General features: G+C 73.3%; 389 protein-coding genes, 6 tRNA genes, 3 pseudogenes and 2 riboswitches (2 of these 400 cut by a window edge). Of the genes and pseudogenes, 144 read left to right on the top strand and 254 right to left on the bottom strand.

The genetic code is table 11. The annotated features are described in order from the left end of the window. Positions 1-1106, bottom strand: partial view of an extracellular solute-binding protein gene (locus OG715_RS26390; RefSeq protein ID WP_266271408.1) — the 5' portion only. Its footprint begins 190 nt before the window's first position; 1106 of the gene's 1296 nt are visible here — the first part of the coding sequence; the start codon lies at positions 1104-1106; the stop codon falls past the left edge of the window. A 335-nt stretch (positions 1107-1441) separates the two neighbouring features. On the opposite strand from OG715_RS26390, the gene OG715_RS26385 reads away from it, so the two are divergent. The 4 genes from OG715_RS26385 (at position 1442) to OG715_RS26370 (ending at position 5401) form a co-directional block, all read left to right on the top strand. After that, the gene (locus OG715_RS26385) at positions 1442-2239 is read left to right on the top strand and encodes a GntR family transcriptional regulator (RefSeq protein ID WP_266271407.1); all 798 of its coding nucleotides are present in this window, start codon (positions 1442-1444) and stop codon (positions 2237-2239) included. Positions 2240-2531: 292 nt separating this feature from the next. Beyond that, positions 2532-2813, top strand: coding sequence for a DUF3311 domain-containing protein (locus OG715_RS26380; RefSeq protein WP_266271406.1), 282 nt, complete (start codon positions 2532-2534; stop codon positions 2811-2813). Then, positions 2810-4423 carry a monocarboxylate uptake permease MctP gene (gene mctP, locus OG715_RS26375; protein WP_266271405.1) on the top strand — a complete coding sequence of 538 codons (1614 nt, stop codon included), beginning with the start codon at positions 2810-2812 and terminating at the stop codon, positions 4421-4423. Before OG715_RS26380 ends, mctP begins: the two co-directional genes overlap by 4 nt. Positions 4424-4591: 168 nt before the next feature. Further along, a complete protein-coding gene (locus OG715_RS26370) occupies positions 4592-5401 on the top strand; it encodes a histidine phosphatase family protein (RefSeq protein WP_266271404.1) in 810 nt (269 codons plus the stop codon). Positions 5402-5453: 52 nt separating this feature from the next. Here OG715_RS26370 and OG715_RS26365 read toward each other — a convergent pair whose 3' ends face one another. Then, positions 5454-6425: a helix-turn-helix domain-containing protein gene (locus OG715_RS26365; RefSeq protein ID WP_030392877.1), complete on the bottom strand. Its 972-nt coding sequence runs from the start codon at positions 6423-6425 to the stop codon at positions 5454-5456. A 93-nt stretch (positions 6426-6518) separates the two neighbouring features. Here OG715_RS26365 and OG715_RS26360 point away from each other — a divergent pair, with 93 nt between their 5' ends. From OG715_RS26360 to OG715_RS26325, 8 genes are all read left to right on the top strand, one after another. Continuing rightward, positions 6519-6902 (top strand): hypothetical protein, encoded by a 384-nt coding sequence (locus OG715_RS26360; protein ID WP_266271403.1) that lies wholly within the window; start codon positions 6519-6521, stop codon positions 6900-6902. Further along, positions 6845-7339, top strand: coding sequence for a GNAT family N-acetyltransferase (locus OG715_RS26355; RefSeq protein WP_266271402.1), 495 nt, complete (start codon positions 6845-6847; stop codon positions 7337-7339). Before OG715_RS26360 ends, OG715_RS26355 begins: the two co-directional genes overlap by 58 nt. A gap of 97 nt (positions 7340-7436) precedes the next feature. Further along, the gene (locus OG715_RS26350; protein ID WP_266271400.1) at positions 7437-8441 is read left to right on the top strand and encodes a DUF2510 domain-containing protein; all 1005 of its coding nucleotides are present in this window, start codon (positions 7437-7439) and stop codon (positions 8439-8441) included. Positions 8442-8697: 256 nt separating this feature from the next. Further along, a complete protein-coding gene (locus OG715_RS26345) occupies positions 8698-10746 on the top strand; it encodes a glycosyltransferase family 2 protein (protein ID WP_266271399.1) in 2049 nt (682 codons plus the stop codon). Further along, the gene (locus OG715_RS26340; RefSeq protein WP_266271398.1) at positions 10746-12179 is read left to right on the top strand and encodes a glycoside hydrolase family 26 protein; all 1434 of its coding nucleotides are present in this window, start codon (positions 10746-10748) and stop codon (positions 12177-12179) included. The genes OG715_RS26345 and OG715_RS26340 overlap by 1 nt, the downstream gene beginning before the upstream one ends. Before the next feature lie 97 nt (positions 12180-12276). Beyond that, positions 12277-13524 carry a GH12 family glycosyl hydrolase domain-containing protein gene (locus OG715_RS26335; protein WP_266271397.1) on the top strand — a complete coding sequence of 416 codons (1248 nt, stop codon included), beginning with the start codon at positions 12277-12279 and terminating at the stop codon, positions 13522-13524. A gap of 61 nt (positions 13525-13585) precedes the next feature. Further along, positions 13586-13747, top strand: a riboswitch (cobalamin riboswitch). A 184-nt stretch (positions 13748-13931) separates the two neighbouring features. Next, positions 13932-16352, top strand: coding sequence for a ribonucleoside-diphosphate reductase subunit alpha (locus tag OG715_RS26330; protein WP_266271840.1), 2421 nt, complete (start codon positions 13932-13934; stop codon positions 16350-16352). 20 nt (positions 16353-16372) lie between these two features. After that, positions 16373-17368 carry a ribonucleotide-diphosphate reductase subunit beta gene (locus OG715_RS26325; protein ID WP_266271839.1) on the top strand — a complete coding sequence of 332 codons (996 nt, stop codon included), beginning with the start codon at positions 16373-16375 and terminating at the stop codon, positions 17366-17368. Between the two features lie 66 nt (positions 17369-17434). On the opposite strand, the gene OG715_RS26320 is transcribed toward OG715_RS26325, so the two are convergent. Together OG715_RS26320 and OG715_RS26315 are read right to left on the bottom strand one after the other, a co-directional pair. Beyond that, on the bottom strand, positions 17435-17644 hold the full coding sequence (locus OG715_RS26320; protein ID WP_266271396.1) for a DUF397 domain-containing protein: 210 nt from the start codon (positions 17642-17644) through the stop codon (positions 17435-17437). A 20-nt stretch (positions 17645-17664) separates the two neighbouring features. Then, positions 17665-18519 (bottom strand): helix-turn-helix domain-containing protein, encoded by an 855-nt coding sequence (locus OG715_RS26315; RefSeq protein WP_266271395.1) that lies wholly within the window; start codon positions 18517-18519, stop codon positions 17665-17667. Between the two features lie 232 nt (positions 18520-18751). Between OG715_RS26315 and OG715_RS26310 the strand changes: the two genes are divergently transcribed. Further along, positions 18752-19186, top strand: coding sequence for an ATP-binding protein (locus OG715_RS26310; protein WP_266271394.1), 435 nt, complete (start codon positions 18752-18754; stop codon positions 19184-19186). 77 nt (positions 19187-19263) lie between these two features. Here the strand turns inward: OG715_RS26310 and def are convergent, their stop codons facing one another. From def to OG715_RS26270, 8 genes are all read right to left on the bottom strand, one after another. Further along, positions 19264-19902, bottom strand: a complete 639-nt coding sequence (gene def, locus OG715_RS26305; protein WP_266271393.1) for a peptide deformylase — start codon at positions 19900-19902, stop codon at positions 19264-19266. Positions 19903-19944: 42 nt separating this feature from the next. After that, a complete protein-coding gene (locus OG715_RS26300) occupies positions 19945-20934 on the bottom strand; it encodes a tetratricopeptide repeat protein (protein ID WP_266271391.1) in 990 nt (329 codons plus the stop codon). A gap of 333 nt (positions 20935-21267) precedes the next feature. After that, positions 21268-22545 carry an HD domain-containing protein gene (locus OG715_RS26295; protein WP_266271838.1) on the bottom strand — a complete coding sequence of 426 codons (1278 nt, stop codon included), beginning with the start codon at positions 22543-22545 and terminating at the stop codon, positions 21268-21270. An 80-nt stretch (positions 22546-22625) separates the two neighbouring features. Further along, a complete protein-coding gene (locus OG715_RS26290; protein ID WP_266271390.1) occupies positions 22626-24143 on the bottom strand; it encodes an HD-GYP domain-containing protein in 1518 nt (505 codons plus the stop codon). 300 nt (positions 24144-24443) lie between these two features. Continuing rightward, complete coding sequence (gene rsrA, locus OG715_RS26285; RefSeq protein WP_266271389.1) at positions 24444-24818, bottom strand: mycothiol system anti-sigma-R factor; 375 nt, start codon at positions 24816-24818, stop codon at positions 24444-24446. Further along, positions 24815-25558 (bottom strand): sigma-70 family RNA polymerase sigma factor, encoded by a 744-nt coding sequence (locus OG715_RS26280; RefSeq protein WP_380305009.1) that lies wholly within the window; start codon positions 25556-25558, stop codon positions 24815-24817. The genes rsrA and OG715_RS26280 overlap by 4 nt, the downstream gene beginning before the upstream one ends. A gap of 337 nt (positions 25559-25895) precedes the next feature. Continuing rightward, entirely contained in the window at positions 25896-26552 is a 657-nt protein-coding gene (locus OG715_RS26275) for an alpha/beta hydrolase family protein (protein ID WP_266271388.1), read from the bottom strand. 91 nt (positions 26553-26643) lie between these two features. Further along, positions 26644-27402 (bottom strand): SOS response-associated peptidase, encoded by a 759-nt coding sequence (locus OG715_RS26270; protein WP_266271387.1) that lies wholly within the window; start codon positions 27400-27402, stop codon positions 26644-26646. 117 nt (positions 27403-27519) lie between these two features. Here OG715_RS26270 and OG715_RS26265 point away from each other — a divergent pair, with 117 nt between their 5' ends. From OG715_RS26265 to hisN, 5 genes are all read left to right on the top strand, one after another. Continuing rightward, complete coding sequence (locus OG715_RS26265; RefSeq protein ID WP_266271386.1) at positions 27520-28236, top strand: M50 family metallopeptidase; 717 nt, start codon at positions 27520-27522, stop codon at positions 28234-28236. A 132-nt stretch (positions 28237-28368) separates the two neighbouring features. Next, entirely contained in the window at positions 28369-29700 is a 1332-nt protein-coding gene (aroA, locus tag OG715_RS26260) for a 3-phosphoshikimate 1-carboxyvinyltransferase (RefSeq protein WP_266271385.1), read from the top strand. A 15-nt stretch (positions 29701-29715) separates the two neighbouring features. Continuing rightward, a complete protein-coding gene (rsgA, locus tag OG715_RS26255; protein ID WP_266271384.1) occupies positions 29716-30771 on the top strand; it encodes a ribosome small subunit-dependent GTPase A in 1056 nt (351 codons plus the stop codon). Between the two features lie 163 nt (positions 30772-30934). After that, the gene (locus OG715_RS26250; protein WP_053652000.1) at positions 30935-31258 is read left to right on the top strand and encodes a DMT family transporter; all 324 of its coding nucleotides are present in this window, start codon (positions 30935-30937) and stop codon (positions 31256-31258) included. 70 nt (positions 31259-31328) lie between these two features. Then, positions 31329-32126 (top strand): histidinol-phosphatase, encoded by a 798-nt coding sequence (hisN, locus tag OG715_RS26245; protein WP_045939099.1) that lies wholly within the window; start codon positions 31329-31331, stop codon positions 32124-32126. Between the two features lie 133 nt (positions 32127-32259). On the opposite strand, the gene OG715_RS26240 is transcribed toward hisN, so the two are convergent. Next, on the bottom strand, positions 32260-33738 hold the full coding sequence (locus OG715_RS26240; RefSeq protein WP_266271383.1) for a catalase: 1479 nt from the start codon (positions 33736-33738) through the stop codon (positions 32260-32262). Positions 33739-33842: 104 nt separating this feature from the next. Here OG715_RS26240 and OG715_RS26235 point away from each other — a divergent pair, with 104 nt between their 5' ends. Next, complete coding sequence (locus OG715_RS26235; protein WP_045939097.1) at positions 33843-34262, top strand: Fur family transcriptional regulator; 420 nt, start codon at positions 33843-33845, stop codon at positions 34260-34262. A gap of 51 nt (positions 34263-34313) precedes the next feature. Here the strand turns inward: OG715_RS26235 and OG715_RS26230 are convergent, their stop codons facing one another. The 3 genes from OG715_RS26230 to OG715_RS26220 all read right to left on the bottom strand — a co-directional run bounded on the left by OG715_RS26230 (position 34314) and on the right by OG715_RS26220 (position 39752). Further along, positions 34314-36281, bottom strand: a complete 1968-nt coding sequence (locus tag OG715_RS26230) for a tetratricopeptide repeat protein (protein WP_266271382.1) — start codon at positions 36279-36281, stop codon at positions 34314-34316. A 357-nt stretch (positions 36282-36638) separates the two neighbouring features. Further along, positions 36639-36712 (bottom strand) — tRNA-Met (locus tag OG715_RS26225). 67 nt (positions 36713-36779) lie between these two features. Beyond that, positions 36780-39752: a UPF0182 family membrane protein gene (locus OG715_RS26220; protein WP_266271381.1), complete on the bottom strand. Its 2973-nt coding sequence runs from the start codon at positions 39750-39752 to the stop codon at positions 36780-36782. 214 nt (positions 39753-39966) lie between these two features. Here OG715_RS26220 and OG715_RS26215 point away from each other — a divergent pair, with 214 nt between their 5' ends. Further along, positions 39967-40530, top strand: a complete 564-nt coding sequence (locus OG715_RS26215) for a PPA1309 family protein (RefSeq protein ID WP_030392906.1) — start codon at positions 39967-39969, stop codon at positions 40528-40530. A gap of 86 nt (positions 40531-40616) precedes the next feature. On the opposite strand, the gene OG715_RS26210 is transcribed toward OG715_RS26215, so the two are convergent. From OG715_RS26210 to OG715_RS26195, 4 genes are all read right to left on the bottom strand, one after another. After that, positions 40617-41693, bottom strand: a complete 1077-nt coding sequence (locus OG715_RS26210; RefSeq protein WP_266271380.1) for a YlbL family protein — start codon at positions 41691-41693, stop codon at positions 40617-40619. Positions 41694-41757: 64 nt separating this feature from the next. After that, on the bottom strand, positions 41758-41946 hold the full coding sequence (locus OG715_RS26205; protein WP_266271379.1) for a hypothetical protein: 189 nt from the start codon (positions 41944-41946) through the stop codon (positions 41758-41760). A gap of 232 nt (positions 41947-42178) precedes the next feature. Next, positions 42179-42619, bottom strand: a complete 441-nt coding sequence (locus OG715_RS26200; protein WP_266271378.1) for a molybdenum cofactor biosynthesis protein MoaE — start codon at positions 42617-42619, stop codon at positions 42179-42181. A gap of 155 nt (positions 42620-42774) precedes the next feature. Next, entirely contained in the window at positions 42775-43923 is a 1149-nt protein-coding gene (locus OG715_RS26195) for an NAD-dependent epimerase/dehydratase family protein (protein WP_380303167.1), read from the bottom strand. Positions 43924-44132: 209 nt separating this feature from the next. On the opposite strand from OG715_RS26195, the gene OG715_RS26190 reads away from it, so the two are divergent. Next, positions 44133-45692, top strand: a complete 1560-nt coding sequence (locus tag OG715_RS26190; protein ID WP_266271377.1) for a zinc-dependent metalloprotease — start codon at positions 44133-44135, stop codon at positions 45690-45692. Further along, positions 45689-46309 carry an NUDIX hydrolase gene (locus OG715_RS26185; protein WP_266271376.1) on the top strand — a complete coding sequence of 207 codons (621 nt, stop codon included), beginning with the start codon at positions 45689-45691 and terminating at the stop codon, positions 46307-46309. Before OG715_RS26190 ends, OG715_RS26185 begins: the two co-directional genes overlap by 4 nt. A 146-nt stretch (positions 46310-46455) precedes the next feature. On the opposite strand, the gene OG715_RS26180 is transcribed toward OG715_RS26185, so the two are convergent. After that, positions 46456-47163, bottom strand: a complete 708-nt coding sequence (locus OG715_RS26180; protein ID WP_407661025.1) for a M48 metallopeptidase family protein — start codon at positions 47161-47163, stop codon at positions 46456-46458. 255 nt (positions 47164-47418) lie between these two features. Between OG715_RS26180 and OG715_RS26175 the strand changes: the two genes are divergently transcribed. From OG715_RS26175 to OG715_RS26165, 3 genes are all read left to right on the top strand, one after another. Next, positions 47419-48507 (top strand): ThiF family adenylyltransferase, encoded by a 1089-nt coding sequence (locus tag OG715_RS26175; RefSeq protein WP_266271374.1) that lies wholly within the window; start codon positions 47419-47421, stop codon positions 48505-48507. 178 nt (positions 48508-48685) lie between these two features. Further along, positions 48686-50209, top strand: a complete 1524-nt coding sequence (locus OG715_RS26170) for an FAD-binding oxidoreductase (RefSeq protein WP_266271373.1) — start codon at positions 48686-48688, stop codon at positions 50207-50209. Positions 50210-50385: 176 nt separating this feature from the next. Beyond that, on the top strand, positions 50386-51909 hold the full coding sequence (locus OG715_RS26165) for an ABC1 kinase family protein (protein ID WP_266271371.1): 1524 nt from the start codon (positions 50386-50388) through the stop codon (positions 51907-51909). A 212-nt stretch (positions 51910-52121) separates the two neighbouring features. Here OG715_RS26165 and OG715_RS26160 read toward each other — a convergent pair whose 3' ends face one another. From OG715_RS26160 to OG715_RS26145, 4 genes are all read right to left on the bottom strand, one after another. Continuing rightward, a complete protein-coding gene (locus OG715_RS26160) occupies positions 52122-52520 on the bottom strand; it encodes a hypothetical protein (protein WP_323182165.1) in 399 nt (132 codons plus the stop codon). Next, on the bottom strand, positions 52517-52882 hold the full coding sequence (locus OG715_RS26155; protein ID WP_380513090.1) for a WhiB family transcriptional regulator: 366 nt from the start codon (positions 52880-52882) through the stop codon (positions 52517-52519). The genes OG715_RS26160 and OG715_RS26155 overlap by 4 nt, the downstream gene beginning before the upstream one ends. A gap of 168 nt (positions 52883-53050) precedes the next feature. Beyond that, positions 53051-53521, bottom strand: coding sequence for a hypothetical protein (locus OG715_RS26150; RefSeq protein WP_266271370.1), 471 nt, complete (start codon positions 53519-53521; stop codon positions 53051-53053). Positions 53522-53780: 259 nt separating this feature from the next. After that, positions 53781-56048: an ATP-dependent DNA helicase UvrD2 gene (locus OG715_RS26145; protein WP_407661024.1), complete on the bottom strand. Its 2268-nt coding sequence runs from the start codon at positions 56046-56048 to the stop codon at positions 53781-53783. Between the two features lie 303 nt (positions 56049-56351). On the opposite strand from OG715_RS26145, the gene OG715_RS26140 reads away from it, so the two are divergent. Next, complete coding sequence (locus tag OG715_RS26140; RefSeq protein ID WP_030392921.1) at positions 56352-56609, top strand: mycoredoxin; 258 nt, start codon at positions 56352-56354, stop codon at positions 56607-56609. A 69-nt stretch (positions 56610-56678) separates the two neighbouring features. Here the strand turns inward: OG715_RS26140 and OG715_RS26135 are convergent, their stop codons facing one another. The 6 genes from OG715_RS26135 to OG715_RS26110 form a co-directional block, all read right to left on the bottom strand. Beyond that, complete coding sequence (locus OG715_RS26135; RefSeq protein WP_266271368.1) at positions 56679-57533, bottom strand: GntR family transcriptional regulator; 855 nt, start codon at positions 57531-57533, stop codon at positions 56679-56681. Positions 57534-57824: 291 nt separating this feature from the next. Continuing rightward, entirely contained in the window at positions 57825-58775 is a 951-nt protein-coding gene (gene nudC, locus OG715_RS26130; protein ID WP_266271367.1) for an NAD(+) diphosphatase, read from the bottom strand. Between the two features lie 90 nt (positions 58776-58865). Further along, a complete protein-coding gene (locus OG715_RS26125) occupies positions 58866-60278 on the bottom strand; it encodes a dipeptidase (protein ID WP_266271366.1) in 1413 nt (470 codons plus the stop codon). A 176-nt stretch (positions 60279-60454) separates the two neighbouring features. Next, the gene (locus tag OG715_RS26120) at positions 60455-63331 is read right to left on the bottom strand and encodes an FtsX-like permease family protein (protein WP_266271365.1); all 2877 of its coding nucleotides are present in this window, start codon (positions 63329-63331) and stop codon (positions 60455-60457) included. Continuing rightward, positions 63328-64098: an ABC transporter ATP-binding protein gene (locus tag OG715_RS26115; protein WP_266271364.1), complete on the bottom strand. Its 771-nt coding sequence runs from the start codon at positions 64096-64098 to the stop codon at positions 63328-63330. Before OG715_RS26115 ends, OG715_RS26120 begins: the two co-directional genes overlap by 4 nt. A gap of 159 nt (positions 64099-64257) precedes the next feature. After that, entirely contained in the window at positions 64258-64914 is a 657-nt protein-coding gene (locus OG715_RS26110) for a PadR family transcriptional regulator (RefSeq protein WP_266271363.1), read from the bottom strand. A gap of 99 nt (positions 64915-65013) precedes the next feature. Here OG715_RS26110 and OG715_RS26105 point away from each other — a divergent pair, with 99 nt between their 5' ends. Beyond that, entirely contained in the window at positions 65014-65985 is a 972-nt protein-coding gene (locus tag OG715_RS26105) for an endonuclease/exonuclease/phosphatase family protein (protein WP_266271362.1), read from the top strand. 4 nt (positions 65986-65989) lie between these two features. Here OG715_RS26105 and OG715_RS26100 read toward each other — a convergent pair whose 3' ends face one another. The 4 genes from OG715_RS26100 to OG715_RS26085 form a co-directional block, all read right to left on the bottom strand. Beyond that, positions 65990-67261, bottom strand: coding sequence for a PP2C family protein-serine/threonine phosphatase (locus tag OG715_RS26100; protein WP_266271361.1), 1272 nt, complete (start codon positions 67259-67261; stop codon positions 65990-65992). A 190-nt stretch (positions 67262-67451) separates the two neighbouring features. Continuing rightward, the gene (locus tag OG715_RS26095) at positions 67452-70700 is read right to left on the bottom strand and encodes an ATP-dependent DNA helicase (protein ID WP_266271360.1); all 3249 of its coding nucleotides are present in this window, start codon (positions 70698-70700) and stop codon (positions 67452-67454) included. A gap of 115 nt (positions 70701-70815) precedes the next feature. Beyond that, entirely contained in the window at positions 70816-74280 is a 3465-nt protein-coding gene (locus OG715_RS26090) for an ATP-dependent helicase (protein WP_266271359.1), read from the bottom strand. Positions 74281-74427: 147 nt separating this feature from the next. After that, positions 74428-74775 carry an MGMT family protein gene (locus OG715_RS26085; RefSeq protein ID WP_266271358.1) on the bottom strand — a complete coding sequence of 116 codons (348 nt, stop codon included), beginning with the start codon at positions 74773-74775 and terminating at the stop codon, positions 74428-74430. Between the two features lie 134 nt (positions 74776-74909). On the opposite strand from OG715_RS26085, the gene OG715_RS26080 reads away from it, so the two are divergent. Beyond that, positions 74910-77660 (top strand): lysylphosphatidylglycerol synthase transmembrane domain-containing protein, encoded by a 2751-nt coding sequence (locus OG715_RS26080; RefSeq protein WP_266271357.1) that lies wholly within the window; start codon positions 74910-74912, stop codon positions 77658-77660. Between the two features lie 106 nt (positions 77661-77766). Here the strand turns inward: OG715_RS26080 and moeZ are convergent, their stop codons facing one another. The 5 genes from moeZ to OG715_RS26055 form a co-directional block, all read right to left on the bottom strand. Further along, positions 77767-78945, bottom strand: coding sequence for an adenylyltransferase/sulfurtransferase MoeZ (gene moeZ, locus OG715_RS26075; RefSeq protein ID WP_266271356.1), 1179 nt, complete (start codon positions 78943-78945; stop codon positions 77767-77769). A 272-nt stretch (positions 78946-79217) separates the two neighbouring features. Further along, on the bottom strand, positions 79218-80219 hold the full coding sequence (locus OG715_RS26070) for an NAD-dependent epimerase/dehydratase family protein (protein WP_266271355.1): 1002 nt from the start codon (positions 80217-80219) through the stop codon (positions 79218-79220). Between the two features lie 121 nt (positions 80220-80340). Continuing rightward, a complete protein-coding gene (locus OG715_RS26065) occupies positions 80341-81468 on the bottom strand; it encodes a hypothetical protein (protein WP_266271354.1) in 1128 nt (375 codons plus the stop codon). Beyond that, positions 81468-83294, bottom strand: coding sequence for a DUF3492 domain-containing protein (locus OG715_RS26060; protein WP_266271353.1), 1827 nt, complete (start codon positions 83292-83294; stop codon positions 81468-81470). The genes OG715_RS26065 and OG715_RS26060 overlap by 1 nt, the downstream gene beginning before the upstream one ends. Before the next feature lie 423 nt (positions 83295-83717). Then, entirely contained in the window at positions 83718-84668 is a 951-nt protein-coding gene (locus OG715_RS26055) for an alpha/beta fold hydrolase (RefSeq protein ID WP_266271352.1), read from the bottom strand. A 234-nt stretch (positions 84669-84902) separates the two neighbouring features. Between OG715_RS26055 and OG715_RS26050 the strand changes: the two genes are divergently transcribed. From OG715_RS26050 to OG715_RS26040, 3 genes are all read left to right on the top strand, one after another. After that, positions 84903-85565: a TetR/AcrR family transcriptional regulator gene (locus OG715_RS26050; RefSeq protein WP_266271351.1), complete on the top strand. Its 663-nt coding sequence runs from the start codon at positions 84903-84905 to the stop codon at positions 85563-85565. A gap of 131 nt (positions 85566-85696) precedes the next feature. Continuing rightward, complete coding sequence (locus OG715_RS26045) at positions 85697-85924, top strand: DUF3107 domain-containing protein (RefSeq protein WP_030392940.1); 228 nt, start codon at positions 85697-85699, stop codon at positions 85922-85924. A 202-nt stretch (positions 85925-86126) separates the two neighbouring features. Continuing rightward, positions 86127-86474 carry a hypothetical protein gene (locus tag OG715_RS26040; RefSeq protein ID WP_266271350.1) on the top strand — a complete coding sequence of 116 codons (348 nt, stop codon included), beginning with the start codon at positions 86127-86129 and terminating at the stop codon, positions 86472-86474. A 48-nt stretch (positions 86475-86522) separates the two neighbouring features. Here the strand turns inward: OG715_RS26040 and OG715_RS26035 are convergent, their stop codons facing one another. Beyond that, positions 86523-87254, bottom strand: coding sequence for a ferritin-like fold-containing protein (locus OG715_RS26035; protein WP_266271349.1), 732 nt, complete (start codon positions 87252-87254; stop codon positions 86523-86525). Between the two features lie 449 nt (positions 87255-87703). On the opposite strand from OG715_RS26035, the pseudogene OG715_RS26030 reads away from it, so the two are divergent. The 5 genes and pseudogenes from OG715_RS26030 to OG715_RS26010 all read left to right on the top strand — a co-directional run. Beyond that, a pseudogene (locus OG715_RS26030) lies at positions 87704-89650 on the top strand (DEAD/DEAH box helicase); the annotation flags it as partial. A gap of 185 nt (positions 89651-89835) precedes the next feature. Then, positions 89836-90756, top strand: coding sequence for an alpha/beta fold hydrolase (locus OG715_RS26025; RefSeq protein ID WP_266271347.1), 921 nt, complete (start codon positions 89836-89838; stop codon positions 90754-90756). Positions 90757-91196: 440 nt separating this feature from the next. After that, on the top strand, positions 91197-91343 hold the full coding sequence (locus OG715_RS26020) for a hypothetical protein (protein WP_266271346.1): 147 nt from the start codon (positions 91197-91199) through the stop codon (positions 91341-91343). Positions 91344-91717: 374 nt separating this feature from the next. Then, positions 91718-92356, top strand: coding sequence for a DUF6758 family protein (locus OG715_RS26015; RefSeq protein ID WP_266271345.1), 639 nt, complete (start codon positions 91718-91720; stop codon positions 92354-92356). Positions 92357-92479: 123 nt separating this feature from the next. Beyond that, positions 92480-93340, top strand: coding sequence for a PHP domain-containing protein (locus OG715_RS26010; RefSeq protein ID WP_266271344.1), 861 nt, complete (start codon positions 92480-92482; stop codon positions 93338-93340). 59 nt (positions 93341-93399) lie between these two features. Here the strand turns inward: OG715_RS26010 and OG715_RS26005 are convergent, their stop codons facing one another. Then, positions 93400-94041: a suppressor of fused domain protein gene (locus OG715_RS26005; RefSeq protein WP_266271343.1), complete on the bottom strand. Its 642-nt coding sequence runs from the start codon at positions 94039-94041 to the stop codon at positions 93400-93402. A 498-nt stretch (positions 94042-94539) separates the two neighbouring features. On the opposite strand from OG715_RS26005, the gene corA reads away from it, so the two are divergent. Continuing rightward, on the top strand, positions 94540-95664 hold the full coding sequence (corA, locus tag OG715_RS26000; RefSeq protein WP_053652037.1) for a magnesium/cobalt transporter CorA: 1125 nt from the start codon (positions 94540-94542) through the stop codon (positions 95662-95664). A gap of 28 nt (positions 95665-95692) precedes the next feature. Here corA and OG715_RS25995 read toward each other — a convergent pair whose 3' ends face one another. After that, positions 95693-96661 carry a DMT family transporter gene (locus tag OG715_RS25995; RefSeq protein ID WP_407661023.1) on the bottom strand — a complete coding sequence of 323 codons (969 nt, stop codon included), beginning with the start codon at positions 96659-96661 and terminating at the stop codon, positions 95693-95695. A 124-nt stretch (positions 96662-96785) separates the two neighbouring features. On the opposite strand from OG715_RS25995, the gene OG715_RS25990 reads away from it, so the two are divergent. From OG715_RS25990 to OG715_RS25975, 4 genes are all read left to right on the top strand, one after another. Next, on the top strand, positions 96786-97346 hold the full coding sequence (locus OG715_RS25990) for a hypothetical protein (RefSeq protein WP_266271342.1): 561 nt from the start codon (positions 96786-96788) through the stop codon (positions 97344-97346). Between the two features lie 205 nt (positions 97347-97551). Beyond that, entirely contained in the window at positions 97552-98859 is a 1308-nt protein-coding gene (locus tag OG715_RS25985; protein WP_266271341.1) for a magnesium transporter MgtE N-terminal domain-containing protein, read from the top strand. Further along, complete coding sequence (locus tag OG715_RS25980) at positions 98849-99505, top strand: DUF1003 domain-containing protein (RefSeq protein ID WP_407661022.1); 657 nt, start codon at positions 98849-98851, stop codon at positions 99503-99505. The genes OG715_RS25985 and OG715_RS25980 overlap by 11 nt, the downstream gene beginning before the upstream one ends. A gap of 56 nt (positions 99506-99561) precedes the next feature. Beyond that, the gene (locus OG715_RS25975) at positions 99562-100722 is read left to right on the top strand and encodes an Mrp/NBP35 family ATP-binding protein (protein WP_266271340.1); all 1161 of its coding nucleotides are present in this window, start codon (positions 99562-99564) and stop codon (positions 100720-100722) included. Between the two features lie 117 nt (positions 100723-100839). Here OG715_RS25975 and OG715_RS25970 read toward each other — a convergent pair whose 3' ends face one another. The 4 genes from OG715_RS25970 to sigE all read right to left on the bottom strand — a co-directional run bounded on the left by OG715_RS25970 (position 100840) and on the right by sigE (position 104196). After that, positions 100840-101514 carry a hypothetical protein gene (locus OG715_RS25970; protein ID WP_266271339.1) on the bottom strand — a complete coding sequence of 225 codons (675 nt, stop codon included), beginning with the start codon at positions 101512-101514 and terminating at the stop codon, positions 100840-100842. A gap of 234 nt (positions 101515-101748) precedes the next feature. Continuing rightward, a complete protein-coding gene (locus tag OG715_RS25965) occupies positions 101749-102195 on the bottom strand; it encodes a sec-independent translocase (RefSeq protein WP_266271337.1) in 447 nt (148 codons plus the stop codon). 139 nt (positions 102196-102334) lie between these two features. Next, the gene (locus tag OG715_RS25960; RefSeq protein ID WP_266271336.1) at positions 102335-103345 is read right to left on the bottom strand and encodes a zf-HC2 domain-containing protein; all 1011 of its coding nucleotides are present in this window, start codon (positions 103343-103345) and stop codon (positions 102335-102337) included. After that, entirely contained in the window at positions 103342-104196 is an 855-nt protein-coding gene (gene sigE / locus OG715_RS25955; RefSeq protein ID WP_266271833.1) for an RNA polymerase sigma factor SigE, read from the bottom strand. The genes OG715_RS25960 and sigE overlap by 4 nt, the downstream gene beginning before the upstream one ends. A 242-nt stretch (positions 104197-104438) precedes the next feature. Between sigE and OG715_RS25950 the strand changes: the two genes are divergently transcribed. Further along, positions 104439-105071 carry an O-methyltransferase gene (locus OG715_RS25950; RefSeq protein ID WP_266271832.1) on the top strand — a complete coding sequence of 211 codons (633 nt, stop codon included), beginning with the start codon at positions 104439-104441 and terminating at the stop codon, positions 105069-105071. 142 nt (positions 105072-105213) lie between these two features. Here OG715_RS25950 and OG715_RS25945 read toward each other — a convergent pair whose 3' ends face one another. Further along, complete coding sequence (locus tag OG715_RS25945; protein WP_078880497.1) at positions 105214-105381, bottom strand: DUF3117 domain-containing protein; 168 nt, start codon at positions 105379-105381, stop codon at positions 105214-105216. A 289-nt stretch (positions 105382-105670) separates the two neighbouring features. Here OG715_RS25945 and OG715_RS25940 point away from each other — a divergent pair, with 289 nt between their 5' ends. Continuing rightward, a complete protein-coding gene (locus OG715_RS25940; RefSeq protein WP_266271335.1) occupies positions 105671-106471 on the top strand; it encodes an enoyl-CoA hydratase-related protein in 801 nt (266 codons plus the stop codon). Positions 106472-106512: 41 nt separating this feature from the next. Here the strand turns inward: OG715_RS25940 and OG715_RS25935 are convergent, their stop codons facing one another. Both OG715_RS25935 and OG715_RS25930 read right to left on the bottom strand, forming a co-directional pair. After that, the gene (locus tag OG715_RS25935; RefSeq protein WP_323182164.1) at positions 106513-107115 is read right to left on the bottom strand and encodes a DNA-3-methyladenine glycosylase I; all 603 of its coding nucleotides are present in this window, start codon (positions 107113-107115) and stop codon (positions 106513-106515) included. After that, positions 107112-107558: a DivIVA domain-containing protein gene (locus tag OG715_RS25930; RefSeq protein ID WP_266271334.1), complete on the bottom strand. Its 447-nt coding sequence runs from the start codon at positions 107556-107558 to the stop codon at positions 107112-107114. The genes OG715_RS25935 and OG715_RS25930 overlap by 4 nt, the downstream gene beginning before the upstream one ends. Before the next feature lie 158 nt (positions 107559-107716). On the opposite strand from OG715_RS25930, the gene folP reads away from it, so the two are divergent. After that, positions 107717-108529, top strand: coding sequence for a dihydropteroate synthase (gene folP, locus OG715_RS25925; protein WP_266271830.1), 813 nt, complete (start codon positions 107717-107719; stop codon positions 108527-108529). 29 nt (positions 108530-108558) lie between these two features. On the opposite strand, the gene OG715_RS25920 is transcribed toward folP, so the two are convergent. After that, on the bottom strand, positions 108559-109368 hold the full coding sequence (locus OG715_RS25920) for an LOG family protein (protein ID WP_045939037.1): 810 nt from the start codon (positions 109366-109368) through the stop codon (positions 108559-108561). A 116-nt stretch (positions 109369-109484) separates the two neighbouring features. After that, positions 109485-110558 (bottom strand): succinyl-diaminopimelate desuccinylase, encoded by a 1074-nt coding sequence (gene dapE, locus OG715_RS25915; protein WP_266271333.1) that lies wholly within the window; start codon positions 110556-110558, stop codon positions 109485-109487. Positions 110559-110769: 211 nt separating this feature from the next. On the opposite strand from dapE, the gene OG715_RS25910 reads away from it, so the two are divergent. Then, a complete protein-coding gene (locus OG715_RS25910) occupies positions 110770-111798 on the top strand; it encodes a hypothetical protein (RefSeq protein ID WP_266271332.1) in 1029 nt (342 codons plus the stop codon). Between the two features lie 304 nt (positions 111799-112102). Continuing rightward, positions 112103-112888 carry a hypothetical protein gene (locus OG715_RS42475; protein WP_407661021.1) on the top strand — a complete coding sequence of 262 codons (786 nt, stop codon included), beginning with the start codon at positions 112103-112105 and terminating at the stop codon, positions 112886-112888. A 136-nt stretch (positions 112889-113024) separates the two neighbouring features. Here OG715_RS42475 and dapC read toward each other — a convergent pair whose 3' ends face one another. Next, positions 113025-114176: a succinyldiaminopimelate transaminase gene (gene dapC / locus OG715_RS25900; RefSeq protein ID WP_323182163.1), complete on the bottom strand. Its 1152-nt coding sequence runs from the start codon at positions 114174-114176 to the stop codon at positions 113025-113027. Positions 114177-114198: 22 nt separating this feature from the next. Then, positions 114199-114525 carry a ferredoxin gene (gene fdxA / locus OG715_RS25895; protein WP_030061559.1) on the bottom strand — a complete coding sequence of 109 codons (327 nt, stop codon included), beginning with the start codon at positions 114523-114525 and terminating at the stop codon, positions 114199-114201. A gap of 130 nt (positions 114526-114655) precedes the next feature. On the opposite strand from fdxA, the gene OG715_RS25890 reads away from it, so the two are divergent. Both OG715_RS25890 and OG715_RS25885 read left to right on the top strand, forming a co-directional pair. Next, the gene (locus OG715_RS25890) at positions 114656-115681 is read left to right on the top strand and encodes a GNAT family N-acetyltransferase (RefSeq protein WP_266271331.1); all 1026 of its coding nucleotides are present in this window, start codon (positions 114656-114658) and stop codon (positions 115679-115681) included. A 68-nt stretch (positions 115682-115749) separates the two neighbouring features. Beyond that, positions 115750-116643: a transglutaminase-like domain-containing protein gene (locus OG715_RS25885; RefSeq protein ID WP_266271330.1), complete on the top strand. Its 894-nt coding sequence runs from the start codon at positions 115750-115752 to the stop codon at positions 116641-116643. 30 nt (positions 116644-116673) lie between these two features. Here the strand turns inward: OG715_RS25885 and OG715_RS25880 are convergent, their stop codons facing one another. The 6 genes from OG715_RS25880 to OG715_RS25855 all read right to left on the bottom strand — a co-directional run bounded on the left by OG715_RS25880 (position 116674) and on the right by OG715_RS25855 (position 122848). Next, a complete protein-coding gene (locus OG715_RS25880) occupies positions 116674-117306 on the bottom strand; it encodes a response regulator transcription factor (RefSeq protein WP_266271329.1) in 633 nt (210 codons plus the stop codon). A gap of 43 nt (positions 117307-117349) precedes the next feature. Beyond that, the gene (locus tag OG715_RS25875; RefSeq protein WP_266271328.1) at positions 117350-117478 is read right to left on the bottom strand and encodes a hypothetical protein; all 129 of its coding nucleotides are present in this window, start codon (positions 117476-117478) and stop codon (positions 117350-117352) included. A gap of 85 nt (positions 117479-117563) precedes the next feature. Then, entirely contained in the window at positions 117564-118805 is a 1242-nt protein-coding gene (locus OG715_RS25870; RefSeq protein WP_266271327.1) for a sensor histidine kinase, read from the bottom strand. Between the two features lie 8 nt (positions 118806-118813). Next, positions 118814-119536 carry an ABC transporter permease gene (locus OG715_RS25865; protein WP_266271326.1) on the bottom strand — a complete coding sequence of 241 codons (723 nt, stop codon included), beginning with the start codon at positions 119534-119536 and terminating at the stop codon, positions 118814-118816. Then, positions 119533-120519, bottom strand: coding sequence for an ABC transporter ATP-binding protein (locus tag OG715_RS25860; RefSeq protein WP_266271325.1), 987 nt, complete (start codon positions 120517-120519; stop codon positions 119533-119535). The genes OG715_RS25865 and OG715_RS25860 overlap by 4 nt, the downstream gene beginning before the upstream one ends. A gap of 175 nt (positions 120520-120694) precedes the next feature. Then, complete coding sequence (locus tag OG715_RS25855; RefSeq protein WP_266271324.1) at positions 120695-122848, bottom strand: S9 family peptidase; 2154 nt, start codon at positions 122846-122848, stop codon at positions 120695-120697. A 303-nt stretch (positions 122849-123151) separates the two neighbouring features. Between OG715_RS25855 and OG715_RS25850 the strand changes: the two genes are divergently transcribed. From OG715_RS25850 to OG715_RS25830, 5 genes are all read left to right on the top strand, one after another. Continuing rightward, positions 123152-123346 (top strand): DUF2304 family protein, encoded by a 195-nt coding sequence (locus tag OG715_RS25850; protein ID WP_030307746.1) that lies wholly within the window; start codon positions 123152-123154, stop codon positions 123344-123346. Between the two features lie 31 nt (positions 123347-123377). Next, positions 123378-124307, top strand: a complete 930-nt coding sequence (gene mshB, locus OG715_RS25845; protein WP_266271323.1) for an N-acetyl-1-D-myo-inositol-2-amino-2-deoxy-alpha-D-glucopyranoside deacetylase — start codon at positions 123378-123380, stop codon at positions 124305-124307. Beyond that, entirely contained in the window at positions 124304-124768 is a 465-nt protein-coding gene (locus OG715_RS25840; RefSeq protein ID WP_266271322.1) for a DUF6113 family protein, read from the top strand. Before mshB ends, OG715_RS25840 begins: the two co-directional genes overlap by 4 nt. A 230-nt stretch (positions 124769-124998) precedes the next feature. Further along, positions 124999-127305, top strand: coding sequence for a hypothetical protein (locus tag OG715_RS25835; protein WP_266271320.1), 2307 nt, complete (start codon positions 124999-125001; stop codon positions 127303-127305). 115 nt (positions 127306-127420) lie between these two features. Next, the gene (locus OG715_RS25830; RefSeq protein ID WP_266271318.1) at positions 127421-129139 is read left to right on the top strand and encodes an ABC transporter family substrate-binding protein; all 1719 of its coding nucleotides are present in this window, start codon (positions 127421-127423) and stop codon (positions 129137-129139) included. Positions 129140-129213: 74 nt separating this feature from the next. Here the strand turns inward: OG715_RS25830 and OG715_RS25825 are convergent, their stop codons facing one another. From OG715_RS25825 to OG715_RS25715, 23 genes are all read right to left on the bottom strand, one after another. Further along, positions 129214-130233, bottom strand: coding sequence for an ABC transporter ATP-binding protein (locus OG715_RS25825; RefSeq protein WP_266271317.1), 1020 nt, complete (start codon positions 130231-130233; stop codon positions 129214-129216). Next, on the bottom strand, positions 130226-131320 hold the full coding sequence (locus OG715_RS25820) for an ABC transporter ATP-binding protein (protein WP_266271316.1): 1095 nt from the start codon (positions 131318-131320) through the stop codon (positions 130226-130228). The genes OG715_RS25825 and OG715_RS25820 overlap by 8 nt, the downstream gene beginning before the upstream one ends. A gap of 15 nt (positions 131321-131335) precedes the next feature. Further along, complete coding sequence (locus OG715_RS25815; RefSeq protein ID WP_266271315.1) at positions 131336-132319, bottom strand: ABC transporter permease; 984 nt, start codon at positions 132317-132319, stop codon at positions 131336-131338. Continuing rightward, a complete protein-coding gene (locus tag OG715_RS25810; RefSeq protein WP_266271314.1) occupies positions 132312-133256 on the bottom strand; it encodes an ABC transporter permease in 945 nt (314 codons plus the stop codon). The genes OG715_RS25815 and OG715_RS25810 overlap by 8 nt, the downstream gene beginning before the upstream one ends. 93 nt (positions 133257-133349) lie before the next feature. Beyond that, complete coding sequence (locus OG715_RS25805; RefSeq protein ID WP_266271313.1) at positions 133350-134996, bottom strand: peptide ABC transporter substrate-binding protein; 1647 nt, start codon at positions 134994-134996, stop codon at positions 133350-133352. Between the two features lie 430 nt (positions 134997-135426). Then, a complete protein-coding gene (locus tag OG715_RS25800) occupies positions 135427-136530 on the bottom strand; it encodes an ABC transporter ATP-binding protein (protein WP_266271312.1) in 1104 nt (367 codons plus the stop codon). After that, complete coding sequence (locus tag OG715_RS25795) at positions 136520-137572, bottom strand: ABC transporter ATP-binding protein (protein ID WP_266271311.1); 1053 nt, start codon at positions 137570-137572, stop codon at positions 136520-136522. The genes OG715_RS25800 and OG715_RS25795 overlap by 11 nt, the downstream gene beginning before the upstream one ends. A gap of 15 nt (positions 137573-137587) precedes the next feature. Next, on the bottom strand, positions 137588-138586 hold the full coding sequence (locus OG715_RS25790) for an ABC transporter permease (RefSeq protein ID WP_407661020.1): 999 nt from the start codon (positions 138584-138586) through the stop codon (positions 137588-137590). Then, entirely contained in the window at positions 138579-139505 is a 927-nt protein-coding gene (locus OG715_RS25785; protein WP_266271310.1) for an ABC transporter permease, read from the bottom strand. The genes OG715_RS25790 and OG715_RS25785 overlap by 8 nt, the downstream gene beginning before the upstream one ends. An 85-nt stretch (positions 139506-139590) precedes the next feature. Further along, on the bottom strand, positions 139591-141216 hold the full coding sequence (locus tag OG715_RS25780; protein WP_266271309.1) for a peptide ABC transporter substrate-binding protein: 1626 nt from the start codon (positions 141214-141216) through the stop codon (positions 139591-139593). A 197-nt stretch (positions 141217-141413) separates the two neighbouring features. Further along, positions 141414-142430, bottom strand: a complete 1017-nt coding sequence (locus tag OG715_RS25775; RefSeq protein WP_266271308.1) for an ABC transporter ATP-binding protein — start codon at positions 142428-142430, stop codon at positions 141414-141416. Beyond that, a complete protein-coding gene (locus tag OG715_RS25770) occupies positions 142423-143472 on the bottom strand; it encodes an ABC transporter ATP-binding protein (RefSeq protein WP_266271307.1) in 1050 nt (349 codons plus the stop codon). The genes OG715_RS25775 and OG715_RS25770 overlap by 8 nt, the downstream gene beginning before the upstream one ends. 19 nt (positions 143473-143491) lie before the next feature. Next, positions 143492-144433, bottom strand: a complete 942-nt coding sequence (locus OG715_RS25765; protein ID WP_266271306.1) for an ABC transporter permease — start codon at positions 144431-144433, stop codon at positions 143492-143494. Next, complete coding sequence (locus tag OG715_RS25760) at positions 144426-145370, bottom strand: ABC transporter permease (RefSeq protein ID WP_093860689.1); 945 nt, start codon at positions 145368-145370, stop codon at positions 144426-144428. The genes OG715_RS25765 and OG715_RS25760 overlap by 8 nt, the downstream gene beginning before the upstream one ends. A gap of 90 nt (positions 145371-145460) precedes the next feature. After that, positions 145461-147095 carry a peptide ABC transporter substrate-binding protein gene (locus OG715_RS25755; RefSeq protein WP_266271305.1) on the bottom strand — a complete coding sequence of 545 codons (1635 nt, stop codon included), beginning with the start codon at positions 147093-147095 and terminating at the stop codon, positions 145461-145463. A 442-nt stretch (positions 147096-147537) separates the two neighbouring features. Beyond that, on the bottom strand, positions 147538-149406 hold the full coding sequence (gene typA / locus OG715_RS25750) for a translational GTPase TypA (protein WP_266271304.1): 1869 nt from the start codon (positions 149404-149406) through the stop codon (positions 147538-147540). A gap of 240 nt (positions 149407-149646) precedes the next feature. Beyond that, complete coding sequence (locus OG715_RS25745; protein WP_266271302.1) at positions 149647-151392, bottom strand: ABC transporter family substrate-binding protein; 1746 nt, start codon at positions 151390-151392, stop codon at positions 149647-149649. A gap of 106 nt (positions 151393-151498) precedes the next feature. Continuing rightward, positions 151499-154102, bottom strand: a complete 2604-nt coding sequence (locus tag OG715_RS25740) for a SpoIIE family protein phosphatase (RefSeq protein WP_407661019.1) — start codon at positions 154100-154102, stop codon at positions 151499-151501. 210 nt (positions 154103-154312) lie between these two features. After that, positions 154313-157060, bottom strand: coding sequence for a SpoIIE family protein phosphatase (locus OG715_RS25735; RefSeq protein ID WP_266271301.1), 2748 nt, complete (start codon positions 157058-157060; stop codon positions 154313-154315). A gap of 219 nt (positions 157061-157279) precedes the next feature. Beyond that, positions 157280-157699 (bottom strand): (deoxy)nucleoside triphosphate pyrophosphohydrolase, encoded by a 420-nt coding sequence (locus OG715_RS25730; protein WP_266271300.1) that lies wholly within the window; start codon positions 157697-157699, stop codon positions 157280-157282. A 38-nt stretch (positions 157700-157737) separates the two neighbouring features. Further along, positions 157738-157920, bottom strand: coding sequence for an SPOR domain-containing protein (locus OG715_RS25725; RefSeq protein ID WP_266271299.1), 183 nt, complete (start codon positions 157918-157920; stop codon positions 157738-157740). A gap of 194 nt (positions 157921-158114) precedes the next feature. Next, positions 158115-159566 carry a DUF4190 domain-containing protein gene (locus OG715_RS25720; RefSeq protein WP_266271298.1) on the bottom strand — a complete coding sequence of 484 codons (1452 nt, stop codon included), beginning with the start codon at positions 159564-159566 and terminating at the stop codon, positions 158115-158117. Positions 159567-159766: 200 nt separating this feature from the next. Further along, positions 159767-160582 (bottom strand): methyltransferase domain-containing protein, encoded by an 816-nt coding sequence (locus OG715_RS25715; protein ID WP_266271297.1) that lies wholly within the window; start codon positions 160580-160582, stop codon positions 159767-159769. Positions 160583-160753: 171 nt separating this feature from the next. Between OG715_RS25715 and OG715_RS25710 the strand changes: the two are divergent. Beyond that, positions 160754-161922, top strand: a pseudogene (locus OG715_RS25710) (dihydrofolate reductase family protein). Between the two features lie 95 nt (positions 161923-162017). After that, positions 162018-162671, top strand: coding sequence for an HAD-IA family hydrolase (locus tag OG715_RS25705; protein WP_266271296.1), 654 nt, complete (start codon positions 162018-162020; stop codon positions 162669-162671). An 86-nt stretch (positions 162672-162757) separates the two neighbouring features. On the opposite strand, the gene OG715_RS25700 is transcribed toward OG715_RS25705, so the two are convergent. The 5 genes from OG715_RS25700 to OG715_RS25680 form a co-directional block, all read right to left on the bottom strand. Beyond that, a complete protein-coding gene (locus OG715_RS25700) occupies positions 162758-164095 on the bottom strand; it encodes a M20 metallopeptidase family protein (RefSeq protein ID WP_266271295.1) in 1338 nt (445 codons plus the stop codon). A 172-nt stretch (positions 164096-164267) separates the two neighbouring features. Next, entirely contained in the window at positions 164268-164522 is a 255-nt protein-coding gene (locus tag OG715_RS25695; RefSeq protein ID WP_266271294.1) for a Txe/YoeB family addiction module toxin, read from the bottom strand. Continuing rightward, complete coding sequence (locus tag OG715_RS25690) at positions 164519-164800, bottom strand: type II toxin-antitoxin system Phd/YefM family antitoxin (protein ID WP_266271293.1); 282 nt, start codon at positions 164798-164800, stop codon at positions 164519-164521. The genes OG715_RS25695 and OG715_RS25690 overlap by 4 nt, the downstream gene beginning before the upstream one ends. 130 nt (positions 164801-164930) lie before the next feature. After that, a complete protein-coding gene (ychF, locus tag OG715_RS25685) occupies positions 164931-166004 on the bottom strand; it encodes a redox-regulated ATPase YchF (protein WP_266271292.1) in 1074 nt (357 codons plus the stop codon). A 77-nt stretch (positions 166005-166081) separates the two neighbouring features. After that, entirely contained in the window at positions 166082-166474 is a 393-nt protein-coding gene (locus tag OG715_RS25680; protein WP_266271291.1) for a VOC family protein, read from the bottom strand. 116 nt (positions 166475-166590) lie between these two features. On the opposite strand from OG715_RS25680, the gene OG715_RS25675 reads away from it, so the two are divergent. Beyond that, positions 166591-167271, top strand: a complete 681-nt coding sequence (locus OG715_RS25675; RefSeq protein WP_327064162.1) for a DUF6542 domain-containing protein — start codon at positions 166591-166593, stop codon at positions 167269-167271. 65 nt (positions 167272-167336) lie between these two features. On the opposite strand, the gene ppgK is transcribed toward OG715_RS25675, so the two are convergent. Beyond that, complete coding sequence (ppgK, locus tag OG715_RS25670) at positions 167337-168083, bottom strand: polyphosphate--glucose phosphotransferase (protein WP_266271289.1); 747 nt, start codon at positions 168081-168083, stop codon at positions 167337-167339. A gap of 149 nt (positions 168084-168232) precedes the next feature. Continuing rightward, the gene (locus OG715_RS25665; RefSeq protein WP_266271288.1) at positions 168233-169210 is read right to left on the bottom strand and encodes a 4-hydroxy-3-methylbut-2-enyl diphosphate reductase; all 978 of its coding nucleotides are present in this window, start codon (positions 169208-169210) and stop codon (positions 168233-168235) included. Between the two features lie 87 nt (positions 169211-169297). On the opposite strand from OG715_RS25665, the gene OG715_RS25660 reads away from it, so the two are divergent. The 5 genes from OG715_RS25660 to OG715_RS25640 all read left to right on the top strand — a co-directional run bounded on the left by OG715_RS25660 (position 169298) and on the right by OG715_RS25640 (position 174324). Beyond that, on the top strand, positions 169298-170668 hold the full coding sequence (locus tag OG715_RS25660; protein ID WP_266271287.1) for an APC family permease: 1371 nt from the start codon (positions 169298-169300) through the stop codon (positions 170666-170668). A gap of 10 nt (positions 170669-170678) precedes the next feature. Beyond that, a complete protein-coding gene (xseA, locus tag OG715_RS25655; protein WP_266271286.1) occupies positions 170679-171905 on the top strand; it encodes an exodeoxyribonuclease VII large subunit in 1227 nt (408 codons plus the stop codon). An 81-nt stretch (positions 171906-171986) separates the two neighbouring features. After that, a complete protein-coding gene (locus tag OG715_RS25650) occupies positions 171987-172250 on the top strand; it encodes an exodeoxyribonuclease VII small subunit (RefSeq protein WP_051741232.1) in 264 nt (87 codons plus the stop codon). Positions 172251-172376: 126 nt separating this feature from the next. Beyond that, entirely contained in the window at positions 172377-172976 is a 600-nt protein-coding gene (locus tag OG715_RS25645) for a malonic semialdehyde reductase (protein WP_266271285.1), read from the top strand. Positions 172977-173106: 130 nt separating this feature from the next. Continuing rightward, positions 173107-174324, top strand: coding sequence for an IS30 family transposase (locus tag OG715_RS25640; protein WP_266271214.1), 1218 nt, complete (start codon positions 173107-173109; stop codon positions 174322-174324). Between the two features lie 117 nt (positions 174325-174441). Here the strand turns inward: OG715_RS25640 and OG715_RS25635 are convergent, their stop codons facing one another. Continuing rightward, positions 174442-174978: a DUF4245 domain-containing protein gene (locus tag OG715_RS25635; RefSeq protein ID WP_266271284.1), complete on the bottom strand. Its 537-nt coding sequence runs from the start codon at positions 174976-174978 to the stop codon at positions 174442-174444. A 224-nt stretch (positions 174979-175202) separates the two neighbouring features. Here OG715_RS25635 and glpX point away from each other — a divergent pair, with 224 nt between their 5' ends. Further along, positions 175203-176243: a class II fructose-bisphosphatase gene (gene glpX / locus OG715_RS25630; RefSeq protein WP_266271283.1), complete on the top strand. Its 1041-nt coding sequence runs from the start codon at positions 175203-175205 to the stop codon at positions 176241-176243. Positions 176244-176391: 148 nt separating this feature from the next. Here the strand turns inward: glpX and OG715_RS25625 are convergent, their stop codons facing one another. Together OG715_RS25625 and OG715_RS25620 are read right to left on the bottom strand one after the other, a co-directional pair. Then, positions 176392-176745 carry a WhiB family transcriptional regulator gene (locus tag OG715_RS25625; RefSeq protein WP_266271827.1) on the bottom strand — a complete coding sequence of 118 codons (354 nt, stop codon included), beginning with the start codon at positions 176743-176745 and terminating at the stop codon, positions 176392-176394. Between the two features lie 426 nt (positions 176746-177171). Beyond that, on the bottom strand, positions 177172-177897 hold the full coding sequence (locus tag OG715_RS25620) for a DUF1707 SHOCT-like domain-containing protein (protein WP_407661131.1): 726 nt from the start codon (positions 177895-177897) through the stop codon (positions 177172-177174). A gap of 222 nt (positions 177898-178119) precedes the next feature. On the opposite strand from OG715_RS25620, the gene OG715_RS25615 reads away from it, so the two are divergent. Continuing rightward, positions 178120-179787 carry a fumarate hydratase gene (locus OG715_RS25615; protein ID WP_266271282.1) on the top strand — a complete coding sequence of 556 codons (1668 nt, stop codon included), beginning with the start codon at positions 178120-178122 and terminating at the stop codon, positions 179785-179787. Between the two features lie 127 nt (positions 179788-179914). On the opposite strand, the gene OG715_RS25610 is transcribed toward OG715_RS25615, so the two are convergent. Beyond that, positions 179915-180676: a GntR family transcriptional regulator gene (locus OG715_RS25610; protein WP_266271281.1), complete on the bottom strand. Its 762-nt coding sequence runs from the start codon at positions 180674-180676 to the stop codon at positions 179915-179917. Positions 180677-180895: 219 nt separating this feature from the next. Here OG715_RS25610 and OG715_RS25605 point away from each other — a divergent pair, with 219 nt between their 5' ends. Then, entirely contained in the window at positions 180896-181183 is a 288-nt protein-coding gene (locus OG715_RS25605) for a hypothetical protein (protein ID WP_266271280.1), read from the top strand. A 491-nt stretch (positions 181184-181674) separates the two neighbouring features. Here OG715_RS25605 and OG715_RS25600 read toward each other — a convergent pair whose 3' ends face one another. After that, positions 181675-181932, bottom strand: a complete 258-nt coding sequence (locus OG715_RS25600; protein ID WP_266271279.1) for a hypothetical protein — start codon at positions 181930-181932, stop codon at positions 181675-181677. Between the two features lie 217 nt (positions 181933-182149). Between OG715_RS25600 and OG715_RS25595 the strand changes: the two genes are divergently transcribed. From OG715_RS25595 to OG715_RS25585, 3 genes are all read left to right on the top strand, one after another. Next, positions 182150-185116 carry an AfsR/SARP family transcriptional regulator gene (locus OG715_RS25595; RefSeq protein WP_266271277.1) on the top strand — a complete coding sequence of 989 codons (2967 nt, stop codon included), beginning with the start codon at positions 182150-182152 and terminating at the stop codon, positions 185114-185116. A 649-nt stretch (positions 185117-185765) separates the two neighbouring features. Next, a complete protein-coding gene (locus OG715_RS25590; RefSeq protein WP_266271825.1) occupies positions 185766-186494 on the top strand; it encodes a class I SAM-dependent methyltransferase in 729 nt (242 codons plus the stop codon). Positions 186495-186604: 110 nt separating this feature from the next. Further along, on the top strand, positions 186605-188500 hold the full coding sequence (locus tag OG715_RS25585) for a SpoIIE family protein phosphatase (protein ID WP_266271276.1): 1896 nt from the start codon (positions 186605-186607) through the stop codon (positions 188498-188500). An 87-nt stretch (positions 188501-188587) separates the two neighbouring features. Here OG715_RS25585 and OG715_RS25580 read toward each other — a convergent pair whose 3' ends face one another. Next, positions 188588-190786 (bottom strand): MMPL family transporter, encoded by a 2199-nt coding sequence (locus tag OG715_RS25580; RefSeq protein ID WP_266271275.1) that lies wholly within the window; start codon positions 190784-190786, stop codon positions 188588-188590. A gap of 160 nt (positions 190787-190946) precedes the next feature. On the opposite strand from OG715_RS25580, the gene OG715_RS25575 reads away from it, so the two are divergent. Beyond that, the gene (locus OG715_RS25575) at positions 190947-191570 is read left to right on the top strand and encodes a TetR/AcrR family transcriptional regulator (protein WP_266271274.1); all 624 of its coding nucleotides are present in this window, start codon (positions 190947-190949) and stop codon (positions 191568-191570) included. 45 nt (positions 191571-191615) lie between these two features. On the opposite strand, the gene OG715_RS25570 is transcribed toward OG715_RS25575, so the two are convergent. Then, on the bottom strand, positions 191616-192569 hold the full coding sequence (locus tag OG715_RS25570; RefSeq protein WP_266271273.1) for a LysR substrate-binding domain-containing protein: 954 nt from the start codon (positions 192567-192569) through the stop codon (positions 191616-191618). 192 nt (positions 192570-192761) lie between these two features. Between OG715_RS25570 and OG715_RS25565 the strand changes: the two genes are divergently transcribed. From OG715_RS25565 to OG715_RS25550, 4 genes are all read left to right on the top strand, one after another. Beyond that, positions 192762-193313: a peroxiredoxin gene (locus OG715_RS25565; protein WP_266271272.1), complete on the top strand. Its 552-nt coding sequence runs from the start codon at positions 192762-192764 to the stop codon at positions 193311-193313. Positions 193314-193316: 3 nt separating this feature from the next. Further along, positions 193317-193859 (top strand): alkyl hydroperoxide reductase, encoded by a 543-nt coding sequence (locus OG715_RS25560; protein WP_266271271.1) that lies wholly within the window; start codon positions 193317-193319, stop codon positions 193857-193859. Between the two features lie 538 nt (positions 193860-194397). Beyond that, complete coding sequence (locus OG715_RS25555) at positions 194398-196065, top strand: alpha/beta hydrolase (RefSeq protein WP_266271270.1); 1668 nt, start codon at positions 194398-194400, stop codon at positions 196063-196065. Further along, positions 196062-196451, top strand: coding sequence for a hypothetical protein (locus OG715_RS25550; protein WP_266271269.1), 390 nt, complete (start codon positions 196062-196064; stop codon positions 196449-196451). The genes OG715_RS25555 and OG715_RS25550 overlap by 4 nt, the downstream gene beginning before the upstream one ends. A gap of 67 nt (positions 196452-196518) precedes the next feature. Here the strand turns inward: OG715_RS25550 and OG715_RS25545 are convergent, their stop codons facing one another. The 4 genes from OG715_RS25545 to OG715_RS25530 all read right to left on the bottom strand — a co-directional run bounded on the left by OG715_RS25545 (position 196519) and on the right by OG715_RS25530 (position 202183). Further along, positions 196519-198015 (bottom strand): AI-2E family transporter, encoded by a 1497-nt coding sequence (locus OG715_RS25545; protein WP_266271268.1) that lies wholly within the window; start codon positions 198013-198015, stop codon positions 196519-196521. A gap of 483 nt (positions 198016-198498) precedes the next feature. Further along, the gene (locus OG715_RS25540; RefSeq protein WP_266271267.1) at positions 198499-199269 is read right to left on the bottom strand and encodes an aggregation-promoting factor C-terminal-like domain-containing protein; all 771 of its coding nucleotides are present in this window, start codon (positions 199267-199269) and stop codon (positions 198499-198501) included. 492 nt (positions 199270-199761) lie between these two features. Further along, entirely contained in the window at positions 199762-201096 is a 1335-nt protein-coding gene (locus OG715_RS25535) for a PhoH family protein (protein WP_266271266.1), read from the bottom strand. Between the two features lie 292 nt (positions 201097-201388). Beyond that, positions 201389-202183, bottom strand: coding sequence for an isoprenyl transferase (locus OG715_RS25530; protein ID WP_266271265.1), 795 nt, complete (start codon positions 202181-202183; stop codon positions 201389-201391). 418 nt (positions 202184-202601) lie between these two features. On the opposite strand from OG715_RS25530, the gene OG715_RS25525 reads away from it, so the two are divergent. Then, positions 202602-204239, top strand: a complete 1638-nt coding sequence (locus OG715_RS25525) for a chitinase (protein ID WP_266271264.1) — start codon at positions 202602-202604, stop codon at positions 204237-204239. Positions 204240-204399: 160 nt separating this feature from the next. On the opposite strand, the gene OG715_RS25520 is transcribed toward OG715_RS25525, so the two are convergent. Further along, the gene (locus OG715_RS25520) at positions 204400-205119 is read right to left on the bottom strand and encodes a prepilin peptidase (RefSeq protein ID WP_266271263.1); all 720 of its coding nucleotides are present in this window, start codon (positions 205117-205119) and stop codon (positions 204400-204402) included. Positions 205120-205280: 161 nt separating this feature from the next. On the opposite strand from OG715_RS25520, the gene OG715_RS25515 reads away from it, so the two are divergent. Together OG715_RS25515 and OG715_RS25510 are read left to right on the top strand one after the other, a co-directional pair. Further along, positions 205281-206066: a hypothetical protein gene (locus OG715_RS25515; RefSeq protein ID WP_266271262.1), complete on the top strand. Its 786-nt coding sequence runs from the start codon at positions 205281-205283 to the stop codon at positions 206064-206066. A gap of 111 nt (positions 206067-206177) precedes the next feature. Further along, on the top strand, positions 206178-207392 hold the full coding sequence (locus tag OG715_RS25510; RefSeq protein ID WP_266271261.1) for a pyridoxal phosphate-dependent aminotransferase: 1215 nt from the start codon (positions 206178-206180) through the stop codon (positions 207390-207392). Positions 207393-207589: 197 nt separating this feature from the next. Here the strand turns inward: OG715_RS25510 and OG715_RS25505 are convergent, their stop codons facing one another. Continuing rightward, complete coding sequence (locus OG715_RS25505) at positions 207590-209416, bottom strand: phosphoenolpyruvate carboxykinase (GTP) (RefSeq protein WP_266271260.1); 1827 nt, start codon at positions 209414-209416, stop codon at positions 207590-207592. Positions 209417-209691: 275 nt separating this feature from the next. Here OG715_RS25505 and trhA point away from each other — a divergent pair, with 275 nt between their 5' ends. Continuing rightward, positions 209692-210375, top strand: a complete 684-nt coding sequence (gene trhA, locus OG715_RS25500; protein WP_266271259.1) for a PAQR family membrane homeostasis protein TrhA — start codon at positions 209692-209694, stop codon at positions 210373-210375. Here trhA and OG715_RS25495 read toward each other — a convergent pair. Continuing rightward, positions 210346-210939: a hypothetical protein gene (locus tag OG715_RS25495; RefSeq protein WP_266271258.1), complete on the bottom strand. Its 594-nt coding sequence runs from the start codon at positions 210937-210939 to the stop codon at positions 210346-210348. The two genes, trhA and OG715_RS25495, sit on opposite strands and share 30 nt — an antisense overlap. A gap of 308 nt (positions 210940-211247) precedes the next feature. Between OG715_RS25495 and OG715_RS25490 the strand changes: the two genes are divergently transcribed. Further along, positions 211248-212864 carry an MFS transporter gene (locus OG715_RS25490; protein WP_266271257.1) on the top strand — a complete coding sequence of 539 codons (1617 nt, stop codon included), beginning with the start codon at positions 211248-211250 and terminating at the stop codon, positions 212862-212864. Positions 212865-212872: 8 nt separating this feature from the next. After that, complete coding sequence (locus tag OG715_RS25485) at positions 212873-213529, top strand: TetR/AcrR family transcriptional regulator (protein ID WP_266271256.1); 657 nt, start codon at positions 212873-212875, stop codon at positions 213527-213529. A gap of 64 nt (positions 213530-213593) precedes the next feature. Here OG715_RS25485 and OG715_RS25480 read toward each other — a convergent pair whose 3' ends face one another. Together OG715_RS25480 and OG715_RS25475 are read right to left on the bottom strand one after the other, a co-directional pair. After that, positions 213594-214466 (bottom strand): hypothetical protein, encoded by an 873-nt coding sequence (locus OG715_RS25480; RefSeq protein WP_266271255.1) that lies wholly within the window; start codon positions 214464-214466, stop codon positions 213594-213596. Positions 214467-214474: 8 nt separating this feature from the next. After that, the gene (locus OG715_RS25475) at positions 214475-215137 is read right to left on the bottom strand and encodes a papain-like cysteine protease family protein (RefSeq protein ID WP_266271254.1); all 663 of its coding nucleotides are present in this window, start codon (positions 215135-215137) and stop codon (positions 214475-214477) included. Between the two features lie 264 nt (positions 215138-215401). On the opposite strand from OG715_RS25475, the gene OG715_RS25470 reads away from it, so the two are divergent. Continuing rightward, entirely contained in the window at positions 215402-216334 is a 933-nt protein-coding gene (locus OG715_RS25470) for a hypothetical protein (RefSeq protein WP_266271253.1), read from the top strand. Positions 216335-216377: 43 nt separating this feature from the next. Here the strand turns inward: OG715_RS25470 and OG715_RS25465 are convergent, their stop codons facing one another. The 5 genes from OG715_RS25465 to mca all read right to left on the bottom strand — a co-directional run bounded on the left by OG715_RS25465 (position 216378) and on the right by mca (position 221451). Next, positions 216378-217142, bottom strand: a complete 765-nt coding sequence (locus OG715_RS25465; RefSeq protein WP_266271252.1) for a sterol desaturase family protein — start codon at positions 217140-217142, stop codon at positions 216378-216380. 136 nt (positions 217143-217278) lie between these two features. After that, on the bottom strand, positions 217279-218151 hold the full coding sequence (locus tag OG715_RS25460; RefSeq protein ID WP_266271251.1) for a GNAT family N-acetyltransferase: 873 nt from the start codon (positions 218149-218151) through the stop codon (positions 217279-217281). A gap of 43 nt (positions 218152-218194) precedes the next feature. Next, on the bottom strand, positions 218195-220261 hold the full coding sequence (locus OG715_RS25455; RefSeq protein WP_266271250.1) for a thioredoxin domain-containing protein: 2067 nt from the start codon (positions 220259-220261) through the stop codon (positions 218195-218197). A gap of 43 nt (positions 220262-220304) precedes the next feature. Further along, on the bottom strand, positions 220305-220496 hold the full coding sequence (locus OG715_RS25450) for a hypothetical protein (RefSeq protein ID WP_266271249.1): 192 nt from the start codon (positions 220494-220496) through the stop codon (positions 220305-220307). Between the two features lie 49 nt (positions 220497-220545). Beyond that, positions 220546-221451 carry a mycothiol conjugate amidase Mca gene (gene mca / locus OG715_RS25445; RefSeq protein WP_266271248.1) on the bottom strand — a complete coding sequence of 302 codons (906 nt, stop codon included), beginning with the start codon at positions 221449-221451 and terminating at the stop codon, positions 220546-220548. A 240-nt stretch (positions 221452-221691) separates the two neighbouring features. Between mca and OG715_RS25440 the strand changes: the two genes are divergently transcribed. Beyond that, positions 221692-222102 (top strand): DUF4307 domain-containing protein, encoded by a 411-nt coding sequence (locus OG715_RS25440; protein ID WP_266271247.1) that lies wholly within the window; start codon positions 221692-221694, stop codon positions 222100-222102. A 337-nt stretch (positions 222103-222439) separates the two neighbouring features. Beyond that, entirely contained in the window at positions 222440-222940 is a 501-nt protein-coding gene (gene greA / locus OG715_RS25435; protein WP_266271246.1) for a transcription elongation factor GreA, read from the top strand. A 117-nt stretch (positions 222941-223057) separates the two neighbouring features. Here the strand turns inward: greA and OG715_RS25430 are convergent, their stop codons facing one another. The 3 genes from OG715_RS25430 to ilvA all read right to left on the bottom strand — a co-directional run bounded on the left by OG715_RS25430 (position 223058) and on the right by ilvA (position 226290). Continuing rightward, positions 223058-223915 (bottom strand): ABC transporter permease, encoded by an 858-nt coding sequence (locus tag OG715_RS25430; RefSeq protein WP_266271245.1) that lies wholly within the window; start codon positions 223913-223915, stop codon positions 223058-223060. 1 nt (position 223916) lies between these two features. After that, positions 223917-224942, bottom strand: coding sequence for an ATP-binding cassette domain-containing protein (locus OG715_RS25425; RefSeq protein ID WP_266271244.1), 1026 nt, complete (start codon positions 224940-224942; stop codon positions 223917-223919). Between the two features lie 136 nt (positions 224943-225078). Beyond that, positions 225079-226290, bottom strand: a complete 1212-nt coding sequence (ilvA, locus tag OG715_RS25420) for a threonine ammonia-lyase (protein WP_266271243.1) — start codon at positions 226288-226290, stop codon at positions 225079-225081. A gap of 122 nt (positions 226291-226412) precedes the next feature. Here ilvA and OG715_RS25415 point away from each other — a divergent pair, with 122 nt between their 5' ends. Then, the gene (locus OG715_RS25415; protein ID WP_266271242.1) at positions 226413-226892 is read left to right on the top strand and encodes a MarR family winged helix-turn-helix transcriptional regulator; all 480 of its coding nucleotides are present in this window, start codon (positions 226413-226415) and stop codon (positions 226890-226892) included. A gap of 18 nt (positions 226893-226910) precedes the next feature. On the opposite strand, the gene OG715_RS25410 is transcribed toward OG715_RS25415, so the two are convergent. Continuing rightward, on the bottom strand, positions 226911-228068 hold the full coding sequence (locus tag OG715_RS25410; protein WP_266271241.1) for a cystathionine gamma-synthase: 1158 nt from the start codon (positions 228066-228068) through the stop codon (positions 226911-226913). 131 nt (positions 228069-228199) lie between these two features. Here OG715_RS25410 and msrA point away from each other — a divergent pair, with 131 nt between their 5' ends. Both msrA and OG715_RS25400 read left to right on the top strand, forming a co-directional pair. Further along, complete coding sequence (gene msrA / locus OG715_RS25405; RefSeq protein ID WP_266271239.1) at positions 228200-228871, top strand: peptide-methionine (S)-S-oxide reductase MsrA; 672 nt, start codon at positions 228200-228202, stop codon at positions 228869-228871. Positions 228872-228990: 119 nt separating this feature from the next. After that, positions 228991-229359 (top strand): cupin domain-containing protein, encoded by a 369-nt coding sequence (locus tag OG715_RS25400; protein WP_266271238.1) that lies wholly within the window; start codon positions 228991-228993, stop codon positions 229357-229359. 36 nt (positions 229360-229395) lie between these two features. Here OG715_RS25400 and OG715_RS25395 read toward each other — a convergent pair whose 3' ends face one another. From OG715_RS25395 to OG715_RS25370, 6 genes are all read right to left on the bottom strand, one after another. Continuing rightward, positions 229396-229911 carry a DUF1203 domain-containing protein gene (locus OG715_RS25395; RefSeq protein ID WP_266271236.1) on the bottom strand — a complete coding sequence of 172 codons (516 nt, stop codon included), beginning with the start codon at positions 229909-229911 and terminating at the stop codon, positions 229396-229398. Between the two features lie 85 nt (positions 229912-229996). Next, on the bottom strand, positions 229997-230878 hold the full coding sequence (locus OG715_RS25390) for a hypothetical protein (RefSeq protein ID WP_266271234.1): 882 nt from the start codon (positions 230876-230878) through the stop codon (positions 229997-229999). After that, positions 230875-231435 (bottom strand): SigE family RNA polymerase sigma factor, encoded by a 561-nt coding sequence (locus OG715_RS25385; protein ID WP_266271232.1) that lies wholly within the window; start codon positions 231433-231435, stop codon positions 230875-230877. Before OG715_RS25385 ends, OG715_RS25390 begins: the two co-directional genes overlap by 4 nt. Positions 231436-231545: 110 nt before the next feature. After that, complete coding sequence (locus OG715_RS25380; protein WP_407661018.1) at positions 231546-232892, bottom strand: L,D-transpeptidase; 1347 nt, start codon at positions 232890-232892, stop codon at positions 231546-231548. 172 nt (positions 232893-233064) lie between these two features. Continuing rightward, positions 233065-233403, bottom strand: coding sequence for a hypothetical protein (locus OG715_RS25375; RefSeq protein ID WP_030397047.1), 339 nt, complete (start codon positions 233401-233403; stop codon positions 233065-233067). Between the two features lie 515 nt (positions 233404-233918). Next, positions 233919-235322 (bottom strand): cystathionine beta-synthase, encoded by a 1404-nt coding sequence (locus OG715_RS25370; protein WP_266271228.1) that lies wholly within the window; start codon positions 235320-235322, stop codon positions 233919-233921. Positions 235323-235680: 358 nt separating this feature from the next. Between OG715_RS25370 and OG715_RS25365 the strand changes: the two genes are divergently transcribed. The 3 genes from OG715_RS25365 (at position 235681) to OG715_RS25355 (ending at position 239360) form a co-directional block, all read left to right on the top strand. After that, positions 235681-236817 (top strand): SGNH/GDSL hydrolase family protein, encoded by a 1137-nt coding sequence (locus OG715_RS25365; RefSeq protein ID WP_266271226.1) that lies wholly within the window; start codon positions 235681-235683, stop codon positions 236815-236817. A gap of 62 nt (positions 236818-236879) precedes the next feature. After that, positions 236880-238100, top strand: coding sequence for an acetyl-CoA C-acetyltransferase (locus tag OG715_RS25360; protein ID WP_266271224.1), 1221 nt, complete (start codon positions 236880-236882; stop codon positions 238098-238100). A 291-nt stretch (positions 238101-238391) separates the two neighbouring features. Continuing rightward, entirely contained in the window at positions 238392-239360 is a 969-nt protein-coding gene (locus tag OG715_RS25355) for a hypothetical protein (RefSeq protein ID WP_266271223.1), read from the top strand. Positions 239361-239477: 117 nt separating this feature from the next. Here OG715_RS25355 and OG715_RS25350 read toward each other — a convergent pair whose 3' ends face one another. From OG715_RS25350 to OG715_RS25340, 3 genes are all read right to left on the bottom strand, one after another. After that, positions 239478-239882: a hypothetical protein gene (locus OG715_RS25350; RefSeq protein WP_266271222.1), complete on the bottom strand. Its 405-nt coding sequence runs from the start codon at positions 239880-239882 to the stop codon at positions 239478-239480. 103 nt (positions 239883-239985) lie between these two features. Continuing rightward, the gene (locus OG715_RS25345) at positions 239986-240894 is read right to left on the bottom strand and encodes a Bax inhibitor-1/YccA family protein (RefSeq protein ID WP_266271219.1); all 909 of its coding nucleotides are present in this window, start codon (positions 240892-240894) and stop codon (positions 239986-239988) included. Between the two features lie 138 nt (positions 240895-241032). Further along, a tRNA-Leu gene (locus OG715_RS25340) sits at positions 241033-241114 on the bottom strand. 304 nt (positions 241115-241418) lie between these two features. On the opposite strand from OG715_RS25340, the gene OG715_RS25335 reads away from it, so the two are divergent. Both OG715_RS25335 and OG715_RS25330 read left to right on the top strand, forming a co-directional pair. After that, positions 241419-242288, top strand: a complete 870-nt coding sequence (locus OG715_RS25335; RefSeq protein ID WP_407661130.1) for an ABC transporter ATP-binding protein — start codon at positions 241419-241421, stop codon at positions 242286-242288. A 54-nt stretch (positions 242289-242342) separates the two neighbouring features. Then, positions 242343-244901: an ABC transporter permease gene (locus tag OG715_RS25330; protein ID WP_266271215.1), complete on the top strand. Its 2559-nt coding sequence runs from the start codon at positions 242343-242345 to the stop codon at positions 244899-244901. Between the two features lie 73 nt (positions 244902-244974). Here the strand turns inward: OG715_RS25330 and OG715_RS25325 are convergent, their stop codons facing one another. The 8 genes from OG715_RS25325 to OG715_RS25290 all read right to left on the bottom strand — a co-directional run bounded on the left by OG715_RS25325 (position 244975) and on the right by OG715_RS25290 (position 254492). Continuing rightward, complete coding sequence (locus tag OG715_RS25325) at positions 244975-246192, bottom strand: IS30 family transposase (RefSeq protein WP_266271214.1); 1218 nt, start codon at positions 246190-246192, stop codon at positions 244975-244977. 191 nt (positions 246193-246383) lie between these two features. Further along, complete coding sequence (locus OG715_RS25320; protein WP_266271213.1) at positions 246384-247760, bottom strand: NAD(P)/FAD-dependent oxidoreductase; 1377 nt, start codon at positions 247758-247760, stop codon at positions 246384-246386. A gap of 428 nt (positions 247761-248188) precedes the next feature. Next, on the bottom strand, positions 248189-249130 hold the full coding sequence (locus tag OG715_RS25315; protein WP_266271212.1) for a Ppx/GppA phosphatase family protein: 942 nt from the start codon (positions 249128-249130) through the stop codon (positions 248189-248191). Beyond that, positions 249127-249789: a DUF501 domain-containing protein gene (locus OG715_RS25310; protein WP_407661017.1), complete on the bottom strand. Its 663-nt coding sequence runs from the start codon at positions 249787-249789 to the stop codon at positions 249127-249129. The genes OG715_RS25315 and OG715_RS25310 overlap by 4 nt, the downstream gene beginning before the upstream one ends. Then, the gene (locus tag OG715_RS25305; protein WP_266271211.1) at positions 249779-250276 is read right to left on the bottom strand and encodes an FtsB family cell division protein; all 498 of its coding nucleotides are present in this window, start codon (positions 250274-250276) and stop codon (positions 249779-249781) included. The genes OG715_RS25310 and OG715_RS25305 overlap by 11 nt, the downstream gene beginning before the upstream one ends. A 126-nt stretch (positions 250277-250402) precedes the next feature. Beyond that, entirely contained in the window at positions 250403-251689 is a 1287-nt protein-coding gene (gene eno / locus OG715_RS25300) for a phosphopyruvate hydratase (protein WP_030398007.1), read from the bottom strand. Positions 251690-252043: 354 nt separating this feature from the next. Further along, the gene (locus OG715_RS25295; protein WP_323182161.1) at positions 252044-252820 is read right to left on the bottom strand and encodes a LysM peptidoglycan-binding domain-containing protein; all 777 of its coding nucleotides are present in this window, start codon (positions 252818-252820) and stop codon (positions 252044-252046) included. Positions 252821-252825: 5 nt separating this feature from the next. Then, positions 252826-252974: riboswitch (cyclic di-AMP (ydaO/yuaA leader) on the bottom strand. A 231-nt stretch (positions 252975-253205) separates the two neighbouring features. Next, a complete protein-coding gene (locus tag OG715_RS25290) occupies positions 253206-254492 on the bottom strand; it encodes a cytochrome P450 family protein (RefSeq protein ID WP_266271210.1) in 1287 nt (428 codons plus the stop codon). A 263-nt stretch (positions 254493-254755) separates the two neighbouring features. On the opposite strand from OG715_RS25290, the gene OG715_RS25285 reads away from it, so the two are divergent. Then, positions 254756-255178, top strand: a complete 423-nt coding sequence (locus tag OG715_RS25285; RefSeq protein ID WP_266271209.1) for an SDR family NAD(P)-dependent oxidoreductase — start codon at positions 254756-254758, stop codon at positions 255176-255178. A 54-nt stretch (positions 255179-255232) separates the two neighbouring features. Here the strand turns inward: OG715_RS25285 and OG715_RS25280 are convergent, their stop codons facing one another. The 3 genes from OG715_RS25280 to OG715_RS25270 all read right to left on the bottom strand — a co-directional run bounded on the left by OG715_RS25280 (position 255233) and on the right by OG715_RS25270 (position 257739). After that, a complete protein-coding gene (locus tag OG715_RS25280; protein ID WP_266271208.1) occupies positions 255233-256294 on the bottom strand; it encodes a MazG family protein in 1062 nt (353 codons plus the stop codon). A gap of 113 nt (positions 256295-256407) precedes the next feature. Next, on the bottom strand, positions 256408-257076 hold the full coding sequence (locus OG715_RS25275) for a hypothetical protein (RefSeq protein ID WP_266271207.1): 669 nt from the start codon (positions 257074-257076) through the stop codon (positions 256408-256410). Between the two features lie 348 nt (positions 257077-257424). Next, positions 257425-257739, bottom strand: coding sequence for a hypothetical protein (locus tag OG715_RS25270; protein ID WP_266271864.1), 315 nt, complete (start codon positions 257737-257739; stop codon positions 257425-257427). Between OG715_RS25270 and OG715_RS25265 the strand changes: the two are divergent. Further along, positions 257642-257863 (top strand): annotated as a pseudogene (locus OG715_RS25265) (phosphatase PAP2 family protein); the annotation flags it as partial. The gene OG715_RS25270 and the pseudogene OG715_RS25265 overlap by 98 nt on opposite strands. Before the next feature lie 216 nt (positions 257864-258079). Here OG715_RS25265 and OG715_RS25260 read toward each other — a convergent pair. The 5 genes from OG715_RS25260 to OG715_RS25240 form a co-directional block, all read right to left on the bottom strand. After that, on the bottom strand, positions 258080-258808 hold the full coding sequence (locus OG715_RS25260; RefSeq protein ID WP_266271206.1) for a response regulator: 729 nt from the start codon (positions 258806-258808) through the stop codon (positions 258080-258082). A 7-nt stretch (positions 258809-258815) separates the two neighbouring features. Beyond that, positions 258816-260246: a sensor histidine kinase gene (locus OG715_RS25255; protein ID WP_266271205.1), complete on the bottom strand. Its 1431-nt coding sequence runs from the start codon at positions 260244-260246 to the stop codon at positions 258816-258818. A gap of 102 nt (positions 260247-260348) precedes the next feature. Continuing rightward, positions 260349-262025 carry a protein kinase domain-containing protein gene (locus OG715_RS25250; protein ID WP_323182160.1) on the bottom strand — a complete coding sequence of 559 codons (1677 nt, stop codon included), beginning with the start codon at positions 262023-262025 and terminating at the stop codon, positions 260349-260351. Beyond that, positions 262022-262819 (bottom strand): hypothetical protein, encoded by a 798-nt coding sequence (locus OG715_RS25245; RefSeq protein WP_266271204.1) that lies wholly within the window; start codon positions 262817-262819, stop codon positions 262022-262024. Before OG715_RS25245 ends, OG715_RS25250 begins: the two co-directional genes overlap by 4 nt. Before the next feature lie 221 nt (positions 262820-263040). Continuing rightward, a complete protein-coding gene (locus OG715_RS25240; protein ID WP_266271203.1) occupies positions 263041-265248 on the bottom strand; it encodes an N-6 DNA methylase in 2208 nt (735 codons plus the stop codon). 214 nt (positions 265249-265462) lie between these two features. Here OG715_RS25240 and OG715_RS25235 point away from each other — a divergent pair, with 214 nt between their 5' ends. Beyond that, entirely contained in the window at positions 265463-266113 is a 651-nt protein-coding gene (locus OG715_RS25235) for a DUF4352 domain-containing protein (protein WP_266271202.1), read from the top strand. Between the two features lie 154 nt (positions 266114-266267). Here the strand turns inward: OG715_RS25235 and mfd are convergent, their stop codons facing one another. Continuing rightward, the gene (mfd, locus tag OG715_RS25230; RefSeq protein WP_266271201.1) at positions 266268-269897 is read right to left on the bottom strand and encodes a transcription-repair coupling factor; all 3630 of its coding nucleotides are present in this window, start codon (positions 269895-269897) and stop codon (positions 266268-266270) included. A gap of 718 nt (positions 269898-270615) precedes the next feature. Here mfd and OG715_RS25225 point away from each other — a divergent pair. After that, positions 270616-271932, top strand: a complete 1317-nt coding sequence (locus OG715_RS25225; RefSeq protein WP_266271200.1) for a nucleotide sugar dehydrogenase — start codon at positions 270616-270618, stop codon at positions 271930-271932. 152 nt (positions 271933-272084) lie between these two features. On the opposite strand, the gene OG715_RS25220 is transcribed toward OG715_RS25225, so the two are convergent. From OG715_RS25220 to OG715_RS25190, 7 genes are all read right to left on the bottom strand, one after another. Continuing rightward, on the bottom strand, positions 272085-273482 hold the full coding sequence (locus OG715_RS25220; RefSeq protein ID WP_266271199.1) for a coiled-coil domain-containing protein: 1398 nt from the start codon (positions 273480-273482) through the stop codon (positions 272085-272087). 266 nt (positions 273483-273748) lie between these two features. After that, positions 273749-276556, bottom strand: coding sequence for an SUKH-4 family immunity protein (locus OG715_RS25215; protein ID WP_327064161.1), 2808 nt, complete (start codon positions 276554-276556; stop codon positions 273749-273751). A 105-nt stretch (positions 276557-276661) separates the two neighbouring features. After that, complete coding sequence (locus tag OG715_RS25210) at positions 276662-277663, bottom strand: SMI1/KNR4 family protein (RefSeq protein ID WP_266271197.1); 1002 nt, start codon at positions 277661-277663, stop codon at positions 276662-276664. Between the two features lie 233 nt (positions 277664-277896). Next, positions 277897-279012 (bottom strand): DegT/DnrJ/EryC1/StrS family aminotransferase, encoded by a 1116-nt coding sequence (locus tag OG715_RS25205; protein WP_266271196.1) that lies wholly within the window; start codon positions 279010-279012, stop codon positions 277897-277899. Between the two features lie 123 nt (positions 279013-279135). Beyond that, entirely contained in the window at positions 279136-280248 is a 1113-nt protein-coding gene (locus OG715_RS25200; RefSeq protein WP_266271195.1) for a DegT/DnrJ/EryC1/StrS family aminotransferase, read from the bottom strand. A 153-nt stretch (positions 280249-280401) separates the two neighbouring features. After that, a complete protein-coding gene (locus tag OG715_RS25195; RefSeq protein ID WP_266271194.1) occupies positions 280402-281382 on the bottom strand; it encodes an NAD-dependent epimerase/dehydratase family protein in 981 nt (326 codons plus the stop codon). Next, positions 281379-282614 (bottom strand): Gfo/Idh/MocA family protein, encoded by a 1236-nt coding sequence (locus tag OG715_RS25190; protein WP_266271193.1) that lies wholly within the window; start codon positions 282612-282614, stop codon positions 281379-281381. Before OG715_RS25190 ends, OG715_RS25195 begins: the two co-directional genes overlap by 4 nt. Positions 282615-283042: 428 nt before the next feature. On the opposite strand from OG715_RS25190, the gene OG715_RS25185 reads away from it, so the two are divergent. Both OG715_RS25185 and OG715_RS25180 read left to right on the top strand, forming a co-directional pair. Beyond that, positions 283043-283507: a YwqJ-related putative deaminase gene (locus OG715_RS25185; protein WP_266271191.1), complete on the top strand. Its 465-nt coding sequence runs from the start codon at positions 283043-283045 to the stop codon at positions 283505-283507. Positions 283508-283587: 80 nt separating this feature from the next. Further along, positions 283588-284136, top strand: a complete 549-nt coding sequence (locus OG715_RS25180; RefSeq protein ID WP_327075416.1) for an SUKH-3 domain-containing protein — start codon at positions 283588-283590, stop codon at positions 284134-284136. A gap of 13 nt (positions 284137-284149) precedes the next feature. Here the strand turns inward: OG715_RS25180 and OG715_RS25175 are convergent, their stop codons facing one another. Next, the gene (locus tag OG715_RS25175; RefSeq protein ID WP_266271190.1) at positions 284150-285421 is read right to left on the bottom strand and encodes a histidine kinase; all 1272 of its coding nucleotides are present in this window, start codon (positions 285419-285421) and stop codon (positions 284150-284152) included. A gap of 358 nt (positions 285422-285779) precedes the next feature. Here OG715_RS25175 and ppc point away from each other — a divergent pair, with 358 nt between their 5' ends. Further along, positions 285780-288578: a phosphoenolpyruvate carboxylase gene (gene ppc, locus OG715_RS25170; protein ID WP_266271189.1), complete on the top strand. Its 2799-nt coding sequence runs from the start codon at positions 285780-285782 to the stop codon at positions 288576-288578. A gap of 70 nt (positions 288579-288648) precedes the next feature. On the opposite strand, the gene OG715_RS25165 is transcribed toward ppc, so the two are convergent. The 8 genes from OG715_RS25165 to OG715_RS25130 all read right to left on the bottom strand — a co-directional run bounded on the left by OG715_RS25165 (position 288649) and on the right by OG715_RS25130 (position 295344). Further along, on the bottom strand, positions 288649-289611 hold the full coding sequence (locus OG715_RS25165) for a hypothetical protein (RefSeq protein WP_266271188.1): 963 nt from the start codon (positions 289609-289611) through the stop codon (positions 288649-288651). Further along, on the bottom strand, positions 289598-290134 hold the full coding sequence (locus tag OG715_RS25160) for a SigE family RNA polymerase sigma factor (RefSeq protein ID WP_266271187.1): 537 nt from the start codon (positions 290132-290134) through the stop codon (positions 289598-289600). The genes OG715_RS25165 and OG715_RS25160 overlap by 14 nt, the downstream gene beginning before the upstream one ends. 148 nt (positions 290135-290282) lie before the next feature. Beyond that, the gene (locus tag OG715_RS25155) at positions 290283-290573 is read right to left on the bottom strand and encodes a hypothetical protein (RefSeq protein ID WP_266271186.1); all 291 of its coding nucleotides are present in this window, start codon (positions 290571-290573) and stop codon (positions 290283-290285) included. A gap of 228 nt (positions 290574-290801) precedes the next feature. Beyond that, complete coding sequence (pth, locus tag OG715_RS25150; protein ID WP_266271185.1) at positions 290802-291383, bottom strand: aminoacyl-tRNA hydrolase; 582 nt, start codon at positions 291381-291383, stop codon at positions 290802-290804. A gap of 187 nt (positions 291384-291570) precedes the next feature. Beyond that, entirely contained in the window at positions 291571-292164 is a 594-nt protein-coding gene (locus OG715_RS25145) for a 50S ribosomal protein L25/general stress protein Ctc (protein ID WP_266271183.1), read from the bottom strand. 283 nt (positions 292165-292447) lie between these two features. Beyond that, complete coding sequence (locus tag OG715_RS25140) at positions 292448-293425, bottom strand: ribose-phosphate diphosphokinase (protein WP_266271182.1); 978 nt, start codon at positions 293423-293425, stop codon at positions 292448-292450. 203 nt (positions 293426-293628) lie between these two features. Next, positions 293629-295098 carry a bifunctional UDP-N-acetylglucosamine diphosphorylase/glucosamine-1-phosphate N-acetyltransferase GlmU gene (gene glmU / locus OG715_RS25135; RefSeq protein ID WP_266271181.1) on the bottom strand — a complete coding sequence of 490 codons (1470 nt, stop codon included), beginning with the start codon at positions 295096-295098 and terminating at the stop codon, positions 293629-293631. A 172-nt stretch (positions 295099-295270) separates the two neighbouring features. Further along, positions 295271-295344 (bottom strand) — tRNA-Gln (locus tag OG715_RS25130). A 245-nt stretch (positions 295345-295589) separates the two neighbouring features. Here OG715_RS25130 and OG715_RS25125 point away from each other — a divergent pair. Together OG715_RS25125 and OG715_RS25120 are read left to right on the top strand one after the other, a co-directional pair. Further along, a complete protein-coding gene (locus tag OG715_RS25125; RefSeq protein ID WP_266271180.1) occupies positions 295590-296639 on the top strand; it encodes an acyl-CoA desaturase in 1050 nt (349 codons plus the stop codon). A 173-nt stretch (positions 296640-296812) separates the two neighbouring features. Beyond that, positions 296813-297415 carry a TetR/AcrR family transcriptional regulator gene (locus tag OG715_RS25120; RefSeq protein ID WP_045941403.1) on the top strand — a complete coding sequence of 201 codons (603 nt, stop codon included), beginning with the start codon at positions 296813-296815 and terminating at the stop codon, positions 297413-297415. An 81-nt stretch (positions 297416-297496) separates the two neighbouring features. Here the strand turns inward: OG715_RS25120 and OG715_RS25115 are convergent, their stop codons facing one another. Next, positions 297497-298291: a methyltransferase domain-containing protein gene (locus tag OG715_RS25115; protein ID WP_266271179.1), complete on the bottom strand. Its 795-nt coding sequence runs from the start codon at positions 298289-298291 to the stop codon at positions 297497-297499. 109 nt (positions 298292-298400) lie between these two features. On the opposite strand from OG715_RS25115, the gene OG715_RS25110 reads away from it, so the two are divergent. After that, positions 298401-298895, top strand: a complete 495-nt coding sequence (locus OG715_RS25110; RefSeq protein WP_030398043.1) for a MarR family winged helix-turn-helix transcriptional regulator — start codon at positions 298401-298403, stop codon at positions 298893-298895. Positions 298896-298940: 45 nt separating this feature from the next. On the opposite strand, the gene OG715_RS25105 is transcribed toward OG715_RS25110, so the two are convergent. The 9 genes from OG715_RS25105 to OG715_RS25065 all read right to left on the bottom strand — a co-directional run bounded on the left by OG715_RS25105 (position 298941) and on the right by OG715_RS25065 (position 309034). Then, a complete protein-coding gene (locus OG715_RS25105; RefSeq protein ID WP_266271178.1) occupies positions 298941-300581 on the bottom strand; it encodes a polysaccharide biosynthesis protein in 1641 nt (546 codons plus the stop codon). 65 nt (positions 300582-300646) lie between these two features. After that, a complete protein-coding gene (locus OG715_RS25100) occupies positions 300647-301684 on the bottom strand; it encodes a LuxR C-terminal-related transcriptional regulator (RefSeq protein ID WP_266271177.1) in 1038 nt (345 codons plus the stop codon). Positions 301685-302020: 336 nt separating this feature from the next. After that, the gene (galE, locus tag OG715_RS25095) at positions 302021-302983 is read right to left on the bottom strand and encodes a UDP-glucose 4-epimerase GalE (protein WP_266271175.1); all 963 of its coding nucleotides are present in this window, start codon (positions 302981-302983) and stop codon (positions 302021-302023) included. 116 nt (positions 302984-303099) lie between these two features. Further along, positions 303100-303768 carry a response regulator transcription factor gene (locus tag OG715_RS25090; RefSeq protein WP_266271174.1) on the bottom strand — a complete coding sequence of 223 codons (669 nt, stop codon included), beginning with the start codon at positions 303766-303768 and terminating at the stop codon, positions 303100-303102. 170 nt (positions 303769-303938) lie between these two features. Beyond that, positions 303939-304011 (bottom strand) — tRNA-Thr (locus OG715_RS25085). Between the two features lie 65 nt (positions 304012-304076). Further along, entirely contained in the window at positions 304077-305411 is a 1335-nt protein-coding gene (locus tag OG715_RS25080) for an MFS transporter (protein ID WP_266271173.1), read from the bottom strand. A gap of 97 nt (positions 305412-305508) precedes the next feature. Continuing rightward, the gene (gene mycP, locus OG715_RS25075) at positions 305509-306777 is read right to left on the bottom strand and encodes a type VII secretion-associated serine protease mycosin (protein ID WP_266271171.1); all 1269 of its coding nucleotides are present in this window, start codon (positions 306775-306777) and stop codon (positions 305509-305511) included. Positions 306778-306873: 96 nt separating this feature from the next. Next, positions 306874-308529: a WXG100 family type VII secretion target gene (locus OG715_RS25070; RefSeq protein ID WP_266271169.1), complete on the bottom strand. Its 1656-nt coding sequence runs from the start codon at positions 308527-308529 to the stop codon at positions 306874-306876. Positions 308530-308572: 43 nt separating this feature from the next. Beyond that, positions 308573-309034: a hypothetical protein gene (locus tag OG715_RS25065; RefSeq protein ID WP_266271167.1), complete on the bottom strand. Its 462-nt coding sequence runs from the start codon at positions 309032-309034 to the stop codon at positions 308573-308575. 467 nt (positions 309035-309501) lie between these two features. Between OG715_RS25065 and OG715_RS25060 the strand changes: the two genes are divergently transcribed. Beyond that, the gene (locus OG715_RS25060; protein ID WP_266271166.1) at positions 309502-311553 is read left to right on the top strand and encodes an FUSC family protein; all 2052 of its coding nucleotides are present in this window, start codon (positions 309502-309504) and stop codon (positions 311551-311553) included. A 65-nt stretch (positions 311554-311618) separates the two neighbouring features. Here OG715_RS25060 and OG715_RS25055 read toward each other — a convergent pair whose 3' ends face one another. The 8 genes from OG715_RS25055 to rsmI form a co-directional block, all read right to left on the bottom strand. Continuing rightward, positions 311619-313460: an ABC-F family ATP-binding cassette domain-containing protein gene (locus OG715_RS25055; RefSeq protein ID WP_266271165.1), complete on the bottom strand. Its 1842-nt coding sequence runs from the start codon at positions 313458-313460 to the stop codon at positions 311619-311621. A gap of 149 nt (positions 313461-313609) precedes the next feature. Then, positions 313610-314554, bottom strand: a complete 945-nt coding sequence (locus OG715_RS25050) for a 4-(cytidine 5'-diphospho)-2-C-methyl-D-erythritol kinase (protein ID WP_266271163.1) — start codon at positions 314552-314554, stop codon at positions 313610-313612. Positions 314555-314565: 11 nt separating this feature from the next. Beyond that, a complete protein-coding gene (gene rsmA, locus OG715_RS25045; protein ID WP_266271162.1) occupies positions 314566-315435 on the bottom strand; it encodes a 16S rRNA (adenine(1518)-N(6)/adenine(1519)-N(6))-dimethyltransferase RsmA in 870 nt (289 codons plus the stop codon). A gap of 28 nt (positions 315436-315463) precedes the next feature. Further along, positions 315464-316063 (bottom strand): Uma2 family endonuclease, encoded by a 600-nt coding sequence (locus OG715_RS25040; RefSeq protein ID WP_327064160.1) that lies wholly within the window; start codon positions 316061-316063, stop codon positions 315464-315466. Between the two features lie 94 nt (positions 316064-316157). Further along, complete coding sequence (locus tag OG715_RS25035) at positions 316158-317036, bottom strand: TatD family hydrolase (protein WP_266271159.1); 879 nt, start codon at positions 317034-317036, stop codon at positions 316158-316160. 32 nt (positions 317037-317068) lie between these two features. Continuing rightward, positions 317069-318688, bottom strand: coding sequence for a methionine--tRNA ligase (metG, locus tag OG715_RS25030; protein ID WP_266271158.1), 1620 nt, complete (start codon positions 318686-318688; stop codon positions 317069-317071). A gap of 52 nt (positions 318689-318740) precedes the next feature. Further along, positions 318741-319190, bottom strand: coding sequence for a hypothetical protein (locus OG715_RS25025; protein ID WP_266271157.1), 450 nt, complete (start codon positions 319188-319190; stop codon positions 318741-318743). Between the two features lie 358 nt (positions 319191-319548). Then, the gene (gene rsmI / locus OG715_RS25020) at positions 319549-320409 is read right to left on the bottom strand and encodes a 16S rRNA (cytidine(1402)-2'-O)-methyltransferase (protein WP_266271156.1); all 861 of its coding nucleotides are present in this window, start codon (positions 320407-320409) and stop codon (positions 319549-319551) included. Between the two features lie 106 nt (positions 320410-320515). Here rsmI and OG715_RS25015 point away from each other — a divergent pair, with 106 nt between their 5' ends. Continuing rightward, positions 320516-322447, top strand: coding sequence for a dolichyl-phosphate-mannose--protein mannosyltransferase (locus tag OG715_RS25015; RefSeq protein WP_266271155.1), 1932 nt, complete (start codon positions 320516-320518; stop codon positions 322445-322447). Between the two features lie 192 nt (positions 322448-322639). Then, entirely contained in the window at positions 322640-324412 is a 1773-nt protein-coding gene (locus OG715_RS25010; RefSeq protein WP_266271153.1) for a penicillin-binding transpeptidase domain-containing protein, read from the top strand. Between the two features lie 60 nt (positions 324413-324472). Here the strand turns inward: OG715_RS25010 and OG715_RS25005 are convergent, their stop codons facing one another. The 4 genes from OG715_RS25005 to OG715_RS24990 form a co-directional block, all read right to left on the bottom strand. Further along, the gene (locus OG715_RS25005) at positions 324473-325885 is read right to left on the bottom strand and encodes a glycosyltransferase 87 family protein (protein WP_266271152.1); all 1413 of its coding nucleotides are present in this window, start codon (positions 325883-325885) and stop codon (positions 324473-324475) included. Between the two features lie 229 nt (positions 325886-326114). Beyond that, entirely contained in the window at positions 326115-327599 is a 1485-nt protein-coding gene (locus OG715_RS25000) for an amino acid permease (RefSeq protein ID WP_266271151.1), read from the bottom strand. A gap of 252 nt (positions 327600-327851) precedes the next feature. Continuing rightward, complete coding sequence (locus OG715_RS24995) at positions 327852-329306, bottom strand: penicillin-binding transpeptidase domain-containing protein (RefSeq protein ID WP_407661016.1); 1455 nt, start codon at positions 329304-329306, stop codon at positions 327852-327854. A gap of 107 nt (positions 329307-329413) precedes the next feature. Then, the gene (locus tag OG715_RS24990) at positions 329414-330745 is read right to left on the bottom strand and encodes an FtsW/RodA/SpoVE family cell cycle protein (RefSeq protein ID WP_266271150.1); all 1332 of its coding nucleotides are present in this window, start codon (positions 330743-330745) and stop codon (positions 329414-329416) included. Between the two features lie 201 nt (positions 330746-330946). Between OG715_RS24990 and OG715_RS24985 the strand changes: the two genes are divergently transcribed. Both OG715_RS24985 and OG715_RS24980 read left to right on the top strand, forming a co-directional pair. Beyond that, positions 330947-332263: a VWA domain-containing protein gene (locus tag OG715_RS24985; protein ID WP_266271149.1), complete on the top strand. Its 1317-nt coding sequence runs from the start codon at positions 330947-330949 to the stop codon at positions 332261-332263. 2 nt (positions 332264-332265) lie between these two features. Next, on the top strand, positions 332266-333138 hold the full coding sequence (locus tag OG715_RS24980; RefSeq protein WP_266271148.1) for a peptidase: 873 nt from the start codon (positions 332266-332268) through the stop codon (positions 333136-333138). 213 nt (positions 333139-333351) lie between these two features. Here the strand turns inward: OG715_RS24980 and OG715_RS24975 are convergent. From OG715_RS24975 to OG715_RS24940, 8 genes are all read right to left on the bottom strand, one after another. Then, a tRNA-Ala gene (locus OG715_RS24975) sits at positions 333352-333425 on the bottom strand. Between the two features lie 156 nt (positions 333426-333581). Continuing rightward, positions 333582-334679: a divisome protein SepX/GlpR gene (gene sepX / locus OG715_RS24970; RefSeq protein WP_266271147.1), complete on the bottom strand. Its 1098-nt coding sequence runs from the start codon at positions 334677-334679 to the stop codon at positions 333582-333584. Between the two features lie 150 nt (positions 334680-334829). Then, complete coding sequence (locus tag OG715_RS24965; protein WP_407661015.1) at positions 334830-335438, bottom strand: GNAT family N-acetyltransferase; 609 nt, start codon at positions 335436-335438, stop codon at positions 334830-334832. Between the two features lie 14 nt (positions 335439-335452). Beyond that, a complete protein-coding gene (locus OG715_RS24960) occupies positions 335453-335956 on the bottom strand; it encodes a MogA/MoaB family molybdenum cofactor biosynthesis protein (protein WP_266271146.1) in 504 nt (167 codons plus the stop codon). Further along, positions 335953-336462 carry a cyclic pyranopterin monophosphate synthase MoaC gene (gene moaC / locus OG715_RS24955; protein WP_407661014.1) on the bottom strand — a complete coding sequence of 170 codons (510 nt, stop codon included), beginning with the start codon at positions 336460-336462 and terminating at the stop codon, positions 335953-335955. The genes OG715_RS24960 and moaC overlap by 4 nt, the downstream gene beginning before the upstream one ends. Before the next feature lie 121 nt (positions 336463-336583). Further along, positions 336584-337939, bottom strand: coding sequence for a molybdotransferase-like divisome protein Glp (gene glp / locus OG715_RS24950; protein ID WP_266271144.1), 1356 nt, complete (start codon positions 337937-337939; stop codon positions 336584-336586). Between the two features lie 26 nt (positions 337940-337965). Continuing rightward, positions 337966-338886: a UTP--glucose-1-phosphate uridylyltransferase GalU gene (galU, locus tag OG715_RS24945; RefSeq protein WP_266271142.1), complete on the bottom strand. Its 921-nt coding sequence runs from the start codon at positions 338884-338886 to the stop codon at positions 337966-337968. Positions 338887-339047: 161 nt separating this feature from the next. Then, entirely contained in the window at positions 339048-339857 is an 810-nt protein-coding gene (locus OG715_RS24940) for a GGDEF domain-containing protein (protein ID WP_266271140.1), read from the bottom strand. A 105-nt stretch (positions 339858-339962) separates the two neighbouring features. On the opposite strand from OG715_RS24940, the gene OG715_RS24935 reads away from it, so the two are divergent. Continuing rightward, entirely contained in the window at positions 339963-340574 is a 612-nt protein-coding gene (locus OG715_RS24935) for a 5-formyltetrahydrofolate cyclo-ligase (protein WP_266271818.1), read from the top strand. Between the two features lie 78 nt (positions 340575-340652). Here OG715_RS24935 and OG715_RS24930 read toward each other — a convergent pair whose 3' ends face one another. After that, the gene (locus OG715_RS24930) at positions 340653-343373 is read right to left on the bottom strand and encodes a penicillin acylase family protein (RefSeq protein ID WP_266271139.1); all 2721 of its coding nucleotides are present in this window, start codon (positions 343371-343373) and stop codon (positions 340653-340655) included. 320 nt (positions 343374-343693) lie between these two features. Here OG715_RS24930 and OG715_RS24925 point away from each other — a divergent pair, with 320 nt between their 5' ends. From OG715_RS24925 to mscL, 4 genes are all read left to right on the top strand, one after another. Beyond that, complete coding sequence (locus OG715_RS24925) at positions 343694-345184, top strand: potassium/proton antiporter (RefSeq protein WP_266271138.1); 1491 nt, start codon at positions 343694-343696, stop codon at positions 345182-345184. A gap of 339 nt (positions 345185-345523) precedes the next feature. After that, entirely contained in the window at positions 345524-346864 is a 1341-nt protein-coding gene (locus OG715_RS24920) for an MFS transporter (protein ID WP_407661129.1), read from the top strand. Positions 346865-346979: 115 nt separating this feature from the next. Next, a complete protein-coding gene (locus OG715_RS24915; RefSeq protein ID WP_266271136.1) occupies positions 346980-347306 on the top strand; it encodes an FmdB family zinc ribbon protein in 327 nt (108 codons plus the stop codon). Between the two features lie 643 nt (positions 347307-347949). Next, complete coding sequence (gene mscL / locus OG715_RS24910) at positions 347950-348369, top strand: large conductance mechanosensitive channel protein MscL (RefSeq protein WP_266271134.1); 420 nt, start codon at positions 347950-347952, stop codon at positions 348367-348369. A gap of 74 nt (positions 348370-348443) precedes the next feature. On the opposite strand, the gene OG715_RS24905 is transcribed toward mscL, so the two are convergent. After that, positions 348444-348710: a hypothetical protein gene (locus tag OG715_RS24905; RefSeq protein WP_266271133.1), complete on the bottom strand. Its 267-nt coding sequence runs from the start codon at positions 348708-348710 to the stop codon at positions 348444-348446. A 206-nt stretch (positions 348711-348916) separates the two neighbouring features. Next, entirely contained in the window at positions 348917-349888 is a 972-nt protein-coding gene (locus OG715_RS24900; RefSeq protein WP_030393495.1) for a sigma-70 family RNA polymerase sigma factor, read from the bottom strand. A 397-nt stretch (positions 349889-350285) separates the two neighbouring features. Between OG715_RS24900 and OG715_RS24895 the strand changes: the two genes are divergently transcribed. Next, positions 350286-351170 (top strand): phosphatase PAP2 family protein, encoded by an 885-nt coding sequence (locus OG715_RS24895; protein ID WP_266271132.1) that lies wholly within the window; start codon positions 350286-350288, stop codon positions 351168-351170. A 133-nt stretch (positions 351171-351303) separates the two neighbouring features. Here the strand turns inward: OG715_RS24895 and OG715_RS24890 are convergent. Beyond that, a tRNA-Arg gene (locus OG715_RS24890) sits at positions 351304-351376 on the bottom strand. A gap of 250 nt (positions 351377-351626) precedes the next feature. On the opposite strand from OG715_RS24890, the gene OG715_RS24885 reads away from it, so the two are divergent. Both OG715_RS24885 and OG715_RS24880 read left to right on the top strand, forming a co-directional pair. Continuing rightward, positions 351627-353141 (top strand): glycosyltransferase family 39 protein, encoded by a 1515-nt coding sequence (locus OG715_RS24885; RefSeq protein ID WP_266271131.1) that lies wholly within the window; start codon positions 351627-351629, stop codon positions 353139-353141. A 135-nt stretch (positions 353142-353276) separates the two neighbouring features. Further along, positions 353277-354215, top strand: coding sequence for a YhjD/YihY/BrkB family envelope integrity protein (locus OG715_RS24880; protein ID WP_266271130.1), 939 nt, complete (start codon positions 353277-353279; stop codon positions 354213-354215). Positions 354216-354287: 72 nt separating this feature from the next. Here OG715_RS24880 and OG715_RS24875 read toward each other — a convergent pair whose 3' ends face one another. Further along, complete coding sequence (locus OG715_RS24875; protein WP_266271129.1) at positions 354288-356624, bottom strand: hypothetical protein; 2337 nt, start codon at positions 356622-356624, stop codon at positions 354288-354290. A 298-nt stretch (positions 356625-356922) separates the two neighbouring features. On the opposite strand from OG715_RS24875, the gene OG715_RS24870 reads away from it, so the two are divergent. The 3 genes from OG715_RS24870 to OG715_RS24860 all read left to right on the top strand — a co-directional run bounded on the left by OG715_RS24870 (position 356923) and on the right by OG715_RS24860 (position 359389). After that, on the top strand, positions 356923-357678 hold the full coding sequence (locus OG715_RS24870; RefSeq protein ID WP_266271128.1) for a GOLPH3/VPS74 family protein: 756 nt from the start codon (positions 356923-356925) through the stop codon (positions 357676-357678). 641 nt (positions 357679-358319) lie between these two features. Further along, entirely contained in the window at positions 358320-359183 is an 864-nt protein-coding gene (locus OG715_RS24865) for a helix-turn-helix domain-containing protein (protein ID WP_266271126.1), read from the top strand. Beyond that, on the top strand, positions 359180-359389 hold the full coding sequence (locus OG715_RS24860; protein ID WP_030393502.1) for a DUF397 domain-containing protein: 210 nt from the start codon (positions 359180-359182) through the stop codon (positions 359387-359389). The genes OG715_RS24865 and OG715_RS24860 overlap by 4 nt, the downstream gene beginning before the upstream one ends. 139 nt (positions 359390-359528) lie before the next feature. On the opposite strand, the gene OG715_RS24855 is transcribed toward OG715_RS24860, so the two are convergent. Both OG715_RS24855 and OG715_RS24850 read right to left on the bottom strand, forming a co-directional pair. After that, complete coding sequence (locus tag OG715_RS24855) at positions 359529-360644, bottom strand: ADP-ribosylglycohydrolase family protein (protein ID WP_266271124.1); 1116 nt, start codon at positions 360642-360644, stop codon at positions 359529-359531. 181 nt (positions 360645-360825) lie between these two features. After that, positions 360826-363417 (bottom strand): bifunctional FO biosynthesis protein CofGH, encoded by a 2592-nt coding sequence (locus OG715_RS24850; RefSeq protein WP_266271123.1) that lies wholly within the window; start codon positions 363415-363417, stop codon positions 360826-360828. Between the two features lie 188 nt (positions 363418-363605). On the opposite strand from OG715_RS24850, the gene OG715_RS24845 reads away from it, so the two are divergent. The 3 genes from OG715_RS24845 to OG715_RS24835 are packed head-to-tail and all read left to right on the top strand — an operon-like array spanning position 363606 to position 366803. Next, complete coding sequence (locus tag OG715_RS24845) at positions 363606-364877, top strand: LolA family protein (protein ID WP_266271122.1); 1272 nt, start codon at positions 363606-363608, stop codon at positions 364875-364877. A 56-nt stretch (positions 364878-364933) separates the two neighbouring features. Next, on the top strand, positions 364934-365917 hold the full coding sequence (locus tag OG715_RS24840) for an ABC transporter ATP-binding protein (protein WP_407661013.1): 984 nt from the start codon (positions 364934-364936) through the stop codon (positions 365915-365917). After that, entirely contained in the window at positions 365904-366803 is a 900-nt protein-coding gene (locus tag OG715_RS24835; RefSeq protein ID WP_266271120.1) for an ABC transporter permease, read from the top strand. The genes OG715_RS24840 and OG715_RS24835 overlap by 14 nt, the downstream gene beginning before the upstream one ends. Here OG715_RS24835 and rarD read toward each other — a convergent pair. Both rarD and OG715_RS24825 read right to left on the bottom strand, forming a co-directional pair. After that, a complete protein-coding gene (gene rarD, locus OG715_RS24830; protein ID WP_266271119.1) occupies positions 366793-367830 on the bottom strand; it encodes an EamA family transporter RarD in 1038 nt (345 codons plus the stop codon). The two genes, OG715_RS24835 and rarD, sit on opposite strands and share 11 nt — an antisense overlap. Positions 367831-368000: 170 nt before the next feature. After that, positions 368001-368849, bottom strand: coding sequence for an SDR family oxidoreductase (locus OG715_RS24825; protein ID WP_266271118.1), 849 nt, complete (start codon positions 368847-368849; stop codon positions 368001-368003). A 139-nt stretch (positions 368850-368988) separates the two neighbouring features. Between OG715_RS24825 and OG715_RS24820 the strand changes: the two genes are divergently transcribed. Further along, positions 368989-369390, top strand: coding sequence for a winged helix-turn-helix transcriptional regulator (locus OG715_RS24820; RefSeq protein ID WP_266271116.1), 402 nt, complete (start codon positions 368989-368991; stop codon positions 369388-369390). Here OG715_RS24820 and OG715_RS24815 read toward each other — a convergent pair. After that, positions 369344-370144 (bottom strand): TetR/AcrR family transcriptional regulator, encoded by an 801-nt coding sequence (locus OG715_RS24815; protein ID WP_266271115.1) that lies wholly within the window; start codon positions 370142-370144, stop codon positions 369344-369346. The two genes, OG715_RS24820 and OG715_RS24815, sit on opposite strands and share 47 nt — an antisense overlap. A 52-nt stretch (positions 370145-370196) precedes the next feature. Between OG715_RS24815 and OG715_RS24810 the strand changes: the two genes are divergently transcribed. Continuing rightward, positions 370197-370397: a DUF6011 domain-containing protein gene (locus OG715_RS24810; protein ID WP_266271114.1), complete on the top strand. Its 201-nt coding sequence runs from the start codon at positions 370197-370199 to the stop codon at positions 370395-370397. Positions 370398-370510: 113 nt separating this feature from the next. Continuing rightward, complete coding sequence (locus OG715_RS24805; RefSeq protein WP_266271113.1) at positions 370511-370897, top strand: VOC family protein; 387 nt, start codon at positions 370511-370513, stop codon at positions 370895-370897. 114 nt (positions 370898-371011) lie between these two features. Here OG715_RS24805 and OG715_RS24800 read toward each other — a convergent pair whose 3' ends face one another. The 20 genes from OG715_RS24800 to OG715_RS24705 all read right to left on the bottom strand — a co-directional run bounded on the left by OG715_RS24800 (position 371012) and on the right by OG715_RS24705 (position 395055). After that, complete coding sequence (locus OG715_RS24800; protein WP_266271111.1) at positions 371012-372064, bottom strand: 2-oxoacid:ferredoxin oxidoreductase subunit beta; 1053 nt, start codon at positions 372062-372064, stop codon at positions 371012-371014. Beyond that, positions 372061-373893, bottom strand: a complete 1833-nt coding sequence (locus OG715_RS24795) for a 2-oxoacid:acceptor oxidoreductase subunit alpha (protein ID WP_407661012.1) — start codon at positions 373891-373893, stop codon at positions 372061-372063. The genes OG715_RS24800 and OG715_RS24795 overlap by 4 nt, the downstream gene beginning before the upstream one ends. Positions 373894-374274: 381 nt before the next feature. Then, the gene (locus OG715_RS24790; RefSeq protein ID WP_266271107.1) at positions 374275-374937 is read right to left on the bottom strand and encodes a response regulator transcription factor; all 663 of its coding nucleotides are present in this window, start codon (positions 374935-374937) and stop codon (positions 374275-374277) included. Positions 374938-375051: 114 nt separating this feature from the next. Continuing rightward, on the bottom strand, positions 375052-376062 hold the full coding sequence (locus tag OG715_RS24785; RefSeq protein WP_266271105.1) for a polyprenyl synthetase family protein: 1011 nt from the start codon (positions 376060-376062) through the stop codon (positions 375052-375054). Between the two features lie 257 nt (positions 376063-376319). Next, positions 376320-377957 carry an NADH-quinone oxidoreductase subunit NuoN gene (gene nuoN, locus OG715_RS24780; RefSeq protein WP_266271104.1) on the bottom strand — a complete coding sequence of 546 codons (1638 nt, stop codon included), beginning with the start codon at positions 377955-377957 and terminating at the stop codon, positions 376320-376322. Then, positions 377954-379603, bottom strand: a complete 1650-nt coding sequence (locus OG715_RS24775; protein WP_266271103.1) for an NADH-quinone oxidoreductase subunit M — start codon at positions 379601-379603, stop codon at positions 377954-377956. The genes nuoN and OG715_RS24775 overlap by 4 nt, the downstream gene beginning before the upstream one ends. Positions 379604-379640: 37 nt before the next feature. After that, positions 379641-381536: an NADH-quinone oxidoreductase subunit L gene (gene nuoL / locus OG715_RS24770; protein ID WP_266271102.1), complete on the bottom strand. Its 1896-nt coding sequence runs from the start codon at positions 381534-381536 to the stop codon at positions 379641-379643. A gap of 13 nt (positions 381537-381549) precedes the next feature. Further along, entirely contained in the window at positions 381550-381849 is a 300-nt protein-coding gene (gene nuoK / locus OG715_RS24765) for an NADH-quinone oxidoreductase subunit NuoK (RefSeq protein WP_030300898.1), read from the bottom strand. After that, a complete protein-coding gene (locus OG715_RS24760; RefSeq protein WP_380384730.1) occupies positions 381846-382775 on the bottom strand; it encodes an NADH-quinone oxidoreductase subunit J in 930 nt (309 codons plus the stop codon). Before OG715_RS24760 ends, nuoK begins: the two co-directional genes overlap by 4 nt. Then, on the bottom strand, positions 382772-383383 hold the full coding sequence (gene nuoI, locus OG715_RS24755) for an NADH-quinone oxidoreductase subunit NuoI (protein ID WP_051740409.1): 612 nt from the start codon (positions 383381-383383) through the stop codon (positions 382772-382774). Before nuoI ends, OG715_RS24760 begins: the two co-directional genes overlap by 4 nt. Before the next feature lie 6 nt (positions 383384-383389). After that, a complete protein-coding gene (gene nuoH / locus OG715_RS24750; protein WP_380302847.1) occupies positions 383390-384766 on the bottom strand; it encodes an NADH-quinone oxidoreductase subunit NuoH in 1377 nt (458 codons plus the stop codon). Beyond that, entirely contained in the window at positions 384763-387264 is a 2502-nt protein-coding gene (locus tag OG715_RS24745) for an NADH-quinone oxidoreductase subunit G (protein WP_266271101.1), read from the bottom strand. The genes nuoH and OG715_RS24745 overlap by 4 nt, the downstream gene beginning before the upstream one ends. Next, positions 387261-388622 carry an NADH-quinone oxidoreductase subunit NuoF gene (gene nuoF / locus OG715_RS24740; RefSeq protein ID WP_266271100.1) on the bottom strand — a complete coding sequence of 454 codons (1362 nt, stop codon included), beginning with the start codon at positions 388620-388622 and terminating at the stop codon, positions 387261-387263. Before nuoF ends, OG715_RS24745 begins: the two co-directional genes overlap by 4 nt. Further along, entirely contained in the window at positions 388622-389452 is an 831-nt protein-coding gene (gene nuoE / locus OG715_RS24735) for an NADH-quinone oxidoreductase subunit NuoE (RefSeq protein WP_407661011.1), read from the bottom strand. The genes nuoF and nuoE overlap by 1 nt, the downstream gene beginning before the upstream one ends. Next, the gene (locus OG715_RS24730; protein ID WP_266271099.1) at positions 389449-390804 is read right to left on the bottom strand and encodes an NADH-quinone oxidoreductase subunit D; all 1356 of its coding nucleotides are present in this window, start codon (positions 390802-390804) and stop codon (positions 389449-389451) included. Before OG715_RS24730 ends, nuoE begins: the two co-directional genes overlap by 4 nt. Further along, a complete protein-coding gene (locus tag OG715_RS24725) occupies positions 390804-391517 on the bottom strand; it encodes an NADH-quinone oxidoreductase subunit C (RefSeq protein WP_407661010.1) in 714 nt (237 codons plus the stop codon). The genes OG715_RS24730 and OG715_RS24725 overlap by 1 nt, the downstream gene beginning before the upstream one ends. After that, positions 391514-392068, bottom strand: a complete 555-nt coding sequence (locus tag OG715_RS24720; RefSeq protein ID WP_266271098.1) for a NuoB/complex I 20 kDa subunit family protein — start codon at positions 392066-392068, stop codon at positions 391514-391516. Before OG715_RS24720 ends, OG715_RS24725 begins: the two co-directional genes overlap by 4 nt. A gap of 125 nt (positions 392069-392193) precedes the next feature. Next, on the bottom strand, positions 392194-392553 hold the full coding sequence (locus tag OG715_RS24715) for an NADH-quinone oxidoreductase subunit A (protein ID WP_014137597.1): 360 nt from the start codon (positions 392551-392553) through the stop codon (positions 392194-392196). Between the two features lie 572 nt (positions 392554-393125). Next, positions 393126-393848, bottom strand: coding sequence for a response regulator (locus tag OG715_RS24710; protein WP_266271096.1), 723 nt, complete (start codon positions 393846-393848; stop codon positions 393126-393128). Positions 393849-393984: 136 nt separating this feature from the next. Next, positions 393985-395055, bottom strand: a complete 1071-nt coding sequence (locus OG715_RS24705) for a sensor histidine kinase (protein ID WP_266271095.1) — start codon at positions 395053-395055, stop codon at positions 393985-393987. A 188-nt stretch (positions 395056-395243) separates the two neighbouring features. Here OG715_RS24705 and OG715_RS24700 point away from each other — a divergent pair, with 188 nt between their 5' ends. Next, positions 395244-395912, top strand: coding sequence for a hypothetical protein (locus tag OG715_RS24700; RefSeq protein WP_266271094.1), 669 nt, complete (start codon positions 395244-395246; stop codon positions 395910-395912). 56 nt (positions 395913-395968) lie between these two features. On the opposite strand, the gene OG715_RS24695 is transcribed toward OG715_RS24700, so the two are convergent. Continuing rightward, complete coding sequence (locus tag OG715_RS24695) at positions 395969-396907, bottom strand: DMT family transporter (RefSeq protein ID WP_266271092.1); 939 nt, start codon at positions 396905-396907, stop codon at positions 395969-395971. Between the two features lie 279 nt (positions 396908-397186). On the opposite strand from OG715_RS24695, the gene OG715_RS24690 reads away from it, so the two are divergent. Both OG715_RS24690 and OG715_RS24685 read left to right on the top strand, forming a co-directional pair. Then, positions 397187-397864 (top strand): peptidylprolyl isomerase, encoded by a 678-nt coding sequence (locus tag OG715_RS24690; RefSeq protein WP_266271091.1) that lies wholly within the window; start codon positions 397187-397189, stop codon positions 397862-397864. Positions 397865-397935: 71 nt separating this feature from the next. Continuing rightward, a complete protein-coding gene (locus OG715_RS24685; protein ID WP_266271090.1) occupies positions 397936-398265 on the top strand; it encodes a MazG-like family protein in 330 nt (109 codons plus the stop codon). Positions 398266-398456: 191 nt separating this feature from the next. Here the strand turns inward: OG715_RS24685 and OG715_RS24680 are convergent, their stop codons facing one another. The 7 genes from OG715_RS24680 to OG715_RS24650 form a co-directional block, all read right to left on the bottom strand. Then, complete coding sequence (locus tag OG715_RS24680) at positions 398457-399740, bottom strand: geranylgeranyl reductase family protein (RefSeq protein WP_266271815.1); 1284 nt, start codon at positions 399738-399740, stop codon at positions 398457-398459. A 203-nt stretch (positions 399741-399943) separates the two neighbouring features. After that, the gene (locus OG715_RS24675; protein ID WP_266271089.1) at positions 399944-400636 is read right to left on the bottom strand and encodes a demethylmenaquinone methyltransferase; all 693 of its coding nucleotides are present in this window, start codon (positions 400634-400636) and stop codon (positions 399944-399946) included. 232 nt (positions 400637-400868) lie between these two features. Further along, complete coding sequence (locus tag OG715_RS24670) at positions 400869-401456, bottom strand: hypothetical protein (RefSeq protein WP_266271088.1); 588 nt, start codon at positions 401454-401456, stop codon at positions 400869-400871. 323 nt (positions 401457-401779) lie between these two features. Next, positions 401780-402514 carry a hypothetical protein gene (locus OG715_RS24665; protein ID WP_266271087.1) on the bottom strand — a complete coding sequence of 245 codons (735 nt, stop codon included), beginning with the start codon at positions 402512-402514 and terminating at the stop codon, positions 401780-401782. Between the two features lie 81 nt (positions 402515-402595). After that, the gene (gene mqnC, locus OG715_RS24660) at positions 402596-403819 is read right to left on the bottom strand and encodes a cyclic dehypoxanthinyl futalosine synthase (RefSeq protein WP_266271085.1); all 1224 of its coding nucleotides are present in this window, start codon (positions 403817-403819) and stop codon (positions 402596-402598) included. A gap of 175 nt (positions 403820-403994) precedes the next feature. Further along, complete coding sequence (locus OG715_RS24655; protein ID WP_266271084.1) at positions 403995-405803, bottom strand: serine/threonine-protein kinase; 1809 nt, start codon at positions 405801-405803, stop codon at positions 403995-403997. Positions 405804-405943: 140 nt separating this feature from the next. Further along, positions 405944-406891 (bottom strand): menaquinone biosynthetic enzyme MqnA/MqnD family protein, encoded by a 948-nt coding sequence (locus OG715_RS24650; RefSeq protein WP_266271083.1) that lies wholly within the window; start codon positions 406889-406891, stop codon positions 405944-405946. Between the two features lie 356 nt (positions 406892-407247). On the opposite strand from OG715_RS24650, the gene OG715_RS24645 reads away from it, so the two are divergent. Beyond that, positions 407248-407451, top strand: coding sequence for a cold-shock protein (locus OG715_RS24645; RefSeq protein WP_030393541.1), 204 nt, complete (start codon positions 407248-407250; stop codon positions 407449-407451). Positions 407452-407731: 280 nt separating this feature from the next. Here OG715_RS24645 and OG715_RS24640 read toward each other — a convergent pair whose 3' ends face one another. Then, a complete protein-coding gene (locus tag OG715_RS24640) occupies positions 407732-409087 on the bottom strand; it encodes a dicarboxylate/amino acid:cation symporter (protein ID WP_266271082.1) in 1356 nt (451 codons plus the stop codon). Positions 409088-409526: 439 nt separating this feature from the next. Here OG715_RS24640 and OG715_RS24635 point away from each other — a divergent pair, with 439 nt between their 5' ends. Beyond that, positions 409527-410765 carry an MFS transporter gene (locus tag OG715_RS24635; protein ID WP_266271080.1) on the top strand — a complete coding sequence of 413 codons (1239 nt, stop codon included), beginning with the start codon at positions 409527-409529 and terminating at the stop codon, positions 410763-410765. Positions 410766-410988: 223 nt separating this feature from the next. On the opposite strand, the gene OG715_RS24630 is transcribed toward OG715_RS24635, so the two are convergent. The 5 genes from OG715_RS24630 to OG715_RS24610 form a co-directional block, all read right to left on the bottom strand. Next, positions 410989-412158 carry a LacI family DNA-binding transcriptional regulator gene (locus OG715_RS24630; protein WP_266271079.1) on the bottom strand — a complete coding sequence of 390 codons (1170 nt, stop codon included), beginning with the start codon at positions 412156-412158 and terminating at the stop codon, positions 410989-410991. Between the two features lie 11 nt (positions 412159-412169). Beyond that, complete coding sequence (locus OG715_RS24625) at positions 412170-412544, bottom strand: DUF4229 domain-containing protein (RefSeq protein WP_266271077.1); 375 nt, start codon at positions 412542-412544, stop codon at positions 412170-412172. Between the two features lie 110 nt (positions 412545-412654). Beyond that, positions 412655-413182, bottom strand: a complete 528-nt coding sequence (locus tag OG715_RS24620; RefSeq protein ID WP_266271076.1) for a GNAT family N-acetyltransferase — start codon at positions 413180-413182, stop codon at positions 412655-412657. Between the two features lie 54 nt (positions 413183-413236). Further along, positions 413237-414634, bottom strand: coding sequence for an MFS transporter (locus tag OG715_RS24615; RefSeq protein WP_407661009.1), 1398 nt, complete (start codon positions 414632-414634; stop codon positions 413237-413239). 532 nt (positions 414635-415166) lie between these two features. Next, entirely contained in the window at positions 415167-415748 is a 582-nt protein-coding gene (locus tag OG715_RS24610) for an ATP-binding protein (RefSeq protein WP_266271074.1), read from the bottom strand. 562 nt (positions 415749-416310) lie between these two features. Here OG715_RS24610 and OG715_RS24605 point away from each other — a divergent pair. Next, the gene (locus tag OG715_RS24605; RefSeq protein WP_266271073.1) at positions 416311-416982 is read left to right on the top strand and encodes a sigma-70 family RNA polymerase sigma factor; all 672 of its coding nucleotides are present in this window, start codon (positions 416311-416313) and stop codon (positions 416980-416982) included. Further along, positions 416979-418238, top strand: a complete 1260-nt coding sequence (locus tag OG715_RS24600; protein WP_266271072.1) for a zf-HC2 domain-containing protein — start codon at positions 416979-416981, stop codon at positions 418236-418238. Before OG715_RS24605 ends, OG715_RS24600 begins: the two co-directional genes overlap by 4 nt. 67 nt (positions 418239-418305) lie before the next feature. Here the strand turns inward: OG715_RS24600 and purU are convergent, their stop codons facing one another. Both purU and OG715_RS24590 read right to left on the bottom strand, forming a co-directional pair. Then, positions 418306-419172, bottom strand: coding sequence for a formyltetrahydrofolate deformylase (gene purU, locus OG715_RS24595; protein ID WP_266271070.1), 867 nt, complete (start codon positions 419170-419172; stop codon positions 418306-418308). Between the two features lie 169 nt (positions 419173-419341). Further along, entirely contained in the window at positions 419342-419857 is a 516-nt protein-coding gene (locus tag OG715_RS24590) for an SCO4402 family protein (RefSeq protein WP_266271069.1), read from the bottom strand. A 174-nt stretch (positions 419858-420031) separates the two neighbouring features. On the opposite strand from OG715_RS24590, the gene OG715_RS24585 reads away from it, so the two are divergent. Further along, positions 420032-421327: an ABC transporter substrate-binding protein gene (locus OG715_RS24585; protein ID WP_266271068.1), complete on the top strand. Its 1296-nt coding sequence runs from the start codon at positions 420032-420034 to the stop codon at positions 421325-421327. 113 nt (positions 421328-421440) lie between these two features. Here the strand turns inward: OG715_RS24585 and OG715_RS24580 are convergent, their stop codons facing one another. Both OG715_RS24580 and OG715_RS24575 read right to left on the bottom strand, forming a co-directional pair. Then, on the bottom strand, positions 421441-422571 hold the full coding sequence (locus OG715_RS24580) for a hypothetical protein (protein WP_266271066.1): 1131 nt from the start codon (positions 422569-422571) through the stop codon (positions 421441-421443). Between the two features lie 180 nt (positions 422572-422751). After that, complete coding sequence (locus OG715_RS24575; protein ID WP_030393555.1) at positions 422752-424128, bottom strand: tetratricopeptide repeat protein; 1377 nt, start codon at positions 424126-424128, stop codon at positions 422752-422754. Positions 424129-424454: 326 nt separating this feature from the next. On the opposite strand from OG715_RS24575, the gene OG715_RS24570 reads away from it, so the two are divergent. Beyond that, complete coding sequence (locus OG715_RS24570; RefSeq protein WP_266271065.1) at positions 424455-425162, top strand: bifunctional DNA primase/polymerase; 708 nt, start codon at positions 424455-424457, stop codon at positions 425160-425162. A 569-nt stretch (positions 425163-425731) separates the two neighbouring features. On the opposite strand, the gene OG715_RS24565 is transcribed toward OG715_RS24570, so the two are convergent. After that, positions 425732-426424: a metal-dependent transcriptional regulator gene (locus tag OG715_RS24565; RefSeq protein ID WP_266271064.1), complete on the bottom strand. Its 693-nt coding sequence runs from the start codon at positions 426422-426424 to the stop codon at positions 425732-425734. A 221-nt stretch (positions 426425-426645) separates the two neighbouring features. On the opposite strand from OG715_RS24565, the gene OG715_RS24560 reads away from it, so the two are divergent. From OG715_RS24560 to OG715_RS24550, 3 genes are all read left to right on the top strand, one after another. Beyond that, complete coding sequence (locus OG715_RS24560) at positions 426646-427410, top strand: SIS domain-containing protein (RefSeq protein WP_266271062.1); 765 nt, start codon at positions 426646-426648, stop codon at positions 427408-427410. A gap of 302 nt (positions 427411-427712) precedes the next feature. Further along, entirely contained in the window at positions 427713-428660 is a 948-nt protein-coding gene (locus OG715_RS24555) for a DUF4231 domain-containing protein (protein ID WP_266271060.1), read from the top strand. 171 nt (positions 428661-428831) lie between these two features. Next, positions 428832-429071 carry a hypothetical protein gene (locus tag OG715_RS24550; RefSeq protein WP_266271059.1) on the top strand — a complete coding sequence of 80 codons (240 nt, stop codon included), beginning with the start codon at positions 428832-428834 and terminating at the stop codon, positions 429069-429071. A 70-nt stretch (positions 429072-429141) separates the two neighbouring features. Here OG715_RS24550 and OG715_RS24545 read toward each other — a convergent pair whose 3' ends face one another. Next, the gene (locus tag OG715_RS24545; RefSeq protein WP_266271057.1) at positions 429142-430362 is read right to left on the bottom strand and encodes an FAD-dependent monooxygenase; all 1221 of its coding nucleotides are present in this window, start codon (positions 430360-430362) and stop codon (positions 429142-429144) included. A 108-nt stretch (positions 430363-430470) separates the two neighbouring features. Between OG715_RS24545 and OG715_RS24540 the strand changes: the two genes are divergently transcribed. Next, entirely contained in the window at positions 430471-431163 is a 693-nt protein-coding gene (locus tag OG715_RS24540) for a TetR/AcrR family transcriptional regulator (protein ID WP_266271055.1), read from the top strand. Positions 431164-431184: 21 nt separating this feature from the next. Here OG715_RS24540 and OG715_RS24535 read toward each other — a convergent pair whose 3' ends face one another. Beyond that, positions 431185-432147, bottom strand: coding sequence for a 2-hydroxyacid dehydrogenase (locus OG715_RS24535; protein ID WP_266271054.1), 963 nt, complete (start codon positions 432145-432147; stop codon positions 431185-431187). A gap of 183 nt (positions 432148-432330) precedes the next feature. Continuing rightward, positions 432331-432708 carry an ATP-binding protein gene (locus OG715_RS24530; protein ID WP_266271053.1) on the bottom strand — a complete coding sequence of 126 codons (378 nt, stop codon included), beginning with the start codon at positions 432706-432708 and terminating at the stop codon, positions 432331-432333. 282 nt (positions 432709-432990) lie between these two features. Here OG715_RS24530 and OG715_RS24525 point away from each other — a divergent pair, with 282 nt between their 5' ends. The 4 genes from OG715_RS24525 (at position 432991) to OG715_RS24510 (ending at position 434703) form a co-directional block, all read left to right on the top strand. Next, the gene (locus OG715_RS24525; protein ID WP_266271052.1) at positions 432991-433860 is read left to right on the top strand and encodes a helix-turn-helix domain-containing protein; all 870 of its coding nucleotides are present in this window, start codon (positions 432991-432993) and stop codon (positions 433858-433860) included. A gap of 2 nt (positions 433861-433862) precedes the next feature. After that, positions 433863-434057 carry a DUF397 domain-containing protein gene (locus tag OG715_RS24520; RefSeq protein WP_266271051.1) on the top strand — a complete coding sequence of 65 codons (195 nt, stop codon included), beginning with the start codon at positions 433863-433865 and terminating at the stop codon, positions 434055-434057. Positions 434058-434229: 172 nt separating this feature from the next. Beyond that, positions 434230-434424 (top strand): DUF397 domain-containing protein, encoded by a 195-nt coding sequence (locus OG715_RS24515; RefSeq protein ID WP_266271050.1) that lies wholly within the window; start codon positions 434230-434232, stop codon positions 434422-434424. An 81-nt stretch (positions 434425-434505) separates the two neighbouring features. Beyond that, positions 434506-434703 carry a DUF397 domain-containing protein gene (locus tag OG715_RS24510; protein WP_266271049.1) on the top strand — a complete coding sequence of 66 codons (198 nt, stop codon included), beginning with the start codon at positions 434506-434508 and terminating at the stop codon, positions 434701-434703. Positions 434704-434724: 21 nt separating this feature from the next. On the opposite strand, the gene OG715_RS24505 is transcribed toward OG715_RS24510, so the two are convergent. The 5 genes from OG715_RS24505 to pdxH form a co-directional block, all read right to left on the bottom strand. Continuing rightward, a complete protein-coding gene (locus OG715_RS24505; protein WP_266271048.1) occupies positions 434725-437022 on the bottom strand; it encodes an FxsB family cyclophane-forming radical SAM/SPASM peptide maturase in 2298 nt (765 codons plus the stop codon). A gap of 42 nt (positions 437023-437064) precedes the next feature. Then, complete coding sequence (locus OG715_RS24500; RefSeq protein WP_266271047.1) at positions 437065-437244, bottom strand: hypothetical protein; 180 nt, start codon at positions 437242-437244, stop codon at positions 437065-437067. Positions 437245-437278: 34 nt separating this feature from the next. Next, entirely contained in the window at positions 437279-441394 is a 4116-nt protein-coding gene (gene fxsT, locus OG715_RS24495; RefSeq protein WP_266271046.1) for an FxSxx-COOH system tetratricopeptide repeat protein, read from the bottom strand. Continuing rightward, positions 441391-442992, bottom strand: a complete 1602-nt coding sequence (locus tag OG715_RS24490; RefSeq protein ID WP_327064159.1) for a TIR-like protein FxsC — start codon at positions 442990-442992, stop codon at positions 441391-441393. The genes fxsT and OG715_RS24490 overlap by 4 nt, the downstream gene beginning before the upstream one ends. 329 nt (positions 442993-443321) lie before the next feature. Next, positions 443322-443954 carry a pyridoxamine 5'-phosphate oxidase gene (gene pdxH / locus OG715_RS24485; protein WP_266271813.1) on the bottom strand — a complete coding sequence of 211 codons (633 nt, stop codon included), beginning with the start codon at positions 443952-443954 and terminating at the stop codon, positions 443322-443324. A 416-nt stretch (positions 443955-444370) separates the two neighbouring features. Between pdxH and OG715_RS24480 the strand changes: the two genes are divergently transcribed. Then, positions 444371-445471, top strand: a complete 1101-nt coding sequence (locus OG715_RS24480; protein ID WP_266271042.1) for a citrate synthase 2 — start codon at positions 444371-444373, stop codon at positions 445469-445471. A 141-nt stretch (positions 445472-445612) separates the two neighbouring features. Continuing rightward, a complete protein-coding gene (serC, locus tag OG715_RS24475; protein ID WP_266271040.1) occupies positions 445613-446731 on the top strand; it encodes a phosphoserine transaminase in 1119 nt (372 codons plus the stop codon). Between the two features lie 237 nt (positions 446732-446968). Here serC and OG715_RS24470 read toward each other — a convergent pair whose 3' ends face one another. After that, entirely contained in the window at positions 446969-447733 is a 765-nt protein-coding gene (locus OG715_RS24470; RefSeq protein WP_266271038.1) for an SDR family NAD(P)-dependent oxidoreductase, read from the bottom strand. 111 nt (positions 447734-447844) lie between these two features. On the opposite strand from OG715_RS24470, the gene OG715_RS24465 reads away from it, so the two are divergent. Beyond that, positions 447845-448441: a TetR/AcrR family transcriptional regulator gene (locus OG715_RS24465; protein ID WP_266271036.1), complete on the top strand. Its 597-nt coding sequence runs from the start codon at positions 447845-447847 to the stop codon at positions 448439-448441. A gap of 37 nt (positions 448442-448478) precedes the next feature. Here OG715_RS24465 and thpR read toward each other — a convergent pair whose 3' ends face one another. Next, positions 448479-449069, bottom strand: coding sequence for an RNA 2',3'-cyclic phosphodiesterase (gene thpR, locus OG715_RS24460; RefSeq protein ID WP_266271035.1), 591 nt, complete (start codon positions 449067-449069; stop codon positions 448479-448481). Between the two features lie 44 nt (positions 449070-449113). Between thpR and OG715_RS24455 the strand changes: the two genes are divergently transcribed. Further along, positions 449114-449632: a GNAT family N-acetyltransferase gene (locus OG715_RS24455; protein WP_266271034.1), complete on the top strand. Its 519-nt coding sequence runs from the start codon at positions 449114-449116 to the stop codon at positions 449630-449632. 135 nt (positions 449633-449767) lie between these two features. Here OG715_RS24455 and OG715_RS24450 read toward each other — a convergent pair whose 3' ends face one another. The 7 genes from OG715_RS24450 to OG715_RS24420 form a co-directional block, all read right to left on the bottom strand. Beyond that, on the bottom strand, positions 449768-451390 hold the full coding sequence (locus OG715_RS24450; RefSeq protein ID WP_407661128.1) for an MFS transporter: 1623 nt from the start codon (positions 451388-451390) through the stop codon (positions 449768-449770). A gap of 44 nt (positions 451391-451434) precedes the next feature. Then, positions 451435-451869 carry a MarR family winged helix-turn-helix transcriptional regulator gene (locus OG715_RS24445; RefSeq protein WP_045937638.1) on the bottom strand — a complete coding sequence of 145 codons (435 nt, stop codon included), beginning with the start codon at positions 451867-451869 and terminating at the stop codon, positions 451435-451437. A 112-nt stretch (positions 451870-451981) separates the two neighbouring features. Continuing rightward, positions 451982-453745 carry a hypothetical protein gene (locus OG715_RS24440; protein WP_266271032.1) on the bottom strand — a complete coding sequence of 588 codons (1764 nt, stop codon included), beginning with the start codon at positions 453743-453745 and terminating at the stop codon, positions 451982-451984. A 73-nt stretch (positions 453746-453818) separates the two neighbouring features. Beyond that, positions 453819-454667, bottom strand: coding sequence for a nucleic acid/nucleotide deaminase domain-containing protein (locus OG715_RS24435; protein WP_266271031.1), 849 nt, complete (start codon positions 454665-454667; stop codon positions 453819-453821). 13 nt (positions 454668-454680) lie between these two features. After that, positions 454681-455232, bottom strand: coding sequence for an SUKH-4 family immunity protein (locus tag OG715_RS24430; RefSeq protein ID WP_266271030.1), 552 nt, complete (start codon positions 455230-455232; stop codon positions 454681-454683). 25 nt (positions 455233-455257) lie between these two features. Next, positions 455258-456229, bottom strand: a complete 972-nt coding sequence (locus OG715_RS24425) for a nucleic acid/nucleotide deaminase domain-containing protein (RefSeq protein ID WP_266271028.1) — start codon at positions 456227-456229, stop codon at positions 455258-455260. Continuing rightward, a complete protein-coding gene (locus OG715_RS24420) occupies positions 456226-456942 on the bottom strand; it encodes a WXG100-like domain-containing protein (RefSeq protein WP_266271026.1) in 717 nt (238 codons plus the stop codon). The genes OG715_RS24425 and OG715_RS24420 overlap by 4 nt, the downstream gene beginning before the upstream one ends. A gap of 237 nt (positions 456943-457179) precedes the next feature. Between OG715_RS24420 and OG715_RS24415 the strand changes: the two genes are divergently transcribed. Beyond that, entirely contained in the window at positions 457180-457587 is a 408-nt protein-coding gene (locus OG715_RS24415) for a VOC family protein (protein WP_045937644.1), read from the top strand. 68 nt (positions 457588-457655) lie between these two features. Here OG715_RS24415 and OG715_RS24410 read toward each other — a convergent pair whose 3' ends face one another. Next, positions 457656-458579, bottom strand: a complete 924-nt coding sequence (locus OG715_RS24410; protein WP_266271024.1) for a DUF4231 domain-containing protein — start codon at positions 458577-458579, stop codon at positions 457656-457658. Between the two features lie 124 nt (positions 458580-458703). Between OG715_RS24410 and OG715_RS24405 the strand changes: the two genes are divergently transcribed. Then, positions 458704-458758, top strand: partial view of a VOC family protein gene (locus OG715_RS24405; protein ID WP_266271812.1) — the start only. Its footprint extends 389 nt past the window's final position; 55 of the gene's 444 nt are visible here — the first part of the coding sequence; the start codon lies at positions 458704-458706; its stop codon lies beyond the right edge, outside the window.

The raw sequence follows: 458758 nt of genomic DNA, 5'->3' as shown, positions 1-458758 counted from the left end.
TCACCGACGACCTTGTCGTTCAGCGAGGCCTTGTTCGGGATGAGACCCGAGGCGGCGACCGCGCCCTCGTTCTTGTCGTTGAGGGCGATCTTCAGGAAGTCCTTGGCCATGTCGGTGTTCTTGCTGGCCGAGGCGACGGCCAGGTTCGAGCCGCCGAGGAACACGCCGGAGGGCTTGTCGGCGGTCTTGCCCGGGAGCGGGAAGAAGCCGATCTTGTCCTTGGCCATGGCCTTCTCGTCCGGGAGCTCCCAGCCGAGACCGATGATCGAGCCGATGTTGCCCTGGCCGAAGATGTCCTTCTGCTGCGGCTTGGCCTCGTCCTTGTCCTTGCCACCCATGACCGAGTAGCCCTGGAGCTTCTTGTAGACGTCGAAGGCCTTCTGCGCCTCGGGGGACGACAGGCCGCCGGCCCACTTGTCGCCGTCCTTCTTCGCGAGCTTGCCGCCCTCGCTGGTGAGGAGACCGAAGTAGACGTACCACTCCTGGCCCGGCATGTAGATCGGGTCGGCGACGCCCTCGGTGGTCTTGAGCTTCTCCAGCGCGGCGTAGAACTCGTCCAGCGTCTTCGGGATGCTCAGGCCGGCCTTGGCCCAGAGGTCCTTGTTGTAGGAGACGACGCGGTTGGTGACGTACCACGGGGCGGCGTACTGCTTGCCGTCCAGGATCGCGGACTCGCTCTGGTTGGCGGCCCAGTCGGCACCGCCGATGGCGGCCTTGTCCTTGGTGATGTCCAGCAGACCACCGGTGGCGGCGTAGCCCGCCGTCTGGGTGTTGCCGACCTCGAGGACGTCGACGGAGCCCTCGGAGAGCGCGGCGGTGACCTTGGGGCCGATGCCGGTCCACTCCTGGACCTGGAAGTCGACCTTCGAGCCCGGGTAGGTGGTCTCGAACTCGGTCTTCACCGCCGTGTCCCAGCCCTTGGGGGCCGAACCGGACATCAGCCACACCTTGAGCGTCTTGCCGTTGTAGTCCTTCTTGCCGTCCGTGGCGGACGACTTGCCGGACGCCGAGTTGTTGCCGTCGTCCTTCTTGGCGTCCGAGCCACAGGCCGCGAGACCAACAACCATGGCCGCGACGCCGACTGCCGCGATGAGCTGACGCTTCACGCCATCCTCCTGAGGGATGCCTGGTTACCCCCGTCGGGTGGCAGCGGCATACCCACACGAGGTGGGAGGAATGGTGCCGCGGACTCCATCGAACGGTGGGGGGGATTCATAGTGACCGGCCTAGTGGTGTAGACCAGATGCCTGGAGCTTGGCCTAGACCAATGGGCCTGTCAACGGCTGTTCGACCGATCCGGACCACCCGTTATCAAGCCGACACCGCACATCGTTCATCGCGTGATGAGGTATTCGTTCCGTAGCCATACATGCAACGATGTGAGCCGTTAATGAAGTGGCGAGGCCCCCGGGGGCCCCGCGAGAAGCGGGAGACACGTCCGATGAGCAGCGACGGGGGCAGCACGGCCCAGGTCAACGACCCCCAGGTGAAGAGCCTCGCCGCCCAGGGCGGCACGGACCCGACCGCCAGGGTGCCGAAGTACTACGGCCTCAAGCGCCACCTGCTGCAGCTCACCGAGACCCAGCCCGCCGGTACCCCGGTACCGCCCGAGCGGGCACTGGCGGCGCAGTTCGACACCTCGCGCACCACCGTCCGGCAGGCCCTGCAGGAGCTCGTCGTCGAGGGGCGGCTGGAGCGCATCCAGGGCAAGGGCACCTTCGTCGCCAAGCCCAAGGTGGCCCAGGCCCTCCAGCTGACCTCCTACACCGAGGACATGCGCGCCCAGGGGCTGGAGCCCACCTCCCGGCTGATCGAGATCGGCTACATCACCGCCGACGACCGGCTGGCCCCGCTGCTGGACATCAAGCCCGGCGGCCGGGTGCTGCGGATCGAGCGCCTGCGGCTGGCCAACGGCGACCCGATGGCCATCGAGGTGGCCCATCTGTCCGCCAAGCGCTTCCCGGCCCTGCGCCGCAACCTGGCCAAGCACAACTCCCTCTACACGGCCCTGCGCGAGGTCTACGGGGTGACCGTGGCCGAGGCCGAGGAGACCATCGAGACCACCCTGGCCGACCCGCGCGAGGCCGGACTGCTCGGCTCCGACCTCGGCCTGCCGATGCTCCAGCTGTCCCGGCACTCCTTCGACGCCGAGGGCGACCCGGTCGAGTGGGTCCGCTCGATCTACCGGGGCGACCGCTACAAGTTCATCACCCGCCTCCAGCGGCCCGAGCCGGCGTAGCGAACGCGCTCCCGCACCACCCCCACTGCTTCCGGGCCCCGGCGTACGCGCCGGGGCCCGCGGTGTTCCCGGGGCGCGCGGCAGGTCCGGATGGCGGGAATCTGCACCGATCCGGTGACATGGATCACGCGATGCTCTAGATTCCGCATCCATACTGACTGCCGATCACCAGTGGTGCTGCTCGGCGGGCCACGGGGCTGTGCGGTCCCCCGCGGCTGCGGCGCCGGCGAGGTGAGACCCTCCGGAGCGGAGCCGAACCATGTCGTCCGACCTTGACACCGACCGACCTGTCATGCCCGAGCCAGAAGAGCCACCGGGCCACGCGCTGCCGGTCGTGACCCCCGAGCGGGTGCTCGCCGTGCTCGCCCTGCTGGTGCCCATCGTCGCGATGCTCTGGGTGGGCTCGTACGACAAGCTCGACCCCGAGGTCGGCGGCGTCCCCTTCTTCTACTGGTACCAGCTGCTCTGGGTGCCGGCCTCGGCCGTCTTCACGGTCGCGGCCTACCTGCTGATCAACCGCGACGAGAAGGCCCGCCGGGCCGCCCGCGCCGGGACGGCGGGTGAGGTCCGGTGAACGGGGTCAACGTGCCCGCGCTGACGGTCTTCGTCCTCTTCTTCCTGCTGGTCACCGTGATGGGCTTCCTGGCCTCCCGGTGGCGGCGCGCCGACAACGCCCACCACCTGGACGAATGGGGCCTGGGCGGGCGCAGTTTCGGGACCTGGGTCACCTGGTTCCTGCTCGGCGGCGACCTCTACACCGCCTACACCTTCGTGGCCGTGCCGGCCGCGGTCTACGCGACCGGCGCGGCGGGCTTCTTCGCCGTCCCCTACACGATCGTCGCCTACCCGCTGGTCTTCCTCTTCCTCCCCCGGCTCTGGTCGGTCTCCCGGGTGCACGGCTACGTCACCCCCGCCGACTTCGTGCGCGGACGGTACGGCTCCCGGCCGCTGTCGCTGATGGTCGCGCTGACCGGCATCCTCGCCACCATGCCGTACATCGCGCTCCAGCTGGTCGGCATCCAGGCGGTGCTGGACGTGCTGGGCGTCGGCGGCGGCGAGAACGCGAGCTGGTTCGTCAAGGACCTGCCGCTGTTCATCGCCTTCGGGGTGCTCGCCGCGTACACCTACTCCTCCGGGCTGCGCGCGCCGGCGCTGATCGCCTTCGTCAAGGACGCCCTCGTCTACGTGGTGATCATCGTCGCGGTGATCTACATCCCGATCCGGCTCGGCGGCTACGGCCACATCTTCGACGCGGTCGGCGAGAAGTTCGCCGCGCCCAAGTCCGGTGGCTCGCTCACCGTGCCCGAGAACAAGCAGTGGACGTACGCGACGCTGGCGCTCGGCTCGGCGATGGCCCTGTTCATGTACCCGCACTCGGTCACCGGGGTGCTGGCCAGCAAGTCCCGCAACACCGTGCGCCGGAACATGGCGATCATGCCCGCCTACTCGCTGATGCTCGGCCTGCTGGCGCTGCTCGGCTTCATGGCGATCGCGGCGGGCGTCGGCAAGGGCGACAAGGGCTTCAACACCCAGCTCTCGGTGCCGCAGCTGTTCGAGAACATGTTCCCCGACTGGTTCACCGGCGTCGCCTTCGCCGCGATCGGGATCGGCGCGCTGGTGCCCGCCGCGATCATGTCCATCGCGGCGGCGAACCTCTTCACCCGCAACGTCTACAAGGAGTTCCTGCGGCCCGCCGCCACCCCGGCCGACGAGACCCGGGTCGCCAAGCTGGTCTCGCTGCTGGTGAAGGTCGGCGCGCTGGTCTTCGTGCTCGGCATGGACAAGCAGGCGGCGATCAACCTCCAGCTGCTCGGCGGCCTGTGGATCCTGCAGACCTTCGTCTCCATCGTCGGCGGCCTGTTCACCCGCTGGTTCCACCACTGGGCGCTGCTGGCCGGCTGGGCGGCCGGCATGGTCTACGGCACCTGGAAGGCCTACGGCATCGCCAGCCCCAAGACCAAGCACTTCGGCGGGAACGCGGCCGAGATCCCCGGCATCGGCGAGTTCGGCTACATCGGGCTCACCGCCTTCGTCCTCAACCTGCTGGTCGCGGTGGTGCTCACGCTGGTCCTGCGCGCCGTCAAGGCGCCCGACGGGCCGGACGAGACCCGGCCGGGCGACTACAGCGCCGAGAGCGGCGACGTGGAGCCGAAGCACGCGCCGGAGCCCGTGGCAGCGCACTGATACGTGCTGTGCGCGCCCTGTGTTCGCGCCGTCCCCTCCGTCAACACTGGAGGGGACGGCGCGATCATATGTATGAACGGCCGCGTGATTTGGGCACCACACCAGGGCACCAACCAGACCGGACCGACAGTCGGCCGGCAACTGATCGACCCACGGGGAGCGGCGGCAATGGCAGAACTCGGCACCACCCTCAACGGCCAGCACCACCACACCGACGGACGGCACCGGACGGCCGCCCCGCACCGGCCCGCCGGTGCCACCGCGGCCCCCGGCCTGTCCTCCGTCCCCTCCGTCCTGATCGCCACCCGCCACGGCGAGTCCACCGCCAACGTCGAGTTCCAGCTCGCCGAGGCGGCCGGCGCGCTCAGCGTCCCGATCAGCTGCCGGGACGCGGACATCCCGCTCTCGATGCACGGCCAGCAGCAGGCGCAGGCCCTCGGCCGCTGGTGGGCCGGGCTGCCCAGCCACGACCGGCCGCGCAGCGTCTGGTGCTCGCCGTACGTGCGCACCGCCGAGACCGCCCGGATCGCGCTCGCCCAGGCCGCCGGCCTCGGCGCCGTCCCGGTCTCGCTCTCCGTCCGCTACGACGAGCGGCTGCGCGACCGCGAACTCGGCGTCCTGGAGATGCTGACCCGGGCCGCCATCGAGGCCGAGCACCCCGGGGAGGCGGCCCGGCGGCGGAAGATGGGCGAGCTGTACTACCGCCCGCCCGGCGGCGAGTCCTGGGCCGACGTGGCGCTGCGGGTGCGCAGCGTGCTGCGCGACGTCTGTGCCGAGGACGCCGGGCGGCCGGTGCTGCTGATCGCGCACGACTGCACGGTGCTCATGCTCCGCTACGCGCTGGACCGGCTCTCCGAGGAGCAGCTGGTCGCGCTGGAGCCGGTGCGCAACTGCTCCACCAGCCTCTGGCGCGCCGAGGCCGGCCGGCTGCGGCCGGAGCTCTGGAACGGCACCGGGCACCTGGAGCGCGCGGACTGAACGGGGCGGCGGCCGCGGGCCCGGGGTCCGGGCCCGCGGTCGGCCGCGGCCCTCAGGCCCGGACGGCGACCCTGGCGGCGGGCTCGGCGAAGCAGCGCCGGTAGGCCAGCGGCGTGGTGCCCAGCCGGCGGCCGAAGTGGTGCCGCAGGGTGGCCGCGTTGCCGAAGCCGCAGCGGGCGGCGATGGTGTCCACCGGCTCGCTGGTCGACTCCAGCAGCCGCTGGGCGAGCAGCAGCCGCTGCCCGATCAGCCAGCGGTGCGGGGTGGTGCCGGTCTCCTGGTGGAATCGCCGGGCGAAGGTGCGCGGCGACATGTGGACCCGGGCGGCCAGCTGCTCGACGGTCGACTCCTCGTCCAGGTGGTGGCGCATCCAGTCGAGCAGCGGGGCCAGCGAGTCGCCGTCCCCCTCCGGCAACGGCCGGTAGACGAACTGCGCCTGCCCGCCCTCCCGGTGCGGGGCCACCACCATCCGGCGGGCGATGCCCCGGGCCACCTCGGCGCCCTGCACCCGGCGGACCAGGTGCAGACAGGCGTCGATGCCGGCCGCCGTACCGGCGGAGGTGATCACCGGATCGTCGTCCACGTAGAGGACGTCCGGCTCGACCGTGGTCCGCGGGTACCGGGCGGCCAGTTCGGCGCTGTACCGCCAGTGGGTGGTGGAGCGGCGGCCGTCCAGCAGTCCGGCGGCGCCGAGCACGAACGCGCCGCTGCAGATGGACAGCACCCGGGCACCCCGGGCGTGGGCCGCCCGCAGCGCGTCCAGCAGCGGTTCCGGGTACTCCCGGCTGATGGTGGTGGCGGTGACCACCACCAGGTCGGCGGCGGCGATCCGCTCGGGGCCGTGCGGGACGTCGATGGTGAAGCCGGCGTGGGTGCGGTGCGGGCCGGGGCGGGGGCCGGCGATCGCGAAGTCGTAGCCGGGCAGTCCGTCCTCGGTCCGGTCGAGGCCGAACACCTCGCAGGCCACTCCGAGTTCGAAGGGGTGGACCTCTTCCATCACGACCGCGACCACGTTCTTGAGCATGCCGACAGGGTAGCCCCGGCGTTGGCAGTTTTTCGATGCATTCGGGCATTCCTGCCACTCGTCCCGCTCCGGTGCCGACGGGAGAGTGGAGACATGGATTCCGACACGCTCGCCAGCGCACTGGCCCTGCTCGGGACGATCGGGGGATTCGGCCTGCTCGGTGCCCTGATCGGACGCGAGGTGGCCGCGCAGAAGGCCACCGGACGCGACAACTGGCACCGCCAGGGGGGCTACCCCGTCGACCCCGCCCTGCCCGACCGGCTCTACGGCACCATGCCCGCCGCCTCGCTCCGCCCGTCCGCCGACCCCGCCACCGACCCCGCCACCGACCCCGTCCGCACCGCCGCCACCTCCCCCACCGGCGACGATGCCGCACCCCCGCTCACCGTCCTCCCCGGCGGCTCGGGCAGACTGGCCGAATGGACATCGTCATCCGCCCGGCCCGGTCCGAGGAGTTCGAGGAAGCCGGCCGCATAACCGTCGAGGCCTTCGTCGGCGACGGCCACACCGCAGCCGACGGCGACTACGTCCACCGGCTGCGCGACGCGGCCCGCCGGGCCGAGGAGGCCGAACTCCTGGTCGCGGTCGACCCGGCCGCCGGGACCGTGCTCGGCTGCGTCACCTTCGCGGTCGGCGGCACCACCTGGGCGGACATCGCCACCCCCGAGGAGGGCGAGATCCGGATGCTGGCCACCGCGGCGGCCGCCCGCGGGCGCGGCGTCGGCGAGGCCCTGGTCCGCACCGCGCTCGCCCGCAGCCGCGAACTCGGTCTGGCCGGGATGGCCTTCTCCACCCAGCCGGCGATGACCACCGCCCACCGGATCTACGAGCGGGTCGGCTTCGGCCGCGCCCCCGAGCGGGACTGGTCGCCGGTGCCGGGCGTCGATCTGATGGTCTACAGCATGCGGTTCTGAGCGGCCGTCCGGCGCCGGCCGGACGACTGCCGAGGCCAGGGTTGCGATCCACCAGAGGGTATGACGATCGGATTTGGGCGCTGCTAGGATCCGCCGCATGACGACGGGGAACACGCCGGCTGGCTGGTACGACGATCCTTCCGGCCAGGCCAATACGGAGCGCTGGTGGGACGGTTCCGCATGGAGCGGCCGCACCCGGCCCAAGTCCGCGGCCGACGCCGCGACGGTGAGCTCCGGGACCGGCGGCGCCGCCGGCCAGGGCGCGCCGGGCGCGTTCGGCCCCGCCCCCGCGGTCTCCGCGACGCCCACGGTGGTCACGCCCGCCGCGCCGCAGCCGTTCACGCCGACCCCCGTCGTGTTCGAGACCGTCGAGCCCAACACCGGCCGCCGGAAGCTGCTGCTCGGCATCGGCGCCGTCCTGCTCTCCGTGGTCATGGCCGGGGCCGGCTACGTCGTCGGCCACCGGAACACCGACAAGCCCGGTACCCCGCAGGCGGGCGGCAGCGCGGGCCCGACCTCCACCGCCGACCCCAAGAGCCCCAACGGCTTCATGGGAGCGACCTTGACCGGCGGTCAGCAGTTCCCCGGCGGGAAGCAGGTGACCGGCCAGGAGTCGAAGATGAACTTCCTGCTGCCGGCCGACTGGCAGGTCCAGAGCGACGCCAAGAACCCCACCGACGTGCGCTACGCGGTCTCCCCGTACGCCTGCGTCGGCCACGGCAGCGGCGCCTGCACCCGCGGCCTGGTGGTCCAGAACCTCCGGGTCCTCAACGGCGGCTGGGCCGACCCGAAGTCCATGGTCCTCGGCATGGGCCAGCTGCTCTACAACACCCGCTTCGGCTCCGACGCGCCCACGCCGCCCGAGCCGCTGAAGCAGTCCGCCGTCAAGATCCAGGGCATGGACGGCTACCTGGCGCTCTGGCACGTGCCGATGTCCAGCGGCTCCTCGACCCCCGACGCCTACTGCGGCGTCCTGGAGGTGACCCCGGCGGCCGGTGCCACCACCGTGCCGGTCCTGCAGATCTGCCTCGACCAGGCCACCGAGGCCCCGGCCCTGACGCTGATGGACCAGATAGCCAACTCGGTGAAGATCACCCCCTGATCCGGAAACGTCCGGACGAACAGCGTCCGGACGTTCCCCCCAACCCCCCGATGACCCGTCACCGGGGGGTGCCCTTATGCTCACTAGCGGCCATCGGACCCGCCGCCCACACGGCGGGACCACCGGACCCGTCACCCACACGGCGGGGCCGTCGGACCCGCCGCCCACACGGCGGGCACCACGAACGCACCGGCCAGGACGAGGACAACCGCAGCCGCCCCGGTCACGGGACGGCCCACAACGGGGGATTGGGCTGGTGGACTCCACCGACGAACGGACTGCGCCCACCGGCGGCCGACGCGGACGAGGACGCCACAGCAGACTCCTCCCAGAGGCCCCGCACGAGCGGCGCGCGACCCGCAGCCAGTCCCGCAACGCCTCGGCCCGGCGCAACTACCTGGCCTGCGCCGAGGCCACCGGCCCGCTGCGGGACGGCGAGGGCGTCGACACCGTCCGCTACCGAGCCGTCTCCTCGCCCGGCGTCAAGGTCGTGCTGACCCTGCTGGTCGCCCTGAACGCGGTGGCCGGCCTGGTGTTCGTCGGCTGGCTGCTGCTGCCCTCGCACATACCCGGGCCGGGCGTCGGCTGGTCCCCGGACTGGCGGATCAACGTCGCCCGGATCTGCTTCTGCGCCGTGGTCACCGTCGAACTGGTGCGGCTGGTCCAGAACCTCGCGGTCTGGGTGTTCGCCTTCCGCGCCAAGGACCCGATACCCGTCACCGCCCGGCCCGGCCTCAAGGTCGCGGTGCTCACCACCATCGTGCCGTCCAAGGAGCCGATCGAGATCGTCGAGCAGACCCTCGCGGCCATGCTGGAGATCGAGTACGACGGCGAGGTCGACGTCTGGATCCTCGACGAGGGCGACGACGACCGGGTGAAGGCGATGGCCGCCCGGCTCGGCGTGCACCACTTCAGCCGCAAGGGCCGCCCCGAGTACAACCGGACCGAGGGCGAGTTCCGGGCGAAGACCAAGTCCGGCAACCACAACTCCTGGCGGGCCGAGCACGAGCACAAGTACGACGTGGTGGCCCAGATGGACCCGGACCACGTCCCTCTGCCGTGCTTCCTGGAACGCACCCTCGGCTACTTCCGCGACCCCGACACCGCCTTCGTGGTCGCCCCCCAGGTGTACGGCAATATGTACGACAACTGGGTCGCGCACGGCGCCTCCGTGCAGCAGTACCTCTTCTCCGGCCTGGTCGAGCGCGGCGGCAACGGCATGGACGCGCCGCTGCTGATCGGCACCAACCACCTCTACCGGCCCGCCGCCTGGCAGCAGATCGGCGGCTACCAGGACTCGATCATCGAGGACCACCTGACCAGCATGCGGGTGCAGGCCACCGAGAACCCGGCCACCGGGCGCCGCTGGAAGGGCGTCTACACCCCCGACGTGCTGGCCGTGGGCGAGGGCCCGACCTCCTGGACCGACTACTTCAACCAGCAGAAGCGCTGGGCGTTCGGCATCTGGGAGATCCTGCTCAGGACCAGGCTGCGCAAGGGCATCCGGCTGCGCACGCGCCAGCGGGTGCTGTACGGGCTGGTCCAGTTCTACTACCCCAGCGTGGCCGTGACCACCGTCCTCGGCAGCCTCGCCACCGCCGTCTACCTGGCCTGCGGGATCACCTCGATCCAGCTCGACACCGTGCTCTGGACCTCGCTCTGGGGTGCCAGCATGGGCAGCTGGTTCCTGCTCTGGCTCTGGCTGCGGCGCTTCAACCTGGCCGCCCACGAGCGGCGCGAGATCGGCATGGCCGGCATGGGCCTGGCCCTGTTCGCCGGGCCGGTGTACCTCGCGGCCGCGATCGCCGCGCTGCTGCGCCGCCCGCTGGCCTACGCGGTGACCGCCAAGGGCGACCTGCGCAGCGCCGAGCGGCTGTCGACCTTCCGGCTGCACCTGCTGTGGGCCGCCGTCGCGGCCGGGCTGCTCGCCGCGAGCTTCACCCTGCACCACGACATCTGGCTGCTGCGGTTCTGGGCGGGCGTCAGCATGTTCACCGGCATCGCGCCGCCGGTCATCTCCTTCGTCAGCGCGCGCCGGATCGCCCGGGCCGAGCGCCGGGCCGCCGCCGGGCTGCCCGCGCCGCGCCGTGCCGCCGACGCCGACGCCGACCGTGCCGACGCCGACCGTGCCGACGCCGACCGTGCCGATGACGATGTGGACGACGTGGACGACGAGGCCGCCGGACCCGTCGGAGCGGACAAGGACGGAACAGCCGCGGGAGGCCCCGGGACGGGCCCCGAGCGGGAACTCGCGGAGCTGCTGGAGCCGGCCCCGGCCGGCGGCGGCCGGAAGGGCGGCCGCTGATGCTGCGGATCACCGTGCCCCGGATCGTCGGCCTGCTCGCGCTCGCGCTGCTGGCCAGCTACGCCTTCGTGCTGGCGCCGAAGTACAACGCCCGCCACGCGCCCGAGCCGTACGCCTTCTCCGGCAAGGCGCCGACCGCGATGCCGGACTGGCTGGTCGCCGCGCTGGCGGCGCCGGCCCCGACCACCGCCGCGGGCGCCGCGACGCCCGCCGCCACCACCGGCTCCGCGACGCCCGCCGACACCCCCGCCCCCGCTCCCGATCCGACGGCGGGCGGCGAGGAGACGGCCGGCCCCGCCCCGGCCCCCGCCGAACCGGCCCCGGCCCCCTTCCCGGCCCCCGGCGGCGCCTTCATGGGCCTGATGACCAAGGCCGGCCCCTACGACCTCGCCCCGGTCGAGGAGTTCGCCACCGCCGTGAAGCACGACCCGAACGTGCTGGAGTTCTCGGTCGGCTGGTGGGACAAGCGGTTCGACCGCCGGGTCTTCGACACCGTGGCCGAGCGCGGCATCATGCCGATGGTCGCCTGGGAGCCCTGGGACTTCCACAAGGAGTCCAAGGTCGACAAGCTCCGCGGCGAACAGCCCGACTACGCGCTGAGCCGCATCGTCGGCGGCGAGTTCGACCCCTACATCAAGCAGTGGGCGGAGGGCGTCAAGAACCTCGGCTACCCGATCGCCCTGCGCTTCGCCCACGAGATGAACGGCTACTGGTACCCGTGGGCCGAGCAGGCCAACGGCAACCGCCGCGGCCAGTACGTGCAGGCCTGGAAGCACGTCCACGACCTCTTCCGGCAGGCCGGCGCCGACAAGGTGGTCTGGGTGTGGAGCCCGAACATCGACTACGAGAACGCCACCCCGCTGGACTCGCTCTACCCCGGTGACGACTACGTCGACTGGATCGGCCTGTCCGGCTACTACGGCACCGTCGGCCTGGAGAAGTACGCCTCCTTCGAGCAGATCTTCGAGCCGACGCTGAAGAAGCTGCGGGCCTTCAGCCAGAAGCCCGTGGTGATCACCGAGACCGCCGCCACCGACAGCTCCGGCCAGAAGGCCCGCTGGATCACCGAGATGTTCGAGCAGCTGCCCCGGCACCCGGACATCATCGGCCTGATCTGGTACGAGGCCGTCAAGGAGGTCGACTGGCGGGTCACCGCGTCCGGCCCGGCCAGCGCGGCGTACGCCGCCGGAGTCTCCGCGCCCCGGTACGCCGGGCAGTGGACCGTCCGCTCGCAGCCGCTGCTCACCGTGCCGCCGCCCGCACCACCCACCACGCCGCCCGCCGCCACGTCCTCGCCCTCGGCCCCGGCTTCGCCCTCGCCGAGCGCGAAGCCGACCGGCGGCACCGGCACCAAGCCGTCCGGGGGCACCGCCCCGACCCGGAAGCCGACCGCCACCAAGCCCCGGAGCTCCCCGCCGGCCGAGGCCGGCTAGCCCCCGACCGACCGAGGGCCCGTCCGCCCGTGGAAGGCCGCCGGGCACCGGCCGGCCCGCACACCGAACACCAGTACCCCGTTGGGAGGCGAAGAGCATGCTCCGCCCGTTCCTGCCCGGCCCCGGGCGTCCCCGGCCGCGCGCCTGGTGGTGGCTCGCGCCCACCGCCCTGCTGGTGCTCTGCCTGTGCGCCGTGCTGATCCCGCGCGAGAGCGCCCCCTCGACCGCCGCCGTCGCCCCGCCGCCACCCCCGCTGAGCTCCGCCGAGCCGGGCGAGCTGTGCTCCACCGCGCAGAACCGCTACCCCTCGCAGCCGGTGGACTCCGGGCGCTACGTCATCAACCCCAACGAGTGGAACGCCACCGGCGGCCTGTGCGTGCACGGCGGCAACGACAGCGCCGCCTTCACCGTCACCCGCAGCGCCGTCGCCCGCGGCAACCTCACCGACCCGGCCCGCGGCCCCGGCGCCTACCCCCACATCAGCACCCCGCTCGGCAGCGACGGCGTCAGCCCGCTGCCCATCGCCGTCGACAACCTGCGGTACGCCACCAGCACCTGGCGCACCACCCAGGTGGACGGCGGCGTCTGGAACGCCTCCTACGACCTCTGGTACAGCACCACCCGGGGCAGCTGCTCGTTCACCGAGAGTGCCGAGGTGATGATCTGGCTGCGCGGCAACGGCACCTCGCCGTTCGGCAAGCAGTCCGGCGAGCTGCGCAGCGGCGGCCAGGCCTACCGGGTGTACGAGGCGCCGAAGAAGAGCAGCCACACCCTGATCACCTACGAGGCGGCCTCCGCCACCAACGTCGTCACCGACCTCGACCTGCGCGCCTTCACCCGCGACGCGGTCCAGCGCGGCTACGTCCCGGCCGGCTCGTACCTGTGCGCGGTCCAGGCCGGCTTCGAGATCTGGGAGGGCGGCGCGGGCCTCGGCACCGACGCGTTCTCGTTCGAGGTCGCCGCAGGCCGCCCGAGCGGCGCGATCACCTCCGCGGTGCCCGGCTACTGCCTGGACAGCCGGGTGGCCGGCGACCCGGCCGCGGTCGGCGCCGCCACCTGCGACGGCTCCCCGGCGCAGAGCTGGACCATGGGCGAGGACGGCTCGGTCGGCCAGGCCGGACGCTGTCTGGAGGACCCCGACATCGGGTTCCCGGTCCTCACCGGCTGCACTCGCAGACCCGACCAGCGGTGGCGCTCCACCGACGGCGGGCAGCTGCTGAACGAGGACTCCGGGAAGTGTCTGGAGAACCCCGCGACCGGCCCCACGGGCACCGGGAACGGCTCCCAGGTACGGATGCGGCTGTGCGCCGCCAAGCCCGCCCAGGAGTGGCACAGGCCGGTCTGAGGGGCGCCGAAAGCCCCCGCAGCCTATCGCACCCGACCCGCGACACGCAGCGCCGCGACACTACATGTGGGGCTTCGTCGGACGAGCGCCACTAGATGTATGCTCACTCCTGCTGTCGAAGCAGGGGAACCCGGTGTGAATCCGGGACTGCCCCGCAGCGGTGTGCGGCCTCCTCCCGAGGGGGCCCGCGAGTCCGAGTACCTGCCGACAGCGTGCCGGCGCCTCCCCGCAGAGGCCATGCGCACCAGCACCATTTCCGGGCCTCGCGGGCGGGCCGGGGACGAATCGCGAGCGGCGCCCACGGGTCCGCGCGGCGTACTCCCCTGCCCCGAACGGCCCGGCCCCGATACACCGCCGTCGACCGCCGCCAGGAGAGAAGCGCCTTGACCACCGCTGCCTCAGTCGTCCTGCCCGCCCAGGGTTCCAGCTCCGTCACCGTCGACCCGACGGTCGCCGACCCGGGCGGTGCGCTCCTGCGCATTCTCACCGACCGCAGCGCCGACCTCCCCCAGGTGGACCCCGGTCATGTCGCCGCCGCCGCGCTCCGCGGCCGCCACGCCGGCTCGGACTTCGCCGAGCTGCGCGGACTCGCCGTCGACGCCGCCGCGTCGATGATCGCCGAGGACCCGCAGTACTCGAAGCTCGCGGCCCGGCTGCTCGCGCTGGAGATCGTCGACGAGGCGGCGAGCCAGGGCGTGCTCTCGTTCTCCACCTCGATCGCCGTCGGCCACGCCGAGGGCCTGATCGGTGACACCACCGCCGCTTTCGTCGCCAAGCACACCGCCACCCTGGACGCGCTGATCGACGCCAAGGGCGACGACCGCTTCGAGTACTTCGGCCTGCGCACCGTCCAGAGCCGCTACCTGCTGCGCCACCCGATCACCCGCAAGGTCGTCGAGACCCCGCAGCACTTCCTGCTCCGTGTCGCCTGTGGCCTGGCGGTCGGCGACACCGAGCAGTCGGTGCGCGAGGTGGCCGAGCTGTACCGCCTGATGAGCCGGCTGGAGTACCTGACCTCCTCGCCGACCCTCTTCAACTCCGGCACCCGGCACCCGCAGATGTCCAGCTGCTACCTGCTGGACTCGCCGCTGGACAACCTGGACTCGATCTACTCCCGCTACGCGCAGATCGCCCGGCTGTCCAAGCACGCCGGCGGCATCGGCCTGTCCTACTCCCGGATCCGCTCGCGCGGCTCGCTGATCCGCGGCACCAACGGCAAGTCCAACGGCATCGTGCCGTTCCTGCGCACCCTCGACTCCTCGGTCGCCGCCGTCAACCAGGGCGGCCGCCGCAAGGGCGCGGCCTGCGTCTACCTGGAGACCTGGCACGCGGACATCGAGGAGTTCCTGGAGCTCCGCGACAACACCGGTGAGGAGGCGCGCCGCACCCACAACCTGAACCTGGCGCACTGGATCCCGGACGAGTTCATGCGCCGGGTCAACGCCAACGCCGACTGGTCGCTGTTCTCCCCCGCCGACGTCCCCGAGCTGGTCGACCTGTGGGGCGCCGAGTTCGACGAGGCGTACCTGAAGGCCGAGCTGGCCGGCAAGGCCGTCCGCATCATCCCCGCGCAGACCCTCTACGCCCGGATGATGCGCACCCTGGCGCAGACCGGCAACGGCTGGATGACCTTCAAGGACGCCTCCAACCGCGCCGCCAACCAGACCGCGCTGCCGGGCCGCACGGTGCACAGCTCCAACCTCTGCACCGAGATCCTGGAGGTCACCGACGACTCCGAGACCGCGGTCTGCAACCTCGGCTCGGTCAACCTCGGTGCCCACGTCGCCGCCGGCGCCACCGCCGCCGACCTGCTGAACGCGATGGACTGGGACCGGCTGGACGCCACCGTGCGCACCGCCGTCACCTTCCTCGACCGCGTGGTGGACATCAACTTCTACCCGACCCCCGAGGCCGGCGCCTCCAACAACCGCTGGCGCCCGGTCGGCCTCGGTGTGATGGGCCTGCAGGACGTCTTCTTCCAGCTGCGGATCGACTTCGACTCCGCCGAGGCCAAGACGCTCTCCACGCTGATCTCCGAGCGCATCATGCTCACCGCCTACGAGCGCTCCGCCGACCTGGCCGAGCAGCTGGGCCAGCACGAGGCGTACGAGGAGACCCGCGCCGCCCGCGGCGAGCTGCACATCGACCACTTCCCGAGCGCCGCGCCCGAGTGGGCCGACCGCTGGGAGGCGCTGCGCACCCGCATCGCCGCGACCGGCCTGCGCAACTCGCTGCTGCTGGCGATCGCGCCGACCGCCACGATCGCCTCGATCGCCGGTGTCTACGAGTGCATCGAGCCGCAGGTGTCCAACCTGTTCAAGCGCGAGACCCTCTCCGGCGAGTTCCTCCAGGTCAACCCGTACCTGGTGCGCGAGCTCAAGGAGCTCGGCGTCTGGGACCAGCAGACCCGGGACGCGCTGCGCGACGCCAACGGCTCCGTGCAGGAGCTCGGCTGGCTGCCCGAGGAGGTCCGCTCGCTGTACCGCACCGCCTGGGAGCTTCCGCAGCGCGCGCTGATCGACCTGGCCGCCGCCCGGATGCCGTACATCGACCAGAGCCAGTCGCTGAACCTGTTCATGGCCGCGCCGACCATCGGCAAGCTCAGCTCGATGTACGCCTACGCGTGGAAGGTCGGTCTGAAGACCACCTACTACCTGCGTTCGCGCCCGGCGACCCGGATCGCCCAGGCCGCGTCGGGTGCCGCCCGCGCCGCCGCGCCGGTGCCGGCCCAGACCGTCACCGCGGGCGCCCCGACCCTCACCCCGGAGGAGGAGGCCGCGCTGGCCTGCTCCCTGGAGAACCCCGAGTCCTGCGAGGCCTGCCAGTGAGCACCCCCGACCGCGAGAAGATGCTGCTCGACCCCGGTTTCGAGCTGACGCTGCGCCCGATGCGCTACCCGTCGTTCTACGACCGGTACCGCGACGCCATCAAGAACACCTGGACGGTGGAGGAGGTGGACCTGCACTCGGACGTCGCCGACCTGGCGAAGCTGAGTGAGGGCGAGCGGCACATGATCGGCCGCCTGGTCGCGTTCTTCGCGACCGGTGACTCGATCGTCTCCAACAACGTGGTGCTGAGCCTGTACAAGCACATCAACTCCCCGGAGGCGCGGCTGTACCTGAGCCGTCAGCTCTTCGAGGAGGCGGTGCACGTCCAGTTCTACCTGACGCTGCTGGACACGTACCTTCCGGACCCGGAGGACCGCAACGCGGCCTTCGCGGCGGTGGAGAACATTCCGTCGATCCACCAGAAGGCGCAGTTCTGCTTCAAGTACATGAACGCGGTCGACCACATCGACTCGTTGCAGAGCAAGGACGACCGGCGGGCGTTCCTGCTGAACCTGATCTGCTTCGCGGCGTGTGTCGAGGGGCTGTTCTTCTACGGCGCGTTCGCGTACGTGTACTGGTTCCGCTCGCGCGGCCTGCTGCACGGCCTCGCGACGGGCACCAACTGGGTCTTCCGCGACGAGTCCATGCACATGGACTTCGCGATGTCGGTGGTCGACACCGTGCGCGAGGAGGAGCCCGACCTCTTCGACGAGAAGATGGCCCAGCAGGTGACGGAGATGCTGGAGGAGGCCGTCGAGGCCGAGCTCCAGTTCGCCCAGGACCTGTGCGGTGAGGGCCTGCCGGGCATGAACACCGCGTCGATGCGGGAGTACCTGGAGGCCGTGGCCGACCAGCGCCTCGCGCGCCTGGGCATGCCGATCCGGTACGGCTCGACGAACCCGTTCGGGTTCATGGAGCTCCAGAACGTGCAGGAGCTGACCAACTTCTTCGAGCGCCGGGTGTCGGCGTACCAGGTCGCGGTCGAGGGCTCGGTCGCCTTCGACGACGAGTTCTAGGAGAAGAAGGAAGAGCGGAAGAGGTGCCCCGCACGGCCACAGCCCGTGCGGGGCACCTCTGTTGTTTCAGCCGGTCGGAAACTCCCCGCCCTTGATCCCGGAGACGAAGGACAACCACGCCTCGGCCGGAAAGACCAGGGCCGGGCCGCCGGGGTCCTTGGAGTCCCGGACCGCCATCGCGCTCGGCGCGAGGCGGCCGGTCTCCACGCAGTCGTTCGCCTGAGCGCTGTAGCTGCTCTTGTACCAGTCCCGAACAGCGATCTCCGGCACGGTCATTGCGCTCACACCTCTCGTACTCATATCTCCGCCGCGATTGCGGAGATCATATCCAGCGAGTTCGCAGGGTTCAGGGCCGATGAGCGAAGGTACTCGAAGACCAGTCCATAGCCGTCCAGCTCCGCTTGTTGCTCCATGTAGTGGCTGCTCGTCAGCGTCTCCAGGAAGACCGCCCCAGGAGTCGGGGAGTCGGTGAAGCCGAACATCACGAATGCTCCGCACGCACCGGCCGTGGCACCGACGTCCAACGGAACAACCTGCAAGGTGACATTCGGAAGCTGAGCAACTGCGGCAAGGTGCTCAAGCTGTGTTCGTTGAACGCTCCTGCCTCCGACCGGGCACCTGAGCGCAGGCTCCCAGATGATCGCCGAGAATCTGGCCGGGTCGGGCTTGGAGAGAACGTCCTTTCGCTCCATCCGAATCTCGACAAGTTGGTCGATGCGTTCCGGACGGACCGCAGCCGGATTGGCCTCCAACACCGCACGGGCATAGTGCTCGGTCTGCAACAAGCCCGGCACGACCATGGATTGCCAGGTGCGAATGTAACGGGCATCCCCTTCGAGTCCCAGGAAGTCGGCGTAGGCCGGTGGGATCGTATCGCCGTAGTCGTGCCACCATCCGCGCTTCTTGCTGTCCCTGGACAACTCCTCAAGAGCACTGCGCTCTCGCCCCGCCACCCCGTAGAGATCCAGCAGGATCCCGAGGTCCAGCCGGCGAACACCCGACGCCCCGGTCTCTATGCGGCTGATCTTGGCGCGGGAGCAGGCAAGGGCCTGCGCCGCGTCCTCGGTCCCCTTGCCCACGGCTTCGCGGAGACGGCGGAGCTCCGAGCCGAGTCGGCGGGCACGGACGGTTGGCCTCGGTTCATCAGCCATGCGTAGGTCCTCTCCCTGGCAGCCCCAGTCTGCCTCGTGACGATTCGTCAATCCAGTGAACCAGAATCTGCATCGTTGCATTCGTTTCGGTTGCAGATGGCAGCAGTGCGGGTGCATGCTACCTGAAGTAGTGAGCACTGCCACACAGAGTGATCATGGCGGACTCACTGCCCGGCATTTCCATGCCTTCTTCAGCCGTCTTCACCCCACGCCCCTCGGAGGTGGCCCCGCCATGCCTGAAACCGTCTCCGCCACTCCCCCCTCCCCCGCCGAGCACGCCTGCTGGCTCCCCCGGCACCGGAAGTCCCCGGGCGCCGCCCGCCGCGAACTCCGTTCCTTCCTCGCCGACCACCCCGACAGCGAAAACCTGCTCCCCACCGGCGAGTTGCTGCTCTCCGAGCTGGTCACCAACTCCGTCCAGCACGCCCGGACCGCCCGCGGCCGCCTGATCCAGGTCCGCTTCGGGCTCGCCGACAGCCTCCTCCGCATCGAGGTCCACGACGCCGACAGCGAGAAGCCCGCCCTCCGCGACGCCTCCGACTCCGAGGAGGCCGGCCGAGGACTGCTCCTCGTCCACGAGTTGGCCGCCCAGTGGGGCTGCTGCCCCCGCGTCGGCGGCATCGGCAAGTTCGTCTGGTGCCACATCTCCGCCGAGGCCGCCGCCTGACGCACCCGATCGCCCGCGGACGCCCGAAGGCCGGCGCGGATCCTCCGCGCCGGCCTTCGACTTGCTTCGGCTCGCAGCTACACGTTCGGGACGGTCGCGTAGCGCGGCGTGCCCTCGCCCATCTGCTTCAGCGCGTCCTTGCGGTCGCGCTTCGACAGCTTGTCGATGTAGAGGAAGCCGTACAGGTGGTCGGTCTCGTGCTGGAGGCAGCGGGCGAAGAAGCCGGTGCCCTCGACGCGGATCGGGTTGCCGTCCTTGTCCTGGCCGGTCACCGCGGCGTACTCGGGGCGCGGCAGCTCGGCGTAGGCGGTCGGCACCGACAGGCAGCCCTCGTTGCCGTCGTCCAGGACCCGCTGGCGGTCCTTCGGGAACTCCTCCAGCACCGGGTTGATCATGTGGCCGATGTGGCGCACGCCCTCGTCGTCCGGGCAGTCGTAGACAAAGACCTTGAGGTCGACGCCGATCTGGTTGGCGGCCAGGCCCACGCCCTCCGCCGCGTACATCGACTGGAACATGTCGTCGATCAGCGAGGACAGCTCGCCGTCGAACGCGGTCACGTCCTTGACCTCGCGGTGCAGCACGGGGTTGCCGAACACGGTGATCGGGCGCGCGGTGCCCTTGGTCAGGTCCGGCTCCGCTCCGACCACCTTCACCGGCGCCTCGGGCGCCGCCCCCTCCACGTCGTGCTCGTGCTCGTGGTCGTGCTGCTCGGCCATGTCTTCCGCTTCCATAGGACTACGCGTACCTCACCAGGGTACTCAGCAGACCTCTTCGAGATCCCGGTACGCCCGGGTCCCGGGGGCGGCCGCCGCCCAGCGGTCCAGCAGGGTCCGCACCAGGTGCGCGGGCGCCGCGATCCCGCACTCGCGTTCGGCCAGCCAGGACATCCCGCCCGCGCCCGTACTCAGGTGGCTGAGGTGGCCCGGGTGCGCGGCGTCGCCGTCGTCGTGCGGGTCGTGGTGGGCGGTGTTCCCGTCGTCCGTGGCCATCCGGCTCTCCGAACAGGCCCGGCACAGCAGCCGCACCGAGGACGTCCAGTCCTCGGCCGCGTAGCCGGCGTCCGCCACCAGCCGCTCCAGCGCGTCCCGGTCCGCCTCGGTCGCCGCCTGGAGCAGCACCACGTAGGTCGGCACCGGCGACGGCGCCCACAGCTCGATCTCGTCGAACACCGGGTACGCCACCCCGTCGGTGACCCGCTCCCCGTGCGGGGCGCCGTCGTGCAGCACCACCTCGCCCCAGCGTCTGCCGGAGGACGGCAGCGGGATCGACAGCACCTCGATCCGGGCCGGGTCCAGCCGCCGGCCCCACACCACCTCGGACTCGCCCTCCGGGGACAGCCGCACCGGGGTGGTGCCCAGGTCCAGGCTGACCGGGCCGTCGCCGTGCGTGCCCTGGCCGCCCGGCAGCTTCAGCCCGTACGCCTGCCAGGCGCGGCGGGCCAGCGGCCAGTCCTGGAGCGCGGTCGCGGTGATGCCGAGGTTCCACCAGTCGGGGGCGCCCTGCTCGCGGTCCAGCAGCGCCACCGCCCGCAGCCCGGCGGCCCGGGCCTGCTCCCAGTCGCGGCGGAACTTGTGCAGCAGCGCCAGGTTGAACCACGAGTCCGACAGCCACGGTTCCAGGTCGGCCGCCATGACCAGCAGCGCGCCGGCGTCCTCGTAGCGTCCGTCGCCGATCAGCGTGAAGGCCCGATCGGTCGTCTGCCGCCAGGTGGCGGACGGCCGGTGCCGTGCCCGGTGGAAGATCCTCACGTTCGTCCCTGCCGTCGTCGTCCGCTCAAGTCGGTGTCCGCTTCCGTGTCCGCTCCCGCGTCACGGGCCCGGCGCCCCGGGTCGGTGTTCCACGCTACGACCGCATCCAACCACGACGGCCGCCGCCCGCGCTCCCCACCGCCGAGGTTGCCCGTAACCCGCCCCCACCCCAGCCTGCCTGCCCCGCCCCGGCTCCTCAACCCCGGGCCGGACCGGTCCGGCCCGGGCTCCCGCCCGCTCCGGGTCCGCCCCGCGCGCGCCGCGCCGCCGCCCGACGAGCGCCCGCAGACGCCCGCGAGCGCCCCCTGCGGCGCCCCCGCGCCCGCCCCGGCCTCAGCCGCGGACCCGGACCAGCGCGTCCACCACCCGGGCGTCGTACAACCGCCCCCGCCCCAGCCGCAGCGCCTCCAGCACCTCCAGGCGACCGACCGCCTCCCCCAGCCCGCGCCCCCGGGCCGCCGTCAGCAGGTCGTCGTGCGCGTTCGCCACCCGGATGATCCGCGCCGCCAGCGGCACCGCCCGGCCGCCGCCCTCCGGCCCGGGGTGCGGATCGGCCAGCCGGGCGACCTGTTCGGCCACCTGCCGGGGCACCCCGGTGCGCCGGATCACCTCACTGCCCAGCCGGGCGATCCGCTGCTGCTCCTCGTCCGGCAGCAGCGCCGTCGCCCCGCCCGGCACCGGCTCCACCAGCGACAGCTGACCCACGTCGTGCATCAGCGCCGCGTACTCCAGCAGGGCCAGCTCCCGGGTGCCCAGGCCCAGCTCCCGGCCGACCGCGCAGGCCGTGTCGGCCACCCGGCGGGCGTGCCCGGGCGGCGTGTAGCCCGCCACCTCGGTGGCCTTGGCCAGACTGGCGATGGTCTGCCCGGTGGTGGCCCGCACCGCCGCCGCCCGCCGGAACGACACCTGCGCCATCAGCAGCGGCGCGCAGAACAGCGGCAGCGCCCACAGGCCCACCTCCCCGGCGGCCAGGCTGACCAGCATCCCGGTGGCCGCGATCGCCGAGCCGATCCCGAACAGCGAGCGCAGCTCGTCCTCCAGCGCGGCCGGGAACCGCAGCCCGCTGCGGGCCCGCCGCAGCACCGCCGCCAGCACCGCGTCGCAGAGCGCGGCCAGCGCGGCCACGGCGGTCAGGAACGCCCCGTACGCCGGGCCGTCGGCCGAGAACCGGTCCACCACCCCGCTGTTGTAGAGCGGCTGGAACACGGCGGCCGCGAACGCCGCCCCGAGCAGCCGCCGCGCCGCGCCGTCCCGGCGGGCCCGCTCCCGCCAGGGCGCCCGCACCCGCCGACGGACCCCGCGCCTCGGCCCCAGCGCCGGCGCCAGCGCCCCGGGCAGCAGCGCCAGCAGCAGGCCCGCGCCGGTCACCGCCACCACCTGGAGCACCCCGTGCCCGGTCGGCAGCCCGCGCAGCGGACCGAGCAGCGCGTACGCCAGCGCCCCCGCCGCCCCGATCGGCGCCTGCTCGCGATCGCCCGGAAGGGTGATCCGGACGCACTCGCCGAGCGCGATCAGCGCCATGAACGCCAGCGCCACCCCGGGCGTGGACAGCCCCCGCACCGCGACCGCCCCGAGGGACGCGGCCAGCAGCGCGAGCGCCGCGCCGTGCACCGCGCACACCACCCCGGCGCACCCCTCGGGGTCCCCGCCGCGCCCGGCGCCCGTCGTCGGCCGCGCGCCCCTCCGCGCGCTCACGACGGTCCGGCCGTCGGCACGGAGCCGCCGCCCTGGGCGGGCACCCCGCGCGGCGCGGCCCGGACCGGCTCGGGCACGCCCAGCGGGATGTCCGGCACCGCCCCGATCGTGTCGGGCGGCGGCAGCACCGGCTGCCAGTCGTGCACGGCCAGCGCGTCGACCAGCGCCCGCACCATCACCGGGTCGAACTGGCTGCCCGAGCAGCGCTCCAGCTCGGTGACCGCCTCGGTGACCGGCCGGCCGCGCCGGTAGGAGCGGGTGGAGGTCATCGAGTCGAAGGCGTCGGCGACCGAGATGATCCGGGCGAACTCGGGGATCTGCTCCCCCGCCAGCCCGCTCGGGTAGCCGCGCCCGTCCATCCGCTCGTGGTGGTGCAGGATCCCCGCGTGCGCCTCGCCGAGGAAGGCGATCCCGCGCACCAGCTCGTAGCCGTGCACCGGGTGCACCTCGACCGCCCGCCGCTCGGCCTCGGTGAGGGGACCGTTTCTGCGCAGCAGTTCGGTGGCGACGCCGAGCTTGCCGACGTCGTGCAGGACACCCGCGTACCGCAGGGTGCGCAGCCGCTCGGGCTCCATGCCGAGCTGACCGGCGATCAGCACCGAGGCCCGGCCGACCCGTTCGCTGTGACCCCGGGTGTAGGAGTCCTTGATCTCCACCGCCTGGACCAGCGCCTGGACGGTGGCCTGGTGGGCGTCGCGCTCCCGGTGCCCCTGGGCGAACACCCAGGCCGAGATGGACAGCGGCAGCAGGGCCAGCAGCGCCGCGAACGCGCCGTACGGCCCCTGCCACAGCACCGCCACCATCAGCCCGCCGGCCGCGTGCACCAGCACCGGCAGACCGGGAACGGCGGCCGTCCGACGGTGCGCCGGCGATCGGTGTGCCTGCGGGCGGTGCGCCTGCGGGCGGTGCGCCGAGGGGCGCCGGGGGCCCTCCGCCAGCAGCCGCATGACGCCCACCAGCACCCCGTTGACCAGGCAGAACGCGGCGAGCGCGGCGCACCCGGGCAGCAGTGCGGCGGGGAACCGGGAACCGAGCAGCAGCTGCGGACCGGCCAGCCGGTGGAACACCACCGAGGCCGCGAAGGCCGACAGCGCGAGCTGCGAGCCGTTCCACACCTGGCGGCGGCGGCAGGTCGGCTCGGCGGCGCCGAGCAGCGCGGCCGGGGCCGCGACCAGGGCGGTGGCGGCCGGCGGCAGCATCAGCACCCCGGCGAACAGCACCGGGAAGAAGGCGTTGACATCGGGCCGGGCCGGCGGGCGGCCGTGCGGCCGGGGGCGGCGCAGCAGCAGCCGGACCAGTCGCAGGCAGGGGCTGGGCAGCCCCTGGGCGAGCGACTCCCAGCAGCCGTGCAGGAAGGCCAGCAGTCCGACCTTGGGCCAGTCCACCGGGGCGCCCAGCCAGTGCGGCCCGGCCAGTGGGGCGGGGAGCGGCAGCAGCGGCAGCAGGCAGCAGAGCGCCGCCACCGGCACCGCCACGAGGTAGCCCGCTGCGCCCCGCGGCAGGTCCGTGTCCACGCTGTCGGTAGCGATCTCGACCTCCCCGCGTCCTGGCCCGCGCCGTCCTGGCCCGTCGGCCGGTCGCACGCCGGAGGGGCGGCGGACGAGCGACGGTGAGCGTCCGTCAGGAGGATAGGGCGCGGTTCCGGCGTGGGGACGCATGATCGCGCAATGCCGCTGCTGGCACACCACCAACTCACTCGAACGAGTGACGGCGCATCCGGGTGGAAGGGGCGCGGACACGGAGCGGCCCCGGGAGCGGGTGCTCCCGGGGCCGTCCCGATGTACGCCGTTCGCCGCGCCGGAGGCGCAAGCGCGCTAGGTGCCGGCCGCCGCCTGTGCGGCCCGGTCCGGATCGGCGACCGGATCGGCGACCGCCTCGGCGTGCACCTCGATCGTCGTCTCGACCGAGACCACCAGCGCCTCTCCCGTCCGCTGCCCGGCCCGGATCGAATCGATCCTGGCCAGTACCTTGCCGCGCAGATCGGCCGGGGTGTCGTCGCAGCCGCAGGAACGCTTGATCAGCGCCTTGATCGCCTGCTCCAGCCCGTACTGCTTCAGGCAGGGCGAGCACTCCTCGAAGTGCACGCGCAGCTTGTCGCAGTCGCCCTCGGCCATCTCGTTGTCGAGGAATTCGTAGAGGTGGTCGAGGACCTCGCCACACTCGGTGTCGTGCGGATCGCCGCAGCTCATGAACCCGAGCCCTTCGCTTCCTGCCCTGCCCCGCTACCGGCCGGGACCAGCCCGCGCTCACGGGCGTAATCCTCCAGCATGCCGCGCAACTGACGGCGGCCGCGGTGCAGTCGGGACATCACCGTACCGATGGGAGTACCCATGATGTCCGCGATCTCCTTGTACGCAAAGCCCTCGACGTCCGCGAGATAGACGGCGATGCGGAACTCCTCCGGAATGGCCTGGAGGGCGTCCTTCACATCGCTGTCCGGAAGGTGGTCCAGGGCCTGGGTCTCCGCCGAGCGCAGACCGGTCGACATGTGCGACTCGGCCCGGGCCAGCTGCCAGTCCTCGATCTCCTCGGCGGCGGTGCGCTGGGGCTCCCGCTGCTTCTTGCGGTACGAGTTGATGAACGTGTTGGTGAGGATGCGGTACAGCCAGGCCTTGAGGTTGGTGCCCTCGCGGAACTGGTGGAAGGACGCGTACGCCTTCGCGAACGCCTCCTGGAGGAGGTCCTCCGCATCGGCCGGGTTGCGGGTCATCCGCAGCGCCGCCGAGTACATCGGGTCCAGGTAGCCCAGGGCGTCGCGCTCGAAGCGCTCCCGCCGGGCCTCCTCGGTCTCCTCGGCCGACACCCGGAAGGTGTCCTCACCGATCGCCTCGGCCAGCTCCTCACCGGTGAGCGCCTCGCCCGTGGGCAGGCTCTCGTCCGGGCCCCGGCCCGGCTCGGCCTCGTGCTCGGTCCCGACGACCGGACCCACCTCCTCGGCATGACGGACACGGCCCACGGCGGGCCGCCCCGAAAGCGAGGATATCGGGCCGACGGGCTTCTCGCCCGCGGCGATCCAGTCCGACCAGGAGGGCACGAACGCCGACTCGGCCTCGTGCTGCTCAAGCCGCTCGGGGCACGCGATCGAACCCATCTGCCCTGCCTTCCACCGGGACTCATGCTGACAAGGGCGTCAACCACGCCGGCCCCGCGCGCATTCCCGGCCCCCACGGGCGGATCCGCGCCACCCGTGCGCCGGCTCCGCGCGGCCCTCCGCACACCGCGCGCCCCGCCCGTCCGGGCGGTCCGCCGGGTCCGCCGGGTCCGCCTCACACCAGCCGCAGCACCCAGTCCCCCACCGCGGCGACGATCAGCTCCAGCAGCTCCTGCTGCCCCACCGGCGCCCGCTTCGGCACCTCGAAGCCGTGGTTGCCGTACTCCAGCGCCACCAGCCCGTGCGAGGCCGGCAGCTCCGGGAACTCGGCCGGGCCGCCGAACGGGTCCGCCGCCCCCTGCACCACCAGCGTCGGCAGCCCCGTGCCCAGCAGCTCCTCCGCCCGGCTGCGCTCCGGCTTGCCCGGCGGGTGCAGCGGGAACGCCAGCGCCACCACCCCCACCGCCCCGGTCGCCGCCCCGGTCCGGCAGGCCACCCGCGCGCCCGCGCTGCGGCCGCCCACCACCAGCGGCGGACCGGCCGCCGCCAGCCGCTCGGCCACCGGCGTCCACCCGGTGTCCAGGGTGCGCGGCGCGGGTGCCACCTTCTTCCCCGCCACCCGCCACGGCTGCTCCACCAGCGCCACCGACACCCCGCGGGGAGGCAGCCCGGCGGCCAGCGCCGCGAGGTCCCGCGCCTCGATCCCGCCGCCGGCGCCGTGGCCCAGTGCCAGCACCGCCCTCGGCGCGGCCGCCGGGTGCAGGGTGATCCGGGCGTCCCCGGCGGGCGTGGGCACGAGCTCCCGGGTGACGGGGGCGGTGTCGGCGGTCACGGCGACTGCGGTCCTCTCGGATCGGCGGCGGCGCGCACAGGAACGCGGTGCGCGCGGGGTCGAAACAGGGCGGGGTCGAAACAGGGCGGGGTCAGAACAGGGTGGTCTCGTACTCGACCTCGACATAGGGCTCGGTCAGCCCGGCGTGGTTGTTGCGGATGCTGCCGACGTCCGGCGACACCGGCGTCACCCGCAGCGCGCCCGGCGGCGGGGGTATCAGCAGCCGCCGCAGCTCCGGCGCCTCCCCCTCGTCGAGCCCCGGGTCCAGCCAGGCGTCGAACGACCCCGGGTCCAGGAACAGCGGCATCCGCTCGTGGATCGGCGCCAGCAGCTCCTCCGCCTCCGTCGTCACCACGGTGAACGTCACCAGCCAGCCCTCCGGGTGGTCCGAGGGCACCGTCCGGTTGCGCCAGAACTCGTACAGCCCCGCCAGCGCCAGCGGCGCGCCGTCCGCCCGGGACACGAAGAACGGCTTCTTCCTCGGCCGCCCCCGCTCCGCGGGCACCGTCTGCCACTCGTAATAACCGTCCACCGGCAGGATGCACCGGCGGGCCGCGAACGCCTGCCGGTAGGAGGGCTTCTCGTGCACCGTGTCCGAACGCGCGTTGATCATCTTCACCGCCGACTCCGGCGACTTCGCCCACTGCGGCACCAGCCCCCAGCGCAGCGCCCGCAGCTGCCGCACCGGCCGCGCCGCCCCCTTCGGGAGCCGTTCCAGCACCACCAGGGCGCTCTGGGTGGGGGCGACGTTCCAGCTGGGGTCCAAGGTCTCGGCCGGATCCCACTGCTGCACGCCGAACAGCTCGACGATGTCCTCGGGCCTGTTACTCGCGGCGAAGCGACCACACATGCCGTCAGCTTGCCACGGTCCCGGCCTCCGCCCAGAACCACCCGCCCCGGGACCGCCGTCCCCTCCATGACAGGCTGCCGTACCGAAGGAGCGGCCGAACCGAGGCGGAGGAGACCCATGGACGCCAGGACCCTCGACGAGCTGTGGACCGCCGTCACCGGCACCCAGCCCGACCCGCCCGGCTGGCTCGTCCTCGCCGCCGGCGCCGTCGCGCTGCTCACCGTGCTCGCCCGCCCGCTGTGGCGGATCGCCCGCAACGCCGTCACCATCGCCCACGAGGGCGGCCACGGCCTCGCCGCGCTCGCCACCAGACGCAAGCTGGCCGGCATCCGGCTGCACTCCGACACCTCCGGCCTCACCCTGTCCTGGGGCCGCCCCACCGGCCCCGGCATGGTCCTCACCGCCGCGGCCGGCTACCTCACCCCCGCCCTGCTCGGCCTCGGCTGCGCCGCCCTGCTCGCCGCCGACCGGATCACCCTGCTGCTGTGGCTGGCCATCGCCCTGCTGCTGGCCCTGCTGGTGCGGATCCGCAACGCCTTCGGCTTCCTCAGCGTGCTGCTCACCGGCGGCGCGTTCTTCCTGGTCAGCTGGTTCGGCTCGACCGAGGTCCAGGCCGGCTTCGCCTACCTCGGCACCTGGTTCCTGCTGTTCGGCGCCGTCCGCCCGGTGCTCGAACTCCAGCGGCAGCGCCGGCACGGCCAGGCCCACGACTCCGACGCCGACCAGCTCGCCCGGCTCACCGGCGTCCCCGGCCTCGCCTGGGTCACGCTGTTCCTCGTCACCGCCCTGGCCGCCCTCGCCCTCGGCGCCGACTGGCTGCTGCGCCCGCTCTGAGCCCCGGGCCCCGCCCCCGCGCACCGACCCGCGCCGACCCACGCCGACCCGCGCGCCGACCCGCGCCACCCGCCCCGGTCCGCGCATCGGAGGCGAACGGGCGAGCCCCACCACGGCCCCTAGACTGGCGGCATGACCGAGACCCTGTGGCCCGCCCCCGTCGCGACCACCCCCGTGGACGCCACCGTCACCATCCCCGGCTCCAAGTCGGTCACCAACCGGGCCCTGGTGCTGGCCGCGCTCGCCGACGGACCGGGCTGGGTGCGCCGCCCGCTGCGCAGCCGCGACTCCCAGCTGATGGCCGACGGCCTGCGCGCCCTCGGCGTCACCATCGAGGAGCAGGTCAACAACGACACCGGCGGCACCGGCGGCGGCGAGGCCTGGCGGGTCATCCCCGCGCCCGCGCTGCGCGGCCCCGCCTCGGTCGACGTCGGCAACGCCGGCACGGTCATGCGCTTCCTGCCCCCGCTCGCCGTCCTCGCCGACGGCCCGGTCCACTTCGACGGCGACCCGCGCAGCCACGAGCGCCCCCAGCACGGCGTGATCGACGCCCTGCGCGCGCTCGGCGCCCGGATCGAGGACGGCGGCCGCGGCAGCTTCCCGCTCACCGTGCACGGCACCGGCGCGCTCGACGGCGGCACCGTCCAGCTCGACGCCTCCGCCTCCTCCCAGTTCGTCTCCGCCCTGCTGCTCTCCGGCGCCCGCTACAACAACGGCGTCGAGATCCGGCACGTCGGCGGCCCCGTCCCCTCGCTGCCGCACATCCGGATGACCGTCGACATGCTGCGCCTGGCCGGCGTCCAGGTCGACGCCCCCGAGGACGGCGGCGAGAAGGACGTCTGGCGGGTCACCCCCGGCGCCCTGCTCGGCCGCGACCTGGTGGTCGAGCCCGACCTCTCCAACGCCGCGCCGTTCTTCGCCGCCGCCCTGGTCACCGGCGGCCGGGTCACCGTCCGCGACTGGCCCCGGCACACCACCCAGCCCGGCGACCAGCTGCGCGAGCTGTACACCCGGATGGGCGGCAGCTGCGAGTTCACCGACGAGGGCCTGCGCTTCACCGGCGGCGACCGGATCCACGGCATCGAGGCCGACCTGCACGACGTCGGCGAGCTCACCCCGGTGATCGCCGCGGTCGCCGCCCTCGCCGACTCCGAGTCCCACCTCTACGGCATCGCCCACCTGCGGCTGCACGAGACCGACCGGCTCGCGGCGCTCGCCAAGGAGATCAACGGCCTCGGCGGCGACGTCAGCGAGACCGAGGACGGCCTGCGGATCCGCCCGCGCAAGCTGACCGGCGGCGTCTTCCACACCTACGAGGACCACCGGCTGGCGACCGCCGCCGCCGTGGTCGGCCTCTCCGTGCCCGGCGTCCAGATCGAGAACGTGGCCACCACCGCCAAGACCCTGCCGGACTTCACCGCCATGTGGGACGAGCTGCTCACCGGACCGGTGGCGGGCGGCTGAGCGGGGACTGGGCACATGCGCCGCTACGGCAAGGACGCCGACGAGGACGACATCCGCAACCGCCCCGCCCGCCGGGGCTCCCGGCCGCGGACCCGGATCCGGCCCAAGCACGAGGACGCCGACGAGGCGATGGTCCTCACCGTCGACCGGGGCCGGATCACCTGCCTGGTCGACCCGGGCACCAAGCAGGAGCGCCAGGTACTCGCCATGAAGGCCCGTGAGCTGGGCCGCAAGGGCGTGGTCGTCGGCGACATCGTCTCCCTGGTCGGCGACCTCTCCGGGGACGCCGACACCCTGGCCCGGATCGTCCGGGTCGAGGAGCGCACCTCGGTGCTGCGGCGCACGGCCGACGACGACGACCCGTACGAGCGGATCGTCGTCGCCAACGCCGACAAGCTCGCCATCGTCACCGCGCTGGCCGACCCGGAGCCCCGGCCCCGGCTGATCGACCGCTGCCTGGTCGCCGCCTACGACGCCGGCATGGAGCCGCTGCTCGTCCTGACCAAGGCCGACCTGGCCCCGGCCGAACCGCTGCTGGAGTCCTACGCCCCGCTCGGCATCGACTACGTGGTCACCCGCAGGGACGAACTGGAGGGCGCCGGGGCCGAGGCCGTCCGGGAGCACCTGCGCGGGCTGAGCACGGTGTTCATCGGTCACTCCGGCGTCGGCAAGACCACCCTGGTCAACGCGCTCGTCCCGGAGCGGCAGCGGGTCACCGGCCACGTCAACGCCGTCACCGGCCGGGGCCGGCACACCACGGTGTCGGCGCTCGCGCTGCGGCTGCCGCCGCCGCCCGGGGCCAAGCCCGGTTCGAAGAAGGCGCTGGACACCGGCTGGGTGATCGACACCCCCGGCTTCCGCTCCTTCGGCCTCTCCCACATCGACCCGTCCCGGGTCATCCTGGCCTTCCCCGACCTGGAGCCCGGCACCGTCGAGTGCCCGCGCGCGTGCAGCCACGACGAGCCGGACTGCGCGCTGGACGCCTGGGTCGCCGACGGCCACGCCGACCAGGCCCGGCTGTACTCGCTGCGCCGGCTGCTCGCCAGCAAGGAGGCCCGGGAGGGCGACTGACGGCCGGTGCGGCGGACCGGTTCCGGTGTTCGAGGTGTCGGAGCGCCCGCTCGTGGTGATCATAGGAAAGTCGGGCCGGATCGCGGTCCGCCCGGCACCCGGTCCCGCCGACCGGTCCCGACCGGTCCCCGACCGATCCCCCGAGCGACAGGGAGAGCACGCGATGGCATGGGCCCTGGTGATCCTGGCCGGACTGCTGGAGACCGGCTTCGCGATCAACCTCAAGCTCAGCGACGGCTTCACCAAGCTCTGGCCCACCGTCAGCTTCTGCGTCTTCGCCCTCGGCAGCTTCGGCCTGCTGACCATCTCGTTGAAGACGCTCCCGGTGGGCCCCGCCTACGCGGTGTGGACGGGGATCGGGGCGGCCGGCACCGCGATCTACGGCATGCTCTTCCTGGAGGAGACCAGCTCGGTGCTCAAACTGGTCTCGATCTCCCTGGTCATCGCCGGGGTGATCGGACTCCAGCTCAGCGGCTCCGCCCACTGACGGACACCGACGGACACCCGACGGGGCCTGAGCCCGGGTCCGGGAGCGGGTCCGCGCTAGGGTTTCCGGCATGGCCGACTACCACGACGATCTCCGACTCGCCCATGTCCTCGCCGACTCGGCCGACTCGGTCACCCTGGAGCGCTTCAAGGCACTCGACCTGCGGGTCGAGACCAAGCCCGATCTGACGCCCGTCAGCGACGCCGACAAGGCCGCCGAGGAGCTCGTGCGCAGCATCCTGCAGCGGGCCCGCCCGCGCGACGCGGTGCTCGGCGAGGAGTTCGGCCTGCAGGGCACGGGCCCGCGCCGGTGGGTGATCGACCCGATCGACGGCACCAAGAACTACATCCGCGGCGTCCCGGTCTGGGCCACCCTGATCGCGCTGCTGGAGGACGGCCCGGACGGCGTGGAGCGCCCCGTCGTCGGCATCGTCTCCGCCCCCGCGCTGAACCGCCGCTGGTGGGCCGCCAAGGGCCTCGGCGCGTACGCGGGCCGCAGCCTCGCCAAGGCGTCCCGGATCCACGTCTCCGGCGTCTCCCGGATCGAGGACGCCTCGTTCTCCTACTCCTCGCTGTCCGGCTGGGAGGAGCGCGGCCGGCTGGAGCCGTTCCTGGACCTCACCCGGGCCTGCTGGCGCACCCGCGCCTACGGGGACTTCTGGTCCTACATGATGGTCGCCGAGGGCGCGGTGGACATCGCCGCCGAGCCGGAGCTGTCGCTCTGGGACATGGCCGCGAACAGCGTCATCGTCGAGGAGGCCGGCGGCCGCTTCACCGGCCTGGACGGCGTCCCGGGCCCGGGCGGCGCCGACGCGGTCGCCTCCAACGGCCTGCTCCACCAGGAGGCCCTGGACCGCCTGAGCGTCTGACCGTCCGAGCAACCCCGCCCCGCCCCGGAGGCGAGCGGGCGAGTAACGGCGCGGGCCCCGGGTGCCGGTTCTCCTCGGCACCCGGGGCCCGCCGCTCGGCGGAGCCCCTCACCGGGCCCCGCCGCGCGGTGCGTCAGCCCTGCTTGCGCAGTTCCCGCACCGCGGTCTCGAGACGCCGGCCGTAGTCGGCGTCGGCCTTGCGGAAGTTCTCGACGGCCCGCTCGACGATGTCGTCGCGGTCGGCCGAGACCTTGGCGATGAAGCCGGCCAGGTTGGCGACCAGCCGCTGCTTCTCCTCCTCGGAGAACAGCCGGTAGAGGTTGCCCGCCTGCACGAAGTCGTCGTCCTCGGCGTGCGAGGGCGCCTCGTGGTTGCCGGTGGCCCCGGTGACCGGGGTCGGCGCCCACAGCGGGCGGCCGGTCTCCACCGGGCCGCCGAAGCTGTTCGGCTCGTAGTTCTTGCGGCGGCCGTGGCGGCCGTCGTAGAGGTGGCCGTCCCGGCTGTTGGTGAGCGCCTCGGTGGCGTGCGGGCGGTTCACCGGCAGGTGGTCGGCGTTGATGCCGACGCGGTAGCGGTGGGCGTCCGCGTAGGCGAACAGGCGGCCCTGCAGCATCTTGTCCGGGGACGGACCGATGCCGGGCACGAAGTGCCCCGGGGAGAAGATCGACTGCTCGACCTCGGCGAAGACGTTGTCGGGGTTGCGGTTGAGCTCCAGCTTGCCGATCTCGATCGGCGGGTAGTCCTCGTGCGGCCAGACCTTGGTCAGGTCGAACGGGTTGAAGCGGTAGTTCGCCGCGTCCTCGGCCGGCATGACCTGGACCTGCACCGTCCAGGTCGGGAACTCGCCGCGCTCGATGGCCTCGCGCAGGTCGCGCTGGTGGCTGTCCGGATCCTCGCCGGCGAGCCGGTTGGCCTCGTCCGCGGTGAGGTTCTTGATGCCCTGGTCGGTCTTGAAGTGGTACTTCACCCAGAAGTACTCGCCGGCCTCGTTCTGCCACTGGTAGGTGTGCGAGCCGTAGCCGTTCAGGTGGCGGTAGGAGGCGGGGATGCCCCGGTCGCCGAACAGCCAGGTCACCTGGTGGGTGGACTCGGGCGACAGGCCCCAGAAGTCCCAGACGTTGTCCGCCTCCTGCGAGCCGGTGTACGGGTCCCGCTTCTGGGTGTGGATGAAGTCCGGGAACTTGATGGCGTCCTTGATGAAGAACACCGGGGTGTTGTTGCCGACGAGGTCGTAGTTCCCCTCCTCGGTGTAGAACTTCAGCGCGAATCCGCGCGGGTCGCGCACCGCGTCCGCCGAGCCGAGGTTGCCCGCGACGGTGGAGAACCGCAGGAAGGTCTCGGTCTGCTTGCCGACCTCGGAGAGGAAGGCCGCCCTGGTCCAGCGCGAGACGTCGGCCGTCAGCGTGAAGGTGCCGTAGGCGGCGGCGCCGCGGGCGTGCACCACGCGCTCCGGGATGCGCTCGCGGTTGAAGTGCGCGAGCTTCTCGAACAGCAGCTGGTCCTGGATCAGCGCCGGACCGCCGACACCGGCGGTCTCGGTGTTCTGGTTGTCGGCGACGGGGGCACCCGCCTCCGTCGTGAGGGTGGGGCGCAGCTCGTCCTGGGTAGTCATGTGAGGGGCCTCCGCGTGATCCGGTCGTGACGAACCGATCCTAACTTGGACTTTGTCCAAGTCAACACTGGAACCAAACTCGGAGTCTCACTTACCCTTGGTCCATGAGTGACCTGCTGGAACGACTTCGTGGACGTGGATGGCGGCTGACCGCGCAGCGCCGGGTCGTGGCCGAGGTGCTCGACGGCGAGCATGTGCACCTGACCGCCGACGAGGTGCACGCGCGCGCGGTGGAACGGCTGCCCGAGATCAGCCGCGCCACCGTCTACAACACGCTCGGCGAACTCGTCTGCATCGGCGAGGTGCTGGAGGTCGCCACCGACGGCCGCGCCAAGCGCTACGACCCCAACGCCCACCACGCGCACCAGCACCTGATCTGCTCCGGCTGCGGCGCCATCCGCGACGTCCACCCGCTGGGGGACCCGCTGGCCGCGCTGCCCGAGGCCGAACGGTTCGGCTTCACCGTCTCCGGCGCCGAGATCACGTATCGCGGCCTGTGTCCGCAGTGTACGAACAGACCCTGAGCGCAGCCGTCGCGCCAGGACGGCGACGATCGGACCGCCGGGCCGGGACCGCTACGCGCTGAGTTCCGCGTGCAGCGCGCCCAGCAGTCGGCCGGCCCGCTCGGCAACCTCCGCCGGACCGTAGTCCGCGGCCCGCCGGCACCAGCCCTCCGCCTGCACCGGCTCCCCCCGGCGCAGCGCCAGCAGGGCCAGCCGCAGTGCCGCCCGCCCGTGCCCGGCGTCCGCCGCCCGGGTGTACCAGAGCATCGCCTCGGCCTCGCTGTCCTGCCGCGCCAGCAGCAGGCCCAGGTTGAACGCCGCGCTGCGGCTGCCCGCCTCCGCCGCCCGCCGGTACCAGCTCTCGGCGATCTCCAGCGCCCCCCGCTCGGCCGCCCGCACCCCCATCCGGACCTGCGCCCGCCGGTGGCCCGCGTCCGCCGCCGACGCGTACCAGTGCTCGGCCTCCGCGTCCGCGTCCCCGCGCCGGTCCAGCACCGAGGCCAGCCGGAACGCGCCCTCCGCCGAACCGCCCGCCGCCGCCTGCCGGTAGCGCTCCAGCGCGCCCGCCGCGTTGCCCCGCTGCTCCTGCACGACCGCCAGTTGCAGCGCCGCCTCGCCGTGCCCCTCCGCGGCGGCCCGCGCGTACCACTCCTGCGCCTGCCGCTGCTCGCCGCGCCCGGCGTGCAGCACGCCCAGGTTGAACGCGCCGTCCACGCTGCCGGCCTCGGCGGCCCTGGAGAACCAGGGCTCCGCGCCCGACTCGTCGCCGCGCTGCAGCAGCACCACGGCCAGCGCGTTGCAGGCCTCCCGGTGCCCGGCGTACGCGGCCCGGCGGTACCACTGCTCGGCCTGCTGGTCGCGGCCCGCCCCGGCGCACAGCAGCCCCAGGTTGAAGGCGCCGTTGTGGTCGCCGGCCTCCAGCGCGCTGCGGTACCAGCGCTCCGCCTCGGCGGCCGCGCCGCGCGAGGCGTGCAGCGCGCCCAGCGCGTTCGCGGCGTTGCCGTCGCCCGCCTCGGCGGCCTCCTGCCACCACTCGGCGGCCGCGCCGAGGTCCCCGGAGTCGCGCAGCAGGTAGCCCAGCGCGCACGCGGCCCGCGGCTCGCCGTTCTGCGCCGACTGCCGGTACCAGCGGGCGGCCTCGTCCAGCAGCGGCGCCTCCCCGCCGGACCGGTCCTCCAGCAGCACGCCCAGCCGCAGCGCGGCCCGGGCGTGGCTGCGGGCGGCGGCGATCCGGTACCAGGCCTCGGCGGTCTCCTTGTCCCCCGCCGCCTCGCGCATCCGGGCCAGCCGGTAGGCGCCCTCCCGGTGCCCGGCGTCCGCGGACACCTTGAACCAGCGCTCGGCGCGGACGTCCCGGCGGTGCTCCATGAGGTCGCCCAGCGCGTAGGCGCCCAGCGGGTGGCCGTGGTCGGCGGCGAAGTGCAGCCAGTACTCGGCCGCCTCCTCCTCGCCCTGGTCGCGCAGTTGCAGGCCGAGCGCGTGCGCGGCCGGCGCGCTGCCGGCCACCGCCGCCTGGCGCCACCACTGGGCGGCCTCGGCCCGGTGGCCCCGCTGGTGCAGCAGCACGCCCAGGTTGTTGGCGGCCGCGCGCAGGCCCGCCGCGGCGGCGGCGCGCAGATAGGGTTCGGCGTCCGCCAGGTCGCCGCGGCGCAGCAGCAGGGTGCCGAGCCGGGAGGCCGCGTCCGGGTCGCCGTCGTCGGCGGCGCGCCGGTGCCGGGCCTCCAGGGCGGCCTGCTCGCGGGCGGCGAGCGCGGTCTCGAAGCTCGCCGAGTCGAAGCCGGGGTCGCCCTCGACGTCCGGGCCGGCCTGGCCGTCGGACGCGCCGCGGGCGCCGAGCGCGGCGGCGAGGCCGCCGGCCGGGACGTGCACCAGGGAGTCCGGGCCGTAGCCGCCCGCAGGCCGACGCTCGGCCAGGCCGCTGGTGCGCTGCGCGGGCAGGGCGCCGGGCCGCCGTTCGGGGCTCTCCGCCCAGGTCTCGGTGTCCGCCTCGGTGGTCGCCGCCGGCCCTGCTCCCGTCCCGTTCCTGCCGATCAGCCTCATGCCGACTCCCGCTCCCCCAGAGTGTCGCGGCGTCGTCCTCCGGCCCTGGGCCGGGGGCACTTGACGGGGGCCGCATCGACCCGACGGCCGCTCAGCGGCCGTGCAACGTCCCCCATGTGTCCCATCGTCGCATCACCCGCAACCCGCGTACACCTGCCCCGGCCGAATTCGGCGAGGCGGACCTGAGCCGACGAGATTGCTTCGGCGCTTTGTCGATTTCCCGACACTCGCCCCTCACAAACCCCGTTGCCGTCGTCCTTGGCGACGCTCGATGGTACCGGAGCGTTTCCGGCCACCCGTGCTGACGAACGACGAAGGCCCGGAGGACGAGTCCTCCGGGCCTTCGTTGCTACTGAGTAGCGGGGACAGGATTTGAACCTGCGACCTCTGGGTTATGAGCCCAGCGAGCTACCGAGCTGCTCCACCCCGCGTCGGTAGTTGAACTGTAGCACGGGCGCGGGGTGGGGCCGAAATCGGTCGGCGCGGGATCGGCGCAGCTCAGGGGCTGCCGCTCGGCGCCGGCGTCGGCGCGGTGCTCGCCCCGGCCGACGCGCCGGCGGACACCGTCGGCGTGGGCGTCGCCGGGACGCCCGCCTTCTGCTGGGCCGCCGCCAGCTCCTTGGCGGCCTCGCTCTGCGCCTTCTGCGCCTGGCCCAGCGCCACCCAGTCACCGGCCTTGGCCGCGGCGTCCGCGTCGGTCTGCGCCTTCAGCACGTTCCCGATCGCCTTCTGCAGCTCCGGAGTGAGGGTGACCCCCGGCGTCGGCGTGGACGGGTTGTTGGGCGTCGTCGGAGTCACCGGTGAGGTCGGTGCGGTCGGCGTGGTCGCCGGCGCCGCGCCCGCGAACACCTTCCGCAGCGCCTCCTCCAGCGTGTTCTCGAACGCCACGTTGTCGTTGCCGTAGACCGCCAGCACCTTCTGCAGCGTCGGGTACTTGGCGCCCCGGCCGCGGACGTACACGGGCTCCACGTTCAGGAGTCCGCCGCCGACGGGCAGGGTCAGCAGGTTGCCGTACTCCAGTTCCGAGTCGCCGCCGCTCTTCAGCAGGGTGATCTGCTGCGCGACCTCCTGCCGCGAGTTGAACTGCGACTGCACCAGGTTGGGGCCGAGCGTCTTGGAGTCCCCCGGCACCTTGAGGATCCGGAGCTTGCCGTAGTCCGGCCCCGGGTCGGCGCTGACGGCCATGAACGCCGCCAGGTTGTCCCGGCCGCGCGGCACGAAGGTGGTGGTCAGCGAGAAGCTCGCCGACGTGACCGCCGGGTCCGGCATCCGCACCGTCAGGTAGTACGGCGGCTGGAACTGCTTGGTGTCACTGGTCGGGTCCACCGGGACCTGCCAGATGTCGCTGCCGTTGAAGAACGAGTCGGCGTCCGTCACGTGGTACTGGCCCAGCAGGTCGCGCTGCACCTTGAACATGTCCTGCGGGTACCGCAGGTGCGACAGCAGCGTGCCCGGGATCTCCGCCTTGGCCTTCACGGTGTCCGGGAACGCCTTCATCCAGGTCTTCAGCACCGGGTCGTTCTCGTCCCACTGGTACAGCGTCACCTCGCCGGTGTACGCGTCCACGGTGGCCTTGACCGAGTTGCGGATGTAGTTGACCTGGTTGGCGACGGTCAGCAGCTCACCGCGCTGGTTGGTCAGCGAGTCCTTGGTGGCCGTGCCCAGCGTCGTCTTCGACGAGAAGGGGTAGCCGTCCGAGGTGGTGTAGCCGTCCAGCACCCAGACCACCCGGCCGTTCTCCACCACCGGGTACGGGTCGGCGTCGATCGACAGCCACGGCGCGACCTTCTCCACCCGCTCCTTGGGCGTCCGGTCGTAGATCACCTTGGCGCCGTCGGTGATCGCCCCCGCGTACAGGATCTGCGGCTCGGCGAACTTGACCGCGTACGCGGCCCGGGTCAGCGGGTTGTCCAGCGAGACGCCGCTGCCGCCGGTGTACTTGTACTGCTTGTTCTCACCGGAGTCGGTGGTGTAGTCGATCTCCTGGTTGGAGCCGCCCACGATCGAGTACGTGGAGGTCTTCTCGCCGTAGTAGATCCGCTGCTGGTAGTCGCCCAGCGAACCCGTCGCCGGCAGGCCGGACTCGGTGAAGACCGGCTGGCCCTTGTCGTTGACCTGGTTGCCCTTGGCCACGACCGCGCCGTAGCCGTGGGTGTACTTGAAGTGGTCGTTGATCCAGTTCCGCTGCACACCGTTGAGGTCCAGCTCGCGCAGGCCGATCACGGTGTCCTGGGCGCCCGCGCCCTTGCCGTACCGGTCCACGTCCAGGGTCTGCGGGAACGCGTAGTACGACCGCTGCTGCTCGATCGACTGGAAGGTCGGCGAGACGACGTTCGGGTCGATCAGCCGGATGTCCGCGATGGTCTGCGCGTCCGGCTTCAGCGCCTCGGCGTCGGTCGAACCCTTCGGGGTGTACGGGGTCGTCTGGCTGTCCGCGATCCCGTACGCCCGGCGCGTCGCGTCGATGTTCTTCTGGATGTAGGGCGTCTCCTTGGCCTGCTCGTTCGGCTTGACCTGGAACTGCTGCACGATCGCCGGGTACACCCCGCCGATCAGCACCGCCGACAGCACCATCAGGCCGAGCCCGATCAGGGCCGGCGCCCAGGTGCGCCGCACCGGGGTCAGGAAGAACAGCACCGCGCAGATGATCGCGACGAAGAACAGGATCGTCTTCGCCGGGAGGAACGCGTTGGCGTCCACGTACCGCAGGCCGGTCCAGCCGGAGACCTCCCGGTAGGCGCCGGTCTTCACCGCCAGCGCGTACCGGTCCAGCCAGTACGCCATCGCCTTCAGCAGCACGAACACGCCCAGCAGCACCGCCAGGTGCCCCTGCGCGCCCGTGCTCGCCCGCCGGCCGGGGCCCTGCAGCCGCAGCCCCCCGTACAGGTAGTGCACCAGCGCCGAGGTCAGCAGCGAGACGATCACCGCGCTGAACGCGAAGCCCAGCAGGAACTCGTAGAACGGAAGGTCGAAGGCGTAGAACGAGACGTCCTTGCCGAACTGCGCGTCCTTCTCGCCGAAGGAGGTCCCGTTCGTCCACAGCAGCCAGGTCCGCCACTGGCCCGAGGCCGCGGCACCCGCCACCAGCCCGATCACCAGCGACACCCCGAGCAGCGCCCAGCGCTTGAACGGCGCCAGCCCCGAGCGGTAGCGGTCCAGGCTCTGCTGCTCGACCGACATCGCCGACAGCGGCGGCCGCAGCCGGTGCGCCAGCCACACATTGAAGCCGACGATCACCGCCATCAGCAGGCCGAACACCGCGAACAGGCCGATCTTCGTCCACAGCTGGGTGGTGAACACCGAGGAGTAGTGGACCGACCTGAACCAGAGCCAGTCCGTCCAGAACCCCGCGAACATGACGAACAGCAGGAAGAGCACCGCGAGTACGCCCAGGGTCAACAGGAGCACCCGCGCCCGCCGGGAGGGCGGGCCTACCCTGCGCCGGAACCCCGGCCCTGAACGTTCCGGCATCTGGAACACCACGGTGGCACCTCAGTTGTGTCGTCTGGAGTCGGTCGGTCTTCAGTGCAACTTAACCAGTCTTTGGTCGAGTTCCCACCGTTAGCAGACGGTTACGACAAGCCCGCCCGGCACCGGCCCTCCCCCGGGCCCCTCCCCGGCCCCGGTGCCCCGGCCCGGCGCCGCGCCGCGCCGCGCGCACCGTCCGCCGTGTGAGGATTGAGGCATGTCCGATGGATCCAACCTCCCCGACGACGTCTCCACCCTCCCGGCCGGCAGCCCGCTGACCCGGGCCGCGCTGGAGATCGACGAGTACGCCGCCACCCTCGGCTGGGACCTCCCGGCCCGCCTCTTCGCCCTGGTCGACAGCGCCGCGCTGCGCAAGGCCGACCCCCGTATCGCCGAGCAGCTCGGCCTCGCCGACAGCGACCAGCCCGGCCTCACCCCGGTCGAGCAGGACGAGCTGCCCGCCGGCATGGAGCTGGACAAGTTCCTCGGCACCATCGCCTGGCCCGCCGCGGTGGTCGGCTGCGCGCTGGTCGTCGAGCGCCTGATGCTGCCGCCGGGCGCCGAGCAGTCCCGTCCGCGCAACGCGAACGACGCCCAGCTCGCCGAGTGGGTGGCCAACCACCCCAAGCGCGAGGAGGTGCGGATCACCGCCGCGGTGCTGCGCGGCGGCAAGCGGGAGGTCGCGCTGCGGCTCCGCTCCAAGGACGTCGCGCGCGAGGTGCTCACCGGCCCCGACCTGGTGCCGGGCCTCACCGAGGCGCTGCTGGCGACCTTCTCCTGACGCACTCCCCGGCCGGGGCTCCTCCGGGAGCCCCGGGGCCCGGGCGGCGCCGGGTCCGGCAGGAATGGGTTCCGGGGGCGCGGGTACTAGGAGGCGCAGGACGGCAGGGCTGAGGTCTCCCCGGACCGGACCTGCTCCAGCGCCTTCAGCGCGCCGTCCAGCTTCTCCACCTTGACCAGGCGCAGCCCGGACGGGGTGTTCTTGGCGGCCTCGGCGCAGTTCGCCGCAGGGGTGAGGAAGAACTCGGCGCCGGCCTCCCGGGCGGCGATCAGCTTCATCGAGATGCCGCCGATCGGCCCGACCTGGCCCGCGTCGTCGATGGTGCCCGTACCGGCCACGAACCGTCCGGCGGTCAGGTCGTCCGGGGTCAGCTTGTCGATGATGCCGAGCGAGAACATCAGGCCCGCGCTGGGCCCGCCGACGTCCTGGAGCCCGATGTCGATCCGGAACGGGTAGGTGTGCCTGAGGCCCGGGCGGATGCCGACCATCGCGGCGCCGGTGTCCGGGGACTTCACGGTCGGCACGCCGATGTCGGTACGGGTCCCGGGCTCGGTCGAGCCCTCCTTGACCCGGGGCACCACGGTGAACACCGCCGGCTCGCCGGGCTGGTGCCTGGTGACCGCCTTGGCGACCGCGTCCGCGTCGGCCACCGGGGTGCCGTCGACCGCGACGATCTGGTCCCCGGCGTGCAGCCGGCCCTCCGCCGGGGCGCCGGCGGTGACGGCCTGGACGATCAGCTCGCTGCCCATCGGGATGCCGAGCTGGCTCAGCGCGGCGGTGCGAGCGTGGTCCTCGGAGAGCGCGAACTCCTCGGCGTTCTGCCGCTTGGCGTCGGCGTCGGACTGGCCCTTCGGGTACACGTTGTCGTGCGGCACCACCAGCACGTCGTCGCGCAGCCAGCCGACCACCGCGTTGACCAGGCTCGGCTCGTACTTGGCGCCGGTGACCTGGACGGTGGTCATGTTGAGGTGGCCGCTCGCCGGGTACGACTCGTGGCCGGTGATGGTGATCACCGGCGTGCCCGTCTTGTCCTGCACCCCGAGCGTGTTGTACGTCGGGCCCGGGCTCATCTCGGTGTACGGCACCTTCATCAGCACCGAGGCACAGAGCAGCGCTATGAGCAGCAGGGTGGCGGCGAGCATCGTCGCAGAGCGGCGTGGCATGCCTCGACATTACGGGACGCGGATGACCGTGCGCCCGGCGGGTCGTCGGGACCGCCGGGCGGCGTCAGCGGCCGGAGCGCTCCTCGGGGCCGCCGCCGGCGGTGGTGCGCTGCATCGCGGCCATGAACCGCTGGTGCTCGGCCAGCGAGGCCGGGTCACCCGTCGCTCTCGGGGCCCGCTGGGCCCAACCCGCCCACACGGCGGCCAGCACCGCGGCGACGCAGGGAATGATCAACCAGGCGAGCACAGCCATCTCAGTACTCCCAGCTCGTCGTGTCTATGAGCAGATTAACCATCCCGACGGACAACGCTGCGGGCGCCGTCCGGGTTACGGCACGGCCGATCGGCTCACTGCCAGGGAGTATCCGGCGCAGCGGCCCACACCCGTTCGAGTGAGCGACCGGCGCGCCTGCGTGTCGCGGGGGCACGACGGGTGTCCGGGCAGGTGTCCGGACGACTGTGCGGGTGGCTGCGGGAACAGCTGCTCAGCAGCTCCCGGCGCCCACCCACTCCTCCTCGCCGTCGGCGAAGACCTGGTGCTTCCAGATCGGCACCTCGTGCTTGAGGTCGTCGATCAGCCGCCGGGCGGCGGCGAACGCCTCGCCCCGGTGCGCGCAGGAGACGGCGACGATCACGGCCTTGTCGGTGATCCCCAGCCGGCCCACCCGGTGCACCGCGGCCAGCGCGCGGACCGGGAAGTCGGCGGCGACCTTCTCGGCCACCCGGCGCAGCTCGCGCTCCGCCGTCGGGTGGCAGCTGTACTCCAGCGCGGAGACGTGCTTGCCGCCGTCGTGGTCGCGGACCGTCCCGACGAAGACGGTCGTCCCGCCGGCCGCGTCGTCCCCCACCGCTTCGTACACCTCGTCGAGGGAGAGCGGGGTGTCGCGGATGGCGAGCAGGCGGATCGGGTCGTGGTTCTCGGACATGCCCCCATGATTGCCCATGCCCGGCGGGCGGGGGCAAGTACCTTCCGCATCACGATTGCGAAATTTCGCATCGTGAGAACGACATGCTCAAGGACGCGGGTTCGGCTGCGGCCGGCGTCCCGGCCCCGGGCCGCCGGGGCCCGGGGCCGATCCGCTCAGAACCGGCGCCGCTTGCGCGCCCGCCGCACCAGGGCCGCCGTACCCACCAGCGCCACCGTCGCGCCCGCCGCGCCCAGACTCGTCGCGGCCTCCTTGCCGCCCAGCCGCCGGCCCGCCACCGCGTGCTTGCCCGACACCTGCGCCAGCAGCTCCGCGAGCACCTCCTCGTTGGTGTGCGTCGGACGCCAGCCCGCCTCGTGCAGCCGGCTCCCCGACACCACCCACGGGTACATCGTGTACGCCAGGTCCCCGGCCGGTGCCGGGGTCAGCCCCAGCCGGTGCAGCCGTGCCGCCGTCCCCAGCGCGAGCGAGGCCGGCAGCTCCATCCGCCGGATCCCCGACAGCCGCTCGACGTCCTCCTGCTCCAGCCAGCCGTCGCAGCCGACCGTCACCTCGCCCTCGACCAGGCCGAGCGCCGCGTACTCCAGCGCCGCCGCGAGGTCGTCCACGTGGCAGAACTGCCAGCACGGCCGGGACCCGGCCACCACCAGCAGCCTCGGCGCCTCGAAGTGCCGGGTCAGCACCGTGTCCACGCCGGGGCCCACCACCACGGCCGGTCGCAGCACCGTCACCTGCAGCCCCGGGTGCGCCCGCGGCGCGCGCCGCGCCAGCCGCTCGATCTCCAGCAGGTCCCCGACCAGCGAGGCCTCCTCGGTCGCCCGCAGCTCCGAGTCCTCCGCCAGCGGCACCTCGTTGTCCGCCAGCGCGCCGTAGACCATCGCCGACGTGCACAGCACCACCCGGTGCACCCCGGCGGCCGCGGCCGCCGTCAGCACCGTCTGCGCGCCCCGCACGTTGTAGGCGCTGCGCGCCCTCGGGTCGGACTCCATGCCGAGGTCCATCGCGAGGTGGACCACCACGTCCACCCCGGCCAGCCGCTCGGCCACGGCCGGGTCCCTGACGTCCAGGACCCGCCACTGCACCCCGGGCACCTCACCGCGCCGGTCGTCGACGGCCAGCACCTTCCGGACCCCCGGCGAGGCCACCAGGCGGGCCGCGACCCGTTCGCCGAGTACCCCGGCGGCACCGGTGACCGCCACGGTCAGGGGTCTTCCGGCATAGGCTGGAGGCGGCGACGCCGTGGTGTCCGGGGCGTCCTCTCCTCCGGTCAGCCCAGAGCGAACGTCCGAAGGCGGGGAACTCACCGGCCATCCTCCACGGTTAGCTTATGTGCGTACGTACGTGTGTCACGTACGTCCATCCTGCCCGAGGCTGAGGCCCGGCGGTGCACCCGGCACGGGCCAGCCGTCCGGGAACCGCCCGCCGGCGGGGAGTCCCCCAGCTCCGCCGACCGCCCCGGGCAGCAGGAATCACCGCCACCACCCGTATGACGGCCGACCGGATCGAGGACCCCGTGAGCGACCTTCCCTTCGGATTCGGCGTTCCGCCCGAGGAGCCCGAGGACGGCAAGGCCAAGCCCGACGACGACCGGAAGAAGAAGGACCAGGGCGACGAGCCCGCCGGTCCGCCGTCCTTCGGCTTCAGCGGGAACAACCCGCTGGGCGCCCTGTTCGGCATGGGCATGCCCGGCATGCCCGGCGGCCCCGGAGCGGGCGGTCCCGGCGCCCCCGGCGCGGGCGACAACCCCTTCGCCGCGATGTTCGGCGGCCTCAACCCCAACGACCTCGGCGCCGCCTTCCAGCAGCTCGGCCAGATGCTCTCCTTCGAGGGCGGCCCGGTGAACTGGGACCTCGCCAAGGACATCGCCCGGCAGACCGTGGTCGCCGAACCCGCCGAGGGCAAGAGCAAGGACCGCTCCGTCGGCGACGCCGAACGCTCCGCCGTCGTGGAGGCCGTCCGCCTCGCCGACCTGTGGCTCGACGGCGTCACCACCTTCCCCTCGGGCGCCGCCTCCGCCGTGGCCTGGAGCCGCGCCGAGTGGATCGAGGCCACCCTCCCGGTCTGGAAGGACCTCGTCGACCCCCTCGCCGAACGCGTCGGCAACGCCATGGGCGGCGTCCTCCCCGAGGAGATGCAGGCCATGGCCGGCCCGCTGATGGGCATGATGCGGTCCATGGGCGGCGCCATGTTCGGCACCCAGATCGGCCAGGCCCTCGGCGCCCTCGCCGCCGAGGTGGTCGGCTCCACCGACATCGGCCTGCCGCTCGCCCCCACCGGCAAAGCCGCGCTGCTGCCGCAGAACGTCGCCGAGTTCGGCGAGGGCCTCAATGTGCCGGCCGAGGAGGTCCGCCTCTACCTCGCCCTGCGCGAGGCGGCCCACCAGCGGCTGTTCGCCCACGTGCCGTGGCTGCGCGCCCACCTCCTCGGCGCCGTCGAGGCGTACGCCCGGGGCATCAAGGTCGACACCTCCCGGATGGAGGAGCTCGTCGGCCAGCTCGACCCGGGCAACCCCGAGGCCCTCCAGGAGGCCCTCGCCGGCGGTCTGCTCCAGCCCGAGGACACCCCCGCGCAGAAGGCCGCCCTGGCCCGCCTGGAGACCGCCCTCGCACTCGTCGAGGGCTGGGTCGACGCCGTCGTGCACGCCGCCGCCGAGCCCCACCTGCCGCAGGCCGGCGCCCTGCGCGAGACCGTCCGCCGCCGCCGCGCCGCCGGCGGGCCCGCCGAGCAGACCTTCGCCACCCTCGTCGGCCTCGAACTGCGCCCCCGCCGGCTGCGCGACGCCGCCCGCCTCTGGGCGCTGCTCGCCGACGCCCGCGGCACCGAGGGCCGGGACGACCTCTGGCAGCACCCCGACATGCTCCCCACCGCCGCCGACCTCGACGACCCGGACGCCTTCGTGCACCGCGGCAGCGCCGGCGACCTGGAGGGCGGCATCGACTTCGACGCCTTCGACAAGCTGCTCGGCGAGGCCGCCGCGGGCGGGGCCGCCGGCGGCGCCAAGCCCGACCTGACGAAGAACGACGAGGCCGACGGCAGCGACGGCGACCAGGGGAAGGGCGAGCCCACCGCATGACGGCCACCGGGACGGACCTCGCCGAGGTCCAGCGGGACGACGCACCCAGGGACGGCACCCTGCACGCCGACGCGGTCCGCGCTCTGACCGACTGGCGGCCCGCCGATCCCGAGCAGGACCGGCTCCGCCTCGACTACCTGCGCCACCTCGGCGAGCAGCCCGGGGGCATGTACCGCTCCTGCCTGCCCGCCCACATCACCGCCAGCGCCGCCGTCGTCGACCCCGCCGCCGGACGCGTGCTGCTCACCCTGCACCCCAAGGTCGGCCGCTGGCTGCAGATGGGCGGCCACTGCGAGCCCGGCGACCGCGACCTCGCCGCGGCCGCCCTGCGCGAGGCCACCGAGGAGTCCGGCATCCCGGACCTCGCGCTGCTCACCCGCGACGGCGCGCCCGTCCCGGTCAAGCTCGACCGCCACCAGGTCCGCTGCACCGGCAAGGACCGGCCGGAGAACACCCACCTCGACGTCCAGTACATCGCGGTGGCGCCGCCCGGCGCCCGGGCGCTGATCAGCGAGGAGTCGCTCGACCTGCGCTGGTTCGACTACGACCGCCTGCCGGAGCTCACCGACCAGTCGGTGCGCGACCTCGTCGCCCGCGCGCGCGAGCTCACCGGCTGAGTCGTTCGGGGGCGCAAGTACGACGGGAGGGGCGCGGGCCGTGGTGGCCCGCGCCCCTCCTGTTGTGTCCTGTTGTGTCCTGTCGTGCTCTGTCGTCCCCGACGGGACCGGCGGCGGTACCCGGCCGCAGGACTCAGCCGCAGAACTCAGCCGCAGGACTCGGCGGGATCGGGATCGGCCGGATCCGCGTGCCGGGCCCCCGGGATGTGCGGCAGCCGGGCCGCCGACACCACCCCCTCCAGAAAGCCCCGCGCCCGCTCGGTGCGCGGATAGGCCTCCAGCAGCGCCCAGAAGTCCGGGCCGTGGTCCGGCACCAGCAGATGCGCCAGCTCGTGCAGCAGCACGTAGTCGACCACGTACTCGGGCATCCCCTGCAGGCGGTGCGAGAGCCGGATCGTCCGCTCACTGGGGGTGCACGAACCCCAGCGCGAGTTCTGATTGGTCACCCAGCGGACCTGGGCGGGCTGGGCCCGACCGGCCAGATAGGCCACCGAGAGCTCCCGCGCCCGGGCCACCAGCGCATCGTCGCCGAGCACCCGGCGACTCTCCTGCGCCGCCAGCTTCTCCAGCATCTGCGCGACCCAGCGCTGCTCCTCCGCGTGCGACATCCGGGCCGGGATCAGCACGATCGTGCGATCGCCCTCGCGGTACGCGGACACCGTGCGGCTGCGGCGGGCACTGCGCCGCACCTCCACCCGGGAGCGGTCGAAGGGCTCCCGCGCGGGCGCCGGCTGCTGCTCCGGACACTGCTGCTCCGGACGCCCACGCGTACTCGGCGCCGCCACTTGCGACCCGGACGCTGCACGGGCACGCCGAGGCGACGCCGGGGGATGGGAGTCCCGTTCGGCTGCCATGGCACACGACGTTACCCGTTACCCCTGACAGAAGTCCGCTGCCGTGGCCGAAATCTTTCGTGGAGCGATCGGGAACGAAAGGCCGACGGAAGGTGTCCGGAATCCGACTTCGGACCGCACGACAAGTTATCCACAGGGCATGCGAACGGATCATCCGGTCATCGCTCCGTACCTGTGGACAACCCGACGCACCGCGGCGCCCCGACCGGGCATGCTGCCGTCGGCCGTCCGGAATCGATCGGAAGGAACACCACCGTGCGCCTCGCCCTCAAGCCCGCCCTCTCCCGCAGCTGGCGGGACTCGGACACCCTGCAGTTCGGCACCGTCCCCCAGCACGCGGGAGTGCTCGCCCACGCCTCCGGCAAGGTGCTGCGCGAGTTCCTCGACCTCGTCGACGGGACGCGCGACCGGCCCGCCCTGCTGGCCGAGGGCGAGCGGATCGGCTTCGGACGCGACCCGGCCGACTCCCTCCTCGACCTCCTGGAGGAGGCCGGGGTGCTCGACGACGCCGAGGCCGCGACCGGCGCCCTCGCCCTCTTCCCCCAGCCGCACCGCGAGCTGCTCGGCCCGGACCTCGCCTCGCTGTCACTGATCCACCCGGGCCCCGGTGCCGCGCCCGCCGTCCTGTCCCGGCGGCCCGAACACGCCGTCGAGGTGCGCGGCGCCGGCCGGATCGGGGCGGCCGTGGCCGCCGTCCTCGCGGCGGGCGGCATCGGCACGGTCACCGTGGTCGACTCCGGCCGGGTCGCGCCGGGCGACTGCTCCCCCGCCGGGCTCCCGCCGACCGACGTCGGCCGGATCCGTGCCACCGCCGCCCGCGAGGCCGTCGACCGGGCCGCGGCCCGGAGCCCGGCCCGGCGCGACCGACGCCCGAGACCGGGGCCGCCCGACCTGGTGGTGCTCGCGCCCCGCGACGGCAGCGCGGCCTTCGCCGGCGGCACCCCCCTGGCCCGGGAGCTGCTGCGGGCCGGCGTACCGCACCTGTACGTCGGCGTGGTCGAGGAGTTCGGGGTGGTCGGGCCCCTGGTCGCGCCGGGGGTGTCGGCCTGCGGCCACTGCCTGGTCCTGGCCCGGGAGGACCAGGACGCCGCCTGGCCGAGGATCCTCGCCCAACTCGCCGACGGCGGACCGGGGCGGGCCCCGACACCGGCCTGCGACATCGCGCTCGCCACCTCGGTCGCAGGGCTGGCCGCACTGCACGTCCAGGTGTTCCTGGACGGCGGCCGCCCGCCCAGCCTGGACGGCTGGTGCGAACTCTCCGCCGCCGACGGGGCGTCCCGGCGCCTGCGCCTCAAGGGCCACCCGGAGTGCGGGTGCCTCTGGCAGCCGGCCGCACCGCACTGAGGCAGGATCACCAAACACCCTGGGGAGAAGCAGTCTTGATCGTTCGTCAGTCGCATGGGAAAAGGGGGCACACAGGGCCCTGGAGCTACTACTGTGGCGTCGGCCGCCCGGCCGATGCCGAGGGTGGCCCGCGCAACGATCGCAACGCTCGTGCACGACCTCACCGAGAGGTATCGACATGATCACCCGCAGATCGCTCATCGGCGCCGGGGCCCTGGCCGTCCCGCTGGCCGCCGTCCCGGCCCTGCCCGCCGTCGCCACCGAGACCGAGGCCCGACGACGACGCTGGTCCCGGCTCTCCGACCGTCTGCACGGCACCCTGGTCCTGCCCGGCGACCCGGCCTACGGCGTCGCCAAGCAGATCGGCCAGGCCCGCTTCGACTCGGTCGAACCGGCCGCCGTCGCCTACTGCGTGGACGAGGCCGACGTCTCGCTCTGCCTCCGCTACGCCCAGGACCACGACCTGCCGATCGCAGTCCGGGCCGGCGGCCACAGCGGCGGCGGCTGGTCCACCGGCACCGGTCTGGTGGTCGACGTCTCCCGGTTGAACACCGCCGCGGTGACACCCGGGTCCGCCACCTTCGGCGGCGGCACCCAGCTCGTCGACGTGACCAACGCCGTCGCCCCGCACGGCCTCGCCGTCTCCGGCGGCTTCTGCCCCACCGTGTCCCTCGGCGGCTTCCTCCAGGGCGGCGGCATCGGCCTGCTGACCCGCCATGTCGGCATCTCCAGCGACAAGGTGACCTCCGCCCGGGTGGTGCTGGCGAACGGCCGGACCGTCACCGCCTCGCCCGAGGAGCACGACGACCTGTACTGGGCGCTGCGCGGCGGCGGTGGCGGCAACTTCGGCGTCGTCACCTCCTACACAGTGACCCCGGTGCCGGTGACGACCCTGACCATGGCCAGTCTCACCTGGTCCTTCGACCGCGCGGTGGACGTGCTGGACGCCTGGGCGCACTGGCTCCCCGACGCCCCGCGGACCCTCGGCGGCGGGGCGGTGGTCGGCCTGCGGGACGCCGCGCCCGGCGCCACCCCGTTCGTCTCGGTACTGATCGGCTCGGTCGGCACCGAGGCCGAACTCAACACCCAGATCGGCCGGTTGGTCGACCTGGTGGGCGCGGTGCCGGCCTCCCGGAGCGGGTACACCGCCCCGTACCTGTCCGTCATGATGGGCTTCTACGGCTGCGGCGCCTACACCCAGGACCAGTGCCACCGGACGGGTACCGGCCCGGCCGCCCTACTGCCCAGGCCGACCGCCGCCGTGGACCGGGGCCGACTGTTCGACGCCCCGCCGCCGCGCGCGGTCTGGGACGCCGCGGTCGGCCTGCTGGACCGGGACCGGCTGGCCGGGCAGCAGCGGATGGTGCAGTTGAGCGCGCTCGGCGGCGCCGCCAACGATCCGGCGCGCACGGCCACCGCCTACGTCCACCGGAACGCGCTGTTCAACGCGAGCCTCGGCGCGGTGATCGCCTCCGGGCCGGTGGACGCGACGGCGATCGCGGCGGCCCGGAGCTGGGCGGACGCCGGGTTCGCGGTGCTCGACCCGCACTCCTCCGGCGAGACGTACCAGAACTTCGTCGATCCCGGACTGCCGGACTGGCGGCGCGCCTACTACGGGGAGAACTATCCCCGGCTGGTCGCGGTGAAGCGCCGGTACGACCCGCACCGGCTGTTCTCCTTCGCCCAGGCCGTCGGCGCCTGACCGGCCCGGCCGTCGGGCCCGGAGGTCCGAACCCGGATGTCCGGGCCCGACGGCGATCGGCACCACCCCGGCGGGGCGGCCGATTCCGGCCGGGGCCGCACCGTCGAGCGGGCACAATGGCGTATGACGGTCGGCCCCCGCCGCGGGGGCCTGGGGCATGTCGACTTGGAGGCCCGGTGAGCGATCTTCCGCGCAAGGCAATGACCCGCACGGCAAGACTCGCCGCCCTGCCGCTGGGGATAGCCGGCCGGGCCACCCTGGGGCTGGGGAAGCGGATCGGCGGCCGGTCGGCCGAGGTCGTGACCGCCGAGCTGCAACAGGCGACCGCCGACCAGTTGTTCAAGGTCCTGGGCGAGCTCAAGGGCGGGGCGATGAAGTTCGGGCAGGTGCTGTCCGTCTTCGAGGCCGCGCTGCCCGAGGAGGTGGCCGGACCGTACCGGGCGGCGTTGACCAAGCTCCAGGACGCCGCACCGCCGATGCCGGCCGCGAAGGTGCACGCGGCCCTGGCGGAGCGGCTGGGCGCGGACTGGCGGAGCCTGTTCCTGGAGTTCGAGGACCGGCCTTCGGCGGCCGCGTCGATCGGCCAGGTGCACCGGGCGGTGTGGCACGACGGCCGCACCGTCGCGGTCAAGGTCCAGTACCCCGGTGCGGGTGACGCGCTGCTGGCGGACCTGTCGCAGCTGAGTCGGGTGGCCTGGCTGCTGGGGCCGTTGATTCCGGGCCTGGACATCAAGCCCTTGATCACGGAGCTGCGGGAGCGGGTCGCCGAGGAGCTCGACTACGAGCTGGAGGCCCAGGCCCAGCGTCGTCATGCCGAGGAGTTCGCGGACGATCCGGAGATCGCGGTGCCCGGGGTGGTCGCCCAGGCGGACCAGGTCCTGGTGTCGGAGTGGATGGACGGCACGCCCCTGTCCGAGGTGATCGCCTCGGGGTCCCAGGAGGAGCGGGACCGGGCGGGGAAGTTGCTGGCGCGCTTCCTGTTCGCCGGTCCGTCGCGGACCGGGCTGCTGCACGCGGATCCGCATCCGGGCAACTTCCGGCTGCTGAAGGACGACGGTCCGGTCGAGGGCTGGCGGCTGGGGGTGCTGGACTTCGGGACGGTGGACCGGCTGCCGGACGGGTTGCCTGCGCCGATCGGGGCCTCCCTGCGGATGGCGCTGGCCGGGGACGCGGCGGGCGTGCTGGCGATGCTGCGCGAGGAGGGCTTCGTGAAGCCCTCGATCGAGCTGGACCCGGACGCGGTACTGGACTACCTGGTGCCGATCATCGAGCCGGCGGCGGTGGAGTCGTTCCACTTCACGCGGGCGTGGATGCGGGCCCAGGCGGCGCGGATCGCGGACCCGCGCTCCCCCGCGTACAACCTGGGCAAGCAGTTGAACCTGCCGCCGTCGTACCTGCTGATCCACCGGGTGACGCTGAGCACCATCGGGGTGCTGTGCCAGTTGGGTGCGAAGGCGCCGTTCCGGATCGAGATGCTGGAGTGGCTGCCGGAGTTCGCGGGGCCCGGCTCGGCGGCCAGCCGTCCGACGGCGAGGACGGCGGCTCCGAAGGACGCGACGCAGAAGGGCGCGACGGCGAAGGGCACCACCCGGAAGAGCGGTACGCAGAAGGCCCCGGCTCCGAAGGCCACGGCCCAGAAGGCCGCGACGGCGAAGCGTTCGGCGCCCACGCGGCGCCGGGGCTCGTCGGCCGAGGGCTGACCGCCCCGCCGCACCCCGCCGCCACGCCACGGCGGCAACCGCAGCAACGGCCGCAGGCCGCCCCCCGGTGTCGGGGGGCGGCCTGCGGCGCGACGGGGGTCCGGCGGGGCCGGGCGGGTGCCGGCGTCCCGGTCACCCGGCGGCACTGCCCGGGCATGGCGATATCGCCTCGGGTCGTCGCCACCTCTCGGTGGCCCGACCTCGGGGCGATGTCACATCAGGGCGACGGCGATGGCCTTGCGGGCCCGCAGCGAGGCCCGCTCGGCCTTCTGCTTGAGCCGGTGCGCCCGGGCGACCCGGCCGACGAGCCGTTGGTGCTCGGCCTCCTGGAGGCGCTCTTGCATATGGGCCCGGGCCAGGGATTCGTGGAGGAGTTGCATTTCGAGGGTCCTGTTCTGGATCTGAAGTTCGGTGGTCTGCTCAGCGCGGACGGTCGGATCGATGGCGGCGGCGGTCATGTGGTGGTCCTGCTCGGGGTGCGTCGTCGGAAAGGGGCGGATGCGGGCGGCGTCGGCCTTGGCGGCCGCGAGGCGTACGGAGCGGCGGAGGGAGTTGTCCGGCTGGGGCTGCTCTCCCCGACGGACGGCCTCGGCCCCGGACGCGGGGTTCACGCCGCGACCTCGGTCTTGCGCGGGCGGCCGCGCGGCCGCTTGCGGGCCACGACGACACCCTGGACGAAGAGCTCGCCACCCCAGACGCCCCACGGCTCGCGGCGCTCGACCGCACCGGTGAGACAGAGGTCCTTGACCGGGCAGGTGCCGCAGAGGGACTTCGCGTACTCGACGTCGGCGGGCGTCTCGGCGAAGAAGACCTCGGGGTCGAAGGCGCGGCACGGGATGGGGAGGCCGAGCTGCTCGGCCTGGTCGATCGAGGTGAACTGCATGGGGAGAACCTCCGGGGGGTCGGCCTGGTCGGCCTTGATCTGGGTTGTCGGCGGTACGGACGGGGTGGGCGGTGTGATGACCGTGGACACTGTTTGCGTCTTCCTCGTCTTTTCAGTGGGTCCGGCTCAGCCGACTGGTGGGGCTGGGCCGGAGGCCCCGGAGGGCCTGGGTGGTCTTGCGTACCGGACAAAACAGAAGGGCCGCGGATCCCGGTGTGACGGGGTTCCGCGGCCCTGGAGGCGCCGACCTGAGGTTGCTCAGGTTCGTTCTCTCCAGGGTTCAGGCCCGCGGAAGGCCCGCATCCGGACGGCCGTGGCGTCCGCGAGGACGACCATGGCCGGGTCGATCTGCTGCTGGTTCTGCTTCTGGGCGTTTCCGGCACCGATGACCTGCGCATAGCCGCCATGCATGGCAGCGGCTACGGCCGTCTTCGGTGCCTGGGTCGGTCGCTCGTCACGCGGGGAGCGGGACTCGTCGACCGACGCCCAGTCGCCGGACAGACCAATCTCGACACGGGTGGCCCCGAAGTTGCCGCCCTCGTCGCCATTGCTGCCGAAGCCAGTGTGTCCAGCACCACTGACAACGGAGGTGGCAAAGAAGGGAGCAACCGAGACACCGGTGGTGTCGAGACCCAGACCGGTTCCGCACAGCTCGGCGGTGATCCGCAGGCTGGCGGCGGCACGCACGGAGGCAGCGTCGACGGTCTGGCCAGTCATTTTGGTGATCATGGTTCCCATTGTCTTCGCCTCCTCTCGGCGTCTCGCGGAGCCTGGTTTCCCGGGCTCCGAACTGTTCGGATGTCTGTCTCGGTGAAGCTGGTGGGGCAGGGGGGCGCAGCGACAGGTTTCAACCCGTGCGATCGCGTCCCCTTGACCGCTCCGGCAGGCTATTGCGCTCCCGGTACGGCGCGCAAACTATTTTTCCGGCGAGTTTCCCGACGGTCTCCTCGGCGCTCCCCGGCGCCGGCTGTGATCGCCCCGGACCGGCTCAGGCCGGTTCGTCCGACGAACCGTCCATGACGTCCGCCGGATCCCCCTCGGGCTCCTCCCCCGCACACAACGAGAGCACGGCCGCCCCGTATTTGTCCAGCTTCATGGCGCCGACCCCGGAGATCGTGGCCAGCTCCTGGCGGTTGGCGGGGACGTCCTCGGCGATGGCCATCAGGGTCGCGTCGGTGAAGACGACGTAGGCGGGCGCGCCCTGCTCCCGGGCCTGGGCCGCGCGCCATTCGCGCAGCCGCTCGTAGAGCGCCTCGTCCATGGTGGAGGGGCAGGTCTCGCAGCGGCGGAGCTTGCGCTCGACGGCCTCGGTGAGGACCTTCTCGCAGACCCGGCAGGTGACCGGGCCGCGGACCCGGCGCCCGGCGGAGCGCTCGCCGCCCTCGACCCCGCCGCGTCCGCCGCGCCCGGCGGGGCGGCTGCCGGGGGCGCTGGAGCCGGGGCGCAGCCCGTCCAGGAAGCGGGTGGGCTTGCGGGAGGCCCGGCCGCCCGGGGAGCGGGAGAGCGCCCAGGAGAGGGTGAGGTGCTTGCGGGCACGGGTGACGCCGACATAGAGGAGGCGGCGCTCCTCCTCGACCTGCTCGTCCGTCTTGGCGTAGATGATCGGCATGGTGCCCTCGGTGAGGCCGACGAGGAAGACGGCGTCCCACTCCAGGCCCTTGGCGGCGTGCAGGGAGGCCAGCGTGACGCCCTCGACGGCGGGGGCGTGCTGGGCGGCGGCGCGGGCGTCGAGTTCGGCGACGTAGGCGGCGAGGTCGGTGGTCAGCCCCTCGGCGGCGCGGCCGCGCTCGAACTCCTCGGCGAGCCGGACCAGCGCGGCGAGGGATTCCCAGCGGTCCCGGACGGCGCCGGAGCCGGCGGGGGGCTCGGGGGTGAAGCCGCGGGCGGCGAGGACGGCGCGGACCTGTCCCGCGAGGTCGGGGGCACCGTCGGTGACGGGGTCCGAGCCGGCCCGGGCCGCGCCGCGGAGCAGGACGCCGGCGTCCCGGACCTCGGGGCGTTCGAAGAACCGCTCGGCGCCCTTGAGCTGGTAGGGGACGGCGAGGTCGGAGAGGGCCTGCTCGTAGACCTCGGACTGGCCGTTGGTGCGGAAGAGGACGGCGATCTCGCTGGCGCGCACGCCGGCGGCGATGAGGTCCTTGATCCGCCGGGCGGTGGTCTCGGCCTCGGTGGGCTCGTCCTCGTACTCGGTGTAGAGGGGCTCGGGGCCGGCCTCGCGCTGGGAGACGAGTTCGAGGCGGTGGCGGGCGGCCTCGCCCCGGGCCTGGGCGAGCAGCCCGTTCGCGAGGTGGACCACCTGGGGGGTGGAGCGGTAGTCGCGGACCAGCTTGACGACGGTGGCCTCGGGGTGGCGGGTGCGGAAGCCGAGCAGGTAGTCCGGGGTGGCACCGGTGAAGGAGTAGATGGTCTGGCTGGCGTCGCCGACGACGCAGAGGCTGGCGCCGCCGCCGGGGCCGGTCCACTGGTCGAGGAGGCGCTGCTGGAGCGGGGAGACGTCCTGGTACTCGTCCACGGTGAAGTGCCGGTACTGGGAGCGGACCTGGTCCGCGATGTCCGGGCGGTCCTCCAGGATGGCCGCGGTGAGCAGCAGCACGTCCTCGAAGTCGATGTTCCCGCGGCGGCTCTTGGTCTCCTCGTAGACCCGGTAGACCTGGGCGGTCTCGGCGGGGTCGCGGGGGGCCTCGCGGCCGGACTTGGCGACGGCCGCGGGGTAGTCGTCGGGGCCGGTCTGGGTGACCTTGGCCCATTCGATCTCGGCGGTGAGGTCGCGCAGCTCGGTGCGCTGGACCCGCAGGCCGCAGCGGCCGGCGGCCTCGGCGACCAGCTGGACCTTGCGTTCGAGCAGCTGCGGGACGGGGCCGCCGATGGCGCGGGGCCAGAAGTAGTGGAGCTGGCGCAGCGCGGCGGCGTGGAAGGTGCGGGCCTGGACGCCGTCGGCGCCGAGCTGGCGCAGGCGGCCGCGCATCTCGCCGGCGGCGCGGGCGGTGAAGGTGACGGCGAGGACCTGCTGGGGCTGGTAGACACCGCTGCGCACGCCGTAGGCGATGCGGTGGGTGATGGCCCGGGTCTTGCCGGTGCCGGCGCCGGCGAGGACGCAGACGGGGCCGTGCAGGGCGGTGGCGACGGCCCGCTGCTCGGGATCGAGTCCGGCGAGGACGGCGTCGGGGCCGCCGGCGGCGGGGTGGCCGCTCCGGTGGGCGTCCTGGTGTCCGTCGAACGGGCTGCCGCTCAAGAGGTCTTCCTGCATGCGTTCCATCCTCTCAGCCCGGGCGGACATCCCGGGCAGGGTTGTCCACAAGCCCGGTGCGATCGCCGGATGATCGCGGCGCGGACGGCGGGTGGTGGCATACCCGGGGCGTGTGCCTCCGGGTGCGCGCCGGTAAGCCGGGACCGACCTGGGCCGAAGCCGTGCAAGGACGCCGAGGGCGCCGCGGAATGACCGCCGGGCGGTGGACGTTGTCCCCCCGGAGCCGTGGAACGCACGCGGTACCGGTACGCGCGCGCACTGACGTCCGCACGCCCCTCTCCACCCGATTCGCTATCCGAAGGAGTCCCCTCGATGTCCGGCAGCGTGACGATGTACAGCACGACCTGGTGCGGCTACTGCAACCGGCTCAAGAGCCAGCTGGAGCGCGAGGGCATCGGCTACACCGAGATCAACATCGAGGAGGACCCGGCGTCGGCGTCCTTCGTCGAGTCGGTGAACAACGGCAACCAGACCGTGCCGACCGTGCTGGTGACGCCGACCGCCGGCGGCGAGCGGGTCGTGATGACCAACCCGAGCCTGCTGCAGGTGAAGAAGGCCCTGGCGTCCTGACGCCCGGAGGTCCGACGCCCGAAGGTCCGACGCCCGGAGGTCCCGGCCGGCGCGCACCCGCCCCGCGGGTCACGGCGCGTCGGCCCGGGCCGGGTCGACGGGAGCGGCGGGCGCGGGCAGCGTGGTCCGGGCGGCGAGGTCGCCGACCCCGTAGACCAGCCGGCTGCGGTCGGCCGAGTAACGGGTCTCGATGACCCGGACCGGCCCGCGCCGGTCGTAGGTGACCCGGGTCTGGACCACCAGCGGCACCCCGGGGCCGCCCTGGAACCACTGGGCCTCCTCCGGTCCCGGCATCCGGGCGACCAGGTGGTCGACGGCACCGACCTCGGTGCGGCCGAGGGCGGCGAGCACGGCCTCGTCGCCGCCGTCGATCTGGTCGGGTTCCATCAGCGGGGTACCGGCGGCGAGGCCGGCCCGGTAGTGGCTCTCCTCGATGGAGTACGGCTCGCGGTCGAGCAGGCGCAGCTGGCGGCGGACGACGATGGCCTCGCCGGGGCGCAGTCCGAGGCGCTCGGCGATGTCGACCCGGGCCCGGACGATCATCATCTCGAAGTCGACGGTGAGTTCGCGTCCGCTGTCGTCGGCCTCGCCCCGGTAGACGGCGCTGGGGGTGGCCAGGCAGTCCAGCGGGGCGGGGCCCTGCGGTTCGAGGCGGGGTACGGGACCGTAGGCGCGGTGGTCGAGCACGGGGTGCTCGCGCAGATAGGTGCCCTTGCCCTGGAGGCGGACGAGCCGGCCCTCGTTGACGAGGACGTCGACGGCCAGGCGGACGGTGTTGCGGGCGACGCCGTACTGGCGCTCCAGCTCGCTCTCGACCGGGAGGGCGGCCGCGGTGGTGAACTCGCCCTCGGCGATGCGGCGGCGCAGGTCCGCGGCGAGGCGCTGGTATTTGGGGGATTGGGCGGTGCCCCGGGGGATTGTCACCCGAGTGAATGTAGCGAGACGGGTGAGCGGCTTTCAGGCGTTTGCGGCAAAGTCGCCCGGGATCGGTGACGGTGTTCGACCGGTGCCCGGGGGCCCTTCCGGGCAGGGCCGCTCCGGTTACGAACATCCTGGGGAGACGGGTTCGGAATGGAAATTGGGGGCGCGCGAATCAACTCCGCGCGCCCCCAATCCGTGGAACGCTCCGAACTCCCGGTTCCGCACCCCCGGGTTGCGAACCCCGGCTCCGAACCCCGGCTCCGAACCCCGGCCCCGCGGGGGCCGCCGCCGGAACTACCAGCGGGCCGCCGACGGCAGCGGCTCGCCGTACCAGAGCTCGACCAGGTGCCGGGCGATCGAGATCCCGGACGGCGGCAGGATCTCCCCCGCCGCCATGCCCGCCCGCAGCTCCTCCCGGGAGAACCAGCGCGCCTCGGCCAGCTCCTCCCCGTCCACGGTGATCGCGGTGCCGTCCGGGTGTGCCTTGCCCAGGAAGCCCAGCATCAGGCTGGACGGGAACGGCCACGGCTGGCTGGCCACGTAGGAGACCTCGGCGACCTTCACCCCGGCCTCCTCGAACACCTCGCGCACGACCGCCTGCTCGATCGACTCCCCCGGCTCGACGAAGCCGGCCAGCGTCGACCAGCGGCCCTCGGGCCAGAGCGCCTGGCGGCCGAGCAGGCAGCGGTCCTGCTCGTCGGTGATCATCATGATCACGGCCGGGTCGGTGCGCGGGTAGTGCTCGGCCGCGCAGGAGGTGCAGCGCCGCACGTGCCCGGCGCCGGCCTTCTCGGTCGGGTGGCCGCAGCGCGAGCAGAAGCTGTGCAGCCGGTGCCAGTGCTCCAGGGCGACGGCGTGCACCAGCAGCCCGGCGTCCCGGTCGGAGAGCAGCGCGCCGACCTCGCGCAGCCCGGCCGGACGGGCGTCGCCGTCCAGCCGGCCCGGCAGGCTCTCGCCCGCCAGCGCGAAGTAGGAGACGCCGTCCTCGTCGGTGCCGAGGAAGTACCGGTCCCCGTTCTGCGGCGCCTCGAAGGAGGGCAGCAGGACCAGCTCGGTCCCCTGCCCGCTGTCCACCACGAACGCCTCGCCGCCGGCGATCGGCAGCACCTTGGTGGACGGGTGGCTCCACGCGGCCGCCAGCCAGGGCTCGTCGACCCGGTGCTGGGCCGCCCGGTCCACCCCGGCCCGGGCCAGCGCCAGGTGCAACGGGTGTTCGGTCTCAGGCACGGTGCTCAACTGTTCCATCCCCACGTGATGAATCTTCCGGACGGGTCGGGTGCGCGGCGCGGGCGGGGGTGCGGGCGTCTCCCGCCGCCCCGGCCGCGCGCTGCCGATTCACTCCTGCCCGCCGCCGGGCCGCCAGTTCTCGGCGAGGTCGGCCCACAGGTAGGCGGCGGTCTCGACGCCCTTGGCCAGCAGGTCCAGCTCGACCTTCTCGTCCACCGAGTGCCAGCCGTCCGAGGGCACCGAGATGCCGAGGAACAGCACCGGCGCGCCGAGCACGTCCTGGAGGTCGGCGGCGGGGCCGGAACCGCCCTCGCGGGTGAACAGGATCCGCTGCTCGAAGGCCCGTCCCATCGCCCGGACGGTGGACTGCAGGGCCGGGTGGTCGAGCGGGGTCAGGCAGGGCCTGGTCGCGCCCGGGAAGACCAGCTCGTACCTGATGCCCTCGGGCACCCGGTCGGCCACCCAGCCGCGGACGGCCTCGCGGACCTTCTCCACCTCCTGCCCGGCGACCAGCCGGAAGGACAGCTTCAGATGGGCCGAGGCGGGCACGATGGTCTTGCCGCCGGGACCGGTGTAGCCGCCCCAGATGCCGTTGACCTCGGCGGTCGGGCGGGCCCAGATCCGCTCCAGGGTGGAGTAGCCGGCCTCGCCGCGGGTGCCGTAGGACTTGGCGACCTTCAGCCAGGCGGCCTCGTCGAAGGGCAGCTCGGCGAAGAGCTCGCGCTCGCGGTCGGTCAGCTCGACCACGCCGTCGTAGAAGCCGGGGACGGCGACCCGGTGGTCGGCGTCGTGCAGGCCGGCGGCCAGCTCGGCGGCGACGGCGGCCGGGTTGGGCACGGCGCCGCCGAAGGAGCCGGAGTGGATGTCGGTGTCCGGCCCGTACAGGTCGATCTGGGCGTCCGCGAGGCCGCGCATGCCGGTGCAGACGGTCGGCGTGGTCTCGGACCACATGCCGGTGTCCGAGATGATGACGACATCGGCGGCCAGCCGGTCGGCCTCGCGGCGGACCAGCCCGGCGAAGTGCGGCGAGCCGGACTCCTCCTCGCCCTCGACGAGCAGCTTGAGGTTGACGGCCGGCGCGGTGCGGCCGGTGGCGTCCAGGTGGGCCCGCACCCCGAGGGTGTGGAAGAAGACCTGGCCCTTGTCGTCGGCGGCGCCCCGGGCGTACAGGCGGTTGCCGACCACGGTCGGCTCGAACGGGTCGGTCGCCCAGCCGTCCTCACGGGCGGCGGGCTGCACGTCGTGGTGCCCGTAGACGAGCACGGTCGGCGCGGACGGGTCCCCGGAGGGCCACTCGGCGAAGACCGCCGGCAGGCCGTCCGTCTCCCACACCTCGGCCACCGGGAAGCCGGTGTCGCGCAGCTTGGCGGCCAGCCACTCGGCGGAGCGCCGCACGTCCTCGGCCCGGTCGGGGTCGGCGGACACCGAGGGGATGCGCAGCCAGTCGGCGAGGTCCGCGAGGAAGTCGGCCTGGTGCTGGTCGATGAAGGAGCGGACGACGCTGTCCGGGGTTCTCGTCATGCCGACGACTTTAGTTCGCCCGGGGACCCCGCAGCGGCCCCGGTCCCGCAGGGTGGGCACCCCGGGGCCTGTAACGTCCGTCACCCCCGGACGCGCGCGGGGAGCGGCGGCCGGGGGTGACGGGTCGACAGAACGGTCGAGAACGGTCGACGGGACAACGGGAAGGGCGGCGCGGATCAGCCGGAGCGGCGCAGCAGCGAGATCCGCGAGCGGGTGAGCAGCGCGGCCAGCGCCACCGCGAGCAGCGGCAGCACGACCACCGTGACCCCGATGTTGAGCCAGGGGAACACCACGATGCCCCGGGCCGTCTCCTCCTGGAGGCTCATCCCCGGGTAGACCGCCCCGGCGGCCTCGACCTTGCGCAGGGCGACGGCGGGCACGATGCCCGCGACGGCTCCGAGCAGGGCGCCCATGGCGGCGATGACCCCGCACTGGAACCCGGACAGGGTGCGCCGGATCCGGGGCGCGGCGCCGACGGCGGCGAGGGTGGTGAGGTCGCGCTGGGAGTCGGCGGCGGCGAGGCCGGTGGCGATGCCTGCGGCGCCGAGGGCGACGAGGCCGGCGAACGCGGTGAGCCCGAGGCTGATCAGGTCGCCCGGCGACCGGTAGCCGCGCTCGATGTCGAACTCGATGCCGTCGGACAGCTTGGCGAGGGCGGCCCGGGCCCGCTGCTCGGCCCCGTCGGTGGGCGCGGTGTCGGGCAGCCAGACGGAGCCCGCGTCGCTGCTGGTCAGGCCGAGCCGGTGGACGGTCTCGGCACTGACCACGGCGGTCCCGCCGACGTTGGACTGGCCGCCGACGAACACGGCGTCGAGGGTGACGGTGCGCGAGGCGGGCTCGAAGTCCGCGTCCATCGGGCCGTCCGGGTAGGGCTCGGTGAGTTCGAGGGCGACCTTGCCGTCCTTGACGTAGCGCTCGTCGAAGACGACGGCCTTGCCCGCGGCGACCGCCTGCCCGGCGGCCGGGTCGGTGACGCTGTAGAGGTTGCGCAGCAGGGTGGCGTCGCCGGACTGGACGGCGCCGAAGCTGTTGCCCCGGGTGATGGCGCGCTCCTTGCAGCGCGGGTCCTCACGGCCGAGCCGGGCGATGTCCTCCTGGTTGAGGCTGCGGCGGCCCTTGCCCCAGATCGGGCACTGCCGCTCCTCGGGCAGGACCGTCGAGACGCGGCCGCAGCTCTGGCCGGAGGCCCGGCAGTCGCCCAGGTAGTTGACCCGCTGGACGTCGGCGCGGACGCCGAGGCCGGGGACGGAGTTCTGCACGGCGCCGCGCTGCTGGGACAGCATCGAGCCGTCGGAGGCGGCGCCCCAGCCGCTGGCAAGGATGACGGCGTTGGCGGGCCCGGCGGCCACGTACTCGCGGCGGTGCTCCTCGTCGCTGCTGGCGACGTAGACGCCGACGGCGACGCTGCCGGCCACGGCGGCCATGACGGCGGCGACGGCGGGGGCGGTGCGGCCGCGGTGGCGGACGGAGTCGCGCAGGGCGAGGCGGGGGCCGAGCGGCAGCCAGCGGCCGATCCGGCCGAACAGGCCGACCAGGTAGGGGGTGAGGGCGACCATGCCGAGCTCGGCGATCGCGGAGCCGCCGAGCACGGCGAGGGAGCGGCTGCCGAAGCCGCCGGTGGCGCCGAGCAGGGCGAGGGCGGAGCCGCCGCCGAGCATCAGCAGACCGAGCAGCGCGAGCTTGCGGCTCGGCGGCTTGAGGTTGTCGCGCCCGGTGAGGGCGGCGACGACGTCCTGCCGGGAGGCCTGGACGGCGGGCACGACGGCGGCGAGCAGACCGGTGACCAGGCCGATGAGCAGGATGCCCAGCAGGTCGAGCGGCTGCAGGTCGAAGTGGCCGAAGCGCTGGCCGGCGGACTCCTCGGCACGGGTGCGGAGCAGCGCGACGAGGCCGATGCCACCGGCCAGGCCGACGACGGCGCCGGTGAGGCCGAGGACGACACCGCCGCCGAGGACGACGGCCCGCACCTGGGCGCGGTCACCGCCGCCGGCGGCGAGCAGGCCGAGCTGGCGCCGGGAGCGGCGTGCGCCGACGGCGAAGGCGGGCCCGGCCAGCAGGACGATCTCCAGCAGGGCCATGCCGACCACGGTGCCGAGGACGACGACGGCGGTCCGGTCGAAGAAGGCGGTCCTGCCGCTGCTGCTGCCCTGGCTGTCCTGGTAGGCGTAGAACGGCACCTCGGAGCGGGCCGGCGGGTCGAGGAGCACGGCGCGCGAGGTGGCGACGAAGCCGTACTTGTTGAGCTCCACCACCTTGGGCCAGTCGATGTCGGCCCCGGCGGGGAGCTTGACCAGCCAGTGGCTGACGCCCTCGCTCACCGAGGTCACGCCGGCGCGGGCGCCGTTGCTCGGCAGCTTGTCGAGCACGGCGCCCGGGCGGGCGTACAGGACGGCGCCGCGCAGGTCGCCGGGGTACTCGGCGACGCCGGTGATGGTGAAGGGGGTGGCTTCGAGACCGCGGGGCGCGGTGCGGTCGCCGATCCGCAGCCCGGAGGTGTTCAGGAACTCCTGGCTGGCGGCCACCTCGTGGTCGGCGCTGGGGGCGCGGCCCTTGACGATGTCGTAGCGGCCGCGCCAGACCGGGTCGGCGAGGTCGGCCTCGGTGATCCGGACGTTGGTGAGGCCCTCGGCGGTGCTGGTGGCGGTGTAGGGGCCCTCACGGAACGGCACCAGGGTGGCGCCGGGCAGGAGCCGGCGGGCGAGATCGGCGGGTTCGGTGTCGAGGCTGAGCCGCTGCTCGGGGGTGTAGGCGGGCTGCCCGTTCTCCTTCTTGGTCTCCGAGGCGTCGGTGATGTGGAAGTCCTCGGCGGGGTCCGGGGCCTGGAGGACGACGGCGCCCCGGTCGAGGATCCGCAGCTCGGCCGCGGACCGGCCCATCGCGCGGACGACCTTCTCGCCCGGGTCGAGGTCGGCGCTGCGGAAGACCACGTCCGCGCCGGCGACGCCGAGCACGGGCAGGGCGACCATGGCGACGACGAGGGCGCTGCGGCCCTTGGCGCGCAGGGCGTCGCGGCGGGCGATGCGCAGGGCGACCCGCCAGGAGCTGAGCTTCACTCCGCCACCGGGCCCTTCGCGTTGGTGGCGGCGGCGAGGAGGAGGCTGCCGGCGTCCTGGCTGGCGCTCTCGTCGACCATGCGGCCGTCGCGGAGGAAGACGACCCGGTCGGCCCAGGCGGCGTGCCGGGCCTCGTGGGTGACCATCATGGCGGCGGCGCCGGCGTCGCAGCGGTGGCGCAGGACGGCGAGCACCGACTCGCCGGTGGTGGAGTCGAGCGCGCCGGTGGGCTCGTCGGCGAGGACGAGGCGGCGGTCGCCGATGAGGGCGCGGGCGATGGCGACGCGCTGCTGCTGGCCGCCGGACATGTCGTCGGGGAAGCGGTCGGCGAGTTCGGGGATGCCGAGCTCCTCCAGGGCGACGAGGGCCTCGCGGCGGGCGGCGCGGGCGGACAGGCCGTCGAGTTCGCGCGGCAGGGAGATGTTCTCGGCGGCGGTGAGGGCCGGTATCAGGTTGTAGTCCTGGAAGACGTAGCCGACGGAGCGGCGGCGGACCTCGGCGAGCCGCTTGCGGCTGAGGCCGCCCAGGGCGACGCCCTCGACCAGGACCTGGCCGGCGCTGGGGGTGTCGAGGCCGCCGGCGAGGGTCAGCAGGGTGGACTTGCCGGAGCCGGACGGGCCCATGACGGCGACGAACTCGCCGGGGCGGACCTTGAGGTCGACGCCGCGCAGTGCCTGGACCTCGGCGGCGCCCTGGCCGTGGACACGGGTGACGTGGTCCAGGTGCAGGACGGCGTCGCCGCTCCTGGTCGGATCGGTGTGGGACACGGTTCCCCCTGCTGTGGTGGGGCCCGTCGCGCGGTGGCGGCGGTCGGGCCGGTGGTTCGGGTTCGAGCCGGTTCGGTTCGGGCCCAGTGGTTCGGGCCGGGTGGTACGGGCCGGGTGGTACGGGCCCAGTGGTTCGGGCCGGGTGGTACGGGCCCGGTGTCAGGCCTTGCTGCGGCGGCGGCCGAAGCGGGCGGGCGCGGCCGTCGGGCCGTCACCCGCCCCGGCGGCGCTCTTCTCCGCGGCGCGGGCCTGCTCCACCTCCGCGTGCTGGGCGAGCCGGGTCTCGCAGTGGTCGAGCCAGCGGACCTCGGCCTCGGTCTGGAAGATCAGCTGTTCGAGGACGAGCAGCCAGGCGAGGTCGGCGCCGGGCTGCCCGGGCCCGGCGGGTCCACCGGGCCGGCTCTCGCCGGCCAGGGCGCGGGCCTTCAGCCGGGTGTAGTCCTGGAGCGCCTTGATGCTGTGCCGGCGCTGGCCCTGGACGACGGCGGGCACGTCGACGCCGGGGACGGTGACGGCCATGGCGAGCTTGATGGCGAGTTCGTCCCGGGGCGGGTTGGTGCGCGGCACCGGGGTGTCGAACCAGGTCCGCAGTTCGGCGCGGCCGGCTTCGGTGGCCTCGTAGAACTGGTGGCCCTCCTCGTCCTCCCCGGCGGGGACGACCAGTCCGTCACGCTCCAGTCGGGCCAGGGTGGTGTAGACCTGGCCGACGTTCAGCGGCCAGGTGGCGCCGGTGCGCGCCTCGAACTCGGTTCTCAGCTGATAGCCGTAGCTGGGCCCCTGGTCGAGCAGGGCGAGCAGGCCGTGGCGGATGGACATACTGAGTATGTATACCCGGTATGCTCGACGGGTCAAGCCGGGCCCCCCGGACGGGAGCCGACGCGGACCGGCCGACGGCGACCGGTAACGTCGTACCGCGTGAGCCAGTTGCGCATCGCCACCTTCAACCTGCTGCACGGCCGACCGCTGGCCCCCGACGGCGCCCCGCGGCCCTTCCCGCCCGACCCCGCGGCACCGCTCGCGAAGGCGGTGGCCGCGCTGGACGCCGACGTGCTGGCCCTCCAGGAGGTGGACCGGCACCAGGCCCGCTCCGGCGGCACCGACCAGGCCGCCGTCGCCGCCGCCGCGATGGGCGCCGCCGACTGGCGCTTCGCCGCGGCCCTGCACGGCCGCCCCGCGCCGGTGGCCGGCTGGCTGCCGGAGCCCTCGGCGCCCCCCGGGATCCAGGTGTACGGGCCGGCCGACCTCGGCGCGCAGGCACCGCCCGCCTACGGCACCGCGCTGCTGACCCGGCTGCCGGTGCTGCACTGGCGGGCCCGCCGGTTCGCGCCGGCGCCGTTCGGGCTCCCGCTGCGGGTGGCCGGACGGCGCGGGCTGACGCCCGTTCCGGACGAGCCGCGCGCGGCGCTGGCGGCGGTGCTGGAGGGCGAGAAGGGGCCGTTCACCGTGGTCGCGGCGCACCTGTCGTTCGTCCCGGGCTGGAACATGGCGCAGCTGGCGGCGATCCGCCGGTGGATCGCCGACCTGCCGCAGCCGTACCTGGTGCTGGGGGACTTCAACCTGGTGGGCGCGGTGCCGCGCACGGTGCTGGGCGGGGCGAGCGCGCTGGAGCGGTCGGCACCCCGGGCGCGGGTGCGGGAGCTGCGGGCGGCCCGGCGGGCCCGGCCGGCGCTGGTGGAGCCGCGCCGGCGGCGGGTGCGGGAGCCCCGGGCGCGGCTCCAGGGCTGGTACGACCTGGCGCGCACGCCCACCTACCCCTCGCACCGGCCGGCGGTGCAGTTCGACCATGTCCTGGCGGTGGGGGTGCCGCGGACGGCGGTGGGCCCGGCGACGGCGCCGCGCACGGCGGTGTCGGACCACCGCCCGCTGGTGGTCCGGGTCTCGCTCTAGGGGCTCACTGCCGGGAGAGGTGCGCGTTCTGCTGCGGGACGGACGGGGTGCGCGGGGCCGGCGGGGCGGGCTGCCCTCCGGGGTCGGCCGGGGCCTGCGCGGCCGCGGCGGTGGTGGCGGTGACGGGCCGGTCGGTGACCGGCGGCGGATCGTACTGGAGGAGCAGCATGGCGGCGTCGTCGCCGAGTTGGCGTCCGACGTGGCGCACGACGTCCTCGTGCAGGCGGTGCAGCACCTCGACGGGTCCGCCGTCGGCGTGCCGGGGGAAGCGTTCGGCGAGCGGGTAGAAGACGCCGGCCCGGTCGCGGGCCTCGATGACGCCGTCGGTGAAGAGCAGCACCCGGTCGCCGGGGCGCAGCGGCACCCGGTGGACCGGGGGCCGGACGTCGGCGGGGTCGAGGACACCGAGCGGGGGCACCGTCTCGGCGAGTTCGAGCGGACGGACGGCCTCGCCGCCGCGCAGCAGCAGCGGGGCGGGGTGGCCGCAGTTGACGATCTCGGCGGTGCCGTCGGGGCCGACGCCGATGAGGACCAGGGTGACGAACTCCTCCTCGACGCCGGGGTGGTCGTTCTCGTGGAGGGCGCGGTCGAGGCTGTCGGCGAGCCAGCCGGCGACCTTGTCGAGGGCGGCCTCCTGGTGGGCGGCCTCGCGGAAGGCGCCGAGCACGGCGGCGGCGGTCTCGACGGCGCCGAGGCCCTTGCCGCGCACGTCGCCGACGACGGCGCGCACGCCGTGCCGGGTGTTGACGACTTCGTAGAGGTCGCCGCCGATGCGGGCGTGGGCGGCGGCGGCGGCGTAGTGGACGGCGGCGCGGACGGTGCCGACCCGGTCGGGGACGGGGCGCAGCAGAACCCGCCGGGCGATGGAGGCGACCAGCTGGGCGTCGGCGAGGAGGCGCTCCTGGCGCAGCCTCAGGGTGGCACTGACCCAGCTGATCACGGCGACGAGGACGATGGCGAAGACGGTGGCGCTGTGCACGGACTCGGCGAGCACGTCGTTGCGCACGGCCATGACGAAGGCGGCGACCTCGGTACAGGCGCCGATGGCGAGGGGGTACCAGGTGCGTCGGCTGACCACGGCGGCCAGCGCGGGGACGGCGGTGAGCGCCGGTTCGACGGTCACCGCGGCGTCGGTGAAGTAGTCGAGGACGACGACCAGCGCCATACCGATGAACGGCAGCGACAGTGCCGTCCTCGGCCAGGTGCCGGTCGCGCCGGGTGCGGTTCCCGGGGTCGGCCCGGCGAACCGTTCTCTGATCCATCCGGTCGCGCTCAACTTCGGTTCTCCAGCAGAAGACGCGGATGCCCGAGGACACCTGCGGTGATGACTGAGGGTTAGGGAATACGGGCCTCGCTGGCGGCCGGAGCACGGGGGTTGACCGGTTACCGACCCCACAATAGGCGCGAAACGTGCACTACGCACAGGTTTCGCCCGATGCCGTGATGACTTGAATGCTCTCTGTGACTCATTCTTCACTGTTCCCGATCAGGAGCCGTTCCAACTCTTTTCGGTCGGGAAGTCCTGCGGGTTGTTCGATCCGGCCGCTCCGGACGTACAGGAACGAGGCCGTGACCTGCTCCGGCGGAACGCCGGCCTGTTCGGCCCACGCCAGTCGGTACACCGCGAGTTGGAGCGGGTCGGCGGTCTCCTCGCGCTGCGTCTTCCAGTCCACCACTTCGTAGCGTGACGCGCCGCCCATTTCTGACCCGCCGTCACCATCACGGTAGACCGCGTCGATCCGGCCGCGCACCACCCGGCCCGCCAGTACCAGTTGGAACGGTGCCTCGACCCGCAGCGGGGAGCGGTCGGCGTAGGGGCTGCGCAGGAACGCCTCCTTGAGCCGCTCCAGGTCCTGCTCGTCCTCGATGCCGTCGTCGTCGGCGCCGGGCAGCGCGCCCGGGCCGATCAGCATCAGCGGTTCGATCCGCGACTGCACCCAGGCGTGGAAGCGGGTGCCGCGCCGGGCCGCGGGCTGCGGCGGTCGGGGCATCGGGCGGGCGAGGTCGTGCGCGAAGCCGTCCGGGTCGGCGGCCAGCCGCATCAGCTGGGTGGCGGAGAGCGAGGCCGGCAGCGGCACCTCCCGCACCCGGCCCCGGGAGCGCTCCAACTCACCGACCAGCGCGGTGAGGTCGCGGTCCCAGGACTCGACCAGCCGGCGGTCCTCGGGCGCCATCGGCCCGGGGTCGGGGGCGGGCTGCCCGGCCAGGCGCCGGTGCACGACCTCGGCGACCCGGCGACGGGCGTGCTGGGCCGCCGGGTCCAGCGGCAGCGGCCAGGGGCGTTCGACGGGTGCGGCGAGCGCCGGGTTCTCGGCGCCCTCCGCCGGCGGCTCGGCCCAGTGGTCGATCTCGCCGTTGCCGGGGAGCTCGGTGTGCTCGCGCAGCTGCTCCAGGAAGGCGGAGGGGCCGCGCGGGGTCTTCTGGCTGGGCCCCCACCAGTGGCCGGAGGCGAGCAGCAGCGCCCGGGGGCGGGTGAAGGCGACGTAGCCGAGGCGCAGTTCCTCGGTGGCGGAGTGCTCGGCCAGGGCTGCCTTGAACTCCTTCATGGCCTTCGCGTTCCAGCCGCCCCGCACATCGGGCAGGGTGGCGGCGTCGCCGCGCAGGGCGTGCGGCAGCACCCGCTTGGCGCTGGTCCAGCGCTCGCGCGGGCTGGCTGACGGGAAGGCGCCCTTGACCAGGCCGGGCACGGCGACGACGTCCCACTCCAGGCCCTTGGACTTGTGCGCGGTGAGCACCTTGACGGTGTCCTCGCCGCCGGGCAGGCCGGCGTCCAGGCCCCGGTCGTGCTCCTGGGCGGCGCGCAGGAAGCCGAGGAAGGCGGCGAGGCCCGGGTCGCCGTCGAGGTCGGAGAAGGAGGCGGCGACGTCGAGGAAGGCGTGCAGGGTCTCCCGGCGGCGGGCGGCGAGCGCGTGCGGGGAGGCGGCGAGTTCGACCTCCAGACCGGTGACGGCGAGCACCCGGTGCAGCACGTCCATCAGCGGTTCGGCGAGCGAGCGGCGCAGCTCCCGCAGCTCGCGGGCGAGCCGGGCGAAGCGGATCCGGGCCTCGGCGGAGAACGCCGGGGCGTCCGGGTCCTCGGGCTCCTCGCCGTCGAGGAAGCTCTCCAGGGCGTCGGCGAGCGAGACCACCTCGGTGGGGTCGGTCTCGGCGACGGCGGCGGCGAGCGGCTCCACGCCCTCGGGGCGCGCGGTGCGGACGAGTTCGGCGGCGCGCCGGCCGAGCAGCGCGAGGTCGCGCGGGCCGATCCGCCAGCGCGGGCCGATCAGCAGCCGGACCAGCGCGGCGTTGGCGGTCGGGTCCTGGAGCACCTCGCACACCGCGACCAGGTCGGCGACCTCGGGCAGGTGGAGCAGCCCCCCGAGGCCGACCACCTCGACCGGCACCTCGCGGGCGACCAGCGCGGCGTGCACGTCGGGGAAGGCCGCGCCGCCCCGGCACAGCACGGCGATCCGGCCGGGGGCGGTGCCGGTGCGCACCAGGTGGGCGATCTCGTCGGCGAGCCAGTCGATCTCCTCGGCGTGGGTGGGCAGCAGCGCGGCCCGCACCCGGCCGTCGAGTTCGGCGCCGGGGGCGGGGCGCAGCGCCTCGACGCCCTCGTGCATGGCGCGCAGCGGCGCGGCCAGCCCGTTGGCGAGGGCGAGCAGCCGGCCGCCGCTGCGGCGGTTCTCGCTGAGCGCGTACCGGTCGGCGGGGGTGCCGTCGGCGGCGGGGAAGTGGCGCGGGAAGTCGTCGAGGTTGGCGACGGAGGCGCCGCGCCAGCCGTAGATGGCCTGGCAGGGATCGCCGACGGCGGTGACGGGGTGGCCGGGGGCGGGGCCGTCCGGTCCGGCGCCGAACAGGCCGGCCAGCATCAGCCGCTGGGCGACCGAGGTGTCCTGGTACTCGTCGAGCAGCACCACCCGGTACTGGTCCCGCAGCAGGGCGCCGACCTCCGGGCGCTGCTGGGCGAGCCGGGCGGCGGCGGCGATCTGGTCGCCGAAGTCCATCAGGCCGGCGGCGCTCTTGCGGCGCCGGTAGTCCTCGACCAGCCGCAGCAGTTCCAGCCGGGCCCGGGCGGTGGCGGGCACCGCCCGCAGGTCCTCGTTGCCGAGCCGGACTCCGGCCAGGGCGTCGAGCAGGTCCTCGTCGTGGGCGCGCAGCCGCTCGGGCGTGACGAGGTGCTCGGCGAGCTCGCCGTCGAGGGCGGTGAGGTCGGCGACCAGGCCGGTGAAGGTGCCGGTGAGGGCGGGGAACGGGCCCCGGGCGGTGCGCAGCACCTTGGCGGCGAGCTGGAAGCGGGTGGCGTCGGCGAGCAGCCGGACGTCGGGCTCTATGCCGATGCGCAGGCCGTGCTCCTTGAGGAGGCGGCCGGCGAAGGCGTGGTAGGTGGAGATCTCGGGTTCGCCGAGGTCCTCGTCGGCGGGGCCGGCGGACCGGCCGTCGTCCGCCGGGGGCTGCCCGACCCCGGCCTGGCGCAGGGCGGCGCGGACGCGCTCGGCGAGTTCGCCGGCGGCCTTGTTGGTGAAGGTGAGGCCGAGGACCTGCTCGGGGCGGACGGCACCGGAGCCGACCAGCCAGACGACCCGGGCGGCCATCACGGTGGTCTTGCCCGACCCTGCGCCGGCGACGATGACGGCGGGCCGCAGCGGTGCGCCGACGGCCGCGATCTGCTCCCGGTTGAAGGGGATGCCCAGCAGCTCCTTGAGCTGGTCGGGATGGCTGAGCACGGCGGTCACCACGCAACGGTAACGGGGGCCGCCGACAGCCCGGGCCCCGCTGTGGCGACGGCCACGTGTTGCGAGGGCCACGCCGCGCGGCCCCGGCCCCGGTCACGGGGGTGGACGGACGGCCCTACTCGACGACCTGGACGCCCTCGCGCTGGGCGGAGCAGCTGCGCCGGAAGGTGCAGCGGTCGCAGCCGCCGCCGGTCTGCGGGACGAAGCGCTCGGCGAGGATCCGCCCGGCGGCGTCGGCGAGCAGGTTCTCGATCCACGGCTCGCCGTCGGGCGGGTCCTGCCGCTGCACCTTGGGCGCCTCGGGAACGGTCTTGTCGGGCTTGCGGAGCTGGACGAGTTCGGCGCCGCCGGACTCGGCGGCGGTGGCCGCGTCGAAGCCGGGCAGCCCGTTGAGCGCGCCGGAGCGGACGGCGAGCTGGTAGACGGCGAGCTGCTTGTGGTCGGGCAGGGACTTGTCGGTGGGCATCTGCTTGCCGGTCTTGAAGTCGACCACGTAGGCGCGGCCGGCCTCGTCCTGCTCGACCCGGTCCATCGAGCCGCGGATCCGCACCTGGACGCCGCCGGCGTCGAGGGTGACGTCGAAGCCGTGCTCGGTGGCGACGACGTCGCGGCCCCGGGACATCACGTGCCAGGTGAGGAAGCGCTCCAGGGCGTCGCGGGCCTCGGACTTCTCCTGGTGGGACTTCCACGGCGCGTCGAAGGCGAGCGCGTCCCACACCGTGTCCAGGCGTTCCATCAGGACGGCGAGGTCGGCGGGGGTGCGGCCGGAGCCGACCTCGTCGGCGAGGGCGTGCACGACGTTCCCGAAGCCCTGCGCGGCGGAGGAGGTGCCCCGGGCCTTGACCTCCTTGTCCAGGAACCACTGGAGCGAGCAGCTCTCCAGCTGTTCCAGGCCGCTGCCGGACAGCCGCACCGGCAGCGCGGCGTCGCGCAGCGGGGCGGGGGCGGCGGTGGGGTCGTCCAGGCCCCACCAGGCCTCGGGGCGGGCGGCGGGGACGAGCGGGCGGCCCTCCTCGTCGGTGGCGAGGGCGAGGGTGGCGAGCCGTTCGGCGGCGGCCCGGCGCAGCTCGGGCGAGCGGGCGGGGTCGACGGTGACCGCGCGCAGCTCGGCGACCAGCGCGGGCACGGCGAGCGGGCGGCGCGGCCGGTGGGTGACGTCCTCGACGGTGACGGCCGGGGTGCGGCGCAGCACCCGGCCGGTCCTGGGGTCGACCTCCTCGCGGTAGAGCTCGCGCAGGAAGCGGGACGGCTGGTCGCCGTCGTCGGCGGGGGCCTTGACGGCGGTGACCACCAGCCGGTCCTTGGCCCGGGTGGCGGCGACGTAGAAGAGGCGGCGTTCCTCGGCGAGCAGGGCGGCGGGGGTGAGGGGTTCGGCGAGGCCGTCGCGGCCGATCCGGTCGGCCTCCAGCAGGGAGCCGCGGCGGCGCAGGTCGGGCCAGAGGCCGTCCTGGACGCCGGCGACGACGACGAGCCGCCACTCCAGGCCCTTGGCGCGGTGGGCGGTCATCAGCCGGACCGCCTCGGGGCGCACGGCCCGCACGGTGAGGGTGTCGGCGGCGATGTCCTGGGCCTCCAGCTCGGCGAGCAGGTCGAGGGCGCCGCGGTGGCCGGTGACCTGCTCCTCGGCGCGGGCGGCGGTCTCGAAGAGCGCGCAGACGGCGTCGAGGTCCCGGTCGGCGTTGCGGCCGGCGCCGCCGCCGCGCAGGGCGGCGCGTTCCAGGCGTTCGCGCCAGCGGCGGGAGCCCTCCCACAGCTGCCAGAGGGCGTCCTCGGCGGTGCAGCCGCCGGCGAGGGCCTCGCGGACCTTGCGCAGCAGGCTGCCGAGGGCGTACGCGCGGCGGGCGTAGGGGGTGTCCAGGACGGCGAGGCGCTCGGGTTCGGCGAGGGCCTCGCGGAGCAGCTCGCCGGCCGGGCGGGGGACGGCGGCGGCCGGGACGACGGCGGCGGGAACAGCGGCCGGGGCATCGCCCTCGCCGTCGTCCTCGGCGGCCGCGGCGCGGGCCCGCTCGGCGGCCTCGGCGCGCAGCACGGCGCGTTCCTCCTCACGCAGGGTGCGGCCGAGGCGGCGCAGGTCGGCGCCGTCCAGGCCGCCGAGCGGACCGGTGAGCAGGGCGTGCGCGAGTTCGGTGGTGAGCGGGTCGGGCGCGGTGCCCCCGGCGTCCCCGGTGCCCCCGGAGTCCTCGGCGTCCTCGGAGTCCTCCAGGTCGTCCCGGCGGTCGCGGACGGCCTGCTCGGCGCAGACCCGCAGCGCCAGCAGCAGTTGGGCGACGGCCGGCTCCTCGCGCAGCGGCAGGTCGTCGCCGTCGATCTCCAGCGGCACCCCGGCCGCGCCGAGCGCCCGCCGCACCCCGGGGATGGACCGGGCGCCGGCCCGGACCAGCACCGCCATCTCGCCCCACGGCACGCCGTCCTCCAGATGCGCCCGGCGCAGCAGGTCGGCGACCGAGTCCAGCTCGGCGCCGGGGGTCGGGTAGGTGCGGACCTCGACCCGGCCGCCCTCCCGGGCGGGCAGCGGGGCGCGGTGCTGGGCGAGCTTGTCGCTGGGCAGCCGGCCCATCGGCATCCGCCGGGCGAGTTCGCGGGCGGCGGCGAGCAGCACGGCACCCGAGCGGCGGGACACCCGCAGCACCTTGACCTCGGCGGGGCGGCCGTCCGCGTGCCGGAAGGTCTGCGGGAACTCCAGGATGCCGTTGATGTCGGCGCCCCGGAACGCGTAGATGGACTGGTCCGGGTCGCCGACGGCGACCAGCTCGCGCCCGCCGCCGGCCAGCCTCCGCAGCAGCCGGACCTGGGCCGGGTCGGTGTCCTGGTACTCGTCGACGAAGACCGCGTCGTAGCGCTCGCGCAGGCTCCGCTCGACCTCCGGGCGCTCGGCGAGCAGCACCGCGCGGTGCACCAGCTCGGCGTAGTCGAGGACGCCGCGCAGGTCGAGGACGTCGAGGTAGTCGGCGAGGAAGTGCGCGGCGGCGGCCCAGTCGGGGCGCCGCACGCCCTCGGCGAAGCGGGCCAGCTCGTCCTCGCCCAGCCCGAGCTCGCGGCTGCGGGCGAGCACGGCGCGGACCTCGTCGGCGAAGCCGCGGGTGGTCAGGCAGGCGCGCAGGTCGAGCGGCCAGGCGATCCGGGAGCGGCCGCGCCGGGCGTCCTCGGCGCCGCCGGCGAGCAGCTCGCGGACCATGACGTCCTGCTCGGGGCCGGAGAGCAGCCGCAGCGGCTCGGCGTAGTCGGCCGGGTCCTGGTGGGCCCGGAGCAGGGCGTAGCAGAAGGAGTGGAAGGTGGTGGCCTGCGGGGCGGCGGCGCGGGCACCCGCGGCGGTGACGGAGAGCCGGCCGGCCATCCGGTCGCGCAGCTCCACGGCGGCCTTGCGGCTGAAGGTGAGGACGAGGATCCGCTCGGGATCGGTGCCGTTCTCGATCCGCCGGGCGACGGCCTCCACCAGCGTCGTGGTCTTGCCCGTGCCCGGCCCTGCGAGCACCAGCAGCGGACCGCCCGTGTGCTCGACCACGGCGCGCTGGTAGGCGTCGAGTTCGGGCGGTACGGGCGGTACGAGGGGGCTGCGCACCAGACGGTAGGGGGAGCTCACGGACGTCCTGGGGGTCGTGCTCGGGCAACTGCGGGCGGGCCCCGTCGAGGGGCCCGTCGTACATCGAGCCTACGATCCTGCCCCGTCATTCCCGTCCGCGCACGTGATTCCGCCCGATCCGGACCCGACCCGCGGGTACCGGAGTGGCTAGGCGTCGCCGTCCCAGCGGGCGCGCCGCAGGTCGACCCGGGGCGGGTCGGCGAGCTCCCGCAGCGGGGTGCCCTCGTCGCCGTAGTGGCCCAGGGCGCGGTGCTCGTGGCCCGGCAGCAGGCGACCGTCGGCGCGGACCACCCGCCACCAGGGGACGGCGCCGCCGTACAGGGCCATCACCCGGCCGACCTGCCGGGGCCCGCCCTGGCCGAGGTACTCGGCGATGTCCCCGTAGGTCATCACCCGGCCGGGTGGAATCCGCTCGGTCAGATCGAGCACGAGTTCGGCGAAGGGAGGCAGCTCACCGCGGCCGGCCTCGTCGGGGGCGTCCGTCACCTGCGGCATTCTTCCGCATCCGGCCGGACGGCGGGGCCCGTGCGAACGATCCGCCGCGCCCGATCCGGCCCCTGTCCAGCGCGGGGCGCCGAGGCATGCCACCATCTTCGGGGCGGTGAGTGGTGATACGAGGACAAGACCAGATGACCGGGACGGCTGACGTGGGTGTGGACGAGGGCTCCGACGAGTCCTCCGACAGCATGCCCGCAGGTCGCGGCGGACATCCCGCCGCCGCGCCGTCCCCGGTAGTCTCCCTGATCAAGGAACGGACGATCAAGAGCCCCGAGCAGGCCGGCCCCGCGACCGGGGCACCCGCCGCCGTACCCAGCCAGCCTCCCGCGGTCGAACCCGCACCGGGTGCCGTGACCGACGGCACACAGGGCCCGGCCCCGCGCCCCGAGCACGACCCGCTGGACGACGCCCCGCACCTGGACGTCGACGAACCGCTGCTCGCCGCCCGCGCGCACCGCCCCTCGGACCTCATCCGCTTCCTGGTCGGCGTCTTCGGCATCGTCGCGGTGTTCGTGCTCGCCGGTGTGGCGACCTCGACCACCACCGGCATCGAGATCGACATCGCCGAGAACGCGCCCCGCTTCTCCCCGGTGCTGTCCACCATCACCGGCCTGGTCTCCAACGTCGCGGTGCTGGCCGTGCCGCTCGCCTTCGCGGTCGAGCGGCTGATCAAACGCGACGGGCTGCGGGTCGCCGACGGCGTGCTCGCCTCGGTCCTGGCCTACGGCGTCTCGCTGGGCATCGACTGGTGGGTGGCCGAGGGCGCCTCCGACCACATCCGGGACGCGCTGACCCGCTTCCCGCTGGACTCCGTCGGCACCCTGACCGATCCGGTGCACGGCTACCTCGCCCCGGTGATCGCCTATATGACGGCCGTCGGCATGTCGAGCAGACCTCGCTGGCGGGTCGCCCTGTGGGTGGTGGTCGTCTTCAGCGGCATCACCGAACTGCTCGGCGGCTACACCACCCCGCTGTCCCTGCTGCTCACCGTGCTGATCGGCTGGTCCGTCGCCTACGGCACCCTCTACGCGATCGGCTCGCCGAACATCCGGCCCACCGGGCAGCACCTGATGATCGGCCTGCGCAAGGTCGGCTTCACCCCGGCCAGCGCCCACCGCGCCCACGACGCCCCCGGCGGCACCCGCCGCTACCTGGTCGCCCAGCAGAGCGGCCCGCCGCTGGACGTCCACATCGTCGACCGCGAGCAGCAGGCCTCCGGCTTCTTCTACCGGGCCTGGCGCCGGCTGCGGCTGCGTTCGGTGGCCGTACGGCGCAGCCCCCAGTCGCTGCGCCAGGCGCTGGAGCAGGAGGCGCTGATCGCGTACGCGGCCGCCGCCTCCGGCGCCCGCGCCCCGCAGCTGGTCGCCACCTCCGAGCTGGGCCCGGACGCCGCCATCCTGGTCTACGAGAACGTCGAGGGCCGCACCCTGGACGAGCTCGCCGACGAGGAGGTGACCGACCAGGTGATGGCCTCGCTGTGGGAGTCGGTCGCCGCCCTGCACGAGCGCCGGATCGCGCACCGCCGGCTCACGGGCGAGTCGCTGCTGGTCGTCGACGGGAAGACGGCCTGCCTGGTCAACCTCTCCGGCGGCGACATCGCCGCCACCGACCTCACCCTGCGCATCGACGTCGCCCAACTGCTCACCACCTTCGCGCTGCGGATCGGCCCGGAGCGCACGGTCGCCACCGCCAACGCGGTGCTCGGCGCCGAGCGGGTCGCCCAGGCGCTGCCGCTGCTCCAGCCGGTCGGGATGAGCCGCTCGACCCGGGTCGACCTGAAGAAGCTCGGCAAGGAGCGCAAGACCGCCGCCCAGGCCAAGGCACTGGAGCAGGTCGCCGCCGGCGAGCGCACCCAGGAGCAGGCCGAGGAGGACATCGCGGTCGCCGGCGAGGACCTGCTCAGCCGGATCCGCGGCCAGATCCTGCAGATCGCGCCCGAGGCGCCGATGGAGCCGGCCAGGCTGGAACGGCTCAAGCCGAAGACCCTGATCATGGTGATCGCGTTCACCTTCGCCGCCTACCTGACGCTGACCACCGTCAAGCCGGCCCAGCTGAAGCTCTCCCAGATGGACTGGGCCTGGGCGGCGGTGGCGCTCGCGGCGGCGAGCTTCTCCTACGTGGCCGCGGCGATGAGCCTGACCGGCTTCGTCCCGGAGAAGCTGCCGTTCCGCCGGACCGTGGCCGCCCAGATCGCCGGTTCCTTCGTGAAGCTGGTCGCCCCGGCCGCGATCGGCGGCATCGCGCTGAACACCCGCTACCTGCAGAAGGCGGGCATCCGCTCCGGCCAGGCGGTCGCCTCGGTCGGCGCCTCCCAGCTGGCCGGCCTGACCGGGCACCTGCTGCTGCTGTTCAGCTTCGGCCTGATCACCGGCAGCCAGACCAACGGCGACCTCTCCGCCTCCCGCGCGGTGATCATCGGCGTGCTGAGCGCGGCCGTGCTGGCGCTGGTGGTGGCGGCGGTCGCCCCGCTGCGGCGGTTCGTGCTGAACCGGCTGCGCTCGCTGTTCTTCGGTGTGGTGCCGCGGATGCTCGACCTCATGCAGACGCCCAGCAAGCTGGTCACCGGCTTCGGCGGCATCCTGCTGCTGACCCTGTCGTTCACCGCCTGCCTGGACGCCTCGGTGCAGGCCTTCGGCGGCTCGATCTCCTTCTCGGCGGTCGCCGTGGTCTTCCTGACCGCCAACGCGGCCGGCTCCGCCATCCCCACCCCCGGCGGCATCGGCCCCGTCGAGGTCGCCCTGATCGGCGCGCTCACCGTCGCCGACGTGCCGGCCGCCGTCGCCACCCCGGCGGTCTTCCTCTACCGGGCGCTCACCTTCTGGCTGCCGGTGGTGCCCGGCTGGATCTCCTACAACGTGCTCCAGCGCAAGGGCGCGCTCTAGCGACCCGTCCGGGCTCCTGCGGAAAAGGGGCTCCGGACGCGGGAAGGGCCCGCCGTAGCGGGCCCTTCCCGGTGGTCGGTACAACGCGGTGCGATCAGCGGTGCGATCAGTAGACCGGCTTGTGCGGCTCGATCTGGTTCACCCAGCCGAGCACGCCGCCGCCCAGGTGGACGGCGTTGGAGAAGCCCGCCGACTTCACCACGGCCAGCACCTCGGCCGAGCGGACGCCCGACTTGCAGTGCAGCACGATCTTCTTGTCCTGCGGCAGCTGCTCCAGCGCGTTGCCCATCAGGAACTCGTTCTTCGGGATCAGCACCGCGCCGGGGATGCTGACGATCTCGTACTCGCCGGGCTCGCGGACGTCGATCAGGAAGATGTCCTCCTCGTCGTCCTGCCACTGCTTGAGCTGCTTCGAGGTGATCGTCGAACCGGCGGCCGCGGCCTGCGCCTCGTCCGACACGACGCCGCAGAAGGCCTCGTAGTCGATGAGCTCGGTGACGGTCGGGTTCTCGCCGCAGAGCGCGCAGTTCGGGTCCTTGCGGACCTTCACCTGGCGGTAGTTCATCTCCAGGGCGTCGTAGATCATCAGCCGGCCGACCAGCGGGTCGCCGACCCCGGCCAGCAGCTTGATGGCCTCGGTGACCTGGATCGAGCCGATCGACGCGCACAGCACGCCCAGCACACCGCCCTCGGCGCAGGACGGGACCATGCCCGCCGGCGGCGCCTCCGGGTAGAGGCAGCGGTAGCAGGGGCCGTGCTCGGCCCAGAACACGCTCGCCTGGCCGTCGAAGCGGTAGATCGAGCCCCACACGTACGGCTTGCCGAGCAGCACCGCGGCGTCGTTCACCAGGTAGCGGGTGGCGAAGTTGTCGGTGCCGTCCACGATCAGGTCGTAGCCGGAGAAGATCTCCATGACATTGGAGTTGTCGAGGCGCTCGTCGTGCAGGATCACCTCGACGTACGGGTTGATCTCCTTGACGGAGTCCCGCGCCGACTCGCCCTTCGAGCGGCCGATGTCCGACTGGCCGTGGATGATCTGCCGCTGCAGGTTCGACTCGTCGACGACGTCGAACTCGACGATGCCCAGCGTCCCGACGCCGGCCGCGGCCAGGTACATCAGCGCGGGCGAGCCAAGACCGCCGGCGCCGACACACAGCACCTTGGCGTTCTTCAGCCGCTTCTGCCCGGCCATGCCCACGTCGGGGATGATCAGGTGGCGGGAGTACCTGCGGACCTCGTCGACGGTGAGCTCGTCGGCCGGCTCGACCAGGGGTGGCAGCGACACGGGTTCTCCGTTGCTCGTCGGTTCGGGTGGCCGGGGCCAACCTCTTGGGGCTTGTTGCTCCGCCACCGCGGTGGCTCTGCTAGGCCAACAGTGTCACGCCGCCCCGGTATTCCGAGACAGCCCGTCCGAAGGACGAGACGGGCCGCGCCGGATCGTGGGACCACGCACCGGGCCCCGGAACGGTCGCCGCGGACCGCCCCGGGGCCCGGGAGCAGCGGGTCCCCGGTGCCGCCGCGGCCCGCACCGGTCCGGGCCCCGGCGGCACCTCCGACTCAGACCCGGCAGGCCGTCTCCAGCCAGACGTCCCCCAGCGACTCCTCCAGCGGCACCTGTGTCCGCCAGCCGAGACGGTCCCGGGCCGTCCGCACATCGGCCTGCCGCCACGGCACCGGCTCCCCCGCGGGCGCCCGTCCCTCGCCCGGGCGGGGCTCCGCCGGCCGGTGGCCCGGCAGGTGGTGCGCGGGCACGTGCCCCGGTACGTGCTCGACCGGGCCGCCGGCCTGCGCGGGCAGCACGACCTGCCGGTTCTCCTCCAGCACCGCCCCCTCGAAGCCGGACGCCCGGACCAGCAGCTGGGCCGCCTCCCGGGCCCGCACAGCATGCCCGCTGCCGATGTTGATCACCCCGGTCGCGGCCGAGACCGCGGCCGCCTGGATCGCCCGCGCGACATCCCTGACATCCACGAAATCCCGGTATCCGGACAGGTCCGGCATCCGCACCTGGGACTCCTCGCGCTCCAGCGCCCGCCGCAGCCCCTCCGCCAGCCGCCCGAACAGCGAGGCCGTCGGCGCCCCCGGCCCGACCACGTCGAACACCCGCAGCACCGCGGCGTCCAGCCCGGAGGCCAGCACCAGCTCCGTCCCGGCCAGCTTCGACACCCCGTACGGGCCCACCGGCCGGGGCTCGGCGCTCTCCGACACCGGCACCCCGCCCGGGACCGGCCCGTACTCGGCCGCCGAACCGACATGCACCAGCCGGGCCGGCTCCCGGCTGCGCCGGATCCCCTCGCAGACGGTCGCCACCGCGAGCGTGTTGGCCCGGATCAGCGTCCGCGAACTGCCGTAGGTGGCTCCCGCGCAGTTGATCACCACCTGGGGCGCGACCGCGTCCAGGAACCGGGCCAGCGCCCCGGGGCTGCCGGTGGTCAGGTCGAAACGGATGTCGGCGGAGTCACGCCGGCCGAGTACCGTCACCTGCAGTTCCGGATCCACGAGCAGGCGATCGGTGACCCGACGGCCGATGAAGCCGTCGGCGCCCAGCAGCAGCACCCTCATCGGGGGGCGTCCTTCCACGAAGCCAGACCGGGCACGGTCTGGCGGGTCCGAGTGAACAACGGGAAAGCGGGAGTTCGAGAGGCTGTCCGGCAGCCCCCGGGCGCCGTCGCCCGGGCGGCGGTCAGCGGTGCGCATCGGGACGGCCCAGCACCGGCCACGCGTAGAGCAGCAGGGCCAGCGCCACGGCGCCACCGCCGAGCAGCCCGGCGGACGGCGCGGGCGGCGCCGCCGTGCCCGCCGCTCCGGCCAGCGCGCCCAGCGCGGCCGCCGCGGGACGGCCGCAGCGCGCCAGCAGCACGGGCAGCACCAGCAGCAGACCGAGCACACCCTGCGCCGCCCACTGCGCGGGCCCGGCACGCTCCGCCGCCAGATGCAGCAGCCCGCCGCCGTGCGCCGGGCCCGGGCGCGGCGCGAGCGCGGTCAGCACGGCCAGCGCCGCGAAACTCAGCACGGCCAGCACCGCCAGGTGCAGTGCCAGCGCCACCGGGAGCACCGGCCGCATCCGGGACCTGAACTCGGCCAGCGTCGCCGCCTCCCCCAGATGCCCCCGGCCGACCTGCCGGTACCACCGGGCCGCCCACTCCGCGGACCCGGTGGACAGCGCCGCCGCCAGCACCAGCGCGGCCGTCACCCGCCGCTGCTCCGGCCCGTCGGCCGTCACGGCCAGCGGCACCAGCAGCAGGGCGGCCAGACCGGCCCCCCGCGCGGCCGGGTCCCACCAGCGGCGGGCCCCGGCGGGCGGGGTCGGCACGGCGGGCGGGACCGGGCCCAGCTCCGCCTCCGGCCCCTCCCCGGGCCCCGGACCGGCCCACGGCGCGGCCTCCGCACCGCCCGCTCCGGCCGTCCCGGCGGCGGCCGGGACCAGGACCAGCGGAACGGCCGCCGCCAGCAGGACGGGTCGGCCCCCGCCGAGCGCGACCGCCGCCGCGCACGGGAGCACGGCCAGCCCCGCCGTCCGCAGCACCGCCCCGCCCCGTCGCGGCCGGCCCCCGGCGGGCCCGGCCGGCTCCGCCGCGGGCGGCCTGCGCGGCACCCGGGCGTACAGCTCCTCGGCGAGCGAGAACAGGTCGACGTGCCGGCACCGGGCGGCGGCGGCCGGTCCCAGCCCGGCCTCCGCCAGCCCGGCGGCGATCTCCAGCGGGTCCACGGCGCGTTCGCAGAGCACCCGGTGCTCGGCCATCACCTCCCGGACCGGGTCACCCGACCCGGCCGCGAGCCCGACGGCCGCCGCTCCCCCGCCGCCCGCCATCAGACCGCCTCCGCGAACGACCCGGACCGGTCCGGCGCCTCGCCGGCCGCCGGCAGCCGACCCCGCGACAGCGCCACCACGGCGGCGGCGCCGTCAGCGCGGTCGGCGGTGCCACCGTCGTCGGAACGGTCGGAAAGGTCGGAACGGTCGATGCCGTCGCTGCCGTCGCTGCCGTCGCTGCCGTCGCTGTCGGCGCCGTCGGCCGTCACCGGCTCTGCCGTCACGGCCGCGGCAGCGGCCGGAGCGGCCTCCGCCGGCGCGGTGCGACGACGGTCGCTGATCCAGTACTCGGCGGGCCGGGCGAACGGCCGGGGCCTCGGGCCCGCGCCCGCGTCGGGCGCGGCGGCCGGGAAGGCCGGCCACTGCGAGACCAGCTCCAGGTAGATCTCGCGGAAGGCACCGGTCACCGGCTCGACGGCGAAGCGTTCCTGCGCCCGCAGGCGGCCCGCCAGCCCGAGCCTGGCCCGGCGCTCGCCGTCGCGCAGCAGGGCGAGACAGGCTCCGGCCAGGGCCTGCGGGTCGCGCGGCGGCACCAGCAGCCCGGTCGGGCCGACCACCTCGCGGGCCACCCCGACATCGGTGCTGACCACCGCGCGGCCGCTCAGCATCGCGTCGGCCAGCAGGCGGGGCCGCCGCTGGGAGAGGGCGGAGAAGACCACCACGGTGCCGTCCGCCCAGGCCTCGGCGGCCGAGCGGGGCCGCCCGGCGAACTCGACCGCGTCGGCCACCCCGAGCCGTTCGGCGACGGCCGCGCAGTGCGCCCGGTAGCCGGGGACGGCCTCCTCCCCGTGCAGGACCAGGCGCGCGGCGGGCAGTTCGGCGCGGACCCGGGCGAAGGCGTGCAGCGCGAGTTCGGGGTCGCGGCCCGGCTCCAGGGCCCCGGCCCAGACCAGGGTGGGGGCGACCGGTTCGGGGCCGGCGGCGGGCCGGTCGACGGCCGGAGTGCCCTCGTACACGACCCGGGTGCGCGCCGGATCGGCCCCGCAGCGGCGCTGCCACTGCTGGTCGTGGGCGCTGCCCGGGGTCAGTATCGCGGCCTGCCGGTAGGTCTCCTCGGTGAGCGCCCGGAAGAAGGCGAGCAGCAGGGCCCGGACCGGCCAGCGGTAGGGGGCCTCGCGGTAGCCGAGGTACTGCTCGCGCAGGTGCAGTCCGTGCTCGGTGACCACGAACGGCACCCCGTGCAGCTGCTTGGCGACCAGCGCGGGCAGCGCGGCCGGGCCGCCGCCGACGACGTGGCAGAGGTCGGCGGCTCCGAGGCCGCCGGGCGCGGTGCCGTACCAGGGGGCGGAGAGCGGCCGCAGGCACTGTTCGAGCAGGTCGGCGGCGACCAGGACGTCGCAGACCAGCGGCTGCCCGGCGGAGGTGTCGGCGCCGGGCGAGCGCCAGACCCGCTCCAGGACGCGCCGGGCCCGGTCGGAGACCAGGAAGGCGGGCAGTGCGCCGTCGGCGCGGGCGAGTTCGGCGAGCCGGTAGAGACCGGGGCCGAAGCCGGACCGTTCGCCGGGGCGCAGCAGGGACCGCACCAGCCGGTCGTAGGCGGCGGCGTACTGGCGGCCGCGCAGGGCGCCGGGCGCGCGACCGGCCGGGCGGCGGCCCCGGAGGGCGAGTTCGTGGACCGGGGTCCTGGCCGTGTCCTCCGCGTCGGCCGCGCCCGCTCCCCCGGCAGTCCCGGCAGTCCCGGCAGTCCCGGCAGTCCCGGCAGTCCCGGCGAGGACGTACCACGCGAAGTCGTGCTCGCGCAGGCCGTCCACCAGCCGGTCGCACCAGCCGCCGGCGCCACGCGGGGAGCGCGGGCGCACACCCTCGGTGAGCAGTGCTACGCGCACGGGAGACCTCCAGGACAGAACGGGATCGACGGATGGCCGGGCAGAGCGGGCGGTGCCGGCCGCGCGGGCCGGTCGGCGCCCGGCCGCCCCACGGCGACGCGTGCGGCGCGTGCGACGTGGGGGCGGCCCGGGGCGGAGGAGGCGGTCCGCCGCAGACACGGCGGCCCGGACCGGTGGCCGCCGTCGGCCGCCACCGGCCGTCGGCGTCCCTCGCGCGGCCGCCCTCCGGGTTCTCCGGCGGCCGCGGCTCCCCCACACCTGTTCGGTCCGACAGCAGAAAGGTAGGACCGGCCCGGGGCAATCCATCGGTCACATGCCTGGTTGCCACCTGAACGAGTGAACCGGAGTGACCTCTTCCCGATCATGGCGTTAACGGCGGCCCCTCGCGGGGTATCCCCCGCCCCACCTCGACGGGGGCGGGCGTCAGGCCAGGCCCAGCAGCTCCTTCACCGCCCTGGCGACGGCGTCGGGGTGCTCCATCATCGCGACGTGCCCGGAGTCCGGCAGCACCAGCAGCCGGGAGTCCGTGAAGGCCGCGCAGGCCCGGCGGGCGGAGCGGTAGGAGACGAGCTTGTCCCGCAGCCCGTACACCAGCAGGACGGGCACGGTCACCCGGGCCGCCTGCCGCCAGAGCGCCTGCTCGCCGCGCTCGGTGTAGGCGGAGACGATCCCGCGCGCCGAGCCCACCAGGGCCCCCGCCGCCCAGGGCAGCTCGGTCCGCCGCCGGTACTGGGCCACCGCCTCGGCCCGTTCGGCCGGGCCCAGGCTGTCCGGGTCGCCGTAGACGAGCCGGAGCAGCCCGTCGGCGGCCCGCTCGGGCTCGCGCGCACCGGTCGGCAGCCGGCGCAGCAGCGCGGGGACGCCGGGGACGGCGAGCATCGCGGTCGGCCAGGCGGAGCGCTGCGGGGGCAGTTCGGGCAGGGCGGGCGAGACCAGGGTCAGGCTGCGCACCAGGTCCGGGCGGAGGGCCGCGAGCCGGACGGAGACCGCTCCGCCGAGCGAGTTGCCGAAGAGGTGGACGGGCCCCCGGCCGGCGGCCTCCAGGTACCCGGTGACGGCCCGGACGTGGCCGGAGAGGCCGAGGTCGCCGTCGGCGGGCGGGGCGGATTCGCCGAAGCCGGGGAGGTCCACGGCCTCGCCGTCCAGGTCTCCGCCGAGCCGGGCCATCAGCGCGTTCCAGTTGGCGGCGGAGCCCCCGAGCCCGTGCACGAACAGCGCCGGCTCCCGTCCGCCGGCCGGGGCGGGAGCGGTCGGAACGTCGCCGGGGCCGGTCGCGGGCCGGTGCACGGCCAGGACCGCGCCGGGCACCTCGACGGTCCGGAAGGGCCTGGGGGAGACCGGTTCCGGGAGTATCTGCTGCTCAGCACCGCTCATGGTGGACGATGGTAGTGAGCCGGTGCCGTCGCGGCCCCTCGACGGCCCGGGGCCGGAAGGTCTCCCCATTCACCGGTCCGCAGCACTGCCGACGGCCGTGGTGCGCGCCGTATTGTGGGCTCCTGACAAGGGGGACGGCCGCATTTCTCGCACCTGGCAAGCGCGAAGGCGGTTACCCGAAAGTAGAATCGGCCATCTTGCCGACCCCGTACGACCCGTGAAGTGAGGAGCGCCGTGACGGCCATCCAGGAGGCGCAGGAGCGCCCGCGCGGTGCCCGCCTGCCGCGAAGCGCCCGCCGTGAACAACTGCTCGGTGCCGCCCAGGAGGTGTTCGTCGCGCAGGGTTACCACGCGGCCGCCATGGACGACATCGCCGATCGTGCCGGGGTGAGCAAGCCGGTCCTCTACCAGCACTTCCCCGGGAAGCTGGAGCTCTACCTGGCGCTGCTGGACAAGCACTGCGACGCCCTGGTCGATTCGACCCGCGAGGCGCTGGAGACCACCACCGACAACAAGCTCCGGGTGGCGGCGACGATGGAGGCGTACTTCAACTACGTCTCCAGCGAGTCCGGCGCGTTCCGGCTGGTCTTCGAGTCGGACCTGACCAACGAGCCGGCCGTGCGCGAGCGCGTCGAGCGGGCCGCCGAGGCCAGTGCGACGCTGGTCAGCACGGTGATCCAGGAGGACACCGACCTGCCGGAGGCGGAGTCCAAGCTGCTCGCCGCGGGCGTCTGCGGCCTGGCCCAGATCACCGCCCGGTACTGGCTGTCGCAGGGTCTGGAGATCCCCCGCGACGAGGCGGTCCGGCTGGTCGCCAGCCTGGCCTGGCGCGGGCTCAAGGGCTTCCCGATGCACCCGCACGCGGAGGCCGCGGACGGGTCCTCCGCCGACCGGTGATCCACTGACCTTCGTCTGGGCACCGATCCGGTGCTCTATGGTGAAGCCGTACGGCGCGGTAGACGTGAACGCTTGTCCCAGGCGGTCCGGTGCCGCGCGTGGATGGCTGCAACCCCGGAGGGACGGAAGCCGTGGAGGTCAAGATCGGCGTGCAGAACGCGCCGCGCGAGATCGTGATCGAGAGCTCGCAGACTGCCGAGGAGATCCAGAACGCGATCGCCAAGGCGCTGGAGGGCACCGAGAAGCTCTTCACCCTGGCCGACGAGCACGGGCGTCGCGTCATCGTCCCGGCGGACCGCCTGGCGTACGTGGAGATCGGCGAGCCGGCCGTGCGCAAGGTCGGCTTCGGCACGCTCTGAGCCCGACGGGCCTCGCCCGGTGCCCCGCCCCCTCGGCCGAGGGGGCGGGGCACCGTCGTTCCCGGGCCGTGTTCCCGCAGCGCGTTCCCGGGCCGCGCTCCCGGGGCGGGCGGTGCGGCCGGGGTGTACGGGCGGGACGCCCGGGGTACGGCGACAGTGCGGCCGACCGCGCGCCGCGCACCGGTACCCCGGGGAGGCATCCTTGCTGGTCGAGACCGTCGCCTTCGCCCTCGTCGGCCTGATCGTCGGCGCCGCCGCACTGCTGTCGCTGCCCGCGTACTTCCCGGCCGGCCGGGTCCTGGTCCTGGGCACCGCCCTGGGGTCGGCGCTGCTGACCGGGGTGATCGCACACTTCACCATGGACGGCCGGTACCCGGCGGCGAGCATCGCGATCTCGGCGGTGGCCTCGGCCCTGCTCACCTCGGTCCTGGCCCGGCCGGACCTCGCCGCCGGGCGGGCCCCGGCGCACCGGCACCGCCAGCACCGGACGGGCGGGCCGCGGTCCGGCGGGCACCGCGCGGGCACGCACCGGCGCCACCGGCCCGCCTGAGCAGCTGCTGAGCACCCGAGCGGTCAGGGACCCCGTCGCGGCCGGGGGTCAGGAGGCCAGGCCCAGGGCGGCCATCCGCCGGGTGTGCGCCTCGGTGATCCGGTTGAACATCTTGCCGACCTCGACCAGGTCGAAGCCCTGCACCTGGACGCCGCCGACCAGCAGGTTGGACAGCGCGTCCCGCTCCGCGACCACCCGCTGGGCCTGGCTGAGCGCCTCGCCCATCAGCCGCCGGCCCCACAGGGCGAGCCGGCCGCCGGAGCGCGGATCGGCCTCGATCGCCTGCCGGACCTTGTCGACCGCGAACTGCGCGTGACCGGTGTCGGACATCACACCGAGGACGAGGTCACGGGTGTCGTCGTCCAGCCGGACGGCCACCTCGCGGTAGAAGTCGGTCGCGATGGCATCGCCGACGTACGCCTTGACCAGGCCCTCCAGCCAGTCCGAGGGCGCGGTCATCCGGTGGAACAGCTCCAGCGGCTCGACGAACGGGCGCATCGCCTCCTCCGGCTCCGCCCCGATCTCGGCGAGCCGGTCGTGCAGCCGCTGGTAGTGCTGGAACTCGGCGGTGGCCATCCGGGCCAGCGCGGCCTTGTCCGCGAGGCCGGGCGCGAGCTTGGCGTCCTCGGCGAGCCGCTCGAAGGCGCTCAGCTCGCCGTACGCGAGGGCGCCGAGCAGGTCCAGTACGGCCGCCCGGTACGCCGGTTCGGCCGAGCAGGTCGCCCAGTCGCCGATCGAGCCCGCCGCCACGTCGTCCTGCGTCCCACCACGGTTCTCCATGACCCGCACCTTAGTCCCGGTCCGGCCCCGGGCACCTCACCCACCTCTCCTACCTGCGATGTCGCCCGCGTCACGTGTTCGAGTCGTCGGGTGACTGTATGGTGGTACGGAGGCCCGTCGTGCTCGCACGGTGTCACCGCCGTCTCGGTGTGCCGGGCAGGCCCGCTCCGAAACGCCGCCGTCCCCCTGGACGCGGCGTACGGAAGCCGGGAACTCAACGTACGCGGATGCCCGGTCGGAGAGCCGATCGGCTCCGACCAGGGTTTGGACTTCAAGCCTTGGCACCGCATCAGTGGCCGAGCGAGGGCCGCCGAGACCGCGCCAGTCGGCGCAGGTCCCGCGCAGGTCCCTCACGGGAATCCTCCCCGACGCCGCCGGCGACGCGCCCCTTCACCGGGCCGCGCGCACCGGCCGGCCGCAGGGACCGGCGCGGTTGTGCGTCCGCGCAGCTGTATTCGAGGCCGTCCAGGCCCGTACGCAGTCGCGCGGACTGCCCGCCCGCCGCTCGCTCTCGGCCCCTTTCACACGGAAGAGGCAGCACCCTGTCCACCACCGCTGAACCCATGAAGACGACGTTCCGGGACCTGGGGATCCTCCCGGAGACCGCCGAGGCCCTCGAGTCCGTCGGCATCGTCCACCCCTTCCCCATCCAGGAGATGACCCTGCCGGTCGCGCTGACCGGCCACGACGTCATCGGCCAGGCCAAGACCGGCACCGGCAAGACGCTCGGCTTCGGCCTGCCGCTGATCGAGCGGGTCGTCGTGCGCGCCGACGTCGACGCCGGCCGCGCCACCGAGGAGCAGCTCACCGAGGCTCCGCAGGCGCTGATCGTGGTCCCGACCCGCGAGCTCTGCACCCAGGTCACCAACGACCTGCAGACCGCCGGCAAGGTCCGTGACGTCCGCGTGCTCGCCGTCTACGGCGGCCGTGCCTACGAGCCTCAGGTCGAGGCGCTGCGCAAGGGCGTCGACATCGTCGTCGGCACCCCGGGCCGTCTGCTCGACCTGGCCGGCCAGAAGAAGATGGACCTCTCCAAGGTCCGCTCGCTGGTCCTGGACGAGGCCGACGAGATGCTCGACCTCGGCTTCCTGCCGGACGTCGAGAAGATCATCACCATGCTGCCGGCGAAGCGGCAGACCCTGCTGTTCTCGGCGACCATGCCGGGCCAGGTCATCAGCCTCGCCCGCCGCTACATGAGCCAGCCGACGCACATCCGGGCCGCCGCGCCGGACGACACCGGCACCACCGTGGCCAACACCGAGCAGCACATCTTCCGTGCGCACTCGCTGGACAAGGTGGAGATGGTCTCGCGCATCCTGCAGGCCGACGGCCGCGGGCTGGCGATGATCTTCTGCCGGACCAAGCGGACCGCCGCCGATGTCGCCGACCAGCTCACCCAGCGCGGCTTCGCGGCCGGCGCCGTGCACGGCGACCTCGGGCAGGGCGCCCGCGAGCAGGCGCTGCGGGCGTTCCGCAACGGCAAGGTCGACGTGCTGGTCTGCACCGACGTCGCGGCCCGTGGCATCGACGTCGAGGGCGTCACGCACGTGATCAACTACCAGTGCCCGGAGGACGAGAAGACCTACCTCCACCGGATCGGCCGCACCGGCCGGGCCGGCGCCTCGGGCACCGCGGTCACCCTGGTCGACTGGGACGACATCCCGCGCTGGCAGCTGATCAACAAGGCGCTGGAGCTGTCGTTCAACGAGCCGGAGGAGACCTACTCCACCTCGCCGCACCTCTACGAGCTGCTGAAGATCGCGCCGGGCACCAAGGGCATCCTGCCCCGCTCGGAGCGGACCCGGGCCGGGCTCGGCGCGGAGGAGGTCGAGGACCTCGGCGAGACCGGCGGGCGCGGTTCGCGCTCCGGCGGGCGGGGCGCTCGCCCCGCCGGGCGGGGCGGCTCCGCCCGTCCCGAGGTCGCCGAGCCGGCCGCGGCCGAGGAGAAGGCCGCCCGCAAGACCCGCGAGCGCCGGCGGACCCGCCGGGGCGACGTCGTCGACGAGGCGGTGGACGCCGCTGCGGCGCCCGCCGCGCCGCAGGCCCCGGCCGTCGAGGGCACCGAGGACGGCGCCGCCCCGCGCCGCCGTCGCCGCCGCTCGCGCGGTGCGGCGTCCGGCGAGGGCACGGCCACCGAGGCCGCCGCCGTCGTCGCGGAGGCCGCGTCGGTCGAGCCGGCCACCGCCGCCCCGGTCGTCGCCGAGGCCGCCGGGACCCCGGCCGCCGAGGAGAAGCCGAAGCGCGCCCGCACCCGCTCGCGGGCCAAGGCCGCGGCTCCGGCCGAGGCCGCCGCCGAGGCGGGCGCCGTCGCGGCTCCCGCCGAGGGTGCCGCCGACGGCGAGGCCCCGGCCCCGCGCCGCCGCACCCGGGCCCGCCGTCCGGCCGCCGCCGAGGCGACCCCGGAGAGCTGACCCGCGTTGTTCCCCGAAGGGGCGGTCCGGAGGTCCGGACCGCCCCTTCGGCGTTCCGCGCGCGGCCCGGGAGCCGTCCGGCGGCGGCACGGCGGGCCCGGGAACGGCCGGGCGGGCGCCCCTATGCTCGGGTTACCCACGAGTTCGCACCGGTCGCCGGAGGTCCTTCCATGAGCACGCCGCCGTTCCTCACCCTCCCGCCCTCGGCCCGTGCGCTGCGGGTGGTGACGGCGCGCGGACAGTTCGCGGCGCTGCGGGCCGAGCCCGCCGGGGAGGTACGGGGCTCGGCTCTGCTGGTGCCCGGCTTCACCGGCAGCAAGGAGGACTTCATCGCGCTGCTGGAGCCGCTCGCCTCGGCCGGCTACCGGGTGACCGCGGTCGACCAGCGCGGCCAGTACGAGACCGGCGGGCCGCACGACGACCCCGCCGCCTACGCGGTGGCCGCCCTGGGCGCGGACGTCCGGGCCCTGACCGCGGCCCTGGCGGCCGAGGGCGGCACCGGCCCGCTGCACCTGCTGGGCCACTCCCTGGGCGGCCAGGTGGTCCGCGAGGCCGTTCTCGCCGCGGCTTCCGAGGCGGCGGCCGGGCCGACGGCTCCCGGCGGCGCGCCGCTGCCGTGGGCCTCGCTGACGCTGATGTCCACCGGCCCCGGCCCGATCGACCCGGCCGAGGCGGAGCGGACCAGGCTGCTGGTCGAGGTCCTGCCCACGATGGGCCTGGAGGAGATCTGGCAGGTGATGCAGCAGATGGAGAAGGCCGACGAGAAGCGGGCGCGCCGCGTGCCGTCCCCCGAGGTGGCCGCGTTCCTGCACCGCCGCTGGCTGGCGAACGTGCCGCAGTCCCTGATCGCCACCGGCGGCCACCTGGTCGCCGCGCCGGACCGGGTGGCCGAGCTGGCCGCCGTGATCACCGCCGGACTGCCCGCCCTGGTGCTCTCCGGCGTCCAGGACTACGCCTGGCCCGTCCCGGAGCAGACCGCGATGGCGGAGCGGCTGGGAGCCCACCGGGTGGTCGTCGCGGACGCCGGGCACTCCCCCAACGCCGAGCAGCCGGCCGCCACCGCCGAGGCGCTGCTGGCGCACTGGGGCTGACCCGCCCGGCCCCGGCCGCCTCCACCACCGCCCCCCACCGCCCCGGACCGCCTCCCGCCCGCCCGCCCCGCAGCACCCCTCACCACCCCGGAGCGGCACCCCGACCCACCGGCCGGCGCGGCCCCCTGGTACAAGGGGGGCGACAAAATTCGTTAGTTGCGGTAATATTTGATTCGGTCCTGGAAACATCGTCGACAGCGACGTCGGCATGCGGTCGACGCGATCCATCCGAAACCAGGACGTTACGGACGGGCAATGGCCCGGTAGCAGCGCCACCGCAGTGTGGTTCACGAGGGCCATCGGCGCCCTTGGCAATCAGGGGGGAGCCCTCTTTGCCGCGACAGCAGCCGGTCGACGACTCGACCCGACAGACCCCGAAAGGGCTGATACCCACTCAGCCACGACCGCCCCGCGCCGCGGGGCCAGGAAAGGAGACGCCCATGCGCTTCGAGATCCTCCGACTGGACGACGCCCACGGTGCCGCCACCGACCGCCTGATCGCCGACGCCGAGACCGTCCGCGAGCTCGTCCAGGCCGCCGCCCGCACCGGCGAACGCCTGCTCATCCGCCCGTGCCCGGCCGTCTGACCGGGCCGGCCGCCGCGGAGTCCCCGGACTCCCCCGCCGCCGAGGCCGACGCGTCCGATCCGGACGTTCCGATACCCCACTGACGCCCCGTCATCGCCACGGCGAGCACGGGGCGTCAGCGCGTTGCGGCCTCTCGCTCCGCTCCCCGACGCGGTCGCGGATCGAACACGGCTCGAACTCCGTCGGGGCGCACCCCGGCGCACACCGCCGACGTTTGCCGCCGCCCCCCGCTGGACATTTCCCAACGGGAGCCGCCCGCACCGCGCCCACCCCGCGCCGGACGGGCACCCGCCACCGACAGGTGCCGCCGAGCCGCCCTCCGTACGGGTGATCGTCCTTGACGCGGCGGCCCGGAGGGAGGAGCGTTGTCGGCTATGAGGGGCGAGCCCAGCTGCCCGAGGTGCGCCGGTCGGGTCCGCGCGCCCGGTCTGTTCTCAGACACCTGGCAGTGCGACCGGCACGGCGCCGTGCACCCGATGCAGCCGGTACTGCCCCCGAGCATCGAGGCACTCGGCGTCGCCGTCGCCCGTTCCCAGGTCCCCGTCTGGCTGCCCTGGCCGCTCCCGGTGGGCTGGCTCTACACCGGCATCGCGCACGTCGGCGACGACATCTCGGGCGCCCGGGCCACCGCCGTCGCCTGCTCCGGGCCGGCCCCGCTGGGCGGCTTCGGCGAACTCGTGCTGGTGGCGGAGGAACTGGGCGTGGGCCTCGGCGCCCGGTACGCCGGGCTGTCCGGCCCCGACCCGGGCGAGTCGGTGGCCCTCTACAAGCCCGCCGACGCCAAGCTGATGGCGGCCGGCCGGCCGACCCCGATGTTCCACGTGCCGGACGCGCCGGCGGACCGCGCGGTGTTCGTCGGCGAGGGCCGCGGCCTCTGGCTCTGGGCCGTCGCCTGGCCCGAGCAGTCCGCGCTGGTGATGTACGACGAACTGGTCCTGACGGACCTGCGGGAGGCCGGCGCGGAGCTGGACCTGCTGCCCTGCGGCGCCCTGTCCCCGCACCTGCTCGGCTGACGCACCGTCCGCAGCCGACGGTCGGCGTCCCGCAACCGCACTATCCTGGGCGGCACCCCGCCGGCCCGCCGTGCCGGCCCCCAGCGCCGGCCCGCGCCGCGCCGACCCCGAGGAGCACCGCCCGTGCGCATCGACCTCCACGCCCACAGCAACGCCTCCGACGGCACGGACAGCCCGGCCGAACTGGTCGCGGCGGCCGTCGGGGCCGGGCTGGACGTGGTGGCGCTGACCGACCACGACACGGTGGCCGGCCACACCGAGGCGGCCGACGCGGTGCACGCCCTGCCCGCCGGCACCCGGCTGACGCTCGTCCCGGGCGCGGAACTCTCCTGCGTGGCCGGCGACATCTCGATGCACCTGCTGGCCTACCTCTTCGACCCGGCCGAGCCCGCCTTCGCGGCGGAGCGCGAGCTGGTGCGCACCGACCGGTTCCGCCGGGGGCGGGCGATCGTCGAGCGCTGCCGCGAGCTGGGCGCGGACATCAGCTGGGAGCAGGTGCGGCGGATCGCCGGGGAAGGTTCGGTGGGCCGTCCGCACATCGCCAGCGCACTGGTCGAGGCGGGCGTGGTGGCCTCGGTGTCGGACGCGTTCACCGCGGACTGGCTGGCCAACGGCGGCCGGGCGGACGTCCGCAAGCACGAGACCGACCCGGTGGCGGCGGTCCGGCTGGTCCGGGCGGCCGGCGGGGTGCCGGTCTTCGCCCACCCGGGGGCGGTGAAGCGCGGACGGACCGTCTCCGACCAGGTGATCGCCGACCTCGCGGCGGCCGGTCTGGCCGCGCTGGAGGTCGACCACATCGACCACGACGAGCCGACCCGGGCCCATCTGCGGGGCCTCGCCGCCGAGTTGGGACTGCTCACCACCGGCTCCAGCGACTACCACGGCAGCCGCAAGACGGTCCGGCTGGGCGAGCACACCACCGATCCGCAGGTGTACGAGGCGCTCGTGGAGCAGGCGACCGGCGCCAAGCCGATCGGCGGCTGAGCCCGGGGCCGCCACCGCTGTGCCGGGCCGCCCGGGCCCGATCGCCCCGGGCCCGGCCGTCAGTCCAGGGCGACGCCCCGCCGCTCCGGGTCGCGCAGGTCGGTCCCGTGCTGGAGCCAGCGCTCCTGGAGGGCCGCCGCGCCGTGCACCCGCTTCCAGCCCGCCTCGTTGGGGGTCATCGGCAGCAGCGGCAGGAAGTGGACCGGGTCGGCCGGCTCGTCCAGTTCCAGGTCCTCGACCAGCCCGCCGGGCTCGGCCGCCAGGACGGAGGTGAACGGCGCGCCGTCCCACAGCGGGGCGCCGAGGTCCAGCGAGCCGCCGGGGGCCAGCACCAGTCCCTCCACCTGCGGCGTCGACGCGAAGGTGGCCAGCGGACGGAGCACGCCGTCGCGCCCGCCCCGGATCGTCAGGACGAGTTCCGCGCGCGGGCCCCGGACCTGGTCGGCGACCGCGGCGCTCGGGTCGGCCATCGGCGCGGCGGACATGCCGAGCGTGGCGTAACGGACCAGGCCCTCGGCGTCGGGGCCGAAGCGCAGCACCTCGATCCGGTCTGCGCCGAGGAAGGTCACGGCGGCGCGGCCGCTCGGCTCGCCGAAGGTGGTGAGCAGCCGGGCCTCGACGGCGGCCAGGACCGCCGTCCGGGAGGGGCCGTGCGCGCTGCCGCCGGAAGGGTCGCCGAAGAGCGGGAAGTCGTGGGCCATGCCGGTGAGCGTAACCCGCGCCCCCCGGGCCGTTGGCACGGCCTTTACGTGAACGCGGGCGCGACGAGGGCCGATCGGATGTTAGTGTGAGCGACTGGCCACCGGGGAGTTTCCCCTCCTCCGGGGCAGCGGCGCGAAGGAGGTGGTTGCGGTGGATACCAGCCGACCATGCAGTACCGGCAGCTCTACCCGGCCCGGACGCCTTCCCCGTACCCCTCGCCACGCGGACTGAAACAGCGGGCCCTGGGAGCCTCGGCGACAGCCGACCGGCTTCCCCACCGGCACCCTGGTTCCGTCCCTCCGTGCGGACGGCACGACGGTCCTCCGGTCCGGCCGGGAGAGCACCCCACCGACGTCCGGTCGTTCCGTTCCGTGTGCCCCTAGCAAGGCCCGGGAGCGACCGCAGGCGCCGGATTCCATCGGTGTTCCTCCGCCGTCGCACCGCGGCCGTTCGTCACCACGCCGTCGTGCGGCGGTTCCTGCCCCAGGGAGCCTGCCATGTCGATGATCAACAGCCTGCGCGCAGCCGTCCGCACCAACCGCCGTCGCACCGCGGCGGGCCTGTTCGACTCCATCCACCCGGGTGAGACCCCGTCGGCGGTGGTGGACTGCGCCGTCTACCAGCACGGCCGGCGGCACGGCGAGACGTGCAGCCCGCGCGAGGCGGCCAGGCTGGTCAAGGCCTCGAAGCAACTGCCCGAGGGCGAGGGCTCGTTCAGCTGGATCGGCCTGCACGAGCCGACCGAGGCGGAGTTCGAGGGCATCGCCCAGCGCTTCGGGCTGCACCCGCTGGCGGTGGAGGACGCGGTGCACGCGCACCAGCGGCCGAAGGTCGAGCGGTACGACGACGTGCTGTTCGCCGTCTTCAAGACGATCCGGTACGTCGACCACGACCAGCTGACCCCGACCAGCGAGGTGGTCGAGACCGGCGAGCTGATGGTGTTCGCCGGGCGGGACTTCGTGATCACCGTGCGGCACGGCGGGCACAGCTCGCTCAAGGAGCTGCGGCACCGGCTGGAGGCCGACGCGGACGGCACCGGACTGCTGGCCAAGGGCCCGTCGGCGGTGCTGCACGCGATCGCCGACCACGTGGTGGACAACTACATGCTGGTCGCGGACCAGCTGCAGACCGACGTGGACGAGATCGAGTTCGAGGTGTTCTCCAACCGGGGCGGCCGGGGCGCGGACGTCGGGCGGGTCTACCAGCTGAAGCGCGAGGTGCTGGAGTTCAAGCGGGCCGTCGCGCCGCTGCTGCGGCCGATGCAACAGCTGTCGGAGCCGCTGCAGCGGCTGGTCGACCCGGAGATCCAGAAGTACTTCCGGGACGTCGCGGACCACCTGGCCCGGGTCACCGAGCAGGTCCACGGCTTCGACGAGCTGCTGAACTCGCTGCTCCAGGCCAATCTGGCGCAGGTCTCGGTGGCGCAGAACGAGGACATGCGCAAGATCACCGCCTGGGCGGCGATCTTCGCGGTGCCCACCATGATCACCGGCGTGTACGGGATGAACTTCGACTACATGCCCGAACTGCACCACCGCTACGGCTACCCGATGGTGCTCGGCAGCGTGGTGCTGATCTGCATCGGCATGTACCGGGGCTTCCGCCGCAACGGCTGGCTGTAGGGCGCGTCTGCTGCTTCCCGTCGGCCTGCTACCTCCGGTCGGCGGGCTGCTTCCGGTCCGCGCGGGCGACCACGACCAGGCCGAGCAGGATCAGCACCACCGCCGGGTAGGCGGCGGCCGGCGGCCACTGGCCCAGCCAGAGCGCGGCGAGCAGTGCCGCCCCCGGGGTCTCCAGCAGGATCGCGGTGGAGGTCAGCGAGGGCCCGAGGGTGCGCAGCACCCGGTTGCTGAGCGAGTGGCCGAGCAGCTGGGCGGTGACCATCAGCAGCACGATCTGCCACCAGGCGCCGGCGGACCAGCCGGACAGCGGCGTCCCGGCGACCAGGCAGACCACGAACAGCACGACCGCCGTGGTGGCGTAGCAGACCAGGGTGTACGCGGTGGTGCTGACGGTCCGCCGGACCTCGGCCCCGAGCAGCATGTAGCCGGCTGCGGCGAGACCCGCGCCGAGCGCGAGCGCGTCACCGGCCAGGGCGCGCGGCGAGAGCGAGAGGTCGACGCCGGTGAGCACCAGGACGCCGGCGAAGGCGGTCACCGTACCGACCCAGACCATCCGGGGCGCCCGCACCCCGAGCAGCCGCATCAGCACGATCGTCCACAGCGGGGTGGTGGTGACCAGCGCGGTCGCGGAGGCCACCGAGGTCATCCGCAGGCTGGGCATCCAGAGTCCGAAGTGGACGGCGAGCAGCACCCCGGCCGCCATCGCCAGCAGCAGCGCGCGCCGGGGGACGGCGCGCAGTTCGGCCCGGTGGCGCAGCAGCGCGTAGGGGCCGAGCACGCCGACCGACATGAGGTTGCGCCAGAAGGCGATGGCCAGGGCCGGTGCGGCGGTGGCGCTGATCAGCGGGGCGGAGAGCGAGATGGCGCCGACGGAGACGGCCAGCAGCAGCAGGTCGGTCCTGGGGAGCGGGCGCGCGGCGGCAGCGGTGGCGGCGGTGGCGGGGGCGGTGGCGACAGGGACGGCGGCGGCGTCGCTCTCGGGCCGGGCGGCGGGCACGGCGCTCCTCTGGATCCGGTCGGGGGTACGGGCGGCTCCTACCGTAAGGCCCGTGCGGCCCCCATGGAACTGTCGCCCGAACCGCGAGACGTCGCCCCGCGACGCAGGCCGTACGCTGTGCGCCATGGACCGTACGCCTGCCGCAGCCGCGACCGCCGACGACTTCCTCGACCGGGCCCTGCTGGAGGAGGCCGCGAAGAAGTCCGGCCTGCTCTGGGTCCGGGCGGACGGCCAGGAGCACGGGCGGGCGCTCTGGCACGCCTGGCACGACGGCGCGGTGGTGGTGGTCGGCGACGGCGCCGAGCAGCCGCTGCACGGGCTCACCGGCGGGGCGGGCGCGACCGTCACCATCCGCAGCAAGGACAAGGGCGGCCGGCTGACCGGCTGGCCGGCCCGGGTGGTCGAACTGGCCCCGCGGAGCGAGGCCTGGCAGGGCGCCGTCGAGGAGCTGAAGGGCAAGCGGCTGAACGCGCCGGACACCGACGCCATCACCGACCGCTGGGCCCGCGAGTGCCGGGTGCTGCGGCTGGAGCCGGCCGGGACGGCGGGCGGCGAGCTCACCGAGCGGCCCGGGGCGATGCCGGAGGACCCGCACGCGGCGGCGCCGATGCCCACCCCGGCCACCACCCGCCGACCGGTCCCCGCCGGGCTGCCGAAGCTGCTGCTGAAGCGCCGCAAGGGCTGACGCGCCGCCACACCCGGCGCCCTCCCCGTCGGACCGCCTCCCTGACCGTCCGCCTCCCCGCCGTTCGCCTCCCCCGGTCGCCCGATTTGCCCCGATTTCACCGAGCCCGGGCGGATATGCCCGAGTAGCCTTGGCCGCGGGGCGTGGCCGCGCCCGACCGGCGCCGGACGAGGCGCGTCGAGCGAGGCGAGGGAGACCGGAGTCCATGGCAGGACCAGGCAGCCGCGTCTTCATCTCGCACCTGGCCGGCATCGCCGTCTTCGACCCGAACGGCGACCAGGTCGGCCGGGTCCGGGACGTCGTGGTCGCCCTGCGGATCGGCGGCCGCCTGCCCCGGGTGCTCGGCCTGCTGGTCGAGGTGGTCGCCCGGCGCCGGATCTTCCTGCCGATGACCCGGGTGACCAGCCTGGAGTCCGGCCAGGTCATCACCACCGGCGTGATCAACATGCGCCGCTTCGAGCAGCGCCCCGCCGAGACCCTCGTCCTCGCCGAACTGCTCGACCGCACCGTCACCTGGACCAAGACCGGCCAGGAGGTCACCGTCCTGGACGTCGCGATGACCCAGACCCGGCTGCGCGAATGGGAGATCGGCAAGGTCTTCGTCCAGGTCGGCCGGGTCGGCCGGCTGCGCAAGGCCCGCGGCGAGACCGTCACCCTGGACTGGCAGGACGTCACCGGCTTCACCCTGCCCGAGGAGGACCAGGGCGCCGCCAACCTGCTCGCCACCTTCGACCAGCTGCGCGCCGCCGACCTCGCCAGCGTCATGCACCACCTCTCCGCCAAGCGCCGCGCCGAGGTCGCCGCCGCACTCGACGACGAACGGCTCGCCGACGTCCTGGAGGAGCTGCCCGAGGACGACCAGGTCGAGATCATCGGCAAGCTGAAGGACGAACGGGCCGCCGACGTCCTGGAGGCGATGGACCCGGACGACGCCGCCGACCTGCTCTCCGAGCTGCCCGGCGACGAGGCTGAGCGCCTGCTCCAGCTGATGGAGCCGGACGAGGCCGAGCCGGTCCGCCGCCTGCTGAGCTACGAGGAGAACACCGCCGGCGGCCTGATGACCACCGAGCCGATCGTGCTGGAACCGGACGCCACCGTCGCCGAGGCGCTGGCCCGGGTCCGGGTCTCCGACCACAAGCCGGCGCTGGCCGCGCAGGTCTTCGTCTGCCGCCCGCCGAACGAGACCCCGACCGGCAAGTACCTGGGCATCGTGCACTTCCAGCGGCTGCTGCGCGAACCCCCGTACACCCTGGTCGGCTCGCTGGTCGACGACGACCTCGACCCGCTGCCGCCGGACACCCCGCTGCCGCTGATCACCAGCTACCTGGCGACGTACAACATGGTCGCCGCGCCGGTCGTCGACGAGGCGGACCACCTGGTCGGCGCCGTCACCGTGGACGACGTGCTCGACCACCTGCTGCCGGAGGACTGGCGGGAGGCCGCGCTGCACGGCGGTCCGGACGGGGAGCACACCGGCCGACAGGACGAGAGGGAGGTGACCGGTGGACGCTGACCGCAAGGGCCGGCGCGAGGAGTCCCCGCGCCAACGGCTCCAGGGCGAGCTCCGGGAACTGCGCCAGCTGCGCGAGCTGCGCGCCCGCGAGGGGGCCAAGGACCGCCGGACCGAGCCCGCCCCCGGCGGGTCGTCCGCCCGCAGCCGGCTGGACCAGCCGCGCACCGGCCGCCCCGGCCTGATCAGCCTGCCGTCCTACGACCCGGAGGCCTTCGGCAAGGTCTCCGAACGGATCGCCCGCTTCCTCGGCACCGGACGGTTCATCGTCTGGATGACCGTGGTGATCATCCTCTGGGTCGTCTGGAACACCCTGCTGCCCGACGTGGTCAGGTTCGACGACTACCCCTTCATCTTCCTCACCCTGATGCTCTCCCTCCAGGCCTCCTACGCGGCGCCGCTGATCCTGCTCGCGCAGAACCGCCAGGACAACCGGGACCGCGTCAACATGGAGCAGGACCGGGCCCGCAGCGACCGCAACATCGCCGACACCGAGTACCTCACCCGCGAGGTCGCCGCCCTGCGCCAGGGCCTCGGCGAGGTCGCCACCAGGGCCTTCATCGCCTCCGAGCTGGGCAGCGTGCGCTCCGAACTCCAGTTGCTGCTCAAGGAGATCGACGAGCGCCGGGAGGCCTCCGGGACGCTGTGACCGGCGGCACGCCACCGACCGGACGGGGCCCCCGCGCGGCGCCGTACCATCAAGTCATGGCCAACGAGACAGAGGTCGCGGCCGGCGTCACGGAAGAGTCCGTACGCCAGGCGCTGTCGACCGTCAACGACCCGGAGATCAACCGCCCGATCACCGAGATCGGCATGGTGAAATCGGTCGGGATCGGCGAGGGCGGCGCCGTACGGGTCGCGGTCTGGCTGACCGTCTCCGGCTGTCCGATGCGCGACACCATCGTCACCCGGGTCCGCGAGGCCGTCGGCCGGGTCCCCGGCGTCACCGAGGTCGAGGTCGAGCTCGACGTGATGAGCGACGAGCAGCGCAAGGAGCTCTCCCAGCTGCTGCGCGGCGGCGCCCCCGAGCGCGAGATCCCGTTCGCCAAGCCCGGCACCCTGACCCGCGTCTACGCCGTCGCCTCCGGCAAGGGCGGCGTCGGCAAGTCCTCGGTGACCGTCAACCTCGCGGCCGCGATGGCCGCCGACGGCCTGAAGGTCGCCGTGGTGGACGCCGACATCTACGGCCACAGCGTGCCCCGCATGCTGGGCGTCGAGGGCCGGCCCACCCAGGTCCAGGACATGATCATGCCGCCGCAGGCGAACGGCGTGAAGGTCATCTCGATCGGCATGTTCACCCCGGGCAACGCCCCGGTGGTCTGGCGCGGCCCGATGCTGCACCGCGCGCTGCAGCAGTTCCTGGCCGACGTCTACTGGGGCGACCTCGACGTCCTGCTGCTGGACCTGCCGCCCGGCACCGGTGACATCGCCATCTCGGTGGCCCAGCTGGTCCCCAACGCGGAGATCCTGATCGTCACCACCCCGCAGATGGCCGCCGCCGAGGTCGCCGAGCGGGCCGGCACCATCGCGGTGCAGACCCACCAGAAGATCGTCGGCGTGATCGAGAACATGTCCGGCATGCCCTGTCCGCACTGCGACGAGATGATCGACGTCTTCGGCACCGGCGGCGGCCAGACCGTCGCCGAAGCGCTCACCCGCACCGTCGGCGCCACCGTCCCCGTGCTCGGCTCGATCCCGATCGACGTCCGCCTGCGCGAGGGCGGCGACGACGGCCGCCCGGTCGTCCTGGCCGCCCCCGAGTCCCCCGCGGGCGCGGCCCTGCGCGCCATCGCCGGCAAGCTCGGCGGCCGCCAGCGCGGCCTCTCCGGCCTCTCCCTCGGCCTCACGCCGAAGAACAAGTTCTGACACGACGACAGGGGCCCGCCGGTTCGGACCGGCGGGCCCCTGTCGTGTGCGCGGGCCCCTGTCGTGCGCGGGGCGACGTGGTGTGCGCGGGGCGACGTGGTGTGCGCGGGGCGCTGCCTACGGGCGGGTGTAGGCGGTGAGGTCGGGAACGGTGGCGAAGCCGGCACCGTAGGCGCTGATGCCGCGGCCGTAGGCGCCCAGCAGGACGCCGGGGGCCTCGCCCGCCAGCACCCAGCCGTACTCGGACTCGCGGTAGCGGAAGGGCTGCGGCAGGCCGTTCACCGGGAGACTGAGGGTGGACCAGCCGGGGCCGTCCAGGTCGTCGGCGAGGTCCCAGGCGAGCGAGGACTGCTGGTCCAGCCAGTCCTGGCGCAGCGCGCGGTCCAGCTGGCCCGGCCAGGTCGCGGCCAGCAGGCCGGAGCCGGCCAGCCAGGCCGCGGAAGCGGCGGAGGTGGCCTCCAGGGTGCCGGTGTTGTCGGCGCTGCGCCGGCTGTCCCGGCGGGCGACGGTGACGGCCACCGCGAACTTGCGCATGTCGCGCGGCTCGTACTGGCGGGCCGGCTCCTCGCCGTGGCCCAGGCTGCCGTAGTCGACGGTGCCGTGGGCACCGGAGCGCGGGCCGCCGAAGCCGCTCGGCAGCAGGAAGCGCCGGCCGGACCAGCCGTCGTCCAGGCCGTACCAGGGGAAGTCCGCCGAGAGGTACGGCACCAGCGGGTCCGCCGGGCCGGCCTGTCCGCCGACCATGGGTCCGCCGGCCTTGGCCGTTCCCACCGCCTGACTCGTCGCGTCCATGCCCGGGGCCTCCTCAACGACGTTTGCCTGCCGTGGTGCGCTCCCATCGTGGCGCACCCCGGCGCCCCCGCCGACCGACTCGGGCCCGGAAGGGCCCGGAAGTGACGGACGGCACAGCGGGAACAATCAGCACAATAGCGGCGCACGCGCCGGGGCCCGCTCAGCCGTGCGGTTCGGCGGGGCGCGAACGACGCGGGGGGACGACGCCGGGGGCGCCTCCCGACCGGCGAGGGGTCAGGTCGCGTCGGGGTCGAACGGGGGCCGCTCGCCCGGGGTGAGGGGGGCGCCGGCGGTCGCGGCGGCCGGGGCGGCGGCGGGCTTGTCGAAGGAGACGCTGCCGTTGCGGCCGTGCCCGTTCGCCGGGGCGGCCGGCTTGTCGTCCAGCACCGAGCGGATGTCCAGGGACTCCCGCATGTCCTTGAGGCCCAGCGGGTCCTCCTCGCCGCCCATCAGCTGCTTGCGGACGAAGGTCTTCGGGTTGAGGTCCTCGAACTCGAAGTCCTTGAACTCGGGACCCAGCTCGCTGCGGATGTCCTCCTTCGCGGTGTCCGCGAAGGACCGGACCTTCCGGATGAACCCCATGGTGTCCTGGATCAGCTTCGGCAGCTTGTCCGGACCGAAGATCACGATGGCCATGATGGCCAGGGTCAGGACCTCCAGTGTGCCCACGTCACTGAACACCAAAGCTCCCTACGGTCGCGAGCGGATCGGACAAACGCTCCCCACAGCGTAATGGCCATCGGCGGGTCCATGACCCCCGTGTGATGAAGCCGTGGTGAAGACCCGCCGATGACCGGGACCCCGAAGGGTCCGGTGAGGCCTATCTGTTCTCGTGGTGCAGACCGGCCACGCCCGAGCTCGGCGTGCGCTCGGGGAGGTCGTGCGGCGGCATCGCGCCCCGGGTGACCGCCACCGGGCGGACCGGCAGGTCGGCCGCCGGCACCTGGGCGTTCATCGGGACCATGCCGCCCCGGCCGCCGCTGCCGGCCGGGCTGACCACGGTGCCGTGCTGGTCCTCGCCCGGGCCGGCGATGCCGCCGACCCCGCCGAGCGTCACCGCGGCCACCGAGAAGGCCCCGGCGGCGGCGAAGACGAAGCGCCGGCCGCGCGGCGGGACCGGCCGCAGCACCGGGGTGATCGCGGCCGCGGCCGCGGCCAGCGGCTGGACCGGGGCGTCCGGACGGACCGCCGTGCGGCGTCCGATCAGCGGGCGCAGCACCGCGCCGCCCCGGCCGAAGGCCCGCGGGTCGACCCCGGGCACCGGGGTGTCGGCACCGAGCGCGCCGCCGCCGAACGAGGCGCCGGCGCCGCGGCCGAAGGAGCCGCCGTTCAGCCGGCTGCCGCCGAGGGTCCCGGTGCCGGCCACGCCGCCGCCGGGGAAGTCGTCGTCGTCCCGGCGCGGGCGGTCGGCGCGCGGCTGCGGCTCGTCCTCCGGGAGCGCGCCGACGGCCATCAGCCGGGCCATCAGCCCGGAGGACGGACCGGGTGTGCCGGTCCGGGTCAGCAGGTGCTTGACCGCGCGGCCCTCGTCGGCCTCGGCGAGGCACTGCGGACAGGTCGCCAGATGGGCCTGGACGCGCTCGCGCGAGTCGTGGCCGAGTTCACCGTCGACGAAGGCGGACAGCCGCTCCCCGAGGTGGTGCTCCTCGGGGGCGTCGACCGACCGGACCGCGACGGCGCGCAGGGCCGGCTCGGCCGGCAGCGCGGGCCCGTCGGCCGCTCCCGGCCCGTCCTGGCCCCGGCGGCCCAGCGCGGGCCAGCCGGCCCGGCGGGCGGCCGTGCGGCCGGGGGTGTCCGGGTGACCCGCCCCGGACCGGCCGGTTCCGCTCACGATCGCCTCCGGCCGCGCCCGCCCGACGCGGCCGGGGCCTCGCCGGCGACGGCGCCGACCGGGACCGGCTGCTCCTCGGCGCCGCCGCCGCGGCGCTCACGGCCGGGGGCCGAGCCGGGGGCACGGTGCTTGAGCGCGGCGCGCAGGTGCGAGCGGCCGCGGTGGATGCGGCTGCGGACGGTGCCGAGCTTGACGCCCAGCGTGGCGGCGATCTCCTCGTAGGAGAGGCCCTCGATGTCGCAGAGCACCACGGCGGCACGGAACTCGGGCGCCAGGGTGTCCAGCGCCTGCTGGACGTCGGCGTCGAAGTGGGTGTCGCTGAAGTGCTGGGCCGGGCTGGGCTCGCGGGAGGCGAGCCGCTCCGCCGCGTCGTCGCCGAGCGCGTCGAAGCGGATGCGCTGGCGCCGACGGACCATGTCCAGGAAGAGGTTGGTGGTGATCCGGTGCAGCCAGCCCTCGAACGTGCCGGGGGTGTAGGTGGACAGCGAACGGAAGACCCGGACGAAGACCTCCTGGGTGAGGTCCTCGGCGTCGTGCTGGTTACCGGTCAGCCGGTAGGCGAGACGGTAGACGCGCGCACTGTGGGCCTCGACGATCTCCTCCCAGCTGGGCGGAGTCCAGGTCTGCGCGTCGGGGCCCTCGGCGAAGGTCGCGAGGGCGGGGGCCTCGGCAGTGCCGGCGGGCGCCTCGGGCGCGGCGGCCGGCTGGTCCAGGGTGGAGTGCGCAGGCTGGTTCATCACGGGCTTCGGCGTACGGGCCGACGAGGTGCCGCGGAGATGCCGCCGCACGGGGACGTCGCCCTCGGCCACACCTCCTCGGTCGGCTCTTCTGCCCAGCAGGGCCACCACCATATCCACCTCGCCCGTCAAGCCCGGATAAGAAGTGTGTCCGGGACCGCGTCCGGTATCCGCAGCACCGCCCGGCCCGCCGAAGCGGCTCCCGGAGGGTGTCCGGGACGTCCTGTTCGCCCGGTCCCTGCTCCTTCAACGGCCCGCCGCCGTACGCGGTTCCCGCCCGGCCAGTAATCTGTGGCAGGAAATATCGACATCCGCTCGGCGCCGGGCCGCCACCCGGGGCTCCGAAAGAGGCAGCCATCAGCGAGTTCGGGCCCGCGCGTGCGGCGCTCGCCGACACCTTCGTCGGCGAGGACGCGGTGCTGACCTACGCCAGGGCGCAGTCCGCGCGCACCGGGATCAGGGCGATCGGCCCCAGCGGGGGTGCCTGCCTGCGGCTGCTGGCCGCCGCGTCGGGCGCCAAGGCGGTGGCCGAGATCGGCACCGGGACGGGCGTCTCCGGGGTGTACCTGCTGCGCGGGATGCGGTCGGACGGCGTGCTCACCACCGTCGACTCGGAGCCGGTGCGCCAGCAGTTGGCGAAGGAGGCCTACCAGGCCGCCGGGTTCGCGGCCAACCGGTCGAGGTTCATACCGGGCCGGGCCCTGGAGGTGCTGCCGAGGCTCGCCGACGGCCAGTACGACCTGGTGTTCTGCGACGGGGACCCGGCGGAGTCCGGCGCCTACCTGGAGGAGTCGCTGCGGCTGCTGCGGCCGGGCGGGATGGTCTGCTTCGAGGGGGTGTTCCAGGAGGGCCGACTGGCCGAACCGGAGCTCCAGGACCCGCGGACCAGGTCGGTGCGCGACCTCGTCCGGGACGTCCGGGAGAGCGACGCCCTGCTGCCCGCGCTGCTGCCGGTCTCGGACGGGCTGCTCTGCGCCGTGAAGCGGTAGCGGCGGCGCGGGAGCCCGGGGCCGCGGAGCCCGGAGGAACGGGGCGCGGCACCGGGGCGGAACGCACCGGGCCCGGGACGACGCGATGGTCGGTCCCGGGCCCGGCGGCACATCTCCAGGAGATGGCGAGCACCTGCTGCGGTCAGCCGCAGGCCTTCTTCAGGGCCTCGCCGAGGGCGTGGGCCTCGTCGGGCGTGAGCTCCACCACGAGGCGTCCGCCGCCTTCGAGCGGAACGCGCATGATGATGCCCCGCCCCTCTTTGGTGACTTCGAGCGGGCCGTCACCCGTCCGCGGCTTCATGGCCGCCATGCTCGTTCCCCTTCCTGCAACCGCTCAGCTACGCACCGGCAGTCCGTCCACCGCCGGTATCGAACGCATTGATCGGAAGCCATTATCCCGCATGCCACGGCCTGATGACCAACATCACTCTCGGTGCAACCTCGTCCGGACCGCCGCATTCCCTCCCAATAACCGGCATAAGCCCCGGCGCGGCGCCGGTCCGTACGCCATCGGAAGGTGCGATACCTCACACTCCCCAGGCGGCCCGGCGCTCCGGCATCCTGGCAGCCCACGACCACGAGCAAGGGAGCTCCCGTCCATGTCCGATTCGGTGCTGTACGAGCTGGACGGCGGCCTGGCCGTCATCACGATCAACCGCCCCGGGGCGATGAACGCGCTGGACGTCCCGACCAAGGTGGCGCTGCGTGACACCGTGACGGCCGCCGCCGAGGACCCGGCCGTGCGCGCGGTGCTGCTGACCGGCGCGGGCGACCGGGCGTTCTGCGTCGGGCAGGACCTCAAGGAGCACCTGGGCCTGCTGAAGCGGGCCGAGGAGACCGGCGAGGGCGCGCTGCGGACGGTGGCCGAGCACTACAACCCGCTGCTGCGGGCGCTGGCCGGGATGCGCAAGCCGACGGTGGCCGCGGTCGGCGGGGTGGCGGCCGGGGCGGGCGCCTCGCTGGCCTTCGCCTGCGACTTCCGGATCGTGGCGGACACCGCGGGCTTCAACACCGCGTTCGCCGGGATCGCGCTGACCGCCGACTCCGGGGCCTCCTGGACGCTGCCGCGGCTGGTCGGCCACGCCCGGGCGACCGAGCTGCTGATGCTGCCGCGCACCGTGAAGGCGGCCGAGGCGATGGAGCTGGGCCTGGCCACCAAGGTCGTGCCGGCCGACGAACTGGCCGCCACCGCCCGGGTGTTCGCCAAGGAGCTGGCCGAGGGCCCGACGGTGGCCTACGGCGCGATCAAGGAGTCGCTGGCGTACGGCGCCTCGCACTCGCTGAGCGAGCTGCTCGACAAGGAGGACGAGCTGCAGACCCTGGCCGGCGAGAGCGAGGACCACCGGATCGCGGTCCGCGCCTTCATCGCCAAGGAGAAGCCGGCCTACCTGGGCCGGTAGCCCCGAACGCGCCCCCGGTCCGGGCCCGGTCCGTCCCCGGTTCAGCCCCGGACCGGGCCCGCGGGCGCGGTGCGGACGTGGCAGTCGGCGAGGTGGTCGTCCACCAGTCCGCAGGCCTGCATCAGCGCGTACGCGGTGGTCGGGCCGACGAACCGGAAGCCGGCCTTCTTCAGGGCCTTGGCGAGCGCCGTCGACTCGGGCGTGACGGCCGGCACCTCGTCCAGGCTGCGGGGCGCCGGCCGGTCCGGGTCCCCGGCGAACCCCCAGATCAGCGCGTCCAGTCCGCCGTCGAGCTCGCGGGCGACCCGGGCGTTGGCGATCGAGGCCTCGATCTTGGCCCGGTTGCGGATGATCCCGGTGTCCGTGAGCAGCCGCTCGACGTCGGCGGCACCGAACTCGGCGACCTCGGCGATCGAGAAGCCGGCGAAGGCGGCCCGGAAGCCCTCGCGGCGGCGCAGGACGGTGATCCAGGACAGGCCGGACTGGAACGCCTCCAGGCAGACCCGCTCGAACAGGGCGTCGTCGCCGCGCACCGGGCGGCCCCACTCGGTGTCGTGGTAGACCCGGTAGTCGTCCGCCGAATCGCCCCAGGCGCAGCGGCGCAGCCCGTCCGCCCCCAGGACGGCGCCGGTGCCGGCGCTCACCGCTCCCCGCCCGGCACGGCGTCCTCGGGGCCGCCGGCCGCGGGGGCCGCGGCGGACTTGGTGAGGGCGACGGCGGGCTCGACCACCAGGGCGAACTCCTCCAGGCCGGGCAGCGGTTCGGCGCCGGGCTCGGGGCCGTCGGTCGCCTCGACGGCGCCGCGCACCGCGGCCAGCGCCTCCAGCTCGGCGATCCGGGCGTCCCGGTGCGAGAGTTCGGCGCCCAGCCGGTCGAGGACGTCGTCCACCTCGTCCATCCGGTAGCCGCGCAGGGCCATCGGCAGGCGCAGCGCGTCGACGTCGGCCCGGCCCAGCGGGCGGTCCTGCGGCAGCCGGGCGGAGATCCGGTCCTGCACGGCCTCGGGCAGCGAACCGCCGCCGCCCAGCGCCACCAGCGCGGCACCGCCGACCACTACGGCCATGGCCACCACGATCACCCAGAACACGAGCGGTCCTCCCGATTCTCCGGCCGGCCCCGACAGGAGTGGGATCATGGTCCCGATGGGCCGGGGGGGCCATCATCGCACCCGCGGCAGCTGTTAAGGAGAGATCGGTGGCACTGCGCCTGGGACCACGGGAATTCGGCGACGACGAGCTTGTGATCATGGCGATCGTCAACCGCACACCGGACTCGTTCTTCGACAAGGGATCGACCTTCGCCGACGAGGCCGCGTTCGAGGCGGCCGAACGCGCGATGGCCGAGGGCGCGGCGATCCTCGACATCGGCGGGGTGAAGGCCGGGCCGGGCGACGAGGTCACCGTCGAGGAGGAGCTGCGGCGCACGGTGCCGTTCGTGGCGGAGCTGCGCAAGCGCCACCCCGGGGCCGTGATCAGTGTGGACACCTGGCGGCACGAGGTCGGCGAGGCGGTCTGCGAGGTCGGCGCCGACCTGCTGAACGACGCCTGGGGCGGGGTGGACCCGCTGCTGGCCGAGGTCGCCGCCCGCCACGACGTCGGGCTGGTCTGCACGCACGCGGGCGGCGCGGAGCCGCGCACCCGGCCGCACCGGGCCGGCTACCAGGACGTGATGGCGGACATCCTGCGGGTCACCGTCGGGCTGGCCGAGCGGGCGGTGGAGCTGGGTGTGCGGCGGGACGCGGTGCTGATCGACCCGGGGCACGACTTCGGGAAGAACACCCGGCACTCGCTGGAGGCGACCCGGCGACTGCCGGAGATGACCGCGACCGGCTTCCCGGTGCTGGTGTCGCTGTCGAACAAGGACTTCGTCGGCGAGACGCTGGACCGGCCGGTGGACGAGCGGCTGCTCGGCACCCTGGCGACCACGGCGGTCTCCGCCTGGCTGGGCGCCCAGGTGTACCGGGTGCACCAGGTGGCGGAGACCCGGCAGGTGCTCGACATGGTCGCCTCGATCCGCGGCACCCGCCCGCCGGCCGTGGCCCGCCGGGGGCTGGCCTAGGACGCGCCCGGGCCGCGCCCGGGAAGTGTCTAGATCTCGTTCACGGGCCGGCGGGCGTCGGCGAGGATCTTCATGACCTCGTCGATGTCGTCGGTCACGTGGAAGAGCTCCAGGTCGTGCGGGGCGGCCTTGCCCTGGGCGACCAGGGTGTTCCGCAGCCAGTCGACCAGTCCGCCCCAGTACGCGCTGCCGAAGAGGATCACCGGGAAGCGGGTGACCTTCTTCGTCTGCACCAGGGTGAGCGCCTCGAACAGCTCGTCCAGGGTGCCGAGGCCGCCGGGCAGGACGACGAAGCCCTGCGAGTACTTCACGAACATCGTCTTGCGGACGAAGAAGTAACGGAAGTTCAGCCCGAGGTCGACGAACTCGTTGAGCCCCTGCTCGAAGGGCAGCTCGATGCCGAGCCCGACGCTGAGCCCGCCGGCGTCCGAGGCGCCGCGGTTGGCCGCCTCCATCGCGCCCGGGCCGCCACCGGTGATCACCGCGAAGCCGGCCTCGACCAGGGCCCGGCCGATCGCCACGCCCGCGGCGTACTCGGGTGAGTCGACCGGGGTCCGCGCGGAACCGAAGACACTGATCGCGGGCGGGAGTTCGGCGAGCGCGCCGAAGCCCTCGACGAATTCCGAGGTGATGCGCAGGACCCGCCAGGGGTCGGTGTGCAGCCAGTCGGTCGGGCCGGTGGTGTCCAGCAGCCGCTGGTCCGTGGTGCTCTCGCCGACCTGGTCCCGGCGCACCAGCACCGGGCCCTTCTGCTTCTCGGGCCACGCCTTCTTCGGGCGCGGCTCGCCCACCTGCTCAGGACCGTGGCCGTAGTGCTTTTCGTCTCCAGTGCCTGTCATGACGAAACCCTACGCCCCTGCCTCCCCTTTTTCAGGCAACGGTGGAAGGTCGGTTGGGCAACCGGAAGATGGCGTTCGACCGATGGTCGGACGGTCGGACCGGCCGTCAGCCGGGTTCAGGCCGTCAGCCAGGCGCGCAGCCGCTCCTCGGTCTCGGCGATCGCGCTCAGCGAGCAGTGCTCGTCCCGCTTGTGCGCCATGTTCGGGTCGCCCGGGCCGTAGTTGACCGCCGGGACGCCGAGCGCGCTGAACCGGGCCACGTCGGTCCAGCCGAACTTGGCGCGGGCGGTGCCGCCGGTGGCGGCGAGGAAGGCCTTGGCGGCCGGCTGGTTGAGGCCGGGCAGCGCGCCCGGGGCGAAGTCGGTGACGGTGACCTCGAAGCCGTCGAGGACCTCGCGCACGTGCTTCTCGGCCTCGGCCTCGTCGCGGTCCGGCGCGAAGCGGAAGTTGACCGTCACCACGCACTCGTCGGGGATCACGTTGCCGGCCACGCCGCCGTCGATCCGCACCGCGTTGAGGCCCTCGTGGTACTCCAGGCCGTCGATGTCGACCTTGCGCGCCCGGTAGTCGGAGAGCCGGCGCAGCACCTCGCCGGCGTGGTGGATGGCGTTGTCGCCGAGCCAGCTGCGGGCCGAGTGGGCCCGGACGCCGGTGAGCCGGACCTGGGCGCGCAGGGTGCCCTGGCAGCCGCCCTCGACGACCGCACCGCTGGGCTCCATGAGCACCGCGAAGTCGGCGGCCAGCCAGTCCGGGTGGGCCTGGGCGAGGTGGCCGAGGCCGTTGCGGTGGGCCTCCACCTCCTCGCAGTCGTAGAAGACGAAGGTGAGGTCCCGGTTGGGCTCGGGCAGGGTGGCCGCGAGCCGGAGCTGGACGGCGACGCCGGACTTCATGTCCGAGGTGCCGCAGCCGAAGAGCAGGTCGCCCTCGACCCAGGAGGGCAGGTTGTCGGCGATCGGCACGGTGTCGATGTGGCCGGCGAGCAGGACGCGTTCGGCGCGGCCGAGGTTCGTGCGGGCGACGACGTTGTTGCCGTAGCGGTCGACGGTCAGGTGCGGGAGGGCCCGCAGGGCGTGCTCCACGGCGTCGGCGAGCGCCTGCTCGTCGCCGCTGACGGAGGGGAAGTCGACCAGCTGGGCGGTCAGCGCGCCGCCGTCGAGGGTGAGGTCAAGGGGCGTCTTCGAGCTGCTCATGGTCGTCCAGCGTAGTCCCGTCCGGGCCCCGGACGGATCCCGGACGGGGCCTCGACGGGTCGTCGTCGGGTCCTCGTCGGGTCCCGGACGGATCCGGGCCGTGGCCGGTCCGTGACGGCTTCGGTGCCGTCCGGGGGCAACCGTCCGCCGCCGCACACCCGTCCGAGTGGGTACGGTGTCGGTTCGAGGTGCTCGGTGGAGAGGGGCGGCGGTGGCCAGGCGGAAGAGCGGCGGCGAGGACGGGGACGCGGCGCCGCCGCGGCGCCGCAGGCCTGTGCGCGCGGTGCTGATCGTGCTGCTGGTGCTGACCGTGGTCGCGGTGGGGCTGTACTGGCTGCGTGACCAGAAGCTGCTGACCCCCGAGGGCTGCTCGGTGAAGACCGCGGCCGGCGAGGGGACGCTGGAGGTGCCGCAGGCCGCCAACGCCGCCACCATCGCCGCCGTCGCGCACGCCCGCGGCCTGCCGGACCGGGCGGTGACCATCTCGCTGGCCACCGCGATGCAGGAGTCCAAGATCCGCAACCTGGCCGGCGGCGACCGGGACTCGGTGGGCCTGTTCCAGCAGCGGCCCTCGCAGGGCTGGGGCACCGTGCAGCAGATCATGGACCCGGTCTACGCGACCAACAAGTTCCTGGACGGCCTGGTGAAGGTGCCCGGCTACACCCGGCTGCCGCTGACCGACGCGGCCCAGCAGGTGCAGAAGAGCGGCTACCCGCAGGCCTACGCCAAGCACGAGACCAAGGCCACCCTGCTGGCCTCGGCCCTGACCGGCCGGGAGGCGGCCGCGCTGAACTGCGTGGTGCGCGACTTCACCGCGCCGGAGACCGACGAGGAGGAGTCCTCGACGGCCCCGGCCGGGGCCGCGCCGACCGCCGGCGCGACGGCGGCGGCCCGCCCGGACCGGACGCAGGTGCTGAGCGACCGGGTGCGCCGGGAGTTCGGCCGGACGGTGACCCCGGCGGCCGGCTACACCTCCGCGGTGAAGGGCGCCGAGAACGCCGTCTCGCTGACCCCGGACCCGACCGCGTCGACCGACTCCGGGCCTGAGGCCGAACGGCAGAACGGCTGGGCGGTGGCCCACTGGGCGGTCACCCAGGCGCAGCGGCTGGGCATCGAGACCGTCGCCTACGACGGTCGGATCTGGCGGAAGGCGAAGTCCGAGGACGGCTGGAAGCCGCAGTCGACCGGGACGTCGACCAAGCTGGTGCTGGTCTCCTTGGCGGCCCCCGCGAAGGGCTGAGACCGGGGGGTCGGGAGCGCTGACGCACTGGTGTACGGGTTGCCGCCGCACGAGTGATTCGCGTCAACACAGGTGGACAGGCGCCCCGCCGGGCCCGGCGGGGCGCAGAACCGTCACTCCCCTTGCCCCGTCGCGTGCCCGCACCCCCGGCCCGGCCCCGGGAGCGGCTCCCCGTGCGGTCATACCGTCAGATGGTCAGTACGACGTTTTCCTTGCACCGGCCGAAACCTTCTGGCTTCTCAAGCGGTAACACCGTCGTCCGCCCGGCGGACGGAACGGACCCAGACCCCTTCCGAGGAGCCCCATGTCTCACCCCCTCACGCGCCGGATCGCCCAGGCCGCGCTGCTCGTGGCGGCCGGCGCGACCCCGCTGGTCGCGGCCGGCTCCGCGTCCGCCGCCGACGCCCTGCTGCCGAAGAGCGACCTGGCCGCCCCACTGGGCCAGCTGACCAACACCGACACGGGTTCCACCCTGCAGCACACCACCCACGAGCTCGGCCAGGCCGCCGGGACCACCGGTGCCGCGACCGTGGCCGCGGGTGTGCCCGCGACCGCCGACGCCACCGGCAACATCGTCGCCCAGCAGCTCCCCGAGGCGAACGAGAAGGCCAGCTCGCTGACCGCCCCGGTGGACCAGACCGCCGCCACCACCGGCCAGCTCTCGGGCGTCACCCCGAAGGTCGCCAAGACCCTGGCCGGGAAGCTCGGCGAGGCCGTCACCGGTCGTGCCGCCGCCCCGCAGCGCAGCGCGCAGAGCGGCGCCAACCCGGTCGGCGGGCTCTCCCAGGCCGGTGCGGTCGCCAACGCCGTCCCGGGCGCGGGCGGGCTGACCCAGGCCGTCCCCAGCACCAACGCCGTCACCGACGCGCTGCCGCTCGGCGCCGTCGGCCGCGCCGTCCCCGGCGGCCTGACCTCAGGCCTGCCCGGCGCCGACGTGCTCGGCCTGGCCGAGCACGGTTCCGCCAACCGCCTGGGCGGCGCCGACCTCGGCCCGAACAGCCCGCTGAACGGCCTCGGCGGCCTGACCAGCGCGCTCGGCCCGCTCGGCGGCCTGCTGGGCGGCGTCAACGGCGGCGGCCTCGGCCTCTAGTCCGGTCGCAGGGCCCGCTGGGGCTCCCGTACTCCGGGGCGAAGAAAACCCCGTACGACGGCACCCCGGTACGACGACGGCGAAGGGGCCGGTGCTCCTCCTCGGAACACCGGCCCCTTCGGCCTTGCGCACGCGTTCAGCGTGCCGCGTTCAGCCGCTCCACCGCCGCCGCGACCCGCTCGTCGGTCGCGGTGAACGCCACCCGGACGAACCGGTCGCCGGCCGGACCGTAGAAGTCGCCGGGCGCCACCAGGATGCCCAGTCCGGCGAGTTCGGCGACGGTCTCCCAGCACGGCCGGTCCTGGGTCGCCCACAGGTAGAGGCTCGCCTCCGAGTGCTCGATCCGGAAGCCGTACGCCTCCAGCGCCGCACGCAGCGCCGCACGCCGGGCCGCGTAGCGCTCCCGCTGCTCGGCCACGTGCGCGTCGTCGCCGAGCGCCGCCGCCGTCGCGGCCTGCACCGGGGCCGGCACGATCATGCCGCCGTGCTTGCGCACCTCCAGCAGCTCCTTGACCACCACCGGGTCGCCCGCCACGAAGGAGGCGCGGTAGCCGGCCAGGTTGGAGCGCTTGGAGAGCGAGTGCACCGCGAGCAGGCCCTCGTGGCCGTCCCCGCAGATGTCCGGACGCAGCACCGAGACCGGCTCGGCCTCCCAGCCCAGCTCGAAGTAGCACTCGTCGCTGACCAGCAGCACCCGGTGCTCGCGCGCCCACGCCACCGTGCGGCGCAGCTCGTCGGCCCCGAGCACCCGCCCGGTCGGGTTGGACGGCGAGTTGACCCACAGCAGGCGCACCCGGGAGCCGTCCAGCTCGTCCACCGAGTCGTACTCGACCGGCTCGGCGCCGCACAGCCGGGCGCCCACCTCGTACGTCGGGTAGGCCAGGCGCGGGTAGGCGACCTGGTCGCCGGGGCCGAGGCCGAGCTGGGTCGGCAGCCAGGCCACCAGCTCCTTGGAGCCGACGGTCGGCAGGACGGCCCTCGGGCCGATCTCCGCGCCGAGCCGGCGCCGCAGCCAGCCGGCGACGGCCTCGCGCAGCTCCTCCGGGCCCCACACGGTCGGATAGCCGGGGGTGTCCGCGGCGGCGGCGAGCGCCTTCTGGATCACCTCGGGGACCGGGTCCACCGGGGTGCCCACGGAGAAGTCGCAGAGCCCGCCCGGGTGGGCGAGCGCCGTGGCCTTGTAGGGCTCCAGCTTGTCCCAGGGGAACACCGGCAGGAGGTCGGAAACGCGGCGCGCCGCCCCCGGGTGGCCCGGGAACGGCGCGAGCGTGCTGTTCTTGGTAGTCACAGCTGAATTGCCACCGATCCGGTCAGTGGTCGGCGTTCTGCGGCGGCAGAGCGGCGATGAAGGGGTGGTCCCGCTCGATCAGGCCGAGCTTCGAGGCACCGCCGGGCGAACCGAGGTCGTCGAAGAACTCGACGTTCGCCTTGTAGTAGTCCTTCCACTCCTCCGGAGTGTCGTCCTCGTAGAAGATCGCCTCGACCGGGCAGACCGGCTCGCATGCGCCACAGTCGACACACTCATCCGGGTGGATGTAGAGCGATCGCTCGCCCTCGTAGATGCAGTCAACCGGGCACTCTTCGATGCAGGCCTTGTCCTTGACGTCGACACAAGGCTGCGCGATGACGTAGGTCACGCTGTCGTTCCTCCTCGGAAGGGCTCGGCGGCCCATTCTGTTTTCTCGCGTGCGCGGGTGAGCGCGGTGTCGTCGATGCCCGCCCCTAGTATCGCGGGTCGGAGACCGCAAATGCACAGGAGGTGCCCAGATGGCCGTCGAAGGGCCGGTTCAGGACCGTCCGGAGGTCCGGTTGGACCGCTCCGACGTGGGCCGGAGAGTCTCCGTACGACGGCTCACCGGCTTCGCCGACGACAACCGGCCAGTCTTCCGCGACGTGATCGGCGTGCTCGTCTCCTGGGACGACGAGGGCCTGACGGTGGTGCCGCGGACCGGTGGACCGGTCTCCTTCGACGAGCGGCTGCTGGTCGCGGGGAAGGCGGTGCCGCTCTTCCCCGCCCGGCGCGCGCCGCTGCCGCCGGCCGACCCGGTCGGGCTCCAGCGGACCGCCGCCCGCGGCTGGCCGGCCGTCGAGCAGGAGCCGCTGGGCGAGTGGACGCTGCGGGCCTCGGCCGGCTTCACCCGGCGGGCCAACTCCGCCCTGGCGCTCGGCGATCCCGGCCTGCCGCTCGACCGGGCGCTGGCGGCGGTCCGCGCCTGGTACGCGGCACGCGGGCTGCCCGCCCTGCTGGAGGTCTGCGCCCCGGGGTCCCCGGAGGGTCTGCGGGAGAAGCTGGACCGCCGGGGCGCCGCCTTCGCGCGGACCCTGGTCCGGGTCGCGCCGCTGGCCGGGCTCGCCCGCGGCGGCGCGCCCGCCGCCGTCGACCGGGTGCGGCTCTCCCGGACCGCCGACGCGGCCTGGCTGTCGCTGTACCGGCGGGCGGGCGGCGGCCCGCCGGTCGAGGAGGCCGCCCTGCGGGTGGTCCGCGGCGGGCCGTCGGTCTGGTTCGCGAGCGTGCCGGGCGCCGGTCCCGACCGGGCGCCGCTGGCCGTCGGACGCTGCGTCGTCGACGGACCGTGGGCCGGCTTCGGCGCGGTCGAGGTCGCCGCGCACGCGCGCCGGGCCGGACTGGCCACCTCGGTCATGGCGGTGCTCGCGGCCCGGGCCGCCGAGGAGGGCGCGAGCGGCGGGTACTTGCAGGTCGAGGCGGAGAACTCCGGGGCGATCGCGCTCTATGACGGACTGGGCTTCACGACCAGTCACACTTACCAGTACGCACTCCTGCCGCAGGGGTAGGAGTCCCGGCCGCTCCCCCGCGCGTCCCCTCCTCCCCGCCCGTCCGTACGAAAGCCGCCGCCACCGCCGTGACCGAGCAGAGCAGAGCACGCTTCCGGACCGAGGCCAGGGCCGAGCACCCCGATCCGGTGCTGCTCTGCGTGCTCGCGGCCGCCGAACACACCCCCGCCCCCGACCCCTCGGACCCGGACGGTCCCGGCGGCCCGCCCACGCCGGACGCCCTGCTGGCCGCCCTGCTCGCCGCCTGCGAGGCGGCGCTGGAGCGGCACGCGGCCGCCGTGCGGCGCGCCGTCGCCGAACGCGCCCCGGCCGGACCGGAGGAGACCGCGGCGCTGCTGGCCGCCGTCCTCGGCGGGCGCGAGCGGTTCCACGGGCGGAAGTCCGACTACCGGCGGCTGGAGTCCTCGCTGCTGCCGGAGGTGCTGCGGCGCCGCCGCGGACTGCCGATCATGCTGGCGCTGGTCTGGTGGGCGGTCGCCCGCAGGGCCGGTGTCACGGTGCACGGGATCGCCCTGCCCGGCCACTTCGTGGTCGCGGTCGGCGGGCCGGCCGGCGGCGAGGACTACGTGCTGGCCGACCCCTTCCACGGCGGACGCCTGCTCGACCTCGACGGGGTGGCCGAGCTGGTGCGCGCCGCCGGGCACGAGTTCACGCCCGAACTGCTCACCCCCGCACAGCCGCTGGACATCGTGCTGCGGGTGCTCGGCAACATCCGCGGCTGGGCCGCCGACCGGCCCGAGCACGCCCGCACCCAGCTCTGGGCCACCGAACTCTCCCTGCTGCTCCCCCGCCACCCCGCCCAGCTCCGGCTCGAACGCGCCGAACTGCTGGTGCGCACCGGCGACTTCCTGGGCGGGGCCGGGGAGATGGACGAGTACGCCGCGATCCTGGACGCCTTCGACCCCGACACCGCCGCCAAGGTCCGCCAGGAGGCCCGCGCCGCCCGCCACCGGCTCAACTGAGCCGGTGCCGCGCGGTCCGCAGCACGGTCCCTAGAGCCAGCCCTTCTCCCGGGCGATCCGGACCGCCTCGGTGCGGTTGCGGGCCTCGGTCTTCTGGATCGCCATCGAGAGGTAGTTGCGCACCGTGCCCTCGGACAGGTGAAGCCGCCGGGCGATGTCCGCGTTCACCGCGCCGTCCGCCGCGGCCGCCAGCACGTCCCGCTCCCGGGCGGTCAGCGGGTTCGCCCCCTCGGCGAGCGCCGCCGCGGCCAGCACCGGGTCGATCACCCGCTCGCCGCGCAGCACCCGGCGGATGGCCTCGGCCAGCTCGGCGGCGGGCGCGTCCTTCACCAGGAAGGCGTCCGCACCGGACTCCATCGCCCGCCGCAGGTAGCCGGGGCGGCCGAAGGTCGTCGCGATCACCACCTTGGTCTGCGGCCGCCGCCGACGCAGCAGCGCCGCCGCCTCGATCCCGGTCATCCCCGGCATCTCGATGTCCAGCACCGCCACCTGGACGTCGTGCGCGACCGCGGCGTCCACCACCTCGTCCCCGCGCCCGACCTGGGCGACGACGTCGATGTCCCCCTCCAGCCCGAGCAGCGCGGCGAGCGCCTCCCGGACCATGCCCTGGTCCTCCGCCAACAGCACCCGCACCGTGGGCCGCCCGCCCTGATTGTCACTCATGCCGCCCGACCCTACGGCGTCCCCGCCCGGACGGGGGCGGCGGTCAGCGGGAGTGCGTCCGAACGCCGCCGTGGGCCGCCCCCGGGGCCGGGGCGGCGGCCTCGGTGAACGCGGCGCAGAGCAGCAGGGAGAGGAACAGGACGACGAGGACCGCCAGGACCGGCTTCGGCATGACTGTCATGCTGCCCGCCGGCACCGGCGGGCGCCCGTGCGCCGACGCCACCGGGGGACGGGGTTCGGCCGCCCGGACCAGTCGGCTACGGGGCGGGGACGGAGGCCGTCCGCAGCGGCACCAGGGCCCGCAGCCGGAAGCCCCGGCCCCGCTCGCCCGGACCGGTCTCCAGCCGGCCGCCGACCAGGGCGAGCCGCTCCTCCAGGCCGGAGAGGCCGTTGCCGGGCTGGGACTTGCCCGGACCGCGCCCGTCGTCGGTGACCTCCAGGACGGCGTAGCGCTCGCCGTTCCCCTCCCAGGTCTCGTCGGAGCGCACGGTGCAGACGGTGGCGCCCTCGCCGTGCCGGACGATGTTGGTGACCGCCTCGCGCAGCGCCCAGGCGAGCGCGCCGGCCTCCTCGGCGGCCAGCCCCGGCCAGGCGTCGAGCAGCTCCGGCGCGGTCTCCAGGGTGACCTGGGCGGCGGCCAGCGCGGTGCGGGCGGCGGCCAGCTCGACCGGCAGGGTGGGCCGGCGGAAGCCGGTGACCGCCTCCCGGACGTCGATCAGCGACTGCCGGGCGACGTTCTCGATGTCGGCGACCTGCGCCCGCGCCGCCTCGTCCTTGCCGGCGTCCATGAACCGCCCGGCCAGCTCGCTCTTCAGGGTGATCAGCGACAGCGAGTGCCCGAGCAGGTCGTGCAGGTCGCGGGCGAGCCGCAGCCGCTCCTCGGAGGCGGCCAGGTGGGCGACGGCGGCCCTGGCCTCGCGCAGCTCCTTCATGGTGCCGACCAGGCGCTGCAGACCGCTCATCGCGGCGCCCGCGAGGAAGGCGCTGAGCGTGAAGGTCCACACGTTGTCCGTGTCGGCGTGGGCCAGCAGACCGACCCCGGCGGTCAGCACCGCCATGGCGAGCAGCGCGCGCAGGGCGTGGCGGGCCGGGCTGATGATCGCGACGCACACCGAGGCGTAGATGAACAGGGACAGGAAGGCGGTGCCGAGCACGAAGGTGGACGCCACGGCGAGCGCCACCATCGTCGCGACGACCGCCCGGCAGGTCCGGGGCCGCATCCCGGGCGTCGAGCGGAGGACGACCAGCAGGACGTAGCCGACGACGAAGGCCCCCAGGCAGATCCAGCCGAGCACCCGGGCACCCGCGCTGTGGCCGCCGTTCAGCAGGTCGCCCACCGGGTAGGCCAGGTAGATCATCCACAGCAGCATCCAGGCGACCTTCACCAGCAGCTGCCGCCGGCTCTCCACCGAGGCGCCGGGGACGTTCATGAACGACGAGCGCGCCGGCCCCGCCTCCGGCTGTCCGTCGGTGCGGTGGGTCCGGCGCGGCTCGCTCATGTCGATCATCATGCCTGCCGGGTGTCGCGTCGGTACAGGGCCGCCGCGGCGGCGACGAACACCGCGAGGAAGGCCGCCAGCCCTGCGACGGCGACGGTGTCCAGGGAGTGCCCGGGCTGGGTGAACGTGGCCAGCCGGTTGTACAGGTACACCGGGTTGAACCGGGCGAAGGACTCCAGCGAGCCGCTCACCGGGAACCACGTCCCGCCGAACAGGGCCATCGCCATGTAGGCGATCATCACGATGCTCTGCACCGAGTCCGGCGCCGCCGCGTACCCGAGCGCCACCCCGAGTGCCGCGAAGACGAAGCTGCCCAGCCACAGGGCGGCCACCAGGCCGGCCCACTGCCCGGCGGTCAGCGAGACGCCCTGGCTCGCGCCGACCGCGAAGACCACCAGGATCGCGGGCAGGGTGGTCACCGCGGCGGCGGCGATCTTGCCGATGGTGTACGCCCGGCCGGGCAGCGCGGTCAGCCGCAGCTGGCGCACCCAGCCGCTCCTGCGCTCCAGCGAGATCCGCTGCGCGCTGCCGGTCAGCACCGCGCCGACCGCGCCGAAGGTGGCCATCGAGACCATGAAGTAGGTCTTCACCGGGAGGCCGCCGGCCAGCTTGTCCGCGCTGTAGGCGTGGATGAAGAAGAAGTACATCAGCGCCGGGTAGGCGATCGTGAAGAGCAGGTAGCGCCGGTTGCGGAGGGTCCGCAGGATCTCCAGCCGGATCAGGGTGGTCATCGCGCACGCTCCAGCACGTTCTCGGCGTTCTCGGCGTTCTCGGAGGAACCGGCGGACCCGGCGGCGTCCTGCTCGCCGGTGATGGTCAGGAAGGCCTGCTCCAGGCCCAGTCCGGTGACCTCCAGACCGCGCGGGTACAGGCCCGCCCGGTAGACGGCGGCGACGGCGGCGTCCGCGTCGGCGGTGCGGATCCGCACCGTCCGCACGCCCGGGACGCGGCCCGTGACCTCCAGGCCCTGCACACCGGGCAGCCGGCGCAGCGGCGCCTCGTCGAGCGGGCCGTCCGCCTCGTGCAGCTCGAAGGTGATCCGGCGGGCACCGGCCCGGGCCTTGATCTCGGCCGAGGTGCCGTCGGCGATCAGCCGGCCCCGGTGCAGGACGAGGACGCGGTCGGCGATCGAGTCGGCCTCCTCCAGGTAGTGGGTGGCGAACAGCACCGTGCGACCGGCGTCGGCCTGGGCCCGCATGCTCGCCCAGAAGGACTGCCGGACCGAGACGTCCATGCCGGTGGTGGGCTCGTCCAGGACGATCAGGTCGTTGGCCCCGGCGATCGCGAGGGCGAAGCGGACCCGCTGCTCCTGGCCGCCGGAGAGCTTGTCGACGCGGCGCTCGGCGAGTTCGGTGACACCCGCGTCCTCCAGCACCTCGGCGACGGACCGGCCGCGCGGGTGGACCTCGCAGGCGAGCCGCACCAGCTCGCGGACCTTGACGTCGGTCATCAGGCCGCCGCTCTGCAGCATCGCGCCGACCCGGCCGGCCTCGATCGCGGCCCGCGGCGGGCCGCCGAACAGTGTGACGCTGCCCCGGTCGGGCTCGCGCAGGCCGAGCAGCAGATCGAGGCTGCTGGACTTGCCGGCCCCGTTCGGGCCGAGCAGGGCGACCGTCTCGCCCGGCCGCAGCACCAGGTCCAGGCCGTCCACGGCCCGCACCCGTCCGTAGCTCTTGCCGACGCCCCTGAAGGCGGCGACCTCTCCCGTGTCCATCGTCCCGGTCCTCTTCCCTGCTGGTGGTGTCCTTCGCACCACTTCAGAGTCCCGCGCGGCCGGGGTCCGGCGGCAGTAACCGCCGTCGTGCGTTCGGCATGACGGATGTCATGCCGAACGCACGGACCGGGCGGCGGCCCGGGAGGGTTTGTCGGTGGCGGGTCGCCGGACGGTCTCAGCCGCCGAGCGACTTCTTCACGAAGTCGACCTGGAGCAGCAGCAGGTTCTCCGCGACCTCCTCCTGCGGCGTCATGTGGGTGACGCCGGAGAGCGGCAGCACGGTGTGCGGGCGCCCGGCGGCGAGCAGCGCCGAGGAGAGCCGCAGGGTGTGCGCGGCCACCACGTTGTCGTCGGCGAGGCCGTGGATGATCATCAGCGGCCGCTCCAGGCCGGCCGCGCAGCCGGTCAGGGAGTTGGCCTCGTACACCTCGGGCCGCTCGTCCGGGTGGCCCAGGTAGCGCTCGGTGTAGTGGGTGTCGTAGAGCCGCCAGTCGGTGACCGGCGCGCCCGCGACCGCCGCGTGGAAGACGTCCGGGCGGCGCAGCACGGCGAGCGCGGCCAGGTAGCCGCCGTACGACCAGCCGCGGATCGCGACCCGGTCGAGGTCCAGCGGGAACTCCCCGGCGAGCGCCCGCAGCGCGTCCACCTGGTCGTCCAGGGTGGCCCCGGCGAAGTCGAAGGCGATCGACTTCTCCCAGGCCGGGCCGCGTCCGGGGGTGCCCCGGCCGTCGGCGACGACGACCGCGAAGCCCTGGTCGGCGAACCACTGGGAGTTCAGGTGCGGGTTGTGCGCCTGGACGACGCGCTGGCCGTGCGGGCCGCCGTACGGGTCCATCAGGACGGGCAGCAGGCCGTCCCGCTCCCGGTCGTAGCCGGTGGGCAGGAAGACCGCGGCCGGGATCCGGCGCTCGCCCGCGAAGCGGAACACCGGCCGTGCCGTGATCACCGGGGTCTCGGCGTAGGAGGCGACGGTGGCGATGTCGTCCACCGCGACGCCCTCGGGCAGGTCCCGGGAGACCCGCACCAGGGTGCCGGGCAGGTCGGGCTCGGCGGTGGCCCGCACGGTGATGCCGGCCGCGTGCACGGCGGTGGTGACGGAGGTGAACGGGCGGCCGTTCGCGGCCTCCCAGGAGAGCCGCTTGCCGTCGTGGCCGATCCGGCCGACGGCGACCCAGCCGGGCTCGGGGTCGGTCTCGGCGGCGCCGCCGGAGGCGGTGAAGAGGACCTCCTCGGCGGTGACCGCGAGCACCGAGCGCAGGTGCAGGTCGGGTCCGGTGACGGTGTGCTCGCCGATCACCAGGGCGCGGGCGCCGGACTCGTCGGAGATCCGGACCAGCTTGCCGTCCGGGGTCCAGGCCGGGACGCCCGGGAACAGCTCCAGCCAGGCGTCGTCCCGCTCCTCGTGCAGCGGCTCGGTGGCGCCGGTGGCGGTGTCCAGGCCGAGGATCCGCTGCACCCGCTGGTCGCGGGACTGGACCAGCAGCAGCGGCACGCCGCCCTGGGACCAGTGCACCCGGGCCAGGTACGGGAAGGCCGCGCGGTCCCAGACCACCTCGGTGCGGCTGCCGTCCAGGCCGAGCAGCCAGAGGCCGACCTCGGCGTCCGGGGTGCCGGCGGCCGGGTAGGCGACCTCGGCGGGCTCGCGGTCCGGGTTGGCCGGGTCGGCGATCCACCAGCGGTGCACCGGGGTGTCGTCGGCCCGCTCGACCAGCAGCCGGTCGCTGTCGGGGGACCACCAGTGGCCCCGGTCGCGGTCCATCTCCTCCTGGGCGATGAACTCGGCCTGGCCCCAGGTCACGTTCGGGGCCTCGGGCGAGACGAGGGCGCGGTCGCCGGTGCCGTCGGTACGGGTGAGCCGCAGTTCGCCGCCGGTGGTGGCGTAGGCGACGTGGACGCCGTCCGGGGAGAGCCGCGGGTCGACCAGCGGGCCCTCGGCGGGCAGCTCGGTGGCGGTGCCGGCGACCAGGTCGGCGACGAACAGCCGGCCGGACAGGGCGAAGGCCGCGAGCCGGCCCGTGCCGTCCAGGGCGTAGCCGACGATGCCGGCCGAGCCCTCGCGGCTGCGCTCGCGGCGGGCCTTCTCCGCCGGCGAGAGGTCCTCCTCGCCGCCGCCGAGCAGGACGGCCGGGTCGGCGGCGATCCGCTCCTCGCCGGTGGCGGTGTCGAGGGTCCAGAGCAGGTTGGCGCGGTCGCCCCCGGAGGGCGAGCGCAGGAAGACGACCCGGGAGCCGTCGGGTGCGACGGAGAACGACCGGGGAGCGCCGACGGTGTAGCGCAGGGTGCGCGCGTACTGCCTCGGGAAGGTGTCCGCTGGGGTGTGGGTGGTCATGGCACCAGACCCTATGACGCCGCCGCGCCGGTGGTGATCACTCGTTCGGAGCATCGTGCGCAAGTACGCCCGGAAGGGGGCCGCACCCCCTCCGACCGGCCCATGCGCCCCATGAGTGCGACCGTGCCCCGGGGTGCGCGGCCTCACTCAACGTAATACCTGCCTCACTCATCGGGTATGACTGGTTCACGAGTGATCGTCAGGCCCCGTCCCGGGCCCCGGTCGCCCGACGCAAGTCCCGCACGGTACGACCGCCGCCCCTCCCCGGGAGGAGCGGCGCACCCGGAAGGTGTGTGAGCCGCCATGGCCCTGTCCATCTCCGCAGCCATGCTGATGCTGGTCATCGTGGTGGTGCTGATCCGCCGCTCCGGCCTGAAGCTCGCGCACGCGATCGTCTGCGCGCTGCTCGGCTTCTACCTGGCGTCCAGCTCCATCGCCCCCTCGATCAGCCAGGTCACCAGCAACCTCGCCGGGATGATCAACGGCCTCAAGCTCTGACAGCCGTCGTGCGGTCGTTAGGCTTCCCCCCATGACCGCGACTACCGGACGCCGCCTGCTCCTGGTGCACGCGCACCCCGACGACGAGTCGATCAACAACGGCGCCACGATGGCCCGGTACGCCGCCGAGGGCGCCCACGTCACCCTGGTGACCTGCACCCTCGGCGAGGGCGGCGAGGTGATCCCGCCCGAGCTGGCCCACCTGACGGCCGATCGGGAGGACGCCCTCGGCGCCCACCGGATCGGCGAGCTGACGCGGGCGATGGCCGAGCTCGGGGTCACCGACTTCCGCTTCCTCGGCGGCCCGGGGCGCTACCGCGACTCCGGGATGATGGGCGTGCCCGACAACGACGTGCCCGGCTGCTTCTGGCGGGCCGACGTGGACGAGGCCGCCGACCGGCTGGCCGCCGTGGTCCGGGAGGTGCGCCCGCAGGTACTGGTCACCTACGACGAGGACGGCGGCTACGGGCACCCTGACCACATCCAGGCGCACCGGGTCGCGATGCGCGCGTACGAGCTGGCCGCCGACCCGGCCCACCGGCCCGATCTGGGCCCGGCCTGGCGGATCGCCAAGGTCTACTGGAACCGGGTGCCCAGGTCGGTGGTCGAGCGGGGCCTCGCCGAGACCGCCGAGAAGGCGCCGTTCCCGGGCGTCGCACAGGCCGCCGACATCCCCGGGGTGGTGGCCGACGAGCTGGTCACCACCGCGGTGGACGGCACCGCGTACACCGACCGCAAGGCCGCCGCGATGGCCGCGCACGCGACCCAGATCACCGTGGACGGCGCGTTCTTCGCGCTCTCCAACGACCTCGGCCAGCCGCTGCTCGCCACCGAGTACTACCAGCTGGCCCGCGGCCGGGCCGGGTCGCGACTGCCGGAGGAGGACCTCTTCGCCGGTTCGGACGCCGCCGCCGACGGCCCCGAGGACCCCACCGCCACCCCCGAGGAGCCCGCCCGATGACCGCGACCGACGCCCGGCCCGCGCGCCGCTCGATCCCGGCGGTGCTGCTCGGCAGCCGGGAGGAGCGGCTGAAGGAGTCCCAGCCCCCGCGCATCGCACGGATCGCGGCTTATGTCCTGTTCTTCCTGCTGGGCATCGCGGTGTCGATCTGCGGAGCATTTGTGCAGGCCTTGTGGCCGCCCGTGGGAGTCCTGCTGGCGCTCGCCGCCACCGCCGCGACCTTCTACGGCGGCCTGCGGGTGACCGGCACCCGGCTCGGCGCGGGGGTCCCGGCGGCCGGCTGGTTCCTGGCCCTGCTGCTGGTGATGGTGCCCCGCCCGGAGGGGGACAACGTGCTCTGGACCAATGCCACGTCGCTCTGCTGGCTGTTCGTCGGCTCGATCCTGGGCGTGATCTGCGCCACCCTGCCGACCCGGACCAGCTGGTTCCCCGGCGTTCCGGGGCCGCCGCGCCGCCCCTGAGGGGGATCCGCGTACGGTGGCCGGTACGACGGGCAGTCAATACCGTCCGGTCGTACTCTCATACCGGAGGAACCGGACGTATCGGGATCTGTCCGAACCGGTTCACCGGCCGGTTCTTCCCAGTATGGTGGTGCCGCAGAACGCCGTACCCGACGCCGCCCGCCTGGTCCGGCGCCGACAACCGCGGTCGCGCCGCACGGCCCGGCCCGCGAACCCGGAGCAGAGCAGCATTGAGCAGCCGCGAATCTGACAACGCCCACCCGACGCCTCGGCGCACGGGACCGGACGCCTACCCGTCGGGCACCCCGCCCTACGGCACACCGGGTTTCCCCGGCGGCGACCGCGCGGGTGCCGGCGCCGCCGCCAAGGGCTCGGCCCCGGAGGGCGAGGACGAGAGTCCCAAGACCGAGACCACCCTCACCACCCGCGTCCGGATCAACATCCCCGGCTCGCGTCCGATCCCGCCGGTGGTGGTGCGCAGCACGGTCAAGAACGAGGACGGCCCCGGCGAGGAGGCCCCCGCGCCCGCCGCCGAGCCGGCCGGGCCCCGCCACCGGTCCGCCGCGCCCGCCTCCCCGGTGCTCGGCGTGATGGACGGCGGCGGCCGCACCACCCCGCCGGACCTGCCGCCGGAGTGGCAGATCCCGCCGGCCACCTCCGAGGCCGAGTCCACCGGAGCCTGGTTCCGCCCCCGGCAGAAGAAGGCCGCGCCCGGCGAGGGCTCCGCCCCGGCCGCGGTGCCGGCCGGTGCTCCCGCCGCCGCCTCCGCCGCCGCCTCGGCACCCGCCGGGGCGCAGCGCGGCACCGCCCGGCCGAACGGCGCCCGCCCCGAGGGCGGCCGCCCGCAGCAGGCCGAGCGTCCCGCCGCGGCCCGGGCCAACGGCCGACCGGTGCCCGCCCAGGCCCAGGCGCAGGCCCCCGGTCCGCGTCCGACCGGGGCGCCCGCCACTCCGTACGGCGGCGAGCTGCCCGCCGACGAGGCCGGCGTCTACGCGGACGCCCCGGCCGACCCGTTCGCGCCCGGCGCCCCGGCCGATCCCTTCGGCACCGGCGGCCCGGCCGACCAGTTCCACAACCCCGGCGGCGCCCCGTTCAACCCCGGTGCCGACCCGTTCGCCCCGGGCCCCGGCCTGCCCGGTGGTGCCCCGCAGGGCCAGGGCCAGGGCCGCCCCGCCCCCGCCGGGCCCGGCACCGCCGACCCCGAGGACACCTCGGTCGACGGCTTCGCGCCGATCCGCGAGCACGCCCCGGCCGGCCCCATACCCGGGGCCCCCGCCGGACCGGCCGCCCCGGGCGGCGGCCCGCAGCCCGGCCTGTTCGCCTCCGCCCCGGCCGGCGCCGACCCGTTCGCCGCCCAGCGCCCGCCGGCCGCCGGCCCGCACGGCGCCCCGGCGCCCGGCAGCCTGTTCCCCGGCGTCCCCGACGCCATGGGGGCCCCCGCCGGCCAGCATCCCGGTGCCCCCCAGGCCCGCCCGTTCCCCGGCGACGCGGACTCCGCACCGCCCGCCGCACCGGCGGCGGACGGCCCGTCCGCCCCGAAGCCCGCGCCGGCCGCCAAGCCCGCCGCGGCCGCCAAGCCCCGTCCGAGCGCCGCCAAGAAGCTGGTCAAGCTCACCACCTACGCGGTCGTCGGCGTGGCCTTCCTCGGCGCCGCCGCCTACGGCACCGGGCTGATGCTGAACCAGTCCGACATCCCCAAGGGCACCGTGGTGCTCGGCACGGACATCGGCGGCAGCAACCGCGACCAGGCCATCCACCAGCTCGACGAGAGCGTCGGCAAGGCCGGCCAGCAGCCGGTCAAGCTGAAGGTCGGCGAGCAGACCGTGGACCTCGACCCGACCGCCGCCGGGCTCGCCTTCGACACCACGGCCACCGTGGACCGGCTCACCCAGCACTCCTACAACCCGGTGGACGTCCTCAAGTCGCTCAAGGGCAACGAGAAGGCCGTCCCGCCGGAGGTCAAGGTCGACCGGGCCAAGCTCAAGTCCGCGCTGGAGGCGCTGGCCGGCGGCTCCGGCCAGGGGCTCCAGGAGGGCTACGTCAAGTTCGCCGAGAACGGCGACGCCGTCGTCGTCCCGGGCAAGGCCGGCCAGGCGGTGGACTCCGCCGCCGCCGTCGACCTGGTCGACACGGCCTACCGCGACCGCGCCGCGGGCAAGTCGGAGCAGCCCGTCGCCCTGGCCGTCACGGCCGCCCAGCCGAAGACCTCCCCGCAGGCCCTCCAGGGCGCGGCGGACACCCTCGGCAAGTCGGTGACGAACGGCCAGATCCACATCCTGGCCGGCACCAAGAAGTTCGACTTCGGCCCGAAGACCGCCGCCGCGGCGCTCACCCTCGTCCCGGACGCCAACGGCAAGCTCGTGCCGAAGTGGGACCTCGACGCGCTGAACCGCCAGCTCGCCGGCGCCTTCGACAAGATGAAGACGAAGAAGAACGGCCAACTCGTCCCGATCACCCCGCAGGATGTCGCGGACCAGGTGACGGCACTGTTCGAGAAGAGCGGCGACAAGGACCGGACCTTCAAGTTCCCGGCCTGATCGAACCGTTACCGGGGGGCGGGTCCGGATCCGGGCCCGCCCCTCGACAACTCCGCTCCCCGGTCAGCAAGATGTGACGTCCCTCGTCAGCCGCATCCGTCCCGGGAGAACCACCATGGGCCGCCCCCTGTACCGCCGCACGGCCCTGCTCGCCGGTCTCACCGCCGTCTCGCTCTCGCTGACGCTGTGTTCCTGCGGCCCCGGCAGCGGTCCCGGCTCCGACGCCCGGGCCCTGCCGAGCTCGGCCGAGACCCCCAAGCTCACCGCCGTCGACATCAATCCGCACGAGCGCGCCGAGCTGCGCCAGGGCGGCACCCTGCGGGTCGCGGTGGCCCAGTACTCCACCCAGTGGTCGCCGGTCCAGACCGACGGCGGCGAGTCCTCCACCATCGCCGTCACCAAGCCGCTGCTGCCGACCTTCTTCCGCTCCGACGCGGCCGGCACCCAGACCCCCAACCCGGCCTACCTCCAGGACGCGCACAGCGAGCAGCGGGACGGCCGGCAGGTGGTGGTCTGGACGCTCAACCCGAAGGCCCGCTGGTCCGACGGCGCCCCGATCACCTGGCGCGACATCGAGGCCAACTGGCGGGCGCTGAACGGCAAGGACCCGGCCTACCGGTCGGCCAGCAGCACCGGCTTCGAGCTGGTCTCGGCGGTCGAGCGCGGCAAGGACGACTTCCAGGCCGTGATGACCTTCGAGCGGCCGTTCGCCGAGTGGCAGTCGATGTTCAACGGGGCCGCCAACGCCCCGCTGCTGCCCGCGAGCCGGATCGCCACCCCCGAGCTCTTCAACACCTCCTACCTGGACGCCATCCCGGTCACCGCGGGCCCGTTCAAGGTGGAGCGGATGGACCGGGCGGCGCAGACCGTCACCCTGGTCGCCGACCCGGCCTGGTGGGGCGACAAGCCGCTGCTGGACCGGATCGTCTTCCGCGCGATGCTGCCCAACACCATGGCCGCCGCCTTCAACAAGAGCGAGATCGACCTGTTCAACAACGGCCCGGACGTGGCCGGCTACCAGCTGATCCGCAGCACCCCCGGCGCCGCCGTCCGCCGGGCCGGCGGGCCGGACTTCCGCCAGTTCACCCTGAACGGCCGCAGCCCCGCGCTCACCGACCCGTCCGTGCGCCAGGCCCTGTTCCAGGCGATCAACCGGGACATCATCGCCCGCTCCGACCTGGCCGGGCTCGACTGGCCGACCGTCACCCTCAACAACCACCTGCTGGTGGCCAACCAGAACGCCTACCGGGACAACTCCCTCGGCCTCAGCCGCTACGACCCCGCCGAGGCCGTCCGCAAGCTCGACGCGGCCGGCTGGAAGCTGGACGGCGACGTCCGCCGCAAGGACGGCAAGGAGCTCAATCTGCGGCTGGTCATCCCCGCCGGCGTCACCCAGGCCCAGAACGAGGCCACCGTCGCCACCGGCATGCTCAAGGACGTCGGGGTGAAGGTCACCACGGTCACCGCCAACCCCAACGAGTACTTCGACAAGTACGTCAACCGGCGGGACTTCGACATCGCCGCCTACTCGCTGCTCGGCACGCCGTTCCCGGCCAGCGGCAACCGGGCCAACTTCGTCCAGAACGGCGGCACCAACCACTCCCAGTCCGGCAACCCCTCCGTCGACGCCGCACTCGACCGGGCCTCCGCCGCGAGCGAAGCGGCGGGCGCCTTCGAGGCCATCAACCAGGCCGACGCCGAACTGTGGAAGGTGGCCGGGGTCCTGCCGCTCTACCAGCGCCCGCAGCTGTACGGGAGCCGCGCCGACCTCGCCAACATCGGCGCCCAGGGCCTGTCCGACATCGTCTGGGAGAACGTCGGCTTCCAGAAGTGACCCAGGGGCCCGGCAGCCGGAAGGGCCCCGGAGTCTCGCGGACTCCGGGGCCCCCGGTGCGGTGCCGGGCGCGGTCAGCCCGAACCGATCACGTCCCGCACCTCCGCGAAGTGGCAGGCCGACTCGTGCGCGGCCGGCCCGCGCAGCGTCGACGGCACGGCCAGCAGCGGCACCTCGGTCGAGCACCGCTCCTCCGCCTTCCAGCAGCGGGTGCGGAAGCGGCAGCCCGACGGCGGGTTGGCCGGCGAGGGGATGTCACCGCTGAGCAGGATCCGCTCGCGGTGCTCGCGCCCGGTCGGGTCCGGCACCGGCACCGCGGAGAGCAGTGCCTGGGTGTACGGATGGGTCGGGTGGGAGTAGATCTGCTCCTCCGTGCCGATCTCGACCATCCGGCCGAGGTACATCACCCCGACCCGGTCGGAGATGTGCCGGACGATCGAGAGGTCGTGCGCGATGAACATGTACGACAGCTCGAAGTCATTCTGCAGCTGCTCCAGCAGGTTGATCACCTGGGCCTGGACCGAGACGTCCAGCGCCGAGACCGGCTCGTCGCAGATGATCAGCTCCGGCTTGAGGGCCAGGCCCCGGGCGATGCCGATGCGCTGGCGCTGACCGCCGGAGAACTGGTGCGGATAGCGGTTGATGTACTCCGGGTTCAGGCCGACGACGTCCAGCAGGTCCTGGACCGCCCGGCGGCGGTCCCCCTTGGGCGCCACCTCCGGGTGGATCTCGAAGGGCTCGCCGATGATGTCGCCGACCGTCATCCGCGGGTTCAGCGAGGTGTACGGGTCCTGGAACACCATCTGGATGTTCCGGCGGACGGCCTTCAGCCCGGCCCCGGAGAGCCGGGTGATGTCCTCGCCCTTGAACAGCACCTGGCCCGATGTCGCCTTCTCCAGGTTCATCAGCACCTTGGCCAGCGTGGACTTGCCGCAGCCGGACTCGCCGACGATGCCCAGCGTCTCGCCCTTGAGCAGCGAGAAGGAGACGCCGTCCACCGCCCGCACCGCGCCGACCTGCTTCTTGAGGACGACCCCCTGGGTCAGCGGGTAGTGCTTGACCAGGTCCCTGACCTCCAGGATCGGCTCAGCCATGGAGGGTCTCCTTCCAGAAGTGGCAGGCGCTGCGGCGGCCCGGCAGGTCGGCCCCCTCGGCGTCCAGCACCGGTACCAGGCGCGGGAGTTCGGTGTGGCAGATGTCCTGGACCCGGTCGCAGCGCGGGTTGAACGCGCAGCCCGACGGGATCCGCAGCAGGCTCGGCGGCAGGCCCTGGATCGCGTAGAGGTTCTGGCCCTTCTGGTCCAGCCGGGGGATCGAGTTGAGCAGGCCCTTGGTGTACGGGTGCGCCGGGCGGGCGTACAGCTCGTGCACCGGGGCGGTCTCGACGATCCGGCCCGCGTACATCACCGCGATCTTGTCGGCGACGTCCGCGACCACGCCCAGGTCGTGGGTGATCAGGATCAGCCCCATGTTGAACTCGGCCTGCAGCTCGGCCAGCAGGTCCATCACCTGGGCCTGGACGGTGACGTCCAGCGCCGTGGTGGGCTCGTCCGCGATGATCAGGTCCGGCTCCAGCGCCAGCGCCATCGCGATCATGATGCGCTGGCGCATACCGCCGGAGAACTGGTGCGGATAGTCGCCGACGCGCTCACGGGCGGCGGGGATGCGCACCCGCTCCATCAGCTCGACGGCCTTCTCCTTGGCCTCCTTGCGACCGGCCCCCTGGTGCACCCGGAACATCTCGCCGAGCTGGTAGCCGACGCTGAGCACCGGGTTCAGCGAGGACAGCGCGTCCTGGAAGATCATCGCGATCTTCCGGCCCCGCACCGCCCGCCGCGCCTTGGGGCTCATGGTGAGCAGGTCCTCGCCCCGGAACCGGATCGAGCCGTTGGTGATTTTTCCCGGCGGCATGTCGAGGATGCCCATGATCGCCTGCGCGGTCACCGACTTGCCCGAACCGGACTCGCCGAGCACCGCCAGCGTCTCCCCCGCCGCCACCGAGTAGCTCACCCCGTTGACGGCCTTGGCCACGCCGTCCCGGGTGTGGAACTCGATGTGCAGGTCGTCGACCTCCAGCAGGGGCGTTCCGGGCACCAGCCGCTCCCGGCCCCCGCCGAGCACCTGCACCGCGTCCGGGCCCGGCGCGGCGCCGTCCCTCGCCGGTTTCGTCATGTCAGTCATGGTCCGCGGCCCTCCTCAGCGCAGCTTCGGGTCGAGGGCGTCGCGCACCGCGTCGCCGAGCATGATGAAGGCCAGGACGGTGACGCTCAGCACCGCGGCCGGGAAGAGCAGCACGTGCGGGGCGTTCAGGAAGCGGGCCTGGGCGTCGCTGATCATCAGGCCCCAGGAGATCGCCGGGGACTGGATGCCGATGCCCAGGTAGGACAGCGCGGCCTCGGCGCCGATGTACACGCCCAGGTTGATCGTCGAGACCACGATCACCGGGGCGACGGCGTTCGGCAGGATGTGCCGGCCGACGATCCGGCCGGTGCCCGCCCCGAGCGCCCGGGCGGCCACCACGTAGTCGTTGTGCTTGTTGGCCAGTACCGCCGAGCGCATCAGCCGGTAGATCTGCGGCCAGCCGAGCACGGCCATCACCGCCGAGACGGTCCAGGCGTTGCCCTCGCCCCAGGTGGACATGATCAGCATGCCGCCGAGCAGCAGCGGGATCGCGAAGAAGATCTCGGTGACCCGGGAGAGCACGCTGTCCCCGATCCCGCCGATCCAGCCGGCCCACAGGCCGAGGGTGCCGCCGACCAGGACCACCAGCGTGGTGGTCACCATGCCGACGATGATGGAGTTGCGGGCGCCCCAGATGGTGCGGGTGTAGATGTCGCAGCCCTGGACGTCGAAGCCGAACCAGTGCGAACCACTGGGCCGCTTCAGCGAGTCGGCCAGGTTGCAGAAGCCGCCGGCCCGCGGGTCCCCGTCGGTGAACAGCTGCGGGGCGACCGCGAGGACGACCATGAACAGCACCAGGAACCCGCCGATCAGGAACAGCGGGCTGCGCCGCAGGTCCGTCCAGGCGTCGGTCCAGAGGCTGGCGACCCGTTCGCCCCCGGCGTCCGGTGCGCCGGAGCCCTTGGCGGTCGCGGCGGCCGGCCCGCCCGCGGCCGCCCCGGAGCCGGACTGCCCCGGGATCGCCGCGCCCGTGTTCTCGCTCTTCGTCGGCTCACTCATAGCGGATCCTCGGGTCCAGGACGGCGTACAGCAGGTCGACCACCAGGTTGGCGAACAGGTAGACCATCACCAGGGCGCTCACGATGCCCACGACGATGGTGCGTTCCCGCAGGTAGACGGACTGGAAGAGCTGGTGTCCGACGCCGGGGATGTTGAAGATGCCCTCGGTGATGACCGCGCCGCCCATCAGGCCGCCGAGGTCCATGCCCAGGAAGGTGACGATCGGGATCAGCGCGTTGCGCAGACCGTGCCGGACCACCACCCGCAGCGGACTCAGCCCCTTGGCCACCGCCGTCCGGACGTAGTCGGCCCGCATGACCTCGATCAGGCTGGTCCTGGTGAGCCGGGCGACGTACGCCAGTGAGGTCGAGGCCAGGACGTAGCCGGGCAGCAGGTACGAACGGAAACCGGCCTCCTCGTTGAAGGAGACCGGGAAGAAGTCGATGCCGTAATCGGTGTTGAGCTTCACCCCGATGACCAGCTGGAGCACGAAGCCGATCACGAAGACCGGGATCGAGATGACCATGAGGGTCGAGATCAGCACCACGTTGTCGATGAACTTGCCGCGCCGCAGGGCGGCGACCACACCGGCGGTGACGCCCACCGCCATCTCGATGGCCAGGGCGACGAACGCCAGGTTGATGGTGTACGGGAAGGCCCGCTGCATCACGTCGACGACCTGGTTGCCCCGGTAGTCCTCACCGAAGTCGCCCTTGAACAGGCCGATCAGGTAGTCCCAGTACTGGACGAAGAACGGGTCGTCGAGGTGGTACCGGTCCCGCAGGACGGCCACGACGGCGGGGTCCTGCCTCTTCTCACCGGCCAGTGCCGCGATGGGGTCACCAGGAAGCAGGAAGACCAGTGCGTAGATCAGGAACGTCGCGCCGAGGATCACAGGTATGGCCTGGATGATCCGGCGGACCACATAGCGGCCCATGCGGTCTCCTCATGATCGGGGCACGCCGGTGCCGGGCGGCACGGGGGTTGCCCGTGCCGCCCGCGACGGCCTGCCGTTCGGACTGGACGGAGGTCAGGCCAGCTCGACGTTGGCCAGGTCGATGCGGTTCTGGTCGTCCACGACCACGTTCTTGACGGTCTTGGTGTAGGCCGCCGAGGTCATGTAGGTGTAGACCGGGATGTACGGCAGGTCCTTGATCAGGATGTCGTCGGCCTGCTGGTACAGCTTCTGGCCGTCCTCCACCGACTTCGCCTGGTCGGCCTGGTCCAGCAGCGACTCGAACTGCTCGTTGACGTAGCCGCCGTAGTTCGAGCCGTTCTCGATCGCGACCTTCGAGAAGATCGGCCGCAGGTAGTTCTCCATGGACGGGTAGTCCATCTGCCAGGCCATCCGGAAGGCGCCGGAGAACTGCTTGTCGCCCAGCGCGTCCAGGATCTTGCCGAACTTCTCGAACGGCTTGAAGGTGACCTCGACGCCCAGGTTCTTCTTCAGCTGGTTGCCGACCGCCTCCATCCACTCCTTGTGGCCGCCGTCGGCGTTGTAGCCCAGCTCGATGGTGTTGTTCGGGACGCCGCCGACGGAGTCCCACAGCGCCTTGGCCTTGGCCGGGTCGTACTTCGCCGCGTCGCCCATGGCGCCCTTGCGGTAGCCCGGGATGATCGGGCTGATGAAGTCGTCGGCCGGGACGCGGGTGCCCGAGAAGATCGTCTTGGTGATCGCCTCGCGGTCGATCGCCATCGAGATCGCCTTGCGGACCTCCGGCTTGCCGTACGCCGTCGGGTTGGTCGCGATCGGGAAGCCGATGAAGCCGACGCCGGACTCCGGCTTGTAGATGTAGCGGTCACCGAATTCGCTCTTGACCGTGCCCATGGCCGAGATCGGGAGCTTGTTGGTGATCTGGATGTTGTTGGCCCGGAGGTCGTTGTAGGCTGTTTCCAGCTTGTCGTAAATCTTGAACGTGACGGAATCCAGCTTGGCCTTTCCGTCCGCCTCCGGGAAGTTCTCGTAGCGCTTGATCTTGATCTGCTGGTTGTGCTCCCACTTCCCGTCCATCTGGAACGGGCCATTGCCGATCGGGGACTCCTCGAAGCTCTTCTTGTCCTGGAAGAAGGCCTTCGGCAGCGGGTAGAAGGCGGTGTAACCCAGCATGACCTTGAACTGCGAGAACGGGGCGCTCAGCGTGACGGTGAAGGTCTTGTCGTCGATCACCTTCAGGCCCTTGAGCTTGTCGGTGGTCGGCTTCTTGTCCTTGCCCGGGGACAGTTCCTCGGAACCCTCGATCTTGGAGAAGAAGGGCAGGCCCTCGGCCGCGTTGTCCTGGTTGGCGCCCCAGTTCCACGCGTCGACGAAGGACTGCGCGGTGACCTTCTCGCCGTTGTGGAAGGTGTAGCCGTCCTTCAGCTTGATCGTCCAGACCTTGCTGTCGGGGGTCTCGATCGACTCCGCGACCCGCAGGCCGGGCTCGTTCGTCTTGCGGTCGTACTCGACCAGGCCGGCGAAGACCTGGGCCAGCACCTGGGCACCCTCGGACTCCGCGGTGTTCTGCGGGACCAGACCGTGCTGCGGCTCACCCGACTCGATGCTGATCGAGCCGCCCTTCTTGCCCGACGCGTTCGCCCCGTCCGAGGACTTCTTGCCGCTGCCGGTGGTGCACGCGGAGATCGCGAGCGCGGTGCACGCGGCCAGCGCGGTCCAGCGCATCGTCTTGGTGAGCCTCATTCAACTGCTCCTCGTTTTAGGGGCTTGGGAACGAACGGCGCCCCGCCAGTCGGTGTGCCGCACGGCGGGGGTCGACATCTCAGGGCCGATCCGCACAGCCGGCGAGGTGACCACTGATACGCGCAGAGCAACTATCGATCACCCGACCCCTTCGGTGGAATCGCCGTCACATCTCTTTTCAATTACAGGCCGGGATCAAGCCATGACAATGCTCGGCAAATTCCGCCAAATCGCGCGCGGAAGCGTCGGCTCCGCTTTCCGAATAGCGAACCGATAACACCGGTATTCGAATATTTACGAAGCGTAATGATCAATTTCGATGATCACTCGCCTCCGCCCGCCGGAATTCCCGCAGGTCGGCGGGTGGACAAAAAGGGAGCGCGCCCTCCAGAAGGAGGACGCGCTCCGCCGACGGGGCAGGGCCCCGCTGTCAACCGCTTTCCGACCGTTCGCTCGGGGTCGTCCCCCCGCGCTCGGCCGCGAAATGGCAGGCCGACTCGTGCGCGGCGAGCCCGGACAGCGTCGGCGGCACCGCCAGCAGCGGCACCTCGGTCGAGCACCGCTCCTGGGCCAGCCAGCAGCGGGTGCGGAAGCGGCAGCCGGACGGCGGGTTGGCCGGCGAGGGCACGTCCCCCGTCAGCACGATCCGGTCCCGGATCTCGCGCGCCGCCGGGTCCGGCACCGGCACCGCGGACAGCAGCGCCTGGGTGTACGGGTGGGTGGCGTGGTCGTAGATCTCCAGATCACTGCCGATCTCGACCATCTTGCCGAGGTACATCACGCCGACGCGGTCGGAGATGTGCCGGACGATCGAGAGGTCGTGGGCGATGAACATGTAGGAGAGGTTGAACTCCCCCTGGAGCTGCTCCAGCAGGTTGATCACCTGGGCCTGGACCGAGACGTCCAGCGCCGAGACCGGCTCGTCGCAGATGATCACCTCCGGCTTGAGGGCCAGGCCGCGGGCGATGCCGATGCGCTGGCGCTGACCGCCGGAGAACTGGTGCGGGTACCGGTTGATGTACTCCGGGTTCAGACCCACGACGTCCAGCAGGTCCTGGACCGCCTTGCGGCGGTCGCCCTTGGGCGCCACCTCGGGGTGGATCTCGAAGGGCTCGCCGATGATGTCGCCGACCGTCATGCGCGGGTTCAGCGAGGTGTACGGGTCCTGGAACACCATCTGGATGTTCCGGCGCACCGCCTTCAGCCCGGCCCCGGACAGCTTGGAGATCTCCTCGCCCTTGTACTTCACCGAGCCGGAGGTGGCCGGCTCCAGGTTCATCAGCACCTTGGCCAGCGTGGACTTGCCGCAGCCGGACTCACCGACGATGCCCAGCGTCTCGCCCTGCATCAGGTCGAAGGAGACCCCGTCGACCGCCTTCACCGCACCGACCTGCTTCTTGAACAGCACGCCCTTGGTGAGCGGGAAGTGCTTGATCAGGTCGCGGACTTCGAGGATCGGCTCGCCGCTCGCCACCTCCTGGGCGAAGGCGGCCTCCGCCGGCGAGTCGAGTGCGCCGGCCCCGTCAACGGTCATGGAGGGTCTCCTTCCAGAAGAAGCAGGCGCTGCCCCGCCCGGGCAGCTCGGTGCCGTCGTCCGCGGTGACCGGGAACAGCTCCGGCACCTCCTGCCGGCAGACGTCCTGGGCCCTGGGGCAGCGCGGGTTGAACGCGCAGCCCGGCGGGATCCGCAGCAGGTTGGGCGGCAGGCCCTTGATCGCGTACAGCTCCTGGCCCTTCTGGTCCAGGCGCGGGATCGAGTCCAGCAGTCCCCGGGTGTACGGATGGGCCGGGCGGGCGTACAGCTCGTGCACCGGGGCGGTCTCGACGATCCGGCCCGCGTACATCACCGCGATCTTGTCGGCGACGTCCGCGACCACGCCCAGGTCGTGGGTGATCAGGATCAGCCCCATGTGGAACTCGGCCTGCAGCTCCGCGAGCAGGTCCATCACCTGGGCCTGGACGGTGACGTCCAGCGCCGTGGTGGGCTCGTCCGCGATGATCAGGTCCGGCTCCAGCGCCAGTGCCATCGCGATCATGATGCGCTGGCGCATACCGCCGGAGAACTGGTGCGGATAGTCGTTGACCCGGTCCTTGGCGGCGGGGATGCGCACCCGCTCCATCAGCTCGACGGCCTTCTCCTTGGCCTCCTTGCGCGAGCTCTTGTGGTGGGCGCGGAACATCTCGCCGAGCTGGAAGCCCACGGTCAGTACCGGGTTCAGCGAGGACAGCGCGTCCTGGAAGATCATCGCGATCTTCTGGCCCCGGATCCGGCGCCGCCGCTCCTTGTCCATCCCCAGCATGTCCTCGCCGCGGAAGCGGATCTCGCCGCGGGGGATCCGGGCCGGCGGCATGTCGAGGATGCCCATGATCGCCTGCGCGGTCACCGACTTGCCCGAACCGGACTCGCCGAGCACCGCCAGCGTCTCCCCCGCCGCCACCGAGTAGCTCACCCCGTTGACGGCCTTGGCCACGCCGTCCCGGGTGACGAACTCGACGTGCAGGTCGCGGACGTCGAGCAACGGGCCCTCGTACGGTGCCTCCCGGCGGGAGGTGCCGGTGTCGACTGCTGTGGTCACGATGCGTCCCCTCGCTCAGCGAAGCTTCGGGTCGAGGGCGTCGCGCACCGCGTCGCCCAGCATGATGAAGGCCAGGACGGTGACGGAGAGCGCCGCGGCCGGGAAGAAGAGCACGTACGGCGCCGTCCGGATCACCTTCTGGGCCGAGGAGATGTCGATGCCCCAGGAGATGGTCGGGTCCTGGAGGCCGATGCCGAGGAAGCTCAGCGTCGCCTCGGTGGCGATGTAGCCGCCGAGCGCGATGGTCGCCACCACGATCACCGGGGCGACCGCGTTCGGCAGGATGTGCCGGACCATCAGCCGGCCGGTGCCGGCGCCGAGCGCCTTCCCGGCCATCACGTAGTCGGCCTGTTTGACGGTCAGTACCGCGCCGCGCATGACTCGGGCGATCTGGGTCCAGCCCAGCACGCCGAGCGCGAAGACCACGGTCCACACCGTGCGGGTGGAGAAGGCGTTCAGCAGGACCAGCGCGCCGAGCAGCAGCGGGATGCCGAAGAAGATGTCGATGATCCGGGAGAGCAGCGCGTCCACCGGGCCGCCGAAGTAGCCGGCCACCATGCCGCACAGCCCGCCGAGCAGGGTGACGATGGCGGTCACGAAGATGCCGACGGTGATCGAGGCCCGGGCGCCGTAGACGACCCGGGCGTAGATGGAGCGGCCCTGGCCGTCGTAGCCGAACCAGCCCGCGCCGAAGAAGTCGGTCCAGTCCGGCCGCTTCAGGTAGTCGTTGACCAGGTCGGCCTTGCGCGGATCGGCGTCGGTGAACGCCCCGGGGAAGATCGCCATCACGATCAGCAGCAGGATCAGCACCGCCGAGATCAGGAAGATCGGGCGCCGCCGGAGGTCCCGCCAGGCGTCGCCCCAGAGGCTCCGGGCCTGTTCCCGCTTCTCCGGGTCCGGCTCGACCAGGGTCTCCTGCTCGACCGCCATGCCCTGCTCGCCGGCGTAGTCCAGGTGGTCGACCCCCGGCTTGGGGTGCCGCTCGAAGGAGCTCTCGTCGTGGATGTCAGGCATAGCGGATCCTCGGGTCCAGGACCGCGTAGAGCAGGTCGACGACGAGGGAGGCCACCAGGTAGACGATCACCAGTACGGTGACGATGCCGACCACGGTGGGCCCCTCCTTCTGGTTGATCGCCCGGTACAGGACGTTGCCGATGCCCTGCACGTTGAAGATCCCCTCGGTCACGATCGCGCCGCCCATCAGCGCGCCGAGGTCGGTGCCGAGGAAGGTGACCACCGGGATCAGCGAGTTGCGCAGCAGGTGGCGGGTGACGATGGTGCGCCGGGGCAGGCCCTTGGCGACCGCCGTGCGCATGTAGTCGGCCCGCAGGTTCTCACCGATCGAGGTCCGGGTGAGCCGGGCGACGAACGCGAGCGACAGCGAGCCCAGCACGATGGCGGGGAGGAGCAGCTGCGAGAGGTCCGTGGAGTCCTGCACCGTCGGGGTGACCCAGCCCAGATTGGTGGCGAAGACCGTCTGGGCGATGTACGCCAGCACGAAGACCGGGATGGAGATCACCAGCAGGGTGAGCACCAGCACCAGGGTGTCCTGGATGCTGCCGCGCCTGAGGCCGGAGACCAGGCCGAGCAGCAGGCCGAAGACCAGCTCGAAGGCGAAGGCCATCAGGGCCATCCGGATGGTGACCGGGAAGGCGTCCGCCATGATGTCGCTGACCGGGCGGCCGGTGAAGCTGGTCCCGAAGTCCCCCTGGAAGAGGTTCCCCATGTAGTGCAGGTACTGCTTCCAGATCGGCTGGTCCAGGTAGTACTTGTGCTTGATGCTGGCCACCACGGCGGGGTCCGCGGCCTTGTCCCCGAACAGCGCCGAGACCGGGTCGCCCGGCAGTGTGTAGACCATCAGGAAGATCAGCAGCGTGGTGCCGAAGAACACCGGGATCATCTGCAGCACCCGCCGCAGCACATAACTGCCCATTCGAGCCTCCTTCCTAGGGATGTGATCGAGTGCCCGGGGCCCCGCCCTCCGTGCGGGAAGGGCGGGGCCTGCGCGGGGGAACTCGTCAGCCCTTGATCTCGACCTGGGTCCAGGCCGGGTTGCCGAAGGAGTCGAACTTCACGTTCTGGACCTTGGTGGAGTAGCCCGAATTGGTGCGGTAGTACCAGAGCGGGATGGCCGGCATGCCACTGGCCAGCACGGCCTCGGCCTGCTGGTAGCCGGTCACCGAGTCGGCCACGCTGGGGGCCTGGTCGGCCTGGGTGGAGAGCTGGTCGAACTGCGGGTTGCTGTAGCCGAAGTCGTTGGACGCGGCGCCGGTGCGGTAGACGTCGGCCAGGAAGTTGGCGTTCAGCGGGTAGTCCTGGACCCAGCCGGTGCGGAAGGCGCCGTTGATCTGGTGGCCGGTGATCGCCGCGCGGGCGGTCTTGAAGTCGGGCCTGGGGTCGCCCACGCAGTCCACGCCGGTGCTCTGCCGGATCGAGTTGCAGACCGCGTCGACCCACTCCTTGTGGCCGCCGTCGGCGTTGTAGGTGATGGTCAGCCGGTTGCCGGGGACGCCGCCGCCCTCGGTGACCAGCTGCTTGGCCTGGGCCGCGTTGAAGGTGCAGAACTGGCCGCACTGGCCGTCCTTGTAACCCTCGACGCCCTCGGCCACCCAGGCGGTGGCCGGCTTGCGCGAGCCCTGGAGCACCGTCTTGGTGATGGTGTCGCGGTCGATCGCCATCGACAGGCCCTGACGGACCTTCGCCTTGTCCGGGGAGGCCCAGTCGGCCTGGTAGAGCGTGAAGCCGATGTTCTGGATGGCACCCTGGGGCGCGTCGATGGCCCGGTCGCCCAGGTCGGTCTTGTAGGTGGCCAGGGCGGAGGGCGGCACCTGGTCCATCACGTCCAGGTTGTTGGACTGGAGGTCGGCGTAGGCGGCCTCGGCGGTGCTGTACATCTTGAAGACGACGCCGCCGTTCTTCGGCTTGTCCACGCCCTGGTAGTTCGCGAAGGCCTTGGTGGTCAGCTGCTGGTTGTGGTCCCAGCTGACGAACTGGTAGGGGCCGTTGCCGACCGGCTTCTGCCCGTACCCGGCGGGGTCGCTGAAGAAGGCGTCCGGCAGCGGGGAGAAGGCGATGTAGCCGAGCTTGTACTCGAAGTACGAGACCTTGCCGGTCAGCTTGACCGTGAAGTGCAGGTCGTCGACGACGGTGAGCCCGGACATCTTGTCGGCGGCCGGCTGGCCGCTCGCCGGGTGGACGTCCTGGTAGCCCTCGATGTCGGAGAACCAGGAGCTGTTGATCTGGTTGTTGGCGGTGGTCGCGGCCCAGTTCCAGGCGTCCACGAAGTTCTTGGCGTGCACCGGGGTGCCGTCGTGGAACGTCCAGCCGTCCTTCAGCGTGATGGTGAAGGTCTGCGAGTCACTGGTGTCGATCTTGTCCGCGACCTGCATCCGGATCTTCGCGTCCGAGGGGTCGTAGTCGACCAGCCCCTTGAAGAGGTTCTGGATGATGCGCCCGCCGCCGGTCTCGTTGGCGTTGGCCGGCTGCAGCGGATTCTGCGGCTCACTGCTCTGGTAACTGAAGGTCTTGGTGCTGTCCGACGAACCGCTGCTGCCGCCCCCGCCACTGCTGCTGCACCCGCTGGCCACCAGGGCCACGGACGTCGCTGCGGCGAGGACCCATCGAGCACGGGTGGCCACGGGCATGGATGTCCCTCCTCAAGGTGTGTGACGCATCACACCCCATGAGAAGCGCGGCACCGTGGCGGCGCGAGTCGGGTACCCCCGGACGGGTGCACGAACGCCCCGCCCGGTTGACGCCGCGTCCGGCCGGGCCGGGAAACGCCGGAGGGGCCCGTGCCGCGAACGGCTACGGGCCCCTCCGGGCGGGGTCGGACGCGGGATCAGGCCGCGACCGGCTCCCGGACGGCGGCGAAGTGGCACGCCGACTCGTGCTTGGCCGCACCGCTCAGCACCTCGGGCACCGCGAGCAGCGGGACCTCGGTCGAGCAGCGCTCCTCCGCCTTCCAGCAGCGGGTGCGGAAGCGGCAGCCGGACGGCGGGTTGGCCGGCGAGGGGATGTCACCGGTCAGGATGATCCGGTCCCGGGACTCGCGGGCCGACGGGTCCGGCACCGGCACCGCGGAGAGCAGCGCCTGGGTGTACGGGTGGGTGGCGTTCTCGTAGATCTCCTCGTCCGTGCCGATCTCGACCATCTTGCCGAGGTACATCACGCCGACGCGGTCGGAGATGTGCCGGACGATGGAGAGGTCGTGGGCGATGAACATGTAGGAGAGCTCGAAGTCGTTCTGCAGCTGCTCCAGCAGGTTGATCACCTGGGCCTGGACCGAGACGTCCAGCGCCGAGACCGGCTCGTCGCAGATGATGATCTCGGGCTTGAGGGCCAGGCCGCGGGCGATGCCGATGCGCTGGCGCTGACCGCCGGAGAACTGGTGCGGGTACCGGTTGATGTACTCCGGGTTCAGACCCACGACGTCCAGCAGGTCCTGGACCGCCTTGCGGCGGTCGCCCTTGGGCGCCACCTCGGGGTGGATCTCGAAGGGCTCGCCGATGATGTCGCCGACCGTCATGCGCGGGTTCAGCGAGGTGTACGGGTCCTGGAACACCATCTGGATGTTCCGGCGGACGGCCTTGAGGCCGGCACCGGACAGCTTGGAGATGTCCTCGCCCTTGAACAGGACCTGGCCGGAGGTGGCCCGCTCCAGGTTCATCAGCACCTTGGCCAGCGTGGACTTGCCGCAGCCGGACTCACCGACGATGCCCAGCGTCTCGCCCCGAGCCAGGTCGAAGGAGACGCCGTCGACGGCCTTGACGGCGCCGACCTGCTTCTTGAACAGGATGCCCTGGGTCAGCGGGTAGTGCTTGACCAGGTCCTTGACCTCCAGGATGGGCTCAGCCATGGAGGGTCTCCTTCCAGAGGTGGCACGCGCTGCGGCGGCCCGTGAGCTCCTTGCCGTCCTTGTCGCTCACCTGGTGCAGCTTCGGGATGTCCGTGCGGCACAGGTCGGTGGCGACGTCACAGCGGGGGTTGAACGCGCAGCCGGCCGGAACCTTGAGCAGGTTCGGGGGCAGGCCCTTGATCGCGTACAGCTCCTGGCCCTTCTGGTCCAGGCGCGGGATCGAGCGGAGCAGGCCCTTGGTGTACGGGTGCGCCGGGTTGGCGTACAGCTCGTGCACCGGGGCGGTCTCGACGATCCGTCCGGCGTACATCACAGCGATCTTGTCCGCGACGTCGGCGACCACGCCGAGGTCGTGGGTGATCAGGATCAGGCCCATGTTGTACTCGGCCTGGAGCTCCGCGAGCAGGTCCATCACCTGGGCCTGGACGGTGACGTCCAGGGCGGTGGTGGGCTCGTCCGCGATGATCAGGTCCGGCTCCATGGAGAGCGCCATGGCGATCATGATGCGCTGGCGCATACCGCCGGAGAACTGGTGCGGGTAGTCGCCGACGCGCTGCCTGGCGGCGGGGATGCGCACCCGCTCCATCAGCTCGATGGCCTTCTCCCGGGCCTCCTTCTTGGAGGAGCCGCGGTGCACCCGGAACATCTCGCCGAGCTGCGCGCCGACGGTCATCACCGGGTTCAGCGAGGACAGCGCGTCCTGGAAGATCATCGCGATCTTCTGGCCGCGGATCTGCCGGCGGTCCTCCTCCTTCATCGCGAGCATGTCCTGCCCGCGGAAGAGGATCTGGCCCTGGCTGATCTTGCCCGGCGGCATGTCGAGGATGCCCATGATGGTCTGGGCGGTCACCGACTTGCCGGAGCCCGACTCGCCGAGCACGGCCAGCGTCTCACCGGCGGCGACGGAGTAGTTGACTCCGTTCACGGCCTTGGCGACGCCGTCCCGAGTGTGGAACTCCACGTGGAGGTCCTTGACCTCCAGCAGCGGGGTGCCAACCTCCAGGCGGCCGTTCTTCTGGTTCTTCTCGATCACGGTGGTCATCGGGTCGTCACCTCTTCTCTCAGCGGAGCTTCGGGTCGAGGGCGTCGCGGACCGCGTCGCCGAGCATGATGAAGGCCAGTACGGTGACGCTCAGTACGGCCGACGGGAAGAGCAGGACGTGCGGCGCGTCGAGGAAGCGGACCGACGCGTCACTGATCATCAGGCCCCAGGAGATCTCCGGCGGCTGGACGCCGATGCCCAGGTAGGACAGGGCGGCCTCGGCGCCGATGTAGACACCCAGCGAGATCGCGGACACGACGATCACCGGCGCGATGGCGTTCGGCAGGATGTGCCGGAAGGTGATCCGGCCGGCGCCGGCGCCGAGCGCGCGGGCGGCCATCACGTAGTCGTTGTTCTTGTTGGCCAGCACCGAGGCGCGCATGATGCGGAAGATCTGCGGCCAGCCGAGCACGGTCATGACGACCGAGACGGTCCAGGCGTTGCCCTTGCCGAGCATCGACATGATCAGCATGCCGCCGAGCAGCAGCGGGATCGAGAAGAAGATCTCGGTGAAACGGGACAGGATCGAGTCGACGATCCCGCCCTTCCAGCCGGCCAGCAGGCCGAGGAGGGCACCGACCAGCGTGACCATCGAGGTCGTCAGGACACCGACGATGATCGAGTTGCGGGCACCCCACACCGTACGGGTGTAGATGTCGCAGCCCTGGACGTCGAAGCCGAACCAGTGCTCGGCGCTCGGGCGCTTCAGCGAGTCGGCCAGGTCGCACGCGTTGTTGTCGAACGGGCTCCCGTCCGTGAACCAGCCCGGCACGACGGCCAGGACGATCAGGAACGACACCAGCACTGCGCCGATGATGAAGACCGGGTTGCGGCGCAGGTCGCGCAGAGCGTCCGACCAGAGACTGGCGACGCGCTCCGGCTTCTGCTTCTTCTCCGGCGAGGACTTGGGGGTGTTGTCCCCGGAAGGGGCCTCGGCGCCCTTGGTGATGGTCTCACTCATAGCGGATCCTCGGGTCGAGCACGGCGTACAGCATGTCCACGAGCAGGGTGGTGACCAGGTAGATCATCACCAGCAGCGTGACGACGCCGACGATGATGGTGCCCTGCTTCTGGTACACGGCCTGGGCGAGCAGACCGCCGATGCCGTGAATGTTGAAGATCTTCTCGGTGATGACCGCGCCGCCCATCAGACCGCCGAGGTCGGCACCGAGGAAGGTGACGATCGGGATCAGCGCGTTGCGCAGGGCGTGCCGACCGATGACCCGGCGCTTCTTCAGACCCTTGGCGACCGCGGTGCGGACGTAGTCCGCGCGCATCGTCTCCATCAGGCTGGTGCGGGTCAGTCGGGCGACGTACGCGAGCGAGGTCGAGGCCAGCACGAAGGCCGGCAGCAGGTAGCCGCGCAGCCCGTCTTCCTCATTGAACGAGACGGAGAAGATCTCGATGCCGTAGTCGTTCTTCAACTTGACGCCGAGGACGAGCTGGAGCACGAAGCCGGTGACGAAGACCGGGATCGAGATCACGAACAGCGTGCTGATGAGGACCAGTTGGTCCAGGAACTTGCCCTTGCGAAGGGCCGCCATGACGCCCGCCAGCACACCGATGATCGCCTCGATGACAAAAGCCACGATGGCGAGGTTCACGGTGAACGGGAACGCCTCGCTGATCATGTCGCTCACCTGGCGACCGGTCAGGCTCTCACCCAGGTTCCCCTGGAAGACGCCCGTGATGTAGTTCCAGTACTGGAGCAGGAACGGGTCGTTCAGGTGGTACTTCTGGCGGATCATCTCCGCCACGATCGGGTCGGCCTTCTTCTCGCCGGCCAACGCCTGTACCGGGTCACCAGGCAGGCTGAAGCACAGCCAGTAGATCAGGAACGTCGCACCGATCAGAACAGGGATCGCCTGTATCAGTCGGCGGATCACATAGCGGCCCATCAGACCTCCACACTTTCGGACAAGGAAGGGAGGCGGGAGGACCCGGACTGTAGTCCGGTCCGCCCGCCCCCGATCGTCTGATTAACCGGATCAGCCGGCGAGCTCGACCTCGTCCAGGTTCATGCGACCCTGGGCGTCGGTGTCGAAGTTCTTGATCTTCTTGCTGTACGCCGCGGACGACATGTAGGTGTAGACCGGGATGTACGGCAGGTCCTGGATGAGGACGTCATCGGCCTGCTGGTACAGCTTCAGGCCCTCCTCCGGGCTCTTCGCCTGGTCGGCCTGGTCCAGCAGCGACTCGAACTTCTCGTTGACGTAGCCGCCGTAGTTCGAGCCGTTCTCGATCGCGACCTTCGAGAAGATCGGACGCTCGTAGTTCTCGATCGACGGGTAGTCCATCGACCACGCCATGCGGAAGGCACCGGAGTACTGCTTCTCGCCCAGCGCGTCCAGGATCTTGCCGAACTTCTCGAACGGCTTGGTGGTGACCTCGACGCCCAGGTTCTTCTTCAGCTGGTTGGCGACGGCCTCGATCCACTCCTTGTGGCCACCATCGGCGTTGTAACCCAGCTCGATGGTGTTGTTCGGGACGCCACCGACGGAGTCCCACAGCGCCTTGGCCTTGGTCGGGTCGTACTTCGCCGCGTCGCCCATGGCGCCCTTGCGGTAGCCCGGGATCAGCGGGTTGACGAAGTCGTCGGCCGGGACGCGGGTGCCCGAGAAGATCGTCTTGGTGATCGCCTCGCGGTCGATCGCCATCGAGATCGCCTTGCGGACCTCCGGCTTGCCGTAGGTCGCCGGGTTGGTGGCGATCGGGAAGCCGATGTAGCCGACGCCGGACTCCGGCTTGTAGATGTAGCGGTCGCCGAACTCGCCCTTGACCGTGCCCATGGCCGAGATCGGGAGCTTGTCGGTCGCCTGGATGTTGTCGGCGCGCAGGTCGTTGTACGCCGTCTCCAGCTTGTCGTAGATCTTGAAGGTCACGCCCTGCAGCTTCGCCTTGCCGTCGGAGGCCGGGAAGTTGTCATAGCGCTTGATCTTGATCTGCTGGTTGTGCTCCCACTTGCCGTCCATCTGGAACGGGCCGTTGCCGATGGGGGCCTCTTCGAAGGTCTTCTTGTCCTGGAAGAAGGCCTTCGGCAGCGGGTAGAACGCGTTGTAGCCCAGCATGGTCTTGAACTGGGAGAACGGGGCGCTCAGCGCGACGGTGAAGGTCTTGTCGTCGACGACCGTCAGGCCCTTGAGCTTGTCGGTGGCCGGCTTCTTGTCCTTGCCCGGGGCCAGGTCCTCGGAGCCCTCGATCTTGGCGAAGAACGGCAGGCCCTCGGCCGCGTTGTCCTGGTTGGCGCCCCAGTTCCACGCGTCCACGAAGGACTGCGCGGTGACCTTCTCACCGTTGTGGAAGGTGTAGCCGTCCTTCAGCTTGATCGTCCACAGCTTGCTGTCGGGCGACTCGATCGACTCGGCGACGCGCAGCTTCGGCTCGTTGGTCTTGGTGTCGTACTCGATCAGGCCGGCGAACAGTGCGCCGAGCACCTCGGCACCCTCGGACTCCGCGGTGTTCTGCGGGATCAGACCGTGCTGCGGCTCACCGAGCTGGACGGCGATGGTGCCGCCGCCGGAGGCAGCCTTGTCGGTGCTCTTCGAGCTGGTGCTGCAGGCGGTCGCCGCGAGAGCGATCGCGGTCGCTGCCACGAGCCACTTGGTCTGGGTTGCACCACGCATGGGGGGATGCCTCCTGAATTCGACTTTCCAACGAGGAGAGCACCGCGGTCGGTTGTTACCAGGTCCGCTGTGCCGTCCGCGCTCGTGGTTTCGGCGCGCACCCCTGCGCGTTAACCCTTGACCCGAGCCTGACTGCACCAACTATGTGTCACCCATGGACACGAAAGTGACCACTGCCGATCTCAATTAGGTCACATGAACGGTCGGTAAGTTTCGAAAATCGGACATAAGAGACATACTCAGACAGGCATCAAACGGACAGTCGTCATGAATGACGGACTGTCACGTTCGCTCAGCGGACACCTTGACGTGGTAAGCGCTATTCGGTTTATACCTGTGCCGGCACCGTCGAGTTGTTGAAAAAGTTCGCCCCCCTCTCCATCGGAAAGGGGGGCGACGGTTTCCGGCCGAAGCACGGCCGGAGAAGCTCAGAAGGCCGGAATCAGGCCTTCTTGGCGCGCGAAGCGGTACGCCCGCGCTCCTTCTGGTCCAGGACGACCTTACGGATACGCACGGTCTCCGGGGTCACCTCGATGCACTCGTCCTCGCGGCAGAACTCCAGCGACTGCTCCAGCGAGAGCTTGCGCGGCGGCACCAGGTTCTCGGTGGTGTCGGAGGAAGCGGCACGCATGTTGGTGAGCTTCTTCTCCTTCGTGATGTTGATGTCCATGTCGTCCTGACGCGAGTTCTCGCCGACGATCATGCCCTCGTACACCTCGGTGGTGGGCTCGACGAAGAGCGTGCCGCGCTCCTGGATGCCCATCATCGCGAACGGCGTCACGACGCCCGCGCGGTCCGCCACCAGCGAACCGTTGTTGCGCATCCGCAGCTCGCCGAACCACGGCTCGTGGCCCTCGAAGATGCTGTGCGCGATGCCGGTGCCGCGGGTGTCGGTCAGGAACTGGGTCCGGAAGCCGATCAGGCCGCGCGACGGGACGATGAACTCCATCCGGACCCAGCCGGAGCCGTGGTTCGTCATGGTCTCCATACGGCCCTTGCGGGTCGCCATCAGCTGGGTGATGGCGCCGAGGTACTCCTCGGGGCTGTCGATGGTCATCCGCTCGACCGGCTCGTGGGTCTTGCCGTTGATGACCTTGGTGACGACCTGCGGCTTGCCGACGGTCAGCTCGAAGAGCTCCCGGCGCATGGTCTCGACCAGGATGGCCAGCGCCAGCTCGCCGCGGCCCTGGACCTCCCAGGCGTCCGGACGCTCGGTCGGCAGCACGCGGAGCGAGACGTTACCGATCAGCTCGCGGTCCAGGCGGTCCTTCACCATGCGGGCGGTGACCTTGTGGCCCTTGCCGCCCTTGCCGACCAGCGGCGAGGTGTTGGTGCCGATGACCATCGAGATGGCCGGCTCGTCCACCGTGATGAGCGGCAGCGCGACCGGGTTCTCCAGGTCGGCCAGGGTCTCGCCGATCATGATCTCCGGGATGCCCGCGACGGCGCAGATGTCGCCGGGGCCGGCCACCTCGGCCGGCTTGCGGGTGAGCGCCTCGGTCATCAGCAGCTCGGTGATCTTGACCTGCTGGACCGAGCCGTCCCGCTTCATCCACGCGACCTGCTGGCCCTTGCGCAGCTCGCCCTGCTCGACGCGGCAGAGCGCGATGCGGCCGAGGAAGTTGTCGGCGTCCAGGTTGGTGACGTGCGCCTGGAGCGGGGCGTCCTCGTCGTAGATCGGGGCCGGCACGTGCTGCAGGATGGTCGAGAAGAACGGCTCCAGCGAGTCGCTGTCGGGCGGCACGGTGCCGTTCTCCGGCTTGGTCATCGAGGCGACGCCGTCACGCGCGCAGGCGTAGACGATCGGGAACTCGATCTGGTCCTCGGTGGCGTCGAGGTCCAGGAAGAGGTCGTAGGTCTCGTTGATGACCTCGTCGATCCGGGAGTCCGGGCGGTCGGTCTTGTTGATACAGAGGATGACCGGCAGCTTGGCCGTCAGCGCCTTGCGGAGCACGAAGCGGGTCTGCGGCAGCGGGCCCTCGGAGGCGTCGACGAGCAGCACGACCGCGTCGACCATCGACAGGCCGCGCTCGACCTCACCACCGAAGTCGGCGTGGCCGGGGGTGTCGATGATGTTGATCGTGATCGGCGCGCCACCCTCCTTGGGGTGGTACTTGACGGCGGTGTTCTTCGCGAGAATGGTGATGCCCTTCTCGCGCTCCAGGTCGTTGGAGTCCATCATCCGGTCGTCGAGGTGCTGGTGGGCGGCGAAGGCGCCGGCCTGCTTCAGCATGGCGTCGACCAGGGTGGTCTTGCCGTGGTCGACGTGAGCGACGATGGCAACGTTGCGGATGTCATTGCGCGTGGGCATGCTGAGCGGATTCTCCCGGAATCGTGGGTTACGGCGCCCGGCTGCGTGACGCCGACCGGCGATCCCTGTTGATCGCCGCCGCCCGTTCCGCCTGCTACTACCGGTCCACCCGCCGGGCAGGACATGCCACGGCTTCCTCCTATCGTACGGGGAACCGCCCAGCTCGACCGAAACGGGAGCCGTCCGGGGGAGCAAGATCACAAGTCGGTGGCTCTCCGGCCACCGGGTTCCGGGCCCCGGTCAACCCGCCGACCAGCCGATGTCCCGCAGCTGCGGACGGGTGAAGCCCCAGACCCCGGCGCCGGTGAGGCCGTCGCGGACGGCCACCAGTTCGGGGCGCTGGAACAGCGGTACCGAGTGGCCGAGCTGCCAGATCCGCACATCCGTCTCCTGGAGCAGGGCCCGGCGGGCGGCCGGGTCGGGCTCGGCGGCGGCGCGGTCGAAGAGCCGGTCGATCTCCTCGGTACCGGCCCGGGCGTAGTTGCTGCCGGGCACCGGGGTGCCGTCCGGGCCGGGGCGGGGCTTGGCGTAGACGGGCCGCTGCTCGCCGGCCGGGCCGGGGCCGGCCGGCCAGGAGAACAGCGCGAGGTCGAAGTCCCCGGTGGCCAGGTGGTCGCGGACGAAGGCGTCCGGCGGGGCCTCGGCCACCCGGACGGCCGCCCCGGCCGTGCCCAGGTCCGCCGCCACCGCGTCGGCCGCCCGCCGGAGGGTCGCCGAGCCGGCCGGGACCAGCAGGGTGAGGGCCAGCGGGTGGCCGTCCCTGGCCCGGGTGCCGCCGTCGGCGGGCCGCCGCCAGCCCGCCGCGTCCAGCATCCGCCCGGGGTCGGCGGTGCCCAGCGCGTCGGCGTTGTCCCGGTAGCCGGCCTGGTCGCCGGTCAGCAGGTGGTGACCGAGGGGTGCGGCGGGCAGGCCGAGCGGGGTGAGCGCGGCGTCGGCGGCGTGCCGCCGGTCGACGGCGCGGGCCAGGGCGCGGCGCAGCGCCGGGTCGGTGAGCGGTCCGCGGGCGGCGTTGAGGGTCAGCTGGGCGAGGCCGGTCCCGGCGGCCCGGTGCAGGGTGGTGCCGGGCAGGGCGCCGGCCCGGCGGACCGCCTCGGCGGCGTCCGCGCCGGCGCGGTCGACGGCGGTGGTGAGCGGGGCGACATCCAGCGTGCCCTCGGCCAGCTCGGGGCCGCGCCGTTCGGCGGGGGTGGCCAGGAAGTCGATCCGGTCGGCCTTGGCCGGCTCGCCCCACCAGTTCGGGTCGCGGACCAGGGTGGCCCGGCCGGCGGCCGGGTCGTAGCCGGACACCCGGAAGGGGCCGGCCGTCGGGTGGGCGGCGCCGCCGGCCAGCGGGCGGCCGAAGGCGGCGGCGGTGGCGGTCTCGGCGGCGGGGTAGAGCGGGTCGAACAGGGCGCGCCACTCGCCGTAGGGCTGCCGGAAGGTCACCTTCACCTCGCGCGGGTCGGCGCCCTGGACGATCGAGTCGATGTCCGCGTACCCGGCGGGCCGGACGGCGCTGTAGGCGGGGTCCAGTCCGGAGAGCGCGGCCCGCTGGGCGACGAAGTCGGCGGCGGAGAGCGGGGTGCCGTCGCTCCAGACGGCGCGCGGGGCGAGGTGGTAGGTGACCACCTGGGGCAGCTGTCCGGGCGGGGTGGCCTCGGCGGCGGTCAGGTAGTCCTCGTCGGGGGTCCACTCGCCGTGCGCGTCCGGCCGGAACAGCGCCGGGTAGAGGGCGTGCGCCAGCAGCGCGGAGTCGGCGGTGGCGGCGGGCTGGTAGACGTTCAGGGTGGCCGGTACGGCGTCGACGGCCCAGCGCAGGGCGCCGCCGTCGCGGACGGCGGCCCGGTCGGGCGGGCGGACGTCGCCGGTGACGACGGCGGGCGCGGGCGGCGCGGGGTCGGGGGTCCGGGCGGTGCGGGCGGCCGGGCCGGGACCGCCGAGGCAGCCGGAGGTGGCACCGAGGGCGAGCAGCAGCGCGGCGGCTGCGACGGGGAGGCGGGCGCGCATGGCGGCCATGGAACGCCGCCGCCCGGCTCCCGGCGGCGGCGACACGGCGGCCGACCGGGTTCGGCACCCGATCGGCGGTACGGCCGCCCGGGCCCGGGCGGCCCCGCTAGAGCCCCAGCTCGAACCAGACGATCTTGCCCTTGGGGGTGCGCCGGCTGCCCCAGCGCTCCGCGAGCAGGCTGACCAGCTGCAGGCCGCGCCCGCCCTCGTCGGTCTCGTGGGCGCGCCGCTGCCGGGGCTGGGCGTAGCCGTCGTCCCAGACCTCGCAGACCATGGTCCGGTCGCGCAGCAGCCGCAGCCGGATCTCGCCCCGGCCGTGCCGCAGCGCGTTGGTGACCAGTTCGCTGACCAGCAGCTCGGTGGTGTCGACCAGGTCGTCCAGGCCCCGGGCGAGCAGCCAGCTGCACGCGGCCTCGCGGGCCTTGGCGACCGAGGTGGGCTCGGGCGGCAGGAACCACTGGCCGACGGCGTCCGCGGGGAAGGCGTGCACCCTGGCCATCAGCAGGGCGATGTCGTCCTCGCCGTGGTGCGGGTTGAGCTCGCCGAGGACGTGGTCGCAGAGGTCCTCCAGGCCCTTGCCCTCGGCGGAGAGCGCGGTGCGGAAGGCCTTCAGGCCCTCGTCCAGCTGGTGCTTGCGGCTCTCCACCAGGCCGTCGGTGTAGAGGCCGAGCACGGCGCCGTCCGGCAGGGTCAGCTCGACCTCCTCGAAGGGCTCGCCGCCGACGCCGAGCGGCAGGCCGGGCGGCACGTCCAGCATCCGGGCGCTCTCGCCGGGGCTGAGCAGCACCGGCGGGAGGTGGCCGGCGTTGGCGAAGACGCAGCGCCGGGTGACGGCGTCGAAGACGGCGTAGACGCAGGTCGCCAGGTAGACCTCGCGGGCCTCCTCGTCGGCGGTGGAGGTGAGCCGTCCGTACGGGGTCGACCGGGCGGCCGGGGCGGTGTCGTCGCCGAGGCCGCGGGCGATCTCGTCCAGGGCGGTGAGCACCTCGGCCGGGTCGAGGTCGAGCATGGCGAGGGTGCGGACGGCGGTGCGCAGCTGGCCCATGGCGACGGCGGCGCGCAGGCCCCGGCCCATGACGTCGCCGATGACCAGGGCGGTGCGGTTGCCGGGCAGCGGGATGACGTCGAACCAGTCGCCGCCGACCTCGGTGTTGTTGTTGCTGGGCAGGTAGCGGCAGGCGATCTCCAGGCCGCTGGCGGCCGGGTTGCCCGGGGGCAGCAGGCTGCGCTGGAGGATCAGCGCGCGCTCGTGCTCGCGGCGGTAGAGCCGGGCGTTGTCGATGCAGACGGCGGCGCGGGCGACGAGCTCCTCGGCGATGGCGACGTCACGGGCGTCGAAGGGTTCGCTGCCGATCGCCCGGGAGAGCTGGACCAGGCCGAGCACCTGGTCGCGGGCGACCAGCGGGACGATCAGGGTGGAGCGCAGCAGCGGGTCCGGTCCGGGCTCGGGGACGACGCTGCGGCCGGTGCGCAGGGCGCGGGCGTGCGGGGAGCGGCGGGGGTAGCAGAGGGTGCCGCCGGCCTCGGCGATGGGCAGGCCGGTGACCGAGCCGAGCACCGAGGAGGCGCCGCCGACCACGCTGGAGACGGCGACCCGGCGCAGTTCGCCGCTGCCGTCGGTGAGCACGGTGTCGCCGAGCCGGCCGGCGCTGGGCACGGTCTCGCCGGAGAGCAGGGCGGTGTACAGGTCGACGGTGGCGAGGTCGCAGAACGGCGGGACGACGACGTCCAGCAGTTCCTTGGCGGTGGTCTCCAGGTCGAGGGTGGAGCCGATGTGGGCGCTGGCCTCGTTGAGCAGCGCGAGGTTGCGGCGGACGCCGTCGGCCTCGCGCTCGGCGACGTGCCGGCTGGTGACGTCGGAGACCTGTCCGGCGACACCCATCGGCTGGCCGGCGGCGCCGTTGAGGCGGTAGAGCGAGACGGCCCAGAGCCGGTTGCCCTCGCGGGTCGGCACGGCGGCGTGGAAGCGCAGGTCGAAGACGGGCTCGCCGCTGGCGAGGACCTTGCGCAGGGCGGCGGTGAGGCGGTCGGCCTCGGCGCCGGGGAAGATGTCGTGCGGGGTGAGGCCCTCCAGGTCGGTGGGCGCCAGGCCCATTCCGGAGGCGAAGGCGTCGTTGACCCGCTGGAGGCGGAGCCGGTCGTCGAAGAGGACGAAGCCGGTCGGAGTCTGGCCGAAAACCGCCTCCGACGCGGCCAGATCCGTCTCGATCCGGCGGAGCCGGCCGAGGTCGACCGCGAGACAGGTGGCGCCGGCGGTGGGCAGCGCGCTGTCCGGCATCAGGTAGAGCTCGGCGAGGCCCTCGCCGCCGTCGGCGTGCCGGTACGGGGCGGTGCCGACCCATTCCTCGCCGGCGAGGGTGCGCTCCAGCCTGGTCCGGCCGCGCTGCCAGAGCTCGCGCGGCACGAAGGTGGTCACCGGATCGGCGCCGACCGCCTCGACGGCGGTGACGCCGAAGAACTCGGCGGCCCGCTCGCTCCACTGGCTGATCCGGCCGTCCGGGCCGATGGCGAAGGTGGCGACCCGGATGTAGTCGTAGATCGAGCCCGGATCCCCAGCGCCCCAGCGCTGCCCCTCGGCGGCCGGGCGCGCGGCCCGGACGGGGGCGGGCGACCGGTGGGCGGGGGCCGGCACGTGTTGGGCACCGGCCTGCCCGGGTACAGCGGCATGACCGCTGCTGCTCGGCGCATTGCGCGCCGGGGTGCTGTTCAACGGACCGACCCCTCCAAACCCGCGACCGTCCGGATGTCGAGAAGACCGAGTATTCATCATCGAGGGGTACGTTCACACGCCCTCAACATCACAACATCAGATCGGGCGAAGGTTTTTGTCCTACCGCCCGCGCAACCACAATGCCACGCTCGCGCCCCCTACCGGGGCGCGCGCTCCCCCGAGGCCCTCCGGTGGCATATGCAGGGCGTTCTACTCCGCGCCCGGAGTGCCGGGCAGCGCCTGCTCGAACCAGACCACCTTGCCCATCCCCTCGGCCCTGGCGCCCCAGTGCAGGGCCAGCCGGGCGACGAGCTCCAGCCCGCGCCCGCCCTCGTCCGCCTCGGCCGCGTGCCGCTCCCGGGGCGGGTCCGGCAACGGGTCGGAGATCTCCACCAGGAGCGTCTCGCCGAGCGTCAGCCGCACCCCGATCGGCGCGCTCGCGTACCGGACGGCGTTCGTGACCAGCTCGCTGACCAACAGCTCGGCGGTGTCGGTGAGCTGCTCGACGCCCCACTCGGCCAGCGTCGCGCGGACCAGTCGGCGGGCCCGGGAGACGGCGGTCGGCTCGGCGGGCAGGGTCCAGCCCGCCGTCGGGGTGCCGGCCTGCCCGTGGCCGAGCCGGGCCAGCAGCAGCGCCACGTCGTCCGGCTCCCGGCCCTGCTCCATGGTGCCGAGCACCGCCTCGCAGGCCGCCTGGATCGACGCGTACGGCTCCTGGAGCACGGTGACCAGCCGGCCGAGGCCCACGTCCAGGTCCTTGTCCCGGGACTCCACCAGGCCGTCGGTGCACAGCGCCAGCAGGCTGCCCTCGGGGATCTTCAGCTCGACCGACTCGAACGGGACCCCGCCGACCCCGAGCGGGGCGCCCGAGGGCAGTTCCAGGATCCGGCCGGCGCCGCCGGGCAGCGGACCGCCGGTCCGGGTCGGCCCGTCCGACTCCTCCCCCGGCACCACCAGCACCGGCGGGATGTGGCCGGCCTTGGCGACGGTCAGGGTCGCGGTGGCCGGGTCGAACACCGCGTACACGCAGGTGGCCAGCAGGGCCTCGTCCGGCCCCTGGGCGAGGTCGTCGGCCAGCTCGTGGACGTGCCGCAGCAGCACGTCCGGCGGCAGGTCCAGGGCGGCCAGCACCCGGACGGCGGTGCGCAGCCGCCCCATCGTCGCGGCGGCCCGCAGACCGTGCCCCATCACGTCGCCGACCACCAGCGCGGTGCGGTCGCCGGGCAGCGGGATGACGTCGAACCAGTCGCCGCCGACCTCGGTGCCGCTGCTGCCGGGCACGTACCGGTACGCGACCTCGACGCCGGTGGGCTGCGGCACCTGCTGCGGCAGCAGGGTGCGCTGGAGGGTGAGGGCGGCGGTGCGCTCCCGGGCGTAGAGCCGGGCGTTGTCCAGCGAGGAGCCCGCCCGGTCCGCCAGCTCGACGGTGAACGCCAGGTCGTCCCGGTCGAAGCCCTCGCGGTAGCCGGCCCGGCTGACCAGCAGCAGTCCGATCACGATGCCCCGCGCCCGCAGCGGCACCACCAGCATCGAGTGCACGCCCAGGTCGTACGCCGCCTGCATCTTCGGGTCGCCGGCGTAGGTGATGTCGCTCAGCTGGTCGGCGCCCGAGAGCAGCTCGGGGACGCCGGTGCGCAGCACCCGGCCGCAGGCGGAGTCCTCGGCGAAGGTGATCCGGGCGCCGCGCCGCAGCATCACCTCGACCTCGGGGCCGTCCTGCACGGAGGCCGTGCCGAGCTGGAGCAGCGAGGTGCGGCGGTCGTGGCCGTGCCGGGGCAGATCGTCACCGTGCGCGACGGCCTGGAGCAGGATCACGGCCGCGTGGTCGGTCAGCCTGGGAACCACCGCACTGGCCAGCTCCTGCGCGATCCGGGAGGCGTCCAGCAGGTCACCGACCCGGGAGCCGAACTCGTTCAGCAGCGACAGCCGGCGCCGGGCGTGCTCGACCTTGGCCACCGCGCGATAACGCTCGGTCACGTCCATCACGGTGCCGGAGATGCCGAGGACCCGCCCGGAGCGGTCGGTCATCCGGCTGTAGGAGATCGAGCGGTACCCGGAGCGGGCGGTGACCGGCGAGGCGAGCGTGACGTCGATGACCGGCTCGCCGGTGGCCAGTACCTGGCGCTGGATCGCGGTGATCTCGTCGGCGGCGCGCTCGGGCAGGGTCTCGCCGGTGGTGCGGCCGACGTGGTCCTCCGGGGCGGCGCCGTTCATCTCGGCGAGGGTCCGGTTGACGGCCGTGTAGCGCAGCTCCGTATCGAGGATCGCGATGCCCAGCGGGGACTGCTCGAAGAGCGCGTCCCGCACCGCGAGGTCGCGCTCCACCGCCCGGACGGCCGCCGCCTCGGCCAGGTTGACCTGCAGGAACGGGTTGCCGTCGCCGTCGACGAGGAGCGAGATCCGGGCGTCCACCAGCACCGGGACGCCCTCCCGGTCGCGCAGCTCGGCCGGGCCGGACCAGCGGCCGTGCCGCAGGGTGTCCTGGATCGCGGCCCGGATCCGGAGCACCTGGTCCTCGTCGGGGATCAGCTCGTCGATCCGGCGGCCGACCAGCAGTTCGTTGGGCCAGCCGAGCAGTTCCTCGGCGGCCGGGCTCCAGAGCGTCACGCGGCCGGCCGTGTCGAGGATCGCGATGGCCACCTTGACCACGTCGAAGAGGCTGCCGCCGGCCGTCCCGCCGGGGCCGGGGGCGGAGCCGGGGCCGGCCGTCTCCGGGACGGCGCGCGGCCCACCGGGGAACGGTCTTCCCGGGCGGCCCCGGGCGCCGGCCCGGTCGGCCGGGTCGGCCGCCGCCGGGGACTGCGCGGGCCGGACCGCGGGCGGGTGCACGCCCCCGGTGCCGCCCCTGGTGGCCGCCGTCGCGCGGTCCGCGCCGCGGCGCAGCCGGGCGCGGGCGGCGGCGCTCCCCCCGGTGCCCGCCCGGCGTGCTCCCCCGCCGCCGTTCCCGGTCCTCGACACCGACGCGGCCTCCGGCTCTGCTCGGGATCGGCGTCGCCGGCTGGGGCGGCTCACCGATGGTGACGAATGGTGCCGAAAAGTGACATACCCAGCAGGACCAAGGCTATCCCGCCCGGCGCGTCGGCCTTTCGGATTGCCGGGGCAGCACGCCACGCGTCGCGCCTCGGGGCACGCCGCGCGGCAGGGCCGGAAGGCGGAGGCGGGCCCAGGAGGCGACCCTCAGGTGGCGGTGAGGAGGCGGGCGACCTCGGGCAGGACCTCGCGGTCGTGGTCCAGCCAGTCGACCTCGGCCAGCTCACCGGCTCCGAGCCAGCGCAGCTCGTCGTGCTCCTGGAGCGGGAGCGGGTCGCCGGAGAGCAGTTCGGCCGCCCAGAGCCGCAGCTCAAGACCGGGCCGCACCAGCCACGCACCGGGCAGCCGGGTGAGCGCCCGGGCCCGGACGCCCAGCTCCTCCATCAGCTCGCGCTCCAGCGCCTCGGTCTCGGTCTCACCGGGTTCGGCCTTGCCGCCCGGGAACTCCCAGCGCCCCGCCACCTCGGCGGGCGTGCTGCGCCGCGCGGCGAGCACCCGCCCCCGGTGGATCAGCGCGCCGCCGACGACGATCCGGTTCTCCCCCGCGGGGTCCATGGCCTTGTCCATGGACCCCGACCCTACGGCGTGCGGTTCGGGCGTGCGGTTCAGGCGTGCGGCCCGCGTGCCCGGGAGTCCCCGGCGGGCTCCGCCTCGACCCAGTACAGCTGCTTGTGGCCGCGCGCCTCGAACTCGGCCGCGAGCCGTTCCGCCGCCTCCCGTTCGATCCCCCCGACGACCCGGAAGCGCTGACCGTTGTCGTCCTGCCGCATCACCCGAAAGGTGTCCATGCGCCCAGGCTAGGACCCGTGCGTGCCGATGTGGAGGGGCCCCGGCCCCGGCCCGCGTGGGGGTCGGGTCGGGGCGGGGCTGCACGGGACACTACGCCCCGTTCGCTACCGGCCGGTACGGGGGCTGTTAACAGCCGGTTAGGCGGTGGTCGGACCAGCCTCCTCCGGAGCCGGCGCCGGAGCCGGAGCCGGGCTCAGGCCCGGATGTCCGAGGCCTGCTCGCCGGTCGACAGCCCCAGCGCGCGCCGGATGTCCACGGCCAGCCTGCCGCTCTTGACGGACAGCGCGTCCGCCTTGCCGACCTCGCGCTCCAGGGCGTCGGGGTCCATGGTCTTGGCCGCGGTGTCCCAGGCGTTGGCGGCGTCCAGCTTGAGCGCGCCCAGCTCGATCAGCTTGGGCCTGGCGGCCTCCGGCCAGTCGGTCCCGTTGGCCGACAGCTCGGCGACCTCCTTGCGGCAGGCCGCGGCCATCGACTTCGCCCACTCGCGGTACTTGGCGGGCGCCACGTCGACGTCCAGGTCCGGTTCGGCGAGCAGCGCCTTGTTGTAGGCGAGCACCGCGTCCAGGTAGGCGCGCTGGGCCTGGGTGATCTTGGTCCGGTCGGTGCGGACGCTGCCGGTGTGCGGCCGCTGCTCGTCCTGGAAGGTGCAGGTCACCCGGTGGTCGCCGGTCGTCCAGCCGCGGACGCTCGGGTAGTAGTAGTACCCCTCCATCCCCTCGGGGACGAGCCAGGAGTCGAGCGCGTACTCGTCCCGCACCGGGCCGCAGAGCTTCTCGGCACCGTCACCGAACTCCTTCCGGCTGGGGTACTGGCCGTCCTGGCCGGGGAGGACGACGGTGCCGGCGACCTCGGCGTGGTGCGGCGCGGTGCAGGGCACCACCCGGACCCAGTAGACGCTGGTGGACCCGGGGTCCCCGCTGAGCGGCGGCTGGTCGAAGCAGTCGCCGACCCGCAGGTCGTTGACGGCCACCGAGCCCTTCGGCCCGTGCCGGGAGTCGGCGTACCGCTCCTCGTCGAAGCCGAGCGCGGCCAGCCCGATGAACGCGATCAGGGAGACGATCAGCGACAGGACGCCGACGACCAGGCCGGAGACCGCCAGGCCGCGGCCCTTCTCATTGCGCCGGGGTATCTGGACCAGCGCGACCACCGCGAAGACGAGCGCCAGCGGCCACAGGCAGAACAGGGAGGTGACCAGCGCGGCGATCGCGAAGCCGTTGGTGCGGGTGGGGGCGGCCGGGTAGGGGAAGCCGGGCTGGAAGCCGCTCTGGGAGGCGGGGGTGACGGCGGCCCAGCCGGTCGGCTGCGGCGCGGCCGGGTCGGCCGGGTCCGGGACGCGCGGCGGCGGCACGTCGGCGGGGGCCGCCCAGGGATCGGCGGCGGGCGGCACCGGGCCGGCGGCGGGAGCCTCGGCCGAGGTGGCCGCGACGGACGGGAACGGCGGAGCCGCCGGGGCGGGGGCCGTCCACGGTGCGGCGGCCGGCTCGGGCGCGCCGACAGGGGCCTGCTCGGACGTGGGCCCGGTGGCCGGCCCCGACTCGGGCGTGGGCCCGGTGGCCGGCCCGGGCGTGGGCGCCGGGACGGCAGCGGCGTCGGACTCGGGCGTGGGCGCCGGAACGACGGCAGCGTCGGACTCGGGCTTGGACACGTGCGATCTCCCCCGGCCCGCGGGCGGCGGGCGGCAACTCGGCAGGACGACCCGGGGTGCCCGCGGACGAAGCCCGGTGGCCCGTCGGGTACGGGAACAGGCGCGCGACTCTACCGGATCAGGTGGAACACCCACCCGCGTTTTCCCGCCCCACGAACGACCCCCGCACCGCACCGCCCGTACCGGGTCCGGCCCCGGTGTCAGCGCCGGGCCAGCACCTCCCCGTGCAGCATCGCGAACCACCCGTCCCCCGCCGCCGCCCACTCCCGCCACCCGGCCGCGATCCGGGCCAGTTCGGCCTCGTCCGCGAAGCCCTGGGCCACCGCGGCCCGGGCGATGCCGGAGTCCGTGATCCGCTCGGCCCACAGCCCGCCCCACCACGCGCGCTGCTCGGGCGTCGCGTACGTCCAGGTGCTCGACGTGGCGGCGACCTCGGTGAATCCGGCCTCCCGGGCCCAGGACAGCAGCCGCCGTCCGGCGTCCGGCTCGCCGCCGTTGTGCCGGGCGATCCGCTCGTACAGCTCCAGCCAGCGGTCCAGCTCGGGCACCTCCGGGTACCAGGTCATGCTGGCGTAGTCGACGTCCCGGACGGCGACCGCGCCCCCCTCGGCGGTGACCCGGCGCAGCTCCCGCAGCGCCCCCACCGGGTCGGCCACGTGCTGCAGCACCTGGTGGGCGTGCACCACGTCGAACTCCCCGTCCGCGTACGCCAGCCGGTGCACGTCGGCGACCTCGAACACGACGTTGGACAGCCCGCGCCCGGCGACGTACCGGGCGGCCTCCTCCAGCACCTCGGCCGAGGCGTCCGCGGCCACCACCCGGCCGGTCGGGCCGACCAGTTCGGCCAGGTCGGCGGTGATGGTGCCCGGGCCGCAGCCGATGTCCAGCACGGCCTGCCCGGGCCGCAGGTGGTCCCGCAGATAGGCGGCGGAGTTCTCGACCGTCCGGGAGCGGTGCGAACGCAGCACCGGCTCCTGGTGGCCATGGGTGTAGACGGCGTTCTTCGGTGCGGTCATGGTGATCTCCCCCTCGGGATCGGCCGTTTCCTCGACGCCTCCGACGCTACTCCTCGTCCCGGATCCCGAGAAGATTCGTCTCATATGGTGGTCACCCGACCGGCTGCAGGACGTCCCGGGCCGTACCGTGGACGGCACACCCGACCGACCGCACCGTGAAGGGCTCGCCCCATGCCCGGCCCCCGCCCCTTCGTCCTGCTGAGCGCCGCCATGTCCCTGGACGGCTTCCTCGACGACGCCTCGCCCGAGCGGCTGCTTCTCTCCGGCCCGGCCGACTTCGACCGGGTGGACGCCGAACGGGCCGCCGCCGACGCCGTCCTGGTCGGCGGCAACACCCTGCGCGCGGACAACCCGCGACTGCTGGTCAACGACCCCGGCCGGCGGGCCGCCCGGGCGGCGGACGGACGGCCCGCGTACCCGCTGAAGGTGACCCTCAGCGCGAGCGGCCGACTGGACCGTTCGCTGCGGTTCTGGCACACCGGCGGCGAACGGCTCGCCTACACCACGGACACCGGCGCCGCCGTGCTGCGCCCCGAGCTGGCCGGGCTCGCCGAGGTGGTCGCGCTCGGCCCGGCCGTGGACCTGGGCGCGGTCCTGGACGACCTCGGCGCGCGCGGGGTGCGGCGGCTGATGGTCGAGGGCGGCAGCGGGGTGCACACCCAGTTCCTGGCCCAGGGGCTGGCGGACGAGCTCCAGTTGGCGGTCGCCCCGCTCCTGGTCGGGCAGCCGGGCGCGCCCCGGTTCGTCGGCCCGGCGGACTTCCCCGGCGGCCCGACCAGGCGGATGCGGCTGCTGGAGGCCCGTACGGTGGGCGATGTCGTCCTGCTCAGGTACGCCCCGAAGGAGCCCGCACCGTGACCGAGCCGCACCCCGTGACCGAGCCCGGCGCCGCGTCCGAGGCCGACCTCGCCTTCCTGCGCCGGGCGGTGGAGCTCTCCCGCCACTGCCCGCCCTCGCGGACGGCGTTCTCGGTCGGCGCGGTGGTGGTCGCCGCCGACGGCACGGTGCTGGCCGAGGGCCACAGCCGCGAGGTGGACGGCCACAACCACGCCGAGGAGGCGGCCCTCGCCAAGCTCCCGGCCGGCGACCCCCGACTGCGCGGCGCGACCGTCTACAGCTCGCTGGAGCCCTGCGGGCAGCGGGCCTCCCGCCCGGTGCCGTGCGCCGAACTGCTGATCGCGGCCGGCGTCCCCCGGGTGGTGGTGGCCTGGCGCGAGCCGTCCACCTTCGTCGCCGAGACCCGGGGCGCCGGGCTGCTGGAGGCGGCCGGCATCGAGGTGGTCGAGCTGCCGGAGCTGGCGGAGGAGGCCCGCGCGGTCAACGCGCACCTGCCGGGCTGAGACCCGGCAGCGGCATCCGGGGCGATCTTTTGTATCCTTATTGAACAATCGGCTCGCACTTTCGCGCGCCGCCTCCTCCCGGACGGAGCCGCCCCGTGCCCACGACCTTCACCCCCCGCGCCCTGCTGCTGGACATGGACGGCACCCTGGTCGACTCGGACGCCGTGGTCGAACGCTGCTGGAGCCGCTGGGCCCGGGAGCACGGCCTCGACCCGGCCGAGGTGCTGCACACGGCCCACGGCCGCCAGGGCCACGCCACCATGGCCGTCCTGCTGCCCGACCGCCCCGCGGAGCTCAACCTCGCGGACAACGAGCGGATGCTCGCCGCCGAGCGGGCCGACACCGAGGGCGTCGTCCCCGTCCCCGGCGCCCCCGCGTTCCTCGCCGCCCTGGCCGGTCTGCCGCACGCCCTGGTGACCTCCGCCGACGCCCCGCTCGCCCGGGTCCGGATGGCCGCCGCCGGACTCGCGCTGCCGCAGGTCCTGATCACCGCCGAGTCCGTGGGCGCGAGCAAGCCCGACCCCGAGGGCTTCCTCAAGGGCGCCGCCGCACTCGGCTTCGCCCCCGGCGACTGCCTCGCCTTCGAGGACTCCGGGGCCGGCATCGCCGCCGCCCGCGCCGCCGGCGTCCCGGTCGTCGGCATCGGCCCCCGCGCGGTCGGCCACCGCCCCTCGGCCCACGCCGCCACCCTGGAGTCCGTCACCGTCACCGCGGGCCCGGACGGCACGCTCACCGTCACCGTCGCCTGATCACGGACGGCGGGGCCGGTGCCCACCCGGCACCGGCCCCGCCCTCGACTCCGCGACTCCGACCTGTCCCGCCGCCCTGCCCCGTCTCAGCGGCGGGCGCGGTCCGCCAGCCAGCCCGCCATCGCCCGGACCCCGAAGCCGATCGCCCGCTCGTCCGGCTCGAAGGTCTCGTAGTGCGGGTAGCTCGTCTCGATCCCGGCCCCCGGCGTGCGCACGCCGAGGAAGGTGTACGTGCCCGGGACCCGCTCCAGGAACAGCGCGTAGTCCTCCCCGTTGAACGGGAACGCGGTGCGGTTCACCGTGACCGCGCCGGCGCCGAACTCGCACCGCAGCCGCCGGGCCAGCGCGTTCGCCGCGTCCGCCGGGCAGAGCAGCGCCGGGAACGGGTCCCGCGGGTAGCCGACCACCGCCCCGGGGTACGTCTGCGCCAGCCGGCGGATCTCCTCCCGCACCTCGGCGTCCCGCTCCGGCGGCCAGCACCGGAACTTCGCCTCGACGACCGGCCGCCCCTCCGCGTCCGGGGCCGGCGCCACCCGCGCGCCGGTCACCAGGAACCGGGCCAGCGGCCCGTCCGGCGTCCGCACGTCCCGGACCATGGCCTCCAGGGCAGCGGGGTCCTGCGGCAGGGGAACCGTGCCGAGCGCGGTGATCTCGCCCGCCAGCCGGGCCGCCGCCGACGCCGCGTCCGGGCCGCCGAGCGCGATGTTCACCCAGTCCTGGCCCGGCAGCCCGCTGCCCGGCGTCACGGCGAACCCGCCGACCGGGTAGGGACCGGTGTGCAGGGCGTGGATCTCCTCGACCCCGGTCCGCTCCAGCCACCCCTGCGCGATCATCGCCCGGGCACCGACCAGGCCCTCCTCCCCCGGCTGGAAGAAGAAGACCACCGTGCCGCTCAACCGCTGCCGCAGCCGGGCCAGCGTCAGCGCGACACCCACCCCGACCGCAGTGTGGATGTCGTGCCCGCAGGCGTGCGCCGCCGGCCGCCCCTTCTTCTGCGGCATGATCCCGTCGCCCGGCACCGCGTCCATGTCCGCCCGGTAGGCCACCGTCCGACCCGGCCGCGCTCCGCGCAGCACCGCGACCACACCGTTCCCGGGCACCGCCGTCCCGTCCGGCAGGGTGCTCCCGCCGACCCCGGTGGTCACCTCCAGCCCCGCCGCCCGCAGCCGCCGCGCGACCTCCCCGGCGGCGTACGTCTCCTGGCCCGTGGTCTGCGGGTTCGCGTGCAGCGCCCGCCGCAGCGCGACCAGCTCGCCGTCCAGCCGCGCCGCCGCGGCGTCCACCGCCGCCTGGTCGACCGGGTTCCGCCGCCCCGCCGACTCCGCCGAGGCCCCCGCCCCGGACACCATCACCACAGCCCCGGCCCCGGCCACCCCACCGAGCACCGCCCGCCGACTCGGCCTGTTGCCCGCCACGTTCTCCATCAGTCCCCCACCCGCTCCGATCAATGTGACACCCAGTCAACCAGCCGCTCTCATGCACCCGTCAAGCCCCGCCAGCACCATTGACAAGCCCAGCCCCACGGGTCCCACCGAAAACACCACCGCCCGGCCCGCTGGTGCAGCGGGCCGGGCGGCATGCGGACGTGGGGTCGGATCAGTAGTGGTAGCGGGCCGCCAGGACGACGATCTCCCGGTCCGTGACCAGGTAGACGAGGCGGTGCTCGTCGTCGATCCGGCGGGACCAGGCCCCGGGCAGGTGGTACTTCAGCGGCTCGGGCTTGCCGATCCCGGCGAAGGGGTCCCGCAGGACGTCCTCGATGAGCCTGTTGATCCGGGCGAGCATCTTGCGATCGCTCTTGAGCCAGGACGTGTAGTCCTCCCAGCCGCCCTCCTCGAAGACGAGCCTCACTCAGCACCCTGCCCGGCATCGGCCGAGCCGGGGTCGATGAGCGCGTGTTCGGAAAGCCCGGTGCCGCTCAGGGCGTTCTCGTACGCCCTGAGCAGCCGACGCGCGTTCACCGGCGAGCGCAGGAGGTACGAGCCCTCACGCAGGGCGGCGTAGTCCTCGGCGGAAAGGAGCACGGCATTCCCGTGCCTGGACACGATCTCGATGGCGTCGTGGTCCTCGTTGACCTTCTTGATCAGCGGAAAGAGATCCTTGCGGGCCTCGCTCGCGGTGATGGACACGGCACGTACCCCCTTCGGCGAGTGGTACCGGATACGGTACCACTCGCAGGGGAAGCCGGCCAGGTCGACGAGACGGGAAGAGGGCCGGACTCCGGGAAGTCCGACCCTCTTCGACCCGCGCACCTGCCGGTCAGACGTTGAAGCGGAACTCCACGACGTCGCCGTCCTGCATGAGGTATTCCTTGCCCTCGATGCGGGCCTTGCCCTTGGAGCGGGCCTCGGCGAGGGAGCCGGTCTCGACGAGGTCGGCGAAGGAGATGACCTCGGCCTTGATGAAGCCCTTCTGGAAGTCGGTGTGGATCACACCGGCCGCCTCGGGGGCGGTGGCGCCCTTCTTGATGGTCCAGGCGCGGGATTCCTTGGGGCCTGCGGTGAGGTAGGTCTGCAGGCCGAGGGTGTTGAAGCCGACCCGGGCGAGGGTGGCGAGGCCGGGCTCCTCCTGGCCCATGGACTGGAGCAGCTCCAGTGCCTCGTCGTCCTCCAGCTCGATCAGCTCGGACTCGATCTTGGCGTTGAGGAAGATCGCCTCGGCGGGGGCGACCAGCTCGCGCTGGGCCTGCTTGAAGTCCTCGTCGGCCAGCTCGGCCTCGTCCACGTTGAAGACGTAGAGGAAGGGCTTGGCGGTCAGCAGGTGCAGCTCGCGGATCGGGGCGGTGTCGAAGCCGGCCTCGAAGAGGGTCTTGCCGGTCTCCAGGACCGCCTGGGCGGCCTCGGCGGCGGCCAGGACGGGGGCGGTCTCCTTCTTGAGGCGCGCCTCCTTCTGGAGCCGGGGCAGGACCTTCTCGACGGTCTGGAGGTCGGCCAGGATCAGCTCGGTGTGGATGGTCTCGATGTCGTCCTTGGGCGACACCTTGCCGTCCACGTGCACCACGTCCGGGTCGGTGAAGGCGCGCACGACCTGGCAGATCGCGTCCGACTCGCGGATGTTGGCGAGGAACTTGTTGCCCAGGCCCTCGCCCTCGCTGGCGCCGCGCACGATGCCGGCGATGTCCACGAAGTCCACGGTCGCCGGGAGGATGCGCTGCGAGCCGAAGATCTCGGCGAGCTTGTTCAGCCGGGCGTCCGGGACGCCGACGACGCCGACGTTGGGCTCGATGGTGGCGAACGGGTAGTTGGCCGCCAGCACGTCGTTCTTGGTCAGGGCGTTGAACAGGGTCGACTTGCCGACGTTCGGCAGGCCGACGATTCCGATCGTGAGCGACATGAAGCGCAGTCCCGGGGGCTTGGAGGAGTTGGGCCGGCCCGCTCGCCGGGCCGATCCCCCAGTCTACGGGCAGCGGGTCAGGCGTCCGCCGCCGCCAGCGAGGGCTCCAGGAACTCCAGGCGGTTGCCCAGCCGGTCACTGGAATGGAACCTGCGGTGCCCGGGCAGGTGGTCGTCCCAGACCACCTCGTGGCCGTGGGCGGCCAGCCGCGCGGCGAGGGCGTCCAGGTCGCGAATCTGGAAGCCCGGGTGCCCCTTGCGGGACGGCCGGAACTCCGGCACCACCCCGAGGTGCACCTCCACCCCGCCGCCGCGGAACCAGCAGCCGCCGCGCGCGGCCAGCACCGGGGGCTTCGTCAGCTCCGTCATGCCGAGCACGCCGTGCCAGAAGGCACGGCACTCGTCCTCCGCCCCCGCCGGGATGTCGAGCTGGACGTGGTGAAGGCGTTCGAAGGTGAATCCGCTGGTCATGTGCTCCCCCGGGTGTGATCGGACGTCGGTCACACCAATACTCCGTCCGAAGACACGGAACAAGCCCCGACGGCCCATTACACAGTGTGGCGATGATCGGACCGTACGTTGGGCGGGTGGAGCAGAGCATCCGTACCCAGCCGCCAGGGCCCAGACGCCGACCGCCGAACGGCGCGGCCGGGGCCGCCGTCCCCGGGCCGGGCCGCGCCCCCGGAAGCACCGGCGGACCGGCCGTCCGCCCCGCCGGGAAGGCCCCCGCCAAGGGCTCCGGGAAGTCGGGCGGGAAGTCGGGCGGCAAGACCTCAGGACGGACGGCGGGGCGGGGCGCCGAACCCGGTTCCCGACTACGCCCCGTGTCCGGCCCGCCCGTGCTGCGGGCCCGGATGGCGGGGCGGCTGTACGGGCGGCGGCGCAGCGGCCGGCCGACCAGGCTGACCGCCGTCGGCGCCGGGGTGGCCGCGCTGGCGGCGACGATCACGGTGGCCGGCCTGGACCGGCTGGTCTTCGGCGGGCTGGGGCCGCTGTTCGGCCTCGGCTATCTGCTGGTCTGCTTCCAGCTGGCGGTCCGGGTCCGGTACGCCGACCTGCTGGCCGCGCCGATCAGCGGGCCGATCGCCTTCGCGGCCTCGCTGCTGCTGTTCGGCCCGGTCACCTCCTCCGGGGTGACGGCCCAGGTGGTGGCGCTGGCGACCAATCTGGCCACCCGGGCCGGCTGGCTGTTCACCGGCACCGGGCTGGCCGCGGCGATCGTGCTGGCCCGGTTCGTGGCCCAGCGCCGGATCCACCGCGCGCGCTGAGGGGAGGCCGCCGTTCCCGGTGGCCTCCCCTCGACACCCCTCGACGCGCGGGACGGCGGACGGGCTCAGCCCGAGGCGCGGGCGGCCGCCATGGCCGCGCCGACGATGCCGGCGTCGTTGCGCAGCTCCGCCGGGACGACCCGGGCGCCGCGCTCGCGCAGCAGCGGCAGGAACTTCTCGTGCTTGCGGCTCACCCCGCCGCCGATCACGATCAGCTGCGGCGAGAAGAGCATCTCCACCAGGTCCAGGTACTCGTCCACCCGGCCGGCCCACTGCCCCCAGCTCAGCCCGTGCCGCTCCTTGGCGGCCGAGGAGGCGCGCCGCTCGGCGTCCTTGCCGCGCAGCTCCAGGTGGCCCAGCTCGGTGTTGGGCACCAGCGTGCCGTCCACGAACAGGGCGCTGCCGATGCCGGTGCCGAAGGTCAGCACCAGCACCACGCCCTCCTGGCCCCGCCCGGCGCCGTGGGCGGTCTCGGCGAAGCCGGCCGCGTCGGCGTCGTTGAGCACCACGGCCGGCAGGTCGAGCGCCTCCCGGAACAGGCCGGCCGCGTCCAGGCCGATCCAGCCCTTGTCGACATTGGCGGCGGTCCTGGTGTGCCCGTCGACGACCACGCCGGGGAAGGTCAGGCCCACCGGCCCCTGGTGGTCGAAGTGGCGGACCACCTCGCGGACGGCGTCGACCACCGCCTCCGGCGCGGAGGGCTGCGGGGTGAGGACCTTGTGCCGCTCCTGCGCGAGCACACCCCGGGCGAGGTCGACGGGGGCACCCTTGATGCCCGATCCGCCGATGTCCACACCGAATACCGCCGTCATCTCGACCGCCCTCCGCCCGAACGTTGTCCACAGGCTGTGCATGACTGTGCCTGGCTGTCCACAAAACTTACGAGAGCCCGCCGGGCCCCGCACGGGGGAGGGCCCGGCACCCCGTCGGGGTACCGGGCCCTCCCCCGTGCTCGGACGCGCTACAGCTTGCCCGCGGCCTCGGCGCGCAGGTCGCGGCGGAGCTCCTTGGGCAGCGAGAAGATCAGGTGCTCCTCGGCGGTCTTGACGGTGGAGACCTCGTCGTAGCCGCGGGCGGCCAGCCACTCCAGCACGCCGTCGACCAGGATCTCCGGCACCGAGGCGCCGCTGGTCAGGCCGACCGTGGTGACGCCGGTCAGCCACTCCTCGTGGATCTCCTCGGCGAAGTCCACCAGGTGGGCGGCCTTGGCGCCGTACTCCAGACCGACCTCGACCAGGCGGACGGAGTTGGAGGAGTTCTTGGAACCGACCACGATCAGCAGGTCCGTCTCCGGGGCCATCTGCTTGACGGCCACCTGGCGGTTCTGGGTGGCGTAGCAGATGTCGTCGCTGGGCGGGCTGACCAGCAGCGGGAAGCGCTGCTTGAGCTCGCCGACGGTGGCCATGGTCTCGTCCACCGACAGGGTGGTCTGGGAGAGCCAGACGACCTTGGACTCGTCGCGGACCTGCACGTTGGCGACATCCTCCGCGCCGTCGACCAGGTGGATCCGGTCCGGCGCCTCGCCCATGGTGCCGATGACCTCCTCGTGGCCCTCGTGGCCCACCAGCAGGATGTCGTAGCCCTCGTCGGCGAAGCGCACGGCCTCCTTGTGCACCTTGGTCACCAGCGGGCAGGTGGCGTCGACGGTGGCGAGCTTGCCGGCCCGCGCCTCGTCGTGCACCGCCGGCGCGACGCCGTGGGCCGAGAAGACCACGATCGAGCCCTCGGGCACCTCCTCCGTCTCGTCGACGAAGATCGCGCCCTTCTTCTCCAGGGTCTGCACCACGTACTTGTTGTGGACGATCTGCTTGCGGACGTAGATGGGCGCCCCGTACTGCTCCAGGGCCTTCTCGACGGCGATCACGGCGCGGTCGACGCCCGCGCAGTAGCCCCGGGGGGCGGCGAGCAGGACACGGCGCTGCGCGGTGTTGGAGGACATGGCTCCATCGTACGGGCGGAGGGGAGCCGCGCCGACGGGAGTCGCGTTCCCGTCGGGACCGGTCCCGGGTGCTCAAATGTGGAAGCTATGAGCGAGCGAGCCGGGCCGGACGGACCCGACGACGGCGGGCCCCGGGGTGAGCTGCGGCGCAGCCTCGGCGTCCGCGATCTGGTGGTCTACGGGCTGCTGTTCATCGCCCCGATGGCGCCGGTCGGCGTGTTCGGGGTACTCGACGCCAAGAGCCGCGGCGCGGTCGCGGCGGTCTACCTGGTGGCCACCGCGGCGATGGGCTTCACCGCGGTCTCGTACGCGCAGATGGTGCGGGCGGTGCCCCGGACCGGTTCGGTGTACGCCTACGCGCGGGCCGGGCTCGGCGAGGGGGCGGGCTTCCTGGCCGGCTGGATGGCGCTGCTGGACTACCTGCTGATCCCGGCGGTGGCGTACCTGTTCTCCGGGATCGCGCTGCACTCGCTGGTGCCGGACGTCCCGCGCTGGGTGTGGACGGCGCTCGCGGTGCTGGTGACCACGGCGCTGAACCTGGCCGGGGTGCGGACGGCGGCGGTGGTGGGCTTCGCGGTGCTGGTGGCGGAGCTGGCGGTGCTGGCGGTGTTCGTGGTCGCGGCCTCGGTGGTGCTGGTGCGGGACGGCGCGCAGCGCGGCTGGGCGACGCCGTTCACGGCGGTCGGCGGCTTCTCGGCGTCCGCCGTGCTCTCCGCGGTCTCGGTGGCGGTGCTGTCCTACCTGGGCTTCGACGCGATCGCGACCTTCGTCGAGGAGGCGGTCGGCGCCTCGGCGGCGGTGGCGCGGGCGGTCCTGTGGTGCCTGGTGGTGTCCGGTCTGCTGTTCGTGGCGCAGACCTGGCTGGCGGCGCTGCTGGAGCCGCTCTCCCCGGAGCAGCTGGCGGCGGACCCGGCGGCGCAGGGGTCGGCGTTCTACGACACGGTGGAGGGCTCGGTCGGGCACTGGCTGCAGGTGCTGGTCGCGGCGAGCAAGGCGGTCGGCGCCGCCTTCGCCGCCCTGGCCGGGCAGGCGGCGGCCGGGCGGCTGCTCTTCGCGATGGGCCGGGACGGGCGGCTGCCGCGCTTCCTCGGCGCGGTCGACCCGGGTTCGGCGGTGCCGCGCCGGGCGCTGCTGGTGTCGGCGGGGATCACCCTGGTGGCGGCGGTCTGGGCGGCGGACCGGGACGACGGGCTGGACCGGCTGACCTCGGTGGTGGACATCGGCGCGCTCACCGCGTTCGCCCTGCTGCACGCCTCGGTGGTCGGCTGGTACCTGGTGCGGCACGGCTCGCGGGACTGGGCCCGGCACCTGGTGGTGCCGGTGCTGGGGGTGCTGGTGATCGGCGCGGTGGTGGCCGAGGCGGCCGGCTCGGCGCAGGTGGTGGGGCTGGTCTGGCTGGCGGTCGGCCTGCTGGTGGTGGCCGCCCGGAGCGGTTCCGCTGTCCGCGGGCGTCGCTAGTCTCGTACGCATGGCCAACCCCAGCTCCCCCGAAGCGCCGCTCCCGGTCGGCAAGGTCTCCGCGCTGATCGGCGGCTGGATCGACCGGCTCGGCGCGATCTGGGTGGAGGGACAGATCACCCAGCTCAGCCGACGGCCGGGCGCGGGCGTGGTGTTCCTGACGCTGCGCGACCCGCAGGCGGACACCTCGCTGACGGTCACGTGCTTCCGCTCCGTCTTCGACCAGGTCGCGGACGCGGTGCAGGAGGGCTCGCGGGTGATCGTGCACGCGAAGCCGGAGTGGTACGCGGCGCGCGGCCAGCTCTCGCTGCGGGCCTCGGAGATCCGGCTGGTCGGTCTGGGCGAGCTGCTGGCCCGGCTGGAGCAGCTGAAGCGGCGGCTGGCCGACGAGGGCCTGTTCGCGGCGGACCGCAAGAAGCCGCTGCCGTTCCTGCCGCAGTGCGTCGGGCTGGTCACCGGGCGCGGCTCGGCGGCGGAGCGGGACGTCCTGGAGAACGCCCGGCGGCGCTGGCCCGCCGTCCGCTTCGAGATCCGCAACGTCCCGGTGCAGGGCGTCAGCGCGGTGGAGCGGGTGAGCGAGGCAGTCCGGGAGCTGGACGAGCACCCCGAGGTGGACGTGATCGTGGTGGCCCGGGGCGGCGGCAGCGTCGAGGACCTGCTGCCGTTCTCGGACGAGGGCCTGGTCCGGCTGGTCGCGGCCGCGCGGACGCCGGTGGTGAGCGCGATCGGCCACGAGCCGGACCAGCCGCTGCTGGACTTCGTCGCCGATCTGCGCGCCTCCACGCCCACCGATGCCGCCAAACGGGTGGTTCCGGACGTCGGGGAGGAGCTGGCCAAGGTCCGGCAGCTGCGGGACCGGGCGCGGCGGTACGTCCTGGCCCGGGTGGAGCGGGAGCGGCACGGGCTGGACGGGGTGCGCAGCCGGCCGGTGCTGGCCGCGCCGCAGCGGATGCTGGACGGGCGGGGTCAGGAGGTGGCCGGGCTGCTGGAGCGGTCCCGGCGCACCCTGAACCACCGGCTGGAGCACGCGCAGAGCGATCTCGGGCACACCCTGGCCAGGGTGGTCGCGCTCTCCCCGGCGGCCACCCTGGAGCGCGGGTACGCGGTGCTGCAGCGGCGGGACGGCACGGTGGTGACCGATCCGGCGCAGGTCGCGGCGGGCGAGGGGCTGCACGCCCGGGTGGCGGGCGGCGGCTTCGACGTCACCGCGGACGGCGGCGCGGCGGACGGACGGTAGCGGCAGCGGCGGGCGGCTCGTCGGACGACAGCGGCGGGCGGGGCGGGCACGCTGTCGGTCCGGCCCCCTAGGCTGGCTCCCATGGCAGACGAGGAGCAGAGCACGGCGGCAGCGGCCGTGGAGGCGCCGACCGCGGACGACGCGCTGGGGTACGAGCACGCGCGGGACGCGCTGCTGGAGGTGGTCCGGCAGCTGGAGAACGGCGGCACCTCGCTGGAGGAGTCGCTGGCCCTGTGGGAGCGCGGCGAGCAGCTGGCGAAGGTCTGCCAGCGCTGGCTGGACGGTGCGCGGGCCCGGCTGGACGCCGCGCTGGCCGCCGAGGAGGACGCTCCACCGCGGGGGTGACGCAGGTCACGTTCACCTCGGGGAACAGTTGAATGTTCACCCATGTTGGGAACGTCTGACCGGCTGCGGCCGGTCGGCACAACAAGACGACCCCCCAGCTTCTTCCTCCCCCGAGGTGCACTGATTATGACCACCGACGCCCTGGTTCTCGACGCCGCCGCCCAGGACCTGCTGTTCCGCGAGGCCCGCACGGCCAACTCCTTCACCGACGAGCCGGTCTCCGACGAGCAGATCCAGGCCATCTACGAGCTGGTCAAGTTCGGCCCGACGGCGATGAACCAGCAGCCGCTGCGCGTCGTCCTGGTCCGCTCGGCCGAGGGCCGCGAGCGCCTGGTCCAGCACCTCGGCGAGGGCAACAAGGCCAAGACCGCCGCCGCCCCGCTGACCGCGATCCTCGCCGTGGACAACGAGTTCCACGAGGAGCTGCCGACCGTCTTCCCGCACTTCCCGGCCGCCAAGAGCTACTTCAGCGAGCGCCCGGTCCGCGAGGCCTCGGCCGCGATGAACGGCGCCCTGCAGGCCGGCTACTTCATCATCGGCGTGCGCGCCGCCGGCCTGGCCGCCGGCCCGATGACCGGCTACGACGCCGAGGGCATCAACAAGGAGTTCTTCACCGACGGCGAGCACTCGGTGCTGGCCGTGGTGAACATCGGCAAGCCGGGCGAGAACGCCTGGTACCCGCGCTCGCCGCGACTGGCCTTCGACGAGGTCGTCACCACCGTCTGAGTCGCCACCTCCCGAGGCACCACCGTCCGGACCGGGACCGCCCCCGAGACCCCGGGCCCGGACGGCGCGAGGGCCCCGCACGCAGCTTGGGTTCTAGGAGTCGTTGCAACACCCCAGCTCAGGGGATGCGATGGACTTCGAGATCCGCAAGGACCGGAAGCCTCAGGGGACCAGGAAACTGACCGCTGAGCGGGAGGCATACTTCCGGCTCATGCAGCAGGGCTACAGCAGTACGGAAGCCTGCCGGATCGTCGGCGTCAACGTCCGGACCGGCAAGAAGTGGCGTAATGGCCATCACTCGCCCGGTGGGCAGAGGAAGGCGGTACCTCCCATCCATGTGGAGGTGCCGCCTTCCGGTCCGTCCCGGTACCTGCGCGAGGCCGACCGCATCCACATAGCAGACCGGCTGCGGGAGAAGGTCGCCATCCGCAAGATCGCCGCCGAGCTCGGTCGCAGCCCCTCCACGATCAGCCGCGAGATCGCGCGCAACCGCCACCCGGTCAACGGCCAATACCGGCCGCACGCCGCACAGGCCCGGGCCGATGCCCGCCGGCCCCGACCCAAGCCCGGCAAGATCGGCCAGAACCCCGAACTGCGGGACTTCATTCAGCATCATCTGGGCAGGAAGTGGAGTCCGGAGCAGATCTGCCAGGCTCTGCGTGCACAGTTTCCCGATCGACCGGAGATGCACGTGGTCCACGAGACGGTCTACCAGGCCCTCTACGTCCAAGGCCGCGGCGAACTGCGCCGGGAACTGGCCGCCGCCCTGCGGACCGGACGCGCCCGGCGCAAGTCGCACCGCCAAGCGGCCTGCCGCCAGCCGCGGTTCGTCACCCCGATGGTCATGATCAGCGAGCGCCCCGCCGAGGTCGAGGACCGGGCGGTGCCCGGCCACTGGGAGGGCGACCTGATCATCGGCAAGGACGGCGGATCCGCGATCGGCACCCTGGTCGAGCGCGCGACCCGCTATGTGATGCTCCTGCACCTGGCCGAGGGCCGAACCGCCGAGCAGGTCCGCGACGCCCTGGTGACCATCGTCCAGACCCTGCCCGGCCACCTGGTGCGCTCGCTGACCTGGGACCAGGGCTCCGAGATGGCCGCCCACGGCTCGTTCACCCTGGCCACCGACATCCCGGTCTACTTCTGCGATCCCGCCAGTCCCTGGCAGCGCGGTTCGAACGAGAACACGAACGGCCTGCTGCGGCAGTACTTCCCCAAGGGCACCGACCTGTCCGCCCACAGCCCCGAACAGCTGGCCGCCGTCGCCGCCGAACTCAACGGCCGCCCACGCAAAACGCTCGGCTGGGAAACCCCAGCCGAGCGCCTGCATAAACTGCTCGCGGCCTAGACAACCGACCACGTGTTGCAACGACCCCTAGAAACCGCCCAGCGCGTGCGGGGCCCTTCCGCGTCCCTGCCGGGCGCTCCCGGAGCGGAGATCTCCGCCCCGGGGGCGGGAACCGGACTACTTCAGCGCCCGCGCCAGCTCCGCCAGCTCCTCGTAGGAGGCGGTGCCGGTCAGTACGGTGGTGGCGCTGCCGGTCTGCGACGTGATCGCCCGCGCCTTCGGGCCCTGCACCCGCTCCCATGCCTGGCCGGCGACGTCCTCGGTGCCGTCCGGCTTGCCGCCGGCCACCGTCGCCTTGAGCACGTCGTCACGCGCGATGTCGCTCTGCTCCACGGCCGCGTACTGGCCCGAGGGGGTGACGAAGCCCAGGTGCCAGGCGTTGCCCTTGCCGTTGTTGGTCGCCGCCGCGTTGTACGTCACCGAGGTGGCCCGCCACTTCGGGGACAGGCCCTCCGGGACGAGCAGCGGGTACGGCGCGGCGCGCTTGGCGCTGGCCGCGGCCACCCTGTAGTCCACCGGGCGCACCCCGTCGCCGTCCGCGTCGTGCGGCAGGAACAGGTACCCGACCCAGACCACGACGCCGACGGCCAGCATCGACAGGACCATGTCCCGTACGGTCTGCCGGCCCCTCATGCCCTTGCTCTCTCCAGCCACCCCCACATGGTGACTCATGCCGACGCGGTCGCCCGCACCCGGGGTGCCGCGTCGGGGTGCCGAGGCCCGCCGAGGGGCAAAAGCCGCCCCCGCCGGTCCGTGGAGGGACCCGCGCCACAGACAGTCATGTCGTGGGCAGATACGATCGCAGGACCCTCACCACGGCGTTCGACCAGGCAGTAGTCGGGCGCTTACTGGCCGTCGCGTACAGAGAGGTAACGACGATGACCACGCAGTACCCGCACCATCTCCCCAGCTCCCTCGAGGTCGCGCCCGAGGCTCCTGACCGGAACCTCGCGCTCGAACTCGTCCGGGTCACCGAGGCCGCCGCGCTCGCCGCCGGCCGCTGGGTCGGCCGTGGCGACAAGAACGGCGCCGACGGCGCCGCTGTCCGGGCCATGCGCACCCTCGTCTCCACCGTCTCGATGAACGGCGTCGTCGTCATCGGCGAGGGGGAGAAGGACGAAGCCCCGATGCTCTACAACGGCGAACGGGTCGGCGACGGCACCGGCGCCGAGTGCGATGTCGCGGTCGACCCCGTCGACGGCACCACGCTCACGGCCAAGGGCATGAACAACGCGGTCGCCGTCCTGGCCGTCGCCGACCGGGGCACCATGTTCGACCCGAGCGCCGTGTTCTACATGGACAAGCTGGTCACCGGGCCGGAGGCCGCCGACTTCGTCGACATCACCGCCCCGACGGCCGTCAACATCCGCCGGGTCGCCAAGGCCAAGGGCATCGCCGTCGAGGACGTCACCGTCGTCGTCCTGGACCGCCCCCGCCACCAGGGTCTGATCCAGGAGATCCGCGAGGCCGGCGCCCGGATCAAGTACATCTCCGACGGCGACGTCGCCGGCGCCATCATGGCCGCCCGCGAGGGCACCGGCGTCGACCTGCTCATGGGCATCGGCGGCACCCCCGAGGGCATCATCGCCGCCTGCGCGATGAAGTGCATGGGCGGCGTGATCCAGGGCAGGCTCTGGCCCAAGGACGACGCCGAGCGGCAGAAGGCCATCGACGCCGGGCACGACCTCGACCGGGTGCTCAGCACCGACGACCTGGTCAGCGGCGAGAACGTGTTCTTCGTCGCCACCGGCATCACCGACGGCGAGCTGCTGCGCGGTGTGCACTACCGCCAGGAGACCGCCACCACCAGCTCGCTGGTCATGCGCTCCAAGAGCGGCACCATCCGCGAGGTCCACGCCACCCACCGGCTGTCCAAGCTGCGGGCCTACAGCGCGATCGACTTCGACCGCGCCAACTGAACGACCCCGTGACCGGGCCGCCCACCGGCGGCCCGGACCACGACGGAGCCACGACGAACCCGCGGCCTCGGCGAAATCCCCCTTCGCCGAGGCCGCGGGCGTGTGCGGGCCCGTAGGACCCGTGCCGACGCCGGGCCCGGCGCCGGGGTCACCCCGCGATCCGGCCCCTCGCCCCCGGCACCCGGACCGGCTCGCACAGCTCGACGTCCCGCCGGCGGCGCCGCGCCAGCACCACCCGGCGCTCGGCCGCCGTCAGCCCGCCCCAGACCCCGTAGGGCTCCGGCTGCGCCAACGCGTGCTCCCGGCAGTCCAGCAGCACCGGGCAGCGGGCACACACCTGCTTCGCCTGCTCCTCCCGCGACAGCCGGGCCGCGGTCGGCTCCTTGGACGGCGCGAAGAACAGGCCCACCTCGTCCCGCCGGCAGGCCGCGGCGGTGTGCCACGGACTGTCCTCGCCCGCAGGCTGCGCCGGGGGCCGCTCCAGCAACTGCGCCGCGACCACCGGCGAGGCGGCGGCGGACGGCCGCCCGACCGGCGACGGGGCGGCCGGCGACGGGGCGGCGGCGGAGGTGGTGCGGGACTCGATCGGATGCAGCACGGCCGTACTCCTGACGAGGCTCTCGGACACGGGGATGCTCGCTCCCCTGCCCGGCTGCGGGGTCCCCGTTCACACCCGGGCCGGCCTCAGGCCGCCTCCGGTACGCAGCCGTACAAGAAGCGATGTGCCAGAGGAACTACCCCACGGCGCCAGGATTCATGCACACTGCACGCAACCGACTACAGCGTGCACCCGACACAACGACGAGTGCCCGGCCGGGAGTTGTCCCCGGCCGGGCACCGGACCGGCCGCCGAGCGGCGGAGTCCGTCGTTCCGTATGCGTCCCGGCGGCCCGCCGGACCGTTCCGTCCGACCGCCCGGCCCGCGGGCTCAGTCGGCGCCGAGCTGCTTGCGCACCCACTCCTTGAGCTTCTTGCCCCGGCGCGGCTTGGCCTCGCAGCCGCCGAACACCGCGGCGCCCTTGACCCGCACCACCGGGGCGTACGGGTCCGCCGCGGTCTGCTCCTTGACGTCGAAGCCGCCGAAGATGCCGACGCCGCCGCCGTGCAGGCTGACGTTCTCCGGCACCTTGATCTCCACCCCGCCGAAGATCGCCACCACGTCGATCACCACCTCGGGCGACTCGAACACGGCGTCCGTCAGATCGATCTCGACCCCGCCGAAGATCGCCACCGCGCGCAGGTTCGACCCCACCCGCCACCGGCCCTTGCGGGACGAGCCGCCGAAGACCGCCAGCATGGTCGGCGCCTCGTTGCGGGCCGGCAGCCGCACCGGGCCGTCCGGACGCGGGGCCGCCGCCGGGTCGCCCAGCGGCGGCTTCTCGAAGGAGATCCCGCTGTGCACCGGAAGGTCCCGGGTCAGCGGCACGAGGTCGCCCAGGGTCTTGGCCCCGTACGCCGCCTCGATCCGCTCGGCGTGCTCCTCGACGTCCAACCGCCCCTCGGCGTAGGCGTCGCGCAGCAGCTCGGCCACCCGTTCGCGGTCGGCGTCCGAGGCCCGGATCTCGGCCTCCGCCACGGGGGCGTGCGCGGGTCGGGCGGGCGGCGTCGCCGCAGGCTTGGTCATCGGTACGGCCCCCCGGCCCTGATCGTCCATCCGCTGGTCCTGCGGGTCCTTCGACGGCGAGTTCTCCACGGGCCCAGCCTAGTCAACCGGGCAAGCCCCGCCCCCACCGGTGGGTGACCCCGGTCACGCAGGCTGACCTTCCCGCGTGCGCGATTCCCGCGCGTCCTACCCTTGAGGGTGCTCTCGCCCTCCAGGGTGCTTCGCCGACGCAGCCGGAACACTGGCAACACTGGATATCTAAGGACCGCCCCCATGGCTCCCACGCCGGACTTCGAGTACAGCGACCTTCTCCCCCTGGGCGCTGACCCGACCCCCTACCGCAAGCTCACCTCCGAGGGTGTCTCCACCTTCGAGGCCGGCGGCCGGACCTTCCTCCAGGTCGAGCCCGAGGCCCTGCGGCTGCTCACCGCCGAGGCGATGCACGACATCTCGCACTACCTCCGCCCGGCCCACCTCGCCCAGCTGCGCCGCATCCTGGACGACCCCGAGGCCAGCCCCAACGACCGCTTCGTCGCGCTGGACCTGCTGAAGAACGTCAACATCTCGGCCGGCGGCATCCTGCCGATGTGCCAGGACACCGGCACCGCGATCGTCATGGGCAAGCGCGGCCAGAACGTGCTGACGGCCGGGAGCGACGAGGCCGCCGTCGCCCGCGGCGTCTACGACGCGTACACGAAGCTCAACCTGCGCTACTCCCAGATGGCCCCGGTGACCATGTGGGACGAGAAGAACACCGGCAACAACCTGCCGGCCCAGATCGAGCTTTACGCCACCGACGGCGACGCCTACAAGTTCCTCTTCATGGCCAAGGGCGGCGGCTCGGCCAACAAGTCGTACCTGTACCAGGAGACCAAGGCCATCCTGAACGAGGCCAGCATGCTCTCGTTCCTGGAGCAGAAGATCCGCTCGCTGGGCACCGCCGCCTGCCCGCCGTACCACCTGGCCATCGTGATCGGCGGCACCAGCGCCGAGTTCGCGCTGAAGACCGCCAAGTACGCGTCCGCGCACTACCTGGACCAGCTGCCGACCTCCGGCGACGCGAAGACCGGCCACGGCTTCCGGGACCTGGAGCTGGAGGCCAAGGTCACCGAGCTGACCCAGAAGATCGGCATCGGCGCCCAGTTCGGCGGCAAGTACTTCTGCCACGACGTGCGCGTGGTCCGACTGCCCCGCCACGGCGCCTCGCTGCCCGTCGCGATGGCCGTCTCCTGCTCCGCCGACCGCCAGGCCCTGGGCAAGATCACCGCCGAGGGCGTCTTCCTGGAGCAGCTGGAGACCGACCCGGCGAAGTACCTGCCGGACACCACCGACGAACACCTCGACGACGACGTGGTGCGGATCGACCTCGACCAGCCGATGTCCGCGATCCGCGCCGAGCTCTCCAAGTACCCGGTGAAGACCCGGCTCTCGCTCACCGGCACCCTGGTCGTCGCGCGCGACATCGCCCACGCCAAGATCAAGGAGCGCCTGGACGCCGGCGAGGGCATGCCCAAGTACCTCCAGGACCACCCGGTCTACTACGCCGGCCCGGCCAAGACCCCCGAGGGCTTCGCCTCCGGCTCCTTCGGCCCCACCACGGCCGGCCGGATGGACTCCTACGTCGACCAGTTCCAGGCCGCCGGCGGCTCCATGGTCATGCTCGCCAAGGGCAACCGCTCCAAGCAGGTCACCGACGCCTGCGCCGCGCACGGCGGCTTCTACCTCGGCTCCATCGGCGGCCCGGCGGCCCGCCTCGCCCAGGACTGCATCAAGAAGGTCGAGGTCCTGGAGTACGCCGAGCTGGGCATGGAGGCCGTCTGGCGGATCGAGGTCGAGGACTTCCCGGCCTTCGTCGTGGTCGACGACAAGGGCAACGACTTCTTCCGCGAGACCACCGAGGGCCCGCTGATCACGAGCCTGCGGGTCCGCTCGAAGGAGTAGCGCGCACCGTCGCTCCCCCGCGGCCCAGTGCCGCGACCCGCCGCCCCGGCCGCCGTCCGCGCCCGGGGCGGTGGCGCGTCCGCGTGCGGTGCCGGGCACCCGATGTCGGGCGTCAATGCGTCGGGCGTCAGGCGTCGAAGTCGTACTCCAGGACGTAGGAGGCCGCGTCCAGGATCATCTCGTTCAGCTCGACGACCTGGCCCTCGTCGGCGAAGGCGGTCCGGCAGATGAGGATCACCGGGGTGCCGGCGGAGAGCTCCAGCCGGGCGGTCTCCTCGGCGGCCGGCATCCGGGAGCGGACCTCCTCGCGGAAGTGCACCGGCTTGGCGCCTATCTCGGCCAGCCGCGCGTAGGTGCCGCCGGGACCGGTGTCCTCACGGGTGATGGCGGTACCGGCCACGAGTCCGGCCGGCAGGTAGGAGGTCGACAGCAGCACCGGCTTGCCGTCCAGGACGAAGCGCCGGTGCCGCACGCACATCGGCTCGCCCGGGTCGACGCCGAGCACCCGGGCCACGTGCTCGGGCGCGCCCTGCTCGGTGACCGACACCTGGTCGACGACCAGGGTGCGGTTGTCGATGTCGGCCGACCATATCGACCGGCCCGAGCCCCACTGGCCCTGGGCGAGCCGCTGGATCCCGCGCCGGCGCAGCGGCCGGAAGTCCCGGACGAAGACGCCGGCCCCGCGGCGGGCCTCGGCGATGCCCTCGCTCTGCAGCACGCCGAGTGCCTGACGGGCGGTCATCCTCGCCACGCCGTAGACGTCCATGAGGTCGTTCTCGCCGGGCAGCCGGTCGCCCGCCCGGTACTCGCCGGCGTCGATGGCCGCCTTCAGCGTGTCGGCGATCCGTTGGTACTTGGGCTGCTTCTCGCCGCTGCTGCTGCCGACCATCGCCTTCTCCCTCGTCCTCTCGGAAATCGTAGGCGCGCCCGCGGCCGCCGGTAAGCCGATAGGACCGGCTGGACCGTTGACATCTCTAGAGATATTAGCTTCTCTAGAGATGCTGGGTAGTCGCAGAGCAGAGCCGAACCAAAAAGCCAAGCCACGACAGCGACCAGGGCCGGCCACCACCGTCGCCGCGCCCGCACCGGAGCAGCAAGGAGCAGCGCGGTGAGCATCCGAAAGCGCGCCGCCGCGGCCTACCGGCCGCGCGTGGGGGAATCCGTCCTCGACACCAGGACCGGACGCACCGGCGTCTACATGGACACCATCGGCGGGGAGCACTACCTCCGCCCGCCCGAGGGCGGTTGCGAGTGGACCGCCCGCCCCGAACACGTCACCCCGGCCGGCCCGGCCGACGGCGGGAGCACCGGCGCCGCCGACGCCGACCCGGCCGACCCCACCAGACCCGCCGGCCGCGCCGACCCGGCACCGACCGCCCCCGCCCACGCGGCCTGACCCCTCACCCGGCGGGGCAAACCCGACGGCGAGTTCCGGCCACCGGGTACACGTACGGGCCGCTCGCCGCGACGGCGGGCGGGCCGTGGGGAGGGCCGTGCGGACATGTGCCGGAGGCAATTGCCGACATTCTCGACAAAGGCTCCGGTGACAGCGGCCGTACAACTCGTGAACGCGACAAGGTCGAGATCAACTCGTATACACATGGGCGGTTTCCGCCGATATCAGTGCCGAATTGGCACCAGGAATCCCACCCCGAGAAGCGAAGGGCCACCGGCGGCCCGACGCGCGAACGCCCCGCACCGCCGGTGGCGGGATGCGGGGCGCTCGGGTGGCGTGTGGAGCTACGGGTGACCGGCAATGATTCCGGCAGAGGCGCCGGTGGCGGTCACGAGGTAGCCGGTGGTCACCACGATCGTCGAGACGGCGACGATCGCGAGGCGACGGAAGTGCTTCACGGATGTTCCCCCCGGAACTGCTGATCGACGCGCTTACGGGTGCGCGGCGATGATGCCCTGAGGCTCGCGCTTCTGGCCGGGCTCGGCACCGTCGGCCTTCTCGGCGTCCACGATGTACTGGCCCTCGTCGCCGAACTCGTCGTCCAGCAGGTCGGCCTTGTGGTCGGCGGTGGGCTCGGTGTACTCGGCCGGGTTCGGGGTCGCCGCGATCGCGCCCTCGACGGCCTGGCCGGCGACGGCCTCGACGGCCGGCTCGGTCGACACGGGGGTCGCGCTCTCGTTGTTGGCCATGGGCGGGCCGCCTTTCGGTCATCAAATGTCGTGTGCCCCACCGGCTCGGCGCGGGCACGGAGTCAGTATCGTAGGGTTGATTAAATGTCCGATAAACATCGTGCGGCTGACCGTGCCGTCCGGCAGAGTCGGCCCCCCGCCTAAGCTGAAGCCACCACAACGGCGGAACCGCCGAGCGCCCTACCGGGAAATCGACACCAGGCCATCGGGGGACTACATGGAGTTTCGGGAGACGCCGCCTGCTCCGGCGCTGCGCTTCCAGGTACTCGGTCCGGTCCAGGCCTGGCTCGACGGCAGGCAGCTCGCCCTCGGCTCCCCGCAGCAGCAGGCCGTCCTGACCATGCTCCTGCTCCACGCCGGCCGCCCGGTCACCACCCAGGACCTCGTCGACGGACTCTGGGGCGACCGACCGCCCACCCAGGCCGTCGCGGCGCTGCGCACCTACGTCTCCCGGCTGCGCACGGTCATCGAGCCCCGCCGCGAGGTGCGCCGTCCCGCCGAGTTCCTGGTCTCGGTCGCAGACGGCTACGCCCTGCACATCCCGGCCGAAGCCCTGGACGTCATCGTCTTCGAGAACCTCGCCGTCGAGGCCACGACCGCACGTGGTGCCGGAGACCTGGACAACGCCCACCAGTTGCTGGTCCGCTCGCTGGCGCTGTTCGCCGGCCGGCCGCTCACCGGCGTCCCCGGCCCCTACGCGGACTCCCAGCGGCAGCGGCTCGCCGAGCGCCAGGTGTCGGTGGCCGAGGAGCGCTGCGCGGTCGCGCTCGACATCGGCCTGCACGCCGAGGTGGTCGGCGAGCTGAACGCGCTCACCGCCGAACACCCGCTGCGCGAGCGGCTGCGCGAACTGCTGATGCTCGCGCTGTACCGCTGCGGCCGGCAGGCGGAGGCGCTCGGCGTCTACACCGACACCCGGAAGCTGCTGATCGACGAACTGGGTGTCGAACCGGGCACCGGCCTCTCCGCGATGCACGCCCGGATCCTCGCCGCGGATCCCGCGCTGGCGCTCCCGGTCGTGCCGGCCCCGGTGCTCACCGCCAGGGAGGAGAACCCGGCGCCCCCGCCGGCCCCGGCCCAACTTCCGGCCGACGTCTCCGACTTCAGCGGCCGGGCGGAGATGGTGGCCGACCTCTCGTCCGTCCTGATGAGCGCCACCGGTCAAGCCGTGGTGGTCACTTCACTGGCCGGCATCGGCGGCGTCGGCAAGACCACCCTCGCCGTGCACGTCGCCCACCGGGTCCGCACGGAGTTCCCGGACGGGCAGCTCTACGTCGACCTCCGCGGCGCGGGCGCCTCACCTGCCGATCCCGCCATGGTGCTCGGCGACTTCCTGCACGCGCTCGGCGTCACCGAGAACCCCGACTCACTGGAGCAGCGCGCCGCCCTCTACCGGTCGCTGCTCGCCAGCCGCCGGATGCTGATCCTGCTCGACAACGCCCAGGACGCCGAGCAGATCCGCCCGCTGATCCCCGGGGTCTCCAGCTGCGCGGTGCTCGCCACCAGCCGCTCCCGGCTGGCCGGCATCCCCGGCGCGCACCTGGTGGACGTCGAGGAGCTGACCCCGGAGGAGGCGCTGGCGCTCTTCTCCACGATCGTCGGCGAGCAGCGCGTCGCCGCCGAACCCGAAGCCGCCATGGCCGTGGTGACCGCCTGCGGTTTCCTGCCGCTCGCGGTCCGCATCGCCGCCGCCCGGCTCGCCAGCCGCCCCCGGTGGAGCGTCTCCGACCTGGCCCGTCGGTTAGCCGATCAACGGCGGCGCCTGGACGAGCTGCAGCTCGGCAACCTCGCCGTGGAGACCACCATCGGGCTCGGGTACGGACAGCTGTCCCCCACCGAGGCCCGGGCCTTTCGCCTGCTCGCGCTGATCGACTCGCCCGACTTCCCCCTGGCTGCGGCCGCCGCGCTGCTGGGCACCGACGAGCGGACGGCCGAGGATGTCGCCGAGGCGCTCGTCGAGGCCAACATGCTGGAGTGCTTCACTCCGGGTCGCTACCGGTACCACGACCTGCTGCGGCTCTACGCCCAGCGGCAGAACGAACGGGTCGGCGACACGGAGCAGCAGCACTCGGCGGTGCGACGGCTGCTGAACCTGCTGCTGCCCACCATGTACAACGCCGCCCGCGCGATCGAGCCCGACGACCAGCTGCCGGAGCCGCTGAGTCCGCCGGACGGCCCCGGGCTGCCCCTGCCGACGAGCGACGCCGCCCGGGAATGGCTCCGGTCCGAGAACGCCGTCCTGCTCAGCTCGGTGGAGACCGCGGTCTGCGGGCCGAGTGAGCTGCGTCGGCCCGCGGTGGACCTGTTGATCCTGCTGTACAGCCTCGGGGCCGACCCGACCCAGGGACCCCGGGTCCGCTCCATCCTGGAGGTGGCGGACCGCAATGCCCAGGTGGCCGAGGACTCCGCCGGACTCGCGCGGGTGCATTTCGCGATCGGCACCCTGCAGTCCGTCACCAACGACTTCCAGGGCGCCGAGCGTTCGCTGCGACGGAGCCTGGAGTTCCAGACCAGCGGCGACATGACGGTCCTTCGCTCCGCCGCCACCAACACCCTCGGCATCATCCTCAGCATCGGCAACCGGCCCGCCGAGGCCCTCCCGTTCTTCGAGCAGGCACTCGCGATCAGCAGGGTGGTCGGTGCGCCGATCGGCGAGGCCAGGCTCATCAGCAACATCGCCCGCGTCCAGCAACGGCTGGGGATGACCGAGGTCGCCGTCAGCTCCGCCAGTGAGGCGGTGGCGGCCGCGCGGGCGTCCAAGAACGGGCCGTGCCTGGCCGACACGCTCTACCAGCTCGGCGTCGTCCTCGCTTCCGGCGAGGCGGTCGACCATCTGCGGGAAGCGCACAAGCTGTACCAGGCCCAGCAGAACCCGCTCTGGGAGGGCTACACCCTCGCCCGGCTCTCCTCCTCGCTGCTCGCCGCCGGCCAGCAGGCCGAGGCGGCGGAGACGGCCGAGGAGTCACTGGCGATCGGACTGGAGATGGACTCCGCCTACTGCCAGGGCCTGGCGAACGCCGCACTGGGCGAGGCGTTGCTCGGCCTCGCCCAGCCGGCACGCGGACTGGCGTGCCTGCGCGAGGCGCACGCCGTCTTCACGCGGCTCGGTGTGCCAGAGGCCTCCCCCGTGGCGGACCTCGTCTCCCAGCAGCACACCGAGCCCTTCCCTCCCCCCGCGCCGTAGGGCCCCGTTTCCCCCGTACTTCCCCCCTGGGGTCCTCCCCGTGAGCGTTCGGTGCTCCCGCAGCCCCCCGGCTGCGGGAGCACCTTCAACGCTTCCCCGGCGCTGGACTCCACTGTGCACCGCGCCGATTGACGTTCGATAAACGTCGGATTGCCGGCCTGCGGATCGACAGAACCGCAGGTCAGCGGGGCCGAGCCCGCTCCTCGTACGGCGTGCGCGCCCCGGACGCACCACCTCCGCCCGCGCCCCGTGCTTCCGGGGAGGGGGGGTGCCGTCGGCCAACCGCCACGAGTTGGCCGAAAACGGACCCCATGGCGGAGTGATCACGCATATTCTCGGATTCCAGTACACACACAAGTGCACTTCTCCGGTGGAGCATCCGGCAAAAGGCAGCGCGGCGGCGCTCCCGCAGTGCAGAGTGTCCCTGTGCAAAGAGTCTGTGCAAAGTGTCAGAGTGCAGTCAGCGTGGCAATGCAGTCAGTGTGACGCGGGGAGCGTGACGTACCGCCACCGGCAGCGGGCCGGCGGGGCAGCGCGGGCGCCGGGAGGACACGGCGGTCCTGCCTCGCGCCTCGACCGGCCGACCGGAGGCCCGGCCGAAAGGTGCCTCTCAATCGTGACGACCGGACAGATATCGGATCCGTTCCCCATCGACGAGGACGCGGGCGGCGGTCCCGACGTCCTGCGCCGCCGGGCCGCGCGCGCCCTGCAGGCGGTCGCCTTCGACACGATCGGCACCGGATACGCGGAGGCGTTCCCCTCCAAGCACGGCCAGCTGGCCTGCGGGCGCCGGTTGCTGGCCCGGCTGGAGCCGGGCGCCTCGGTGCTGGACGTCGGCTGCGGCAGCGGCGAACCGACCGTCCGCCAGCTGGTCGCGGCCGGGGCCCGGGTCACCGCCGTCGACCTGTCCGACGTCATGCTGACCCTGGCCCGGGAGGCCCACCACCCCGGCCCGCACCCGCCGGCCCTGCACCGCATCGACATGTACGACCTCGCGACCGAACGCGCCGACTCGGCCTGGAACCTGCCGGAGCTCGGGCCCGCCGGGCGGGGCACCTTCGACGCCGTCACCGCGTTCTTCTCCCTGATCCTCCTCCCCCAGGACGAGATCCCGACCGTGCTGGCCCGGCTGCGCGCCCTGCTGCGGCCCGGCGGACTGCTGGCGCTGGGTATGGTCGAGGCGGACCTGGACCACGTTCCGCTGCCCTTCCTCGGGCGGGAGCTGCGGATCAGCGGGTACCTGCGGGAGGATCTCGAACGGGTCCTGCTGGACGCCGGGTTCGTGATCGAGGAGCAGGAGGGGCGTCCGTACGCGCCGGCCAGCACCACGCTGCCGCCGGAGGAGCAGCTCTTCCTCCGCTGTCGGCGGGTCGGCTGACGACCGGTCGGCACCCGCCGGGTCCCGGCGGCGCCGGCGGACCGGAGCACCACCGCACACCACAGAGCAGCAACAGGCCCCAGACCGTACCGATCCCAGGACAGGCACCCGTGCGCGACCAGCTCAAACCCGAGGCCGGACAGCCGCCTGCCCTGCCGACCCCGCGCCGACCGCCGTCACCCCCGCCACCACCGGCCCGGGCCGGGTCCCAGCAGCCGGACCAGCCGGAGCAGCAGGACCAGCAGCCCCGGCCGCCGGACCGGGTCGCCGAGCGCCTCGCCTACCTCGACTCCGCGACCCGGCGGATCAACAGCGCGCTGGACCTGGTCGCCACCCTGCGCAACGTCGGCCGGGTCCTGGTCCCCGCCCTCGCCGACGCCGCCGTCGTCCACCTGCGCGACCCGCTGCCGAACGTCGAACGCGAGCCCGGCTTCCCCGAGCAGCTGAGGATCCACCACAGCCAGGGCACCCGGCTGGGCCGGCGCGGCCGCCCGGCCGGCGACGACGGGCGCGACCGCTACGGGGACCGCTACGGCAGCCGGTACGGCGCGCGTTCCACCGCCGACACCGGCCCGGCCACCCCGGTCACCCGCGGCGGCGCGCTCGCCCACACCCTGCTCAGCCGCCGCCCCGCCGAACCGGTCGTGCTCGGCTCCGCCGAGGACACCGGCAGCGCCCGCACCACCGAGCTGCTGCGCGAGCTGTACGGCGCCCGGGGCCTGGCCAGGCTCAGCCCGGGCACCTCGGTGCTCGCCCTGCCCCTGCGCGGCCGCAAGGCCGTGCTCGGACTGCTGGTGCTGATCCGGCGCCCGGAGGACAAGAGCGGCCGGCCCGGCTTCGACGCCGCCGACACCGCGACCGCCACCCACCTCGCCACCCAGGCCGGGCTGGCCGTGGACACCGCGCTGCGGTACGCCCGCGAGTGGGAGATAGCCAACGAGCTCCAGCGCAGCATGCTGCCGCTGCGCCTGCCCCAGCCGCACGGCGTCCGGCTCGCCCAGCGCTACCTGCCCGGGGAGCGCGGCGCCCAGGTCGGCGGCGACTGGTACGACGCGGTGCCGCTGCCCGGCAACCGGGTCGCGCTGATCGTCGGCGACGTGATGGGCCACTCGCTCACCTCGGCCGCCATCATGGGCCAGCTCCGCACCAGCGCGCAGACCCTGGCCGCCCTCGACCTGCCGCCGCACGAGGTGCTCTACCACCTGGACGAGCAGGCCCAGCGGCTCGGCCGCGAACAGCACCTGGCGACCTGTGTCTACGCCGTCTACGACCCGATCGCCAACCGGGTGGTGCTCGCCAACGCCGGGCACGTGCCGCCGGTGCTCGTCCAGCCCGACGGCACGGCCGAACTGCTCGACCTGGAGGCGGGGGCGCCGATCGGCGTCGGCGGAGTGGACTTCTCCTCCGTCGAACTGCCCGCGCCGCCCGGATCGGCCCTGCTGCTGTTCACCGACGGTCTGGTGGAGACCCGCAGCCGACCGCTCAGCGACGGTCTCGAACTGCTCCGCGCCCGGCTCTCGGGCACCCTGCGGCACGCACCCGAGCACCTCTGCCAGGAGGCGCTGCGGATCCTGCCGCCGGGCGACCGGGGCGACGACATCGCCCTGCTGGCCGCCTGCTTCGACGGCATCCCGGCCGGGGACGTCGCGCACTGGTACCTCCAGCCGCGCAACGAGACACCGGGGCGGGCGCGCCGGCTGGCCGCGCACACCCTGCGCCGCTGGGGGCTGGAGGAACTGACCGAGGCGACCGAGCTGATGGTCAGCGAACTGGTCACCAACGCCGTCCAGCACGCCACCCGCCCGGTGACGCTGAGCCTGGTCCGCACCACCCGGCTGCGCTGCGAGGTCGGGGACGACAGCCCGCTGCTGCCCCGGCCGCGCCGGACCGGGCCGGAGGACGAGCGCGGACGGGGCCTGCAGATCGTGGCCCGGTGCGCCGAACGCTGGGGCGCGACCCGGCTGGGCACCGGCAAGGTGGTCTGGTTCGAGCAGCGGCTGCCGTAGTACTCGCGGCGGACAAGGGGCTGCCCCGGCGCGGTACGCCGGGGGCAGCCCCTGTGTCGTGCCCGCGCGTGCCCGGCCGTGCCCGACTCAGACCCGCTCGGGCTGCTTCGCCCCCGGGTCGGCGGCGGCCGCGCCGGCCGCCGGCTCCAGCCGGGCCATCAGCTGCTCGCCCTCCATGTCCACCCGCGGCACCACCTTGTCCAGGCTCTTCGGGAACCACCAGGCCGCCCGCCCGAACAGCGCCATCGCGGCCGGCACCAGGGCCATCCGCACCACGAAGGCGTCCACCAGCACGCCCACCGCGAGCGCGAAGCCGATCGGCTGGACGATCGGGTCGTGGCCGAAGACGAACGAGCCGAACACCGCGACCATGATCAGCGCGGCCGCCGTGACCACCCGGGCGCCGTTCTTCACCCCGGCCACCACGGCCTCGCGCGGCGCGATGCCGTGCACGTGGTGCTCCTTCATCCCCGAGACCAGGAACAGCTCGTAGTCCATCGCGAGCCCGAACAGCACGCCGATCAGCAGGATCGGCACGAAGCTGACCACCGGGCCGACCTTCGGCACGTCGATCAGGCCGTCCAGCCAGCCCCACTGGTAGACCGCGACGACGGCACCGAGCGAGGCCGTGATCGAGAGCAGGAAGCCGGCCACCGCCTTCAGCGGCACCAGGATCGAACGGAAGGCCAGCGCCAGCAGCACCAGCGCGATGCCCACGATCACCGCGACGAACGGCGGCAGCGCGTCGCTCAGCTTGGCGGAGACGTCGATGTTCGCGGCCGTGGTGCCGGTGACGTCGATCCGCGCGCCGGTCTCCGCCCGGAGGGCGTCGCGCTGGTCGCGGATGTCGGTGACCAGCTGCCGGGTGTCGGCGTGGTCCGGGCCGGTCCTCGGGATGACCGGGACGAGCGCGGTGCCGCTCGGCCCGTCGAACTGCGGCGGGAGCAGCGTCTGAACACCCGGCAGCGCGCCGAGCCGCCCGGCCACGCCCTGGACCGCCTGCTCCGGCTGCGCCGCCCCGGCGGCGTCGACCACCACGACCAGCGGCGCGTTGAAGCCGGGGCCGAAGCTGTGGTCGACGAGGTCGTACGCGGTGCGGGCGTCGGTGCCCTTGGCCTGCGAACCGCCGCCCGGCAGGCCGAGGGTGAGGCTCGCGGCCGGCACGGCGAGCGCGACCAGGGCGGTGAGGCCCACCAGCAGCACGGCGAGCGGACGGCGCACCACGAAGCCAGCCCAGCGCTCGCCGAGCGTCGTGCGCCCCGTGGTCCGGCGCCGCCGGACCGGCAGCCGGTCGATGCTCCGGCCGGCGAAGCCGAGCACCGCGGGCAGCAGGGTGATCGCCACCAGCACCGCGACCACCACGGCGGCGGAGGCGGCCAGGCCCATCACGGTCAGGAACGGCACCCCGGCGACGGCCAGCCCGGCCAGCGCGGCGACGACGGTGAGTCCGGCGAACACCACCGCGCTGCCGGCGGTCGCGTTGGCGCGGGCGGCGGCCTCCTCCGGCTCCAGGCCCTCGGCGAGGTGGCGCCGGTGCCGGGAGACGATGAACAGGGCGTAGTCGATGCCGACCGCCAGGCCGACCATCAGCGCCAGCACGGGCGCGGTCGAGATGACCTCGAAGGAGCCGGCCACGGTGAACACCCCGGCCATCGCGATCCCGACCCCGACCAGCGCGGTGACCAGCGGGAGCCCGGCCGCGACCAGTGACCCCAGGGTGACCACCAGGACCAGCCCGGCCACGATCAGGCCGATCACCTCGCCGCCGTCGACCTGGGCCATCTTGTTGTAGGCGTCGCCGCCGAAGGCCACCGTGACGCCGGCCGCGCGGGCCGGGTCGGCCGCCGCCCTGACCGCGTCGCGCTGCTGGTCGGTGATGTCGCCGAGCTTGCTGTCGAAGGAGACCAGGCCGAGCGCGACCGTGCCGTCCGGGGAGACCGCTCCGGTGGCGTAGGGGTCGGGGATGCCCGCGACACCGGGGACGGCGGCGATCCGGGCGACCGCCTCGCCGACGGCCCGGGCGTTCTCGGGGCCCGCGATGCCGCCGGCCGCGTCGCTGCGGAAGACCACCTGGGCGGAGCCGTGACCCTGGGCCGGGAAGGTGTCCTTGATCCGGTCAAGGGTGGCCTGGGCCTCGGTCCCGGGGACCTTGAACTCCTCGGTGGTCTTGCCGCCGAAGGCCGCGGCGGCGCCGCCGATCGCGATCAGCAGGGCGAGCCAGACGGCGAGGACGGTTCGTCTCCGGCGGAAGCAGAGGCGGCCCAGGCGGTACAGGTACGTGGCCATGCGTGCACCTTCGATCGGGTCGTTCGGGCAGGCGGGAGCGCGGTGCTCGGTCGTCCTCCTCACCGTACGCGCAACCTTGTCGCATGACAAAGTCGACCGACGCGAACAGTCGACGAGATCATTCGATCCGGTTGTCCGAACATGGCGATACCCTGGCCCAATGGCTCATGTCCCGGCCGCCGAGCGGCGCCCCCAACTGATCCAGGCCGCGATCGACCTGATGGCCCGCGAGGGGATCGCCGCGGGCAGCACCCGTGCGATCGCGGCGGAGCTGGGCGTGGCACAGGCGACGGTGCACTACACCTTCGGCACCAAGAAGGACCTCTACCGGGCCGTCGTCGAGCAGCTGACCGCCGAGTTCATCGGCCAGGTCCGGGCCTCGGCCCCCGCCGAGGGCCCGTTCGGCGAGCAGGTCCGGACGATGGTCCACGCCCTCTGGGACAGCGCCGTCGGCGAGGACGGCAAGTGCGCCCTGATCACCGAGTTCTCGGCGATGGCGCTGCGCGACCCGGACCTGCAGGAGACCATGCGGGCGCTCCAGCACGAGATCGAGGACACCGCCGCCGCGCTGCTCACCGGGCTCGCCGCCGCGCACGGGCTGACGCTGCCGGTGCCCGCCGGGGAGGTCGCGGTGTACTTCCTGGCCGGCTTCAACGGCCTGAGCGACCGCTACCTGGTCCTCAAGGCCGCCGGCGAGGACCCGGAGGCGGAGTCCCGCCGGGCGCTCGACCTGCTCGTGGCCACCACCGTCGGCCTCTGCCTCGGCGCGGCCGCGCGGACCTGAGCGGCCGCGCGGGGGCAGGCACTCCCGATGCGGGCCCCGCCCCGGTCAGGACTGGACGATCCGGACCGGCAGCTCGGCCAGCACCTCCCGCAGCGAGGCGGCGAAGCGGTCGTACTCGCCACTGCGGGCCGAGCCCGGCCGGGCGGTGAGCCCGATCCGGCGGCCCGGCGCGGGCGCGGCGAAGCGGACGGCGGCCAGCCGGTCGGCCCGCCCCGCCTCGACGTCCAGCGCGGTGGCGGGCAGCAGGGTCACCCCGAGACCGCCGGCCACCAGCTGCACCAGGGTGGACAGACCGGCCGCCCTGGTGGTCGAGCCGCCGGGGTCGGCGCCGACCTCCCGGCAGATGTCGAGGGCCTGGTCGCGCAGGCAGTGACCCTCCTCCAGCAGCAGCACGTCCAGGTCGAGCAGCACGTCGCGGGCCACGTCCACCTGCCCGGCCAGCTCGTGCTCGGGCGGGGTGACCAGGACGAAGTCCTCGTCGAACAGCGGGATGTCCCGGGTCGGCGAGGCGCCGCCGGCCGGCAGCGCGAGCAGCAGGACGTCCAGCCGCCCGGCGGCCAGGCCCTCCAGCAGCGAGGGCGTCCGCTCCTCGTGGACGTGCAGCTCCAGCTCCGGGTAGCGGTCGCGGACCAGCCGCAGCACGGTCGGCAGCAGGTACGGGGCGACGGTCGGGATGACGCCCAGGTGCAGCGGCCCGGTGAAGGGCCGACGGGCGGCGTCCACCTCCTCGGTGAGCGCCTGCACGGAGGCGAGCACCCGGCGCGCGTGCTCCAGGACGCGCTCACCCAGGGGAGTGATCATGACCCGGCGCGTCGTACGCTCGACGAGCTGCGCGCCCAGCGACTCCTCCAGCGCCGCGACCGCCCCGGAGAGCGCCGGCTGGCTCGTACCGGTGGCCGCCGCGGCCTCCCGGAAGTGCCGGTGCTCGGCCACCGCGACGAAGGCCCTGAGCTGCGCGACCGTCGGCGACCGGGGGCTGCGCGAGGTGGCGTTCCCCACAGTGGCGTCGGGTTTACGGGCGGGGGCCCTGCGACGGGCGGGGCGGGAGGGGGGCATGGGACTGTTGATAACCATCTCCGATCAGTCACATCGAGTGTAGCTATTTCCCTGATCAGTCCACGATGTGGAATGGTGGAGACCGTTCCGCAAAACGGACAAACTCCCCTCGTCTCAACTTCAGGAGAAGCGAACGTGCTCACGATCGGTGACAAGTTCCCCGAGTTCGAACTCAACGCCTGCGTCGACCTGGACGCCGCGAACGCCTTCGCCGAGATCAACCACAAGTCCTACGAGGGCAAGTGGAAGATCGTCTTCTTCTGGCCGATGGACTTCACCTTCGTCTGCCCGACCGAGATCGCCGCGTTCGGCAAGCTGAACGACGAGTTCGCCGACCGCGACGCCCAGATCCTCGGCGTCTCCGGCGACTCCGAGTTCGTGCACCACGCCTGGCGCAAGGACCACAAGGACCTCCGCGACCTGCCGTTCCCGATGCTGGCCGACGTCAAGCACGACCTGATGCGCGCCTGCGGCGTCGAGGCCGAGGACGGCACCGCCCAGCGCGCCGTCTTCATCGTCGACCCGAACAACGAGATCCAGTTCGTCATGGTGACCGCCGGCTCCGTCGGCCGTAACCCGAAGGAGGTCCTGCGGGTGCTGGACGCCCTGCAGACCGACGAGCTGTGCCCCTGCAACTGGACCAAGGGCGAGGACACCCTCGACGCCCAGGCCCTGCTGGCCGGCTGACCCATGGCCCTCGACGACCTGAAGTCCGCCCTCCCGGACTACGCCAAGGACCTCAAGCTCAACCTGGGCTCGGTCATCGGCAACTCCGACCTCCCCGCCCAGCAGCTGTGGGGCACCGTGCTCTCCTGCGCGATGGCCACCCGCAGCCCCGCCGTGCTGCGCGAGCTGGAGCCCGAGGCCAAGGCCAACCTCTCCCCGGAGGCGTACAACGCCGCCAAGGGCGCGGCTGCGGTCATGGGGATGAACAACGTCTACTACCGGACGCTGCACCTGCTCTCCGACAAGGAGTACAGCAGCATGCGGGCCGGTCTGCGGATGAACATCATCGGCACTCCCGGCGTCGAGAAGGTCGACTTCGAACTCTGGTGCTTCGCGGTCTCCGCGATCAACGGCTGCGGCCAGTGCCTCGACTCGCACGAGGCCGTCCTGCGCAAGGCCGGCGTCGACCGCGAGGTCGTCCAGGCCTCGATGAAGATCGCCGCCGTCCTCCAGGCCGTCGCCGGCGTCCTCGACTCCGAGGCCGCCCTGGCGGGCATCACCGCCTGACCCCGCACCACCACGAATCGGGCCCCTTGCCCCCGGACTCCGGTCCGGGGGCAAGGGGCCCGTTCGCATGCCCGCATTCCCCCCACACCCACCCCGCCCCCCGACTACAGTCCGAACCGGACCGAACACGCATCCCGGAGAGGAACAGCCGCATGCCCGACACAGGGGGGAACGCAGGGTTCCAGGTACGACCGGAAGAACTGGAGGCTGCGGGACGTACCGCAGCCGAGACAGCGGCGCTGATCCCTCAGGAGACCAAAGCTCTCCTGGACTCGTCGGACCAGGCCGAGGCCAAACTCCACGGGTTCCGGACGGCCTCCGCGCTCAACGACTGCACAGACTCGTGGAGGACCCTGCTGAACGACCTCCACACCGAGATGGGACGCCAAGGCCAGCACCTTGCGGAATCAGGTCGGGGCTATCGCAGTACCAACAGCCAGGTGGCCACCCACTTCGCCGGCGGCGGATCCCCCGGAGGACCCGGCCCGACCCCGGCGCAACAGGCAAACTTCGTCCAGCATTTCGGTTAGGCGGACCGATGGACATCGCCACTCTGCGCGACACCGACTTCACCGCCATGTACGGCACCGCCGACGGCTACGCCAAAATCTCGGGCCGGTTCAGCGCCCACACGACGAGCTGGAAGAACGGGGTCGACGGCAGGGTCGCGACTTCGGGCTGGTCCGGCTCGACATCGGCAGCAGCTCGTACCACGCTGCAAGGCACAACCAACAAACTCACGGCTGCCCAGACCGAGCTCCGACTGATCAGCGACGTCATCCGCTATGGCGCCGATGCCCTGATGCTGGCGCAAGCCAAGCTCCGGAAGGCGCTTGACGACCTTCGGACTGCCGGGATGACGATCAATGAATGCGGCGACATCTCCTGGCCCGCCACAACGTACTCCGACCATCATGATCCGGACTACAACCCGAAATCCACGGCGACCGCCATCAGTGCACGCATCACAGCCGCGCTGACCGACGCCGGGACAGCGGATCAAACTGTCTCCGATCGGCTCCGGCACTACACGCAGCGCGCGCGCGACGGTTCCGGCCTCGACCCTGTGGCTGCTGTCAGTGACCAGGTCGATCCACAGCTCTCCGCGATCTCCGTCGTGACTGCGGCGCTGCCCCGACAGGACGCACCGCCGACCGAGGTGAACGCCTGGTGGCAGGGGCTCACCAGCGACGAACAGCAGCGGTTGATCAAAGATCATCCTGATCTGGTCGGGAATCGCGACGGTATTCCGGCCGTCGATCGCGATCAGGCAAACCGCTTCGCGCTGCCGAAGCTCATCGACAAGTACGAACAGAAGACGCAACCTCTCTCCGACGAGGACCAGCGCAAGCTGGACGGATTCCGGAGCATCCGGGAGCGACTCAAGACTGCATCGGCACAACCAGGGAGCCGACCACCGGTCTACCTGCTCGGAATCGGCGAGGAAGGTCAGGGCCGTGGAATCCTCTCGTTCGGAAACCCGGACACGGCTCAGAACGTCACATCATTCGTAGGAGGCCTCAATACCGAACTGAAGCGTGTTGGTGGCGGCGATGCCGACCGGGCCAAGGCTGTCTACGACGCCGCTCAACATGCCGATCCGTCCCGTTCCACCGCATCAATCGTCTGGCTCGGTTATGACCCGCCCCTCAAGTCCGGCTCCGGCCTGCCGGTCCCCGCCATCGTCTCCGACGACCGGGCCCAAGCAGGGGCGGATGCCTACAACAAGTTCCTCGCCGGACAGCGTGCAACCCATCAGGGCGCGCCTGCACATGTCACGGCGCAGGGCCACAGCTACGGTTCGCTGCTCGTCGGCCTGGCTGCCCAGCGACCCGGAGGGCTGCCGGCCGACGACGTCATTCTCGTCGGAAGCCCTGGCGCCGGCGCAAAACACGCGTCGGACTTCAGTGTTGGCGCCGACCATGTGTTTGTCGGGGCGGCGGACAACGACTACGTCTCGCATGCGCCGAGTGGGCTCGGCGCCGTGGGCCCGGCCCTGGACCCCAACGGTGCCTGGTTCGGCACCGATCCGGCGACCACCGAGTTCGGCGGAACTCGTTTCCGGGTTCCGCCGGGGCCGCTCGACGGGAGCGCGCACTCCGGCTACTGGGACGACAGCCAACGTGATGACAAGACGTCGGTCCACAATATCGGGGCGATCGTCAGCGGGCGTTCCGACCTGGTGGAGAAGGTGGGCGGCAGATGAGTCGGCAAGGTGAGCAGGGCGCTTCCCGGCATCCGGTCGGTGGTGTCGGTGGCCGACCGGGTGCGGCGGCGGGCCGGGGCGGGTGGCGGAGGCTGGCGGTCGCCTACTGGGTGCTGGTGGGGGTCCTGGTGGTCGGGTGGGTCGCGGGGGCGTCGCTGCTCTCGTTGTTCGCGCTCGACGAGGACTGGCACGTGGACCGGGCCGCCCGGGTCGTTCTGCTGCCGCTGGCAGGACCGGCGGCAGGGGGGCTGCTGGCCTGGGCGCTGCTGGTCGTCACACCGGCCCGGCGCTGGGAGAGCGGGGCAAGATCGGCGCTGGTCGCCAACGGCGCACTGCTCGGCTGCGTGGGAGCGCTGGTCTGGATGGCAGTGCTCGCCGCGCACTGAGCGGACATCGGACGGGCCCCTCGCCCCGGACTCCGGTCCGCGGCCGAGGGGCCCGATTCGTGATTTGTCAGGGGGTCGGGGGGCGGGTGGCGGCTTCGCGGGCGGCTTCGAGGGCGGTGAAGACGGCCTGGCCGGCCTCGTTGCGGCGGCGGAGGTGGGTGACGACGGTGTTGGTGACCGCGATCAGGGGGACGGCGACGATGGCGCCGCCGATGCCGCCGATGATCGATCCCGCCGCCACCCCGAGGACGACGCCGAGCGGGTGGACCCGGACGGCGCGGCCGAGGATCAGCGGCTGGAGGACGTGGCCCTCGATCTGCTGGACGGCGATCAGGACCACCAGCACCATCAGCGCCGTCCACGGTGTCGTGGTGACGAGCGCGATCAGGACCGCGACGGTGCCGGTGACCAGCGCGCCGACCAGCGGGACGAAGGCTCCGAGGAAGATGATCACCGCGAGCGGCAGCGCCATCGGCACGCCGAGCAACTGGATCCCGACGCCGATGCAGACCGCGTCGATGAACGCCACGCAGACGGTGCCGCGGACGTAGGCGGTGAGCGTGGCCCACGCCTTGGGGCCCGCGCCGGCCATCGCGTACCGGGAATGCCTGGGCAGGCCGCGCAGTGCCCAGTTCCAGATCCGCTCGCCGTCGTAGAGCAGGAAGAAGGTGGTGAAGAACGCCAGCAGGACGGCCGTCAGCACCTCGACCGCGATCTGCGCGCCGGTGAGGCTGGCGGAGGTGATCTGCTCGCTGTTGGTGCTGATCGCCTTGGTGATCTGGTTGGCGAAGTCGGTGATCTGCTGCTCGGTCAGGTGCAGCGGCCCGGTGATCAGCCAGTCCCGCAGTTGGTCGACACCGGCCTTGACCTTGCTGGTGACGGTCTCCAGGTTGGTGGTCACCTGCCAGACCACGAACCAGCCGACCAGCCCGATGCCGGCCAGTCCGCTCATGAACACTCCGCCGGCGGCCAGTGAGCGCGGGACCCCGTGCCGGCGCAGCCAGGAGACGGTGGGCTCCAGCAGCGCGGAGATCAGCAGCGAGGCGAGCACCGCGAAGGCGACCAGCCGCAGCATGTCGACGATGTAGAAGACGACGTAGAGCGCGGCACCGAGCAGCAGCAGCCGCCAGGTGGACTCGGCGGCGACCCGCAGGCCCCACGGCACCGCCTCGGCGGGGGTGGCGGGCCGGCCGAAGTGGCCGTGCGGAGGCAGCGGGGCGGCGGGAGCGGCCACCGGCGCGGCGGTGGCCGCCGCAGTGGGCACGGCAGTGGGAGCGGTCGCAGGGACGGGGGCGGGCGGTGCGGCCACCGGGACGGGCGCGGCGGCGACCGCCGCCGCCACCGGTACGGCGGCACCGCGCGGGCCGGGCAGCGGACCGGGCAGCAGGCGGGCAGCCGCAGCCGCCGCCGGATCCACCTGGTCCACCGGGTGCGGCGGATGGAGGGTCTCGTGGAAGTCGGCCGCCATCGCGGCCCGTCGGCGCCGTTCGATGACGGCGGCCGCGCTCGCCACCACGGCCATGCCCTTGGCCACGGCCTTGAAGGCCTTTCCGCCCCGCGCCATGCTCGTTACCACTTCTCCCCGCCGGAGCCGCCCGGTGCGGCGGCACGCCGTGGGTCCCGCCACGGCCGTCAGGGACAGACGCTACCCGGCCGCGGTGCGGTGAGTCCGCCCGGTGAGCGCGATCCGCCCGGGTTCTTGCGGCGGGGGGCCGGTCGGGCGGGGGGCGATTCCGGGGCAAACCCGGATGTCCCCGGTGGTTTCAGGCACAGGACAGCGGGGAGGAGTCGGGCGGGAACCAGGAGCCGCCTGTCGGCGGACCGGCCGGTGCGGGGAGCTACCAGGACCCCTCCCCGTCCCCGCGTCCGCACCCAGGACCGCACCGCCCGTGGCGCAATGGTCAGCGCCACCCGGGCGGCGCGGCCCGCTCCCGGACCGACCGCACCCGAGGAGCCGCAGCCCAGCGCCGCGGCCCGAAGAGCCCCGGCCCGGAAAGCGAAACGCCGAGGCCCCCCGATCGTGATCGGGGGGCCTCGGCGGGCGTTCCTAGTACCAGTGGTGCGACTGCCAGAACGACCAGGCGCCACAGGGGCTGCCGTAGCGGCTGTTCATGTAGCCGAGACCCCACTGGATCTGGGTGGCCGGGTTGGTGCGCCAGTCGGCACCGGCCGAGGCCATCTTGGAGCCGGGCAGCGCCTGGACCAGGCCGTACGCGCCGGAGCTCTTGTTGGTGGCGGTGTAGTTCCAGCCGCTCTCGCGCTTCACGATCTGGCTGAAGCACTGGAACTGCGCGTCACTGCCGATGATCTGCTGGGCCAGCTCCTGCACCGAACCGGGGCTGACCGAGACCGGCGGAGTCGTCGGGGCACTGTCGGTGGCGGCCATCGCCGAACGCGCCTTGGAGCGGTTGGCGGCGGCCTCGTCGGCCTTCCGCTTCTCCTCGGCGGCCTTCGCGGCCTTGTCCGCCTCGACCTTGGCGGCAGCGTCGGCGGCCACCTTGGCGGCGGCGTCGGCCTTGGCCTGCGCCTCGGCGGCGGCCTGCTGGCGCGCTGCCTCTTCGGCGGCCTTCTGCTCGGCAGCGGCCTTGGCGGCGGCGTCGGCAGCGGCCTGCTGGGCGGCCGCCTGCGAGCCGATGTTGTCGCTGATGGTCTGCGCCTGGGCGCCGGAGGGGACTTCGGCAAGCAGCGTCGCGCCGGCGACGTCGACCGTCTGCGTCGTCTTTGCCTCGCTGCCCGCGCCCATACCAACAACGGCGCCGACAGCGGTGACGGCGGTGGCGGAGGCGACAGCGACTCCCCGGACCGAGATCCGAGTCACATGGATTCCTTCCAGCATCGCCCACGCGTGACCGTACAGGCGCAACATGCCCCTTGGCGCTGCCCTCCGTACGGTGCTGGTCACGGGAGGTACTGACCCGGCGTCCGGTCGAGGTGAGGCGACCGGGCGTTGTGATCGGGCGGCGTACGGCTCAGGTCTTCAATTGTGCGTCCACTGACCGGAGTTGGTGGACCGTCCGGGCCGGACCCCCGATCTCCCGGAAGCCCTGCCATGCCGTACGCGGGGCCTGACAGAACCCTCACCATGCCGCACCGGGCACTGTCGACGCAATTCCCTGTTGCGTGGCGGATGTCACATTCACCGTACCGGCGTTCACCGGACAGAAAGCACTCGATGTGATGAAAGGGACAAGGGCCCGCTCCCTCAGGAGCGGGCCCTATACCGGGAATTGACTGTTTTGTCCCTAACTGCCCATTGGTTTCCGGAAAGTCCGGAAAGTCCGGAAGATCTGGAAAGTCCTGGCCGTCCGGATCAGGGCTGGACGTCCTCCAGCATCTCCGTGACGAGCGCGGCGATGGGGGAGCGTTCGGAGCGGGTGAGGGTGATGTGGGCGAACAGGGGGTGGCCCTTGAGCTTCTCGACGACGGCGACGACGCCGTCGTAGCGGCCGACGCGCAGGTTGTCGCGCTGGGCGACGTCGTGGGTGAGGACCACCCTGGAGCCCTGGCCGATCCGGGACAGCACCGTCAGCAGGACGTTGCGCTCCAGCGACTGCGCCTCGTCCACGATCACGAAGGCGTCGTGCAGGGAGCGCCCCCGGATGTGGGTCAGCGGCAGGACCTCCAGCATCCCCCGGGAGATGACCTCCTCGACCACGTCCGGCGTGGTGACGGCCGACAGGGTGTCGAAGACCGCCTGCGCCCAGGGGCTCATCTTCTCCGACTCGGACCCCGGCAGGTAGCCCAGCTCCTGGCCGCCGACCGCGTACAGCGGCCGGAACACCATCACCTTGCGGTGCTGCTGCCGCTCCAGGACCGCCTCCAGCCCCGCGCACAGCGCCAGCGCCGACTTCCCCGTACCCGCCCGCCCGCCCAGCGAGACGATCCCCACCTCCGGGTCCAGCAGCAGGTCCAGCGCCACCCGCTGCTCGGCGCTGCGCCCGCGCAGGCCGAAGGCCTCGCGCTCGCCGCGCACCAGACGCACCCGGCCGTCGCCGGCGACCCGGCCCAGGGCCTTCCCGCGCTCGGAGGTGAGGACGAGGCCGGTGTGCACGGGCAGGTCGGCGACGCCGGGGACGTCGACGCCGGCGTCGTGGCCGGCGGCGAACAGCGCGTCCACGTCGTCGGCGTCGACGTGGAGCTCGGCCATGCCGGTCCAGCCGGAGGTGATCGCGAGCTCGGCGCGGTACTCCTCGGCGAGCAGGCCCACCGAGGACGCCTTGATCCGCAGCGGGAGGTCCTTGGAGACGACGGTGACGTCGTATCCCTCGGCCTGGAGGTTGCGGGCGACCGCCAGGATCCGGGTGTCGGCCTCGCCGCCGCCAGCCCGGTAGCCGACCGGCAGTATCGAGGTGTCCGAGTGGTTGAGCTCGACCCGGATGGAGCCGCCGAGCTCGCCGACCGGGATCGGCTCGTCCAGGCGCCCGAACCGGATCCGGAAGTCGTCGAGCAGCCGCAGCGCCTGGCGGGCGAAGTAGCCCAGCTCCGGGTGGTGCCGCTTGGCCTCCAGCTCGGTGACCACGACCACGGGGAGGACGACCTCGTGCTCCTCGAAACGGGTCATCGCCAGCGGGTCCGCCAGCAGCACACTGGTGTCGAGAACGTACGTCCGCCGGTCTGGTGTCCGGCGGCTCTTGGAACTGACCACTAGGCCTCCAGGGCGGATGACCCTGCGTCATCCGCGGCAAGCCGGCCCCGCTGCCCCGGTGGCCTCGGAGCCGGTCTGATCGGAGTATTCCCAGGCGGGGGGCGGTGCATTCGCGCCCCCGAAGAACTGACGGATCATTGCGGATGAACGTTTGGCCTCGCCCTGCCACCGGGTAGGCCAGCTCTTACGGCGGTCAATCCCGACGCCCCGGAGGACGCCGCTCCCCGGCACGAGGACATCGCTCCCCGGCACGCCGCGGGCGACGCTCCCCGTCGGATCCCCGGTGCCCCCGTCAGAGCCCCAGCCGCCGGTTGCGCTGCTCGAAGGCGCGCAGTGCCCGCAGGAAGTCCACCTTGCGGAAGGCCGGCCAGTACGCCTCGCAGAAGTAGAACTCGCTGTGCGCGCTCTGCCAGAGCAGGAAGCCCGAGAGCCGCTGCTCGCCCGAGGTGCGGATCACCAGGTCCGGGTCGGGCTGCCCCTTGGTGTACAGGTGTTCGGCGATGTGCTCGACGTCCAGGACCTCGGCCAGCTCCTCGATCGAGGTGCCCCGGCCGGCGTGCTCCTGGAGCAGCGAGCGGACGGCGTCGGCGATCTCGTGCCGGCCGCCGTAGCCGACGGCCACGTTGACCGTGATGCCCTCGATGCCCTCGGTCTCGTCGGCGGCGCGCTTCAGGACGTCGGCGGTGTGCTGCGGCAGCAGGTCCAGCGCGCCGACCGGGTTGACCCGCCAGCGGCGGGCGGCGGCCAGGCCGGTGACGGCGTCCTCGATGATGCCGAGCAGCGGGACCAGCTCGTCCGCCGGGCGGGAGAGGTTGTCGGTGGAGAGCATCCACAGGGTGACGACCTTGACGTGGGTCTCGTCGCACCAGCCGAGGAACTCGCTGATCTTGTCGGCGCCGCGCTGGTGGCCGTACGCGGTGGAACCGCCGGTCGCCTTGGCCCAGCGGCGGTTGCCGTCGAGGATCACCCCGATGTGGTGCGGGGTGCGGGCGAGGTGCACCTCGACCCGGCGACCGTAGAGGCCGTACATCCCGTCCAGCAGGACGCGCAGACCCGGCGTGCGTTCGACGACATCGCGCAGACCCATGGTTTTCGGCCCCTCCGTGCTCACTTCAGCGGGTGCTTCAGAACCCCCGGCGCAGCCTACTCCCGCGCTGTGGCGGCAGGGAAAGCCGCAGGTCGCGGGAGGGTCACGGTCCTGTGCGGACTCTGTCGCCGCAGGCCGGGCGCGAGTGGCCGGAAGGTACCCGCGCGGCGCCCCGGGGGCGGCCGGGGGAACGCCCGGCGGCCGGATACGGAACGGTCTCTGCTTCCTTAAGGAATCCGTAAGCCGACGGTTCAATGCTTGACGACCCCCAATGGTCTAGTCCAGCTTTTGTGCCAGGGCGGAACGCCGTACCGGAACCGCCCCCCTCCAGGCAGTACTGCGGACCTCCCCTCCCCCACACGCGGCCGCCGCGCCCCCCACCGCGGCGGCCGCTCCTCCCCCACAGGAGCGCACCTCCATGGCCCGTACGCTGAACCGGCCCGCGTCGCACAAGCGCCGCCGCGGCCCCGTCCCGGCCCTCGCGGCCGGCGCCACCGCCCTGGCCCTGGCCGGCACCGGCCTCGCCCTCTTCGCCGGGGGCGCCAACGCCGCCGCCGGGAACCTGGTCGCCAACGGCGGCTTCGACGGCTCGCTGGGCGGCTGGACCTGTACCGGCTCCGCGAGCGCGGTCACCACGCCGGTCCACTCCGGCTCGGGCGCGCTGCAGGCCACCCCGGGCGCGGCGGACACCGCCGAGTGCACGCAGACCATCAGCGTGCTGCCCAACACCAGCTACACCCTGAGCGCCTGGGTCCAGGGCCCCTACGTCTACCTCGGCGCCCGCGGCACCGGCGGCACCGATCCGAGCAGCTGGTCCAACCAGAACAGCTGGAACCAGCTCTCCAGCACCTTCACCACGGGCGCGAACGCCCGCAGCGTCACCGTCTACCTGCACGGCTGGTACGGCCAGAGCGCCTACCTCGCCGACGACGTGGTGCTGAGCGGCCCGGGCGGCACCCCGAGCCCGACCGCCACCCCGACGGTCACCCCCACGCCGACGCCCACGGCGACCGCCACCCCCACGGCGACCACGACCCCGACCGCGACCGCCACCCCCACGCCGACCGCCACCCCCACGCCGACCGCGACGGCCACGCCGACCCAGACCGCGACGCCGACCCCCACGGCGACCAGCACCGGCAACCCCACCACCGGCCTGCCCAAGCACGTCGTCACCGGCTACTGGCACAACTTCGACAACAAGGGCAACAACCTCCAGAAGCTGAGCGACGTCCAGAGCGCGTACGACATCATCGCGGTCTCCTTCGCCGACTCCGTCGCCAACCGCCCCGGCGCCATCACCTTCAAGCTGGACGCCGAGCTCTCGGCCGGTCTCGGCGGCTACACCGACGCCCAGTTCCGCGCCGATGTGAAGGCCAAGCAGGCGGCGGGCAAGAAGGTCATCATCTCCATCGGCGGCCAGAACGGCGCCATCTCGGTCAACGACGCGGCAGCCGCCCAGGCCTTCACCGACACCGCCTACGCCGTCATCAAGGACTACGGCTTCGACGGCATCGACATCGACCTGGAGAACGGGGTCAACCCGACCCAGATGGGCAACGCCCTGCACAGCCTCCAGTCCAAGGTCGGCCCCGGCTTCGTCCTGACGATGGCCCCGGAGACCATCGGGATGTACTCCACCGCGGGCGCCTACTTCCAGCTGGCGCTGAACACCAAGGACATCCTGACCGTCGTCAACACCCAGTTCTACAACTCGGGCGGCATGAACGGCTGCGACGGCAAGGTCTACACCCAGGGCACCATCGACTTCATCACCTCGCAGGTCTGCACCCAGATCCAGGGCGGCCTGCGGCCCGACCAGGTCGGCATCGGCGTCCCGGCCTCCAGCAAGGCGGCCGGCGGCGGCTACGTCGCGCCGAGCGTCGTCAACAACGCGCTGGACTGCCTGGCCACCGGCAAGAACTGCGGCAGCTTCGTCCCGCCGGCCAAGTGGCCGACCATCCGCGGCGCGATGACCTGGTCCACCAACTGGGACTCCGTCAACGGGAACTCCTTCTCCAACACGGTCGGCCCGTTCGTCCACCAGATGCCGTAACTCCCAGGACCGCACCCCCACGGCGCGCCTCCCCTTGAGGGTGGGGCCGGCGCGCCGCGCCGGGCCCGCCGTACCCGACCGGTACGGCGGGCCCGTCCGCGTTCCCAAGCGGATCCGGGCGGATCCGGGCGGATCCGGGCGGGCCCGGACCCGACTCGACTCAGCCCGAGTGCCCGAGCACCGCCACCAGCGTGCCGAGCAGCATGAACGGCCCCAGCGGCACCTCCCGGCCCCGCACCGGCCGGCGCCGCACCAGGGCCACCAGCAGGACGCCGACCGACCAGAGCCCGGCCAGCAGCACGGAGGCGGCCAGGCCGGCCAGCGCGGCGGACCAGCCGTACCGGCCGAGCAGCGCCCCGAGGCCGAGCGCCAGCACGGTGTCCCCCGGGCCCATACGCCCCAGCTGGACCGGGACTTCGAACAGCACCCCGGCGACGAGCGCCACCAGCAGGCAGCGCAGCAGCGTCCACGGGCTGCCGCCCACCAGCTCCAGCACCGTCAGCAGCATTGCGAGACCCGCCGCCAGCGTCCAGGTCAGCGGGTACGGCAACCGGTGCACCCGGGCGTCGGTGAAGCCGAGCACCACGCCGGGGCCGGCCAGCCAGAGCAGCAGCACCGCGTCCGCCGGGTGGGCCGCGGTGAGCGCGGCGGCGGCCGCGGCGGCGGTGACCGCCTCCACCCGCCACGGGCCCGGGCCGAGTCCGGTCCGGCAGCCCGGGCAGCCGCCGGTGGGCGGCAGGCCGCGCAGGGCGCGCCCGCAGGCCGGACAGGCCAGGCACCACGGCTGCTCCTCGGGCACGGCGTACCGCACCACCAGTCCGCGCAGGGCCGGTGCCACCAACAGCCCCGCCAGGACCGCCCCCAGCACGATCGCGATCACGGCTTGCCCCCTCCTCCTCCGGTGACGGTACGATCCGGCAGGTTCCGCTCCGGAACCGAACGGAACCGACCGGACACCGTCCGCGTCCGACACTGACGGCACCGCGGATCCTCGGACCCGCGGCGCCGCACCGACCACATCATCCACGGGGGAGACACACCTTGACGAAGCTTCGGAACACTCTGCGCGCGGCCGTTCCGGTGGCCGCGCTCGCGCTCGCACTGACCGCCTGCGGACCGGAGAACGACGACCCGGCCGTCACCGCCGCCCCGACCTCCGCCCCGGCGGGCGGCAGCACCGCCGCCGCCCCGACCGGCGCCGCGCCCACCTCGGCCCCGGTGGGCGGGATCACCGCGGCCCCGACGGCCGCCGCCCCGACCTCGGCCCCCGCAGCCGGTGCGGCGGGCGGTGCGGCCGGCGGCGGCAGCCCGACCGCCGGCGGCCTGCCCTCGGCCGCGACCAGCGGCAACCCGATCGGCGGGGCGAGCGGCGGCGGCAGCAAGATCACCTTCGAGAACCCGCTCGCGCCCACCGCCACCGGCAGTTACCTGGGCAAGACCAAGGCCGACGTCACCCCGGTCTCGGTGGTCAAGGGCACCGCGGCCGAGATCGCGTCGTACAACTGGAAGCCGGCCGACACCGCGGGGAAGACGCCGTACTACGTGACGGTCAACTTCACCAACCGGACCGGCGCCCCGCTGCAGGACGAGTACTTCATGATGCGGTTCAAGGTGCAGACCGAGCCCAAGGGCACCGGCATCCTGTCCGCCCCCACCATCCTGCGGTCGATCCCGCAGTGCGACTCCGGCAAGAAGCCGGGCACCCTGGCCGACGGCGAGACCCAGCAGCAGTGTGCCGTCTATCTCGTTCCGGACGGCACCCCGCCGCAGTTCCTCGTCTTCGGTAGCGTTCTGGACACCCAGCCGCTGATCTGGAAGGCGAGCTGAGGCCTCCGCCTCCCGATCGAAGGGGTAGCGGAACAGCAGCGTCCGGGCGGTCCGGCGGGTGTCCCACGACACGCGCCGGACCGCCCGTTCGTGCCCCTAAAGTAGGCAGGCATGCAGGTCATCCAGTCCAGCAAGCTCGCCAATGTCTGCTACGACATCCGCGGTCCGGTCCTCGACGAGGCGATGCGGCTGGAGGAACAGGGCCACCGCATCCTGAAGCTCAACACCGGCAATCCCGCACTGTTCGGCTTCGACGCACCGCCGGAGATCCTCCAGGACATCCTGCGCAACCTCTCCTCCGCGCACGGGTACGGCGACTCCAAGGGCCTGCTCTCCGCCCGCCGCGCCGTGGTGATGCAGTACGAGGAGCGCGGGCTGCACGGCCTGACGGTCGAGGACGTCTTCCTCGGCAACGGCGTCTCCGAACTGATCCAGCTGGCGATGACCGCGCTGCTGAACGACGGCGACGAGGTGCTCGTCCCCGCCCCGGACTACCCGCTGTGGACGGCCTCCGTCTCGCTGGCCGGCGGCACCGCCGTGCACTACCGCTGCGACGAGCAGTCCGACTGGTACCCGGACCTCGCCGACGTCGAGGCCAAGGTCACCGACCGGACCAGGGCGATGGTGGTGATCAACCCGAACAACCCCACCGGCGCGGTCTATCCGCGCGAGGTGCTGGAGGGTCTGGTCGCGATCGCCCGCCGGCACCAGCTGGTGATCTACGCGGACGAGATCTACGACAAGATCCTCTACGACGACGCCGAGCACGTCCCGCTGGCCACCCTGGCCCCCGACCTGTTCTGCGTCACCTTCAACGGCATGTCCAAGTCCTACCGGGTAGCGGGCTTCCGCTCGGGCTGGATGGTGCTCTCCGGTGACCGCACCCGGGCCCGCAGCTACATCGAGGGCCTGACCGTCCTGGCCTCGATGCGGCTGTGCGCCAACATGCCGGCCCAGCACGCGGTGGCCGCGGCGCTCGGCGGACGGCAGTCGATCAAGGACCTGGTGCTGCCCGGCGGGCGGCTGCTGGAGTCCCGGGACGCCGCGTACCGGCTGCTCAACGAGATCCCCGGGGTCAGCTGTGTGAAGCCGAGGGGCGCGCTGTACGCCTTCCCCCGGCTGGACCCGAAGGTGTTCAAGATCAAGGACGACGCCCGGATGGTGCTCGACCTGCTGCGGGCCGAGCGGATCCTGCTGGTCCAGGGCTCCGGCTTCAACTGGCCCGAGCCGGACCACTTCCGGCTGGTCACCCTGCCGCGCGCGGAGGAGATCACCGACGCGGTGACCCGGATCGGCGTCTTCCTCGGCGGCTACACCCAGCCGTAGGGGCGATCCCGGCCGCAGGCGCTCCCGGCCGCAGGGCGGTCGGGGTGCCCGGAAAAACGCTACGGCCGGAGTCCCGGGCGGGCGATCTCCTTGGTCGGGGAAAGATCGTCCGCCGGGTCTCCGGCCGTCCTGTCGCTGACCGGTGCGCGTTTCGTGCGGCACACCGGCCTCTCTACCGTCCCTGCTGAGGCTCAAGCTCAGCCGAGGCGGGCGACCAGGTCTCGGTACTCGTCCCACAGCTCGGTGGGCGTGTGCTCACCGAACAGCTCCAGGTGGGCCGGGACGAGCGCGGCCTCCTGGCGCCAGATGTCGGCGTCGACGGTGAAGAGCAGGTCGAGGTCCTCCTTCGACAGCTCCAGGCCGTCGAGGTCGAAGCCCTCGACGGTCGGCAGCACGCCGATCGGGGTCTCGACACCCTCGCCCTTGCCCTCCAGGCGCTCGACGATCCACTTGAGCACGCGGCTGTTCTCGCCGTAGCCCGGCCAGACGAACTGGCCGTCGGCGTTCTTGCGGAACCAGTTCACGTAGTAGATCTTCGGCAGCTTGGCGGCGTCGGCCGCGGCGCCGATCTTCAGCCAGTGGGCGAAGTAGTCACCCATGTTGTAGCCGCAGAACGGCAGCATCGCGAACGGGTCGCGACGCAGCTCGCCGACGGTGCCCTCGGCGGCGGCGGTCTTCTCGGAGGCGATGTTGGCGCCGAGGAAGACACCGTGCTGCCAGTCGCGGGACTCGGTCACCAGCGGGACGGCGGTGGCCCGGCGTCCGCCGAACAGGATCGCCGAGATCGGCACACCCGCCGGGTCCTCCCACTCGGGGGCGATGGTCGGGCACTGCGCGGCCGGGACGGCGAAGCGGGCGTTCGGGTGCGCCGCCGGGGTGCCGGACTCCGGCGTCCAGTCGTCGCCCCGCCAGTCGATCAGGTGGGCCGGCTTCTCGTCGGTGAGGCCCTCCCACCACACGTCGCCGTCGTCGGTCAGCGCGACGTTGGTGAAGACGGTGTTGCCCCAGAGGGTGTCGATCGCGTTGGCGTTGGTGTCGACACCGGTGCCCGGCGCGACGCCGAAGAAGCCGGCCTCGGGGTTGATGGCGTACAGGCGGCCGTCGGCGCCGAAGCGCATCCAGGCGATGTCGTCGCCGATCGTCTCGACCTTCCAGCCCGGGATGGTGGGCTGGAGCATCGCCAGGTTGGTCTTGCCGCAGGCCGACGGGAAGGCGGCGGCCGCGTACTTCACCTCGCCGGACGGCGGGGTGAGCTTGAGGATGAGCATGTGCTCGGCCAGCCAGCCCTCGTCACGGGCCATGGTCGAGGCGATGCGCAGCGCGTAGCACTTCTTGCCCAGCAGGGCGTTGCCGCCGTAGCCGGAACCGAAGGACCAGATCTCGCGGCTCTCCGGGAAGTGCGAGATGTACTTGGTGCTGCTGCACGGCCACGGCACGTCCGCCTGGCCCTCGGCCAGCGGGGCGCCGACGGTGTGCACGGCCTTGACGAAGTCGCCGTCCTCGCCGAGCTGGTCCAGCACCGCGCGGCCCATGCGGGTCATCACGCGCATCGACACCGCGACGTAGGCGGAGTCGGTGATCTCGACGCCGTACGCGGCCAGCGGGGAGCCGACCGGACCCATCGAGAACGGGACGACGTACATGGTGCGGCCCTTCATGGCGCCGCGGAACAGTCCCTGCTCGCCCTGGAAGATCTCCCGCATCTCCGCGGGGGCCTTCCAGTGGTTGGTCGGGCCGGCGTCCTTCTCCTGCTCGGAGCAGATGAAGGTGCGGTCCTCGACGCGCGCCACGTCCGTCGGGTCGGAGGCGGCGTAGTAGGAGTTGGGTCGCTTGTCCTCGTTGAGCTTCTTGAAAGTGCCCTGGGCGACGAGCAGGTCCGCGAGGCGCTGGTACTCCTCCTCGGAACCGTCGCACCATTCGACGCGGTCCGGCTGGGTGATCTCCGCGATCTCGCGCACCCACGCCAGCAGGCGCTGGTGGCGGGTCGGCGCGGCGCTGAGAGCAGCCGAGTTCTCGTTCGACACGATCGCTCCGTTTCACGCCATCCCGGCGGGGAGACGGCGTAGCGGGGGTTGAGGGTGCTTGCAGCGTAGCTCCGCACCTCGGGCCGGAACGCGGCAAGAAGGCAAAGTTGACGCATCTTTTACTACAGTAAGGATGATTACCAGCCAGTATCAGTGCACCCCGAGGGGTCTCGACCCCCCTCCGACCCCTTCGCCAATACTCCAAAACGTCCAAGTCGTGATGAGCGCCACTTCCTACGGCTGGGTAACCTACGGATCCGTAGGTAGCGGGTAGCATGCGGCTCATGACTTCAGAGCTCCTGGAGAGCGCGGAGCGTGTACTCGGCAAGCCGAAGTGGCGCGGCTGGCTGCACGCCGGAATGTTCCCCGCCACCGTGGCCGCCGGGATCGTGCTGATCTGCCTGGCCGAACCCGGGCCCGCGAGAGTCGCGTGCGCGATCTACTCGGCCAGCGCCTGGCTGCTCTTCGGGGTCAGCGCGGTCTACCACCGGTTCACCTGGGGCCCGCGCGGCGACGCGATCCTGCGCCGGCTGGACCACGCGAACATCTTCCTGATCATCGCCGGCACCTACACGCCGTTCACCATCCTGCTGCTGGACGGCGCCGCCCGGCAGGTGCTGCTCTGGGTGGCCTGGGGCGGTGCGCTGGCGGGGATCGCGTTCCGGGTCTTCTGGGTCGGCGCGCCGCGCTGGCTGTACACGCCGGTGTACATCGCGCTGGGCTGGGCCGCCGTGTTCTTCCTGCCGGACTTCCTGCACTCGGGCGGAGTCGCGGTGATCGTGCTGATGATCGTCGGCGGGGTGCTCTACAGCATCGGCGGCGTGGTGTACGGGCTCAAGCGGCCCGACCCCTCACCGCGCTGGTTCGGCTTCCACGAGGTGTTCCACGCCTTCACCCTCGGGGCCTTCGTCACCCAGTACGTCGGCGTCTCACTGGTGGCCTACAGCGCGGCCGGCTGAGCCCGGCGCCCCATGGCGGGCGGTCGGCCGGTCGTGCGACCGGACGGCCGCCCGTTCCGCTGTCCACTCCCGGACCGGGCGCTCGTGCGGCGCGTGCTCGTGCGACCCGCGCTCGTGGGTCCCGTGCTCGTGGGTCCCGTGCTCGTGGGTCCCGTGCTCGTGCGACGCGCGCTCGCGCGACCCCTCGCGCCGGCGCTCGCGCGACCGGTCGTGGTGGTCGTGGTGGTCCTGGCGGTCGTGCGCGTGCGCGGTCCGCGGCTGACGCCCGGCCTGCCGCGCGTCGATCGCCTCCTTGGCCCGGCGGCAGCGCTCGCAGTGCGCGGCGTCCACGGTGCCGCCCGCCGTCCGGTGGTCCTTCGGCGCCGCCCGGCGGTCCGGCCGGGGCGGCTGGCGGAGCAACTGCCAGCGCCGGCCCACGTACACCATCAACAGCAGCACCTCGACCCCGGCGACCACCAGCACCAGCGCGGCACCGTTGATCAGATAGGCCGCGACCACGGCCAGCGCCGACGCCACCACCACTGCGGCGCCCCAGATCTGGGCACCCGACTCCCGATCGGCCATTTCGGCTTCCCCTTCCTGCGCCGGGCTCGTGGTCGGCCCGTGCCGCCCCACCCCTTCTCCGCTCTCGGCACGCACCGGCCAGCACTGACCGACGGCCACATGGTATCTACCGACAGTCACCCGCAACCGCCCGAAAGCGGCGAACGACAGATCAACGTTGCGTCAATTCCCCGTGCGGAACGCGCACTTCCAGGACACATCACGGAGAGTAGCCGACTCGGAACCATGATCGGGCATTGACGGGTGCCATCTTTTGGGAGTTACTGTCATTTGACAGAGACTCCCTTCGCAGGCCCCCGGAGGTTCCCGTGTCCACCCCGCCCACCGATCAGGCGGCCCCACCCGGGCCGGACCCGCGGCGCTGGCTCGCCCTCGTCGCGGTCGCACTCAGCGTCCTGGTGATCAGCTTCGACATGACGGTCCTGAACGTGGCCCTGCCCACGCTCGCCTCGCAGCTCCAGGCCACCACCGGGCAGCAGCAGTGGATCGTCGACTCCTACACCGTGGTGTTCGCCGCCGTGATGCTCCCGGCCGGGCTGATCGGCGACCGCTTCGGCCGCCGCTTCACCCTCACCCTCGGCCTCGCCCTGTTCGGCCTCGCCTCCGCCGTCGGCATGCTGGCCGACAGCCCGGGCACACTGATCGCCGCCAGGGCCGCGATGGGCCTGGCGGGCGCGCTCGTCATGCCGATGTCGATGGCGGTGATCCCCGGCCTCTTCCCCGCCGCCGAGCAGCGCCGGGCCATGGCGATCCTGGCCGCCTCGCTGGCCGTCGGCACCCCGCTCGGTCCACTGATCGGCGGCTTCCTGCTCCAGCACTTCTGGTGGGGCGCGATCTTCGCGATCAACCTGCCGCTGGTCGTGATCGGCATCACCGCCTGCACCCTGCTGCTGCCGGAGACCCGCAACCCGGCCGCGCCCCGGATCGACCTGCCCGCCACCCTGCTCGGCGCGGGCGGACTGGCCGCGCTCACCTACGGCATCATCGAGAGCCCCGAGCGCGGCTGGGGCGACCCGCTGGTGCTCGGCACGGTCGGCGGCGCGCTGGTCGCGCTCACCGCGCTGGTGCTGCGCAGCCGACGGCAGCGGGACCCGATGCTCGACCTGAACCTGCTCGCCGACGGCGGCTTCCGCTGGTCGACGGTGGCCGCGACGCTGGTGTCACTGGTGCTGTTCGGCGCCTTCTTCGTCCTCCCGCTGTACTTCCAGAGCGTCCTCGGCGCCGACGCCTTCGGTACCGGCCTGCGGCTGATGCCGATGATGCTCGGCCTGATGGTGGCCGCCCGGCTCAGCGACCGGCTCGTCGCCAGGACCGGCCCCCGGGCCGTGATCGTCCTCGGGCTGGCCCTGCTGGCCGGCGCACTGCTCATCGGCAGCCGCACCGAGGTCTCGGACGGCTACGCCCTCGCCGCGGTCTGGCTCACCCTGCTCGGGGTCGGCATGGGCCTGTCCCTGATCACCGCGCAGGCCACCGCCCTGCTCACCCTGCCGCCCGCCCGGGCCGGTGTCGGCTCGGGGCTGCTGCAGACCTTCCGCCAGGTCGGCGGTGCGATCGGGGTGGCCGTCTTCGGCAGCCTGCTGGCCGATTCCTACCGGGGGGCGCTGGACACCGGTGGGCTCGCGGCGGACGCTGCCGAGCGGGCCGGACGTTCGGTGGTCGCCGCCGACGCGGTCGCCGCCGCGACCGGTGACCCCGCCCTGGCCGCCTCGGCGCACGGCGCCTATGTGCACGGGATGACGGTCGTGCTGCTGGTCTCGGGGGTGATCGCGGTGCTGTCGGCGGTGCTCGTCGCGCTGCGGATGCCAGCCGCCGAACCGGCCGGGGCCGCTGTCGGGGCCGCCGGGACCGGCGCAGGACCGGCCGCGACCGCCGGGGAACCGGGAGAGCCCGGGCAGGCCGTCGTGCCCGCGACCGATCACGGATAATCGAAGACATGAGCGCACCGCAGTCGGCAACGGCACCTCCGGCCGGACCGGGCAACCCGATCCAGGCAATGCTGGAGGCGCCGCTGTCGCTGCGCGAACGGAAGAAGCTGAAGACCCGCCAGACCATCCGGCGCGAGGCCTACCGGCTGATCGCCGAACAGGGCTACGAGAACACCACGGTCGACCAGATCGCGGCCGCCGCCGAGGTCTCCCCGTCCACCTTCTTCCGGTACTTCGCCACCAAGGAGGACCTCGTCCTCACCGACGAGTACGACCCCGCGATGATCGACGCCCTGCTCTCCCGTCCCGAGGGCGAACCGTTCCTGCGGTCCTGCCGGGAGGCCCTCATCGGGCTGCTGCGGCAACTGCTGGAGCACGAGCGCGAGGAACTGCTCGTCCGGCTGCGGCTGACCAAGGACGTGCCCGCGCTGCGCGCCCGGATGATCGACAGCGGCAACGAGTCCCAGCAGCTCTACCTCACCGCGCTGACCCGGCGGGCCGGGGTGCGGGAGCCCACCTACGCGATGCGGATCATGGCCGCCGCGATCGGCGGCGCCACCACCGAGACCGTGCTGCAGTGGGCCGAGGGCGGCGGCACCGAGGACATCGTCGAACTCGTCCACCGCACCTTCGCGATCCTGGAGGACGGGTTCAGCGAGGCGTGACGCACGGCAGGACCGGCGGCGGGGCTCCACGCCCCGCCGCCGGTCCGCCGTCCGGGCCGATCCGCTACCCGCGCGGATCCGCCGAGCGCACCGCCACCCGACGCCGGAGCGCCAGGCCCGCGCCCGCGAGCGCGGTGGCGCCCAGGGCCGCGGCCGCCGTCACGGCCGGCAGCGCGCTGCCGCCGTTGACCGGAGAAGCGGCGGCCTGCGGGGCGCCGGGCTCGTAGCCGCCGCCCTTGCCCGCCCGGTCGTACGCCGAGCCGGGCAACTTGTCGCCGTACCGCTGCCGGACCAGCCCCTGGTACGCGGCCAGGCTCACCCCGGCCTCGCCCACCGAGCGGCGCGCCTCGTCGTCCAGCGGCAGCACCCGGCCGTCCCGCAGCACGTACCAGGCGTTGATCTGCGGCTCGCGGAACGCCGTACCGCCACCGCCGGCCGCCGCCCGCGCCGCGTAGTCGCTCTCGTCGCCGCCGGTGGCGATGTTGACGACCCGCCAGCCGCCGTTCTGCTTGACCGTCCAGACCGAGGCGATCTGGCCGTCCGCCGCGACCACCTTGCTCGCGGTGAACTCGGCCCGGGCCACCGGGGCGCCCGGGGAGCCGGACACGAAACCCGCGTCCAGCAGGTAGACCGGCACGGTGTCACCGGCCAGCCTGGGCGCGGCGGCGGCCGCACCCGAAGCCTCCTCGGCCGCCCCGACCGTCAGTTGCCCGGTCGACGGGGCGCCCTTGCGGGCGAAGAACCGGCCCACCTGGTCCAGCACCGCCGGACTCTGCACCGCGCCGCGGGCCTGGGCCAGCTCCGCCGCGGGCACCGGCTCGGGCACCCCGCCGGGTCCGGCCGCGGAGGCGGCCGGGGCGAGGGCCAGGCCGAGGCCGGCGGCCAGCAGGACGACCGTCGCGCCGCGGACGGCCGCGGCATCACGCATGCTGCTCATGTCGCCCCTCACGCGCCGATCCGGTACAGGGAGTGGGTCCAGGAGAACGTGCCGTTCGACACGTAGTAGTTGTAGTCCGCCCAGTTGTAACGGGTGTTGGACGGCCACGGGTCGCCCCAGTAGACCCAGTTGTTGGAGGTGTCGAACCCGTAGACCACGTGCATGTGGCCGCCGCCGGAACTCCACTGGATCCGGGTCTCGATCGGCCGGTTGGCGTTCACCTCGGTCTGCACCGTGGTGTAGCGCAGATAGCCGGTGACGTAGGAGCCGGGGTTGATGCCGACCCAGCTCAGACCGTTCTGCACATCGCCCAGCGTGGCCTGGCTGTTGGGGCAGCTGGAGTTGGTCGAACGGCCGAACGCGGCGTTGCAGAACTGGTTCTGGCTGTAGGTGTAGCCGTACCAGGTGGCGATGGTGTTGCCGCTCGCCGCCCAGCACCAGTTGGTCTGCTGTTGCTGCTGCATGGTGATGTTGAGCTTCTTGAAGGTGCCGGCCAGATCGGCCGTGGCACCTGCGGCGGCGGGCTGTACCCGCTGGGCCTGGACCGAGGCGGACGAGGCCGTGGGGGTGGCCTGGGCCGGGGTGACGGCCGCGACGCTGAGCGCCGGGCCGAGGACGCCGAGTGCGAGCACCGAGACGGTGCGCCGCAGGCGTGTCCGTGCGACTGACATGGGGGAATTCCTCCTTGCGACAGGCAGAGGAGTCGAGAGGTGTGGGGGTGCGGTCCGGATCGCGTCACCGAGCATCGCGCTGTTGACATGGCCGGTCAACGGCCCTCGGCACCCCTTCCACCGGGTGTGAACGCACCCCGCCCCGTTGTGAACGCCGGCCCGGGAACCCCTGCCAGTCACGCCACGACCGGTGACAAACCCCCCTCCACATGTGAATATTCACGACCGACCGGGCCCGCCCCGTCCGCCACCCGAGGAGGCCGCATGCAGCGGACCGACCACCCCGACCTCGCCACCGCGCTGCGGACCGGCCCGTTCCACCTCGCCCTGCGCACCGCCATCGCCGTCCGGGGCCTCGCCCTGCACCGGGTCCGCGACCACCTCGCGCTGCGCGGCGTCCACATCGGGGTCACCAGCCTCAGCTACTGGCAGCAGGGCCACCGCCGCCCCGAGCGGCCCGAGTCGCTGCGCGCCGTGAGGGAGTTGGAGCGGGTCCTGGACCTCCCCGCGCACTCCCTCACCAGACTTCTGGGCCCCCGGCGCGGCGCACCCGCCGAGCCGGCCGGCCCGCCCGTCCGCCCCTACCGCGACCTCATCAGCCCGGCCACCGCCGTCGACGACCTGCTCACCGAGCTGTCCAGCCCGCGCGACACCGGCCTGCACACCATCACCCACATCGAGCGGATCCGGATCGGCGCGGACCGCCAGCTGCGGCGCCGCGACTCCCAGCACGCCCTGCGCGCCCACCGCGACGGGATCGACCGCTACCTCGCCATCCACCAGGGCGACCCCGGCAGCGACATCACCCGGGTCGGGGTCCGCGCGGAGGAGAACTGCCGCCCCGGCCGCATCCGCCGCGACCAGGCCCACGACCTGCTGGTCGCCGAACTCCTGCTGGACCGGCGGCTGCGCGCGGGCGACACCCATCTGCTCGGCTACGGCTTCGACGACGCCCCGTCCCCCACTCCCAGCTGCGAGTACGTCCGGGGCTTCAACTCGGGCGCCGGGCAGTACGTGCTCCAGGTCACCTTCCACCCGGAGGCGCTCCCCGTCCGCTGCCACCGCTTCGCCCGGCACTCCCCCGCCGAACGGGCCTACGAGACCGAGGAGCTGACCCTCGACGGCCACCACTGCGTCCACCTGGTCGCGACCGCCCTGCGGCCCTGCCTCCTGGGCATCGGCTGGGACTGGGAGTAGCGGGACCGCCCCGGCTCCCGGCTCCCGGCACCGGCACCGGCGGCTACAGGTCGTACCGGCCGGGGTCCGCCGCCAGCCGGCGGGCGTCGTAGCGCGGGTCCACGGTGCCGAACAGCCGGTCCCAGACCGTGGTGTAGAAACCGAGGTTGGCCGAGGGGTCCCGGTGGTGGCCGACGTGGAACATCGGCAGCGCCACCCAGCGGAACACCGCCAGCCGCCGGACCCGGACCGGGAACGGCTCCACCCCGAGGTGTCCGAGCAGGCCGAAGACCAGATTGACGCCGATGTAGCCGGCCAGCGCCGCGGCGGACATCCCCGGCCAGAGGCAGAGCACCGCGATCCAGGCCCCGCCGAACCCCAGCACCTCCAGCGGGTGCAGCACGAACAGGGTGGCCGGGCGCGGGTCCGGGTAGGCGTGGTGCAGCTCGTGCGCCAGCCGGTAGAGCCGGCGGCGGTGGGCCAGCCAGTGGCCGCCGTACATCAGCGCGTCCATCACCAGCGAGAACAGCAGCAGGTCGGCCGCCGCCCTCGGCCCGGTGTCCGCGGTGAGCCGGATCCACCCCGCCCGCCAGAGCAGCCAACCGGCCACTCCCAGGGCCGAGTTGAGCAGCACGGCGACGACCGTCAGCAGCCGTTCCCGGCGGTCCGGCGGCGCGGGGGCCGGGGTCAGCCGCCGGTCGCCGAAGCGGCGGACCAGCCAGCCCCCGGCCAGCAGGGCCACCACGAACAGCGCGAGGTTGCCGGCCAGCGCTCCGACCGCCACCTCCAGCACCCCGAGCCGGGCCGCCCGTGCGAGTACCGCGTCCACCCTCGTGCCCCCTCCGGCCGCCCGCCCTGCTCCACCGGTCCGACGCCCGCCCGGTGCCGGTGGTTCCCGGCCCCCGGCACCCGCCCGGCCGCCGGCCGTCGGCCATCGGCCATCGGCCATCGGCCATCGGCGGGCCTCAGCCGCCGAAGGCCAGCTCCACGCAGTCCTCCACCGGCCGGTAGCCGATCTGCTGGTAGATCGAGTTGCTGGTCGGGTTGGCGAGATCGGTGTAGAGCAGCACCTCCCCCGCGCCCCGGTCGAGGGCGGCGACCGAGGCGGCCGCCGTGACGCCGCTGGCGTAGCCCCGGCCCCGGGCGTCGGCCGGGGTGTAGACCGGGCCGATCCGCGACATCCCGGCGATCACCGCGCTGGCCCCCGCCACGGCGACCGGCCGCCCGCCGTCCTCCCACAGGTGCAGTTGGCCGGCGGCGGTCCGGTCGTCCACCACCGTCGCGACGTCGGGGATCCGGATGTCCACCGCCTCGGCGAACTCGGTGAACCAGCGGATCAGCAGCTCACGGTCGGCCGCTCCGGCGAGCCTGGACCGGCCGGACGGCGGGCGCGGCGGATCGGCCAACTCACCGAGCCGGTAGAGCCGTTCGTTCGTCCTGACGGTGCTCGTGGTGCCGGTGGCCGCGGCCCAGGCGGCCCCGAAGGCCAGCGTCGCCGCCGCGCCCCCGGCCGCTCCGGTGAGCGCCGCGCCCCCGGCCGGCCCGGCGGCCGACCGAGTGGCCAGCTCAGTGGCCAGCTCGGCCGCGGCCGACTCCGGCATCAGCCCCAGCCGCAGGGCGAACGGCGGCGTCCGCAGGAACGCGCCCGCGACCGGGCCGTCCGGCTCGGCACGCCACCAGCCGAACACCGGCACGCCGTCGCCGTAGTAGTGCGGGCCGCGCGCCGCCAACCGGTCGGTGATCGTGAGCAGCACGGTGTTCGCGGCCGGATGCGCGGCGAGGAACCCGCCGGCCCGGGCGCGGAAGTCGTCGAGGGAACTGCTGATGGTCCAGGGCATGGCCCATGCTCCCCCGGCTCCGTGACCTCCGACCACCGCTTTTCTACTGCTCGGGCACGTCCTGGAGCACGCCCAGCCGGGTGGCGAGGACCGCCGGGTCGGTGGTCGGGGCGTCGCAGGTGAAGTGGCGGCAGACGTACGCGGCGGGCGCGCCGTCGACCAGCGGCCGGCCGGTCAGCAGCGGGACGTCGTCGCTGCCCGCGCCGGGCTCGCCGAACGCGACCACCGCGCCGGGCGCGGTGCCCAGCAGCGCCGTCCGGTGCAGCGCGACCGTCGCCGGGTCGCCCGCCGGGCCGATCACCGCGACCTCGCGCGGCCCGTCGGCCAGCGCCTCGGCCGCGGCCAGGCCCCAGCCGACGAACCGGGGTGCGCGCGGGGCCAGCGCCCCGACGATGCCGAGCGCCCGCTCGGCGGCGGTCCGGTGGCGGTCCGAGCCGGTGTAGGCGGCGTAGCCGAGCAGCGCGTTCGCGGCGGCGGTCCAGCCGGACGGGGTGGCGTTGTCGGTCGGGTCCTGCGGGCGTCGGATCAGTTCCTCGGCGTCGTCGGCGGTGTCGTAGAGGGCGCCGGTCGCCTCGTCGGCGAAGTGCTTGAGCACGGTGTCGAGCAGCCCGCCGGCCAGTTGGAGCCACTCCGCCTCGCCGGTGACAGCGTACAGCGCGAGGAAGCCCTCGGCGGTGTCGGCGTAGTCCTCCAGCACGCCCGCGTTGGCGCCGGGGCGGCCGTCGCGGGAGGTGCGCAGCAGTCGGCCGTCGGAGGTGAGGTGGACGGCGAGCAGCAGGTCGGCGGCGCGTTCGGCGGCGGCGACGAGGTCGGGGCGGTCCAGCAGGGCGCCGGTCTCGGCGAGGGCGGCGATCGCGAGGCCGTTCCAGGCGGCGACCACCTTGTCGTCCCGGGCGGGCGCCGGGCGCTCCGCGCGGGCCGCCAGCAGGCGCGCCCTGATCGCCTCGTACTCGGCGGGGTCCTCGGGGTCGGCGAGCAGCTGGAGGACGGAGGTGCCGTGCTCGAAGGTGCCGGCGGCGGTGACGGAGAACAGCCGGGCGGCGGTGGCCGCGTCGGCCGGGCCGAGCAGGTCGACCAACTGGCCCGGTTCCCAGACGTAGTAGGCGCCCTCGCTGCTGGCCCCGGTCTCCTCGTCGAGGCTGTCGGCGTCCAGCGCGGAGGCGAACGCGCCCTCGGGGGTGCGGAGTTCGCGCAGCAGGAAGTCCGCCGTGGAGAGCACCGTCCGGCGGGCCAGCGGGGAGCCGGTCGCCCGCCACAGGTGCAGGTACGCGCGGAGCAGCAGCGCGTTGTCGTAGAGCATCTTCTCGAAGTGCGGTACCACCCAGCGGGCGTCCACCGCGTACCGGGAGAAGCCGCCGCCGAGCTGGTCGTGGATGCCGCCGCGGGCCATCGCCTCGCCGGTGCGGACGGCCATCTCCAGCGCCGCCCCGGAACCGGTCCTGGCGTGGTGGCGCAGCAGGTACTCGATCACCATCGCCGGCGGGAACTTCGGCGCCCCGCCGAAGCCGCCGTGCCGCTCGTCGAAGTCACGGCTGAGCCCGACCAGCGCCTCGTGCAGCTCGGCCTCGCCGGGCGGCGTGTGCACCCCGCTGCCGACCGCGTAGACGGAGGCCCGCTCGGCCAGGTCCGCCCGGATCCGCCCGGCGACCTCGCCGACCTCCTCCCGCCGGTCCCGCCAGGCCGCGTGCACGCCCTCCAGCACCTGCCGGAACGAGGGCATGCCGTGCCGGGGCTCGGGCGGGAAGTAGGTGCCGAAGTAGAACGGCTCCTTGCCGGGGGTCAGGAACACGGTCATCGGCCAGCCCCCCTGCCCGGTCGCCGCCTGGACCGCCTCCATGTAGACGGCGTCGACGTCCGGCCGCTCCTCCCGGTCGACCTTGACGGCGACGAACCGCTCGTTGAGGTACGCCGCCGTGCCGTCGTCCTCGAAGGACTCGTGGGCCATCACATGGCACCAGTGGCAGGCGGCGTAGCCGACGCTCAGCAGTACCGGCACCCCGCGCCGCTCCGCCTCGGCGAAGGCCTCCGGCCCCCACGGCCACCAGTCGACCGGGTTGTCGGCGTGCTGCTGCAGGTACGGCGACGTGGCGTCGGCGAGGCGGTTCGGCATGCCCCCCATCCTTGCGCATCGGCGCCCGGGAGGGGGCGGGACCTCACTCCTTAGGGCCCTCCGGCTCCTCGGCGAAGTCGACCTTCTTGAACTGGCGGTTCATCGACTTGGCCAGGAACCAGGTGGCCACGCCGAGGGCGGCGAAGACGACGAAGCCCAGCAGGCCGGGGGTGACCTTGGCGTCGTCGACGGCGAGCTCGGCGGCGAGGTGGGTGAGGTTCACGGGGGCACTCATATCTCTATGGTGGCCCGGCTCACGGGGAGCCGGGCCGTCGGGGGGTGCTTCAGTCCCGCGTGTCGGCCGACTCGGCCGTCAGGCTGGGGGTACGCAGACCGGCGAACAGGTCGTCCTCCGGCAGGTCCACGTCGACCAGGGTACGGGCGAGCTCGTAGTCCTCGGTGGGCCACACCTCGCGCTGGACCTCCAGCGGGACGCGGAACCACGGGCCGTCCGGGTCGATCTGGGTGGCGTGCGCGATGAGCGCGCGGTCCCGGGTCTCGAACCAGTCGTCGCAGCGGACCCGGGTGGTGATCTCGCGCTCCGTGCGGCCGCTCTTCTCCCAGCCGGCGATCCACTCGCCGTAGGGGGACTCGTGGCCGTTCTCGCTGAGGTACTTGTGCAGGGCGCGGATCCGGCCCATCGGGAAGCCGTGGTTGTAGTAGAGCTTCAGCGGCTGCCAGGGCTCGCCGGCCTCGGGGTAGGCGTCGGGGTCCCCGGCGGCGTCGAAGGCCACCATGGTGATCTTGTGGGTCATGATGTGGTCGGGGTGCGGGTAGCCGCCGTTCTCGTCGTAGGTCGTGATGACCTGCGGCTTGAACTCCCGGATCAGGCGGACCAGCGGTTCGGCCGCCTCCTTGACGTCCTGGAGGCCGAAGCAGCCCTCGGGCAGCGGGGGCAGCGGGTCGCCCTCGGGCAGGCCCGAGTCCACGAAGCCCAGCCAGGCCTGCTTGACCCCGAGGATCGCGCGGGCCTCGTCCATCTCCTTGCGCCGCACCTCGTGGATGTTCTCCTCGATCTCCGGCTTGCCCTGCAGCTTCGGGTTGAGGACCGAACCGCGTTCCCCCCCGGTGCAGGTGGCCACCAGCACGTCCACCCCCTGGTCGACGTACATGGCCATGGTCGCCGCGCCCTTGCTGGACTCGTCGTCCGGGTGTGCGTGCACCGCCATCAGTCGCAACTGCTCAGTCAACGCGTGCGTTCCTTCCACAAATGTCCGGGCGTCCCGCGCTATCCGGTCCGCCCACCGTCCCAGCCGCTCTCGGGGCCGCGTCACCGCGGGACCGGCCGCGGCGTACGGCGCCGACACGGCCGAGCCCCGCCCCCGCCGGACCGGCCGCGGGCGTGCCCCTCCTATAGTGACGGACTGGAGGAGCCCCGCATTCCCCCGCACCACCCGCGCGGCCTCCTCCTCACGAGAGGACTGAGCCCCATGAGTGCTGGCACCCGGACCCCGCTGCTCCCCGAGGGGCGCTACGGGCGGCGCGGCGACCGCGAGACCGACCGCCGGCTCAAGGTGGTCGGCGCGGTCTGCGGGGTGCTGGCGCTGGGCCTGATCGCCTGGCTGGGCAGCTCGTACCTGATCCGGGAGACCCGGATCAACGGCACCGTGCCGACCTTCCAGGCGGTCTCGGACGGCGAGCTCCAGCTGCACCTGGCGGTGCGCAAGACCGAGGGCACGGCCGGCAGCTGCACCGTCCGCTCGCAGGGCGAGGACGGCGCGGTGGTGGGGGTCGCCGACTTCCCCGTCCCTGCGGCGGGCACCGGCTACGACGCGGTGGTCAGTCTGCGGACCACCGCCCGCGGCACCACCGCCGAGCTGCTGGGCTGCACACCCGCGTAGACCGGGGAAGGACGACCCGCCCGGGAATCCGGTGGACCCGCCCGGGAATCCGGTGGCGGCCGGCCCGGTGGTCGGCGCATATTCGTCCGGACGGGCGGGCATCCGTAGGGGAGTCCCGCCCACCGGTCCTGTACACCCCGGCGCAACGCCGCCGTCAATGACGCGCCAACGACCCTCCCGATTGTCGGCAGGAGTTGTTAGGCTCGTGGTTTCGCCCCTTCCGCACCAGCTGGTACGGGAGCGGGCGTTGCTTTGTAGTTAAGACCGTTATCAGCATCCACCTACGCGCTGACGACTCACACCCTCAGCACAGCCCCAGCACCTACGAGGAGCACCCGTGACCCAGACCAGCGAGAACGTGACCTGGCTCACTCAGTCCGGCTACGACCAGCTCAAGGCCGAGCTGGATCACCTGACCGGCCCGTGGCGGATCGAGATCGCGCAGAAGATCGAGGCCGCGCGTGAGGAGGGTGACCTCAAGGAGAACGCCGGCTACCACGCGGCCAAGGAGGAGCAGGGCAAGTACGAGCTGCGGATCCGCCAGCTCACCCAGCTGCTGGAGCGCGCCAAGGTCGGCGAGGCCCCGGCCGACTCGGGCGTGGTGGCGCCGGGCATGGTCGTCACGGTCGCCTTCGACGGCGACGTGGACGACACCATGAAGTTCCTGCTGGGTTCGCGCGAGGTGGCCGGCGACGACGACCTGGAGATCTACTCGCCGCAGTCCCCGCTGGGCCGCGCCATCGACGCCAAGACGATCGGCGACGAGGCGACCTACGAGCTGCCGAACGGCAAGCGGGCCATGGTCAAGATCATCGAGGTCAAGCCCTACGCCGGCTGATCCTCCCCCGCCGGTCCGGCGGATGCGCCAAGGGCGGCCGTGGCAGGTGCCACGGCCGCCCTTCGCACGTCCGGACCGGGCCCGGCCCTCACGCACCCGGCCCGGACCGCGCCCCGGTCAGCCCGCCGCCCTGCGGTACTTGCGCACCGAGAGCCAGGAGAACACCGCGATGATCACCAGCGACCACAGCACCGACATCAGCTCCGCGTGCTGCATCGGCCAGACGTCGTCCACCGGCCCGACCTGGTTGCCGAAGAGGTTGCGGCAGGCCTGCACGGTGGCGCTGAACGGGTTCCAGTAGGCGATCCCCTGCAGCCAGCCCGGCATCGAACTGACCGGCACGAAGGCGTTGGAGATGAAGGTCAGCGGGAACAGCCAGATCAGCCCGGCCGAGGTGGCCGCCTCCGGACTGCGCACCGAGAGGCCGATCAGCGCCCCGATCCAGGAGAAGGCGTAGCCGAGCAGGAGCAGCAGCCCGAACGCGCCCAGCGCGGACCAGAACCCGTGGTGGATCCGCCAGCCGACCAGCAGCGCGACCACCGCGAGCACCACCAGGGTGAAGGCGGTCTGGCAGAGGTCCGCCAGGGTGCGGCCGACCAGGACCGACGAGCGGGTCATCGGCAGTGAGCGGAACCGGTCCACCAGCCCCTTGGACATGTCCTCGGCGATGCCGGCCGAGGCCCCGGCCACCGCGAAGGTGACGGTCTGGGCGAAGATGCCCGCCATCAGGAACTGGATGTACGTCGAGGAGCTGGACTCCGTCCCGGGGATCTGGATCGCGCCGCCCATGACGTACGAGAACAGCAGCACGAACATCACCGGCTGCATGAGCCCGAACACCACGATCTCGGGGATCCGGGTCATCCGGCGCAGGTTCCGCTTGGCGACCACCCAGGAGTCGTGCAGCATCGCGGCCACGCCCCGGCGCTGCTTGGGCACCGCCCCGCCGATGGCGTGCTCGGTGGCACTGGTCATCTCACCGCTCCTTCCCCGCCGGGACGGCCCGCTCGTCCGTCCCGGAGCCGTCGGCGCGGCCCTTGCCGCCGCCCTCCTCCTGGTCGGCCTCGGTGTGGTGGCCGGTGAGCGAGAGGAAGACGTCGTCCAGGGTCGGCCGGCGCAGGCCGATGTCGTCGATCTCGATCGAGCGGGCGTCCAGCTCGCGGATCACGTCCGCGAGCACCCTGGCGCCGCCGCTGACCGGGACGGTGATCCGGCGGGTGTTCTTCTCCAGCGCCGGTTCGCCCAGTGCGTAGCCGGACAGCGCGGCCACCGCCTCGCCGACCAGGTCGGCACGGTGCACCACGACCTCGATCCGCTCGCCGCCGATCTGCGCCTTGAGCTGGTCGGCGGTGCCTCGGGCGATCACCCGGCCGTGGTCGACCACGGCGATGTCGTGGGCGAGACGGTCGGCCTCCTCCAGGTACTGGGTGGTGAGCAGCAGCGTGGTGCCCTGCTCGACGAGGGTCTCGATGACCTCCCACAGGGCGAGCCGGTTGCGGGGGTCGAGACCGGTGGTGGGCTCGTCCAGGAACATCACCGGCGGCCGGACCACCAGGGCGGCGGCCAGGTCGAGGCGCCGGCGCATGCCGCCGGAGTAGGTCTTGGCGATGCGGTCCTTGGCCTCGGTGAGGTTGAACCACTCCAGCAGTTCCAGCGCCCTGGCCTTCGCCGCCCGGACCGGCATCTGGTAGAGCTCGCCCACCATCTGGAGGTTCTCGAAGCCGGTGAGGTACTCGTCGACCGCGGCGTACTGGCCGGAGAGGCCGATCAGGCTGCGGACCCGGTTCGGGTGCTTGAGGACGTCGACGCCGGCCACCGTGGCGCGGCCGGAGTCGGGCTGGAGCAGGGTGGTGAGGACGCGCACGGTGGTGGTCTTGCCGGCGCCGTTCGGGCCGAGCAGCCCGAGCACCGTGCCCTCGGGGACGTCGAGGCTGACGCCGTCCAGGGCTCGTACATCGCCGAAGGTCTTCACCAGGTTCTCGGCTTGGATGGCTGGCGCCATGGGCCTGTCTCATCTCCTCGGGGAGGGACGGAAGGGCGGGGACGACTGCGCGGGACAACATGTGGCCTGTCCCACTGTGCCCCCATTCCCGGTGGGCCAGCGAGTCCGGAGCCCCCGGGCCCCTGCGCGGAGACCGCTACGCCGAGACCACGTACCCCGCGTCCCGCAGCTCGCCGAGCACCGCCGCGCAGTGCTCCGGCCCCTTGGTCTCCAGGTGCAGGTCCACCTCCACCTCGGTCAGCCCCAGCCGGGGATCGACCCGTACGTGCGCCACGTCCAGGACATTGGCGTCGACCCTGGTCAGCACCCCGAGCAGTCCCGCCAGCGCCCCGGGCCGGTCCGCCAGCCGCACCCGCAGCGAGAGGTAGCGGCCGGCCGCCGCCAGGCCGTGCCGCAGCACCCGCTGCATCAGCTGCGGATCGATGTTCCCGCCGGAGAGCACCGCCACCACCGGCCCCTCGAAGGAGTCCGGCCGCTCCAGCAGGGCCGCGATCGGCGCCGCCCCGGCCGGCTCCACCACCAGCTTCAGCCGCTCCAGCCCGAGCAGCAGGGCCCGGGACAGCGAGTCCTCGGACACGGTGCGGACCCCGTCGGCCAGGGTGTTGACGAGCTCGAACGGCACGTCCCCGGGCCGCCCCACCATGATCCCGTCGGCCATGGTGGCGAACCGCTCCAGCGAGACCGGCCGCCCCGCCGCCAGCGAGGGCGGGTACGCCGCGGCGCCCGCCGCCTGCACCCCCACCACCCGGACGTCCGGCCGCAGCGGCTTGACCGCCGCCGCGATCCCGGCCAGCAGTCCGCCGCCGCCCACCCCGACCAGCACGGTCCGCACCTCGGGGCACTGCTCCAGGATCTCCAGCCCGACCGTGGCCTGCCCGATCACGATGTCCCGGTGGTCGAACGGGTGGATGAACACCGACCCGCTCGCCTCCGCGTACCGCTGCGCCGCCTGCAGCGCCTCGTCCACGGTCGTCCCGTGCAACCGGACCTCGGCGCCGTACTCCCGGGTCGCCGCGACCTTGGGCAGCGGCGCGGCCAGCGGCATGAAGACGGTGGAGCGCACCCCGAGCAGCGAGGCCGCCAGCGCCACGCCCTGGGCGTGGTTGCCGGCACTGGCCGCGACCACCCCGCCCGCCCGCTGCACCGGCGAGAGGCCCGCGATCCGGACGTACGCCCCGCGCAGTTTGAACGAGCCGGTGCGCTGGAGGTTCTCGCACTTCAGGTGGACCGGAGCGCCGACCAGCGCGGAGAGGTGGCGGCTGCCCTCCATCGGCGTCGTCCGGGCCACCCCGGCGAGCATCTTCTGGGCGCCGCGGACATCGTCGAGGGTGATCGGCCAGCTGTGCATGACAGCAGCCTAGGGGTCGACGGCGCGCCGTCCGGGGACGTCGGCCCTGTTCCCGGGCCCGCCCGGCCCGCGTACGCTGCTGCTTCTGAGCCTCTCTCACCGCATGATGATCGTGAGCCGCGATGACGACGACCTCGCCCCTGGCCTCCGACCTCAACGACCCCGTGCACACGCAACTCCAGTACCAGCTGGCGGTGTTCGCCCGCAGAATGGAACAGGTCCGCGGATCCGACGGAGTGGCCGCCCTGGTCCGGGCCGCCTACCTGCTGCTGGAGCGGCTGGAGCGGCTCGGCCCCGCCAACGTCAAGGCCCTGGCCGACGCGCTGGGGGTCGACTCCTCCACCGTCACCCGGCAGGTCGCCCCCCTGGTCGCGGCCGGCCTGGTCGGCCGGGTGCAGGACCCGGCCGACCGGCGCGCCGTCCGGCTCGCCCTGACCCCGCTCGGCGCCGACCGGCTGGACGAAGTCCGGGCGGGGCGGACGGAGTTGACGCGCCAGCTGGTCGCCGACTGGCCGGCCGAGGAGCAGCAGGCGTTCTGCGCCCTGCTGGCCCGCTTCAACCACTCGATGGAGTCGTACTCGGCGGGCCGGCAGGGCGCCTGAAGCCTGTTCCGGAAGGCGCTACTTGCCCAGCGCCTGCTGGAGGTCGGCCAGCAGGTCGTCGATCGACTCGATGCCGACGGAGACCCGCACCAGGTCGGCCGGCACCTCCAGCGCCGAACCGGCCACCGAGGCGTGGGTCATCCGGCCCGGGTGCTCGATCAGCGACTCCACGCCGCCCAGCGACTCACCGAGGGTGAACAGCTCCGCCCGGTTGCAGACCTCGACCGCCGCCTCCTCGCCGCCGTTCACCCGGAACGACACCATGCCGCCGAAGGCCTTCATCTGCTTGGCGGCGATCTCGTGGCCGGGGTGCTCGGGCAGGCCCGGGTACAGCACCTGGCTGACCTTGGGGTGGCCGGCCAGCAGCTCGGCGACCTTCTCGGCGTTCGAGCTGTGCCGGTCCATCCGGACGCCCAGGGTCTTGATGCCGCGCAGCACCAGCCAGGCGTCGAACGGGCCGGAGACCGCGCCCATCGCGTTCTGGTGGTAGGCGACCTCCTCGGCCAGTCCGGCCTCGGCGATCACCAGGGCGCCGCCGACCACGTCGGAGTGGCCGCCCATGTACTTGGTGGTCGAGTGCACGACCACGTCGGCGCCGAGCGCGATCGGCTGCTGCAGGTACGGGCTGGCGAAGGTGTTGTCGACGACCAGCAGCGCGCCGGCGCCGTGCGCGATGTCGGCCAGCGCGGCCAGGTCGGTGATGCCCAGCAGCGGGTTGGACGGGGTCTCCACCCAGACCGCGCGGGTGTTGGGGCGCAGTGCCTCGCGGACCGTGGACAGGTCCTGGGTGTTGGCCACGGAGAACTCGACGCCCCAGCGGGTCAGCACCTTGGCGAAGAGCCGGAAGGTGCCGCCGTAGGCGTCGTTGGGGATCACGATGTGGTCGCCCGGCTTGAGGATCGTGCGCAGGAGCGTGTCCTCGGCGGCCAGGCCGGAGGCGAAGGCGAGTCCTCGGGAGCCGCCCTCCAGCGCGGCGAGGCACTCCTCCAGCGCGGTACGGGTCGGGTTGGCGCTGCGGCTGTACTCGTAGCCGCCCCGCAGGCCGCCCACCCCGTCCTGCTTGTAGGTGGACACCTGGTAGATCGGCGTGACGACGGCCCCGGTCTGGGGGTCTGCTTCCTGACCCGCGTGGATGGCGAGGGTCTCGAAGCCCTGGGGAAGCTGGTGCTCGGTCATGCTCCGAGCGTAGTCGGCGAACGCCGGGGTGCCGCCCGGAAGGCGTCCGGCGGCCGGGGACCGGCCGGAATCCCCGGGCGGGCGACGGTGTTGGAACGTCCGCAACCCCTGTCGAACCGTTGGAGCAGGCCGTGCTGTTCAACCGCCACAAGACCTCGCTCGTCCCCGCCGACCAGGCACTGCCCGGCCGGGCGGCCCCCGGCTTCACGCTGGACGAGCCGCACACCGTCCTCGGCCACCCGCTGACCGGCCCGTACCCCGACGGGTTCGAGGTCGCGGACTTCGGCCTCGGCTGCTTCTGGGGCGCCGAGCGCACGTTCTGGCGGCTGCCCGGCGTCTGGACGACGCTGGTCGGCTACCAGGGCGGCCACACCCCGAACCCGACGTACGAGGAGGTGTGCAGCGGCCTGACCGGGCACACCGAGGCGGTGCGGGTGGTCTTCGACCCGGCGGTGATCTCCTACGAGCGGCTGCTGAAGACCTTCTGGGAGGCGCACGACCCGACCCAGGGCAACCGCCAGGGCAACGACGTGGGCAGCCAGTACCGCTCCGCGGCCTACACCCACTCCCCCGCCCAGGCGGCCACCGCGACCGCGACCAGGGACGCCTTCCAGCCGGCGCTGACGGCGATCGGCCTCGGCCCGATCACCACCGAGATCGCCCCGGCCGGCCCGTTCTTCCCGGCCGAGCCGTACCACCAGCAGTACCTGTCGGACGCCAAGAACCCGAACGGCTACTGCGGTCTCGGCGGCACCGGTGCCAGCTGCCCGATCGGGGTGGCCAGGACGGGTACCCGGGGCTGAGCCGCCGGGGTTCCGCCCCGCGCCCGGCAGGCGCAGACTGGAGGGACCAGGAGGGCGGCCGCACCACCCGCCCCGGTGGCGCGGCCGCTCCTGTCCCGAGGAGACCCGAGGAGCACCCCATGGCCGGTCTCATCCGCAGGAACTTCGACACCGAACCCGAGGAGGTCCGCCCGTTCGAGGCGGACACCGGCGAGCTGCGCCTGGTCCACCTGGACGCCGGGGGCGTCGGGCGGGCGGTGTTCCGGCCGGGCTGGCAGTGGTCCCGGCACGTCAAGCCGATCGCGAAGACCGACAGCTGCCAGGCCGCGCACGTCGGATACATGATCTCGGGGCGGCTGAAGATCGTCATGGACGACGGCGAGGAGAGCGAGTTCGGCCCCGGCGACTTCATGGTCTGCCCGCCCGGTCACGACGCCTGGGTGGTCGGCGACGAGCCGGCGGTCGTCCTGGACTGGCAGGGCTACGGGGACTACGCCAAGCGCTCGTGAGCACCCGGCCGGCACCAGCCCCCCGCGCGTGCGCGGTCACCCCCGCCGGACCTCGTGCATGAAGCACCCGAACTCCACCGCCCGGACGTGCACCACGGCCACCTCCGGGTCGGCGAGCAGGAGCGCCGCGCCCGCCTCGGCGGTCTCCGGCTGCACCACGACGCCGCCGAGGATGTGCCCGCGCCGGTCGTAGCCGCGCAGCACCCGCTGACCGCCGTGGAAGCCCTCCGGCCAGCCCTCCCCGGCCGCCGGGCCCCCGCACGGGCCGTCGTGCACGAACACCGGGCCGAGTTCCTCGTACGGGCCGGGCTCGGCCCCGGTCTCGGCGGCCCAGCGCCGCAGCGGCGCGTAGCTCAGCAGGGCGATCCGCTCCCCGGCCCCGGCCCGGGCCAGGCAGCAGCGCAGCGGGGCGCCGCCGCTCTCGTCGACCGAGCGGACCGGCGGGCGGCCGGCGTCGTCGCGCTCCAGCAGGGAGCGGTGCACGGCCGGGTCGATCGCCCGGACGGTCAGGACCGACGGGGCGGGCGGAGCGGCAGGAGTGGTGGTCGTCATGCCTCCACCCTCCCCCCGCCGCCCCCGGGAGTCCGGCGGATTTCGGCCCTCGCGTTCGACGGCGCTCCACCGGTACCGCCCGCCGTCAGCGCGTGGCCGGTGTGCCCGTCCCGCCACCCGCGGTGGCCCAGGGGTCGGAGCGGCGCGGGTCGATCAGGTCCGCGAGCCGCGTCCCGTCGGCGGCCCAGGCCGCGACGGAGGGGGAGCCCTCGGGCCCGTTCGGGCCGGAGGAGGAGCGGGTGACACCGGGAACCACCGCGTAGTAGGCGGTCCATCCGTTCATCTCCGTGGTGGTGACCAGAGTGGCGACGACCTGGACGCCCTTGAGTTCGACCATGATCCGGGCCGGCGCCGGGCCCAGGTAGAGGCCGGTCACCACGGTCCGCTCGCCGTCCCCGAGGCTCTGCGCGCCGACGGTGGGCCGGCTGCGGTCGAGGTTGTCGCTGGTGGCGTCGCGGCAGCCGAACGGCTTCTCCCACGTTCCGGTGGTCTGCTCCCACCTCTCGACGCAGGACTCGGTCGCGGTGACGCTCATCCGGTAGCCGTCGGCGATCGTGAGCTGCTTGCCGGGCACCACCAGCCGGACCGGCGAGTCCGGCAGCGCCCCCGGACCGCCGGGCCGCTCCGACGCGCCCGCCCCCGTGGCGACGGGCACCACCGGCACCGGGGACGACGCCGACGCCGCAGGGGCCGCGCCGGGCACCGCGGCAGCCGTCGTCGTGACCGCCGCCCCTGCCGTGCCCGTCGCGCCGCCGGTCGGCCGGGGGGCGCCGAGGGTCAGCGCCGTCCCCCCGCAGACCAGGACGACCGCCAGCGCGGCCGCCCCCGTGCCGAGCCGCCGCCGGGCCCGACGGCGCCGCGCCCCGGCGATGACCGCCGCCGGGTCGGGTCCCCCCGCCCCCCAGGCCGTGTCCTCCCGGGTCAGCAGCTCGCCGAGCCGCTCCTCGAATTCCGCGCCGCCGTTCATACCGCCACCTCGATGTCGCTCGGGTCGTGGCCCGCCGGACCGCCGGTGCGGTCGGCGAGCTCGGGCCGTGCGCGCAGCTTCGACAGCGCCCGGTGCAGCGTGGACTTGACCGTCCCGGGCGCGATGCCCAGTTCGGCGGCGGTCTCGGCCTCACTCAGGTCCCCGTAGTACCGCAGCACCACGACCGCCCGCTCGCGCCGGGTGAGGGCGGCCAGCGCCTGGTGCAGCAGTGCCCGCTGGGCCTGCTGCTCGGCGAAGTCCGCCGGCACCGGCCGGTCGGGGGCACGGTCGGTGGGCAGCTCACGGTTGCGCGAACGCCGCCACCAGTCGCGGTGCTGGTTGACGACGATCCGCCGCACATAGGCGGCCGGGTCGTCCGCGTTCGCGGTGATCCTGGGCCAGTGCAGGTAGGCGCGTTCCAGCGCCGACTGCACGATGTCCCCGGCCCGGTGCGGATCGCCGGTCAGCAGCTCGGCCAACCTGATCAGCCGCGGCCCGATGCCGACCACGAACGCGCTGAACTCGGCGTCCAGGCGCTCCCTCTGCTCGCGTTTCACACCCCCCTGACTCCTCGGGGGGCCGGTGGGGTTCTGTCCTCGCGGCCGGGAATTCGCGCGGGTGGCAGGCCGCGGCCGGAGCGGGGGAACTCCCGCGGCGCCCGGGGGCGTCAGACCGCGCTGCCGGCCTTCCAGTCGGCCCAGGCCATGTTCCAGCCGTTGAGGCCGTTGGACGGGACGACGGTCTTGTCCCCGGAGTTGGTGACCTCGACCACGTCGCCGACCATCGAGCTCTTGAAGAACTTGTAGCCGTCCGCGTTGGCGTCCTGGCCGCCCTTGACGTCGCGCAGGCCGACGCAGCCGTGGCTGGTGTTCTGGCTGCCGAAGGTCGACGCGGGGGACCAGTAGTTGCCGTGGATGAAGGTGCCGGAGGTGGAGAGGCGCTGGGCGTGCGGCACGTCCGGGATGTCGTACTCGCTGCCGAGGCCGACGGTCTGCGAGTTCATCCGGGTCTGCTGGTACTGCTCGGTGATCACCATCTTCCCGCCCCAGGTGCGGAACTCGGGCGAGCCGCCGGAGATCGCGTAGACGGCGCTGACCTGGCCGTCGGTGGTGACGGTGAGCTTCTTGGCGGCGAGGTCGGCGACGCTGGTCTGGGCCCGGCCGACGGTGAAGCGGACGTCCTTGGACTGGGTGCCGTAGACGCCCTTGGCGCCCTGGACGTCCTTGAGCCGGAGCTTGACGGTGACCTTGGTGCCCTTGGCCCAGTACTGCTGCGGGCGGAAGTCGAGGCGGGTGCTGGAGAACCAGTGCCCGACGATCTCGACGCCCGGCTCGGCCACCACGGTGATGGCCTGCTGGACGGCCTTGCGGTCGGTGACCGGCTTGCTGAAGTTGATCGAGACCGGCATGCCGACGCCGACCACCGAGCCGTCCTCGGGGGTGAAGTAGCCCACGAAGGTGTTGGCCGGCGTCGCGGTGGTGAAGACCGCGTTGGCGTCGGCCTCCAGCTTGTCCTTGTCGACGGCGGCGGCGGCCACCGTGTACTTGGTGCCGCTGGCCGGGGAGGCGGCGGAGGTCCAGACGGTGCCGTCGTCGGACAGCGCGCCCGCCAGCGCCTTGCCGGTGGAGTCGGTGACCGCGACCGAGGTGAGGGTGCCGCCGGCGACGGCGACCCGGACGGGGTCGCTGAAGCCGGCCGAGGTGGTGCCGTCGGCCGGGGTGACGGTGATCACGGCGACGGAGGTCTTCGGGGTGCTGGTGGCACTGGGCGTCGGCTGTCCGCTCCCGCTCCCGCTCCCGCTCCCGCCCCCGGAACCGGTGCCGGTGCCGCCGGATCCACCGGAACCGCCGGTGCCCGTCGTTCCGGTGCCCGCGCCGTTGTCCGCGCTCTTGGTGTCGTTGCAGGCCGCCAGCAGCAGCACCGGGGCGCCGACCAGCCCGGCGAGTACGCCGCGTCGGCTCCAGCTGCTCGCGGCCGACCGGCCCTGACCGTCCCGTGCCGTCACGTCGCCCACTCCCTGCTGCTCATCCGGGCATTACGGATACAAAAACGCAATCCGTACGTTCACGGTTCCAACACCAACGGCTTGCGATCGTATGAGAAGACGAAACCAAGTGCCAAATATGGACAAAAAGCCCGACCTGCGGACAGCAGGCCGGGCTTTCGTCGGAAGTGGCGGGCGAGCCCTACTCGGCCGACTCCTCCACCGCGTACTCGTCCCAGTCCCCGTCCTCGGGGTCGAAGTCGGTGTTCGCCGACTCCCAGGTCGCCGAGGCGAGCTCGACACCCGGGACGTCGCCGAGCAGCGCCACCGGGTCGATGAAGTGGGCGAGCGAACCCGCCGGGTCCACCTCGATGGCCTCGACGGACTGCGCGCGCTCCTCGTCGTCGAGGTACTCGTCCGCGGTCACCTGCTCCAGGGCCGCCGCCTTGAGGGCGCCCTCGTCGGTGATCTCGGCGATGAGCTCGATGCTGAGCCGGACGTAGCGCGGGCTGTCCTGGCCGGTCGTGTCAGTGCTGGTCATGCGCCGAGACTACGGGATCCCGCCCACCGGGAGGCGCCGGAGAAGACCGGGAGGCGCCGGAGAAGACCGGGAGGCGCCGGAGAAAAGCAGCGGGGCCGGTCCCCCCTTCGAGGAGGGACCGGCCCCACCGCTTCCGCCCGTCTCCCCCACCCGGGAGCCGTGCGGACGCGCCGAGCGGCGCGGGTCGTCCGGGAGCCGCCTCACCCTGGCAGCCGGCCGGAGCCGGGCAGGGGCGGGACGACGACGTCTCCGCGGACAGGGACACCACCGGCCGGGTCAGGACCGACCGTCGTGCCCGGGACGGACGTACCGCCGGGGAGCCGCTCCCGGCCGGTCGTTGTCGTCCCGTTCGGCGTCTTGCCGTGTGCACAACCATGCCGCAGTCGTGTTAAGCCCGTGCTGCACGGAGATGACGCCGGTGTACCGGTTCGCCCGGAAACGGAACCGGTACCGTACGGTTCCTCAGCCACCGGGTCGGGGGCGGCGGCTGACCGCCGGTCGGCGCGCGGCGGGCCTCAGTGGCCGAGGCGGCTGCCGGCCAGGAAGCCGAGCAGGTCCTGGCGGGTGACGATGCCCTGCGGCTTGCCCTCCACCAGCACCACCGCGGCGTCGGCCTTCTCCAGCACCGACATCAGGTTGGTGACGGTCTCGCCCGAGCCGACCACCGGCAGCGGCTTGGACATCACCCGGTCCAGGGTGTCGGTCAGCTGGATGTCGCCCGCGAAGACGCCCTCCAGCAGCAGCTTCTCCGCCACCGAGCCGATCACCTCGCCGGCCATGATGTCCGGGTGGCCGGCGCCCGGCGAGACCACCGGCATCTGCGAGACGCCGTACTCGCGCAGCACCCGCACCGCCTCGGAGACGGTCTCGTTGGGGTGCATGTGGACGAACTGCGGAATGCCCTCGTGCTCGATGGCGTCCTTGCGGGCCAGCACCTCGCCGATGTGCGCCTCGTCGGTGGCGGACGGCAGGAAGCCGTAGTCGGCCATCCAGTCGTCGTTGAAGATCTTCGAGAGGTAGCCCCGGCCGCCGTCCGGCAGCAGCACCACGACGACGTCGTCCGGGCCGAGCCCGCGCGCCACCTCCAGTGCGGCGACGACCGCCATGCCGCAGGAGCCGCCGACCAGCAGGCCCTCCTCCTTGGCCAGGCGGCGGGTCATCTGGAAGGAGTCCTTGTCGGAGACGGCGACGATGCCGTCCGCGACGTCGCGGTCGTAGGCGGTCGGCCAGAAGTCCTCACCGACGCCCTCGACCAGGTACGGCCGGCCGGTGCCGCCCGAGTAGACCGAGCCCTCCGGGTCGGCGCCGATCACCTTGACCTTGCCGCCGGAGACCTCCTTCAGGTAGTTGCCGGTGCCGGAGATGGTGCCGCCGGTGCCGACGCCCGCCACGAAGTGGGTGATCCGGCCGCCGGTCTGCTCCCACAGCTCCGGACCGGTGGAGTGGAAGTGCGAGGCCGGGTTGTCCGGGTTGGAGTACTGGTCCGGCTTCCAGGCGTTCGGGGTCTCCCGGACCAGGCGGTCGGACACGTTGTAGTACGAGTCCGGGTGCTCGGGGGCGACGGCGGTCGGACAGACGACCACCTCGGCGCCGTAGGCGCGCAGCGTGTTGATCTTGTCGGTGGACACCTTGTCCGGACAGACGAAGATGCACTTGTAGCCCTTCTGCTGGGCCACGATCGCCAGACCGACACCGGTGTTGCCGGAGGTCGGCTCGACGATGGTGCCCCCGGGCTTGAGGGCGCCCGAGGCCTCGGCGGCCTCGATCATCCGCACGGCGATGCGGTCCTTCACCGAGCCGCCGGGGTTGAAGTACTCGACCTTGGCGAGCACGGTGGCGCTGATCCCCTCGGCGACCTTGTTCAGCTTGACCAGCGGCGTGTTGCCGACCAGGTCGATGATCGAATTGTGGTACCGCACGGGGGTCCTCCCGGTGTGTGGGCATACGAGTGCTGTCGGTACCGCAAGCCTAGGGCGTGTCTTTCGGATCCCGTCGGATGGGCGGGCGTCGTTGGGGTGCGTGCATCGGCGGCGCCGAGGAGGGAGTCCATGCGGAGCATCGGCGACCGACGAGAAGGCGTCGAGGTGCGTGCCCCAACGACGCCCGCCCGGCGGGATCCGAAAGACACGCCCCACGTACCGGCCGCCCCGGAGAGCCCGTGCGCACCACGAACGGCCCACCCCCGTCGTAGGCCGCGCCCCGGGCGGGTACTAGGGGTGTACACGCATCGGGAACGGCACCCGTCGGGGTGGCACGAGGACGCGAAGGGGGCACCGGGTGCCAGGAACACAGCAGTCGCGGGCCCGGGTGGCCCGGCGGATCGCCACCGCGGCGGCGTACGGCGGCGGCGGGCTCGGGGTCCTGGGGGTGGGCCTGGTCGGCCTGCTGCTGACCGAGAGCAAACTGGCCGTCCAGGCCATCGGCATCCTGGACGGCGACCCGCCGAGGGCCGACGGCGTCTACGGCGAGGCCTTCGCCGACAGCGCGGCCGAGCCGCAGCCGCCCCTGGTCCTGGCCTTCCTGGGCGACTCCACCGCGGCCGGGCTCGGGGTACTGCGGGCCCGGGAGACCCCGGGAGCACTGCTCGCCGCCGGCCTCGCCTCGGTCGCCGAGCGCCCGGTCCGGCTGGCCAACGTGGCGTTCTCGGGCGGCCGCTCCGCCGATCTGGCCGGCCAGCTGGAACAGGCCCTGGCCTGCCGCCCGGACATCGCCGTGATCATGATCGGCGCCAATGACGTGACCCGGCACAGCCCGGCCCAGCTCGCGGTGCGCCAGCTCGGCGAGACGGTCGCGGCGCTGCGGGCCGCCGGCTGCGAGGTGGTGGTCGGCACCTGCCCCGACCTCGGGACCATCAAGCCGGTCCGTCCGCCGCTGCGCTGGGTGGCCCGCCGGGTCAGCCGGCAGCTGGCCGCCGCGCAGACCATCGCGGTGGTGGAGGCGGGCGGCCGGACGGTCTCGCTCGGCTCACTGCTCGGTCCGGAGTTCGCGGCCAGGCCGGAGATGTTCGCGGCCGACCGCTACCACCCCTCCGCCCAGGGCTACGCGACGGCCGCGATGGCCGTCCTGCCCTCGGTCTGCGCCGCGCTGGGCCTCTGGCCGCAGGAGGAGCCGGCCGACGGGCCGGTCCCCGGCGAGGCGGTGCTGCCGGTGGCGGTGGCCGCGGCGGCCGCGGCCGACCGGGCCGGCAGCGAGGTGGCGGCGGTCGGCGGCGGCGAGGACGGCGCGGCCGGGCGCTGGGCGCTGCTGCGCCACCGGCTGCGGGTCGGCCTGCCGGGCTCCTGGGTCGCCGGGGAGCCGGTCGGCGGGCCGTCCGACCGAATGGCCGAGGGCCTGTCCGGGGGGCTCCCCGGGAGCGCCGGTCCGCTGCCCGGCAACACGTCGGCCAGCTCACACACCGGGGCGGGTGACGACTGAGCTACCAGACGGTAACTTTCCTCCCGGACGCCCGTCCGCCGCCGCTCAGCGAGGAGCCCGCCATGCCCGAAGCCGTCATCGTCAGCGCCACCCGTTCGCCGATCGGCCGGGCCTTCAAGGGCTCCCTGAAGGACGTCCGCCCGGACGACCTGACCGCGCACATCATCCAGGCCGCACTGGCCAAGGTGCCGCAGCTCGACCCGCGCGAGATCGACGACCTGATGCTCGGCTGCGGCCTGCCCAGCGGCGAGCAGGGCCACAACCTGGCCCGGATCGTGGCGGTGCAGATGGGCATGGACTACCTGCCCGGCACCACCATCACCCGCTACTGCTCCTCCTCGCTGCAGACCACCCGGATGGCCCTGCACGCGATCAAGGCCGGCGAGGGCGACGTCTTCCTCTCGGCCGGCGTGGAGACCGTCTCCCGGTCGATCCACGGCACGTCGGACGGCATGCCCGGCACCATGAACCCGCTGTTCGGCGACGCCCAGGCCCGCACCGCGCTGCGGGCCGAGACCGGCGGCGGCGAGTGGCACGACCCGCGCGAGGACGGGCTGCTGCCGGACGCCTACATCGCGATGGGCCAGACCGCCGAGAACCTCGCCGCGCTCAAGGGCATCACCCGCGCCGAGCAGGACGAGTTCGGCGTGCGCTCGCAGAACCTCGCCGAGGCGGCGATCAAGGCCGGCTTCTGGGAGCGGGAGATCACCCCGGTCACCACGCCCGACGGCACCGTGGTCTCGACCGACGACGGCCCGCGCGCCGGCGTCACGCTGGAGGGCGTCTCCGGCCTCAAGCCGGTGTTCCGTCCGGACGGCACGGTCACCGCCGGTAACTGCTGCCCGCTGAACGACGGCGCCGCCGCACTGGTGATCATGTCCGACACCAAGGCCCGCGAGCTGGGCATCACCCCGCTCGCCCGGGTGGTCTCCACCGGCGTCAGCGCGCTCTCCCCCGAGATCATGGGCTACGGCCCGGTCGAGGCCTCGAAGCAGGCGCTGAAGCGGGCGGGCCTCTCCATCGGCGACATCGACCTGGTCGAGATCAACGAGGCCTTCGCCGCCCAGGTGATCCCCTCCTACCGGGACCTCGGCGTCGACCTGGACCGGCTGAACGTCAACGGCGGCGCGATCGCGGTCGGCCACCCCTTCGGCATGACCGGTGCCCGGATCACCACCACCCTGATCAACTCGCTCCAGTGGCACGACAAGCAGTTCGGCCTGGAGACCATGTGCGTCGGCGGCGGCCAGGGCATGGCGATGGTCCTGGAGCGCCTCAGCTGACCTCGCGCTGTCAACCCGGAAGGGTCCAGACCACCCATTTGGAGTGACGCAGCGTAATTGAGGGCCGGATCACACCGCGAGGTCGATCCGGCCCTCTTTTCTGTCATTTCCGGACCGGAAATCGACGGTGCGGAGCGGATCAACTCCGCTGCGTAGAGCGGTCCTACCTAACAATTTGGGGACAAGAGCGAAAGTCACCGACAAATTGGACATTGGCCACTGCGGTAACACCGCCGGATGGGGCAGTGTGGAGAGGTAACCCCGTTCCACTCCTCCCTAGGAGTACGTTCCGTGAGCGCCGTCTACACCATCCTGTTGCTGATCCTGATCGCCGTGTCGACCGCCGTGCTGGTCCACCTCCGGGGAATCTCCCGCCGGTTGGAGGCACGGGCCGCCGTCGCCCCGACCGTCGACGAGGCCGCGATACGCCGGGCCGTCGCCGAGGCCCTGGCCGCCGACCGCGAGCGGGAGATCACCGAGGCCCGGGCGTTCTGGGCCGAGCAGGAGGCCCGCGCGGCCGAGGACGCGCCGCTGTTCGACTCCCCGTTCGCCGGCGTCTTCAGCACCGCCGACGAATGGCCGCTCTTCTTCCCCCGGCCCACCGGGCCGAACGAGGCCGCCGACAACGCCGACCACCCGGGCACCATGGACCCGGAGTTCGGCGAGGCCCTGCGCTCGGCGCTGGAGGACCTCATCGGCGACGGCGGCACCCGACCCGCCGGGACCGGCCCCGAGGGCGGCGGCCCGCTGCGCCCCGCCCACCCGGCCGGCCACCCCTCCGGCGGCCACCCGGCCGGCGAGGGCACCGGGGACGCCCGGGCCCGCCGCGAGGCCGACCTGCTGGCCACCGGCCTGGAGTCCGGGCTGCTGGACGCCGAGGCCGCCGTCGAGGAGGCCCCGGCCACCGCGCCCGACCCGCGCCGCCACCCCTCGCACCCCGACTTCGTGCCCAGCCAGACGCCGTCCCGGGAGTGGACCGACACCCGGCTGACCGCACTGGCCGAGGAGGGCACCGCACTGGTCGACGTCCGCCCCGGGCCGCTCGGCACCCTGGACGTCTACGCCTTCGCCGACGGCACCACGCTCTGCGTGGCCCCGGGCGACCGCGAGGCCGCGTACCGGCTGATCGACGCCGTCCGGGCCGGTGAGAACGTCCGACTGCTCGGCGGCTCCCGGTTCTCCGGCTCCTACTCCCTGACGTTCTCCACCGACGAGGACGCCGTGTACGTGCTCGCCGACCGGGTGGTGGCCAGCATCTGACCCGGGCGCGCCGACCCGGGCGCGCAGAGGCCGAGGGCCGGCCGGATCGAGGGGGTTACCCGATCCGGCCGGCCCTCGGCGTTCCGCCGGTTCTGCCGCACGGCGCCACCGGGCCCGTCAGAGGGCCGCCGCGGCCTCCGCCAGCCGTCGCACGGCCAGCGCCCGCACCGCCTCCACCGCCACCGCCGGGCCGTCCGGCAGGGCCACCGCGGCGTCCCCGGGCAGCGCGGCCAGGGCCGCCTCCAGGTCGTGCCCGACCACGGCGAGCTGGTCGCCGACGGCGAACGCCCCGGCGTCCGGCAGCTCGTCCGCGGGCGGGCCGTCCGCCCCGCCGTCGGCCCGGACCGCCTCGGCGGCCCGCGCCGTCACCGCCAGCCAGCGGGCCAGCGCCAGTCCGGCCGCGGCCCGCGAGGGGTGTCCGGGGACGGCGCCGAGCAGTCGGCTCTGCGGCATCGCACGGAACCGGTCGGCCAGCGCGTCGACGGCCTCGGCCAGGGTCTTCTCATCGGACGTCTCGGACATGCGGCGAGCATACGGGCCACCGGGAACGAAAGCCGCCGGGCCCCGGAGCGGTCGCTCCGGGGCCCGGCGGCAGTGGTGGTACAGCGGGTCGTGCGGCGGAGGATCAGTCGTCGCCGCGCAGGATCGCGATCAGCCGCAGCATCTCGATGTAGATCCAGACCAGCGACAGGGTGAGCCCGAAGGCCGCCCGCCAGGACTCCTTCTGCGGCGCGCCCTGCGCGATGGCCTCCTCGACCGCCGCGAAGTCAAGCGAGAGGAAGAACGCGCCGAGGCCGATGCCGACCAGGCCGACCACGATGCCCAGCGGGCCGTTGCGCAGCCCCATGTCGGCGCCGAACAGCGAGGCGACCATGTTGATCAGCATCAGCAGCACGAAGCCCATGGCGATCGCGATGCCGATCCGGGTGTAGCGCGGGGTGACCCGGATCCGCCCGGTCTTGTAGGCGATCAGCATCGCCGCGAACACCGCCGCGGTGCCCAGCACCGCCTGGATCGCGATGCCCTCCCAGACGCTGTTGAACACCTTGGTGATCGCACCGAGCGCGAAGCCCTGGAGGCCCGCGTAGAGCAGGATCAGCGGCGGGCTGACGCTCCGCTTGAAGGAGATCACCATGCCGAGCACGAACGCGACCAGCGAGGCGACGCCGGCCAGGCCGAAGTTCCGCTCCGGCAGCGCGAACCAGGCGAGACCGCCGGCCGCGACCAGGGTGAGCAGCGTCATCGCGGTGCGCGCGACCACGTCGTCCAGCGTCATCCGGCCCGTCGCCGCGGGACCGGCGGAGGGCGCGTTGTACATCTCGACGAGCTGCTCGTCGGTCAGCGGCGCCCCGCCCTGGGGCTGCTGGCCGTAGGGGTTGTTGGCGTACGGGTTGTTGCCGTACGGATTGTTGCCGTAGGGGTTGCCGGCGCTCGGGCCCCCGGCCGGCGGGGTCTGGGTGGTCCCGAAACCCGCGTAGCCGGACTCGCGGGTGAAGGACCCCTCCCGCGAGAAGACCGGGTTGCTGCTTCTCATTGCTCATTCCCTCCGTGGCGGCACTGCACCGCCCGCAGCACAAGGGTAATGGCTTGGCAAAGGGATCGGCATCCGCCGCGAGAAGGATTCGGCCGCTGACGTCCGGCGGGGACGCCGGTCGGCGTCCCCGCGAGTCGGTGCCCAGAGCCGGACTCGAACCGGCACGACCTTTCGGCCAAGCAGTTTTAAGCTGCCCGTGTCTGCGTTCCACCATCTGGGCTTCTGCGGACCAGGCCCCGCCGACGGAACGGAGAGCAACGCTCCGCCCCCGTGCGAGCCACCCCTGAGCCTAGTCGCCCGACATCCCCTTTCGCATGTTCCGAGGCGGGGAAGTTGTCATGTTTCCTTGCCATCTGACGAACAGTTCGTGATTTGGCCACTCGACCCGCTCGATCCGGCCATCGGCCTTCCGCTCAGGGTCGGTGTCATACCGCAGGAGGAGGGCGCCACCTGGGCGTACGCCCAGCGGTGGTCGGGCCAACCGTCCGGCGGAGCGACGAGAAACCATGATCACCGGAAGGAGCATGGAGGTACGGCCGGACGCCCCTGGAAGGGCCCCGGCCGGCCAGCATCCGGAGCCGTACGGCCCGGTCCGCCATGCCCGACCCGAGGAGCATCCCGTGAGCACGTCGACCGCAAGTGCCGTCCGTACCGGCCGGGCGGCCGCCCGCGCCACCGGCCTGAACAAGGTCTACGGGGAGGGCGAGACCCGCGTGGTCGCCCTCGACAACGTCAGCGTCACCTTCCCCCAGGGCGAGTTCACCGCGATCATGGGCCCCTCCGGCTCCGGCAAGTCCACCCTCATGCACTGCATGGCCGGCCTCGACACCGTCAGCTCCGGCTCCTCCACCATCGGCGACACCGAACTCGTCGGCCTCAAGGACAAGCAGCTCACCCAGCTGCGCCGCGACCACATCGGCTTCGTCTTCCAGGCCTTCAACCTGCTGCCGACCCTCACCGCCCTGGAGAACATCACCCTCCCCATGGACATCGCCGGCCGCAGGGCCGACAAGCAGTGGCTCGACCGCGTCGTCGACACCGTCGGCCTCTCCGGCCGCCTCTCCCACCGCCCCAGCCAGCTCTCCGGCGGCCAGCAGCAGCGCGTCGCCTGCGCCCGCGCCCTCGCCTCCAAGCCCGACATCGTCTTCGCCGACGAACCCACCGGCAACCTCGACTCCCGCTCCGGCGCCGAGATCCTCTCCTTCCTGCGCAACTCCGTCCGCGAACTCGGCCAGACCGTCGTCATGGTCACCCACGACCCCGTCGCCGCCGCCTACGCCGACCGCGTCGTCTTCCTCGCCGACGGCCGCATCGTCGACGAACTGACCGACCCCACCGCCGACACCGTCCTGGACCGCATGCGCCGCTTCGACGCCAAGGGCCGCACCAGCTGACGCAGCACGCGCCGCCGCCCGTCCCTCCGCAGACCCCAGGACCCAGGAAACCCCATGTATCGCACCGCACTGCGCAATGTGCTGGCCCACAAGGGCCGACTGCTGATGACGGCGCTGGCCGTCATGCTGGGCACCGCCTTCGTGGCCGGCACCATGGTCTTCTCCGACACCTTCGGCAAGGCCATGCGGGAGAGCAACTCCAAGAGCTACTCCGACGTGTCGGTCCAGATCGTCGACTACTCCGCCGGTGCCACCGCGTCCCTCCAGGAGAAGAGCGACAAGAGCGCGGTCACCCTGACCGACGCCACCGTCCAGCAGCTCGCCGCTCTGCCCGGCACCGCCGGTGCCCGCGGGGTGGTCAGCGGCTTCACCGGTGTCGCGGACAAGAAGGGCGAGCTGATCGGCCAGTCCTGGACGGCCGCGGGCACCAACTTCGCACCCGGCCCGGACGGCAAGGACGCCCGCTACCCGATGGTCGAGGGCCAGGGGCCGAAGAACGGCAAGGAGATCGCCCTCGACCGGAAGACCGCCGAGAAGGGCGGCTACAAGGTCGGCGACACCGTCCGGATCGGCTCCAACGGCCCGGTCCTGGAGGCGAAGCTCACCGGTGTCTTCACCACCGACGACCCGAGGGTGAACAGCGGCGGCACGCTCACCCTGTTCGACCGCGCGACCGCGCAGCAGATCCTGCTGGAGCCCGGCCGCTACAGCAGCATCGTGCTCGCCGCCAAGCCCGGCACCGGCCAGGACGCGCTGCTCGCCGAGGTGAACCAGAAGATCCGGCCGGAGAAGCAGATCGAGACCCGCACCGGGGCCGATCTCAAGGCCGAGGAAGAGCGGATGATCACCGCCGAAACCGAGAGCGTGCGCACGATGCTGCTCGCGTTCGCCGGCATCTCGCTCTTCGTCGGCATCTTCATCATCGCCAACACCTTCACCATGCTGGTCGCCCAGCGCACCAAGGAGCTGGCCCTGCTCCGGGCGATCGGCGCCAGCCGCAAGCAGGTGACCCGCTCGGTGCTGATCGAGGCGTTCGCCATCGGCACCGTCGCGGCCACGGCCGGCCTGGTCGCCGGCCTCGGCATCGGCGCGGGCCTGCAGTCCCTGATCGCCTCGCTGAACGACAGCCTCCCGACCGGCCCGCTGGTGGTGAAGCCGCTGACCGTGGTGGTCACCCTGGTGGTCGGCGTCCTGGTGACGGTGCTCTCCGCGCTGCTGCCCGCCGTCCGCGCCGCCCGGATCGCCCCGGTCGCCGCGATGAGCAGTGGTGACCAGCCCGCCACCCAGAAGTCCCTGGTGGTCCGGAACGTGCTCGGCTCGCTGGTGGCCGGCGCCGGCATCGCCCTGGTCGCCTTCGGCGCCTCGAAGGGCAACTCGGACGGCCGGATGCCGGTCGCGCTGGGCGCCGTGCTCGCCGTCCTGGGCGTCTTCGTCCTGCTGCCGCTGCTCTCCCGCCCGGTGATCGCCCTGGTCGGACCGGCCCTCGGCAAGCTGTTCGGCATGCCCGGCAAGCTGGCCCGGCAGAACGCGGTGCGCAACCCGCGCCGCACCGCCGCCACCGCCGCCGCGATCACCATCGGCCTCACCCTGGTCAGCGGTCTGACGGTGATCGGCGCCTCGGTCTCTGGCACCGTGGACCGCGCCATCACCAGCTCGATGAAGGCCGACTACCTGATCTCCGCGGCGAACGGGATGAGCCTGTCCGACAAGATCCCGGCCGAGGTCGCGAAGGCCGCCGGGGTGGCCGCCTCCTCGCCGCTGACCGAGGTCAGGTGGGACCTCAACGGCAAGTCCGACAAGATCACCGGCCTGAACGCGGACAGCCTGGACAAGCTGCTCACGGTGAAGATGAAGAGCGGTTCCGCGGCCTCGTTCGGCCAGGGCAAGCTGCTGCTCGGCGACGACCTCGCCAAGAAGCTCGGGGTCGGCACCGGCTCCACCGTCGAGATGGGCTACCCCGGCGACGCCAAGGGCACCCTGACCGTCGGCGGCGTCTACGAGACGAACGACCTGCTCGGCGGGGCCATGCTGGCCAACAGCGAGATCCTCAAGCACGACCCCCAGCCCTCGCTGGACAGCGTCCTGGTGAAGGGCACCGACGGGGAGACCGAGGCGCTGCGGAAGGCGCTGAAGGACTCCACCGGCGCCAACCCGGTGATCGAGGTCAAGTCGCGCCAGGACGTCCGGGACGGCTTCAGCCAGAACATCACCTTCGCGCTGAACATGATGTACGGGCTGCTGGCGATGTCAGTGGTGGTCGCGGTCCTCGGCGTGATCAACACGCTGGCGATGTCGGTCTTCGAGCGCAAGCGCGAGATCGGCATGCTGCGGGCGATCGGCCTGGACCGGCGCGGCATCAAGCGGATGGTCCGGCTGGAGTCGGTGGTGATCTCGGTGTTCGGCGCCGGCATCGGTGTCCTGCTCGGCTGCTTCACGGCCTGGGCGATCAACGGCACCCTCAAGTCCGCCCTGCCCACCATGACCACGGTGCTCCCGTTCGGCCAGCTGCTGCTCTTCCTGGCCCTGGCCGGCCTGGTCGGTGTGGTGGCCGCCTTCTGGCCGGCCCGCCGGGCCGCCGGGCTGGACATCCTGGACAGCATCAAGACCGACTGACCCCGCACACACAGCACGAAGGCCCCTGCCGGGTGGCGGTTTCTAGGGGTCGTTGCAACACGTGGTCGGTTGTCTAGGCCGCGAGCAGTTTATGCAGGCGCTCGGCTGGGGTTTCCCAGCCGAGCGTTTTGCGTGGGCGGCCGTTGAGTTCGGCGGCGACGGCGGCCAGCTGTTCGGGGCTGTGGGCGGACAGGTCGGTGCCCTTGGGGAAGTACTGCCGCAGCAGGCCGTTCGTGTTCTCGTTCGAACCGCGCTGCCAGGGACTGGCGGGATCGCAGAAGTAGACCGGGATGTCGGTGGCCAGGGTGAACGAGCCGTGGGCGGCCATCTCGGAGCCCTGGTCCCAGGTCAGCGAGCGCACCAGGTGGCCGGGCAGGGTCTGGACGATGGTCACCAGGGCGTCGCGGACCTGCTCGGCGGTTCGGCCCTCGGCCAGGTGCAGGAGCATCACATAGCGGGTCGCGCGCTCGACCAGGGTGCCGATCGCGGATCCGCCGTCCTTGCCGATGATCAGGTCGCCCTCCCAGTGGCCGGGCACCGCCCGGTCCTCGACCTCGGCGGGGCGCTCGCTGATCATGACCATCGGGGTGACGAACCGCGGCTGGCGGCAGGCCGCTTGGCGGTGCGACTTGCGCCGGGCGCGTCCGGTCCGCAGGGCGGCGGCCAGTTCCCGGCGCAGTTCGCCGCGGCCTTGGACGTAGAGGGCCTGGTAGACCGTCTCGTGGACCACGTGCATCTCCGGTCGATCGGGAAACTGTGCACGCAGAGCCTGGCAGATCTGCTCCGGACTCCACTTCCTGCCCAGATGATGCTGAATGAAGTCCCGCAGTTCGGGGTTCTGGCCGATCTTGCCGGGCTTGGGTCGGGGCCGGCGGGCATCGGCCCGGGCCTGTGCGGCGTGCGGCCGGTATTGGCCGTTGACCGGGTGGCGGTTGCGCGCGATCTCGCGGCTGATCGTGGAGGGGCTGCGACCGAGCTCGGCGGCGATCTTGCGGATGGCGACCTTCTCCCGCAGCCGGTCTGCTATGTGGATGCGGTCGGCCTCGCGCAGGTACCGGGACGGACCGGAAGGCGGCACCTCCACATGGATGGGAGGTACCGCCTTCCTCTGCCCACCGGGCGAGTGATGGCCATTACGCCACTTCTTGCCGGTCCGGACGTTGACGCCGACGATCCGGCAGGCTTCCGTACTGCTGTAGCCCTGCTGCATGAGCCGGAAGTATGCCTCCCGCTCAGCGGTCAGTTTCCTGGTCCCCTGAGGCTTCCGGTCCTTGCGGATCTCGAAGTCCATCGCATCCCCTGAGCTGGGGTGTTGCAACGACTCCTAGAACCCAAGGGTTCGGCAGGGGCCTTCGTGCTGCTTCTGTACTCCGCCCGACTCTTACAGCCGGCTGAGCACCACGGAGGTCGTGGTCCGGCAACGCTGCCGGGCGGAGGGCCTCCGACTCATACCCGGTGCTCCCACACCGGGATCAGTAGTCGCTACTTGCTGGTGGCCAGCTCCTTGTCGGCGGCCGGCTTCGCGGCCTCGACGGCGGGGCGCTTGGTGGGCGCCGTGACCTCCTGGATCGGCTGGTACGGGTTCTCCATCTGGGAGAGGCCGACCATCTCGCGCTTCAGGAAGACGGCGAGGGTCCAGTCGGTGAAGACGCGGACCTTGCGGTTGACGGTGGGGACCATGGCGCCGTGGTACAGGCGGTGGAACCACCAGGCCGGACGGCCCTTCAGCTTGTACTTGCCGAAGAGGATCGCGACACCCTTGTGCAGGCCGAGGCCGGCGACCGCGCCCAGGTTCTTGTGCTTGTACTGCTGCTGCGGGAAGCCCCGCATGCCGGAGATCACGTTGTCGCCGAGGACGGCGGCCTGGCGCACGGCGTGCTGCGCGTTCGGCGGGCACCAGGCGCCCTCGCCCGCGGCGAGGTCCGGCACCTGGGCGTTGTCGCCGGCGGCCCAGACGTAGTCGAAGCCCTGGACCTGGAGGGTCGGCGCGGTGTCGACGTGGCCGCGCGGGCCCAGCGGCAGGCCGAACTGGGCCAGCACCGGGTTCGGCTTCACGCCGGCCGTCCACACGATGGTGGAGGCGTCCGTCTCCATGCCGTTCTTCAGCACGACGTGGCCGTCGACGCAGGAGTCCATCGAGGTCTCGATGTAGACCTCGATGTTGCGCTCTTCGAGCTTCTCCTTGGTCCACAGACCGAGGTCCGGGCCCATCTCCGGGAGGATCCGGTTGGCGGCCTCGACCACGATGAAGCGCATGTCGTCGCGGCTGACCGTCTTGTAGATCTTGGCGGCGTCGCGCGCCATGTCCTCGATCTCGGCGATCGTCTCGACGCCGGCGAAGCCGCCGCCGATGATCACGAAGGTCAGCGCCTTGCGGCGGATGGCCTCGTCCGTGGTGGACTCGGCCTTGTCCAGCTGCGCCATGACGTGGTTGCGGAGGGCGATGGCCTCCTCCACGGTCTTCATGCCGATGCCGTGCTCGGCCAGACCCGGGATCGGGAAGGTGCGGGAGACCGACCCGGTCGCGACGACGAGGTAGTCGAAGGGCAGCTCGTACGAGTCGCCGGCCGACGGCTGGATGGTCGCGATCTTGCGCTCGTGGTCCACACCGGTGACCGCACCGGTGAGCACCTCCGCGTTCTTCAGCGCGGTGCGCAGGGGCGCGACGAGGTTGCGGGGCGCGACGTTGCCGCCGGCCGCCTCGGGGAGGAAGGGCAGGTACGTCATGTACGACCGCGGGTCCACGACCGTGACGGTCGCTTCGCCGTAGCGCATCTTCTTGAGGATGCGCATCGCGGCATACAGGCCGACGTAACCACCGCCGACAATGAGGATGCGAGGACGCTCCGTGGTGCTCATATCCGAAAGTATCCAGCACCGTTCGGAGCAGCCTTCGTGAGCCCGCTCACAAGCGGACGGACCCCCTCTGCTACACTTCGCGCCCCTGTTTCGACCCCCCGGCCGACACTTCGCGGCCATCCCGGCCCCCCGGTGGGCGCGCCCGTGACGACGGCCCCGCTGAGCAGCAACGATCCATGACGGGGCCTGGTTCCCACACGGGATTTCGATTTTCAAACCCCTGACGGGTCAGAACCTACGATCCAGCGGTTATCACGCCGAGCGAGCCTTCGGTCCCACATATCGGACGGACCGGACCGTCCAGCGCGGCGAACGGGCGGATCCCCATGTGAAGAAATTCACGAAGTTTTTCGCACGGCCCCGGGCGCGCCCCGGCCCCGGGACCCCCAAGGGGCCTCCGGGGCCGGAACGGTAAGCCTCGTGCCTGGTCAGCGGGCGATACTCCAGGCGATGCCGTCGAGGATGTCGTGCTCGCTGACGACCACCTCGGCGGCGCCCGTCCGCGCCATGATCTCCAGCAGCTCCAGCGCGCCGGCCGCGATCACGTCCACCCGGCCCGGGTGCATCGACGGGATCGCCGCCCGCTCCGCGTGGGTGGCGCGCAGCAGCCGGTCCGCGATCTCGGCGACCCGCTCGCGGGAGATCCGCGAGTGGTGGATCGCCTCCGAGTCGTACCGGGGCAGGTCCTGGGCGATCGCCGAGATGGTGGTGACCGTCCCGGCCAGGCCGACCAGGGTCGCCGCGCCGGTCAGCGGGACGGCCTCCTCGGCCCGGTCCAGCTCCGCCCGCACATGCGCCCGCGCCTCGGCGATCTGCTCGTCCGAGGGCAGCTCGGCGCCGCCGAAGTGCCGCTCGGTCAGCCGGACGCAGCCGATGTCCACCGAGCGGGCCGCCTCGACGTCCTCGGCCCCGAGCACGAACTCGGTCGAGCCGCCGCCCAGGTCGAAGACCAGGTACGGGGTGGCGAAGGTGCCGCCGGTGAGCTCCTTGGTGGCGCCCACGAAGGAGAGGTGCGCCTCCTCCTCGCCGCTGACCACCTCGGGCTCGACCCCCAGGGCCGCCCGCACGCCGTCGATGTACTCGGCGCTGTTCTCGGCGTCCCGGGAGGCGCTGGTGGCGACGAAGCGGATCCGCTCCGGGCCGACGCCGAAGCCGGAGATCACCCCGGCGTACTCCCGGCAGGCCGCGAAGGTGCGCTCCAGCGCGTCCGGGTGCAGCCGGCCGGTGCGGTCGACGCCCTGGCCCAGCCGGTTGATGATCATCCGCCGGTCCAGGTCGGTGATCTCCCCGGTCTCCGGGTCGAGATCGGCGACCAGCAACCGGATCGAATTGGTCCCGCAGTCGATCGCGGCCACCCTGGTCGTGCTCATGCCCCGGCCTCCCCTGCCTCGTCCGCCCCGTCCGCCTCCTGCGCCGCGCGCTTGGCGGCACGGTCGGCGGTCTTCTGCTCCTTGGCCGCGATCACGGCCTCGTGGTCCTGCGCCTTGGCCCGGTTGCGGAGCACCCGCCCGCCGGCCGCCTCGACCTCAGCCGGGGACACGCACGGGCCCTTGGCCCACCAGTCCTCCAGCATCCCGATCGCCTCGTCGCCCAGCGGGTTGACGCCCTCGCCGGCCGCCAGCGAGTGGCCGACCAGCACGTGCAGGCACTTGACCCGGTCCGGCATGCCGCCGGCGCTCGGGAAGCCCTCCAGCACCTCGATGGCGTCCCGGCGGGCGATGTAGTCCTCGTGCGCCTTCCGGTAGTCCGAGGCCAGCTCCGGGTCCTCGGCGAGCCGGGCGCTCTGCTCCTTCATCACGCCGTCCGCCTCGAGGGTGCCGATCAGCGAGGCGGCCTTGGGGCAGGTCAGGTAGTACAGCGTCGGGAACGGCGTGCCGTCCGGCAGTCGGGGGGCCGTCTCCACGACGTCCGGGTTGCCGCACGGGCAGCGGTGAGCGACGCCGCGCAGACCGCGCGGGACCCGGCCGAGCTGCGCGGCGATGGCCGCGACGTCCTGGTCGGAGACGGTGGGGTGGTTCTCAGTGGTCATGGGAGGGGCTGTCTCCAGCGGGGACGGGGGCGGGTGGTGAGGAAGGGGCGGGCTGCGCCGGGGCAGCGGGGGTCGCGGGAGCGGCGGCAGCGGCGTCCACGGAGTCCCAGACACTGGCGTACCAGGGTCTGGCGGCCTTGACCGCCCCGGCGGCCGGGCCCTGCGCGGGCGGCGGCGCGCCCAACGAGGACTTCGCCTGGTCCTGGGCGGCCGGGTCCACCGCGATGTACGGGGTCTCCCCCGGCATCGCGTAGTGCAGCCGGCTCCTGGCCTGCGCCTTGACGTACTCCGGGTCCTGCCAGCGGGCCTTCTCCCGGCGCAGTTGCTCGACCTGCTGCCGGGCGTGCTCGGCACGGGCCCGCTGCGCCGTGATCTCGGAGCGCTGCGAGATGAACTGCCGGGTCGGGTAGGCCAGGATCGCCACCAGCGAGCAGAGCACGAGGACCAGGACGGTCGCCCGGCTCGTGAACCGAGGCCGGGCCGCCAAGCCCGGGATCCTCCAGCCTGCCATCTCCGGTGTCCCCTCCTGGTCGCGACGGTGCCCCGCCGTCCACCCTACGGGGTGAACGGCGGGGCACCGGTCAGGCGTGCGCCACTCGGGCGGCCGGGCGGGTCAGCCCTCGTGCTTGAACCGCGGGAAGGCGCCGCGGCCGGCGTACTCGGCGGCGTCGTCGAGGATCTCCTCGATGCGCAGCAGCTGGTTGTACTTGGCGACGCGCTCGGAGCGGGCCGGGGCACCGGTCTTGATCTGGCCGCAGTTGGTGGCGACGGCCAGGTCGGCGATGGTGACGTCCTCGGTCTCGCCGGAGCGATGGGACATCATGCAGCGGTAGCCGTTGCGCTGGGCCAGCTCGACGGCGTCCAGGGTCTCGGTCAGCGAACCGATCTGGTTGACCTTCACCAGCAGCGCATTGGCGGTGCCGGTCTCGATGCCGCGGGCCAGGCGGGCCGGGTTGGTGACGAACAGGTCGTCGCCGACCAGCTGGACCTTGTCGCCCAGCTTCTCGGTCATGGCCTTCCAGCCGTCCCAGTCCGACTCGTCCAGCGGGTCCTCGATCGAGACCAGCGGGTAGGCGGCGACCAGGCCGGCGTAGTACTCGATGAGCTCGGCGGAGGTCAGGCCCTTGCCCTCGAACTGGTAGGCGTCGTCCTCGTAGAACTCGGAGGCGGCGACGTCCAGGGCCAGCGCGATGTCCTTGCCCGGCACGTAGCCGGCCTTCTGGATGGCCTCGACGATGAGGTCGAGGGCCTCGCGGTTGGAGTCCAGGTTCGGGGCGAAGCCGCCCTCGTCGCCCAGGCCGGTGGAGAGGCCGCGCTCCTTCAGCACGCCCTTGAGCGTGTGGTAGACCTCGACGCCCCAGCGGACGGCCTCGGAGAAGGACTCCGCGCCGATCGGAGCGATCATGAACTCCTGGATGTCGACGTTGGAGTCCGCGTGCGAGCCGCCGTTGAGGATGTTCATCATCGGGACCGGCAGGACGTGCGCGTTCGGGCCGCCCAGGTAGCGGAACAGCGGCAGGTCGCTGGCCTCGGAGGCGGCGTGCGCGACGGCCAGCGAGACGCCCAGGATGGCGTTGGCGCCGAGCGAGGACTTGTCCGGGGTGGCGTCCAGGTCGAGCATGGCCTGGTCGATCAGGCGCTGCTCGGTGGCGTCGTAGCCGACCAGCTCCGGGCCGATCTGCTCGATGACGGCCAGGACGGCCTTCTCCACGCCCTTGCCGAAGTAGCGGTTCTTGTCGCCGTCGCGGAGCTCCAGGGCCTCGAAGGCACCGGTGGAGGCACCCGACGGGACAGCGGCACGGCCGGTGCTGCCGTCGTCGAGGCCGACCTCGACCTCGACCGTGGGGTTGCCGCGCGAGTCGAGAATCTCACGGGCTACGACGACATCGATGGACGGCACGAGGCATCTCCTAGCGGAAGCAGGTACCGGCTGACGGTGGGGTGCCGTCGGCCGGACGATTGCGGAGTCGTTACGACCAGAGCCTAACCGCACCGGCTGTCCGGGCCACGTCGACCTCGGCTCCGTCTCAGCGTGTGGCCGTGCTACCCACCGGTAGTTCACCTGGTTGCCCGGCCTCGGACGCCCCGGGGCGGACCGAGGGGGCGGAACGAGGGGGCGGAACGGGCGGGACAGGCCGGAGCCGACGCGCCTGCCCGCCCGGCCGCCTGTCCACCTGTCCGGTGACGGGCAGGCAGGCGGGCAGGCGGGCAGGCAGGCGGGCAGGCGGTGGGACGAGCCGGGTGGGCGCGAGCGTCAGCCGAGGGCGAGGACCTGGCCGGGGACGATCAGGTCCGGGTCGCCGCCGACGGTGCCGCGGTTGCCGTCGTACAGGGCCTGCCAACCGCCCTGGACACCCTTCGCGGTCGCGATCCCGGCGAGCGTGTCGCCGTCGCGGACGGTGTAGCCCTGGCCGGCCTGCGCCTGCGGGGCCTGCCGCGTCTGCTGCGCCTGCTGCTGGACCTGCGGCGCCGGCTGGGCGGCGTGCTTCGGCGCGTACTGCTGGGTCTGCGGAGCCTGCTGGGCCTGCGACTTGGGGGCGGCGTGCTTCGGCGCGGCCTTCGGGGCCTGCTGCTCGATCTGCGCCTGCGGGGCCTGCGGCTTCGGGGCGGCCGGGGCGGCGTCCGTCGAGGTGTCGACCGCCGCCGGGGCACCGCCCTTGCTCAGACCCGCCTTCTTGGAGCACACCGGCCAGGCGCCCGGGCCCTGCGAGGCCAGCACCTTCTCGGCGACGGTGATCTGCGCCGCCTTCGAGGCCTGGTTGGCCTGCGGCGCGTAGGAGGTGCCGCCGAACGCCTTCCAGGTACTGGAGGTGAACTGCAGGCCGCCGTAGAAGCCGTTGCCGGTGTTGATGCCCCAGTTGCCGCCGCTCTCGCACTGGGCGACCGCGTCCCAGGTCGAGGCCGGGGCGGCCGAGGCGCCGGTGGCGGTGAGGATGGGCATCGCCAGTCCGACGCCGGCGACACCGGCGACGGCGATGGCCTTCTCGGTCTGGGTGCGGCGACGATGACGGCCGGTTCCGACGAACAGCATGAGGAAGTCCCTCTCCGTACGCCTGCGAGGTGAGCTGTCGGGTTCGGACCGGGAGGTGGCCCGGCCGCGCGGAGGCGGCTTCACCCCAAGCCGTGGGGACGGCGCAAAGACCTGGTTCCCCCGCCCCTGCCCAGGGTTCTGGTCGGTTTCCGGTGACGCGGCGGGCAGGACTCGGCGTTCCGCGCACGGGACCCGCTTCCGCGGGCTCCCCGGAGAGTAGACAGATCTTCAGAGCAATCACAAGCTCATATCGCCGCTATCACACGGAAATCACGTCAGGTGATGGATTGCCTACCAACCGAAGAGGTATGTCCGGGTTGATGGAGATTCACGCCGGTCCGATTCGAGCCGTGGAGACTCCGCGTCAGCGTGTCGTGAGTCCCCCTCAGTGAACTGCCGAGGGGTCGGCGGAGGTTGTCACCGATGTCGCTTCCGGCGCGAATTCCACCGGAAGTTCACGAAGTCCGCGCATGATCAGACCACCGCGCCAGCGCAGTTCCTCCGGATCTGCGGCGAGCCGGAGGTCCGGCAGCCGGGACAGCAGGGTGGTCAGCGCGGCCCGCCCCTCCAGGCGCGCCAGCGGGGCGCCGATGCAGTAGTGGATGCCGTGCCCGAAGCCCAGGTGCGGGTTGTCCGCCCGGGCCAGGTCGAGGGTGTTCTCGTCCGCGAACCGCGCCGGGTCCCGGTCCGCCGCCGCGAGCACCACCAGCACCGGGTCGCCGACCGGGATCCCCACCCCGCCGATGGTCAGCGGACTCGTCGCGAACCGCCAGGTGGCCATCTCCACCGGACCGTCGTAGCGGAGGAGTTCCTCGATCCCGGTCTCCAGCAGCGCGCTCTCGCCGCGCCCGATCGACTCCTGGAGCAGGGCCCGCTGCCCCGGGTTGCGCAGCAGCGCGTAGACGCCGTTGCCGATCAGGTTCACCGTCGTCTCGAAGCCCGCGAAGAGCAGGATGAAGGCCATCGCCGCGGCCTCGTTCTCGCTGAGGTGCTCCCCGTGGTCGCTGGCCCGGATCAGCCCCGAGATCAGGTCGTCCCCGGGGTCCGCGCGCTTGCGGTGGATCAGCTCCGCGAGGTAGGCCCGCATCCGCTTCACCGCCCGCCCCACACCTCCGCGTTGCCCACCGCCGTGCCGGATCATCATCCCGGCCCAGTCCCGGAAGTCGTCCTGGTCCTCGGCCGGCACCCCGAGCAGGTCGCAGATCGCGTAGATGGGGAGCGGGAAGGCGAACTCGTGGATGAGGTCGGCCGATCCGCGCGCCGCGAAGCCGTCGATCAGCCGGTCGGTCAGCTGCTGCACCCGGGGCTCGAAGGCGGCCACCCGGCGCGGGGTGAAGGCCTTCGACACCAGGCGGCGCAGCCGGGTGTGGTCCGGCGGGTCGATGTTCAGCAGGTGCGTCATCAGGTCGGCCTGGCGCTCGCCCGGGATGCCGACCCGGCCGGTGCGGTGGGCCTGCTCGCTGTGGTGCGCCGGGTTCTTGGAGAGCCGGCTGTCCGCGAGCGCCTGGCGGGCGTCCGCGTACCGGGTGACCAGCCAGGCGTCCACCCCGCTGGGCAGGGTGGTCCGGTGCACCGGCCGGTGCTCGCGCAGCCACGCGTACGCCGGGTACGGGTCGGCGGCGAACTCCCAGGTGAACAGGGGCGGACGGTCGGGAGCGGGCTGAGCTGGCATGGGTCGACGGTATCCCGGGCGCGCCCCCGGCACCGCACCGTGGGCGCCGCCGTTCCCGCAGCCGGTCCCGCCGCCGTTCGCACCGCCGTCCCCGGGCCCGCCGATCGCTCCGGTCATCGTTCCGGTGACGGTGGGCCGAAGCAGGCGTGAGTCTGGTCACCTGAGGGGTAATTGCTGTTGCGGAGGATCAGGTCGTGCCTACGATCCTCCGCAAGATGTCCGTGGGCGCCGGTGCGGAGCCGCCCACAGGGAGGAGCAGGGCCATGCGGGTCACCGGTGCGGTCATCGTGATCGCGGTACTCGACGGCGGGTCGGGGGCGGGCCTCGCCCGCCGCTTCACCGCGGCGGGAGCCGCCGGGATGCTGATCGCCGACCAGCGGAGCGGGGTCGCCGAGGACCTCGCCACCGAACTCGACCGGCCGGGCTGCCCGGTCGTCGGGGTGTGCGGCGACGTCCGCCGCCCCAGCGATGTCGCCGCGCTGGTCGACACCGCCGAGAAGCACCTGGGCCCGATCGACCTCTTCTGCGTGGCCGGGCCGGACGGCGAGCGGATCGTCTCCCTCTCCGACCTGCCCGACCACCTCGACCTGGAGCGGCTCGCCGAACTCGTCGCACTGGTCGGCGAGGCGATCGGCGAGGTCGTCCCGCCGCAGCGGCGTCCGGTGCAGGGCGTCGCCGCGGCCTGAGGCCCCCGGGGCGGACGGGGCTGCCCGGGCCGCCCCGCCGGTCGGGCTGCCCGCTTACTCGGCGGGCTTCAGGCCCTCGGCGGCGCGCACCGCGTCGCGGTACCCCCGTGCCGCCGCCCGCAGTGCGGCGTCCACATCGAGCCCGGCGTCGTGCGCGCGCTGAGCCACCGCGAGCAGCAGGCGGCCGGCGGACTCCGCCGTGAGCTCGGCGGGCAGTTCGTACGGCTCGTCCGGCACGCCCGCGAACCCGGACCGGCGCACCCGCGACACCAGCTTCGCCGCGTAGGCCAGCGCGGGCAGCCCGGCCGGGACGCCGTCCAGCACCGACTCGCGGTCCGACTTCTCTGCCGCCTTGAGCGTCTCCCAGTTGGCCTCCACCTCGGCCGCGCCGTCCGCCTCGGTGTCCCCGAACACGTGCGGGTGCCGGTACATCAGCTTCTCGACGATGTCGCCCGCCACGTCGTCGATCGAGAACGCCCCGGTGGGGTGCTCCTCGGCGATCCGGGAGTGGAAGAAGACCTGGAGCAGCACGTCGCCGAGCTCCTCGCGGAGGGTGTCGCGGTCCCCCTCCTCGATCGCTTCGACCAGCTCGAAGGCCTCCTCGACCAGGTACTTCACCAGGCTGGCGTGGGTCTGCTCGGCGTCCCACGGGCAGCCGCCGGGCGAGCGGAGGCGGTCCATCACGGACACCAGGTCCAGCAGCCGGGAGCCCGGCAGGTCGTACGAGCCCGGCAGCACCTCGATCTCCGGCACCTCGCCGGCGCGCTCGACCGCGAGCCGGGCCAGCGCGTCGGTCAGGCCCGGGTCGCCGTCCGGGCCGCCCAGCCAGACCGTCGTCCCGTCCCCGGCTCCGGCTCCGTTCCTGTCCCCGGCCGCGCCGTCCGCCGCGGCCCCGGTCAGCAGCCGGGCCAGGGCGGGGGCGGAGCCCGGCGCCACGAGTTCCACCTCGACACCCGCCTGCCGCAGGGCGGGCAGCTGCGGGTGACCGGCGTCGCCGGCCAGCACCCGCCCGGCCGAGCGCAGGGCCTCCCAGGCCGGCCAGGACAGCAGACCGGGGGCCACCCGGTGGGTCGTGATGAGGAGGATCAGCTTCGCGCCCGGAGGATTCGTCGTCACCCCTCGAACCTACCCGTCCGTCCGACGGCCCCGCCGCCGGGTTTCCGTGCCACCGGCGCGGGCGAGGGGCCGGGCCGGCGACCGGCCCCGGCCGACGGTCTCAGCCGGCGGTCTCAGCCGGCGGGCCGGGAGCGAACGGCCGGGGCGAGGGCGGCGCGGTCCGGGTCCCAGGTGCCGTAGCGGGGGTTCACCCGCAGGTGGAGCGCGGTGGCCGTGGCGGCCAGGATCCGGCGGACGGCGGCGTCGCCCGCCGGGGTGTCGGCGTCCGCCCCGGCGGTCGCGGCGAGCCGGCGGATCCCCAGCTCGCGCCCGAGGCGGTCGTCGATCGCCTCGGCCGGAACGCCCTGCGCCGCCAGCTCCCGGGCCAGCCGCCCGGCGCCGCCGAGGCGCCGTTCCTCCTCCGCCCGGGCGGCCGCCACCTCGGTGTCCGCGACCGCCGGCCCCCGGTCCGCGACCGCGCGGGCCACCACCGCGTCGAGCACCAGCTCGGTGACCGCCCGCCGGGCGAGGCCCTCCGTCTCCCACCGGGCGTCCGCCGACACCCCGCCCGGGGCGTGCCGCAGCGCCGCCACCCTGGCCTCCACCGCGTCCACCGGGATCCGCCGTCCGTCCAGCACCGCCGCCGTGCCCGGCGTCAGCCCGCTCCCGCCGCACCCGGCCAGCCCAGGGACGGCGAACAGGACGCCGACAACGGCGGCGACGGCGGGCGTGGCCCTGGCGGTCGTGGTGGTCGTGGCAGTCCTGGCGGTCGTGGCGGTCGTGGCAGTCCGGCGACGGTGCATGGCGGGTCTCCGGGTGCGGGGCAGGGGCGGCGGCACGGATCCCCCGAGCGTAGGGCGGGGTGCCCGGGGCGCTGCGGACCTTCCCCCGAACGGCTCATCCGAGCGGGTGCCGACACGGCGCCGGGCTCGCGTCAACCCTGACGATCGTCAAGGTCGGACCCTGTCTTTCGGGTCGGGTCGGGACCCGCCTCCGACTCCTACCGTCCGTGTCATGACGAACACGATCAGGAACAGGACGGTCCTCGCGGTGGCACTCGTCGGCGCCGGTGCCGGGGCGGTCGGGTGGCTGGCTCCGGTGGGCGGTGCGGCCGGGGCGGGCCCACCGGCCCATGGCTGGTCGGCCGCCGGCTACCGCCGGGTCGCCGAGGCCGTCGCCGACGCCCCGCCGCGCCTCGCCGCCCTGCTGGAGCCCGCCACCGAGGCCGGTTTGCTGGTGCTGGGCCTGCTGCTGGCGCTGGCCTGGTGGACGGCACGCGGGCGGCGGGCCGCCGACACCGTCGCGGGCGCGGTGGTGACCGGCCTCGGCACCGTGCTCGCGTACGGGGCGAGCGAGGCGTTGAAGCTGGTGCTGGACGAGGAGCGCCCCTGCCGGGCCCTGGCCGGACTTCCGGCCACCGCACTCGCCCACTGCCCGCCACCGGGCGACTGGTCGTTCCCCAGCAACCACGCCACCCTCGCCGTCGCCATGGCCACCGGGTTGGTGCTGCTACGGCCGCGCTGGGCGTGGTTGGTCGTCCCGGTCGGCCTCGGTTCGGCCGCCCTCCGAGTCGCCGCAGGCGTGCACTACCCGCACGACGTGGCCGCCGGGGCCGCACTGGGCGGGGCCGTCACGGCGGCCGTGGTGGTGGCACTGCTGCCCTCGGCGACGGCTGCGGTCGGCGCGGCGGGCCGGGTTCGGCTGCTCGGTCCGGTGCTGCTGGCTCCCTCGGCCGCTGCCCGCGCCGCGGCCCCGCCCCCGGTTCCGGTTCCGATTTCGGTTCCGGTTCCGGTTCTGGTTCCGGTTTCAGCCGGCCGGGCCCGCCACCAGGCCGGCCTCGTGGGCGAGGACGGCGGCGGCGGCCCGGTTGGCCACTCCCAGCCGGGCCAGGACGGAGCTGACGTGCGCCTTCACCGTGCCTTCCACCACACCGATCCGGCGGGCGATCTGACTGTTGGACAGCCCGCCGGCGACCAGCGTCAGCACATCGCGTTCACGGGCGGTCAGCCCGGCCACCTGCCGCTGGGCCGCGGCCCGGCGGTCGGCCGGACCGCCGGACCGGGTGGCGGCGAGGTGGGCCACCACCCGGGCGGCCACCTTGGGTGACAGATAGGCCGCCCCGTCTGCCACCGCACGTACCCCGGCGATCAGCTCCTCGGGCTCGCCGGACTTGATCAGGAATCCGTTGGCACCACCGCTCAGGGCGCGCAGGATGTAGTCGTCCTCACCGAAGGTGGTCAGCATGACGATCCCGGGAGCCGCTCCGGTCCTGGTGGTGACGCCCACCCGCCGGATCTCGGCGGCGGCGGTGATGCCGTCCGTGCCCGGCATCCGGATGTCCAGCACCGCGACGTCCGGCCGGTGGCGGCGGAGCAGCTCGACCGCCTCCCGCCCGTCCCCGGTCTCCGCGACGATCTCGATGCCCGGATCGGTGGCGAGCACCGCACGCACCCCGGCCCTGACCATCGGTTCGTCGTCCGCGATCAGCACCCGGATCCGCGCCGGAGCACCGTGCTCCAGTCCCCCGTCGCTCATCGGGCGCTCACTGGACCAGGGCGTCCAGGGAGATCAGCACGCCGCCCCGGAAGCAGAGCCGGTACGCATCCCCCGAGCGGTCGTTGTTGAACGCCTCGGCCGTCATCGCGTAGTACTCGCACGTCACTCCCTCTCCACCGGGTGGCGGGTTGCCCACGGACGGATGGTACGGAAACTGATGTTCCGGCAGAAATCGCTGCACGGTGGACCGGTCCTGGCCGACCCGCAGTTCGGCGTAGTCGGCGGGATCGAGCACGGACCGCCCGGCGGTGTGGATCGTCCAGCCCTGCAGCACGGCGGTCAGCAGCACCGCGACGGAGAGCGGCACCAGGACGATCGCGACCACCATGCGGCCCACCCGGCGGCGGGCCAGGCGCAGTTCACGGGTCGGCGACACCGCGACCGGCGTCGCCGGGGCCACGGTCGGGGCGCCCGTCCGCGGCAGGTGGGCGCTCACCTCGAAGCCGGCGCCGTCGGCCCGGGGCCCGTAGCGGAAGGTGCCACCCGCCAGTCGCACCCGCTCGGCCAACCCGAGCAGACCGTGACCGCCCGTGCCCGGCACACCGGTTCCCGCCCCGGCCCGGGCCGACGGCTCGCCCGCCGATCGGGGACCGTCGAGCACCCGGACGCGAGCGCCGTCCGTCGTGTAGGCCACCAGCACCGTGACCGACGCCGCCGGGGCGTGCTTGGCGGTGTTGGTCAGCGCCTCCTGAACCACCCGGTACACGGCGTGCTCGGCCGCCCTCGGCAGCCCGTCCGACCGGCCGTCGACGGTCAGCCGGACGTCCAGCCCCGCCGCGGCCGCCTCCGCCACCAGTTGCGGGACGCCCGCGTCGACCGGGCCCCGGTCGACGCGGGGGTCCGTGTCGTCCCGCAGGATGCCGATCACCTCGCCGAGGCGTTCGACGGCGGCGGCCGCGCCCGCCCGGATCTCCTGTGCCGCCTCACGGTGCGGCGGGGCCAGGTCGGGCGCCAGCTTGAGCGCACCGGCCCGCAGGGCGATCAGGCTCAGGTCGTGGCCCAGCGCGTCGTGCATGTCCTGCGCGATCCGGGCGCGTTCGCGCAGCCTCGCCCGCTCGGCCACCAGCCGCTGCTCGTGCTCGGCCCGTTCGGCCCGCTCCCACCCGGCCCGCACCAGTTCCTGCGACTGCCGCCAGAACCGGCCCACCATCCACGGAGCCATTCCGGCGCAGACCAGGACGGAGACGACCGACGTCGCCTGCACCGCCAGGTCCGGGGCGACCACCGTCACCAGTGCCCCGGCCGAGACCAGCGCCACAAGCAGGGCGACCGCCTCCCGCACCCGCTCCGTCCGCACCCCGGCCGCGAACGCCGCGCCGATGCCCGGCACCGTCCACCAGAGGGACACCGCACTCAGCCCGAACGCCCCGGCCGCCAGCGCCAGCAGTCCCCGGTCCCACCACGTTCTCGTCCACATCCGCCCGACCCTACGGACCTCACCGGTGCCGCGGATCTGTCGAAAGTCATGCCCGTCGGGGAACGGCCGCCTGACGGCGGGCGAGGTTCAGGCGTGCAGAAATCAGGCGCGCGGGGGCCAGGGGGTGGCGTCGGTGCGGTGCGGCCGGAGGGTGTCGAGGGTCTGCCGAAGGCGGCGGACCGCCGGGTGGTGCGGGCCGTCGCGGCGTTCGCGGTCGAGGAGCAGCTGGAGCAGCCACGACCAGGCCGCTTCCGTCTCGCCGAGCGAGGCCAGCAGCACGCCGACCCGCTCCCTGAGGTCGAGCAGCCGTTCGGGTTCGGTCTCCGGCCACACCGCGAGCAGGGCCTGGTACTCGGCGAGCGCCTCCGCGCCCCGGCCCAGCTGTTCGAGGCACTCGGCCACCCGGTGACGCGGTTCGAGCGCCCGTCGGCCGTGCGGCCCACCCTCGGCGGTGGCGGCGAGCGCCCGGTACTCGGCCAGGGCTTCGTGGTGGCGGCGCTCCTGGAGGAGCGTTCGGGCGTAGATGGTCCGGACGGTGCGGACCATCCCCGCGCCGTCGCCGAGTTCGGACCGTCCGCGCACCAGCAGCCGGGCGGCGAGGTCGAGCACCTCGGGGCGCCGGCCGGCGTCGACCAGGTCGGAGAGCCGGGCGCAGGCCGCCGCGAAGTCCTCCCCCGCCGTCGGGACGGGCGGGACGGGTGCGGGTGCGGGTGCCACCGGCGGAGCCTGCGGCAGCACCGGTGCGGGCGGGTTCGGCACGGCCGCGAGCAGGAACGGCGGTGGTTCGGCCCGGGGCGGCGGCGCCGGGGCGACGCCCTCCGGACGCGGCTGCGGCTGGAGCGGGTACCGGTACGGCCGGGCGGGGTCTGGCAGCGGCCCGAACCGGGGCTGCGGCACCGCGACGGCGGCGGGCAGCAGCGGCAGCAGCCGCCCGTACACCTCCTGGGCGTCGGCCGGCCGGTCCCCGGGGCGCTTGGCGAGCAGGTCGAGCACGAGCCGCTCCAGCGCGGCCGGCACCTCGGGCCGCAGGTCGCGCAGCGGTACCGGCGGGTCGTCGACGTGCCGCCGCAGCAGCCCCAGCGCGGTGGGCGCCCGGAACGGCCCTTCGCCGGTCAGCATCTCGTGCAGCAGGCAGCCGAGCGCGTACAGGTCGCTGCGCGGGTCGACGACGGCGGACAGGGCCTGTTCCGGCGCCATGTACGACGGGCTGCCGATCGGGACGCCGGTGAGGGTGAGCCGGGTGGCCTCGGGGTCGAGCGCGGTGGCGATGCCGAGGTCCAGCAGGACGGTCCGGCCGTCCTCCCGGACCATCACGTTGCTGGGCTTGAGGTCGCGGTGGACGACCCGCACCGCGTGCACGGCGGCCAGCGCGGCGCAGAGCTGGGCGGCCACGGCGACCGCACGCTCGACCGGGAACGGCGCGTCCTCGGCGATGAGGTCGGCCAGGCTGACGCCGGGGACGCGCTGCATCACCAGGTACAGCTCGCCGTTCTCCTCACCCGCGTCGAAGACCGTGACCAGGCCCGGATGGTCGAGCGCGGCGGTGGTGCGGCACTCGCGGAGGAAGCGGCGGCGCAGGTCGTCGCCGTGCCGGAGCCGGTCGGTGGTGGTCGGGTCGGTGCCGCCGGCGGCGGCGAGGAGGAGGTCGGTGCGCAGCAGCTTGACGGCGACCGGGCGGGCCAGCCGCTCGTCGTGGCCGGCCCAGACCTGGCCCATGCCGCCGTGGCCGATCTTCTCGGTGAGGTGGTAGCGGCCGCCGATCACCCGGGCGAGGGTCACAAGCGGTCCTCGCGGGCCTGACGGCGCAGCAGTTCGCCGAGCTCGCGCAGTTCGTCGGAGGTGGCGGGGCCGGCGCCGGAGGCCCCCTGGCCCACGGCCGGGGTCGGCGGGTGGGACCGGTACGGGGGCTGGGCGGCCTGCGGAAGGGGCGCCGGAGCGGGGGCCGGGTACGGGGCCGGGGTCCCGTACGGCCGGGCGGGGGCGGCGCCGTAGGTCGGGGCGGGGGCGTACGGCTGCGGCGCCCCGTACGACTGGGCGGTCGGGTAGGGCTGCGCGGCGCCGTACGGCTGGGCGGACGGGTAGCCGTACCCGGTCGGCTGAGGGTGTCCGCCGACGCCGGCCGGAGCGGCCGGGCGGCCCGCCGACCAGACCGCCCGGCGGTCCATCAGCAGGAAGTGCACCGGCGGGGTGAACCACATCAGCACCATCGTCGTGGTGCCGACCGCGTCGGCGACCGGTGCCTCGCCCTTGCCGAAGCTGCCGGCCACCCCGACGCAGATGAAGAAGGTGAGGAAGAGCCCGGCGTACACCACCGCGCCGAGGATGTCGTACGCCCGGCGGCGGCGGACGGCCAGCAGCAGCGACGGCACCATGCCGAGCAGGCCGACGGTCAGCAGCGGCGCGAGGACCACCAGGACCCGGCCGGCCACACCGTACGGGCCGACCGGCCGACCGGGGCCCTGGGGCCGGGCGACCAGGGTCCGGCCGTAGGGCGGGGGCGGGGCGCCGGGTATGCCACCGGCGGGCGCGCCACCGGGCGGTGGGCCGAACTGCCCGGGGTACTGCCCTGACATGCGCGCTCCTGAGCGGGTGAGGACGGCTGCCGTCCGGATCACGGAACCGGTTCCGCACACCGTACCGCCAGCACCGGTCGGGCCGGAGTCCTTCTGTCGTGCCCGCACCGCTCCGGCGGCGGCGGAGCGGAGCGGGACGCCGGCCGGTCCGCCGTCCGGGGCCGGTCGGCGACGGGCGCAGGCGGGCTCCGGAGGCTTCCGGGGATCGGACCGCAGGACCGTCAGGGGGCGGACGGCGGCTCGGCGGTACCGGCGGCGAGGGCGTCGGTGACGGCCTGGGTGAGGGCGTGGCCGAGGGCGGCGGCCTGCTGCAGCGTCGCGTCGAAGGCGGCGAGCCGGGCGAAGGCCGCGCCGAGGCGGCGCTGTTCGGCGATCGGCAGCCGCGGCAGCTCGACCCGCCGGATGTCCAGCCGGGTGGTCGTCGAGGCGTGGCTGGCGGCCCGGCGGGCGGCGGCCGTGGAGCGCAGGTGGCCGGCCAGGAAGTCCGGGTCGAGGGCGGCCGGGTCGGGGCGGAGCAGGTGGAGCTGGCGGCCGAGGGCGGCTCCGGCGGGCGGGCCGCCCGGGCCGACCACCCGGGCGACGCCGCCGCCGAGGGCGGGGACGAGCACGTCGCCGGGCCGGGTCAGCGGGGTGCCTCCGGCGGCGTCCCGGTCGAGGACGGCGCCGGGCGCGGCACCGGTGACCAGGTCCTGGTCCGTCAGCACGGGGGTACCGGACGGGTCGGTGGCGGCGGGCCGGGTCGGGGCGCCGGCGCCCGAGGAGTGCACCTCCAGGAGTCCGGAGCGGACCAGCTCCCCCAGCGTGACGACCGGGCCCGCGCCCGCGCCCGCGCCGGCACCCGGCGCCGGGTCGGCCACCGGTCCGGGCAGCAGCGTGCCGGGGTCGGCGAGTCCGTCCAGCAGCTCGGTCAGCCGGCCGCCGAGGTGGGAGAGTCCGGCGGCGCCGCCGGGCGGGGCGGCCGGCGGGACGTGCCGGGCGGGCGAGAGGTCGGTCTCGTCGTCGAGCAGGTCGATCGCCGCCACGGTCCGGTACCGGCCGGGCCGGTCCTCGGGGAGCGGGAGGCCCTCGCGGGCGGCGAGGTCGAAGGCGCGCCAGGCGCCCAGGACGGTGCGGCGCAGCTCGGGCCAGCGGACCTTGTCGCGGCCGCCCTCGGCGAGTTCGGCGGAGCCGGGCGAGGTGGCGGCGGCGTCCAGCATGAGCACCTGGCGGAAGTCGTCGCCGGGGCGGGGCGCGCGCAGCACCCAGAGGTGCAGCGGCACCCCGTAGGGCGGCGCGGCACCGGCCGGGAGGGCGACGACGGCCCGCAGCGCGCCGGAGCGCAGCAGTTCGGCGCGGACCCGGCGGCCGGCCCGGCGGGCGGCGACGGTCGGCGGGAGCAGCAGGGCGGTGAGGCCGCCGGGCCGGGTGTGGGCGAGGCAGTGCAGCACCCAGGCGAGCTCTGACTCGCCGCGCGGCGGGACGAGGCCGCCGGGCCAGCGCCGGTCGAACTGCAGCTCGTCGTGGCCCCAGTCCCGCTCGTTGTAGGGGGGCTGGCAGAGCACCGCGTCGAAGGTGTGCCCGGTGTAGGCGTCGGCGCGCAGGGCGTCGCCGGGGCGGAGGTCGACCGGGAGCGGGGCGGGGTCGGCGGCGGGCGCGTGCAGGGCGAGCCTGAGCCGGGCGAGCGCGGCGGTGACCGGGTCGGTGTCCTGGCCGTAGCGGTCGGTGGTGGACGGCAGGGCGAGCAGCAGCGCGCCGAGGCCGGTGGCGGGATCGAGCACGGTGGCGGGGACGCCGGCGACGGCGGCGAGCAGTTCGGCGGCCTCCGGCGGGGTGGGGCTGAGCTGGCGGGTGTTGGCCTCGGCGTACCGGGTGAGGAGCTGTTCGTAGGCGGCGGCCGGGCCGGCCTCGGCGGCCAGCCGGGCGAGCAGCCGGGCGAGGTCGAGCTCGGTGGAGCCGAACAGGCCGGGCCGCCCGGGGCCGGTGGCGCCGTCCGAGCCGTCGGCGCCGATGCCGGTGCTGGGACCGGTGCTGGGGCCGGTGGCGGCGTCGGGGCCGAACACGGTGCGGGCGGTGTCGGCGAGGGCGCGCGGCAGGGCGGTGGCGAGCCTGGTGTCCGGCTGGTCGGCGAGGGCGGCCCAGCGGTCCGGTTCGCGGTGGTGCAGCAGCAGGACGGCGCCGGCCCGGACCAGCGGGGCGGCCGGGTGGCCGGCCGGGTCGCGCAGGGTCTCGACGAGCCGCCAGACCCGCTCCAGCAGCGGCAGTTCGGCGATCTTGCCCTGGGACCGGAGCCAGGACTCCACCTCGGTGAGAGCGAAGGCCGGGCTGCTGTCGGTGCCGCCGACGGGGCGCGGGAAGTCGGGGTGGCGGCGGCGCCAGTTGCTGACGGCGGCGCGGCCCACCCCGGCGAGGCGGGCGATCTCGACCGCGGTCACCTCGGGACGGTCCGGCATGGGGGCTCCTTCGTCGGCGACGGCACTGGTGTGGCCACACAGCATAGTCAGCGGCGCCGTTCCGGCGGTTCACACGTGAACGGAGATGTTTCACGAAAGGCCGTTGACATCGTTCACAGCAGATGATGTGATCTGTCCTGTCGACAGCAGGTCAGGTCGACACCGCACAGGACGAAGAGCCGGTCCGTACCCGGCGACACGACAGGAGACCCCGATGTCCGCGACCATCCGCCGCACCCGCCGCACCGCCGCCCTGCTGCTGGGCGCCACGCTCGTCACCCTCACCGCGACGGCCTGCGACTCGACCGGCGGCCCGTCCGTCTCCACCGAGGCCAAGCAGACCCCCGCCGCCACCGCCCCGGCAGCCGGTGCCGCCACCTCCGCCGCCGCCAAGCCCGCCGACAGCAAGCCGGCGGAGAGCAAGCCCGCCGAGGCGGCCAAGGCCCCGGCGAAGGTCGGCGACACCATCGCCCTCAAGGGCACCCTGGAGAAGGGCAACACCGCCGACGTCACCGCGCTGAAGGTGGTCGACCCGGCCCAGAGCAGCAACGAGTACCTCCACGCGGAGGACGGCAAGCACTACGTCGCCGTGCAGTTCCAGATCAAGCCGACCGGCGCCAAGGCCTACAGCGAGGCCCCGTGGAGCGCCGCCAAGGTGGTCGACGACCAGGGCCAGGCGTACGGCCCGACGCTCGCCGAGACCAAGGCCGGGCCGTCCTTCCAGACCCCGACCAACATCGCCTCCGGCGAGACGGGCAAGGGATTCGTCGTCTTCGAGGTGCCGAACGGCACGAAGCTCGACAAGGTCCAGTTCTCCCTGGACAACGGCTTCGCCGACCAGGTCGGCCAGTGGAAGCTCGGCTGACAGCGGTGGCACTCCCACCGCCGGCCACGAGAACCCCCGCAGGAACGCGAACACCCGCGAGAACGCGAACGGCGGCCTCGGGCAGCACCGCCCGAGACCGCCGTACCCGCTCGCCGAGGCCCCCTTCCGGGGCTCTCGACCGCCGCGGGATCCGCTACTTCCCCGCCCCCGCCAGGTCGTCGAACATCGACGACAGGAACTCCCTGGACCAGGCCAGCAGCTCCCGCCCGACCAGCGGCTTGCCGCCGATCCGCCCGGTGGACGGCCGAGGCACCAGCAGCTGGTTGGTCGCCGCCTTCACCTGGCTGCGCGGGTAGAGCCGGTTCAGCCGCAGCTGCTGCGACTCCCTCAGCTCGACCGGGCCGAAGCGCACGTTGGAGCCCTGCAGCGTGATGTCCGCGATGCCGCACCGCCGCGCGTACAGCCGCAGCGCCGCCACCAGCAGCAGGTTCTCCACCGGCTCGGGCAGCTTGCCGTACCGGTCGACCAGCTCGTCCCGGACCTGGGTGATGTCCTCCTCCGAGTTGACCGCCGCGATCGAGCGGTAGGCCTGGAGCCGCAGCCGTTCCCCCGGCGCGTAGTCGTGCGGCACATGGGCGTCGACCGGCAGCTCGATCTTCACCTCCAGCGGCTCCTCCTCCGGCTCGCCGCCGCCCGCCAGCGACTCCCGGAACTCGGCCACCGCCTCGCCGACCATCCGCATGTAGAGGTCGAAGCCGACACCCGCGATGTGCCCGGACTGCTCGCCGCCGAGCAGGTTGCCCGCACCGCGGATCTCCAGGTCCTTCATCGCGACGTACATGCCGGCGCCCATCTCGGTGTGCTGGGCGATGGTGGCCAGCCGCTCGTGCGCCGTCTCGGTCAGCGGCTTCTCCGGCGGGTACAGCATGTAGGCGTACCCGCGCTCGCGGCCCCGGCCCACCCGGCCGCGCAGCTGGTGCAGCTGGGAGAGGCCGAAGGTGTCGCCGCGCTCGACGATCAGGGTGTTGGCGTTGGAGATGTCGATGCCGGACTCGACGATCGTGGTCGACACCAGGACGTCGAACTCCTTCTCCCAGAAGTCGACGACCACCTTCTCCAGCTGGGTCTCGCCCATCTGCCCGTGCGCGGTGGCGATCCGCGCCTCCGGCACCAGCTCCTTCAGCCGGGCGGCCGCCCGGTCGATCGACTCGACCCGGTTGTGGATGTAGAACACCTGGCCCTCGCGCAGGAGTTCACGCCGGACCGCGGCCGAGATCTGCTTCTCGTCGTACGGGCCGACGAAGGTCAGCACCGGGTGCCGCTCCTCCGGCGGGGTGGTGATGGTGGACATCTCGCGGATCCCGGTGACCGCCATCTCCAGGGTCCGCGGGATCGGGGTCGCGGACATGGTGAGCACGTCGACGTTGGCCCGCAGCTTCTTCAGCTGCTCCTTGTGCTCGACGCCGAAGCGCTGCTCCTCGTCGACGATGACCAGGCCGAGGTCCTTGAAGCGGGTCTCCGAGGAGAACAGCCGGTGGGTGCCGATGACGACGTCCACCGAGCCCTCGAACAGCCCCTCCAGTACGGCCTTGGCCTCGCTGTCGCTCTGGAACCTGGACAGCGCCTTCACGTTCACCGGGAAGTTGGCGTAGCGCTCGGCGAAGGTCGAGAAGTGCTGCTGCACCAGCAGCGTGGTCGGCACCAGGACCGCGACCTGCTTGCCGTCCTGCACCGCCTTGAAGGCCGCCCGCACCGCGATCTCGGTCTTGCCGTAGCCGACGTCGCCGCAGATCAGCCGGTCCATCGGGACGGACTTCTCCATGTCCGACTTGACCTCGGCGATGGTGGTCAGCTGGTCGGGCGTCTCCGCGTAGGGGAAGGCGTCCTCCAGCTCGCGCTGCCACGGGGTGTCCGGGCCGAAGGTGTGGCCGGGGGCCGCCATCCGGGCCGAGTACAGCTTGATCAGGTCGGCGGCGATCTCCTTGACCGCCTTCTTGGCCCGCTGCTTGGTCTTCGCCCAGTCCGCGCCGCCCAGCCGGTGCAGCGTCGGGGCCTCGCCGCCGACGTACTTGGTGACCTGGTCGAGCTGGTCGGTCGGCACGAACAGCCGGTCGCCGGGGTGGCCCCGCTTGGCCGGCGCGTACTCCAGCACCAGGTACTCGCGGGTGGCGCCCTGCACGGTGCGCTGCACCATCTCCACGTACCGGCCGACGCCGTGCGCCTCGTGCACCACGTAGTCGCCGGGCACCAGCGCCAGCGGGTCGATCGCGTTGCGGCGCCGGGACGGCATCCGCCGCATGTCCTTGGTGGAGGACCGCTGGCCGGACAGGTCGGTCTCGGTGATCACGGTCAGCTTGAGCGACTCGTCGACGAAGCCGTGCTCGATCGAGCCGCAGGAGACGTGCACGACGTCCCGGGTGGGGGCCTCGGACAGGTCGGCGACCAGCCGGGCCGCGATGCCCTCGTTGCCGAGCACCTCGGCGAGCCGGGAGGCCGGTCCGTGGCCCTCGGTCACCATGACCACCCGCCAGTCGGCGGCCAGCCGCTCCTTGGCGTCGGCGATCGCCCGGGCGGTGTCGCCCCGGTACGCCTCGACCGCGCGCATGCCGAGGGTCAGGGTGTTGGTGTCGAACTCCAGCAGTCCGCCGACCGAGGCGTCGCTGGTCGCGAACGGGCTGACCGACCACCACGGCAGGCCGATCTCGGCGGCGTGCTCGCGCACCTCGGCGAGCGAGCGCAGCGAGGCGGCCGAGACGTCGATGGTCTCCAGGTCGATGGGCCGGTCGCCCCCGGAGGCGGCGGCCACCCAGGAGGCGTGCAGGAACTCCTGACTGGTCGCCACCAGGTCGGTGGCGCGGGTGCGGACCCGCTCGGGGTCGCAGACCACGGCGACCGAGCCCAGCGGCAGCACGTCGACCAGCAGCTCCATGTCCTCGACCAGGACGGGCGCCAGCGACTCCATGCCCTCGACCGCGATGCCCTCGGCGATCTTGTCCAGGATCTCGGCCAGGCCCGGGTGCTGGGCGGACAGTTCGGCGGCCCGCGCCCGCACCTCGTCGGTCAGCAGCAGCTCGCGGCAGGGCGGCGCCCACAGGCCGTGCTCGGCGATCTCCAGCGAGCGCTGGTCGGCCACCTTGAAGAAGCGGACCTCCTCTACCTCGTCGCCCCAGAACTCCACCCGCAGCGGGTGCTCCTCGGTCGGCGGGAAGACGTCCAGGATGCCGCCGCGCACCGCGAACTCGCCGCGCTTCTCGACGAGTTCGACCCGTGAGTAGGCGGCTGCGGCAAGCTTTCGGGCGACCTGCTCCAGATCGTGCGACTCGCCCCGCAGGACGGCCACCGGCTCCAGTTCGGCCAGCCCCTTCACCTGCGGCTGCAGCACCGAGCGGACCGGCGCGACGATCACCTGCACCGGCCCGGCCGCCGGGTCGTCGACCCGCGGGTGGACGATCCGGCGCAGCACCGCGAGCCGGCGGCCGACCGTGTCCGAGCGCGGGGAGAGCCGTTCGTGCGGCAGCGTCTCCCAGGCCGGGAACTCGGCGACCGCGTCCGGCGGCAGCAGTGAGCGGAGCGAGGCGGCGAGGTCCTCGGCCTCCCGCCCGGTGGCGGTGACGGCCAGCACCGGACGGCCCCGCTCCCCGGCCGCCTGCCCGGCGAGCGCGCGGGCCAGCGCGGCGATCACGAACGGCCTGGCGGCGGGCGGTCCGACCAGGTCGAGATGGCGGCGGCCCCCGGCCGCCGCACCGGTGGCGGTCGCGGCCTCGATCGCCTCGGCGAGGGCCGCGTCCCGCGCGACGACATCGAGCAGTCCGGTCAGGCTCATCTGGAGTCTCTTCTTCGTCCCGAGGAAGGTGCTGCCCGGGGGCCCTGGGCCCGTCGGGGCAACGCGAACGGCCCGGCACGCCGTGCGGCCGGGGGTGTCCAGCCTACGCCGCGAGGCTGACGCGCACGCGGCACACGGCCGGGGGCGGGGCGGCGCGCGACCGGCTCACGGAGCCCGCACCGTCCGCACGCGGTCCGCCGGCGATCCGGTGCGGACGAACGACCGCCCGCACGCTGCCGGTCCTGGCGTTCCGCCGGGCCGTTTCCCCATCGTCGCGTTCTGCCACGATCTGGACATACTCCTGTCACTGCCCGTCCATGGAGATCGCGCACCATGGTGAATGTGCCCGCCGCACCCAACCGTGGGGGATGGCTGCGAGGGGCACGGTCGCACACCCGATGGGGGTCGGGAGTGCGAGGCCGGGCGGCCCTGGGTGGGGGCGCCCGCCCACACGCCGGGAACCGTGGCGTCCTTTCCTGGAGGACGCCACGGGTCTCGGCCTCATTCTTTTCCCCGCCCGCCCTCCCCGTCCACACACCCGGTGTCACGATCGCGTGCCGCCCGGCACCGATCGCGGGCCCCGCGTCCCTTTCCGGCGCCTTTCGGCGCAATCCCGGGAAAGCCCGCGCCGTCCGGCCCCGCTCCCTACCCTGTGGTGAAGACCGTGTGGAGACGCCCGGAGGGGTCAGGGGCGTCGCGATGGAGGGGGTTCTTCGTCATGCGCGTTGTCATCGCAGGCCAGGGCTACGTGGGGCTGCCGCTCGCGGTCCGCGCGGCCGAGGTCGGGCACCGGGTGGTCGGCTACGACGTGGACGAGCGCCGGATCAAACGGCTCGCCGTCGGCGAGTCCTACGTCGAGGACATCCCGGCCGAGCGGCTGCGGCCGCTGCTGGAGAACGGGAGCTATCTGCCGTCCGCCGATCCGTCGGACGTCGCGGAGTTCGACGTCGCGGTGATCACCGTGCCGACGCCGCTGCGCGACGGCGTGCCCGACCTGTCGTACATCGAGGCCTCGGCGGCCCTGCTCGCCCAGCACCTGCGGCCGGGGGCGACCGTCGTCCTGGAGTCCACCACCTACCCCGGCACCACCGAGGAGCTGCTCGCGCCGCTGCTGGAGCAGGGGTCGGGGCTGACCGTCGGGCAGGACTTCCACCTCGGCTACAGCCCCGAGCGGATCGACCCGGGCAACCCGACCTGGCGGCTGGAGAACACCCCGAAGGTGGTCTCCGGGATCGACCCGGCCTCGCTGGCGGCGGTGGAGGGCTTCTACGGCGGGCTGATCGACCGCACCGTCCCGGTCTCCTCCTGCAAGGAGGCCGAGCTGACCAAGCTGCTGGAGAACACCTTCCGCCATGTGAACATCGCCCTGGTCAACGAGCTGGCGATGTTCGCCCACGATCTGGGGATCGACGTCTGGGAGGCCATCGACGCCGCCTCCACCAAGCCGTTCGGCTATCTGCGCTTCACCCCCGGCCCGGGGGTGGGCGGGCACTGCCTGCCGATCGACCCGTCCTACCTGTCCTGGCGGGTGGAGCGGGCGCTCGGCCAGTCGTTCCGCTTCGTCGAGCTGGCCAACGACGTCAACAGCCACATGCCCGACTACGTGGTCCGGCGGCTCGCCGAGGCGCTGAACGAGCGGCAGCGCTCGGTCAAGGGCTCGCGGGTGCTGCTGCTGGGGCTGGCGTACAAGAAGAACACCGGCGACGCCCGGGAGACACCGGCCGCCCGGGTCGCCGAGCTGCTGGTCCGGATGGGCGCCGAGGTCCGTGCCGCCGATCCGCACGTGGTGGTCGGGGTGCACGTGCCCGAGCCGGTGATCCCGGGCCAGCGCGCGGCCGAGCACGACCCGCACGGCGACCCCTTCGCCGCCGTCCACCGGGTGGAGGCGAGCCCGCAGGAGCTGGCGGCGGCGGACGCGGTGGTGCTGCTGGCCGACCACGACGACTTCGACTACGGGGCGGTCACCGAGCACGCCCGGTACGTGCTGGACTGCCGGCGCCGGCTGGCGGGCGGCGCCTCGGTCGAGGTGCTCTGAGCCGTCCGGCCCGTCCAGCCCGTCCAGCCGTCCCAGCGTCCGGCCGGGTCCGCCTCCGGTCCGGTCCCGTCCCGTCCCGTCCGGGGACGCAGCGGGCCCCGAACGCGTCTCGGCGTTCGGGGCCCGGTACGTGCGGGACCGCCTGCGGGCGGTCAGCGCCGACGGCGGTAGGCCACCGTGTTCGGGGTGCCGTACTCGGCACCGTCGTCCACGATCACGATCTTCGGGATGATCCTGGTCTCCTCCTCGGCCGGGCGCTCGGCGCCGGCCCCCTCGCCGCCGTCCGCCGCCGGAACCGGCGGGGGCGTGGCCGGCCTCGGCGGGACCGGGCCGGTGGCGAGGGCCGGGGCGACCCGCCCGGGGGTGACCCGGAGCATCGCGGTGGCCGCCTCGCCCGTGCCGGGCGCGCTGCCGCCGGGCAGGGCCGGGACGGGCTCCTTGCGCAGAACGGCCCTCGGGTCGGCGGCCGCGGGCACCGGGACGGACACGGCAGCGGGGACGGCGACGGGCAGCGGGATCTCCCCGGTGTCCGCCTCCGGGTCCACCGGGGGCGCGTCCGAGGGAGGCGCGTCGACCGGGGCCGCGTCGACGGGGGCGGCGTCCGCCGGGGCGCCGTCGGCCCGGGCCTCGACCGCCAGGGCCTCGGCCACCGGGGCCGGCAGCGGCTCGATCGCGCCCACCGCGGCACCCGTGAGCGAGGCCAGCGTCGCCTTGATGTGGTCGAGGTGCTGCTGCACCGTCTCCAGCCTGGCGGAGAACTCGCGGTGCTCCCGCTCGGTCGCCGCATTGATCCGCTCGGCCTCGCGCCGGGCCTGCTCGATCAGCTCGTCCGCCCTGGCCTGCGCCTCGGCGTCGCTCTGCTTGATCCGGCCGAGCACCGACTCCCGGAACTGCTCGGCCTCCTTGACCCGCCGCTCGGCGGTGGAGGAGATCGCCTCGTCCTCGCTGTCGGCCCTGGTCTGCGCCTCGGCGAAGGTCTCGTCGGCCTTGCGGCGCAGCTCGGCCAGCTTGGCCTCGGCCCGCTCGGAGGCCTCGGCGGCCGCGACCCGGACCTGGGCCGCGTACGCGGTGGCGGCGTCCCGGACGGACCGGGTCTCGCGGTCGGTGTCGGCCCGGACCGTCTCGGCCTCGGCCCGGGTGCGCTCGTCGGTGCGGCGCGCGGCCGCGTCGGCCTCGGTCCGGGTGACGGTCGCGTACTCCTTGGCGGCCCGGTCGGCCGCCTGTCCGGCCTCGTAGACCTCGTCGCGGAGGTCCTCGGCCGCGCGCTCGGCCTTGTCGCGGACGGCGCGGGCCTCGTTCTCGGCCGTCCGGGCCAGCCCGGCGGCCTGCTCGCTGAGCACCTCGTAGTCCGGTTCCGGGGCATCGGCTGCGGCCTGTCGGACCTCGGCCAGCCGGCGTTCCATCTCCCGGATTCCGGACCCGAGCACGCTCAGCCGCTCCCACGCCTCGTCCCGCTGCGCGGTGAAGACGGTCAGGGCGCGGTCGACCTGCTCGGGCGCGTAACCGCGCCGGGCAACGGTGAAGCCGTGCTGGGGGACGGCGTCGCTCATGGGCTCTTCCCCTCGTGTCGCGGGCTGCGGAGCCCATGATCGGACGGATCGGTCCGCTCGGGAACCGGGTCGGCAAACCCGGTCGGGATTCGAACGTCGAACGGATCGAAACATGTCGAGGATGGACGATTGCGACCATCCTCTTGACCTATTTTGCGCAGATCATGGCGAAACCCCAATGAGGCACCGCCGCACCGGTACGCCGAAGGGGCCGTTCCGGACCTCGGAACGGCCCCCGGCCACCTGCGTCGTTCCGGGGCCGCCCGCTAGAGCAGGCCGTCCCAGAACTGCTCCAGCAGCACGGCCCACCAGGTGTCCGCGGACTGGAGCGCAGCCGGGTCGATCGCGGCCAACTGAGCCTGGAAGTCGGTCGTCCAGCGACCGGCCTGGTCCGGGGTCAGCCCGTACCGCAGCCGCCACATCCGGCCCAGCAGGGCCAGCGCGCGGACGAACTCCGGTACACCCGTGTTGACGAACCGGGGCGGCTCCCCGGTTCCTTCGAGATCCATCGCGACCACGTGCGCCGTGCCGTACTGCACACACAGCTGCCGACCGTAGTCGTTGCCCAGCACCAGGTAACCGCCGAAGTCGGTACTGCCCGCCAGGCCCCGTTCGGCCGCCAGCTCGGCGAGCGTCGGGATCGGCCGGCCCTCCTGGGCCTGCGCCCAGAAGAACGGTCCGAACTCGCGCGGCAGACCCGCCCACATCAGCGTCTGCGCCACCGGCTCGGGAACGCCCTGCCGGGCCACCGCGCGCTGCTCGAAGCGGAACACGTTCGCCCCGAAGGCCTGGCCGAGCTCCTGGCCGAGCTGCTGCGGCGGGACCGGCTGCGGCGCCGGGACGGTGCCCGGGGCGGGCAGCGGCACCCGGAACGGCCGGACCCGCTGCGGGCCGGAGGCCAGCTGGTGCAGCTCGTCCAGGTGGTCCAGCAGCTGGGCCATGCCGGCCTGCCGGGAGTGGTGCTCCCGGCCGTAGTCGGCGGTGTGGGTGAGCCGGACGTTCGGCCAGGAGGCGGCGATCATCCGGTGGCAGTAGCCGCCGGGCAGGTCGCAGGACTCCAGCTCGGTGTAGAGCTCCAGCACCTGCTCCGGCGGCACGTTCAGCCGCCGCAGGTCCTGGAGGATCTTCCACTCCGGGTGCGGGGTGCCGGGCTCGCTGCGGTGCAGCAGCTTCTGCTCCGACCCGTCCGGGCCCCGGTAGCTGAGCGCGGCGAAGTAGCCCGGGCCGACCGCGGGCACACCGGGCGGCACGGGGGCGCCCTGCGGCGGTCCGGGGACGGGTGCCGGCGGGACGGGCGCGGGCGCGGCGACCGGCGCCGGGGCGGCGGGCGCGGGCCCGGCCGGGTAGCCGTAGCCGGCCACGGGCGCGACGGAGGCGCCGGGCGCGGGCGGCGGCGGGACGGCGGGGCCGCCGGACGGCGGGGTGCCCGGGTCGATCGCGCCCGCCAGCTGGGTGCGCTCGTACGCCACCCCGCCGGGCGCGGCGGCGGCGGGCGGTGCCGCCGGGGCGTCCGCGGGGCGCAGACCGGCCGGCGGCGGGGGCGGCGGGGCGCTGGAGGCGCCTCGGCCACCGGAACCGGCGGGGGCCGCCGGGCCGGAGCCGCCGCGCAGCCCGGCGGGCGGGGGCGGCGGCGGGGCCGAACCCGGGTTGCGGCCGAGCGCGACGGGCGCCGGGCCCGCGCCGGGCCCGGCCGCTCCGCCGCGCAGTGCGGCGGGCGGGGGCGGCGGCGGGGCGGAGCCGGGGGCGCGGCCGAGCGCGCCGGGCGGCGCGGGCTCGGCGGGCGGGCCGACCGGCGGCGGGACCGGGGCCCCGGGCGCACCCGGCAGGCCCGCCAGTCCGGGCAGGCCGTCGGGCGAGGCCAGCATGGTGGCGGCGTGCTCGACCCCCGGTCCGGCGGGCGGCGGGACGGGCGTTCCCGGGGCGGGCGTGCCGGGGCCGCCGGGCGCACCGGGCAGACCGGCGAGGCCGGGCAGACCGTCCGGCGGCGCCAGCAGCGTCGGCGCGGGCTCCACCACCGGCGGAAGCGACGGCGGCACCGGAGTCCCCGGCACGGGCGTACCCGGACCACCGGGCGCACCCGGCAGACCGGCGAGGCCTGGCAGACCGTCCGGCGGCGCCAGCAGCGTCGGCGCGGGCTCCACCACCGGCGGAAGCGACGGCGGCACCGGAGTCCCCGGCACCGGCGTCCCCGGACCACCCGGCGCACCCGGACCATCCGGCGCGCCCGGCAGACCGGCAAGACCCGGCCGAGCGCCCTCGGGCAGCAGCATGGTGGCCGCCTCGGAACCGGCCCTCGGCTCGCCGGACAGCCCGGCGCCGTTGGTCCGCAGCCCGTCGGGCAGCAGGACGGTGGCCGCCTCGACGCCCGCGCCGTACGAGGGCGGGCCGGCCGGCTCCTCGTGGCCGGGCGGCGGGGCGAGCATGGTCGGCGCGTCCCCGGCGGGGCGCTCGGAGACCGGCGGTGTGGTCAGGACGGCGGGCCCGGGCGTGTCGGCCCGCCCGAACCGGACCCCCGGGCTCGGCGGCACGGGGGGCGCCGGATCGAGCGGCGGGGCGTGCGGGGCCACCGGCCGGACGGCCGGCTCGGACGGCTCGAACGGAGCGGCGGGAGCGGTGAAAGCGGCGGGCTCAGCGCCTGCCACCGGCACTCCCGACGCCGGCGTCCCGGCGGCCGCCGGGGCACTCAGCCGCTCCGCCTCGGCGGCGAGCGCCGCCTCCCCGGCCTCCTGCAGCCACTGCGGCGGGCTCAGCAGGAAGGACGTCGCCTCCACCGGCCCCGGCGCGGGCCTGGCCGCCCCGGCCGGGTTGGCCGCGACCGGCCGACCGTACGTCTCCTCGTACTGCCGGACCACCTCGTTGACGGGCAGCGCGGGCCACAGGGTGCTCGCACCGGAGTCCCGGGCGATCACCAGCCGGGCCTCCCCCTCGGCCTCGGACCCGCCCTCGGCGGACTGCACCGCCCAGCAGACGAAGCCCAGGTCGAACTCCCGGACCCGCACCTCGCGCTGCCGCTCCCGGGACACCCCGCCGTTGATCCACTCCTCGGCGAGCTCCTGCGCCTGCGCGTACGTCACCACGCCCGGTTCACCCCTGTCCTCATCGTCCCCGCTCGTTCCACACCGTCGACGACCGGCCGGTCCGTCTCCCGGCCCGTCCTGCGCTCCACCGCGAACGCCACGTCAGCCCACCGGAACGGCCCGGGCGAACCCGCCGTTCACCATCAGCTCGGCCACCGTCTCCAGCTCCGGCGGGCTTCCGGCCAGCCGCAGCAGGAAGGCGTCGAAGTCGTCCCCGCAGGGCAGCAGCAGCCGCTCGACCCGGTCCTCGGGGGGCTCCGGGGCGCCGGTGTCGCGGGCGTCGTCGTAGAGGCAGAGCCAGACCGAGCCGATCCGGTCGCCGCGCACCTTCAGCGCCAGGATGCCGCCCTGGGCGTAGGCGATGCCCAGGTAGTCCTTGGTGAAGTGGTCCCGCAGGCACTTGTTGGCGTAGACGACGTCCTCGGTGCCGTACTCCTCGGTGAGCGTCAGGAACGGCTGGTCGACCAGCAGCCCGAGGTCCGGGTCGAGCGCCACCCCGGCCGGGACGCGGCCGCCGCCGAGCTTGAGGAAGGTCCGGTAGGCGCCCGGCAACCGGTAGCCCAAGCGCTGCTCGGCCCGCTGCACGAGGTCCTCGGGGACGCCGATCGGGTCGCTGCCGTCGAGGGCGAGCGGGAAGTGCACCGCCCGCTTCTCCTGCAACGGGCGGGTGCCGCGCCGACCGTGGTCGGCGGAGGAGGTGGCGAGTCCGCCGTGGTGCCGCAGCATCGCCTTGACCTCGACCGGGACGAGCTCCATCCGCCGCCAGCCGGGCGCGGCCCGGCCGGCCACGTGGTGCCAGGTCCAGCCGGGCGGGGTGGCGACGGCGGTGTCAAGGTCGGCCCAGAGCGGGTGGCCCTGGGTGAACAGCGCGGCGTTGGCCGAGACGTAGTCGGTCAGCCGGAGCTCGTCGACGCCGAAACCGGCCGGCGGGTCGGCGACCTCGGCCGCCGCGGCGGCGTACGGGCCGAAGTCCGGGTGGCCGTGCTCGTCCACCCGGACCCCGGCGGGGTGCCGCTCGGCGCGGACCGGATCCGGGAACTGCACCACCTGACCTGCGTACGCCGCGTTCGGTGCGGCGGCGACGCCGGGCCGACCTGTCGTCATCTGGGAGCCCCCACTGGCTGCTGCAAATTCTCGGTGCGCTTGTTGGGAAACAGCGTAGGGGGTACGCCCGCGGACCGGTCCCCCGCCCGGTGGGACCGGACGCGGACCGGCACCGGCCGGACACGGGACGGCCACCGGCAGGGCACGGGGCGGTCACCGGCGGGGCGGGAAAGCGGGCAGGCGCGGGGGCGGGAGAGCGGTGGAGTCGGGGCGGGAGAGCGGTGGCGGCGGGCTCAGGCCGCCAGTGCCTTGGCCAGCGCCTCCACCACCCGCTCCTGCTGCCCGGCGGTGATCTGCGGGAACAGCGGCAGGGTCAGCAGCTCCGCCGCCGCCCGCTCGGCGACCGGGAACGCCCCCTCGCCGCGGCCGAGGTGCCGGAAGGCCGGCTGCAGGTGGACCGGCACCGGGTAGTGCACGCCCGCCCCGATCCCGGCCGCGTTCAGCGCCGCGAGCAGCGCGTCCCGGCGGGCGCCGCCCGCGGCGACCCGGACCGCGTACAGGTGCCAGACGTGCTCGTTGCCGGGCGCGGTGCGCGGCGGGGTGATGCCGTCCAGACCGGCGAGCAGCGCGTCGTAGCGGGCGGCGGCGGCCCGGCGGGCCTCGTTCCAGGCTGGCAGCCGGCGCAGCTTGGCGCGCAGCACGACGGCCTGGAGCGCGTCCATCCGGGAGTTGAAGCCGAACCGCTCGTGGATGTACTTGCGGGCCGAGCCGTGGTCCCCGATCAGCCGGACCGAGGCGGCCAGGTCGTCGTCGTCGGTCACCACGGCCCCCGCGTCGCCGTAGGCGCCGAGGTTCTTGCCGGGGTAGAAGCTGGTGGCGGAGATCCGGCCGTGGCGGGCGCGGCCGTCCTGCCGGGCCCCCTGGGACTGCGCGGCGTCCTCCACCACCGGGCGGTCGCCAGCCAGGTCGAGCAGCGCGGCCATCGGGGCGAGCTGGCCGTTGAGGTGGACCGGCAGCAGCGCGACCGCGTCCGCCAGCACCTCGGCGACCCGGGCCGGGTCGATCAGCAGGTGGTCGGGGTCGGCGTCGACCAGGACCGGGCGCAGACCGGCCCGCTGGACGGCCTCCGCGGTGGCGACGAAGGTGTTGGCGGGCAGCACCACGCCGCCGCCGGGCGGCAGGTCCAGGGCGCGCAGGGCCAGTTCGAGGGCGTCGGTGCCGTTGGCCGCGCCGACGCAGTGCCTGGCGTCGGAGAAGGCCGCGTACTCCTCCTCGAAGCCGGCCACCTCCGGCCCCTTGATGTAGCCGCCGCTCGCGAGCACCCGGTCGAAGCCGGCCCTGACCTCCGCCTCGATCTCGGCGTGCGCGGCGGCGAGGTCGACGAGCGGAACGGGCTGGTCGGTGGTCATCCTGTGGTCTCCCTGGGCCGGTCGGAACCTGTCGGTACGGAACCTGCGAGCAGCGGAACGGAGGTACGGACGAGCGGCGGAACGGACGGAGCGGTGGAACGGAGGCGCAGCGGGCCGGCGGCCTCAGCCGAGCGCGGACCGCAGGGCGGCCACCACCCGGTCCTGCTGCTCCTCGGTCAGCGCGTGGTGCAGCGGCAGGATCAGCGAACGCCGGGTGAGCAGCTCGGTGGCGGGCAGCGGGACCCGGGCGGTCCCCTTGTACGGGGCCTCCAGATGGGCCGCCATGATGCCGCGCCGGGCGGAGACGCCGGCCTCGGCGAGCCGGACCAGCAGCTCGGCCCGGTCGGGGGCGCCGTCCGGCGGCAGCACCCAGCAGGACTGGTAGTTGGTGGTGCCGTGCGGCGGGTCGTCGACCAGCCGCACGCCGGTGCCGGCGAGCAGTTCCCGGTAGCGGGCGGCGAGTTCGCGCCGACGGGCGACCATGGCGGGCAGCTTGCGCAGCTGCACCAGGCCGATGGCGGCCTGGATGTCGGTCATCCGGTAGTTGAAGCCGATCTCGTCGTAGGTCTCCAGCACGCTCGCGCCGCCGGCCCCCGCGTGCCGGTCGGCCGCCGAGACGCTCATCCCGTGCTCGCGCAGCCGCCGCAGCCGGGCCGCTAGTTCGCCGTCCCGGCAGGTGACCATGCCGCCCTCGCCGGTGGTGAGCAGCTTGCGCGGGTGGAAGGAGTACGCGGCGAGTTCGGCGCCCGCGCCGACGGGACGGCCCCGGTACTCGGAGCCGGCCCCGCAGGCGGCGTCCTCGACCACGGTGACGCCGTGGGGCCCGACGGCGGCCCGGATGCCGTCCAGGTCGACCGGCACCCCGCCCTGGTCGACCGCGATCACCGCCCTGGTCCGCCCGGTGAGCAGCGGTTCGACGGTGGCGGCGGTGAGGTTGCCGGTGGCCGGGTCGACGTCCGCGAACACCGGTACCGCACCGGCGTAGGTGACGGCGTTGGCGGTGGCGACGAAGGAGAGCGAGGGGACGACCACCTCGTCCCCCGGACCGACGCCCGCGCCGATCAGCGCCAGGTGCAGCGCGGTGGTGCAGGAGGAGACCGCGACGGCGTGCTCGACGCCGAGGTGCTCGGCGAAGGCCCGCTCGAAGGCGGCGACCCGGGGGCCCTGGGCCACCCAGCCGGAGCGGACCGCCTCGGCGGCGGCCTCGGCCTCCTCCTCGCCGAGCCAGGGGATCATGACGGGGATGCTGGACACAGGCGTGCTCCGAACGTGGCGCGGACGTGATCGGTGAACGGGATCGGTCGACGTGATCGGTGAACGGGATCGGTGGACGTGCTCGGTGGACGGGACGCCCGGCCGGGCGCGGACACTCGGCCGGGCCCGGAACGGCTACTGCTCGCGCCACCAGCCGACCAGTCGGCGCAGTCCCTCGTCGAGGCCCAGTTCGGGCTTCCAGCCGAGGTCGCGCTCGGCGGCGCCGATGTCCGCGAGCCGCCGCACCACGCCGCCGGCGGTCCCCCGGGCCGGGCCGTGCTCGACGTCCAGGTCGTTCCGGTCCATCGCGGTGAGCAGGGCGTCGGCCAGGCCCCGCAGCGAGACCTCGCTGGCGCTGGCGATGTTGTAGACCCGGTCGGTGACGGGGGCGGCGGCGGCCAGCAGGTTGGCCCGGGCGATGTCCTCGGTGTAGACGAAGTCCATCGTCTGGGTCCCGTCGCCGAAGATCAGCGGCGGCTGTCCGGCGGCGATCCGCTCCATCCAGCGGATGAACACCTCGGTGTACCGGCCGTGCACGTCCATCCGGGGCCCGTACACGTTGAAGTAGCGCAGCGCGACGTAGTCCAGGCCGGACATGGCGTGGAAGGAGCGCAGCAGGCCCTCGTTGAAGACCTTGGCCGCCCCGTACAGGGTGTCGTTGTTGTACGGGTGGTGGTTCTCGGGCGTCGGGAAGACCTCGGCGAGGCCGTAGACGGAGGCGGTGGACGAGGCGATCACCTTGCCGACGCCGACCTCGGCGGCCGCCTCGACCACGTCGAAGGTGCCGTCCACCATGATCTCCAGGGCGAGCCGGGGCTCGGTGGCGCACTGGGTGATCCGGATCGCGGCCAGGTGGAAGAGCAGGTCGGTGCCCGGGTCGAGGAGCTCGCGCAGCAGGGCGCGGTCGCGGATGTCGCCGTCCACCACCCGCAGCTGCCCGGGGGCGGAGATCTCGCGGGCGTACGCGAGGTTGGCCTGCCGGCCCCGGACGAAGTTGTCGAGCACGACCACCTCGCGGGCGCCGCCCTCGATCAGCTGGTCCACCACGGTGGAGCCGATGGTGCCGGCCCCGCCGGTCACCAGGCAGCGGGAGCCCTCGATCTGTACAGCGTTCACCGCGTGGCGGCCCTTTCCTGAGCTTCGGACATGGCGGACGGGCCGGGCAGGTCGCGCCCGGCGGGCAGTTCGTGGCCGGCGGCCGGCCCGGGCGGCCCGGACAGCTCGGAGTCCAGGCCGACGCCGACCGGGACGGTGGCGCCGCCGAGTTCGAGGCTGAGCGAGGCCGCCTCCAGCAGCTGGAGCACCCGCAGGCCGGAGCGGCCGTCGGTGAGCGGGGCCCGGCCCTCGGTGATGGCGGCGGCGAACTCGGCCATCACGTTGCGCAGCGCCTCCTGCTCGACCAGGGCGGGGGCGACCATCGAGCCGACCCGGTAGGAGATCAGGGCCTGGTGGCGGATCGCGTCGGTCAGCTCGTCCGGCGGGGTGAGGTCCACCCCCCGGTCGTGGACCGCCAGCCGGGCCTGCGGGTTGAGGTCGTCCCAGACCAGGGTGCGCCGCGAGCCGCCGATCATGGTGGTGCGGACCTTGGTCGGCGAGAGCCAGTTGACGTGGCAGTGCGCCAGCGCGCCGTTGCTCAGCCGGACGGTCAGGTAGGCGACGCAGGACCGCCCGGCGCCGATCGGGTCGGCGCCCTGGGCGGAGACGCCGACCGGCTCCACCCCCGGTGGCAGGACGAAGTCCAGGATCGACAGGTCGTGCGGGGCGAGGTCCCAGAGCACGTCGACGTCCGGCTGGACCAGCCCGAGGTTGATCCGCACCGAGTCGAAGAACTGGATGTCGCCGAGCTCCCCGCCGTGCACGAGCTCGCGGATCCGGCGCACCACCGGGGTGTAGCAGAAGGTGTGGTCGCACATCAGCACCAGCCCGCGCTGCTCGGCGAGCTCCACCAGTTCGGCGGCCTCCGCGGCGGAGGTGGTGATCGGCTTCTCCACCAGGACGTGCTTCCCGGCCTCCAGCGCCGCCCTGACCAGCCGGTAGTGCGCGGCGGCCGGAGTGGCGACCGCGACCGCGGCGACCCGCTCGTCGGCCAGCACCTCCTCGAAGGAGGTGGTGGACCGGACGGTGCTGTACTCGCCGAGCACCCGGCGGGACTTCGCCGGGTCCAGGTCGCAGAGCCAGTGCAGGCGCAGCGCCGGCGTCTGCTGCGCGTTGCGGACCAGGTTCGGACCCCAGTAGCCGGCCCCGACCACCGCGATCCCGATCCGGCGCCCCGGTGCGGGCTGCGGCGGCGCGCCGGGTGTGGGTACGTGTTCGCCGGGCGCCTCGTTGGCGGTTTCCGTGTCAGTCATCGCAAGACCCCCCTTGCTGTGTGGAGCCGGGCACCGGCTCGCGGGCGCACGGCCCGGGCCCCCCAGCCCCTCCGACCACAACGACCACGGCAGGCAAAGGAGTTGCCACTTCGACCGGCGACCCCACCGGACCGCCCGTCCCCTCGGCCCGCCTGCTGGAACGCTACCGGCCGCCACAGTCGCCCGGGGGCGGATTCGGGAAACCCGGGGACGAGTCGTGACGATGCCGTGCGGATCCGGCCAACGTCGCGTGACCGTCCACCGCCAGGGCCTCCGGACCGGGTCCGACCGGCCGTGCCCCGCACCCCGGTTGTGCGGTTGTCAGTGTCGTTTGACAGGCTGACCCCTGTCGGCCCCTGCACCACGCGGAGGGCGAGCGGGAGAACGTACGGGAACGCCGGCGGGAAGACGAGGAGGAGAACGACGCCATGAGCACGGGGCAACCGGCCGGACCGCCACTACTGCGCCACCACCGCGACAGCCTGCTGCCCGCCGTCGCCGCCGCGCTGTCGCTGAAGGGCGGCGAGGTGCACACCCTGGCCGGCGCCAAGTCGGACCTCGGCCCCGCCCTGCACCCGCTGGTCGGCGAGTTCCTCGGCGCGCTGCCGCTGGAGCAGCGCGAGCGCTTCACCGGGCGCTGCCCCGAGGCGGTCCTGCTCTCCCAGTACCTGGCCTCGGTGGACGGTCGGCGCTCCAAGCGCGCGGCCCGCAAGCCGATGAGCCTGCACGAGGCCCGCAAGGCGCTCAAGGGCGCCCGGCTGACCACGGTCCGGATCCGCGAGGAGCACGATCCGGCCCACGGCACCCACGCTCCGCCGTGCCGCTCCTGCGCACCGCTGCTGGAGCACTTCACCGTCCAGAGCGTCGCGGTCGGCCCGGCCGCCGCCGGCTGACCCGCCGGCCGCCGCGCCCGGCCCGCGCCGACCGCCCGGCGCGCCGACCGTCCCCCGTCCCCGAACCACCGGAGCCCGTCCTGAACCCGCCCAGCCCGCCCCCGCCGCCGCCGGCCACCCTCGCCGCGCCCGCGCCGCGGACCCGCCCGCGTTTCCCGGCCGACGTCGCCGCCGAGCTGAAGGCGGCCGGCTGGCACCCCGGGCGCTGGCAGATCCGGCAGGCCGAGGAGTGGGCCGACACCCTGGCCGGCCACGGCGGCCCGACGGACGTCCCGCACGCGGTGTTCCCGGCGGCGGTGGAGGCCTGGGCCGAGTTCGGCGGCCTCGCCTTCGACCTGGCCGGGCCGGGCCGGCAGCTGGCCCGCACCCCGTTCCTGGTCGACCCGCTGTGCGGCCTGCACCAGCCCCGCACCCTGGCCGACCTGGGCCGCGCCCTGGACACCAGGATCGCCCCGCTGGGCGAGGAGGCGTACGGGCAGGCGCTGCTGGCGATCGACGAGGAGGGCCGGGTCTTCAGCCTGGACCACACCGGCGAGTGGTACCTCGGCGACAGCGTCGACCGGGCGATCTCCGCCCTGGTGCTGGGCACCGCCCCGGAACGGCTGCGCACCGCCGAGGACGCCCGATGACCCGGAGAACGCCCTAGACCAGGCGGTCCTCGCGGACCGCCAGCCGGGACGGCAGGACCGCCTCCACCCGGAAGCCGCCGTCCCGCTCCGGCCCCGCCGAGAAGGTGCCCCCGAGCGCGACCACCCGCTCGCGCATCCCGACCAGCCCGTTGCCGCCGCTGGGCAGCGCGGCCGAGGCCCGCTCGCCGCCCGGGCAGGCGTTCACCACACTGACCCGCACGCCGTTCGGCGCGTACGCGAGCAGCACCGACACCTGGGCCCCGCCCGCGTGCTTGTGCGCGTTGGTCAGCCCCTCCTGCACCACCCGGTAGGCGGTCTGCTCGGCCTCGCCGGTGAACTCCTGCCGACTGCCGCTGACCGTCAGGGTGACGGCCATGCCGGCCGCCCGGGACTGGTCGACCAGCCGGGGCAGCGCGGTCAGCGAGTCCGGTTCGACCGCGCTCTCCTCGGACATCCGCAGCACGCCGAGGATCTCCCGCAGCTCGTTCAGCGCCTGCCGGCCGACCTCGCCCATCAGCTTGGCGCTCTGCGCCGCCCGCTCCGGGTCCTTGGCCACGATCCGCTCCAGCGCCCCGGCGTGCACCACCATCAGCGAGACCCGGTGCGCCACCACGTCGTGCATCTCCCGGGCGATCCGGGTGCGCTCCTCCAGCCGGGCCCGGCGGGCGCGCTCCCTGGCCTGCTCGGCCAGCAGGTCCAGCTCGGTCTCCAGGCCGTGCGCGCGGTCCTTCAGCGACTCGATCAGCCGCCGCCGCGCCCCGACGTAGAGGCCGGTCACCACCGGGGCCACGGTCGCGCCGGCGGCCACCAGCAGCGCCAGCACCAGCTGGCCCCAGAACGGCGGCTGCTCGATCGTCGAATCGCCGGGGTCGACCATCGAGAGCAGGATCACCCCGGCGGTCTCGGCGTAGGCGAGCGCGGAGAGCGCCACCACCCGACGGCGGCGCGAGGGCCACTCCCAGGTCGCGGCCAGCGTGTACAGCGCCACCAGCAGCAGCACCATGCCGGGCACCCCGGGCATCACGATCAGCGCCACCACCACCGGCACGGCGGGCCAGCGCCGGCGGACCACCAGGCTGGCGCCGACCATCGCGCCGAACAGCGCGATCCCGAGCTCGGCCGCCAGGTGGAGGTGGATCCGGCCGCCGATGTACGTGACCGAGCTGGCCGCGCACTCCAGCGCCGCCACGGCGGCGAGTCCGGCGTCCAGGAGGGCGCTGCGCCGCCTCGGCCACCACAAGAACGACGACCGGCCCCGCGCGCGCTCCCCAGGCGACTTGCTCATGCCCCACAGACTACGGCGCGCCCCTGCCCCGGCCCCACCGGGTCGCGGCCGGACACGCCCCGCGACGGCTTTCCCGACACCTGGCCCGGCGCCTCCCCCGACCGCTCCCGGACAGTCGCCGGGCCACTCCCCCCGCACTTCCCGGCAACCTCCACCCCGACCGCAAGTGGTCCAGACCACATACGGTCCCGGGGCATGGCTGTCCGCCATCCGGCCACTTCGCGGACAGCGCACCTCCCGACACCTATGCTGGTCGCGTCGGACAGCGCGGTCCGCACGCGTCACACCCGCCACACACGGGACGCCCCTGTGACGATGAGCCGTTGCCGAACACCCCACCACCCCGAGGGAGCCAGCCGTGACCGCTCCGGTCCCCAGCCCGGCGGACAGCCCGACCCCCGTCGACGCCGACAACGCCGCGCTGCGCGCGGACATCCGTCGCCTCGGCGACCTGCTCGGCGAAACCCTGGTCCGCCAGGAAGGCCCCCAGCTGCTCGGCCTGGTCGAACAGGTCCGACTGCTCAGCCGCACCAACGGCGAGGCCACCGCCGAACTGCTCTCCGACATCGACCTGGACACCGCCGCCAAGCTGGTCCGGGCCTTCTCCACCTACTTCCACCTCGCCAACGTCACCGAGCAGGTGCACCGCGGCCGCGAGTTCGCCACCCGCCGCGCCCGCGAGGGCTCGCTGCTCGCGCAGACCGCCGACCAGCTGGCCGAGGCCGACCCCAAGCACCTACAGGACACCCTGGCCCACCTCGCCGTCCGGCCGGTCTTCACCGCGCACCCGACCGAGGCGGCCCGCCGCAGCGTCCTCAACAAGCTCCGCCGGATCGGCGAGCTGCTCGACCGCATCCACCGCGAGGAACTCGCCGCCGGCCTCTCGCACGCCGACCCGGCCCGCACCTCCTCCGCCCGCCGCCAGGCCGACCGGCGCCTCGCCGAGGTGATCGACCTGCTGTGGCAGACCGACGAGCTGCGCATCGCCCGCCCCGAGCCCACCGACGAGGCCCGCAACGCCGTCTACTACCTGGACGAGCTCTACCGCGACGCCGTCCCGCAGGTCCTGGAGGAGCTCCAGGAGGAGCTCGCCCGGGTCGGCCTGGAGCTGCCCGAGGGCGTCCGCCCGCTGACCTTCGGCACCTGGATCGGCGGCGACCGCGACGGCAACCCCAACGTGACCCCGCAGGTCACCTGGGACGTCCTCAACCTCCAGCACGAGTACGGCATCAAGGACGCCCTCGCCGCGATCGACGACCTGCGCAGCACCCTCTCCACCTCGGAGCGGCTGGCCGGCGCCTCCCCCGAGCTGGTCGCCTCGCTCAACGCCGACCTCGCGCTGCTGCCCGAACTGAGCCCCCGCTACAAGCGGATGAACGCCGAGGAGCCGTACCGGCTCAAGGCCACCTGCATCCGGCTCAAGCTGGAGAACACCCGCGAGCGGCTGGCCGGCGGGACCCCGCACATCGCGGGCCGCGACTACCTCGGCACCCGCGAACTCGTCGCCGACCTGCGGCTGATCCAGGACTCCCTGCGCGCCCACCGCGGCGGGCTGATCGCCGACGGCCGGCTCGCCCGCGCCATCCGCACCGTCGAGGCGTTCGGCCTGCAGCTCGCCACCATGGACGTCCGCGAGCACGCCGAGGCCCACCACCACGCGCTCGGCCAGCTCTTCGACCGGCTCGGCGAGGAGGCCTGGCGCTACGCCGACATGCCGCGCGAGTACCGCCAGCGGCTGCTCGCCAAGGAGCTGCGCTCGCGCCGCCCGCTCGCCCCCAGCCCGGCCCCGCTGGACCCCGCCGGCGCCAAGACCCTCGGCGTCTTCACCACCGTCCGCGAGGGCTTCGAACGGTTCGGCGACGAGATCGTCGAGTCCTACATCATCTCGATGTGCCAGGGCGCCGACGACGTCTTCGCCGCCACCGTGCTGGCCCGCGAGGCCGGCCTGATCGACCTGCACGCCGGGATCGCCAAGATCGGCATCGTGCCGCTGCTGGAGACCACCGACGAGCTCCAGCAGGCCGACCGGATCCTCGACGAGATGCTGTCCGACCCCTCCTACCGACTGCTCGTCTCGCTGCGCGGCGACGTCCAGGAGGTCATGCTCGGCTACTCCGACTCCTCCAAGTTCGGCGGCATCACCACCTCCCAGTGGGAGATCCACCGCGCCCAGCGCCGGCTGCGCGACGTCGCCCACCGGTACGGCATCCGGCTGCGGCTCTTCCACGGCCGGGGCGGCACCGTCGGCCGCGGCGGCGGCCCCTCGCACGAGGCCATCCTGGCCCAGCCCTGGGGCACCCTGGAGGGCGAGATCAAGGTGACCGAGCAGGGCGAGGTCATCTCCGACAAGTACCTGCTGCCCTCGCTGGCCCGGGAGAACCTCGAACTCACCATCTCCGCCACGCTGGCCGCCTCCGCGCTGCACACCTCCCCGCGCCAGGCCCCCGAGGAGCTGGCCCGCTGGGACGCCGCCATGGACCGGGTCTCCGAGGCCGCGCACACCTCCTACCGGGCCCTGGTCGAGCAGGAGGACCTGCCGAAGTACTTCTTCGCCGCCACCCCGGTCGACCAGCTCGCCTCGCTGCACCTCGGCTCCCGCCCGTCCCGCCGCCCCGACTCGGGTGCCGGCCTGGACGGTCTGCGGGCCATCCCGTGGGTGTTCGGCTGGACCCAGTCCCGCCAGATCGTCCCCGGCTGGTACGGCGTCGGCGCCGGCCTGGCCGCCGCCCGCGAGGCGGGCCTGGGCGACGTGCTGGACGAGATGTACGGCCAGTGGCACTTCTTCCGCAACTTCCTCTCCAACGTCGCCATGACGCTGGCCAAGACGGACCTGCGGATCGCCCGCCACTACGTCGAGCAGCTGGTGCCCGCCGAACTGCAGCACGTCTTCGAGCAGATCCAGGCCGAGCACGACCTCACCCTGCGCGAGGTCCTGCGGCTGACCGGGGAGAGCGAGCTGCTGGAGCACAACCCGGTGCTCAAGCAGACCTTCGCGGTCCGCGACGCCTACCTCGACCCGATCTCCTACCTGCAGGTCGCGCTGCTGCGCCGGCAGCGCGAGGAGACCGCCACCGGCCGCACGGAGGACCCGCTGCGCGCCCGCGCGCTGCTGCTGACCGTCAACGGCATCGCCGCCGGCCTGCGCAACACCGGCTGACCGGTACCCCGGGACACCACAGGGCCCCGCGGCGCGTCTGCACGCGCCGCGGGGCCCTCCCCCGTGCCGGTCAGCCGACCGGCCGCACCTCGATGACCTCGGCGCCGTACCGGGCCAGTACCTCGGCCCGCGCGGCGTCCGCCTGATCGGTGAGCACGGACACCCCGGCGCCGTCCTCGGAGAGCCGGACCTCCCGGACCGTCACCCCCTTGGCCGCCCAGTAGTCCCGATCGGTCTCCTTGATCCGGGTCATCAGTTCCAGGTAGTGCCGGCGCGAGGCCGGCACGTCCGCGAAATGGATGGTCACGCCCAGGTGCGGCACCGCGGCCGTCACCTGCTGGTCGAGGTCGCCCCCGGGGACGCGCTGCACCCACAGTTCGTTCGTCAACAGGTCGACGCAGGTCCCGAAGTACTGGTCCGGGTAGCGCGCCGCCGTGACCGTCCTGATCTCGGACTGCACCTCGACCACGTGGCGGTTGGTCTCGCCTCCGCTGGTGCTCGACGAGGGGTCCGGCGACCTGGTCGCCGGGGTGGACCGAGGGGGCGGCGGCGACCAGTCCGACGGCGTCGGCGTCATCTCCGCCCAGCGGACCAGGCGCAGCGAGGCCGGGCCCTCCGGACAGATCGAGAACCCCCCCAGGTGGTCCGGTCCCGACGACGAGGGCGAGCCGGAGGCCGGCAGCCGCGACGGGCGGGACGGGAACGGCGACACGGCGCCCGCCGCCGGCCCCGTCGCGGCGCCGCCGGTCGGCCGCAGCGCCACCGGCCCCACCGCCTCCGCGCTGTCGGCCGGACCGCCGAACTGCGCCACCATCCCGGTGCCCAGGGCCAGTACCGCGGCCGCCGTGCCCGACCGCACCGCCAGCCGCCGCCGGGCCCGTCGCCGTCCGGCCCGCCGCAGCTCGGACAGCGGCGGGCCGCCGTCCAGGCCGCCCGCCCGCGCCCCGAGCCGGACGACCAGCTCGCGCTCGAACCGGTCCCGCTCCGACGGGCCCCCGGCGTCCGGTTCCCTGCCCGTGTCATCGGCCGTCATGACCCACCATCTCCCTCACCGGTGCCAGCTCCTGTCGAAGCGTCCTCATCGCCCGTGCCAGATGCGTCTTGGCCGTCGCCGGGGAGCAGCCGAGCTCCTCGGCCACCTGGGCCACCGACAGGTCGGCGTAGTACCGGAGCACCACCGCCGCGCGCTGACGGGGCGGCAACGACCGCAGCGCGGCGTCGAGTTCCTCGTCGCGCGGGTCCACCGGGGCCGCCGGGGCGTCCGGCAGCAGGGGTGTCAGCACCTCCCGACGGGTCCGCCGCCACCGCGACACATGGGTGCGGACCATCGTCCGGCGGACGTAGCCCTCGGCCGCGCCCGGGTCGCGGATCGCCCCGCGCCGCACGTACACCCGGGACAGGGCGTCGTGCAGCAGGTCCCGGGCGTCGTGGATGTCCCCGGTGATCAGGAACGCGCCGCGGAGCAGGGCCTGGTACCGCGCCGAGACGAACTCGTCGAACGCGTCCTGCCGGGTGCCCTCGGCAAGGCCCCCCGACCGCATCGATTCCCGCTTCATGCCAACAGGACGCACGGCGGGACGGAAACGGATGACACGGCCCGCGGAAAAAGCCGGAGGGGCCGGGATCCGGTCGTCCCGGCTCCCGGCCCCTCCGGACCGCGTCCCACTTCAGGCGTCCCGCCTCCGGCGACCGCTCCCCGGCGTCCTACTCCCCGGCGTCGCCCGCGCGGTGGCGCCGGACCCACAGGGCCGCGCCGCCGGCCACCACGACCAGGCCGCCGCCGACGGCCATCAGGCCCGCGTCACCGCCGACCGAGCTGCCGAGCACGGGGCCGAGATCGAGGTCGAGGTCGAGCTGCGCCGAGACCGGCTCCGGGGACACCACACCCGGTCCGGGCTCGGACACCGGGTCGGCGTGGGCCGGACCGGCCCCGCCCAGCAGCACCCCGGCGGCGCCGAGCGCGCCCGCGGTGCCCAGCGCACCGGCCTTGCCCACGCGCCGTCCGAGCTTCCTCAGCCGTACCACCCGGATCCGCCGAAACCGCCGGACCGGCCGCAAACTCCGCATCGAGAACTCCCCAGACCCTGTTCGCGTACAGTCCCGACGCTATCCGATGCGTACCGACTTCTCACACCTGTTCAGGTTTAAACGGCCAGAAGTTGTACGACTGTTGTGCGGCCCGACCACCGCCCGACCCCCGGCGAACGGATCCCTGACTCCGGGTCAGGAGTTGTACGTCGACTGGGCCCGCTCCAGCCCCTCCGTCAGCAGGGCCTCCACGGCGTCCGCCGAGCGGTCCACGAACCAGTCCAGCTCCTTGCGCTCGGTGCTGGAGAAGTCCTTGAGCACGAAGTCGGCGACCTCCATCCGGCCGGGCGGCCGGCCGATCCCGCACCGCACCCGGTGGTAGTCGGGGCCGAGGGACTTGGTGATCGACTTCAGCCCGTTGTGGCCGTTGTCGCCGCCGCCGGTCTTCAGCCGCAGGGCCGCGTAGTCGATGTCCAGCTCGTCGTGGACGGCGATCAGCGCGGAGGCGGGCGCCTTGTAGAAGTCGCGCAGCGCGGTGACCGGGCCGCCCGAGAGGTTCATGAACGTCATCGGCTTGGCCAGGACCACGCGCCGGCCCGCCAGCCGCCCCTCGGCGACCTGGGCCCGGCTCTTGTGGGCCTTGAACCTGGCACCGATCCGCTCGGCCAGCAGGTCGACCACCATGAAGCCGATGTTGTGCCGGTTCCGGGCGTACTGCTCCCCGGGGTTGCCCAGGCCCACCACCAGCCAGGGCCCTTCGTACGATTCGTCGCTCATGCGCCCGTCCCGCTCCGCTCGGCGAGGGCATCCGCCCGCGCGCACCTCTCGACCGTTCGCTCGCCGCGCCCGCTCACCGGGCCACCGCTCCTCGTGGTCATGTTCACCGCCATCATCCCGGACACGCCGCTGCCCCGGCCGCTCCAGAGGAGCGGCCGGGGCAGCGGTATCAGGCTGTGTGCGAGGCTCAGGCCTCGGCGCCGGCCTCGGCAGCCTCGGCGGCGTCGGCGTCGGCCTGCGAGGCCTGGGCGCCGATGACCTGCAGCACGACGGTGTCGGCCTCGACGGCCAGCGTGGTGCCCTTGGGCAGCTCGATGTCACCGGCGGTGATCGAGGCACCGGCTTCCAGGCCCTCGACCGAGACGGTGACCGACTCGGGCAGGTGGGTGGCCTCGGCCTCGATCGGGAGGGCCTGCAGGACGTGCTCCAGCAGGTTGCCGCCCGGGGCCAGCTCGCCCTCGGTGTGGACCGGGATCTCGACGGTGACCTTCTCGCCGCGCTTGACCAGCAGCAGGTCGACGTGCTCGATGGTGCGCTTGATGGCCTCGCGCTGGACGGCCTTCGGCAGCACGAACTCGTCCTTGCCCTCGATCGGCACGACCAGCAGGGCGTTCGGGGTCTTCAGGGCCATCATCAGCTCGTGGCTGGGCAGGTTCAGGTGAACCGGCGCGTGGCCGTGGCCGTAGACAACACCGGGGACGAAGCCGGCGCGGCGGGCGCGACGGGCGGCACCCTTGCCGAACTCGTTGCGGGACTCAGCGGCAAGGCGGATCTCGGACACGACTGCACTCCTCGTAAAAAGCTGGCGCGGGGGTGCAGGCAACGCGAAAAACCGCCGGGACCACACCCTCATAACGGGGGTCACTCGGCGGCGCAACGACTCTGCCGGAAGCCCGGATTACCGGAGCCGGCAGCGCGTCGATCACGGATCGGGCACCCGCGAAGCGGGCGCACGGCATCCCTCGCCGAGCAGTTTCACGAGTCTAACCGCTACCTCGGCCTCTCGCGAAATCGGCGGCGCCCCCGGCCCCGAAGGGACCGGGGGCGCCGCCCTGGGGCCTGGATCAGTGCACGCCCTCGAAGAGGCTCGTGACCGAACCCTCCTCGAACACCTCGCGGATCGCGGCCGCGATGGACGGGGCGATCGACAGCGTGGTGATCTTGTCCAGCTGCAGCGAGGCCGGGGTCGGCAGGGTGTTGGTGAACACGAACTCGCTGACCCGGGAGTTCTTCAGCCGGTCCGCGGCCGGGCCGGAGAGCACCCCGTGGGTGGCGGCGACCAGGACGTCCGCGGCGCCGCTCTCGAACAGCGCGTCGGCGGCGGCGCAGATCGTGCCGGCGGTGTCGATCATGTCGTCCACCAGGACGCAGACCCGGTCCTGGACGTCACCGACGACCTCGGCCGACAGGATGGTGTTGGCCTGGGTGATGTCCCGGCGCTTGTGGATGATCGCCAGCGGGGCGTCCAGCCGGTCGCACCACTGGTCGGCCACCTTCACCCGGCCGGCGTCCGGCGAGACCACGGTGAGCTTGGCGCGGTCGACCCGCTCGCCCACGTAGTCGGCCAGCAGCGGCAGCGCGAACAGGTGGTCCACCGGGCCCTCGAAGAAGCCCTGGATCTGCGCGGTGTGCAGGTCCACGGCCATCAGCCGGTCGGCGCCGGCCTGGCGCAGCAGGTCGGCGACCAGCCGGGCCGAGATGGGCTCGCGGCCCAGGTGCTTCTTGTCCTGGCGGGCGTACCCGTAGAACGGCAGGATCGCGGTGATGCTCCGGGCGGAGGCCCGCTTCAGAGCGTCGATCATGATCAACTGCTCCATGATCCACTGGTTGATCGGAGCCGTGTGACTCTGCATCACGAAGCAGTCGGCGCCACGCGCCGACTCCAGGAAGCGGACGTAGATCTCACCATTGGCGAAGTCGAGGGCCTTGGTCGGAACCAGTTCGGTCCCCAGCGACGCGGCCACCTCCCTCGCCAGCTCCGGGTGGGCACGGCCGGAGAAGAGCTTCAGTTTCTTCTCGCCCGACGTCGTGATCCCGCTCACTGCCACCGTCTCCTCGCGTTGCTGACACCGGTCCCGTCCGCACCGAGGGCAGGCTTCCGCCAGCCGGTGAGTGGAGTCGGGGGAATGGTCGGTACGCCGGGACACGGGCGGTAGGCCCTATGGCGCACGTATGACCCCAAGGTTACGCGCCCGCGCCCGAACCGTCCGCCCCGGGACCGTCCGCCGGTCCACCGCCCCTCCGCTCAGCCCTCCGCCGGGACCTCGGCGGCGGCCTCCGCAGCCGCCGCGGCGGCCTGCGCGGACGTGGTCCCGGGGCGCTTGCGCTCGACCCAGCCGGCGATGTTCCGCTGCTGCGCCCGGCTCACCCCCAGGCCGCCGGCCGGCACATCGTTCGTGATCACCGAACCGGCCGCGGTGTAGGCGCCGTCGCCGATCGTCACCGGGGCGATGAACATGTTGTCGGAGCCGGTGCGGCAGTGCGCTCCGATCACCGTGCGGTGCTTGTTGACGCCGTCGTAGTTGACGGTGACCGAGGCCGCGCCGACATTGGTGCCCTCGCCGATGGTGGCGTCGCCGATGTAGGAGAGGTGGGGCACCTTGGCGCCCTCGCCCAGCTCCGAGTTCTTGACCTCGACATAGGTGCCGACCTTGGCCTTGCGGGCCAGCCGGGCCCCCGGGCGCAGGTAGGCGTAGGGGCCGGCGGTGGCCAGCTCGCCGACCTCGGCACCGTCCGCGGTGGTGTTGCTCACACGGGCGCCGGCGCCGATCCGGGTGTCCTTGAGGGTGGAGTTCGGGCCCACCTCGGAGCCCTCGCCCAGGTGGGTCGCGCCCTGCAGCTGGGTGTTGGGCAGTACCACCGCGTCCGGCTCGTAGGAGACCTGGACGTCGAACCAGGTGGTCGCCGGGTCCACCACGGTCACGCCGGCCCGCATCGCCCGCTCCAGCAGCCGGTCGTTCAGCAGCCGGCGGGCGTGCGCCAGCTGCACCCGGTCGTTGATGCCGAGAATGTCCCGGTAGTCGGCGGCGACCACCGCGCCCACCCGGTGGCCGGCCCGGCGCAGGATCTCCAGGGTGTCGGTCAGGTACTCCTCGCCCTGCGCGTTGTCCGTGGTGACCTCGGCGAGCGCGCCCACCAGCAGCTTGGCGTCGAAGGCGAAGACCCCGGAGTTGATCTCGTCGATCGCCCGCTGGGCGTCCGAGGCGTCCTTCTCCTCGACGATCGCGGCGACCGCGCCGTCCGCCTCGTCGCGCAGGATCCGACCGTAGCCGAACGGCTCCGGGACCACGGCGGTGAGCACGGTGACGCCGTTGCCCTGCTCGGCGTGCGCCCCGGCCAGGGCGCGCAGCGTCCCGCCGGTCAGCAGCGGGGCGTCCCCGGTGGTGACGATCACGGTGCCGTCGAGCTCGACGCCGTCGGCCGCCAGCGTCTCCAGGGCGGTGCGCACGGCGTGGCCGGTGCCGTTCTGCTCGGCCTGGACCACCGCCCGGGCACCCGGGTGATGCGCCGCCAGGTGCTCGGCGACCTTCTCCCGCATGTGCCCGATCACCACGACCAGCTGCCCGGGCGTCAACTCCTCCGCCGCCGCGACCGCGTGGCCGACCAGCGACCGCCCGCACACCTCGTGCAGCACCTTCGGCAGACGGTTCGACTTCATCCTGGTCCCGCCACCGGCGGCGAGCACGACAACGGCGGCAGGCGAATTGGCACTCACGGGGGGAGGCTCCTCATTCGGTTACACGGGGAGGGCAGAGCAGCCGGGGACGGGACCCGCACGTCGGCGACCCGGCGGCTTCGAGGATAGTGCGCGGAGGATCTCCGGCCCCCCGGCCCCGGAAGTCGTCACGGAGCCGCCACGAACCGGGCCGGGCCGACCGGCCCGCAGATGGCTCCCGGAGGAGGATTCGAACCCCCATAAGCTGGACCAAAACCAGCTGTCCTGCCCTTAGACGATCCGGGACCGGCGCATCCGCTCCCGTCACAGGGGGGCGCGCTGCGCCAAGACTACGGGGTATGGGCCGTCACATCTACCTCCTCGCGGCTCTCCCCCGGGGGCCCTCCCGCGCGCGGCAGGTCATCCATCCAGTCGGGTGAATTCACTCAAGCGCCGCCCGGCGGCGTATTCCCTCGGCGACGGCGAACAACCTACGATTCCGTAGGTTACGCACACGTAGCCTCCGTCCTCTCCCCCTTCAAGGGACACCCATGACCATCCAGGCCGGCGAGGCGCACGCCGATTCCGCGCGCCCCCTCGATACCTCACCCCCCGGACCCGACACCCCCGAACGCTCCGCCCCGGCCGCACCCGCCGCCGCGGGCGACCCGGCCGACGGCACCGACCCGCAGCTGCTCTCCGCCACCCGCGGCGGGGAGCAGCAGGGCGCCGCCGAGCGGATCGCGCTGGGGCTGTTCATCGCCGTGCCCTTCGCCGCCCTGGTCGCCGCCGTCCCGGTGGCCTGGGGGTGGGGCCTCGGCTGGACCGATCTCGCGATCGCCACCGTCATGTACTTCCTCACCTGCCACGGCATCACCGTCGGCTACCACCGCTACTTCACCCACGGCGCCTTCAAGGCCAACCGGCCGGTGCGGCTCGCGCTCGCGGTGGCCGGATCGCTGGCGATCGAGGGCCCGCTGGTGCGCTGGGTGGCGGACCACCGCAAGCACCACCGGTACAGCGACAAGGACGGCGACCCGCACTCGCCCTGGCGCTACGGCGAGACCGTCCCCGCCCTGCTCAAGGGCCTGTGGTGGGCGCACATGGGCTGGCTCTTCGACGAGGAGCAGACCCCGCAGCTCAAGTACGCGCCCGACCTGATCGACGACCCGGCCATAAGGCGGATCTCCCGGCTGTTCTGGCTCTGGACCACCCTGTCGATGCTGCTGCCGCCGCTGGTCGGCGGGCTGGTGACGCTCTCCTGGCAGGGGGCGCTGTCCGCCTTCTTCTGGGGTTCGCTGGTCCGGGTGGCGCTGCTGCACCACGTCACCTGGTCGATCAACTCGATCTGCCACGCGCTCGGCAGCCGGCCGTTCCGCTCCCGGGACCGCTCCGGGAACGTCTGGTGGCTGGCCGTGCTCTCCTGCGGCGAGTCCTGGCACAACCTGCACCACGCCGACCCCACCTCGGCCCGGCACGGCGTCCTGCGCGGTCAGATCGACTCCTCGGCCCGGCTGATCCGCTGGTTCGAGCTGGCGGGCTGGGTCCGGGACGTCCGCTGGCCGGACGCGCAGCGGATCGCCGCCCGCCGCGCCGCATGAGGGCGCACCTGCAGCATGATGTAGGGGTGAACGGGAGCAGCGCAGACAGCACAGGCGGCCACCGAAGCACGCGGACGGACGCCGCGCCGGGCCCGGCGCAGGACCGTCCGCGTGCCACCGCCGGGGCGGACGGCGCTGCGTCGGCACCGCGCCGGCGGGGCGGCCGGGTGCGGATGACCGGCAAGCAGCGCCGGGAGCAGCTGCTGGAGATCGGCCGCACGGTGTTCGCCGAGCGCGGCTACGACGGCACCTCGGTGGAGGAGATCGCCGAGCGCGCCGGGGTGTCCAAGCCGGTGGTGTACGAGCACTTCGGCGGCAAGGAGGGGCTGTACGCCGTGGTCGTCGACCGCGAGATGCAGCTGCTGCTGGACATGGTGACGGGGGCGCTGACCGGGGGGCACTCGCGCGAGCTGCTGGAGCAGGCGGCGTTCGCGCTGATGGACTACATCGACACCTCGACGGACGGCTTCCGGATCCTGGTCCGGGACTCCCCGGTCGCCCAGTCGACGGGCACCTTCGCCTCCCTGATCAGCGACATCGCCACCCAGGTCGAGGACATCCTGGGCCTGGAGTTCAAGGCCCGGGGCTTCGACGCGCGGCTGGCCCCGATGTACTCGCAGATGCTGGTGGGCATGGTCGCGCTGACCGGCCAGTGGTGGCTGGAGGTGCGCAAGCCGGACAAGGCCGAGGTGGCCGCCCACCTGGTGAACCTGGCCTGGCACGGCCTGGAGGGGATGGAGCGGCACCCCAGGCTGGTCGGAGACCGCAAGGCCTGAGACCCCGCCCCGGCGCCGTCCGGGGCCAGGCCCGCCGCACTCCGCTCCGCCCCGGTGGTCGGGCCCGCTCCACCCCGGTGGTCAGGCCCGCTTCACCCCGACGGCGAAGATCCGCCGGAACGGGAAGACCGTGCCGTGCGGCCCGGCCGGGTAGGCCGCGCGCAGCAGCGCCCCGTACTCGGCGAGGAACGCGGACCGTTCGGCCTCGTCGGTGAGCCGGGTCAGGACCGGGCGCAGGGCGGTGCCCTTGACCCACTCCAGCACCGGGTCCGGCCCGGTGAGCAGGGTGCTGTAGGTGGTCTCCCAGACGTCGGCGGAGCAGCCCGCCCGGGTGAGCGCGTCCAGGTAGGCACCGGGCTCGTGGACACCGGCCCGGACGGCGTCCGCCCCGAGCGGTCCGCGCCAGCGGGGGGACCGGCGCAGCTCGGCGAGGGCCAGGTGGCTGGGCGCGTCGAAGTTGCCGGGCACCTGGAAGGCGATCACCCCGCCGGCCCGGAGCGCTCCGGCCCAGCGCGGCAGCAGCCCGAGGTGCCCGGGGATCCACTGGAGCGTCGCGTTGGAGACGATCGCGTCGGGCTCCGCCCCGGCCGGGTCGTAGTCGCCCGCGTCGGCGAGCAGGTAGTCGGCGCCGGGTTCGCCCCCGCCCCGGGCGGCGGCGAGCATCTCGGCCGAGTTGTCGATGCCGGTGATCCCGGCCCCGGGCCAGCGTTCGCGCAGGACGGCGGTGGAGTTGCCGGGCCCGCACCCGATGTCCAGGACGGTGGGGGCCGGTTCGTTCGGGAGGGCGGGGACCCGGGCGAGCAGATCGCGCAGCGGGCGGGTCCGTTCGTCGGCGAAGCGCAGGTACTGCTGAGGGTCCCAGACGGGGGAAGTCATGATCGGCCTCGCAAGTATCTCGACATCAAGATATACAGCTAGCTTTCAGTCTGGATTTCTCGATGTCAAGAGACTTCACATCGACACAACCCCCGATACACTGATCGCCATGGAGGACGAGGTCGATCGACTGGTCGCGGCATGGCGCAGAGAGCGCCCCGACCTCGACGTGGAACCGCTCGAAGTGCTCAGCCGGGTCAGCCGGCTCGCCCGCCACCTCGACCGCGCCCGCCGCACCGCCTTCGCCGAGCACGGGCTCGAGCCCTGGGAGTTCGACGTCCTGACCGCCCTGCGCCGGGCCGGCTCCCCGTACCAGCTCTCCCCCGGGCAACTGCTCACCCAGACCCTGGTCACCTCCGGCACCATGACCAACCGGATCGACCGGCTCACCGGCAAGGGCCTGGTCAAGCGGCTGCCCGACCCCGACGACCGGCGCGGCGTCCTGGTCCGCCTCACCGACGACGGGCGCGACCGCGCCGACCAGGCACTCGCCGGGCTGCTCGCCCACGAGCGCGAGCTGCTCGCCCAGCTGACCTCCACCCAGCAGGGCGAGCTCGCCGGACTGCTCAGGCAGCTGGTCGCGCCCTTCGACAACATCCCCTGAGCGGCCCCGCCCCGGCCGGAAGGCGTCCGGCCGGAGCCCGTCCGGTCAGAAACCGTCCGGGTAGGGCGTACTGAGCGCCGGCACCGGGGCGGGCGCGGGCTCCGGCGTCCGGTAGCCCGGCAGCAGCTCGGCCAGCCGGCGGCGCACCTCGTCGTCGCTGTTCACCGCCGCCGCCCCGTACAGCCCGGTCAGCCCGCCGGCGAGGTCCTCCGGCCCGCCCGCGGTGTCCGCGACGGTCGCGTAGATCCGGGCGTGCTCGGTCGCGAGCCGCTCCTCGTCCTCCGAGAACAGCGCCTCGTTGAGCTTCTCCCCGGCCCGCAGCCCGGTGTAGCGGATCTCCACCTCGTCCCGGGCCAGCTGCACCTGCTCGGCGAAGTTGTGCACCAGGTCGACGATCCGCACCGGCTCGCCCATGTCCAGCACGAACACCTCGCCGCCGCGCGCCATCCGGCCGGACTCCAGCACCAGGCCGACCGCCTCCTCGATGGTCATGAAGAACCGGGTGACATCGGGGTGGGTGACGGTCACCGGCCCGCCGCTGCGCAGCTGTTCGGCCAGGACCGAGAGCAGCGAGCCGCGCGAGCCCAGCACATTGCCGAACCGCACCGCGGAGAACACCCCGGTGCCCAGGTTGCGGGCGTCCCTGGCGTTGGCCTGGACGATCAGCTCGGCCAGCCGCTTGCTGGCGCCGAGCACCGAGGTCGGGTCGGCCGCCTTGTCGGTGGAGATCAGCACGAACCGCTCGACGCCGGTGGCCAGCGCCGCCTCCACCAGGTGGTCGGTACCGAGCACATTGGACTTCACCGCCTCGCTGGGGTGGCGCTCCAGCAGCGGAAGGTGCTTGTGGGCGGCGGCGTGGAAGACCACCTCGGGCTTCAGGTCCCGGAAGATCTGCTGGATCCGCGGCCGGTCCCGGATGTCGGCGATCACCAGCGATTCGTCGGTGAGCAGCGCCTCGCCCCAGATCTCCAGCTGGAGCCGGTGCAGATTGGACTCGTCGTGGTCCAGCATGTAGAGCGCGCTCGGGTTGAACGCGTGCACCTGGCGGCAGAGTTCGCTGCCGATCGAGCCGCCCGCGCCGGTCACCAGCACCCGCCGGCCCTCGATCACGTCCCGGACGTCGGCGGAGACCACGTGCACCTCGTGCCGGCCGATCAGCCGGTTGACGTCCAGGCTGCGCATGTCCGAGCCGACCACCTCGCGGCGCAGCGCGGCGAGGAAGGACGGCAGGTAGCGGACGGCCGCCCCGGCCGCCGCGGCGGCGGTGGCCAGCGCCCTGACCCGCTGCGGGGCGAGCCCGGGGATCGCCAGTGCCACCACCTGGGCGCGGTGCTCGACCGCGAGCGCGGTCAGATCGGCGAGCGTGCCGAGGACCGGCACGGTGTCCACCCACTGCCCGGCCTTGGCCGGGTCGTCGTCCAGCAGGCCGATCGGGTCGAGGCCGAACTCCGGGGCCCGGTCGAGGTCGCGCACCAACGCGGTCCCGGCCGCCCCGGCGCCGACCACCAGGGTGCGCATCCCCGTCGGCAGCGTGGCGCGGCCGACGGCCGCCGGGGACGGCGCGCCCTCCGGCGACTCCGGGCCGGCGCCAGGGGCGCCCGCGGCGGCGTTCGCGTTCTTGTCCGAGCTCTCGTCGGCGCCCTGGGGCGTCGGGTGCGGGCGTGCGGAAGTACTGTGCGGCGACATCTGTCCTCCGGAATTCCCTGACCTGACGGAGCCGAACCGGTGTGCTGGGGTGACGGACGGGCGGTTCAGCCGGGGCCGGGAGAGGTGGTCGTGGCGACGGACGGCGGGACAGCGGGAGCCGCGAGCTCGGACGGGCTGACGCCCGCCCGGCGGGCCACCGCGACGGCGGCCAGGGTGGAGTGCACCCCGAGCTTGCCGAGGACGTTCTGCATGTGCGTACGGACGGTGTGCGGGGAGAGGTAGAGCCGCTCGGCCACGGCCTGCCGGCCGAGGCCCGCGACCATGCAGCGCAGGATCTGCTTCTCCCGCGGGGTGAGCGTGTCGACCAGCCGTTCGCTCTCGGTGCGGTCCCGGCGGGCGGTGGTGAGTTCGCGGATCACGCCGGTCAGCAGCGCCGGCGGCAGATGGGTCTCGTCCCGCAGGACACCCCGGATCACCGACAGCAGCCGGGCCAGCGAACTCTCCTTGGCCACCCAGCCGGTGGCGCCCGCGTGCAGGGCACGGGCGGCCCGGTGCGGATCGTCGGCGGTGGCCAGGACGATCGCCCGCAGGCCGGGGTGGTGGCGACGGAGCCGGGCCAGCAGGGTGATGCCGTCGGGAATCTGGCCGGCGGGCGGGACGGCCGCGGGGACCGCCGGGGCGGCCACCGGGATCACCGGTGCCGTCGGATGCGGTTCCGCCGCGAGCGGGCCGGCCGGGTGAGCGGCCGGACGACGGTCGATCGGATGACGGACGACGGCCCCGGGCGGACCCGAGGCCCCGGGCGGGACGGCCGTCGCGGGCGGTCCGGCGGCCTGGGCCACCGGCGGACGGCGGGGCGAGGGCACCGTCGCCGGCGGTCGGCGGCGGAGTGCTTCCGGCGGGTCGGCGCCCGGCTGACGGGGCTTGCGGGCGGCAACGGCCTCCGCCACCCCGAGGTCGGCGTCGACCAGGACCACGTCGAACACCCGCCCCTCGGTGGCGGCACGCTCCAGCGCCCGCTCCGCGGCGGCCGCGCTGCCCGCCGCGGCGACCTCGACATCGGGCTCAGCGGCGAGCGCCGCGGCCAGCGCCTCGGCGAAGATCCGGTGGTCGTCGACCACCAGGACGCGGATCCGCCCCATCGTCACTTCCCCCCTGCTCAGCTCCGGCCCGCGTCCGGTACGGCGCGCCGGTCCTGCCGCCGCCGTCCGGGCGCTCCTGCGCCGCTCACCTCCCGGGTGCCCGGAAGGGCCGAGGTGCCGACCCCCACCGGTACCGGAATCAGCGTACGGGGTGGGCGCGGGCTCGGTGGGGGTTTGGTGAAGTTTCGTCAGGAGGTGCGAAATTGGCGTGACTTGGTGCTCCGGTGCGACCTCCTGACCCGGTTGTCCCACCGGCTCCGGGCCCGGCGGGAACGCCGGAGCGCCACCCCCTCGCCGTACGGGAGGGAGCGGCGCCCGTGGCGTGTCGCCCGTGCCTCAGCCGGCGTTCTTCTCCAGGGTGAACTTCCAGGCGTCGGCGACGATGTCGTCCAGGTTCGGACGGCGCGGGGTCCAGCCGAGGGCCTGGTGGGCGCGCTCGGCGGAGGCCACCAGGACCGCCGGGTCGCCGGCGCGGCGGCCGGAGACCACCACCGGGATCTCACGACCGGTGACCCGCTTGACCGACTCGATCACCTCGTGGACCGAGAAGCCGCTGCCGTTGCCCAGGTTGCAGATCAGGTGCTCGCCCGGCTTCGCCGCGTCCAGGGCCAGCAGGTGCGCGTCGGCCAGGTCCGCGACGTGGATGTAGTCGCGGACGCAGGTGCCGTCCGGGGTCGGGTAGTCGTCGCCGTACACCGCGATGTGCTCGCGCTGCCCCAGCGCGGCCTGGAAGACCAGCGGGATCAGGTGCGACTCCGGGTCGTGGCGCTCGCCGTGGGCACCGTACGCACCGGCCACGTTGAAGTAGCGCAGCGAGACGGCGGCCAGGCCGTGGGCGACGGCCTCACTGGTGATCAGGTGGTCCACGGCCAGCTTGGTGGCGCCGTAGGTGTTGGTGGGCGCGGTGCGGGCGGTCTCGGCGATCGGCACCGACTCCGGCTCGCCGTAGGTGGCGGCGGTGGAGGAGAACACCAGCTTGCGCACACCCGCCGCGCGCATCGCGGAGACCAGCTCCAGCGAGCCGGCCACGTTGTTGCGCCAGTACTTCTCCGGGTCCACGACCGACTCGCCGACCTGCGAGGAGGCCGCGAAGTGCAGCACACCGTCGAAGGAGCCGTCCAGGACCCCGCCGGCCTCCTGGATCCGGCCCTCGACGAACTCGGCACCGGCCGGCACGCCCTCCCGGAAACCGGTCGAGAGGTCGTCCAGGACGGTGACCTGGTGCCCCGCCTCCAGCAGGTGGGCGGCGACCACACTGCCGACATAACCGGCGCCACCCGTGACCAGGTACTTACTCATGATGAGACCTCCAGCGGGCGATGGTCCGCGGTCGGCGGACCATCGGGGACGTTCGTACGACTGGGGCCCATTCTCCCTGTCCACCAGGGGTGCTCGGACCACCGAACGGCCGTCCGTCAACCGCGCGCCATCCGGTCCAGCAGACCGGTGCGCGCCGCCACCGCCGCCGCCTCCAACCGGGTCCGCGCGCCGAGCTTCATCAGCACCCGCTGGACGTGCGTCCGGGCCGTGCTCGCCGCGATCCGCATCCCCGCCGCGATCGCCGCGGTGTCCTCGCCGTCCGCGATCCGCGCCAGTACCTGCACCTCGCGCCGGGTGAGCAGCCGCAGCAGCCGGACCGCCTCGTCGTCCGGCTCCGCCGCCGGTCTCAGCAACTGGTCGAACGCGCCCCGCAGCACCTCCACCGCGACCGCCGCCTCACCGGCCCGGGCCCGCGCGATCGCCCGCTCGACCACCTCGATCCGCTCGTCGCTCGGCACGTACCCGGCCGCACCGGACGCGAACGCCGCTGCCACACCACGGAGTTCACCCACCGGACCGAGCACGATGACAGCCACCTCGGGCCGTTCCCGGCGAATCCTGCGCAAGCCGTCGAACGCCCCCGGGTCGGCCGGCGCGGACACTCCCAGCAGGCACACCTCCGGACGCCGTCCCGCCACCAGATCGGCCGCCGACGCGGCCGGCGAGCCCACCGCGAGCACCCGGTGGCCCCGCAGCTGGAGCGCGGTGGCCAGCGCCTCGGCCAACAACCGGTGGTCGTCGACCACCACGAGGCGAACACCCATGAGAGCCCTCCAGGTCGGCATCCCGCCCGCAGCCCCGCCCGGCGGGAAAGGGCGGCCGGTGACGCACCATCACAGCGCATTCCGTACCCGACTTGCCAGACCGTCTCACCGCCACCACCGGGCGGACACAACGAAAAGGACCCCCGCCTCGATGGCGGGGGTCCTGACTGAGCCCCCATGCGGAATCGAACCGCAGACCTTCTCCTTACCATGGAGACGCTCTACCGACTGAGCTATAGGGGCCTGTTCCTTGCCCGAACCCGCCTGCTTCGCTTTCGCTCCGCCTGCCCGCTCGAACAAGGAAGACATTACACGGCAGGGGGTCGGAAAGGGAAATCGGTCCCGGCGGTCCGCGCGACCGGCCCGGACACCGCCGAGAGGTCCCTCCCGCAGGTCTCCGGAAGCAGCCGCAGACACAGCAGCGCCACCACCCCGCACCCCGCCAGGTACCAGCCGACCGGCTCCGCCGTCCCGTACGTCCCGGTCAGCCTGGTCGCGATCAACGGGGTGGTCGCCCCGCCCACCACACCGCCCAGGTTGTAGGTCAGCGCCGCCCCCGTGTACCGCACCCGGGTCGGGAACAGCTCCGGCAGGAACGCCGCCAACGGCCCCAGCAGGCAGCCCAGTACCACCATCGCCCCCGCCAGCGCGAGGAACATCAGCCCGCGCCGCTCCGTCTCCAACAGCGGGAACAGCACCAGCGACCACAGCACCGCCAGCCCCGTCGCCCCCTGCAGCGTGCGCCTGCGCCCCCAGGCGTCACTGCGCCGCGCGCTCAGCCACACCGTCACCCCCTTCCCCACCGCACCGGCCAGCAGCATCGACAGCACCACCGTGCTCGGCACCCCCAGCCCCGTCGTCGCGTACGCCAGCGAGTACGTCGTGGTCAGGTAGAACAGCGCGTACCCCACGGTGATCGCGCCGCAGCCCAGCAGCACCGTCCGCCAGTGCCCCCGCAGCACCTCCACCACCGGCGCCCGCTCGGCCCCCGCCCGCACCTCGCCCCGGAACAGCGGCGTCTCCTCCAGCCGCAGCCGCACGAACAGCCCCACCGCCACCAGCCCCAGCGACGCCAGGAACGGCACCCGCCAGCCCCAGGACCTGAACGCCGCCTGGTCCAGCCAGAGTTGCAGCACCAGGAAGATCCCGTTGGCCAGCACGAACCCGGTCGTCGGCCCCAACTGCAGGTACGCCCCGTACCGCCCCCGCCGCCCGGCCGGCGCGTTCTCCGCCACCAGCAGCGCCGCGCCGCCCCACTCCCCGCCCAGCCCCAACCCCTGACACACCCGCAGCACCACCAGCGCCACCGGCGCCCACCACCCCCACGCGGCGAACCCCGGCAGCACCCCCACCACCGCCGTGGACAGCCCCATCAGCAGCAGCGACACCACCAGCGTGGCCTTCCGCCCCAACCGGTCCCCGAAGTGCCCGAACACCACCGCCCCGAGCGGCCGCGCCAGGAACGCCACCGCGTACACCGAGAACGCCGCCAACAGTGCGCCCACCGTGCCCAGTTCGGGGAAGAACACCTCCCCGAAGACGAGCGCCGCCGCCGTCCCGTAGATGAAGAAGTCGTAGAACTCGATCGCCGTACCGATCAGCGCCGCCGCAGCGGCCCGCCGCATCTGCCCCGTCGCACCCATACCCCCAACCCTGGCGACCCCGCCCCACCCCCGACAGCACCCACCCGGGTGACACCCGCGCCCCGCCCCGCACCCCACGCCCCCCGGCGCCGCCCGCTCACCGCGCGCGCGGGCCGCCCCGACGCCGCAGCAGCAGCACGACGACGCCGGCCACCAGCACCAACCCCCCGACCACCGCGGCCACCAGGACCAGGGGCGAGCCCTTGTCCTCCTTCGCCGCCACCGGCGAGGCGGAGGCGGAGGACGGTGGGGTGGGCGCGGGTGCGGGCACCGTTGCCGACGCCGATGCCGACGGGGCGGCCGAGCCGCTGGGGGCGGGCTGCCCGACCGGCTGCTCCTGGATCGGGTACACGTCCGCCGGCCCCGGATCCCCCGGCTCCGTCAGCGCCACGCGGGGGCGGACGATGCCGTATCCGATGGCGTCGTTCCGCTGGGCGCCGTCGTCGGCCTTGCCTGCCGTATTGAGCAGAACCCGCGCCACCTGGTTGGCGGTCCAGTCCGGATGCGCCGCCCAGACCAACGCGGCCGAGGCCGAGACGAGCGCCGTCGCATCCGATGTGCCGTGCCCCTTGCAATAGCCGGAGGACGCGGCGCAAGCGCTGAAGATGTCGATTCCCGGAGCGGCGAGATCCACCTGCGGACCTCGCTCCGACTCCGCCGTGACCGTGCCGTTCCGGTCGACCGCGCCCACACCGAGCACCTGGGGAATCGCACCGGGGTACTGGACCGGATTCCCGCTCTGCGCCGAGTTCCCGACGCTGGCGACGACCAGCGAGCCCTTGCTGTTCGCGTGGGTCACGGCGGTCTTGAGGGACTCCACATCGGCAGCCGTGGCCTCTCCGGCGACACTTCCCTGCGAGATACTGATGACCTTCGCCCCCTGGTCGGCCGCGAAGGTGATGGCCTGGCTGATCTGGCCGAGGAATTCCGAGGTATTGACCGTAGTCCCGGTGTTGCCGTTGTCCTTGACCTTCACCGGCAGCAGTTTGACCGAGGGCGCCAGACCGTAGGCGCCCTGACCACCCAGTCCCTTGCCGGTACCGGCGATGACAGACGCCATCTGAGTGCCGTGGCCGCTCTTGTCCTCCTCGATGCCGCCCGGAAGGCCGCTGAGGTCCTTCCCCGGGAGGAACTGTCCTGCCAGGTCGGGATGGCTCAACTGGAAGCCGCTGTCGATGACCGCAACGACAACGCCCTGCCCCTTGCTGGTCCTCCACATGTCGGACGCCTTCATGGTGTCCAGGTGCCACTGCTGCTCGCGGATCGAATCCGCCGCGACCGCCGGGCCCGCCAACGGCCCGGCCACGATCCCGGCCGCCACCATCGCTGCGGCGAGTCCCCGCGCCCGTACGTTCGTCCGCCGCATCGCTGCTCCCTCGTCACTTTCCCCATCGAGCCAGGACCGCCCCGCGCAGGACTGCCCGGCCACCGGGAGTCCCAGCGGCCGGGCAGTCGTTCCGGACTACTCAATCACGCCCGGGTTGCTCTTCGGAGTACCGCTGGTCCAGGTCTCCTCGTCCTCGTGCAGGTAGTCGGCCCGGTTGCGGCGGTCGCGCTCGCGCCGCTCGCCCGCGCCGCCCGCCATACCCGGGGCCATCATGCCGTTCTGGCCCGGCCGCGCCGCGCCCTCGGCGGACGCCGCACCGGCAGCGGCGGCCCGGTTGCGCAGGCCGCTGCCGCCCGGGGTGAACTCCCCTGCGGCCACCGGCCCCTTCGCCCCGCCGACCACGCCGCCGCCGGTCGAGCTGTAGCCCCGACCGCGCGCACCGCCGACCGTGCCACCACCGTGGCCGCCACCCTGGTGCATCCCGCCACCCGGACCGCCGAAGCCACCGCCGGCGGACCCGCCGGACCGGCCCTGGGCCTCACGCGCCCCGAAGACCGTGCCGCCGTTGCTCACACCCGGACCGCCGCTCTTCGTCGGCAGGTTGCCCCCGACAGTGCCGGTCCGGCTCGGGGGCACAGGGCCCCCGCCGCTCTTCAGCGGGCCCGTCCCACCGGTGAACGGAGTGGTCCCGCCGAACGGGATCGGCCCTCCACCGGGGAACCCACCGGGCCCGCCACCGGGCGTGCCCGGGTGCCCGGGACCACCTCCCTGCGGGTACACCGGCGCGGGACCGCCTCCGGGACCCACCGGCCCGGTCTGGCCGGGCAGCGTCGGTACCGTCGGCAGGCTGTCGAGCCCGGTGCCGAGACGGTCCCCGGGGTGCGTCGGTCCCGTCGGCACCGGTCCCGGCGTGTTCGGGTCGCCCGGCAGGGGAGCCGGAGTGCCGTGCCGCGGCGGCATCGGCGTCGGTGTGACGTTCACCGGCGGCGTCGGCCCGGGCGTCACCAGCACCGGCGGACGCGGCGTCACGGTACCGCCGCCGTTCCTGTCACCGCCGGAGGGCGGGCTGTAGCCGCTGCTTCCGGTGTAACCACCGCGCGGAGTACGGCCCGTGCCACCGGAGCCGGCACGCCCGCCGCCACCACCGACCGAAACCTCTTCCGTCCCGCTGTGCGACTCGCCGCCCGACTGACCCGGCAGGTCGGGCATCTTGAGCGAGTTCAGCTTGGTCGTCGCCGCCTCGTACGCCTGCCCCAGCTTCTCCATCTGGTGGATGGCTTCCTGGTGCGCGGTGTCCACCCGCTTCTGCGCCGCCGTGGCCTCCATGTAGGAGACCCAGGTCGGGTCCTCCTTCTTCATGATCGCGTCGGTGGACACGGACGGGTTGCCGAAGCCGGCGATGCTCAAGGGCGAAGGCTTGAGGCACGGCTGCTCTGCGTGCCGCTTCACCGTGTCGATGTCCTTGCTCGGAATCTCCGGCACGCCGGTCTTCGCGGTGCTCAGGGCCTCCCCGGCCTGCACCATGGCGTCGCCCGCGCCCTTCGAGTACTCGCTGATCATGGCCGCCGACTTGTGCAGGTCACCGGCCCACGACTTGAAGTTCTCGGCGGCCGGCCCCTCCCACTGGATCTGGGTCACATGGGCGGCCAGTGCCTTGCTGAGCTCGTCCAGCACGCGCCCGGCGGCCTTGAGCTGGTTGCCGCGACCGGTCACCTTGGACGGATCGCTGCCGGCCACCATCAGCTTGAGCTGGGGATGCCCCAGCCCTTCGAAGTTCGTTCCACCTGCCATCAGTTGCTCCCCGTTCCAACAAAGCGAACACGCACGCCGATCATCAGTACTTGCCGGTCGCCGTCGGCCCGCCCGGCCCGCCGTCCGCGCCCTTCGCGGCCGCGTTGACCGCCGCCGTCTGGTGCTCCTCGTTGTTGCCGTAACTGCCCGCCGTCTGCGCGACCGCCTTGCTCATCCTGTCGATCTGCTCCGCGAACGACTTCGAGAGCTGCGCGATCGCCGCGTGCGTCTTCTCGTACGCGGCGATCAGGTCCGCGGACTCGTGGAAGCCGCTACCGAGGTTCCCGGCGAGCAGCTTCTGTTCCTTGATCTTGTGCTGCGCCGCCTCGGAGCCCTCCAGCGAGGCCAGCAGCGCGTCGACCTTCTTCTTGAAGTTGGTCAGCGTGTCGAGCTCGATCTTGACGTCCTTGGAGCCGAACGCCGCCACCAGCGCGTTGGCGCTGACGTCGACCTGGACCTGGCCGACCACGCGACCGATCCAACTGTTGCTCAGCGTCCACGGCATCACTTCACCGTCGGGGCCATCGGCCCAGCCCGCGCCTCCCGGTCCAGCCTCGCCTGGCACAGCAATCCACCTCTCCCCCGTGCGCGGCGCGACCCCCGCAGGTCGCCGCACCGCGACACACACCGTCAACTACTCGGCCCTACAGGCCGCACAGATCGATCCGGCCCATCGGGTCCATCGGGCCGATCCGTCCGCCAGTCGGGACGGACGGCGCCTCAATCATCGTAGCCACCGCCCCCGACGGACCGGCAGGGCCCGTGCCCCGCTTGCAAGCGATCGGTACGAACTTGACACGTGCACCCGCACAGGGCCCGCCGGAGGGTCCGGCGGGCGCCGTTAGACTGGCCCGGTCCGGTCACGCCGGACGAGACCTCACACTGCCGCGCAGCGTCGCACAGCAGCGCCCCGGGCCGCCGCCCAGCCCCGCACCCGCCGGGCCCGGCCCCGCCGCGGATCGGACGCCCCGCATGCCCCCCAGCACCCCGGTCGCCCCCAGCACCCCCGGCGCCTCCGGCACCCCCGCCACGCCCCCCACCCCCTGGTGGGCCCGGGCCGCCCGCCCGGCCCGGCCGCCGCTGCCGTGGGCGCCGATGGCCCGGGCCGCGCTCGCCATGGCACTGGCGCTGGCGGCGGGGCTGCTGGCGCACCGGGTGGACCTCGGGGTGTTCGCCGGGCTGGGTGCGATGCACGCGACGATGAACGACCGGGTCGAGCCGGTCCGGCTGCGGGCCCGCCGGATCGCCACCGCCGTACCGGCCTCGGCGCTCGGCCTGCTGATCGGCAGCGCGCTCCAGCACGCCCAGGTCGGCCCGCTCGCCCTGGGCGCCGGGCTGACGCTGACGGCGTTCGTCTCCGGCGCGCTGAGTGCGACGGGCCCGCGCGGTTCGGCGGCGGGGCTGCTGCTGCTCGTCTCCGCCACGCTCGGGAGCGGGATGCCGCTGCCGCACCCGTGGTGGGCCGCGGCGGCGGTGCTTCCGGCGGGCGCGGTGCTGGTGCTGCTGCTCGGTGTGCCCCTGCGCGGCCGCCGCCGGGCTCCCGGTGCCGACCCGGGGGTGCGCGCGCTCGCCGCCGTGTACGACGCGCTCGGCCGGATGCTCGCGGATCTGGGGACTCCGCAGGGGTCGGCGTCCCGCCAGGTGCTGACCGCCCGGCTGAACCAGCTCCAGGACGTGCTCCCGCCCCTGCCCCGCCCCCTGCGGAACCCGCCCGCACCGGACACCGCGCCCCACACCGCGCCGGACACCGCGCCCCACACCGCGCCGGATACCGCACCCGACACCGCGCCGGGCACCGCCGCCCACCGCGTCCACACGATGTACCGGGCCGCACTCGCCGCCACCGAGGCGGCCACCGGCCTGCTGTGGGCCTGGCGGCCGGTGCCGCCCGAGGTGGCCGCCGTACCGGGCCTGCTGGCCCGCGCGGTGGAGCACGGCGGCGGCGAGGTCCCGGTACCTGACTGGTCGCCGGACACGCCCTCCCGGCAGGCCCTGGACGCGGCGCTGCGCGCGGCCGCGGCGACGGTCGCGGGCCGGGAGGCCGTGCTGACCACGGCTCCCGCGCCCCCGCCGGACCCGTGGCGGCTGCGGGTGCGGCTGGTCTCGCCCGGGGCGGCCCGGTACGGGGCGCGGCTGGCGCTGTGCATCGCGGTGGGGGCGGCGCTGATGGCCGTGCTGCCGCTGAGCCGGAGCTACTGGGTGCCGATGACGATCGCCTTCGTCCTGAAGCCGGACCTCGGCTCGGTGTTCCTGCGTTCGGTGAGCCGTGCGGTGGGGACGGTGCTGGGGGTGGCGGTGACGGCGGCGGTGCTGTCGCTGGCTCCCGGTCCGTGGGCGCTGGTCGCGATCGCCGCGCTCTGCGTGGCCCTGCTGCCGTACGCGACGGCGGCGCACTACGGGCTGAACACCGTGGTGATGACGCCGATGGCGCTGGTCCTGCTGCAACTGGGCGGGCAGGACGGCGCGGCCGAGTTCCGGCCCCGGGTGCTGGACACCGTGCTGGCCAGCGCGATCGTGCTGCTGTTCGGCCATCTGCTCTGGCCGGAACGGCCGAGGCACCGGATCGAGCCGCGGCTGGTGTCCGCGGCGGCCGCGCTGAAGGCCTATCTGGCCTCGGTGGTGCGGCAGGACGGGCCGGAGCCCCGGTCCGAGGTGTGGCTGCGGCGGACGGCCTACCGGGCGCTCGCCGACGCCCGCGCGGAGGTGGAGCAGGGGCTGGCCGAGCCGCCGCCGACGGGCCGGCACGCGGCCGAGTGGCTGCCCGCGACGGCCGCGCTGGAGCGGCTGAGCGGCGCGGTGGCGGCGTTCGCGGCGCAGCGCCGGTACGGCGGGCGGGTGCCGGAGCGGGCGGAGGTGGAGCGGGTCGGCCGGGCGCTGGACGAGCTGACGGCCGCGGCGCGCGCGCACCGTCCACCGACCGGGGCGGCGGCGCGGCCGACCCGGCCGCACGACCCGTCGCGCAGCGCGCTGGGCCGGGCGGCGGACGAACTGGACACCCTGCTCGCCGGCCACCCGCCCCGCTGAACCGACCCCGACCGACCCCGACCCAGCACCGGTCGGGGCCCGAACCTCCGGGACGCCGGCCCCGGTCAGACCTGCTCGGCCAGCTCCAGCCAGGTCATCTCCAGCTCCTCCTTCTCCTCCCGGACCGCCCGCAGCTGGCTGTCCAGCTCGGCGACCTTGGAGAAGTCGGCGGCGTGCTCGGCGAGCTGGGCATGCAGCTTGGACTCCTTCTGGTCCAGCTTGGCGATCTGGCGCTCCAGCTTCTGCAGCTCCTTCTTCGCCGCCCGCAGGTCGCCGCCCGACAGCGCGGACGCCGAGTCCTCCGCGCCGCCCGCAGCGGCACCGGTCGCGCCGGAGGCCACCGCGGCAGCGGCCGAAGCGGCGGCGGCAGCGGCCATCGCGGCCCGACGCTGCAGGTACTCGTCGACGCCGTTCGGCAGCATCCGCATCCGCCGGTCACCGAGCAGCGCGTAGGTCACGTCGGTGGTCCGCTCGATGAAGAAGCGGTCGTGGCTGATGACGATCATCGAACCGGGCCAGCCGTCGAGGAGGTCCTCCAGCTGGTTCAGCGTCTCGATGTCGAGGTCGTTGGTGGGCTCGTCGAGGAACAGCACATTGGGCTCGTCCATCAGCAGCCGGAGCAGCTGGAGCCGGCGCCGCTCACCGCCGGACAGGTCGCCGACCGGCGTCCACTGCTTGTCCTTGCCGAAGCCGAACTGCTCGCACAGCTGGCCGGCGCTCATCTCCCGGCCCTTGCCCAGGTCGACCCGGGAGCGGACCTGCTCGACGGCCTGCAGCACCCGGGTGGTCGGCTCCAGTTCGGCGACCTCCTGGGAGAGGTACGCCAGCCGCACCGTCTTGCCGACCTTGACCACGCCGGAGTCGGGCTGGATGTCGCCCTCCGAGGTGTAGGCGTCGCGCAGCGCCCGCAGCAGCGAGGTCTTGCCGGCGCCGTTGACGCCGAGCAGGCCGATCCGGTCGCCGGGGCCGAGCTGCCAGGTGACGTCCTCCAGCAGCAGCTTCGGGCCGGCCTTCACCGTGATGCCCTCGACCTCGAAGACGGTCCTTCCCAGGCGCGCGTTGGCGAACTTCATCAGCTCGCTCTTGTCGCGCGGCTCGGGGACGTCGGCGATGAGCGCGTTGGCGGCCTCGATCCGGTAGCGCGGCTTGGAGGTACGGGCCGGGGCGCCGCGGCGCAGCCAGGCGAGCTCCTTGCGGGCCAGGTTCTGGCGCTTCTGCTCCTCGGTGGCCTCGATCCGGGAGCGCTCGGCGCGCGAGAAGACGTAGTCGGAGTAGCCGCCCTCGTACTCGTGCACCGAGCCGTGCTGGACGTCCCACATCCGGGTGCAGACCTGGTCGAGGAACCAGCGGTCGTGGGTGACGCAGACGAGCGCGGAGCGGCGGTTCTGGAGGTGCTGGGCGAGCCAGGCGATGCCCTCGACGTCGAGGTGGTTGGTGGGCTCGTCGAGCACGATGAGGTCGGGCGAGCCGAGCAGCAGCTTGGCGAGGGCGATCCGGCGGCGCTCACCGCCGGAGAGCGGGCCGATGACCGTGTCCAGGCCGTCGGGGAAGCCGGGCAGGTCGAGGCCGCCGAAGAGGCCCTCGATGATGTCGCGGATGCGGGAGTCGCCGAGCCACTCGTGGTCGGCGCGGCCGGCGATGACCTCGTGCCGGATGGTCGCGTCCGGGTCCAGCGAGTCGTGCTGGGTGAGGACGGCCATCTCCACCCCGCCGACGTGGGTGATCCGCCCGCCGTCCGGCTCCTCCAGCTTGGCGAGCATCCGGATCAGGGTGGTCTTGCCGTCCCCGTTGCGTCCGACGACGCCGATCCGGTCCCCCTCGCTGACGCCGAGGCTGACCCCGTCCAGAAGGGCCCGGGTGCCGTACACCTTCGTGACGGACTCGATGGTGGCGAGATTGACGGCCACGTGTGCAGCGCTCCTGGGTTCGACGGTCCGGGCTCGGGCGGAGGTCCGGATCCTCCCCAGCCTAATGGGCCCGCCCCGGCTCCCCTCCCGCCAGAGCCGGCGGCCGCCGCTGCCCTGCGGCCCGTCCCGCTGCCCGGCCTCTCCCCCGACTACTCCCCCGCCGACACCGACGTCACCGCCGCGCCCGGCACCGGCCCGTACGTGGCGTGCGCGGCGCGGCAGCTGCCGGAGGCCCGCAGCGCGGCCGCGACGGCCTCGGCGGCGTCGGCGTCCTTGGCCAGGAAGGCGCAGGTCGGCCCGGAGCCGGAGACCAGGGCGCCGATCGCTCCGGCCTCGGTGCCCGCCCGCAGGGTGGCGGCGAGGGCGGGGCGCAGCGACAGGGCGGCCGGCTGGAGGTCGTTGGTCAGCGCGGCGGCCAGGGCGACGGCGTCGCCGTCGGCGAGGGCCGCGAGCAGCGCGGGGTCGGCGTCGGGGGTGGCCACCTCGGTGTCGGCGGAGCCGGTGCCGGCCTCCTCGCGCAGGCGGTCGCACTCGCGGAAGACGGCGGGTGTCGAGAGGCCGCCGTCGGCGACGGCGAAGACCCAGTGGTAGCTGCCGGCGACGGGCAGCGGCTCCAGGATCTCGCCCCGGCCGCGGCCCAGGGCGACGCCGCCGACCAGGGCGAACGGCACGTCCGAGCCGAGTTCGGCGGCGAGCTCCAGCAGCACCTCGACGGGGGTGCCGAGCTCCCACAGGGCGTCGCAGGCGACCAGCGCGGCCGCGCCGTCCGCGCTGCCGCCGGCCATGCCGCCGGCCACCGGGATGGCCTTGGCGATGTGCAGGTGGATGTCGGTCGCGGCGAGGCCGTGGTGGGCGGCGAGCAGCCGGGCGGCGCGGGCGGCGAGGTTGCTGTCGTCCAGCGGCACGGCGTCGGCGTCCGGTCCGGCGCAGCTGAGGGTGACGCCCTTGCCGGGTTCGCCGGCCGTCGCGGTCACCTCGTCGCCGAGGGCGACCGCGAAGAAGACGTTGGCCAGGTCGTGGAAGCCGTCGGCGCGCAGTCCGCCGACCCCGAGCTGGACGTTGACCTTGGCGGGCACGCGTACCGTGACGGTCACTGGGAAACCCTCTACTCCGGCTTGTGTTCGGCGATGGCGGCGAACTGCTCGACGGTGAGCATCTCGCCGCGCAGCTTGTGGTCGATCCCGGCGGCGGCGAGCGCCTGCTCGGCCCCGGCGGCGGAGCCGGCCCAGCCGGCCAGCGCGGCCCGCAGGGTCTTGCGGCGCTGGGCGAACGCGGCGTCGACGACCGCGAACACCTGCTCGCGGCTCGCGGTGGTGCTCGGCGGGTCGTGGCGGACCAGCGAGACCAGCCCGGAGTCGACGTTGGGGGCGGGCCAGAAGACGTTGCGGCCGATCGCACCGGCCCGCTTCACCTCGGCGTACCAGTTGGCCTTGACCGAGGGGACGCCGTAGACCTTGTTGCCCGGCTTGGCGGCGAGCCGGTCGGCGACCTCGCTCTGCACCATGACCAGGGTCCGCTCGATGCTGGGGAAGGTCGCGAGCATGTGCAGCAGCACCGGCACGGCCACGTTGTACGGCAGGTTGGCGACGAGCGCGGTCGGCGTCGGCCCGGGCAGCTCGGTGACCAGCATCGCGTCGCTGAACACCAGGTCGAAGGAGTCGGCCCGGCCCGGCATCCGGGCGGCCACGGTGTCCGGCAGGTGGCGGGCCAGCACCGGGTCGATCTCGACCGCGGTGACGTGCCGGGCGACCTCCAGCAGCGCGAGGGTCAGCGACCCGAGCCCGGGCCCGACCTCGACCACCGTGTCCTCGCCGGTCACCTCCGCCGCCCGGACGATCCGCCGCACGGTATTGCCGTCGATGACGAAGTTCTGCCCGCGCTGCTTGGTCGGCCGAACGCCGAACGCTTCCGCCAGGGCCCGGATGTCCGCGGCGCCGAGCAGGTGTTTGTCAGAGGTGGGTTCGGTGGTGCTCACCCGCCAAGGATACGGGCGCCCCGCCGCCTCACAGCTCGACGACCGCCGCGAGGTCGATCTCCACGGGGTACGGCACCGAGGTCCGCAGCACGCCCTCGTGCTGAGCGACGAGAAGGTAGACGCCCTTCTCCTCGTCCCGGTGGAACTCGTGGACGATCGGCAGGTCGTCGATGCCGCGCTCGACCCGCCAGTAGTACGGGATGCCCTTGTCCGCGTACTGCCCGGGCTTGCGGAAGCGGTCGTTGGCCCGGGTTCCGTGCGAGACGACCTCGACCGTCAGCACCACGTTCCGGGGCGGGAGGCACTCCAGCTCGAAGACGTCGATGCCGGTCTTGTCGAACACGACCACGTCCGGCTTGGTCGTGTTGGCCTCGTCGAGCAGCACACAGCGCTCGACGTTGGCCGCGTAGGGCGCGACCCGTGCGCCGCGAAGAGCTGAGTACAGCTCGTCCCGCACCTGGTCGTGCCACTGATTCGTCTGCCCCCGGACCACGATGACTCCGTCCACAAGATCCCAGTCGAACGGCAGATCAAGGTGCTTGGCCTGCTCGTACGTCCGCAGTTGGGACAGCGGGTGCGACGATTCGTGATGATCCTCAACGGGTCCGTCGATCGGCATGGCGGTCATGGCCACCTCCCTCACTGCACTCATGCTAGCCAGCCCAGGAAGCCGCCAGGAGTGCCGAACCGTTTCTCCTGAACCAGATATTCGTTCGAACGGATCAGTACCCGAACGCCCGCGCCGTGTTCGCCGCGATGGCCGTCGACAGCTCGTCCTCGTGCAGGCCCAGGGTGTCCGCCATCGACCGCACCGTGACCGGGATCAGGTACGGCGCGTTGGGGCGGCCGCGGTAGGGGTGCGGGGTGAGGAAGGGGGCGTCGGTCTCGACCAGGACCCGGTCCAGCGGGGTGGCCGCCAGGGCGTCCCGCAGCGGCTGGTTGGCCTTGAAGGTGACCGGACCGGCGAAGGAGAGGTACCAGCCGTGCTCGGCGCAGACCTTGGCCATCTCCGCGTCGCCGGAGTAGCAGTGGAAGACGGTCCGCTCGGGCGCGCCCTCCTCCAGCAGGACGGCGATGACGTCCTCGTGGGCGTCCCGGTCGTGGATCACCAGGGCCTTGCCGTGCCGCTTGGCCATCGCGATGTGGCGGCGGAACGACTCCTTCTGGATCTCCACGCCCTCCGGACCGGTCCGGAAGTAGTCGAGGCCGGTCTCGCCGACCGCGCGGACGTGCGGCAGTGCCGCGAGCGCGTCGATCTCGGCCAGCGCCGCGTCGAGCGCGGCCTGCCCGCCCGGCTCGCGCCGCTGCCCGGACCACCCGTCGGGGTCGCCGAGGAAGATCCGCGGCGCCTCGTTGGGGTGCAGGGCGACGGCGGCGTGCACCTGCTCGAACCGGGCCGCCAGTTCGGCGGCCCAGCGCGAGCCCGGCACGTCGCAGCCGACCTGGACGACGGTGGCCACCCCGACCGAGGCGGCCTTGGCGAGGCCCTCCTCGGGGGTGCCGGACTGCATGTCCAGATGGGTGTGCGAGTCCGCCACCGCCACCGCCAGCGGGGCCGGCAGCGGCGGCGGGGTGGACCGCTCGTCGTCCTTCTTCGGCATCGGTCGTCCTCCTCCGGCCCCGGGGACAAGCCCTAGGCGGCCGGCTTCTCCTCAAGACGCGGGAACAGGATCTCGCCCTTGGTGACGGTGGAGCCGACCGGCAGCAGGCCCCACTGCGCCGCCTGGGCGACGGTCTGGCCGGCGAGCTCGCCCAGGCCCTCGGCCGCGCCGAGCGAGAGCCAGAGCTTCTCGGCGGTGGCCGGCATCACGGGGTTGAGCAGCACCGCGGTGGCCCGCAGCGACTCGGCCGCCGTGTAGAGGATGGTGGCCAGCCGGTCCCGGCCCTCGGCCGAGTCGTCCTTGGCGACCTTCCAGGGCTCCTGCTCGGTGAGGTAGCCGTTGACCTGCTTGACGAACTCGAAGATCGCCGCGAGGCCGCCGGCGAAGTCCAGCTCCTCGCCGATCTTCCGGTCGGCGGTCGCGACCGCCGCCGCGAGGCCCTCGGTGACGGCCTGCTCGGCGGCGCCCGGCGCCGCGGCGGCCGGCAGCACGCCGTCGAAGTACTTGCCGACCATGGCCGCGACCCGGGAGGCGAGGTTGCCGAAGTCGTTCGCCAGCTCGGAGGTGTACCGGGCGCTGAAGTCCTCCCAGGAGAACGAGCCGTCGGTGCCGAACGGGATCGCCCGCAGGAAGTAGTAGCGGTAGGCGTCGACGCCGAAGTGCGAGGTCAGATCGGTGGGCGAGATGCCGGTCAGGTTGGACTTGGACATCTTCTCGCCGCCGACCATCAGCCAGCCGTTGGCGACGACCCGCTTCGGCAGCGGCAGTCCCGCAGCCATCAGCATCGCGGGCCAGATCACCGCGTGGAAGCGCAGGATGTCCTTGCCGACCAGGTGCACGGAGGCCGGCCACAGCTCGGCGAACCGCTCCGGGTCGGCGCCGTAGCCGGCGGCGGTGATGTAGTTCTGCAGCGCGTCCACCCACACGTACAGGACGTGCTTGTCGTCCCAGGGCAGCGGGACGCCCCAGTCGAAGGTGGAGCGGGAGATGGAGAGGTCCTGGAGGCCCTGCTCGACGAAGCGGAGCACCTCGTTGCGGGCCGTCTCGGGGGCGATGAAGCCGGGGTTCCCGGCGTAGAACTCCAGCAGCTTCGGGCCGTACGCGGAGAGGCGGAAGAAGTAGTTCTCCTCCTCCAGCCACTCGACCGGCTTCTTGTGGATCGGGCAGAGCTTCTCGTCCTCGGTGGCGCCGTCGAGCAGTTCGGCGGGGAGCTTGTACTCCTCGCAGCCGACGCAGTACGGGCCGGAGTAGCCGCCCTTGTAGATCTCGCCCTTGTCGAACAGGTCCTGGACGAACTCCTGCACCCGGGCGGTGTGCCGCTCCTGGGTGGTGCGGATGAAGTCGTCGTTGGCGATCTCCAGGTGCTGCCAGAGCGGCTTCCACGCCTCCTCGACCAGCTTGTCGCACCACTCCTGCGGGGTGACGCCGTTGGCCTCCGCGGTGCGCAGGATCTTCTGACCGTGCTCGTCCGTGCCGGTCAGGTACCACACCCGCTCGCCGCGCTGGCGGTGCCAGCGGGTCAGTACGTCGCCCGCCACGGTGGTGTACGCGTGGCCCAGGTGGGGGCGATCGTTGACGTAGTAGATCGGGGTGGTGACGTAGTACGCGGGAGTGGTGCCCCCGTTGGTGCTGTGGTCTGCAGTGGCCGCCATGGTCGGCAAGCTTAGTCGGGCCCGGGTCCGGGCCCGACCGCCGCTACCACCGTCAGCCCCGCATCCGCGCCCAGAACCGCGCCCAGCGCCCGCCCGAGGGGGCGGTCCGCGCCGGCCGCGCCGCGTCGGCCGGGACGGCCGGCTCCGCGTGCGAGGAGTACCCGGGGGCGTGCTGCCACGGCTGGTCCTGCCCGGCCACCCGGCCCTCGCGCATGATCCGGACGGTGTGGCCGCCGCAGCCCGGGCAGGCCGGCTTGAGCAGCGGCGACGGCACCCGGACTCCGTTGGCGTGGTACTCGAACACGACGCGCCCGTCCCGGGCCACGTGGTGCTCGATGTCGTACGCCTGCTCCCAGCCGTACCCGCAGCTCAGGCACACGAAGGAGTAGGCCTCCCGGACGGTCTCGACGGGGGTGTGCGCCGGGCCGCTCGGGCCGGCGCTGCTCGGGCCGGGGTCGCTCAGGGCGTTGCCACCGCGGGGGCTACCGATCGTCTCGCTCATAGCCGTCTCCCAGCGCCCGCCGGGCGCTCGCCCGGCTGGGTCTTTCCATCCCAGCAAATGCCCGGAACGTCCCGGGCGATGCCCGCCTTGTGAAGAATTGGAGGGGGGTTGGGAAGCCCTATACGAAAGGGTGGGTCCTGTCCGAAAACCTCGACCGAAGCTTCAGCTCGACGGGCGTTTACCCGGGGCCTTCTCTCCAAGGTACGCGCCCTCAGGCCCGGCGGCACCTCGCCCACGAACCGTGCGTACTCGCAGCTCAGGCGCGTGCCGGGGCGCTTTCCGACCGTTCTCCGGCGGTTCTTCGACCGTTCCCGACCGGATTCACCGCCGCCGCCCCGGCCGCCTCCCGGCCGACCGCTCAGCCGGCCCCGCCCGCGGCGGCGTTCTTGGCCGCCACCACCGCGTCGAACACCTCGCGCTTGGGCAGCGAGAGTTCGGCCGCGATCGCCGCGATCGCCTCCTTGCGCCGCTCCCCGGCCTCCTCCCGCACGGCCACCAGCCGGGCCAGCTCGGCCGGGCCCAGCTCCTTCGGCGCGGCCGGCGGCGCGCCCGCCACGACCACCGTGATCTCGCCCCTGACCCCCTCGGCCGCCCACGCGGCCAGCTCCCCGAGCGGCCCGCGCTTGACCTCCTCGTAGGTCTTGGTCAGCTCCCGGCACACGGCGGCGGGCCGCTCGGGCCCGAACGCCTCCGCCATCGCGGCGAGCGCCTCCGCGATCCGGTGCGGGGCCTCGAAGAAGACCATGGTGCGCGGCTCGGCGGCGACCGAGGCCAGCTGCCGGGCCCGGTCGCCGGTCTTGCGCGGCAGGAAGCCCTCGAAGGTGAACCGGTCGACCGGCAGACCGGACAGCGCCAGCGCGGTGAGCACCGCGGACGGCCCCGGCACCGCGGTCACCTTGAGGTCGGCGGCCACGGCGGCGGCCACCAGCCGGTAGCCGGGGTCGGAGACGGACGGCATGCCGGCGTCGGTGACCAGCAGGACGCGGGCCCCGCCGAGCAGCGCCTCGACGAGCTCGGGGGTGCGCCCGACCTCGTTGCCCTCGAAGTAGGAGACCACCCGCCCGGCCGGGGTCACCCCGAGTGCCTGGGTGAGCCGGCGCAGCCGCCGGGTGTCCTCGGCCGCGATGACGTCCGCCGAGGCCAGCTCGGTGAGCAGCCTGGGCGGGGCGTCCGCGACGTCGCCGATGGGGGTTCCTGCCAGTACGAGTACACCTGTCACGGACCCCATCCTTCCAGCAACCGGCCGCCGGGTGCTTTTGGTGATGTTTCGGGCAGCTTCGGAGGGAGCGGTCCCAGCGTCATGACGCACCCCTACCATGTGGCGGATGAACGGCGACACGGCGGCGCAGACGCCCACTGGTACAGACCTCACCGCGCGGGGTGGCGTCGGCGGGCCGGTCCTGGCGGACCAGCCGTCGCCCGCCCTGCCGGGCCCGCGCGACCCGGCCGGCGAGGCCGCCGACGGCGGTCCCGACGCTCCGGACGGCCCCGGCGGGCCGGACGAACCCGGCGGCCCCGCCCCGGACTCCCCGGACGGCTCCATACCCGCCCCGCCCCCGCCGCGCCCCGCCTGGCTGCGCGGCCTGGCCCGGTTCGGCTACGCCCCGGCCCCCGCCGCGACCACGGCCGAGCGCCTGGTCCCGCCGATGCCGGACGGCCCGGGCGTCACCCCGAAGCGGGTGCCGCCGTCCCCGCTGCTGCTCCGGCTCGGCCTCGCCCTGCCGGCGCCGCTGTGGTCCTGGCTCTGCCGCTGGGCCGGCTGGCTCGGCCCGCTCGCGGTGACGCTGTTCGCCGGCGTGCTGCGGTTCACCGACCTCGGCTCGCCGAACGCGATCGTCTTCGACGAGACGTACTACGCCAAGGACGCCTACGCGCTCTGGCACGGCGGCTACGAGATCAGCTGGCCGGACGGCGCCAACGAGCAGATCATGGCCGGCGGCCCGGTCCCCTACCGGTCGAACCCCTCGTACGTGGTGCACCCGCCGGTCGGCAAGTGGATCATCGGCGCCGGTGAGCAGCTGTTCGGGATGAACCCCTTCGGCTGGCGGTTCGCGGTGGCGCTGCTCGGCACCCTGTCGGTGCTGATGCTGGCGAGGATCGCCCGCCGGCTGTTCCGCTCGACCCTGCTGGGCTGCGTGGCGGGCCTGCTGCTCGCCGTGGACGGCCTGCACTTCGTGATGAGCCGGTCCGCGCTGCTGGACCTGGTGGTGATGTTCTGGATCGTCGCCGCCTTCGGCTTCCTGCTGCTGGACCGCGACCGCACCCGGGCCCGGATCGCGGCCCGGCTGACCGCCCTCGGCGACGGCGGCCCGGACGCGGGGATCGCCCACCGGCTCAACCTGGGCTGGCGCCCGTACCGCATCGCGGCCGGCGTCTGCGTCGGTCTGACCTGCGCGACCAAGTGGAGCGGCCTGTACGTGGCGGCCGCCTTCGGCCTGCTGACGGTGCTGTGGGACGCGGGCTCGCGCCGGCTGGCCGGGGCCGACCACCCCTACCGGTGGACCCTGGTCCGGGACGCGGTGCCGGCCTTCGTCTCGCTCGTGGTGGTCCCGGTGGCCGTCTACATCGGCTCCTGGTGGGGCTGGTTCGCCAGCAGCACGGTGCCGAACCAGGGCGGCTACGGCCGGGACTGGGCGGTCGGCCGTTCCACCGACTTCCCGTGGATCCCGGAGGGCCTGCGCGCGCTCTGGCACTACCACTCGACGGTCTACGACTTCCACACCCACCTGAGTGACCCGCACACCTACCAGTCGAACCCCTGGAGCTGGCTGGTGCTGGGCCGGCCGGTGTCGTTCTTCTACGAGTCGCCGAAGCAGGGCACGGCCGGCTGCACGGTGAGCGAGTGCGCCCGCGAGGTGCTCGGCATCGGCACCCCGCTGCTCTGGTGGACCGGTGCGATCGCCCTGGTCTACTGCCTGTGGCGGTGGGCGGCCCGGCGCGACTGGCGGGCCGGCGCGGTGCTGTGCGGTCTGGCCGCAGGCTACCTGCCCTGGTTCGCCTACCAGCAGCGGACGATCTTCCTGTTCTACGCGGTCTGCTTCGTGCCCTTCCTGGTGCTCGCGGTGACCATGCTGCTCGGCGCGCTGGTCGGACCCGCCGGGGCCTCCCGGGACCGCCGGGTCATCGGCGGGGCGGCGGCCGGCCTGGTGGTCCTGCTGATCATGTGGAACTTCCTCTTCTTCCACCCCCTGTACACCGGCGAGACGATCCCGATGGAGGACTGGCGCAAGCGGATGTGGTTCAACACCTGGATCTGACGGCGGGGGCGCGCCGGGGGCGGTGCCGGGCGGCGGAGCGTACCGGAGTGGTGCGGGACACGTACCAGATCCGTCACAAGACCCCGTCCTTTCGCCGGGGCACGGAGTCCGGCTGCCTAGGCTGGACCCCGAACGCGCATCCGGCCACGTCCGGCTGCGGCCCGACCGCCTGACCCTTGGGGGAACATCACCATGCGCAATGGCGCGAAGACCGGCCTCATCACCGGCGTGGCCGTCGCCGTGCTCGCCGCGGGCGGCTACGGGGCGTACAGCCTCGTCGGCGGCTCCGACGACAAGGACACCCCCGCCGCCAAGAAGGCGCGCACGGTGGTCGCCGAACCCCCGAGCGCCGAGCAGGCGACGGCCGGCACCAAGGACTTCCTGGACGCCTGGGCGGCCGGCGACCTCGCCAAGGCGGCCTCGCTGACCGACGACCCGGCGGCCGCGACCACCGCGCTGACCGCGTTCCGGGACCAGGTGAAGCCGAGCGGGCTCACCCTGGCCCCGGCCGGCCCGGCCACCCCGGCGGCCTTCGCCGCGGCCACCGGCTCCCCGAGCGCCGCCGCCAAGCCCCCGGCCGGTGCCTCGGCCACTCCGGCCCCCGGCGCCACCGACTCGCCGTCGGCCGCCGCCCCGAGCACCCCGGCCGCCCCGACCGGGGTGCTGATGGGCTTCAAGGCCCGCGCCGAGTTCGAGGGCACCAACCGGGTCTGGGACTACAGCGGCTTCCTGAACGTCGTGAAGATGAGCGACAACACCCCGGCCGTGCACTGGGCGCCCTCGGTGATCCACCCGCACCTGGCCCCGGGCGAGACGATCGGCGTGCAGCCGCTGCCCCCGATCGCCGGCAACGTGGTGGACCGCAACAACAAGCCGCTGACCGGCGCCTCGATCACCCCGCTGCTCCCGACCCTGCAGGCCAAGGTGGCCAAGCTGCTCGCGGACCAGAACAAGGACCAGAGCGACAACGGCACCGGCGTGGTGATCACCAACGCGGCCGACCAGAACAGCGTGCCCGACCGGCTGTTCACCATCGTCGACCCGAAGCCCCCGAAGCCGTTCAAGCTCACCATCGACAACACCCTGCAGGCCGCCGCCGAGAAGGCGATGACCGACCTGGGCGGCAAGAAGGGCTCGATCGTCGCCATCGAGCCGAGCACCGGCCAGGTGCTGGCCTTCGCCAACGCCCCGGTCACCGGTCTGAACCGGGCCTTCCAGGGCCAGCTCGCCCCGGGTTCGACGCTGAAGATCCTCACCTCCACCGCCCTGCTGGAGGCCGGGGTCAACCCGGACACCCCGGTGGCCTGCCCGACCCTGAGCAGCAACCCGAAGAAGATCCCGAACTCGTTCCCCGACGCGTACCCGAACAACACGCTGCAGCAGGACTTCATGATCTCCTGCAACACCGCCTTCATCGACCAGGGCCTGACCAGCCTCAAGCCGGGCGCGCTGACCACCACCGCCAAGGACGTGTACGGCATCGGCCTGAACTGGCAGACCGGTCTGCCCAGCTTCGACGCGGTGGTGCCGGACGCCGGCACCAACAAGGACGAGCAGGCCATGCAGTCGATCGGCCAGGGCAAGGTCCAGATGAACCCGCTGGCCATCGCCTCGATCACGGCCACCGTGCAGAGCGGCTCCTTCAAGCAGCCGATCCTGGTCGCCGACCTGCCGCAGCAGAAGGCCCCCCGGGACCTCGGCCCCGACGTCGCCGGCAAGCTGCGCCAGATGATGGCCGCCACCGCCACCGGCGGCACCGCCAAGGACGTGATGGCCGGGATCTCCGACAACGCGGGCGCCAAGACCGGCTCGGCCGAGGCCACCGGCATCGCCACCACCAACAGCTGGTTCACCGCCTACCGGGGCAACCTCGCGGTCGCCTCCGAGGTCGAGGGCGGCGGCCACGGTGTGGAGGCGGCCGGTCCCGCCGTCGCCTCGATCATCAAGGCGGCCGGCAACCGCTGACCCCCGACCGGCGGACCGCGGCCCGGGGCCGACGGACGCCGGTCCCCGACCGGGCCCGTCCTACCTCACCGGTAGGGCGGGCCCGGCCTGGTTGAGCAGGCAGGCAGGCCGGACCGGCGGCCGGGCCCCGCTCCACCGCCGGGCCGCCAGCCGGGGCCAGATCACCAGCACCGCCGGCAGCGCCAGGTACCCGAACCGCCCGGCCGGGGCCAGCATGAAGGCGATCGCCAGCCCGGTGGCCAGCAGGTCGGCGGCGGCGATCGCGGAGACCGGCGGCCGGGCCAGCAGCCAGATCGTCACCCCGAGCCCGCCCACGGTCAGCAGCACCAGCGAGGCGGTGTGCCCGGTGGGCCCGAAGCCGGCCAGCACCTTGCCGGGCAGCGGGCTGCCGGCCGGCGTCTGGATCGCGGTCAGCCCGAGCGGGAAGCGCACCACCTGGTCCCGCAGCTGCTCGGCCCGGGTCAGGACGTAGGGCACCATCACGGCGCACGCCGCGCCGAGCGCGGTCAGCCCGGCCCGGGCCGCGGGCCGTCGGCCGTAGAGCCGCCAGAGCAGCAGGACGGCCACCGGCAGCGCCGGCCAGACCGTCCACTTCAGCGTCCCGGCCAGGGCCAGCACCAGTCCGGCGGCGATCGTCCGGTCCCGCTCGGCCAGCGCCATCGCCAGACAGCAGAGGCCGATCAGCGGCAGGTCGACCCCGCCGCCGACGAGCGCCAGCGCGACCAGCGGCGAGGCGGTGAGCACGGCCAGCGGCAGCAGCGGGGCGCGGTCCCGGTTCGGCCGCAGCAGCCGCCAGCTCGCCAGCAGACAGGCGACGAAGGCCAGCGCGAACCAGATCCGGGCGTCTCCGGCCAGCCGGGCGAGCGCGTTGCCGTCGCCGAACAGCGCCCTCGGCACCCCGAACAGCGACATCGCCGGCAGGTAGGGGTTGTAGTCGGTGACCACCACCGGGTCCGGCAGGTAGGGGCTCCCGGTGCTGAAGAGCAGCCGGGCGGAGCGCTCGACCACCATCACCTCGGACTGGTGCCGCCCCTGCAGCACGAGGACCACCAGCGGCACCAGGACGGCGCCGAGCAGGGCCGCGGCGGCCGCGGCGCGGGCCGCGAGCCGGCGCGGGAGCAGCAGGCAGAACACCCCGGCGAGCAGGTAGGCGGGGGCCGCGAGGGTGCCCCACAGCCGCTGGTTGGGGAGGTCGGAGACGATCGGGAATCCGGCCGCCCAGCCGGCCGCGACCAGGCAGCCGAGCAGCTGGACGCCCCGGTGTCCGGCGAGCCGGGCCGGATTCAGCCGATCGGGCGGGGACGGCGGGCCCTCCTCGCCACGCTGGCGGGGGAACGGCGGGTGGCCCCGGTCGCCGGGCGGTCGTCCGGCTCCGATCGGGGGCACGGCCGGAACGGGCGCCGTCGGCGTCGCGCTCCGGCCGGTGGAGCGGCCGCGCGGGCGGGAGAAGCCGGGCGTGCGGGTGCTCACCATGGTGGAAGGTTAGGGCCGGGGGTGGTGCCCTGTCGCCATGCGGAGGACACGAGTGTCCGGCGCCACGGCCCCGGACTCCGCCGGGAACAGCGGAGGGGACACCGGCGGGCGAACGGCCGGGAACAGCCGCGGGAACGCCCGTGCGGACACGGCCGGGGCCGCCCGGGGAAGGCTGTTCCCCCGGCGGCCCCGTCCGCGGTCGGCCGACCCGCTCGGACCGTCGACCCGCTCAGACCGCGGAGCCGGCGTCGGCCCGCTCCGCGGCCCGCTCCAGCTTGGAGTGCTTGATGCTGTAGCCGAAGTACACGGCCACCGCGACCACCAGGGCGACGCCGCCCGCCATGAAGGTGTCCGCGTGCAGCCCGGTGATCAGGTAGACGCAGAAGCCGACGCTGGCCAGCGGGACGACCGGGTAGCCCGGGACGCGGAAGCCGCGCGGCAGGTCGGGCTGGGTGCGGCGCAGCACGATCACGCCGATCGAGACCACCGAGAAGGCGATCAGGGTGCCCAGGCTGGTGATGTCGGCCAGGCGCGCCAGCGGGACGAAGGCGGCGAGCACGCCGACGCCCACGCCGACCACGATGGTGTTCCAGACCGGGGTGCCGGTGCGCGGCGAGAGCTCGGCGAAGCGCTTGGGCAGCATGCCGTCGCGGCCCATCGAGTACAGGATGCGGGTCTGGCCGTAGATGACCACCAGGGTGATCGAGAAGATCGAGACGATGGCGCCGATCGCGAACAGGATCGCGGGCCAGCTCTGGCCGGTGATGTCCTGGAGGATCTGGGCGAGGCCGGCCTCCTGGCCGTCGAACTTCTGCCACGGCTGGGCACCGATGCCGGCCAGGGCCACCAGGATGTACAGCACGGTGACCACCACCAGCGAGATGATGATCGCCATCGGCAGGGTGCGCCGGGGGTTCTTGACCTCCTCGCCGGCGGTGGACACGGCGTCCAGGCCGATGAAGGAGAAGAAGATGCTGGAGGCCGCGACCTGGACGCCGCCGATGCCCAGCGGCATGAACGGGGTCAGGTTGCCGGAGTGGAAGCCGGTCAGCGCGACCCCGATGAACAGCAGCAGGATCAGGATCTTGACGGCCACCATGGCCGTGTTGACCTTGACCGACTCGCTGACGCCGCGGATCAGCAGGAAGCAGACCATGGCGACCAGCAGCAGCGCCGGCAGGTTGAACCAGTGGGTGTCGTCGGGCGCGCCGGCGATCGCCTCGGGGATCCGGAAGCCGAACGCCAGGTCGAAGAACTTGTTCAGGTACTCGGCCCAGCTGACCGCGATCGCGGAGGCCGAGACGCCGTACTCCATCAGCAGGCAGATGCCGACGGCGAAGGCCACGCCCTCGCCGAGGGTGGCGTAGGCGTAGGAGTAGGAGGAGCCGCTGACCGGGATCGCGGAGGCCATCTCGGCGTAGCAGAGCGCGGTGAGGCCGGCGGTGACGGCCGCGATCACGAACGAGAGGATGACGGCCGGGCCGGCCGACGGCACGGCGCTGTTCAGCACGAAGAAGATGCCGGTGCCGATGGTGGCGCCGATGCCGATCGCGGACAGCTGCCAGAGCCCGATCGAGCGACGCAGGTGGATGCCGGAACGGCCGCCCTCCTCGGGCGCCCCGGCGGGCGGGCCCTCACGGCCTTCGCTCTCGGCGATCAGGGTGGAGACGGGCTTGCGCCTGAGGAGGCGTGCGCCGAGCGTGTTGGGGGCCAAAGCGGGAGTGTCCTTCTAGGCGGGGGAGGGTGTCCTAGTGGCCGGTCGCTCAACACACCGAAGGGTGTCATCGGGGACCAACCGAACAAAGATGGGACAGTACCGCGCGAAAGCACCAGTGTCGCAAACGAACAGTCACGGCGCGCGCATTGTACGAACCGTCGCATCGGCATGTACAAACCGGACACTTCGCAAACGGCGGATCTCTCGTCGAGCGGATAAAGCGGCAGGTCACCACAGCCGGTAAGGGGCTCATCGGGCCAGCACCGCCTGCATCACGGCCCGCGCGACCGGCGCCGCCAGCCCGCCGCCCGTCACCTCCGTCGCGTCACTGTCCGCGACCACCACGGCGACGGCCACCGGCGGCACCCCTGCCGAGCCGGCCGGCGCCGCCCAGGCGATGAACCAGGCGTACGGCGTCCCGGTGTTGTCCACCCCGTGCTGGGCGGTGCCGGTCTTGCCGCCGACCACCGCGCCGTCGATCCGGGCGGCCCGGCCGGTGCCGTTCTCCACCGCGTCGACCATCAGCCGCCGCACCTGCCCGGCGGTGCCCGGGCCGACCGCCTGCCGGTACACGGACGGCCGCACCGACCGCACCACCGTGCCGTCGGCGGCGGTCAGGCTGTCCACAAGCTGTGGACGCATCACGGTGCCGTTGTTGGCGATGCCCGCCGCGACCATCGCCATCACCAGCGGGGTGGCGGAGGTGTCGAACTGGCCGATCGAGGAGAGCGCCAGTTGCGCCTCGTCCATCCGGGTGTCGAAGTTGGACCTGGCCGCCCGCACCGGGGTGTCCAGCCGGGCCTCGTTGAAGCCGAAGGACTCCGCCGCCGTCACCATCCGCCGCAGGCCGACCTCGGTCCCGAGCCGGCCGAGCACGCTGTTGCAGCTGAGCACCATCGCCGTGGCCAGCGACTGGTCCGGCTCGTCGCAGGCCGCCGAGTCGTTGACCAGCGGCACGGAGGTGCCCGGCAGGAGGTAGGGGTGCGGGGTGTCGGTCGGCGCGTCGACGTCGGTGACCACCCCGCTCTCCAGCGCCGCCGCCGCGGTGACCACCTTGAAGGTCGAGCCGGGCGGGTAGGCCTGGCGCAGCGCCCGGTTGAGCATCGGCCGGTCGGGGTCGCCCTGGAGCCGGCTCCAGGCCTCCCGGTCGTCGACGGAGGTGCCGGCGAAGCTCCCCGGGTCGTAGGAGGGGGTGGAGGCCAGCGCCAGGATCCGCCCGGTGGCCGGCTCGACCGCCGCGACCGCGCCCTTCTGCCGGCCGAGCCCGCGCACCGCCGCCTCCTGGACGGCCCGGTCGATGGTGGTGCGGACGTCCCCGCCGGGGTTCTGCCGCCGGGCCACCGCGTCCCACACCGCCCAGCTCGCCAGCCGGCTGTCGGTGCCGGAGAGCAGCGCGTCCTCCGTCCCCTCCAGCTGGCTGTTGCCGTAGGTCTGCGAGGAGTAGCCGGTGACCGCCGCGTACAGCGGCCCGTCGGTGTAGGTGCGCTTGTAGTCGTACCGCCCGCCGGTGGGCTCGGAGCCGGTGACGCTGTCGGCGCCCACCCGGATGCTGCCGCGCGGCTGGGAGTACCGCTCGACGACGAGCCGCTGGTTGGCGCTGTTGTGGTTCAGCTCGTCGGCCCGGAACACCTGCACCCGGGTGGCCTGGACGCACAGCGCCACGGTCAGCAGCAGACAGAAGGTGCCGGCCCGGCGCCCGGTCACGGAGATCCCCGGCAGCCCCTGCGGTCCGCCGCCCGGCCGACCGGCACCACCCCCGTCCTCGGCCCCGCGCCGACCGCCCCCGCTCCCCCGTCCACGCCCGCGCCCGCTCACCGGCCATCCCCCGGGGCGGGCCGCCGGGCGATGTCGCTCATCCGCACCAGCAGCGCGACGATCACCCAGTTGGTGACCACCGAGGAGCCGCCCTGGGCGACGAAGGGCAGGGTCATGCCGGTCAGCGGGATCAGCGCCAGCACCCCGCCCGCCACCACGAAGACCTGCAGGCCGACCAGCGCCGCCAGCCCGATCGCCAGCAGCCGCCCGAACGGGTCGCGCAGCGCGATCCCGGCCCGGAACCCGCGCGACACCAGCAGCGCGTACAGCAGGAACACCGCGACCAGCCCGGTCAGCCCCAGTTCCTCCCCGATGGTGGCCAGGATGAAGTCGGACTTCGCGGCGAAGCCGATCAGGGCCGAGTGCCCGCTGCCGAGCCCGGCGCCCAGCTCGCCGCCCCAGGCGAAGGCGAACAGGGACTGGGCGATCTGGTTGGCCCCGTGCCCGGCGGCGATCGAGCCGAGCGGGTCCAGCCAGTCCCCGACCCGGCTGTGCACGTGCGGCGAGAGCCAGCCGACCCCGACCGCCGCGACCGCCGCCAGGAACAGCCCGATGGCGATCCAGCCGGTCCGCGCGGTGGCCACGTAGAGCATCACCACGAAGAGGCCGAAGAACAGCAGCGAGGTACCCAGGTCGGTCTCCAGCACCAGCACCCCGACGAAGGCCGCCCAGATCGCCAGCACCGGCGCGAGCACCCGCCCGGGCGGCAGCCGCAGCCGCCACACCCGCCGCCCGGTGAGCGCCAGCGCGTCCCGGTGCACCGCCAGGTAGGCGGCGAAGAAGACCGCCAGCAGGACCTTGGCGAACTCGCCCGGCTGGAAGGAGAACGGCCCGAAGGTGATCCAGATCCGCGATCCGTACACCGGCGGGAAGAAGATCGGCAGCACCAGCAGGACCAGCGCCACCAGCGCCCCGATGTACGCGTACCGCTGGAGCCGCTTGTGGTCCCGCAGCAGGAGCAGCACCAGGACGAACAGCCCCACCCCGAGGGTGGACCAGAGCAGTTGGGTGGGGGCCGCGCTGCCCGGGGTCGCCCGGTCCAACCGGTAGATGACGACCAGTCCGAGGCCGTTCAGCAGCACCGCGATCGGCAGCGGCAGCGGGTCCGCGTACGGCGCCCGCCAGCGGACCGCGCCGTGCGCCAGCAGCGCGAGCACCCCCAGCGCGCCCCCGTACTCGCCGGCGTCGGCCGGCACCGTGCCGTCGAGGTTGAGGCCCACCTCGGCATAGCCGAGCACGGCGGTCAGCACGGCGGCGAGGACGAGCGCGAGCTCGGTGTTGCGCCGGGTCGGCCCGGTGCGGCGCGGCCGGCCTGCGGTTCTCGTCACGGCGGAGGGTGTCGCCACGGGCCGTCCTGGGGGGTCGGGGCTGCGGGCGCCGCCGGGACGACCACCGGGGAGGACGGGCGGCGCCCCCGTCACCTTCGCCACCCTAACGAGCAGTGTGCGGGTATTCCGCCCGGTTCACCCGGTGTGTCCCGCCGCATCTCGCGTTGGCCACGGCGAACTGATGGTCCCTAGGATCGACGCGTGATTACCGGACGACGACCGAAGGCCAGGCTCGGCAGCCTGCTGGCCGCCCTGGCGATAACGGGCGGGGCGCTGCTCAGCGGCCTGCCCGCCCATGCCGACGAACCATCAGCCGGCCCAGCCGGCAAGGAGGCCCCGCGGGTCGATCTCGTACTGGATGTCAGCGGCTCCATGCGCGAGGCGGACATCCAGGGCAAGACGCGAATCTCGGTGGCCCAGCAGTCCCTGAGCGACGTCATCGACGCCCTGCCCGCCGAGACCGAGTTCGGCATCCGCACCCTGGGCGCCAACTACCCCGGCACCGACAAGGCCCAGGGCTGCCTGGACAGCAAGCAGCTCTTCCCGGTCGGGAAGACCAACAAGACCGAGGCCAAGACCGCCGTCGCGACCCTGCGGCCCACCGGCTTCACCCCGATCGGCCTGGCGCTGCGCGGCGCCGCCCAGGACCTCGGCAAGGGCGAGACCACCCGCCGGGTGGTGCTGATCACCGACGGCGAGGACACCTGCACCCCGCCCGACCCCTGCGACGTGGCCCGCGAACTCGCCTCCCAGGGCATCCACCTGGTGGTCGACACCCTGGGCCTGGCCCACGACGACAAGACCCGCCAGCAGCTGCTCTGCATCGCCAACGCCACCGGCGGCACCTACACCGACGTGCGCACCCAGGAGCAGCTCACCGAGAAGGTGAAGCAGCTGGTCGACCGCTCCAACGACACCTACACGGTCGCCCCGGTCAAGACCGCCGGCACCGACAAGTGCGAGTCCGCGCCGGTCCTCACCCCGGGCGTCTACAGCGACCGCGAGAAGTTCTCCGAGCACCGCGTCTACCGCGTCCCGGTCAAGGCCGGCCAGGAGCTGCGCGCCTCGGTCAGCGTCGCCCTGGACCGCCCGGTGGCCCGCGACTACGGCGTCCTGCTCCAGGCCACCAGCACCACCGGCCAGGAGCTGGTCCGAGGCACCGACGCCGGCAGCAGCCGTACCGACGTGGTCTCCACCGGCCTGCGCTGGTCGGCCGCCGCCTCCAAGGGCTACGCCACCGCCACCACCTCCGCCTCGCCGAGCGGCAAGCCGGAGACCAACGTCTGCCTGGTCGTCTCCAACTCGCTGGCCCCGCAGGCCGGCGCGGCGGCCGACCCCGGCCTGCCGCTGGAGCTGACGGTCGACCTGACCGCCGCCTCCCCCGCCCCGGACGGCCCGGCGATGGGTCTGGGCCGAGGCTGGATCCTGCTGCTGGTGCTCACCCTGGCCGGCCTGCTGACCGGCCTGCTGTTCGGCTGGATCGCGCGCTGGCGGATCGCTGTCTGGCAGGAGAACTGACCATGCGTACGACCTTCCTCCGCACCGCCGCGGCCGCCCTGGCCGTGTTCCCGGCGCTCCTGCTCGCGGCCCCGGCCGCCACCGCCGCCTCGCCCTCGCCGAGCGCGAGCGGCACCCCGGCCCCGGCCAACAAGGCCGGCACCTCCTTCCTGACCGCCGTCAACCTGGCGCCCGGCCAGGACGCCAAGGTGGACGTCTCCACCGGCGACTACCTGTACTGGGCCTTCGGCGCCGCCGAGGGCCGGACCGCCAAGGTGGACCTCACGGTCTCGCTGGCCCCGTCCGCCGACCGGCACGGGCCGCAGACCTGGAACGTCGAGGTGTTCGACGGGCTGCGCCGCCGCCAGTCCTGCACCGACGGCACCCAGAACGCGACCGCCGAGCAGGCCGCCGGCTCGCTGGCGCTCAGCTGCACCCTGCGCGAGGTCCGCTCCTGGGCCGAGCCGTGGTCCGGCGACCCGCTGCCCGGCACCTACTACGTCCGGCTCTCGGTCGGCGACGCCCCGCAGCCCGACCTCGGCCTGGCCGCCGCGGTGCAGCTGCGGGTGACCGCCAAGGGCGACGAGGACAACGCCCAGCCCGAGGGCGGCGAGCTCAAGGCCCCGCTGGTCCCGCCGGCCGGCGGCGGCGCCGCGACCGCCAAGGCGGCGGCCCCGGAGGAGTCCGAGGAGCACTGGTACACCGGCTGGTTCTCCGGCTGGAACAGCCGCTGGTTCTGGACCCTGGCGGGCGGTGTGCTGGCCGCTCTGGCGGGCGTCGCCGGCTACACCCTGACCCGCCACCCGCGCGGCCGCCGGCCGGCCCGCTACGGCTCGGTGCCGCCGCAGTCCGGCGCCCCGCAGCCGGGCCCGTACGCGGGCTCCGGCCAGTCCTGACCCGCCCGGACCCCGAGGGCCGGACCGGAGACCTCTCCGGTCCGGCCCTCACCGCTTCCCGGTCGCCCGTCCCCGCACCGGTCCGCGCGTGATCCGTCTCACACCCCGCCGGAACGGCGCCCGGACACCCCCGCTGACCCCCCGTCGGCCCGGTGCACCCCCACAACGCAGAAGTCCCGCCCGATCTTTCGATCGGGCGGGACTTCCGTTGGGTGGAGCTGAGGGGATTCGAACCCCTGACCCCCTCGATGCGAACGAGGTGCGCTACCGGACTGCGCCACAGCCCCAACAAGAAGAAACTTTAGCACTTCCCGGAGGGGGTCCGTGACCACCTTCCTGGTGACGCCCCTGCGGCCGGGCGGAACGGGGGCGGACCGGGGGCGGAACGCGAAGAGGCCCCCGACGGCGGGGGCCTCTTCGCGGACGGTCGCGGACCGTCGGTGCTACTCGTTGGCGGCGCGGGGCCGGGACTCCGGGGCGGACGGCTCGGCGTACTGGTCGAAGAGCGGGGTGCTCCGGGACTCGACCGGGCGGCCGGCGGTCCAGGTGCCCGGCGCCGACAGGTCGAGCCCCCGGTTGACCCGGGGAGCCACCGGCGCGGTCACGTAGGTCGGCAGCGGGACGGGCACCGGCTCCCAGGAGTCCGGGCCGGCCGCGCCGCGCTCCCGCATGCCGTCGACCCACTCCTCGTGCTCGGTGACCTCCGCGACGGCCGAGGCCGAGGCGCCGGAGGTCCCGGTCGACATCCCGGCAGCGGTCCCGGCAGGGTTCGCCGCAGAGGCTGCCGCAGGAGTCCCGGCGGAGGCCGCCCGCACGGCGTCCGCCTCGGTGGCGAGCCGCAGGTGCGGGCGTCCGCGCCCGGGGGCGGGCGTCCGGGGCTCCGGCCCGGACGCCGGGGCCGGCGCCGGGGCGGCGGCCGCACGGCCTGCCTCTGCCCGCTGCTGCTCGCGCTTGCGCAGCCGCTCGGCGGCCTGGGCCGCGCGGGTGCGGTCCAGCTTGACCGCGTACCGCTGCCGCTCCAGGCGCCGCAGGTGCCCGATGTAGAGGGTCAGCAGCGCGGCCGGGACCGCGGGGACCCAGAGGAAGGCCAGACCGGCCACGGCCGCGACCACCGCTCCCAGCGCGAAGGCCAGGAACAGCGCGGTGACCATCCGGCGCCGGCGCGCCAGCAGCCGGGCCCGCCGCTCGGGGCCGCCGCTCGGGGGCGCCGGCCTCGGCTCGGCCCGGTCGCGCTCCGCCGACCGGGCCGACGCGGGTGCGTCCGTCCGTCCGGCGGGGGCGTCCGCGGGGTCGTCGGGGGCGGCCGCGTCCCGCTCGGGGGGGCCGTCATTGCTCTGCTCGTCGTCACGCGGTTCGTCACCCAGGGCCCGGGACGCCCGCCGCTCCAGCGCCGAACGCCCGGCCAGCAGGCGGATGGCGGTGCTGAAGCGTTCCGTCGGGCGCGCCTCGTTGAGCTCGTCCTGCCTGCGGAGCCACATCGGCACCAGATAGGCGGCCCAGGCCCCTACGATGACGGCGTAGATAAGGCCGCTACTGCTCACGATTCACACCGTACGGGCGTGCAGGAGGGGCCGGTAGCAATTTGGCACGGCGTGTCGTGTGATCAAGCTGATTCTCCGACTATTTTGCCGGTATTTGTGCCCGTCCGTCGTCGCGTCGATGCCATATCGATATTTCATTCGAACATACATTCAATTATGTGGTCGTCGGCCCGAGCTGAGGGAACGCCAGCGTTCGAGCATCCCCTCCGGGACCTCCTCGGCGGCGAGTGCGAACACCAGGTGGTCCCGCCAGTCGCCGTCGATGTGCAGATAGCGCGGCCGCATTCCCTCCGAGCGGAAGCCGAGCTTTTCCACCACCCGCCGGCTCGGGCCGTTCTCCGGCCGGATGCACACCTCGATCCGGTGCAGGCCGAGAGCGCGGAAACAGTGGTCCACCGAGAGCGCGACGGCGGTCGGCATGATGCCCCGCCCCGCCACCGCCTCGTCGATCCAGTACCCGACGTTGGCCGAGCACATCGACCCCCAGGTGATTCCGCCGACGGTCAACTGGCCCACCAGCCGGCCCCGGTACAGCACCACGAAGGGCAGCATCCGGCCCGCCGAGGCCTCGGCCCGCAGATAGCGGACCATCTGCCGGAAGGTCGGGCGCGGGCCCGCCGCCAGGCCGGCCGGGCCGGGCGGCACGGTGGCCTCCCAGCGTCGCAGCCAGTCCCGGTTGCGGCGGCTGACCTCCTGCCACTCGCGCTGGTCGCGGGCCCTGATCGGGCGCAGCACGACGTCCCCCTCGTGGAGTTCCACCGGCCAGCCGGCGTTCAGTGCGCGCTCCCGGAAGCTGCCGTGTCGGGCCGGGGGTGGTCCCCGCCGCCGAGCTGGTCGACGGCGTGGGCGAGCAGCGGGGCCAGGACGGCCAGGCCGTCCCGGACGCCGCCGGTCGATCCCGGCAGATTGACGACCAGGGTACGTCCGGCGAGGCCGGCCAGCCCCCGGGAGAGCGCGGCGGTGGGCACCGTGTCCCGTCCGTACGCCCGGATCGCCTCGGGGATGCCGGGAATCTCCCGGTCGAGCACCCGGGCGGTCATCTCGGGGGTGAGGTCGTTCGGCGAGATGCCGGTGCCGCCGGTGGTCAGCACCACGTCGTAGCCGGCCGCCACGGCCTCCCGCAGCACCGCCTCGACCGGTTCGCCGTCCGGGACGACCCGGGGGCCGTCGACCTCGAAGCCCATCGCCCGCAGGCCCTCGACCAGCAGCGGACCGCCCCGGTCGGCGTAGACGCCGGCCGAGGCGCGGTTGGAGACGGTGACCGCGAGGGCTCTCATTCCTCCCCCTCCGGGGCGGTCGGGGCGGTCCAGTCACCGCTCTTGCCGCCGGTCTTGCTCAGCACCCGGACGGACTCCACCGCGGCGCCCTTGTCGACGGCCTTGACCATGTCGATCACGGTGAGGCCGGCCACCGCGACGGCGGTCAGCGCCTCCATCTCGACCCCGGTCCGGTCGGTGGTCCTGACGGTCGCGGTGATCTCCACCGCGTCGTCGGCGACGGTGAGCTCGACCTTCACCCCGGAGAGCGCGATCGGGTGGCAGAGCGGGATCAGCTCGGGCGTCCGCTTGGCGCCCATGATCCCGGCGATCCTGGCCACGGCCAGCGCGTCGCCCTTGGGCACTCCCTCGCCGCGCAGCAGCTCGACCACCCGCGGGGACACCCGGACCCGGCCCGCCGCGACGGCGGTCCGGGCGGTCACGTCCTTCGCGGAGACGTCGACCATCCGGGCCGCGCCCTGCTCGTCGACATGGGTGAGGCGGTCGCCGGGGGGTGAGGCGGTCACGGGTGGCTCCAGGGGGGCGCGCAGGTCGAATACCGCGCTACCGTACCCCCCGTCCCGGTCCGGGCGTGGGAGGGGCCGCAGCGGTGGGACGGCCCCGCCGCGGCGGGGAGTTCGGCCGTGCTCAGCCGCCGAGCAGCACCACGTCCACCTCGCTGCCCGCGGGCAGCGAGGTGACGTCCTCGGGAACGGTGATCAGGCAGTCCGCCCGGGCCAGCGCGCCGACCAGGTGCGACTCCGCGCCGCCGACCGGTTCCACCAGGCCGTCCGAGGCCGTGTAGCGGCCGCGGAGGAACTGCCGGCGGCCGGCGGGCGAGCGCAGCGCCACCGGGCAGTGCGCCCGGACCACGGGGCGGTGGACGTCCTCGGCGCCGAGCATGGTGCGGATCGCCGGACGGACGAACAGCTCGAAGGAGATGTACGCGCTGACCGGGTTGCCGGGCAGGGCCAGCAGCGGCACCCCTGGGCCGGGGCCGATCCGGCCGAAGCCCTGCGGCTTGCCCGGCTGCATCCGCAGCCGCCGGAAGTCCACCCCGCCGTACTCCGCGAAGACCTCCTTGACCACGTCGTACGCGCCGACGCTGACGCCGCCGCTGGTGACGATCAGGTCGGCCCGGCCGAGCTGGTCCTCCAGCACGGCGCGCAGCCTGGCCGCGTCGTCGGGGACGCCGCCGACCCGGTAGGCGATCGCGCCGGCGTCACGGGCGGCGGCGGTGAGGGTGAAGCTGTTGGACTCGGAGATCTGCCCGGGGCCGACCGGCTCGCCGGGCTGGACCAGCTCGCTGCCGGTGGACAGCACCACGACCCGGGGGCGCGGGCGGACGGTGGCGGTGGCCCGGCCGATCGCGGCGAGCAGGCCGAGCTGGGCGGGTCCGAGCCGGGTGCCGGCGGTCAGCACCCGGCTGCCGGCGGCGACGTCGCTGCCGCGGCGGCGGATATGGGCGGCCTCGGCGACCGGGCGCAGCACCCGGACCTCCTCGCCCTCGACCGCGGCGGCCATCGCGTCGGCGGGGCGGCCGGTGCCGGTGCCGCCGTCGGTCCACTCGACCGGGGCGACGGCCCCGGCGCCGGGCGGGACGGGTGCGCCGGTCATGATCCGGGCGGCCTGGCCGGGGCCCACGGCGGGGAGTTCACCGGCGCCGGCGGCGATGTCGCCGACCACGGTCAGCACCGAGGGGTACGCGTCGCTCGCGCCGACGGTGTCGGGCGTGCGCAGGGCGTAGCCGTCCATCGAGCTGTTGTCGAAGGGGGGCAGGTCGCCCTCGGCGACGACGTCCTCGGCCAGCCGGCAGCCCTGCGCGTCGAGCAGTTGGAGCTCGATGGCGGGGAGCGGGCCGACGGCGGCCAGGACGTCCGCGAGGTGCTCGTCCACGGTCCACAGGCCGTCCGGACGGGCACCGGGGCGGGCGGCCGCGGCCGGGTCCGCGGAGTCGTCGCAGCAGGCTGCGGGGGTGGTACCGCTCTCCGTGGACCCGGTCATGGGCGCGCTCGCTCTCTGTCGGTGTGTCAGTCCTGCAGCTCGGAGGCGACGAACTCGCGCAGCCAGGTGCGGAACTCCGGGCCGAGGTCCTCGCGCTCCGAGGCGAGACGGACGATAGCGCGGAGGTAGTCCGAGCGGTCGCCGGTGTCGTAGCGGCGGCCCTTGAACAGCACGCCGTGGACCTGGCCGCCGGTGTCGGAGGGGCGGGTGGTCAGCTCACGAAGGGCGTCGGTGAGCTGGATCTCGCCGCCGCGGCCGGGCGGGGTGTCCCGCAGCACGTCGAACACGGACGGGTCGAGCACGTACCGGCCGATGACGGCGTAGTTCGACGGGGCGTCGGCCGTCTCCGGCTTCTCGACCAGGTCGGTCACCTGGAAGACGTCCTCGCCGAAGGTGCTCGGCTTGACGGCGGCGCAGCCGTACAGGTGGATCTGGGAGGCGTCGACCTCCATCAGGGCGACGACCGAGCCGCCGAGCTCCTGCTGGACCTCGATCATGCGGGACAGCAGCGGGTCCCGCGGGTCGATCAGGTCGTCGCCGAGGAGGACGGCGAAGGGCTGGCCGGCGACGTGCTGCTCGGCGACCGAGACCGCGTGGCCGAGGCCCTTGGGGTCGCCCTGGCGGACGTAGTGCATGTTGGCGAGTTCGACGGACTCGCGGACCCGGCGGAGGCGGTCCTGGTCGCCCTTGCGGGCGAGCAGCTCCTCCAGCTCGTAGGCGCGGTCGAAGTGGTCCTCGAGGGCCCGCTTGTTGCGGCCGGTGACCATCAGTATGTCGGACAGGCCCGCGGAGGCCGCCTCCTCGACGACGTACTGGATCGCCGGCTTGTCGACGACGGGCAGCATCTCCTTCGGAGTGGCCTTGGTGGCCGGCAGGAATCGGGTACCCAGACCGGCCGCGGGGACCACTGCCTTGGTGACCGGGATACGGGAGTTGGTCGTCGTCATGCGTTTACCTTACTAAGGCACGTATTTCGCCTACCGGGCACAGTTGACCGATGCTTGGGCAGCACGTCGCCGGGCCCGGCCGCGATGGCAGGCAAGGGGGACGTGCCGGGCGGGGTGAGGGGGTCCCCTCCGACACAGGGCGACAGATTACCCGGCTTTTCCTAACGGTCATGTTCGGCTGCGAAGACTCCGTCCGACCGCGGGGAATCGACCGCCGCCCCGGCCACCGGGACGTTTCCGGAAAGCGCCGCCGGGGCGACCGGGCGCCAGCAGTCGCCGCCGGCCGCGCGGGCGGCGGCGAGCGCCCGGTCGGCGGACCTCAGCAGGACGGCGGCGTGGGTGCCGTCCTCCGGCAGCACCGCGAGGCCGATCGCGGCGGTGAGCCCGTTGCCGTGCGGGCGGCGGTCCGCCCGCTCGCCGGAGGACCAGTCCAGCAGCAGGTGGCGGCGGACCGACCAGACCAGGCGGTCGGCGACCTGGGCCGCGCCCTCGGCCCCGGTGTCCGGCAGCACCACCAGGAACTCCTCGCCGCTGTACCGGCCCAGGGTGTCGGAGCGGCGGATCTCCATGCCGAGCCGCTGGGCGAGGTCGCGCAGCACCGTCCCGGCCCGGACCCGGCCGTGCTCGGCGACCACCGCGTCGAAGCCGTTGATCTCCAGCAGCAGGACGGCCAGCGGACGCGGCCCGTCCTGCGGCTCGTGCTGCTCGGCCCGGCGGGCCCGGTCGATCTCCCGGTCCAGGGTGAGCTGGAGGTGCCGGTAGTTCCAGACACCGGTGACCGGGTCGCAGGAGGCGGTGCGCTCCAGTTCGGCGCAGCGCTCCTCCAGTTCGGCGACGCGCTCGCGCAGCCCGGTCTCGCGCCGGGCCGCGCGGGCAGCGCCGCGCCGCAGCCGGACGCCGAGGACGGCGGCGCCGGCCAGCGCGGGGGCGCTCAGCACGGCGAGTGCCTGGACCAGCAGCGGGGTGGACATCGGGGGCTGCCTTCCGCGTGTCAGGCTCTGGGCGGCCCGGTCGCACAGGCGTCAGGGGTCCGGAGCGGTCGTGGTCGGAGCGATGGAGGAACGGTGGACCATCCCATGCACAACGAGAAGGTCGAGCTGAGGACACGGCTGCTGTCCGAGCGGCGGGCACTTCCGGCCGAAGCCCGGGAGCGGGCCGCCGAGGCCCTGGCCGGACACGCCGGCGCGCTGGCGGCCGCCGCCGTGCCGATCGGGGAGGCCGGGGCGACGGGGGCGGCGGCCACGGTGGCCGCGTACGTCTCGGTGGGCGCCGAGCCGGGCACCCGCCCGCTGCTGGACGCGCTGCGGGCGCGCGGGCTGCGGGTACTGCTCCCGGTCCTGCTGGCCGACAACGACCTGGACTGGGCGGAGTACGCGGGACCGGCGGCGCTGGCCCCGGCCGGTCGCGGCCTGCTGGAGCCGGTCGGCGGGCGGCTCGGGCCCGAGGCGGTGACCGGCGCCGGGCTGGTGCTGCTGCCGGGGCTGGCGGTGGACCGGCGGGGGCTGCGGCTGGGGCGGGGCGGCGGCTCGTACGACCGGGTGCTGGCCCGGCTGGAGCGGGCCGGGGCGCGGCCGGTGCTGGCGGTGCTGCTGTACGAGCACGAGCTGCTGGAGCGGGTGCCGGCCGAGCCGCACGACCGGCCGGTGGACCTCGCGCTGACCCCTTCCGGCGCCCACCGGCTGGGGTGAGCCGCGGCCGGACGGCACGACGGAGCCCCGCGCTCCCGGACGGATCCGGGGGCGCGGGGCTCCGAGGACGGGCGGGCGTCAGCCCGCGGTCAGCGTCAGCTTGTGCTTGGTCGCCCGCTCGACCGCGTCCGGCGAGAAGGACCAGCTCAGCAGCTTGCCCTTGAGCCAGAGGTCGGTCTGGTCGTTGTAGTTGTCGTGGAAGGCATGTCCCGAGGCACCGCCGACGATGATCCAGCGCGAGGCGTCGAGGTCGTTCAGGTCGACCACCATGCGCATCGAGGGGATCCAGTCGACCTGGTACCCGGCGGCCGCGTTCCAGCCCGCCGCGTCGACCGCCGCCGAGCCTCCGGAGAGCCGGTAGGGGCCCCGGTTGAGCAGCTGGTGGACGACGCCCGAGGCGATCGAGGAGCTGTCCGAGCCCATGGTGCGCTCCCGCAGCTCCAGCTTGTGCAGCCGGCCCCAGCTCCAGGTGGTGATGTCCTTGGTGAGCAGGGAGGTGAGCTCCTGGCGGGCGTTGGTCATCGCCTCGCGCAGCAGGTTGTCCAGGCCCTTCTGCTCCTTGTGCTGGGAGTCGATGTACGTCCACCAGGCACTGTCGGGCTTCTCCAGCTGCTGCCGGACGACCTCGTTCCAGCGGTCGCCGCCGTCCGGCTGGGCCTTGCCCGGGTCGCGGGTGCCGCACTCGGTGACGATCTTCGACTTGCTGTCCGGCCTGGTCGGGTCGATCTGCTGGCGGACCAGCAGGCAGTTCTCCTTCGCCCGCAGGTCGGCCGGGAACTTCTGGCCGAAGGCGAGGGTGAGCAGCTGGCGCCAGACGCCGTTGTAGTAGGCGGCGGCGGCCGAGTCGGCGTCCTGGTGGAAGTTCCAGTCCTTCAGCAGGTCCTGCGCCTCGCGCACGTAGGGGTCGTCGACCTCGACCTTGAGCAGCATCGGGACCAGGGTCTTGGCCAGGATGCTGGTGTTGTCGAGCTGCATGTCCTGCATGTCGTCCGGCGAGATCTTGCCGTTGTTCTTCAGCCGGGCCTCCAGCTGGTCGGTGATCTCCTTGGCCCGGGTGCCGTACTCCCAGTCGGTGGTCAGCGCGGGCTTGTAGCCCGGGTCGACCACGGCCTGGTTGGCGGTGACGATGTAGCCGCTGCTCGGGTTGAGGCTCCAGGGCATGGCGCTGAACGGGACCGGGTCCTTCTTCCACTGGTAGGCGGAGTCCCAGCCCGGTGCCGGGTAGCGGCCGTCGCCCTTGCCGCGCACCGGGATGTAGCCCGGGGCCTGGTAGCCGATGTTCTTGGCGTCGGCGTAGACGAGGTTCTGCGACGGGACGGTGAAGTCGGCGGCGGCCTTCTGGAAGTCGTCCCAGTTCTTCGCCCGGTCGAGCGCGAAGACGGCGTCCATGGTGCGGCCCGGGATCAGCGCGGTCCACTGCAGGGCGACGCCGTAGCCGCCGGTGCCCCGGTCCGGGGCGGAGGCGCCGTTGGGCGCGTACTTGCCGACGTTCTGCTGCTCGGTGCTCGGGTCGGAGATCAGCGGGGCGCCGGTCTCGGTGGTGCGGACGGTGATGGTGCGGTCCTCGCCCCCGGCGACCTTGATGGTCTCCTTGCGGAGCTCGAACTTCTTCTCCTTGCCGTCGACCAGGTAGGTCTCGGGGCCGGTCACCTTCTCCAGGAAGAGGTCGGTGACGTCGGCGCCGAGGTTGGTGAAGCCCCAGGCGATGTCCTTGTTGTGGCCGATGACCACACCGGGCATGCCGGCGAAGGTGAAGCCGGAGACGTCGTACTGGCAGGTCGGGGAGACCGCCCGGCAGTGCAGGCCCATCTGGTACCAGACCGAGGGCAGGCCGGGGCCGAGGTGCGGGTCGTTGGCCAGCAGCGGCTTGCCGGTGGTGGTGTGGCTGCCGGCCACCACCCAGGAGTTGGAGCCGATGCCCTGGCCGTTGCGGCCGAGCAGCTCGGGCAGCGCGTCGATCCGGTCGGTGACGCCCTTGAGCAGTGCCGAGGTGGCGGTGGCGCCCTGGGCGGTGCCGGCGGCGGTCCCCTGGGCGGCCGGGGCCGAGCCGTCGGCCGGCTTGTAGGTGGTGCCGTTGACGGTGCCGGTCTTCACGATCGTGCCGTTGCGCGCGTACGGGTAGTCCGGGTACAGCTCGGCGATCTTCTCCGGGCTGAAGTCCTGGGCGAGCAGCGAGCGGTCGATCTCCTCCTGGAGGTTCCCGGAGAGGTCCCAGGCCATCGCCTTGAGCCAGGCCACCGAGTCGACCGGGGTCCACTGCTCCGGCTTGTAGTCGCCGTTGACGACACCGAGCACGCCGTACTCCACCGAGGCGGCGGAGCCGCCCGGGTGCTCGGCGAGCCAGGAGTTGACGCCCTCCGCGTAGGCCTGGAGGTTCTTCTTGGTGTCGGCGCTCAGAAGGGTGTCGAACTCCTTCTGGGCCACCTGGCGCCAGCCCATGGTGCGGATCATGGAGTCGGTGTCGACCTGGCTGTCGCCGAACATCTCGGAGAGCCGGCCCGCGGTGATGTGCCGCCGGACGTCCATCTCCCAGAACCGGTCCTGGGCCTGGACGTAGCCCTGGGCGCGGAAGAGGTCCTCGGAGGTGTCGGCGTAGAGCTGGGGGATGCCGTTGGCGTCCCGCTTCACGTCGACCGGCGCGCTCAGGCCCGCCACCTTGACGCTGCCGTCGACCTCCGGGAAGGACGCGCGGACCGCGGCCACCCCTCGGTAGCCGCCGTAGCCGGCGCCGGCCACCAGCAGTACGACCAGCACGATCACGATCAGACGGGCGCGCCGGAACTTTTTCGAGCGGGGCATCTGGGTCCTTGCGGTCCTCACTGGGGGGCGGGCGGACATGTCAAGGGCACGGGGCCGTGACAGGGCACCACATTAGGCCGACTCGGCTGGCGGCCGTGCACGGGGGACGCTCACGGTGGGATCGGAGGAGGTCAGAAGGCGGCCGGAAGGTGGCCGGGAACGGGCCTGAAGTGCGGTCCGAGGAAACGCGTGGCCAGTGAACCTAAAGATATGGCAAAATGTTAGACTGAGTAACGATCCGCAAGGGGAGTAATTGGCGCCCCCGGTCGCCACCCCTGTCGGGACCCCGTCCGCCCCCGCCACGTCCGAGGTGCCCCTGCGTGAATGTCGACCACCTGAACCAGCTGCTGCTCGAGTTCTCCGTGATCCTCCTGGTCGCGGTGGTCGCCGTGCGCGTCTCCACGAAATCCGGCCTGCCCAGCCTGCTGATCTACCTCGGCATCGGGGTGGCGCTCGGCCAGAACGGCCTCGGCATCTCCTTCGACAACGCCGAGCTCACCCAGGTGCTCGGCTACGCGGCCCTGGTGGTGATCCTGGCCGAGGGCGGCCTCAAGACCAACTGGCGCGAGGCCAGACCCGTGATGGGGGCCGCCACGGTGCTCGCCACCGTCGGCGTCGGGATCAGCGTCTTCGTCACCGCGGCCGGGGCCCACTGGCTGGTCGGCCTGGACTGGAGCACCTCGCTGCTGCTCGGCGCGATCGTCTCGTCCACCGACGCCGCAGCCGTCTTCTCGGTCCTGCGGACGGTGCCGCTGCCGCGCCGGCTGACCGGCCTGCTGGAGGCCGAGTCCGGCTTCAACGACGCGCCGGTGGTCATCCTGGTCGTCTCCTTCGCCGCCGTCGGCGACCCGGACCCCTGGTACGTCCTGATCGGCACGATCCTCGCCGAGCTGGCGATCGGCCTGGCCGTCGGCCTCGCGGTCGGCAAGCTCGGCGCGTACGGCGTCAAGCGCGTCGCCCTGCCGTCCTCCGGCCTCTACCCGATCGCGGTCCTGGCCCTGACCGTTCTCGCCTACGCCGGCGGCGCGCTGCTGCACGGCTCCGGCTTCCTCGCCGTCTACGTCACCGCGGTGATCCTCGGCAACTCCAAGCTGCCGCACGGCCCCGCCGTCCGGGGCTTCGCCGACGGCCTGGCCTGGATCGGGCAGATCGGCATGTTCGTCCTGCTCGGCCTGCTCTGCACCCCCGAGTCGATGGGCTCGGCCGTGGTGCCGGCGCTGGTGATCGGCGCGGTGCTGGTCTTCCTCGCCCGGCCGCTCTCGGTGGTGCTCACGCTCACCCCGTTCCGGCTGCCGCTGCGCGAGCAGGCCCTGCTCAGCTGGGCCGGCCTGCGCGGGGCGGTGCCCATCGTGCTGGCCACCATCCCGATGGTGTCCGGCGCGCCGATGGCCCAGGACGTCTTCAACATCGTCTTCATCCTGGTCGTGGTCTTCACCCTGCTCCAGGGGCCGACCCTGCCCTGGGTCGCCAAGGGCCTGCGGATCGGCGACGGCTCGATGGGGCAGGACCTCGGCATCGAGTCGGCGCCGCTGGAGAAGCTGCACGGGCACCTGCTGTCGGTCGCACTGGCACCGGACTCCCGGATGTCCGGCGTGGAGATCGGCGAGCTGCGGCTGCCGACCGGGGCGGCGGTCACCCTGGTGGTGCGGGAGGGGAGCAGCTTCGTGCCCGACAGGACGACCGTGCTGCGCGGCGGGGACGAGCTGCTGGTCGTCACGACGGACGAGGTCGGCGAGGCGGCCGAGCGGCGGCTGCGGGCCGTGGACAAGGGCGGCAAGCTGGCCGACTGGCTGAACGGACGCAGGACCTGAAGGTCTCGCCCGGAGTTCACCTTGACTTAACAGGACAACTTTGGATCCGTCCTGTAGTGTCGAGTTCAGCGCGACATCTACGCGCGTATAACCATGTTTTGCTGACACACCACACCCCAGCATCTGCCTGAAGCAGAGTTGGCGCGACCGCTCGGCGGCCGCGGCCCGGACCCGGCCCACCGCCGGACCGGCCCGGTAACTACCCCGGTCGACGCGCGAGAGGACGACTCTCGGCGCCGTCGGGGCCACCCCATGCCCTGCCGCGCTACCAGGCAGCAGGAAGGACCGACCGTGACGGCCCGCCGAACGGTCGAGAGCGTCGAGGACGCCGAGAACGCCATGACCGGGGCTGACGCCACGGGCAACGCCGACACCACGGGCAACGCGGACGCCGCGCCCGCCCGGGTCGGCTACGGGACCCTGCTGCGCACCCCCGGGGCGTGGACGTTCCTGACCCCCGCGCTCCTCGCGCGGCTGCCCTACGCGATGCTCAGCATGGGAATCCTGCTGCTGGTCAAGGACACCCACGGCTCGTACGGCACCGCCAGCACGGTCGCGGCGGTCGCCGCCGTAGCCCAGGCGCTGATCGGCCCGCAGACCGGGCGGCTCGCCGACCGGTACGGCCAGGCCGCCGTGCTCGTCCCGTCCGTCCTGGTGCACGCGGCCTCGGTCGGCACGCTGATCGCGCTCGCCCTCGGGCACGCGCCGGCCTGGAGCCTGTTCCTGGCCGCCGCCCCGGCCGGTGCGAGCGTCCCGCAGATCGGCGCGATGGTGCGTGCCCGCTGGATCTCCACCTTCACCGCCGAGGGCGCCTCCGCGTCCTCCGCCGCCAAGGTGAGCACCGCCTTCGCCTTCGAGTCCGTGACCGACGAGTTCACCTTCGTCGTCGGCCCGATCCTGGCCGCCGCCGTGGCCACCTCGGTCAACCCCTCGACCGGGCTGATCGCCGAGGCCGCGCTGACCCTGGTCGGCGGTCTGGCCTTCGCGGCCCAGCGCCGCACCGCGCCCGCCCGGGTGGTGCGCGAGCCCGGCGTCCGGCAGGCCTCCGCCCTCGCCTCCCCCGGCGTCCGGCTGCTGGCCGGCACCTTCCTGGGCGTGGGCGCCGTCTTCGGCGGCCTCCAGGTCTCGGTGAACGCCTTCGCCGACTCGGTCGGCCAGCCGGGGGCCGCCGGCACCGTCTACGGCATCTTCGCCGGCGGCTCGATGCTGGCCGGTGTGCTGTACGGCATGGTCGCCTGGCGGCGGTCGGTCCAGCAGCGGATGGTCATGAGCTACGGCCTGCTGGTGCTGGGCTGCTCGACCCTGTGGGCGATGCCGAACCTGGTCGCGCTGTCGGTCGCCGGGCTGGTCTGCGGCCTGGCCATCGCACCGACCCTGATCAGCGGCTACACCCTGGTCGAGACGCTGGTCGAGGACGGCGCCAAGACCGAGGCCTTCACCTGGCTGACCGGTGCCATCGGCCTGGGCCTGGCGACCGGCGCGACGGCGGCCGGGCGGCTGATCGACGCGCAGGGCCCGACGGTCGGCTTCCTGGTCCCGGTGGCCGGCGCCGGCCTCGGCCTGGTCGCCCTGCTCTCGCTGCGGGGGCTGCTGGTACCGGCCGGAAGCCGCAGCACGGTGGTCACCGGCTCGGTGGAACGGGGTGCGCCTACCGCACTCGTGGGGGCCGTCAAGGGCTGACCCCGGGGCCGGAACCGACTCATCTCACATTCGAGTCGCTGGACTGATCCATCGGAATGCCGCATCATTGAGGATCGTTAGCACTCATCAGGCGAGAGTGCCAGGAGGAAGACAAGTGCCCACGTACCAGTACCAGTGCACCGAGTGCGGCAACGGCCTGGAGGCGGTGCAGAAGTTCACCGACGAGCCGCTGACCACGTGCCCCGACTGCCAGGGACGGCTCCGCAAGGTCTTCTCGGCGGTGGGTGTCGTCTTCAAGGGCTCCGGCTTCTACCGGACCGACAGCCGCTCCTCCTCCAGCAGCTCGGTGGGCTCCGGCTCGTCGTCGTCCTCTTCGTCGACGTCGTCCTCGGGCTCCTCGTCGGGCTCGTCCTCGTCGGGCTCCTCGGGTTCTTCGGGGTCCTCGGCCCCGGCGGCCAGCCCCGCTCCGGCGGCCGGCTGACCTTCGGCCCGGGCCGCGGCAGCAGCTTCTCGGACGGCCCGCCGTTCCCGTTCACCACGGGTGCGGCGGGCCTTTCGCGCGTTCCGGGGCGGGCCCCGCGGGGGAGGCGGTTCCGCCGGGGGTGAATTCCGCCGGGGGTGGGTTCCGCCGGGGGTGGGTTCCGTCAGCGCCGGGCCGGCCGGTTCACCCCGGCGGGTGGGTCCCGCCGTCCACAGGCCCGGGTTTTCCACAGGTTCGGAAAAGGGAGTTCCGGCGGCCGGACGGGCGGCCCAGAGTGGGCACCGCAAGCCCCGAGCCCGACCGTGGAGGTGCCCGTGCGTACCGCTCCGCCCGCCCTTTCGCCCCGTCCCCCGACGATCCCGCCGCTTCCCGCGCCGTCCGTTCCGCCCCGGCAGCCGGTGCCCTCGTTCCCGCCGATCGGGGGCCGGGCCGGGCCGCGCGCCCGGCTCCGGCAGCTGCTGGGATCCGGGCCCCGGGTACCGGTCGTGCTGCTCCTCGCGGTGGCGGCCGCCCTCGCCCTCGGGCCTGCCCGGGAGGCCCCGGGGGCACCGGAACCGGCACCGCCCGTCGGCCGAACGGGTTGTCCGGCGGAGGGGGGAGGAAATCACCCGTAACCGGCCGACGACTTCGTCGTTCACGCGGCATGAAGGGCTTCAAGGAATTCCTGCTGCGCGGAAACGTCGTCGATCTGGCCGTCGCCGTAGTCATCGGTGCGGCTTTCACCGGCATCGTCAACGCCTTCGTCAAAGGCGTGATCAATCCGATCGTCGGCGCGTTCGGGGCCAAGGACCTCGCGTCCTACAGCTCCTGCATCAAGGGGCCCTGCGAGGTGACCGCCGCCGGTGAGGTCACGTCCGGAATCCTCATCCTCTGGGGCAGCGTGCTCAGCGCGGCCCTGCAGTTCCTGATCACCGCCGCCGTCGTCTACTTCTGCCTCATCCTGCCGATGACCAGGTTCACCGCCAAGCGCAAGACCCTGGCCGAGGTGCAGGCCGAGGCCGAGGCCAAGGAGGTCCTGCTGCTCACCGAGATCCGCGACGCCCTGGTCAGCCGGGCCGGCTGACCTCCGCCACGCCGCGCCCCGACCCACTCGGGGTCCGGCGGCCCCGCTCCCCTCGGGCCGGTCCGCGTGCCGGGTCAGCCCCCGTGGTGCGGCGGGCGCTGGCTCAGGTACCAGTCCAGCCCCCGTCCACCGCTCTCCCCGGCCCCGGGGCGGTCGCCCCACCCGGTGTCGGTGTCGTCCCGGGACTGCCGGTCCAGCGGGTCACCGAAGATCAGCCGGGCCTTCGCCGCCGCGTCCGCACCCGGCTGCGCCTTCGGAGCGGCCTGCACCGGCTCGCCCCCCGTCCCGGGCTCCGTACCCGGCTCTGTGCCCGGCCGACCGTCCGTCGTATCCTTCGCCATCGTCTCCTCCACCGCTCCCGTCGTCCCCCGTCGTCGTCCGTCCCTGCACACCAAGCCTAGAAGGCCCCGGGACGACCCCGGAACGGCCCCGGGACGGCCCCGGGACGACGGTGGGTCCGGTGCGGACCGCTCCGCACCGGACCCACCGGGCCGTACCCGTCCCCGCCCGCGCCACCCCGCGCGCCCCACGTCTCCGGACACCTCCGCTACGCGGCCTCGAAGCCCGCATGGTCGGCGATCTTCTTCAGCTCCGCCAGCGCGTGCTTCTCGATCTGGCGGATCCGCTCACGGGTCAGCCCGTGCTGCTTGCCCACCTCGGTGAGGGTGCGCTCGCGGCCGTCCTCCATGCCGTACCGGGAGCGGATGATCGAGGCCGTCCGGTCGTCCAGCCGCCCGATCAGACCGTCCAGCTCCTCGCGGCGGAGCATGACCATCACGGCGTCCTCGGGGGACGTCGCCCCGGTGTCCTCGACCAGGTCGCCGAACTGGGTCTCGCCCTCGTCGTCGACCGACATGTTCAGACTGACCGGGTCGCGCGCCCAGTCCAGCACGTCCTTGATCCGGGTCTCGGTGGTGTCGAGCTCGGCCGCGATCTCGGCCGGCTCGGGCTCACGGCCCAGCTCCTTCGACTTCTCCCGCTGCACCCGCCGGATCCGGCCCAGCTCCTCGACCAGGTGGACGGGCAGCCGGATGGTGCGCGACTGGTCGGCGATCGACCGGGTGATGGCCTGGCGGATCCACCACGTCGCGTAGGTGGAGAACTTGAAGCCCTTGGCGTAGTCGAACTTCTCGACCGCGCGGACCAGGCCCGCGTTGCCCTCCTGGATGAGGTCCAGCAGGGGCAGGCCGCTGCGCGGGTAGCGCCGGGCTACGGCGACCACGAGACGGAGGTTCGACCGGATGAAGACGTCCTTGGCGCGCTCGGCGTCCTCGGCTATCGCCTCCAGCTCCTCCCGCTGCACGCCCTCGGGGAGCCCGCCCTCGTCCAGCAGATGCTGGGCGTACACGCCGGCCTCGATCCGCAGCGAGAGCTCGACCTCTTCGGCGGCATCGAGCAGGGGTGTCCTGGCGATCTCGTCGAGATACATGCCGACCAGGTCGCGGTCGGCCTCGAAGTTGGTCGGGCGGGCCGCGCGAGTCCGGTCGGCCCTGTCGCGAACGACGGCACGGGTGGCCATGCTTGCTCCCTTTTGCTGGTGTTGCCGAGCTCTGGCTGCCTGCCCCCAGGAGGGCACGATGTGCGGGCCCCGAGGGGCTCACACGTAACGATCCAACGAACAGATTCCGGACAACATTCCCAAGTCGCTCAGATTCTTCCAGGGATGCAGTATCCTGCGAGATTTATCCCCGATTCCGAACGGAGGGTGACCGCGCGGGCACCACGGGTGCCGATTCGGGACCGTTTCGGCGCATCCCGCGCACGGCCCCCGTCAGGCACAACCCCGCCGGCGCCGGGCGCGTTCCCGCGCGGACCCGCGCTCCCGCACCGGCGCACGCAGATCCTCCGCACAAAAGATGCCAAATCGCTATCACCGCAGCGCACGCTCGGCACAGGCGGCTGGGAAGGTGACAGCCATGCACCTGACCAACAGCTCGCCCACCATCACCGCGCGTGATCGCCACCTGCTCCGGCACGCGGCACTCGCGGTCTGTTGCGCCGGACTGTTCGCCGCCCTCGCGGCCCTGGTGCAGACCGGCTGGAGCCCGCTCGCCCGGTTCGACCGCGAGCTGACCGGCGATCTGCACCGCTACGCGGCCGATCACACCGTGTGGACGGCCTCGGTGCAGATGTTCTCCGACATCGGCGGGACGATCACCATGCGCGGCGTCCTCGGCGTCGTCGCGCTCTGGCTCTGGCTGATCGGTGCCCGGACCCTGGCCGGCTGGGTGGCGGCCCAGACCCTGATCGGCTGGGGCGGCCAGTGGGTGCTGAAGCTCTCCTTCGGCCGCCACCGCCCGGCCTTCTCCGACCCGGTCGCGCACGCCGACGGTCCCGCCTTCCCCTCCGGGCACGCGATGGCCTCCGCGATCACCTGTGCGGTGCTGGTCGGCCTGCTCTGGCCCCGGGCCCGCCGCGCCGGCCGGACCACCGCCAGCACGACCGCCGCACTGACCGTCCTCGCGATCGGCGGCTCCCGGGTCTTCCTCGGTGTCCACTGGACCACCGACGTCCTGGCCGGCTGGCTCGCCGCCGGCATCGTCCTCGGCGCCGTCACCGTCCTGGTCGAACTCGCCCGCCCAGGCGCCCTCGCCCGTGACTTCCGCCGGGTGGACTGGCGCACCCGCCCCCGCGTCCAGCGGGTCCTCGTCTCCTCCGCCCGCCCGCCCCGCGACACCGACCCCTCGGACGACCCGGCGGAAGACCTCCCGGACGCCCGCTCCGACGACGCCCCGCCCGCTGCCTCGGCGGACCCCTCCGCCGACCCCGTCCCCGACCGGCCCGACGGCCTCCTGCGCTGAGAACCCTCCGCACCGACGACCGCCCCGGGCCGACGACCGCCCCGACCGACAACCGCTCACCGGAACGCCGCGGGCCCCCTCGGTCGAAACCGAGGGGGCCCGCGTACTACGTCGTCCGCCGGAACCGGCGCTGTGCCCCAGGCAGGATTCGAACCTGCGACACCGGCTTTAGGAGAGCCGTGCTCTATCCCCTGAGCTACTGAGGCGGGGAAGACCGCTGACAGCCTAGCGGATCGGTGGAGAGGGTTGGGCGGGGACGGCCCCGGGCGGCGGTGCCGACGGTGGGTCAGCGGTCCCGGGGGTGGCCCCACCTGCGGCAGGAGCGCCGGTTAGCCTGGGAGGACGGGACTTGACGGCCCTCGGCCCCGGGGCCGTCCGGCCGGTGGACAGAGGCGGGGGCGGCAGATGGTGGCGGGCGAGCGGTGGTACGAGAGATCCGTCCGCCGGGCGGCACGGGTGGCCGGACCGGCGACGTGGCTGGTTCCGGCGCTGGCGATGCTGATCGTCGGCGGCTACCGGCTGGGGACCCCCACCCTGTGGCGGGACGAGGTGGCGACCTGGACGTCCGCCGTCCGCCCGCTCGGTGAGCTGCTGCGGATGCTGCAGCACGTCGACGCCAGCAACGGCACCTACTACGTCCTGCTGCACGGCTGGATCACGGTGTTCGGCGACTCGGTGACGGCCCTGCGGCTGCCCTCGGTCCTGGCCATGGCGGGCGCGGCCGCGTTCACCGCGCTGACCGCCGCGCGGCTGTTCGGCGGCCGGGTCGCGGGCACCTGCGCCGGACTGCTCTTCGCGACCGTGCCGCTGATCTCCCGGTACGCGCAGGAGGCCCGCTCCTACGCCCTGGTGACCTGCGCCGTCGCGGCCGCGACCTGGTTCCTGCTGCGCGCGCTGGACCGGTCGACGCCCTGGCGGTGGATCGCGTACGGGCTGGCGATGGCGGTGGCCGGCGCCGCGCACCTGGTCTCCCTGAGCGCCCTGGTCGGGCAGGCCGCGCTGGTCGCGCCCCACCTGCGGGCGGCCCGGGGTCCGGAGCTGCGACGGCTGCTCGGCCGCCTGGCCGTGGTGCTCGCCGCCCTGGTCGTGGCGGTGCTGCCGGTCGCGCTCCTCGGCCGCCAGCAGTCCGAGCGGCAGCTGGGCTGGCTCGCCCGGCCGAGCGTGCAACAGCTGTGGCACTTCGGCGAGCCGCTGTTCGGCTCGGCCCGGGTGTTCCATGTCTTCCTGCTTCTGGCGGTGCTGGCCCTGGTGCTGCCCGGGCGGCGCGGTCCGGCGCTGCGGCTGCTGCTGCTCGCGGTGCTGCCGGCGCTGGCGGTCTGGACGCTCTCGCGCGGCACCACCTCGTACTTCCTCGACCGGTACCTCCTGTTCACGGTCCCCGCCTGGGCGGCGCTGGCGGGTTGCGGGATCGGCGCCGTGTACGCGGCGGTGACGGCGGCGGCCAAGCCCGGCCGGACCAGGCCGGACCTGCGGGCGGCCGGGCTGCTGCTCGCGGTCGGTGCGGTGGCGGTGACCGGGATGACGGCGCTGCCCCGGCAGTCGGTGGTGCGCTACCCGGGATCGCACGCGCAGTCCAAGGAGCCCTACCAGGAGGTGGCCCGGCTGATAGCGGCCGGCTACCGGCCCGGGGACGGGCTGGCGGTGCCGATCGGCGACCAGGCCTGGTCGATGGTCGGCCCCGGTGTCTCCTACTACCTGCCGGAGGAGGTGCGGCCTTATCCCCTGTTCGTGGCGAGCGGGGCCGTCCCGGCCGGGGACCTCTTCCCGATACCGTGCCCGAGGCCCGCGGACTGCACCGGCTCCGGGAACCGCACCTGGCTGGTCGTGCTGGGCGACACCGCCGATCCGCTCGCCGAGGTACCCGGTGACGAGGCGGCCGCCCTGCGGAGCCGGTTCGGCCCGCCGCAACAGGTGACGCCGCTGGGCGGGATGACGCTCGCGCTGCTGGACGGGGCCGGCGCCGGCCGCTGACCCCCGCGCGGCGCACCGACCCGCCGGGCACCGACCTGCGGGGCCACCGGCCTGCGGGGCGCGGCGCGGCCCGGATGCGGCACGCCTGGGCCCGGGCGACCATGGAGCACGGCGACCAGGTCGGGAGGACCGTCCGTGAGCGAGCAGCCGAGCGAGCAGCCTCCCGAGCGGCAGGGCCCTCCGCCGGAACGTCCGGCGGCCCGGCGCACGGAGCGGTGGAAGCAGCGGTCGACGGCCCTGGCCGGCACGGCGCGCGAGCTGCCCCATCAGGTCCCGCTGGTGGGCCGCGCCCTGCGCCAGCTGTTCCGGGTGAACCTGCTGGACTGCGCGACCCGGCTGGCCGCCCAGGCCTTCCTGAGCGCCTTGCCCGCGCTGTTCGTGATCTCGGTGTTCACCCCCGCGGCCATCCGGGACGGGCTGGTGCACTCGCTGCGCAAGGAGCTGGGGCTCCAGGGCGCGGCCGCGCAGTCCGTCCAGCAGCTGCTCGGCGCCGGCCACGAGGAGGACACCGGCTTCGGGGTGATCGGCGCGCTGGTGACCCTGCTCTCGGCGACGGCGCTCAGCCGGGCCATGCAGCGGGTCTGCGAACGCTGCTGGGAGCTGCCCAAGTCGGGCACCAGGGTGGCGGCCTGGCGCTGGCTGGTCTGGCTGATGGTCTGGCTGGTCTGCCTGGTGTGCCAGACCCCGGTCCGGGAGGGCTTCGGCCTGGGCGCCTGGCTCGGCGTCCCGCTGACCTTCCTGGGGGGGACGGCGCTCTGGTGGTGGACCCAGCACCTGCTGCTGGGCGGCCGGGTGCGCTGGCTGCCGCTGCTGCCGGGGGCGGTGCTCTGCGGGGTGGCGGTGGTCGGGGTCGGGGTGGCCTCGCGGATCTACCTGCCGAGCGCGATGAGCCGCAGCATCGGCCAGTTCGGCCCCTACGGCGTGGTGTTCACCTCGCTGTCCTGGCTGATCGTGGTGTTCACCGGGGTGACGCTGGCGATCGCGCTGGGCCGGGTGGTGGCCGAGGAGGAGGTCGTCGCCGAGTTCCTGGGCTCGCGCACCGAGCCGGGCCGGTGGGGCGGGCGGCGCGCCTGAGCGCGGGCCCGCCCCACCGACCTCGCCCGGACGCCGTGCCCGGGCCGGGCACGGCGTCCGGGCCGACGGACCTCAGAGGGCCCGGGTCAGCCGGGCCAGGATGGACGGCGGGGCGAGGTCGGACTTCAGCACGACCGGCACCTCGACCTTGTTGGCGCCCTCACCCGACCGCAGCACACCGACCTGGGTCCCGGCCGTCACCCGGTGCCCGACCTTCAGCGGGTCCAGCACCAGGGTGCCGGTGATGCCGGGGAAGCCGGCCACCGAGAGGTCCTGCGCGGCGACGACCGGGACGGACCCGCCGAGGCCGTCGTCGATCCGGCCGACCACGTCGCCCTGCTTGGCCAGGGTCTGACCGGTGAGCCCGTTCTGGGCAGCCTGGATCTGCTTGGCGCTGACGCTCTGCACCACCTTGAGGATGCTGGGCTCGGCGGCGGTCGCCGGCTGCCCCAGGGTGACGCCGAGGATCAGCCGCCGCACACCGGCGACGTCCTTGAACGCGGCCCACATCAGGCAGCCGCCGGCCGGGGTGCTGGAGCCGGTCTTGACGCCGATGATGCCGTTCTTGGGCGAGATCAGCGTGTTGGTGTTGGAGATCTTCTGGTTGTTGAAGGTGGTGTCCGGGGTCGACACGATCTGCCGGAAGATCTCGTCCTGCATCACCTGCTCGGCCAGCTTCAGCTGGTCCTTGGCCGTGCTCCTGGTCTCGGCGTTGAAGCCGGCCGGGTCGGTGTAGGTGGTGCTGGTCATGCCGAACCCGGCGGCGGTGTCGTTCATCTTCTTGACGAACGCCTCCTCCGATCCGGAGTCCCAGCGCGCCAGCAGCCGGGCCACGTTGTTGGCGGAGGGCAGCATCAGCAGCTCCAGCGCCTGGTACTGGCTGAGCTGCTGCCCCTCGGTCAGGGTGACCCGGGACTCGTCGACGTTGCCGGACTCCTGGGCGGCCTGCTTGTCGACGGTGATCTTCGGACCGCCCTCGCCCTTCTTCAGCGGGTGCGCCTGAAGGATGAGGTAGGCGTTCATGACCTTGGTGACACTGGCGATCGAGGCCGGGGTCTCCGGGCCCGAGCTGCCCAGGCTGCCGACGCCGACCACCCCGGCGGCCGACTGGCCCTTGGCGGGCCAGGCCAGGTCGAGCGGGTCGCCGGCGAAGCCGAAGCCGCCGGCGGCGGTCATCCGGACCTTGGTGTCCGGCAGCGGGCGGAGGAGCTGGGCGGTGACCGCCGCGCCGAGGACGACGGCGAGGAAGACCGTCCAGATGGTGATCCGCTTGAGCGCGCGGCGCAGCGGCGAGACCGGTCGGCCGTTGAGCGTGGCCAGTACGTCCATCGCCTCGGAGGTGGACTCCGGGAAGGGCAGCGGCGCGGGTTCGGGGGCGGGCAGCGGCGCGGGTTCGGGCAGCGGCAGCGGTTCGGGCGCGGGCGGCGGGACGGGAGCCGGCACGGGGCGCGGCTCCGGGGTCGGCCCGGGCCCCGGCTCCGGTTCGGGCTCCGGGACCGGCTTCGGGGCGGGCGGCTTCGGGACGGTGTCCGCGGCGGCGGGGAGGCGCAGCATCCGGGTCCGTTCGGCGTCCTCCCGCTTCTCGAACTTCTCGGCCCGCACGGCCGGGGCGGCCGGTTCCGCCGGGTCGGCCGCAGCCGTCGCCGGGGAGACGGGCGCCGGGGCGGAGGCGGACGCGGGGGCGGGGGCGGACGCGGACTCCGGCTGCCCGTCGGTGTCCGCCTCGCTCCCGGCAGGTTCCGCCTCGGCCTCGCCCTCGGACTCGGCCTTGCCCTCGGTGCGACCGGTGGACCCGGTGGGCCCGCCCGCCGCCGTCGGCGCCTTCCGAATGGCGAGACGGGGGTCGGTGCCGGTCGGGCGGTCCGGCGCGTCGGACCCGTCCCCGGCGGCCTCCTCCGCCCGCTCGGCCGAGCCGATCGCGGTGGCCCCGGACGGCCTGCGCGCCTCCTTCGGCAGGCGAAGCGCGGTGGTGGCGTCGTCGGACGGCAGGCGCAGCGCCGTGGTCGCGTCGTCCGACGGCATCCGCAGCGCGGTGGTCGCCTGGTCCACGGGCATCCGCAGCGCGGTCGTCCGGGTGTCCGAATCCCGGACGCGAAGCTGCACCGTGGCGGGCTTGGCGGGCCGGCCCGATCCACTGTCGGCGGGGGCCGGGGCGGCCTCCCGGGCATCGCCCGAGTCGCCGGACGGGGTGTCCGCGGAGGGGTTGTCGCCGGACGGGGCGTCGACGGCGCCCGCGGACTCGGCGGCGGTGCCCGGCTCCGGCTCCACCGCCCCGTCCGCCACCTCGTCCGCCGCCCGGTCCACCGCCGGCGCGGCCGCCTCCTCGGCCGCGCCGGACCCGGCCGGTTCGCCGTCCCGTTCCCGCGCCCGATCGCCGTCCCGCAGCACCCTGTCGGGGGACTCGCCCACGTAACCCAGCCTCCTCAACGCCCGGCGGGGCACCGGCCGACCCGATTTCGGGAAGCCGGTACCCCGCCCCGTGTACCTGTACAGTCTCCGCCACCGGCGACCGATCCGGTCGCCCACACCCCGCCCGACCGGCGGTTATTGGCGCGGCGCGGCCGCACCGCGGCCTGTTCAACGGTCAGACGCCGGGCCCGCCACGGGTGGTTCCCCCGGTCGATCGCAAGGTCACGATTCGGAGGCGTACTCGACAAGCCCGTGTGAGAGGCGTCACGCTGTTTCCCATCCACGCGGGGAGGCTTGGATGGGCAAGAGCCGCAGAACTGTTCCCGAGGAACTCTTGCTGCTCGCTTTGGACCCGGCCACGGGCACCACTGCGCAGCCGCAGACCCTCGACCTCGGACTCGCCGGGGCACAGCTGGTCGAGCTGTCCCTGGCCGGACGGATCGTTCCTGAGGGTGACCGAATCGCCGTGGTGCTTCCACGGCCGACCGGTGACCCGACACTCGACCACGCACTCGAGCTGCTGCGGCGACGCGGCAGCCCGGTCCGCGCCACGCACTGGATCGGCGGGCCCCGGCTGGGGCTGCGGCAGACCTACCTGGCACACCTGGAGCGCTGCGGCATGGTGACCGCCGTGCCCGGTCAGGTGTGCGGGGTGCTGCCGACGATCCGCTACCAGGCGTCGGACGACTGCACCAACGCCGCGATCAAGCAGCGACTGGACACCGCGATCCGCACCGGCGTGCCGCCGGACCCGCGGACGGCCGCGCTCGCCGCCCTGGCGCACTCGGTCGGTCTGGGCAAGCACCTCTACCCGGGCAACGAGGGCCGGTCCTCACGGTCCCGGTTGCGCGATCTGATCCGCTACGACCCGCTGGGCGGGATGGTCGCGCACGCCGTGATGGACGTGCAGAACGGCCTGCCGAGCCAGCAGAACCGTTCCGCCCAGGCAACTGCGGCGCCGTCGAGCTCGGGAGGCCGGGCCGGTCAGCGCTCGGCGGCCGGGCGCGGCAGCGGCGGCGGCCGGGTCGCGGCGTCCCGCGTCGGCGTCCGCTGAGGCTCCCGCCGAGGCCGGACACCCACCGGGGACCGCACCGGGGGCCGCACCGGGGCCCCCGCCAGGACCACGGCCCGGACCCCCGTTCGGACCCCCGTTCGGGCCCCGGTCCGGGCCACATGCTCGGCCCGAGGTCCCGCGGGCACCCGAACCACCCCGTGCGCCGAACGCGCACCAGCGCGAACGGCAGCGCACGCCGAACCGCTCACGCCCCTCGGGGGCGCCGAGCAACCGGCATCACCAGGCAGTGAGAAGGGGCGGTCGCCCGCGACGGAAGTCGCCGGGCGACCGCCCCTCCGCCGTCCCCCCGAGTCGGTCCACCCCCCACCCGGACCCCCGGCCGCATACCGCCCCCGCACGTGCCACCAGCACCTGCGCGGCCCCGAGCCGCATCCGCACCACATCCGTCACGCCGTCACCCCACCACCGGACCGGACCGTGGCGCCTCTACCATCCGGAGGCGCCCGCTGTCTCGCCGAAGCGCTTTTCCGATGATCTGTTCTACTGCGCTCGCGGGATTTCCCGGCGCCGACCTGATCCGGGGTGACATGCTGCACAACGTCAGGGGGTTGATCCAGATTTCCACCGTGTTCCGAGGACTTCCGTTCCAACGATCACCAGAGGTCCGACCGGAGGCCGACGTGTCCGCGAACATCAATCCCACGGTGCGCCGTCGACGCCTCGGCTCGGAGCTGCGCAAGCTCCGGGACGCGGCGGGGATGACCGCGGAGGAGGTCGCCGGCCGGCTGATGGTCTCCCAGTCGAAGATCAGCCGCCTGGAGAACGGCCGCCGCAGCATCAGCCAGCGCGACGTCCGCGACCTGTGCGACGTCTACAGCGTCACCGACGAGGCGATGCGGGCCAGCCTGATGGAGATGGCCCGGGAGTCCCGGCAGCGCGGCTGGTGGCACGACTTCAACGACATGCCCACCCCGTACAGCGTCTACATCGGGCTGGAGGCGGAGGCCTCGTCGATCCGCGCCTACGAGTCCTCCTTCGTGCCCGGGCTGCTGCAGACCGAGCAGTACGCCCAGGCCGTGGTCGAGGGCACCCAGCCGGACACCGACGCCCTCTCCGTCCAGCGCCGGGTGCAGGTCCGGATGAAGCGCCAGGACCGGGTCAACGGCGAGAACCCGCTGGGCAGCCTGTGGACGGTGATAGACGAGGCCGTGCTGCGCCGGGAGGTCGGCAGCAGGGAAGTGATGGCCCACCAGCTGAAGCACATGCTGGAGCTGAGCCAGCGCCCCAACATCACCATCCAGGTCATACCGTTCTCGCACGGTGCCCACCCCGGAATGACCGGGACATTCTCCCTGCTGGAGTTCCCGGAGTCAGCCGATTCGACGGTTGTCTACTTCGAAGGGGTGACGAGCGATCTCTACCTGGAGAAGGAGGCCGACGTGCGCCGCTATACCAGTCTCTACGACCACCTGCGGGCGGCCGCGCTCGGGGTGGCGGAGACCCGCTCACTGATAGCCGACCTTGAAGAGGGATACCACCGATGAGCACCACCATCGAGAACAGGACGAGCTGGCGCAAGAGCAGTCACAGCGGCGGCAACGGCGCGTGCGTGGAGATCAGGGTGCCGGCCGCCGACCGGGTGGCAGTCCGTGACTCCAAGGACCCGGAGGGGCCGCAGCTGAGTTTCTCCCCCGAGGCCTGGAACGCGTTCGCCGCCGCCGCGGGTGCCGGAGCGTTCGGCAGCCTCTGATCGACCTCGTGCCGGTTCCCGGCCCAGGTGCCCGTAGCGGTGTCCGTCGCCCTCCCCCGGGGCGGCGGCCACCGCTACGGGCATCTCGGCGTCCGGAGGCATGCCCCCGACAAGCGCTCCCCGGCCCGACGGCGGAGGATCAGCCGAGCACCGGGTAGCGGGCCGCCCAGGCCGCGCCCTCCGCGCTGTCCCGGCTGTGCAGCTCGGGCCCGTGCATCAGCTCCAGCACGAAGTCGTCGGCCAGCTCCAGCAGCGCCCCGCGCCCCTCCAGACCCGCCACCAGACCGGGCGGCAGCGCGGTGTCGCCGTGCAGCACCCCGAGCAGGTTGCCGCAGACCGCGCCGGTGGAGTCGCTGTCCCCCGAGTGGTTCACCGCCAGCAGCAGCCCGGACCGGACATCGTGCGCGACCAGCGCGCAGTACACCCCGATCGCCAGCGCCTCCTCCGCGACCCAGCCCTCCCCCAGCGCCTCGACCCGCTCGGCGGAGGGCTCCCCCGCCCGCACCGCGTCCAGCGCGGCCCGCAGCGCCGCCGTGGTCTCCTCGTGCGCCGGCCGCTCGGACAGCAGCGCGAGCGCCAGGTGCACGCCCTCCTCCAGGGTGCCGCCCCGGGCCACGGTCTGGACGATCACCGCCAGCGCCCCGGCCGAGAGGTAGCCGGTGGGGTGTCCGTGGGTCAGCACCGAGCACTCCACCGCCAGCTGGAACACCAGGCCCGGCTCCCAGGTGGTCAGCAGCCCGAACGGCGCCGCCCGCATCACCGTGCCGCAGCCCTTGGAGTGCGGGTTCTTCGGCGCCTCCAGGGTGCCCAGGCGCTCGGCGTCCGGCCCGGAGAGGCCGGACAGGCAGGCCTGGCCCGGCGCCCGCTGCGCGTACAGCCACTCCTCCCGGCCGAGCCAGCCGAGGTCGTCCCGGCGCTCGTCCGGGCCCCAGTCCCGCTGGGTGACGGCCCAGCGCAGGTAGGCGCGGTGGACGTCGGTGGGCGGGTGCCAGCTGCCGGTGTCCCGGCGGATGTGCGCGCGTATCAGCCCGTCGAGGGTGAACAGCACCATCTGGGTGTCGTCGGTGACCGCGCCCAGCCGCCCGTAGGCCGGGACGTACCCCGTGACGCCGAGCGGGCCGTGCGCGGCGCGGATCTTCTCCAGGGACTCGAACTCCACGCCCGCGCCGAGTGCGTCACCGATCGCTCCGCCGAGCAGGCATCCCCGCACCCGGCTGCGGAAGTCCTGCTGCTGGGCGCGGGACCACAGTGGCATCACGGCAAGCGCCTTTCGTCCGGGAGCGGGAGGGACGCGCGACGCACGGCCGGTCGCGCGCCCTCGCACTGTATTCGAATGCCCGAACAGCCCGGCAGGGTTCCCGCTCCACCGGATCACCACCGGATGTTCCACCACCCGCCGGACTCCCCGGGTTTCGCCCGGTACCGGCCGGACGGGCTCAGTCGACCAGCGGCAGCAGGTCGGGCAGGTGTCCGTCCGAGGCCAGCGCGGCGGCCAGCCGCTCGGCCGGCACCTCCCCGTAGGTCGTGGTGCGCTGCCGGTGCGGCCGTCCGACCGCCTCGGCGATCGCCTGGAGGTCCCGGACCGACTTGTAGCTGCCGTACGCCGAACCGGCCATCCGCGAGATGGTCTCCTCCATCAGCGTGCCGCCGAGGTCGTTGGCGCCCGAGCGGAGCATCTCCGCCGCGCCCTCGGCGCCCAGCTTCACCCAGCTGGTCTGGATGTTGGGGATGTGCGGGTGCAGCAGCAGCCGGGCCATCGCGATCACCGCGCGGTTGTCCCGAGCGGTCGGTCCGGGCCGGGCGATCCCGGCCAGGTAGACCGGGGCGTTGGTGTGGATGAACGGCAGCGTCACGAACTCGGTGAAGCCGCCGGTGCGCTGCTGGATCTCCGCGAGCAGCCGCAGGTGGCCCACCCAGTGCGCGGGGGTGTCCACGTGCCCGTACATCATCGTGGAGGAGGAGCGGAGGCCGAGCTCGTGCGCGGTGCTGACGACCTCCACCCAGGTCGCGGCCGGCAGCTTGCCCTTGGTGAGCACCCAGCGGACCTCGTCGTCCAGGATCTCGGCGGCCGTGCCCGGGATGCTGTCCAGGCCGGACTCCTTGGCCCGCTGCAGCCAGTCGCGGATCGACAGACCCGTCCGGGTCGCGCCGTTGACCACCTCCATCGGCGAGAAGGCGTGCACATGGATCCCCGGGACCCGCTCCTTCACCGCCCGGGCGATGTCGAAGTAGGCGGTGCCGGGCAGGTCCGGGTGGATGCCGCCCTGCATGCAGACCTCGGTGGCGCCGACCTCCCAGGCCTGCGCGGCCCGGTCGGCGACCTGGTCCAGCGAGAGGCTGTAGGCGTCGGCGTCGGTGCGGCGCTGGGCGAAGGCGCAGAACCGGCAGCCGGTGTAGCAGACGTTGGTGAAGTTGATGTTCCGGGTGACGCAGTAGGTGACCTCGTCGCCGACCGCGTCCCGGCGGACGGCGTCGGCGATCCGGCACAGCGCGTCCAGGGCCGGGCCGTCCGCCTGGAACAGCGCCAGCGCCTGCTCGTCGGTGAGCCGGGTCGGGTCGTCGGCCGCCACCGCGAGGGCGGTCCTGACCTCGTCGTCCAGCCGCTCCGGGGCTCCGGTCCGGCCGGGGGCGGCCGAGGCGGCGGCCTGCTCCCGCAGCACCTCCCAGTCGCCGTAGACGTCCTCGAAGTCGGCCCGCCGGTCGCCGGTCCGGCCCTCGGTGTCGATGGTGCTGTGCAGATCGGTGCGGCCGTAGGACTCCGGCAGGTCCTCCGGCTCCTGCCAGGGGTGTCCGGTGACCACCGCGTCCGGGCGGGCCAGTCCGGTCTCCGGGTCGGCCAGTGCCCGGACGTGCGGCAGCACCCGCGGGTCCAGCCAGGGCTCGCCGTGCCGGACGTACTCGGGGTAGACGGCGAGCCGCTCGCGCAGCTCGAAGCCGGCCGCCGCCGAACGCTCGGCCAGCCTGTCGATCTGCGGCCAGGGGCGCTCCGGGTTGACGTGGTCGGGCGTCAGCGGGGAGACGCCGCCCCAGTCGTCGATACCGGCGTCGATCAGCCGCTCGTACTCGCCGTCCACCAGGTTCGGCGGGGCCTGCAGACAGGCGGAGGGGCCCATGATGTGCCGGGCCACCGCGACGGTGGCGACCAGCTCGTCCAGCTCCGCGTCCGGCATGCCGCGCATCGCGGTGTCCGGCTTGGCGCGGAAGTTCTGCAGGATCAGTTCCTGGATGCCGTGGTAGGCCCGGGAGACCCGGCGCAGCGCGAACAGCGACTCGGCGCGCTCCTCGTACGTCTCGCCGATGCCGATCAGCAGGCCGCTGGTGAACGGCACCGAGCTGCGGCCGGCGTCCTCCAGCACCCGGAGCCGGACCGCCGGCTCCTTGTCGGGCGAGCCGTGGTGCGGGCCGCCGGGCTCGCTCCACAGCCGGGTGGCGGTGGTCTCCAGCATCATCCCCATCGAGGCGGAGACCGGCTTGAGCCGCTGGAAGTCGGTCCAGCTCAGCACCCCGGGGTTGAGGTGCGGGAGCAGCCCGGTCTCCTCCAGGATGCGGATCGACATGGCGCGGACGTAGGCGACGGTGTCGTCGTAGCCGTGCGCGTCCAACCACTCGCGGGCCTCGGGCCAGCGGTCCTCGGGCTTGTCGCCGAGGGTGATGAGCGCTTCCTTGCAACCGAGCGCGGCGCCCCTGCGGGCGACCTCCAGCACCTCGTCCGGGGACATGTACATCCCGTGGCCGGCCCGGCGGAGCTTGCCGGGGACGGTCACGAAGGTGCAGTAGTGGCACTTGTCCCGGCAGAGCCGGGTGAGCGGGATGAACACGCTCCTGGAGTAGGTGATGACGCCGGGGCGCCCGGCCGCTTCGAGGCCGGCGTCGCGGACCCGGGCGGCGGAGGCGCAGAGGTCGCGCAGGTCCTCGCCCCTGGCCCGGAGCAGTACCGCCGCCTCGGTCGCGTCCAGCGCGACACCGTCCCGGGCGCGGCGCAGGGCGCGGCGCATCGCGTTGGCGGTCGGAGTGTTGGATGCGTCCATGCCGCGACCCTACGCCAGTTCACGTACGTTCCTCGTACGTTCGGAGGAGACGACCCTGAGGGGGCATCAGGGTCGGCTGCGACGCGAGGTCGACCCGGATCCAACCCTGCAGGGCGATGACGCGGGCGACGCGGGACCGTCTAATGGATACCCAGGGACAGTCGGTCACTGACGGAGGGGTTGGACGGATGACGGACGACAGGGCGACCGCGGGCAGCGGCCCGGCGGACGAGTGGCAGGACGGGGCTCCCTACCGGTCCCGCCGACGCACGCTGGTGCGCGTCGCGGTGCCGCTGGCGGTCACGGCCGCGATCGCCGCCGGGGTGGGGCTGGTACCGGCGCTGGCGGATTCCTCGCCGCCGGAGCTGCCCGCGCTGACGGCGGAGCAGCTGGTGGCGAAGGTGCTCGGCTCCCAGGCGGAGACGCTGACCGGCACGGTGTCGGTCGCGGCCGACCTCGGTGTGCCGAGCCAGTTGCTGGGTGCGGCGGCCGGCGGCCTCGCCGGCGGCGCCCCGGGCGGGGGTTCCGGGGGCAAGTCGTCGGGCGCCGACCCGACGGCGAAGCTGACCGGCCTGCTCGGTGGCGAGCACCGGCTGCGGGTCGCGGTGGACGGGCCCGACCGGCAGCGGATCGGCCTGCTGGAGCAGCTGGCCGGCTACGAGGTGATCCGCAACGGCGACCAGGTGTGGACCTGGGACAGCAGCAGCAACGAGGCCGTGCACCTGACCGGGGCCCGGCCGGACGCCAGGGCGGACGGCCACCCGGGCAAGGGCCCGCTGACCGGGGTGCCGACCACCCCGCAGGAGGCGGCCCAGCAGTTCCTGGGCGCGAGCGCGGGCACCACCACCGTCGCCGTGGACGGCACCGTGAACGTGGCCGGGCAGAAGGCCTACCGGCTGAGCGTGAAGCCCACCGGGTCCGGTTCGACGATCGGCGAGGTCCGGATCGCGGTGGCCGCCGACAACGGCGTGCCGCTGTCGGTCGTGGTCAAGGGGACGGACGGCAGCACCGTGCTGGACGTCCACTTCACCGATGTGTCGTTCGCGGCACCGTCGGCGAAGACCTTCGAGTTCACCGTGCCCAAGGGCGCCAAGGTGACGGAGCGCAAGGCCGACGCCGCGCCGCGCGCCGAGGTGACCCCGGAGGAGGCCAAGGCCGCCGCCGACGGTGTGAACGTGATCGGCGAGGGCTGGACGGCGGTGCTCTCCGTCAAGCTTCCCGGCAACGACGTGTTCGTCCCGGCCGAGGGCAAGGGCCCGCGCGGCAAGGGCGGGCACGGCCCGGGCGGCGGCGGCAAGCTGCAGAACCCGCTCTCGCTGGTCAAGTCGCTCGGCAAGCCGGTCGCCGGCGGCTCGCTGATCAGCACCAAGGTGCTGAACGTGCTCGTCACCGACGACGGCCGGGTGTTCGCGGGCGCGGTGACCCTGCCGGTGCTGCAGAGTGCGGCCGGGGTGAAGTAGTGGCCCAGGCTTCCGTAACGGGGGACGTTACGGAGCCGGCCGGGGGGCCGGGTGCGGTGACGCGCCCGGCCCCCCGTGCCGCTTCGAGCTCCCACCGGTCCGACGATGTGATCAGCACCCGGGGCCTGACCAAGCGGTTCCGCGGCGGCCAGCTCGCCGTGGACGGGCTGGACCTGAGCGTCCCCCGGGGCTCCGTCTTCGGCTTCCTCGGGCCGAACGGCTCCGGCAAGACCACCACGATCCGGATGCTGATGGGGCTCATCGCCCCGACCTCCGGGGTCGCCGCGGTGCTCGGCGAGCCGATGCCGCAGTCGGTCTCCTCCGTACTGCCCCGGGTCGGCGCGCTGATCGAGGGGCCCGCGCTGTACGGCTTCCTCTCCGGCCGGGACAACCTGGCCCGGTTCGACGCCGCCGACCCGACCGCCGACCCGCGGACCCGGCAGCGGCGGGTCACCGAGGCCCTGGACCGGGTGGGGCTGACCGCCGCGGCCGGCAAGAAGGCCCGCGCCTACTCGCTGGGCATGAAGCAGCGGCTCGGCCTGGCCTCGGCGCTGCTCCAGCCGCGCGAGCTGCTCGTCCTGGACGAGCCCACCAACGGCCTGGACCCGCAGGGCATGCGGGAGATCCGGGCCCTGGTCCGCGAGGTCGCGGCCGAGGGCACCACGGTCTTCCTCTCCTCGCACCTGCTGGACGAGATCGAGCAGGTCTGCACCCATGCCGCCGTGATGTCGCGCGGCCGGCTGCTGGTGCAGGGCACCGTCACCGAGCTGGCCGCCCGGGCCCGGGGCCGGCTGGTGGTGCGGACTCCCGACACCCACCGGGCGGGCGAGGTGCTGCTCGCGCACAAGGTCACCGAGCTCCGGATCACCGAGAACCGGGTGGACGGCGAGCTGGGCGCGCTCGCCGAGGACGCGCTGCCAGGGCTCTGCGCGGCGCTGGTCGCGGCGGAGGTCCGGGTCCACGGCTTCGGCGTGGAGCGGGGCACATTGGAGGACGCCTTCGTGGCGCTGACCGGGGAGGGCTTCGATGTCGCGGGCTGAGGCGGTGCCGGCCGGGGCGGTGCCCCCGGTCGCGGCGGCGGCGCACGGACGGCGCCCGCAGACGGCGGCCGGGTTCCTGGCGCTGTTCCGCAGCGAGCTGGTGCTGACCTTCCGCCGGCTGCGGACCATCGTGCTGCTGGGGATCCTGGCCCTGCTGCCGGTCCTGATCGGTGTGGTGGTCCGGATCGAGACCGACGGGCCGCGCGGCGGCGAGGGTCCGGCGTTCATCGCCCAGGTCACCCAGAACGGTCTGTTCCTGGTGTTCACGGCCCTCGCGGTGGCGCTGCCGGTGTTCCTGCCGATGACGGTCGGGGTGGTCGCCGGGGACTCGGTGGCCGGCGAGGCGGCCACCGGCACCCTGCGCTACCTGCTGGTGGCGCCGGCCGGGCGGACCAGGCTGCTGGCCGCCAAGTTCACCGCCGGGCTGGTGTTCTGCCTGGCGGCGACGGTCACCGTCGCCACGGCGGCGGTGATCACCGGGGCGGCGCTGTTCCCGGTCGGCGACGTCACGCTGATCTCCGGCGAGACCATCGGCCTGGGGTCGGCGCTGCTGCGGGCGGTCCTGGTGGCCGCGGTGGTGGCCGCTTCACTGGCCGGGCTGGTCGCGATCGGGCTGTTCATCTCGACCCTCACCGGCAGCGGCATCGCGGCGATGGCGGCGACGGTCGGCCTGGTGATCACCGTGCAGATCCTGGACAGCTTCCCGCAGCTGCACGCGATCCAGCCGTTCCTCTTCACCCACCACTGGCTCACCTTCGGCGATCTGCTGCGGGCGCCGATGGAGTGGGACGGGGTGCTGAAGAACCTCGGGCTGCAGGCCGCCTATGTGGCGGTGTTCGGCTCGGCGTCCTGGTCGCGGTTCACCGCGCGGGACATCACGGCCTGACCGGCACGGCGTCGGCCGCCGAGGCCGCCGCGGTGGCCCCGGTCGCCGCGTCGGCCGCTGCGGAAGGAGCGGCGGCGGCAGTGGCGGCAGTGGCAGTGGCAGTGGCAGCGGTCCGGGCCCGGTCGGTCCGGAGCCGCCGCAGCGCGTCCCAGGTGAGCACCACGAGCGCGGCCCACACCAGGGTGAAGCCCGCCCAGCGCGCGGGCGGCATCGACTCGTGGAAGACCGCGATGCCGATCAGGAACTGGAACACCGGTGCCAGGTACTGGAGCAGCCCGAGCACGCTCAGCGGCACCCGGACGGCCGCCGTGCCGAAGAGCAGCAGCGGAACGGCGGTGATCACCCCGCTGAGCATCAGCAGTCCGGTGTGGCCCCATCCGTACTCGCCGGGCACGGTGTGGCCGAAGGTGCCGCGGTGGGCGACCTCCAGGTACACCAGGTAGCCGAGGGCGAAGGGGAACATGAAGGCGCTCTCGGCGGCCAGGCTCTCCAGCCCGCTCAGTCCGACCTTCTTCTTCAGCAGCCCGTAGGTGGCGAAGGAGAACGCCAGGGTCAGCGCGATCCACGGCGGCCGCCCGTAGCCGACGGCCAGCACCGCCACCGCGAGCGCGCCGATGCCGACCGCCACCCACTGGGCCCGGCGCAGCCGCTCCTTGAGCACCAGGACGCCGAAGGCGATGGTGACCAGCGGGTTGATGAAGTAGCCGAGGCTGGTCTCCACCACGTGCCCGGTGTTGACGCCCCAAATGTAGACGCCCCAGTTGATCGAGATCACCGTGGCGGCGGCGCCCAGCATCGCGAGCCGGCGGGGCTGGCGGAGCAGCGGGCGGATCCAGCCCCAGTGCCGCTGGGCGACCAGCAGCAGGACCACCGCGACCAGCGACCAGACCATCCGGTTGGCCAGGATGTCGTCGGCGGCGCCGGGCTCCAGCAGCGGCCAGAACAGCGGGAAGAGCCCCCATATGCCGTAGGCGGCGAATCCGCACCAGAGGCCGCGTCCGGCCTCCTGCTGGGTTGTGTCTGGCATGGACCGGCTGCCCTCCGCACGCGCGAGTGTCGAGCCGACGGTAGCGGGCGCGGCCGCGCCTGTCATCTCCGTATGCGGTTTTTGGTCATGACATGCCCCGGCCCCACCCGCGACGGGCCTTCGCCGGTGGGGCCGGAACCGGCGGGGAGCCGGGATCGGGCAGGCAGGGATCAGGCGCCCAGGACGGCCCGGACGGTCGTGGCCAGCGGCACGGTCGGGCGGCCGATCAGCCGGGCCAGGTCGCCGGGAGCGGTGGCCAGCTCGCCGCGCGCGATACCGGCGTCCACGTCCACGAACACATCGGCGTAGCCCTCCGGCATGCCCGCGCCGATCAGCACCTCCCGGTGCTCGGCCGGGGTGACGTTCCGGTGCTCGACCGGGCGGCCCGAGGCCTCGGCCAGCTCGGCGGCCAGCTCGGACAGGCCCCAGGCGACGTCGCCGCTCAGCTCGTAGACCTTGTTCTCGTGGCCCTCGCCGACCAGGACGGCGACGGCGGCGTCGGCGTAGTCGCGGCGGGGGGCGGTGGCCACCCGGCCGTCGTTGGCGCTGCCGACCACCGCGCCGCGCTCGACCGTGCCGGCGGCGTCGCCGAGGTAGTTCTCGGTGTACCAGCCGTTGCGCAGCAGGGCGTGCGGCAGGCCGGAGCCGAGCAGCACCTCCTCGGTCTCCCGGTGCTCGGCGGCCAGGCCGAAGGTGGCGGTGCCCAGGATGCTGGTGTACGCGAGCAGCGCGACCCCGGCGGCCTTCGCCGCGTCGATCACCGCACCGTGCTGGGCCGCCCGGCGGCCGAACTCGTTGCCGGAGATGAGCAGCACCCGGTCGCCGGCGGCGAAGACCCCGGCGAGCGTCTCGGCGCGGTTGTAGTCCGCCTCGTGGACGCGCACGCCCCGCTTCGCCCACTCCTCGGCCTTGGCGGCGGAACGCACCACCACCGCGATCTCGTTCGCCGGAACGGCTGCCAGCAGCCCCTCCACGACCAGGCGGCCGAGCTGTCCGGTGGCTCCGGTGACGACGTACATGTCCCTGCTCCTCTGGGGTGTGGCGATGGCTCCGGAGCCGCACCTCGATGCCGCGCTCCGAAGCCGCGTTGGCTTCGACACTCACCCTAGGGATGGCACTAACTTCTGGATAGTACGCACTTTGAAGTAGGGTACTGACATGGAGGTAATGACAGAGGGTTCGCCCCTGCTCGACCGCGCGCCCGACATCTACGACCGCATGTGTCCGTCCCGGGGCGTGCTGGAGCACGTCACCAGCCGCTGGGGGGTGCTGGTGCTGGTCGCCCTGCGGGAGCGCGGGTACCGCTTCAGCGAGCTGCGCCGCCGGGTGTCGGGCGTCAGCGAGAAGATGCTCGCGCAGACCCTGCAGACCCTGGAGCGGGACGGCTTCGTGCTCCGCGAGGCGCACCCGGTGATCCCGCCCCGGGTCGACTACAGCCTCACCCCGCTGGGCCTGGAGGCCGCCGAGTACGTGTCGGCGCTCGCCCACTGGGTGGAGGCCAGGATGCTCGCCGTCACCGACGCGCGCGAGGAGTACGACGGCCGGGCCAGCCGCCCCTGACCAGCTCCGCCAGTCCGTCCAGCACCCGGGCCAGGCCGAAGGTGTAGGCGTGGTCGGGGTCGTACGCGGCGCCGTGCGCCTCGCCGGCGGCGGCGCCGACCCTGGCCGCGACCGGGTAGCGGTCGGGGTCGAGGACCCTGGTGAGCAGCTCGGCGTTGGCCTCCCACCACTGGGCGTCGGTCATCGCGCTGTCCTGCCGCGCGGCGCGCCGGTCGGCGGCCATCCGGGCGCAGGTCTGGACGAAGCCGAGCACATGGGTGAGCGCGGCGTCCACGTCGAGGTCGGACAGGCCGGAGTCCTCGAAGGCGCGCAGCTCGTACTCGTACTTGGCCATCAGGCCGGGTCCCAGCGGCGGGCGGCCGGTGGCGACGACGGCGGTCCACGGGTGGGCGCGGTGGAGCGCGCGGTTGTCCTCGGCCACGGCGGCGACCCGGGCCCGCCAGCCGTCCCCGGCCGGAGCGGAACGGGGCATGTCCGCGTAGGCGGTGTCCAGCATCAGGTCCACGAGCTCGGCCTTGCCGGGCACATAGGTGTACAGCGCCATCGGTGAGACGCCGAGCGCCTGGGCGACCCGCCGCATGGTCACGGCGTCCATCCCCTCGGCGTCCGCGATCGCGATCGCGGCGGCGGCGATCTCCGCCGGGGACTTCGCCTGCCGGGGCCCGCGCCGGCCGGGCTTCTCCTCCGCCGACACGCCCCAGAGCAGCGCGAGCGTGCGCGCCGGGTCCCCGGCACTGCTGCGGTCACTGGCCATGGACCGATCCTTTCACGCCGACCCCGCGGGTCCCGCCGGTACGGTCGGAACCATGACCACCGCCGCCCCCGACCCGCTGCCGGGCACCGACACCCGCGGGCTCGTCCGCCCCCGGGTCACCTGCCGCCGCTGCCACCGCCCGCTGCACGACCCGGAGTCGCGCATCCTGCGCCTCGGCCCCGAGTGCCGGGACCCGGCCGAACGGGTGACCCGGCACGAGGTCGAGCAGGACGCCCTGCCCGGGCTGGACTGACCGCCCGCTTCGCGAACGCCCACGACTGTGACCGGGATCACTGTAGCCCCATTCTCCGTACTATGTATAGTGTACTGCGTACGGGATAACAGTCGACGAGAGGGCCATCGACCATGCAGATCACTTCCTCCGCCGTTTCACTCACCGTCGAGGACGTCGAGGCGTCCGCTTCGTTCCTGCGGGAGCACTTCGGGTTCGCCGAGCAGATGGCGGCGGACGGGTTCGCTTCGCTCGGGCACGGGAGTGCCGGGGTGAACGTGGTCTTCCTGCGGCGCGGGACCGAGGTCCTGCCCGAGGAGTACCGCGACGAGGTCGCCGCCGGGCTGATCCTCGCCTTCGTGGTCGGCGACGTGGCCGCCGAGGAGGCCCGGCTGCGGGCCGCCGGGGTGGAGATCACCATGCCGCTGCGCGAGGAGCCGTGGGGGGAGCGGCTGTTCCAGGTCACCGACCCGAACGGGGTCGTGGTCCAGCTCGTGGAGTGGGCGGAGCAGCAGCACTGACAGCGCCGACAGGGCTGACACCACCGACAGCACCGTGAACGGCGGCGCCCCCGGCCGGGAATGGCCGGGGGCGCCGCCGTTCGCCTGTTCGTTCGTTCGGTCGGTCGGTCGGGGTCAGTCGACCGCCCAGGTGTCACCGCCCGCGAGCAGCGCGGCCAGGTCGCCCTCGCCCCGGTCTGCGACGGCGGTGTCCAGCTGCTCCGCCATCAGTTCGTCGTACACCGGCCGCCGGACCGCGCGCAGCACCCCGATCGGGGTGTGGTGCAGGGTGTCGGCGTCGGCGATCCGGGAGAGTGCGAACGCCGTCGCCGGGCCGGCCGCGTGGGCGTCGTGGACCAGGACCGCCGACTCGTTGTCGGCGGTGACCTCGCCGACGGCCAGTTCGCCGTCGGCGCCGCGGAAGACTCCCCGGGCCAGGTCCGTCCCGAACCGGATCGGCCGGCCGTGCTCCAGCCGGATCAGCGCCTCGTCCCGGGTGCCGGGCTCCTTGAGCACCTCGAAGGCGCCGTCGTTGAAGATGTTGCAGTTCTGGTAGATCTCGACCAGCGCGGTGCCCTCGTGCTCGGCCGCCGCCCGCAGCACCGACTGGAGGTGCTGGCGGTCGGAGTCGATGGTCCGGGCGACGAAGGTGGCCTCCGCGCCGATGGCCAGCGAGAGCGGGTTGAACGGGGCGTCCAGCGAACCCATCGGGGTGGACTTGGTGATCTTCCCGATCTCGCTCGTCGGCGAGTACTGCCCCTTGGTCAGGCCGTAGATACGGTTGTTGAACAGCAGGATCTTCAGATTCACATTCCGGCGCAGCGCGTGGATCAGATGGTTTCCGCCGATCGACAGCGCGTCGCCGTCGCCGGTCACCACCCAGACGCTGAGGTCCCGCCGGGAAGAGGCCAGCCCGGTGGCGATCGCCGGGGCCCGACCGTGGATCGAGTGCACTCCATAGGTGTTCATGTAGTACGGGAAACGGGACGAGCAGCCGATACCGGAGACGAAGACGGTGTTCTCCCGTCTGATCCCCAGCTCCGGCATGAACGCCTGTACCGCGGCCAGGATCGCGTAGTCACCGCAGCCGGGGCACCAGCGGACCTCCTGGTCGGTCTTGAACTCCTTGGCGCTCTGCGCCGCCTCGGCCTTCGGGACCAGCTTCAACGAGGGGAACTTCTCGCTCATCGGTTGTCCTCCTCGTCCAGGTTTCCGATCGCCGCCCACAGCACGTCCGCCAACTGCGCGGCCTTGAAGGGCAGTCCGCGCACCTGGTTGTAGGACTGCGCGTCCACCAGGTACGTGCCGCGCAGCAGCAGTGCCAGCTGGCCGAGGTTCATCTCGGGGACGATGACCTTGTCGTAACCCCGCAGCACCGTACCGAGGTTGGCCGGGAAGGGGTTGAGGTTGCGCAGGTGCGTCTGGGCGACCTCGCCGCCGTCCGCCCGGACCCGGCGGACCGCCGCGGCGATCGGGCCGTAGGTCGAACCCCAGCCGAGCACCAGGACCCGGGCCTCGCCGGAGGGGTCGTCGACCTCCAGGTCCGGCACCTCGATGCCGTCGACCTTGGCCTGCCGGGTGCGGACCATGAAGTCGTGGTTGGCCGGGTCGTAGGAGATGTTGCCGGTGCCGTCCTGCTTCTCGATGCCGCCGATCCGGTGCTCCAGGCCGGGCGTGCCGGGCACCGCCCACGGGCGGGCGAGGGTCTGCGGATCGCGCAGGTACGGCCAGAAGGCGCCGTCCTCGCGGTTCGGCCCGGTGGCGAAGTCCGGCTCGATGGCGGGCAGTTCGTCCACCTCGGGGATCCGCCAGGGCTCCGATCCGTTGGCCAGGTAGCCGTCCGAGAGCAGGAAGACCGGGGTGCGGTAGGTGACCGCGATCCGGGCCGCCTCCAGCGCCGCGTCGAAGCACTCGGCCGGGGTGGCCGGGGCCACGATCGGCACCGGGGCCTCACCATTGCGCCCGAACATCGCCTGCAGCAGGTCGGCCTGCTCGGTCTTGGTCGGCAGACCGGTGGACGGGCCGCCGCGCTGGATGTCCACCACCAGCAGCGGGAGTTCGAGCGAGACGGCGAGCCCGATCGTCTCGCTCTTCAGGGCCACGCCCGGGCCGGAGGTGGTGGTCACGCCGAGCGCGCCGCCGAAGGCCGCGCCCAGGGCCGCGCCGATGCCGGCGATCTCGTCCTCGGCCTGGAAGGTGCGCACGCCGAAGTTCTTGTGCCGGCTCAGCTCGTGCAGGATGTCGGAGGCCGGGGTGATCGGGTAGGAGCCCAGGTAGAGCGGCAGCCCCGAGCGGCGGGAGGCGGCGATCAGGCCGTAGGACAGCGCCAGGTTGCCGGAGATGTTGCGGTAGCGGCCCGGCGGCAGCTTGGCCGGCGGCACCTCGTAGGAGACCGCGAAGGTCTCGGTGGTCTCGCCGAAGTTCCAGCCCGCCCGGAAGGCGCTGATGTTGGCCTCGGCGATCTGCGGCTTCTTGGCGAACTTGGTGCGCAGGAACGCCTCGGTGCCGTGGGTCGGGCGATGGTACATCCAGGAGAGCATGCCCAGCGCGAACATGTTCTTCGCCCGCTCGGCGTCCTTGCGGGCGAGGCCGCTCTCCTTGAGGGCCTCCAGGGTCAGCGTGGTGAGCGGCACCTTGTGCAGGTGGTAGCCCTCCAGCGAACCGTCCCCCAGCGGGTCCGCGCCGTAGCCGACCTTGGCCAGCGCGCGCTTGGTGAACTCGTCGGTGTTGACGATGATCGACGCGCCGCGCGGGAGGTCGGGCAGGTTGGCCTTGAGGGCCGCCGGGTTCATCGCCACCAGGACGTTGGGCGCGTCCCCCGGGGTCAGGATGTCGTGGTCGGCGAAGTGGAGTTGGAAGGACGAGACACCCGGCAGCGTTCCGGCGGGAGCGCGGATCTCGGCCGGGAAGTTGGGCAGGGTGGAGAGGTCGTTGCCGAAGGACGCCGTCTCCGAGGTGAAGCGGTCACCGGTGAGCTGCATGCCGTCGCCGGAGTCTCCGGCGAATCTGATGATCACCCGGTCCAGCCTGCGGATCGGTTTGGCGCCACGGTGCTGCGGACCGACCGGCGCGGCAGGGCCGGAGCGGCCCCCGCCGGGCCCGGACCCGCCCTCGTCGCCGTCCGAGCCGTCCACTGCTTCTGACTGATCGACCTGACTGGTCACTGCCGCGGACCTCCTCGTGGGCACCAGCCGCGGGCGTGAGCCGTGTGCCCCGTCCGCCTGGTGCACCTCTCGCATCCTATGCGGGTAAGGATTGCCTTGGACGGAACTCCCCGATGCGGCGAAAAATCATCGCCGCACCCATAAACAACGCCGTGGACGACCGGAACCGTACCCGACCGGGGAAGGTTGGTTCGAATACGAATAGAGGCTGCGGGCGAGCCGTCGGCGAGCCGGTCAGGAATTCAGATAAGTGAGCACGGCGAGAACCCGTCGGTGGTCACCGCGGCTCTGTTCCAGACCCAGCTTGAGGAAGATGTTGCTGACGTGCTTCTCGACCGCGCCCTCCGAGACCACCAGCTGCTTGGCCACCGCGGTGTTGGTCCGGCCCTCCGCCATCAGCCCCAGCACCTCGCGCTCCCGCGGGGTCAGCCCGGCCAGCACATCGCCCTTGCGGCTGCGGCTGAGCAGCTGCTGGACGACCTCCGGGTCCAGCGCGGTGCCGCCCTCGGCGACCCGGACCACCGCGTCCACGAACTCGCGCACCTCGGCGACCCGGTCCTTCAGCAGGTAACCGACGCCCCGGGTGGATCCGGCCAGCAGTTCGGAGGCGTAGCGCTCCTCGACGAACTGCGAAAGCACCAGCACGCCGAGCTGCGGATAGCGGCCACGGAGCGTGACACAGGCCCGCAGGCCCTCGTCGGTGTGGGTGGGGGGCATCCGCACGTCCGAAACCACCACGTCGGGCAGCGCGTCGGTGGCGGCCAGGTCGTGAATGGTCTTGATCAGCGCGTCACCGTCCGCGACGCCGGCCACGACCTCCAGGCCCCGGTCGGTGAGCAGCCGGGTCAGACCCTCCCGCAGCAGTACGGAGTCCTCGGCGATGACGACGCGAAGCATGGCGGCCTTCCGGATGGGCGGAGCTGCGGACACGGTGCTGACGGGTGTCAGTCTCCCCCATCCGGGTGGCCGCCGGGACGCCGGACGGCGATTCGCACCGCCCGCCCGCGGGCGTCACATGGTGCGGATGGCCACCGAGTCGCAGAGCGCCTGGAGCGCGTCCTTGGCCGGACCGTCCGGGAGCCGGTCCAGCATCGCGCGGGCCTCCTCGGCGTGGCGCAGGGTCTCCCGGCGGGCGTGCTCCAGGGCCGGGTGGCGGCGCAGCAGCCGCAGTGCCTCGGCGTGCAGCTCGTCGTCGGCGAGGTCCAGGTGGAGCAGCTCGCGCAGCCGGGTGTCGGAGGGGTCGGACGGGTCGGCCGGCATCTGCCGCAGCAGCAGGGTCGGCAGGGTCTCGATGCCCTCGCGCAGGTCGGTGCCGGGGGTCTTGCCGGACTCGTGCCCGTCGCTGGCGATGTCGAGCACGTCGTCGGCCAGCTGGAAGGCGACACCGATCCGCTCGCCGAAGGAGCTGAGGATGTCGATCACCCACGGCTCGGCGCCGGCGGCCAGTGCTCCTATCCGGCAGGAGACGGCGATCAGCGATCCGGTCTTGCCGGCCAGCACGCCCAGGTAGTGGTCGAGCGGGTCGTCGTCCGGGCCGGGGCCGGCGGTCTCCAGGATCTGGCCGGTGACCAGCCGCTCGAACGCGTCGGCCTGCAGCCGGACGGCCTCCGGGCCGAGGTCGGCCAGCACCTGGGAGGCACGGGAGAAGAGGAAGTCGCCGGTCAGGATGGCGACCGAGTTGTCCCAGCGCGAGTTGGCGCTGGGCGCGCCGCGTCTCACCGGGGCCTCGTCCATGACGTCGTCGTGGTAGAGCGTGGCGAGGTGGGTGAGCTCGACCACGACGGCGGCCGGGATCACGCCGGTCGCACCGGCGTCGCCGAACTGGGCGGACAGCAGTACCAGGAGCGGACGGAAGCGCTTCCCGCCCGCGGCCATCAGATGGCTGGCGGTGACGGTGATGAAGGGGACGTCGCTCTTGACGGCCTCGGCGAGCGCGACCTCCACCGCTTCCATCCCGGCCTGGACGTCACGGGTCAGATCGCGGTCCTGCACGCTGAGCCCAAAGGGTCCCACGACGGTCACGAAGACCACTCCTCTGTCCCTGGTCGATCTAGCGGCCCGGTCCCTGAGTGCCGCCGCTGGCCATACAGGCAGGGTATCCGGTCACGAGTGGATCACTGCACGGGCGTGCGGCTCTGTCATGCGCGGGGCGTCCCCGCTGGCCAGCGGGGATACCCGAACGAAGCGTCCGGGCCGCGCACGGGGCGCGACCCGGACGGTCGTCGGAGCGGTCGGACCGGGCCGCCGCCGGGGCGTTCGGCCGGGCCGTCGGCGGACGGTCAGCCGACGAAGAACACTGCCTTCGAGGCGAGATCGAGGAAGTACTGCGGCAGCAGTCCGAGCCCGATCGTGACCAGCACGCCGATACCGATCGCGGTCGCCGTGAAGGCGCTCGGGACGGCGACGGTCGGGCCGCCCGGCTGCGGGTCGGAGAAGAACATCAGCACGATGACCCTGATGTAGAAGAACGCCGCCACCGCCGAGCTGAGCACACCCACGATCACAAGCGGAGTGGCACCGCCCGCCGCCGCGGCCTGGAAGACCGCGAACTTGCCGGTGAACCCCGAGGTCAGCGGGATGCCGGCGAAGGCCAGCAGGAAGAGCGCGAACACCGCCGCGACCAGCGGGGAGCGCCGGCCGAGGCCGGCCCAGCTGGACAGGTGGGTGGCCTCGCCCTTGGAGTCGCGCACCAGGGTGACCACGGCGAAGGCGCCGAGGGTCACGAAGGAGTACGCCAGCAGGTAGAACAGCACCGAGCCGACGCCCTGCCGGTTGCTGGCGATCACACCGGTGAGGATGAACCCGGCGTGCGCGATCGAGGAGTAGGCGAGCAGCCGCTTCACGTCCTGCTGGGTGACGGCCAGGACCGCGCCGACCACCATGGTGAGGATCGCCACGCCCCAGAGCACCGGCCGCCAGTCCAGCCGCAGCGCCGGGAAGGCCACGTAGAACAGCCGCAGCACCGCGCCGAACGCGGCCACCTTGGTCGCCGCCGCCATGAAACCGGTCACCGGGGTCGGCGCGCCCTGGTAGACGTCCGGGGTCCAGGAGTGGAACGGCACCGCGCCGACCTTGAAGAGCAGACCGACCGTCAGCATCGCCAGGCCCACCAGCAGCAGGGCGTCGTTCTGGGTCGAGGAGACCAGCGCCGGGCTGAGCAGCGCGTTCCCGGAGATGACCTCGGCGATCTCGCCGAGCCGCACCGTGCCCGCGTAGCCGTACAGCAGCGCGGTGCCGAACAGGAAGAACGCCGAGGCGAAGGCACCGAGCAGGAAGTACTTGACCGCCGCCTCCTGCGAGAGCAGCCGGCGGCGACGCGCCAGCGCGCAGAGCAGGTAGAGCGGGAGGGAGAAGACCTCCAGCGCCACGAACATGGTCAGCAGGTCGTTGGCGGCGGGGAACAGCAGCATGCCGCCGACCGCGAACATGGTCAGCGGGAAGACCTCACTGGTGGTGAAGCCCGCCCGGATCGCGCTGCGCTCCTGCTCGCCGCCGGGGGTGGCGGCCGCCTGGGCGGCGAAGGCGTCGGCCGGCTCGCCGCCGGCCTTGGGCTCCAGCCGGCGCTCGGCGTAGGTCAGCACCGCGACCACCGCGACCAGCAGGATCACGCCCTGCAGGAACAGCGTCGGACCGTCGAGGGCGACCGCGCCCATCGCGACCGCCTCGACCTTGGTGGTGCCGTAGCCCTGCGCGGCGAGCACCAGGACGGCGACGAACGCGCCGGCCAGGCCGACCAGGGCGGTCACCACCTGGGCCCAGTGCCGCACCCGCCGGGGCAGGAAGGCCTCCAGCAGGATGCCGACCACCGCGGCGCCGAACACCACCAGCATCGGCGACAGCTGGCCGTACTCGATGTGCGGCGCGGGGATGCTCTGGGTGCTGCCGCCGGCGGCGGCGAGCCAACCGGTGCTGCTCACTTGTGCTCACCTCCTGAGCGGGCGGTCCCGTCCTGGGCGGTCCCGTGGTCGGCGGACACCGGGTGCGCCGGTGCCGGGTCGGTCTGGTGCACCTGCGAGAGGGTGGCGTTCACCGACGGGTTGACGAGGTCGGTGAGCGGCTTCGGGTAGACGCCGAGCAGTACGGTCAGTGCCACCAGCGGGGCGACCACGGCGAGTTCGCGGACCTTGAGGTCCGGCATGCCGCGCACCTCCTCCTTGACCGGGCCGGTCATGGTGCGCTGGTAGAGCAGCAGGGCGTACAGCGCGGCGAGCACGATGCCGAAGGTCGCGACGATGCCGACCGCGGGGTACCGGCTGAAGGTGCCGACCAGGACCAGGAACTCGCTGACGAACGGCGCCAGGCCGGGCAGCGAGAGCGTGGCCAGCCCGCCGATCAGGAAGGTCCCGGCGAGCACCGGGGCGACCTTCTGCACGCCGCCGTAGTCGGCGATCAGCCGGGAGCCGCGGCGGGAGATCAGGAAGCCGGCCACCAGCATCCACGCGGCGGTGGAGATGCCGTGGTTGACCATGTAGAGGGTGGCGCCGCTCTGACCCTGGCTGGTCATCGCGAAGATGCCCATGATGATGAAGCCGAAGTGCGAGATCGAGGCGTAGGCGACCAGCCGCTTGATGTCCTTCTGGCCGATGGCCAGCAGCGCGCCGTAGACGATCCCGACCAGGGAGAGGACCAGGATCGCCGGGGCGAAGGTCTTCGAGGCGTCCGGGAACAGCCCGAGGCAGAAGCGGAGCATCGCGAAGGTGCCGACCTTGTCCACCACGGCCGTGATCAGTACGGCGGTGCCCGCGGTGGCCTCGCCCATCGCGTTCGGCAGCCAGGTGTGCAGCGGCCAGAGCGGGGCCTTGACCGCGAAGGCGAAGAAGAAGCCGAGGAACAGCGCCTTCTCCGCGGTGCCGCCGATCTGCAGCCGACCGTCGGCGACCGCCGAGGTGAGCGTCTGCAGGTCGAAGGTGCCGAGGCCCTGCTCCTGCGCGATCACGTACAGGCCGATCACGGCAGCCAGCATGACCAGGCCGCCGAGCAGGTTGTAGAGCAGGAACTTGACCGCCGCGTAGGAGCGCTGGCGGGCCGACTCGGGGCCGCCCGCCCGGTCGCCGAAGCCGCCGATGAGGAAGTACATCGGGATCAGCATGGCTTCGAAGAAGACGTAGAAGAGGAAGACGTCGGTGGCGTAGAAGGAGACGATCACCATCGCCTCCACCGCCAGCACCAGGGCGAAGAACGCCTGGGTGCGCCGCCTGTTCTCGAACGACCCCTCCGGGGGCGCGGGGGCCGGGTCCGCGTCGTGCCAGGAGGCGAGCAGCACGACCGGGACCAGGACGGCGGTGAGCAGGGCGAGGACGGCGCCGATGCCGTCCACCCCGAGCGCGAAGGTGATGCCGAAGGAGCGGATCCAGCTGTAGGACTCGGTCAGCTGGTAGCGGGCGCCGTCCGGGTCGAACCGCGCGGCCACCGCGCCGGCCAGGACCAGGGTGGCGGCGGAGAAGACCATCGCCACGATCTTGGTGTTCCGCCGCCGCGCCGAGGTGGACCCGGCGGGCAGGGCGGCGGTGACCACCGCACCGACCGCCGGGACGGCGCAGGTGGCGGTGAGGAGGACGCTCATGCCTCGGCCTCCCCACGATGTGTGTAATCCGGGTGCATCAGACGGACCTCATCAGGAGAGTCGTGGCGACCAGCACCAGCGTGCCGCCGAACATGGAGAGCGCGTACGTGCGGACGTAGCCGTTCTGGATCCGCCGCAGCCGGCTGGAGACGCCGCCGATGGTGGCCGCCAGGCCGTTGACGAAACCGTCCAGGCCCCGGCTGTCGAAGTAGACCAGCGCCGCGGCCAGCGCCGAACCGGGACGGACCAGGACGGCGTGGTTGAAGTCGTCCTGGAGGAGGTCCCGGCGGGCGGCCCGGGTGAGCGGGGAGCCGTACGGCGGCACCACCGGAACGGCGGAGCGGCCGTACATGAGGTACGAGAGCGCGACGCCGACCAGCATGCAGGCGGTGGTGAGCAGGGTGACCACCAGCGGGGTGAGCGGGGAGTTGCCCTCCTCGTGCCCGGTGACCGGCTCCAGCCAGGTGAGGAAGGACTCGTGGAAGGCGAACAGCCCGCCGGCGAAGACCGAGCCGAAGGCCAGCACGATCATCGGGATCGTCATGGTCCTCGGCGACTCGTGCGGGTGCGGGTCGTGGCCCTCGGCGTCCGGCTGCCAGCGCTTCTCGCCGAAGAAGGTCAGGATCATCACCCGGGTCATGTAGAACGCGGTGACGGCGGCGCCGACCAGGGTGCACAGGCCGAGGATCCAGCCCTCGGTGCCGCCCTTGGCGAAGGCCGCCTCGATGATCTTGTCCTTGGAGAAGAAGCCGGACAGGCCCGGGAAGCCGATGATGGCCAGGTAGCCGAGGCCGAAGGTGACGAAGGTGACCGGCATGTACTTCCGGAGGCCGCCGTAGTGACGCATGTTCACCTCGTCGTTCATGCCGTGCATGACCGACCCGGCACCGAGGAAGAGCCCGGCCTTGAAGAAGCCGTGCGTCACCAGGTGCATGATGGCGAAGGCGTAGCCGATCGGGCCGAGGCCGGCCGCGAGGATCATGTAGCCGATCTGCGACATGGTCGAGCCGGCCAGCGCCTTCTTGATGTCGTCCTTGGCGCAACCGACGATCGCACCGAAGAGCAGGGTGACCGCGCCGACCACCACCACGGCGGTCTGGGCGTCCGGCGCCAGGTTGAAGATCGCCCCGGAGCGGGTGATCAGGTAGACGCCGGCGGTGACCATGGTGGCCGCGTGGATCAGCGCGGAGACCGGGGTCGGACCCTCCATCGCGTCCCCGAGCCAGGACTGCAGCGGCACCTGCGCGGACTTGCCGCAGGCGGCGAGCAGCAGCATCAGCCCGATCGCGGTCAGCTTGCCCTCGCTCGCGCTGCCCGCGGCGCCGAACACCGGCTCGAAGGCGAAGGAGCCGAACTCGACGAACATCAGCATGATCGCGATGGACAGGCCCAGGTCGCCGACGCGGTTGACGATGAACGCCTTCTTGGCGGCGGTGGCGGCGCTCGGCTTGTGCTGCCAGAAGCCGATCAGCAGGTAGGAGGCGAGGCCCACGCCCTCCCAGCCGAAGTACAGCAGCAGGTAGTTGTCGGCCACCACCAGCAGCAGCATGGCCGCCAGGAAGAGGTTCAGATAGGCGAAGAAGCGGCGCCGGCGCTCGTCGTGCGCCATGTAGCCCACCGAGTAGAGGTGGATCAGCGTGCCGACGCCGGTGATCAGCAGGACGAAGGTCATCGAGAGCTGGTCGAGCCGGAAGGAGATGTCGGCCTGGAAGCCGTTCACCGGGATCCAGCTGAACAGGTACTTGGTCAGGGCACGGTCCTCCGCGTCCCGGCCCAGCATGTCCGAGAACAGCGCGAGGCCGAAGCCGAAGGAGAGCGCGGCGAGCGCGGTGGCCAGCCAGTGGCCCAGGCGGTCGAAGGCCCGGCCGCCGAGCAGCAGCAGGACGGCACCGGCCAGCGGGGCCGCGACCAGCAGGGGAATGAGAGAGTTCACCGAGGTCCTCCGCCTACAGCTTCATCAGGTTGCTGTCGTCGACCGAAGCGGAATGCCTGGTCCGGAAGATCGAGACGATGATCGCGAGGCCGACCACGACCTCGGCCGCCGCCACCACCATGGTGAAGAACGCGATGATCTGGCCGTCGAGGTTCCCGTGCATCCGGGAGAAGGTGACCAGCGCCAGGTTGGAGGCGTTCAGCATCAGCTCGACACACATGAACAGGACGATCGCGTTCCGCCGGATCAGCACGCCGGAGGCGCCGATGGTGAACAACAGGGCGGAGAGATAGAGGTAGTTGACCGGATTCACTCCGCCCCCTCCTCGTCGTGGTCGGACGCCGGGCGGTTCGCCGGCGCCGGGTGGCGGGCGGCCACCGGCTCCAGGGCCTTGCGCGGGCCGGTCACCGGCGGGCGCTCGGACGGCGGGCGGCCCAGCCAGTCGGCGGTGGTGGACTCCAGCTCGGCCATCCGGGCCAGCATCTCCTGGCTGACATCCCGGATCTGGCCGCGCTCGCGCAGGGTCGCCATCACCGAGTCCTCGGCGATCGAGCCGTCCGGCAGCAGCGCCGGGATGTCCACCGCGTTGTGCCGGGCGTAGATGCCGGGCGCGGGCAGCGGCGGGACCTGGATGTTGTCGGCGACCCGCTGGGCGGCCAGCTCGCGCTGGGTCTTCGGGGCCTTCACATGCTCGCGGTGGGTCAGCACCATGGCCCCGATCGCGGCCGTGATCAGCAGCGCACCGGTGACCTCGAAGGCCCACACGTACTTGGTGAAGATCAGTCGGGCCAGGCCCTGGACATTGCCCTCGGCATTGGCCTCGCCGAGACCGGCGAAGGTGTCCAGCTTGGCGTTGGCGATCCCGGCGACCATCAGCACGCCGAAGCCGAGGCCGCAGAGCGCGGCGGCGAACCGCTGGCCCTTCAGCTGCTCCTTCAGCGAGTCCGCGCTGGTCACGCCGACCAGCATCACCACGAAGAGGAAGAGCATCATGATCGCGCCGGTGTAGACCACGATCTGCACCACGCCCAGGAACACCGCGCCCTGGGCCATGTAACAGACCGCCAGGGCGAGCATGGTGGCGGCCAGGCAGAGCGCGCTGTGCACCGCCTTGCGCATCAGCAGCGTCCCGAGCGCGCCGCCGACGGCGATCACCGCCAGCACCCAGAACTGGACGGCCTCACCGGTGGAGGTCGCGCCCGTCACGGCCGCGAGGTTCAGCGAGGTGGCGGCGCTCACGACTGGGCCTCCTTCTCCCGCTCGGTGGGCTCCTGCCGGACCGTGCCCGGCGCCGCCGCGGTGATCTCGCCCCGGTAGTAGGCGCCCTCGTCGGCGCCGGGGAAGATCGAGTGCGGACTGTCGACCATGCCCTCGGAGAGGCCGACCAGCAGCTGCTCCTTGGTGAAGATGAGGTCCTGGCGGGAGGAGTCCGCGAGCTCGTACTCGTTGGTCATGGTGAGCGCGCGGGTCGGGCAGGCCTCGATGCAGAGCCCGCACAGGATGCAGCGGGCGTAGTTGATCTGGTACACCGCCCCGTACCGCTCACCGGGCGAGTAGCGCTCGTCCTCGCGGTTGTCCGCGCCCTCGACGTAGATCGCGTCGGCCGGGCAGGCCCAGGCACACAGCTCGCAGCCGACGCACTTCTCCAGGCCGTCCGGGTGCCGGTTCAGCTGGTGGCGGCCGTGGAAGCGCGGGGCGGTGGGCTTCTTCTGCTCCGGGTACTGCTCGGTGAGCCGCTTCTTGAACATGGCCTTGAAGGTCACGCCGAAGCCGGCGGCCGGTCCGAGGATGGACGGCTTGTCGGCCCGTTCGGACCGGTCGTTCCGGGCGTTCTGGTCGGACGACATCTCGGTTCAGCTCCCTTCGGAATGGTCGGCCCCGTTGAGGGCGTCCTGCAGTTGCTTCGGGGCGCGGCTGCGCCGGCGCGGGACCGGCGGAAGCTGCTGGCCGGGCAGCGGTGGCACCGGGTAGCCGCCGGCCATCGGGTCGAACTCCCCCTGCGGGGCCTCGGACCCGGGCTCCGGCTTGCGCTTCAGGACGTCCCGCAGCAGGCCGAGCAGCAGCAGCGCGCCGACCGGGGCGCCGACGTACAGCACCACCTCGCCGAAGCCGTAGCCCTCGTTGCGCAGGGCCCGGACGCTCGCCACCATCACCAGCCAGGCCAGCGAGACCGGGATCAGCACCTTCCAGCCGAGCTTCATGAACTGGTCGTAGCGGAACCGGGGCAGGGTGCCGCGCAGCCAGATGAAGAAGAACAGCAGCAGCTGGATCTTGAGCGTGATCCAGAGCAGCGGCCACCAGCCGTGGTTGGCGCCCTCCCAGAACGTGGAGACCGGCCACGGGGCCCGCCACCCGCCCAGGAACAGGGTGGAGGCGACCGCCGAGACGGTGACCATGTTGACGTACTCGGCCAGCATGAACATCGCGAACTTCAGCGAGGAGTACTCGGTGTTGAAGCCGCCGACCAGCTCGCCCTCGGCCTCCGGGAGGTCGAACGGCGCGCGGTTGGTCTCACCGACCATCGCGACGATGTAGACGATGAACGACACCGGCAGCAGCACCGCGAACCACGTCGGCTGCTGCGAGGAGACGATCTCCGAGGTGGACATCGAGCCGGAGTAGATGAAGACCGCCGCGAAGGACAGGCCCATCGCGATCTCGTAGCTGATCATCTGGGCCGAGGAGCGGATCCCGCCGAGCAGCGGGTAGGTCGAGCCGGAGGACCAGCCCGCCAGCACGATGCCGTAGATGCCGACCGAGGCGGTGGCCAGGATGTAGAGCAGCGCCACCGGGAAGTCGGTCAGCTGCATCGGCGTCCGGGTGCCGAAGATCGAGATCTCGTCGCCGGCCGGGCCGAAGGGGATCACCGCGAAGGCCATGAACGCCGGGATGGCGCAGACGATCGGGGCCAGGATGTAGACCACCTTGTCGGCGCCCGTGACCACCAGGTCTTCCTTGAGCGCCAGCTTCACGCCGTCGGCGAGCGACTGCAGCAGGCCCCACGGGCCGTGCCGGTTGGGCCCGATGCGCAGCTGCATCCAGGCCACCACCTTGCGCTCCCAGACGATCGCCACGAGGACCGTGCCGACCAGGAAGCCGAAGCAGAACACCGCCTTCAGCAGGACCAGCCACCACGGGTCCCGGCCGAAGAAGCCGAGCGTCTCGTTCGCGGCCAGCTCGGCCAGCGCGGCCGGGCCGTGTCCGGCGAACGGGTGCGGGTTCGGAGTCACTTCTCCTCCTCCTCGGGCCCGGCCGTCCCGGCCGGCGCGGTGGCCTCGGCGGCGGCGATGGTGACCAGGTGGCCGATGGTGGTGCCGAGCGTCCGGTAGGCGCCGCCCGGAGTGGAGTTGAGCGGGATCCAGACCGTGCGGTCCGGCATCTCGGCGGCGATCTCCAGCGGCAGGGTGAGCGAACCGGCCGGGCCGGTCAGCCTCAGCGCGGGCGCGGTCGCGGCGCCGATCTCCCCGGCGGTGGTCGGCGAGACCCGGGCGACCGCGGGGTGCCGGGTGCCGGCCAGGTGCGGGTCGCCCTCCTGGAGCGAGCCCCGGTCGAGCAGCAGCCGCCAGCCGGCCAGGACCGCCTGGCCGGTGGCCGGGCGGGGCAGCAGGCCGGGGTGGGCGGCCGGCGCGGCCGGACGGTCTCCCGTCCAGGGCAGGAAGCGGTCCAGCTCCTGCCGGGCGGCGCGGACGTCGGGCAGGCCGAGACGGTGGCCGAGGGCGTCCGCGAGCATGTTCAGCACCCGCAGGTCCGGGTGCAGGTGACGGCCCATCTGCTGGTCCGGCTTGAGCGCGGCCTCGAACATCCGCACCCGTCCCTCCCAGTCCAGGAAGGTACCGGCCTTCTCGGCGACCGCGGCCACCGGCAGCACCACGTCGGCGTGGGCCGTGACGGCGGACGGGCGCAGCTCCAGCGAGAGCACGAACGGGACGGCGGCCAGCGCCGCCTCGGCCAACGCCGGGTCCGGCAGGTCCTCCGGGTCGACGCCACCGATCAGGAGCGCGCCGAGTTCACCGCCGAGGGCCGCGGACAGGATGTCCTCGGTGTCCCGGCCGGGACGGGCCGGGAGCTCGGCCACGCCCCAGGCGGCGGCGGCCTCGGCCCGGGCGGCCGGCGCGGCGACCGGACGGCCGCCGGGCAGCAGGCCGGGCAGCGCGCCGGCCTCGACCGCGCCGCGCTCGCCGGCCCGCCGGGGGATCCAGGCCAACCGGGCGCCGGTGGCGTGCGACAGCCGCAGTGCGGCGGTGAGCGCGCCGGGGGCGGCGGCCGCCCGCTCGCCGACCAGGATCACCGCACCGGGGGTGCGGAGCAGTTCGGCGGCGCGGCCGGCGTCGTCGTTGAGCGGCTCGTCGGCGGCGAGCGCGGCCAGCCACTCGGCCTCGGTGCCGGGGGCGGCCGGCAGCAGCGATCCGCGCAGCTTGGCCAGACCCCGGGAGGCGTGCGGGGCGATCGAGAAGACCGTGAGGCCGTGGCCCCGGTTGGCCTTGCGCAGCCGCAGGAAGACGATCGGCGACTCCTCCTCGGGCTCCAGGGCCAGCAGCAGGACCGCCGGGGCGGCCTCCAGCTCCTCGTAGCCGAAGGGGCTTCCGCCGATGTCGACACCCTGGCCGGCGACGGCGGCGGCCAGGAAGTCCGCCTCCTCGCCGCTGTGCGGGCGGGACCTGAAGTCCACGTCGTTGGTGCCGAGCACCACCCGGGCGAACTTGGCGTAGGCGTAGGCGTCCTCGACCGTGACCCGGCCTCCGGTGAGCACGCCGGTGCGGGCCTCGCGCAGTCCCTCGGCGGCCCGGGCCAGCGCCTCCGGCCAGGAGGCGGCGACGAGTTCGCCGTCCCGCCGGACCAGCGGGGTGGTGATCCGGTCCCGCTGCTGGGCGTAGCGGAAGGCGAACCGGCCCTTGTCGCAGTTCCACTCCTCGTTGACCGCCGGGTCCTCACCGGCCAGCCGGCGCATCACCTTGCCGCGGCGGTGGTCGGTGCGCTGGGCGCAGCCGGAGGAGCAGTGCTCGCAGACGCTCGGTGAGGAGGTCAGGTCGAACGGGCGGGAGCGGAAACGATAGGCCGCCGAGGTGAGGGCACCGACCGGACAGATCTGGATGGTGTTGCCGGAGAAGTACGACTCGAAGTCGTCGCCCTCGCCGGTGCCGACCTGCTGGAGGGCTCCGCGCTCGACCAGGTCGATGAACGGGTCCCCGGCGATCTGCTGGGAGAACCGGGTGCAGCGGGCGCAGAGCACGCAGCGCTCGCGGTCCAGCAGCACCTGGCTGCTGATCGGCACCGGCTTCTCGTAGGTGCGCTTCATCCCCTCGAAGCGGGAGTCCGTGTCACCGGTGGACATCGCCTGGTTCTGCAGCGGGCACTCGCCGCCCTTGTCGCAGACCGGGCAGTCCAGCGGGTGGTTGATCAGCAGCAGCTCCATCACGCCGCGCTGGGCCTTCTCGGCGACCGGCGAGCTGAGGTGGGTGCGCACCACCATGCCCTCGGCGACCGGGACGGTGCACGAGGCGACCGGCTTGCGCTGGCCCTCGATCTCGACGATGCACTGCCGGCAGGCGCCGGCCGGGTCGAGCAGCGGGTGGTCGCAGAAGCGCGGGATCTGGGTGCCGATCTGCTCGGCTGCCCTGATCACCAGGGTCCCCTTGGGGACCTGCACTTCGACGCCGTCGATGGTGAGCGTGACCAGCTCGACCGCGGCCTTGTCGCCCGTGGAGGTGGATGGCTCTGTGATCGTCACGCGTGCACCTCCCTTTCGGTGGCGGACGGGTGGCCGGGGCGGGGGCCGTCGGCCCAGACGGTGGAGGCGGCCGGGTCGAACGGGCAGCGACGCTCGGCGAGGTGCTGCTCGTACTCGGCCCGGAAGTACTGGAGCGAGGAGACGATCGGGCTGGCCGCGCCGTCGCCCAGGGCGCAGAAGGACTTGCCGTTGATGTTGTCGGCGATGTCGAGGAGCTTCTCCAGGTCGCCCTCGACGCCCTGGCCGGCCTCGATCCGCTTGAGCAGCTGGACCAGCCAGTAGGTGCCCTCGCGGCAGGGGGTGCACTTGCCGCAGGACTCGTGGGCGTAGAACTCGGTCCAGCGGGTGACGGCGCGGACCACGCAGGTCGTCTCGTCGAAGATCTGCAGGGCCTTGGTGCCGAGCATCGAGCCGGCCGCGCCGACGCCCTCGTAGTCCAGCGGGACGTCAAGGTGCTCGTCGGTGAACATCGGGGTGGAGGAGCCGCCCGGGGTCCAGAACTTGAGCCGGTGGCCGGTCCGGATGCCGCCGCTGATGTCGAGCAGTTGGCGCAGGGTGATGCCGAGCGGGGCCTCGTACTGGCCGGGGTTGGTGACGTGGCCGGAGAGCGAGTAGAGCGTGAAGCCGGGGGACTTCTCGGTGCCCAGTCCCTTGAACCACTCCTTGCCGCGGGCCAGGATCGGCGGCACCGAGGCGATCGACTCGACGTTGTTCACCACGGTCGGGCAGGCGTAGAGGCCGGCGATGGCCGGGAACGGCGGGCGCAGCCTGGGCTGGCCCCGGCGTCCCTCCAGCGAGTCCAGCAGCGCCGTCTCCTCGCCGCAGATGTAGGCGCCGGCACCGGCGTGGACCGTGATGTCCAGGTCGAGTCCGGAGCCGAGGATGTTCCGGCCGAGCAGACCGGCCTCGTAGGCCTCGGCGACGGCGGCCTGGAGCCTGCGCAGCACCGGCACGACCTCGCCGCGCAGGTAGATGAAGGCGTGGTCGCAGCGGATCGCGTAGGACGCGATGATCATGCCCTCGATCAGCGAGTGCGGGTTGGCGAACAGCAGCGGGATGTCCTTGCAGGTGCCCGGCTCGGACTCGTCCGCGTTGACCACCAGGTAGTGCGGCTTGCCGTCGTTCTGCGGGATGAACTGCCACTTCAGGCCGGTGGGGAAGCCCGCGCCGCCGCGGCCGCGCAGACCGGAGTCCTTGACCAGGGCGATCACGTCGTCCGGGGGCATCGCGAGGGCGGCCTTGAGTCCCTCGTAGCCGGCGTGGCGACGGTAGGTGGCGAGCGTCCAGGGGCGGCTGTCGTCCCAGAACGCCGACAGCACGGGGGTGAGCAGCTTCTCGGCCGGCTCGGCGGAGGTCATCACGCTTCGGTCCCTTCCTGGCCGGTGCCCTCGGCGGACCCGCCCTCGACGGACCCGCCCTCGCGGCGCGGCTCCTCGTGGCGGGCGCCTTCGTGGCGTGTGCCTTCGTGGCGGGGGGAGACGACGCGGGTGCCGCCGGTGCCGGGCAGGGCCTCGCCGCGGGCCAGCCGCAGACCGGCCAGCGAGGGCGCGCCGCCCGCGCCGGACTCGTCGACGGCGCCGGGGCGCTCGTCGGGGAAGCCGGCCAGGATCCGGGCGGAGTCCTTGAAGGAGCAGAGCCGGGCGCCCCGGGTGGGGACGGCCTCACGGCCCGCGCGCAGGTCGTCGACCAGCAGCTTGGCGCTCTCCGGCGTCTGGTTGTCGAAGAACTCCCAGTTGACCATCACCACCGGCGCGTAGTCGCAGGCGGCGTTGCACTCGATGTGCTCGATCGAGATCCGGCCGTCCTCGGTGGTCTCGTTGTTCGCGATCCCGAGGTGCTCCTGGAGCTCGGCGAAGATCTGGTCGCCGCCGAGCACCGCGCACAGGGTGTTGGTGCAGACCCCGACGTGGTACTCGCCCGCGGGCCGGCGCCGGTACATGGTGTAGAAGGTCGCGACGGCGGTGACCTCGGCGGTGGTGAGGTCGAGTTGCTCCGCGCAGAACCGGATGCCGGTCCGGCTGACGAAGCCCTCCTCGGCCTGCACCAGGTGCAGCAGCGGCAGCAGCGCGGACCGGGCCACCGGGTAGCGGCCGATCAGCTCCGCCGCGTCGGCGGCCAGCCGGGCGTGCACCTCCTCGGGGTACGGCTTGGCCGGCAGCGCCGGCATCCCCAGTTGGACGTCTGTCACCGGTCCACGCCTCCCATCACCGGGTCGATCCCGGCCACCGAGACGATGACGTCGGCCACCTGGCCGCCCTCGCACATCGCCGCCATCGTCTGCAGATTGGTGAACGACGGGTCCCGGAAGTGGACCCGGTAAGGGCGGGTCCCGCCGTCGCTGACCACGTGCACGCCCAGCTCGCCCTTGGGCGACTCGACCGCCACGTAGGCCTGGCCGACCGGGACCCGGAAGCCCTCGGTGACCAGCTTGAAGTGGTGGATCAGGGCCTCCATCGAGGTGCCCATGATCTTCCGGATGTGGTCGAGGGAGTTGCCCATGCCGTCCGGACCGACCGCGAGTTGGGCCGGCCAGGCGATCTTCTTGTCCGCCACCATGACCGGACCGGGGCGCAGCCGGTCCAGGCACTGCTCGACGATCCGCAGGGACTGCTTCATCTCCTCCAGCCGGATCAGGAAGCGGCCGTAGGAGTCGGCGCCGTCCGCGACCGCGACCTCGAAGTCGTAGTTCTCGTAGCCGCAGTACGGGTCGGTCTTTCGCAGGTCGTGCGGCAGGCCGGTGGCGCGCAGGATGGGACCGGTGGCGCCGAGGGCGAGGCAGCCGGGCAGGTCGAGGAAGCCGACGTCGACCAGGCGGGCCTTGAACACCGGGTTGCCGGTGGCGAGTTTGTCGTACTCGTGCATCCGGGAGCGGATGGTCTTCACGGCCTCGCGGATCTGGTCGACCGCGCCGGGCGGGAGGTCCTGCGCGAGGCCGCCCGGGCGGACGTAGGCGTGGTTCATCCGCAGACCGGTGACCAGCTCGAAGACGTCCAGGATCAGCTCGCGGTCGCGGAAGCCGTAGATCATCAGGGTGGTGGAGCCGATCTCCATGCCACCGGTGGCCAGGCAGACCAGGTGGGAGGAGATCCGGTTGAGCTCCATCATCAGCACCCGGATGACGTCGGCCCGCTCCGGGATGTCGTCGGTGATGCCGAGCAGCTTCTCGACCGCCAGGCAGTAGGCGGTCTCGTTGAACAGCGGGGTCAGGTAGTCCATGCGGGTCACGAAGGTGGTGCCCTGGACCCAGTTGCGGAACTCCATGTTCTTCTCGATGCCGGTGTGGAGGTAGCCGATGCCGCAGCGGGCCTCCGTCACCGTCTCGCCGTCGATCTCCAGGATCAGCCGCAACACCCCGTGGGTGGAGGGGTGCTGGGGGCCCATGTTGACGATGATGCGCTCGTCGTCGGCCCGGGCCACAGCATCGACGACCTCGCCCCAGTCGCCACCGGTGACCGTGAAGACCCGGCCCTCGGTGGTTTCCCGGGCGCCTGCCTCGGCCGCGCCGCCCTGGTTCGTCTCCTCGTAGTGCTGGGTGCTCATCAGCTGTACGACCTCCGCTGGTCGGGCGCCGGGATCTGGGCGCCCTTGTACTCGACGGGGATGCCGCCGAGCGGGTAGTCCTTGCGCTGCGGGTGTCCCAGCCAGTCGTCCGGCATCATGATCCGGGTGAGGGCCGGGTGCCCCTCGAAGACCAGGCCGAAGAAGTCGTAGGCCTCGCGCTCGTGCCAGTCGTTGGTGGGATAGACGCTCACCACGGACGGGATGCGCGGATCGGCGTCCGGCGCGGTGACCTCCAGCCGGATCAGCCGACCGTGGGTGATCGAGCGCAGGTGGTAGACCGCGTGCAGTTCGCGGCCCTTGTCGCCCGGGTAGTGCACGCCGCTCACACCGAGGCAGAGCTCGAACCGCAGCGCCGGGTCGTCGCGCAGGGTGCGCGCGGTGCGGAGGAGGTGCTCGCGGGCGATCCGGAAGGTGAGCTCGGCGCGGTCGACGACGGTCTTCTCGATCACCTCGGCCGGGTCGAGGCCCTGCTCCTCCAGGGCGCCCTCCAACTCGTCGGCGACCTCGTCGAACCAGCCGCCGTACGGGCGCTCACTGGCTCCCGGCAGGACGACCGGGGCGACCAGGCCGCCGAAGCCGGAGGTGTCGCCGCTGCCCTGGGAACCGAACATGCCCTGCCGGCGGCCGACCACCTCGACCGGGATCTCGCGGTGCGGGTGCTCGCGGCGGGTCTCGGGTACCTGGTCGTTCATCGCAGCAGCCCCCGCATCTCGCTCACCGGGGTGGCCTGCAGCGCGAGCGCCTCGCCCAACTCCTCGGCACGGCGCTTGTTCGCGCCGAGCGGCTCGTGCTGGATCTTGTCGTGCAGCTTCAGGATCGCGTCCATCAGCATCTCCGGGCGCGGCGGGCAACCGGGCAGGTAGATGTCCACCGGGACGATGTGGTCGACGCCCTGCACGATCGCGTAGTTGTTGAACATCCCACCCGAGGAGGCGCAGACCCCCATCGAGATGACCCACTTCGGGTTGGCCATCTGGTCGTAGACCTGGCGCAGCACCGGGGCCATCTTCTGGCTCACCCGGCCCGCCACGATCATCAGATCGGCCTGCCGGGGCGAACCCCGGAACACCTCCATGCCGAACCGCGCCAGGTCGTAGCGGCCCGCGCCGGTGGTCATCATCTCGATCGCGCAGCAGGCCAGCCCGAAGGTGGCCGGGAAGAGCGACGCCTTGCGTACCCAGCCGGCCGCTGTCTCCACGGACGTGAGTAGAAAGCCGCTCGGCAGCTTCTCCTCGATTCCCATCAGATCCCTCTCAATGCCCTCAAGTCCTGTGGTTCGCCCACCCGTTCGGGCCTGTCCGCCGGTTCGGGCTTGTCCGCCCGTTCACAAGGTCCGACGGACGCCCGGTACCCGGCCCCTCCCCCGGCTCAGTCCCACTCCAGGCCGCCGCGACGCCAGACGTAGGCGTAGGCGACGAAGACAGTGGCGATGAACAGGAGCATCTCGACCAGCCCGAAGATCCCCAGGGCGTCGAAACTCACCGCCCACGGATAGAGAAAGACGATCTCGATGTCGAAGACGATGAAGAGCATCGCCGTCAGGTAGTACTTGATCGGGAACCGACCGCCGCCCACGGGCTGCGGGGTCGGTTCGATGCCGCACTCGTACGCCTCCAACTTGGCCCGGTTGTAACGCTTGGGCCCGGTCAGTGAGGCCATCACGACGGAGCCGACCGCGAACGCCGCCGCGATGGCACCGAGTACGAGGATCGGCGCGTAGGCATTCATAGCCCCCGCTCCCTCCGTCCAGTCGTCCTTGACTGCAGATCGGAACCGTCGGGTCACACTGTGGTGAACCCGGCGTTCCAGTTCCCGGGATCCACCCCATGTGAGGCAGTTCACAAAGCCTGGAACGAGCGCATCCTATGCCCGTCGGCTTGTGATCTGCGACACGCAGTTCAAGACGATCTTTGTGATCTCCGCCACCTTGTGAATCATGATGAAGGTGAGCATGACGAGAGTTGTCAACGCAAAGAAGTCAAATGGTCACAAGCAGTCGCATTTATCTGCGAAGCGGCTGGTCAGGGCCTCGGTCCTATATCAACTTCGTCTTGCGGAAGGCAAATTTCCGGGCGTCATGTTGACGTGTTATAGCGGCTCACCCTCAGGGGTGGCGGCCCTGCGAACGCCCGCTTGACCCTTCGTTCACAAGCACGCCGAGCGCAGGCCGGAGCGTCTCCCGGCGGTGGGCCGGGGCGCCTCACGGCGGCGGGTCGGGGTGCCTCTCGGAGGTGGGTCGAGGCGTCTCTCGGAAGTGGGCCGGGGCGCCTCCCGACGGTGGGTCGACGGGGCGGAGTGGGTCAGGCTCCGCTCTCCCAGGCCCAGGCGGCGATACCGACCCGATTGCGCGCGCCTAGCTTTCGCTGGACCGAGGCCAGGTGGTTCTTCACCGTGCCGGCGCTGATGAACAGTTGCTCCGCGATCTCGCCGTTGGTGGCGCCGTCCGCGACGAGCCGCGCGATCTCCTTCTCTCGTACGGTGAGTTCCTCGACCGGGCCGACCCGCTCGCTCTCCGCGATCCGCCCGCCCAGGGCTCGCCGCTCCCCCTGGGCTGCGGCACCGCCGGTGCTTCTGCTTCCGGTGCCTCCTGCGATGCCGTTCCCGCTGCCGCCTCCGGAGAGTTGGCGGAGCAGGCGCACGGTGATCTGCGGGCTGATCAACGCATCCCCCGCCACAGCGGCCCGGACCGCCTCCGCGAGCAGCGCGGGCCCCGAGCGCTTGAGCAGAAAGCCCGCCGCTCCGGCGCGGAGCGCCTCGTGCACGTATTCGTCCAGGTCGAAGGTGGTCACCACGACCACCCGGAACTCCCCGCCCAGCCGCCGGGTCAGCTCCAGACCGTCCATCCTGGGCATCCTGATATCGGCGAGGATCACGTCCGGACGAAGCCGCTCGGCCAGGGCGACCGCCACCTCACCGTCTGCGGCCTCGTCGACCACCTCGATGTCGGGCTGTGCGTCGAGGATGATCCGGTACGCGCTGCGGATCGCCTCGTCGTCGTCGGCAAGGAGCACCCGGATGCTCATCGGCCGACCCTCCTTCCGTTCCTCGGCAGAGCGTCTGTCCCGCGCCTGCCGTTCCAGTCCCACCTGTCAGTCCCGCCCTCGCGGCGGTGCCGCTCCCCACCCCGAGAGGCGGTGCGCGCCCCCGGCCCCGGGGCCGCTACCCGATCTTCAAGGGCATGGTGACCGCCACCTGCCAACCGTTGCCCTCGCGGCCGGCGCTCAGCGTGCCGCCCAATGCCTCCACCCGGGCGGACAGACCTGCCAGTCCACTGCCGCCACCGCCCCGCCTCGACCCGGACGGCGACGAGGCCCCGCCGCCGTCGTCCCGGATCCGTACCGTCAACCGCCAGCCCTCGCTCCGCACCCGGACGTCGACCACGCGGGAAGCGGGAGCATGCCGCCGCACATTGGTCAGGGCCTCGACCACGATCCGGTACGCGGTGGCCGCCACCTCCCGGGGAACCACCGGTTCCTCGGCCGGAGCGTCCAGTCGCACCACCACATCACCCGAGTCCGTGAACCGCGCGGTGAGCTCGGCCAGTTCGGCCAGGCCGGGCTGCGGGGTGCGCTCCGGACCGTCCCCGTCCTCGCTGCGCAGCAGGTGGACCGTCCGGTCGAGCGAGGCCAGGGCCTGCAACCCGGCCTGCTCTATCCGCTCGAACAACGCTGCGGCCCGCACCGGGTCGAAGGCCGCAAGCACGGTGCCCGCCTGCGCCTGGGCGACCATGCCGCTGACGTCATGGGCGACGAAATCGTGCAGGTCGTGGGCGAGTTCGAGTCGCTGGGTGCGCCTGGCCGCGGCCACCGAGCGCCGCCGGTTGTCGTCCAGCCCGCGGAGGTAGAGACCGATCAGGACGGCCGGCAGCGAGAAGACCGAACCGAAGCCGAAGAGGGTCAGTGCGCCCACCGCGCCGGACGCGTCCTCGAACCGGGAGGGCCAGAGCGCGACCGCGCCGCCGATCGTCCAGGCCGCGACGGCTCCGCGCCGACCGCCCTCGACCCGCAGCGTCAGGACCACCAGCGCCAGCAGGGAGGCGAGTTCGAGCATGCCGACCAGACCTGCCCAGCGCTCCGACTCGGCCCAGCGGCCGGCCGCCCAGGCGCCGAACGTGGCCCCGATCGATACCGCGGCGGCCGCCAGGCACACCGCCGCGATCCCGAACCGGGAACGCAGGAACCACCCGCAGAGAACCACCGCCGGGGCGGCCAACGCCAGGATCTGACTCATCATCGCCTCCTTCCTGCGAGCAGCCTACGGATCACCGCAGGTCTCCGCCTGTGCCGATCGGCACATTTCCGCACCCGGTTCGAGCAGCCAGAACAGCCCGATCGGCACTGATGGCGACCCGGGTCCGACGGCCAGTCTTGATCCCGTCGGACCGGCCGCGAGGGCCGGCCGGGGAGGAGTCGACCACCATGTCCACCACCGCATCCGTCACCACCGCATCCGTCACAGGCGCACCCGCCGCGAGCACACCCGCCGCAGGCGTCGGAGCAGTCGGCCCGGGCAGGAGCACCCCGGGCACGACCGCCTCCACCCACCGGGCCGCCTCCCGGAGGGGCGTCGTCCGTCCGGACGGCACCCCCCGCTGGGCCGAGCTGGCCGCCAGGGCCACCGTCTGGACCACCGTGCCGTCCGGGCTCTGGCGGCTCGCCCTCGGCGTCGGCATCCCGGTCGGCTTCAGCGGGGAGCTGGCCGCGGTGTTCGAGGACAACACCCCCGGCTGGGGCACCGCGTATCTCGTCACGCTGAGCGGGCTGGCCGAGTTCCTGGCCTTCCTCACCATGGGGCTGGTCCGGCCCTGGGGCGAGGTGGTCCCGTCCTGGATCCCGCTGATCGGCGGCCGCGCCGTCCGGCCGCTCGCCGCGATCGTCCCCGCCGTGATCGGCTCGGCCGTGCTGACCTACCTCGGGGCGAGTGCCCTGTTCGGCGGCTGGGCCGACCAGTTGAGCGATCCCGAGGCTCCTCAGGGCCTTGCCGCAGTGGTCATGACCCTCTGCTACCTGCCCATGGTCGCCTGGGGTCCGCTGGTCGCCGCGGTCACCTTCGCCTATGCCCGCCGCACCCTGGGACGACGACGGTGACCGGGCCGTCGACGGCCGGGGGCCGGGACGCTCCGCACAGGAGGCCCGGCCCGGGGTCAAGCCGGGACGGACGCCCGCTCCACCCGCTCCGCCGGCTCGGCCTCCCGGAGCGGCGCCGAGGCGGTCCGGCGGCCCCACTCGGTGCCGACCAGGACGAGGGCACCGCCCAGCAGGGCGAGCGGTCCGAGGTGGTTGCCGGCCAGGGTGATGCCGAACACCGCCGCCCACAGCGGTTCGGTACCCAGCAGCAGGCTGACCCGGGAGGGCGAGGTGGTGCGGACGGCCCACATCTGCACGAAGAACGCGAACAGCGTGCAGAGCAGGGTCAGGTGGAGCAGCCAGCCCCACTGGGCCGGCCCGTAGGTGGCCGCGACCGTCCAGGGCGGCGGGCCGACGAACGGCGCGACCGCGGCGAACACCAGCGTCGCGGTCGCCAGTTGGACCCAGGTGACGGCCAGCGTATCGGTCTCCCGGATCGCCTTGACGCGGGCGGTGGCCAGCACATTGACCGTCCGCACAACAGCGGCACCCAGCACCAGCAGGTCGCCGGTCGAAGGGGCCCGCAGCCCACCAGCACCGGTCAGCAGCGCGATGCCCACCACCGCCAGACCGGCTGCCGCGAGGAAGGGGCGCGGCAGCGGCGTCCGGGCGAGCGCGCTCTCCGCGAGCGGAGTGAACACGATCGTGAGACTGATGATCAGGCCGGCGTTGGTCGCCGAGGTGTGCACCGCGCCGAAGGTCTCCAGGAGGAAGATCGCACCGAGCACCAGCCCGAGGGCGGCCCCACTCAGCCACTCGGCACGCCGCAGCCGCCGCAGCGCCCGCCAGGCGAACAGTCCGAGCACGGGCAGGACCAGGCCGAACCGCAGGACCAGCATGGCCACCACCGTGTCCGGCTCGGCCACCCGCTGCACGGCGAGGAAGCTCGAACCCCACACCACCGCCACCAGCAGTACCGGTAGATCACGCAGAAAAACGGAGGACGATGCGCGCATGGGCGGGACCCTCTCGAAGCGAACGGAAGCGGCACACGAGAGTCGCGCACATCGTCGGACGGATCCCGGAGTTGAGCAGGCGCCCGTCATCCTCGCGCACCGTGCCGTTCCCGATCAACGGTTTTCGACCCGCGCCTGCCACGTCGCTCCTGCCGCACCCCGTCTGTCGAACCCCGCCCACCGAACCCTTCCCACCGACCCCTACCGGATCTCCACCCCGGCATGGATGATGTCGCCATGACAATGCAGCTGCCCCCCACGGACCGGAAGGCCAGCCAAGTGACCCGGAAGCACTGGGCGTTGATCGCCGCAGCCACCGTTCTGCCGATCGTGGTGAGCACCGGCACCGCCGTCGCGGACACCCCGTCGGCCGGGGCCGGGACCGGCGCGGCCGGAACCACCTGCACCTACAGCCCGGCGGTTCCCGCCGACAACTTCAAGGGCATCCCGGTCTTCGACGCCCGGAAGGCCGCCAAGCCCTACAGTGCGACCCTGAAGACCTCCCAAGGGTCGATCACCTTCCAGGCGCTCACCGACAAGGCGCCCTGCACGACCTTCTCGTTCCGCTTCCTCGCCGAGCGTGACTACTTCGACCGCAGCCACTGCCACCGGCTGACCACCCAGCGGATCTTCGTCCTGCAGTGCGGCGACCCGACGGGCACCGGCAGCGGCGGCCCCGGCTACTCCTTCCCGGACGAGAACCTGGAGGGCGCGACCTACCCCGCCGGCACGGTCGCGATGGCGAACGCGGGCCCCAACACCAATGGCAGCCAGTTCTTCTTCGTCTGGAAGGACACCAAGCTCTCCCCCGCCTACACGCCCTTCGGCCGGATCACCGCAGGCCTGGACGTCCTGCAGAAGATCGCCGCAGGCGGCGAGGACGACCAGAACAACCCCGGCGACGGCTTCCCCACCCTGCCCGTGAACATCCGCAATGTGAAGATCTCCACCCGCTGAGCCACCTTCGGGGCCGGTCGGGCTCCCGTACGGTGGTCAGCACGACCGCGAGCCGTACGGGAGCCGTGCCGATGGACAGCAGGATCTGGGAAAGCGTCGACCACCTGGTCGCCTGGCTCGACCAGGAGAGCCCGCTCCCCCCGCAGGAGGAGCGGCTGGCCCGGATCCTCAAGCTCTCCGAAGAGGTGGGCGAGGTCAGCGCGGCCGTGATCGGTGCGACCGGTCAGAATCCGCGCAAGGGCGTGACCCACACCTGGGAGGACGTCCAGCACGAGCTCTGCGACGTGGTCTTCTCCGCGTTGGTCGCCCTCCGCACGCTCACCCCCGACGCCGCCCAGGTCTTCGCCGACCGCCTCACGTACGTCGAGAACCGCTCCGCGGCCAGCCGCCGCGAGCCGTAGGCCCCCGGACGAACCGGGCCTGCCCGCGCCGCCCCCAGGCTCCCGGGCCCGCCCGGACCCGCCCGAACCCGTGCGGGCCCACCCCGACCCGCCCCGACCCGACCGGCCCCGCGGACGCCACCGGGCATGCCCGGGACGCGCCCGCAGTCGGGCTCGCGGTCGGGCCCGGAGACAAGCCCGAGCCCCGCCGGTCAGGCGTTGGGCGCGACCTTGGCCAGGCCGTTGATGACGCGGTCCATCGCGTCGCCGCCCTGCGGGTCGGTGAGGTTGGCGAGGAGCTTGAGGACGAACTTCATCAGCATCGGATGGGTCAGCCCCCGCTGGGTCGCGAGCTGCATGACCTTCGGGTTGCCGATGAGCTTCACGAAGGCGCGGCCCAGCGTGTAGTAGCCGCCGTAGACGTCCTTGAGGATCCGCGGGTAGGCCTGGAGCGCGCGCTCCCGGCCTGACTCGGTCACCCGGGCGTGGGCCTGGACGATCACCCCGGCGGCGATCTGACCGGATTCCATCGCGTAGGCGATGCCCTCGCCGTTGAACGGGTTGACCATGCCGCCGGCGTCGCCGACCAGCAGCAGGCCGCGGGTGTAGTGCGGCTGCCGGTTGAAGGCCATCGGCAGCGCGGCGCCCCGGATCGGGTCGGTCATGTTCTCGGGGGTGTAGCCCCACTCCTCCGGCATGCTCGCGCACCAGGCCTTGAGGACCTCGCGCCAGTCGAGCTCACCGAAGGCGGGCGAGGAGTTGAGGATGCCGAGACCGACGTTGGAGGTGCCGTCGCCCATGCCGAAGACCCAGCCGTAGCCGGGCAGCAGCTTGCGCTCCCCGGCCCGGGTGTCCCACAGCTCCAGCCAGGACTCCAGGTAGTCGTCGTCGTGGCGCGGCGAGGTGAAGTAGGTGCGGTAGGCGACGCCCATCGGGCGGTCCTCACGGCGGTGCAGGCCCATGGCGAGCGAGAGCCGGGTGGAGTTGCCGTCGGCCGCCACGACCAGCGGGGCGCGGAAGGTCACCGGCCGCTTCTCGTCGCCGAGCTTGGCGGTGACACCGACGATCCGGCCGGTCCGCTCGTCCAGCACCGGGCCGCTGACGTTGCAGCGCTCGTAGAGCCGGGCGCCGGCCTTCTCCGCCTGACGGGCGAGCAGCTCGTCGAAGTCGGCCCGCTTGCGGACCAGACCGTAGTCCGGGAAGGCCGACAGCTCGGGCCAGTCCAGCTCCAGCCGGATCCCGCCGCCGATGATCCGCAGGCCCTTGTTGTGCAGCCAGCCGTTCTCGGTCGACACATCGATGCCCATGTCCACCAGCTGCTTGGTGGCCCTCGGGGTCAGGCCGTCGCCGCAGACCTTCTCCCGGGGGAAGCTGGTCTTCTCCAGCAGCAGCACGTCCAGACCGGCCTGCGCGAGGTAGTACGCGGTAGTGGCGCCGGCCGGGCCCGCGCCGACCACGATGACGTCCGCGGTGCTCTCCACAACGCCTGCGCTCAGGTCAACGACGGTCTCGGACACGGTGGGCACACTCCTGCTGGGGGTCGACCGGCCGGCGGGGGCCGGCGCGGCTGGGCTTGGACGAGTCTATGAGCTGCGGACGGCGCTTCGGCCGGTCCCGGCGGGAGTGCCGACGGGCCAGACCGACTGGCGACCGGCGACCGGCGACCGGCGACCGGACCAGCTGGACCGACCGCGACCGGTCAGACCTTGTGGGCCCGGTGCAGGGCGACGATCCCACCGGTCAGGTTGCGCCAGGCCACCTTGGACCAGCCGGCCTCCTGGAGCCGGGCGGCCAGCGCGGGCTGGTCGGGCCACTCCCGGATGGACTCGGCGAGGTAGACGTAGGCGTCCGGGTTGCTGCTCACCGCGGTGGCGACCGGGGGCAGCGCACGCATCAGGTACTCGGTGTAGACGGTCCGGAACGGCGTCCAGGTCGGCGTCGAGAACTCGCAGATGACCAGCTTGCCGCCGGGCTTGGTGACCCGGTACATCTCGCTCAGCGCGGCCTCGGTGTCGTGGACGTTGCGCAGCGCGAAGGAGATCGTCACCGAGTCGAACATGTTGTCGGCGAACGGCAGTCGGGTGGCGTCCCCTGCGGTCAGCGCCAGTTCGGGGTGGCGGCGCTTGCCCTCGGCGAGCATCCCGACCGAGAAGTCGCACGGGACGACCTTGGCCCCGGCCTCCGCGAAGGGGAGCGAGGAGGTGCCGGTGCCGGCCCCGAGGTCGAGCACGACGTCCCCCGGCCCGGCGTCCACCGCCTCGGCCACCGCACGGCGCCAGGCGCGGGCCTGGCCGAGCGAGAGCACGTCGTTGGTGCGGTCGTACTTGGCCGCGACGTCGTCGAACATGGCGGCGACTTCGTGCGGCTGCTTGTCCAGGGAGGCTCGGGTCACGCCCCCATTGTTCACCCTGGCTCCCGCGATCCGGGCAAGGGGGCGCCTTCCGGACAGTCCGGGAACAGCACCGGCCCGCCATGGCCCCGTTCTCGAAGCACTCGGAGGGCGCACAGAGCGGCCCTCACGCCCCCAGAACCCGCCTCTCCCGGAACCCGGCTCCCACAGGACCCGACCTGACGGGACCTGACTCCACAGGATCCGACCCACGGGCCCGGACCCCCGCGCACCCTCAGTGCAGGGCGCGTCGTCCGCCCGAGCGGCGGCGACGGCGCGAGCGCTTGCCCTGGGTTATCGCGGGCATCCCGTCGGCCAGCGCACCGGTCGCCAGGGCGACCGTGGTGGCGAACCGGTTCTGCCCGCTCCGCACGGCCACCGCCCGCCGGTGCCGCCGGATCCGCAGCATGCAGACCGCGAACAGCAGCACCGCCACCGGCACGCTGAACCGGGCCAGGCCGACGCCGACCGGCTGCGGATAGGTGTCGCCGCAGATCCGCACCGCGCGCGGGTCGTCGGCCGCGTGCTCAAGGCAGACCCCGTCGCCGACCTTGGCACCGTCGGCCAGCGGCAGCGCGGTGGCGGTGTGGTGCTGCCCCCCGGCCTGGTAGCTGACGGTGCTGTAGGAGCCGCCGCCGCCAGGAAGCTGGGTCACCAGGCCCTCGACCCGCACCGGGTGGGCTCCGATCCGGTCGGCCTGCTCGGCCTGACGCCACCCCAGCAGGCACATCCCGACGGCCAGCACGGCGCTGAGCACGGCGGTGATGTACCAGCCACGGCCCAACCGCGGGGATCGCTGCGGGGGGACGGTCGCGGATCGCATGGTTCCTGTCCTGGCGTGCGTTCGGGGCCTGGGACGGGGCCCCGCCGCCCGCGGGGAACGGGCGAAGTGTGGTGAGGGTACGGACTGAGCTGAGCCGGATGCTATCCGCTGGCGGGCCTTCAGGTCACGGCGGAGGGAGAATCAGGCCACCGGGACGGAGCCGAAGTTCGGGGGCATACGAAGCAAGTCTCGTGCGTCGTACGGGAGTACGGGCCACCAGGAAAAAATCGCACGCCTACCGACGAGTAGGGCGACACGCCCCGCGAGAACGCCCGGAAGCGGACAGGGGCGGGCCCAAGAATCCGAACGGACGCGGACCACGCTCAGCGCCGCCGGAACACCAGCCGGCCCCCGAGCACCGCCGCACGGCACCCACCGGCCCTCGGACCGTCCTCGCCGGGGGCGAACACCGCGAACACCGCGAAGTCCGCCCGGCCTCCCACCACCAGTCGGCCGTGCACGGCCTCGGCGAACGACAGTCCCACCAGCGGATCCAGCGACCAGACCGCCCCCGCCGCGCCCGGGAGGCCCACCGGCGGGAGGCCCACCGACCCGGCAGAGCCCGCCCCCGCCGCGCCCGGGAGGCCCACCGGCGGGAGGCCCACCGACCCGGCAGAGCCCGCCCCCGGCAGCGCGACCAGCCCCGAACGGGCCACCGCCGTCCGCACCGAGGCACGCTCGAACGGCCCGGCCACCGCCGTCACCCCGAACCCGAGCATGCGCTGCAGCCCACGCCGCGCGCTCGCCCCGCACCGCGCCTCGTCCGCCTCCCCCACCAGGCCGTCCGGCACCGGCGCGTCCCCGAGTTCCTCGCGCGGGTCGGGGTGGTACGCCCGTTCCAGCAGCCGGTGCCCGTCCGGGTGCCGCAGCCCCGGGCCGAGCAGCGCGTCACCCCAGTCCCGGACCCGGGCCGTCGGCTGCGCCGCCGCCAGCTCCGGGTACGGGCCGACCGCCTCGACCAGCGCGTCGCGCACCAGCACCGCCCCGTCGACGTGGGACGGGGCGGTGGGATCGGCCGGGTCGGGCAGCACGAGAGCGGCCCGGTGCAGGGTCAGCACGGCGGTGCGGGATCCTCAGTAGCAGTCAGCAGTCAGTAGTCGGCGGTCAGCAGTCAGCGGTCAGCGGTCGGCAGCCGGGGATCAGCGGTTGTCGAGGATCTTCAGCTCGGGGTGCGCCGTGCCGCCCGCGATCGCGGTGGAGGCGATGTGCGAGGCGACCCGGGGGTCGACCGGGTCGTTGGCCGGGTCGTCCAGCACGCGCAGGTGCTGGTAGGTGGTCGAGCGCTGGGCCGGGACGCGGTCCGCGGCCCGGATCAGGTGGATCAGCTCGGTGAGGTTGGAGCGGTGCTTGGCACCGGCCGCCGAGACCACGTTCTCCTCCAGCATGACCGAGCCGAGGTCGTCCGCTCCGTAGTGCAGCGACAGCTGGCCGGCCTCCTTGCCGGTGGTCAGCCAGGAGCCCTGGATGTGGGCGATGTTGTCGAGGAACAGGCGGGCGATGGCGATCATCCGCAGGTACTCGAAGACGGTCGCCTGGGTCGAACCCTGGAGCTTGTTGTTCTGCGGCTGGTAGGTGTACGGGATGAAGGCGCGGAAGCCGCCGGTGCGGTCCTGCACGTCGCGGATCATCCGCAGGTGCTCGATCCGCTCGGCGTTGGTCTCGCCGGTGCCCATCAGCATGGTGGAGGTGGACTCGACGCCCAGCTTGTGGGCGGCCTCCATGATCTCCAGCCAGCGCTCGCCCGACTCCTTGAGCGGCGCGATCGCCTTGCGCGGGCGCTCGGGCAGCAGTTCGGCCCCGGCGCCGGCGAAGGAGTCCAGGCCCGCCTTGTGGATCCGGGTGATGGCCTCCTCGATCGAGACGCCCGAGATCCGCGCCATGTGGTCGACCTCGGAGGCGCCCAGCGAGTGGATCACCAGCTGCGGGAAGTCCGCCTTGATCGCCGAGAAGGCGCGCTCGTAGTACTCGACGCCGTAGTCCGGGTGGTGGCCGCCCTGGAACATGATCTGGGTGCCGCCCAGCTCGACGGTCTCCGCGCAGCGGCGCAGGATCTCGTCGAGGTCGCGGGACCAGCCCTTGTCGCTCTTCGGCGGCACGTAGAAGGCGCAGAACTTGCACGCCGTCACGCAGACGTTGGTGTAGTTGATGTTGCGCTCGATGATGTACGTCGCGATGTGCTCCGTACCGGCGTAGCGGCGGCGGCGCACGGCGTCCGCCGCCGAGCCGAGCGCGTGCAGGGGGGCCGAGCGGTAGAGCTCCAGCGCCTCCTCCGGGCTGATCCGGCCACCGCCGGCGGCCCGGTCGAGGACGGCCTGCAGGTCGGTGCTGGGCGCATCGAGGGTGGTCGCTGCGAGCTCGGACACCTTGCGGCCTTCTCTCTCTCGGGTACTTCCGGTCTTCCGGTACTACCGGTACTCCGCGTACTCCGGGCCGTTCGGCGGTGCCGACCGCTCCGGGTACTACGACGTGCGGCGACTCCGTGCCGGGGCACCGGGTCTCATCCGGATCAGCCTACGCCAGGGCCCTCGGAGCCCCGCGTCAGCCCGTCCGCCGCAGCGTCCCGGACGGGTTCCCGGCGTTGGGGTCGGCGGAGCCGAAGCGGACGGTGCCGTCCTTCTGCAGGGTGAGCGTCTCGGAGTAGGCACCGCCGGTGCACGCCCCGGGCAGCGAGGAGCGGACGAGACGGGAGGTGAAGACCAGCTTCTCCGGTTCGGCCGAGGTGAGCGTCCAGGCGCCCTCGCAGGTGATCGAGAGCAGGCCGGTCAGCTCGTTGCGGCTGGTGGTGGCCTCCTGCCCGATCGCGGCCCGGCCGATGACCAGGGTGGTGGTGCCGGCGGGAACCCCCTTCTGGGTGGCCATGTCCCCGCGCCAGGTGCCGAGGAAGACCTCGGGCACGACGTTCGGCCCCGACGGCGCGGTCGTCGCCGACGAACCGGTCGACGAGGGCGACGCGGACGACGAGGGCGAACCGGTCGGCGAGACCGACGAGGACGGTGCGACGGACCGGACCGGCGAGGGCGGCGCCTGGGTGCCCCCACCAGCAGCCCCACCGGTGGCCGAGGTCGCACCGGACGCCGCCGCCGTCGGTTCCGTCGGCCCCGGCCCCTCCGGTCCCCACGCCCGGTACGCGCCGTACCCGCCGCCCGCGAGCACCAGCAGCACCGCGGCGGCCACCAGCGCCGCTGCACCCCGTCGCCGTCGGGGTGTCTCGTCCGCGACCCCCGACCGAGGCAGCGCCGACGGCACCGGGGGCACCTCCCGCGACCCCGACCCCGACCCCGACCCCGACCCCGAAGCCCCCTCGACCCCGGCCGACACACCGGCCGACACGCCGCCCCCGCCCCCGGCCCCCGTCGACGCCCCGCCGCCCCCCGTCACAAAGGTCGGCGTCCGCTCCACCGCCACCCCTCCGGCGGACGCGTCCCCCTCCGGGTCCAGCCCCTCCAGGTCCAGCAGCTGCACCGCACTGCGCCCGACCGCGGCCGCCAGCGCCGGCGGGAGCCAGCCGCCGCCCTGCCCCAGCCGGCCGACCGCCGAGCCGTCGGGGTCCAGCAGCTCCCGCAGCCGCCGCGGCGTCGGCCGAACGGCGGGGTCCTTGGCCAGGCAGTCCAGCACGATCGAGCGCAGCGGCCCGGGGGCCAGCCCGGTCAGGTCCGGTTCCTCGTGCACCACCCGGTAGAGCAGGACGGCCGCGCTCACCCCCTCGCCGAACGGGTGCACCCCGGTCGCCGCGTACGCGAGCACGGCGCCGAGCGAGAAGATGTCGCCGGGCGGCCCGACCGGGCGGCCGTTCGCCTGTTCCGGCGACATGAATCCGGGTGATCCGACCACGAAGCCGGACTGGGTGAGCCCGGTGGCCGCGTCGAGGGCGCGGGCGATGCCGAAATCGATCAGCCTCGGGCCGTCCAGGGTGAGCAGCACGTTGGACGGCTTGACGTCCCGGTGCACCAGGCCGAGCCCGTGCACGTGCTCCAGCGCCTGGGCCAGGACGGCGCCCAGCGTGCGGACGGCGGGGTCGGTCAGCGGCCCGTACTCCCGGACGGCGCCGCCCAGCGCGGGGCCGGCGACATAGCCGGTGGCCACCCAGGGGTGGGTTCCCTCGGTGTCGGCGTCCAGGACGGGGGCCGTCCACGTCCCGCCGACCCGGCGGGCGGCGGCCACCTCCTGCCGGAACCGGGCCCGGAACTCGGCGTCCTCGGCCAGTTCGCCGCGGACCACCTTGACCGCCACCGTGCGGCCGCCCGCCGTCCGGCCGAGGTAGACCCGGCCCATGCCGCCCGCGCCGAGCCGTCGCAGCAGCCGGTACGCGCCCACCTGCCGCGGGTCGTCCGCTCCCAGTGCCTGCATCCCCCGCGCTCCCGTCACCCGCCCGGCCCGCCGCCGGGGCCCGCTCGGGTGCAGACGCTATCGGGCGGCGGGCGGACGGCGTGCCACAACCCGCTTCCTCCCGGGGCGGCACGCCGTCCCGGGAGGAAGCGGGGACGTGCTCAGACCACCAGCGGCGCGGGCTCCAGCAACACCGGCTCATGCCGGGCCGGCGGCTCCACCGGCGCGGGCTCCAGCAGCCGGACGGCCGCATCGGGTGCGAACCCGCTGTCGTGCGCGACCCGCCGGGCGAACTCGGCCACCCCGGCCAACTGCCGCTCGCCGAGCGAGAAGTCCAGGGCCTCGCTGAAGTACCGTTCCAGCACCTCCGCGTCGAAGGCCTCCCAGCGGGCCGCGTGCGTCGCCACCTCGCGGGCCTCGACCAGCGAGAGGTCCCGGGACTCCAGGAAGGCGCGGTGGACGGCCGCGGTCAGCTCGGGACGGCGCTCGGCGAAGTCCCGGCGGGCGGCCCAGACGGCGAAGACGAACGGCAGTCCGGTCCACTCCTTCCACATCTCGCCCAGGTCGTGCACGGTCAGGCCGCGTTCGGCCGCCTGGCCCAGGTAGGCGCGCAGCGCCGGGTCGCCGATCAGCACGGCCGCGTCGGCCTCGGCGAGCATCGCCTCCAGGTCCGGCGGGCAGCTGTAGTACTCCGGCCGCACCCCCTCCCGCTCCTCCAGCAGCAGGCGGGCGAGCCGCACGGAGGTCCGGCTGGTGGAGCCGAGGGCGACCTTCCGGCCGTCCAGCTCGGCGAGCGGCACCTTGCTGACGATCACGCAGGACATCACCGGGCCGTCGCTGCCCACGGCGATGTCGGGGAGCACGAGCAGTTCGTCCGCGTGGCGCAGGTACTCCACACAGGTGATCGGACCGATGTCCAGCGAACCCGCGACCAGCTGGTCACTGAGCTTCTCCGGAGTGTCCTTGGTGAGATCCAGGTCGAGCAGATTGCCGGTCCTGGCCAGCCCCCAGTAGAGGGGTACGCAGTTCAGGAACTGAATATGCCCCACTCGGGGCCGGACCGGGGTGTTCTCCCGGGCCTCCCGCGTTTCCTCGTCCGGTACTGCCACCGCGCCGCTCCCTTACTGTTCGTGCGCCTCCCCGCAGGGTATGCCCGCTGGTCGGGAAGGTCCGCACCACCCTTCCGTGACGCACCGTGCCGATCGCCGCAACCGCCTTACGACACGCGGTGTCCAGCACGCAAGTCACCCCTGGTCGTCACAGCAGCCGCATGCTAGCGTTGCCCTCAGTTGCAGTTTGATTCCCCTTGCAGTACTTGAAGCCTGCGGAGCATGTAACCGCAGGCTTTTTGTAGTTTTTCAGCAATATCGAAAACTCCGGACCCGTCCGGAGGCAGGGCGATCAGCGCAGCGGACCGGGTGCCACACGGTGTGGTCCCCGATACGTCCCTCGCAAGGAGAACGGCATGGCTCAGGGAACCGTCAAGTGGTTCAACGCTGAGAAGGGCTTCGGCTTCATCGCCCAGGATGGCGGCGGCCCCGACGTCTTCGTCCACTACTCCGCCATCAACGCGAGCGGTTTCCGCTCGCTGGAGGAGAACCAGGCGGTCAGCTTCGACGTCACCCAGGGTCCGAAGGGCCCGCAGGCGGAGAACGTCACCCTTGTCTGAATCATCCTCGATGAGGATCTGATCGCTCGGGACCCGTCGGGTCCGCCGTCGGCCGCGAGGCCGTCACGGTGAGCACAAGAGCAGCAGTACCCAAGGGGGCCCGCCTTTCGGCGGGCCCCCTGCCTTTTCCGGGCCCCCTGCCTTTTCCGGGCCCGGCCCGGGGCACGGCCCCGCAGCTCAGCACCCTCGCGGCGCCCGTTGACGCCGGCCGGCGCACGCACGACAGCGGCCCCCTCTCCCGTTCACCGGGAGAGGGGGCCGCGTCCGTACGGGGCGGGCGTCAGGCCGTCGCGGGGGCCTTGCCACCGGCCTGGGCCGGGACGGCGGCCCGGACCGAGGCCGGGGCGTCGTCGTAGAGGTCACCGGTCGGGTTGTTGTACGCGACCAGGTCGAGCGTCTTCTCCCGGGCCGCGACCACGATCGGCACCAGGGCCTGGCCGGCGACGTTGGTCGCGGTGCGGACCATGTCGAGGATCGGGTCGATGGCCAGCAGCAGACCGACGCCCTCCAGCGGCAGACCCAGGGTGGACAGGGTCAGCGTCAGCATCACGATCGCACCGGTCAGACCGGCGGTGGCGGCCGAGCCGATCACCGAGACGAAGGCGATCAGCAGGTAGTCCTTGATGCCGAGGTCGATGCCGTACACCTGGGCGACGAAGATCGCGGCCAGCGAGGGGTAGATCGCGGCGCAGCCGTCCATCTTGGTGGTGGCGCCGAACGGGACGGCGAAGGAGGCGTACTCGCCCGGGACGCCGAGCCGCTCGGTGACCCGGCGGGTGACCGGCAGGGTGCCGACCGAGGAGCGGGAGACGAAGGCCAGCTGGATGGCGGGCCAGGCGCCCTTGAAGAAGTTGACCGGGTTGAGGCCGGCGGCGAACTTCAGCAGCAGCGAGTAGACGCCGAACAGCACCAGCGCGCAACCGACGTAGACGTCGACGGTCAGCGTCGCGAACGGCTCCAGCAGGTCCCAGCCGTACTTGGCGACGGACTTGCCGATCAGGCCGAGGGTGCCGAGCGGCGAGAGCCGGATGACCCACCAGAGGGCGGTCTGGATCAGTTCGAGCACCGACTCGCTGAGCTTGAGCACCGGCTCGGCCTTGGCGCCGAGCTTGATGATCGCGGCGCCGGCCACGATCGCCAGGAAGACGATCTGGAGGACCTCGACCTCGGTGAAGGCGGTGACGATGTTGGTCGGGAAGATCCCGGTGAGGAAGTCGATCCAGCTGCCGGTGGACTTCGGCGCCTTGAGGCCCTCGGTCTTGAGGTTGGTGCCCTCGCCCGGGTTGGTGAGCAGGCCGAGGCCGAGGCCGATGGCCACCGCGATCAGCGAGGTGATCGCGAACCAGAGCAGGGTGCGGACGGCCAGCCGGGCGGCGTTGGTGACGTTCCGCAGGTTGGCGACGCTGACCAGGATCGCGGTGAAGACCAGCGGCGGGACGGCGAGCTTCAGCAGCTGGACGAAGATCCGGCCGATGGTCTCCAGGGTGGTGGCCAGCCAGGAGATGTCGGCCGCGCGGGCCAGGTAACCGAGGGCGACGCCGAGCACGAGGCCGGCGACGATCTGGGCCCAGAAGGGCGTCTTGCGGATTCTGGCGAGCACGGACGGCGACGAGGTCGCCTCGGGCGCTGTGGACATGACGGTGCGGCTCCGGGGGAGGCGTGACTGACGGTGTGGCGGTGGGGGGCGGGAAAGGCGGCACGGCGCGGGAGCCGGACGGGAAGGGAACCGGCCCCGATCAGGGGCGTGCCGCCTGAATACAGCTCATGGCGCGACAACGGCGCGGGCTGTCCACAGCACCGGACAGACGCCCGCGGGCGGCACCGGGCTGCGAGCCCAGGCCGTGCGCCGAACGTGCGTCTGAGGTGGTCATGGGCGACACGTTAGCAGTAAAGGTTTGAGATGTTCAAAGTAGTTGTTTGAGTTCCGGACGCGAAGGATCCCGGCACGACAGCCGGGCGGTCCCGAGGAGTCCCGGGGGTGCTCCGTGCGGGCCCGATTGACCGCTCAGCAGTTATACGTATAACTTGGAGGACATCCCCCGCCTGCCCCCTGCCCAGACCGGAGAATCCCGCCCATGGGCTACCTCGCCCTGCTCCGCGCCCCGCACGTCGGCCGCCTGCTCTTCGGCACCCTGCTCGGCCGCCTCCCGGCCGGCATGACCGCCCTGGTGATCGCCCTCGCGCTGCGCGACGCCGGCGCGCCCTACAGCCGGATCGGGCTGGCCACCGCCGCGTACGCGATCGCGGCGGCCATCGGCGGGCCGGTGCTCGGCCGGATCGTGGACCGCACCGGACAGCCGCGCGTCCTGCTGGTCTCCGCCGTGATCGCCGGCGGCGGGTACGCCCTGCTGGCGCTGGCACCGGCGTCCGCGGTCTCCGCCACCGTCGGCGCCGCGGTCGCCGGACTGGCGATGCCCCCGCTCGAACCCTGCCTGCGCTCGCTCTGGCCGGACGTCGTCGAGGAGAAGCAGCTCGACACCGCCTACGCCTTCGACTCCGCCTCCCAGCAGATCCTCTACGTCGCCGGGCCGCTCGCGGTGGCCGGCATCGCGGGCACCGCAGGCCCGGTCACGGCGCTCTGGGTGGCGGCCGGACTCGGCCTGGCCGGGGCACTCGTGGTCGCCACCACCGCGCCCGCCCGCGCCTGGCAGGCGCCGCCGCGCGCGCACTCGGCGGGCCTGCTCGGACCGCTCCGCTCCCCCGGTCTGGTCCTGCTGCTGATCGGCCTGGCCGGCGCCGGCTGGGCGGTCGGCGCGCAGAACGTGCTGTTCATCGCCTACGCCGAGGCCCAGCACGGGAACGGCCTGCCCGGCGGCGCCGGGAGTCTGCTGGCCCTCGCGGCGCTCGGCGGCCTGCTCGGCGCGCTCGCCTACGGCGCGGTGCGGTGGCGCAGCTCGACGGCCACCCGGACCTGGCTGATGGCGCTCGGCATGGCTGTCAGCTACCTGCCGCTGGTACTGGTCCCGGGCCCGGCCGCGATGGCCGTCCTCGCCTTCGTCTCCGGGATCGCGCTGGCTCCGCTGCTGGCGGCGGCCTTCGTACTGGTCGCCGAGCTGGCCCCGCAGGGCACCGTGACGGAGGCCTTCGCCTGGCTGGTCACGCTCTTCGCGACCGGGAACTCGCTGGGCTACGCGGTCTCCGGCCACCTCGCGGAGGGGTCGCTGCGCTCGGTGGCGCTCTGCGCGGCCGGCGGGATCGGCCTGGGCGCGCTGCTGCTGTTCGGCGCCCGCCGCTGGATCCGCCCGGTCGGCGGGGCCTCGGCCGGGACGCACCCTCTGCCCGCCGCCGAGCCGGTACCGGTGCCGGTGGGCTGACGCCCGCCGCACCCCCATGGACGTGGCTGCACCTGTCGGGCCGGTGGTCTGGCTGACGGGTGCAGCCACTTTTTCGTACCCGCTCCGGTCCGCGCTGTCACGTCGTCGTACCCGCTCCAGTGCGCGCCGGCACCGCGCGCCCGTCCGCCCCGCACGCGCGCCCCTGCGCCCCGGGCGGCGGGAGCGAAGGGGCCCGCGCGGACGGAGCGGACGACCGTCGGAGTCAGTGTTCCCGGGCGACCGGGGCGGTGGAGGAGCGCAGCACCAGCGAGGTGGCGAGCGGCGGCACGGGTGCGACCGCCTCGCCCCGGAGCAGTCCGGCGAGCGCCGCTACCCCGGCCCGGCCCAGCTCCTCGCCGGGCAGGTCGACCGTGGTGAGCGGCGGGGTGAGCAGGGCGGCCACCGGGACGTTGTCGATCCCGACCACGGAGAGGTCGGCGGGCACCCGCAGGCCCCGCTCGGCCGCGGCCTGGTAGACGCCGGCGGCGACCACGTCGTCGTCGCAGATCACCGCGTGCGGCCGGTCCGGCAGTTCCAGCAGCCGGTGGGCGACCTCGCGGGCGGCGGCCTGGCCCTCGTTCAGGCTGACGCCGAGTTCGACCGCGTCCAGGCCCAGCGCCAGGACCGTCTCCTCGAAGGCCGCCTGGCGGACCCGGAAGGTGTACGCGGCGTGGGTGGAGCGGAGCCTGGCGATCCGGCGGTGGCCGAGGGCGGCGAGGTGGGCGACGGCGGCGCGCATCCCGCCGCCGACGTCCAGTTCGACGGTCGGACGGGCCAGGTCGGTGCCGGGGTCGGCGTCCAGGAAGACGACGGGGGTGTCGGCGGGCAGTTCGCCGAGCTGGCTGTCGTCCGGGGAGCAGATCAGCAGACCGTCGAAGCGGCTGGTGGTGGCGGCCTCGGCGAGGGTGGCGCTCCCCCAGCCCGAGCTGACCACGACGGCCAGGCCGTGCTTGCCGGCCTCCTCGTGGACGCCCTCCAGCACCCGGCCGAAGAACGGGCCGAGGATGTTCGGCACGGCCAGCAGGATCATGCCGCTGCGGCCCAGCCGGAGTTGACGGCCGGCGGCCTGCGGCCGGTAGCCGAGGCCCCGGGCGGCCTCACGGACCCGCTCGCGGGTGGCGTCGGAGACCCGGCGGCCCGCCTCGGAGCCGGAGAACACCAGCGAGACGGTGGCCTGCGAGACCCCGGCCAGGCGGGCGACGTCCCGGCCGGTCGGGCGGCGGACCGGGGCCGGCCAGGTCCCGGCGGCCGGTTCGGGACGCCCCGGCGGCACGGCCTCCCCCGACTCCGCGCCCTCGGGTGCGGCGTTCTCCGGTGCGGTGTTCTCCGGCCCGACGTCCGCCGACTCCACGTCCCCCGGCTCCGCGCCCTCCGGTGCGGCGTTCTCCGGCACGGTGGCGCGGGTCAGTTCTGCGGGGCCGAGGCGGCGGGACCGGCGGGCGACTTGGTGGCCGCGGCGCGCAGCGCGTCGTCCACCGCGTCCTCCTCGGCGTTCTGCGAAGCGATCCGGGAGGCCGTCCGGGTGCGGATGCCGTCCACCCGGCCGGAGATCTCGACCGACATCTCGTCACGCTGCTGGCTGAGCAGCACATAGCTGAGCGGCGCCGAGACGACGGCAGCCAGCAGGAAGAGGAAGATCACCCCGGCCTCGCCGGAGACCGGGATCACCTGGAAGTGGCCGAGGATCAGCACGACCAGCAGGCAGCCCAGGAAGACGGAGACCCGCATCGAGGTGTAGCGGAGTGTGGCGTGCGACTTCTTGCTCACATTGCTGCTCACCGGGGACACATCCTTCACTGCGCTGGGACCGGCCGGTCTCCCAGTGAAGCATGCCCGACGGGCCCGGCGGGGAACGGGTCCCGCCCCGGACCGCCCCGGCGCGGCCATGATCAGCGCAGGTCGCGCCACATGAGCACATCGTCCCGGTCGTCACCGGGGGCGACCCGGATGGCACCGGGCACCCGGCCGACCTCGACATAGCCGCTGCGGAGGTAGAAGGACTCCAGGCCGAGCCCGCCCCGCACCTGGAGCTTCAGCCCGGCCAGCCCCCATTCCCGGCCGATCCGCTCGACCTCGGCCAGCAGCGCCGCGCCGTACCCGCGCCCCTGCAGCTCGGGGTGGACCATGACCTTGGAGACCAGCCGCCAGTGGTCCATCGGCCCGAACCGCATCGACTGCAGGAGCAGCATCCCGGCCAGGCGCCCCGTCCCGGCCTCCCGGGCGATCAGCAGCCGGTCCGGTCCGGCCGGGGCGAGTCCGGCGAACTGCGCCGCCCCGGCGGCCCCGACCTCCTCCTCGGTCACCCGGCGGACGAACCCGACGGCCCCGCCGGCATTGCTGGCGGCCGTCCACAGGCTGGTGACCTCGGCGCGCAGCTCGGGGCCGAATACCGGGTCCAGGGTGAAACTCAACGTCATGGCCCCGGAGCCTAGCCACCCCTTACGACACTGCGGCGCCCAGCTCTGTCCAGCTCAGCTCAGGGCCGGGACCGCGCGGTCCGTCCCCCGCCCCGGCGTGCGCAGGGCCAGGCAGAGCAGCACCGCGACGGCGCACAGCCCGCCCGCCACGTACCAGGCGAGGTCGTAGTCGCCGAGCGCGTCCCGGGCGACCCCGGCCAGGCCGGCCACCACTGCGGCGCCGATCTGGTGACAGGCCAGCACCCAGCCGAAGACGATCGGCGCGTCCTCCCCGAAGTACTGCCGGCAGAGCGCGACGGTCGGCGGGACGGTGGCCACCCAGTCGAGGCCGTAGAAGATCACGAACGCCAGGATCGGCGGCTCCAGCGAGCCGGTGAACAGCTGCGGCAGCAGGAGCAGCGAGAACCCGCGCAGCGCGTAGTAGACGACCAGCAGCCGTCCGGCGTCGAAGCGGTCGGTGAACCAGCCGCTGGCGACGGTGCCGATCACGTCGAACACGCCGATCAGCGCGAGCAGGCTCGCGGCCGTGGTGACCGGCAGGCCGTGGTCGTGGGCGGCCGGGATGAAGTGGGTGCCGACCAGCCCGGCGGTGGTCGCGCCGCAGATCGCGAAGGACGCGGCCAGCAGCCAGAACGCCCGGGTGCGGGCGGCCTCCCTGAGCACCCGCAGCGAACGGGCCAGCGCCCGCCCCTCGGCCGCCGGGGCGGGCGGGGGCTCGGTCGCGCCGTACGGGAGCAGGCCGAGATCGGCGGGCCGCTCGCGCATCAGCAGCAGCACCGGGACGGCCACCGCGCTGGCCGCCAGCGAGACCACCACGACCGCCGACCGCCAGCCGTGCTCCTGGACCAGCCAGGCGCCGAGCGGGAGGAAGACCAGGTTGCCCGCCGCCCCGGCGGCCGTCAGCACCCCGGTCACCAGGCCCTGCCGGGCCCGGAACCAGCGGCCGGTGATGGTGGTGGCGAACGCCCCGGCCATCGAACCGCTGCCGAGGCCGACCAACACGCCCCAGCACAGCACCAGTTGCCAGGGCTCGCGCATCAGCATGGTCAGGCCGGAGCCGACCGAGATGGTCAGCAGCGCGCAGACCACCATCAGCCGGACGCCGAACCGGTCCATCAGGGCGGCGGCGAACGGCGCCGTGAGGCCGTAGAGGGTGAGGTTCACCGAGGTGGCGCTGGATATCGTGCCCATCGACCAGCCGAACTCGGTGTGCAGCGCGTCCATCATCAGACTGGGCGTGGAGCGGAATCCGGCCGAGCCGAGCAGTACCAGCAGGGCGACTCCGGCGACCACCCAGGCGTAGTGCACCCGGGGGGCGCGGGCCGGGCCCGCCGATCCGGCGGGGGCGGCGGGGTCGGCAGATCCGGCGGGGGTGTCAGGTCCAGCGAGGTCGGCAGGGTCGACGGGTCCGGCCGGAGCCGCCGTGCCGGTGGGGGCGTTCGCTTCGTTCACGCGGCCGAGTCTCCCGAAGGGCCCGTGGCACGACGAGGGGCGGGGCTGCCAGCTTTCGTCGGTATCGGGCCAACCGGGGAGCGGGAACCGGCCGACCGGAGTCCCCCGTGCTCCACGAACGGGAGCGGTGGCCGAAAAGGATCGCCCGCGGCGGGCGGATCGGATGACGGCGGGCCGCGCGCACCCCGAGCACGGTACGGCCGGCCGCCACCCGACCTCGGTGCACGGGCCCCTGAACCCGTGCGACGCCCTCCGCACTCGCCGAGGAACGGTCACCCGACCGGCCTGCCTGCGGCCCCCCTGCTGACATGATCCCCCTGGACAGCAGCACCGCGGCGGCCTTCGGGTGTCCCTCGGCGTCCCCTCGCGACGGAGAGCTGCACCCAAGCGTGATCAGTCGGATACGTCACGTCAATGGGTTGTCCGAAATTCGGAATGGTTGCGTCAGCTTTCGGCCCGGAGATCACCGCGGCCGAAGGACCGTCCGGAGCCCCGCCCGGACCCCGCCCAACACCTGCCTCCGGCCCGGCCCCTACTGCGCGAGGGCCGCCCAGTCGACCGTGGCCAGCGGGTCCGCCGGCCGGGCGTCCGGGCTGATCTCGCACCAGACCCGCTTGCCCGAACCGTCCGGGTACCAGCCCCAGCGGTCGCAGAGCAGCTCGACCAGCTCCAGCCCGCGCCCGTTGGTGGCGTCGACGTCCGCGCCCGCGTGCCGGGGCGCGGGGGCGACCTGGCTGGCGTCGGCGACCTCGACCCGCAGCGGACCGACCGTCGCCGCCTCGCGCACCTCACCGCCCCCGGCCGGGGCGGCACTTGAGGACGGGAAGCCGCTCGCGCGGACGGCCGACGAACCGGCCGCCGAGCCGTCGGGGGAGCCGTCCGGCGGCGCGCCCGGGAAGTCGCCCAGCGGGAAGCAGAGCCGCAGCACGGCCGGACACCCGGTGTGCACCACGGCATTGGTGACCAGCTCGGAGACCACCAGCACCACCGTCTCGGCGATCGGCGCGTCCGGGTCCACGCCGTGGTTGAGCAGCCGGGAGCGGACCCACCGACGGGCCCGGCCGACCTCGGCGGGGTCCGCCTGCACCGCCAGCTGTACCTGAAGAACCTGCACCGCTCCACCACCCGCACTCGCAGTTCGGCACCGTCTCGACCGGGCCCTGGTCGCCCGGCCGGCCCGGGTACGCACCGGGCCACCGTCCTCCGGGCCGCTGTCCGCCGGGTCACCGCACGTCACGCCCGGTGCGGTGCACCCGCACCGGCTCGTCCGTCGCTCATCGACCACGACGCGAATACGCCTCAGGATGAGTCGGCCGGCGGACCGCAGCAAGCGCTTCGGGCATATTCCAGCGATCGGGGGACGGGGCAGGGCATACTGTCCCGCTCACTCTGGCGAGCCTCGGACCGGCGATCGCCCGGCCGCTCCGACCGGCCCCGGACGCAGAGGCGAACCTACCTCCGTCCGCCCCTCGCGCCGCGCCCGCCACTCGCGAACCACCCGTGCGACATATGTCCAACCACCTTCGAACAGCGCAACAGCGGGATCGACGGCAGATCCCACGATCCGACCATCCGAAGCACCGGGCTCCGTTCTTCCCCGAATCGCTCCGCCGCCCGAACACCCCGGGATACCGTGGACGCGTCAGCGGTCGGTCCGGCAGGAGGGGTGGTGACCGGTGGCCACCACCGACGACGCCCCGCGCGGGGACGAGCAGCTGCAACGGCGCCTGGCCCGCGGCGAGGAGACCGCCCTCGGCGAGCTGTACGACCAACTCGCCCCGATGGTGCACGGGCTGGCGGGCCGGATACTGGCCGACCAGTCCGCCGCGGCCCAACTCACCCGGGAGATCTTCGCCCACGTCTGGGAGCACCCCGAGGCGTTCGACCCGGCCCGCGGTTCGCTCCGCTCCTGGCTCGGCGCGCTGACCCACCGCCGCGCGGTGGACCGGCTGCGCGCCCGCCGGGCCGAGGCCGCGGGCTGGGCCGGGCCCGCCGAGGAGGACGAGATCCGAACGGTGGCCACCGCCGCCCGGGTCCAGTACGTGGTCTCGGCCCTGCCGCAACCGCTGCGTGAGACGATCGCGGAGTCCTACTACGACGGCCGCACCTACCAGGAGACGGCCCGTCGGCTCGGGATCAGCGAACAGGCCGCCAAACAGCGGATGCGGCTGGGGCTGGCCCTGCTGGCCACCGAACTGGAGCAGGAGCGCGAGCGGCACCGGCCCGCCGCCCCGGCGGCCGGCGGTCCGCGCGACGGGCTCACGGACGCCAGGGGCACGGACGCCGGGTGCACGGACGGGCCTGGGGCCGGCGAGAACGGGCAACGGACGGAGGGCGGAGGGACGTGACGACCACCGACGAGCGGCACGAGGCGCTGCGCTCACTGCTCGGCGCCTGGGCCCTCGGCGCCGTCCCCTCCGCCGAGGCCGCCGAGCTCGAACTCCACCTGGCCGGCTGCCCGCAGTGCGCCGAGGAGGCCGGACGGCTCCGTGAGGCGGCCGGCTGGCTCTCCGTCGAGGAGCCGCTGGACCAGCCCGGCGCCCTGCGCCAGCAGGTGCTCGACTGGTGCCTGACCCGCCGGCCGGCGGACCTGCCCGTGCCCACCTGGGGCATGCCGTACACCGCCGAGACCGCCAAGCTCGACGCCCTGCTGCGCGACCTCGGCCCCGAGGAGTGGCAGGAGGTGGCCGAACTCCCCTGGCACGGCGGCACCGAGTACCTGCGCCCGGCCGAGGTGCTGTGCCATCTCGCCGCCGTGGACGGCTACCTGGCCGTCGCGCTCGGCCTGCCCGACCCGGTGCCGGGCGGCCCGTTCCCCGGCGGTGGGCCGACCGCCGCGCGCCGGGTCCCGCCGCAGGAGGCCGTCACCGCCGCTGTCCCCCGGGTGCCGCCGCAGGCGGGCCCGCCCTGGGCCCGGATCGCCGAACGCACCGCCCGGCTCACCGCCGAGCAGTCCGGCCAGCCGCCCCAGCGGATCCGCGCCCGGTGGCGCCGGCACTGCCACGAACTGGTCCGCTCGGCCGCGCTCGCCCCGCAGGGCAGCACCCCGGTGGACTTCGGCTTCGTCACCGTCCCGCTGCGGGACGCCTTCGTCGACCGGGCCTTCGAGTGCTACGTGCACGGCGAGGACATCGCCCGGGCGGTCGCCTATCCGTACGACCCGCCGGCCCCGCAGCACCTGCGGCAGATGATCGACCTGGCGGTGCGGATGCTGCCGCTGGCGCTGGCCGGGCAGCGGGCGACGCGCTCCGAACCGGCCGGCGCGGCACTCGGCGGCGCCGACGCGCGGCCGGACGGCTCCGGAACCGGTTCCAGTGCCGGGACCGATGCCGCTGCCGCTGCCGCTGCCGGGCGCCGGACCGGCCGACGGATCCGGCTGGTGATCGACGGCCCGGCGGCCGGCGAGTGGCTGATACCGCTGGACGGTCCGGACGCCGGTCCGCCCGGCGGCGAGCCGGTGGCCGCGATGGTGCTGGACGGGCTGGAGTTCTGCCAGCTGGCCGCCGCGCACCGCGACCCGGACCGGGTGCCGGTCGGCGAGCACGGCGACCGGGCCGCGATCCGCGAGGTGCTGCGCGCGACGCCCCTGCTGTCCCGACCGTAGCGAGCCGGACGGGATGAACGGCTCGGACGGCTCGGACCGGACGGACTGGACGGACGGCTCCGCAGGCTCAGGCGAAGACGACCGTCCGGCTGCCGTTCAGCAGCACCCGGTGCTCGCTGTGCCACTTCACCGCGCGCGCCAGCGCCTGGCACTCGACGTCCCGCCCGAGCGCGACCAGCTGGTCCGGGGTGACGTCGTGGGTCACCCGGGCCACCTCCTGCTCGATGATCGGGCCCTCGTCGAGGTCGGCGGTGACGTAGTGCGCGGTGGCACCGATCAGCTTCACGCCCCGGGTGTGCGCCTGGTGGTACGGCTTGGCGCCCTTGAAGCTCGGCAGGAAGGAGTGGTGGATGTTGATCACCTTGCCGGACAGCGCGGTGCAGAGGTTGTCCGAGAGCACCTGCATGTAGCGGGCCAGCACGACCAGCTCGACGTTCTCCTTGGCGACCAGGTCCAGCAGCTGCTGCTCGGCCTCGGCCTTGTTCTCCCTGGTCACCGGGATGTGGTGGAAGGGGATGCCGTAGCCCTCGGTGAGGTCGCGGAAGTCGGTGTGGTTGGAGACCACCGCGGCGATCTCCACCGGCAGCGCGCCGATCCGGGTGCGGAACAGCAGGTCGTTCAGGCAGTGGCCGAACTTGCTGACCATCAGGACGATCCGCAGCTTCTGCTCGCTCGGGTGGATCTGCCAGTCCATCCCGAACGAGGCGCCGATGGCCGCGAAGCTTGCCCTCAGCTTGTCGACGGTCACCGGCTCGGCCGCCGAGAAGTGCACCCTCATGAAGAACAGCCCGCTGTCCCCGTCACCGAACTGCTGGCTGTCGATGATGTTGCACCCGGTCATGAAGAGGTAGCTGGAGACCGCGTGGACGATGCCCTGCTTGTCGGGGCAGGACAGCGTGAGGACGTACTGGGCGCTGGCCGGCTGCTGTTCCACGTGGGGGTATCCCGTCCTGAGCTCGTGCTGGTGCTGGTGCTGGTGCGAATGCTCCAGCGTTTCACACTCCGGGACACCCCCAACCCGGCTGCCCGCACTCCGGGACGGACCGGCCCGCACCGGGCGCCGGCCCGGGCCGACCGGTCACCCGCCGGCCCGGCCGGGCCGGTCAGACCTGGGTGAGGATCCGCAGGATGTCCAGCGAGCGCGGCGGCGCGTCCGGGTCCTCGCCGTCGTTGGCCGCCAGCAGGACGTGCGCCTCCCGGGCCGCCCGGACCGCCTCCGGCCAGTCCTGGTGCCCCAGGTAGGCGGCGGCCGGCGCGTCCGCACCGACCTCGTGCAGGATCTGCACGACCCGCAGCACCGCGAGGTCCACCACTGTGGCCTCGGCGGGGTCCCGGAAGATCGTGCCGATGTACTTCTCGGCGGACCAGCGGTCCAGCCAGGTGTCCTCGACCAGGCGGTAGACGGCGTCGGTCACATCGCCGTACCCGTCACGGCTGGCCAGCCAGGCCTCCCGCTGGAACCCGGGGTCGGAGAGCATGTGCAGGGCCGAGCGGAGTCGGGCCCGCCAGCGCCACCAGGGCAGGTCGTTGAGCGGCATGCCGCCCATCGTGCTGGAGCGGTGGCCCGGACGAGAAGGGTTTCGGGCAGACCGATACGAAGATTCTGTGCTGGCGGACATGGACAACGATCGTACGTTCCCCGACCGTTCGTGCTCCACTCCCGATCTACACGCGTTCACGCCCGGAGTTCCTCCGCCGTTGGTCGTTTGTTGGCTTTACCGCCCTCTCGGCTTGCGGCACCGGGGATTGGCTGGAACAGGTGCGCAGCAGAGCGCCCCGGGAGGGAAAGACCCATGACCAGCCGAAGGGGCTCGTCCCAGGCCATGAACCCGATCGCAGGACGGCACAACCGACGCCCGATCGCTGCCGTCGCGACCGCCGCGGCGCTGCTTCCCACCCTCTTCTCGGCCTCCGCGTGCGGCGGACCGGCCGATGCCGCCAGCAATGGTGGCGACCTCACCGTCATGACCTGGGCTCCGTCCGGCACCGGCTCGGCCGACCGTCCCGGTATGACGGCCCTGGCCGAGGCCATCGGCAAGGACCTCAACGTCAAGGGCGGCCTCGGCGGCCGCCGGCTCAATGTGATCACCTGCAACGAGCACAACACCTCCGACGGCGCCAAGGCCTGCGCCCAGCAGGCGGTGGACGCCAAGGCGGTCGCGGTGCTGGGCTCCTACAGCCAGTTCGGCGACGACTTCATGCCCGTTCTGGAGCGCGCCGGCATCCCGCTGGTCGGCGGCTACGGACTGTCCCAGCCGGAGTTCAGCAGCCCGCTGTCCTACCCGGTCGGCGGCGGCATGCCCGCCCTGATCGGCGGCAGCGGCCGCCAGCTGGTCGAGGCCGGCTGCAAGGCCGTCTCGCTGATCCGCCCGGACACCCCGGCCGGCGACAACCTGCTCGGCTACCTCGGCAACGCGCTCAAGCCGGCCGGGATCAAGCTGCTGGACGTCAAGGCGCCGGAGAAGTCCAACGACTACAGCCCGGTGGTCCGCAAGGCGATCGGCACCGACCAGGCCGGCAACTGCGTCACCAGCGCGCTGGGCGCCGAGCCGACCGGCAACCTGCTCGACGCCTTCCGCCGGACCGGTGCGAAGAACACCAGGATCGCCTCGGTGATCGGCAGCGTGCAGCAGTCGGTGGTCGACTCCACCGGCGGCGACAGCGGCCCGCTCTCCGGTGCCTTCGTGACCGGCTGGTACCCGCCCGAGTCGGCCAAGATCTGGGACGGCCTGCGCACGGTGATCCGCGCCGACTCCGGTCGGCACATCGACGCCGCCGACCCGGGGGTGCAGACCACCTGGGTCGCCTACGAGGTGTTCAAGCAGGTCTCCGAGCGCCTGACCGCGGCCGGGCAGCCGGTCACCAGCAAGGCCGTGACCACCCTGCTGGACGGCGGCGAGCCGATCGACGTCGGGCTCACCCCGCCGTTGAACTGGGCCACCACCAACATGCTGCCGAGCACCGAGTCGCCCCGGCTGGTGAACACCTGGGTCACCTTCCAGGTGGTCAAGGGCGGCCAGATGACCCTGCAGCGGCCCGGCTTCGTCGATGTGCGCTGGGTGCTCACCGGCGGCAAGCCGCCCGCCTGAGCCGACCCGCTCCCCGGGAGGACTCCCCGGGAACAACGGCGGAGGGCCCGACCACGGACAGTGGTCGGGCCCTCCACCGTTGTCGCCCCGCCGGTCCCGGCGGGGCGGTGGACTCAGAGGTCGCCGTCGGTGCGGGTGGGCAGGGCGGTCTGGCCCGCGACGGTGTTCCAGAGCCCGGACGCCTGCTTCTTGGCGGTGGTCGCGGTGCCGCTGGCGGCGACGGCGTTCTTGTAGTGCTGGTTGTCGTTCTTCTTGGGGTCGCAGCCGCTCTGCGCGTCCCCGGCCCAGGCCGCGTACTCGTCGTCGGCGGTCGCCGAGGCCGCCCAGGCCGCGTTCAGCTGCTCGACCAGCTGCGGACCACCGGTCAGCTTGTCCGTCTTCAGCCCGGAGAGCTTGCTCTGCAGCTCCCGCCGCTGGCCGGCCGCGCCGGTCAGCACCTGCTGCGACTCCGGGAGCTTCTCGCACTTCTGCACCGAGGCGACCGCGCCGATCACCGCCTGCCGGCTGTCGTTGGCGGTGCCGAGCAGGTCGGAGAGCGCCTGGGCCTGCGCCTTGACCTCCGGACTGACGGAGGCGGTGGTCGGGCCCGGGGGCTGCTGCGCGGTGGCGGCGGTGGTGCCGCCGCCGGTGGTCGCCGGGGCCGCCTGCGGCTTCGATCCGGGCTTGTCGTCGCCGCCGCCCATCAGCACCGCGACCAGGGCGGCCGCGGCGATACCACCGACCACCGCACCGCCGACCACCAGCTTGTTGGAGGAGCGGCCGCCGCCTCGCCCGGCCGGGGCCGTACCGGACCGGTCCGGGTAGTCCGCCGCGGGCCCGTCGGCGTATCCCGGGCGGGCCGGGGGGTAACCGCCGGCGCCCTGCGGGTCGGCCCCCGGGTACGGCGGCAGGTACTGGGTGGCCTGGCCGTGGTCGGCCGGGTGGCCGGGGTGCGCCGCGCCGCCCCAGCCGGGCGCCGGCATCCCCTGCTGCTGGACCGGCATGGCCTGGGTGGGCAGCGCGCTGTCGCCGAAGTACTCGGGCTGCCCGGACGCCTGGCCCGGGTAGGGCCCCGGCTGCGGTCCCGGGTAGGGCGCGGCCGGCTGCTGGCCGTGCGGCGGCCCGGGCTGCTGGAACGGTTGCTGCCCGGGTTGTGGGACCGGCTGCTGCCCGGGCTGCGGGGCCGGTTGCTGCCCCGGCTCCGGACGGAACAGGTCGTCCAGATTGAAGTCACCGGAGTTGGGGTACGAGCGGCGCTGGCTCAACGCGATTCCTCACCTGTGCACGACCGCGCGCTGACGGCGGACCACATCTCGTCGGTTCTTGGGAGCATCACAGTTCCTTGGACGTCGCGCCCACGCTACCGGTTCACCGAACCGGCCGACCACGTGGGCGGTCCGCCCCTCACCGTCCCCGCACGCTCCGTACCGCCGTGCCACCAGCGCCTACGCGGCCTCCGCCTCCGCCCTGGCCTGGAACTCGCGGACCACCCGCTGCTCCCGGTACGGCTCCAGCCGGCGGCGGAACTCGTCCAGGTACTCCACGCCCCGGTTGGAACGCAGACCGCTCAGCAGCCGGACCGCCTGCGCGCCCGTCTCGCAGGCGCGTTCCACGTCCCGCTGCTGGAGCTGAGCCGTCGCCAGCAGCACGAGGTCCACCGCGCGGCGTCGCACCCTGGTCGGCGGGTGCAGGTCGAGCGCCCGGCGGGCGTAGTGCTCGGCCTGGCCCGCCTGTTCGAGGTCCCGGTGGCAGTGGGCCAGTTCGTCGGCGAGGTAGGCGTCGTCGAAGTGGACGATCCAGTCCGGGTCGTCCTCCGGGCGGCGCTTCTCCATCATCTCCAGCGCCTTGGCGGCCACCGCCTCGCACGCCCGGGCGTCGCCGAGCAGGGCGTGGCCGCGCGCCTCGGCCGCGTAGAACATCGCCATCGCGGTCGGGGTGGCGACCGTCCTGGCGCCCTCCTGGGCGGCCCGGGCGAGCTGGGCGATCTCCCTCGGATTGCCCAGGGTCGCCGCCAGGTGGCTCATCGACGCCGCCAGCACGTACCCGCCGTAGCCCCGGTCGTCGGCGGCCTGGGCCAGGCGCAGCGCCTGGATGTAGTACCGCTGGGCGAGGCCGGGCTGTCCGGTGTCCACCGCCATGTAGCCCGCCAGCTCGGTCAACCGGGCGACGGCCGCGAAGAGCTGGCGGCCCGTCTCCTCCCGGTAGGAGCCGCCGAGCAGGCCGGAGACCACGCTGTTGAGGTAGTGCACCACGACCGGGCGGACGTGGCCGCTGCCGAACCGGTGGTCCAGGTCGACCAGCATCGCGGTGGTCGCCTTGATCGCCGCGACATCGGTCGGGCCGACCCGGGTGCCGCCGCTGCGGGCCACCACCGGGTCCGGCGGGGTGATCAGCCAGTCCCGGCTGGGCTCGACCAGGGCGGAGGCCGCCACCGTCGCCCCGGTCAGGAAGTCCCGGCGTCCGACGTCGCTGCGCCAGAGTTCACAGACCTGCTCAAGTGCGGCGCCGAGGGTCGGCGCGAACTGCAGCCCGATGCCGGAGCTGAGGTTCTTGCCGTCCGCCATGCCGATCTCCTCGACCGACACACTGCGCCCCAGTTTGCGTCCGAGCGCCTCGGCGATCACCGCCGGTGCCTGTCCGCGCGGTTGCTGGCCGCGGAGCCAGCGTGCGACGGAGGTCTTGTCGTACCGCAGGTCAAGACCGTGCTCGGCACCGCAGAGGTTGACTCTCCGTGCCAGACCGGCGTTGGAGCAGCTGGCCTCCTGGATCAGCTGCTGCAGGCGTTCGTTGGGCTGTCGTGCGACAAGTGGTCTCGCGGCCATGGGCTTCGCCTCCCCACACCCTCCGGTCCCGGCCGGCGGGCGACGCTTTCTGCTGATCTCTGTTGCCGAGTTGCCGACTGTCCTACCGTTCAAGGAAACTGACACCAGGTTAGCGATCAGCAACGCCAGCGGGATACCCACGGTGACGATCCCCACCCCCCACGCGCCCGGCAGAATGCTCCCGTGCGCCCCCATTGCGCCCACCCCGCCTCCCCCCGGCGCGCTTCCGCACGGTCCGCCTCACCGGTTCGGGTGAATTGCCATCGCGTGGCGGAACGGCCCGCACCCGACCGTAACCCGCCTCACGCACGGTAGTTGAGCAGCCCGTGGAAGACACCCCCGACTCCCCCGACCAGGGCTCCGACGCAGGACTGCCCCCGCTGCTCGTCGAAGCCGTCAGCTACGCCGAGACCCGTCACTGGGAGGTCGCCCCGGGCGCCTGGCTGATCGACGGCGACGGCCCCGCCCGCTGCTCGTGCGGCGAGCCTCGGTGCGCGCTGCCCGGTGCCCACCCGATCGACTCGGACTGGGCGCGCAAGGCGAGCGCGGGGCCGGGCGCGGTGCGGCGCTGGTGGACGGAGCGCCCGGAGGCGTCGATCCTGCTGCCGACCGGCAGGTCCTTCGACGTCCTGGACGTGCCGGAGGTGGCGGGCTGCCTGGCGCTGGCCCGGATGGAGCGGATGGGCCTGCAGCTCGGCCCGGTGGCGGTGGTCCCGACGGCGCAGGGCCGGGCGGGGCGGCGGCTGCACTTCCTGGTGCTGCCCGGGGTCGCGGCCAAGCTGCCGGAGATGCTCCGCAAGCTGGGCTGGCCGCCGGCCCGGCTGGACCTGGTGGCCCGGGGCGAGGGCGACTGGACGGTGGCCCCGCCGTCCCGGGTCGGCCCGACCGGCTTCGCCCAGTGGGCCCGCTCGCCCTCCGCGCTCAACCGCTGGCTGCCGGACGCCGCCGAGCTGATCAATCCACTGGCCTACGCCTGCGGGCGCGAGGCGCCGTCGGCCGCGGCGCAGCCGGCCCAGCCCGCGGCGGTGCGCTGACCGCACCCCGGGCCACCTCACGGACGGCCGTCTCCCGGCCCGGTGGACCGCCGCCGCGCCGACCCGCTGAACGGCCGAACGGCCTCTCCGCCGGACGGCCGACCCTTCCGAGAACTGCCGCCCTACGCCGATCGGGTGAGGGGTGTGCGCCGCGCGAGACCCCGCGCGCGAGTGACGGGCCTTGTCTCCCACCGGAGACCGGGCCCGTCATACGCATGTGCGGATAAGGGTTCGGTGTACCCGCTGGTCAACGGCGAAAGCCCCTCGTACGAGTGACAACGCTCAAGGATTGCCATGATCGGCCGAGTGGGAGGAATTCCCATGTGAGGGGCCGCCGGAAGGGGTGCTCGGTCGGGGAAGCCGGGCGAGGCGGACGGGAGGGATGGAGGGGAACCGGAGGGGACGGGAGGGAAGGGCGGGGCCGCGGTACCGGCCGGGTTCGGGGTGGCCGGTGGCGCGGGAACGGGAGGGAGCGGGGAGGCGGAAGGGCCCGGTGCACGGGGAGCACCGGGCCCTTCCGGCCGTTCTCTCGCGGGGCGGGGGCCCGAGAAGGCCCGTGCCCGCCTTCCTCAGGCCTGCGCGACGAAGACGTGCGCGGCGATGTCCTTGCCCAGCTCGGCCGCGCTGTCGCCGGAGCCCACCATGACCCCGCCCACACCGGCGGTCACCCGCACCGTGGAACCGGGACGGACCCCGGCCCGGCGCAGCGTGCGCATCAGCTCGCCGTCGGTCTGGATCGGCTCGCCGATCCGGCGGACCACCACGTCGGCGCCGTTCTCGCCCGGCAGCACGGTGTCCAGCGGGACGAGCCCGGCGTCGAAGCCCTCGCCCTCGGCCTTGGCGTCGCCCAGCTCGTCCAGCCCCGGGATCGGGTTGCCGTACGGGGACTGGGTCGGGTGGCCGAGCATCGCGAGCACCTTGCGCTCGACGGTCTCGCTCATCACGTGCTCCCAGCGGCAGGCCTCCTCGTGCACCTGCTCCCACTCCAGCCCGATCACGTCGACCAGCAGGCACTCGGCGATGCGGTGCTTGCGCATCACCCGCACCGCGAGCCGTCGGCCCTCCTCGGTCAGCTCCAGGTGGCGGTCGCCCGCGACCCGGAGCAGCCCGTCGCGTTCCATCCGGCCGACCGTCTGGCTGACCGTGGGACCGCTCTGCTCCAGGCGCTCGGCGATCCGGGCGCGCATCGGGGTGATGCCCTCCTCCTCCAGCTCCAGGATGGTGCGAAGGTACATCTCAGTGGTGTCGATCAGCCCAGACATCGCCGCTGGCTCCGTTCCTCGGGGTCCTCACCGCCAATTCTGACGTACCGCGACGACAACCGGGCCCGCCCCAGGCCCCGGGGGGCCGCATTTCGTGCCTGTTGACAGCGGCACCGGTGAGGCAGCACGGTGCTGGCCGTAGCTTTCTCCACCAGCGGTCCGGACCATCTCGGCCGCGCCACCCGGCCGGGCCCCCCACCGGCAGAGAGCGAAGGCAGCAGATGAGCGAGCTGGTCGGCCGGTACTTCGAGGCCGCGATCGCCCACCTCCAGCGGGTGCGGACCGAGGAGGCGGAGAACATCGAGGCGGCCGCCGCCCTGCTCGCCGAGGCGATCGCCGGGAACCGCCGGGTCTTCGCGTTCGGTGCCGGCCACTCCTCGCTGGCCGCCCAGGACGTGGTCTACCGGGCCGGCGGGCTGGTGCCGATCAACCTGCTGGAGGTCCCCGGCATGGCCGGGGTCACGGTGATGCCGGCGCCGCTGTCGAGCGCCCTGGAGCGGGTCTCCGGACTGGCCACCACCACCCTGGACCTCACCCCCGCCACCAGCGGTGACCTGCTGTTCCTGATCTCGCTCTCGGGCCGGCAGACCATGCCCGTGGAGCTGGCCCAGTACGCCCGGGAGCGGGGCCTGAAGGTGATCGGGCTGACCTCGCTGGCCTACCCCGGCGCCGTCCCCTCCGGGCACTCCTCCGGCACCTACCTCAAGGACCACTGCGACGTCGTCCTGGACAACAAGATCGCGGTCGGCGACGGCGAGCTGACCCACCCCGGGGCCGAGACCACCTTCGGCCCGGTCTCGACCATCGTCACCAGCGCGCTGATGCAGGCCGTGGTCGCCTCGGCGGTGGAGCGGCTGGCCGACGCGGCCCTGGCCGGCGAGGGCGCCGCCCCGCCGCTGTTCCGCTCGGGCAACGTGCCCGGCGGCACCGAGTGGAACGCCAAGCAGATGACCGACAACGCCGACCGGATCTTCTACACGTTCTGATTCCTTCCGGGACCTTCCGGGGCCTTCCACCTCCTTCCGGGACTTCTCCGCCCCGCCCCGCCCGTTCGCCGTACGAAGGCGCGGCGGGCGGTACCGGGCCCGCTACGCCGCCCGGCCGACCGGCCCGACGGCAGCCCTGGACACCCTGGGCACACTGGGCACCCGCCCCGGCGGTTCTGCCCCGGTCGGCCCGTCCCGGCCTGTCCACCCGGGCGCACCGGCCTGCCCGCCCAGGCGTACCGGGCCGTCCGCCGGGGCAGAACCGCCGGGGCGGGTGGTGGAGCTGCGAGCGGGGGGACGGGATGACGTCGGGCACGGGCGGGGCGGACCGGGTGGTGCGGGAGCGCGAGCTGCTGCCGGAGCTGTTCTGGGCGGCCGACTCGGCCTCCCAGCAGGGGCAGCACAGGGCCGTCCGGCTCTCCGCCGCCGAACTGCTGCTGCTGGTCGCGGCCGCCACGGCCGGCTCCGCCGACGGCCGGCCGTGGGCCTGGCTCGCCGCCGTCGCCTACCTCGGCGCGATCGGCCTCTCCGCCGTCACCAGCCGGCAGAACCCGCAGGGCCTCTGGTACGAGGGCCGGGCCGCCGCCGAGTCGGTGAAGACCCTGGCGTGGAAGTTCGCCGTCCGGGCCGACGCCGTCCAGCCGCCGCCCCGGCCGCTGCCGGACGCCGAGGGCCTCTACGGCCTCCAGCTCGGCCGGGTGCTGCACGCCTTCCGGGGCAGCCGCGCGGTCGGCACCGGCCTGGCCGGCCGGCCCGCGGAGAGCCAGATCACCCCCGCGATGCGCGCCCTGCGCGAACAGCCGCTGGCCCTGCGCCGGGACGTCTACCTGCGCGAACGGATCCAGGTGCAGCAGGACTGGTACCGCTCCAAGTCCCGCTACTGCGCCCGGGCCGGCTTCTGGACCGGGGTGGCGGGCGTGGTGCTGCCGCTGCTCGGCCTGGTGCTCGCGGTGCTGCGGGCGCTGGGGCTCTTCTCCTTCGACGCCCTCGGCGCCGTCTCTGCGGTGGCCGCCTCCGTCACCGCCTGGGCCCAGCTGCGCCAGTACCGCCCGCTCGCCGCCGCGTACGGCCTGGCCGCCGACGAACTGGCCCAGATCCGCGCCCAGCTCGCCCACCTCGACCTCGGCTCCCCCGACGCCGAGGAACTCTGGGCCCGCTTCTCCCGCGACGCCGAGGACGCCGTCTCCCGCGAGCACACCACCTGGCAGGCCCGCCGCGAGGTCAACGGCGCGGCCGACCGGGAGTACTGAGGCCCGCCGGGGTGAGCCGGGCGGGACCGCGGAGTTCCTGCAAGGCGGATGTGCAGGTTCCTGCCGCGAATTCCACCCCGGCGTGATCGTTCCGCCTGGCAGAGTTTCGGCCTGCCGGAAGCCGGATCCGGCGATCCCCCGGTCGTTCGCCGCCGTTCCGATGGAGTACCCATGCACGCCCACCTCCGCCACCCCGCCGGGCTCGCGGTCGCGCTGGCGACAGCCGACGCGACGACGAGCGCCCTGCGGACCCTCGTGGCGGTCCTCGCCGTCCTCGACCTCGTCGTGGCCGCCTACGTGATCCTGACCCGGCGGAGCGGGATCTGCACGAGGCGATCCCTGTGGGCACTGATCACCGTCAACCTGACCCTGTCCACGGCCGTCGTCGTCCAGCAGCTGGTCCTCCCCTGAGCCGGGCCCGGTCGGGGACCGCTGCCGCTCGCGATCCCCCGACCGGGCCCTCCGCCGCACCGACGCGAGGTCAACTGCCCGGCCGGGCGCGCGTACCGATCCGGTCCGGCGCGGTCTCGAACCGGCGGTAGTCGGGCAGGTCGAGGTGGGTCGCCTTCCGACCCTCCTCGATCATCCAGTCGAGGATCCGGGGGCGGTTCAGCGACCAGTTGCGCAGCCGCAGCCCGACGGCGCCGGGGGCGAGGAACCTGCCCGCGCGGTCGCCGCCCTTCTGGCAGCCCCGGGCGTACGCGCGCAGGAGGCCCTCGTAGCGGGCGAAGGCGGCGACGTGGTCCCCGGCGGCCGCGGCCAGTTCGCCGGCGAGGACGTACGCGGCGACGATCCCGGTGCCGGTGCCCATGCCGCCGATGGTGGCCCCGCAGGCGGCGTCGCCGACGAGGGCGACGCGGCCGGCGGACCAGTTCGGGACGTCGGCCCGGCTGATGGAGTCGAAGTACAGGTCGTCGGCCTCGGCCAGGGAGGCCAAGAGGCGCGGCACCTCCCAGCCCGTCCCGGCGAAGGCCCTGGCGATGATCGCCTTCTGCTGCTCCTGGTCGTGGCGGTCGTACGTCAGCGCGGGCGAGGAGAAGACGAAGAAGGCCGCGGCCGTGTCCGGGTCCCGGTGGCTCGTGCCGACGGCGGCGAGCCGCCCGGGCACGTTGAGGCCGACGGACCCCTCCCCCGGGCCGATGCCCAGGTAGTTCGGCAGTGACCAGCCGGCGGCGTAGTGGCCGAGATGGGTGACGTACCGCTCCTCGGGGCCGTGGGCGAGCCGGCGGACGTTGGAGTGCAGCCCGTCGGCCCCGACGACGAGGTCGAAGGTGCGGGCCTCACCGCTGCGGAAGCGGACGTGGACACCGTCGGCGTTCTGGCGGAGCTCGCTGACGGACTCGCCGAAGCGGTAGTCGGTGAACGGGCGGCTGTGCTCGTACAGGACGCGGACGAGGTCGCCGCGCAGGACCTCGACGTCACCGCCGGCGAACTCGGCGGGCAGGTGCAGCCTGGTCCGCCCGCTCCCGTCGACGAAGCGCATGGGGCTGCCACCGGTGCGGATCCGGCGGAGGTCGTCGAGCACGCCCATGCGTTCCAGCACGGTCAGGTGGGTGGTGCCGCGGAAGTCGACGGCCTGGCCGCCGCCGCGCAGGTGCGGGGCCGCCTCGGCCACCGTCACCTCGAAGCCGTACCGGCCGAGCCAGAGAGCCAGCGCCGGCCCGGCGATGCCGGCTCCGGAGATCAGGACCTTCGTGCCCATGGAGTTCCACCCCTCGCTCAAAACTGTGTCCGACGGACGCTGTTTGTTGTTGTGTACGGTAGACACAGTTTTGGGATGTGGCAAGCCTGACGGCGGGCGGGAGAAGCGATGGCGGACGAACTGGCACGGCTGCTCTGGGGCCCGCAGGCCCAACCCAGGCGAGGCCCCAAGCCCGCGCTGAGCCTGGACGGCATCGCCCGGGCCGGCATCGAGGTCGCGGACGCGGAGGGCCTGGCCGCCCTGTCGATGCAGCGGGTCGCGGAACTGCTCGGCAAGACCAAGATGTCGCTCTACCGGTACGTGCCGGGCAAGGCGGAGCTGATCGCGCTGATGACGGACCGGGCGGTCGGGGACCCGCCGGACCTCGCGTCCGGCGACTGGCGCACGGACCTCACCGACTGGTCCGCGGACCTGTTCCGGGCCTTCGCGCTACACCCCTGGCTCCTGGAGTCGACCGTGGGCGCGCGCCTGATGGGCCCGCGGGAACTGTCCTGGATGGAACGGGCCCTGACCGCACTCGACGGCAAGGGCCTCACCGGCGGCGAGCGGCTCGACGCCGTCGTCCTGCTGGCCAGCCACGTCCGCGGCATCGCCCAGCAGTCGCGGGCGAGCGGGACGGAGGCCGAGACCCGGCTCGTCACGGCCCTCGCCGGAGTGCTTCGGGAGCACGGCGACGACTACCCGGCCACGCTGGCCGCGATGACCTCACCGGCCGAAGGGCGGGACCAGGCCCTGACGTTCGGGGTCGAGCGCGTCCTGGACGGCCTGGAGGCGCTGATCACCCGGCGCGCGGGCTCATGAGCCGGGGCGCCTCAGCCAGGACTACCGCGCGACCGGGGTGACCGGGTCCTTCCCGGCGAGGACGGCGACGACGTTGTCGACGGCCAGGTTGCCCATCGCCTGGCGGGTGCGGACGGTGGCACTGCCGAGGTGCGGGGCGAGGACCGCGCGGTCCTGGGCGAGCAGGGCGGCCGGGACGGCGGGCTCGCGCTCGAAGTTGTCGACGGCGGCCGCGAACAGCGCACCGGACTCCAGGGCGGCTGCGAGCGCCACCTCGTCGACGACCCCGGCGGTCATCGAGACCACCACCGCGCCGGGCGGCAGCAGGGCGAGCCGGGGGGCGTCCAGCAGGTGCCGGGTGGCCTCGCTCAGCGGGCAGGTGACCACCAGGACGGTGGAGGTGGAGAGCAGTTGCTCCAGCGGCAGCCACTCGGCGCCGTCGGCCTGCTCGGGCGGCAGCGGATTGCGGTTGTGGTAGCGGACGGGCATGTCGAAGCCCTTGGCCCGACGGGCCACCGCCTGCCCGATCCGCCCCATGCCGAGCACGCCCAGCTGGGTGCCGGCCAGCTCCAGCCCGAGCATGAAGGTCGGCGCCCAGGCCCACGGCTCACCGGAGCGCAGCAGCCGCTCCCCCTCGCCGAGCCGGCGGGTGGCGGCGAGCAGCAGGGCCCAGGCCATGTCGGCGGTGGCGGCGGTCAGCACGCCGGGGGTGTTGGTGACGGTGATGCCGCGCTCGGCGCAGGCCGCCACATCGACGTTGTGGTACCCCACGGCGTGGTTGGCGACGACCTGGAGGTCGGGACCGGCCGCGTCGAGGAGTTCGGCGTCCACCCGTTCGTCGAGGGTGGTGATCAGCGCCCGGCGGCCGCGAACGGCGGCGAGCAGTTCCTCGCGGCTCATCGGCAGTTCGGAGTCGTGCAGGGTGGCCGGGAGCTGCGCGGAGAGGCGCTCGACGACACCGGGCGCGAGACGACGGGTGACCAGGACCGGAGGCTGCTCGTTCACAGGCCCGGAGTTTACGCGGTGGGCCCTCGCCCGGCCTGGACGAGGGCCCTGGTGCCATAGATGGCACTCACCGGTCGACCGTGCTGCCCGCCCGGTCGACCCGGTCCCGCAGCGATCGCGTCAGCAGCTCGCTCACCGCTCCGACCAGCGCCGAGGCGAGGACGAGGAGGGCGGCGACGACGGTCACGCGGCCGAGTCCAGCTCGAACCAGACGAGCTTGCCTCTCTTCTGGGGATCGGCGCCCCAGCGCTGGGTGAGGCCCTCGACGAGCTGGAGCCCCCGCCCGCACTCGGCGAGTTCGCCGAGTGCGGGCGATCGTCGCTGCTCGGGGAGGTGGTGGCTCTCGTCGCCGACCGAGACCCGGAGGGTGAGGCCGTCGATGGCGATCAGGACGACGGGGGAGGCGGTACGACCGTGCCGCCAGGCATTGACGATCAGCTCGGCGAGCGCGAGTTCGGCATCGAAGATGCGCGCGTCGTCCCACCCGGCGCGCAGCATCGAGTCGCGCAACGACTGCCGGGCGAGAGCGAGGGAGGGGGAGTTGAGGTTGGGGTTACACACGGGGAATCTCCCTGCGGTGTAGGTAGGGGCACACCTCGGGGTCTGTCGCCGTGAACAAGCCCGTTTGCGGGACTGGAGGCGCCGCATGCGAGTGCTCTTCGGTGCCCGGGCAGTTCGGTACCAACTGCCGTAGATATGAGCATTACTGACAAACCGTCCGGCGAGCGGTCGAAGCAACTGTAGGCGCAAGTCCCTCAACTGTGCAACACACTCAGTGGGCATGCCTACACTTTCCGTAGGCTTCGGCTTCGAGGTCACTCGTCCGCGCAGAAAGGCACGTACGTGGGGTTCAGGACCGACATCAGCGAACGGCAGCGCCGGTTCGGCGATGAGCTGAGACGTCTCCGCAACACCGCCGGCCTGTCCGCCGCCGAGATCGGTGATCTGCTCGGCATGAAGGGCCCGGCCGTCAGCCACACCGAGGCCGGCAGGCTCGGTCTCAACCTTGAGCGGCTCACCCTCTGGCTCGACACGTGCGGCGTCAACGACGCCGAGTACCGGGCCGGACTCATCGCCATGTGCCGGAGCAACGGCAAGGGATGGTGGAGCGAGTATCGAGCCCATGTGGTGTCGGAGGCTCTCGATCTGGCCGAGTTCGAGGCTTCCTCAGCCTCGATCGGTAGCTACCAGACCCATCTGATCCCTGGCCTGCTGCAGACCAAGGCGTACAGCGAGGTGATCCTCGAATATGCCGAGAAGAAAGCGGAGTTCAGGCGCCGCCGCCAGCAGTTGATCACAGCGGAGAATGCGCCGCCCTTCCACGCCGTGATCCACGAAGCAGCCCTGCACATGATGTACGGCGGTCCGGCCGTCATGCGTGGACAGCTGAGCCATCTGATCGAGATGGCACGCCTCCCCCACGTGACGATCCAGATTCTCCCGTTCGACTGCACGGTCTACGCATCGACCGACACAGCATTCGTCCTGATGCACGGGCCGCACTCTCGCTTGGACACCGTTCTCCTGGAGAACCCCCACGGCCCGACCTTTCTGGGCGATCCTGAGGGTGTGGCCACGTTCCGAAGGAAGTTCGACCGGCTCAAGGGCATGGCACTTCCGGCACTGGACGCCGCTGCGCCTGGGCCGTCTCCCGCCTTTCGCGACTCGTGGGGCATGATCCAGCACGTCCGGTACAAACTCCTGGGGAGGTAGCCATGAGGCAACTCAACTGGCAGAAGTCGAGCTACAGCGGAGACGCCGCCGACTGCGTCGAGATCGCGGCTGACGGCGGCCTCATCCACATCCGCGAATCCGACGACCCCGCCATAGCCATCACCACCACCAAGGCCAGGCTCGCCGCCTGGATCCAAGGTGCCAAGGCTGGCGAATTCGACTGCTTCACCTGCTGAGTACTGCCTTGGGGCTGCTCCCGCGTCGGCGCGGGAACAGCCCCGAACACCCACTGACCTCCAGTCCAGCACCGCCAGCGCATCGACCAAGGCTGCCTGGGCCGTCTTCCGCCGTTCGCGACCTGCGGGGCCTGACCCAGCATGTCCGTTACCAACTCCTGCGGAGGTAGCCATGAGGCAACTCAACTGGCAGAAGTCGACCTATAGCGGGGAGAACATGGACTGCATTGAGATCGCGTCCGACGGTCATGATGTCCGCATCCGCGAGTCCGACGAGCCGTCCAGCGTCATCACCACGACCAAAGCCAACCTCGCCGCGTGGATCCGGGGAACCAAGGTCGGCGAATTCGACCACCTCACCCTCTGAGCTCCACCTTCGGGGCTGCTCCGCGCTGGCGCGGGAGCAGCCCGGCACACCCACTGGGAGCTCGGCCCAAGGAGGCTTGCCATGTCCCAAGAACTTCACTGGCAAAAATCGACCTTCAGCGGCAACCAAGCCAACTGTGTCGAGATCGCGTCCGACGGCGAACTCATCCGCATCCGCGAATCCGACGACCCCGCCATAGCCATCACCACCACCAAGGCCAAGCTCGCCGCCTGGCTCCAAGGTGCCAAGGCCGGCGAGTTCGACCACCTCACTGATTGAGTCTTCTGCCCCTGGCTGCCGTCATCTCGCCATGGTGATCCGCAGCCAGGGGTCCAGCGACGCCCTTGCCCCATCAGCGAATCGCTTGCCCAACGGGGTCAGCGCGCCGCTGTCGGCGAGCAGGTCCACGGCTTCGTCCGTCAGGGCGCGCCAGTGGGCGAAGCGGGAGCGGGCCAGCTCGGCGTGCTGCGCACGGGTGCCCCAGAACGCCGTGACCGCCAGGTGGGCGTAGACGGCCTGAAAGAGAGAACCGATCGGCCTCGGCGTCAGGCCGAACGCCTCGAACACCCTCGTGTCGCCCCGGTCGTACAGCTCCTCCCGGTCCAACACCGCCCCCAGCTTCACGTGCTGGAACTCGTGCACCAGCAGCAACGCCAGCGTCTCCGCGCTGCCCGGCCGCGCGATCGCGACCGCGCCGAAAGCCTGGCGGGCGGCCGAGCTGACGTCGCGCCCGTCCGATCGCCGCTGCAACGGCGTGACCGTACTCAGACCGGCCCACAGACCGGCGGCGTACTCCGGTAGATCCCGATCGAGCAGGTCGGCCGCCGCCCCGAGGTCCCCGTCCCAGCGCAGGTACTCGGCGGCGGCCAACCGCTCCTCCACCGGCCACCGGTGCACCGCCCGCTGCGGGTCCAGGTCCTCCAGCGCAATACCCCTCCCGACCCTCCGGATCAGCTGCCAGCGCGGGTCACCCGCACCAGCGACCGCACCGTCATCGGTGCGCGCCGTCCAACCCGTCCGACCGCCGGTGACGAGCGCCTCCCGCACGCCCCCGCCCAGCAGCAGCCGCCCCAGCGTCGGCAGATGCAGCACCCCCTCCCGGACCGGCACCACCACACTGTCCCCCCGCCCCGCCCGCACCGCCGCGGCCGCCGCCAGCTCGGCCAGCGTGCCGAGGCCCGCCCCCGGGTCGCCGCTCAGCCGCCGCGCGGCCCACGCCCGGACGTACGGATGGGCGAACACCGCGTCCACCGCCGCCGGTTCGACGGCGTCCAGCTCCGCCAGCAGCTCCCACGCCTCCGAGCGCGCCAGCCCCGAGGAGCCGTGCACAGCGGCCAGCATCGTCCGGGTGAGCGCCAGTTGGGACCGGGCCAGCGCACGAACCGTTTCCGGGCCGCCCAACCCCAGCGACAGTTCGTCCAGTTGCTCGTCCGTGAGCCCCGGCCCGGCGAGATCCACCGGCGGCGCGGCCGGCCGCCGGACAACCCCCGCCCGGACCGCCAGGCCGTCGATCAGCGCCCGCAGGTCCGCGCAGTACACCGAAGGACGGTCGAACGACCCCTCCCGGTACCGGTGCGCGTACAGCCCGCCCCCGCAGGACCGCACCACCGGGCAGGCCCGGCACTCCGCGCTCAGCCCCTCCAGGCCCGACTGCCTCGCCGCCATGCCCGGGTGCCCGGCCACCTCGTCGAGGCTGTGCCGGAAGACGTCCATCCCCGTCCCGGGCGCGCCGTCGTACGCCGTCTTCAGGCTGTCCGCCTGCTCGTACGTCCCGTCCGTCTCCAGCACCGCCAGGTCCACCGGCTCCAGCCCCAGCGCCTCGCTCAGGCCGGGCAGCCCCGACAGCGTCCGGTGCACCGAGTCGAAGGTCCGGACGGCGAACGGGCGGCCGTCCGCCTCCCACCGCTCGTGCACGGTCAGCAGCCAGTCCGCGTACGGCGTCGCACCCGCACCGGGCGGGCGTTCCGGCGGGTGCTCCCAGGTGGCGTGCGGAAGCAGGAAGTCCACCGCCGGGGGCTCCAGTTCGGCGAGCGCCCGATAGACGGCCACCGGGTCGTTCGCCACGTCGACGGTGCAGAGCAGCCCCCCGTACAGGTGCCGGAACCGCGGTTCGCGCAGCAGCCCGACGGCCCGCAGCACCTGCGGATGGCTGGACCGCCCGTTCGCGAACCGGCGGTGCCGGTCGTTGGCGGCCCGGTCCCCGTCCAGCGAGATGCCGACCCGGATGCCCAGCTCGTCGAACAGTTCGCAGTACGCCGCGTCCAGCCGGACCCCGTTGGTGTGCACCCGCAGGTCGAGGTCACACACCTCGGGCAGCGCCGCCCGCAGCAGCTCGACCGTCCGCCTGAAGACCGCCGGCCCGGCCAGCAGCGGTTCACCCCCGTGCAGGACGACCCCGACCGCGGTCAGCCCGTGCGCGGCCGCGTGCTCCCCGATCCGCTCCGCGACCCGTGCCAGCACGGCCTCCCCGACGACCCGCGGTCTGGACCGCCAGCCGGTGTCGGCGTGCTCGTACACGTAGCAGTGGTCGCAGGCAAGGTCGCACCGGCTGTGGACCTTCAGGACGAACTGCGTGATCGGCGGCGGAGGAAACGTCATGACGGCACGTTTCCAACCGCCGGTACGGGCTAACCCTGGTGGTCAGATCGCAGAGTCGAACGGTGAGACCGGGCGGGCGCCGAAGCCCGGCAGGGCCAGGGCGAGGTGGCTCGCCAGCTCACCCGCGTCCAGCCCCGCCAGTTCGGTGAGCCCCGGGCGCTGCCCAGGTACGCGCTCCTCGGTCCGCTCGGTCACCGCGTGCGGCTCCACGGTCGACTCCATTGCCAGTTCCCCTTCGTCTGTGGCCCGCCCGCCGTCACGCCGGCGGGAGCTCGATCGAGGTGTCCAGCCACTCCTTCACCCTGATCGACTCGGTGAGCGGGTGGCTGTCCCCCAGGTACGACACCGCACGGGCCCGGGCCAGAGTCCGAGCCCCCAGCGCCCCTCCCCCGGGGTCGCCGGAGGCGGCGAGCGCCAGAGCGAGGTTCGCGGAGGCGGCCAGACTGTCCGGGTGGTCCGGGCCGAACCGCTCGACCAGGATCCGGCCGGCGTCCGCGCTGAGGGCCGCCGCCTCGTCGTACGCACCCACGTGGGCCGCGTCGTTGGCCCGGTTCAACCTGGCGACCGCGACCCACGGATGCCGGTCGCCGAGCAGTCGGAGCAGGTCGTCCGCCACCTCGCCGGCCAACGACCGTGCCTCGTCGCTCCGGCCGGCCCGGCGGAGGGCCACGGCGAGGTTGCCCGCCGCCAGGCGCTCCATCGGGTGCCCGTCGCCGAGGTGGTCGCGGTGGTACCGGTACGACTCGTCGGCGAGCACGACGGCCTGTTCGCCGTCCCCGAGCGCGCCGAGCACCGCCGCGAGGGTCCCTGCGACACCCGTGGTGCCGGGGTGGTCGGGCCCGTAGCGCCCGTACAGCTGCCGGTGGACGTCCTCGGCCTCCACCAGGGCCTCCGGGAGCCGGCCCAGCCGGCGCAGGGTGGCACTGCGGTACCGCCTCGCCCGCAGGGTGTCGTCGTGCTCCTCGCCGAGTACGTCCCGGCTCCGGCGGACGGTCTTCTCCAGCTGCGCCAGCGCCTCTGCGGGCCGCCCCACCTCGCGCAACAGGTGTCCCCGGAGCAGCCCGTCACGGATGGTGTAGGGACTGCGCCTGCCGAACAGCTCCAGCTTCCGGTGGTAGAGCACCTCCTGGGTGGTCAGCGCCTTGGCGAAGTTGCCGGACAGCATGATGGAGACGGCGAGGTTGTTCTCGATCATCAGGGTGCGCGGGTGGTCAGACCCGAGCACCCGGCGCGCGGCGGCGAGCGTCACCTCGTCCAGCTCCCGGGCCTCCTGGTAGCGGCCGAGGTGCCGGAGGTCCCCGCCGAGGCTGGTGGCCGCCGGGAAGGTGTCCGGATGTTCCCGCCCCACCAGCGCCGTCAGCCGGTCGAACGCGTCCCGGTCGGTCTCGTACGCCTCCCGGACCAGCCCCTGACTGCGCAGGATGTTGCCGAGCTGGACGCGCAGCAACTGGACCCTGACATCGGCCTCGACGCTCTGCGGTCCGATCTCCCGCCACTGGGCGAGGACGCGTTCGGCCAGCTCACGGCCGGCGTCGTGGAGGCTGCGCCGCCACAGGTAGCGGACCGAGTTGACGATCCACTGCCGGACCGCCGGATCGGCGGACCCGACCGCCCCGGACGGCCAGAGGTGGGCCAGCAGTTCGCCGTAACGCGGCCAGTTGTGCGGCGCGTCCGGGTCACCGGGGTCGGCGAGGGCAAGCGCGCGGTGTGCCACGCCGCGGACCCGGACCCGGTCGACCTCGTCGACCTGCTCGCGCAGCAGGGCCTGGACGATCCGGTGCACGACCAGCGTTCCGGCCGCGTGGTCGTAGCGGGCGAGGTTGTACTGGTTGACGGTCCGCAGGATCTCGCCGACCGCGAGCCGCTGGTCGGAGATGCCCGGGCCCGACAGCCCGATCGCCTCGACCACCGGCGGGCTGTACAGCATCGAGATCGGGATGGCCTCCGGGCCGAGGAAGCCGCAGACCTCCAGCAGCCGCGCGGCCGGGGCGTTGATCCGGCGCAGGTCGGAGCCGGCGATCCGCCAGGTGGCAGCCGTGGCGACCGGGACGGCGGCGCTCTCCGCGGCCCCCTCCTCGGTGCTCTCCTCCGCCGCCACCGCCACCGGCGCCCCCCGCACCGAGCGGTCGAGGATGTCGGTGAGCGTCTCGTCGAGCAGGTCCGCGTACGTGGCGGCCGGCATCGGCGTCTCCTGGAGCCAGGCGGCGGCCTGGCCCACGGCGAGCGGCAGGTCGCCGAGGAGTTCGGCGATCCGCTCGGCGTCGGCCCGCTCGACCCCGGTGTTGAAGTGCCGGACGAGTTCGACGCTCTCCGCCCGGTCGAACACCTCGACCTCGGTACGGCCCGGGCGCCGGGCCCAGCGCCGGTCGCGGGAGGTGACCAGGACGTGGCCGCCCGGTCCGGCGGCGGGCAGCCAGGGGTCCAGCAGCTCCGGGTCCTCGGCGTTGTCGAAGAGCAGCAGCCAGCGGTGGTACGGCCGGCCGCTGGCGAGCGCGTCGAGGACGGCGCGCGCCGTCCTGGTGACGTCGCCGTCGGTCTCCAGGCCGAGGCCGGGGGCGAGTTCGGCGAGCTTCTGCGGGATCACCGCGGGCTGCTGGGCCGGGACCCACCACAGCACGTCGTAGCCGGCCGCGAAGCGGTGCGCGTACTCGATCGCGGCCTGGGACTTGCCGACCCCGCCGATGCCGTAGAGCACCTGGACGGGCGCGGCGTCGCTGTCGGCCGTGAAGCCGTCGCGGACGGCCTCCAGCAGGCGCATCCGGCCGGTGAAGGTGGGCAGCCGGGGCGGGAGTTCCTGGACCGAGGGCCGGCCGTCCGGGAACCGGGCCGGGTGCGGCACGGCGGTCTCGCCGGTCCCGCCGGTCCCGCCGGTCTCCATCCAGCGACCGGCGCCGGGCGCCGGGCCGATCAGCTCGAACAGCTGGGCCTCGGCCTGCTCGGCGGAGCCGAGCGCGAGGTCCAGGGCCCGGTGTCCGGCGAACTGCGGCGGCTCCATGCCCTCCGCCCCGCCGATCCGCACGGCGAGCAGGCCGCCGGAGTCGCCGACCGGCGCCTGGCCGGTGAGCCGGCGCCAGATCTCCCGGGCGCGCGGCAGGGCGGTGTACTCGGGGGTGAGCAGGGCGAGCAGCCGGCCGTCGCCGTCCAGTGGTCCGGCGGCCTCGGGCAGCGCGCCGCCGTGCGCCGGGCCGGGGTCGAGCGGGACGGCGGCGCTGTGCAGGCTGACCAGGTAGCCGAAGCCGCGCAGGGTCTCGGAGATCCACTCGGCCCACACCCGGTCCTTGGGGGCGTAGCTCACGTGCACCTGGCGGGAGCGGGTGCGGCCGGTGCGCAGGTAGGCGGCGTACAGGCGGCGGCGGGCCAGGTCGGGCAGCGGGCGCAGGGAGCTGACCCGGCCGTCGGTGAGCCAGGCGGCCAGCCGTTCGAAGGCGGCGAGCAGGCTGCGGCCCTGCTGCGGCCGGTCGACGATGGTGGCCGGCACCTCCTCGTAGGCGTAGAACGGCTTGTACGGCACCTCGACGTCGCGCCAGTAGTCCGCCCGCCGCTCGGGGCTCAGCCAGCGCTCCAGGTAGGGGTCGAAGGCGTCGTGGGCGAGGTCGCGCCCGGCCGCGAGTCCGGCGCGTTCGGCGTCCTCGACCCGCATCGGGACGGGCAGCACGCGGATCTCGCGCTCGTCGGCGTCGACGATGGCGCGGGCGGCGTCGACGCCGCCGCGGATGCTCTGGGCGCCGAGGGTGAAGCAGTCGACGACGGTGTCGGGCATCAGCACGGTGCAGATGCCCGAGGTGTCGCTGACCCCGGTCCTGCTGTCGATCAGCACGTAGTCGTAGCTGCTGGTCCACTGCTCGCGCAGCGCGTACAGGAACTCCGCGCCGCGGATGTCGGCGCGGGTGTAGAAGCTGCGCCAGTTGAAGCTGGTGACGGCGGCCGAGTAGGCGGCGTTCTGCCGGCCGGCGGGCATGAGGTCGAGCTTGCCGCCGTCCGGGAGGTCGAGGGCCAGGCCGCACAGGTACTGCTCCAGCCGGCCGGGCACGGCCAGCCACTCCCGGGGGTCCGGGCCCGGGCCGCGGCGGTCCGGGCCGGGCAGCGCCTCGTCGACGTAGGCCCGGAGCATGTCGATCAGCCCGTCGGTGCCGTGGAGTTCGGGGTCGACCAGCAGCGGGTGGTAGTAGCGGTGCAGGCCGGGGGCTTCCAGGTCCCAGTCCACCACGAGCACGCGCAGGCCCTGACTGGCCAGGATCCAGCCCAGGTTGGCGAGCGCCATGGTGCGGCCGGTGCCGCCCTTGAAGGAGTAGAAGGTGACGACCGTACCGGTGCCGGGGGTCGCGAGGGCCGCGGACCCGTGGTCCGCGAGGGCGGCGTGCTCAACGCTCATCGGTCCGCTTCTCCTTCACTGGGCGCCCGGTTGGTCAGGGGCACGGTCTCCTCGCGCAGGGCGCCCCTCGGCCCCGGCGCGGCCCCGGCGCCGGCCCCCGCTCCAGGAGCGTTCCCCGCTCCAGGAGCGTTCCCCGGGCCCGGGGCGTTCCCCGGACGCGGGACGGGCGGGCCCGGGGAAACGGGCGGCTCCGGCGGAACGGGCGGCCAGGCCGGGATGGTGAGGCCGGGCATCGGTCGCGGGTCCGGACCGAGCCCGAACTGGGCCCGGGCGGCGACCGGGTCGTCGTCCAGCTGGTCGAGCAGGCGGTTCTGGGCGACGGTCACGGTCGAGAGCAGCTCACGCTCGAATCGTTCCCGCCGGATGTGGATGCGAAAGAGCGGCTCGGGCCCGGACCGGTGCAACCAGGTGCGCGCGAACACCTCGCGCACCCCCTCCCAGAGCCGGGCGCGCGCCGCGCCGGCCGGCGGGTCGTCGGTGCTGTCGGGCAGCAGGACGGCGGTGACCGGGTGGTTCTGCCGGTCGTAGTCGCGCAGCGCCTGCCGGAAGGGCTCGGCGCCGGCCGCCCAGGGGTCCACCAGCAGGACGCTGACCTCGTTGTTCTCCCGGGCCCGGTCGAGCGCGTCGGCGAGGTCCGGGCCGACGGTCTCCAGGCTGGTGCTGTGCCCGGCCCGGGTGATCACCTGCTGGGCCTGGACCGCCAACGAGGGCAGCCGGGGCGGGTGGTAGGGCGCCCAGTCGCGCGGGTGCGGCCCGTACCAGCCGCCCTGGTAGGGCCCGTCCGGCACGCCCGCGCCACCCGGGCCGCCGTTCGCGGGACCGCCGGCTGCGGCGGCCCGGTCCGTCCGTGCGCCGTCCGCCTCGGAGCGCTGCGCCGGGAACCGGTCGCCGTTGACCGCACCGGCCCCGCCGACCGCCGCGGGCGGGTCGCCGGCCCGCCGGGCGGCGACGAAGAGCCGGACCAGGCTGCTGCGGACGGCGACCGGGGCCACCTCCTCCACCGGGAAGCAGCCCTCCACCTGCCCGAGGTCGAGGTCCCGCAGCTCGGTGACCCGCCAGGAGGCGGCCTCCCGGATCCGCTCGGCGATCACCCGCACCACCTTGCGGTACGCCGTGCCCTGCGGGTCGGTCCGCAGCAGGTGGCGCAGCCCGCCGGTGGCGTACTCGGCGCCGAAGTCGTGCTGCAGGTACTGGATCCGCCGGACCTCGGCGGGCAGGTCCTCGGGCGGCGGCTCCCACAGGACGGGGATGAGGGCCGGGACGCTCTCCCCGGTCTGCTCCTCGTGGCGCCGCGTCCGGCGGTCGAAGGCCGTCCACTCCTTGCCGCAGTACGGGCTGGCGAAGTAGGCGGGCGAGTAGAGGGCGACCATGGCGCGGCTGGCGCCGAGCATCCGGGAGAGCTGCCGCTCCCAGTCGTCGCCGATCCGGAGCCGTTCGGTGTCCCGGTAGGCGAGTTCGCCCGGACCGGCCTCGGGCTCGATCCGGGCCAGTTCGTCCCGCAGGTCGGTGAAGAACTGGTCGACGAAGGCACCCCCGGCCAGGTGGTCCCGCCGCGCGTAGCTGAAGAAGAAGTACGGCCGCACCCAACTACCCCCCACCGAGCCGGTGAACGACCCCACCTTACTGGCGGGCTGACACAAGGTCAGCCGGTGCGCGAAGGAAGGTGTCGTGGTGTCGTCACAGGTGCGCCCCGGCGGGGCTACGGGCCTGGTCGGGCGCGTCCGGGCCGACGGCGCGAGCAGGTCCGGCGCAGCGCCGCAGGCACGGCCCGACCCGCCCCACGGGCACGGATCGGCCCGGCGCACGGATCGGCCCGGCGCACGGGCACGGATCGGCCCGGCGCACGGATCGGCCCGGCGCACGGGCACGGATCGGCCCGGCGCACGGGCACGGCCCTGCCGGACTCGCGGGCACCGCCCGGCCGGACTCACGGGCAGAGCCGCTCCACCCGCCAGCCCGCCGGGGCAGCCGGGTCGACGAGGAAACGCAGCCGGTCGTGCAGCCGGTTCTCCCGCCCCTGCCAGAACTCCACGCTCTCCGGCACCACCCGGTACCCGCCCCAGAACGGCGGCACCGGCACCCCCTCGCCCTCCGGGTAGCGCCGCTCCAGCTCCGCGTAGCGCTGCTCCAGCACCTCGCGCGAGGCGACCGGGCTGGACTGCTCGCTGGCCCAGGCGCCGAGCTGGGAGCCGTGCGGGCGGGTGCGGAAGTAGGCGGCGGTCTCGTCCCGGCCGACCTTCTCCACCCGGCCCTGGACGATCACCTGGCGGGCCAGCGCGATCCACGGGAAGAGCAGCGCCCCATGCGGGTTGACGGAGAGTTCGGCGCCCTTGCGGGAGCCGTAGTTGGTGAAGAAGACGAAGCCCCGGGCGTCGAATCCCTTGAGCAGCACCGTGCGCGAGCTGGGCCGCCCCTCGGCGTCGGCAGTGGAGAGCACCATCGCGTTGGGCTCCACCACCCCGGCCTCGTCCGCGTCGTGGAACCACCGGGTGAACTGGCCCATCGGCTCGGCGGCGAGGTCCTCCTCGACCAGGCCCTCGTGCGTGTAGTGCTTGCGCATCACGGCGAGGTCCGGTCCGGGTCGGGCCTCGTCGGCCAGGATCCGGGTGGCGGGGGGCAGGGGCGTCGACTGGGCGCGGTCCGGGGTCTGCACGTCAACATCATCCCGTACGACAAGCAACCGGCACCGCTACCTCCGGACAAACCCCGGTGGGAGATAAGGTGACTCGCCACCGCTTGGCCGCCCGTCGTACGGTGATTTGTCCTGAACCGCACCCTTGGTTCCGGAGATTTCCCGGGCACGACCGGCCCTCGGGCGAAAAGTCAAGCGGGCCCCAGGGAAACATCACCATGGTGGTGTATGGCGCAATGCACCCCGTGCCTGTCACCCTGGCACCGAGTGCCAACCACCATTCGGTCACGGGTGTGCCTCCCCACCACGGAGGTCCGCCGATCGCAGAACTGAAGGAGCCGTGCATGTCCGACTTCGTACCCGGGCTCGAAGGCGTCGTCGCTTTCGAGAGCGAGATCGCCGAACCCGACCGTGAAGGCGGCGCCCTGCGGTACCGAGGCGTCGACATCGACGACCTGGTCGGCAATGTCTCCTTCGGTCACGTCTGGGGCCTGCTGGTGGACGGCAAGTTCAACCCCGGCCTGCCAGCAGCCGAGCCGTTCCCGATCCCGGTGCACTCCGGCGACATCCGGGTCGACGTGCAGTCCGCCCTCGCCATGCTCGCCCCGGTCTGGGGCCTCAAGCCGCTCCTGGACATCGACGCCGAGCAGGCCCGCGACGACCTCGCCCGCGCCGCCGTCATGGCGCTGTCGTACGTCGCCCAGTCCGCCCGCGGCCAGGGCCTGCCGATGGTCCCGCAGAGCGAGATCGACAAGGCCGAGACCGTGGTCGAGCGGTTCATGATCCGCTGGCGCGGCGAGCCGGACCCGAAGCACGTCAAGGCCATCGACGCCTACTGGACCTCCGCCGCCGAGCACGGCATGAACGCCTCCACGTTCACCGCCCGGGTCATCGCCTCCACCGGCGCCGACGTCGCGGCCGCCCTGTCCGGCGCCGTCGGCGCGATGTCCGGCCCGCTGCACGGCGGCGCGCCGTCCCGCGTGCTCGGCATGATCGAGGAGATCGAGCGCACCGGCGACGCCACCACCTGGGTCAAGAACGCCCTGGACAAGGGCGAGCGCCTGATGGGCTTCGGCCACCGCGTCTACCGCGCCGAGGACCCGCGCGCCCGCGTGCTGCGCCGCACCGCCAAGGAGCTCGGCGCGCCGCGCTTCGAGGTCGCCGAGGCGCTGGAGAAGGCCGCGCTGGAGGAGCTGCACAACCGCCGCCCCGACCGCGTGCTGGCCACCAACGTCGAGTTCTGGGCCGCCATCATGCTGGACTTCGCCGAGGTCCCGGCGCACATGTTCACCTCGATGTTCACCTGCGCCCGGACGGCCGGCTGGTCGGCGCACATCCTGGAGCAGAAGCGCACCGGACGCCTCGTGCGCCCCGCCGCGCGCTACATCGGCCCCGGCCCGCGCAGCCCCCGCGACATCGAGGGCTTCGAGGCCATCGGCGCCTGACACCCCCGTCGCTGCTCCCCCGACAGCGGGTCCGGATACCGACCGGACCCGCTGTTTCCGCAGCTCGCGGGCGGGTCGGGGGCATCTCAGCGGGCGGACGGGCGTCGAACCGCGGGTGCCCCGGCCGGTAGGCTGCGGCGCGTGGCTCAGATCCAGATCCCCGCTGACATCAAGCCCGCCGACGGCCGTTTCGGCTGTGGCCCCTCCAAGGTGCGCCCCGAGGCCCTGAGTGCCCTCGCCGCCACCGAGACCTCCCTGCTCGGCACCTCCCACCGCCAGGCCCCGGTGAAGAACCTGGTCAAGCGTGTGCGCGAGGGCGTGAGCAGCCTGTTCTCCCTGCCCGAGGGATACCAGGTGGTTCTCGGCAACGGCGGGTCCACCGCCTTCTGGGACATCGCGGCCTTCGGCCTGGTACGCGAGAAGTCCCAGCACCTCGACTTCGGCGAGTTCTCCTCCAAGTTCGCCTCCTCCGTGAAGGCCGCGCCCTGGCTGGCCGAGCCGAGCGTGATCAGGACCGCGCCCGGCACCCACCCGCTGCCGGTCGCCGAGGCCGGTGTGGACGTCTACGGCCTCACCCACAACGAGACCTCCACCGGCGTCGCGATGCCGATCGCCCGCCCGGCCGGCGCCGACCAGGGCTCGCTGGTGCTGGTCGACGCCACCTCGGGCGCCGGCGGCCTGCCGGTGGACATCACCGAGACGGACGTCTACTACTTCGCCCCGCAGAAGTCCTTCGCCTCCGAGGGCGGCCTGTGGCTGGCGTCGTTCTCCCCGGCCGCCCTGGAGCGCGCCGCCGAGATCGCCGGCTCCGGCCGGTACATCCCGCCGTTCTTCGACCTGCCGACGGCCATCGACAACTCGTCGAAGGACCAGACGTACAACACCCCGTCCATCGCCACCCTCTTCCTGCTGGCCGACCAGCTGGAATGGCTGAACGGCAACGGCGGGCTCGACTGGGCTGTCGCCCGTACGGCTGATTCCTCGTCCCGGCTGTACGGCTGGGCCGAGAAGTCCTCGTACGCCAACCCGTTCGTGGCGAACCCGGCCGAGCGCTCCCAGGTCGTCGGCACGATCGACTTCGACGACTCGGTGGACGCCGCCGCCGTCGCCAAGGCGCTGCGCGCCAACGGCATCGTCGACACCGAGCCGTACCGCAAGCTCGGCCGCAACCAGCTGCGGGTCGCGATGTTCCCGGCGATCGAGCCGGCCGACGTCGAGGCGCTCACGGTCTGCATCGACCACGTGGTCGAGCGGCTCTGACCCCGACCGCCGGGTCGGGCGGCTCCGACCGGCCGCACCCGCACGAGTGAAGGGCCACCGCCTCCGGGCGGTGGCCCTTTTCCGTTCCCCTCTTCCGTTCCGCCGGCCCCGGCGGCTACCGCCCGACCAGCGAGCTGGCCAGCACGATCACCAGCAGCAGAACGAGCGCGCCGGTCACGATTCGCATGCGAGTCTTGGGATCCACGGTCAACGAGAGTACCCCCGCACGGTTCGCGATCAGACGCCGAGGTTGGATCCGCCGCTGGCGTCGAGGTTCTGGCCGGTGACCCAGCGGGCGTCGTCCGAGGCCAGGAAGGCCACCACGTCCGCCACGTCGGCCGGCTCGGCGACCCGGTCGAAGACCGAGTACGAGGACGCCCGGGCCCGCGCCGACGGGTCCGCCAGCCAGGGATTGATGTCGGTGGCCACGATGCCCGGCAGCACCGCGTTGACGGTGATCCCGCGCGGCCCCAGCTCCTGGGCGAGGGTCAGGGTCAGGGTGTTCAGCGCCCCCTTGGTCATCGCGTAGGCGACGGCCTCCGGGAACGCCACCCGGGTGACACCCGAGGAGACGTTGACGATCCGCCCGCCGTCGCGCAGCCGGCCCAGGCCGTGCCGGACGACGAAGAACGGCGCCCGGGCGTTGACGGCGAAGACCCGGTCGTAGGCGGCCTCGTCCACCTCGTGGATCCGCCCCGGCTGCCCGATCCCGGCGTTGTTCACCAGGATGTCCAGCCCGCGGCCGCCGTCGTACCCGGCCAGCCCGGCGTCGAAGGCGGCCCAGAGTGCCTCGGCGTCCCCGGGCACGCCCAGCTCGGCGACGACCGCGAAGGCCCGGCCGCCGTCCCGCTCGATCTCCTTCGCCGTCCGTCCGGCCGCCTCCGGGTCCCGCCCGTGCACCGCGACCAGTGCCCCCTCGCGGGCCAGCCGCTCGGCGATCCCCCGCCCGATGCCCCGGCTGCCGCCCGTCACCAGCGCCGTCCTCCCGGTCAACCTCGACATGACCGTCCCCTTCTTCCGGGCACCGCCGCTCCGGCGGCACCCATTTCTGTAGTGATCGCTAAGGAAAGGACCGTAGCACGGTTTCTGTAGTGGGCGATATAGAATCGGCGCATGGCCACCACCACCGCGAAGCGCGGCCGCCCGCGCTCCTTCGACCGCGAGGCCGCCCTGGAGCAGGCCCTGCGGCTGTTCTGGGAACGCGGCTACGAGGCGACCTCGGTCGCCGACCTCACCGCCGCAATGGGCATCCGCCCGCCCAGCCTCTACGCGGCCTTCGGCGACAAGAGCGCCCTCTTCGGCGAGGTGGTCGACCGGTACCGGGAGGGCCACGGCGCCTACGCGACCCGCGCGCTCGCCGAGGAGCCCACCGCCCGGGCCGGCGTGGCCCGGATGCTGCGCGAGGCCGCCGCCATGGCGACCGACCCCGAGCACCCGTGGGGCTGCCTGCTGATCAGCTCGACCGTCAACTGCACCTCGCCCGAGGTGACCGGGGCCGTCCGGGAGCTGCGCAACGCCAACGTCCGCGCCCTGGAGTCACTGATCCGCGCCGACGTCGCGGCCGGCCACGAGCCCGCCGGGACGGACCCGGCGGCCCTGGCGCAGTTCACCGCCGCCGTGGTCCAGGGCATGTCGCAGCGCGCCCGCGACGGCGCGAGCCGCATCGAGCTGGAGCGGGTCGCGGCGGACGCCATGCGGATCTGGCCCTGACCGGGCCTCCCCCACCGGCCTCCCCCGACCCGCCCGCTCAGTCCTCCCAGCGGGCCAGCGGCCAGGAGGCCAGCGAGCCGTAGTGGGCGAAGCCGCCGCCCTGCTCGCTCTGCATCAGGTGCAGCTCGGCGGCCTCCCACTCCGGCCCGCGGTACCCCTCCAGGGCCTGCGCCAGCCCGTCCAGCTCCGCCGCGGCCGCCCGCTGCGCCGCGCGCCGCCGTCCCCGCGAGGACCCGGCCCTGGCCAGCGTCAGATGGGGGTGGAAGCTGAACGCGTCCGCCTCGCCGGCCAGCTCCGCGGTGGCCCCGGCGACCGCCTCGGCCAGCCCGCGCAGGGCCCACACCCGGCCCTCCACCCCGGCCCAGAGCACCTTGTCGCCGAACCGGCCGGACCCGGCCAGCCGCAACGGGTGCGCCGGGTTCACCGCCGCCACCGCCGCCAGCCCGGCCGAGAGCTCCGGCACCCGCTCGGCCGGCACCTCGCCGAGGAACGCCAGGGTCAGGTGCCAGCCCTCGACCGCCGTCCAACGCAGCCGGTCCGCCCCGGGCAGGCCGCGCACCGGCGCCACCGCGTCGACCAGGTCCTGCAACGCCTCCACCGGAGGCAGCACCGCCACGAAGAGCCTCATGGGGACATCTTCCACCGGGCAAAGGTTTGGACTAGAACGGTTTTATGAAGATCCGCAACGGGGGCCCCGAAGACATCCCCGAGATCCTGTCCCTGCTCGACGGCGCCGTGGAGTGGCTGACCGCCCAGGGCCGCACCCGCCAGTGGGGCGAGCACTCCTTCAGCGGCACCCCGGCCCGGGTCGAGCACATCGGCAAGTACGGCCAGGAGCCGTTCCTGATCCGGCTCGCGGTCGACGGGGAGGGCCGCGCCGTCGGCTCCTGCGTGCTGTCCGAGGAGCGGCCCGAGTACGCCACCGCGGTGGACGGGCCCGAGCTGTACATCCGCAACCTGGTGACCGACCGGACCCGCAAGGGCTCCGGCATCGGCGCCGCGCTGATCGCCGACGCCCTCGACGAGGCGCGCCGGCGCGGCATCGGCCTGCTGCGGGTGGACTGCTTCGCCGGCGGCGACCGCAAGCTGGTCGGCCAGTACCGTGCGCTCGGCTTCACCGAGACCGAGTCCTTCGAGGTCGAGCAGCCGGCCGGGCTCTGGCAGGGGCAGATCCTGGCGATCCGGCTCTGACCGGCCCTGCCCGGCCCGGCTCCGACCGGCACTGACCGGTACTGACCGGCCGTCGGCCCCGGAGCGCCGTCCGACGCTCCGGGGCCGACCCGCTCACGGCGGGCCGGACCTACCGCGAATGCACCTGACGCACTGTCAGCAGGCCGTGGCCAGCGCCGGCTTGACGCCCGCCGTCGGCCTCGGCACCAGGGCGACGATGCGCCCGCCGCGCCCCGGGTGCAGATCGAGCCGCAGCCGCAGCTCCGCGCTGCGGGCCAGCACCAGGCCGACCGCGGTGGCCGCCAGCGCCGAGACCAGGCCGCAGGCCAGCAGCCCCAGCCGGGGCCCGTACGAGGCGGTGACCCAGCCCACGATCGGCGCCCCGATCGGCGTACCGCCGGTGAAGACCAGCACCAGCAGGCCCATCACCCGGCCGCGCATCGCGGGCTCGGTGCCCAGCTGCAGGGCGGCGTTGACCGAGGTGTTGAAGCTCAGCCCGAACACCCCGATCAGGGTGAGCAGCAGCGCGAAGGTCCAGTAGCCGGGCGCGAACGCCGCCAGCACCTCCAGCGCGCCGAAGCCGAGGGCGGCGCCGACGAGTCTGCGCAGCCTGGGCGCGCCCCGGCGGGCCGCGATCAGGGCCCCGGCCAGCGAACCGACCGCCATCGCGGTGTTCAGCAGGCCGTACTGCCCGGCGCCGACGTGGAAGTCCGTGGCGAAACCGGACAGCAGGGTCGGGAAGTTGAAGCCGAAGGTGCCGATGAAGCCGGCCAGCACCATCGGCCAGAACAGCTCCGGCCGCTCCTTGACGTACCGCAGCCCCTCCCGCAACTGCCCCTTCTCGCGGGCGATCGGCTCGGTCGGGCGCAGTTCGCTCTCGCGCATGGCGAGCAGTCCGCCGATGACGGCGGCGAAGGACAGCGCGTTCACCGCGAACGCCCAGCCGCTGCCGACCGCGGCGATCAGCAGGCCCGCGACGGCGGGGCCGACCAGCCGGGCGGTCTGGAAGTTGGCGGCGTTCAGGCTGACCGCGTTGGCGAGGTGCTTCGGGCCGACCATCTCGGAGACGAAGGCCTGCCGGGCCGGGTTGTCGACCACGGTGACCAGGCCGAGCAGCAGGGCGAAGGCGTAGACGTAGTACGGCGTCACGACGCCGGCCACGGTCAGCACGGCGAGGCCGGCGGCCAGCAGGCCCATCGCGCCCTGGGTGGCGATCAGCAGCTTGCGCTTGGGCAGGCGGTCGGCGAGCACTCCGCCGAAGAGGCCGAGCAGCAGCATCGGGAGGAACTGCATCGCGGTGGTGATGCCGACCGCGAGCGGGCTGCCGGTGAGGCTCAGGACCAACCAGTCCTGGGCGATGCGCTGCATCCAGGTCCCGGTGTTGGACACCACCTGGCCGGCGAAGTAGTAGCGGTAGTTGCGAACGCTCAGTGAGCTGAACATCCCCCCGGGCCGGGTGAACCGGGCTCCGGTCGGCGAATCCGCCGTCCTCGGGGACGTGGCCGCGCGGCTGCGGCCGGGAGCGGCGGGGTCGTCCGCCGCGGTGCGTTCGTCGGGGTCGTCGTCGCCGTTGCCCGGCAGCCCCGTCGGGGCGGGTGCCTGGGTGTCGGCGGCCGCGGCGCTCGCCGCGCCGGTGTCGGTGGTCTGCTCGTCGCTCCGGATACGGGTGGCGGCTGCGGTGGCGGCGGCCGGCGGTGTCACAGTGGTCTCCCCTCGCGGCGCGGCGGCCGGTGCTCCGGCCGTCGCGCTCCTGGTGTCTGTCCTCGGTCCTGCGGTAATGCGGTTCTCCTTCGTCCTCCGGCGGCTACCGGAAACAGCTGTGCCTAGAGATGTGCGAGCTTGTAGAGCACGGGCGCGGCCTCGCGGAGCTTCGCCCACTCCTCCTCGTCGAGTCCCTCGGCGAGTTCGGCGAGCCAGGCGTTCCGCCGGCTGCGGGACTCGGCCAGGATCGCCTCGGCCTCCTCGGTACTGCTGACGACCACCTGGCGGCGGTCCTCCGGGTGCGGCTCGCGCCGCACCAGGCCCTTCTCCTCCAGCATCGCGACGATCCTGGTCATCGAGGGCGGCTGCACGTGCTCCTTCCGGGCGAGCTCGCCCGGCGTGGCCCTGCCGCACCGGGCGAGGGTGCCCAGCACCCCGATCTCGGTAGGGCTGAGCGACTCCTCGACCCGCTGGTGACGCAGTCGACGGGAGAGGCGCATGGCGGACGATCGCAGCTGACTGATGGCTGCGAGGTCCTGCTCGGACATCTCGGGCATGTTGTTTAGCCTACGTCATTACTCTCGCTAAAGAAAATTGGTTTCCGATCGGCCGCTTCAGAGCCCCGCTTCCGGGGTACGCGCGAGGGTTCCGGCCGAGGTCGGCGCGAGGTCAGCGCCGGGTGTCCACCGCCGCGAGACCGTCCGGCATGCCCAGCACCAGCAGCGTTCCGGCCAGCACCAGCGACCACACCTCCGAGCCGGTCCGCAGGTCCAGCACCCCGCCCGTCCCCAGGTCCCGCACCCGGACGAACCCGTCCGACCAGGCCGCCGCCACCACCGGGCCGGCCGCCGTCGCCCCGGCCGCCACCGCCGTCACCGGACAGCCCCGGCGGTCGGACGGCTCGGGCATCGGTGCCGAACGCGGCCCCCAGAGCCGCACCCCGCCGTCGAAGCCGCCGCTCACCAGCAGCGGGATCTCCGGATCGGACAGCGGCCCGCCGCCCAGCGCGGTACCGGCCAGCGCCGTCACCGGCCCGTGGTGCAGCCGCTCGCTCAGCACCCTGCCGTCCTCGAACCAGTGCACCGCGCCGGCCGCGTCGCCGAAGGCCGGCGCGGAGTCGGCCAGCCCGCCGACCGCCGCCACCGCGCTGAGGTCCCCGGAGACCGCGCCCACCGCGTCCAGCGCCGCCATCAGCCCGTACGGATCCAGGCCCGGCCGGGGCTCGGCCGGCACCACCAGCTCCGGCCGCCCCCAGGCGTCGAGCAGCACCGCGGAACCGCCCGCCGTCACCGCCAGCCCCCGCAACGGGCGCGGCTCGGGCACCACCAGCACGCCCGAACGACGGCCGGTGGCGGCGTCGAGGGTCCGCACCGAACCGGTCGGCCCGGCCACCAGCACCTGCCCGGCGTACGGCCCCGCCCCGGCCGTGAGCGCCACCGCCGGCCCCGGCCAGTCCCGGTCGACGCCCTCCCAGCGGGCCCAGCGCCCGGCCCAGGGCCCCGGCAGCTGCGCCAGCACGGCCGCGGCCGCCGCGGCGACGGTGTCCCCGCCCAGCAGCCGGGTCCGCAGCACCGCCGCCCGCACCGCCGGGTCCGGCTCCTCGATCACCGCCGGTCCTGCGGCCCGCCAGGCCCTGGCCAGCGCGTCGTCCCGCCGCTCGACCGCCGCCGTCACCGGGACCGGGCGGGCGAGCGCGTAGAGCAGCGGGTCGGCGGCCAGCGGGCCGGGATCCGCCGCCACCGTCGTCCAGAGCGCCGACAGGGCCTCCTCGCCGAGCGAGCGCAGCTCCGTCCCGGGCGGCGGCGGCAGCGGGACGGGCCGGGCGGCGGGCACCCCGAGGGCCGCTCCGGGCAGCGGGTAGGCGGCCGGGTCGCCGCCCTGCTCCACCGCCCAGGCGGCGAACCGCGCGGCGTCCGTCCACTGCGGCTCGCCCAGGTCCAGCACGGCCGGGGCGGGCACGGCGGTGAACGCCCGGGCGGCCGGGCCGTCCGTCGCCGCCCCGATCACCAGCCGCACCCCGGGCAGCCGGAGCAGCGGGTCGAGCAGTTCGGTCACCAGGGCGGCCGGATCCGCGGCCCGGTCCAGCTCGGGCACGCAGACCGCGGTCGGCCGACCGTCCGCCGCGATCGCCGCGATCAGCGGTCCCGGGGCGTGCGCGACCAGGTCGAGCTGCTGCCCCAGCGACCAGACGGCCGTCCGCACGGTGGCCCCGGCGGCGGGCAGCACGGCGTGGATCCGCCGCCCGCCCGGAGCGTCGGCCCCGGTGCAGCCGCGCACCAGCCAGGCCAGCAGGTGCGACTTGCCGGAACCGGGCGGCCCGGCCACCCGGCACAGCCGCGGCGCCCTCGGATCGTCCAGCCAGCCCAGCAACGCCAGCCCGGCCGGCCTGCGGCCCGCCCCCAGCCGCGGCATCCGCCGCCCGCTCCCCGCCATCGACCGCTTCCCTCTCCCCGTGCTCCCGTACGCCGTCCCCGACTCGGCAGTGCCCGACGCGGCACTGCCCGGCTCAGCCGCGCCGCTCGGCCACGCTGATCATCAGTGCCTTGATCCCGCCCTCCCGGGACTCGGCCGTGTCGCCGTAGTCGAAGCTGTGGGTGAACTCCGCCTGCGGGAACTCCCGCGCCAGCCAGCGCGCGCAGTAGTGGCCGGGCATCACGCACGGCTCCAGCTCGCAGTACACCCGGACGACCTGCTCGGCCTCCACGCCCTCGGCCCGCAGCCGGTGCCAGAGCGCCTCCTCGGGGTGCAGCAGGCCGGGGCCGCCCACCTCCGTGACGATCCGCTTCGCGCCCTGCTCGTCGACCACCTCGAAGGCCGCCGAGGAGTCGATGTTCAACGGCCGCCGCAGGTCGTCCAGCACCCGCGGCCACCAGCCCTCGCGGTCGTCGAAGGCGGTCGGGTCCGAGGCCAGCAGTCCCTGCCGCAGCTCCCGGTAGGCGGCCAGCGCGAGGTCCGGCCGGTCCACCTCGGCGACCGCCGGCAGCAGCCGGTCGAGCAGCAGCAGGCCCGCCGCGAACGCCGCCACGCTGCCGCTCACCGGCAGGTCCAGCGGTTCGGCCCCCAGCAGCACCGCCCGGACCGACCGGTCCGGCGCGAAGTACAGCTCGGCCCCGCCGTCCGTCCCGATCCGCAACTGCGCCGCCACCGGCCCGGCGTCCGCCCCGACCGCTGCGGCCCACTCCCCCAGCGACAGCGGATCGCCCTCCTCCGCCGCCCGGAAGTACGGCCCGACCTGCAGTGGGAGCCCCGGATGCCGCAGCGGTCCGGCGGGCGCGATCGGCAGGGCCCGCAGCCCGCGCGGCCCGAAGTGCGCCAGCAGCGCGGCCGTCAGCTCGTCGTCCCCGCCCGCGTTCACTCGGCGGCCCCGGTCACAGCGTGGCCCAGGTGTCGAGGAACGTCGCCCAGAACTCGCTCTTGAACGGCAGCGGGTCCCAGCGCTCCATGCCCTCCTGGACGATCTCCTCCACCGCGGCCCAGTCGTTGGGGTCCGGGCGCTCGTCGGGGCCCGGGCGCTCGACCTCGAACTTGTAGACGAGGTAGCTCAGCGAGGAGACGTCCCCGTGGACCAGCTCGTACTCGATCTCGGCGTCCGGGTCCGAGACCCAGATCGTGCCGTCGCCGAGGTGCACGTACACGGTCGCCTGGAAGAGGCTGCCCAGCGGCTGCAGTCGGCCGTGTTCCGTGTCGACCGGCGAGGAGTCCCAGGTCTCGAAGGCGTGGGCCGGGGTGGCCGGGTCACGGTCCGCGAACTCCTCCAGGATCCGGAAGAGCCCGTTGGAGAACGGGATCCCGATCCCGGTCACGAAGCGCGCGCCGTCGCCCTCGGGCCAGATCCGCGCCGCCACGTCGGGGCGGAACCGCAGCAGGTCGCCGGGGGCGGCCCGTTCCACGACCACCGGCCACTCAATCCCTACCAGCACCTCGTCCATCCTTCGTTCTCGACCGTCACAGACCCTTGGCCTTCTTCTTCGCGGCGGAGGCCGCCTTGTCCTGCTGGCCCTGCGCGTCGAAGTCCTTGGTGCCCATCGTGCCACCGTGCTGGCCCGCGGCGTGGTCCTGCTCGATCTGGTTCAGATAGGCCTTGTGCCCCCAGTCGCGGTCCTTGGTGGGCACCTTGTTGTCGTAGTCGACACCGTGGGTGACCTTCAGATCCGGGTTCTGGGACTCGAAGTGCCTGGCCAGCCAGCGTTCGCAGTTCGGGCCCGCCTGGCAGGGCGCCCGTTCGGTGTAGAGGTCGCTGACATTGCCCTCCCTGCCACCGAGCAGGGGTTTTCCGATCGAGCGTTCCGAGTGGCTGCGGTTGTAGTCGCTGCGGCCGACCAGGATGAACTCGCCGTTCTGGTCCCGGTACCGGAGCGAGGCGTAGTTCTTGCCGCCGTAGTCCCCCTGGGCGCGGCGGGCCTCCTCCACCGCGCGGGACAGCTCGGTCGGGTCGTCGATCTTCTGGCTGACGACCTTCTCGTCCTGCTTCTGGTTCCCGGCGTCGTCCTTGTCCGACTTCTTGTACTTCTTCGCGTTGTGCTTCTCGATCTCCTCCTTGGACGGGTCCTTGACCTTGGCCCCGTCCAGCATGGTCTTGAGCGACTCGTCCGGGTCCTTCACATCGACGAGCTTGCCGTCCTTGATCTCCTGGACCCGGCCGTCGTCGTGGATGAAGTACTTCCGCGGCGGCGTCTTCGGCCCGTCGCCGCCGGCGCCGCTGCCCGCCTTGGGCGGTTCGGCGGCCTTGTCCTTGGCCTTGCCGTCGAAGTCGCCGGCGGTGTGGTGGTCGTTGTCCTTGTGGTGCTTGGCGGTCTTGTTGAGGTTGTCGCCCGCCTGCTTGTACATCTTCTTGGCGGCCTTGCCCATGTCGTCCGACAGGGTCTTGCCGAGCTTCGCCGCGACGTTCTTGAGCGCCTTGACCGTGGGGTCGCTCACTCGAAGTCCACCGCCGACACCCGGGTGCCGAAGACCTGGGCGTGGTGGGCGACCTTCTCGGCCTGCTCGTGCAGGGCCCGGGCGTGCGCCTCCACCGCGGCCGGATCGATCTTGAACGCGGCGCCGACCGAGCCACCGTCGACCGCGGCCTCGGCCGCCTCGAAGACCAGCCCGGACACCGCCTCCGCGACGATCTCGATCAGCGGGTTGAGCGCGGCCTCCACCACCTGGGCGACGATGTACTCCTGCAACTGGTGCGCCAGGTAGGACATCAGCTTGCGTGCCGCCTGCTGGGCCGCGACGGCACCGACCTCCGCCAGCCCCGCCGTCGCCACCGCGGCGGCCTGGGCGGCGACGAAGGTGGCGGCCAGGACGATGAGTTCGCCGAGCGCCTCCAGCTTCATCGCGACGATCGCGTCGGCGGCGATGTCCATCGCCTGCGCCACCACGTGCGCGGCCTGGACGACCTCGTTGAAGTGCTTGTCGGACATCAGGGCCCACTTGGCGGCCAGCGCCTGGTAGGACGCGCCCTCGTAGGCGCCGCCGAGCTGATGGACCGTCGCGGTCGAGTCCGCGTGCACCTCTTCGAGGCCCTTGGCGAACTCCTTGATGTGCTCGCCGAATTCGCGGACCTTGTCCTCGTTGACCGAAGGCCAGCGGATACCGATGAAGTTCAGCAGCGTCGCGACTTCGTCGGGCAGTTCGATCGCCATCGAGAAACCCCCCGTGACCAACAATCCCTCGATTGGATCAAGAGTTTATACAGCTGAGCATTGGTGCTCCGATGCCCAGAAAGTGCCGATTCTGTAGTGATCCAGTACGTTCCGGACCGATTCGCCCACATCTCTGGCCGTGCCCCCGATGACTCCCGGTGCGATGCTGGATCGTGGGGCCCGGTCCACGCGGACCCCCGGCGCCGCACCACCCCTCAGCAGAAGGGCCGAGCAGACATGACCGACGTCGCCGCCGAGCAGGCCGCGCAGGCCGACACCGGCTTCGCCCGCCTCGCCATGGTCACCATCGACTGTGCCGACCCGGTCGCACTGGCCGCCTTCTACGGCGAGCTGCTCGGGTGGGAGACCCGGCACGTGGACGAGCAGTTCGCCATCCTGGACAACCCGGAGGGCGGCAGCCCGCTCGGCTTCGGCCGGGTCAACGGGTACCGGCCGGAGCCCTGGGTGGAGCCGGACGGCGGCAAGCACTTCCACCTGGACTTCTACGTCGACGACCTGGAGGAGGCCACCGCCCGCGCGCTGGCCCTGGGCGCGACGGAGCCCACGTACCAGCACGGGCGCACGCTCAAGGTGCTGATCGACCCGGCCGGCCACCCGTTCGGCCTAGCACCCCTGGACGCCTGAGCCCGGCACCGGACAGCCCGGCGCCGGGCGGCCCGGCGTCGGACCGCCCAGCTCCACCGGCACGCCGCTCAGCGCGGGAAGGCCCGCTTGGCCCGCCAGGTGGTGTGCTCGCGCGACACCGCGTCCTCCGCCTCGGCCGCCAGCCGGGCCCAGCCCCGCTCGGCGTCCGGCCCGCGCAGGTCGAGGTCGGACAGCTGGTTGCCGACGTTCTCCAGTTCCCGCGCCGCCAGCTGGTACGCCGCCGCCAGCGGTCGGAGCTGCTTCAGCTGGGTCCAGGCGATCACCGACGCGGCCGCCGCCGAGGTGGCCCCGAAGACGTGCACCTGCAGCGCCCCGGTCGCCTGCGCGACGGCCGCCGCCGCACCGACGATGATCAGCGCCGCGACGGCCAGCCCCCAGGTGACCGCCTGCGACTCGCAGGACTCGGCGCGCGAGCGGTACCACGTCCGCTGCCCCTCCACCCGGGTGCGCAGGTAGAGCGTGCGGCGCGAGGTCAGCGACTCCGCCCGGACCCGCCGCATCTCCGGGGTGATCTCGGCGACCGCGTCCGGCGGCACGATCGCCGGGTCCTCGAAGGCCCGCAGCACGTCCTCCAGCTGGAGCAGGTAGACCCGGTCGACGTCCGCCGACTCCGCGTCACCCTCGAACGGCCGGGCCCGCACCGAGTACTTCCAGGCCAGCGTCTTCACCGACTCGGCCGCCGCCCGCGCCTCGTACCACCGCGCCTGCGGGTTGCCCCGGCGCAGCCGGGCCCAGAAGTACCCGGCCACCAGGAACGCCACCACCGAGAACAGCGGCGTGATGTCGGCGGCGCCCTTGTCGTCCGGCCCGGGCAGCGAGCCGACGACCGCCGCCACCACCAGCATCGAGATCAAGCCCCGGTACCAGCGCAGCGTCTCCTGCTGTCCGGCGATCGACGCCCGGTCGGTCGCCCGGAACAGCTCCGGCAGCAGCTGGGCCTCGACCCCCGTCGGCGGATCCTGTCGCACCATCGAACCGCTCCCCTCCCCCGTCTCGCCCGGAGTATGCCCCCGGTCAACTCGGCTACACCGCGAGCTTCTTGACGCCTCCTCTTGCCCCGGGCACTCCGCAACCCTTATAACCGGTTACATGCCCATGCACTGGAAGCTCGTCATCGACGCCGCCGATCCGCACCGCCAGGCCGCCTTCT

The organism is Kitasatospora purpeofusca (assembly GCF_036010405.1).
In the GTDB taxonomy this organism is placed as follows: Bacteria; Actinomycetota; Actinomycetes; order Streptomycetales; family Streptomycetaceae; genus Kitasatospora; species Kitasatospora purpeofusca.
The sequence above is the reverse complement of the archived record's forward strand: the minus strand, read 5'-3'. Positions and strand labels throughout refer to the sequence as shown.

Bases quoted from the DNA above. Each gene is read 5' to 3' on its own strand.
- OG715_RS26380 (WP_266271406.1), top strand. From the start codon at position 2,532: ATGCCCGAGCCAGAAGAGCCACCGGGCCACGCGCTGCCGGTCGTGACC.
- OG715_RS25290 (WP_266271210.1), bottom strand. From the start codon at position 254,492: ATGCCAGCTCAGCCCGCTCCCGACCGTCCGCCCCTGTTCACCTGGGAG.
- OG715_RS25920 (WP_045939037.1), bottom strand. From the start codon at position 109,368: ATGACAGGCACTGGAGACGAAAAGCACTACGGCCACGGTCCTGAGCAG.
- OG715_RS24715 (WP_014137597.1), bottom strand. From the start codon at position 392,553: ATGAATGCCTACGCGCCGATCCTCGTACTCGGTGCCATCGCGGCGGCG.
- OG715_RS25665 (WP_266271288.1), bottom strand. From the start codon at position 169,210: ATGTCCTCCAACACCGCGCAGCGCCGTGTCCTGCTCGCCGCCCCCCGG.
- OG715_RS26250 (WP_053652000.1), top strand. From the start codon at position 30,935: ATGGCATGGGCCCTGGTGATCCTGGCCGGACTGCTGGAGACCGGCTTC.
- OG715_RS26150 (WP_266271370.1), bottom strand. From the start codon at position 53,521: ATGATCACCAAAATGACTGGCCAGACCGTCGACGCTGCCTCCGTGCGT.
- OG715_RS24640 (WP_266271082.1), bottom strand. From the start codon at position 409,087: ATGTCCACAGCGCCCGAGGCGACCTCGTCGCCGTCCGTGCTCGCCAGA.
- aroA (WP_266271385.1), top strand. From the start codon at position 28,369: ATGACCGAGACCCTGTGGCCCGCCCCCGTCGCGACCACCCCCGTGGAC.
- OG715_RS25545 (WP_266271268.1), bottom strand. From the start codon at position 198,015: ATGGCGCGGGGCGGAAAGGCCTTCAAGGCCGTGGCCAAGGGCATGGCC.
- OG715_RS25255 (WP_266271205.1), bottom strand. From the start codon at position 260,246: ATGTGGACGAGAACGTGGTGGGACCGGGGACTGCTGGCGCTGGCGGCC.
- OG715_RS25825 (WP_266271317.1), bottom strand. From the start codon at position 130,233: ATGGCTGAGCCGATCCTGGAGGTCAGGGACCTGGTCAAGCACTACCCG.
- OG715_RS25225 (WP_266271200.1), top strand. From the start codon at position 270,616: ATGCGCGTTGTCATCGCAGGCCAGGGCTACGTGGGGCTGCCGCTCGCG.
- OG715_RS25390 (WP_266271234.1), bottom strand. From the start codon at position 230,878: ATGAACGGCGGCGCGGAATTCGAGGAGCGGCTCGGCGAGCTGCTGACC.
- OG715_RS25470 (WP_266271253.1), top strand. From the start codon at position 215,402: ATGCAGCGGACCGACCACCCCGACCTCGCCACCGCGCTGCGGACCGGC.
- OG715_RS25310 (WP_407661017.1), bottom strand. From the start codon at position 249,789: ATGACCACTGAGAACCACCCCACCGTCTCCGACCAGGACGTCGCGGCC.
- OG715_RS25765 (WP_266271306.1), bottom strand. From the start codon at position 144,433: ATGAGTGAGACCATCACCAAGGGCGCCGAGGCCCCTTCCGGGGACAAC.
- OG715_RS24800 (WP_266271111.1), bottom strand. From the start codon at position 372,064: ATGAGCGAGAAGTTCCCCTCGTTGAAGCTGGTCCCGAAGGCCGAGGCG.
- OG715_RS25450 (WP_266271249.1), bottom strand. From the start codon at position 220,496: ATGAGTGCCCCCGTGAACCTCACCCACCTCGCCGCCGAGCTCGCCGTC.
- OG715_RS26220 (WP_266271381.1), bottom strand. From the start codon at position 39,752: ATGCCGGAACGTTCAGGGCCGGGGTTCCGGCGCAGGGTAGGCCCGCCC.
- OG715_RS25480 (WP_266271255.1), bottom strand. From the start codon at position 214,466: ATGAGCAGCATGCGTGATGCCGCGGCCGTCCGCGGCGCGACGGTCGTC.
- OG715_RS25115 (WP_266271179.1), bottom strand. From the start codon at position 298,291: ATGACTTCCCCCGTCTGGGACCCTCAGCAGTACCTGCGCTTCGCCGAC.
- OG715_RS25430 (WP_266271245.1), bottom strand. From the start codon at position 223,915: ATGACCAGTGCCACCGAGCACGCCATCGGCGGGGCGGTGCCCAAGCAG.
- glpX (WP_266271283.1), top strand. From the start codon at position 175,203: ATGACCACGCAGTACCCGCACCATCTCCCCAGCTCCCTCGAGGTCGCG.
- OG715_RS26210 (WP_266271380.1), bottom strand. From the start codon at position 41,693: ATGCCACGCCGCTCTGCGACGATGCTCGCCGCCACCCTGCTGCTCATA.
- ychF (WP_266271292.1), bottom strand. From the start codon at position 166,004: ATGTCGCTCACGATCGGAATCGTCGGCCTGCCGAACGTCGGCAAGTCG.
- OG715_RS26230 (WP_266271382.1), bottom strand. From the start codon at position 36,281: ATGAGGCTGATCGGCAGGAACGGGACGGGAGCAGGGCCGGCGGCGACC.
- OG715_RS25100 (WP_266271177.1), bottom strand. From the start codon at position 301,684: ATGGGGCGGATCCGCGTCCTGGTGGTCGACGACCACCGGATCTTCGCC.
- OG715_RS25760 (WP_093860689.1), bottom strand. From the start codon at position 145,370: ATGGGCCGCTATGTGATCCGCCGACTGATACAGGCGATCCCTGTTCTG.
- OG715_RS24415 (WP_045937644.1), top strand. From the start codon at position 457,180: ATGACCGACGTCGCCGCCGAGCAGGCCGCGCAGGCCGACACCGGCTTC.
- OG715_RS26205 (WP_266271379.1), bottom strand. From the start codon at position 41,946: ATGGCTGTGCTCGCCTGGTTGATCATTCCCTGCGTCGCCGCGGTGCTG.
- rsrA (WP_266271389.1), bottom strand. From the start codon at position 24,818: ATGAGCTGCGGCGATCCGCACGACACCGAGTGTGGCGAGGTCCTCGAC.
- OG715_RS25205 (WP_266271196.1), bottom strand. From the start codon at position 279,012: ATGACCACCGACCAGCCCGTTCCGCTCGTCGACCTCGCCGCCGCGCAC.
- thpR (WP_266271035.1), bottom strand. From the start codon at position 449,069: ATGAGGCTCTTCGTGGCGGTGCTGCCTCCGGTGGAGGCGTTGCAGGAC.
- OG715_RS25600 (WP_266271279.1), bottom strand. From the start codon at position 181,932: ATGGCCAACAACGAGAGCGCGACCCCCGTGTCGACCGAGCCGGCCGTC.
- OG715_RS24620 (WP_266271076.1), bottom strand. From the start codon at position 413,182: ATGACGTTGAGTTTCACCCTGGACCCGGTATTCGGCCCCGAGCTGCGC.
- OG715_RS25065 (WP_266271167.1), bottom strand. From the start codon at position 309,034: ATGCCGTGGACGCTGAGCAACAGTTGGATCGGTCGCGTGGTCGGCCAG.
- OG715_RS24550 (WP_266271059.1), top strand. From the start codon at position 428,832: ATGCACGCCCACCTCCGCCACCCCGCCGGGCTCGCGGTCGCGCTGGCG.
- OG715_RS26145 (WP_407661024.1), bottom strand. From the start codon at position 56,048: ATGGAACGCATGCAGGAAGACCTCTTGAGCGGCAGCCCGTTCGACGGA.
- OG715_RS25400 (WP_266271238.1), top strand. From the start codon at position 228,991: ATGGCCGGTCTCATCCGCAGGAACTTCGACACCGAACCCGAGGAGGTC.
- OG715_RS26140 (WP_030392921.1), top strand. From the start codon at position 56,352: ATGTCCGGCAGCGTGACGATGTACAGCACGACCTGGTGCGGCTACTGC.
- trhA (WP_266271259.1), top strand. From the start codon at position 209,692: ATGCGGCTCATGACTTCAGAGCTCCTGGAGAGCGCGGAGCGTGTACTC.
- OG715_RS24655 (WP_266271084.1), bottom strand. From the start codon at position 405,803: ATGCAGGCACTGGGAGCGGACGACCCGCGGCAGGTGGGCGCGTACCGG.
- OG715_RS25970 (WP_266271339.1), bottom strand. From the start codon at position 101,514: ATGGACGCGACGAGTCAGGCGGTGGGAACGGCCAAGGCCGGCGGACCC.
- OG715_RS25120 (WP_045941403.1), top strand. From the start codon at position 296,813: ATGACCGGCAAGCAGCGCCGGGAGCAGCTGCTGGAGATCGGCCGCACG.
- OG715_RS26110 (WP_266271363.1), bottom strand. From the start codon at position 64,914: ATGTCCATCCGCCACGGCCTGCTCGCCCTGCTCGACCAGGGGCCCAGC.
- OG715_RS24930 (WP_266271139.1), bottom strand. From the start codon at position 343,373: ATGCCCCGCTCGAAAAAGTTCCGGCGCGCCCGTCTGATCGTGATCGTG.
- OG715_RS25185 (WP_266271191.1), top strand. From the start codon at position 283,043: ATGAGCACGGGGCAACCGGCCGGACCGCCACTACTGCGCCACCACCGC.
- OG715_RS25200 (WP_266271195.1), bottom strand. From the start codon at position 280,248: ATGATCCCCTGGCTCGGCGAGGAGGAGGCCGAGGCCGCCGCCGAGGCG.
- OG715_RS24500 (WP_266271047.1), bottom strand. From the start codon at position 437,244: ATGGAGTCGACCGTGGAGCCGCACGCGGTGACCGAGCGGACCGAGGAG.
- OG715_RS24455 (WP_266271034.1), top strand. From the start codon at position 449,114: ATGAAGATCCGCAACGGGGGCCCCGAAGACATCCCCGAGATCCTGTCC.
- OG715_RS24545 (WP_266271057.1), bottom strand. From the start codon at position 430,362: ATGGGCACGAAGGTCCTGATCTCCGGAGCCGGCATCGCCGGGCCGGCG.
- galU (WP_266271142.1), bottom strand. From the start codon at position 338,886: ATGACGACGACCAACTCCCGTATCCCGGTCACCAAGGCAGTGGTCCCC.
- OG715_RS25475 (WP_266271254.1), bottom strand. From the start codon at position 215,137: ATGTCAGTCGCACGGACACGCCTGCGGCGCACCGTCTCGGTGCTCGCA.
- OG715_RS25485 (WP_266271256.1), top strand. From the start codon at position 212,873: ATGAGCGCACCGCAGTCGGCAACGGCACCTCCGGCCGGACCGGGCAAC.
- OG715_RS24810 (WP_266271114.1), top strand. From the start codon at position 370,197: ATGACCACCGCCGCCCCCGACCCGCTGCCGGGCACCGACACCCGCGGG.
- OG715_RS24515 (WP_266271050.1), top strand. From the start codon at position 434,230: ATGAGGCAACTCAACTGGCAGAAGTCGACCTATAGCGGGGAGAACATG.
- OG715_RS24585 (WP_266271068.1), top strand. From the start codon at position 420,032: ATGACCAGCCGAAGGGGCTCGTCCCAGGCCATGAACCCGATCGCAGGA.
- OG715_RS24980 (WP_266271148.1), top strand. From the start codon at position 332,266: ATGCGTACGACCTTCCTCCGCACCGCCGCGGCCGCCCTGGCCGTGTTC.
- OG715_RS24935 (WP_266271818.1), top strand. From the start codon at position 339,963: ATGCACAACGAGAAGGTCGAGCTGAGGACACGGCTGCTGTCCGAGCGG.
- OG715_RS25775 (WP_266271308.1), bottom strand. From the start codon at position 142,430: ATGGCTGAGCCCATCCTGGAGGTCAAGGACCTGGTCAAGCACTACCCG.
- OG715_RS26065 (WP_266271354.1), bottom strand. From the start codon at position 81,468: ATGGCGGGCGGCGGGGGAGCGGCGGCCGTCGGGCTCGCGGCCGGGTCG.
- OG715_RS25985 (WP_266271341.1), top strand. From the start codon at position 97,552: ATGGCAGGACCAGGCAGCCGCGTCTTCATCTCGCACCTGGCCGGCATC.
- OG715_RS24420 (WP_266271026.1), bottom strand. From the start codon at position 456,942: ATGGCGATCGAACTGCCCGACGAAGTCGCGACGCTGCTGAACTTCATC.
- OG715_RS25210 (WP_266271197.1), bottom strand. From the start codon at position 277,663: ATGACGACAGGTCGGCCCGGCGTCGCCGCCGCACCGAACGCGGCGTAC.
- OG715_RS25850 (WP_030307746.1), top strand. From the start codon at position 123,152: ATGGCCCTGTCCATCTCCGCAGCCATGCTGATGCTGGTCATCGTGGTG.
- OG715_RS26215 (WP_030392906.1), top strand. From the start codon at position 39,967: ATGTCCGATGGATCCAACCTCCCCGACGACGTCTCCACCCTCCCGGCC.
- OG715_RS25220 (WP_266271199.1), bottom strand. From the start codon at position 273,482: ATGAGCGACGCCGTCCCCCAGCACGGCTTCACCGTTGCCCGGCGCGGT.
- OG715_RS26170 (WP_266271373.1), top strand. From the start codon at position 48,686: ATGATCACCCGCAGATCGCTCATCGGCGCCGGGGCCCTGGCCGTCCCG.
- OG715_RS24480 (WP_266271042.1), top strand. From the start codon at position 444,371: ATGTCCGACTTCGTACCCGGGCTCGAAGGCGTCGTCGCTTTCGAGAGC.
- OG715_RS25815 (WP_266271315.1), bottom strand. From the start codon at position 132,319: ATGAGTGAGCCGACGAAGAGCGAGAACACGGGCGCGGCGATCCCGGGG.
- OG715_RS25580 (WP_266271275.1), bottom strand. From the start codon at position 190,786: ATGGCCACGTACCTGTACCGCCTGGGCCGCCTCTGCTTCCGCCGGAGA.
- OG715_RS25440 (WP_266271247.1), top strand. From the start codon at position 221,692: ATGAGTGCTGGCACCCGGACCCCGCTGCTCCCCGAGGGGCGCTACGGG.
- OG715_RS24470 (WP_266271038.1), bottom strand. From the start codon at position 447,733: ATGTCGAGGTTGACCGGGAGGACGGCGCTGGTGACGGGCGGCAGCCGG.
- mscL (WP_266271134.1), top strand. From the start codon at position 347,950: ATGAAGGGCTTCAAGGAATTCCTGCTGCGCGGAAACGTCGTCGATCTG.
- OG715_RS25645 (WP_266271285.1), top strand. From the start codon at position 172,377: ATGACCACCGACGCCCTGGTTCTCGACGCCGCCGCCCAGGACCTGCTG.
- OG715_RS25375 (WP_030397047.1), bottom strand. From the start codon at position 233,403: ATGACCAGCACTGACACGACCGGCCAGGACAGCCCGCGCTACGTCCGG.
- OG715_RS24565 (WP_266271064.1), bottom strand. From the start codon at position 426,424: ATGTCTGGGCTGATCGACACCACTGAGATGTACCTTCGCACCATCCTG.
- OG715_RS25080 (WP_266271173.1), bottom strand. From the start codon at position 305,411: ATGGGTGCGACGGGGCAGATGCGGCGGGCCGCTGCGGCGGCGCTGATC.
- OG715_RS24725 (WP_407661010.1), bottom strand. From the start codon at position 391,517: ATGAACGACCAGGTACCCGAGACCCGCCGCGAGCACCCGCACCGCGAG.
- OG715_RS25425 (WP_266271244.1), bottom strand. From the start codon at position 224,942: ATGGCGCCAGCCATCCAAGCCGAGAACCTGGTGAAGACCTTCGGCGAT.
- OG715_RS25285 (WP_266271209.1), top strand. From the start codon at position 254,756: ATGCGGGTCACCGGTGCGGTCATCGTGATCGCGGTACTCGACGGCGGG.
- OG715_RS26240 (WP_266271383.1), bottom strand. From the start codon at position 33,738: ATGACTACCCAGGACGAGCTGCGCCCCACCCTCACGACGGAGGCGGGT.
- OG715_RS25105 (WP_266271178.1), bottom strand. From the start codon at position 300,581: ATGTCGCCGCACAGTACTTCCGCACGCCCGCACCCGACGCCCCAGGGC.
- OG715_RS25805 (WP_266271313.1), bottom strand. From the start codon at position 134,996: ATGAGGCTCACCAAGACGATGCGCTGGACCGCGCTGGCCGCGTGCACC.
- OG715_RS25070 (WP_266271169.1), bottom strand. From the start codon at position 308,529: ATGGCAGGTGGAACGAACTTCGAAGGGCTGGGGCATCCCCAGCTCAAG.
- OG715_RS25840 (WP_266271322.1), top strand. From the start codon at position 124,304: ATGACCGCGACCGACGCCCGGCCCGCGCGCCGCTCGATCCCGGCGGTG.
- sigE (WP_266271833.1), bottom strand. From the start codon at position 104,196: ATGGTGGTGGCCCTGCTGGGCAGAAGAGCCGACCGAGGAGGTGTGGCC.
- OG715_RS24705 (WP_266271095.1), bottom strand. From the start codon at position 395,055: ATGAGTCAGATCCTGGCGTTGGCCGCCCCGGCGGTGGTTCTCTGCGGG.
- nuoF (WP_266271100.1), bottom strand. From the start codon at position 388,622: ATGACCTCCGCCGAGCCGGCCGAGAAGCTGCTCACCCCCGTGCTGTCG.
- OG715_RS26085 (WP_266271358.1), bottom strand. From the start codon at position 74,775: ATGCCGCAGGTGACGGACGCCCCCGACGAGGCCGGCCGCGGTGAGCTG.
- OG715_RS24775 (WP_266271103.1), bottom strand. From the start codon at position 379,603: ATGAGCGTCCTCCTCACCGCCACCTGCGCCGTCCCGGCGGTCGGTGCG.
- OG715_RS25345 (WP_266271219.1), bottom strand. From the start codon at position 240,894: ATGAGAAGCAGCAACCCGGTCTTCTCGCGGGAGGGGTCCTTCACCCGC.
- ilvA (WP_266271243.1), bottom strand. From the start codon at position 226,290: ATGCACAGCTGGCCGATCACCCTCGACGATGTCCGCGGCGCCCAGAAG.
- OG715_RS24510 (WP_266271049.1), top strand. From the start codon at position 434,506: ATGTCCCAAGAACTTCACTGGCAAAAATCGACCTTCAGCGGCAACCAA.
- OG715_RS25260 (WP_266271206.1), bottom strand. From the start codon at position 258,808: ATGAGCGACGGGGGACTGGAGCACGGTGCTCCGGCGCGGATCCGGGTG.
- OG715_RS24700 (WP_266271094.1), top strand. From the start codon at position 395,244: ATGTCCACCACCGCATCCGTCACCACCGCATCCGTCACAGGCGCACCC.
- OG715_RS25660 (WP_266271287.1), top strand. From the start codon at position 169,298: ATGAGCGAGCGAGCCGGGCCGGACGGACCCGACGACGGCGGGCCCCGG.
- OG715_RS25330 (WP_266271215.1), top strand. From the start codon at position 242,343: ATGTATCGCACCGCACTGCGCAATGTGCTGGCCCACAAGGGCCGACTG.
- OG715_RS26355 (WP_266271402.1), top strand. From the start codon at position 6,845: ATGGACATCGTCATCCGCCCGGCCCGGTCCGAGGAGTTCGAGGAAGCC.
- OG715_RS25010 (WP_266271153.1), top strand. From the start codon at position 322,640: ATGCGCAATGGCGCGAAGACCGGCCTCATCACCGGCGTGGCCGTCGCC.
- OG715_RS24720 (WP_266271098.1), bottom strand. From the start codon at position 392,068: ATGGGAATCGAGGAGAAGCTGCCGAGCGGCTTTCTACTCACGTCCGTG.
- OG715_RS25575 (WP_266271274.1), top strand. From the start codon at position 190,947: ATGGCTCATGTCCCGGCCGCCGAGCGGCGCCCCCAACTGATCCAGGCC.
- OG715_RS25650 (WP_051741232.1), top strand. From the start codon at position 171,987: ATGGCAGACGAGGAGCAGAGCACGGCGGCAGCGGCCGTGGAGGCGCCG.
- OG715_RS25040 (WP_327064160.1), bottom strand. From the start codon at position 316,063: ATGACCGCCATGCCGATCGACGGACCCGTTGAGGATCATCACGAATCG.
- OG715_RS25555 (WP_266271270.1), top strand. From the start codon at position 194,398: ATGGACATCGCCACTCTGCGCGACACCGACTTCACCGCCATGTACGGC.
- OG715_RS26185 (WP_266271376.1), top strand. From the start codon at position 45,689: ATGACGGCCACCGGGACGGACCTCGCCGAGGTCCAGCGGGACGACGCA.
- OG715_RS24920 (WP_407661129.1), top strand. From the start codon at position 345,524: ATGACCGGGGCTGACGCCACGGGCAACGCCGACACCACGGGCAACGCG.
- OG715_RS24505 (WP_266271048.1), bottom strand. From the start codon at position 437,022: ATGACGTTTCCTCCGCCGCCGATCACGCAGTTCGTCCTGAAGGTCCAC.
- OG715_RS26265 (WP_266271386.1), top strand. From the start codon at position 27,520: ATGGACGCCAGGACCCTCGACGAGCTGTGGACCGCCGTCACCGGCACC.
- OG715_RS26310 (WP_266271394.1), top strand. From the start codon at position 18,752: ATGCCTGAAACCGTCTCCGCCACTCCCCCCTCCCCCGCCGAGCACGCC.
- OG715_RS25855 (WP_266271324.1), bottom strand. From the start codon at position 122,848: ATGACCACCCACACCCCAGCGGACACCTTCCCGAGGCAGTACGCGCGC.
- OG715_RS24895 (WP_266271132.1), top strand. From the start codon at position 350,286: ATGCACCTGACCAACAGCTCGCCCACCATCACCGCGCGTGATCGCCAC.
- OG715_RS25975 (WP_266271340.1), top strand. From the start codon at position 99,562: ATGGCCAACGAGACAGAGGTCGCGGCCGGCGTCACGGAAGAGTCCGTA.
- OG715_RS25700 (WP_266271295.1), bottom strand. From the start codon at position 164,095: ATGGAGAACGTGGCGGGCAACAGGCCGAGTCGGCGGGCGGTGCTCGGT.
- xseA (WP_266271286.1), top strand. From the start codon at position 170,679: ATGGCCAACCCCAGCTCCCCCGAAGCGCCGCTCCCGGTCGGCAAGGTC.
- OG715_RS24540 (WP_266271055.1), top strand. From the start codon at position 430,471: ATGGCGGACGAACTGGCACGGCTGCTCTGGGGCCCGCAGGCCCAACCC.
- OG715_RS25890 (WP_266271331.1), top strand. From the start codon at position 114,656: ATGGCCGTCGAAGGGCCGGTTCAGGACCGTCCGGAGGTCCGGTTGGAC.
- OG715_RS24960 (WP_266271146.1), bottom strand. From the start codon at position 335,956: ATGAGAGCCCTCGCGGTCACCGTCTCCAACCGCGCCTCGGCCGGCGTC.
- OG715_RS24940 (WP_266271140.1), bottom strand. From the start codon at position 339,857: ATGTCCACCCCGCTGCTGGTCCAGGCACTCGCCGTGCTGAGCGCCCCC.
- OG715_RS26020 (WP_266271346.1), top strand. From the start codon at position 91,197: ATGCGCTTCGAGATCCTCCGACTGGACGACGCCCACGGTGCCGCCACC.
- OG715_RS24900 (WP_030393495.1), bottom strand. From the start codon at position 349,888: ATGGCCACCCGTGCCGTCGTTCGCGACAGGGCCGACCGGACTCGCGCG.
- OG715_RS24440 (WP_266271032.1), bottom strand. From the start codon at position 453,745: ATGGCGGGGAGCGGGCGGCGGATGCCGCGGCTGGGGGCGGGCCGCAGG.
- rsgA (WP_266271384.1), top strand. From the start codon at position 29,716: ATGCGCCGCTACGGCAAGGACGCCGACGAGGACGACATCCGCAACCGC.
- OG715_RS25610 (WP_266271281.1), bottom strand. From the start codon at position 180,676: ATGGTCGGCAGCAGCAGCGGCGAGAAGCAGCCCAAGTACCAACGGATC.
- OG715_RS26270 (WP_266271387.1), bottom strand. From the start codon at position 27,402: ATGTGTGGTCGCTTCGCCGCGAGTAACAGGCCCGAGGACATCGTCGAG.
- OG715_RS24555 (WP_266271060.1), top strand. From the start codon at position 427,713: ATGACGTCGGGCACGGGCGGGGCGGACCGGGTGGTGCGGGAGCGCGAG.
- OG715_RS25810 (WP_266271314.1), bottom strand. From the start codon at position 133,256: ATGGGCCGCTATGTGGTCCGCCGGATCATCCAGGCCATACCTGTGATC.
- mycP (WP_266271171.1), bottom strand. From the start codon at position 306,777: ATGCGGCGGACGAACGTACGGGCGCGGGGACTCGCCGCAGCGATGGTG.
- glp (WP_266271144.1), bottom strand. From the start codon at position 337,939: ATGACCGGGTCCACGGAGAGCGGTACCACCCCCGCAGCCTGCTGCGAC.
- OG715_RS26035 (WP_266271349.1), bottom strand. From the start codon at position 87,254: ATGGAGAACCGTGGTGGGACGCAGGACGACGTGGCGGCGGGCTCGATC.
- OG715_RS25550 (WP_266271269.1), top strand. From the start codon at position 196,062: ATGAGTCGGCAAGGTGAGCAGGGCGCTTCCCGGCATCCGGTCGGTGGT.
- OG715_RS26385 (WP_266271407.1), top strand. From the start codon at position 1,442: ATGAGCAGCGACGGGGGCAGCACGGCCCAGGTCAACGACCCCCAGGTG.
- OG715_RS26180 (WP_407661025.1), bottom strand. From the start codon at position 47,163: ATGGCAGCCGAACGGGACTCCCATCCCCCGGCGTCGCCTCGGCGTGCC.
- metG (WP_266271158.1), bottom strand. From the start codon at position 318,688: ATGGCGGCCACTGCAGACCACAGCACCAACGGGGGCACCACTCCCGCG.
- corA (WP_053652037.1), top strand. From the start codon at position 94,540: ATGTCGATGATCAACAGCCTGCGCGCAGCCGTCCGCACCAACCGCCGT.
- OG715_RS24860 (WP_030393502.1), top strand. From the start codon at position 359,180: ATGAGCACCACCATCGAGAACAGGACGAGCTGGCGCAAGAGCAGTCAC.
- OG715_RS25335 (WP_407661130.1), top strand. From the start codon at position 241,419: ATGGAGGTACGGCCGGACGCCCCTGGAAGGGCCCCGGCCGGCCAGCAT.
- OG715_RS25780 (WP_266271309.1), bottom strand. From the start codon at position 141,216: ATGCCCGTGGCCACCCGTGCTCGATGGGTCCTCGCCGCAGCGACGTCC.
- OG715_RS25360 (WP_266271224.1), top strand. From the start codon at position 236,880: ATGCCCGAAGCCGTCATCGTCAGCGCCACCCGTTCGCCGATCGGCCGG.
- OG715_RS25235 (WP_266271202.1), top strand. From the start codon at position 265,463: ATGTCCGCGACCATCCGCCGCACCCGCCGCACCGCCGCCCTGCTGCTG.
- OG715_RS25880 (WP_266271329.1), bottom strand. From the start codon at position 117,306: ATGAGTGACAATCAGGGCGGGCGGCCCACGGTGCGGGTGCTGTTGGCG.
- OG715_RS25325 (WP_266271214.1), bottom strand. From the start codon at position 246,192: ATGGACTTCGAGATCCGCAAGGACCGGAAGCCTCAGGGGACCAGGAAA.
- OG715_RS24845 (WP_266271122.1), top strand. From the start codon at position 363,606: ATGACGGACGACAGGGCGACCGCGGGCAGCGGCCCGGCGGACGAGTGG.
- OG715_RS24820 (WP_266271116.1), top strand. From the start codon at position 368,989: ATGGAGGTAATGACAGAGGGTTCGCCCCTGCTCGACCGCGCGCCCGAC.
- hisN (WP_045939099.1), top strand. From the start codon at position 31,329: ATGGCCGACTACCACGACGATCTCCGACTCGCCCATGTCCTCGCCGAC.
- OG715_RS24520 (WP_266271051.1), top strand. From the start codon at position 433,863: ATGAGGCAACTCAACTGGCAGAAGTCGAGCTACAGCGGAGACGCCGCC.
- OG715_RS26315 (WP_266271395.1), bottom strand. From the start codon at position 18,519: ATGGCTGATGAACCGAGGCCAACCGTCCGTGCCCGCCGACTCGGCTCG.
- OG715_RS25350 (WP_266271222.1), bottom strand. From the start codon at position 239,882: ATGTCCGAGACGTCCGATGAGAAGACCCTGGCCGAGGCCGTCGACGCG.
- OG715_RS26365 (WP_030392877.1), bottom strand. From the start codon at position 6,425: ATGCTCAAGAACGTGGTCGCGGTCGTGATGGAAGAGGTCCACCCCTTC.
- OG715_RS25830 (WP_266271318.1), top strand. From the start codon at position 127,421: ATGGGCCGCCCCCTGTACCGCCGCACGGCCCTGCTCGCCGGTCTCACC.
- OG715_RS24855 (WP_266271124.1), bottom strand. From the start codon at position 360,644: ATGCCACTGTGGTCCCGCGCCCAGCAGCAGGACTTCCGCAGCCGGGTG.
- OG715_RS24590 (WP_266271069.1), bottom strand. From the start codon at position 419,857: ATGTCCGCCAGCACAGAATCTTCGTATCGGTCTGCCCGAAACCCTTCT.
- OG715_RS26200 (WP_266271378.1), bottom strand. From the start codon at position 42,619: ATGTCCGAGAACCACGACCCGATCCGCCTGCTCGCCATCCGCGACACC.
- OG715_RS24730 (WP_266271099.1), bottom strand. From the start codon at position 390,804: ATGAGCACCCAGCACTACGAGGAGACGAACCAGGGCGGCGCGGCCGAG.
- OG715_RS24560 (WP_266271062.1), top strand. From the start codon at position 426,646: ATGAGCGAGCTGGTCGGCCGGTACTTCGAGGCCGCGATCGCCCACCTC.
- OG715_RS26015 (WP_266271345.1), top strand. From the start codon at position 91,718: ATGAGGGGCGAGCCCAGCTGCCCGAGGTGCGCCGGTCGGGTCCGCGCG.
- OG715_RS25770 (WP_266271307.1), bottom strand. From the start codon at position 143,472: ATGACCACCGTGATCGAGAAGAACCAGAAGAACGGCCGCCTGGAGGTT.
- OG715_RS25615 (WP_266271282.1), top strand. From the start codon at position 178,120: ATGGCTCCCACGCCGGACTTCGAGTACAGCGACCTTCTCCCCCTGGGC.
- OG715_RS24835 (WP_266271120.1), top strand. From the start codon at position 365,904: ATGTCGCGGGCTGAGGCGGTGCCGGCCGGGGCGGTGCCCCCGGTCGCG.
- OG715_RS25060 (WP_266271166.1), top strand. From the start codon at position 309,502: ATGCCCCCCAGCACCCCGGTCGCCCCCAGCACCCCCGGCGCCTCCGGC.
- OG715_RS25860 (WP_266271325.1), bottom strand. From the start codon at position 120,519: ATGGACACGGGAGAGGTCGCCGCCTTCAGGGGCGTCGGCAAGAGCTAC.
- OG715_RS24710 (WP_266271096.1), bottom strand. From the start codon at position 393,848: ATGAGCATCCGGGTGCTCCTTGCCGACGACGACGAGGCGATCCGCAGC.
- OG715_RS24905 (WP_266271133.1), bottom strand. From the start codon at position 348,710: ATGGCGAAGGATACGACGGACGGTCGGCCGGGCACAGAGCCGGGTACG.
- OG715_RS26335 (WP_266271397.1), top strand. From the start codon at position 12,277: ATGCTCCGCCCGTTCCTGCCCGGCCCCGGGCGTCCCCGGCCGCGCGCC.
- OG715_RS24670 (WP_266271088.1), bottom strand. From the start codon at position 401,456: ATGCGATCCGCGACCGTCCCCCCGCAGCGATCCCCGCGGTTGGGCCGT.
- OG715_RS24445 (WP_045937638.1), bottom strand. From the start codon at position 451,869: ATGCCCGAGATGTCCGAGCAGGACCTCGCAGCCATCAGTCAGCTGCGA.
- OG715_RS24815 (WP_266271115.1), bottom strand. From the start codon at position 370,144: ATGGCCAGTGACCGCAGCAGTGCCGGGGACCCGGCGCGCACGCTCGCG.
- OG715_RS26125 (WP_266271366.1), bottom strand. From the start codon at position 60,278: ATGACGAGAACCCCGGACAGCGTCGTCCGCTCCTTCATCGACCAGCAC.
- OG715_RS25110 (WP_030398043.1), top strand. From the start codon at position 298,401: ATGGAGGACGAGGTCGATCGACTGGTCGCGGCATGGCGCAGAGAGCGC.
- OG715_RS26005 (WP_266271343.1), bottom strand. From the start codon at position 94,041: ATGGCCCACGACTTCCCGCTCTTCGGCGACCCTTCCGGCGGCAGCGCG.
- OG715_RS24870 (WP_266271128.1), top strand. From the start codon at position 356,923: ATGGGCAAGAGCCGCAGAACTGTTCCCGAGGAACTCTTGCTGCTCGCT.
- OG715_RS25240 (WP_266271203.1), bottom strand. From the start codon at position 265,248: ATGCCGGACCGTCCCGAGGTGACCGCGGTCGAGATCGCCCGCCTCGCC.
- galE (WP_266271175.1), bottom strand. From the start codon at position 302,983: ATGAGTAAGTACCTGGTCACGGGTGGCGCCGGTTATGTCGGCAGTGTG.
- OG715_RS25090 (WP_266271174.1), bottom strand. From the start codon at position 303,768: ATGGGTGTTCGCCTCGTGGTGGTCGACGACCACCGGTTGTTGGCCGAG.
- typA (WP_266271304.1), bottom strand. From the start codon at position 149,406: ATGCCCACGCGCAATGACATCCGCAACGTTGCCATCGTCGCTCACGTC.
- OG715_RS25315 (WP_266271212.1), bottom strand. From the start codon at position 249,130: ATGAGCACGACCAGGGTGGCCGCGATCGACTGCGGGACCAATTCGATC.
- OG715_RS24685 (WP_266271090.1), top strand. From the start codon at position 397,936: ATGGACAGCAGGATCTGGGAAAGCGTCGACCACCTGGTCGCCTGGCTC.
- OG715_RS25865 (WP_266271326.1), bottom strand. From the start codon at position 119,536: ATGACCACCCTGATCCGGCTGGAGATCCTGCGGACCCTCCGCAACCGG.
- OG715_RS24410 (WP_266271024.1), bottom strand. From the start codon at position 458,579: ATGGTGCGACAGGATCCGCCGACGGGGGTCGAGGCCCAGCTGCTGCCG.
- OG715_RS25295 (WP_323182161.1), bottom strand. From the start codon at position 252,820: ATGCTGTTCGTCGGAACCGGCCGTCATCGTCGCCGCACCCAGACCGAG.
- OG715_RS26320 (WP_266271396.1), bottom strand. From the start codon at position 17,644: ATGACCGTGCCGGAGATCGCTGTTCGGGACTGGTACAAGAGCAGCTAC.
- OG715_RS25945 (WP_078880497.1), bottom strand. From the start codon at position 105,381: ATGGCGGCCATGAAGCCGCGGACGGGTGACGGCCCGCTCGAAGTCACC.
- OG715_RS25870 (WP_266271327.1), bottom strand. From the start codon at position 118,805: ATGAGCGAGCCGCGCCGGACCCACCGCACCGACGGACAGCCGGAGGCG.
- OG715_RS24850 (WP_266271123.1), bottom strand. From the start codon at position 363,417: ATGGACGCATCCAACACTCCGACCGCCAACGCGATGCGCCGCGCCCTG.
- OG715_RS25595 (WP_266271277.1), top strand. From the start codon at position 182,150: ATGGAGTTTCGGGAGACGCCGCCTGCTCCGGCGCTGCGCTTCCAGGTA.
- OG715_RS25640 (WP_266271214.1), top strand. From the start codon at position 173,107: ATGGACTTCGAGATCCGCAAGGACCGGAAGCCTCAGGGGACCAGGAAA.
- OG715_RS24695 (WP_266271092.1), bottom strand. From the start codon at position 396,907: ATGCGCGCATCGTCCTCCGTTTTTCTGCGTGATCTACCGGTACTGCTG.
- OG715_RS25320 (WP_266271213.1), bottom strand. From the start codon at position 247,760: ATGAGCACCACGGAGCGTCCTCGCATCCTCATTGTCGGCGGTGGTTAC.
- OG715_RS25745 (WP_266271302.1), bottom strand. From the start codon at position 151,392: ATGCGCGCCCGCCTCCCCGTCGCAGCCGCCGCGCTGCTGCTCGCCCTC.
- OG715_RS24645 (WP_030393541.1), top strand. From the start codon at position 407,248: ATGGCTCAGGGAACCGTCAAGTGGTTCAACGCTGAGAAGGGCTTCGGC.
- OG715_RS42475 (WP_407661021.1), top strand. From the start codon at position 112,103: ATGTCTCACCCCCTCACGCGCCGGATCGCCCAGGCCGCGCTGCTCGTG.
- pth (WP_266271185.1), bottom strand. From the start codon at position 291,383: ATGAGCGACGAATCGTACGAAGGGCCCTGGCTGGTGGTGGGCCTGGGC.
- OG715_RS26055 (WP_266271352.1), bottom strand. From the start codon at position 84,668: ATGAGCGGTGCTGAGCAGCAGATACTCCCGGAACCGGTCTCCCCCAGG.
- OG715_RS26370 (WP_266271404.1), top strand. From the start codon at position 4,592: ATGGCAGAACTCGGCACCACCCTCAACGGCCAGCACCACCACACCGAC.
- OG715_RS25785 (WP_266271310.1), bottom strand. From the start codon at position 139,505: ATGGGCAGTTATGTGCTGCGGCGGGTGCTGCAGATGATCCCGGTGTTC.
- OG715_RS26325 (WP_266271839.1), top strand. From the start codon at position 16,373: ATGCTGCTCGACCCCGGTTTCGAGCTGACGCTGCGCCCGATGCGCTAC.
- OG715_RS25160 (WP_266271187.1), bottom strand. From the start codon at position 290,134: ATGAAGCGGGAATCGATGCGGTCGGGGGGCCTTGCCGAGGGCACCCGG.
- OG715_RS25730 (WP_266271300.1), bottom strand. From the start codon at position 157,699: ATGGACAAGGCCATGGACCCCGCGGGGGAGAACCGGATCGTCGTCGGC.
- OG715_RS26360 (WP_266271403.1), top strand. From the start codon at position 6,519: ATGGATTCCGACACGCTCGCCAGCGCACTGGCCCTGCTCGGGACGATC.
- fxsT (WP_266271046.1), bottom strand. From the start codon at position 441,394: ATGAGCGTTGAGCACGCCGCCCTCGCGGACCACGGGTCCGCGGCCCTC.
- OG715_RS24790 (WP_266271107.1), bottom strand. From the start codon at position 374,937: ATGCTTCGCGTCGTCATCGCCGAGGACTCCGTACTGCTGCGGGAGGGT.
- OG715_RS25620 (WP_407661131.1), bottom strand. From the start codon at position 177,897: ATGGACGATCAGGGCCGGGGGGCCGTACCGATGACCAAGCCTGCGGCG.
- OG715_RS24635 (WP_266271080.1), top strand. From the start codon at position 409,527: ATGGGCTACCTCGCCCTGCTCCGCGCCCCGCACGTCGGCCGCCTGCTC.
- OG715_RS25525 (WP_266271264.1), top strand. From the start codon at position 202,602: ATGGCCCGTACGCTGAACCGGCCCGCGTCGCACAAGCGCCGCCGCGGC.
- OG715_RS26080 (WP_266271357.1), top strand. From the start codon at position 74,910: ATGACCGGGACGGCTGACGTGGGTGTGGACGAGGGCTCCGACGAGTCC.
- dapE (WP_266271333.1), bottom strand. From the start codon at position 110,558: ATGAGCAGCTCGAAGACGCCCCTTGACCTCACCCTCGACGGCGGCGCG.
- nudC (WP_266271367.1), bottom strand. From the start codon at position 58,775: ATGGAACAGTTGAGCACCGTGCCTGAGACCGAACACCCGTTGCACCTG.
- OG715_RS25790 (WP_407661020.1), bottom strand. From the start codon at position 138,586: ATGCCTGACATCCACGACGAGAGCTCCTTCGAGCGGCACCCCAAGCCG.
- OG715_RS25530 (WP_266271265.1), bottom strand. From the start codon at position 202,183: ATGGGTCTGCGCGATGTCGTCGAACGCACGCCGGGTCTGCGCGTCCTG.
- OG715_RS25940 (WP_266271335.1), top strand. From the start codon at position 105,671: ATGTCCGATTCGGTGCTGTACGAGCTGGACGGCGGCCTGGCCGTCATC.
- OG715_RS25755 (WP_266271305.1), bottom strand. From the start codon at position 147,095: ATGCGTGGTGCAACCCAGACCAAGTGGCTCGTGGCAGCGACCGCGATC.
- ppgK (WP_266271289.1), bottom strand. From the start codon at position 168,083: ATGACGGCGGTATTCGGTGTGGACATCGGCGGATCGGGCATCAAGGGT.
- OG715_RS25455 (WP_266271250.1), bottom strand. From the start codon at position 220,261: ATGCCGAACCGCCTCGCCGACGCCACGTCGCCGTACCTGCAGCAGCAC.
- OG715_RS26070 (WP_266271355.1), bottom strand. From the start codon at position 80,219: ATGAGGGTGCTGCTGCTGGGCGCCGACGGCTTCATCGGCCGTCGGGTC.
- OG715_RS25035 (WP_266271159.1), bottom strand. From the start codon at position 317,036: ATGCCGAAGAAGGACGACGAGCGGTCCACCCCGCCGCCGCTGCCGGCC.
- OG715_RS25875 (WP_266271328.1), bottom strand. From the start codon at position 117,478: ATGCCGAAGCCGGTCCTGGCGGTCCTCGTCGTCCTGTTCCTCTCCCTG.
- OG715_RS25175 (WP_266271190.1), bottom strand. From the start codon at position 285,421: ATGAGCAAGTCGCCTGGGGAGCGCGCGCGGGGCCGGTCGTCGTTCTTG.
- OG715_RS24575 (WP_030393555.1), bottom strand. From the start codon at position 424,128: ATGGCCGCGAGACCACTTGTCGCACGACAGCCCAACGAACGCCTGCAG.
- OG715_RS24805 (WP_266271113.1), top strand. From the start codon at position 370,511: ATGCAGATCACTTCCTCCGCCGTTTCACTCACCGTCGAGGACGTCGAG.
- OG715_RS25125 (WP_266271180.1), top strand. From the start codon at position 295,590: ATGACCATCCAGGCCGGCGAGGCGCACGCCGATTCCGCGCGCCCCCTC.
- OG715_RS25560 (WP_266271271.1), top strand. From the start codon at position 193,317: ATGGCCCTCGACGACCTGAAGTCCGCCCTCCCGGACTACGCCAAGGAC.
- OG715_RS25415 (WP_266271242.1), top strand. From the start codon at position 226,413: ATGACGACGACCTCGCCCCTGGCCTCCGACCTCAACGACCCCGTGCAC.
- OG715_RS24465 (WP_266271036.1), top strand. From the start codon at position 447,845: ATGGCCACCACCACCGCGAAGCGCGGCCGCCCGCGCTCCTTCGACCGC.
- OG715_RS25005 (WP_266271152.1), bottom strand. From the start codon at position 325,885: ATGGTGAGCACCCGCACGCCCGGCTTCTCCCGCCCGCGCGGCCGCTCC.
- OG715_RS25015 (WP_266271155.1), top strand. From the start codon at position 320,516: ATGAACGGCGACACGGCGGCGCAGACGCCCACTGGTACAGACCTCACC.
- OG715_RS25460 (WP_266271251.1), bottom strand. From the start codon at position 218,151: ATGCCCTGGACCATCAGCAGTTCCCTCGACGACTTCCGCGCCCGGGCC.
- def (WP_266271393.1), bottom strand. From the start codon at position 19,902: ATGGCCGAGCAGCACGACCACGAGCACGAGCACGACGTGGAGGGGGCG.
- mfd (WP_266271201.1), bottom strand. From the start codon at position 269,897: ATGAGCCTGACCGGACTGCTCGATGTCGTCGCGCGGGACGCGGCCCTC.
- mshB (WP_266271323.1), top strand. From the start codon at position 123,378: ATGACCGCGACTACCGGACGCCGCCTGCTCCTGGTGCACGCGCACCCC.
- OG715_RS26350 (WP_266271400.1), top strand. From the start codon at position 7,437: ATGACGACGGGGAACACGCCGGCTGGCTGGTACGACGATCCTTCCGGC.
- folP (WP_266271830.1), top strand. From the start codon at position 107,717: ATGGCGATCGTCAACCGCACACCGGACTCGTTCTTCGACAAGGGATCG.
- nuoI (WP_051740409.1), bottom strand. From the start codon at position 383,383: ATGTCGTCCGACCAGAACGCCCGGAACGACCGGTCCGAACGGGCCGAC.
- OG715_RS25495 (WP_266271258.1), bottom strand. From the start codon at position 210,939: ATGGCCGATCGGGAGTCGGGTGCCCAGATCTGGGGCGCCGCAGTGGTG.
- rarD (WP_266271119.1), bottom strand. From the start codon at position 367,830: ATGCCAGACACAACCCAGCAGGAGGCCGGACGCGGCCTCTGGTGCGGA.
- pdxH (WP_266271813.1), bottom strand. From the start codon at position 443,954: ATGCGCAAGCACTACACGCACGAGGGCCTGGTCGAGGAGGACCTCGCC.
- OG715_RS25275 (WP_266271207.1), bottom strand. From the start codon at position 257,076: ATGCACCGTCGCCGGACTGCCACGACCGCCACGACCGCCAGGACTGCC.
- OG715_RS26235 (WP_045939097.1), top strand. From the start codon at position 33,843: ATGAGTGACCTGCTGGAACGACTTCGTGGACGTGGATGGCGGCTGACC.
- OG715_RS25510 (WP_266271261.1), top strand. From the start codon at position 206,178: ATGCAGGTCATCCAGTCCAGCAAGCTCGCCAATGTCTGCTACGACATC.
- OG715_RS25715 (WP_266271297.1), bottom strand. From the start codon at position 160,582: ATGACCGCACCGAAGAACGCCGTCTACACCCATGGCCACCAGGAGCCG.
- OG715_RS26025 (WP_266271347.1), top strand. From the start codon at position 89,836: ATGAGCACGCCGCCGTTCCTCACCCTCCCGCCCTCGGCCCGTGCGCTG.
- OG715_RS25820 (WP_266271316.1), bottom strand. From the start codon at position 131,320: ATGACTGACATGACGAAACCGGCGAGGGACGGCGCCGCGCCGGGCCCG.
- OG715_RS25395 (WP_266271236.1), bottom strand. From the start codon at position 229,911: ATGACGACCACCACTCCTGCCGCTCCGCCCGCCCCGTCGGTCCTGACC.
- OG715_RS25190 (WP_266271193.1), bottom strand. From the start codon at position 282,614: ATGACTGACACGGAAACCGCCAACGAGGCGCCCGGCGAACACGTACCC.
- OG715_RS25680 (WP_266271291.1), bottom strand. From the start codon at position 166,474: ATGACCAGCGGATTCACCTTCGAACGCCTTCACCACGTCCAGCTCGAC.
- OG715_RS25725 (WP_266271299.1), bottom strand. From the start codon at position 157,920: ATGGACACCTTTCGGGTGATGCGGCAGGACGACAACGGTCAGCGCTTC.
- OG715_RS25410 (WP_266271241.1), bottom strand. From the start codon at position 228,068: ATGACCGAGCACCAGCTTCCCCAGGGCTTCGAGACCCTCGCCATCCAC.
- OG715_RS26340 (WP_266271398.1), top strand. From the start codon at position 10,746: ATGCTGCGGATCACCGTGCCCCGGATCGTCGGCCTGCTCGCGCTCGCG.
- OG715_RS25245 (WP_266271204.1), bottom strand. From the start codon at position 262,819: ATGTCAGGGCAGTACCCCGGGCAGTTCGGCCCACCGCCCGGTGGCGCG.
- OG715_RS25990 (WP_266271342.1), top strand. From the start codon at position 96,786: ATGGACCGTACGCCTGCCGCAGCCGCGACCGCCGACGACTTCCTCGAC.
- OG715_RS25800 (WP_266271312.1), bottom strand. From the start codon at position 136,530: ATGACCGTTGACGGGGCCGGCGCACTCGACTCGCCGGCGGAGGCCGCC.
- OG715_RS24825 (WP_266271118.1), bottom strand. From the start codon at position 368,849: ATGTACGTCGTCACCGGAGCCACCGGACAGCTCGGCCGCCTGGTCGTG.
- OG715_RS25165 (WP_266271188.1), bottom strand. From the start codon at position 289,611: ATGACGGCCGATGACACGGGCAGGGAACCGGACGCCGGGGGCCCGTCG.
- OG715_RS25025 (WP_266271157.1), bottom strand. From the start codon at position 319,190: ATGAGCGAGACGATCGGTAGCCCCCGCGGTGGCAACGCCCTGAGCGAC.